General features: G+C 39.5%; 442 protein-coding genes, 1 tRNA gene, 1 other RNA gene, 8 pseudogenes and 4 riboswitches (1 of these 456 cut by a window edge). Of the genes and pseudogenes, 235 read left to right on the forward strand and 217 right to left on the reverse strand.

What is annotated here, in order from left to right; all coding sequences use genetic code 11:
* Both ABC357_RS07830 and ABC357_RS07835 read right to left on the reverse strand, forming a co-directional pair.
* Positions 1–574 carry the start of an MDR family MFS transporter gene (locus ABC357_RS07830; RefSeq protein ID WP_412886961.1) on the reverse strand. The gene continues 941 nt to the left of window position 1, outside the view, so only the first 574 of its 1,515 coding nucleotides appear in the window; the start codon lies at positions 572–574; its stop codon lies beyond the left edge, outside the window.
* A gap of 101 nt (positions 575–675) precedes the next feature.
* Positions 676–1,854: an LL-diaminopimelate aminotransferase gene (locus tag ABC357_RS07835; protein WP_412886962.1), complete on the reverse strand. Its 1,179-nt coding sequence runs from the start codon at positions 1,852–1,854 to the stop codon at positions 676–678.
* A gap of 258 nt (positions 1,855–2,112) precedes the next feature.
* Between ABC357_RS07835 and ABC357_RS07840 the strand changes: the two genes are divergently transcribed.
* The gene (locus tag ABC357_RS07840) at positions 2,113–2,982 is read left to right on the forward strand and encodes a CvfB family protein (RefSeq protein WP_412886963.1); all 870 of its coding nucleotides are present in this window, start codon (positions 2,113–2,115) and stop codon (positions 2,980–2,982) included.
* Positions 2,983–3,030: 48 nt separating this feature from the next.
* On the opposite strand, the gene ABC357_RS07845 is transcribed toward ABC357_RS07840, so the two are convergent.
* On the reverse strand, positions 3,031–5,193 hold the full coding sequence (locus tag ABC357_RS07845; protein WP_412886964.1) for an MMPL family transporter: 2,163 nt from the start codon (positions 5,191–5,193) through the stop codon (positions 3,031–3,033).
* Positions 5,194–5,405: 212 nt separating this feature from the next.
* Between ABC357_RS07845 and ABC357_RS07850 the strand changes: the two genes are divergently transcribed.
* From ABC357_RS07850 to ABC357_RS07860, 3 genes are all read left to right on the forward strand, one after another.
* Entirely contained in the window at positions 5,406–5,591 is a 186-nt protein-coding gene (locus tag ABC357_RS07850; protein WP_412886965.1) for a cold-inducible protein YdjO-related protein, read from the forward strand.
* 276 nt (positions 5,592–5,867) lie between these two features.
* Positions 5,868–6,695 (forward strand): 3D domain-containing protein, encoded by an 828-nt coding sequence (locus ABC357_RS07855; RefSeq protein ID WP_412886966.1) that lies wholly within the window; start codon positions 5,868–5,870, stop codon positions 6,693–6,695.
* 321 nt (positions 6,696–7,016) lie between these two features.
* A complete protein-coding gene (locus ABC357_RS07860) occupies positions 7,017–9,176 on the forward strand; it encodes a PAS domain-containing protein (RefSeq protein ID WP_412886967.1) in 2,160 nt (719 codons plus the stop codon).
* 36 nt (positions 9,177–9,212) lie between these two features.
* Here the strand turns inward: ABC357_RS07860 and ABC357_RS07865 are convergent, their stop codons facing one another.
* Positions 9,213–9,359 (reverse strand): hypothetical protein, encoded by a 147-nt coding sequence (locus ABC357_RS07865; protein ID WP_412888691.1) that lies wholly within the window; start codon positions 9,357–9,359, stop codon positions 9,213–9,215.
* 157 nt (positions 9,360–9,516) lie between these two features.
* On the opposite strand from ABC357_RS07865, the gene ABC357_RS07870 reads away from it, so the two are divergent.
* The 10 genes from ABC357_RS07870 (at position 9,517) to ABC357_RS07915 (ending at position 19,073) form a co-directional block, all read left to right on the forward strand.
* Complete coding sequence (locus ABC357_RS07870; protein WP_412886968.1) at positions 9,517–9,801, forward strand: hypothetical protein; 285 nt, start codon at positions 9,517–9,519, stop codon at positions 9,799–9,801.
* A gap of 174 nt (positions 9,802–9,975) precedes the next feature.
* Positions 9,976–11,169, forward strand: a complete 1,194-nt coding sequence (locus tag ABC357_RS07875; protein WP_412886969.1) for an MFS transporter — start codon at positions 9,976–9,978, stop codon at positions 11,167–11,169.
* Between the two features lie 298 nt (positions 11,170–11,467).
* Positions 11,468–13,057 (forward strand): malate synthase A, encoded by a 1,590-nt coding sequence (aceB, locus tag ABC357_RS07880; protein ID WP_412886970.1) that lies wholly within the window; start codon positions 11,468–11,470, stop codon positions 13,055–13,057.
* Positions 13,058–13,077: 20 nt separating this feature from the next.
* On the forward strand, positions 13,078–14,361 hold the full coding sequence (aceA, locus tag ABC357_RS07885; protein ID WP_412886971.1) for an isocitrate lyase: 1,284 nt from the start codon (positions 13,078–13,080) through the stop codon (positions 14,359–14,361).
* Between the two features lie 70 nt (positions 14,362–14,431).
* Positions 14,432–14,572, forward strand: coding sequence for a protein YhfH (gene yhfH / locus ABC357_RS07890; protein ID WP_412886972.1), 141 nt, complete (start codon positions 14,432–14,434; stop codon positions 14,570–14,572).
* Between the two features lie 246 nt (positions 14,573–14,818).
* Positions 14,819–15,268: a YueI family protein gene (locus tag ABC357_RS07895; protein ID WP_412886973.1), complete on the forward strand. Its 450-nt coding sequence runs from the start codon at positions 14,819–14,821 to the stop codon at positions 15,266–15,268.
* Between the two features lie 115 nt (positions 15,269–15,383).
* Positions 15,384–16,058 carry a YknW family membrane protein gene (yknW, locus tag ABC357_RS07900; RefSeq protein WP_412886974.1) on the forward strand — a complete coding sequence of 225 codons (675 nt, stop codon included), beginning with the start codon at positions 15,384–15,386 and terminating at the stop codon, positions 16,056–16,058.
* A gap of 109 nt (positions 16,059–16,167) precedes the next feature.
* Positions 16,168–17,100 (forward strand): manganese-dependent inorganic pyrophosphatase, encoded by a 933-nt coding sequence (locus tag ABC357_RS07905; RefSeq protein WP_412886975.1) that lies wholly within the window; start codon positions 16,168–16,170, stop codon positions 17,098–17,100.
* 148 nt (positions 17,101–17,248) lie between these two features.
* On the forward strand, positions 17,249–17,563 hold the full coding sequence (locus ABC357_RS07910; protein WP_412888612.1) for an iron-sulfur cluster biosynthesis family protein: 315 nt from the start codon (positions 17,249–17,251) through the stop codon (positions 17,561–17,563).
* 421 nt (positions 17,564–17,984) lie between these two features.
* On the forward strand, positions 17,985–19,073 hold the full coding sequence (locus tag ABC357_RS07915) for a branched-chain amino acid aminotransferase (RefSeq protein WP_412886976.1): 1,089 nt from the start codon (positions 17,985–17,987) through the stop codon (positions 19,071–19,073).
* Positions 19,074–19,112: 39 nt separating this feature from the next.
* Here ABC357_RS07915 and ABC357_RS07920 read toward each other — a convergent pair whose 3' ends face one another.
* Positions 19,113–19,574 carry an RrF2 family transcriptional regulator gene (locus ABC357_RS07920; protein ID WP_412886977.1) on the reverse strand — a complete coding sequence of 154 codons (462 nt, stop codon included), beginning with the start codon at positions 19,572–19,574 and terminating at the stop codon, positions 19,113–19,115.
* A gap of 165 nt (positions 19,575–19,739) precedes the next feature.
* Between ABC357_RS07920 and hmpA the strand changes: the two genes are divergently transcribed.
* Positions 19,740–20,960, forward strand: a complete 1,221-nt coding sequence (gene hmpA / locus ABC357_RS07925; RefSeq protein ID WP_412886978.1) for an NO-inducible flavohemoprotein — start codon at positions 19,740–19,742, stop codon at positions 20,958–20,960.
* 59 nt (positions 20,961–21,019) lie between these two features.
* Here the strand turns inward: hmpA and ABC357_RS07930 are convergent, their stop codons facing one another.
* Complete coding sequence (locus ABC357_RS07930; protein WP_412886979.1) at positions 21,020–22,696, reverse strand: L-lactate permease; 1,677 nt, start codon at positions 22,694–22,696, stop codon at positions 21,020–21,022.
* Positions 22,697–23,070: 374 nt separating this feature from the next.
* Between ABC357_RS07930 and ABC357_RS07935 the strand changes: the two genes are divergently transcribed.
* The 5 genes from ABC357_RS07935 to ABC357_RS07955 all read left to right on the forward strand — a co-directional run bounded on the left by ABC357_RS07935 (position 23,071) and on the right by ABC357_RS07955 (position 27,710).
* A complete protein-coding gene (locus ABC357_RS07935) occupies positions 23,071–23,799 on the forward strand; it encodes a FadR/GntR family transcriptional regulator (protein WP_412888613.1) in 729 nt (242 codons plus the stop codon).
* Positions 23,800–23,971: 172 nt separating this feature from the next.
* Positions 23,972–24,691, forward strand: coding sequence for a (Fe-S)-binding protein (locus ABC357_RS07940; protein WP_412886980.1), 720 nt, complete (start codon positions 23,972–23,974; stop codon positions 24,689–24,691).
* Positions 24,692–24,740: 49 nt separating this feature from the next.
* Positions 24,741–26,168, forward strand: coding sequence for a LutB/LldF family L-lactate oxidation iron-sulfur protein (locus tag ABC357_RS07945; RefSeq protein WP_412886981.1), 1,428 nt, complete (start codon positions 24,741–24,743; stop codon positions 26,166–26,168).
* Positions 26,168–26,881 (forward strand): LutC/YkgG family protein, encoded by a 714-nt coding sequence (locus tag ABC357_RS07950; RefSeq protein WP_412886982.1) that lies wholly within the window; start codon positions 26,168–26,170, stop codon positions 26,879–26,881. Before ABC357_RS07945 ends, ABC357_RS07950 begins: the two co-directional genes overlap by 1 nt.
* Positions 26,882–26,972: 91 nt before the next feature.
* On the forward strand, positions 26,973–27,710 hold the full coding sequence (locus ABC357_RS07955; RefSeq protein ID WP_412886983.1) for a Cof-type HAD-IIB family hydrolase: 738 nt from the start codon (positions 26,973–26,975) through the stop codon (positions 27,708–27,710).
* Positions 27,711–27,755: 45 nt separating this feature from the next.
* Here ABC357_RS07955 and ABC357_RS07960 read toward each other — a convergent pair whose 3' ends face one another.
* Positions 27,756–28,178 carry a Dps family protein gene (locus ABC357_RS07960; protein ID WP_412886984.1) on the reverse strand — a complete coding sequence of 141 codons (423 nt, stop codon included), beginning with the start codon at positions 28,176–28,178 and terminating at the stop codon, positions 27,756–27,758.
* A gap of 204 nt (positions 28,179–28,382) precedes the next feature.
* Here ABC357_RS07960 and ABC357_RS07965 point away from each other — a divergent pair, with 204 nt between their 5' ends.
* The gene (locus tag ABC357_RS07965) at positions 28,383–29,135 is read left to right on the forward strand and encodes an SDR family NAD(P)-dependent oxidoreductase (protein WP_412886985.1); all 753 of its coding nucleotides are present in this window, start codon (positions 28,383–28,385) and stop codon (positions 29,133–29,135) included.
* A gap of 97 nt (positions 29,136–29,232) precedes the next feature.
* On the opposite strand, the gene ABC357_RS07970 is transcribed toward ABC357_RS07965, so the two are convergent.
* Positions 29,233–29,712: a YusW family protein gene (locus ABC357_RS07970; RefSeq protein WP_412886986.1), complete on the reverse strand. Its 480-nt coding sequence runs from the start codon at positions 29,710–29,712 to the stop codon at positions 29,233–29,235.
* A 216-nt stretch (positions 29,713–29,928) separates the two neighbouring features.
* Here ABC357_RS07970 and ABC357_RS07975 point away from each other — a divergent pair, with 216 nt between their 5' ends.
* The 13 genes from ABC357_RS07975 to ABC357_RS08035 all read left to right on the forward strand — a co-directional run bounded on the left by ABC357_RS07975 (position 29,929) and on the right by ABC357_RS08035 (position 40,242).
* Positions 29,929–31,422: a peptide MFS transporter gene (locus ABC357_RS07975; RefSeq protein ID WP_412886987.1), complete on the forward strand. Its 1,494-nt coding sequence runs from the start codon at positions 29,929–29,931 to the stop codon at positions 31,420–31,422.
* Positions 31,423–31,592: 170 nt separating this feature from the next.
* Positions 31,593–32,183 carry an RNA polymerase sigma factor SigY gene (gene sigY / locus ABC357_RS07980; RefSeq protein WP_412886988.1) on the forward strand — a complete coding sequence of 197 codons (591 nt, stop codon included), beginning with the start codon at positions 31,593–31,595 and terminating at the stop codon, positions 32,181–32,183.
* Complete coding sequence (locus ABC357_RS07985) at positions 32,134–32,442, forward strand: DUF5345 family protein (RefSeq protein ID WP_412886989.1); 309 nt, start codon at positions 32,134–32,136, stop codon at positions 32,440–32,442. Before sigY ends, ABC357_RS07985 begins: the two co-directional genes overlap by 50 nt.
* Entirely contained in the window at positions 32,439–32,663 is a 225-nt protein-coding gene (locus ABC357_RS07990; RefSeq protein ID WP_412886990.1) for a transcriptional regulator, read from the forward strand. Before ABC357_RS07985 ends, ABC357_RS07990 begins: the two co-directional genes overlap by 4 nt.
* Complete coding sequence (locus ABC357_RS07995; RefSeq protein WP_412886991.1) at positions 32,664–32,864, forward strand: PLD nuclease N-terminal domain-containing protein; 201 nt, start codon at positions 32,664–32,666, stop codon at positions 32,862–32,864.
* Complete coding sequence (locus ABC357_RS08000; protein WP_412886992.1) at positions 32,861–33,745, forward strand: ABC transporter ATP-binding protein; 885 nt, start codon at positions 32,861–32,863, stop codon at positions 33,743–33,745. Before ABC357_RS07995 ends, ABC357_RS08000 begins: the two co-directional genes overlap by 4 nt.
* Positions 33,742–34,515 (forward strand): ABC transporter permease, encoded by a 774-nt coding sequence (locus ABC357_RS08005; RefSeq protein WP_412886993.1) that lies wholly within the window; start codon positions 33,742–33,744, stop codon positions 34,513–34,515. The genes ABC357_RS08000 and ABC357_RS08005 overlap by 4 nt, the downstream gene beginning before the upstream one ends.
* Positions 34,516–34,645: 130 nt before the next feature.
* Positions 34,646–35,494, forward strand: coding sequence for a GNAT family N-acetyltransferase (locus ABC357_RS08010; protein WP_412886994.1), 849 nt, complete (start codon positions 34,646–34,648; stop codon positions 35,492–35,494).
* A 151-nt stretch (positions 35,495–35,645) separates the two neighbouring features.
* A non-coding RNA gene (gene ssrS / locus ABC357_RS08015) (6S RNA) lies at positions 35,646–35,843 on the forward strand.
* Between the two features lie 325 nt (positions 35,844–36,168).
* Complete coding sequence (locus tag ABC357_RS08020) at positions 36,169–36,636, forward strand: NAD-dependent epimerase/dehydratase family protein (protein ID WP_412886995.1); 468 nt, start codon at positions 36,169–36,171, stop codon at positions 36,634–36,636.
* Between the two features lie 245 nt (positions 36,637–36,881).
* Positions 36,882–38,561: a PTS transporter subunit EIIC gene (locus ABC357_RS08025; RefSeq protein WP_412886996.1), complete on the forward strand. Its 1,680-nt coding sequence runs from the start codon at positions 36,882–36,884 to the stop codon at positions 38,559–38,561.
* A 116-nt stretch (positions 38,562–38,677) separates the two neighbouring features.
* The gene (locus tag ABC357_RS08030) at positions 38,678–39,904 is read left to right on the forward strand and encodes a LacI family DNA-binding transcriptional regulator (RefSeq protein ID WP_412886997.1); all 1,227 of its coding nucleotides are present in this window, start codon (positions 38,678–38,680) and stop codon (positions 39,902–39,904) included.
* 146 nt (positions 39,905–40,050) lie between these two features.
* On the forward strand, positions 40,051–40,242 hold the full coding sequence (locus tag ABC357_RS08035; protein ID WP_412886998.1) for a hypothetical protein: 192 nt from the start codon (positions 40,051–40,053) through the stop codon (positions 40,240–40,242).
* Between the two features lie 268 nt (positions 40,243–40,510).
* Here ABC357_RS08035 and ABC357_RS08040 read toward each other — a convergent pair whose 3' ends face one another.
* The 5 genes from ABC357_RS08040 to ABC357_RS08060 form a co-directional block, all read right to left on the reverse strand.
* Positions 40,511–40,894: an SET domain-containing protein gene (locus ABC357_RS08040; protein ID WP_412886999.1), complete on the reverse strand. Its 384-nt coding sequence runs from the start codon at positions 40,892–40,894 to the stop codon at positions 40,511–40,513.
* Positions 40,895–41,087: 193 nt separating this feature from the next.
* Positions 41,088–41,558, reverse strand: a complete 471-nt coding sequence (locus ABC357_RS08045) for a GNAT family N-acetyltransferase (RefSeq protein ID WP_412888614.1) — start codon at positions 41,556–41,558, stop codon at positions 41,088–41,090.
* Positions 41,559–41,994: 436 nt separating this feature from the next.
* On the reverse strand, positions 41,995–42,153 hold the full coding sequence (locus ABC357_RS08050) for a hypothetical protein (protein WP_412887000.1): 159 nt from the start codon (positions 42,151–42,153) through the stop codon (positions 41,995–41,997).
* Positions 42,154–42,378: 225 nt separating this feature from the next.
* A complete protein-coding gene (locus ABC357_RS08055) occupies positions 42,379–42,549 on the reverse strand; it encodes a hypothetical protein (RefSeq protein ID WP_412887001.1) in 171 nt (56 codons plus the stop codon).
* A gap of 103 nt (positions 42,550–42,652) precedes the next feature.
* Positions 42,653–43,300, reverse strand: a complete 648-nt coding sequence (locus ABC357_RS08060; RefSeq protein WP_412887002.1) for a hypothetical protein — start codon at positions 43,298–43,300, stop codon at positions 42,653–42,655.
* 223 nt (positions 43,301–43,523) lie between these two features.
* Between ABC357_RS08060 and ABC357_RS08065 the strand changes: the two genes are divergently transcribed.
* Both ABC357_RS08065 and ABC357_RS08070 read left to right on the forward strand, forming a co-directional pair.
* Entirely contained in the window at positions 43,524–44,060 is a 537-nt protein-coding gene (locus ABC357_RS08065; protein WP_412887003.1) for a DUF6241 domain-containing protein, read from the forward strand.
* Between the two features lie 76 nt (positions 44,061–44,136).
* Positions 44,137–44,310, forward strand: a complete 174-nt coding sequence (locus ABC357_RS08070; RefSeq protein ID WP_412887004.1) for a hypothetical protein — start codon at positions 44,137–44,139, stop codon at positions 44,308–44,310.
* Between the two features lie 39 nt (positions 44,311–44,349).
* Here the strand turns inward: ABC357_RS08070 and ABC357_RS08075 are convergent, their stop codons facing one another.
* The 3 genes from ABC357_RS08075 to ABC357_RS08085 all read right to left on the reverse strand — a co-directional run bounded on the left by ABC357_RS08075 (position 44,350) and on the right by ABC357_RS08085 (position 46,597).
* Complete coding sequence (locus tag ABC357_RS08075; protein WP_412887005.1) at positions 44,350–44,535, reverse strand: DUF8096 family protein; 186 nt, start codon at positions 44,533–44,535, stop codon at positions 44,350–44,352.
* Positions 44,536–44,582: 47 nt separating this feature from the next.
* Positions 44,583–44,849 (reverse strand): hypothetical protein, encoded by a 267-nt coding sequence (locus tag ABC357_RS08080; protein ID WP_412887006.1) that lies wholly within the window; start codon positions 44,847–44,849, stop codon positions 44,583–44,585.
* 101 nt (positions 44,850–44,950) lie between these two features.
* Entirely contained in the window at positions 44,951–46,597 is a 1,647-nt protein-coding gene (locus ABC357_RS08085; RefSeq protein WP_412887007.1) for an ABC transporter substrate-binding protein, read from the reverse strand.
* A 100-nt stretch (positions 46,598–46,697) separates the two neighbouring features.
* On the opposite strand from ABC357_RS08085, the gene ABC357_RS08090 reads away from it, so the two are divergent.
* Positions 46,698–47,957 carry an MDR family MFS transporter gene (locus tag ABC357_RS08090; protein ID WP_412887008.1) on the forward strand — a complete coding sequence of 420 codons (1,260 nt, stop codon included), beginning with the start codon at positions 46,698–46,700 and terminating at the stop codon, positions 47,955–47,957.
* On the opposite strand, the gene ABC357_RS08095 is transcribed toward ABC357_RS08090, so the two are convergent.
* A complete protein-coding gene (locus tag ABC357_RS08095) occupies positions 47,944–48,189 on the reverse strand; it encodes a hypothetical protein (protein WP_412887009.1) in 246 nt (81 codons plus the stop codon). The genes ABC357_RS08090 and ABC357_RS08095 overlap by 14 nt on opposite strands.
* A gap of 159 nt (positions 48,190–48,348) precedes the next feature.
* Between ABC357_RS08095 and ABC357_RS08100 the strand changes: the two genes are divergently transcribed.
* A complete protein-coding gene (locus tag ABC357_RS08100; protein WP_412887010.1) occupies positions 48,349–49,284 on the forward strand; it encodes an alpha/beta hydrolase in 936 nt (311 codons plus the stop codon).
* Positions 49,285–49,370: 86 nt separating this feature from the next.
* On the opposite strand, the gene ABC357_RS08105 is transcribed toward ABC357_RS08100, so the two are convergent.
* Together ABC357_RS08105 and ABC357_RS08110 are read right to left on the reverse strand one after the other, a co-directional pair.
* The gene (locus ABC357_RS08105) at positions 49,371–49,679 is read right to left on the reverse strand and encodes a DUF3784 domain-containing protein (RefSeq protein WP_412887011.1); all 309 of its coding nucleotides are present in this window, start codon (positions 49,677–49,679) and stop codon (positions 49,371–49,373) included.
* Between the two features lie 288 nt (positions 49,680–49,967).
* Positions 49,968–50,756, reverse strand: a complete 789-nt coding sequence (locus ABC357_RS08110; RefSeq protein WP_412887012.1) for an undecaprenyl-diphosphate phosphatase — start codon at positions 50,754–50,756, stop codon at positions 49,968–49,970.
* A gap of 270 nt (positions 50,757–51,026) precedes the next feature.
* On the opposite strand from ABC357_RS08110, the gene ABC357_RS08115 reads away from it, so the two are divergent.
* From ABC357_RS08115 to ABC357_RS08125, 3 genes are all read left to right on the forward strand, one after another.
* Complete coding sequence (locus ABC357_RS08115) at positions 51,027–51,227, forward strand: hypothetical protein (protein ID WP_412887013.1); 201 nt, start codon at positions 51,027–51,029, stop codon at positions 51,225–51,227.
* Positions 51,228–51,382: 155 nt separating this feature from the next.
* The gene (locus tag ABC357_RS08120) at positions 51,383–51,697 is read left to right on the forward strand and encodes a hypothetical protein (RefSeq protein WP_412887014.1); all 315 of its coding nucleotides are present in this window, start codon (positions 51,383–51,385) and stop codon (positions 51,695–51,697) included.
* 155 nt (positions 51,698–51,852) lie between these two features.
* Positions 51,853–52,350, forward strand: coding sequence for a hypothetical protein (locus ABC357_RS08125; protein WP_412887015.1), 498 nt, complete (start codon positions 51,853–51,855; stop codon positions 52,348–52,350).
* A 452-nt stretch (positions 52,351–52,802) separates the two neighbouring features.
* Here ABC357_RS08125 and ABC357_RS08130 read toward each other — a convergent pair whose 3' ends face one another.
* A complete protein-coding gene (locus ABC357_RS08130) occupies positions 52,803–53,078 on the reverse strand; it encodes a hypothetical protein (RefSeq protein WP_412887016.1) in 276 nt (91 codons plus the stop codon).
* Between the two features lie 133 nt (positions 53,079–53,211).
* On the opposite strand from ABC357_RS08130, the gene ABC357_RS08135 reads away from it, so the two are divergent.
* The 3 genes from ABC357_RS08135 to ABC357_RS08145 all read left to right on the forward strand — a co-directional run bounded on the left by ABC357_RS08135 (position 53,212) and on the right by ABC357_RS08145 (position 56,227).
* Positions 53,212–53,703, forward strand: a complete 492-nt coding sequence (locus tag ABC357_RS08135) for a GNAT family N-acetyltransferase (protein ID WP_412887017.1) — start codon at positions 53,212–53,214, stop codon at positions 53,701–53,703.
* 173 nt (positions 53,704–53,876) lie between these two features.
* Positions 53,877–54,581, forward strand: coding sequence for a metallophosphoesterase family protein (locus ABC357_RS08140; RefSeq protein WP_412887018.1), 705 nt, complete (start codon positions 53,877–53,879; stop codon positions 54,579–54,581).
* Positions 54,582–54,724: 143 nt separating this feature from the next.
* The gene (locus ABC357_RS08145; RefSeq protein ID WP_412887019.1) at positions 54,725–56,227 is read left to right on the forward strand and encodes an amino acid permease; all 1,503 of its coding nucleotides are present in this window, start codon (positions 54,725–54,727) and stop codon (positions 56,225–56,227) included.
* 191 nt (positions 56,228–56,418) lie between these two features.
* Here the strand turns inward: ABC357_RS08145 and ABC357_RS08150 are convergent, their stop codons facing one another.
* Positions 56,419–56,568: a hypothetical protein gene (locus tag ABC357_RS08150; RefSeq protein WP_412887020.1), complete on the reverse strand. Its 150-nt coding sequence runs from the start codon at positions 56,566–56,568 to the stop codon at positions 56,419–56,421.
* A gap of 228 nt (positions 56,569–56,796) precedes the next feature.
* Entirely contained in the window at positions 56,797–57,348 is a 552-nt protein-coding gene (locus ABC357_RS08155) for a hypothetical protein (protein ID WP_412887021.1), read from the reverse strand.
* A gap of 496 nt (positions 57,349–57,844) precedes the next feature.
* On the opposite strand from ABC357_RS08155, the gene ABC357_RS08160 reads away from it, so the two are divergent.
* The 3 genes from ABC357_RS08160 (at position 57,845) to ltaS (ending at position 61,997) form a co-directional block, all read left to right on the forward strand.
* On the forward strand, positions 57,845–58,759 hold the full coding sequence (locus ABC357_RS08160) for an alpha/beta hydrolase fold domain-containing protein (protein ID WP_412887022.1): 915 nt from the start codon (positions 57,845–57,847) through the stop codon (positions 58,757–58,759).
* 94 nt (positions 58,760–58,853) lie between these two features.
* Positions 58,854–59,522 (forward strand): HAD family hydrolase, encoded by a 669-nt coding sequence (locus tag ABC357_RS08165; RefSeq protein WP_412887023.1) that lies wholly within the window; start codon positions 58,854–58,856, stop codon positions 59,520–59,522.
* Positions 59,523–60,029: 507 nt separating this feature from the next.
* The gene (gene ltaS, locus ABC357_RS08170) at positions 60,030–61,997 is read left to right on the forward strand and encodes a lipoteichoic acid synthase (RefSeq protein ID WP_412887024.1); all 1,968 of its coding nucleotides are present in this window, start codon (positions 60,030–60,032) and stop codon (positions 61,995–61,997) included.
* Between the two features lie 134 nt (positions 61,998–62,131).
* Here ltaS and ABC357_RS08175 read toward each other — a convergent pair whose 3' ends face one another.
* Complete coding sequence (locus ABC357_RS08175; protein WP_412887025.1) at positions 62,132–63,103, reverse strand: exonuclease domain-containing protein; 972 nt, start codon at positions 63,101–63,103, stop codon at positions 62,132–62,134.
* 211 nt (positions 63,104–63,314) lie between these two features.
* Here ABC357_RS08175 and ABC357_RS08180 point away from each other — a divergent pair, with 211 nt between their 5' ends.
* The 5 genes from ABC357_RS08180 to ABC357_RS08200 all read left to right on the forward strand — a co-directional run bounded on the left by ABC357_RS08180 (position 63,315) and on the right by ABC357_RS08200 (position 71,363).
* Complete coding sequence (locus tag ABC357_RS08180; protein ID WP_412887026.1) at positions 63,315–65,336, forward strand: helix-turn-helix domain-containing protein; 2,022 nt, start codon at positions 63,315–63,317, stop codon at positions 65,334–65,336.
* A gap of 355 nt (positions 65,337–65,691) precedes the next feature.
* On the forward strand, positions 65,692–67,851 hold the full coding sequence (locus ABC357_RS08185; protein ID WP_412887027.1) for an acetate--CoA ligase family protein: 2,160 nt from the start codon (positions 65,692–65,694) through the stop codon (positions 67,849–67,851).
* A gap of 14 nt (positions 67,852–67,865) precedes the next feature.
* Positions 67,866–69,338, forward strand: a complete 1,473-nt coding sequence (locus ABC357_RS08190) for an aldehyde dehydrogenase family protein (protein WP_412887028.1) — start codon at positions 67,866–67,868, stop codon at positions 69,336–69,338.
* A gap of 16 nt (positions 69,339–69,354) precedes the next feature.
* Positions 69,355–70,641, forward strand: coding sequence for an MFS transporter (locus ABC357_RS08195; protein WP_412887029.1), 1,287 nt, complete (start codon positions 69,355–69,357; stop codon positions 70,639–70,641).
* A 113-nt stretch (positions 70,642–70,754) separates the two neighbouring features.
* A complete protein-coding gene (locus ABC357_RS08200; protein WP_412887030.1) occupies positions 70,755–71,363 on the forward strand; it encodes an SAM-dependent methyltransferase in 609 nt (202 codons plus the stop codon).
* Between the two features lie 68 nt (positions 71,364–71,431).
* Here ABC357_RS08200 and ABC357_RS08205 read toward each other — a convergent pair whose 3' ends face one another.
* Positions 71,432–72,133: a potassium channel family protein gene (locus ABC357_RS08205; protein WP_412887031.1), complete on the reverse strand. Its 702-nt coding sequence runs from the start codon at positions 72,131–72,133 to the stop codon at positions 71,432–71,434.
* A 150-nt stretch (positions 72,134–72,283) separates the two neighbouring features.
* Here ABC357_RS08205 and ABC357_RS08210 point away from each other — a divergent pair, with 150 nt between their 5' ends.
* The 9 genes from ABC357_RS08210 to ABC357_RS08250 all read left to right on the forward strand — a co-directional run bounded on the left by ABC357_RS08210 (position 72,284) and on the right by ABC357_RS08250 (position 80,930).
* Positions 72,284–72,481, forward strand: a complete 198-nt coding sequence (locus ABC357_RS08210) for a hypothetical protein (RefSeq protein WP_412887032.1) — start codon at positions 72,284–72,286, stop codon at positions 72,479–72,481.
* Between the two features lie 209 nt (positions 72,482–72,690).
* Complete coding sequence (locus tag ABC357_RS08215; RefSeq protein WP_412887033.1) at positions 72,691–73,287, forward strand: LemA family protein; 597 nt, start codon at positions 72,691–72,693, stop codon at positions 73,285–73,287.
* Between the two features lie 10 nt (positions 73,288–73,297).
* Positions 73,298–74,104: a TPM domain-containing protein gene (locus tag ABC357_RS08220; protein WP_412887034.1), complete on the forward strand. Its 807-nt coding sequence runs from the start codon at positions 73,298–73,300 to the stop codon at positions 74,102–74,104.
* 159 nt (positions 74,105–74,263) lie between these two features.
* Complete coding sequence (locus ABC357_RS08225; RefSeq protein ID WP_412887035.1) at positions 74,264–74,650, forward strand: alpha-helical endospore appendage domain-containing protein; 387 nt, start codon at positions 74,264–74,266, stop codon at positions 74,648–74,650.
* A complete protein-coding gene (locus tag ABC357_RS08230) occupies positions 74,620–75,696 on the forward strand; it encodes a glycosyltransferase (protein ID WP_412887036.1) in 1,077 nt (358 codons plus the stop codon). The genes ABC357_RS08225 and ABC357_RS08230 overlap by 31 nt, the downstream gene beginning before the upstream one ends.
* A 148-nt stretch (positions 75,697–75,844) precedes the next feature.
* Positions 75,845–76,984, forward strand: coding sequence for a BclA C-terminal domain-containing protein (locus tag ABC357_RS08235; protein WP_412887037.1), 1,140 nt, complete (start codon positions 75,845–75,847; stop codon positions 76,982–76,984).
* 73 nt (positions 76,985–77,057) lie between these two features.
* Positions 77,058–78,200, forward strand: a complete 1,143-nt coding sequence (locus tag ABC357_RS08240; RefSeq protein WP_412887038.1) for a BclA C-terminal domain-containing protein — start codon at positions 77,058–77,060, stop codon at positions 78,198–78,200.
* A gap of 406 nt (positions 78,201–78,606) precedes the next feature.
* Positions 78,607–79,170 (forward strand): alkyl hydroperoxide reductase subunit C, encoded by a 564-nt coding sequence (ahpC, locus tag ABC357_RS08245; protein ID WP_412887039.1) that lies wholly within the window; start codon positions 78,607–78,609, stop codon positions 79,168–79,170.
* Between the two features lie 107 nt (positions 79,171–79,277).
* A complete protein-coding gene (locus ABC357_RS08250) occupies positions 79,278–80,930 on the forward strand; it encodes an FAD-dependent oxidoreductase (protein ID WP_412887040.1) in 1,653 nt (550 codons plus the stop codon).
* 178 nt (positions 80,931–81,108) lie between these two features.
* Here ABC357_RS08250 and spoIIP read toward each other — a convergent pair whose 3' ends face one another.
* Complete coding sequence (gene spoIIP / locus ABC357_RS08255; protein ID WP_412887041.1) at positions 81,109–82,248, reverse strand: stage II sporulation protein P; 1,140 nt, start codon at positions 82,246–82,248, stop codon at positions 81,109–81,111.
* Between the two features lie 273 nt (positions 82,249–82,521).
* Here spoIIP and ABC357_RS08260 point away from each other — a divergent pair, with 273 nt between their 5' ends.
* Entirely contained in the window at positions 82,522–83,406 is an 885-nt protein-coding gene (locus tag ABC357_RS08260; RefSeq protein WP_412887042.1) for a glycoside hydrolase family 73 protein, read from the forward strand.
* Positions 83,407–83,446: 40 nt separating this feature from the next.
* On the opposite strand, the gene ABC357_RS08265 is transcribed toward ABC357_RS08260, so the two are convergent.
* Both ABC357_RS08265 and ABC357_RS08270 read right to left on the reverse strand, forming a co-directional pair.
* On the reverse strand, positions 83,447–83,731 hold the full coding sequence (locus ABC357_RS08265; RefSeq protein WP_412887043.1) for a hypothetical protein: 285 nt from the start codon (positions 83,729–83,731) through the stop codon (positions 83,447–83,449).
* 264 nt (positions 83,732–83,995) lie between these two features.
* Positions 83,996–84,430 carry a DUF2871 family protein gene (locus ABC357_RS08270; protein ID WP_412887044.1) on the reverse strand — a complete coding sequence of 145 codons (435 nt, stop codon included), beginning with the start codon at positions 84,428–84,430 and terminating at the stop codon, positions 83,996–83,998.
* A gap of 396 nt (positions 84,431–84,826) precedes the next feature.
* On the opposite strand from ABC357_RS08270, the gene ABC357_RS08275 reads away from it, so the two are divergent.
* From ABC357_RS08275 to ABC357_RS08330, 12 genes are all read left to right on the forward strand, one after another.
* Complete coding sequence (locus ABC357_RS08275) at positions 84,827–85,450, forward strand: DUF47 domain-containing protein (RefSeq protein WP_412887045.1); 624 nt, start codon at positions 84,827–84,829, stop codon at positions 85,448–85,450.
* Positions 85,451–85,462: 12 nt separating this feature from the next.
* The gene (locus tag ABC357_RS08280) at positions 85,463–86,461 is read left to right on the forward strand and encodes an inorganic phosphate transporter (RefSeq protein ID WP_412887046.1); all 999 of its coding nucleotides are present in this window, start codon (positions 85,463–85,465) and stop codon (positions 86,459–86,461) included.
* 525 nt (positions 86,462–86,986) lie between these two features.
* Complete coding sequence (locus tag ABC357_RS08285; protein WP_412887047.1) at positions 86,987–87,985, forward strand: C40 family peptidase; 999 nt, start codon at positions 86,987–86,989, stop codon at positions 87,983–87,985.
* Positions 87,986–88,457: 472 nt separating this feature from the next.
* On the forward strand, positions 88,458–88,781 hold the full coding sequence (locus ABC357_RS08290) for a hypothetical protein (RefSeq protein ID WP_412887048.1): 324 nt from the start codon (positions 88,458–88,460) through the stop codon (positions 88,779–88,781).
* Positions 88,782–89,902: 1,121 nt separating this feature from the next.
* A complete protein-coding gene (locus ABC357_RS08295) occupies positions 89,903–91,063 on the forward strand; it encodes a betaine/proline/choline family ABC transporter ATP-binding protein (RefSeq protein WP_412887049.1) in 1,161 nt (386 codons plus the stop codon).
* Positions 91,064–91,075: 12 nt separating this feature from the next.
* Complete coding sequence (locus ABC357_RS08300) at positions 91,076–91,729, forward strand: ABC transporter permease (RefSeq protein ID WP_412887050.1); 654 nt, start codon at positions 91,076–91,078, stop codon at positions 91,727–91,729.
* 16 nt (positions 91,730–91,745) lie between these two features.
* On the forward strand, positions 91,746–92,657 hold the full coding sequence (locus tag ABC357_RS08305; protein WP_412887051.1) for an osmoprotectant ABC transporter substrate-binding protein: 912 nt from the start codon (positions 91,746–91,748) through the stop codon (positions 92,655–92,657).
* 17 nt (positions 92,658–92,674) lie between these two features.
* The gene (locus ABC357_RS08310) at positions 92,675–93,352 is read left to right on the forward strand and encodes an ABC transporter permease (RefSeq protein WP_412887052.1); all 678 of its coding nucleotides are present in this window, start codon (positions 92,675–92,677) and stop codon (positions 93,350–93,352) included.
* A gap of 234 nt (positions 93,353–93,586) precedes the next feature.
* The gene (locus ABC357_RS08315) at positions 93,587–94,030 is read left to right on the forward strand and encodes a peptidylprolyl isomerase (protein WP_412887053.1); all 444 of its coding nucleotides are present in this window, start codon (positions 93,587–93,589) and stop codon (positions 94,028–94,030) included.
* A 699-nt stretch (positions 94,031–94,729) separates the two neighbouring features.
* Positions 94,730–94,930, forward strand: coding sequence for a cold-shock protein (locus ABC357_RS08320; protein ID WP_412887054.1), 201 nt, complete (start codon positions 94,730–94,732; stop codon positions 94,928–94,930).
* A 367-nt stretch (positions 94,931–95,297) separates the two neighbouring features.
* The gene (locus tag ABC357_RS08325) at positions 95,298–95,669 is read left to right on the forward strand and encodes a hypothetical protein (protein ID WP_412887055.1); all 372 of its coding nucleotides are present in this window, start codon (positions 95,298–95,300) and stop codon (positions 95,667–95,669) included.
* Between the two features lie 239 nt (positions 95,670–95,908).
* Positions 95,909–96,433, forward strand: coding sequence for a GNAT family N-acetyltransferase (locus tag ABC357_RS08330; RefSeq protein ID WP_412887056.1), 525 nt, complete (start codon positions 95,909–95,911; stop codon positions 96,431–96,433).
* A gap of 231 nt (positions 96,434–96,664) precedes the next feature.
* Here ABC357_RS08330 and ABC357_RS08335 read toward each other — a convergent pair whose 3' ends face one another.
* The 4 genes from ABC357_RS08335 to ABC357_RS08350 all read right to left on the reverse strand — a co-directional run bounded on the left by ABC357_RS08335 (position 96,665) and on the right by ABC357_RS08350 (position 99,492).
* Positions 96,665–97,102 carry an N-acetylmuramoyl-L-alanine amidase gene (locus ABC357_RS08335; RefSeq protein ID WP_412887057.1) on the reverse strand — a complete coding sequence of 146 codons (438 nt, stop codon included), beginning with the start codon at positions 97,100–97,102 and terminating at the stop codon, positions 96,665–96,667.
* Positions 97,103–97,389: 287 nt separating this feature from the next.
* Positions 97,390–98,079, reverse strand: coding sequence for a hypothetical protein (locus ABC357_RS08340; RefSeq protein WP_412887058.1), 690 nt, complete (start codon positions 98,077–98,079; stop codon positions 97,390–97,392).
* A 589-nt stretch (positions 98,080–98,668) separates the two neighbouring features.
* Complete coding sequence (locus tag ABC357_RS08345; protein WP_412887059.1) at positions 98,669–99,130, reverse strand: DinB family protein; 462 nt, start codon at positions 99,128–99,130, stop codon at positions 98,669–98,671.
* A gap of 194 nt (positions 99,131–99,324) precedes the next feature.
* Positions 99,325–99,492: a hypothetical protein gene (locus ABC357_RS08350; protein ID WP_412887060.1), complete on the reverse strand. Its 168-nt coding sequence runs from the start codon at positions 99,490–99,492 to the stop codon at positions 99,325–99,327.
* Positions 99,493–99,785: 293 nt separating this feature from the next.
* On the opposite strand from ABC357_RS08350, the gene ABC357_RS08355 reads away from it, so the two are divergent.
* The 3 genes from ABC357_RS08355 to lepB (ABC357_RS08365) all read left to right on the forward strand — a co-directional run bounded on the left by ABC357_RS08355 (position 99,786) and on the right by lepB (ABC357_RS08365) (position 101,665).
* Entirely contained in the window at positions 99,786–100,313 is a 528-nt protein-coding gene (locus tag ABC357_RS08355) for an RNA polymerase sigma factor (RefSeq protein WP_412887061.1), read from the forward strand.
* The gene (locus ABC357_RS08360) at positions 100,291–101,016 is read left to right on the forward strand and encodes a hypothetical protein (RefSeq protein WP_412887062.1); all 726 of its coding nucleotides are present in this window, start codon (positions 100,291–100,293) and stop codon (positions 101,014–101,016) included. Before ABC357_RS08355 ends, ABC357_RS08360 begins: the two co-directional genes overlap by 23 nt.
* A 118-nt stretch (positions 101,017–101,134) precedes the next feature.
* Positions 101,135–101,665: a signal peptidase I gene (gene lepB / locus ABC357_RS08365; RefSeq protein WP_412887063.1), complete on the forward strand. Its 531-nt coding sequence runs from the start codon at positions 101,135–101,137 to the stop codon at positions 101,663–101,665.
* A gap of 307 nt (positions 101,666–101,972) precedes the next feature.
* Here lepB (ABC357_RS08365) and ABC357_RS08370 read toward each other — a convergent pair whose 3' ends face one another.
* Positions 101,973–102,236 carry a hypothetical protein gene (locus ABC357_RS08370; protein ID WP_412887064.1) on the reverse strand — a complete coding sequence of 88 codons (264 nt, stop codon included), beginning with the start codon at positions 102,234–102,236 and terminating at the stop codon, positions 101,973–101,975.
* Positions 102,237–102,376: 140 nt separating this feature from the next.
* Between ABC357_RS08370 and istA (ABC357_RS08375) the strand changes: the two genes are divergently transcribed.
* From istA (ABC357_RS08375) to ABC357_RS08385, 3 genes are all read left to right on the forward strand, one after another.
* The gene (istA, locus tag ABC357_RS08375) at positions 102,377–103,660 is read left to right on the forward strand and encodes an IS21 family transposase (protein ID WP_412885845.1); all 1,284 of its coding nucleotides are present in this window, start codon (positions 102,377–102,379) and stop codon (positions 103,658–103,660) included.
* A complete protein-coding gene (istB, locus tag ABC357_RS08380) occupies positions 103,660–104,418 on the forward strand; it encodes an IS21-like element helper ATPase IstB (protein ID WP_412885551.1) in 759 nt (252 codons plus the stop codon). The genes istA (ABC357_RS08375) and istB (ABC357_RS08380) overlap by 1 nt, the downstream gene beginning before the upstream one ends.
* A gap of 361 nt (positions 104,419–104,779) precedes the next feature.
* Complete coding sequence (locus ABC357_RS08385) at positions 104,780–105,211, forward strand: NUDIX hydrolase (protein ID WP_412887065.1); 432 nt, start codon at positions 104,780–104,782, stop codon at positions 105,209–105,211.
* A gap of 181 nt (positions 105,212–105,392) precedes the next feature.
* Here the strand turns inward: ABC357_RS08385 and ABC357_RS08390 are convergent, their stop codons facing one another.
* Positions 105,393–106,085 (reverse strand): hypothetical protein, encoded by a 693-nt coding sequence (locus tag ABC357_RS08390; RefSeq protein WP_412887066.1) that lies wholly within the window; start codon positions 106,083–106,085, stop codon positions 105,393–105,395.
* A 258-nt stretch (positions 106,086–106,343) separates the two neighbouring features.
* On the opposite strand from ABC357_RS08390, the gene ABC357_RS08395 reads away from it, so the two are divergent.
* From ABC357_RS08395 to ABC357_RS08475, 17 genes and pseudogenes are all read left to right on the forward strand, one after another.
* Positions 106,344–107,243 (forward strand): ABC transporter ATP-binding protein, encoded by a 900-nt coding sequence (locus tag ABC357_RS08395; RefSeq protein ID WP_412887067.1) that lies wholly within the window; start codon positions 106,344–106,346, stop codon positions 107,241–107,243.
* A complete protein-coding gene (locus ABC357_RS08400; RefSeq protein ID WP_412887068.1) occupies positions 107,236–108,042 on the forward strand; it encodes an ABC transporter permease subunit in 807 nt (268 codons plus the stop codon). Before ABC357_RS08395 ends, ABC357_RS08400 begins: the two co-directional genes overlap by 8 nt.
* A 189-nt stretch (positions 108,043–108,231) precedes the next feature.
* Positions 108,232–108,351, forward strand: a pseudogene (locus ABC357_RS08405) (IS1595 family transposase); the annotation flags it as partial.
* Positions 108,352–108,579: 228 nt separating this feature from the next.
* A complete protein-coding gene (locus ABC357_RS08410; RefSeq protein ID WP_412887069.1) occupies positions 108,580–109,155 on the forward strand; it encodes a dihydrofolate reductase family protein in 576 nt (191 codons plus the stop codon).
* Positions 109,156–109,528: 373 nt separating this feature from the next.
* Positions 109,529–110,710 carry an amino acid deaminase/aldolase gene (locus ABC357_RS08415; RefSeq protein WP_412887070.1) on the forward strand — a complete coding sequence of 394 codons (1,182 nt, stop codon included), beginning with the start codon at positions 109,529–109,531 and terminating at the stop codon, positions 110,708–110,710.
* Positions 110,710–112,053 (forward strand): D-arabinono-1,4-lactone oxidase, encoded by a 1,344-nt coding sequence (locus ABC357_RS08420; RefSeq protein WP_412887071.1) that lies wholly within the window; start codon positions 110,710–110,712, stop codon positions 112,051–112,053. The genes ABC357_RS08415 and ABC357_RS08420 overlap by 1 nt, the downstream gene beginning before the upstream one ends.
* Before the next feature lie 269 nt (positions 112,054–112,322).
* The gene (locus tag ABC357_RS08425; protein WP_412887072.1) at positions 112,323–112,712 is read left to right on the forward strand and encodes a sporulation protein; all 390 of its coding nucleotides are present in this window, start codon (positions 112,323–112,325) and stop codon (positions 112,710–112,712) included.
* 160 nt (positions 112,713–112,872) lie between these two features.
* A complete protein-coding gene (locus ABC357_RS08430) occupies positions 112,873–113,937 on the forward strand; it encodes a phosphotransferase family protein (protein WP_412887073.1) in 1,065 nt (354 codons plus the stop codon).
* Positions 113,934–114,692, forward strand: coding sequence for a 2-phosphosulfolactate phosphatase (locus ABC357_RS08435; RefSeq protein ID WP_412887074.1), 759 nt, complete (start codon positions 113,934–113,936; stop codon positions 114,690–114,692). The genes ABC357_RS08430 and ABC357_RS08435 overlap by 4 nt, the downstream gene beginning before the upstream one ends.
* A gap of 16 nt (positions 114,693–114,708) precedes the next feature.
* A complete protein-coding gene (locus ABC357_RS08440) occupies positions 114,709–115,932 on the forward strand; it encodes an acyl-CoA dehydrogenase family protein (RefSeq protein ID WP_412887075.1) in 1,224 nt (407 codons plus the stop codon).
* The gene (locus ABC357_RS08445) at positions 115,929–116,702 is read left to right on the forward strand and encodes an SDR family oxidoreductase (RefSeq protein ID WP_412887076.1); all 774 of its coding nucleotides are present in this window, start codon (positions 115,929–115,931) and stop codon (positions 116,700–116,702) included. The genes ABC357_RS08440 and ABC357_RS08445 overlap by 4 nt, the downstream gene beginning before the upstream one ends.
* Before the next feature lie 62 nt (positions 116,703–116,764).
* Complete coding sequence (locus ABC357_RS08450; RefSeq protein ID WP_412887077.1) at positions 116,765–117,343, forward strand: TetR/AcrR family transcriptional regulator; 579 nt, start codon at positions 116,765–116,767, stop codon at positions 117,341–117,343.
* A 79-nt stretch (positions 117,344–117,422) separates the two neighbouring features.
* Complete coding sequence (locus ABC357_RS08455) at positions 117,423–118,145, forward strand: DsbA family oxidoreductase (RefSeq protein ID WP_412887078.1); 723 nt, start codon at positions 117,423–117,425, stop codon at positions 118,143–118,145.
* Between the two features lie 164 nt (positions 118,146–118,309).
* On the forward strand, positions 118,310–118,876 hold the full coding sequence (locus tag ABC357_RS08460; protein ID WP_412887079.1) for a sigma-70 family RNA polymerase sigma factor: 567 nt from the start codon (positions 118,310–118,312) through the stop codon (positions 118,874–118,876).
* A complete protein-coding gene (locus tag ABC357_RS08465; RefSeq protein ID WP_412887080.1) occupies positions 118,877–119,563 on the forward strand; it encodes a DUF3600 domain-containing protein in 687 nt (228 codons plus the stop codon).
* Positions 119,564–120,791: 1,228 nt separating this feature from the next.
* Complete coding sequence (locus tag ABC357_RS08470) at positions 120,792–121,424, forward strand: methyl-accepting chemotaxis protein (protein ID WP_412888615.1); 633 nt, start codon at positions 120,792–120,794, stop codon at positions 121,422–121,424.
* 188 nt (positions 121,425–121,612) lie between these two features.
* Positions 121,613–122,263, forward strand: a complete 651-nt coding sequence (locus ABC357_RS08475; protein WP_412887081.1) for an NUDIX hydrolase — start codon at positions 121,613–121,615, stop codon at positions 122,261–122,263.
* A gap of 14 nt (positions 122,264–122,277) precedes the next feature.
* Here the strand turns inward: ABC357_RS08475 and ABC357_RS08480 are convergent, their stop codons facing one another.
* Entirely contained in the window at positions 122,278–122,916 is a 639-nt protein-coding gene (locus ABC357_RS08480; RefSeq protein WP_412887082.1) for a GTP pyrophosphokinase, read from the reverse strand.
* A gap of 289 nt (positions 122,917–123,205) precedes the next feature.
* On the opposite strand from ABC357_RS08480, the gene ABC357_RS08485 reads away from it, so the two are divergent.
* The 7 genes from ABC357_RS08485 to ABC357_RS08515 all read left to right on the forward strand — a co-directional run bounded on the left by ABC357_RS08485 (position 123,206) and on the right by ABC357_RS08515 (position 127,806).
* The gene (locus ABC357_RS08485) at positions 123,206–123,577 is read left to right on the forward strand and encodes a DnaJ family domain-containing protein (RefSeq protein WP_412887083.1); all 372 of its coding nucleotides are present in this window, start codon (positions 123,206–123,208) and stop codon (positions 123,575–123,577) included.
* An 18-nt stretch (positions 123,578–123,595) separates the two neighbouring features.
* Positions 123,596–124,393, forward strand: a complete 798-nt coding sequence (locus ABC357_RS08490) for a carbon-nitrogen hydrolase family protein (protein ID WP_412887084.1) — start codon at positions 123,596–123,598, stop codon at positions 124,391–124,393.
* 69 nt (positions 124,394–124,462) lie between these two features.
* Positions 124,463–124,933 (forward strand): hypothetical protein, encoded by a 471-nt coding sequence (locus ABC357_RS08495; protein WP_412887085.1) that lies wholly within the window; start codon positions 124,463–124,465, stop codon positions 124,931–124,933.
* A gap of 259 nt (positions 124,934–125,192) precedes the next feature.
* Positions 125,193–125,759: a chromate transporter gene (locus ABC357_RS08500; protein ID WP_412887086.1), complete on the forward strand. Its 567-nt coding sequence runs from the start codon at positions 125,193–125,195 to the stop codon at positions 125,757–125,759.
* Complete coding sequence (locus tag ABC357_RS08505) at positions 125,756–126,286, forward strand: chromate transporter (RefSeq protein WP_412887087.1); 531 nt, start codon at positions 125,756–125,758, stop codon at positions 126,284–126,286. The genes ABC357_RS08500 and ABC357_RS08505 overlap by 4 nt, the downstream gene beginning before the upstream one ends.
* A 114-nt stretch (positions 126,287–126,400) precedes the next feature.
* Positions 126,401–127,156, forward strand: coding sequence for an exodeoxyribonuclease III (locus ABC357_RS08510; protein ID WP_412887088.1), 756 nt, complete (start codon positions 126,401–126,403; stop codon positions 127,154–127,156).
* A gap of 53 nt (positions 127,157–127,209) precedes the next feature.
* Positions 127,210–127,806, forward strand: a complete 597-nt coding sequence (locus ABC357_RS08515; RefSeq protein WP_412887089.1) for a branched-chain amino acid aminotransferase — start codon at positions 127,210–127,212, stop codon at positions 127,804–127,806.
* 41 nt (positions 127,807–127,847) lie between these two features.
* On the opposite strand, the gene lsrB is transcribed toward ABC357_RS08515, so the two are convergent.
* Genes lsrB through ABC357_RS08535 form a run of 4 tightly spaced genes read right to left on the reverse strand, consistent with a single transcriptional unit; the run spans position 127,848 to position 132,434 of the window.
* Positions 127,848–128,900 carry an autoinducer 2 ABC transporter substrate-binding protein LsrB gene (lsrB, locus tag ABC357_RS08520; RefSeq protein WP_412887090.1) on the reverse strand — a complete coding sequence of 351 codons (1,053 nt, stop codon included), beginning with the start codon at positions 128,898–128,900 and terminating at the stop codon, positions 127,848–127,850.
* Positions 128,901–128,926: 26 nt separating this feature from the next.
* Positions 128,927–129,922, reverse strand: coding sequence for an ABC transporter permease (locus tag ABC357_RS08525; protein ID WP_412887091.1), 996 nt, complete (start codon positions 129,920–129,922; stop codon positions 128,927–128,929).
* On the reverse strand, positions 129,909–130,916 hold the full coding sequence (locus ABC357_RS08530; RefSeq protein ID WP_412887092.1) for an ABC transporter permease: 1,008 nt from the start codon (positions 130,914–130,916) through the stop codon (positions 129,909–129,911). The genes ABC357_RS08525 and ABC357_RS08530 overlap by 14 nt, the downstream gene beginning before the upstream one ends.
* Positions 130,917–132,434 carry a sugar ABC transporter ATP-binding protein gene (locus ABC357_RS08535; protein WP_412887093.1) on the reverse strand — a complete coding sequence of 506 codons (1,518 nt, stop codon included), beginning with the start codon at positions 132,432–132,434 and terminating at the stop codon, positions 130,917–130,919.
* 241 nt (positions 132,435–132,675) lie between these two features.
* Between ABC357_RS08535 and ABC357_RS08540 the strand changes: the two genes are divergently transcribed.
* From ABC357_RS08540 to ABC357_RS08690, 31 genes and pseudogenes are all read left to right on the forward strand, one after another.
* Entirely contained in the window at positions 132,676–133,620 is a 945-nt protein-coding gene (locus ABC357_RS08540; protein ID WP_412887094.1) for a sugar-binding transcriptional regulator, read from the forward strand.
* 1 nt (position 133,621) lies between these two features.
* Positions 133,622–135,220: an autoinducer-2 kinase gene (lsrK, locus tag ABC357_RS08545; protein WP_412887095.1), complete on the forward strand. Its 1,599-nt coding sequence runs from the start codon at positions 133,622–133,624 to the stop codon at positions 135,218–135,220.
* Positions 135,204–135,569: a cupin domain-containing protein gene (locus tag ABC357_RS08550; RefSeq protein WP_412887096.1), complete on the forward strand. Its 366-nt coding sequence runs from the start codon at positions 135,204–135,206 to the stop codon at positions 135,567–135,569. Before lsrK ends, ABC357_RS08550 begins: the two co-directional genes overlap by 17 nt.
* Before the next feature lie 6 nt (positions 135,570–135,575).
* Entirely contained in the window at positions 135,576–136,370 is a 795-nt protein-coding gene (gene lsrF / locus ABC357_RS08555; protein ID WP_412887097.1) for a 3-hydroxy-5-phosphonooxypentane-2,4-dione thiolase, read from the forward strand.
* Positions 136,371–137,391: 1,021 nt separating this feature from the next.
* Positions 137,392–138,762 (forward strand): NAD(P)-dependent oxidoreductase, encoded by a 1,371-nt coding sequence (locus ABC357_RS08560; RefSeq protein WP_412887098.1) that lies wholly within the window; start codon positions 137,392–137,394, stop codon positions 138,760–138,762.
* Positions 138,763–138,780: 18 nt separating this feature from the next.
* The gene (gene preA, locus ABC357_RS08565; RefSeq protein ID WP_412887099.1) at positions 138,781–140,067 is read left to right on the forward strand and encodes an NAD-dependent dihydropyrimidine dehydrogenase subunit PreA; all 1,287 of its coding nucleotides are present in this window, start codon (positions 138,781–138,783) and stop codon (positions 140,065–140,067) included.
* A 13-nt stretch (positions 140,068–140,080) separates the two neighbouring features.
* Positions 140,081–141,496 carry a dihydropyrimidinase gene (gene hydA / locus ABC357_RS08570; RefSeq protein ID WP_412887100.1) on the forward strand — a complete coding sequence of 472 codons (1,416 nt, stop codon included), beginning with the start codon at positions 140,081–140,083 and terminating at the stop codon, positions 141,494–141,496.
* Between the two features lie 32 nt (positions 141,497–141,528).
* Positions 141,529–141,741: a hypothetical protein gene (locus ABC357_RS08575; RefSeq protein ID WP_412887101.1), complete on the forward strand. Its 213-nt coding sequence runs from the start codon at positions 141,529–141,531 to the stop codon at positions 141,739–141,741.
* Between the two features lie 88 nt (positions 141,742–141,829).
* On the forward strand, positions 141,830–143,425 hold the full coding sequence (locus ABC357_RS08580) for a PucR family transcriptional regulator (RefSeq protein ID WP_412887102.1): 1,596 nt from the start codon (positions 141,830–141,832) through the stop codon (positions 143,423–143,425).
* 128 nt (positions 143,426–143,553) lie between these two features.
* The gene (locus ABC357_RS08585) at positions 143,554–145,020 is read left to right on the forward strand and encodes a CoA-acylating methylmalonate-semialdehyde dehydrogenase (RefSeq protein WP_412887103.1); all 1,467 of its coding nucleotides are present in this window, start codon (positions 143,554–143,556) and stop codon (positions 145,018–145,020) included.
* 15 nt (positions 145,021–145,035) lie between these two features.
* Positions 145,036–146,397 (forward strand): aspartate aminotransferase family protein, encoded by a 1,362-nt coding sequence (locus tag ABC357_RS08590; RefSeq protein WP_412887104.1) that lies wholly within the window; start codon positions 145,036–145,038, stop codon positions 146,395–146,397.
* Between the two features lie 157 nt (positions 146,398–146,554).
* The gene (locus ABC357_RS08595) at positions 146,555–147,844 is read left to right on the forward strand and encodes a BclA C-terminal domain-containing protein (RefSeq protein ID WP_487247126.1); all 1,290 of its coding nucleotides are present in this window, start codon (positions 146,555–146,557) and stop codon (positions 147,842–147,844) included.
* Positions 147,845–147,969: 125 nt separating this feature from the next.
* Positions 147,970–149,196 (forward strand): DEAD/DEAH box helicase, encoded by a 1,227-nt coding sequence (locus tag ABC357_RS08600; protein ID WP_412887105.1) that lies wholly within the window; start codon positions 147,970–147,972, stop codon positions 149,194–149,196.
* Positions 149,197–149,765: 569 nt separating this feature from the next.
* Positions 149,766–150,161 (forward strand): replication termination protein, encoded by a 396-nt coding sequence (locus tag ABC357_RS08605; RefSeq protein ID WP_412887106.1) that lies wholly within the window; start codon positions 149,766–149,768, stop codon positions 150,159–150,161.
* 358 nt (positions 150,162–150,519) lie between these two features.
* A complete protein-coding gene (locus tag ABC357_RS08610) occupies positions 150,520–151,896 on the forward strand; it encodes an FAD-dependent oxidoreductase (protein WP_412887107.1) in 1,377 nt (458 codons plus the stop codon).
* 20 nt (positions 151,897–151,916) lie between these two features.
* Complete coding sequence (locus ABC357_RS08615; RefSeq protein ID WP_412887108.1) at positions 151,917–152,351, forward strand: winged helix-turn-helix transcriptional regulator; 435 nt, start codon at positions 151,917–151,919, stop codon at positions 152,349–152,351.
* A 180-nt stretch (positions 152,352–152,531) separates the two neighbouring features.
* Positions 152,532–153,212 carry an HAD hydrolase-like protein gene (locus ABC357_RS08620; RefSeq protein WP_412887109.1) on the forward strand — a complete coding sequence of 227 codons (681 nt, stop codon included), beginning with the start codon at positions 152,532–152,534 and terminating at the stop codon, positions 153,210–153,212.
* Positions 153,213–153,307: 95 nt separating this feature from the next.
* Positions 153,308–154,387 carry a DUF4236 domain-containing protein gene (locus ABC357_RS08625; RefSeq protein WP_412887110.1) on the forward strand — a complete coding sequence of 360 codons (1,080 nt, stop codon included), beginning with the start codon at positions 153,308–153,310 and terminating at the stop codon, positions 154,385–154,387.
* A gap of 162 nt (positions 154,388–154,549) precedes the next feature.
* Entirely contained in the window at positions 154,550–155,932 is a 1,383-nt protein-coding gene (locus ABC357_RS08630) for an FAD-dependent oxidoreductase (protein ID WP_412887111.1), read from the forward strand.
* 132 nt (positions 155,933–156,064) lie between these two features.
* A complete protein-coding gene (locus ABC357_RS08635) occupies positions 156,065–156,508 on the forward strand; it encodes a hypothetical protein (RefSeq protein ID WP_412887112.1) in 444 nt (147 codons plus the stop codon).
* Positions 156,496–156,789: a DUF2653 family protein gene (locus ABC357_RS08640; RefSeq protein WP_412887113.1), complete on the forward strand. Its 294-nt coding sequence runs from the start codon at positions 156,496–156,498 to the stop codon at positions 156,787–156,789. Before ABC357_RS08635 ends, ABC357_RS08640 begins: the two co-directional genes overlap by 13 nt.
* A 145-nt stretch (positions 156,790–156,934) precedes the next feature.
* Positions 156,935–157,876 carry an alpha/beta hydrolase gene (locus tag ABC357_RS08645; RefSeq protein ID WP_412887114.1) on the forward strand — a complete coding sequence of 314 codons (942 nt, stop codon included), beginning with the start codon at positions 156,935–156,937 and terminating at the stop codon, positions 157,874–157,876.
* A gap of 139 nt (positions 157,877–158,015) precedes the next feature.
* Entirely contained in the window at positions 158,016–159,260 is a 1,245-nt protein-coding gene (gene fabF / locus ABC357_RS08650) for a beta-ketoacyl-ACP synthase II (protein ID WP_412887115.1), read from the forward strand.
* An 81-nt stretch (positions 159,261–159,341) separates the two neighbouring features.
* Positions 159,342–159,896: a DUF4358 domain-containing protein gene (locus tag ABC357_RS08655; protein WP_412887116.1), complete on the forward strand. Its 555-nt coding sequence runs from the start codon at positions 159,342–159,344 to the stop codon at positions 159,894–159,896.
* 72 nt (positions 159,897–159,968) lie between these two features.
* Positions 159,969–161,366, forward strand: a complete 1,398-nt coding sequence (locus ABC357_RS08660) for an MBOAT family O-acyltransferase (protein WP_412887117.1) — start codon at positions 159,969–159,971, stop codon at positions 161,364–161,366.
* Positions 161,367–161,379: 13 nt separating this feature from the next.
* A complete protein-coding gene (locus ABC357_RS08665; RefSeq protein ID WP_412887118.1) occupies positions 161,380–162,495 on the forward strand; it encodes a DHHW family protein in 1,116 nt (371 codons plus the stop codon).
* A 144-nt stretch (positions 162,496–162,639) separates the two neighbouring features.
* Entirely contained in the window at positions 162,640–163,521 is an 882-nt protein-coding gene (locus tag ABC357_RS08670) for a radical SAM/SPASM domain-containing protein (protein ID WP_412887119.1), read from the forward strand.
* A 140-nt stretch (positions 163,522–163,661) separates the two neighbouring features.
* A pseudogene (locus tag ABC357_RS08675) lies at positions 163,662–164,180 on the forward strand (protoglobin domain-containing protein); the annotation flags it as partial.
* Entirely contained in the window at positions 164,166–164,939 is a 774-nt protein-coding gene (locus ABC357_RS08680) for a methyl-accepting chemotaxis protein (RefSeq protein ID WP_412888617.1), read from the forward strand. The pseudogene ABC357_RS08675 and the gene ABC357_RS08680, both read left to right, overlap by 15 nt.
* 338 nt (positions 164,940–165,277) lie before the next feature.
* Complete coding sequence (locus tag ABC357_RS08685; protein ID WP_412887120.1) at positions 165,278–167,404, forward strand: penicillin-binding protein; 2,127 nt, start codon at positions 165,278–165,280, stop codon at positions 167,402–167,404.
* Positions 167,405–167,578: 174 nt separating this feature from the next.
* Entirely contained in the window at positions 167,579–168,193 is a 615-nt protein-coding gene (locus tag ABC357_RS08690; RefSeq protein ID WP_412888618.1) for a VanZ family protein, read from the forward strand.
* 248 nt (positions 168,194–168,441) lie between these two features.
* Here ABC357_RS08690 and ABC357_RS08695 read toward each other — a convergent pair whose 3' ends face one another.
* Together ABC357_RS08695 and ABC357_RS08700 are read right to left on the reverse strand one after the other, a co-directional pair.
* Entirely contained in the window at positions 168,442–169,269 is an 828-nt protein-coding gene (locus ABC357_RS08695) for an MBL fold metallo-hydrolase (RefSeq protein ID WP_412887121.1), read from the reverse strand.
* Positions 169,270–169,306: 37 nt separating this feature from the next.
* The gene (locus ABC357_RS08700; RefSeq protein ID WP_412887122.1) at positions 169,307–169,585 is read right to left on the reverse strand and encodes a hypothetical protein; all 279 of its coding nucleotides are present in this window, start codon (positions 169,583–169,585) and stop codon (positions 169,307–169,309) included.
* A gap of 147 nt (positions 169,586–169,732) precedes the next feature.
* Here ABC357_RS08700 and ABC357_RS08705 point away from each other — a divergent pair, with 147 nt between their 5' ends.
* The 3 genes from ABC357_RS08705 to ABC357_RS08715 all read left to right on the forward strand — a co-directional run bounded on the left by ABC357_RS08705 (position 169,733) and on the right by ABC357_RS08715 (position 172,211).
* Positions 169,733–170,785 (forward strand): threonine aldolase family protein, encoded by a 1,053-nt coding sequence (locus tag ABC357_RS08705; RefSeq protein WP_412887123.1) that lies wholly within the window; start codon positions 169,733–169,735, stop codon positions 170,783–170,785.
* Positions 170,786–170,954: 169 nt separating this feature from the next.
* Positions 170,955–171,272, forward strand: coding sequence for a hypothetical protein (locus ABC357_RS08710; protein ID WP_412887124.1), 318 nt, complete (start codon positions 170,955–170,957; stop codon positions 171,270–171,272).
* 132 nt (positions 171,273–171,404) lie between these two features.
* The gene (locus ABC357_RS08715) at positions 171,405–172,211 is read left to right on the forward strand and encodes an FkbM family methyltransferase (protein ID WP_412887125.1); all 807 of its coding nucleotides are present in this window, start codon (positions 171,405–171,407) and stop codon (positions 172,209–172,211) included.
* A 91-nt stretch (positions 172,212–172,302) separates the two neighbouring features.
* On the opposite strand, the gene coaA is transcribed toward ABC357_RS08715, so the two are convergent.
* The 3 genes from coaA to ABC357_RS08730 all read right to left on the reverse strand — a co-directional run bounded on the left by coaA (position 172,303) and on the right by ABC357_RS08730 (position 174,408).
* Positions 172,303–173,226 (reverse strand): type I pantothenate kinase, encoded by a 924-nt coding sequence (gene coaA / locus ABC357_RS08720; RefSeq protein WP_412887126.1) that lies wholly within the window; start codon positions 173,224–173,226, stop codon positions 172,303–172,305.
* 119 nt (positions 173,227–173,345) lie between these two features.
* Positions 173,346–174,038: an LrgB family protein gene (locus tag ABC357_RS08725; RefSeq protein WP_412887127.1), complete on the reverse strand. Its 693-nt coding sequence runs from the start codon at positions 174,036–174,038 to the stop codon at positions 173,346–173,348.
* 1 nt (position 174,039) lies between these two features.
* Complete coding sequence (locus ABC357_RS08730; RefSeq protein ID WP_412887128.1) at positions 174,040–174,408, reverse strand: CidA/LrgA family protein; 369 nt, start codon at positions 174,406–174,408, stop codon at positions 174,040–174,042.
* A 196-nt stretch (positions 174,409–174,604) separates the two neighbouring features.
* Here ABC357_RS08730 and ABC357_RS08735 point away from each other — a divergent pair, with 196 nt between their 5' ends.
* The 8 genes and pseudogenes from ABC357_RS08735 to ABC357_RS08770 all read left to right on the forward strand — a co-directional run bounded on the left by ABC357_RS08735 (position 174,605) and on the right by ABC357_RS08770 (position 185,571).
* A complete protein-coding gene (locus ABC357_RS08735) occupies positions 174,605–175,042 on the forward strand; it encodes a MarR family winged helix-turn-helix transcriptional regulator (RefSeq protein ID WP_412887129.1) in 438 nt (145 codons plus the stop codon).
* Between the two features lie 376 nt (positions 175,043–175,418).
* Complete coding sequence (gene proB / locus ABC357_RS08740) at positions 175,419–176,516, forward strand: glutamate 5-kinase (protein ID WP_412887130.1); 1,098 nt, start codon at positions 175,419–175,421, stop codon at positions 176,514–176,516.
* A 13-nt stretch (positions 176,517–176,529) separates the two neighbouring features.
* Positions 176,530–177,777, forward strand: coding sequence for a glutamate-5-semialdehyde dehydrogenase (locus ABC357_RS08745; RefSeq protein WP_412887131.1), 1,248 nt, complete (start codon positions 176,530–176,532; stop codon positions 177,775–177,777).
* A gap of 669 nt (positions 177,778–178,446) precedes the next feature.
* On the forward strand, positions 178,447–179,844 hold the full coding sequence (locus ABC357_RS08750) for a cytochrome ubiquinol oxidase subunit I (RefSeq protein ID WP_412887132.1): 1,398 nt from the start codon (positions 178,447–178,449) through the stop codon (positions 179,842–179,844).
* Positions 179,841–180,857, forward strand: coding sequence for a cytochrome d ubiquinol oxidase subunit II (cydB, locus tag ABC357_RS08755; RefSeq protein WP_412887133.1), 1,017 nt, complete (start codon positions 179,841–179,843; stop codon positions 180,855–180,857). The genes ABC357_RS08750 and cydB overlap by 4 nt, the downstream gene beginning before the upstream one ends.
* The gene (gene cydD / locus ABC357_RS08760) at positions 180,857–182,590 is read left to right on the forward strand and encodes a thiol reductant ABC exporter subunit CydD (RefSeq protein ID WP_412888619.1); all 1,734 of its coding nucleotides are present in this window, start codon (positions 180,857–180,859) and stop codon (positions 182,588–182,590) included. Before cydB ends, cydD begins: the two co-directional genes overlap by 1 nt.
* Positions 182,583–184,361, forward strand: coding sequence for a thiol reductant ABC exporter subunit CydC (gene cydC, locus ABC357_RS08765; RefSeq protein ID WP_412887134.1), 1,779 nt, complete (start codon positions 182,583–182,585; stop codon positions 184,359–184,361). The genes cydD and cydC overlap by 8 nt, the downstream gene beginning before the upstream one ends.
* Positions 184,362–184,475: 114 nt before the next feature.
* Positions 184,476–185,571, forward strand: a pseudogene (locus ABC357_RS08770) (IS3 family transposase).
* A gap of 535 nt (positions 185,572–186,106) precedes the next feature.
* Here ABC357_RS08770 and ABC357_RS08775 read toward each other — a convergent pair.
* Complete coding sequence (locus tag ABC357_RS08775; RefSeq protein ID WP_412887135.1) at positions 186,107–186,292, reverse strand: hypothetical protein; 186 nt, start codon at positions 186,290–186,292, stop codon at positions 186,107–186,109.
* Positions 186,293–186,415: 123 nt separating this feature from the next.
* Between ABC357_RS08775 and ABC357_RS08780 the strand changes: the two genes are divergently transcribed.
* Positions 186,416–186,892, forward strand: a complete 477-nt coding sequence (locus ABC357_RS08780) for a hypothetical protein (protein WP_412887136.1) — start codon at positions 186,416–186,418, stop codon at positions 186,890–186,892.
* 518 nt (positions 186,893–187,410) lie between these two features.
* Here ABC357_RS08780 and ABC357_RS08785 read toward each other — a convergent pair.
* On the reverse strand, positions 187,411–188,412 hold the full coding sequence (locus ABC357_RS08785; RefSeq protein ID WP_412887137.1) for a 5'-3' exonuclease: 1,002 nt from the start codon (positions 188,410–188,412) through the stop codon (positions 187,411–187,413).
* A gap of 820 nt (positions 188,413–189,232) precedes the next feature.
* A pseudogene (locus ABC357_RS08790) lies at positions 189,233–189,637 on the reverse strand (cytochrome P450); the annotation flags it as partial.
* Between the two features lie 495 nt (positions 189,638–190,132).
* Here ABC357_RS08790 and ABC357_RS08795 point away from each other — a divergent pair.
* Both ABC357_RS08795 and ABC357_RS08800 read left to right on the forward strand, forming a co-directional pair.
* Complete coding sequence (locus ABC357_RS08795) at positions 190,133–191,392, forward strand: MFS transporter (RefSeq protein ID WP_412887138.1); 1,260 nt, start codon at positions 190,133–190,135, stop codon at positions 191,390–191,392.
* A 337-nt stretch (positions 191,393–191,729) separates the two neighbouring features.
* On the forward strand, positions 191,730–192,131 hold the full coding sequence (locus ABC357_RS08800; RefSeq protein WP_412887139.1) for a GyrI-like domain-containing protein: 402 nt from the start codon (positions 191,730–191,732) through the stop codon (positions 192,129–192,131).
* A 273-nt stretch (positions 192,132–192,404) separates the two neighbouring features.
* On the opposite strand, the gene ABC357_RS08805 is transcribed toward ABC357_RS08800, so the two are convergent.
* Both ABC357_RS08805 and ABC357_RS08810 read right to left on the reverse strand, forming a co-directional pair.
* Positions 192,405–192,845, reverse strand: a complete 441-nt coding sequence (locus ABC357_RS08805) for a hypothetical protein (protein ID WP_412887140.1) — start codon at positions 192,843–192,845, stop codon at positions 192,405–192,407.
* Positions 192,846–192,984: 139 nt separating this feature from the next.
* A pseudogene (locus ABC357_RS08810) lies at positions 192,985–193,460 on the reverse strand (DUF2975 domain-containing protein).
* A 613-nt stretch (positions 193,461–194,073) separates the two neighbouring features.
* Here ABC357_RS08810 and ABC357_RS08815 point away from each other — a divergent pair.
* From ABC357_RS08815 to ABC357_RS08850, 8 genes are all read left to right on the forward strand, one after another.
* Positions 194,074–195,111, forward strand: coding sequence for an AI-2E family transporter (locus ABC357_RS08815; protein WP_412887141.1), 1,038 nt, complete (start codon positions 194,074–194,076; stop codon positions 195,109–195,111).
* A 108-nt stretch (positions 195,112–195,219) separates the two neighbouring features.
* Positions 195,220–198,243: a hybrid sensor histidine kinase/response regulator gene (locus ABC357_RS08820; RefSeq protein WP_412887142.1), complete on the forward strand. Its 3,024-nt coding sequence runs from the start codon at positions 195,220–195,222 to the stop codon at positions 198,241–198,243.
* Positions 198,215–199,099 (forward strand): response regulator, encoded by an 885-nt coding sequence (locus ABC357_RS08825; RefSeq protein ID WP_412887143.1) that lies wholly within the window; start codon positions 198,215–198,217, stop codon positions 199,097–199,099. Before ABC357_RS08820 ends, ABC357_RS08825 begins: the two co-directional genes overlap by 29 nt.
* 128 nt (positions 199,100–199,227) lie before the next feature.
* Positions 199,228–199,362 carry an anti-repressor SinI family protein gene (locus tag ABC357_RS08830; protein ID WP_412887144.1) on the forward strand — a complete coding sequence of 45 codons (135 nt, stop codon included), beginning with the start codon at positions 199,228–199,230 and terminating at the stop codon, positions 199,360–199,362.
* Between the two features lie 132 nt (positions 199,363–199,494).
* Entirely contained in the window at positions 199,495–199,809 is a 315-nt protein-coding gene (locus ABC357_RS08835) for a thioredoxin family protein (protein WP_412887145.1), read from the forward strand.
* A gap of 686 nt (positions 199,810–200,495) precedes the next feature.
* Entirely contained in the window at positions 200,496–201,071 is a 576-nt protein-coding gene (locus ABC357_RS08840) for a glycerol-3-phosphate acyltransferase (protein WP_412887146.1), read from the forward strand.
* A complete protein-coding gene (locus tag ABC357_RS08845; RefSeq protein ID WP_412887147.1) occupies positions 201,055–202,662 on the forward strand; it encodes an aminotransferase class V-fold PLP-dependent enzyme in 1,608 nt (535 codons plus the stop codon). The genes ABC357_RS08840 and ABC357_RS08845 overlap by 17 nt, the downstream gene beginning before the upstream one ends.
* Before the next feature lie 323 nt (positions 202,663–202,985).
* Entirely contained in the window at positions 202,986–203,189 is a 204-nt protein-coding gene (locus ABC357_RS08850) for a hypothetical protein (RefSeq protein ID WP_412887148.1), read from the forward strand.
* Between the two features lie 331 nt (positions 203,190–203,520).
* Here ABC357_RS08850 and hutG read toward each other — a convergent pair whose 3' ends face one another.
* A complete protein-coding gene (hutG, locus tag ABC357_RS08855; protein ID WP_412887149.1) occupies positions 203,521–204,528 on the reverse strand; it encodes a formimidoylglutamase in 1,008 nt (335 codons plus the stop codon).
* A gap of 326 nt (positions 204,529–204,854) precedes the next feature.
* On the opposite strand from hutG, the gene ABC357_RS08860 reads away from it, so the two are divergent.
* Positions 204,855–205,430 carry a dihydrofolate reductase family protein gene (locus ABC357_RS08860; RefSeq protein ID WP_412887150.1) on the forward strand — a complete coding sequence of 192 codons (576 nt, stop codon included), beginning with the start codon at positions 204,855–204,857 and terminating at the stop codon, positions 205,428–205,430.
* 175 nt (positions 205,431–205,605) lie between these two features.
* On the opposite strand, the gene ABC357_RS08865 is transcribed toward ABC357_RS08860, so the two are convergent.
* From ABC357_RS08865 to ABC357_RS08880, 4 genes are all read right to left on the reverse strand, one after another.
* Positions 205,606–206,922: a (Fe-S)-binding protein gene (locus ABC357_RS08865; RefSeq protein WP_412888620.1), complete on the reverse strand. Its 1,317-nt coding sequence runs from the start codon at positions 206,920–206,922 to the stop codon at positions 205,606–205,608.
* Between the two features lie 11 nt (positions 206,923–206,933).
* Positions 206,934–208,346 carry a glycolate oxidase subunit GlcD gene (glcD, locus tag ABC357_RS08870; protein ID WP_412887151.1) on the reverse strand — a complete coding sequence of 471 codons (1,413 nt, stop codon included), beginning with the start codon at positions 208,344–208,346 and terminating at the stop codon, positions 206,934–206,936.
* A 91-nt stretch (positions 208,347–208,437) separates the two neighbouring features.
* Entirely contained in the window at positions 208,438–209,571 is a 1,134-nt protein-coding gene (locus ABC357_RS08875) for a CdaR family transcriptional regulator (RefSeq protein WP_412887152.1), read from the reverse strand.
* A 322-nt stretch (positions 209,572–209,893) separates the two neighbouring features.
* Complete coding sequence (locus tag ABC357_RS08880; protein ID WP_412887153.1) at positions 209,894–210,757, reverse strand: STAS domain-containing protein; 864 nt, start codon at positions 210,755–210,757, stop codon at positions 209,894–209,896.
* A 320-nt stretch (positions 210,758–211,077) separates the two neighbouring features.
* Between ABC357_RS08880 and ABC357_RS08885 the strand changes: the two genes are divergently transcribed.
* Positions 211,078–211,617 (forward strand): HD domain-containing protein, encoded by a 540-nt coding sequence (locus ABC357_RS08885; protein ID WP_412887154.1) that lies wholly within the window; start codon positions 211,078–211,080, stop codon positions 211,615–211,617.
* A gap of 305 nt (positions 211,618–211,922) precedes the next feature.
* On the opposite strand, the gene ABC357_RS08890 is transcribed toward ABC357_RS08885, so the two are convergent.
* Positions 211,923–212,630 carry a CPBP family intramembrane glutamic endopeptidase gene (locus ABC357_RS08890; protein WP_412887155.1) on the reverse strand — a complete coding sequence of 236 codons (708 nt, stop codon included), beginning with the start codon at positions 212,628–212,630 and terminating at the stop codon, positions 211,923–211,925.
* An 86-nt stretch (positions 212,631–212,716) separates the two neighbouring features.
* Between ABC357_RS08890 and ABC357_RS08895 the strand changes: the two genes are divergently transcribed.
* On the forward strand, positions 212,717–213,463 hold the full coding sequence (locus tag ABC357_RS08895) for a MerR family transcriptional regulator (protein ID WP_412887156.1): 747 nt from the start codon (positions 212,717–212,719) through the stop codon (positions 213,461–213,463).
* Between the two features lie 288 nt (positions 213,464–213,751).
* Here the strand turns inward: ABC357_RS08895 and ABC357_RS08900 are convergent, their stop codons facing one another.
* Both ABC357_RS08900 and ABC357_RS08905 read right to left on the reverse strand, forming a co-directional pair.
* Positions 213,752–214,426 (reverse strand): SOS response-associated peptidase, encoded by a 675-nt coding sequence (locus ABC357_RS08900; protein ID WP_412887157.1) that lies wholly within the window; start codon positions 214,424–214,426, stop codon positions 213,752–213,754.
* Positions 214,427–214,614: 188 nt separating this feature from the next.
* Positions 214,615–215,994, reverse strand: a complete 1,380-nt coding sequence (locus tag ABC357_RS08905; protein WP_412887158.1) for an alanine/glycine:cation symporter family protein — start codon at positions 215,992–215,994, stop codon at positions 214,615–214,617.
* 361 nt (positions 215,995–216,355) lie between these two features.
* On the opposite strand from ABC357_RS08905, the gene ABC357_RS08910 reads away from it, so the two are divergent.
* From ABC357_RS08910 to ABC357_RS08935, 6 genes are all read left to right on the forward strand, one after another.
* Entirely contained in the window at positions 216,356–216,544 is a 189-nt protein-coding gene (locus ABC357_RS08910) for a hypothetical protein (protein WP_412887159.1), read from the forward strand.
* Positions 216,545–216,706: 162 nt separating this feature from the next.
* The gene (locus tag ABC357_RS08915; protein ID WP_412887160.1) at positions 216,707–217,399 is read left to right on the forward strand and encodes a response regulator transcription factor; all 693 of its coding nucleotides are present in this window, start codon (positions 216,707–216,709) and stop codon (positions 217,397–217,399) included.
* Entirely contained in the window at positions 217,386–218,639 is a 1,254-nt protein-coding gene (locus tag ABC357_RS08920; protein ID WP_412887161.1) for a sensor histidine kinase, read from the forward strand. Before ABC357_RS08915 ends, ABC357_RS08920 begins: the two co-directional genes overlap by 14 nt.
* Positions 218,640–218,759: 120 nt before the next feature.
* A complete protein-coding gene (locus ABC357_RS08925; RefSeq protein ID WP_412887162.1) occupies positions 218,760–219,461 on the forward strand; it encodes a polyphosphate polymerase domain-containing protein in 702 nt (233 codons plus the stop codon).
* 20 nt (positions 219,462–219,481) lie between these two features.
* Entirely contained in the window at positions 219,482–220,165 is a 684-nt protein-coding gene (locus ABC357_RS08930) for a DUF4956 domain-containing protein (RefSeq protein ID WP_412887163.1), read from the forward strand.
* 24 nt (positions 220,166–220,189) lie between these two features.
* Entirely contained in the window at positions 220,190–221,899 is a 1,710-nt protein-coding gene (locus ABC357_RS08935) for a CotH kinase family protein (protein ID WP_412887164.1), read from the forward strand.
* A gap of 59 nt (positions 221,900–221,958) precedes the next feature.
* Here the strand turns inward: ABC357_RS08935 and ABC357_RS08940 are convergent, their stop codons facing one another.
* Positions 221,959–222,780: a Cof-type HAD-IIB family hydrolase gene (locus tag ABC357_RS08940; RefSeq protein WP_412888621.1), complete on the reverse strand. Its 822-nt coding sequence runs from the start codon at positions 222,778–222,780 to the stop codon at positions 221,959–221,961.
* 391 nt (positions 222,781–223,171) lie between these two features.
* Between ABC357_RS08940 and ABC357_RS08945 the strand changes: the two genes are divergently transcribed.
* Positions 223,172–224,848 (forward strand): peptide ABC transporter substrate-binding protein, encoded by a 1,677-nt coding sequence (locus tag ABC357_RS08945; protein WP_412887165.1) that lies wholly within the window; start codon positions 223,172–223,174, stop codon positions 224,846–224,848.
* A 58-nt stretch (positions 224,849–224,906) separates the two neighbouring features.
* On the opposite strand, the gene ABC357_RS08950 is transcribed toward ABC357_RS08945, so the two are convergent.
* The gene (locus ABC357_RS08950; protein WP_412887166.1) at positions 224,907–226,502 is read right to left on the reverse strand and encodes an esterase/lipase family protein; all 1,596 of its coding nucleotides are present in this window, start codon (positions 226,500–226,502) and stop codon (positions 224,907–224,909) included.
* A 225-nt stretch (positions 226,503–226,727) separates the two neighbouring features.
* Between ABC357_RS08950 and ABC357_RS08955 the strand changes: the two genes are divergently transcribed.
* Positions 226,728–226,946 (forward strand): hypothetical protein, encoded by a 219-nt coding sequence (locus ABC357_RS08955; RefSeq protein WP_412887167.1) that lies wholly within the window; start codon positions 226,728–226,730, stop codon positions 226,944–226,946.
* A gap of 45 nt (positions 226,947–226,991) precedes the next feature.
* Here ABC357_RS08955 and ilvD read toward each other — a convergent pair whose 3' ends face one another.
* Positions 226,992–228,671, reverse strand: a complete 1,680-nt coding sequence (gene ilvD / locus ABC357_RS08960) for a dihydroxy-acid dehydratase (RefSeq protein WP_412887168.1) — start codon at positions 228,669–228,671, stop codon at positions 226,992–226,994.
* Between the two features lie 157 nt (positions 228,672–228,828).
* Here ilvD and ABC357_RS08965 point away from each other — a divergent pair, with 157 nt between their 5' ends.
* Positions 228,829–229,521, forward strand: coding sequence for a GntR family transcriptional regulator (locus ABC357_RS08965; protein WP_412887169.1), 693 nt, complete (start codon positions 228,829–228,831; stop codon positions 229,519–229,521).
* A gap of 65 nt (positions 229,522–229,586) precedes the next feature.
* Here ABC357_RS08965 and ABC357_RS08970 read toward each other — a convergent pair whose 3' ends face one another.
* Entirely contained in the window at positions 229,587–230,225 is a 639-nt protein-coding gene (locus ABC357_RS08970; protein ID WP_412887170.1) for a TetR/AcrR family transcriptional regulator, read from the reverse strand.
* Between the two features lie 302 nt (positions 230,226–230,527).
* Between ABC357_RS08970 and ABC357_RS08975 the strand changes: the two genes are divergently transcribed.
* The 5 genes from ABC357_RS08975 (at position 230,528) to ABC357_RS08995 (ending at position 235,951) form a co-directional block, all read left to right on the forward strand.
* The gene (locus ABC357_RS08975) at positions 230,528–232,183 is read left to right on the forward strand and encodes an FAD-binding protein (protein ID WP_412887171.1); all 1,656 of its coding nucleotides are present in this window, start codon (positions 230,528–230,530) and stop codon (positions 232,181–232,183) included.
* Positions 232,184–232,214: 31 nt separating this feature from the next.
* Positions 232,215–232,670: an SRPBCC family protein gene (locus ABC357_RS08980; RefSeq protein ID WP_412887172.1), complete on the forward strand. Its 456-nt coding sequence runs from the start codon at positions 232,215–232,217 to the stop codon at positions 232,668–232,670.
* A gap of 582 nt (positions 232,671–233,252) precedes the next feature.
* Positions 233,253–233,750, forward strand: coding sequence for a hypothetical protein (locus ABC357_RS08985; RefSeq protein ID WP_412887173.1), 498 nt, complete (start codon positions 233,253–233,255; stop codon positions 233,748–233,750).
* 598 nt (positions 233,751–234,348) lie between these two features.
* Entirely contained in the window at positions 234,349–234,954 is a 606-nt protein-coding gene (locus tag ABC357_RS08990) for a TVP38/TMEM64 family protein (RefSeq protein WP_412888622.1), read from the forward strand.
* A gap of 808 nt (positions 234,955–235,762) precedes the next feature.
* Positions 235,763–235,951, forward strand: a complete 189-nt coding sequence (locus ABC357_RS08995; protein ID WP_412887174.1) for a hypothetical protein — start codon at positions 235,763–235,765, stop codon at positions 235,949–235,951.
* A 64-nt stretch (positions 235,952–236,015) separates the two neighbouring features.
* Here the strand turns inward: ABC357_RS08995 and ABC357_RS09000 are convergent, their stop codons facing one another.
* The 5 genes from ABC357_RS09000 to ABC357_RS09020 form a co-directional block, all read right to left on the reverse strand.
* Positions 236,016–236,696 carry a hypothetical protein gene (locus ABC357_RS09000; RefSeq protein ID WP_412887175.1) on the reverse strand — a complete coding sequence of 227 codons (681 nt, stop codon included), beginning with the start codon at positions 236,694–236,696 and terminating at the stop codon, positions 236,016–236,018.
* Between the two features lie 725 nt (positions 236,697–237,421).
* Positions 237,422–237,598 carry a hypothetical protein gene (locus ABC357_RS09005; RefSeq protein WP_412887176.1) on the reverse strand — a complete coding sequence of 59 codons (177 nt, stop codon included), beginning with the start codon at positions 237,596–237,598 and terminating at the stop codon, positions 237,422–237,424.
* Positions 237,591–238,784, reverse strand: coding sequence for a DUF4062 domain-containing protein (locus ABC357_RS09010; RefSeq protein WP_412887177.1), 1,194 nt, complete (start codon positions 238,782–238,784; stop codon positions 237,591–237,593). Before ABC357_RS09010 ends, ABC357_RS09005 begins: the two co-directional genes overlap by 8 nt.
* Positions 238,778–239,452 carry a hypothetical protein gene (locus tag ABC357_RS09015; protein WP_412887178.1) on the reverse strand — a complete coding sequence of 225 codons (675 nt, stop codon included), beginning with the start codon at positions 239,450–239,452 and terminating at the stop codon, positions 238,778–238,780. The genes ABC357_RS09010 and ABC357_RS09015 overlap by 7 nt, the downstream gene beginning before the upstream one ends.
* Before the next feature lie 232 nt (positions 239,453–239,684).
* Entirely contained in the window at positions 239,685–241,097 is a 1,413-nt protein-coding gene (locus tag ABC357_RS09020; RefSeq protein WP_412887179.1) for an amino acid permease, read from the reverse strand.
* A 163-nt stretch (positions 241,098–241,260) separates the two neighbouring features.
* Positions 241,261–241,443: riboswitch (Lysine riboswitch) on the reverse strand.
* A gap of 261 nt (positions 241,444–241,704) precedes the next feature.
* On the opposite strand from ABC357_RS09020, the gene ABC357_RS09025 reads away from it, so the two are divergent.
* The gene (locus tag ABC357_RS09025; protein ID WP_412887180.1) at positions 241,705–241,998 is read left to right on the forward strand and encodes a DUF6509 family protein; all 294 of its coding nucleotides are present in this window, start codon (positions 241,705–241,707) and stop codon (positions 241,996–241,998) included.
* A 29-nt stretch (positions 241,999–242,027) separates the two neighbouring features.
* Here ABC357_RS09025 and ABC357_RS09030 read toward each other — a convergent pair whose 3' ends face one another.
* The 5 genes from ABC357_RS09030 to mprF all read right to left on the reverse strand — a co-directional run bounded on the left by ABC357_RS09030 (position 242,028) and on the right by mprF (position 248,171).
* Complete coding sequence (locus ABC357_RS09030; RefSeq protein ID WP_412887181.1) at positions 242,028–243,197, reverse strand: acyl-CoA dehydrogenase family protein; 1,170 nt, start codon at positions 243,195–243,197, stop codon at positions 242,028–242,030.
* 109 nt (positions 243,198–243,306) lie between these two features.
* Positions 243,307–243,741 (reverse strand): GNAT family N-acetyltransferase, encoded by a 435-nt coding sequence (locus ABC357_RS09035; protein WP_412887182.1) that lies wholly within the window; start codon positions 243,739–243,741, stop codon positions 243,307–243,309.
* Positions 243,734–244,972 (reverse strand): MDR family MFS transporter, encoded by a 1,239-nt coding sequence (locus ABC357_RS09040; RefSeq protein WP_412887183.1) that lies wholly within the window; start codon positions 244,970–244,972, stop codon positions 243,734–243,736. Before ABC357_RS09040 ends, ABC357_RS09035 begins: the two co-directional genes overlap by 8 nt.
* Positions 244,973–245,117: 145 nt before the next feature.
* Positions 245,118–245,489 carry a nucleotide excision repair endonuclease gene (locus tag ABC357_RS09045; RefSeq protein ID WP_412888623.1) on the reverse strand — a complete coding sequence of 124 codons (372 nt, stop codon included), beginning with the start codon at positions 245,487–245,489 and terminating at the stop codon, positions 245,118–245,120.
* Between the two features lie 90 nt (positions 245,490–245,579).
* A complete protein-coding gene (mprF, locus tag ABC357_RS09050; protein WP_412887184.1) occupies positions 245,580–248,171 on the reverse strand; it encodes a bifunctional lysylphosphatidylglycerol flippase/synthetase MprF in 2,592 nt (863 codons plus the stop codon).
* A 218-nt stretch (positions 248,172–248,389) separates the two neighbouring features.
* Between mprF and ABC357_RS09055 the strand changes: the two genes are divergently transcribed.
* Positions 248,390–249,178 (forward strand): aminoglycoside adenylyltransferase domain-containing protein, encoded by a 789-nt coding sequence (locus ABC357_RS09055; protein ID WP_412887185.1) that lies wholly within the window; start codon positions 248,390–248,392, stop codon positions 249,176–249,178.
* Between the two features lie 81 nt (positions 249,179–249,259).
* Here the strand turns inward: ABC357_RS09055 and ABC357_RS09060 are convergent, their stop codons facing one another.
* On the reverse strand, positions 249,260–250,303 hold the full coding sequence (locus ABC357_RS09060) for an SDR family oxidoreductase (protein WP_412887186.1): 1,044 nt from the start codon (positions 250,301–250,303) through the stop codon (positions 249,260–249,262).
* Between the two features lie 827 nt (positions 250,304–251,130).
* On the opposite strand from ABC357_RS09060, the gene ABC357_RS09065 reads away from it, so the two are divergent.
* The gene (locus ABC357_RS09065; RefSeq protein WP_412887187.1) at positions 251,131–253,713 is read left to right on the forward strand and encodes a bifunctional 2',3'-cyclic-nucleotide 2'-phosphodiesterase/3'-nucleotidase; all 2,583 of its coding nucleotides are present in this window, start codon (positions 251,131–251,133) and stop codon (positions 253,711–253,713) included.
* Positions 253,714–253,837: 124 nt separating this feature from the next.
* Here the strand turns inward: ABC357_RS09065 and ABC357_RS09070 are convergent, their stop codons facing one another.
* Both ABC357_RS09070 and ABC357_RS09075 read right to left on the reverse strand, forming a co-directional pair.
* Positions 253,838–254,800 (reverse strand): alpha/beta fold hydrolase, encoded by a 963-nt coding sequence (locus tag ABC357_RS09070; RefSeq protein WP_412887188.1) that lies wholly within the window; start codon positions 254,798–254,800, stop codon positions 253,838–253,840.
* A 73-nt stretch (positions 254,801–254,873) separates the two neighbouring features.
* Entirely contained in the window at positions 254,874–256,217 is a 1,344-nt protein-coding gene (locus tag ABC357_RS09075; protein WP_412887189.1) for an MFS transporter, read from the reverse strand.
* A gap of 511 nt (positions 256,218–256,728) precedes the next feature.
* Here ABC357_RS09075 and ABC357_RS09080 point away from each other — a divergent pair.
* The gene (locus ABC357_RS09080) at positions 256,729–257,460 is read left to right on the forward strand and encodes an SH3 domain-containing protein (RefSeq protein ID WP_412887190.1); all 732 of its coding nucleotides are present in this window, start codon (positions 256,729–256,731) and stop codon (positions 257,458–257,460) included.
* 118 nt (positions 257,461–257,578) lie between these two features.
* Positions 257,579–257,842, forward strand: a complete 264-nt coding sequence (locus ABC357_RS09085) for a hypothetical protein (RefSeq protein ID WP_412887191.1) — start codon at positions 257,579–257,581, stop codon at positions 257,840–257,842.
* A 338-nt stretch (positions 257,843–258,180) separates the two neighbouring features.
* Here ABC357_RS09085 and ABC357_RS09090 read toward each other — a convergent pair whose 3' ends face one another.
* From ABC357_RS09090 to ABC357_RS09105, 4 genes are all read right to left on the reverse strand, one after another.
* Positions 258,181–258,819 carry a hypothetical protein gene (locus ABC357_RS09090; protein ID WP_412887192.1) on the reverse strand — a complete coding sequence of 213 codons (639 nt, stop codon included), beginning with the start codon at positions 258,817–258,819 and terminating at the stop codon, positions 258,181–258,183.
* A 134-nt stretch (positions 258,820–258,953) separates the two neighbouring features.
* On the reverse strand, positions 258,954–259,844 hold the full coding sequence (locus tag ABC357_RS09095; RefSeq protein ID WP_412887193.1) for a peptidyl-prolyl cis-trans isomerase: 891 nt from the start codon (positions 259,842–259,844) through the stop codon (positions 258,954–258,956).
* Positions 259,845–260,004: 160 nt separating this feature from the next.
* On the reverse strand, positions 260,005–261,414 hold the full coding sequence (locus ABC357_RS09100; RefSeq protein WP_412887194.1) for a sensor histidine kinase: 1,410 nt from the start codon (positions 261,412–261,414) through the stop codon (positions 260,005–260,007).
* Entirely contained in the window at positions 261,404–262,111 is a 708-nt protein-coding gene (locus ABC357_RS09105) for a response regulator transcription factor (protein WP_412887195.1), read from the reverse strand. Before ABC357_RS09105 ends, ABC357_RS09100 begins: the two co-directional genes overlap by 11 nt.
* 210 nt (positions 262,112–262,321) lie before the next feature.
* Between ABC357_RS09105 and ABC357_RS09110 the strand changes: the two genes are divergently transcribed.
* A complete protein-coding gene (locus ABC357_RS09110; protein ID WP_412887196.1) occupies positions 262,322–263,650 on the forward strand; it encodes an ABC transporter permease in 1,329 nt (442 codons plus the stop codon).
* A 314-nt stretch (positions 263,651–263,964) separates the two neighbouring features.
* Here ABC357_RS09110 and ABC357_RS09115 read toward each other — a convergent pair whose 3' ends face one another.
* The 5 genes and pseudogenes from ABC357_RS09115 to ABC357_RS09135 form a co-directional block, all read right to left on the reverse strand.
* Positions 263,965–264,477, reverse strand: coding sequence for a DinB family protein (locus ABC357_RS09115; RefSeq protein WP_412887197.1), 513 nt, complete (start codon positions 264,475–264,477; stop codon positions 263,965–263,967).
* 180 nt (positions 264,478–264,657) lie between these two features.
* On the reverse strand, positions 264,658–266,580 hold the full coding sequence (locus ABC357_RS09120) for a peptidoglycan D,D-transpeptidase FtsI family protein (protein WP_412887198.1): 1,923 nt from the start codon (positions 266,578–266,580) through the stop codon (positions 264,658–264,660).
* Between the two features lie 62 nt (positions 266,581–266,642).
* On the reverse strand, positions 266,643–268,121 hold the full coding sequence (locus ABC357_RS09125; RefSeq protein WP_412887199.1) for a S1C family serine protease: 1,479 nt from the start codon (positions 268,119–268,121) through the stop codon (positions 266,643–266,645).
* A gap of 247 nt (positions 268,122–268,368) precedes the next feature.
* Positions 268,369–269,004: pseudogene (locus ABC357_RS09130) on the reverse strand (SDR family oxidoreductase).
* A 16-nt stretch (positions 269,005–269,020) separates the two neighbouring features.
* Complete coding sequence (locus tag ABC357_RS09135; protein ID WP_412887200.1) at positions 269,021–270,478, reverse strand: aldehyde dehydrogenase family protein; 1,458 nt, start codon at positions 270,476–270,478, stop codon at positions 269,021–269,023.
* Positions 270,479–270,609: 131 nt separating this feature from the next.
* Between ABC357_RS09135 and ABC357_RS09140 the strand changes: the two genes are divergently transcribed.
* Both ABC357_RS09140 and ABC357_RS09145 read left to right on the forward strand, forming a co-directional pair.
* The gene (locus ABC357_RS09140) at positions 270,610–270,804 is read left to right on the forward strand and encodes a hypothetical protein (protein WP_412887201.1); all 195 of its coding nucleotides are present in this window, start codon (positions 270,610–270,612) and stop codon (positions 270,802–270,804) included.
* Positions 270,805–270,897: 93 nt separating this feature from the next.
* Complete coding sequence (locus ABC357_RS09145) at positions 270,898–271,047, forward strand: hypothetical protein (protein ID WP_412887202.1); 150 nt, start codon at positions 270,898–270,900, stop codon at positions 271,045–271,047.
* A 27-nt stretch (positions 271,048–271,074) separates the two neighbouring features.
* Here ABC357_RS09145 and ABC357_RS09150 read toward each other — a convergent pair whose 3' ends face one another.
* The 12 genes from ABC357_RS09150 to ABC357_RS09205 form a co-directional block, all read right to left on the reverse strand.
* Complete coding sequence (locus ABC357_RS09150) at positions 271,075–271,710, reverse strand: DUF975 family protein (RefSeq protein ID WP_412887203.1); 636 nt, start codon at positions 271,708–271,710, stop codon at positions 271,075–271,077.
* A 184-nt stretch (positions 271,711–271,894) separates the two neighbouring features.
* Entirely contained in the window at positions 271,895–273,127 is a 1,233-nt protein-coding gene (locus ABC357_RS09155; protein ID WP_412887204.1) for a cation:proton antiporter, read from the reverse strand.
* On the reverse strand, positions 273,117–273,620 hold the full coding sequence (locus ABC357_RS09160; RefSeq protein ID WP_412887205.1) for a cation:proton antiporter regulatory subunit: 504 nt from the start codon (positions 273,618–273,620) through the stop codon (positions 273,117–273,119). The genes ABC357_RS09155 and ABC357_RS09160 overlap by 11 nt, the downstream gene beginning before the upstream one ends.
* 41 nt (positions 273,621–273,661) lie before the next feature.
* Positions 273,662–274,228: a tyrosine-type recombinase/integrase gene (locus ABC357_RS09165; protein ID WP_412887206.1), complete on the reverse strand. Its 567-nt coding sequence runs from the start codon at positions 274,226–274,228 to the stop codon at positions 273,662–273,664.
* Between the two features lie 175 nt (positions 274,229–274,403).
* Entirely contained in the window at positions 274,404–275,372 is a 969-nt protein-coding gene (locus ABC357_RS09170) for a sugar phosphate isomerase/epimerase family protein (RefSeq protein ID WP_412887207.1), read from the reverse strand.
* The gene (locus ABC357_RS09175; RefSeq protein ID WP_412887208.1) at positions 275,369–276,430 is read right to left on the reverse strand and encodes a Gfo/Idh/MocA family protein; all 1,062 of its coding nucleotides are present in this window, start codon (positions 276,428–276,430) and stop codon (positions 275,369–275,371) included. Before ABC357_RS09175 ends, ABC357_RS09170 begins: the two co-directional genes overlap by 4 nt.
* Complete coding sequence (locus tag ABC357_RS09180) at positions 276,427–277,476, reverse strand: Gfo/Idh/MocA family protein (RefSeq protein ID WP_412887209.1); 1,050 nt, start codon at positions 277,474–277,476, stop codon at positions 276,427–276,429. The genes ABC357_RS09175 and ABC357_RS09180 overlap by 4 nt, the downstream gene beginning before the upstream one ends.
* Positions 277,477–277,503: 27 nt before the next feature.
* Complete coding sequence (locus ABC357_RS09185; RefSeq protein WP_412887210.1) at positions 277,504–278,331, reverse strand: carbohydrate ABC transporter permease; 828 nt, start codon at positions 278,329–278,331, stop codon at positions 277,504–277,506.
* A 22-nt stretch (positions 278,332–278,353) separates the two neighbouring features.
* The gene (locus ABC357_RS09190; protein WP_412888624.1) at positions 278,354–279,571 is read right to left on the reverse strand and encodes a carbohydrate ABC transporter permease; all 1,218 of its coding nucleotides are present in this window, start codon (positions 279,569–279,571) and stop codon (positions 278,354–278,356) included.
* A gap of 216 nt (positions 279,572–279,787) precedes the next feature.
* Positions 279,788–281,074, reverse strand: a complete 1,287-nt coding sequence (locus ABC357_RS09195) for an ABC transporter substrate-binding protein (protein ID WP_412887211.1) — start codon at positions 281,072–281,074, stop codon at positions 279,788–279,790.
* 84 nt (positions 281,075–281,158) lie between these two features.
* Positions 281,159–282,148 carry a LacI family DNA-binding transcriptional regulator gene (locus tag ABC357_RS09200; protein WP_412888625.1) on the reverse strand — a complete coding sequence of 330 codons (990 nt, stop codon included), beginning with the start codon at positions 282,146–282,148 and terminating at the stop codon, positions 281,159–281,161.
* Between the two features lie 155 nt (positions 282,149–282,303).
* Positions 282,304–282,375: transfer RNA gene (locus ABC357_RS09205), tRNA-Thr, on the reverse strand.
* Between the two features lie 197 nt (positions 282,376–282,572).
* Here ABC357_RS09205 and ABC357_RS09210 point away from each other — a divergent pair.
* Positions 282,573–283,541: an ADP-ribosylglycohydrolase family protein gene (locus ABC357_RS09210; protein ID WP_412887212.1), complete on the forward strand. Its 969-nt coding sequence runs from the start codon at positions 282,573–282,575 to the stop codon at positions 283,539–283,541.
* Positions 283,542–283,639: 98 nt separating this feature from the next.
* On the opposite strand, the gene ABC357_RS09215 is transcribed toward ABC357_RS09210, so the two are convergent.
* The 4 genes from ABC357_RS09215 to ABC357_RS09230 form a co-directional block, all read right to left on the reverse strand.
* Positions 283,640–284,248, reverse strand: a complete 609-nt coding sequence (locus ABC357_RS09215; RefSeq protein WP_412887213.1) for a DedA family protein — start codon at positions 284,246–284,248, stop codon at positions 283,640–283,642.
* A 139-nt stretch (positions 284,249–284,387) separates the two neighbouring features.
* Entirely contained in the window at positions 284,388–285,350 is a 963-nt protein-coding gene (locus tag ABC357_RS09220) for a tyrosine recombinase XerC (protein ID WP_412887214.1), read from the reverse strand.
* A 287-nt stretch (positions 285,351–285,637) separates the two neighbouring features.
* Positions 285,638–286,270 (reverse strand): HAD family hydrolase, encoded by a 633-nt coding sequence (locus ABC357_RS09225; RefSeq protein WP_412887215.1) that lies wholly within the window; start codon positions 286,268–286,270, stop codon positions 285,638–285,640.
* Between the two features lie 21 nt (positions 286,271–286,291).
* Complete coding sequence (locus tag ABC357_RS09230; RefSeq protein ID WP_412887216.1) at positions 286,292–287,059, reverse strand: DeoR/GlpR family DNA-binding transcription regulator; 768 nt, start codon at positions 287,057–287,059, stop codon at positions 286,292–286,294.
* 278 nt (positions 287,060–287,337) lie between these two features.
* Between ABC357_RS09230 and ABC357_RS09235 the strand changes: the two genes are divergently transcribed.
* Positions 287,338–288,105: a class I SAM-dependent methyltransferase gene (locus ABC357_RS09235; RefSeq protein ID WP_412887217.1), complete on the forward strand. Its 768-nt coding sequence runs from the start codon at positions 287,338–287,340 to the stop codon at positions 288,103–288,105.
* 46 nt (positions 288,106–288,151) lie between these two features.
* Here ABC357_RS09235 and ABC357_RS09240 read toward each other — a convergent pair whose 3' ends face one another.
* The 3 genes from ABC357_RS09240 to ABC357_RS09250 all read right to left on the reverse strand — a co-directional run bounded on the left by ABC357_RS09240 (position 288,152) and on the right by ABC357_RS09250 (position 293,193).
* Positions 288,152–288,649 carry an acyl-CoA thioesterase gene (locus ABC357_RS09240; RefSeq protein WP_412887218.1) on the reverse strand — a complete coding sequence of 166 codons (498 nt, stop codon included), beginning with the start codon at positions 288,647–288,649 and terminating at the stop codon, positions 288,152–288,154.
* A complete protein-coding gene (gene metE / locus ABC357_RS09245; protein WP_412887219.1) occupies positions 288,622–290,928 on the reverse strand; it encodes a 5-methyltetrahydropteroyltriglutamate--homocysteine S-methyltransferase in 2,307 nt (768 codons plus the stop codon). Before metE ends, ABC357_RS09240 begins: the two co-directional genes overlap by 28 nt.
* 125 nt (positions 290,929–291,053) lie before the next feature.
* Positions 291,054–291,198: riboswitch (cobalamin riboswitch) on the reverse strand.
* A gap of 507 nt (positions 291,199–291,705) precedes the next feature.
* The gene (locus ABC357_RS09250) at positions 291,706–293,193 is read right to left on the reverse strand and encodes a DHA2 family efflux MFS transporter permease subunit (protein ID WP_412887220.1); all 1,488 of its coding nucleotides are present in this window, start codon (positions 293,191–293,193) and stop codon (positions 291,706–291,708) included.
* 192 nt (positions 293,194–293,385) lie between these two features.
* Between ABC357_RS09250 and ABC357_RS09255 the strand changes: the two genes are divergently transcribed.
* Entirely contained in the window at positions 293,386–294,291 is a 906-nt protein-coding gene (locus ABC357_RS09255; RefSeq protein ID WP_412887221.1) for a TetR/AcrR family transcriptional regulator, read from the forward strand.
* A 34-nt stretch (positions 294,292–294,325) separates the two neighbouring features.
* A complete protein-coding gene (locus tag ABC357_RS09260) occupies positions 294,326–294,679 on the forward strand; it encodes a potassium channel family protein (RefSeq protein ID WP_412887222.1) in 354 nt (117 codons plus the stop codon).
* 133 nt (positions 294,680–294,812) lie between these two features.
* Here ABC357_RS09260 and ABC357_RS09265 read toward each other — a convergent pair whose 3' ends face one another.
* The 8 genes from ABC357_RS09265 to ABC357_RS09300 form a co-directional block, all read right to left on the reverse strand.
* On the reverse strand, positions 294,813–295,784 hold the full coding sequence (locus ABC357_RS09265; protein ID WP_412887223.1) for an aromatic acid exporter family protein: 972 nt from the start codon (positions 295,782–295,784) through the stop codon (positions 294,813–294,815).
* Between the two features lie 57 nt (positions 295,785–295,841).
* Entirely contained in the window at positions 295,842–296,189 is a 348-nt protein-coding gene (locus tag ABC357_RS09270; protein WP_412887224.1) for a hypothetical protein, read from the reverse strand.
* A 248-nt stretch (positions 296,190–296,437) separates the two neighbouring features.
* Positions 296,438–298,585, reverse strand: coding sequence for a DNA helicase RecQ (gene recQ / locus ABC357_RS09275; RefSeq protein ID WP_412888626.1), 2,148 nt, complete (start codon positions 298,583–298,585; stop codon positions 296,438–296,440).
* 320 nt (positions 298,586–298,905) lie between these two features.
* Entirely contained in the window at positions 298,906–300,165 is a 1,260-nt protein-coding gene (locus ABC357_RS09280; RefSeq protein WP_412887225.1) for an exosporium glycoprotein BclB-related protein, read from the reverse strand.
* Between the two features lie 146 nt (positions 300,166–300,311).
* Complete coding sequence (locus tag ABC357_RS09285) at positions 300,312–300,458, reverse strand: hypothetical protein (RefSeq protein ID WP_412887226.1); 147 nt, start codon at positions 300,456–300,458, stop codon at positions 300,312–300,314.
* 6 nt (positions 300,459–300,464) lie between these two features.
* On the reverse strand, positions 300,465–300,641 hold the full coding sequence (locus ABC357_RS09290) for a hypothetical protein (RefSeq protein ID WP_412887227.1): 177 nt from the start codon (positions 300,639–300,641) through the stop codon (positions 300,465–300,467).
* 233 nt (positions 300,642–300,874) lie between these two features.
* Positions 300,875–301,801 (reverse strand): MBL fold metallo-hydrolase, encoded by a 927-nt coding sequence (locus ABC357_RS09295; RefSeq protein WP_412887228.1) that lies wholly within the window; start codon positions 301,799–301,801, stop codon positions 300,875–300,877.
* Positions 301,802–301,877: 76 nt separating this feature from the next.
* Entirely contained in the window at positions 301,878–302,432 is a 555-nt protein-coding gene (locus ABC357_RS09300; RefSeq protein ID WP_412887229.1) for a helix-turn-helix domain-containing protein, read from the reverse strand.
* A gap of 76 nt (positions 302,433–302,508) precedes the next feature.
* Between ABC357_RS09300 and ABC357_RS09305 the strand changes: the two genes are divergently transcribed.
* Together ABC357_RS09305 and ABC357_RS09310 are read left to right on the forward strand one after the other, a co-directional pair.
* Positions 302,509–303,234 (forward strand): AzlC family ABC transporter permease, encoded by a 726-nt coding sequence (locus ABC357_RS09305; protein ID WP_412887230.1) that lies wholly within the window; start codon positions 302,509–302,511, stop codon positions 303,232–303,234.
* Complete coding sequence (locus ABC357_RS09310) at positions 303,231–303,554, forward strand: AzlD domain-containing protein (protein ID WP_412887231.1); 324 nt, start codon at positions 303,231–303,233, stop codon at positions 303,552–303,554. The genes ABC357_RS09305 and ABC357_RS09310 overlap by 4 nt, the downstream gene beginning before the upstream one ends.
* Positions 303,555–303,639: 85 nt before the next feature.
* Here the strand turns inward: ABC357_RS09310 and rraA are convergent, their stop codons facing one another.
* The 3 genes from rraA to ABC357_RS09325 form a co-directional block, all read right to left on the reverse strand.
* The gene (rraA, locus tag ABC357_RS09315; protein ID WP_412887232.1) at positions 303,640–304,122 is read right to left on the reverse strand and encodes a ribonuclease E activity regulator RraA; all 483 of its coding nucleotides are present in this window, start codon (positions 304,120–304,122) and stop codon (positions 303,640–303,642) included.
* Between the two features lie 112 nt (positions 304,123–304,234).
* Complete coding sequence (locus tag ABC357_RS09320) at positions 304,235–304,885, reverse strand: uracil-DNA glycosylase (protein WP_412887233.1); 651 nt, start codon at positions 304,883–304,885, stop codon at positions 304,235–304,237.
* 57 nt (positions 304,886–304,942) lie between these two features.
* On the reverse strand, positions 304,943–305,293 hold the full coding sequence (locus tag ABC357_RS09325; protein ID WP_412887234.1) for a hypothetical protein: 351 nt from the start codon (positions 305,291–305,293) through the stop codon (positions 304,943–304,945).
* Positions 305,294–305,470: 177 nt separating this feature from the next.
* Between ABC357_RS09325 and ABC357_RS09330 the strand changes: the two genes are divergently transcribed.
* On the forward strand, positions 305,471–306,535 hold the full coding sequence (locus ABC357_RS09330; RefSeq protein WP_412887235.1) for a DUF3900 domain-containing protein: 1,065 nt from the start codon (positions 305,471–305,473) through the stop codon (positions 306,533–306,535).
* A gap of 382 nt (positions 306,536–306,917) precedes the next feature.
* Here ABC357_RS09330 and ABC357_RS09335 read toward each other — a convergent pair whose 3' ends face one another.
* The 4 genes from ABC357_RS09335 to ABC357_RS09350 all read right to left on the reverse strand — a co-directional run bounded on the left by ABC357_RS09335 (position 306,918) and on the right by ABC357_RS09350 (position 309,830).
* A complete protein-coding gene (locus ABC357_RS09335) occupies positions 306,918–307,085 on the reverse strand; it encodes a hypothetical protein (RefSeq protein WP_459562752.1) in 168 nt (55 codons plus the stop codon).
* Between the two features lie 373 nt (positions 307,086–307,458).
* Positions 307,459–307,809 carry a hypothetical protein gene (locus tag ABC357_RS09340; RefSeq protein WP_412887236.1) on the reverse strand — a complete coding sequence of 117 codons (351 nt, stop codon included), beginning with the start codon at positions 307,807–307,809 and terminating at the stop codon, positions 307,459–307,461.
* A 281-nt stretch (positions 307,810–308,090) separates the two neighbouring features.
* On the reverse strand, positions 308,091–308,258 hold the full coding sequence (locus ABC357_RS09345) for a hypothetical protein (RefSeq protein WP_412887237.1): 168 nt from the start codon (positions 308,256–308,258) through the stop codon (positions 308,091–308,093).
* A gap of 549 nt (positions 308,259–308,807) precedes the next feature.
* Positions 308,808–309,830: an NADH:flavin oxidoreductase/NADH oxidase gene (locus ABC357_RS09350; protein WP_412887238.1), complete on the reverse strand. Its 1,023-nt coding sequence runs from the start codon at positions 309,828–309,830 to the stop codon at positions 308,808–308,810.
* 522 nt (positions 309,831–310,352) lie between these two features.
* Here ABC357_RS09350 and ABC357_RS09355 point away from each other — a divergent pair.
* Positions 310,353–311,234: a DMT family transporter gene (locus ABC357_RS09355; RefSeq protein WP_412887239.1), complete on the forward strand. Its 882-nt coding sequence runs from the start codon at positions 310,353–310,355 to the stop codon at positions 311,232–311,234.
* On the opposite strand, the gene ABC357_RS09360 is transcribed toward ABC357_RS09355, so the two are convergent.
* From ABC357_RS09360 to ABC357_RS09370, 3 genes are all read right to left on the reverse strand, one after another.
* The gene (locus ABC357_RS09360) at positions 311,226–311,555 is read right to left on the reverse strand and encodes a TIGR04104 family putative zinc finger protein (RefSeq protein ID WP_412887240.1); all 330 of its coding nucleotides are present in this window, start codon (positions 311,553–311,555) and stop codon (positions 311,226–311,228) included. The two genes, ABC357_RS09355 and ABC357_RS09360, sit on opposite strands and share 9 nt — an antisense overlap.
* Before the next feature lie 780 nt (positions 311,556–312,335).
* Entirely contained in the window at positions 312,336–312,776 is a 441-nt protein-coding gene (locus tag ABC357_RS09365) for a hypothetical protein (protein ID WP_412887241.1), read from the reverse strand.
* A gap of 117 nt (positions 312,777–312,893) precedes the next feature.
* Complete coding sequence (locus ABC357_RS09370) at positions 312,894–314,015, reverse strand: NADH-dependent flavin oxidoreductase (protein ID WP_412887242.1); 1,122 nt, start codon at positions 314,013–314,015, stop codon at positions 312,894–312,896.
* Positions 314,016–314,480: 465 nt separating this feature from the next.
* On the opposite strand from ABC357_RS09370, the gene ABC357_RS09375 reads away from it, so the two are divergent.
* From ABC357_RS09375 to ABC357_RS09415, 9 genes are all read left to right on the forward strand, one after another.
* Positions 314,481–315,032 carry an NrtR DNA-binding winged helix domain-containing protein gene (locus tag ABC357_RS09375; RefSeq protein WP_412887243.1) on the forward strand — a complete coding sequence of 184 codons (552 nt, stop codon included), beginning with the start codon at positions 314,481–314,483 and terminating at the stop codon, positions 315,030–315,032.
* Positions 315,033–315,131: 99 nt separating this feature from the next.
* Entirely contained in the window at positions 315,132–316,619 is a 1,488-nt protein-coding gene (locus tag ABC357_RS09380; protein WP_412887244.1) for a nicotinate phosphoribosyltransferase, read from the forward strand.
* 202 nt (positions 316,620–316,821) lie between these two features.
* Positions 316,822–317,085 carry a hypothetical protein gene (locus ABC357_RS09385; protein ID WP_412887245.1) on the forward strand — a complete coding sequence of 88 codons (264 nt, stop codon included), beginning with the start codon at positions 316,822–316,824 and terminating at the stop codon, positions 317,083–317,085.
* 334 nt (positions 317,086–317,419) lie between these two features.
* Positions 317,420–317,803: a thioesterase family protein gene (locus ABC357_RS09390; RefSeq protein ID WP_412887246.1), complete on the forward strand. Its 384-nt coding sequence runs from the start codon at positions 317,420–317,422 to the stop codon at positions 317,801–317,803.
* A 204-nt stretch (positions 317,804–318,007) separates the two neighbouring features.
* Positions 318,008–319,078 carry a pyruvate dehydrogenase (acetyl-transferring) E1 component subunit alpha gene (gene pdhA, locus ABC357_RS09395; protein WP_412887247.1) on the forward strand — a complete coding sequence of 357 codons (1,071 nt, stop codon included), beginning with the start codon at positions 318,008–318,010 and terminating at the stop codon, positions 319,076–319,078.
* Positions 319,065–320,063, forward strand: a complete 999-nt coding sequence (locus tag ABC357_RS09400) for an alpha-ketoacid dehydrogenase subunit beta (RefSeq protein WP_412887248.1) — start codon at positions 319,065–319,067, stop codon at positions 320,061–320,063. Before pdhA ends, ABC357_RS09400 begins: the two co-directional genes overlap by 14 nt.
* Before the next feature lie 10 nt (positions 320,064–320,073).
* Positions 320,074–321,261, forward strand: coding sequence for a dihydrolipoamide acetyltransferase family protein (locus ABC357_RS09405; RefSeq protein WP_412887249.1), 1,188 nt, complete (start codon positions 320,074–320,076; stop codon positions 321,259–321,261).
* Positions 321,262–322,677 carry a dihydrolipoyl dehydrogenase gene (lpdA, locus tag ABC357_RS09410; protein ID WP_412887250.1) on the forward strand — a complete coding sequence of 472 codons (1,416 nt, stop codon included), beginning with the start codon at positions 321,262–321,264 and terminating at the stop codon, positions 322,675–322,677.
* Between the two features lie 527 nt (positions 322,678–323,204).
* The gene (locus ABC357_RS09415; protein ID WP_412887251.1) at positions 323,205–323,996 is read left to right on the forward strand and encodes a hypothetical protein; all 792 of its coding nucleotides are present in this window, start codon (positions 323,205–323,207) and stop codon (positions 323,994–323,996) included.
* A gap of 158 nt (positions 323,997–324,154) precedes the next feature.
* Here the strand turns inward: ABC357_RS09415 and ABC357_RS09420 are convergent, their stop codons facing one another.
* The 15 genes from ABC357_RS09420 to ABC357_RS09490 all read right to left on the reverse strand — a co-directional run bounded on the left by ABC357_RS09420 (position 324,155) and on the right by ABC357_RS09490 (position 336,179).
* A complete protein-coding gene (locus ABC357_RS09420; protein ID WP_412887252.1) occupies positions 324,155–324,640 on the reverse strand; it encodes a hypothetical protein in 486 nt (161 codons plus the stop codon).
* 36 nt (positions 324,641–324,676) lie between these two features.
* Entirely contained in the window at positions 324,677–325,636 is a 960-nt protein-coding gene (locus ABC357_RS09425; protein WP_412887253.1) for an NAD(P)H-dependent flavin oxidoreductase, read from the reverse strand.
* 82 nt (positions 325,637–325,718) lie between these two features.
* Positions 325,719–326,600, reverse strand: coding sequence for a phenylacetic acid degradation operon negative regulatory protein PaaX (gene paaX / locus ABC357_RS09430; protein ID WP_412887254.1), 882 nt, complete (start codon positions 326,598–326,600; stop codon positions 325,719–325,721).
* A gap of 100 nt (positions 326,601–326,700) precedes the next feature.
* Complete coding sequence (locus tag ABC357_RS09435; RefSeq protein WP_412887255.1) at positions 326,701–327,918, reverse strand: acetyl-CoA C-acyltransferase; 1,218 nt, start codon at positions 327,916–327,918, stop codon at positions 326,701–326,703.
* Positions 327,915–328,790, reverse strand: coding sequence for a 3-hydroxyacyl-CoA dehydrogenase (locus ABC357_RS09440; protein WP_412887256.1), 876 nt, complete (start codon positions 328,788–328,790; stop codon positions 327,915–327,917). Before ABC357_RS09440 ends, ABC357_RS09435 begins: the two co-directional genes overlap by 4 nt.
* Before the next feature lie 38 nt (positions 328,791–328,828).
* Positions 328,829–329,602, reverse strand: coding sequence for an enoyl-CoA hydratase/isomerase family protein (locus ABC357_RS09445; protein ID WP_412887257.1), 774 nt, complete (start codon positions 329,600–329,602; stop codon positions 328,829–328,831).
* A 10-nt stretch (positions 329,603–329,612) separates the two neighbouring features.
* Positions 329,613–330,386 (reverse strand): enoyl-CoA hydratase/isomerase family protein, encoded by a 774-nt coding sequence (locus tag ABC357_RS09450; RefSeq protein ID WP_412887258.1) that lies wholly within the window; start codon positions 330,384–330,386, stop codon positions 329,613–329,615.
* Positions 330,386–330,688, reverse strand: a complete 303-nt coding sequence (locus tag ABC357_RS09455) for an EthD family reductase (RefSeq protein ID WP_412887259.1) — start codon at positions 330,686–330,688, stop codon at positions 330,386–330,388. The genes ABC357_RS09450 and ABC357_RS09455 overlap by 1 nt, the downstream gene beginning before the upstream one ends.
* Before the next feature lie 18 nt (positions 330,689–330,706).
* The gene (paaD, locus tag ABC357_RS09460) at positions 330,707–331,210 is read right to left on the reverse strand and encodes a 1,2-phenylacetyl-CoA epoxidase subunit PaaD (protein WP_412887260.1); all 504 of its coding nucleotides are present in this window, start codon (positions 331,208–331,210) and stop codon (positions 330,707–330,709) included.
* 17 nt (positions 331,211–331,227) lie between these two features.
* The gene (gene paaC / locus ABC357_RS09465) at positions 331,228–332,034 is read right to left on the reverse strand and encodes a 1,2-phenylacetyl-CoA epoxidase subunit PaaC (protein ID WP_412887261.1); all 807 of its coding nucleotides are present in this window, start codon (positions 332,032–332,034) and stop codon (positions 331,228–331,230) included.
* Positions 332,031–332,381: a 1,2-phenylacetyl-CoA epoxidase subunit PaaB gene (paaB, locus tag ABC357_RS09470; RefSeq protein ID WP_412887262.1), complete on the reverse strand. Its 351-nt coding sequence runs from the start codon at positions 332,379–332,381 to the stop codon at positions 332,031–332,033. Before paaB ends, paaC begins: the two co-directional genes overlap by 4 nt.
* A 19-nt stretch (positions 332,382–332,400) precedes the next feature.
* Complete coding sequence (paaA, locus tag ABC357_RS09475) at positions 332,401–333,327, reverse strand: 1,2-phenylacetyl-CoA epoxidase subunit PaaA (RefSeq protein WP_412888628.1); 927 nt, start codon at positions 333,325–333,327, stop codon at positions 332,401–332,403.
* 183 nt (positions 333,328–333,510) lie between these two features.
* Entirely contained in the window at positions 333,511–334,827 is a 1,317-nt protein-coding gene (locus ABC357_RS09480) for a phenylacetate--CoA ligase family protein (RefSeq protein WP_412888629.1), read from the reverse strand.
* A 352-nt stretch (positions 334,828–335,179) separates the two neighbouring features.
* A complete protein-coding gene (locus ABC357_RS09485) occupies positions 335,180–335,416 on the reverse strand; it encodes a hypothetical protein (RefSeq protein ID WP_412887263.1) in 237 nt (78 codons plus the stop codon).
* 28 nt (positions 335,417–335,444) lie between these two features.
* Positions 335,445–336,179: a metallophosphoesterase family protein gene (locus tag ABC357_RS09490; RefSeq protein ID WP_412887264.1), complete on the reverse strand. Its 735-nt coding sequence runs from the start codon at positions 336,177–336,179 to the stop codon at positions 335,445–335,447.
* Positions 336,180–336,349: 170 nt separating this feature from the next.
* On the opposite strand from ABC357_RS09490, the gene lepB (ABC357_RS09495) reads away from it, so the two are divergent.
* Positions 336,350–336,877 carry a signal peptidase I gene (lepB, locus tag ABC357_RS09495; RefSeq protein WP_412887265.1) on the forward strand — a complete coding sequence of 176 codons (528 nt, stop codon included), beginning with the start codon at positions 336,350–336,352 and terminating at the stop codon, positions 336,875–336,877.
* A 133-nt stretch (positions 336,878–337,010) separates the two neighbouring features.
* Here lepB (ABC357_RS09495) and ABC357_RS09500 read toward each other — a convergent pair whose 3' ends face one another.
* The 3 genes from ABC357_RS09500 to wrbA all read right to left on the reverse strand — a co-directional run bounded on the left by ABC357_RS09500 (position 337,011) and on the right by wrbA (position 338,629).
* Complete coding sequence (locus ABC357_RS09500) at positions 337,011–337,220, reverse strand: hypothetical protein (RefSeq protein WP_412887266.1); 210 nt, start codon at positions 337,218–337,220, stop codon at positions 337,011–337,013.
* 169 nt (positions 337,221–337,389) lie between these two features.
* The gene (locus tag ABC357_RS09505) at positions 337,390–337,878 is read right to left on the reverse strand and encodes a MarR family winged helix-turn-helix transcriptional regulator (RefSeq protein WP_412887267.1); all 489 of its coding nucleotides are present in this window, start codon (positions 337,876–337,878) and stop codon (positions 337,390–337,392) included.
* Between the two features lie 136 nt (positions 337,879–338,014).
* On the reverse strand, positions 338,015–338,629 hold the full coding sequence (gene wrbA / locus ABC357_RS09510) for an NAD(P)H:quinone oxidoreductase (protein ID WP_412887268.1): 615 nt from the start codon (positions 338,627–338,629) through the stop codon (positions 338,015–338,017).
* Between the two features lie 524 nt (positions 338,630–339,153).
* On the opposite strand from wrbA, the gene ABC357_RS09515 reads away from it, so the two are divergent.
* On the forward strand, positions 339,154–340,833 hold the full coding sequence (locus ABC357_RS09515; RefSeq protein WP_412887269.1) for a sensor domain-containing protein: 1,680 nt from the start codon (positions 339,154–339,156) through the stop codon (positions 340,831–340,833).
* Positions 340,834–341,225: 392 nt separating this feature from the next.
* Here ABC357_RS09515 and ABC357_RS09520 read toward each other — a convergent pair whose 3' ends face one another.
* A complete protein-coding gene (locus ABC357_RS09520; RefSeq protein WP_412887270.1) occupies positions 341,226–341,408 on the reverse strand; it encodes a hypothetical protein in 183 nt (60 codons plus the stop codon).
* A 204-nt stretch (positions 341,409–341,612) separates the two neighbouring features.
* On the opposite strand from ABC357_RS09520, the gene ABC357_RS09525 reads away from it, so the two are divergent.
* Together ABC357_RS09525 and ABC357_RS09530 are read left to right on the forward strand one after the other, a co-directional pair.
* Positions 341,613–343,778 carry an ATP-dependent Clp protease ATP-binding subunit gene (locus ABC357_RS09525; RefSeq protein WP_412887271.1) on the forward strand — a complete coding sequence of 722 codons (2,166 nt, stop codon included), beginning with the start codon at positions 341,613–341,615 and terminating at the stop codon, positions 343,776–343,778.
* 158 nt (positions 343,779–343,936) lie between these two features.
* Positions 343,937–344,707 (forward strand): Cof-type HAD-IIB family hydrolase, encoded by a 771-nt coding sequence (locus tag ABC357_RS09530; protein ID WP_412887272.1) that lies wholly within the window; start codon positions 343,937–343,939, stop codon positions 344,705–344,707.
* Between the two features lie 37 nt (positions 344,708–344,744).
* Here ABC357_RS09530 and ABC357_RS09535 read toward each other — a convergent pair whose 3' ends face one another.
* The 6 genes from ABC357_RS09535 to istA (ABC357_RS09560) form a co-directional block, all read right to left on the reverse strand.
* Positions 344,745–345,083 (reverse strand): DUF3221 domain-containing protein, encoded by a 339-nt coding sequence (locus ABC357_RS09535; RefSeq protein WP_412887273.1) that lies wholly within the window; start codon positions 345,081–345,083, stop codon positions 344,745–344,747.
* A 40-nt stretch (positions 345,084–345,123) separates the two neighbouring features.
* The gene (locus ABC357_RS09540) at positions 345,124–346,563 is read right to left on the reverse strand and encodes a PH domain-containing protein (RefSeq protein ID WP_412887274.1); all 1,440 of its coding nucleotides are present in this window, start codon (positions 346,561–346,563) and stop codon (positions 345,124–345,126) included.
* Positions 346,556–347,023, reverse strand: coding sequence for a PH domain-containing protein (locus tag ABC357_RS09545; RefSeq protein ID WP_412887275.1), 468 nt, complete (start codon positions 347,021–347,023; stop codon positions 346,556–346,558). Before ABC357_RS09545 ends, ABC357_RS09540 begins: the two co-directional genes overlap by 8 nt.
* Positions 347,024–347,601: 578 nt before the next feature.
* Positions 347,602–348,849, reverse strand: coding sequence for a cation:dicarboxylate symporter family transporter (locus ABC357_RS09550; RefSeq protein ID WP_412887276.1), 1,248 nt, complete (start codon positions 348,847–348,849; stop codon positions 347,602–347,604).
* A 918-nt stretch (positions 348,850–349,767) separates the two neighbouring features.
* Positions 349,768–350,526 (reverse strand): IS21-like element helper ATPase IstB, encoded by a 759-nt coding sequence (gene istB / locus ABC357_RS09555; protein WP_412885551.1) that lies wholly within the window; start codon positions 350,524–350,526, stop codon positions 349,768–349,770.
* Positions 350,526–351,809 carry an IS21 family transposase gene (gene istA, locus ABC357_RS09560; protein ID WP_412885845.1) on the reverse strand — a complete coding sequence of 428 codons (1,284 nt, stop codon included), beginning with the start codon at positions 351,807–351,809 and terminating at the stop codon, positions 350,526–350,528. The genes istB (ABC357_RS09555) and istA (ABC357_RS09560) overlap by 1 nt, the downstream gene beginning before the upstream one ends.
* A gap of 107 nt (positions 351,810–351,916) precedes the next feature.
* On the opposite strand from istA (ABC357_RS09560), the pseudogene ABC357_RS09565 reads away from it, so the two are divergent.
* Together ABC357_RS09565 and ABC357_RS09570 are read left to right on the forward strand one after the other, a co-directional pair.
* Positions 351,917–352,174, forward strand: a pseudogene (locus ABC357_RS09565) (alpha/beta fold hydrolase); the annotation flags it as partial.
* Between the two features lie 147 nt (positions 352,175–352,321).
* Entirely contained in the window at positions 352,322–352,678 is a 357-nt protein-coding gene (locus tag ABC357_RS09570; protein ID WP_412887277.1) for a hypothetical protein, read from the forward strand.
* Positions 352,679–352,832: 154 nt separating this feature from the next.
* Here ABC357_RS09570 and ABC357_RS09575 read toward each other — a convergent pair whose 3' ends face one another.
* Positions 352,833–354,881 (reverse strand): catalase, encoded by a 2,049-nt coding sequence (locus tag ABC357_RS09575; protein WP_412887278.1) that lies wholly within the window; start codon positions 354,879–354,881, stop codon positions 352,833–352,835.
* 275 nt (positions 354,882–355,156) lie between these two features.
* Between ABC357_RS09575 and ABC357_RS09580 the strand changes: the two genes are divergently transcribed.
* Positions 355,157–355,645 (forward strand): HPP family protein, encoded by a 489-nt coding sequence (locus tag ABC357_RS09580; RefSeq protein ID WP_412887279.1) that lies wholly within the window; start codon positions 355,157–355,159, stop codon positions 355,643–355,645.
* 37 nt (positions 355,646–355,682) lie between these two features.
* Here ABC357_RS09580 and ABC357_RS09585 read toward each other — a convergent pair whose 3' ends face one another.
* Together ABC357_RS09585 and ABC357_RS09590 are read right to left on the reverse strand one after the other, a co-directional pair.
* Positions 355,683–356,162: an NUDIX hydrolase gene (locus ABC357_RS09585; RefSeq protein WP_412887280.1), complete on the reverse strand. Its 480-nt coding sequence runs from the start codon at positions 356,160–356,162 to the stop codon at positions 355,683–355,685.
* A 35-nt stretch (positions 356,163–356,197) separates the two neighbouring features.
* Positions 356,198–356,845 (reverse strand): 5' nucleotidase, NT5C type, encoded by a 648-nt coding sequence (locus ABC357_RS09590; protein ID WP_412887281.1) that lies wholly within the window; start codon positions 356,843–356,845, stop codon positions 356,198–356,200.
* 252 nt (positions 356,846–357,097) lie between these two features.
* Here ABC357_RS09590 and ABC357_RS09595 point away from each other — a divergent pair, with 252 nt between their 5' ends.
* On the forward strand, positions 357,098–357,565 hold the full coding sequence (locus ABC357_RS09595; protein WP_412887282.1) for a GyrI-like domain-containing protein: 468 nt from the start codon (positions 357,098–357,100) through the stop codon (positions 357,563–357,565).
* Positions 357,566–358,139: 574 nt separating this feature from the next.
* On the opposite strand, the gene ABC357_RS09600 is transcribed toward ABC357_RS09595, so the two are convergent.
* Positions 358,140–358,529, reverse strand: coding sequence for a GNAT family N-acetyltransferase (locus tag ABC357_RS09600; RefSeq protein WP_412887283.1), 390 nt, complete (start codon positions 358,527–358,529; stop codon positions 358,140–358,142).
* Positions 358,530–358,683: 154 nt separating this feature from the next.
* Between ABC357_RS09600 and ABC357_RS09605 the strand changes: the two genes are divergently transcribed.
* On the forward strand, positions 358,684–359,388 hold the full coding sequence (locus ABC357_RS09605; RefSeq protein WP_412887284.1) for a class I SAM-dependent methyltransferase: 705 nt from the start codon (positions 358,684–358,686) through the stop codon (positions 359,386–359,388).
* A 91-nt stretch (positions 359,389–359,479) separates the two neighbouring features.
* Here ABC357_RS09605 and ABC357_RS09610 read toward each other — a convergent pair whose 3' ends face one another.
* Positions 359,480–360,367, reverse strand: coding sequence for a LysR family transcriptional regulator (locus tag ABC357_RS09610; RefSeq protein WP_412887285.1), 888 nt, complete (start codon positions 360,365–360,367; stop codon positions 359,480–359,482).
* Positions 360,368–360,576: 209 nt separating this feature from the next.
* On the opposite strand from ABC357_RS09610, the gene ABC357_RS09615 reads away from it, so the two are divergent.
* Positions 360,577–361,194: a chromate transporter gene (locus tag ABC357_RS09615; protein ID WP_412887286.1), complete on the forward strand. Its 618-nt coding sequence runs from the start codon at positions 360,577–360,579 to the stop codon at positions 361,192–361,194.
* Positions 361,191–361,733, forward strand: a complete 543-nt coding sequence (locus ABC357_RS09620; protein ID WP_412887287.1) for a chromate transporter — start codon at positions 361,191–361,193, stop codon at positions 361,731–361,733. Before ABC357_RS09615 ends, ABC357_RS09620 begins: the two co-directional genes overlap by 4 nt.
* Positions 361,734–362,039: 306 nt before the next feature.
* Here the strand turns inward: ABC357_RS09620 and ABC357_RS09625 are convergent, their stop codons facing one another.
* The 5 genes from ABC357_RS09625 to ABC357_RS09645 all read right to left on the reverse strand — a co-directional run bounded on the left by ABC357_RS09625 (position 362,040) and on the right by ABC357_RS09645 (position 368,466).
* Complete coding sequence (locus tag ABC357_RS09625; RefSeq protein ID WP_412887288.1) at positions 362,040–363,293, reverse strand: MFS transporter; 1,254 nt, start codon at positions 363,291–363,293, stop codon at positions 362,040–362,042.
* 71 nt (positions 363,294–363,364) lie between these two features.
* Complete coding sequence (locus ABC357_RS09630; RefSeq protein WP_412887289.1) at positions 363,365–364,204, reverse strand: MBL fold metallo-hydrolase; 840 nt, start codon at positions 364,202–364,204, stop codon at positions 363,365–363,367.
* 264 nt (positions 364,205–364,468) lie between these two features.
* Entirely contained in the window at positions 364,469–365,662 is a 1,194-nt protein-coding gene (locus ABC357_RS09635) for an ROK family protein (protein ID WP_412887290.1), read from the reverse strand.
* Between the two features lie 178 nt (positions 365,663–365,840).
* The gene (locus tag ABC357_RS09640; RefSeq protein ID WP_412887291.1) at positions 365,841–366,746 is read right to left on the reverse strand and encodes a M23 family metallopeptidase; all 906 of its coding nucleotides are present in this window, start codon (positions 366,744–366,746) and stop codon (positions 365,841–365,843) included.
* A 277-nt stretch (positions 366,747–367,023) separates the two neighbouring features.
* A complete protein-coding gene (locus ABC357_RS09645) occupies positions 367,024–368,466 on the reverse strand; it encodes an MFS transporter (protein WP_412887292.1) in 1,443 nt (480 codons plus the stop codon).
* Between the two features lie 583 nt (positions 368,467–369,049).
* On the opposite strand from ABC357_RS09645, the gene ABC357_RS09650 reads away from it, so the two are divergent.
* On the forward strand, positions 369,050–370,549 hold the full coding sequence (locus tag ABC357_RS09650; protein WP_412887293.1) for an N-acetylmuramoyl-L-alanine amidase: 1,500 nt from the start codon (positions 369,050–369,052) through the stop codon (positions 370,547–370,549).
* A 689-nt stretch (positions 370,550–371,238) separates the two neighbouring features.
* Here ABC357_RS09650 and ABC357_RS09655 read toward each other — a convergent pair.
* The 3 genes from ABC357_RS09655 to ABC357_RS09665 all read right to left on the reverse strand — a co-directional run bounded on the left by ABC357_RS09655 (position 371,239) and on the right by ABC357_RS09665 (position 375,559).
* The gene (locus ABC357_RS09655) at positions 371,239–373,323 is read right to left on the reverse strand and encodes a family 10 glycosylhydrolase (protein ID WP_412887294.1); all 2,085 of its coding nucleotides are present in this window, start codon (positions 373,321–373,323) and stop codon (positions 371,239–371,241) included.
* A 531-nt stretch (positions 373,324–373,854) separates the two neighbouring features.
* Positions 373,855–374,046, reverse strand: coding sequence for a hypothetical protein (locus ABC357_RS09660; RefSeq protein WP_412887295.1), 192 nt, complete (start codon positions 374,044–374,046; stop codon positions 373,855–373,857).
* A 40-nt stretch (positions 374,047–374,086) separates the two neighbouring features.
* A complete protein-coding gene (locus ABC357_RS09665; RefSeq protein ID WP_412887296.1) occupies positions 374,087–375,559 on the reverse strand; it encodes an amidase family protein in 1,473 nt (490 codons plus the stop codon).
* Between the two features lie 632 nt (positions 375,560–376,191).
* Between ABC357_RS09665 and bla the strand changes: the two genes are divergently transcribed.
* Positions 376,192–376,896 (forward strand): subclass B1 metallo-beta-lactamase, encoded by a 705-nt coding sequence (gene bla, locus ABC357_RS09670; RefSeq protein WP_412888630.1) that lies wholly within the window; start codon positions 376,192–376,194, stop codon positions 376,894–376,896.
* A 348-nt stretch (positions 376,897–377,244) separates the two neighbouring features.
* Here bla and ABC357_RS09675 read toward each other — a convergent pair whose 3' ends face one another.
* From ABC357_RS09675 to ABC357_RS09695, 5 genes are all read right to left on the reverse strand, one after another.
* A complete protein-coding gene (locus ABC357_RS09675; RefSeq protein WP_412887297.1) occupies positions 377,245–377,427 on the reverse strand; it encodes a YfhD family protein in 183 nt (60 codons plus the stop codon).
* Between the two features lie 212 nt (positions 377,428–377,639).
* Positions 377,640–378,206: a DUF4256 domain-containing protein gene (locus ABC357_RS09680; protein ID WP_412887298.1), complete on the reverse strand. Its 567-nt coding sequence runs from the start codon at positions 378,204–378,206 to the stop codon at positions 377,640–377,642.
* Between the two features lie 343 nt (positions 378,207–378,549).
* Positions 378,550–379,011: a YhfM domain-containing protein gene (locus ABC357_RS09685; protein WP_412887299.1), complete on the reverse strand. Its 462-nt coding sequence runs from the start codon at positions 379,009–379,011 to the stop codon at positions 378,550–378,552.
* Positions 379,012–379,350: 339 nt separating this feature from the next.
* Positions 379,351–380,715 carry an MATE family efflux transporter gene (locus ABC357_RS09690; RefSeq protein WP_412887300.1) on the reverse strand — a complete coding sequence of 455 codons (1,365 nt, stop codon included), beginning with the start codon at positions 380,713–380,715 and terminating at the stop codon, positions 379,351–379,353.
* A gap of 145 nt (positions 380,716–380,860) precedes the next feature.
* Positions 380,861–381,280, reverse strand: coding sequence for a MarR family winged helix-turn-helix transcriptional regulator (locus ABC357_RS09695; protein WP_412887301.1), 420 nt, complete (start codon positions 381,278–381,280; stop codon positions 380,861–380,863).
* A gap of 415 nt (positions 381,281–381,695) precedes the next feature.
* Between ABC357_RS09695 and ABC357_RS09700 the strand changes: the two genes are divergently transcribed.
* A complete protein-coding gene (locus tag ABC357_RS09700) occupies positions 381,696–382,841 on the forward strand; it encodes a GGDEF domain-containing protein (RefSeq protein WP_412887302.1) in 1,146 nt (381 codons plus the stop codon).
* Positions 382,842–383,237: 396 nt separating this feature from the next.
* A complete protein-coding gene (locus ABC357_RS09705) occupies positions 383,238–383,660 on the forward strand; it encodes a hypothetical protein (RefSeq protein WP_412887303.1) in 423 nt (140 codons plus the stop codon).
* 87 nt (positions 383,661–383,747) lie between these two features.
* Here ABC357_RS09705 and rpoD read toward each other — a convergent pair whose 3' ends face one another.
* Together rpoD and ABC357_RS09715 are read right to left on the reverse strand one after the other, a co-directional pair.
* On the reverse strand, positions 383,748–384,842 hold the full coding sequence (gene rpoD / locus ABC357_RS09710) for an RNA polymerase sigma factor RpoD (protein WP_412887304.1): 1,095 nt from the start codon (positions 384,840–384,842) through the stop codon (positions 383,748–383,750).
* Between the two features lie 96 nt (positions 384,843–384,938).
* The gene (locus ABC357_RS09715) at positions 384,939–385,562 is read right to left on the reverse strand and encodes a TetR/AcrR family transcriptional regulator (RefSeq protein WP_412887305.1); all 624 of its coding nucleotides are present in this window, start codon (positions 385,560–385,562) and stop codon (positions 384,939–384,941) included.
* Positions 385,563–385,871: 309 nt separating this feature from the next.
* Between ABC357_RS09715 and ABC357_RS09720 the strand changes: the two genes are divergently transcribed.
* Positions 385,872–387,245: an amino acid permease gene (locus tag ABC357_RS09720; RefSeq protein WP_412887306.1), complete on the forward strand. Its 1,374-nt coding sequence runs from the start codon at positions 385,872–385,874 to the stop codon at positions 387,243–387,245.
* 49 nt (positions 387,246–387,294) lie between these two features.
* On the opposite strand, the gene ABC357_RS09725 is transcribed toward ABC357_RS09720, so the two are convergent.
* Entirely contained in the window at positions 387,295–387,840 is a 546-nt protein-coding gene (locus ABC357_RS09725) for a GNAT family N-acetyltransferase (protein WP_412887307.1), read from the reverse strand.
* A gap of 185 nt (positions 387,841–388,025) precedes the next feature.
* Between ABC357_RS09725 and ABC357_RS09730 the strand changes: the two genes are divergently transcribed.
* Positions 388,026–388,316 (forward strand): hydrolase, encoded by a 291-nt coding sequence (locus tag ABC357_RS09730; RefSeq protein ID WP_412887308.1) that lies wholly within the window; start codon positions 388,026–388,028, stop codon positions 388,314–388,316.
* 92 nt (positions 388,317–388,408) lie between these two features.
* Here ABC357_RS09730 and ABC357_RS09735 read toward each other — a convergent pair whose 3' ends face one another.
* The 5 genes from ABC357_RS09735 to nrdI form a co-directional block, all read right to left on the reverse strand.
* Positions 388,409–389,041, reverse strand: a complete 633-nt coding sequence (locus ABC357_RS09735; protein WP_412887309.1) for an alpha/beta hydrolase — start codon at positions 389,039–389,041, stop codon at positions 388,409–388,411.
* Between the two features lie 355 nt (positions 389,042–389,396).
* Entirely contained in the window at positions 389,397–389,831 is a 435-nt protein-coding gene (locus ABC357_RS09740; protein ID WP_412887310.1) for a dUTP diphosphatase, read from the reverse strand.
* A gap of 19 nt (positions 389,832–389,850) precedes the next feature.
* Positions 389,851–390,825 carry a class 1b ribonucleoside-diphosphate reductase subunit beta gene (gene nrdF / locus ABC357_RS09745; RefSeq protein ID WP_412887311.1) on the reverse strand — a complete coding sequence of 325 codons (975 nt, stop codon included), beginning with the start codon at positions 390,823–390,825 and terminating at the stop codon, positions 389,851–389,853.
* A 15-nt stretch (positions 390,826–390,840) separates the two neighbouring features.
* On the reverse strand, positions 390,841–392,940 hold the full coding sequence (nrdE, locus tag ABC357_RS09750; protein ID WP_412887312.1) for a class 1b ribonucleoside-diphosphate reductase subunit alpha: 2,100 nt from the start codon (positions 392,938–392,940) through the stop codon (positions 390,841–390,843).
* On the reverse strand, positions 392,903–393,292 hold the full coding sequence (nrdI, locus tag ABC357_RS09755) for a class Ib ribonucleoside-diphosphate reductase assembly flavoprotein NrdI (protein WP_412887313.1): 390 nt from the start codon (positions 393,290–393,292) through the stop codon (positions 392,903–392,905). Before nrdI ends, nrdE begins: the two co-directional genes overlap by 38 nt.
* Positions 393,293–394,313: 1,021 nt before the next feature.
* Here nrdI and ABC357_RS09760 point away from each other — a divergent pair.
* Both ABC357_RS09760 and ABC357_RS09765 read left to right on the forward strand, forming a co-directional pair.
* Complete coding sequence (locus ABC357_RS09760) at positions 394,314–394,871, forward strand: glutathione peroxidase (protein WP_412887314.1); 558 nt, start codon at positions 394,314–394,316, stop codon at positions 394,869–394,871.
* A 93-nt stretch (positions 394,872–394,964) separates the two neighbouring features.
* Positions 394,965–396,137, forward strand: coding sequence for a pyridoxal phosphate-dependent aminotransferase (locus ABC357_RS09765; protein ID WP_412887315.1), 1,173 nt, complete (start codon positions 394,965–394,967; stop codon positions 396,135–396,137).
* A gap of 68 nt (positions 396,138–396,205) precedes the next feature.
* Here ABC357_RS09765 and ABC357_RS09770 read toward each other — a convergent pair whose 3' ends face one another.
* The 10 genes from ABC357_RS09770 to ABC357_RS09815 all read right to left on the reverse strand — a co-directional run bounded on the left by ABC357_RS09770 (position 396,206) and on the right by ABC357_RS09815 (position 403,810).
* Positions 396,206–396,715 (reverse strand): CarD family transcriptional regulator, encoded by a 510-nt coding sequence (locus tag ABC357_RS09770; RefSeq protein ID WP_412887316.1) that lies wholly within the window; start codon positions 396,713–396,715, stop codon positions 396,206–396,208.
* 158 nt (positions 396,716–396,873) lie between these two features.
* Positions 396,874–397,026, reverse strand: coding sequence for a hypothetical protein (locus ABC357_RS09775; protein WP_412887317.1), 153 nt, complete (start codon positions 397,024–397,026; stop codon positions 396,874–396,876).
* A 165-nt stretch (positions 397,027–397,191) separates the two neighbouring features.
* Positions 397,192–397,512 carry a hypothetical protein gene (locus ABC357_RS09780; protein WP_412887318.1) on the reverse strand — a complete coding sequence of 107 codons (321 nt, stop codon included), beginning with the start codon at positions 397,510–397,512 and terminating at the stop codon, positions 397,192–397,194.
* An 885-nt stretch (positions 397,513–398,397) separates the two neighbouring features.
* On the reverse strand, positions 398,398–399,255 hold the full coding sequence (locus tag ABC357_RS09785; RefSeq protein WP_412887319.1) for an SDR family oxidoreductase: 858 nt from the start codon (positions 399,253–399,255) through the stop codon (positions 398,398–398,400).
* A gap of 239 nt (positions 399,256–399,494) precedes the next feature.
* Complete coding sequence (locus tag ABC357_RS09790) at positions 399,495–400,202, reverse strand: DNA alkylation repair protein (RefSeq protein ID WP_412887320.1); 708 nt, start codon at positions 400,200–400,202, stop codon at positions 399,495–399,497.
* 235 nt (positions 400,203–400,437) lie between these two features.
* Positions 400,438–401,058 carry an FMN-binding negative transcriptional regulator gene (locus tag ABC357_RS09795; protein ID WP_412887321.1) on the reverse strand — a complete coding sequence of 207 codons (621 nt, stop codon included), beginning with the start codon at positions 401,056–401,058 and terminating at the stop codon, positions 400,438–400,440.
* A gap of 48 nt (positions 401,059–401,106) precedes the next feature.
* Positions 401,107–401,817 carry a B3/B4 domain-containing protein gene (locus tag ABC357_RS09800; RefSeq protein ID WP_412887322.1) on the reverse strand — a complete coding sequence of 237 codons (711 nt, stop codon included), beginning with the start codon at positions 401,815–401,817 and terminating at the stop codon, positions 401,107–401,109.
* A 32-nt stretch (positions 401,818–401,849) separates the two neighbouring features.
* Entirely contained in the window at positions 401,850–402,368 is a 519-nt protein-coding gene (paiA, locus tag ABC357_RS09805; protein WP_412887323.1) for a spermidine/spermine N(1)-acetyltransferase, read from the reverse strand.
* Positions 402,369–402,394: 26 nt separating this feature from the next.
* Positions 402,395–402,847 (reverse strand): MarR family winged helix-turn-helix transcriptional regulator, encoded by a 453-nt coding sequence (locus ABC357_RS09810; RefSeq protein ID WP_412887324.1) that lies wholly within the window; start codon positions 402,845–402,847, stop codon positions 402,395–402,397.
* A 333-nt stretch (positions 402,848–403,180) separates the two neighbouring features.
* Positions 403,181–403,810, reverse strand: coding sequence for a CatB-related O-acetyltransferase (locus ABC357_RS09815; protein ID WP_412887325.1), 630 nt, complete (start codon positions 403,808–403,810; stop codon positions 403,181–403,183).
* 873 nt (positions 403,811–404,683) lie between these two features.
* Between ABC357_RS09815 and ABC357_RS09820 the strand changes: the two genes are divergently transcribed.
* A complete protein-coding gene (locus ABC357_RS09820) occupies positions 404,684–405,937 on the forward strand; it encodes an aminopeptidase (RefSeq protein WP_412887326.1) in 1,254 nt (417 codons plus the stop codon).
* A 162-nt stretch (positions 405,938–406,099) separates the two neighbouring features.
* Here ABC357_RS09820 and ABC357_RS09825 read toward each other — a convergent pair whose 3' ends face one another.
* Entirely contained in the window at positions 406,100–407,518 is a 1,419-nt protein-coding gene (locus ABC357_RS09825) for a M1 family metallopeptidase (RefSeq protein ID WP_412887327.1), read from the reverse strand.
* 348 nt (positions 407,519–407,866) lie between these two features.
* Between ABC357_RS09825 and ABC357_RS09830 the strand changes: the two genes are divergently transcribed.
* Positions 407,867–408,292, forward strand: coding sequence for a hypothetical protein (locus ABC357_RS09830; RefSeq protein WP_412887328.1), 426 nt, complete (start codon positions 407,867–407,869; stop codon positions 408,290–408,292).
* Positions 408,293–408,579: 287 nt separating this feature from the next.
* Here ABC357_RS09830 and ABC357_RS09835 read toward each other — a convergent pair whose 3' ends face one another.
* From ABC357_RS09835 to ABC357_RS09865, 7 genes are all read right to left on the reverse strand, one after another.
* The gene (locus ABC357_RS09835; RefSeq protein WP_412887329.1) at positions 408,580–408,783 is read right to left on the reverse strand and encodes a helix-turn-helix transcriptional regulator; all 204 of its coding nucleotides are present in this window, start codon (positions 408,781–408,783) and stop codon (positions 408,580–408,582) included.
* Positions 408,784–409,083: a hypothetical protein gene (locus ABC357_RS09840; protein WP_412887330.1), complete on the reverse strand. Its 300-nt coding sequence runs from the start codon at positions 409,081–409,083 to the stop codon at positions 408,784–408,786. It lies immediately after the preceding gene.
* Between the two features lie 208 nt (positions 409,084–409,291).
* Entirely contained in the window at positions 409,292–410,182 is an 891-nt protein-coding gene (rsiV, locus tag ABC357_RS09845) for an anti-sigma-V factor RsiV (protein ID WP_412887331.1), read from the reverse strand.
* Between the two features lies 1 nt (position 410,183).
* Complete coding sequence (gene sigV / locus ABC357_RS09850; RefSeq protein ID WP_412887332.1) at positions 410,184–410,690, reverse strand: RNA polymerase sigma factor SigV; 507 nt, start codon at positions 410,688–410,690, stop codon at positions 410,184–410,186.
* A 261-nt stretch (positions 410,691–410,951) separates the two neighbouring features.
* Positions 410,952–411,272, reverse strand: a complete 321-nt coding sequence (locus tag ABC357_RS09855; protein WP_412887333.1) for a MazG nucleotide pyrophosphohydrolase domain-containing protein — start codon at positions 411,270–411,272, stop codon at positions 410,952–410,954.
* 49 nt (positions 411,273–411,321) lie between these two features.
* Entirely contained in the window at positions 411,322–412,011 is a 690-nt protein-coding gene (locus ABC357_RS09860; RefSeq protein WP_412887334.1) for a DUF1129 family protein, read from the reverse strand.
* Position 412,012: 1 nt separating this feature from the next.
* Positions 412,013–412,342, reverse strand: coding sequence for a PadR family transcriptional regulator (locus tag ABC357_RS09865; protein ID WP_412887335.1), 330 nt, complete (start codon positions 412,340–412,342; stop codon positions 412,013–412,015).
* Between the two features lie 267 nt (positions 412,343–412,609).
* Here ABC357_RS09865 and ABC357_RS09870 point away from each other — a divergent pair, with 267 nt between their 5' ends.
* On the forward strand, positions 412,610–413,488 hold the full coding sequence (locus ABC357_RS09870) for a YihY/virulence factor BrkB family protein (RefSeq protein WP_412887336.1): 879 nt from the start codon (positions 412,610–412,612) through the stop codon (positions 413,486–413,488).
* A gap of 68 nt (positions 413,489–413,556) precedes the next feature.
* Here ABC357_RS09870 and ABC357_RS09875 read toward each other — a convergent pair whose 3' ends face one another.
* A complete protein-coding gene (locus ABC357_RS09875) occupies positions 413,557–413,997 on the reverse strand; it encodes a hypothetical protein (RefSeq protein WP_412887337.1) in 441 nt (146 codons plus the stop codon).
* 166 nt (positions 413,998–414,163) lie between these two features.
* Between ABC357_RS09875 and ABC357_RS09880 the strand changes: the two genes are divergently transcribed.
* Genes ABC357_RS09880 through ABC357_RS09890 form a run of 3 tightly spaced genes read left to right on the forward strand, consistent with a single transcriptional unit; the run spans position 414,164 to position 416,797 of the window.
* Positions 414,164–416,113, forward strand: coding sequence for an AMP-binding protein (locus ABC357_RS09880; protein WP_412887338.1), 1,950 nt, complete (start codon positions 414,164–414,166; stop codon positions 416,111–416,113).
* Between the two features lie 44 nt (positions 416,114–416,157).
* Positions 416,158–416,436, forward strand: a complete 279-nt coding sequence (locus tag ABC357_RS09885) for a hypothetical protein (RefSeq protein WP_412887339.1) — start codon at positions 416,158–416,160, stop codon at positions 416,434–416,436.
* Positions 416,437–416,476: 40 nt separating this feature from the next.
* Entirely contained in the window at positions 416,477–416,797 is a 321-nt protein-coding gene (locus tag ABC357_RS09890; protein WP_412887340.1) for a hypothetical protein, read from the forward strand.
* A gap of 32 nt (positions 416,798–416,829) precedes the next feature.
* Here ABC357_RS09890 and ABC357_RS09895 read toward each other — a convergent pair whose 3' ends face one another.
* Both ABC357_RS09895 and ABC357_RS09900 read right to left on the reverse strand, forming a co-directional pair.
* Complete coding sequence (locus ABC357_RS09895) at positions 416,830–417,117, reverse strand: hypothetical protein (RefSeq protein ID WP_412887341.1); 288 nt, start codon at positions 417,115–417,117, stop codon at positions 416,830–416,832.
* Between the two features lie 168 nt (positions 417,118–417,285).
* Positions 417,286–417,699, reverse strand: coding sequence for an RDD family protein (locus tag ABC357_RS09900; RefSeq protein ID WP_412887342.1), 414 nt, complete (start codon positions 417,697–417,699; stop codon positions 417,286–417,288).
* A gap of 137 nt (positions 417,700–417,836) precedes the next feature.
* Between ABC357_RS09900 and ABC357_RS09905 the strand changes: the two genes are divergently transcribed.
* Positions 417,837–418,013, forward strand: a complete 177-nt coding sequence (locus ABC357_RS09905; RefSeq protein WP_412887343.1) for a DUF4083 family protein — start codon at positions 417,837–417,839, stop codon at positions 418,011–418,013.
* A 168-nt stretch (positions 418,014–418,181) separates the two neighbouring features.
* Here ABC357_RS09905 and ABC357_RS09910 read toward each other — a convergent pair whose 3' ends face one another.
* Together ABC357_RS09910 and ABC357_RS09915 are read right to left on the reverse strand one after the other, a co-directional pair.
* Positions 418,182–419,084, reverse strand: a complete 903-nt coding sequence (locus ABC357_RS09910; protein ID WP_412887344.1) for a PfkB family carbohydrate kinase — start codon at positions 419,082–419,084, stop codon at positions 418,182–418,184.
* A gap of 4 nt (positions 419,085–419,088) precedes the next feature.
* Positions 419,089–420,075: an ADP-ribosylglycohydrolase family protein gene (locus ABC357_RS09915; RefSeq protein ID WP_412887345.1), complete on the reverse strand. Its 987-nt coding sequence runs from the start codon at positions 420,073–420,075 to the stop codon at positions 419,089–419,091.
* Between the two features lie 148 nt (positions 420,076–420,223).
* On the opposite strand from ABC357_RS09915, the gene ABC357_RS09920 reads away from it, so the two are divergent.
* On the forward strand, positions 420,224–420,952 hold the full coding sequence (locus tag ABC357_RS09920) for a GntR family transcriptional regulator (protein WP_412887346.1): 729 nt from the start codon (positions 420,224–420,226) through the stop codon (positions 420,950–420,952).
* A 144-nt stretch (positions 420,953–421,096) separates the two neighbouring features.
* Here ABC357_RS09920 and thiW read toward each other — a convergent pair.
* Positions 421,097–421,595 (reverse strand): annotated as a pseudogene (gene thiW, locus ABC357_RS09925) (energy coupling factor transporter S component ThiW).
* An 82-nt stretch (positions 421,596–421,677) separates the two neighbouring features.
* Positions 421,678–421,766: riboswitch (TPP riboswitch) on the reverse strand.
* A gap of 302 nt (positions 421,767–422,068) precedes the next feature.
* On the opposite strand from thiW, the gene ABC357_RS09930 reads away from it, so the two are divergent.
* Positions 422,069–422,569, forward strand: coding sequence for a hypothetical protein (locus tag ABC357_RS09930; protein ID WP_412887347.1), 501 nt, complete (start codon positions 422,069–422,071; stop codon positions 422,567–422,569).
* Positions 422,570–422,692: 123 nt separating this feature from the next.
* On the opposite strand, the gene ABC357_RS09935 is transcribed toward ABC357_RS09930, so the two are convergent.
* The 6 genes from ABC357_RS09935 to ABC357_RS09960 all read right to left on the reverse strand — a co-directional run bounded on the left by ABC357_RS09935 (position 422,693) and on the right by ABC357_RS09960 (position 430,225).
* Positions 422,693–423,880, reverse strand: a complete 1,188-nt coding sequence (locus tag ABC357_RS09935; protein WP_412887348.1) for an ROK family protein — start codon at positions 423,878–423,880, stop codon at positions 422,693–422,695.
* 97 nt (positions 423,881–423,977) lie between these two features.
* Positions 423,978–425,168: an MFS transporter gene (locus ABC357_RS09940; protein WP_412887349.1), complete on the reverse strand. Its 1,191-nt coding sequence runs from the start codon at positions 425,166–425,168 to the stop codon at positions 423,978–423,980.
* An 82-nt stretch (positions 425,169–425,250) separates the two neighbouring features.
* Complete coding sequence (locus ABC357_RS09945; protein ID WP_412887350.1) at positions 425,251–426,441, reverse strand: M20 metallopeptidase family protein; 1,191 nt, start codon at positions 426,439–426,441, stop codon at positions 425,251–425,253.
* 23 nt (positions 426,442–426,464) lie between these two features.
* Positions 426,465–427,721 (reverse strand): MFS transporter, encoded by a 1,257-nt coding sequence (locus ABC357_RS09950; RefSeq protein ID WP_412887351.1) that lies wholly within the window; start codon positions 427,719–427,721, stop codon positions 426,465–426,467.
* Between the two features lie 414 nt (positions 427,722–428,135).
* A complete protein-coding gene (locus tag ABC357_RS09955; RefSeq protein ID WP_412887352.1) occupies positions 428,136–429,494 on the reverse strand; it encodes an APC family permease in 1,359 nt (452 codons plus the stop codon).
* 14 nt (positions 429,495–429,508) lie between these two features.
* A complete protein-coding gene (locus ABC357_RS09960; protein WP_412887353.1) occupies positions 429,509–430,225 on the reverse strand; it encodes a cysteine hydrolase family protein in 717 nt (238 codons plus the stop codon).
* 154 nt (positions 430,226–430,379) lie between these two features.
* Positions 430,380–430,565: riboswitch (Lysine riboswitch) on the reverse strand.
* Between the two features lie 333 nt (positions 430,566–430,898).
* On the opposite strand from ABC357_RS09960, the gene ABC357_RS09965 reads away from it, so the two are divergent.
* Genes ABC357_RS09965 through ABC357_RS09975 form a run of 3 tightly spaced genes read left to right on the forward strand, consistent with a single transcriptional unit; the run spans position 430,899 to position 434,973 of the window.
* On the forward strand, positions 430,899–431,396 hold the full coding sequence (locus ABC357_RS09965; protein ID WP_412887354.1) for a PadR family transcriptional regulator: 498 nt from the start codon (positions 430,899–430,901) through the stop codon (positions 431,394–431,396).
* Between the two features lie 30 nt (positions 431,397–431,426).
* Entirely contained in the window at positions 431,427–433,181 is a 1,755-nt protein-coding gene (locus ABC357_RS09970; RefSeq protein WP_412887355.1) for an ABC transporter ATP-binding protein, read from the forward strand.
* Positions 433,156–434,973 carry an ABC transporter ATP-binding protein gene (locus ABC357_RS09975; protein ID WP_412887356.1) on the forward strand — a complete coding sequence of 606 codons (1,818 nt, stop codon included), beginning with the start codon at positions 433,156–433,158 and terminating at the stop codon, positions 434,971–434,973. Before ABC357_RS09970 ends, ABC357_RS09975 begins: the two co-directional genes overlap by 26 nt.
* A gap of 119 nt (positions 434,974–435,092) precedes the next feature.
* Here the strand turns inward: ABC357_RS09975 and ABC357_RS09980 are convergent, their stop codons facing one another.
* From ABC357_RS09980 to ABC357_RS10000, 5 genes are all read right to left on the reverse strand, one after another.
* A complete protein-coding gene (locus ABC357_RS09980) occupies positions 435,093–435,539 on the reverse strand; it encodes a PH domain-containing protein (protein ID WP_412887357.1) in 447 nt (148 codons plus the stop codon).
* 83 nt (positions 435,540–435,622) lie between these two features.
* Positions 435,623–436,459 carry an alpha/beta fold hydrolase gene (locus tag ABC357_RS09985; protein WP_412887358.1) on the reverse strand — a complete coding sequence of 279 codons (837 nt, stop codon included), beginning with the start codon at positions 436,457–436,459 and terminating at the stop codon, positions 435,623–435,625.
* Between the two features lie 37 nt (positions 436,460–436,496).
* A complete protein-coding gene (locus ABC357_RS09990) occupies positions 436,497–436,778 on the reverse strand; it encodes a DNA-binding protein (RefSeq protein WP_412887359.1) in 282 nt (93 codons plus the stop codon).
* A 498-nt stretch (positions 436,779–437,276) separates the two neighbouring features.
* Positions 437,277–437,771: a hypothetical protein gene (locus ABC357_RS09995; protein WP_412887360.1), complete on the reverse strand. Its 495-nt coding sequence runs from the start codon at positions 437,769–437,771 to the stop codon at positions 437,277–437,279.
* Between the two features lie 417 nt (positions 437,772–438,188).
* A complete protein-coding gene (locus ABC357_RS10000; protein WP_412887361.1) occupies positions 438,189–438,866 on the reverse strand; it encodes an LbetaH domain-containing protein in 678 nt (225 codons plus the stop codon).
* Between the two features lie 413 nt (positions 438,867–439,279).
* Here ABC357_RS10000 and ABC357_RS10005 point away from each other — a divergent pair, with 413 nt between their 5' ends.
* On the forward strand, positions 439,280–440,098 hold the full coding sequence (locus ABC357_RS10005; protein WP_412887362.1) for an S-layer homology domain-containing protein: 819 nt from the start codon (positions 439,280–439,282) through the stop codon (positions 440,096–440,098).
* Positions 440,099–440,243: 145 nt separating this feature from the next.
* Here the strand turns inward: ABC357_RS10005 and ABC357_RS10010 are convergent, their stop codons facing one another.
* From ABC357_RS10010 to ABC357_RS10060, 11 genes are all read right to left on the reverse strand, one after another.
* Positions 440,244–441,002 carry an ABC transporter ATP-binding protein gene (locus ABC357_RS10010; protein WP_412887363.1) on the reverse strand — a complete coding sequence of 253 codons (759 nt, stop codon included), beginning with the start codon at positions 441,000–441,002 and terminating at the stop codon, positions 440,244–440,246.
* A gap of 3 nt (positions 441,003–441,005) precedes the next feature.
* Complete coding sequence (locus tag ABC357_RS10015) at positions 441,006–443,312, reverse strand: ABC transporter permease (protein WP_412887364.1); 2,307 nt, start codon at positions 443,310–443,312, stop codon at positions 441,006–441,008.
* 624 nt (positions 443,313–443,936) lie between these two features.
* Positions 443,937–444,521, reverse strand: coding sequence for a class I SAM-dependent methyltransferase (locus tag ABC357_RS10020; protein WP_412887365.1), 585 nt, complete (start codon positions 444,519–444,521; stop codon positions 443,937–443,939).
* A gap of 367 nt (positions 444,522–444,888) precedes the next feature.
* Positions 444,889–446,406 carry a malate:quinone oxidoreductase gene (locus ABC357_RS10025; RefSeq protein WP_412887366.1) on the reverse strand — a complete coding sequence of 506 codons (1,518 nt, stop codon included), beginning with the start codon at positions 446,404–446,406 and terminating at the stop codon, positions 444,889–444,891.
* A gap of 1,102 nt (positions 446,407–447,508) precedes the next feature.
* Positions 447,509–447,976 (reverse strand): S-ribosylhomocysteine lyase, encoded by a 468-nt coding sequence (locus ABC357_RS10030; RefSeq protein ID WP_412887367.1) that lies wholly within the window; start codon positions 447,974–447,976, stop codon positions 447,509–447,511.
* A 103-nt stretch (positions 447,977–448,079) separates the two neighbouring features.
* Positions 448,080–449,408, reverse strand: a complete 1,329-nt coding sequence (locus ABC357_RS10035) for a Na+/H+ antiporter NhaC family protein (RefSeq protein WP_412887368.1) — start codon at positions 449,406–449,408, stop codon at positions 448,080–448,082.
* A gap of 40 nt (positions 449,409–449,448) precedes the next feature.
* On the reverse strand, positions 449,449–450,213 hold the full coding sequence (locus tag ABC357_RS10040) for an SDR family NAD(P)-dependent oxidoreductase (RefSeq protein ID WP_412887369.1): 765 nt from the start codon (positions 450,211–450,213) through the stop codon (positions 449,449–449,451).
* Between the two features lie 306 nt (positions 450,214–450,519).
* Positions 450,520–451,662 carry a hypothetical protein gene (locus ABC357_RS10045; protein ID WP_412887370.1) on the reverse strand — a complete coding sequence of 381 codons (1,143 nt, stop codon included), beginning with the start codon at positions 451,660–451,662 and terminating at the stop codon, positions 450,520–450,522.
* Between the two features lie 218 nt (positions 451,663–451,880).
* Positions 451,881–453,977, reverse strand: coding sequence for a HelD family protein (locus tag ABC357_RS10050; protein WP_412887371.1), 2,097 nt, complete (start codon positions 453,975–453,977; stop codon positions 451,881–451,883).
* 800 nt (positions 453,978–454,777) lie between these two features.
* Entirely contained in the window at positions 454,778–455,083 is a 306-nt protein-coding gene (locus tag ABC357_RS10055; RefSeq protein ID WP_412887372.1) for an antibiotic biosynthesis monooxygenase family protein, read from the reverse strand.
* Between the two features lie 65 nt (positions 455,084–455,148).
* Positions 455,149–455,919, reverse strand: coding sequence for an alpha/beta hydrolase (locus ABC357_RS10060; protein ID WP_412887373.1), 771 nt, complete (start codon positions 455,917–455,919; stop codon positions 455,149–455,151).
* Positions 455,920–456,298: 379 nt separating this feature from the next.
* On the opposite strand from ABC357_RS10060, the gene ABC357_RS10065 reads away from it, so the two are divergent.
* The 4 genes from ABC357_RS10065 (at position 456,299) to ABC357_RS10080 (ending at position 460,162) form a co-directional block, all read left to right on the forward strand.
* Positions 456,299–457,267: an ABC transporter substrate-binding protein gene (locus tag ABC357_RS10065; RefSeq protein WP_412887374.1), complete on the forward strand. Its 969-nt coding sequence runs from the start codon at positions 456,299–456,301 to the stop codon at positions 457,265–457,267.
* Positions 457,268–457,338: 71 nt separating this feature from the next.
* Positions 457,339–458,346 (forward strand): FecCD family ABC transporter permease, encoded by a 1,008-nt coding sequence (locus ABC357_RS10070; protein ID WP_412887375.1) that lies wholly within the window; start codon positions 457,339–457,341, stop codon positions 458,344–458,346.
* Positions 458,339–459,367: a FecCD family ABC transporter permease gene (locus tag ABC357_RS10075; protein WP_412887376.1), complete on the forward strand. Its 1,029-nt coding sequence runs from the start codon at positions 458,339–458,341 to the stop codon at positions 459,365–459,367. The genes ABC357_RS10070 and ABC357_RS10075 overlap by 8 nt, the downstream gene beginning before the upstream one ends.
* Before the next feature lie 15 nt (positions 459,368–459,382).
* The gene (locus tag ABC357_RS10080; RefSeq protein WP_412887377.1) at positions 459,383–460,162 is read left to right on the forward strand and encodes an ABC transporter ATP-binding protein; all 780 of its coding nucleotides are present in this window, start codon (positions 459,383–459,385) and stop codon (positions 460,160–460,162) included.
* Between the two features lie 110 nt (positions 460,163–460,272).
* Here ABC357_RS10080 and ABC357_RS10085 read toward each other — a convergent pair whose 3' ends face one another.
* Positions 460,273–461,094 carry a helix-turn-helix transcriptional regulator gene (locus ABC357_RS10085; RefSeq protein ID WP_412887378.1) on the reverse strand — a complete coding sequence of 274 codons (822 nt, stop codon included), beginning with the start codon at positions 461,092–461,094 and terminating at the stop codon, positions 460,273–460,275.
* Positions 461,095–461,373 lie beyond the last annotated feature (279 nt).

Below are 461,373 nucleotides of genomic sequence, written 5' to 3' on the forward strand. Positions count from 1 at the left end.
TGGCATGGTTTCTGGATTCATGATAAGACTTCCAAATTAGAAAGATGGCAATTAATCCAATTGGGATGTTTACGTAAAAAATCCAGTGCCAGCTAATATACTCGGTTATGTATGCGCCGAGCAGAGGCCCTAACACACTCGAAATCCCGAATGTCGCACCTAGAAGTGCGGTTAGCTTCCCTCGTCTCTCCGGAGGAAAGACGTCAAAAACGATGGTAAAGGCTATCGGCATCAATGCGCCTCCGCCAATCCCCTGAATAGCCCTGAAAACACTTAGCTGCACCATGCTTTGCGCCAGACCGCATAGAGCGGACCCAATAAGAAAGACAACGAGTCCAAAAATGAAAAAACGTTTGCGGCCAAACATGTCAGACAGCTTCCCGAATATCGGCATACCGGCCATTGTTGCAACCATATATGCGGATGTTACCCAAATAAAATTCCCGAAATCGCCAAGATCAGCAACAATCGTACCCATGGCAGTGGCGACGATTGTGTTATCCATCGATGCGACGAGAATACTGAGCAACAAACCCGCAACAAGCAATTTCACATTGCTTTTTTCTGCATTCATGTATAATTCCTCCTACTATTAATATGTAGCATGATATTTATAGTAATACTTTTTACATGAATGGAAAAGGAATATCAATCGACTTTTTACAGGATTTTTCCTTATTTCGCTTGGCAGTCTTCTGTATACCTTTCTAATTGCAGCAGAGCTTCTGCAATGATGTCTTCCGGTTGAACAAGTGCAATTCTGACATAACCTTCCCCTGAAGGCCCGAATGCCACGCCTGGAGTTACCGCTATGTTTGCATGTGCTAACAGATCAAAGGTGAATTCCATGGAGGGTTGACCATTCGGAATTTCTGCCCAAACAAACATTCCTGCTTCCGAATGCTCAACGTTCCAGCCCATTTTTTGCAGTCCGGAAACGAGGAGGTCTTTTCTTCTTTTATACAGGCGCCGTGTATTTGCGGTGAATGCTTCACCCTTCCCTAGAGCTTGGATGGCCCCGTATTGAGTGGGAAGGAAAACACCATAGTCCAGATTTGACTTTAAATCTGTCAATGCTTGTATAATGCCAGGATGGCCAATGGCATAAGCGATACGGCAGCCTGCCAAACTAAAGCTTTTCGACAATGAATTCATTTCAATGCCGACATCTTTGCTTCCTGGAACGGATAGAAAAGAAAGGGGCTTTTCCTCTCCATAATAGAATTCTGAATAGGCAAAATCATGGACAATGATGATATTATATTTTTGGGCAAAATGGATGGCTTCTTCAAATAATTCCTTTGTTGCCGTAACAGGGATGGGATTTCCCGGAAAGTTAAGGAACATCAGAGAGGCCTTTTGGGCAATTTCTGAAGGAATCCGTGAGAAATCTGGCAGGAATGAATTTTCTTTCAATAATGGCATATAATAAGGCACTCCTCCAGCCATGCTGATGCCAGTGGCATACGCTGTATAGCCTGGATCAGGAACTAGCACATATTCTCCTGGATTAACCAATGCCATCGGTAAATGGACCAGGCCATCCTGTGAACCCATTAACTGTATGACCTCATTCGCGGGGTTAAGAGTAACGTTATATCGATTCTTATAATAGGAAGAAACGGCATTATTAAACGGTTGTATCCCTGTTAACGAATAACGGTATTGAGAGTCATCCAGCGCAAGTGTACTTATGGTTTCCTTTATAAAAGAAGGGGGTGCAATATCCGGACTTCCTATACTAAAATCATATATTTTTTCACCTTTTTTTCGTTTTTCCCCGATTATCCGGGATAGTTCACTAAAGACGGAAGATGAAAAAGAATCCATCCGGTCAGCCTGTTTAATGTTCATTATTTTTCCTCCTGCCCTCTAAACGCTATTTTTTAAAAATTGTATCATACTATTATCTTTCATTCGATAAAGCTATTCTATTTCAGATACTTGTTCAATCATTGAACAGATTTTGACACATATATGGAGATTGGTTGCGAATGCTTATAAAGAACAGTAGTATAAGTAGAAAGAAGTTCTATACTGAAAGCATAAAACATGATACAGTTAGAATCAGTTTCCACAAGTGGTGGGAAGTTGAAGGAGGATCACGTATAAATGAGTCGATTAGTGCCAGGTGATGTAGCTACATTACAAGTAGAGCGTAAAGCTGAATATGGCTTTTTCTTGAAAGACCCGGACAGTGGCAAAACCGTATTATTGCATAGAAACCAAATAATCAATGATATAGAAGTAGGAATGGAAATAGATGTTTTCTTATACCAGGATAAGGATGTTCGTCTGACGGCCACAATGCGCATTCCCGAAATCCGCAATGGCGTATATGGTTGGGGGGAAGTAGTAGGATACCGAAAGAATTTAGGTGTGTTTGTCGATATAGGAGTCGAAACAGATATGCTTGTTTCTGTTGATGAGCTGCCAATCATGTATAATGTCTGGCCGAAGAGGGGAGACCGGTTGTACATAACCCTTCGCCTTGATAAGAAAGGCCGGTTATTCGCCAAGTTGGCGGACGAAGATAAAATCTACAGTATATCCAAGCCTGCTCCTGAACATATGTATAATCGTCCTGTTACAGGGCATATCTATAAAACGAAAAAAGTCGGTTCTTATTTGTTGACCGAAGAAGGATATACTTGCTTTATACATGAATCGCAAAGAGACAAGGAACCTCGCCTTGGCCAATATGTAGAGGGCCGTGTGATTGATGAAAAAGAAGACGGATCATTGAATGTCTCTTTGCTGCCATTCAAGCAGGAACGCATGCAGGAAGACAGCGATATTATCTTGCAGTATTTAGATATTCGCGGCGGTGCTATGCCATTTTGGGATAAGTCCTCTCCGGAAGAGATCCTGAAGCATTTTGAGATGAGTAAGGGAGCCTTCAAAAGAGCGTTAGGCAAGCTGATGAAAGAAGATAAAATTTATCAGGAGGATGGTTGGACTTATACAAGCGACCGCCGATGAAACAATAAAAAGGGAGCTGGCCGGTTTATGTCCGGACAGCCCCTTTTTTTACATTTCTTTTTTCTTTCTTAGGCTTTTAGGATTATGCTGTGAAAAAGGCAGCCACCAATTCCAATCTCCCAATAGCTTCATAAGGGAAGGGACCAATAATAGTCTGATAATAGTCGCATCCACAAAAATGGCAAGGGCGATGCCAATCCCAATTTGTTTAACGGGGACGACTCCAGTGAAAGCAAATGCCCCGGTCAACACAATCATAATCAAAGCTGCTGATGTGATAATCTTGCTGGTTGCAGCCAACCCGGTAACTGTCGCTTCATTATTATCGGCTGTAAGCAAGTATTCCTCATGAATCCTTGAAATCAAAAATACCTCATAGTCCATGCTTAATCCAAAGACTATACTGAATACAAATACAGGGATAATCAACGCAATATCCATAGGTTGAATTCCGAGATGACCTTCCTGGAAGATCCATACCAGTATTCCGAAAGTCGAGGTCAATCCTAGAATATTCATTAGAATGGCTTTTAATGGGATAATGGCCGATCGGAAGGCAAACATTAAAATCAAATAGGTGGAGATCAGCACCAAACCTATTCCAATTCCGACTTTATCCGATATTTCATCAAATATCTCCTGATTAAACTTTGCTTCGCCCCCTACCTGCAATGAAAGAGGATAGTCTTTATCGCTCCATTTCCTTACCCATTCCTTCGCTTCCTTACTTCTTGATTCATTATCAAGTATAACAGGCAGCAATAGTTGTTCCCCTTTTATAAATTGTTCGGTAGCAGGCGCCAATGCCTGCTGCCCTTTTGATGTTTGTAAAAATTGATAAAGTGTTTTCGGGTCATCAAGCTGGCTTAAGGAATATAACGATGTAACTGATTTCACTAATGAATCTTGTTTGATATCATGAACGAGCTTCTGTAAATCCGCCAAACCTGCTTCATTCGTCCAGGAACCTTTTCTGTCGGCTATAATGTAGACCGTCGATTGATCCTTCAGTCCAAATGCCTCATTCATTTTAGAAAAAGCTTCACGAGATTCATAGGTGGTCGGCAAGGATTTTTCATCAGGTATGCTTAGAACAATATCCTTGATCGGGATAATACCAGCCAAAAGGATGAGAGTGGCAACAATTGTAATGATAATCGGCCGTTTCATGACAGCTTCTGCAAATGACCGCCACTTATGGCTGGAATCTTTGCTGTTTTTAAAGATTTTACCTTTATTGATCCGTTTGCCTAACAGCAATAAGATGGATGGCAGTAAGCTGATGGAAGAAATGACGGCCACAGCCACTACTACCATCCCGCCGATCGCAACCGTTCTGAAAATATCAATTTCAATGACAAGCATAGCGGCTAAACCGATGAATACACAAAGTGCAGAGAATAAGATCGATTTACCAGCTGTGGACATGGTGGTGATTACGGCCTCTTTTTCTGATTTGCTATGTAGTTCTTCTTTATAACGGTTTATAAAGAGCAGGGCGAAATCAATACTTAAGGCAAGACCGATCATCGGAGTGACATTCAATAGAAAAACGGAAAGATTCATATAGTCGCCCAGAAGAGTCAATAAACCGAGAGCAAGAACAACAGTCAATCCGCCTACGATAATCGGGACAATTGCCGCCACTAGGCTTCCGAAAGCAAAGAGAAGCACTATTAAAGCTACAGGAAGACCGATTAATTCAGCCGTTTTCAAATCATGCTGGCTAGCTTCATTCATATCTTCGCTAATGACAGGCTGGCCAGTCAGCATGACATGTGGATATTTGTCGGTGACTTGCCTTATTTGCTTTACAAGTGGCTTCATATCTTCACTATCGCGGTCGAAATTCAGAACGGCATATGCAATGTCCTTTTTATATTGCTCTTTCTGTACAAGAGGAGATTGGATGCCTGTTGTTGCACGGAGCTCCTTAACCTCTTTAAGAACGGACTGGATTCGTTCCGTGAATGCATTGGTTGATTCCGTCCCTTTTTTCTCGAAAACGACAACCAACGTATTTTCAGGAAAATCAAACGTCTTTGTCAGCTCATGCTGCACATCCTTAAATTCACCTTTCATTTCAAAGCCATCGCCTTTTAGCTTGGATGGCAAATCGATTGCATAAAAGGCTAAACCTACTGTTAAGAGTAACCATATCACTAATGTAAATTTGTAATGCTTAATCAAACGCTGTCCGATTTTGACCATTTTGCAGCTCCTTTCATTCTATATATTCTATTATGTAAGAAGTGTAAGTAAAGATAAAGCATATTCAGAAAAAGTGATTTTCTAATCGTTGGTTACCCATTTAGCGTGGATAATAAGCGGGTTTTTTAGTAAAGGGCATAAATAGTGGATTTATACATATACTTATTATGTATCCCATTTTTAAATACCGCATTTATTCAGGAGGTTCCATCATGTACTTTTCTAAAAAGCAACAGGAATTAGAGGAAATCGTAATAGAAGATACACCCGTGTACGCTTGTACATCCGGAGAATGCAACGGTTGGATGAGAATGCAATTTTCTTCCGATGATCCTTCCTGCCCATTATGCGGGAGTTCTATGGAAGAAGAAACAAGGCAATTGCCGAAAATCACATGAAAAAAGCTTCCAACATCCATTTGTTGGAAGCTTTTTTCGTGTGATTATTCAGGATGATTATAACTATATGTGGAAAGAAAGGGTGGCATTGGCTTTAAAAACAAAGTTTTCTGAATATTTTTTATGTTTGTTATCGGTGCGTTATCACTATGTAATAATTGTAATGGATTATTAATTGCGCTGTTCTATATGTTAAGAAAATTCATGTTATGATTGTTTTCGTTAGCTAATAACAACGCTAATTCAACCGTTTTTAGGAGGGGAACTATTATCAACATGAAGAAAACTTTACTATCATTTTTAGCAGCAGCAACAATTTCTACTACAGTTGGGATGAGCGCACATGCTTCTGAAATTGTGGTCAAAAATGGAGACACGCTATCTGGCTTATCCAAACAACATGGAGTTACAGTTAATAATATAAAAGAGTGGAATGGATTAACATCTGATATGATTTTTGTGAATCAAAAATTAACTATTAATCCACAGACTACTTATCAAGTTGTTGCAGGAGATTCACTTTGGAGCATTGCCTCCCAATTCGGCGTAACGGTCGATGAGTTGCTGCAATGGAACCAATTAAGCGGCCATATGATTTATCCGAATCAACAATTAACAATTAAAGCCGCTGCAAAAGCTTCCGAAACCGTCCAATCAGCAGCATCCGTAGGACAGGAGGAAGGACAGCAGCAACAGCAACAACAGCAACAACAGCAACCAGTCCAGCAGCAAGAACAGGCGCAGCCTGCAGAGCAGCAGCAATCTCAACCAACTGCCCAGTCACCGGCGCAACAAGAGAGTAAACCTGCTTCTGGCAAGAGTATGACAGTTACAGCAACTGCCTATACAGCTGATTGCCCAGGTTGCTCCGGCGTTACAGCCACTGGCATTAACCTGAAAAGCAATCCTAATGCAAAAGTGATAGCTGTCGATCCTTCTGTTATCCCATTAGGTACTAAGGTATATGTAGAAGGTTACGGATATGCTGTAGCCGGGGATACAGGTGGAGCAATTAAAGGAAATAAGATTGACATTCATGTTCCATCGGAAGGTGCAGCAGCATCTTGGGGAGTGCGAACAGTCAATATTCAAATATTGAATTAATGGAGAGCCGTTTTATAGCTAATGAAACATGTTGAAAAGCTATCCTGGAGGATACATTTCCTTCAGGATAGCTTTTTTTCGTCTAGTCGAAGGTGCCACGCCCTCTTAGCCTAAAACTTGCCGGAGCTGGATAGGCGTTTTCGTAATCGTTTTTTGTGTGTTCTCATGAAGAGCGCAGTTTATACATATCAATTTAAATTGAATTGATTTGCTTTTTCGTTTCTATAATTTAAGATAGAAATATGCTATTGTTTATAAAAAACGATTTATCTATGAAGGGCACGCACTTTATGCCCGGTTTCTAGTGGAGATGACTGATTTATGATTGAAGATTTTTTATTATCTCTTAATCCGATCATCATTATGGTAGGGATTATGCTTACAAGTATGGCTGTATATACAGCACTGGATCTTTTCACCCATATGGAAGCCATGAAAGGCAGCAGGAAATTTATCTTTTTCGGCAGTACCTTTTCTTTGTCGATCGGTATTTGGATGATGGATTTTTTTGCTATTATGGCACTTGATATGTTAACGTCAGGCAATCATATTATTGCGATCCATTTCATTTCCATGGTCTGCAGTTTTGTTTTGACAGGTTGTGCACTTCTATTTATTGGGAAGTCTACGGAAATGAAGAGTCTGACGGTCGCTTCATTCATATTGGCATTTGCCGTTCTTTCGACTCACGTAATCGGTATGTTGGCAGTTGACATTCATCTGCGAATTAACATATGGTGGCTCGTTTTCTCCTATATGATTATATCGGCTATTATCTTATTTGCACTCATGCTTGTTTTTCATTCGAAGGAATATACTTCCTCACCGATGATTTATAAGACATTTGCGGCTTTTATGATTACGGGGGCAATTGGGCAGGGGCTGTTGCTTGTTATGAAAGCCTCCGTCAAAGAAGGAAATCAAGAAAACCTGTTATCCAATTTAACATTGAATGGTTATTGGCTTCCGTATATGGTCCTTTTTCTCTCTGTCGTTATTTTCACGGGTTTCGTCATTGCTTCGACGTATGCCAGCAATAAGATGCAAAAAAGCAAATTGTACGCTAATGATATCATGTCAGCCTTGGATGCTTCCTCTATAGTGGTCATTACTGATTCTAAAGGACGGATCACATATGTAAATGATTCTTTCGCATCTATCAGTAAATGTTCCAAGGAAGAACTAATAGGGTTGCAGCAGTATTCTTTGTACACCTATGGCCCAAAAGATGATATCTATGAAGAGATATGGCATACGATTAGTAAAGGGGAGATTTGGCAGGGGGAATTATGCAATACAGCAAAGGACGGCACTTTATATTGGCTGGATACGACCATTATTCCGTTCATTAACCGGCGCGGCCGACCATACCAATTCGTTTCCATCCATAAGGATATTACAGCGCAAAAGGAAGTTTCCAAAGAGCTGGAGGCAACGGTCAAGACTGTCCAGGATTATAAATATGCACTTGACCAATCCTCGATTGTAGCCATTACCGATTCACGCGGCATCATTACGACCGTCAATGATAATTTCTGCAAGATATCACAATACAGCAGGGAGGAATTGATTGGAAGCGACCATAGAATTTTGAATTCTGGATTCCATTCCAAGGAGTTCTTCAAAAATCTTTGGCGCACCATTGGGAATGGTCACGTGTGGAAGGGGGAAATCCGGAATCGGGCGAAAGACGGCACCAACTACTGGGTAGAAACAACGATCATCCCCTTTCTGAACCGTAATGGTAAGCCGTATCAGTATATTTCCATACGGAATGATATTACGGCGAAGAAAAAACAAGAGGAGCTGCTGCACCGCCAAGATAAATTATCCGCTTTAGGCCAGCTGGCGGCCGGGATTGCCCATGAAATCAGGAATCCTTTGACCAGCATGAGGGGATATACCGAATTTTTGCTCCAAGATGAAGAAAATGGAACGAAAAAGGAGCACCTTCAAATAGTCCTTGATGAAATACAACGTGTCAATGTGATAGTGGAGGAGTTTATGATGCTGGCAAAGCCAAAAGCGGACCATTTGGCCATCCATGATCTACTGCTTATCATTACAAATACCATATCTCTATTTGCGTACGAGGCGAAAAAGAAAAAAGTATCCATCTTACTTGATACAATGGAAGAAGAGGTTTTTCTCTTATGTGATGAAAACAGATTAAAGCAAGTCTTTCTCAATATGATAAAGAATGCTTTTGAGGCAATGCCGGATGGAGGAAAACTGACGGTTTCTGTACGCAGATTAAGCAAGACTGTAGAAATTGTCCTCAGGGATACAGGGATTGGCATGCCAGAAGAACAATTAAAAAAAATAGGGGATCCATTTTTTACGACGAAAGAAACTGGTACCGGCCTTGGGATGATGATTTGTTTTAAAATCATCGAAAACCATAAAGGAAAAATTGAAGTGGAAAGTGAAACGGAAAAGGGTACAGCGTTCACCATTACGCTGCCTCTGACTGCATCATAAAAAGAAAGCCGTGGATTGCGGCTTTCTTTTTTTTGCTTATTCTTTTTTTCGTTGCTTTTCTGTATATTCTTTCGCAATCAAAGCCTTGATTTCATTATATGTAAGCCCGGAATGAGCATTCAATTCCTTGACTTCATGTATGTCTGTTCCGGTAACTGTATACTTTTTATCTTCCATTGCCATGTATATGCCCCTTTCTTTAAGTATCGACTTTATTGGCATTGAACCTTGAGGTTAGTATATAGAAAACGAAAGGAAACATACTTGTAATATAAATAAGTGTTAAAAAACAGGAATTCGGGTAAATGATTAGCACAACAGTTAAGGGAGGAAATGAAAAATGAAATCAAGAAATTATGTGGCCATCGGCCTTGGTGTAGCCAGTGCGGTTGGAGTAACGACACTCTTGAAAAATAAAGAGACAAGAAATAAAGTAATGAATTTATATGTGGATACGAAAGATAAAGTCATCCACTTAATAGGAAAAGGGAAGCCTGTAACATACAGTGATGTGGTTCAAAAGGGAGGCAATCCCGATCCGTACGATATCCAGGACAATAAGATGGTCGATGAAGGCGCCATGTACAGTGTCCATTATTACAATGAAAATGAACAACAAAAATAATGTTTAAAAAAGGACTGTTTTCATAATGTGCTCCAAAAGCCAGAGTCAAACTCTTTGCTTTTGGGGGCCCATCAAGAACAGTCCTTTTTTTATGGTTTTTTCCATTAGAGCAACTAATAAAAAGCAGATACAAGGATATACTAACAGTACTATTGATGATAAAAGAGGATTTTCATGAAAAGCCAACAAACTGTCAGTAAATTATCCATTCTATCAATGGCGTCTATCCCGCTTGTAATGACGCTTGGTAACAGCATGCTTATTCCTTCACTGCCCATAATCGAGAAAGAACTCCATATCTCTTCTTTTTTTTCCAGCCTGTTGATTACTTCTTATTCAGTCGCTTCCATTATCCTTATACCGGTAGCCGGGTACCTTTCCGATTTATACGGGAGGAAAAAAGTCATTTTGCCTAGTCTTTTGTTCGTTCTACTTGGCGGTTTAATGGCTGCTCTTGCTTCATGGAAAATGGAAAATCCCTACTGGACAATCATCTTATCCAGAGTATTGCAGGGAATTGGCGCTGCCGGAGCTGCGCCCATCGTATTGCCGCTTGTAGGTGACCTTTATAAAAGGGATGAAGAGGCGAGCGCTGCATTAGGGATTATAGAAACAGCCAATACGTTCGGAAAAGTTCTTAGCCCCATTCTTGGTTCTGTTTTTGCGGCCCTTTTTTGGTTTTTGCCTTTTTATTTGATATCAGCTTTTAGCCTGATTTCATTTATCATGGTCCTTTTTTTTATAAAAACACCAAGAAAAAAAGCCAAAACAGTACCGTTAAACACTTTTGTAAAGAATACAAAGGATATTTTCCGGAGTGAAGGAAGATGGCTGAACACGTTATTCCTTATAGGCGGTTTTGTGATGTTCATCCTATTTGCCTTACAGGTGTATCTTTCAAACACACTAGAAAGCCAATTCCATTTAAATGGCGTGAAAAAAGGCTTTGTATTGGCCATTCCATTAATGGTTCTTTGTATTTGCTCGCTTGCAGGGGGCAAACTCATTAAGGGAGATAAGGAAAGGATGAAAAGATTGATTGTTGGCGGGCTGCTGCTTCAGGCGTTATCTTTATTCTTTTTTAGGGAATATGGATCTCTTATTCCTTTGCTGGTTGTCATATCAATCAATGGTGCAGCCATCGGATTGATTCTTCCGACCTTGGATGCCATGATTACTGAAAATATAGATAAGAATGCGAGGGGGATTATTACAGCTTTCTATAGTTCGGCCCGCTTTATTGGGGTGGCAGCAGGACCGCCTGCCATAGCCGTTTTATTGGGGAAGCCATTAGGGCTGATTAGCGCGTTTGCGGCTATTTTCACTTTATATTTAGTATGGCTTGCTTTGAAAAAAATCCAAATCTAATTCGACTGAGAGTTTTTTCTGACCAGAAAAAACTCTTTTTTAGTATTCCGAATGATGAATTGATACAATTTGTGTTATATAACATTGATACTTTTATCGTTCTGTTTATTGTGAATAGGTCAAAGAAATGTTGATTTGTGGGGATTTTTAGTGAAGTAAATTAAATCTGTATTTATTTTTTCTGATTTTTTAGAAAAAGGTAGTGACAAAATCATCCATATTGTTATACAATACAGAAGAGGAAAAATTACTGTATTATAACATATCAGGAAATATATTCTGAAGGAGATGAAAGACTATGAAAACAGAAGAAAAAAACCTTCAATTGAAAGGAGAGATATCTCCGGGATTCGAAGACATTTTAACAAAAGAAGCACTCGGATTTATTGAACAACTGGAAAGCCAGTTCGGGGAACGGCGGCGTACGTTAATGAATGAAAGGATGGCCATCCAACATTTGATTGACAGCGGAAAGAGACCTGCTTTTCTTGAAGAAACGAAGAAAATAAGGGAAGGTAATTGGACAGTTGGCCGTACGCCGAAGGATCTGCAGGACCGGCGGGTTGAAATTACCGGGCCAGTTGACAGAAAAATGATTATCAATGCACTCAATTCTGGGGCAAAGGTATTTATGGCAGATTTTGAAGATGCCAATTCCCCTACGTGGAAAAATTCAGTCGAAGGGCAGATCAACTTGAGGGATGCCATAAGAGGAACCATCGACTTCACAGCTCCGAATGGAAAACATTACTCTTTGAATAAGGAACATGCAGTATTGAAAATCCGGCCGCGGGGCTGGCATATGGAAGAAAAGCACGTCCTGTACAAAGGACAGCCAATATCAGCCAGCCTCTTCGATTTCGGGCTGTATTTCTTCCATAATGCAAAAGCATTGCTTCATCAAGGAAGCGGCCCTTATTTTTATCTCCCCAAAATGGAAAATCATCACGAAGCACGCTTATGGAATGACGTTTTTATCTATTCACAAAATTATATAGGAATTCCCCAAGGGACGATAAAGGCTACCGTTTTGATTGAGACGATCCTGGCAGCGTTTGAAATGGATGAAATCCTACATGAATTGAAAGAACATTCTGTCGGTTTGAATTGCGGCAGATGGGATTATATCTTCAGTTACATTAAAAAATTCCGCAACCATGAAGAAGTCATTCTTCCTGACCGGTCAGAAGTAACAATGACTGTTCCGTTTATGAGAGCTTATTCACAGCTAGCAATTAAAACTTGCCACCGAAGGAATGCACATGCAATCGGCGGGATGGCAGCACAAATTCCCGTTAAGAACAACCCTGAAAAGAACCAAATCGCCTTTGACAAAGTAAAAGCGGATAAGGAAAGGGAAGCGAAGGATGGACACGATGGATCCTGGGTGGCACATCCGGGAATGGTCCCAACAGTCTTGGACGTATTTAATGAACGGATGCCGGGTGCGAACCAAATTGACAGGAAGCGTGAAGATGTCCAAGTGACTGCTGACGATTTGCTGGAGGTGCCGAGCGGTTCGATCACTGAAGAAGGACTGCGGACAAATATTAATGTCGGAATCCAATATATAGCATCGTGGCTGAATGGAAAAGGGGCAGCTCCCATCAATCATTTAATGGAAGACGCGGCTACCGCAGAAATTTCGAGAGCACAGGTATGGCAGTGGATCCGTCATAAGAAAGGCATACTGTCAGATGGCCGAAAAGTAACGCATGATTTGGTCAAGGAGCTGCAGGAAGAAGAATTGAGAAACATTTTAAAGGCGCTAGGAACAGAGAAATATATGACTGGGAAGTATGAAGATGCTGGTTACATATTCCAGCAGTTGGTCGAACAAGATGACTTTGCCGAGTTTTTGACCATACCGGCTTATGAAAAACTATAACATTTTAGGAGGAAACGAAAATGAGAGAAGATAGAATCAGAGAGTTAAAGGAACAATGGCAAAATGAAAACCGTTGGGGTGGAATCACACGCCCATACACGGCTGAAGAAGTCATAAAATTAAGAGGCTCACTTGACATTGAATACACACTTGCACATAAAGGGGCAGAAAAACTGTGGAAGCTGGTTAACTCGGAAGACTATGTCAACGCCCTCGGCGCTTTAACAGGCAATCAAGCTATGCAACAAGTAAAGGCTGGTTTGAAGGCGATTTATTTGAGCGGATGGCAAGTAGCTGCAGATGCGAATTTATCCGGCAATATGTATCCTGACCAAAGCCTGTATCCTGCCAACAGTGTTCCTCAAGTGGTAAAAAGAATCAATCAGGCGCTTCAGCGTGCTGACCAGATTCATTTTATGGAAGGAAATGATGAGATAGATTGGTTTGCACCTATTGTGGCGGATGCAGAAGCAGGGTTTGGCGGACAATTGAATGTGTTTGAATTAATGAAGAGCATGATTGAAGCAGGTGCTTCAGGCGTTCATTTTGAAGATCAGCTCTCATCTGAAAAAAAATGCGGGCATTTGGGAGGCAAAGTATTGCTGCCTACTCAAACAGCTGTGAAAAACTTAATAGCAGCCAGGTTTGCTGCTGATGTTATGGGGGTGCCAACCGTGTTGATTGCCCGTACCGATGCAAATGCGGCTGATTTAATTACTAGCGATGTAGATGCCTATGATGCCGCATTCATCACAGGTGAAAGGACATCAGAAGGATTTTTCCGTACAAAAGCCGGAATAGACCAGGCTATCGCCCGCGGCCTTGCTTATGCCCCTTATGCGGATCTTATCTGGTGTGAGACGTCTGAACCGAATATTGATGAGGCAAGACAATTCGCCGAAGCCATCCATGCCCAATTCCCTGGCAAACTCTTGGCCTACAATTGTTCTCCATCTTTCAACTGGAAAGCCAAATTAGATGATGAAACGATAGCCAATTTCCAAAAGGAACTAGGAGAAATGGGATACAAATTCCAATTTGTCACATTGGCAGGCTTCCATTCGTTAAATCATGGCATGTTTGAGTTGGCAAGACAATATAAAGACAGAGGGATGGCTGCCTACTCGGAATTGCAGCAAGCTGAATTCGCAAGCGAAACATTCGGCTACTCTGCCACACGCCATCAACGAGAGGTTGGAACAGGATATTTTGATGAAGTAGCTACAGTTGTTTCAGGGGGCACGTCCTCTACAACCGCATTGAAGGGATCTACAGAAACGGAGCAGTTCCAAGGAGCAAAGTAATAATCATATAGCTGGAAAAGGCGCGCTCTTTGAATATCAAAGAGCGCGAAAATAAAAAGGAGGAAAAAGGATGAAAAACAGAATCGAATCAACCTATTTTAAAATTTCCACAGAAAAAAAGTGCCCGGAATGCGGTGCAATCATCCATATGAGCCAGGAATGCTACTTGATGGAATGTGACAGATGTTTAGCGAAAAAGCAAGAATCCTAAGGCGGGGCTATTGTCCCGTCTTTTTTTTGTGTTTAAACAAGCCAATCACTCTCGATTCCCTTACAAATCGCAGAAAGTTTCTGTTATTTCCAATAAAAAACACTTGCGGCCTTTTTCCTTCCATATAATAATCGGTGTTGAGAAATAAAGGAAATGGGTAAGCTATCAACAGTATAATATGAACCCGTAAAAGCAATTGACATATTATAAAACTGATATAACGTCCCACGAAGAGGAGGAATCCTGATGGCAAAAAAAAGTGTAGATGATTATCTGGACCAAGGTATACACGGTGTAAAGGAAATCAATCCAGAAGAAAGGAGGAAATTTCTTGGCACATTGCGTGAGCGTATTGTCTTGGCAATGACATTGGACCAAGTTCGGGAAAAACAGGTTTATGAACAGGCTGCCGCCGCTATCAAGGACCATAAAGGAGCAACGTTATACCTTAACGGCGAGGTATCTTATGAGGACCTTTCAAAATACATCAAAATCGCCCAAGCTAATCAGGTAACGTTCACAATTGTCAACAACCAAGAGCATATAACTGAAATCGGCTTGGTGTTAGCTTACCATCATGCAGTCGATCAAGAGGATATTTATTTAGTAAAGGGAAAACCGTTCCAATTGGACTCCCAGGATAAAAAAATGGAGAAAAAAGAAGGGTTTTCACTATTCAAGTGGTGGAAAAACTAAATTAACCTATTCATTGAGATGGAATTCATATATAGTTTTATATATGGATTTCCATCTTTTTTAGGAGGGCATCCATGTTGATAATTCTGAATAGATAGAATGAAGGAGTGGTTGGATGAAAATGAGCCCTGTGGAAGCGCCGCAAGAAATAAAAAATGGACCTAAACCGAATATGTTCTCTATTATTAATAAACCGAAAGAATTATTCGGACGTGTCCGTTCTAATCCTAAAATATGGGTTCCTCTTTTGATTATTTCATTGATCAGTGCGGTTGGAGCCATGCTTACAATTGACCAAGATGGGATCTTGTCCATGATATCAGAACAAGGCGGAATGAAATTATCCGCCGCCGAAAAAAGTGCAATTGCAGGTGTCACCACTGTTGTTGGCATAATTGGAGGATTCCTTTCTCCAGCACTAGGTTCGCTTATTAATTCAATTGTGTATATGATTGTTTCGAAGATCATCGGAGCAAGTGTGACATTTAAGCAGCTCTTTTCTATGTGTGTACATATTTCATTAATCAGTGCATTAGGTGCATTAATTAACGGCCTAATCCTGTCTGTGTTCCATTTGAGCGGTACTGGTTGGGTAACAAGCATTTCTTATTATTTAGGGGGAAATGGCGACTTCCTGAATTCTGTAGAATTGTTTTCGATCTGGGGGTTGGCACTGACGGCGATCGGATTGCAGGTCACTGCAGGTTTTTCGAAAAAAGTGGCATGGGGAGTACCTGTTGCGTTATTTATTATCGGCCTATTATTCAGTTATATGTCTAAAGGGATATAAACACGGTTTTCATGTTTATTTTATTTTAGGTGAACCACTAAATATGGTAGAATGACAATGTTGATGAACTGTTCATCATTATCGTGAGTTTTAAGGAGAGATTGTTACAATGGAAAAAGTTTTCGTTTTTGGGCATAAGAACCCGGATACTGATACAATATGCTCAAGTATCGTTTATGCGGATTTAAAAAAACAATTGGGAATGGATGCGGAAGCTGTCCGTCTTGGTGAAGTGAACGCGGAAACCCAATATGCTTTAGACCACTTTAAGGTTGCAGCGCCGAAATTGATTGAAAAAGCGTCCGACGAAGTAAAGTCAGTTATTTTAGTCGACCATAATGAACGCCAGCAAAGCGTGGAAGATATCGATCAAGTTTCAGTCAAGGAAGTAATCGACCATCACCGTATTGCTAATTTTGAAACAAGTGATCCTTTATATTACCGTGCTGAACCGGTTGGATGTACAGCTACTATCCTTTTAAAGATATTTAAAGAGAAAGGTGTAAAAGTATCGCAACAAAATGCAGGGCTAATGCTTTCAGCTATTATTTCGGATTCATTATTATTTAAGTCTCCTACATGTACAGAAGAAGACATTGCGGCTGCAAAAGAACTTGAGGCGATTGCTGGTGTAGATTCCGCACAATATGGATTGGAAATGCTTAAAGCAGGTGCCGACCTTTCGGATAAAACATGCCAACAGTTGATCAGCATTGACGCAAAAGAATTCCCAATGGGAAATTATAAGGTAGAAGTTGCCCAAGTGAATGCAATTGATGTGAATGAGGTAATGTCACGCCAAGGAGAGCTAGAGCAAGCGATTTTCCCAGTCATTGAAGAGAAAGGACTGGATCTGTTCTTATTGGCTGTAACCGATATTCTGAATAGCGACAGCACTGTACTCGCTCTTGGACGAGAGGCTGTAGCAGTTGAAGAGGCATATAACGTAAGATTAGAAAATGGTGTGGCTGTATTGAAAGGCGTTGTTTCACGCAAGAAACAAATTGTTCCTATTCTCACAGATATTTTATCGGCAAAATAATGAAAGCAGGTGTGAAAACACCTGTTTTTTTCTTTTTCACAAGCAAGTGAAAGCGGAGGTCCAAGGGGCTATGCAAACTTTTTCCTTAGGAAAGCGTATCGTGCTACAATCAACATATAGTTGAGAAGGGGGTGGCATTGTGAAAATTATGTGGGACCAAGAAGCGGAAGAACAGATAACAAAAATGACGGATGGCAAACAGGGTTACCTTAAACTCATCTATGATAATGAGGACTGCGGATGCAGTGATGGAGTGACCACTCTTTGGTTCATTGCAGATCCGGAGGGAAATGAAATCCAGATTGAAACATCAGTTGGGCCTTTATTAGTGGACAAGGACCAATTGACATACCTGGAAGAAGATATGCAGATTGTGTGGGTTCCTGATTTCAATAGTTTCCGTTTAAAAACAAATGATGGGATTATTAATCCGTTCATGAAGTTTTATAATTGGGTAAAATAAATGGTGTGCTCCCCTCATGAATATAGAGCATCCTATGAATGCAGTGGGAGGAAAGAAACTTTGTGATATCATAATGACATGAATAAAGCCGTGATGTGAATCAAGTTGAATAATCGGCTTTTTCTTTTTGCGGTATACATACTGTTGATGGCTTAAGCGGGTTGCTTTTTAAAATAATGGCCTAAAACGGTTTATAGATAATTTTGCATAAGTGATACACATTCATTCGTTATGTTGGTATAATATAATGAATAGTTGAGTGTTTTTTCTCCTATATACATACTACTGTTCTTTTTAAGAGGAATTTCTACTTTTTTTGTTTTTCCCCTTGATACATGCTCTACGTAGGAGTAAAATTAAATTTATCATATTTTTCTGATAATTTAGCACTTTACAGTCAATAAGCAAAGGAGACATAAATATGAGTAAGAATACTATCGAAGTTTTGCTTAGCAATGAACGAAAAGAAAAACCCCAGGATGATACATTGCAATTCGGAAAGGTTTTTACTGACCATATGTTTGTAATGGATTATACAGAGGGAATAGGATGGCACGATCCACAAATCATTCCTTATCAACCGATCACCCTCGATCCGGCTTGCATGGTGTTCCATTATGGACAAACGGTTTTTGAAGGCCTAAAGGCTTACCGTACGAAGGACGGAAGAATTGTTTTGTTCAGACCTGAAAAAAACTTTGAGCGTTTGAACCAATCAAACGACCGGATGTGCATTCCTCAATTCGATGAAGAGCTGGCACTTGAAGGACTTAAAAGGTTGATTGAAATCGAAAAAGACTGGGTTCCCCATTCCTCGGGCACTTCACTGTATATCCGTCCATTCATCATTGCGACTGAACCATTCCTCGGTGTGTCAGCTTCTGACCGCTATAAGTTTATGATTATCCTTTCTCCGGTAGGGGCCTATTACAAAGGCGGAATCAATCCGGTTAAAATCACCGTAGAGAATGAATATGTGCGTTCTGTAAAAGGCGGCACCGGCACAGCTAAAACTGGAGGCAATTATTCTGCGAGCCTAAAAGCCCAAGAAGTTGCAGCCAAAAATGGTTCTTCCCAAGTGCTTTGGTTAGATGCATTGGAGAAAAAATACGTCGAAGAAGTCGGCGCCATGAATATTTTCTTTAAGATTAATGGTGAGGTCGTAACCCCGATGCTGAATGGCAGCATTCTTCCTGGTGTTACTAGAAATTCCATTATTGAATTACTGAAGCATTGGAATATCCCTGTATCGGAGCGCCGGGTTAGCATCGAAGAAATATTCGAAGCCCATGAAAACGGGAAGTTGGAAGAAGTATTTGGCACCGGAACTGCTGCAGTCATTTCTCCTGTTGGGGAATTGTCATGGGGAGATAGAGAAATTGTCATCAACGAGAATAAAACGGGAGAATTATCATTGCGTTTGTATGATACATTGACCGGCATCCAAAACGGAGATATTGAAGATCCGTTCAACTGGGTACAAGAGGTGGAAATGCATACTTATGCATAATAAATAGACAAATGAAAGGATGAAGCCTTTGGACGGGCTTCATCCTTTTTCTGTGCCTGGTATTTCTCCAGTCCGTTGCATATATTGCAGTAATTGCCCTTTATTTTTGGTGATATCCTCTAATGAATAAGCATCCAACACCTGAAAGAACGATTTGAGAGCTTGATTCAATACACCCTTCAATGAACAGACAGGGGTGATGGGACAGCTATCATGCCCCCCGGAAAAGCATTCAACGATATAAAAATCCTCTTCGGTTTTTCTCACAAGTTCCCCAATATTGATATCTTTAGGCTGTTTGGCAAGCTTCATACCGCCGTTTCTGCCTCTAAGGGTTTCTATATAGCCCATTTTTCCGAGTTGATGGGTGATTTTCATTAGATGGTTTTTACTAATCCCATAAGCATCAGCAATTTCTTGTATTTGGACGACTTGTCCATCATGTATTGTCAAGTAGAGTAATACTCTAATGGAATAGTCACTAAAGTTTGTAAGTCTCATCCGTATCTCCTCGCCGCTATTATTTCTGTCTCCATATTATCACAGGATCGTCAAATTTCACAGATTTGGAACAAAAGATGTATTTAAAATATTGCTTTTAGGAAAGAGATGGTTATAATAAAAGATGTATTTAATATACTTCTTTAAAACAAAGGGGATCTTAACATGTTATCACAACAAACAATTGACATTGTAAAATCAACTGCTCCTGTCCTTGAGGTAAAAGGGAAGGACATTACTACAGCTTTCTACAGAAATTTATTTGTTTCACATCCAGAATTATTGAATATTTTCAATCATGCAAACCAGGAAAAGGGAAGACAACAGACTGCTTTGGCCAATACGGTCACTGCAGCTGCCCATTATATCGATCAATTGGACGTATTGCTTCCTGCTGTTAAACAAATTGCGCATAAACACCGCAGCCTACTGGTTGCACCTGAGCATTACCCGATTGTCGGCGAGCACCTGCTGGGAGCGATCAAAGAGGTTTTAGGCGATGCAGCAACCGATGAAATTCTACATGCATGGGGAGAAGCTTATGGTGCAATTGCAGATGTCTTCATCACTGTCGAAAAGGAAATGTACGAAGACGCTGCCGGCCAGCCCGGCGGATGGAAAGGCCATAAAGATTTCGTCATAAGCAAAAAAGAAGAAGAAAGCGAGCTAATCACTTCCTTCTATTTAAAGCCAGCGGACCGTTCTGCCCTGCCTACATTCATTCCGGGACAATATATTACAGTGACTTTGCATATTCCTGGTGAGACATACAGCATGAACCGCCAATACAGTTTAACAAATGCACCGGGAGAGGATTATTTCCGCATTTCAGTCAAAAAAGAAAAAACAGAAGGAAATCCTGAAGGGAAGGTTTCCAATTATCTGCATGATTCAATGAATGAAGGAGACAAAATCCAACTGACTGCACCTGCTGGCGATTTCACGCTAGAAGCCGGCCATCAAGGGCCTATTTCCTTTATCTCTGCCGGAGTTGGCATCACTCCTTTCATGAGCATGCTCAATTCGCTGAATAAAGATCAGTTTACTGATGAAATCATATTGCTTCATGCCAGCAAGAATAAAAAGGTTCAGGCATTTGCCGATGAAATTGAACAATTGGCTAAAGAACTTCCTAATCTATCCTATACGTTCTATCATGACGGTGAAGAACTAGTGGATAATGGCGAATCACATCATATAAATGGAAGAATGACAGAAGATGTTTTATCAAAATTGCCGACTGGCCATCGTTTTTATGTATGCGGCCCTGTAGGGTTCATGCAATTTGCAGTGGCAGCCCTGTTGAAAAAAGGTGTACAGGAAGAGCAAATCCATTTCGAATTCTTCGGCCCAGCAATGGATATCCAAGAACAGCCGGCTGTTTAATGGAAAGAAGAGCATAAAAAGGAAGCGAAGGCTTATACGCCTTCGCTTTTTTTCTATATTTATGGGACCATCCATGATAACACGTTGCTCTGCAGGAACGTAATGATCCCGACTAATATGAGCAGGAATATACTGTGTTTTAATGTGAAACGCAGAAGCTCGGACTCTTTGCCTGCAAGCCCTACTGCGGCGCATGCAACCGCGATCGACTGCGGCGAAATCATTTTGCCGGTAACTCCACCGGATGAATTTGCGGCCAATGCCAATATTGGCTCCATGCCTATCCCATTTGCTGTAACTTGCTGCAAGGTGGCGAACAAAACATTCGCCGATGTGTCCGAACCTGTAATGAAAACGCCAAGCCATCCAAGGAAAGGCGAAAAGAATGGGAAAAGCATCCCTGTTTTTGCCAAAGTCATCCCGAGTGTTGTCGTCATCCCTGCGGCATTAAGAACATAGGCAAATGCGACAACAGATGTAATGGTCAAAATAGGGAATTTCAATTCATTCAAAGTTTCGAAGAATGTCTTTATCCAGTCTTTGAAAGAGATTTTGACTATGAATTTTGTGATGATGGCTGAAATAAGGATCGCTGTTCCTGCAGCGGCTAAAAGTTCTAGCTTATATAAGGCGGCAATCGGCTCGCCAATCGCATTCAATATCAAGTTATTCAAGAATGGCACCTCCGGCATGAATGTAAGGGCGTGCCCAATCTTGTTGATTGTATGTAAGATGATGTTGCTGCCTTCATAGTGGCCGGCTAAAGCCTGCTTGATTGTAGGTATCCCCCATATTGAAATCATGATGGTAAGAACAAGGAAAGGAGACCATGCTTTGAATATTTTGCCCCCTGAATAAGAAGATTCGGTCACATCCGAAGCTGCAGTTGCTTCTTTTTCATGCTTAAAGCGGTAGATCGATTTTGGCTTCCAAAATTTCAGGAAGACAGCTAGCGCTACTAAAGAAACGAGCGCCGATAAAACATCCGGCAGCTCAGGCCCAAGGAAGTTCGATGTTACATACTGCGTTAATGAAAATGAAATGCCAGAGACAAGAATGGCAGGCAGCACTTCCATTGTTTTTTTCCAGCCCACCATTATCATGACTAGATAGAACGGAATAAAGACCGATAGGAATGGCAATTGGCGCCCGACCATTTTGGATATTTCCAGAGCAGGTATCCCTGTCGGCCCCTCCATTGCTGTAATCGGAATGCCGATAGCCCCAAATGCAACCGGAGCTGTATTGGCAAGAAGGCATAGCCCTGCTGCATAAAGCGGATTAAACCCTAATCCAACCAGTAAAGCAGCCGAGATGGCGACGGGTGCACCAAATCCTGCAGCTCCTTCCAGGAAGGCACCGAAAGAGAAGGCGACTAAAAGTGCTTGAAGCCTCCGGTCTTCTGTAATAGTAAGGACAGATGAACGGATGATATCAAATTGTCCGGTTTTAACGGTTAATTTATAGAGGAAAACGGATGTAATGATGATCCACCCAATTGGAACGATCCCATATACACCGCCCTGTGTAGCAGACATCACCGCTTTGCCGACAGGCATTTTCCATGCGGCAACAGCGACGATAATGGCAACGAGCAATGTCAACAGACCGGCTGTATGCCCTTTCATTCTTTTGATCGCAAGCGCCCAAAAGAAAAAGAGAATAGGTATAAGTGCAACGATGGCTGAGCCATATAATGAATCCATCACTGGTGTGAAATTTTGTGTCCAAGTCAATAACAACATCCCCTTTGTTTAACATTGAAACGATCCAAAATGCAGTGTGTTCAATGGATATCCCGATCCATTTACTTTATATGCAGCTTTACTGGCAACCCCCTTTTAAAGCCTGCTTGCATATTTTGGTAAGCCCTTACATAACTATGGTGGTAAGGTCATATGATGACTATATGACAAGATGACTATATTTGTAACTCATTATATGTTACAGTTTTATCGAAATGCAATCATAATTTTACATTTTTTGAATAAAGAGAAAAATATACTAATATTTATCCAATTCCAAAAAGCTGTTTGAAATGACAAAACCTTAAGGATGATTGTAAAATTAAATTTCCAGTATGAATGAAGCGGGGTTACGTATAATGGCGATTGAATATAAAGTAATAAAACCAAGAAAGCTATATGAAGAAGTAGCGGAGAATATCCATTCGATGATTCGAGATGGCGAGTTGAAGCCAGGGGATAAATTGGATTCTGTCCAGCAGCTGGCCGAAAACTTCCACGTCGGAAGATCCGCCATTCGAGAAGCACTAAGTGCCTTACGGGCAAAGGGATTAGTAGAGATGAAGCAGGGGGAAGGCACCTATGTCAAGCAGTTTGATGCCAGTACAATCGACTTCTCATTTTCATCTGCTGTCTTAATGAATAAAGAAGATGTTGTCCATTTGTTGGAAGTAAGAAAGGCAGTTGAAGTGGGTGCTGCGCGATTGGCTGCCCGAAACCGTAATGAGGAAGACTTGGAAATGTTGGGCCTTATTTTAGAGGAAATGAAGGATGCGTTCGGTAATGATAAGCGAGAGGAAGAAACGGATATTGCATTCCATCTGGCCATATCTAAGGCCACCCAAAATCCGATGATGTACCAATTGATGCAGAATGTTTCGGACATGATGAGTCTCAATATGAAAGAAACACGGAAGATCTGGCTTTATTCAAATGAAACAACCATTGAAACGTTGTATGAAGACCATGCGGCCATTACAGAGGCTATCACTGCGAAAGATGAAAAATTGGCGGAAACGATGATGTTTAATCATTTAACCGTTGTCGAAAAAAACATGTCTTTATATTACAACGATCGATTATCAGAACAATGAAAAGGCGGAATATTTCCGCCTTTTATGTATTTTGCTCGTAAAAATCTCGAAGATATGTTAAATTAATGCAATAAGTGTTCCTTATTAAGGTTCTTATGGATGAATATTACTTTATTTATTCAAGTCATCAGATGACCTGTTATCTAAAGTTTCATGAAGGAGTGAGAAAAAGATGAAAGTAACACTTTTTGCCACTTGTTTAGTGGATATGTTCAACACTTCTACAGGAAAAGCAACTGTTGAATTATTGGAACGCCTTGGCTGCGATGTGGAATTTCCAGAAACTCAGGTATGCTGCGGCCAGCCTGCTTATAATAGCGGCTATGTGAAGGAATCGAAAGAGGCTATGAAAAAAATGATCAATACTTTCGTGGACAGTGAATATGTAGTCACACCATCCGGTTCATGCGCCACTATGTTCAAGGAATATCCCAAGCTATTTGTAGATGAACCAAAATGGCTCACAAAAGCTGAAGAATTGGCAGGAAAGACGTATGAATTAACACAATTCATTGTAGATGTATTGAAAGTGGAAGATGTAGGTGCATCGCTAAAAGGAAAAGCTACAGTCCATGCTTCTTGCCATATGACACGATTGCTCGGTGTTAAAGATGCACCAATGACTTTGCTGAAACATGTAAAAGGGCTAGAAGTACTCCCTTTGAAAAATGTCCAAAATTGTTGTGGTTTCGGCGGTACTTTTTCGGTGAAAATGGGTAAAATTTCTGAACAGATGGTAGATGAAAAAGTGTGCCATGTAGAAGAAACTGAGGCTGATATTTTAATAGGCGCAGATGCAGGCTGCCTTATGAATATCGGAGGGAGAATGGAAAGGACAGGAAAGGAAATAAAGGTTATGCATATTGCTGAAGTATTGAATTCCCGAAGCTAAGGAAGTTGAAAGCGCTTAATATTATTTTTGGAAGAGGGAGTGAATATGTATGGCTATGAAAATAGGGACTGAGGCATTCGGCCAGCGTGTAGACAAAGGCTTGGAAAATCAATTCATGAGAGCTGCTGTTTCTTCTGCACAAGAAAGCCTCCATGAAAGACGGCTGACAGCTGCTGAAGAATTAGGCAATTGGGAAGAGTGGCGTTCCCATGCGGAGGAAATTCGCCAGCATGTATTGGAAAACCTGGATTATTATTTATTTCAATTGAGCGAAAATGTTTCTTCGCTTGGCGGCCATGTGTTTTTTGCAGAAACACCTGAAGAAGCATCCGATTATATTAAAGAAATCGCTATACGTAAACATGCGAAAAAAATTGTGAAATCTAAATCGATGGTGACGGAAGAAATCAACTTGAATCAAATATTAGAGTCAGTCGGTTGTGAAGTGGTCGAAAGTGACCTAGGGGAATATATTCTGCAAATCGATGACCACGATCCGCCATCCCATATTGTGGCCCCGGCATTACATAAGAATAAAGACCAAATTGCCGATGTATTCCGTAAACGATTGGAATACACAAAATCTTCCAACCCTGATGAACTGACCTCGCATGTCCGTGGGATTTTGCGAAAAGAGTTCCTGGCGGCAGATATTGGCGTTACTGGCTGTAACTTTGCCATTGCGGAAACAGGTTCCATCAGTCTAGTAACAAATGAAGGGAACGGGCGAATGGTCACTTCATTGCCAAAGACACAAATAGCCGTTATGGGAATGGAACGGATTGTACCTTCACATGAGGAATGGGAAGTGTTGGTCAGCATGTTGACTAGAAGTGCTGTAGGACAACGCCTGACCAGCTATATTACTGCAATAACTGGCCCAAAGTTAATGGATGAAGTGGATGGAGCGGAAGAGTTTCATTTAGTTATTGTGGATAATGGCCGCTCCAACATTCTTGGTACTGCTTTTCAACCGGTCCTTCAATGTATTAGATGTGCAGCCTGTGTCAACGTTTGCCCAGTTTATCGCCACATCGGCGGACATTCATACGGCAGCATTTATTCAGGCCCGATCGGCGCGGTCTTATCCCCATTGCTGGGAGGTTATGAGGAATACAAGGAATTGCCTTATGCATCTACTCTTTGCGGTGCCTGTACAGACGCTTGTCCGGTAAAAATACCCTTGCATGAACTTCTTCATGAACACCGCAGGGTGATTGTCGAGCAAGAAGGAAAAGCGCCAATTTCGGAAAAATTGGCGATGAAAGCGTTTGGCCTGGGGGCAGCCTCTCCGATGCTCTATAAATTAGGCAGCAAAATTGCGCCGGCAGCAATGAGCCCGTTCACGAAAGAAGACAAGATATCTAATGGGCCCGGCCCATTAAAGGCATGGACCCAAATAAGGGAATTTCCCGCACCGAATAAGGAGAGATTCCGTGATTGGTTCAAAAACCGGGAGAAGGGGGATGGCGAATAATGGGAGGCACTATTCAAAATCGAGATGCTTTTCTGGATAAAATTGCAGCCAATCTTGGAAGAGAGCGAAAAAAAAAGATTGACAAGCCAGAGTATAAACACAATCCACAGTCATCATTATATGAAGGCTGGTCAACTGAACAGTTGATGCATATGTTCAAAGAACACTGCGCGAAAATCCATACAGATTACTACAGTACAACTAAAAAAGACCTTGATGGACAATTAAGGGAAGCAATAACCACTTTTGGAGGCGGACCGATCATCATTGGCGATGATGACCGCTTTACGGAGTATGGATGTGACCCCTTATTGCAAAGTTTGCCTGCCGAAGGTATACCCGTCTATAAATGGGATCCTGAAATGGGAGAGGAAAATATCCTTTTGGCGGAAAAAGCGAATATCGGCATAAATTTCAGCGAAATCACTTTAGCTGAGTCAGGGACGGTCGTATTGTTTTCTTCCCCTAAAATCGGCAGATCCATTTCTTTGTTGCCGACGACTTTTATCGCTATTATTCCTAAAAGCACGCTTGTGCCAAGGATGACGCAAGCGGCAAAACGGATTAAAGCATATACGGCACAAGGGAAAACGGTCCCGGCATGCATCAATTTCATAACAGGGCCGAGCAACTCGGCGGATATTGAGATGAATTTAGTTGTCGGCGTGCATGGTCCGGTTAAGGCGGCTTACATTGTAGTTGAAGACTGCTAGAAAAGAGTCTTTATGAGCAGTATAGTCAATAAAAGGTTCTCCGCAAGGTATAATGAACGGTATACGGATATAGCAAGGAGGATTATGTTTATTGGATAAGGACATTAAACTGGTAGCGTTGGACATGGATGGGACCGTACTGAATAATGAAGGGGTCATTTCAGCTGAAAATGCGAATGCAATACAATTGGCCCAAGAAAGAGGGGTAACGGTTGTCTTTAGCACAGGAAGAACATATATGCGCTGTATAGATTTCGCCAAATCATTGAACTTATCTTCCTATTTAATAACTGTCAATGGCAGTGAAATCTGGGATGGAAATGGGGAACTGGTTGAGCGTGTACACATGCCCCATGAATCAATGGCTTGGATGTGGAATCTGGCAAAGAAGCATCAAATTCCCTTTTGGGCGGTCGGCCATGATGGGATATGGGACAATAAAATGCCTGAAGATTTAACATCTACTGAATGGATGAAAATCCGCTTTGAATTTGCCGAAGAGGAACTTAAAAGATCTGTTATGGAGGCAATTCATCAAAAAGGCGGTTTCGAAGTCAGCAATTCAAGCCCTAGCAATCTCGAAGTGAATATGTTCGGGGTGGATAAAGCGAAAGCAATCCAAAAAGTGTGCGGATTATTGGATATATCAATGGATGAAGTGATGGCAATGGGCGATAGTCTGAATGACCTAGCGATGATTAAACAAGCGGGTCTTGGCATAGCGATGGGGAATGCTCAAGAGGCAGTGAAGGAACAAGCTGATTGGGTTACAGCAGCCAATGACCAAAACGGGGTGTCCGTTGCCCTTCATAATTGGATTTTATCATAAAAAATAGCCATTCGAAATGAATGGCTATTTTTTATGTGTTCTTATTTATTGCAGGTAGGAGTTCAGCATCCAGATCCGCTTTTCCATTCCCTGTTTAATGCCAAGGAACAAGTCTCCAGTTGCTTCATCGGCAACTTCCATGATTTTTTCTGCTTCTTTAGCTAAAACGCCAAAATCGCTGATGAGAGTTTCCACCATTTGACTGCTGTCTTCAGAGCCGCTGGCTTCTTGGATTGACGCTAGTTCAAGCGTTTCCTTCAAGGTGCCGATCGGAGTGCCTCCGATGCTTAATAGTCTTTCGGCCATTTCGTCTAATTGATCTGTTGTTTCATTATAGTAATTCTCAAATAGTTCATGCAGAGTAAAAAAATGAACGCCCTTTACATTCCAATGATAGTTATGGAGCTTTGTGTATAAAAGTGTATAATTAGCCACTTGTTTATTGATTGCATGATAAACCGATTCCATGAGATACCTCCAAGATCGTAAAAATCTATTTTATAATATTATGTTTAGATATTAATTTTAATATGATATTTGTTTTAAATAAAGGAAAAACAGACATTTTAATTAATTTTTTCTTATTATAATATAATGATTTTTGTTTATTTTATGGTATTAGGTGGTATATAAACAATCGTAATACATAAAATCTTTTAGGAGTGGTTGATAATGGGCAGATTGGACAATAAAACAGCTATTATAACAGGAGCAGGCGGCGGCCAAGGGAAAGCCGAGGCGATTTTATTTGCAAAAGAGGGCGCAAAAGTAGTCGTTACGGATGTACAGCAGGATAAGGTAAAAGAAGTGGTGGAAGAAATCAAGTCTGCTGGCGGAGAGGCAATTGGCTTTTATCATGATGTTTCATCGGAAGACAATTGGATGCATGTTGTCAAGGAAACGATTCAAACATTTGGGAAAATAGATATACTCGTCAACAATGCAGGTATTTCATTGAATAAATCTCTGACAGATACGAGCTCTGAACAATGGCATAAAGTAATGGATATTAACTTGACAGGCGCATTTCTTGGAATGAAGCATATTTTGCCTCTAATGATTGAAAATGGAGGAGGGAGTATCGTTAATATCTCTTCTATCGCCGGCTTAACAGGAGGAAGCGGGGCAGGTCCGTATACTGCTTCAAAAGGAGCGTTGCGGTTGCTCACAAAAGCGGTTGCAATCGATTATGCTAAGCATAACATCAGATGTAATTCCGTCCATCCAGGCTACATCGAAACACCTATGACAAAGGATATGTTCACGAATGAGCAAATGATGAGCTGGTTCAAATCGAACACGCCACTGCCTTATCTTGGAAAACCGGATGATATCGCTTATGGGGTTCTATATCTGGCCAGTGATGAATCAAAATTTGTTACTGGCATCGAATTGCCAATCGAAGGCGGCTATGCCGCAGTATAAGTAACATAGCAAGAAGGCCAGGCAAAATGCCTGGCCTTCTTGCTATGTACAGGTTTTACCAAAAACAAAAAGGGTAGATATAAATAACCAATTGAAACTATTTGGTAATATGATACTCTTTTTCTGTTCCATCGCTGAATGTGATGTCAAGCTCGAATTTTTTAAAATTATCTTTTAAATCATAGGAGGCGAGCACTTCCTTAATGACGTCTTCATCAGGGCTATTTTGGTCAAATTTATAGGCCAGGAATTTGTTTTGCATCTCTCCAAGCGCTTCGTCGCCTTTTATGGTGCGGTTGTTCAATTCATCTTTCACGATGGCCGTTAAGCCTTCATCATCATTGTCATATTCAACCTCGAACGATTGGAAGTAATCATAATCCACATCTAAATCAAACGACGTAAAAGGAAGTGATGCAGCAGTTGTAGAATGGTTTTGAGCATTTGTTCCATCTGGCGCATTGTTCTCAGTAGGTGGATTTGTCGAAGGGGTCTTATTTTCGCCATCACCATTGTTATTGCAGGCTGCCAATGCGAGTATGCTGAAGCACGCGGCGGCAAGTGCTAAATGTTTCATTCAAGTACCTCCCGGAAAATGTATATTATTTTAATAAAGTTATTTCCAATCGATAATAATTTAAACATATATGCCTAAATATTCTTTTCAACCATTAATTATTGAAAATATTCAGAAAAATACTGTAAAATTTTTGAAAATATTCAAAAATAAAACTTTTGCTATAATTTGATTTTTAAGTTATTATTATTTAGGTATAAAAAGGAGGGGTCTTTTTTGACACAAGAAGAAAAAGACAGGATTGTTCAAAGTGTCCCTCAAAAAGGTTTTTTTGGACATCCTAAAGGTTTATTCACATTATTTTTCACTGAATTTTGGGAGCGTTTCTCATACTATGGCATGAGAGCGATTCTATTATATTACATGTACAGTGAAGTTAAAAAAGGCGGTCTCGGCATGGATGAGACGACCGCAATGTCCATCATGGCCATTTACGGTTCCCTTGTCTATATGTCAGGCATAATAGGAGGATGGATCGCCGACCGTTTGCTCGGTTCCATCAAAACCGTTTTTACAGGCGGCGTCCTGATCATGCTTGGCCACATCTGTTTGGCAATGCCATTTGCACAGGTCGGCCTATTCGCTTCGATGTTTTTGATTATTATGGGTACCGGACTATTGAAACCGAATGTATCGAATATCGTCGGGGATATTTATAGTGACACTGATACACGCCGTGATTCCGGTTTCAGTATTTTCTATATGGGAATCAACTTAGGTGCTTTCATTTCTCCGTTAATTGTCGGAACACTCGGACAAAAGTACAATTACCATCTTGGTTTCAGTCTCGCAGCTATTGGTATGCTTCTTGGTTTGATTGTGTTTGCCATCACTAAGAAAAAAGCGCTCGGTCTGGCTGGAACACATGTACCAAACCCGTTGATGCCGGGAGAAAGAAAGAAAGTGTTCAGCACGATTGGCATTAGCACAGTGGTCATCGTTCTGCTATGCTGGTTCCTTGCAAGCGAAGGATGGTTGACCATTAATAGGTTTATCACTGCGGTAAGTATCCTTGCCATTATCATTCCTGCTGCTTATTTCTTCTTTATGTACAGAAGCCCAAAAACGAATGCGGATGAACGCTCCAGATTATTGGCATACATACCGTTGTTCATCGGTGCTATGATGTTTTGGGCCATCCAGGAACAGGGGTCCATCATTTTGGCCCAATATGCAGATAAACGCACTGAGTTGAATTGGGCCGGAATCCATATTGAATCTTCCTGGTTCCAATCTTTGAATCCTCTTTTCATTGTAGGATTTGCGCCTGTGTTTGCTTGGCTTTGGATGAAAATGGGTGATAGACAGCCTTCTACGAGCAAAAAATTCTCGATTGGTTTGCTATTTGCAGGTTTGTCATTCCTTGTCATGATGATTCCTGGCATTATGAATGGCACAGATGAATTAGCGAACCCTTGGTGGCTAGTGTTAAGTTTCTTCTTGGTTGTTATCGGGGAACTTTGTTTATCACCAGTTGGACTAGCTGCGACAACAAAGCTGGCGCCAGCGGCATTTTCAGCCCAGACAATGAGTTTGTGGTTCTTGACGAATGCTTCTGCACAGGCAATCAATGCGAATATCGTTAAATTGTTCAAGCCGGAAACGGAAATTTTATATTTCGGGGTCATAGGCGGATTCTCAATCCTATTGGCCGTCATTCTGTATATCTTATCTCCTAAATTGCAGAAGGCGATGAGAGGCGTTAATTAACTAAAGGCAAATGTGGCATAAAAGGTTCAAAAGGCTCGTCGATAGACAACCTTTTGAACCTTTTTTTGCATCATTGGAAAAAACTACACTCAAAAAAAGAATAAGTAAAAATGAACGATTTGCCCAAGATAGACGTACTATACATGTAAAGGGAGAAAGGAGGAGGAAGATTGGATGGCCGACTGCAAGATGAGCAGCAATTGATCGAAAGGGCGAAGGCAAGAGATGAAGAAGCATTTGCTGATTTGTTCAGGTTGCATTATTCCTTCTTATATAAATATATTTTAAAAATGACCTTCGACCCGCATATAGCAGAAGATATATTGCAGGATACATTGCTTAAAGGCTTTATGGCTATGGAACGCTATGATGGGCGCTCAAAATGGACCAGCTGGATGATGACAATAGCAACGCGTATATATCTGGACCGTTTGAGAAAAGAAAAAAGAGAAAAGGTGTACTTGCATAAAGAAAAGCGGGAAAAACGAAGCGTTTTTCAATGGCAGCTTCAACAATCCAACTTGGAATATAACGACATTATGGAAAGCATACAAGCTTTGGAGCCATCCATTCGGATACCGTTATTATTAAAACATTATTATGGCTTCAATTATAGCGAAATAGGTGAAATGCTCCAAATGAAAGAAGGAACGGTTAAATCGCGTGTCCATAAAGCCATTATGTGCATTAGAAAGGAGATGGATGAGTTTGGTGAAGGAAACGGAAGAACGCGTCGCAAGAGCAATGAAGGAATTCGATGAAAAGATGGATATCCATACCCCTGACAGCAGGACAATGCTGCTCATGTTGGATAAGAAAATAGACGCCCATAAAGCTCAAATGAAAAAAGAATTCATTTACTTCATTTTGACTGCCTGTGTTATTATTTTCCTTTTAATGGTTTTGCTGACCCAAGCATTGGCAGTATTCCTATTCATCCAATTGGCAGTCTTCATCGGAGTGCTCATATATATATTTGCAGGGCGTGCAAAATCCCAGAAAGGGGAAAAGATTTTATGAGTTGGGAGGAAATGTCTTTTTGGGCCAAAATAGCATTGATATTAATCATTTCATTCGCTCTATTAATCCAAAGCTCCTGTATTTTCATCTCTGCCAGAAAAAGAGGGCATAATGCCTGGCTGTGGGGATTGATTGGCCTAACAAATGTTCCTCAGGGAATGATCCTATATGCACTATTTCTATTGTATATCAAGAAAAGAAGAAAAAAGGAGAGGGTTTAAATGGATAAAGCTCAACTAGTACAAGTTCTATTACCTGTAATCATTCTTCAATTTGTCCTCATGATTACTGCATTGGTCAGCATCTGGAAACAACCGGCTACAAGAGGGCCTAAATGGATCTGGGTATTGATTGTACTCTTCGTTAATGTGATTGGGCCGATTCTATACTTCATTTTAGGGAGAGGGAGAGAATACAAATGACTATATTTGTGAATAATCTCACAAAAACCTTTAAAGGCTATCATGCTGTGAACCATATATCAACTGAACTGGAGCATGGCCGGTGTTTTGCATTGATTGGGAGCAATGGAGCAGGAAAAACGACATTTTTAAATATGATTGCCGGTATTGTTGAACCAACTGAAGGGACCATATCTCTGCATAAAGAAAAAGACTGGAAAAAAAGGATTGGCTATCTTCCGCAGGTTCCGCATTTTTTTGAGGAAATGACAGCATATGAATTTTTATTGTTTGCCGGAAAAATATCAGGCATCCATTCTCGTCATCTTCAAAATAGAATTGATGAGGTGCTTTTATTGACTGGTATAAGCGATGCAGCAAATGAAAAAATTATCGGATTTTCAGGTGGGATGAAACAAAGGCTTGGCATTGCCCAAGCTGTCCTGCATAAACCGGAAATCCTGCTTCTCGATGAACCAGTATCAGCCTTGGATCCGATTGGACGCAGAGAGTGCATGAATATATTATCGACATTAAAAAAAACAACGACAATCATATATTCCACGCATGTTCTGCATGATGCCGAGGAAATTAGCGATGACGTACTATTAATGAAAAAAGGGAAATTAATAGCGAAAGATCCGTTGAAGCAGATATTGAAGCAATCGGCAGGTGTGCTGTCAGTGGAAACGAGAAATGACAGCATGTCTATTCTTTCTTCAAGCAATATCACTCAGCAAGTCAAGAGATTCAATGGAAATCGTTTTGAAGTAAAATTGAAGCAAGAGTATACGAAAGAGGACTTTTTGCGCTGGTGCTTCGATCAAGGTGTCGATATTGTCTCATTCAATCAAAATAATCAAAGCCTGGAAGATGTATTTATGGAGGTGATGGGGAAATGAATCAATTCTCAATACTCTTCTTTAAAGAAGTAAGATCTCTTTGGAGAAGCAATAAGTGGATTTGGGTACCGATTGTCCTGATTTTATTATCCGTCATGCAGCCATTAAGTATGTATTATATGGATGATATTATGAAGCTTTCAGGAAGCATGCCTGAAGGGACTGTGTTTAAAATGCCGGTTCCTACTACCGGAGAAATCATTTCGTCTATTTTGTCACAATATAATACAATCGGTATCCTATTATGCGTAGTAGTAACGATGGGCGCTATTTCAGATGAGAGAAGAAGTGGTGCGATGGTTTTCCTCTATACAAGACCGGTAAGGATGATGCAAATTGTTCTCAGCAAGTTTGCGGCTTATGGATTGCTTATGGTGTTTTCAATTTCGTCTGGATTTATAGCTGGTGCGTATTATACGGTTGTCCTTTTTTCATCGATCAATTGGGAGAGTGCATTAACAGGATTAGGGTTATATTTGATTTATATCCTCCTTGTAGTAGCGTTTGTTCTGACATGCAGTGCATTATTTAATCATAATGGAACCATATCCATGATATCTGTCGTTGTGATTGGAGCTTTATCTGTTCTGGGAGGCTGGTTTACTGTCCCGCTGCAATGGCTCCCTACAAGAATGAGCGGTTATGCGGCAGGTTTAGCCAGCGGCAATGGGCTTTCATCAGGATTTACTAGTTGTCTAATTGTATCTGTGCTTGCTATAATCATTTTGAACTTAGTCACCTCATATGCCATGAAGATAAAAACAACATAATCTACTGTATTTTTTTTAGAGCAAATTTGCGCATTGGTTAGCGAATAGCTACCTTCAGCAAGTTTGCTCTATTGGATTTTCTGGAAGCAAAAAGGCGAGGCGGTTCAGTAGCATCGAGAGGGGATACTAGATGGAGCATGTAATTCGCATTGCCCAACTGGGCACAATCGAGGAACTGAAGTCAGTCCAACGATTGGAAGAATTAATTTGGGGAAATGGGTCAACGCCATTACAACAAATGCTGACGGCAGTAAAAAATGGCGGCATGGTACTTGGTTTATATGCCGATGGTATTTTAGCAGGGTTTCAATACAGCTTTACAGGATTTAAAAATGGACAAGTGTATCTTTGTTCCCATTTATTAGGGATTCACCCTGAATACCGAGGCAAGGGGTTCGGGAAACGGTTGAAATGGGCTCAAAAAGAAGAAGCATCTAAAAAAGGGTATACACTGATCACTTGGACGTACGATCCGTTGGAAAGCGTAAATGCCCGATTAAATATATCCACATTAAAAGCGTTTAGCCGAACATATGTGAAAGATTGTTACGGTGATTTGGGAGGGATTTTGAATCATGGTTTGGAAAGTGACCGTTTTATTGTGGAATGGTTGCCCGACCACCGGCATATTGGAGCAGAATACCTATATACGTCCAAAGCTGATCCGGACCTTATTCAAATAGGGGAAAATACGGATGGTTTGCCTTTTTTGAAAACATATGATTTCCTACAATTTCAGGCATCTGTAGACCGATGTGAACCGATCTTGGTGCCAATACCAGCGAACTTTCAAAAATTGAAGAAAGAAAATATAGAATTGGCCAAGCAATGGCGCAAGCAGACAAGAGAATTGTTTCAATATTTCTTTTCGGCAGGATATGTTGCTTGTGAGACCATGCAATATAATAAAGGTCCATGTTTGTTTTATGTGCTGTACCACGAAAGTCAACTGAATATACCTGCACAGAGATTGTCCTGATTTTGATGGAAGTATATTCAACAATAACTATGTTCCAAATTCATAATAAGAGATGAACTTTAAAAATGGCATGTAGAAATAGAGTGACAGGTGGAAAAAATTGAGGCATCATATCCATTGATTAAACAAGGCAGAAGTAGTATTATACTAATATAAGCTGCGTTGTGCGTATGTAATAATTAAGTTTTAACCTTTAAGCTAGAATAGGGAGTTTTATTATAAAATCGGAAATGATATGCCTCTGTCTATATGACAAGGAGGACGTGCAGGAACGATTTTGCGAACACCCACTTTGTGAAGTGGTGGTTTAAAACTTTCTTACTGAGTGTACGGCAAAGGCGGCTTATAGATTGTACAAATGGAAACAGTCCAGTAGATGGGCTGTTTTTTATTGCTCTTTTTTAAGAATGATAATATGTTTGCCTGGCGGGTATTGGTCACTCATAGTTGCGCCCTTCTTCAAGGAAAATCCAGGCGTTTTTTGCTTTAGCTTCCATCCAGTTACAAGGGGAGGAATGACTATCTTTCTGCTTTTATTTCGAAAGTTGGCGGTTTAGAGAATTGTCTTTCTAATTTTCTAATTAATTCACATTTTGCCATTATACTAACTATATTAGCAGCTGATCATAAAGAGAATATGGCTGAATGATGAATTAAGAAGGAGTGTGGGAGGAATGCATTTAATCATCGGCGGAACTAGCCAAGATGCTGATCGATTGATCGGGAAATTGTTGGAAGATGGAAAACAAGTGATCGTTTTAAACGACCTCTCATCAAGTGTGAGAGAAGAAATAAACAAACAAGTGATTTTTATAAAAGGCCACTATACAGATGAGCAAGTGATATCGTTTCTTTTCAGAACATTTGCTATCAAAAAGGTATATATGTTTACTGCGGATAATAGTATCGGCTTATGCATGGAGGATGCCAAGCGATATTATAATAACCACATTTCCGGGCCTTTCCGCATCGTGAAAACGATGGCGGAAAATGGAATTCATTCTTTCCATCTATGTGTGTCGGCATTCGAACAGCAGGAGAGTGCCAACCCGTCAATCCGCGAAAAGGAATTGCTGGAGCAATTGATTAATGACTATTGTCAGGTATATGGTGTCCATTTTTATTCGGGAATACCTGCATAATGGTACGATAGGAAAAAAGAAACGCAGTCCATTTTTAAGGGCTGCGTTTTTTGTATAAAAACATATATGTTTTGTCAAGATATTAATAATTAATTTATGCGGATTTTATTATAAAATGTCACAAAATAGACAAATAATATGAAACCGCTTTCTAGTTAAGTGTGATATATTATCAAAAGCAGGTTAACCGCTTAACTAAACCAGGTTAACTTGTTAACTAATTGGATGGAAAGGAAGAAATGAATATGTTTAAGTATTTACAACGTATTGGTAAAGCAATCATGCTTCCAATCGCTGCGTTGCCGATTGCCGGTATCTTACTGGGCGTAGGTGGAGCACTATTAGGTATCGCCAGTTTAGAAAACGCACCCGCTATTTATAACCCGTTGATTTCATTCGTAAACATTGAAGCTGTGAATGGCATCTTGACTGTCATGAAAAATGTCGGGGATATTGTGTTTGGTAATCTACCGCTGTTATTCGCTGTTGGGGTAGCGGTTGGTTTAGCAAAAGAAGATAAGGGGACAGCAGGTCTTGCTGCAGTTTTCGGTTTCTTTATTATGCATCAGGTTATTTCCACAATCCTTGGTTTGGGATACACTCGATTAGGCCATATCACTCCTGATAATGTGGGTGAATATGGTACATATGTTACAACGACTGTCGGTATTTTTACATTGAATATGTCTGTGTTCGGAGGTATCATCACAGGTCTTGTCACATCCGTATTGCACAACCGTTATTATAATATTAGTTTTAACCCAATGTTTTCATTTTTTGCAGGATCTCGTTTCGTTCCGATCATTACTGCTTTAGTAATGGCAGTTGTCGGTGCAATCCTTGCGTTTGTCTGGCCGATTGTCCAGGATGGAATAGCCGCTCTTGCCGATGTAGTTAACTCATCAGGCGCTGCAGGAACATTCTTATACGGATTGATTGAACGTTCCTTAATTCCATTCGGTCTTCACCATGTGTTCTATACTCCATTCTGGTTCTCCTCATTTGTTCAAGCGAATGTAATCATCGATGGTGTTCCGACTGTTATCGATGGTGCAAATACAGCTTATTTTGCGCAATTGGGATCGATGAAGGACCTTGTAGGGGCATCTTCATCTACAATGAACGAAATTGTAAATGGAACAACTCGTTTCATGGCAGGTAAATTCCCGTTCATGATCTTCGGTCTTGCAGGTGCTGCACTTGCCATGTTTAAAACAGCAAAACCAAGCAAGAAAAAACTTGTTGGTTCATTATTGTTCTCAGCTGCAGGGACTGCGGCCATTACAGGTATTACTGAACCGATTGAATTTACATTCCTATTCGTTGCACCATGGCTGTATGTAGTACACGCACTATTGGCAGGGTTATCATTCATGCTGATGGATATCCTGAATGTCTTCGTCGGTATGACATTCTCAGGAGGGTTAATCGACTTTACATTATTCGGCCTTCTCCCAGCGGGAGCCGGCGTTCCGACACATTGGTATTACATCATCCTAGTCGGAGTGATTTACTTCTTTATTTACTTCTTCCTATTCAAGTTCTTGATTACCAAATTCAACTTGAAAACACCAGGACGCGAGGAAGATGAAGAAGAAACAAAACTATTCACAAAAGCAGATTATCAGGAAAAAACAGGCCAAACATCTGCTGACGCTGCGCCTAAAAAAGCAAAATCAGGAAATGATGAACTTCGGGAAATTGCTCCTCTTGTATTGGCAGCGCTGGGAGGCAGTGAAAACATCGAAAATATCGATGCTTGTATTACCCGCCTTCGTGTAGAAGTGAAGGATGCAAAAGTGGTAGATAAAAATGAATTGAAAAAGCTGGGAGCAGCAGGGGTTCTAGAAATCTCAGGTGGTGTCCAAGCAATTTTCGGCGGTAAATCCGATACACTTAAGAATTATATTAAAGAAATTATGTAACCAAGCATAACGCCAACGAAATGAGCAAGGGCAACCTTGCTCATTTTCTATTTACAAATCAAGATATTTAAACGACAATAATAAGAATGAGCAGTCTTTATCTTGGAGGAGTGAAAGTGAACACAAGGAAAATCACAATAAAAGATGTCGCGCAAAGAGCCAATGTATCTAAAGCAACAGTATCTTATGTTCTGAATGGTGTGGACAAGGTATCGGAGGAAACGAGACAGCGTGTGTTGAAAGCCATTGATGAATTAGGGTATGTTCCGAGTACTACTGCAAGAGCATTGGCTAAAAACACCTCCAAGCCAATAGCCAGGAATGATTCTTCAGAAATGAAAGAAACCCTGCCTTTTTATCAGGAATTCATGGATTCTTTCATTCAAAACAAAGTAGGTAAGGTCCCATCTGAACTAAAACACAAACTGTTAAAGACGATTGGAGAATGGGGATATATCCCCAGCAGCATGCTGAATCAAATAATCGAGCCAAGGCGCAATATGATTGCCCTTTTCATGGAAATGGAACGGGATTACCGCTATTCCATACAAAAAGAAAATCCCTTTTATCAGGAATTCATTTCTTCTGTTGAGCATGCGGTCCAAGAAATAGACCTTAGCGTCCGTGTCTATAATTCAAATGATTTTAATCTATATGAAGAAATCTTTTCGTCAACGGCTTTTCTGGGAGTAATTGTAGTAGGAAAACTGCCAGTCCATTTATCGTTAAAATTAAAGGAATTGAAAGTGCCTGTCGTCATTGTCGATGAATACCAGTACCATAGTTCTTTTACAACGATCACGTCAGATGACCAAAAGGGTGCTTATGATAGCATCGAATATTTAATATTAAAAGGCCATAAGAAAATTGCATTTGTGGGCTGCGAAACAGAAATGGGCAATTTTATCGATAAACGGATCGCTGGGTATAAACACGCAATGGAAGCATATCATTTGCCGTTTAGTAATGAAGACATTTACTTATCGGAAGTGGCTTACAGTTATGAAGAAGGCATACGATTAGCCAGCAGGATCATTTCGTCGGGACGGAGCTATCACGCTGTATTCTGCACATCCGATATCATGGCCATCGGTTTGATGAAAGGTTTTATGAAACAAGGCTTCCAAGTGCCTGATAATATTTCTATCATGGGATATGATAATATACAATTTAGTAAATATAGCAATCCGGAGCTGACGACTGTCGACCAAAATATTTTTCTGAAAGCTGAAACTGCGGTTACGTTAATCCACAGGAAAGCTAAGGGCGAGCATGTCAAAGAGGAATATATACTGCCCGTTTCCATAGTCGAAAGGGAGTCGGTAAGCAGCCGGACAGACTAAAAAGAGCATTTCCTATAGGAATTGCTCTTTTTAGCTCAAATGAAGGGCGAGCCTTTATCTATGGTTCTTTATGGAAAGGGAGTATTTCGTTTTATAAATGGGTAATAAAGAAGTACCATTACAGAAATGATCAGGAGGGGTATGGAATGAATAACTGGATTAAGATTGCCATCGGTTTAGTCATCTTATTGATCGTGCTCAGTATTATCGGCGCAGTCACTCATGTTTTAGCTGGACTGGTTTCATTAGTGTTAAAACTGGCCATTTTTATTATATGTATATGGGCAGTCATTTGGCTGATCCAAAAGCTGCGAGGAAAGAATAGCCAACAACATTGAATGAGGGACTTGCATTTGTAAAAAAGGAAAGCGGTACGTATCGCTTTCCTTTTTTAGAGTTAAGAAAGTATAGAATTTTGAGCTGGAAGAGGTTACCAAACTCGCCATCTGCCGTGTTCACGCTATTATCCGCTCTTTTTGAAAATCAAAAAACCGATTTATCAAGGTTAGTCCCTGTGTAGCGCATAGCCTCTTTGTGCTGAAGTCAAATCAAGAAGGACGGTCAACATAAAAAAGGGCAGATGGCGGTTTATCTCAGAGGAAAGAATTATTTTTCCTCTTCATTAAACCATAAGGGATCCTGATTATCGACTTCACCATTATAGTTAATGAGTATTTCTTCACCTTGCTTAATATCGCGATAGGCAAAAAAATTAAAAGTGTGTTGGTCAAAATTGATTTCATAAGTTGCGTTTGGCTCGTACGAATGATTAAACAGCATGCCATATCCTAAAAGGATAGCAGAATGGTTAATGCCATATTCAAATGCGTAATCGGCGAGCAGCGTTTTTTCTATGTGGACGTGTTCTTCATTTGGATAGGGAAGAACCGGTGCTTCGTGCAACAATTCGCCTTTCTTGATGTCGCGCTTAGCGAAGACACCTCTATTTAATTCCCCGTTGCTAAGTGTTGATGTTTTTATTTCGATCATTACTTTTCACCTGCTCAATCTTTGACGTTATAGTACAAGATTGCCAGTATAAAGAAAGAAAAGCAAATCATTTTTTAATTTTTTTCTGGAAATGGTTTATTTTTGTGGAAAACGGATATATTAAAAGTGATACTAGTTATCAAAAAAGCAGCCATCCTTTACTTCAACCGTGGGGACGGCTGTTTTTTTGTTTTTAAATATAGGAAGATTGTGACATACAGTAGCATTCTGCATCTTCATACGTTTGATTGATAAACAAATGGTCCTTCAAGTGGGCTTCCCATGCCAATCCCGCCTTTTTCAGGACAGCAATTGTAGCTTTATTTTTTGAAAGGGCAATTGCCTCTATTTTATGTAGCGTCAGGGATTCAAAGCCTATCGTTAACAATTGATTCACTGCATCAGCAGCATAGCCCCTCCCCCCAAAGCGGGAACCAATCCAATATCCCAAATCACCTTTTTTCTGTGTTTCATGAATTCTCAACGCAATCGTGCCAGCCAGTATACCGCTCCCTTTTTCGATAACAGCGAATGGATATTCTTTCCCGGAAGTAATCAGTCCAGGATGAGAAGCAATCCATTCCTTGGCAAGAGTTTGTGGGTATGGATGGGACAACTGAATGATGTCAGCCACTTTATAATCATTCGCTAATTGATGCAGCAGCGGTACGGCATCTTATTTATTGGGAATTTTGTGTTGGTTTGCTATCGAGTGTTATATAATGCTACAATAAGAGTTTTTGTGTTTCCATAAATCGGAACTTTTGAAGGTGATGAATTGGGATCGATAATAGGAAAATTATGCTGTTATGCTGGGGGTACTTATAAACACTTCAATGCTTGCGCAAAAAAGGAATCAACATAGACGTGATTTTGGGAAAGTAGGGAGTACAGGACCTTATGGAATTGGAAGGTTTTATCTTAATAAGTAAAGTGCTGCCGAATAAGTGGATAAAGCATTTCGTCTTATTATTTGGCTATACGGCTATTTGTATAGGCCTGCTAATGATTTGGTGAAAAACTAGCAGACGGAAATCTATAAGACCTAGTGCGATCAATAAAAGGGATTCCATCTGCTTATCAGTTCGGGGGAGCATGCATCATGTCTTTTTCATATTGATGCCGGTTGCCAAAGCTTCCGAAAGAAGACCGATATCACTTTGAATAGCTTGCTTGATATCTTGATCTTGGCAATGATAAAAGTCAATGACCAAGCGGTTCAATTCTCTGATAAATAAAGTACACTCAATTAATTCCATTTTGGCACCACCTTTCTAAGGAGTTTTTTTACGTGTAATGAATATGTATATCTATTGCCAACTATCACGTTATGTAAACGAGTATAATTTTTCCGGCTATTAAAATACAGGTTTAAATTCCTATTTTGGCCATTTGGAAAAGGTCATGATTCAAATGTAAACGGCTAAACTAAGCAAAAAGGAAAACGACCCGAAAACAATGTGCCATTCGGTCGTTTTCCTTTATTATTTTGTTGGAAGCAAAGTGCTTACAATTAGATAAGCAACGAGTGTAATGATTATACTTTCTAAATAGGGATGCCTTTTTTTCTTTTTGGGGCTGTCTGATAGTTGGATTGTCCGAAACGTTCCGTAAACAATTCCTAAAAATACAGAAATAATTAATGAAATAGACATAGAAGCAACCATCCTTTCTCTTTCTATTATAATCGTACCATAATGTTAGTTAAAAGATGGAATAGAAGAGCGGATAAGCGCCTTTTTTCGATAAATACGGTTATTAAAGCCAGTAAAGCTCCTTTAGTACGGTTATTATTTCTTCTTCACTAAGCTGAAAGTGTTTTTTGACAGCATTCAGAATAACTGCTTTATCTTTGGATGGGTTGGAATAGAACCCGTTTACTGTGATAACTGAATGGATTCTAACAAAATAATCGAATACTTCTTGCTTTGAATATCCAGTAGACACTTTTTGTTTAGCAATCGTTTCCAATTGATTCACATAATTAGGCGAGAGAATAGAAGAATCAATGACAGCATTATTTACATATAGATTCTCTTCATTACGATAGGAGTAAAGATAGCGGTTTTCATCATCATAGGCATTTATTTTGTATCGGATATTCAATGAGCCGATCGTATTGAATTTCAAGTGCAGCCTTCTGTACCCGTTTCGTATTATCCAGTATTTTTGTTCATCGCTTAATGAATGGAATGCCTTGGTCAATTCAATATTTAATGTCAACTCCAAAAATTTTTGCTTATTTTTCCTTGTGTATGTAAGATTTTTGATGAATTCAGAATCATATTGGCTATATTCAAGAAATTTTTGGATGATGGGTTCCATTTTATTGCTATCTTGTTGATTTAAAATAAAGGAAATAAAAAAGATATACAGGACAAATAATACATATTTAGTGGTTTTCATGTCGGTTCCTTTTCAAGTCTACTTGGATGTTATTTATTTTAAATGAATTATCCTTAAAACAAATAATAATAGTTCTTTCAGAAAATTCCTTTGTATATGTTGTATGGAAATACTGTCAAATAAGCGTTATATGATTAGTAAAATACAAAAAAACTCATTTGTGGTAATATTAGATATACTAGATTGGACAATGAGTATCGAACAGAAGATAGGTGGGGGATGGATGAAAAAGAAAAAACGGGTGTTGACGCTCATTATAGTTTGTTTTGCGATTGCTCTTGGCATTGGAGTATACTTTGCCATTCATTATATCGATCAATCAGATTCTGCTACTTCAAAAAAAGGCATTGATTTCTCGTCCGTTAGCAAGGAAACGGCAAAACGTCTGCAAAAAGAAAATGACCGTTCACAAACATCCTTCGAACAAATGAATGAAGAGTCAAGTGAAGAAAGAATTGTTGAAGCCATGCATAAGATGTCCCATCAAAAAGTTGAAGCTAACACTAAATGGGGTGCTTTACAGATGAATGAAGCCAATATAAACGAAATTGCGAATATATTGGCCAATACTAAAACGAGTCTGCCCCATAAAGAACAGCTGGAACGGATTATCGAAAAATGGAAATCCGGGGATTTTTCTAGCGCTGATAAAGACCATAATTATATTTGGAAGTTGCAGGACGGCAATATTGGAAAAGCAACAGGAGTGTTATCGGCAGAGGAAGAACAAGAATTTATAAAAGCAAATTTTGATAATTAACGGGTATGGTTCCTTTTGTAAAAAGTACTTATTGGTATCTTAAATGGATGAAGAATGGTGAATCGGGGTGCAAGCCATGATAAATGCAGGATTGATCCGTGCGCTTTTTACTGCATTTTTGTTCAGTGAGTTATATTTAGTATTCATGCATGGTGTTTTAAAGGACTGGCCGCATATGTGGATTTCACTCGTTGGCTCCCTATTCTATGCCGGGTTGGTTGAAAGGCTGCCAAAGAATGATGAAGACTAGCAAAAGCGTGTATATGCCATACACGCTTTTGCTCTTTCTTTATATCGATTTTTTCATCCCGCATTTACGGCATTCCCTGACATATACATAGTTATGCACAGAACTTTTAAAATTGGCTTCACCGCAATTATCACAGCGGCCGGATACCTTATCTGGATATTCATTATAATCATATATTTTTTCGATATCATATTTAATTGGTTCATTTGATGATTCAGCCTGCATATTCAGTCACCTTCAGTATCATTTCGTTTGTATGTATTCATTATACCTTACCCGTTCAGATTGACAAAGACAGTTAGCAGTATCCCGAAGAAAGTAACAGCAAAGAAAGCAAGTACATTAAAAAGAATGGCTACATATTTATAGGTGCCTTTATCGCTTTTAATGCCATAATAAAAACCGCCGATTGGACAAATAGCCATGACAATGACAAGATATCGGGCTATGGTTGGCGCTATTGGAAAGAGAAAAATAACAAAAAATAATAGAATGGATAGGGTGAAAAACGTGTATGATCTTAGTAAGTTTTGGTCCAAGTTGTCATACCTCCTCCTTTCTAACATACCTTTCTGCATGGATATTTTCAAATAAATCATTCCGTATGTCCATAATAATTTTATTTTTATCCCCGGTGTATTCAGTAGGGCTTGATCCATAGTTTGGTTAAATCAGCATATCCGAAGTAATTTGTTTGAACGTCACGGATATTCATAGAAAAGGGTATTTGCCGTTTTTCGTAATATAGCGGAATACAAAGCGATTGATCGTGCAAGTATTGCTCAATATCCAAGTGCAGGTGCATCCAATCTGTAAATGGTATTGTTGAATAGCGATTGGTATAATCGGCTAAAACAGGCTCCCGGCAGACCAATGGATACAAGGGTGAGTAACGGTTCTTCAGAAAATAAAAAAAGGAAAAAGAGTGATTTGGTTCTAAAACTTCGCCATGGATAAACAAGTCGGCGCCATGCAAAGGATCCGGATCGTTCGCCATCTGTTCAAAAGGGATTCTTTTCAAGGTGACCGACAGTCCGTTCCTTTGTAGAATATCTCGAAGCCAGTATGTTAAGGTTGAAAAATAATGAGTGTATGCGATTAGGATGGGCTCATCAATAATCAGCTTATTTCGCCTTGTTGGAGGTGTTTTTTTTATCGATCGTCCCATTAAGCAACCTTCGTGATTGATTCTCGCCCTTTTATGGATATCAGGTATCTCTTCCCTGTGTTCAGCGATGATGCCGTGGATATAATCCCGTACTTCTTTTTGCGAGGTAGCAGAATGCCGGTATGGATTCATGATGACCAATCCAAATCCTGAATCGCTCTCGATTTCTGTTATATCGGCAGGCTCTTGTTCGTTGGAGCCTTGATACAAAATAGAAAAATCCTTTGGTACCTTTATGTATTCCACAGCATCAAGTAATGGCCTATGGCCAAAATGGGAAGTGAATGCGGTGAGAGCTGTTTTTTGCTCTGTATGTTCAACAAGATAGAAACTTCCTGTCCCTATCCATTTTCCTTTCGATTCCTTATAAATGCCAGCAGCAACCGAGCATACTAGCTGAAGGGCGTATGGACAACCATCCGGGAAATCCAATTTTACGATCAATGGTGCGGGTGTATATACATGCTGAATGGGTTTCCATAAGTCTTCGAAATGTGCATCTTGCTTCATTGCCAGTAGTGATTCAACAATATCTTCAGCCCTTAATATCGTTCCATCATGGAAACGGACATCCTTCCTTATGTAAAATGTTAGGGAAGTAGATGTGATGTCCCAGTTATGAGCCAAATCTGGCATGAAGGATCCATCTTCCTTCAGTGTGGCTAATCTGCTGAACACGTTGCTGGCAATGCTGGCGCTCAAAACGTCTGAAGCTTTCAGAGGATGTGTGTTAAGCACTGAATAGTGATGGGGGATAATCAAGGTATCTTTATCCAGGCTCCTGAAACCGAATGCTGTATGAAGTGCTGCCATTAAACGCTGTTTTGCCTCCTCGGACCAATGATAACGTATGAATTTGCTTACCTGGGCTAATTCATTCTGTTCTATTAGAATAAAGGCCTTATTGACATACTCTTCTTCAACGTTGCGTTTCCAATGAATCTGCGATTTGTGGCCGCGCCCTTTTCCGGGAACATACTCCAGCCATCCTTCGCCAGCCCATTTTATCAGCTTTCTTTTGGTTTGTTTCTGGCTTAATTCCAGTATGTTTGATAGATTTTCCATACTTACTGAATCTTCTTTTCTAGCTTGCCATAGCTTTAAAAGTGAGTGGTCCACAGTCTCTCCTCCTAATAAAAGTGGACATATTTGATAAAAGTGGGTATTTTTATCATTGTTTGTCTCCTTTACTATAACGTCATAGAAAGGAGGAGACAAGATGAATTGGGCTAACTATCCACAGAATATACGTGTCCGGTTAATTACGTCCTTTTTTAACCGTTCATTGACAAGCGCTATTCTTCCATTTATGGCCCTATATTTCACTGGGCAAAAAGGGGAGGTTTGGGCAGGGACGTTTTTGGCTCTTACGGTGTTTGCTGCTATTGCGGGTTCAATAGTAGGCGGATATCTATCAGATAGATACACAAGAAAAAATGTGTTGCTGGTTTCTTCGTCAATTAGCGCAGCTATGTTTCTAATGATGACGGTCAGTTTATTTCCTGTTCATCAATGGGTGGGATTATTTGCTTTTGCATATGTGGTGTATATCGTAGCAAGCGGTATCGGCAGGCCCTCGATGAATGCAATCATTATTGATTCGACCACATTTTCAAACAGGAAGGAAATCTATGCAGTTGAGTATTGGCTTACGAATCTATCAATGGCAATCGGGACAGCATTGGGAGGTCTGTTTTATTCTAGGCACCAGTTGGGGTTATTCATTTGCTTGAGCGGGATAGCATGCTGTTTGCCAATTGCATATAGAATTTGGCTTCAACCTTCATTGGTGAATACCGCGGGCAGGCACCACAGACTGTTTCTGTTTGATGTATGGTCAAATTATCAAGCAGCACTTAGAGATAAAACCTTTGTTGCGGCTGTCTTAGGCAGCATGTGCATCTATTCAGCTGAGTTTTCTTTGAACAGTTATATAGCTGTTAGACTAAAAGCTCATTTTAAAACTATTCATGTAGACGGTTTTGATCTGAACGGGGTAAGGATGCTTAGCTTGCTCAATATTGAGAATATGGTGATTGTTGTATTATTGGCGTTTTTCATTACGAAAGTGATGAATCGTTTTAATAGGCTGAACGTTTTACGTTTGGGCCTGATTCTATACTCTGTTGGATACGCAGTTGCCGCTACAGCCAACCATTTAGTGTTGCTTATTCTGGTCAATGCTGTCGCCGCAATCGGTGAATTGATGTATTCTCCAATTGCGGAAGCAGAAAAAGCCAATATGATGCCGCCTGATAAAAGAGGTTCATACTCCGCTTTTGCCGGATTAGGCTTCAATGGAGCCGAATTAATCGCAAGGTCATCGATCATTATTGGGGCATATTGTGCGCCGGCGATCATGTCTGTTTACATAGGAGGCATTTCCTTCATTGGAATGGGGTTATTATTGATTACTTTCAGAAAGATGGCATTCAACCGCAATCAGCCAGGGTTTTATTCAGAATCTACTGATCTGTAGAACTCGGTTTTAGGGGTGTCAGTGTGAATGTCCCTGGAAGCTTACTTGGCGCGGATGCAGGCGAGCCTTTTGGAAAAGCCCAATTGATTCCTTGGTCTTCATGCAATTGATTGATGAATAAACCTATTTGAGCAATCGATGTAATAATGTCTCCCAACGTCCATTGGCGCAACAATACTTTTGGAAGACGCTCGCTTTCAGTGCCTGCTAGAAGGGAATGTGACATCTGCATCCTTTACTTCGCAGCAGAAATAATGGTTTTCCCCTATCATTTTACCATCTTGAGTAATCAAGGTTTTGGATAGATAAGGGTACGCTACAGCTTTGTTTATTACGCTTGCTCATTTCTTTTGTTATAGTAAAAGAAGCAACGAAGGAGAGGAGTATGGAAATGGCTGACTCGTTTTATATGGCAGGAGCAAAAGGAAAACAGATTTTTGTGAGAAAATGGGGCTCTGAACATCCAAAATCTGTCATTGTTATTATGCATGGAATGAACGAACATTCCAAGAGGTATTCTTCTTTGGCTGAATGTCTAAACCAGAGAGGCCACACGGTGTTTGCAGCAGATCTTCGTGGTCATGGGAAAACTGCTGATAGCATAGAAAAGATCGGATTTTTGGATGAACATGGTTTTCAACATATAATGGAAGATATATGTATACTCATAGAGAATGTCCAAAAAGAATATCCGAAAAAACCGGTGTTCCTCATTGCCCATAGCATGGGCTCCTTTATAGCGCAACGATTTATACAACTTTATGGCAATCGGATCGACGGGGCTGTCCTGGTAGGAAGCGGTGGAAAAAGGCCGGATGCAAAAGCAGGCGCATTTATGGCTTCCGTATTGAAAAAATGGAATGGCGACAAACGATCGACTTTTCTCGAAAAGCTCATTTTCTTTGGGTATAATGCCCGTTTTGAAAAACGGACCTCGTACGATTGGCTATCGAGAGATCAGAGAATTGTTGATGATTATATATCCGATCCATATTGTGCACATGTATTTCCACCCAGTTTTTATGTTCAATTCTTAACATTAATCCAACAAATTGCGGAACCGAAAAATGTGAACAAGGTATCTAATGCCCTTCCTTTACTTATTATATCGGGCAGTCAGGATCCGGTAGGCAAATATGGAAAAAGTGTATCTAAGTTGGTGCGGCAATATGAGAAACATGGAATGGAAGATTTGAAGTATACATTATATCCGAATGGGCGCCATGAAATATTGAATGAGCTAAATAAGGATGAAGTAATGGAGGATATTTCTAATTGGCTGGATATGCACAGAGTTGATGAACAAACCGTGAAGAAGAACACCTAATGGAAAAGGCATAGCATCAAACAAGCCTTCCTGAGCTCATTTACGTCGTGAAGCTAAAAAGCATGGCAAATAGGTTTTTTATTGGTCTAAAATCGGAATCGCCAATAATTAGAAATAACTATCATCATAATGATATATATACCAATTATGTATTTATAAAACTGTAAAGCGGCTCCACCGAAAATCAGAAGGGATAAAGGAATGGAGATAACGATTATTCCTAATATGATTACGGTCAATCCCGTTCTCGTAGTATACTTATTCTTATCGCCATAGAAATGCTTATCACTATAACCGATGAGTAACGTTAACATCTTTTTTACCCCAATTAAATAACCTAAATAAATTATACATATTCCTGCACCTAGTGTAGCAATCGACCGTAAAGTGTCCATCAAATCAACTCCATTTTTTTACATAGGATATGTTAAGTACGTTTTATACTGAATAAAGTTTCACATTCTTTATATGTAAGACACAGCAACGCATTAAATGAGGGAATAAATCTATGGCTGAATGGGGATTACATGTTAGACGAAAAAATGGGAGGATAAAAGGGCATGTTTTAAGGGAGAGTCAAGAGTATAAGAATGGGAGTTTATTTGCAAGGTTGTTCATGTACGGCATTGAATTATACTCAGTAAGAGTGATCGTCATTTAAACCGATCACTCTCTTTTTGATATTACAGGATAAAAAGAGCAAATAAAACGGCCAATAGTATTCTGTAATAAGCAAAAGCGCTCAAGCTTACTCTTTCCAATAATTTAAGGAAGGATACTACTGCTAGCATCGCTACGATAAAAGCAGTTATGAAACCAACGATGAAAACAGGTATGTTTCCACCGGTAATAATATCGATATTTTTTAAGAGATCTAAACCGGTTGCACCGATCATGACAGGCAATGCGATTAAAAAAGAAAACTCCGCAGCTGTTTTCGGATTGGCTCCGACAAGGAGGCCGCCTGAAATGGTCGATCCGGCTCTTGAGAAGCCAGGTAGAACCGCGAATATCTGGAATAGTCCAATTTTAAATGATTGCATGTATGTGAGCTGATCAATGGTTTCCGCTGTAATTATCTTGTTTTTCTTGTCTGCATAAATCATTAAAAAGGCTCCAAGAATGAGAAAAGTCAATACATAGGCGGGTGAAAAAAGTGTTTTAATGAAATCATGGAATACGACTCCGACTAATCCAGCTGGAAGAATGCCTAGGAAAACGTGAATGATATTGAATCGCTTGTTGTCCTTTTTTAACGTTGCCGGATTCAATAACGATACGTAACGTTTCCAGTAAAGAAAGGCAATGGCCAGCATTGACCCGAGTTGGATAACCACTTCAAAAACAGAAGCTGATTTTCCTTCAAAATGAATGATGTGCCCCACCAAAATCATATGGCCGGTTGATGAAATCGGCAGGAATTCGGTAAGGCCCTCAACGATTCCCATAATAATGGCTTTTACTATATCCATAAAAACGTACCTCTCAATCACTTGTTATGAACTTCTGTTTACATTCAGCTCATTATCGCACTCTGTTGCAAAGGGAGTGTTTCATTTTTGTAAAGATTCTGTAAAATAGGGGGGGGTATATCTATGATTTACTGTTTATTCCCCTTGGATGGTTGTGCATTTATTGAAAAATCAGAAAATAAAAGGTATGAGAGCGTATTATTTCCCCGTATAGAAAAGATATATTAAAATAGTAGTAGGGAGAAATACTTATATAAAAGGGGTATCATTATGAAAACACTTCTGCGCAATGCTGCCTACCTTATTTGGATTGTAGGCATCACATTTTTTATTATGTTTTTATGCGGTCGTTGTGGACTATCATTTATAAATGAAATTTTGGTTGGATGTCTATCATTGTTTTTAAGTGGTTTGATTGCTTGGAAAACTTCCTCTGATCTATTAGTAGAGGAAGAGCAGCAACAACCTTAGAAGAGCATTTCCGGAAGGAATGCTCTTTTTTTACAGAGGACGCACATAGTTTTTGCTTTTAATATGGTCTCGCAGCCGATCTTTATATATAATGAAGCAAGAAAGTTTGCCGTCAGAATGAAGGCATCCGGCAAATCTGCCGGAAGGGGGCGACTATGATTATTTCTTTAAGAAACCTGTCAGGGGAGCGGAAAAAATATAGAGTGCTTGATATACGGCCGCGCGTCCGCCAATTGATATATGTGATTGAGCCACCGTTCAAAAAAATGGAGGAAGAACGCCAATCAGGCTCCAACAGATATAGAGATCTTGAGTTCGATCGTATCTATGAAATATACAGGGTGCACAATACTACTCAGATTTTGATAAGGGACAACGTAGGCAGCATTGTACATTTATATCGAAGCCAGTACAGAATAGTTGAGGAATTGACAGCAATAGAAAGCACTCTATTGGATAAACATAGATAACACAACCAGTTAGCTCTTCCATATAAGGATATACTTGTATTCTTCCTTATTATCTTCCAAACAATATTTCCTTCATGTATAGTTAGAATAAAGCGGAGTCAGGCAATAAAGTATTATAGGATGCTCTTTTATTACGTCTGAGGGAGTGACACATATTGGCAATCGATGCAGCCTTTTTAATTATGTTCATGATGTTTTATTTTTGGTACAGATACGTTAAAATCAGAAATCGGAAAAATACTCAGCCTCTTCAATGGGAAACGTGCCAATTCGAAATGCATTCGGATGTTTATGGAACAATGAATATCGGGAATCGTAAAATACCGGTTTATCAACCGGGGATTATGCATCATGGTGACATAAGAATGCATATTGCTGTGCAAAAAAACGGAATCACTCTTTTAGACATTCGATTGAAGGAAGAATCCTTAATGGCCCAGGTACCAGTCCATATTGCCATAATGGAAGATAAAATGGACTATATGGTCGGGTTGCTGGACTGTTTCTATTCGGAAGGAAACATACGGAAAGAGGAATATGACTGGTCAAATCTTCATGTTAAAAACATTCGGCAGCTAAATAGAATGATTGGGCATGGCTGGATTACACCAAACTCTGAAGGCGCGTATATATGGAAAAAAACAATAAGTTAATATGTACATATAACCGTGAACCTCCTCTTATCAGGAGGTTTTTCCTATCTTACTCGCCAGAAGAGGGACACATAACAGAGAATGCCGGTAAAATGCTGCAATCGCGAGTGAATCCGATGTTGCATTATCCTTAAAATTCTAATAATTCAGCTTTTAGAGGGGCAATACATTCAAAGCTTCTGTTATCAATAGAATATCTTTCTTTATTTCCTCCCGCAAAAGAGGATCCGGACATGTATAATACTCATCAACGAGTAGTTTTAGTTCATAGGTAAATAGGCATGCTTCTGAATATACCATAACAAAAAGCACCTCCGGTTAGGGTATAAGACTTAAAAACATTGTTTATTTTATCACAATTAAACGATATATATACTAATTTACCCACAAAATAGAACTATTTAACTATTTTTATTTTATTTTTTGATAGTCAAAAAGTATTGTGTATTTCCTTAGTGTTGAACATTACTGTCTTCACATTCCATGAAAAAGTCTTCAGGGAAATACGAAAACAAAATGCTTTTCGTTTTTATATTGATTTTGGGCTTCATTTCCCACCCAAGATCTAAAAACTCCACCCCCTCTTCCTTACAATCATTGATGGCACCTAATTCGTTTTCTTTGTCAATAATGACTGCACGGCAATCGTTTTGGCTGACAAAGACACTGAATTCTTCATACATGGTTAAAGACCAATCATTTTGTGAATTGAAATCGATAAGCTGCATTCTTTTCCCTCTCTTTATCGTCTTTTTAGTAAAATGAAAGAATAGCATTGGCATGAGGAAGGGTCAATGATGGATTCTGTAGAATGGCATAAGAATAATAGGATTCATTAGAATAAGGGAGCGTGAAAGATGGATGAATATAAGAGAAGCGACAATTTGCGATATGGAAGCTGTATACTTAATGGGCTATGACGCATGGGGAGATAATAGGCAAATAAATGAGTATTTAGACATGTGCAGACAATCAACAAAGTATCAGCGAGGACAATGGTTTGTATTGGAATGCAGTGAAACAGGAAATTTGCTAAGTTCATTGATTGTATACGATTTAACTCAGCAGGAAGGGCGTATACATAAAGGAATCGGTTCAATCGCTACCGCGCCGCCTGAGCGCTGTAAAGGTTTAGCTGCTACTTTGCTAAAGGGCGTTATGGAAAGAATGGAATCGGCCCACCAAGATGCACTCTTTTTTTTATACAGTGATATCGGCACGGATTATTATTGTAAGCTTGGTTTCAAGGTTCTGGATGACCATAACCAAAAGTATAAAAGCCATATTTGCATGTGGTATTCAAGTAATGATCACTTAGATTTTATGACAAAAGAGATACCTGATTATTTCTAAAATGAAATTGAAATCGATTATCTGACTTAGATATGCCAGGCAGTGCTTGTTAGAGATGTTGACGTTAAGCGTCTATGAATGAATTTGCATCGATAGATTGATATAATGAGCTCCTTCCAGTAGCGGAATGGACCTATTGATAATATCACCTCAGGAACAGGAGAGTATATTATATGAGAAAACTATTTATAAGTGATATTCATGGATGTTTCAATGAAATGAACATGCTGTTGAAGCAATCGGATTTCGACCCAGCAGTCGACCAATTGATTGTGGGTGGGGATTTAATTGATAGAGGCCCTGATTCGGCTAAAGTGTTGGCATATATGAAAGGACTCCAAGAGAATAATCCGGATAAGGTGATTGTCCTTTTGGGTAACCATGAAGATATGCTGAACATGTATATTAAGGGGATTAATACAATGTGGTTGGGGCACGGAAAGGAAGCCATCCGGAGCTTTAAGGAATATTTTACAGATGAGATGCTTCAAGAACATATAGAATGGTTGTTCCGTCAGTCTGTCATATACGGCGATGATGAGTTTGTGTATGTCCATGCAGGTATTATTCCCTCTTATGCATTGAACGATCAGCCAAGGGAGGAGGTTCTGTGGATGCCATATAGCAGAAGTGGAGTCCGTTTCTCGGCATATGGAGTAGAGGAAATTCTCCGGGTAACGCATCAGCGGAAAGTAGTCCATGGGCATACTCCAACTGCATCCATTAAAGATGATGGTGCCCGAATTTGCTGTGATTTGGGGGCCGGCGTATACAAGGATAGAGCAAAATTGGCATTGGCAGATCTTTCAGGCGGTTTTTATTATTACTATGACTTTAGCGAGAAAAAAATAAAAACGGCAAAAATCCTTTCCATATAAATAACAAAGGCTCCTTCTGCTATTTTTATAGTTATATAACAATAAATCCCTTCTTTTCATCGTTTTTTATACGTTTAACATCTTGTTAAAAGAGGAAAAGGTTATCCATATAAAAAATGAATACACAAAAGAGGGTAAAAGTCATGAATGATGTACAAAGTTCCTCTGTTATTGCAGAACCAATCAATAATAACGGAACTACAGTTGCAGTAATTGGGAAAAAGAAATTGGAAAGAAAACTTAAATCTCGGCACCTTATGATGATTTCTTTAGGTGGGACCATCGGTACCGGGTTATTTCTGGCAAGCGGAAATGCAATCCATATTGCTGGACCAGGAGGAGCATTGCTTGCTTATAGCCTGGTTGGAATTATGGTCTTCTTCTTAATGACAAGCTTGGCGGAAATGGCGACATATATGCCTGTATCGGGGTCGTTTAGTACGTACGCTGCCAAATTCGTAGATCCAGCTTTGGGATTTGCTTTAGGATGGAACTATTGGTTTTCGTGGGCGGTTACAATTGCTGCTGAATTATCCGCTGTGTCACTAGTCATGAAATTTTGGTTTCCTGATGTGAATTCGCTCGTATGGAGTGCAGGATGTTTAGCAGTCCTCTTTTTATTAAATGTTTTGTCCGTAAAAAGTTTCGGTGAATCGGAATATTGGTTTGCATTAATCAAAGTTGTGGCTGTCATATTTTTTGTTGTGACGGGCATTTTAATGATTTTGGGCATTTTTGGTGGGGAAGCGATCGGTTTTAAAAATTTCACAATCAAGGATGCACCGTTTAATGGAGGGTTTATGACGGTGTTCGGCATTTTTATGGCAGCCGGCTTTTCCTTTCAAGGAACTGAATTGCTCGGTGTGGCAGCGGGAGAAAGCCAAAACCCGCGAAAAACCATCCCATCGGCAGTAAAATCTGTATTTTGGAGAATTTTATTGTTTTATATATTGACTATTCTAGTTATTGGGTTAATAATCCCTTATACTAATCCGAATTTAGCTTCTACAGATGATGTAACCATTAGCCCGTTCACACTTGTTTTTCAAAAGGCTGGGTTTGCGTTAGCTACTTCTGTGATGAATGCCATCATTTTAACATCCATCTTATCTGCCGGTAATTCAGGCTTATACGCAGCAGCCAGAATGCTATGGAACCTTTCAAAAGAAGGGAATGCCCCTCGTTTCCTAGGCAAAATTAATAAAAGGGGGATTCCGATGAATGCTTTGATTGCCACTTCTCTCGTAGGTTGCTTGGCTTTTCTATCGTCTCTATTCGGAGATGGGGTTGTGTATGTTTGGTTATTGAATGCATCGGGATTAACGGGATTCATCGCTTGGGCAGGCATTGCGATCAGCCATTACCGTTTTAGAAAAGCCTTCCATGCACAAGGGAAGCACACCGATGATTTAATCTATAAAGCAAAATGGTATCCGTTTGGCCCTATCTTTGCCTTGATTCTTTGCCTTATTATTATCCTAGGCCAAAACTATTCTGCTTTCGCCGGGGATTCGATTGATTGGCACGGATTATTGGTCTCCTATATTTCGTTGCCGATTTTCTTGGGATGCTGGATAGGGTATAAATGGAAATATAAAACCAAAGTCATTCCCCTTAATGAATGTGATCTTGAATATAAAGGATAATGGAAAGAGACGCTTCGGGCGTCTCTTTTTCTATGGAAAATTTCTCGGGAAAGCGCAGGATTAGACAGGAAGGTCACATTGAAGTAGAAATGTGTAGATTCATGTTCAGAGAAAAAAGACGGATCTATCTGGCTTTACATCAGAAAATATATCATGCTTTCGACATTAGTCTTAGATTAAGAATAGTGCCATTATCTAGTCAGACGTTTAATGAGATCACTGATTCCATTAGCTGATATAAGAATCAGAATCAGGATTACAATCATAGTTAAGGAAAGGATTCTGATAGAACTTGGAATAGCAATCCACTTGGCCAGTATTTTTGAAGAAAAACGGTTCATTTCATCTCTCCTTATCTGCAGTTAATTAAGTAAGAGTTTGTTCTCTACATATGATAGATTCTTGTTCTGTTTTTCACTCTATTAAATATAAATAGAGTGTGAGGGGGAGTTTGCAATGAATCTTATCAAAAAATGTTTTAGTGATTATTTTTTTATTTGGCTGTTTTTCCTGGTAATCGTTCCAATCGCGTATACAATAATCAATCTATCTATTAAATAAGTGTATGACTAGTTCGTTAAAAATGTATAAAGCAACCAGGTGTTATTAAGCCGTTTAAAGGTCAGCTCAAATTCTACACGTTGTTGAAGAGTATAATCAGTTTTAGAAAACGGTACAATAATCATATTTTTATCTTTTGAATTATAAAAGGGTGAATTAAACTCCAGCTTGAAAGAATCAGCCGTATTTTCATTAAACATCATTGTTTGGCGATATCCTGTGGATGTTGAAATAATTGCGTGGGCTTTTACGTCTATTGAAAGATTAGGGTGAAGGACTGTTTTCAAGAGTGTATACTCTTTATTTTGCATGGCGAGGATTGCTGTATACGTTTTATTTATTACGGCTTTTAAATCTTCCGGTGGCAGACAATGTTTGTATGTTGAGCTTAGGTGGCTATTTTTCTGCCTTAACGATTCATTTTCCTTTTTCAGATTTCGGATTTCTTCCTTCAATTCCGAAGAGGTTTTGAAGAAATTTTTCTCCTTAGTACTCGCAGTGCCGGAATTAGAGCACCCCATCAATAACAACAACATAATCAGCACTATAATTCTTTTCATTGTTTTCTCCTTTTTGAATCATATTGAAAATTTTACCAACAACTATATGCATTTGCAATGCTTGATTGTAAGTAGAGGATTAGGAAGTGTACATGATGGAAATTTTTATATTTTTCTAAGATGTATCTCCTTCCAATCAATCCATTTTAAGTAATGGAAAGATGGGCAACTAATGAATGGACCTAGTTTCTTCTATAATAATACGTATGGGGGTGGACTAAAAAAGAATAGAAGGTCTTCTGAATTCACCTGCATGGAGACCTGTTTTCCTGGGTTCAAATATGGGAAGCTATGACAATCATCATGACCCATGGAATAAGTGCATTAGGTCACTATCATATTCAGTTAGCGGTAAATACCGGTGCAGTCATCATGGGCAGTTAACGTTTATTGGTAGCCATATACATAGGAAAAAAGATATAAATCAAAGAAAGAAAGAAAGAGAACTGAACAATAAAATTGTGCGTAAGGAATTGAATCAAAAGGGGGTATGGAGATGCGTTCGATAGGCAGTTTTCTCTTTGCCGCAGGTTTAAAAATCATGAATAGAAAACAGTATTGGGAAAAAACAGAAGAGGAATTTCTTGACGCCATCAGGAAAAAAAGAGAAAAAGGGACAGAATCCCCCCCTAAATGGGTCATAAAAAGAAAGAATAGTCAGCGCTGCGAATGGGAAGGCCATATTTACTATAGGATTCATTCGTCCAAAAGAAAGCCCGTTCCGATTATCTTCTATTTTCATGGAGGAGGATATGTAAATAGGATCACTTTCTTTCACTGGACTTTTTTGCGAAAGATTGCCAAAAAAGCGGAAGTAGAATTCATTGTGCCATTATACCCATTGGCTCCAACATTTCAGCACGCTTATACATTTTCTTGGATTAACCATTTATACTCTTTTATTACTGAAGGAAAGAAGTGTCCAGTTATTATCATGGGCGATTCGGCTGGGGGCGGGATGGCACTGGCGTTTGCCCAGCTTCTCAAAGTGCTGAAAAAGGATCCGCCCCAGAAAATTATCCTGATTTCTCCTTGGTTGGATGCAACACTTACACATCCCAGCCTGAAAAAGTTGGCGGAAACAGATTTTTTTCTTGCTCTTCCGGGACTCAAGTCAGCAGCCGCTTTGTATGCAGGGGATTGCCTGGCAGACAGATGCCATTTAGTAAGCCCTATTATAGGAGACCTTGATGTCGGACCGCTTTGCGTGATAGGAGGCAGCCATGATCTTCTTTCATGTGATGCCAGAAGGTTAATCAAGATAGCTGAAATACGGAATATCTTTGTCGAATATGTTGAGTTCCCAGGGATGATGCATGTTTTTCCACTCTTTTTCTTTCGGGAATCCCGCCAGGCACGGAAGTGGATCGTGGAAAGGATAAATGCCAGTGGCAACCGGAGGAGTGATTGAAGCAAGCTGTCAGCATGCTATAATGGTATAGATAATAAAACGATACAATATAGAAGAGACTGTGCCCTTAAGCAGTAAAAGGAGAATGGAAAACGTGATAAAAGCAATCATTTTCGATTTTGACGGATTGATCATCGATACTGAGACTATGTGGTATGAAGCCTATAATGAAATGTTCAGAGAAAACTCGTCTGAACTATTACTTGAAGAGTTCGTAAATTGCATCGGCACTAGCGATGAAGCACTGGATGAAGTCATCCAGACACGCCTTGGCGGCCATGCTAGTTTAGTGGATATAAAAGAAGGAGCCGCACTAAAGCACCAGGAAAAAATGAAGGATCCTGTTGTCCGTGAAGGAGTGGAAGCATACATTGATGCAGCCCGGGAAGCCGGATATAAATTGGCTATTGCTTCAAGCTCCTCATTAGAATGGGTCTCCTCATTTCTGGATCAGGCGGGCTTAAAAGACAAATTCGATTTTTTCACAACAAAGGATGAAGTGGAAAAAGTGAAACCTTCACCGGAATTGTATCTTAAGACTCTTGATAAATTGCAAGTGGAGCCAAGTGAAGCGTTGATTTTTGAAGATTCATTAAATGGATTAACTGCTGCCCTTGACGCAGGGATTGCTTGTGTCGTAGTGCCCAATCCTGTTACTGGATCCTTACCTTTCAAAGGGCATGCATACAGACTGGAATCTATGGCTGATATGCCTCTTGCCGATCTAATAGGGATTGTTGAAAAAGCAGGAGAAAGAGTATAAGAACGCCTATGATTCAATAAGGATTTTAAGCCAAATCAATTCATATTGATTTGGCTTTCTTTCTTTCCCAATAATACTGAATACCGGCTGTCGTTTCCTGTCAATATAGATGGAAAAATAAAGAAATTTTTTTCTGTTCCTTCAAAAATAATGTGCTATAATTAGCAAATGTAATTAACCGGAAATAGATTGTCCTTCTTTGCGCAATATGGATCGATGTATAAACAAACAACATACACTGGAATGTTCCCTTATTTTTACATGTGTAGAATAATTATCCGAAAAATGTTTGCGTATACCTGGAAACGGGTAAAGTAAATGTATACAAATATGTCTTTATTAAAATTATTAGCAATATTATTTGCATTCTCATATTGACGGGAGTAAAATAATTTGGTGTTAATAAAGTTTTACATATTTGTATGAATTACAATAACGTGTAAACAAAATGAAATTAATATGCAATCAAGTAGATTTAAGGATTGCATAGATGATGGAGGTTTTTGCATGGCACGCTTCTTTTCTAAAAGAATGACATTCTTTTGGCTTGCTGTTTTGCTATTTACAGTAAAAACGTATATTTCTTATCAAATAGAATTCAATCTTGGCATTAAGAATCTATTACAATCATTTCTTTTGGTCGTCAATCCAATCAGCTCGGCCATTATCATTTTTGGCTTGCTGTTCCTATTCAGTAAGTCGCGCCGGGCTGGCGGCTATTTATTGACGGGATACTTTCTATTAAGTTTTCTGTTATATGCCAACGTATTATATTACCGTTTCTTTAATGATTTCTTTACATGGCCTACTATTTTCCAGGCAGGAAACCTTGGTAATATGGGAGGCAGTATCACTGGATTGATGGAATGGCATGATCTCATCTATTGGATCGATTTTATCGTTATGTTGGGATTATTTATCTGGAGCAAAAAGGAATGGCCTAAAAAATTGGTTGTACGTAAGCGTTCAGGCTTGATCGTTGTCGCCGGCGTCATCGTTTTCATGATCAATTTGGGTCTTGCGGAAATGGACCGTCCACAGTTGCTTTCCCGGACATTTGACCGCACATACTTAGTTAAGTATCTAGGTATCTATAACTATACTGTTTACGATGGCGTCCAATCCATCAAAACATCAGGGCAGCGGGCATTGGCTAGCGCACCGGATGTGGATAAAATCAAAAAGTATACAGATGAGCATTATGCTGCACCGAATCCTGCAACGTTCGGCAAGTCGAAAGGCAAGAACATTATTAAAATCCATCTGGAATCTTTCCAGTCTTTCTTGATCAACTATAAACTGAATGGCCAAGAAGTGACCCCGTTCATGAATAGTTTGATTAATAGCAAACAGATTACCTATTTCGATAATTTCTTCCATCAGACCGGCCAAGGGAAAACTGCTGATGCTGAGTTGATTATGGATAACTCTTTATACGGATTGCCTCAAGGTTCAGCTTTTTCACTAAAAGGCCGCAATACGTACCAATCGGCTGGAGGCATTCTTGATCAAAAAGGCGGTTATACAAGCGCGGTGCTACACGGTGACTACAAGACATTTTGGAACCGTGATGAAATCTATAAAAGCATGGGGATCGATAAGTTCTTCGATGCCAGTTACTATAATATGACAGAAGGTCAAGTGGTCAACTATGGACTGAAAGATAAACCATTCTTTACTGAATCTTTGCCTAAGCTCGAAAGCTTGCCGCAACCATTCTACGCCCATTTGATTACCTTGACTAACCATTTCCCATTCAAAGTCGATGAAGGCGATACAGATTTTCAGCCTGCTGACACTGGGGATGGCGTAGTGGATCGCTATTTCCAAACGGCCCACTATTTAGATGAAGCCTTACAGCAGTTCTTTACTGACTTGAAAACAGCCGGTTTATACGATAAATCCATTATTCTTATTTATGGTGACCATTACGGTATTTCCCAAAACCATAATAAAGCAATGGAGAAAGTCATCGGCCAAGAAATTACACCATTTGAAAATGCACAGTTGCAACGTGTGCCATTAATGATTCATGCTCCAGGCGTCACTGGTGGAGTGAATCATACGTATGGCGGTGAAATTGACGTTCTTCCAACCTTGCTCCACTTAGTTGGAATTGATACAAAGGATTATATTCAATTTGGTACAGACTTGTTTTCTAAAGACCATGATTCTACAGTTGCATTCCGTAATGGCGATTTCGTATCACCGACTTACACCAATGTGGATGGCGTGTATTATGAAACCTCAACTGGTTTGAAGGTGGAAGAACCAACAGCTGAAGCAAAAGAATCAAAAGAGAAGGTCAGAAAAGAATTAAGCTTATCAGATGAAGTGCTTTATGGAGACTTGCTTCGTTTCTATAAACCGGAAGGATTTAAGAAAATAGACCGTAATCAATATTTTTACCCGTCTGGAAATGGCAAAACGGAAGAAAGTGAAGTTACAAAAGACTCTAAGTCCGATAAAGAATAATCAGAATAAGAAAGAGCTCCCTTGGTAACAATGAAGGGAGCTCTTTTTTGTGGCAGTAAGTATAAAAATACAGATGGCGGGCATGCATCATGATAGGAAGTCATATTCGATGTTCCAATGCTGTGAATACAGAATTATCCATTCCTTTTTGACGTACCGGCAATCATTTTTATAAAGTCGGATTCAGTCAAAATTTCAATGGGATGGCCTTCGTGCATTAAATCAATTGCTTTGATTTCTTTGGAACTCATCCCGTTTGGCCCGACAATTCGTTGGTCCTGTGTACCCACAATTAAGTAATTTGTCAGTTTACTAACAGTCGATTTAACTTTGGCTCCTGCATCAATTACTGCCTGCATGGCTTGCTTACGTTCAATTCCTTCTAGTTCACCAGTAAATACAATGTTTTTCTCGAAAAATGGATGATTGATATCGAACTGTCCCGTGGAGGGTTTCAATTCGGAAATCTTAATGCTGGGTGCAAAAGTTTTCACCCTTTGTGTGTATGTTTTCTTTGAAGGAAATGAGGCATGTCCTTTTAGCTCCGAAAAATGTTTGACAGGAATCGTTTTATACGTGTTCAAGAAACTGGATAATGATTTTCTTTTTTTCATTTCGATGCTTTTTATGACTATTTCAGCGCATGCCCTCGCATCCGCCAAGGCGTTGTGGTGCTGTGATAGATCAATATGGAAAAAAGCACTTCTTTCCTTAAGTGACTGACCGACTTTGAATCCTGTCAATGCTTTTGTACTCAGCTGGATGCTATCCAAATAAGGAAAGTCAGGTTTGTTAATATGGTATTCTTTTAAACAAGCTTTCAAGACGCTCATATCAAAAAAAGCATTATGTGCAATGATGGGAATTCCAGAAAAGTAGGCTTCGATTTTTGGCCATATGAGATCAAACGTCGGTTCATCTTTAACATCTTCCGGTGTAATTCCGTGAATGGATATATTTTTTGCATCAAAAGATAGGGAAGGCGGCTGAATCATAAAATATTGTTCATCCACCACCTGATTGTTTTCAACAAAAACCATCCCTAATGAACAAGCGCTGTTATTCTGCCGATTGGCTGTTTCGAAATCAACTGCAATAAAGTCCATCCTTATACCACCCTTACAACTATTGATATTCATAGTGTAACACGGAAGAACGGTATTGTATTGGCGCTTGATTGGAAGAAGTCCTTTGGAAAGGGAGAATAAAACTTTTGTAGGAAGGAATTAGGATACTTTTATATAATTAATAATAAATGACTATTTTGTGAACTAATCATGGGCTATTGTTTAATTGTTTATTCAGGAGGGAGTCACCATGCAAAAAAAAGAATTGAGTAAAAAGATAGCTTCATTTCAAGAGTATCCTGAATCATTCGAAACGATGTCTCTGTCTATGGAACAACGGGCGAAAAAAATTAATAAGTACATCGTTTTTTGTATCTTTAACCAAGGTACCATGGAAATGGGCCCCTTAGAATCTGAACATAATAAAAGAGTGTTTATCAATCAAAAAAATGTTGTTTCGTTTATATTATGGAACGAGACGTATAAAGAGAGAAAGGATATGTATAGCCAGTTAAGGAAAGCATCCCGAGAGAGAGCAATCAGAAGTATTGCAGGACAAATTTTATATTATCTGATTGATGTGTACGATAAAAAAATGGCAATTGTAAATAAACAAGCTTCAGAGAATAAACGAATCGACTATAAAAGGATTATTCTGGATATTGAACGATTATTAAAGACAGATAGCTTTCTAATAAATGATAGTGCTTGGGAACGATTTTGCGATTGGTTCACCAGACAACTGACAGACTGGACATTACGTGAAATGGAGCAAGCAATCGGTGATTCGCGTATGGAGGAAATGGATGACCTTTCATTAAATGAACTATTCTATCAATATCTTTCCAGAAATCTTGTTGAAAATGAACCATTCATTAGCAAATATACAGATATAGTGAATGAATATATAAATGATTGGATAACGCAGATTATTATGTATATTGGCCTAGAGAATCCATCGCTATCAAAAATCGAGTCTTTTTTAGGAATATCCGGACAATTCGTCAAGAAGGCATCAGTGGATAATGCCAACTATATTACTTCCAGGCTGACTGTACCGGACCACCTCTCAGTTATGAGTAACGCTCCCTATCAATATGCCAGAGAGGCATTGTATAAAAAAAGCTTCATCAGAAGCAAAGAGACCCCCTGGCCCACCGTGCCGCTTTCAAAAGGGACGATTGAAGGCGATATACAAATGATTCCTTATGCGGCTCGTGTTGTAATGAATAGCTTTAATTATGAGCGTGCCTTTACATATGCAAGAAGTATTTCAGATCTGGATGTCGACCTTTTTGATGCCCTTTGCAGTATCTTTTTGGCTAATGCCAAACAAATGAATGATTTGATTGAAATCAAGATCGATGATCTGTTGATGATGAGAGGGTTGAAGGCAAAACTGGGCGGAGAAGGCAGAAGGGGAGGATTCGAACAGAAGCAGAGAGCACAAGTATTGAAATCGCTTTCGCGTATACAAGGGTTGTGGCTGAACCTGCGAAAAATGGTTATTTATGAAAAGGGCATACCAACTACTGAGCCAATTGAGGGCCGGACATTCCTGTTTAAAGACAAGCAGGGAAATGAATATGATGTCAGTAAAATGGGCATTCAGGAACGTATCACTTTTTCAATTGATAGTGTCTTTGGAAAATTCCTCTACGGTTCCGGGAGACAGGTAGCCCTTTTGCCGTTAAAGGCATTACAATATAATATCCATCAATACAGAATAGAAAAGAGAATTGCGCGGTATTTAAGCTGGAGATGGCGGACACAAGCCAGAAAAGGGAACTATCTACAGCCACACCGTATTTCAACGCTTTTGGATTGCATTGGTGAAAAAATGAATGAAAGAACCCCCTCCAGAACAAGAGACCGTTTAGAAAAAGCGCTGGATATTCTTTGCCAGGATGGCCTCATTGCTTCCTGGCAATATGACAAATGGAATGAACAAGTCGCGAGTATGAAGGGATGGCAGCGTATTTGGCTGAACAGCACCATCGTTATCACTCCTCCGGACGTAATACTAAACCATTACAGCACGATTGAACGAAAAAAAAGAAAGTATCCTACCTTTTCACTTGATCATGATAACGAAAAGACAATAGGAAAACGTGTGTTGGATACGCGTAAAAAACAAAAGCTTACGCTCATGGATGTAGGTAGTAAACTGAACCTGTCTCCGTCCCACCTAAGCAATATTGAAAGAGGATTAAGGTTCCCCTCTGAGGAAACAGAACGAAAACTGGATAAATGGTTAGAGAACCATACATGAAGAAATAAGCTTATTACGGCTTATTTCTTTTTTTATATAATCTATCAAATCCTGCGTTATGAACTTATCTTTCTGCAAGAATTACTTCTAATTGGTTGTGCACGCTGAAATGGAAGCGATTCCAACATGCGTAAGTTGTGGTTGTTATGTACGGAAGTCGGGGTGAGGATGAACCTATAATTTGGTAAGTATCCAAATAATGCTTGTGTGAAAAGGGAATGTAAGGGCTTTTCTATTTTTCTCTACCTAATAATTAAAGTATAAAGGATAGGAAGAAAAAAAGTAGCAGAAAACCATCTTTATACAATTAAGGAAAGCTGAATCAGCTTATGAAATGATGAGGGAGGATTTTGCTGTGAAACAAGAAAAGTCATATAAAACCTTGGAGCCTTTGTTCAAACCTAAATCAGTTGCAGTATTGGGGGCATCTGCAAACCGTAATAAGATTGGCTACATCCAGTTGAAAATGTTGATTGATGGCGGATTTGAAGGAGACATCATTCCGATTAACCCAAAACAGACTGAGATTGAGGGGCTTACCTGCTATCCTTCTCTGGAAAAAGTAGATACTCCGATTGATACTGCCATACTTTGCGTCAGTGCTGCACAAATTCATTCGAGTTTAATAGAATGCGGAAAAAAAGGGGTGAAGGCTGCGGTTATCTTTGCTTCTGGTTTTTCTGAAGTGGGTGCTGAAGGCGAACGGCAACAACAATTGATGGCGGAGATTGCCGCCCAATATGGGATGCGCTTGATAGGACCGAATTGCGTAGGAATTGTGAATACAATGAATAAGTTTTTTGGGACATTTTCACCTGCCATCCAATCTGTACCGATGAATGCGCAAAAATCTGTCGGCTACGTATCTCAAAGCGGCGCTTTTGGAGTTTTGACATACATGGCTGCTGCGCAGCATGGCCTGACTTTCAATTACTTTGTATCGGTAGGAAATGAAATGGAAACAGAGTTTTCCGATGTCGTCGAATATATGGTCCATGACCATGAGACTAAACTGATCAGCGGTTATCTGGAAGGGGCAAAAAATCCAGAGAAGCTTAGGGATGTAGCGAATACAGCACTCTCGATCAATAAACCGATAGTATTGATGAAAACAGGCAAAAGTTCGGCGGGGAGCAGAGCTGCTTCATCGCATACCGGGTCCTTGGCCGGGTCAGACACCGTTTATGATGCATTTTTTAAACAGACTGGGATAGTCAGGGTGGATGACTATGAAGATATCATTGCCTTTTCAAAGCTCTTCTTATCAGGCAAGTTGCCCCAAGGCAGAAATACGGTCATTATTACAAGTTCTGGCGGAAGAGGAATCAATGAGGCAGACCGTTGTGAGGCAAACGGGTTGAATATACTCCCTTTGAGCAAAAAGACTACTGAAAAAATCAAACACTCCATACCGTCTTTTGCAAGCGCCTCCAACCCGATTGATTTAACGGCTGCAGCATCCGTTTCCAATCCAGAATTGTTTTTATCTCCATTGAAATCTCTTCTTGAAGATCCGGAAGTCCACAATATCATCTATACAGAATTTCCGTTAAATTGGACAAAGGAAAGTGAATATCTAAAAGAATTCATTCAATTGTGCGTAAATTCAGATAAATTTGTGGCCATTACGACATTCCCGCTGGAAGGCATGTCAATTCCTGCGGGATCAGAAGAGCTCGAGAAGAATGGCATTCCTGTTATACCTGGTTCACTGAATCCGATTAAGGCTTTATCACGTTTAGTCGATTATAGTGACTCATACCGCCGAAACAGAGCATTAAGCCTTACAGAAGCCAAAGAGGAAATGAAGTGGGTCCATTTCCCGGGGCAATTATCGGATGAACCGCTTAGTGAGTCAAGCGCCACCGATTTTCTGGAGTATTATGGCATACCTGCTACGAAAAGATGTGTCGTTCAAACTGCCGAAGACGCTGTCGCAAAAGCAGGGGAAATAGGATACCCCGTTGTATTGAAAGTAGATTCTCCAGATATTCTGCATAAATCGGAAGCGAATGCCATTGCATTGAATCTATCGGATGAAGAAAGTGTTCAGGAGGCATTTTTCCGTATAAAAAATAATGCGTTGAATATGTATCCTGATGCACGAATAAATGGAGTGCTCGTACAAGAAATGCTACCTGAAGGTGCAGAGGTGATCATTGGCTGTACAAAGGATCCTGTTTTCGGACCGGTCATTATGTTTGGATTAGGAGGCATCTATGTTGAAGTATTCAAGGATGTATCCTTCAGGGTGGCCCCGCTGACCCGTGCAGATGCAAAAAGCATGATTGCCGAGGTAAAAGGAAAGGCAATATTGGATGGTGTAAGAGGGAAAGGTCCAGCCGATCAGGAAGCCATTATCGAAATCCTCTTAAAAGTGTCGGATCTTGTGGTTGAACACCAGGATCAGATCGAGGAACTCGATATTAATCCTTTGGTTGTCTTTGAAAGAGGTGCCAAGGCAGCGGATGCCATTATTGTTCCTGCAAAACAATTTGAATCTGCCAAAAGATAAGAGGAGGATAAGGAATGGAAACTGAGCGTATTTACACACTTTATAATACAGTAGGCGGTGAAAAAAGGGTTTCCTCGAACGGCAAGATCATCGAAAGTATCGACCCTTCTACAGGTAAGGTATGGGCGCATATACCAGACAGTACTGAAAATGATGCACAAGAAGCGGTAGAGTGTGCACGGAACGCCTTTCCTGCGTGGTCATCCCTTCCGGCGATGGAGAGAAGCGCTTATCTGAGGAAGATAGGGGACCATCTTGCACAATTCGAAGATGAGTTGTCTCAATTGGAGACTAGAGATAATGGCTGGGTTATCAGGGAAACGAAATACGGCTTAATGCCTGTTTTGGCAAGCATCTGGTATGAAGCAGCAGGGGCATGCTCGGTTGCCGGCAAAGGAGAAACCGTCCAGTTAGGCAAACAGACAGTCGGATATACGCGGCGGGAGCCGTTGGGCGTGGTTGTCGGGATTATTCCATGGAATGCCCCATTATTTACATTTACGATAAAAGCAGCAGCCGCTTTGGCAGCGGGAAACACAGTCGTCATTAAACCTTCGGAGCATGCGGGCGTTTCTTCTCTTCGGTACGGAGAGATAGTGAATGAAATCCTTCCTCCGGGCGTATTAAATACCGTGTCTGGAGACGGTGCAGCAGTCGGCGAAACACTGGTCAGCCATCCTTCTGTCAAAAAAGTCAGTTTAACAGGTTCCGGCAATACGGCAAGGGCTATTGCCCGGTCGACAGCCAATGATCCAAAACCAATGGTACTGGAGCTTGGCGGGAAGTCGCCAAATATTGTTTTTGCCGATGCAGATTTAAAAAAAGCGGCGAATGGCATAACAGTAAATGGAATTTTTACAGGCAATGCCGGGCAAATATGTGTAGGCGGATCACGGATTTTGATTGAGAGGCCCATTTTCGAAGACATGCTGGCATTGATGAAGCAGGAGATCGAAGAACAAATTAAGCTGGGTGCCACAACAGATTTCACGACGTCGATGGGACCAATTGCAAATGCCCAGCAGTATGAAAAAGTCCGCGCTTATATTAGAGAAGGCCTTGATGAAGGAGGAGAAATCGTATTTGGAGGGATGTCAGGAGGAAGCGCATTACTTCCTGGGCACCGCGAGCTGCACGGAGGGTATTGGGTGGAGCCGACATTAATGAGGGTCGATACCCATGCACTTCATGTCTGCCAGGAAGAAATATTCGGGCCGGTAGCGATTGTTATGCCGTTTGATACAGAAGAGGAAGCTTTTGCGTTGGCAAATGATACATCATACGGCTTAGGTGCAGGTGTATGGACTTCCAGCCTAGAGAGGGCGCATCGGTTCATACAAGAGGTAGAATCGGGAAGTGTATGGGTGAATACGTACAGGAGGGTCGGCCCTGAGCTTCCTTTCGGCGGTCATAAACAGAGCGGCTTCGGCACCGATTCCGTCATGGAGTTTACAAAAGAAAAAACGTGTTATATAGAGATCGGATAATAGGAGGGTATGGAGGATGCCACAAGCCAATAAAGGGCTTTTCTATGGTTGGTATATGGTAATAAGCGGTTTCTTCGTCATGTTTGCCGGGTTTTCCATTGTCAATTCTCTTCACAGTCTGTTCATGGTGCCTGTGACAGAAGAGTTACACATGAGCAGAACTACTTTTTCAATTGTTTTATCAATCGGAGGGCTTGGTATGGCCCTTTCTTCTCCTTTTATGGGAAAATGGCTGTCCAAAGGAAATATGAAAGCCATCATGGGTATATGCATTCTCGTGGCTGGGCTCGGTTTTATGTCCTATTCTTTAGCACATTCAGCAATCTACTTCGGGTGTGTTGCTTTTGTGATCGGTGTTTGTTTAGCCGGATTTTCAAATATCCCTATCTCCATTCTTCTCAATAATTGGTTCCATGAGAAAAAAGGGATGGCTATGGGGTTAACCTTCGCGGGGTCTGGGATTGGCACTGCCATATTGAGCCCTGTCTTATCCAGTTTGATTGCAGAAGTTGGCTGGAGGATGACTTATGTCATATCTGGAGGGTTAATTATCGTGATTGCTTTGCCGCTCGTATTGATTTTTGTAAAAAGAGAACCGAGAGAAAAAGGATTGGCTCCCTTTGGCGGGCATAACCACCAAGCTGAAAGTAAAGAGTCGGCGGAACAAGCAGGTCAAGGGCTGTCGTGGAAACAAGTGAAGAAATCGGGTGTATTCTGGTTATTTATATTCGGCATTGTCTGTTTTTCACTTGTTTCAGGCGGCGTACAAATGCACATACCTGCCTATTTAGAGGATATCGGCCATCCTGCTGTCTTTGCCGGGACGATTTTTGGGCTTCTTTCCCTCTCCAATACAGTCGGGAAACTTCTGTTAGGGTATGTGTTTGACCGATTTGGCACAATAGGCGGAGCCATTTATGTCGGTATTTGCATGACGATTGCCATGTTGGCTTTAATGGCGTCAGGATCAACCATATTCGCCTTTGTATTTGCAGTTGCATATGGATTCAGTATTGTAATAGCTACGTTGGGGCCTCCGTTCATGACAAATGATATGTTTGGAAAAAAAGACTTTGGAACAATATTCGGGGTGGTACAAATATTTTTTGTGGCAGCCGGATCTTTAGGGGTCGTTGCTTCGGGCATCATCTATGATAGAACAAATAGCTATCAGTTTGCCTGGTGGTTCTTCCTGGCCCTTTTCATAATCAGCATGTTGTCCATATCAGCAGCAGCCCGATTTATGAAAAAAACAGGTACATTAAAAAAGAAAGAACCACCGGCTTCAGACCAGGCAGTCTAGCACGGTATACGTCCACCATCTTCTATGGGGTGAATAATCCACACCTTTTCTTTTTTGCTTATACATCTTACAATAAATGAGAACAGAATGTATGGCAGAGGAGTACGAGTAGTATGAAAGAATGCGAGTATGAATGTTTATTGAATATAGAAACAGACGGAGAACAAAAGGGATTCCATCATTCCTTCCATTATCATCGATACGAACCGACTCCTTATATCGGTTTGAAGCAATTATTTGATTCTTTTCAATTAGTACCCGGGGATGTACTGGTGGATTATGGGAGCGGGAAAGGGAGGCTGGCTTTCTTTGTCCATCATACCTATGGTGTACAAACAAAAGGAATTGAGATGAACGAAGATTTCTATGCGGCAGCTCAAGAGAATAAAAGTTCCTACTTTCATAAATTTGGCGGGGATGAAAAAATGGTCCAGTTTGAAAACTGCCTTGCTGAAAGGTATCCAGTCAAGAAAGAGGATACCGTTTTTTATTTTTTTAATCCCTTTTCTCTCCAGATTTTTATGAGAGTGATTGATCAAATACTGCAATCTGTCGAAGAGCATTACAGAGATATTTCCATTGTATTGTATTACAGTTCGGATGATTATCAATATTTTATGGAAAATCACAGCCTATTCCAATTGAAAAAAGAGATTGCAATAACGGGCATGTATGAACGAAATGAATATGAACGGTTTTTAGTTTATGGTTTACGCTACTAAATCATTTGAAGGTTATTAAACGTGTAAGAGATCGAATGGAGCATTCGATCTCTTTTTTTGGACTTGTTTCATTCTTCCTTTTTAATCCGTTTATTTTTCATCATTTGCAGCAATAACTCAAATTCCCTGTCAGTAAGCTTTTCAATCTGGTCTATTTTTTTCTTCATATATGTTTTTTCTTCATCTTCTTTGTTTTTCGTAGTGAAATAGGAAGCAATGGTTCCGGTAATCATTCCGATACAGCCGATGCCGGAAAACATTAGGATAACGGCTGTGATCCTTCCCGGGACAGTAACAGGAGAAATATCGCCGTATCCTACGGTTGTTGCTGTAACGATTGCCCACCATATACCATCCGCAAATGTAGGGATGCCTTCTTCAAAATAATGGATAGGGATGGCAGCCAGAATGATCAGGCAAAGTGTATAAGTAAGAACTTTGTTCAACCCATTTTTTGTAAGAACGGCTGTAGTGGTAGGAAAATGCTTTTTTAGAGTACGGATGACGACAATCATACGGAAGACCCGTACCACCATTACGCCTTGAAACACTTCATTTAAAGGAATTAATGCAATGATTTCCAACGGGTGCGATTTAATATAAGCCCATTTATTTTCGGACTGACAAAATTGATATAAAACGTAAATAAAGAAAATAAGAAGAATCGCTTTATTGATCCAGAGAAAGCTATTATTTTTATCTAAAAGCAAGAGAAGGGAAAGCAGCGACAAAAGCCCGATTGCCAAGTCGATTATCATGGATTTTTTCATATGGCACACCTCATTACAGTAAGCGTATCCTCTTTTATTGATAATAAACAATGGTAAATAACGCTAAAAATATACTAATATATTGATTTATTCGCACAAGAAAGAATTCAATGAAAGAATAGTATATAAAGAAATGACTAATGGAGGTGCTTGATATGTATAATTGGGAAAATGGTTCTTTCTATGAGGAAGAATTTTATGGCGGGGAAGAGGACTTTTTTGGTGGACAAGACTTCGAAAGAGAAGGCCGCCGGAATCGTTCTGACCGTTTTGTCTGCAAATGTAGATGCCGCCGTTGCCGTCGCCGCCGCAGACACCATGGTTGCGGCTGCAACTGATAACCGTTAATAGAAGCATCTATTAAGTTTGCTTCAAGATCATTATTTGCTGTGGGGCAGATATTTTGGGCGGGCGTTCTTTTCCGCCCTTTTTTCTTTTTATATCTTTGTTCTTATCTTGTGAAAATGGGCATACTCTTGTTAAAGGCAAAGGTTGCCTTGTATTTTAATTATTCTTATATAATTTTTTATAGTATGATGAATAGGAAGAGATACATAATGGATTGGAGTGGAAGCAAGGTGAATACTAAATCAATAAAATGGATGATTGCCATTGCTGTTTTAGCTGTTTGTGGTATTTTTTTCTTTAGCAGCTATAATAGCTTTGTCTCTAAGGAAGAAGAAGTGAATGCCAGTTGGGCACAAGTGGAAAATCAATTGCAACGGCGTTCGGATTTAATACCGAACTTAGTTGAGACGGTAAAGGGATATGCATCACAAGAAAAAGAGATTTTTACCGACATAGCCGATGCAAGGGCTAAATTGGGCGGCAATGCTGGGCCAAAAGAACAGGCTGCGGCAAATGATCAATTATCAGGTGCGTTGAATCGATTGCTTCTGGTTGTTGAAAAATATCCAGATCTGAAATCGAATCAAAATTTCCAGTCATTAATGGATGAACTAAGCGGTACTGAAAATAGATTGGCTGTGGCAAGAAAAGATTACAATGACCTTGTCGCTTCGTACAATACTAAAGTGAAAAAATTCCCTGGAGTTCTTTTCGCCCGATTAGGGGGATTTGAAGAGAAAGAATACTTTAAAGCGAGTGAAGGCAGCGAAAAGCCGGTAAAAGTTGATTTCGGCAACAATGAGTAGGTGATCAGCTATGAAAAAAGGCTGTTGGAAAGGAATCTGGATAAGTTTTTTCTTCTTTCTGGTCTTCGTATGTCCATACACCGCTTATGGAAGTGCAGGAGATGCCGTTCCGGACATAAAGGGGAGTGTGTATATACAGGATCCCCATGGCTATCTGTCATCTTCAACCAAAAGTGAAGTGATTACTGAGTTGCAGCATTTGTATGATACTACATCTGCCCAAATCGGTTATTTGCTGCTTGACAGCGATGAGTTGCACGGATATAGCCTAGAAGAAATTGCGGTTGAAGCTTTCAGAAAGTATGGCCTGGGAAGTGAAAAATGGGATAACGGACTGCTTGTTCTTCTTACTAAAAATAATGCCAACCCCAAAAAGTGGGGGGCAAGGATAGAAGTCGGCTATGGCCTGGAAGGTGCGATCCCTGATGCAAAAGCCGGCCGTTATATTGATCAATATGCGGCCCCATCTCTGGATAAAGGGGATTATGACCAAGCCGTAATGGATTTAAATAGAGCACTTATTCCCATTATTGAGAAAGAATATAATGGCGAAGGGAAAAACCACGAAAATACAGAAGAAATCAGTACAGCAGACATAATCAAGCTTGGCGTTCTTGCGGTGGTACTGATGATTGTCCTTGTATTTGTCTGGAAGCGCGTCACGAAACACATGTCTCCTGAAGAAAAGGGCAATTTACTTTTTTTAATCTTTCAGGTGATTATTCAATTAATCAGCCGTGGAGGAAATGGCGGAGGCAGGAATGATAAGGGCGGAGGCGGTTCTTCTGGAGGAGGGGGAGCCAGCCGCAATGGTTAGCCGGGAAGTATGCGCTTATAGTGCATGCTTCTTTTTTTTGAAAGGATTCATTATCCAATCCACAAAAAGTATGGGCAGCAGTCACCCAAGGCGGGTTCCGTCCATACTATATGGAATATACATGCTTGCTCATTAGACTAAAAGAGAAGAGGTGGTCCTGTGTCCCTTCCCAATATACCGAACATAACGCCAGAAATATCACTGGACAGGGAGGAAGCCATCAATTTGCTGCTGGCTTCTGTCGCTATGGAAGAAATGGCTCTTTCGCATATTCTGAATGCCGAAGGAGAAAAACTCCAATATTTCTTGAAAAAGTGCCCAAAGTCATTGAAGGATTTTGTAGTCATGAATGAGAGTGTCAATCAAACATTACGAACCATTGTTAAATCACAAATCATGCTTCAACTGAAACTGGAAGACATCGTCCTGCTCAATAAGAGCCAACTTGCTCTGGAGGATGAATCTTCATTGTGCTGCAGTGAACCATGCCCGCGCTGCTTAGGATACCCTTGCATATGCAAAAAGCGCCGCCACAAGAAAAAATGACATCAAAAAAAGGAGTTGCCATTGAAGTGAACAGACCGACAATAAGCTTATGTATGATTGTGAAAAATGAAGAATGCCGGTTGGGGCGCTGCCTTCAAAGTGCAGTCACAAAAGTAGATGAAATCATTGTTGTCGATACTGGCTCATCAGATGAAACGGTTAATATAGCCAAGGCATTTGGAGCGATTGTCATACACCATGAATGGAAACATGATTTCGCTGATGCCCGCAATAGAGGCCTTCAATCAGCAACAAAAGAATATATTCTATGGCTTGACGCAGATGAAGAATTAAAAGGCGATGAAAAACCGTTTGACTACATTCTAAATCCGGCGGAGCCGGGACCGGATATCCTGGCTGTCCAAGTTCGCAATTATTATGGCCAAGACGAACCGATAGATGAAGAGAAAGCATTTTTGGCCTATCAATATCGATTAATAAAAAATAATGGAAAAATCCGTTTTTTTCAGCCTATACATGAAAGGCTTACGATAAATGAGACAACTGTGATTGCTTATAGCAATAAAGAATCAATGTATATTGACCATTTTGGATATTTGGATAGTATTGTCAAGGAGAAAGCAAAATCGGAGCGGAATATACAATTGCTGGTTAAACAGCTAGAGGAGAATGAGCAAAACCATTGGGCTTTATTTCACTTAGCGAATGAATTGAGTGGATTGAACCAATTTAGGCTCGCATTCAACTTTGTAAATAAGGCTATAATCTGTTGCTTGGACAATCTTATTATGCCGCCTGCTCTCTTTTATCGATTGAAATATGGAATTCTTGTAGAAACGGCCAGCTTTGAAGGGGCGTTTCCAGCCATAGACAGGGCCATTGCCCTGTACGATGATTATGTCGATTTACTGTATTATAAAGGCCTTATTCTTTTTCATATGAAGAAATTCGCTGAAAGCAAGCAGGTGTTTGAACGTTGTCTCCATCTTGGGGATGATCACCCAGCTTACCTGGTGACGAAAGGGGCAGGCAGTTATTTAGCCGAACAACAATTGGAAGTGCTAGAAAAGATGGGGTTTTGCTGAACTCCGGAAGTGCCCCTTTGTCCGTCCATTTTATTGGGGTGGCTCACCATGAACGGATGGCTTGAATATAGTGTAATGATAGTAATGGATGCAAGTGGAAAGTAAGGTTTGAGAGATAGTCCATTTTTTAAAAAAAGGAGGGATATGCATGTCACAAGCGAATATCCCCAATATTACACCCAGTATCTCACTCACCAGGGAGGATGCAGTAAATTTATTGATCTCTTCTATTGCAATGGAAGAATTGGGCCTTTCCCATATTATTAATACACAGGGGGAGAATCTGCAATTCGCCATTGGGACTCTTGGAGATACTCCTGGTACCCCTGCAGAAATTGCAGATATAAATGCCAGTATTGTTCAAATGTTGACAGCTGTCGGTAAGCAGGAATTCCTCATGCAATCTAAATTACGGAATGCAATGAGAATACCGACTATTCTCGGGGCGACGGGGCCAACTGGTGCCACCGGATCTCCAACAGGTGTTACAGGCGCTCCTGGTTCGATAGGAGCGACTGGCTCTATAGGCCCGGACGGACCGACTGGCGCAACTGGTTCTACTGGGCTTGGATTATCGGGGGGAGTAGCATTCAATCCCGCGGCCGCCCTAAATTACCCTGCTGGGCAAATTGTCTATGCAAACGGACAGACATACATTTCAAATGTCGCTTCCCCAGTTGGCACTCCTGGCCTCTCAGGAGATTATGCACTTCTGGGCGCATTAGGGCCTTCAGGGAATACGGGAGCACAAGGAGCGACAGGGTCAGTCGGGGCAACAGGCCTTTCGGTTACTGGCACAACAGGCCCTCAAGGTCTGATAGGAGCCGCCGGCGCAACAGGGCCCACGGGCGCAACAGGTGCACAGTCACCGACAACATTCACAAGTAATTATGGATATGCAGCCAATACGACTGGTGGATTAATTGCTGTCATTTTAGGTGGGACAAACATCCCGCTTCCCAGCTCCCAAAGCCTTGGGGCTGGAGTATCAATCAATGGAGCCAACAATACATTTACCATTGCGAATAGCGGCAGATATTTAATCAGCTATAACATCTATACGACGCTGTCATTACTGGTCAGTTCCAGAATAGTCATTAACGGGACTGCTAATGTAGCCTCGATAGTGGCACCAACAGTCACTGCCTTAGCTTCCTATTCCAATAATATCGTTACGAATATTACGGCAGGATCGACTCTTTCTCTCCAATTGTTCGGCTTATTGGGAACAGCTACTTTGTTAGGAGGGGGAACGGGAGCTAATTTAACCATTATCCGCTTGCTGTAAACGTCGGTTCGGAGGCGGGGGAAAGTGAAAGGAACAGTTTGTGTAAGAAAAAATGGTCAAAAGGAGTGTTAGCATGTCTCAACCGAATTTACCCAATATAACCCCCAGCATATCTTTAAGCAGAGATGATGCCATCAACCTGCTGTTATCTTCCATTGCATTGGAAGAAATGGGATTGGCGCATATTATCAATGCAGAAGGGGAAAGATTGCAGTATCTTTTGGGCACGTTGCCAGGCCTTACGCCGCCTGCAACTACCATAGCGGATTTATTGGCAGCGAGTGATGGTGCAATTAATACATTGGAAGCTATTTCAAACCAAGAGTTTTTATTGCAGTCGAAAATGAACAATGTGACAAGCATCCCTACACTGGCGGGTCCAACAGGCCCGACAGGAGCGACAGGCCCGGCCGGTGGCGCTACCGGGGCAACAGGAGCTGCCGGAGCAACAGGAGCAACGGGCCCGACAGGAGCGACGGGAGCAACAGGTCCAACAGGAATCGGCTTGAATAATGCAGTTCTGTTCAATGCTGTGGTCGCACCCACCTATCCAGCCGGTCAGATTGTGCTATATAACGGCAGTACATTTTTAACAAATGTTGCCGCACCTACGGGAATCCCAGGTACTTCGGCGGATTACAGCCTGATCGTCGGTTCAGGGTCAACCGGGGCAACAGGACCGAGCGGGCTTACAGGGCCCCAGGGAGCAACCGGCGCAAGCGGGATTGGAATAACAGGGCCGACAGGAGCGGCCGGGGCGACCGGAACGGCAGGTTCGACTGGAGCAGTAGGCGCTACTGGCGTACCAGTAACAGGCAATTCAGCATATGCTGCCAATACAACAGGTTCAACGATTTCTGTCGCTATCGCCGGAACAAATGTACCACTGCCGAATGCACAAGTGATTGGAACAGGCATAACGGTAAATGCAGGGAACGATGTTTTTACCATAAATGTGGCAGGCACCTATTATATAAGGTATAACTTAGCTACAACTGCAGGCATTCTTTCAGGAACAAGAATAACGGTAAATGGAGCAGCCAATACAGCTTCGTCGATCAATCCTGCCGTGGCGTTATCCACTTTTACGAATGATGTTGTTTTAGTACTGGCTGCAGGAGATACTATATCACTTCAGATGTTTGGAGTGGCGTTATCTGCCACCTTGTTGACTGGCGGCCTAGGTGCCGATTTGACCATTATCCGTATCGTGTAGCATAGAGAGAAAAAAAGCGCTGATACAGCGCTTTTTTTGTGCAGAAAAATAAAATGCCTGAATGAAAGAAGTATGGATCTGCAACAGATGAGAAAACTATGAAGGAACTGGTGGTGGAATATAGTAATAAAATTGAAAAAATTCGCATTAAAATTCTCATTTAATGGATGTATATGAGAATGAAAATGAAGAGAGTTGTCTATTTTGTTTAATTGAATTCTGAAATACATTAACTCTATAGAGGTGGTGTTAATGCGAATTTATATAGAAAACGCTAAAAAAGGTAATTTGCATTAAATGAATGATAGATGATAATTATTTTAAAATACCTATTGACTTATTATTTGTTAATAATTATTATAAAGAAAGGATAAATACAAATTAACCCCTCAGGAGGAATTACACTATGTCATTAATCAACAAACAAATCGAAGACTTTAAAGTACAAGCATACCATGATGGAGAATTCAAAGAAGTTACTCTTGAAGATGTAAAAGGCAAATGGGCTGTTTTCTTCTTCTATCCAGCAGATTTCTCATTCGTTTGCCCAACAGAACTTGCGGATGTTCAAGATAATTACGAGAAATTTAAAGAAATGAATTGCGAAATTTATTCAGTGTCTACTGATACTCATTTCACTCATAAAGGATGGGCGGATGCTACTGAAACAATCGGTAAAATCAAATATCCGATGCTTGCAGACCCAGCAAACGTTCTTTCACGCCAATTTGAAGTACTGATCGCTGAAGACGGTTTGGCATTGCGCGGTACATTCATCGTAAACCCTGAAGGACAAATCAAGTCTTACGAAGTAAACGATCTTGGAATCGGCCGCAATGCTGAAGAATTGGTCCGTAAAGTACAGGCTGCACAATTCGTGGCTGAACATGGAGACAAAGTGTGTCCGGCGAAATGGACTCCAGGCGAAGAAACACTTGAGCCTAGTTTGGACCTAGTAGGAAAAATCTAATAGCTTACTCATATAATAAAAAATGAGGCACTTATCCCCATAAGTGCCTCATCTATTGCAAATATAAATATAAATAGTACATTCATTATACTACATGGAGAGCGATTATGAAAAACATATATGACTTATTAATCATCGGAGCAGGGCCTGCTGGTTTGTCTGCAGGTGTGTATGCCGGCCGCGCAAAATTGAAAACAGTAATACTAGAGAGAGCAAATGCAGGCGGACAAGCGTCCACTACATCGGAAATTGCGAACTATCCTGGAATCCGCAAAACATCCGGACCTGCTTTAATTGAAGAAATGAAACAACAGAATGAAGATTTTGGAGTAGAATTCGTAAAGACTGAAGTGACCGGAGTCGATTTTTCACAAGAAGTGAAATTGGTAAAGACCGTTAATGGCGATTTCCTTGCCCGCGCTGTGATCATTGCGACTGGTGCTTCGCCTCGTAAATTAGGCTTCCCAGGGGAAGAGGAATTTACCGGAAGAGGTGTAGCGTATTGTTCAACATGTGACGGCGAATTCTTCCAAGGCTTGGAAGTGTTTGTTATTGGCGCTGGCTTTGCAGCGGCAGAAGAGGCCATGTATTTGACGCGTTACGCTACTAAGGTAACGATCATTGCCCGAGAACCTGAATTTACGTGTGCGCCATCCATCGCCGATAAAGTATTTGCGAACGACAAAATTGAAGTGAAGTTCAATACTGAATTGCTTGGTGTATATGGTGATGGAATGATCCAAAGAGGCCGTTTCATCAATAACGTGACCAAAGAAGAATGGGAATACGAAGCGAAAAAAGAAGACGGCACTTTTGGCGTGTTTGTATTTGTCGGGTACCAGCCACGTACAGAATTATTCAAAGAAAAGATTGATATGGACCGTGCTGGTTACATTCTGACAAATGATGATATGAAGACAAGTGTCGATGGTGTATATGCCGCTGGGGACCTTCGTCCAAAATCACTGCGCCAAATCGTTACAGCTGTTGCGGATGGAGCGATCGCAGCAACAGACGCAGGCAAATATATCGCTGAAGAAAAAGAACGTCTTGGAATTGTGGATGAACCGGAAGAGCCTAAAGAAGTGAAGAAAGAAGAATCTGCACAAGAGGGCAATGCTGGGAAAAGTTCCCTTATTTCTGATGCCATCCGAGGCCAATTAAAAGGAATCTTCAGCAAGATGGAAAGTGATGTTACACTCGTGACGATTGTCGATGAAACGATGCCGAAGTCAGTGGAATTAAGAGATTTCTTATTGGATGTTGCTGAACAAGGCGAAAAACTGCATCTTCAGGTTCTTCAAAAAGGCGAGAGCCAAGAAATGGAAGAAAAAATCAATGCTGATAAATTCCCGGTCGTAGCTTTACTTGACAGCAAGGGTGAATACAGCGGAGTAAAATATCACGGAGTTCCCGGAGGCCATGAGTTAAATTCATTTATTTTGGCTATTTATAATCTTGCCGGCCCTGGTCAAGCATTGGACGCTGACATTATGAAAGAAATTAAGAGCATCAGCAAAAAAGCCAATATTAAAGTAATGGTATCGCTTGCTTGCCATTTCTGTCCGGATGTAGTCGTTGGAGCACAACGAATCGCCATCGAGAATCCTAATATTGAAGCGGAAATGGTTGATATCAGCCAATTCCAGGACATTAAGACAAAATATAAAGTGATGAGTGTCCCTGCAATGATCATTAATGATGAAGAAGTTGTATTCGGTGCCAAAAAAATCGATGAAATTGCAGCTTTATTAAAATAGATGATTTTTAACGGCTAAGTAATAAGTTCACAAGTAGCCTGGAAATGAATAGCCATGATCAGTCATTTTAAGCGTAAGTTACGCTAGATAAAAGCATCAACGTATGTAAAAAAGCAAATATACATGGAGAAAACGCTTGGAGGGTTATTCCAGGCGTTTTCTTTTTTTGCCTAACAAATTATTGATTCACTTCCACTGAATCGTTGTATGCTTCGGTATAGGCATCAGCCAATGCTTTCACCGTTCTGGCCAATTCCTCGATTGTATTGTCGACTCCCCCAATTTCAACGAGAATGGCTTTATCGGAAATATCCTGGTTATAGATTCCGTTTCCATCCTGCCTGTTTTTCCCAAGAACGCCTCTGCTGATGCCCTTGTATTTCTTATCTAATGCATGGTGGATTTTTGTGGCAAACTCCACATTCTTTTGGTAATTCTTATTTTCTTTTCCAATGATAAAGTATAATTTGGCGTATGACTGTCCGTTAATTACTTTTGTTGTTGTTTTTCCTCTTGCGGAATCGCGGTGGACATCAATAAAATAGGTTAATTGTTTATTGGATGTTGATGCAGCCTGGACTACTTTTGCCGACATCTCATAAGAGTGGCTAAACGTTAGATTGTTTTGGACCAGTTTTTTGTTGATGTCCGTTGTGTCATGGTACACTTTAAGTCCGTTATTTATTAGTTCATTGGTTAAAAGGCTTCCGATTTTAACAACATTCGCCCTTTGGTCCGAACTGATCGCTTTATCGGGATTGTCCGTTCCTTTAAGTAAAGGGAGGAAGGACTCGATATTATGGGATTGGTATATGAATACATTGCTTTCAGCCAGTGTATAGGATTGTTTGGGGATAGTCGTTTTGGGATCTTCCGTTGATTTTACTTTATCTTCTGCCACTGGCGTTTCTTGTTTTTGCTCTAACTCGGTTAGATGGGGTTCAACAGGCAGATTCGTGATATCCGTTCCTTCACCCGCCACTAAGATTTCTGTATCATAGTCAGCCAATCCCGGAATCTGATTTATGAGAAAGGAACGGGCATCGGTAGGCTTTACATTGGCAGCCAAAGAGAAAAAAAGAGTAGAAATGTCTCCGGCTGAGAAAGGATGGCTTTCCCCGGAAAAATAAAACTGGTTGGTTGTTTGGAAGAAATAAGTGAATAGGTCCTTGCCTTCCACTTCATCTATCATTTTTTGGATGGTTTTTGAACCGTACGAATAATTCAGAATAAGCAAATAAAGGACAAAGCTAACAGTAATTAACGATATCGTGAATGAATTGACTATTTTTTTTCGAATGATATGAACTCTTTCCATGGCTACTCACCTCTTAATAAAATCATATGTTGATAATAAGAGAGTATGACTAGTAAATGGGAATAGAAGAATTAAGAGAGAATGCATTTTAAAAAGACTCTATTAGAATGTAACATTGATGACACAGTGCCATCGTATACTGAGGCCACTGGGCAAGGATTTAATGTGCTAGTGTCCAAGTCTAGTAAAAAATACGGCTGCGGACTGTGTACATAGGCAATCTACGGCCTTACACTGGACTAATAATGGCAGTCAGATGAGAGAGGTGTAAATATGAAGAAAAGAAGATGGTTTTTTCTTTTTGTGGCAGCAGTGATGCTTTTCTTCGTATATAGATGGTTTCAGCAGGATACATTTATTTTTACCGATGGTGACCATAGGAAAAAGATGATCCAATTTGTGGATGATGAAAGTATAGGGAAAATACAAGTCAATTGGGAGGATGTCGCGGCTGTATATGCCGTCCAACATAAAGGGGAGCTTGAAAGTATGACTGAGCAAAATATCAAGCAGCTTACCTCTTTATTTATCGCAAAAGAAGAGGGGACGTATAAATTACGAACAATCGAGCAGGTCGGTCAACTATTAAACTTTAACGGCCGCCAAGTCGAAGAGCTAAAAGGGTATAAGCAACAGTTTGGGGAAAAGCGTGTCCCTGCAGGCAAAGAGAACAATTATCAATTTATCGACCAAATCAAGGGGGCGGCTATCCAAAATTTTAAAGAGTATGGCGTATTGCCATCCATCACTATTTCACAGGCTATTCTTGAATCGAATTGGGGTAATAGTTCTTTATCCAAAGATTATAATAACTTGTTCGGAATCAAGGGCCATACAAAGTGGAGCGGAAAAACGGCCAGTCTTAAAACGACAGAGCATTTCAATCAACAGACCTCTGCCAGATTCAGGGTATATTCCACAATGGATGAGTCGATCAAAGACCATGGAGATTTCCTAAAACGGAATCCCCGTTATGCTAAGAATGGCCTGTTTTCAGCTAAAACGTATATGGAACAGGCAAAGGTACTGGAAAAAGCCGGATATAGCACTGCCGAGAATGAAAAAGGGGAGCGTATATATAGCCAATTGCTTACCCAATTGATCCGCCAATACAATCTTCAGGTTATTGACAGCGAAGCATATAAAGAAAAAGGATAAAACAAAAAGGAGCCGGCATCTATACCCGGCTCCTTTCTTATTAAGAATGGTAATGATGTTTTCTTTTTTTGCTTGCCAAATACATGGAGCTGATCAATATAGTAACCATTCCGAGCTCGAAGAAAACCGCTCCGGATTCGGTTATGCTGCTTTTAAAATCATGTTCGGCAAATTCGTTGGCGAAAACAAGACAGCCTACTAATAGGAATACCCTAGAAATAAGGATGGTCCACGCTGTTTTTTTCTTGGCCATGGCCAAAATAAATCCTGCCAGAAGCAATGCGGCGATCAATAAACTAAGCGATGGTTGTAAAATGAAATCCACACTATTCATCTCCTCTGTTTTTGAACGGCAATTTAAAGCATTTCGATACGGCCAGCATAGCGCAGAAACTACCTGACGGGTAACAATGGGATAAATCACCATCTTTGTGTCCTCAGTATATACCCGTTTTTACCATTGATAACACTGTAACGGTAAATACTATTATAACGAATTCAAGGAAATATTTCCATATGCAAACATGTAAAAACCAGCATAAAGGCAGTTTTACCTTGAGTGCTGGTTTGATGTGTTCGTATTCATTGCCTACACATTTTTTGTAATTAACGCTTTTTTGAGGATAATCATAAATAGAATAAAAGCAATGGATAAGATGATATGCCCTAAGCCGGCCATACCGGAAATAGCAGAATCGAGCCCTGAAGATAAGGACATGGTTCCCTTAGCAACCATAATGCTGACAATCCCGCGCACTAACATGAGAACGGTCGCCATAATGACGCCTACATGATAAAGAATAAAAAATAGATTGAATTGTTTATGCGCAGATAATTGAACGGTTTTTTCGAATATAATAAATATCAAGAACATGATGAATCCTAGTGTCATTAAATGTCCGTGCACTTTGCCAAGGGCGGTCGATTCGAATACGCCGCTATATTTGGTTATTTCCCGAAAGGCGACTCCGCTTACTAATGCAGCAATTAAATATGAAAATGCAGACACATATAATTTTTTCATTAAAACTCTCCTTTATTCACATCGTTATGAAAGCAAAACTACTCACTCATTATCAAGTATGTATATGAACAACAGATGAACAAACCATTACAATTTAAGCACAAGACATGCTGAATTCCTTATAGCCAATCATCCTGCCAGTTGCATAATCACTGAAAGGAAAGAAATACTAACTATATTCAGAAGACATTGACCTAAAAAACTCCTTTGCATGGCTATCTATGAATAGGATCAGGTTTGTTAGTAAGGTTAAATTGGGTAAAAAGCAACTATTTAATGAATTTTAAGGGGTATTGCTTTATTCTGTCATATGGTAGGAGTAAAATTATAAAGTTCATTGCATTCGTCATGTTTTGATACATATCGACATATTTCTTGGATCGTGAGGGATTAATAATGGTTTTTAAATCGAAAAAAGATAAATTTGCGGTTATGCTGAGCCAGATTTCTGGCAACCTTAAAGAAAGCACAGACTTCTTTGTGGACTATAAGTTAAATAACGTCAGCGATTTAAAAGAATTTGCAGAAAAAATGAGTGAACTTGAGCATAAGGGCGATTCATTTATACATGAAGTCATTCAGGAATTGAATAAAGCCTTTATTACGCCAATTGAACGCGAAGACATCCTCCAGCTGGCGATGAGCATGGATGATGTTTTGGATGGGCTGGAGCAATGCTCAGCACTTTTTGAAATGTACTCCATCATTAATGCGGACGAATATATGATCAAAATGGTGGAACATATCAGGGAAGCAGCTTATGAAATCGATGTAGCTGTCGATATGCTGACTTCAACTAAAAAATTGCAGAATATCAGTGAACATGCCATTAAGATAAAAGAATTGGAATCCAAATGCGATACTTTACATCGACAAAGCATGAAAAACTTGTTTGCTGTTGAGAAGGATCCCATCAGAGTCATTCAATATAAGGAAATATACGAAAATCTGGAAGAAATCGCGGATTTTTGTGAAGTAGTGGGCAATACACTGGAATCTATTATTATGAAGAACGCATAAGGAGGTTCGCAAATGGACTCGTTAATGCTTATAACTATATGTATTGTTTTCTTTGCTCTTGCGTTTGATTTCATAAACGGGTTCCATGATTCAGCCAATGCTATCGCAACCTCCATTTCAACAAAGGCCCTTTCCCCAAAAAGGGCCATTACCTTGGCAGTGGTCATGAATTTAGTGGGTGCAATCTCTTTTACAGGGGTTGCACAAACAATTACGAAAAATATCGTCAATCCATTTTCATTGGAAGATGGTTCGGTCGTCATTCTGGCGGCCCTAATATCAGGGATCATATGGAACTTGCTTACGTGGTACTTTGGAATACCAAGTTCATCATCACATACAATCATTGGCAGCATCGCAGGGGCGGCTGCAGCATCTGCTGGTTTCCATGTCCTTAATTGGAGCGGATTCATTTCAATTATTGAAGCACTCATCTTTTCACCGATCATCGCTTTTTGTCTAGGATATATAATCTATAGTATTTTCAAAATTGTTTTTAAAGATAGAAATTTACCAAAGACAAACCGGCGATTTCGCCATATTCAAATCGCGACTGCAGCTATCCAGTCTTTTACCCATGGTACAAATGATGCACAGAAAACGATGGGAATTATCACCATGGCATTGATGGCCAACGGATACGTGCATACTTCCTCAATCCCTTTCTGGGTTCAATTAGCATGCGCTATTGCGATGGGATTAGGGACGTCTGTTGGTGGATGGAAAATCATTAAGACGGTCGGGGGGAAAATCATGAAAATCCGTCCTGTGAACGGAGTAGCAGCGGATTTGACAGGAGCCGGCATCATCTTTGGTGCTTCGGCACTTGGGATGCCGGTATCCACCACTCATGTCATATCATCTTCCATACTAGGCGTAGGGACTGCCCACAGAGTGAGGGGAGTCAACTGGGATACAGCTAAACATATGGTCATTACATGGGTCATAACCTTGCCTTTATCGGCAGCATTGGCAGCGGTTATTTATTATATAATATCATTCTTTTTATGAGGCTCTTACTTGCGATCGTTTAGATTGTAAGAACGGAATAGTATAGGAATTGCGGATAATCGAGTATAAAACCCTAACTGGTTTTTGTACTCGTTTTTTTTTGAGGAATTATCCGCTGCTCTCTAATCTGATTGATCTATCTCATCATAAGAAAGATAAGACTAGACAAGGCAAACCGGATTATCTTTGCAATAAAAAATCGAAAAATGGATAGAACATGTCAGCAATTGCTGTAAAAAATAGCAAATCTTATAAGGAATTTGTAGGGATGGGGAGGATTTTGAAAATGATTGAAGAATAATAAGACCTATGTAAAGGCTCTATATTTAGGTTATTTTTAATAAAAGATGGGTAATTAATAATGTCTTTTTCTATTGCTCTATAACAATATATAGTTATTTTTATGTGAAAATTGTAAATCTTTTCATTGTTATCGTTATTGTTATGATAGAATAAGACTATGTTGTGCTCTATTACTGCCTTTTTTTCGGTATTAGAGGAATTTTTTTGAGGAGGGGGACTATAGTGAAAAAAGTAATGAGTCTATTGATTGTGTCTGCATTTCTACTAGGTTTGATACCCGCGAAAGGCCTAGCCGCAACTGTTTCGGAAAAAGATATAGCTGCAATCGCCAACCAATACCTTGGGGTGCCGTATAAATTCGGCGGAAATACGCCACAGGGATTCGATTGTTCAGGATATCTTGTTTATGTGTTCAATCAGGTTGGAATATCACTGCCGCGTACAGCAGCCGATCAATATGCAAAAGCGGGGGTGCCTGTCAGCGAGGAAGACTTACAGGTAGGGGATCTTGTCTTTTATCAAGAAACCTATAAGAAAGGCGTATCCCATTCAGGGATGTACATAGGAAATCAAAGCTTTATTTCTGCAACCGATAACGGTGTGACTGTTTCCAAAATGAATAACTCCTATTGGAAGCCAAAATATACTGGCGCCAAAAGAGTGTTAGGAAACTCGCCATCTGTTTCATTTGTTGATCTTTCTAAAGACCACTATGCGTTTACAGCAGTAGCGGATTTGACCAGCAAAGGGATTATTTCTGGATATCAGGACGGTTCATTCCGGCCTAATGATCCAGTTACAAGGGGACAAGCTGCTGCCATTATTAACCGCCAATTGAAGCATACTCCGAAAAGCACTATTTCTTATCCAGATGTTAGCGGTTCCAATGGTTTCGCTAAGGATATTGCCGCTATAAATGAACTTGGCATCATCAATGGGTTTACAGATGGGACTTACAGACCAAACGAAACAATGACTAGAGCGCAAATGGCGGTCATAGTTCAAAGAGCTTTCAATATCAAAAAATCAGTTGCTTCCAGTTCTGCCGCAGAGAACATTTATAATGATCTGAACTCATCCTATTGGGCGTTTGATGCCATTATCACAATGAATGTTATTGACTTAACTCAAGGATTCAAGACAAATGTGTATCGTCCATTGGATAGTGCTTCCAGAGTTGACTTTTCAGCAGCTGTCTATAATGGAATCAATGCAAAATAATTTTATATTATGCAGGAACAATCAGGTTAAGGTGAAAAAAGCTGATTTTGCTGCAAAGCAAACCACCTGCTGAAACAGGTGGTTTTTTCTATTATTCATTTGAAATTTTAATTGAAGTCTATGCGTTTTTGTGAATTGTGTAAAAAACTAAAACTCTTATCATTGCGTTTCAGGGATTATTTTTACCTCTTTCATAAGAGAATGAGCCCAAAAATGTTCTTGTCCCTAAAAGAGTACATCGATTGTTTTCGTCGAGCATGAGGATAGCATGTTTGGATTGATGCCCACAAATATGTTCCATTTCTAATGCTAGGAACTGCTATGCTTTCATTGGAATGTTGCAAAACGATACTTTGATTGAATCACACTGCAATTAATTTATTTTTCTGAAAACTAGTGATATACTCATATTATAATCATTTTGATCATATGTTTCCTGCTAATGGATACTTTTAAATGGGAGAGGATGAAGATGAATATTAACGGAATGGCTAGAGGTTACATGTCTGCGTTTCTTAATCATGAAGATTTTTTGCATCATGTAGCTGTTACCGTTGAACGGCAATTGAAGGAATGGGATTACTCGTATGAGGTATTTGTCCTAAGATTGGAAGATTATCAGGTAACCGTTAAGAAAAAGGAACAGTATTATACGATTTCTCTGTCGTATGATCAATTAATAACATTGCAACAACAAGGTTCCTATGCGTTGGACCGATATTTTTGGTCCAAATTGCAAGAAGAAGGGCTTCCTATTCAAAAAGGCCATGGGGACTATATGGACTATGTCTTGTAAAATTCTATTAAATTGTTTTTTGAAGTATAGATGAAAAGGGCAAAAGATGATATCTCATCTTTTGCCCTTTTCATATCAGTTGTGATTTATTATCTGTCGTACCGCGCTTGCAATCACCATTTTTTTCCTTTTTGTTTTTGCTTGATAAGAAAGAAGCTGATCAATGTAAAATGGATCCTCTTGTAAATCAAGAAAAACTAATGGCTGATTTTTAGTTTTTTATTCTCATCATTTCCTTCCTTTTTCCTTTTTAGGAAGATGAAGGGTGACTGTCTCTCTCTATTTTTCGAACGGGCATACACCCATGCTGTCATCCCGAAAAGTACTGGTTTTATAAAGCGGCCGAAAAAAACTATCCGGAAAATCGTGTTTCTCTCTGAAAAAACTAGGACCTCCATATACCCGGAATCTTTTTCTAAGTGGAAAAAACGGATAGAGGGCAGCAATCATAAGGGCGTCCATGCCAATTTAACAAATATACACCAGAAAACAAGGTATCACGATAGCAAAACCACAAAGTAAGAAATCCACTATTTTTCCGGTGTTGTACGAAATGTATATATAACAATGCAGAAAAAGGAATTATGACAAGCACCTTTTTCTTGTATTTAACTATGTTCCAAATTATTAATAGTAACATATAACTCTTCAAATCATTATATTAGAAAGGGATTCGACAATTGTTTGTAAAAATTATGTAATAATTTCATTTTTCTCTTAATTATATATTGGGAATCTAATTCATAATTCCGTGCAGAAAGTCCCGGAAAATGGATGATTTCACTAGGAAAGATTAAGGAGTATTCCCTGTTTTATAATGGTTAAACACAGTGTTATTCCAAAATAATTTAAAAGTTCGATACATTTTTTAAAAAATATTTGTTATTTTAGCATATTTTGCAATTTTAAGGGTATATACAAGTAGATTGATAAAGGTTGATTGATTAATGGAATGCGAAATTTACAACTTTTTGATTGAATAAGGCTAATATAAATAAGGAAGGGTGATGATAAAGGTAGATTGCTAATTATAAGAATATGCATTCGTATAGATAAAAAATGTAAGGAATGCCTACTTGAAGGCCTTAAATGAGAATCTCTGACAAATGGAGGAATAGGAAATGCTCAAATTTGAAAATGTTTCTAAAATCTACGGTGGCGGCAAAAGGGCTGTCGACCATATTAATCTTGATATTAAGAAAGGAGAGTTTGTTTGTTTTATTGGACCCAGCGGCTGCGGAAAAACTACAACCATGAAAATGATCAACCGCTTAATCAAGCCGACTGAAGGAAAAATTTTTGTTAATGGTAAAAATGTAATGGAAAGCAATGTTGTTGAATTGAGAAGATCCATCGGTTACGTAATCCAGCAAATTGGCTTATTTCCCCATATGACAATCCGCGAAAATATTGCATTAGTTCCCAAATTGTTAAAATGGCCGCAAACCAAACGGCGTGCCAGAGCTGAAGAACTATTGGAACTCGTCAATATGCCACCAGAATTCCTTGATCGCTATCCGCATGAATTGAGTGGCGGGCAACAACAGCGTATAGGCGTCCTGCGCGCTTTGGCTGCAGAGCCGCCATTAATTCTAATGGATGAACCATTCGGAGCGCTGGACCCGATTACTAGGGATTCCCTTCAGGCAGAATTCAAAAATTTGCAGCGCACACTTGATAAAACAATCGTCTTCGTAACACATGATATGGATGAAGCTATTAAACTGGCTGACCGCATTGTCATTATGCGGGACGGAAAAATAGTTCAGCAAGGAAGCCCGGACGAAATCCTGCTTCACCCTGCTGACGAGTTTGTTGAAAACTTCATAGGAAAAGACCGCTTAATGCAGGCGCAGCAATCCATTCAGACTGTTGGCCAAATCATGGTGAAGAATCCGGTCAGCATCCAAATGACAGGAAAGCTTTCAGAAGCCATTCAATTAATGAGAAAACGGCGAGTAGACTCCCTTCTTGTAGTAGATGAAAATAATATTTTAAAAGGATTACTGAATGTAGAGGCCATTGAGAGAGGCAAGGATTTGAATGTCCATGTAGAAGCATTGATGAACACTGAATTGAAAACAGTCCATGAAGATACACTGCTTCGTGATGCTACGAAAAAATTCTTGATTTTGGGTATGAAATACGTGCCTGTTGTTGATGACGAAAATAAACTAAGAGGCATAATGACCCGTACCAACCTTGTTGATGTCATCTATGATTCTATCTGGGGAGAGGAAGAACCGGAAGAATCCGAACAAGAACTTCAGGAGACTAAATAAGGAGGTGGGCACATGAATGCTATATCAGATTTCTTTTCAAATTATGGACATGATTTATTAATAAAAACAGGAGAACATCTATTCATTTCATTTACAGCATTGCTGATCGGGATTATTGTGGCAGTGCCGCTAGGAATTTTACTTGCCCACTTACCGAAAATCGCCGGTTTCGTCATCGGGATTGCCTCTGTGGTGCAAACCTTTCCAAGTTTGGCCATTCTGGCGTTTTTCATTCCTTTGCTGGGGATCGGTAAATTACCTGCTATTGTCGCATTATTCTTTTACTCAGTTTTGCCGATCATGCGAAATACGTATATCGGTGTAAAAGGTGTGAATAAAGACTTGATTGAAGCCTCGCGGGCTATGGGGATGACGGGTACAGAAAGAATGTTTAGTGTAGAACTCCCTTTATCTACGCCAATCATTATGGCCGGAGTTCGGTTATCAGCAGTCTATCTAATCGGTTGGGCTACTTTATCATCCTTTATTGGCGGCGGAGGACTTGGTGATTTTATCTTTGATGGATTGAACTTATTCCGTACGGATTTAATTATTGGCGGCGCAGTGCCAGTTACATTACTTGCATTGTTTGTTGATTTCATTTTGACGCGCCTTGAAAACGTCGTTACGCCAAAGGGCATACGAAAACAGCGGGAAAGCATCTAATAGAGGAGTGAAATATATGTGGAAAAAAGGGAAAATTGCTATTCTGTCCATTTTGACAGTCTTCGCTTTAAGTGCATGTTCACTTCCTGGACTTGGTGCAAGCGGCGATGAAACAGTACGAGTAGCGACAATGAATACATCAGAGTCCCAAATTGTAGGGCAAATTATAAAAAAAATGATCGAACATGATACAGACATGAAAGTGGAAATGATTCAAAACCTTGGCTCTTCCATTGTTCAGCATCAGGCATTAACGGAAGATCAAGTGGATATTACCGCAACTCGGTATACAGGAACCGACCTATCGGGGGCACTGGGAATGGAACCGGTTAAAGATCCCGAAGAAGCAACTAAGATTGTCCAAAAAGAATTCGAAAAACGGTTCAATCAAACTTGGTATGATTCATATGGCTTTGCAAATACATATGCATTGACAGTTACTGATCGGTTAGCGAAAGAAAAAAATCTAAAAAAAGTATCGGACCTTAAAAGTATCGCAGGAGAATTAAGCCTTGGGGTTGACAATTCTTGGCTGAACCGAAAAGGCGATGGCTATGAAGGATTTACAAAAGCATATGGCTTTTCGTTTGAAAAAGCATTCCCGATGCAGCTTGGATTAGTCTATCAAGCGGTGAAAAGCGGCAAGATGGACGTAGTTCTAGCATACAGCACGGATGGACGTCTAAAAGCATTTAATCTGAAGACATTGGAAGATGATCAAAAATTCTTCCCACCATATAATTGCTCACCGGTAGTCAATGATTCGTTCATAAAAGAACATCCGGAAGTCGATAAAGTGCTGAAAAAACTAGTAGGAAAAATCGATAATGATACAATGACCGAATTGAATTATCTATCGGATGTGAAAAAGAAAGAGCCAGCAACCATTGCTGATGAATTCTTAAAGAAAAATCATTATTTTGATTGAGTACAGGGGGTGTACAGATGGATACATTGAATGAATTATGGACTTATTATCTGGATAATGGGTCATATGTAATGGAACAATTTTTTAGACATTTTTTGATGTCGGCGTATGGTGTTTTGTTTGCGGCAATAATCGGTATCCCTTTGGGTATTTTAATTGCAAGATACCGTAAGCTTAGTACTTGGGTATTATCGATTGCTAACATTATTCAAACGATTCCTGCATTGGCCATGTTGGCAGTGCTTATGCTGGCGATGGGGCTAGGCGCCAATACAGTAATCGCTTCGGTATTTCTATATTCTTTACTGCCTATTATTAAAAACACGTATACAGGCATAAAAAGCGTAGAAAAACCTGTCTTGGAATCCGGGAGTGCGATGGGCATGACACGCTTCCAGTTGCTGTATATGGTTGAGCTGCCATTGGCATTAAGTGTCATTATGGCCGGTTTGCGCAATGCTTTAGTTGTGGCAATTGGTGTTGCAACAATTGGCGCATTTATCGGAGGCGGAGGCCTTGGCGATATTATTATCAGAGGGACCAATGTTACCGATGGAGCAGCAATCATTTTAGCTGGAGCGATTCCTACTGCTTTAATGGCTGTCATTGCTGACCTAATCATGGGGTGGCTTGAAAAATTACTCTCACCTGCCAATAATAAAAAGAAAAATATTCCAGTAGACGTGCAAGCTTAAATCATTGCGCCGCCATCATACTTTTGTGATGGCGGTGCTTTTTTTATAGATAAAGAAGAGAGATTTCCATTTTGATTGCATGCATGTTAAAATGGACAAGATGTTGATGTTGAGAGGATATTTACCAATACATAGCAATCTAAAGAACCGGCTAACCTCTTAAAGTTTCAATAAAAGGATAAACAGTATAAGGTTGATTCCATCAGCCTTAACGAATAGGAAAGGAAGATCAATATGACTAAAACATTAGGTACAATTACAATGGAAAACGGTGGAGTAATCCATATGGAGTTTTTCCCGAACGAAGCACCAGGAACAGTTGCGAATTTTAAAGAACTTGCTGATAAAGGATTTTATAATGGATTGACTTTCCACCGAGTTATTCCTGGTTTTGTAGCGCAAGGTGGTTGCCCAATCGGAAACGGTACAGGCGGCCCAGGGTACTCAATCAAATGTGAAACAGCTGGAAACCCACATAAGCATGAAGCAGGGAGCCTATCAATGGCACATGCCGGTAAAGATACTGGCGGAAGCCAATTCTTCATCGTACATGAGCCACAACCACACTTGAATGGTGTGCATACAGTATTTGGAAAAGTGAATCCGGAAGATATGGATACAGTATTGTATATCAAACAAGGCGATGTCATGAAAGAAGTTAAGGTTTGGGAAGAGTAATCACTTTTACATGTAAATATGTTTATCAATGAAAGGATGGCCATTTGGCTGTCCTTTTTTGTATGCCATAAAAGATGTATTTTATGGTGAATTATCTAGCTGATGTTCTTTTATCATGCTCTTATCTTCCATAGAAAAAAAGGGGATTATAAATAAAAAGATTAAATCACTCACAACGTTACTTGTTGCCATTATCTTGGTTACGGTATTCTCTTTAGATCAGCAACGAAGGCGGTAACTAATAATATGAATGACCGTGCATTATATTAACATTGGAAAAGGTGATTCTACTCTTATCCAATTACCATTAGGAGAGAACCTCCTTATAGACGTTGGTAATAAAGGAAAAGGTAGTACCATAGTTGCCTAATTAAAATTTCCTAACAGCTCTTAAGAGCAAACGGTACACAATTAATACAGCTCAAGCAGGTGAATGTTACATGTTAAACGAGTACGAATGAGGTGAAATCTCATCTCTATACCAAATGAAAAATAAGAATGGATACGAAAGGGAACCGCGAATGTACAAGTACCGAAATAGTTGCCCTTTTTATTTGCTATTATTTCAGAAGTATGTTAATCTTAAAGAGAATTATTTTTGTTCGGTTTCAGATTAAAAATAAATTTTGTTTTTTGTCTAAAGTATTTGAGCAAGAGTAGTAACATATGTGTGGATATCCACACTAGGAGGCAACAATTATGGAACAAGGTAAAGTTAAATGGTTTAATGCAGACAAAGGTTTTGGATTCATTGAGCGTGAAGCAGGAGAAGACGTATTCGTACATTTTTCAGCTATCCAAAGCGAAGGGTTCAAATCTTTAGACGAAGGACAAAATGTAACGTTTGAAGTAGAACAAGGACAACGTGGCCCACAAGCTACTAATGTTCAAAAAGCATAATAGAAAACTTTAGTTTATGAAAGCAAATCCTTTTGGGTTTGCTTTTTTTTATAGATATATGTATTAGTAAAAACCCTATTCAACTAATGAATAGGGTTAATTGCAACAAAATGAAACATGAAATAACATGGTGGTATAAGTATACCATAGTAGAATAGTAAACCCTAATTTATCTTTTTAAAAAGTAAAACAAAGCGGACTACTTATCATTTTTATTTACAGATATTATTAACTTAATATCATTTTTAAATTTACTTATGCAACTAACGGTGTAAAAAAATGATTCGGTTTTATTTTAATCACATTAAAAATACCAGATTATTATGAGGTGATATATAACGGCTTTGCATTTATAATAAGTAAGTTTATGTTTGATCCAAATGATGAAACAATATATATTTTTTGGAGTGAGATTCAGCATTTTGAAGACAATAATTTCAGTGAAGTTCCAGTTCTAATTGATGGTTTTACTCTAGTTGATGCATACAGTATTCCAAACAAGGAAGTAAAACAATATATAATCGAACGGAACTATTTATTTAACGAAGCCGAATCCTATTTTAAAGGGAAGCGTTTGAGGATAGGAAGGTTTCTACAAGGCTCAGAAGATGGTGAGGCTGTATGTACATTAGACAAAAAAGGTAAGTGGGATAATATCCTTTTCTTATTAGATCCAGAAACACTCCATACTAGAAAACAGGTGAAAGATTTTGAAGAGTTTCTAGATAGAATAAAGTGATTTTTATTCTGGTTTTTGTTCATCTTCCACCTGTTTGTGATTGAACTCGATAAACAAGTTCCTCTTCATTGAATTGGCTATTGTGCTATTGTTCAGTATCTTCTCTTTCTCTTATACAGTTATCGTGGCAGGCTAATACTGATGATGTTGGTTTTAGGTCGGTCTGAAAAATTTGAATTTTATGTTATTACGGAATGGTATAATTAGTACATTTCAATGCTTATTTAAGGGGTGATAGTATGTTTCCAATGCTTGAAACGGAACGATTAGTGTTAAGAAAATTAGTTGAAAATGATGCTCAAGAGATACTAGATTGTTTTTCGAATGATGATGTATTACGTTATTATGGTCAGAAACCTTTAACAAGTATAGAGCAGGTAAAACAAATAATAAAAAATTTTGCAGGACAATACAAAGAAAAGAATGGAATTAAATGGGGCATTGAACTAAAAGAAACAGGCATAATGATTGGCTCTATTGGTTTTCAGGAGTGGTCAATTGAACATAAAAGAGCAAACATAAGTTATGCACTTTTCCCAGAAAAATGGGGTAATGGATATGCAAGTGAAGCTGTTGATAAAGTGATTTCGTATGGGTTTCAAGAACTTGGATTAGATCGTATAGGTGCAGTTGTTTTTGTTAAAAATAAAGCTTCGAGTCAGTTATTAATAAAACTGGGTTTTACAAAAGAAGGAACGCTAAAAAAGTATATGTTACAAAATGATATTTCATATGATACGGATGTTTACTCACTGTTAAAGTAAAGAACCAGGTTAACTAAACTCGCTATGCTTGTAAAGAATCGCACTTTAAAAAACACGATCATGAGCAACAAACAACAACCCTAGAGTATGATCCACCTTTAAGCAGCTTTTCTCTATGCCCAATTCCAAAAGCTTTATCACCATGAACATTCTTATTATCTAATCGATTCAGTACACGAGAAGTGGCATTAATAAATTCACTATTGCTAGGTTTATACATATGAACACTTTTCATTTGTAGTGAGGAAACAACTTATCTGAAGCAGCACTTGCAGGTTTAAGCAGTATTACAACCGTTTGTTTGAATGCAGTAAACTGTGAAGGATGACCAATTAAAGGGGTAGGGCACCTTTTATGTGTTATGTCATAGTGTCTTACCAATAAATTTTCATTTAACTTATATTGCTTACATAATTCAGCTACAATTTTTGATGTACGGTCAACTGTTTTATTAAGAATTGATCCATATTTCTCTACGCATATTTCCACTCCAATTGAAGGAAAGCTAGCATTAGGTTTTAGCTCCGGTACACCTCGATAAGGACCGTCATTTGCATGATAAGCAATCTCAATTATGATGGTACAGCTATCACCTCTGAAATCTATCCCTCTGCTCATATTTTCGTTGATCGAAATGAAACCTATTGTATTATTCCAAGGTCCTTTCATAAAATCATCTCAGTTAAGAGATCTAATTCGGTTTGAGTCATTTTTCCCTAAAAAAAAACTTACGATATGTAAGTTTAATAATAAGACACTGTTCTATATTTGTAATATTGCTTTAACAGAATAAAGAATTATAACTCCTGAAATTATAATCCCAATGATAACCATTATAAAAAGGTGTGAGAACTTCATTCTTTCCTCAATCTCCTTATTCGAGCAATGTTAAATATAATAACAAAAAACGTTGAAATAAGTGAGAAGTATAGATGGCGAATATGGTAACTGCAATCTTATTCCATCAAAAAAAAGTATTTCATATAGATTTTTGTATATTGATCAGGAGTAATTCCAAATTTTTTAGTTACTGAATCTAGAATGGCCCTTGAATCTTTTTCATGATTATAATACTTTCCTCCAGTAGTGATTTTTTTAAATAAGCTGATTGCGTAATTCACTATTTCTACATCCTCTCCAACTATTTGAGGATTGAGAGTTTTATAGCGATTAATGTCAATCTTGTAATGTTTTGAGCTGTATGCTAAATCGTTATTTATGTACAGGTTGGTTTTCGTTTTTACTTTAACACTTTTATCTGGGATAAAATTATGTAGGCTATAGGTCTTATTATCATGATTCCCGATAATTGTAATATCGTAGAATTGGAATGGTAGGACGTCTAAGTCTTGCCTTAATGTATATCTCAAATGTTTAGCGTAATAAGCAAGATATCCATAATTAGCTTTGTGGCTCAAATCACTAAATTCTTCACTAAGTTCGACATGAACAAGGATCTCTTTATCTTTTATTTGGCAATCAACAAAGGTAATGAGATTACTTAAGGTTTTACTTGAGAGCAATTCATATGTATACTGCTCCAAGTGCTTTGTAGTTGCTTGGACTTTATGTAAAGAAAAATATGTTGATATCCCTTGTGTAAGGAAAAGCAAAAGACCCGATAGAATAATCATCTTCTTAAGCATTCATAACCCTCTTCCGCTACTTTTTCTTATTAAGAATAGCAGGATGTAAGTTAAAATACATCTACCAATTTATTACTTGTTTTTTAGGATCACCATGAAATACAGGTTAAATTAAGGAATTGAAGCTGTTATGGAGGGAGTCAGTAAATGGTGTGTGTACGAGGATACATAAAAAGTACCATTCGGAGGCAGAAAAAGACAGAAATAAAAAAGAAGATGGTAAGGAGGAGGCTAGCAAAATGCCGAATTTGCCATTATGCGATTTCCCTAGGGCCTTTAAGAGAGGTTTTAAACATGAAGTACATACGCCAGTATTTATAAAGGTAAAAATGCAGTCTGAGATAAGGAGCTAACCTTCAGTACAGATAGAACTATTTTATAACAATAGTTGGTATGTTTTACCCAGCCTTACTGTGGGAGAATGGGTTGGACTCACTGCCATAAGCACATTTGGAAAAGACGGTTTTGGAGGTATTTATAAGAGAAGCATTATGGTGTTATGGATCGCAGATTATGATAGGTTGGCGCACTAATACGAAAAGAGAAAATAAATGCCTTCGAGTGCTTCCAAAGGCATTAGAACAAACATCTATTTTTCCATTTTACGAAGATAAGCTACTTGTCCAATATGGTATGCATTATGAGTTGCAACATTAGAGATTATTGCCCACCATTCAGCCTTCACAGGATATCCAATTACAGTAGATAAAAGTTTCTCCTCCTTAATGAGTTCCTGCCATTGAAGTAATGTTTGTAATAACTTTCCTTTTAATTCAGAAAAACTGTCCAGATCTCCAATAAGAAAAGTATTTTCATTATTCGTGTGTGTAACTGCACGAGCGTTATTTTCCTTGTACCTTTTTTGCCAAGTTTCATTCCAATAAATGAGATGCTGGACAATTTCAGCAATGCTATGACTTGAATCATCAGGTTTCCAACATGCTTCAGGTTCAGATAGTCCATCAACTGCTTCATAAAATGATATATACCAACTGTGATCATTAGCATTTGCCAGTAGTTGGTCTAACAATATGGCTTTAGCTTCAATCATTCAATTATCACCTCCTTATAGTGAAGATTTCTTGAATTGGATATCATTTTTGATGAACAGTTCGTACATTTCGCGAAGAAACATATAAATGAATAAAGAATCTCTCCTTACCGGAAAAGAAATGTTGCTTCAATGGTAGAAGGATGGAGAGACAAAAAGTAGTGAATATACACACTTCTGCTTACTGCCAAATTTTATGCGTTCTTCTTTTTAAAGATTCCAATTACAGTCAGATATAGACCAATCAAAAAAATAGTAGGAAAGAGAATGGCCATGAAACCAGCTGCAGTAAAACCATCATGAAAAATGACACCAAAGGTTATCCCAATCAACCAAGCTCCTAACGGGGCAATTAAGAACATTGTGGCCAAACCCCAAAGCAATATTTCCGTTTAGTTTCTTTTTCAGAAAGCATGCTGTTACTTCCTTTCTGAATTAACTTTGGTTTTCATCCCTTATTACTTAAACATGTAACCTATATAGATAACGGTTAATAAGAATGAAAAGATGCATATTTTACTATGAAGACGGTCTTGCATTCTATATTATTGAATAAATGAATTTAGACAAAGGCCTTGATGTTTATTAATGTTAATTAAAACGATACTTTTCACATATACCTTCGTCTATGTTTAAAAGGGGGGAGTTTAAATCGATGAACGAAGATATCGAAAGAATGTATATCGATAACAGTGATGCAGTTTATCGCTTTATTTATTTACTTATACGCCATAAAGAAACTGCTGAGGATTTAACACAAGAGACATTTTATAAAGCAGTAAAAAGCATGAATAAGTTTAATTATCGATCATCTGTTTTGACATGGTTGTTGAAAATAGCACGAAATGTCACTTATGACCACTTAAGAAGAAAAAAGGTAATTCAGTTTTTAAGTTTGGGAACTAAAAATGAATGCGATATAGAGAAACAATCACCTGTGGAAATAGCAGAAAAAAAAGAAGATCTACTCAGGTTGTATAATGCATTGGAACGAATTAAAAAGGATTATAGAGATGTATTAATACTAAGAAAGGTTAATGAACGATCGATTAAAGAGACTTCCTATATATTAGGCTGGACTGAAGCAAAAGTAAAAGCAAAGATGGCAAGAGGATTGGAAGCCTTACGAAAAGAGTATGACGGAAAGGAAGGTTTTATAGATGGATCCATCAAAGGAAATTGATAAGCTATTTAAAGAAATGCGGCATATTGAACGTTCCCAAGATGCAAGGAAACAAAGCTTAATGAACATACAAAATAAACTCAGTAAAAAGAAAAGGCACTTGGCACCCATTTTTATTTCCATCTCGTTGATAGCGCTTTCCTTTTTTATTCTCTTTTTATTGACCGACCAATTCTCACATTTCGATACTAATAATGCTGTCAGGCATGTGAAAACAAATCCGGAAGTGATCCGAACGGTTATTGAAAAAGAATTTACAGCACCTGATAATAAGTATATTCAATTATTTAACGAAGTGGGTAACAAGGAATTAAAGAATCCAAATACAATGGCTGAAAAAGAGAGAGAGGCATTACAAAGGTATGCCGAAGAAAAATATAAACCGTTTTTTTCTGAAGGCGGCTTTATGAGGTTTCTCAACTCTACTCCTGCTTTCTTCTATCAAAGGGGAGACATTGATTATAAGCTGACTGTGAAAAATATAGAAATTAGTCAAGACAATAAACTTCCAACTTTATATTCATTTACATTTATAGTAGATCTTAAAGAAACGAATGGAGATGTAACATCTTTCGAATTTCACGGAGAAGCAACTTGTCTAGAGAAAGGAAAATTAGATAGCATTATGTTTACCGATGGAATGAATGGCTTGTCTTCGCAATTACTTGATATGGAAAATGATAAACGAAAAGAAAGTAAATAAGTTGGAATCAAAAAAACCTTATGTTATTTTTATAAAAATAGGTAATGGATACGGAAGATCGTATAAAATTGGCGATTACAAATAAAGTATAGTATTGTAAATAGTGTGAGGTGGTAAAATGAAACAAAACACAAAAAAAGAAATGATGTCATGGGTAAAGGCGATTCTATTTTCATTAGTTTTGGTCATTATTTGTCGGCAATTTTTGTTTACTCCAAAAGAAGTTTTTGGAGAATCAATGGAGCCTACATATGAAACTAGTGATCGAGTGATGGTCAGTAAATTAAGTACAATTAAGCGGTTTGATATTATTACATTCCATGCACCTGATGCAGACGAGACGTATATAAAAAGAGTTATAGGCCTTCCAGGGGATCATGTGGTAATGAATAATGATGTGCTATCCGTTAACGGAAAGCAATATAATGAACCTTATTTGGCAGACCATAAAAAAGGACTTCCTCCAGGTGTTAACCTTACAGAGAATTTCAATATTATAGTTCCGCATGATCAATTATTTGTACTAGGCGATAATCGACAAGTTAGCAAGGACAGTCGAATATTTGGTGCAATTAAGGAAAATTCGGTTATTGGAGTAGTCGAGCTAAGATTCTTCCCGTTAAATAAAGTAAGTTTGACAAAAAAATGAGTGAATGAAATCTTTATTATTTGACTGTCTATTGACAGTCTTTTTTTTTGAATGATGTTCTTCTTGCAAAAAAAAGTGCCCATATGGCTCTTCCTACAGAACTATTTAGTCAACACATCGGCCGCAATGTTTTTTCCTTTTGACTGCTTGTATTTTCATTGGATTGACAGCCATCCTTGCTCAGAAGTTAGCGGTTAGAATAAAAGACATTCAATCCTATTCGTATGAATTAAAAAGCTAAAGATACCACTATAAACCCAATTTTTTCTTTGAGGCCTCTTATAGTTTTATTACCCGGTTTATGGCATTACGGATTTTCAATCCCAGCAGCTATAAAGAGAAATCCGGAAACTAAAAAACTAAAAGCGTTTAAGCAAATACCTAAAGCTGTATAACCAAGCGTATCATTATTTCCTTTATTGCTTAACAGAGAGCAAGTTAATCCAATTAACGAAATGACTGCAATTGTGTAAGCCATCGTATAAATTGTTGCATGAGGAATCCTCACACTTACAATAATTAGTAGATTGTTTATAAATGTGACAATCGAGATGATATTGTATTTATTCATTCATTTATTGCTCCTTTTAGGTACATAATCACAATATGCTAAAATAATATAGAAATGCTAATTTAAATATGTACAGTATTGCTCGAATAAATATGTACAAATTTGATATGAATCTACATACTAATCTTGGGGGGATTAGTATGTACATAACAATGAATATTGATATCGATTTTGAGATTAAAAGTCTTTCAGACTTACCGAAATTCAAACAGATTATGGAGCATATGAAAATGAAAATCAATAAAAGTAAGCTAGCAAAGGAATTGGGTGTGGATCGGCGGACAATTGATAAATATCTAAATGGCTTTATCCCAAAAAGAAAAAGGGAAAAGCCCTCAAAGATTGATCCTTATTATGAAATAATAGCCGCATTGTTATCAGAAGATTCAAAACAGGTATTTTATTACCGTCGTATGCTTTGGCAGTACCTAAAAGACAATCATGGATTGGAATGTGGAGCTTCAACCTTCCGTGCGTATATAGCTCGTACACCTGAATTTAATGCCTACTTTGAAGAGGATAAACGTATTTCTTCACCCAAAGGGACAGTCCGATTTGAAACGCCACCAGGTAAGCAGGCCCAATTAGATTGGAAGGAAAACATTTTATTCGAAACCAAAGAGGGAGAAAAGATAGAAGTCAATGTGGCGGCTTTCATTTTATCAAATTCCAGATTCCGAACATTTCAATTAAGTCTTTCTAAGTCACAGAGTACCTTACTTTCTTTTTTAACAGATACTTTTGAAGCAATTGGCGGAGTTCCAGCTGAAATCCTTACGGATAATATGAAAACGGTAATGGATGAAGCGAGGACTGATTATCAACCTGGGAAAGTGAATGCGAAATTTGATCAGTTTGCGAGGGACTTTGATTTTAAAGTCAAACCATGTATTGCAGGACGACCGAGAACCAAGGGGAAAATTGAATCCACAATGAAACTCCTTGATGAAATTCATGCGTACCAAGGTCAACTGACAATGGAGGAACTTCATCTATTCATACAGGATTTAGGGAATAGAATGAATCACCAGATCCATCAAGGAACGGGGAAAATACCGATTATGGAATTCAAAAAAGAAAGGAACCACTTACTCCAGCTACCAACTGACAAAGTAAGAGATTCCTATCGCATCAAACATACACATGTAAAAGTCAATGCATCAAACATGATTTCCTACAAATCGAATCAATACTCTGTACCACCAGAATATCAAGGAAAAAAAGTAGGCTTACAGGTGTATGATGACTACTTGTGGATTTATTATAACATGAAACTGATCGCCCAACATCCAATTAGTAACGCTAAACTTAATTATCAAGAGGAACATTATAAGGCAAGCTTACTTGTTTCCACCCCTCATTATCCTGAAATCGACGATTTAGCAAAACGGAATTTAGCAACGATTGGAGAAGTGTATAAATAATGAATCCAACTACAAACTATCAACAATTATTATGGAATCTTGACTATCTAAAGTTAAAGCAAATGAGCTTACATTTAAATGAAATCGTAGACTTCAGCGTAAAGCATCAGATGTCATTTATCGACACATTAATCAAGTTGACTGCGTATGAAATAGACATACGGGAGAAAAACATGACGCAATCGATGGTGAAGGTCGCAGCTTTCCCTCATTTTAAGGAGGTGAAAGATTTCGATTTTACCTTTCAAACATCGATTAACCAACAGCAGATTCTAGACTTCCTTACATTGCGTTTTATCGAGGAGAATGAAAATATTGTGTTTTTAGGACCAAGTGGTGTCGGTAAAACCCATTTGGCCACAGCAATAGGGATTGCGGCAGCAAAGAAACGGACGAGTACCTATTTTATTAAGTGCCATGACTTGATTCAAAATTTGAGGAAAGCTCGATTAGAAAATCGGTTAGAGAGCCGTTTGAAGCATTACAGCAAATACAGACTGTTAATCATCGATGAAATCGGTTATTTACCGATTGATCACGAAGACGCTAAGTTGTTTTTCCAGCTGATTGATCGAAGATATGAAAAAAGAAGTACCATCTTAACAACCAATGTGAATTTCAAAGCGTGGGATGAAATATTTCAGGAACCTAAACTGGCCAATGCCATATTAGACCGCATTTTACATCATGCGACAGTTGTGCCTATGATAGGTGATTCATACCGATTAAAGGATCATTTAGCAAAAGAGAACGAGTAATTCTGTACATCCTTATCCAAGCGAAAGTGTACATATTTATGTTGACATTTACAAATAATACATTATTTTATATTTTTTAACAAATGTATATTGGTAAGATATACGTAAATAAAGAGAAAATATACATAAAAAGGGAATTACCCTTATGAATATAGTGTCCGGTTTGACCTTGAAGTTTCACAAATGCCATATGCTCTTTTTATTAAAAAATGCCTACATAAAATCAAAATGCCTATTTTGATTACAATAATAAAGAATACGTTCTTAATTAGCGGAAAAAACTATGAAATGTTAGATCGTTTAAATATAAAGAATTTTCAAATCAATAAACTTGTAAAGAGTATGGAAATGGGGAATTCATTTGAGTGAAAACGCAAAAAATAGATACTCACCGCCAAAACATAGTATTTCAGCAGCAACTATAGTAATGAATGAACAAAAGGAGATTTTATTAATTAGAGGACCTAAAAGGGGCTGGGAAATGCCAGGTGGACAAGTTGAAGAAGGGGAGTCTTTGAAAGATGCTGCAATTAGGGAAACGAAAGAGGAAACAGGAATTGATATTGAACTAGTGACGTTTTGTGGCATCTTTCAAAATGTGCACCGTTCCATATGCAATACTTTGTTTCTAGCTAAGCCGGTAGGAGGCAGGTTAACGACTTCACCAGAAAGTTTGGAAGTAGGTTTTTACCCTATAGAGCAAGCTTTAGATATGGTGGAGTTTGGGAATTTTAGGCAAAGGATTGAATACAGTTTGAATGAAAACAAACACCCTTTTTATATTGAATTTTAGTGTTTTTGAAATCCGTTAAAGAGAGACATATAGGCGCTAAAAAAGGACGGCTTATAAGGGTCGTCCACGTGGTATTTATCACTTTTTTCAGCGGTGCAATCTAATATAATTTGCTTGGATTCCAAAACTGCGCTCAATAAATAGAGTTGAATGTCTTTTGAAATTACTGAATTCTGCAATGTTAATGATCATAAAATAGATAATATTTTCTGTAAATTCTGCCTATTTCAGCTTGGTCGATCCTAAATTCTCCCATAGTTGCTTCTACTACAATTTTATCATCTTTTTTAGGGTTATAATCTACTCCATGATTAGTAATGATATGATAGATTCTCTCCATATATTCTATGATTTCTTTCTCTTTTAATGAAGTGCCGCTACGATTATTCGGATTGTTATTAGGATTATGCTTTTGCCAATCTTTTAGGGTGATTGTTTTTCCGTCCGTTTGTAAAATACCATTTGGGTAATGGATTTTCTCCTTATTCGGATTGGTAATCCAGAATTGAAACTGGTTGCCATCCGTTTCAGCCATAATCCTAATGTCATTTTTAAATAGATTATTGATGGGATCAGCTGTTTTTAATGTGTAACGAATCCTTTTGTGCATCAAGTCTAGAACACTGTATTGTTCATATGTAGATAATTGTAAGAACGGCCTCTTTAACGTGATGTATATAAAAATTTTGCCTTCGTTCAAACGAAAATCATAAGAGATCTTATCCATATATAATGAATAATGATCTTCCATTACTTTTTCTGCGATTTTTTTGAACTGATTGTTTTCTAGGTTTGTTTTTATGTTTCCAAAAGTGATTAGGCAAATGAGTAATATAATTGAGAAAATGGCAGGTAAATATGTTTTTGCTTTCATAATTGGACTATAACACATTTTGATAGTTATATTAACATAATTTTTGAACATATTAAAAATTTATAGAAAGAGCTGGATATAGATTGACCGACCTACTTAATGAACAATATACTTTAACTGTTCGAATAAATGGATTTAGCATAATAAAGGAAACGAGTGAAAAGTGACAGGAATGAATAAGAGGCTAAAAAAGATGAAGCTGAATATTAATTAATACATAATGACAAAGTCTTTTTAATAAGGAGGGAAATATATTTTATGGATGATAACGTCATCTGTGTTCAAAACCTCACAAAACTGTATGATGGCAACAAAGGAATCTTTCAGGTTGATTTTTCTGTTGCTAAGGGTCGGGTATTTGGGTTTGTTGGTCCCAATGGGGCAGGAAAGACGACAACACTACGCCATTTAATGGGGTATATTTCTCCGGATGAAGGAGCATGCACTATATCTGGCTTGGATTGTTGGAAGAATGCCTGTGATATCCAAAGGGTAGTCGGCTATCTCCCAGGGGAGATTGTTTTAATGCAAACGATGACAGGCCTTGAATTTCTTGAGTTCATGGCAGATATGCGCGGGATGAAAGATCGGGAAAAGATGAATAGACTAATCGATTTTTTTGAATTAAATCCCCATGGGAAGATCAAAAGAATGTCTAAGGGAATGAAACAAAAAATAGGATTGGTTTGTGCGTTTATGCATGATCCATCTATTCTGATTTTAGATGAGCCGACAAGCGGTCTAGATCCATTAATGCAAAATAAATTTGTAGAGCTCATTTTGCAAGAAAAAAAACAAGGCAAGACAATTCTAATGTCATCGCATCACTTTGAAGAGATTGAACGTACGTGCGATGAAGTGGCGATGATAAAAAATGGGAGAATCGTAGCAATTGAAAACATAGAATTCCTTAAGAGGAACATGATAAAGACTTTCATCGTCACTTTTCAAACACCTTCAGATGCTGGGCTATTTGTCAAGAGATGGAGCCGAGCGGAGTTATGCGCGGATGGTTATCGTGTGGAGTCAGCAGTAAAAGGCAATTTAAATGACTTCATAGAATTATTGGCTGAGTTTCAAATAATCAATTTAGATATTAAAATGGATTCCCTCGAGGAAGTGTTCATGCAGTATTATGGAGGTGCCGTCCATGATTAGCTGGCCATTATTGAAGATAACGATCAAAAACCATTATAAGATCCTTTCAATCTTCTGCCTTGTACTGATCATTTATTTTATGTTTATTGCTTATATGTTTGATCCCAAAGATATGGAAGCGATGAATAATATGACGAAAATGATCCCAAAAAGCTTTGTATCAGCGATGAATTTTGATTCGATTGCTGCTCCTACTTTGGCGGGGTTTCTTGCCTCTTATTATTACGGGTTTTTAATACTATTATTTCCAATGATTTTTAATATAATTGTCTCGAATACTATTATTGCAAAATTAGTGGATCAGGGAGCCATGGCCTATCTTTTGGCCACACCCAATTCCCGAAAGAAAATTGCTTTTACACAGGCGTTGTTTTTATTGCTGTCCAATGTGGCGCTGATAGCTATTCTTTTTATAGTTGGAGCAGGGATATGCCGTATTTTATTTCCGGGAGAACTGGATATCAAATTATTTGTAGAATTGAATGCAGGTGCTTTATTGATACAGCTTGCTGTGAGTGCAATCGGTTTTTTGGCTTCCTGTGCCTTTAATGAAAGCAAACAATCGCTGTCAGTAGGAGCAGGATTGCCTATAGCTTTTTTACTTGTGCAAATGCTTTCTGGAGCAGGCGAAAAATTATCTTTCCTAAAATATGTTACGATCTTTTCATTGTACAATTCGAAGGAATTTGTTACTGGAGAAGCAGATTTTTGGCTTTCTGCCTTCATTTTGGCAATGTTATCAGCAGGCCTATATGTAGCCGGAATATTCCTTTTTACAAAAAAAGACCTTCCTCTATAGTGTGCTTTTAAAAATAGACATTGTGACTCCATAAAAAACACTGCTTGCTTAAAGTGACAGCAGTGTTTTTCTATGTTTGGTTGCACCAACCTGATCTCTCGTCAATTGAAGGAAAGCTTTAACCTTAGGATATCTATTGTTTAGTTTTCATGGAAGACATTGTTAAAGGTAGTTACTGATATTTGATTAATAGGAATGGGAAGAGCAACAATAGAGCAAGTAGACAAGGCAATCGGGCAGAAAAATTCAAAAGAAAATGTTTTATGCACGGACTGTTTGTATACCTTTATACCTTATGCTGCCGAAAAAAGGGATGGATGGGTTGAAGTCACTATGAATGACTTGGTTGAAAAAAAGAAATTTAATGAAAAATATGGAATATATGATACATTTAGGTTGCCTGTGTTAACGATTTTAGCAATGTTTCTTAATGAACTAACTCGTAGATTAAAATAGCAATCCAAAAAGAAACAACCGAAGCTGTAATGTGCTTGAATGGCAAATGAAAATATCCTCTTGAACAAAGGAGAATTGAAAATGAGAAAACTCGTTCTATTTCTGCACGCATCACTTGACGGTTTTGTAGAAGGGCCGAAAGGTGAAATGGACATTGGCTGGGTTGCCTACGATGCTGATTTGGAGAAACACTCGAAAGAAATTCTGAGTACTGCCGACACTGTCATTTGGGGACGGGGTACTTATCAGATGATGCACAGTTACTGGCCATCTGTGCCTTCAACCCCATCAGCTTCGCAGCATGAACGTAATCATGCCGAGTGGATCGAAAAAACAGCCAAAATTGTTTTTTCCACGACGCTTGAGAAAGTCGAATGGAACAATTCCAGACTGGTGAAAGATAATATCGAGGAAGAGATCAAGAAGCTAAAACAGCAGCCAGGCAAGGATATGGTCATTCTCGGCAGTCCTAGGTTCGCACACTACCTTATGCAGCTTGATTTAATAGATGAGTATAAAGTGACAGTTTCTCCCGTCCTGCTCGGCAGCGGGTTACCGTTATTCCGAGGGTTCAAGGAGAAGGTCAATCTTACCCTCATCGAAAACAAGACATTTGATTCCGGAGCTATAGGCCTCATTTACCAGAAGGCTAGATGACCATTTCTCCATGAAGTAGATTAAATGATTGAAGACGATTGCTAAACGACACATAGGCTGCCGGCACACATCGGCAGCCTATTCAATTTCCAGGCAGTTTAGTTATTGTTTGATCCGTTCTCAGCAATTTCTTCTCTTTCCCTTCATCCGAAACAAGTGGGTGAAGGGAATGATCTAGTTATGATAAGGCGGATTCTGCCCCTCAAAGGTGGCGAATCTCAAAGTTGTTTCCCGATAGTAGTGTCCTTGCACCGAATATTTGGCTTCGACAATATTATCGATTGTGGATTGTTATTGAGATTCCTACTTTTGGAAAAGGTGGTTATTGTGTATAATTATCTAAATAATTTGTTTTTTTGAAAGGATGTGTGTAATGGTTTCCCAAAAACAATATGAAACAATATGCAAAATGAATCTTCCCGCTCTTTTTTTGGATCTTTCCGCTTTTGAGGCCAATTGCCGGGCAATTGCTGCCCAAGCGGCAAATAAACGCATCCGTATTGCTACCAAGAGTATTAGATCTGTAGATATCCTCCGTCGGATTCTTGATTCATCGGACGTATATCAAGGACTCATGTGCTTTACGGCTAGTGAAGCATTGTTTCTCCATGAGAAGGGTTTTGATGATCTACTGATTGGCTATCCCTCCTATGATCGGGAGGCCTTGAAAAAGATTGCTGCGGCAAATCAAAATGGCTATCGCATTGTAACAATGGTGGATTCTAATGAACACGTATTGTTTTTATCTTCTCTGGCACAAGAAATGGGAGGATTGTTTCACATATGTATGGATATGGATATGAGCACACGCTTTGCTTCTCTTCATTTTGGGGTTAGAAGATCGCCAATTAATACGGTTGAGCAACTAATTGAATTGGCTGAAGCCTGTGAAAAGATGCCGGGATTAAATGTAATGGGACTAATGGGGTATGAAGCCCAAATCGCTGGAGTAGGCGATGCTGTTCCAAATCAGTTTTTCAAGAACAAAGTAGTTTCCTTCATGAAAAAAGCATCTTTGGAACAAATTGCTTCCAGAAGGAGACAGGCTGTTGAGGCTTGCAGCAAAATTGGAATTTCTCTAACTATTGTGAATGGCGGAGGAACCGGTAGTTTAAGGTCGACACGAGAGGAACCGGTAGTGACAGAAGTTACTGTCGGATCAGGTTTTTTTTCTCCTTTATTATTTGATTATTATCGGCATTTTTCTTATAGGCCATCCCTCTTTTTTGCTTTGCCAGTCGTCAGGAAAGCCTCTGAAGACATTTATACGTGCTTAGGGGGCGGCTATATTGCATCCGGTACACATGGAATCGATAAGGTACCGGAACCATTTTATCCGGAAGGCGGGCGATTATTGCCTCTTGAAGGGGCCGGTGAAGTGCAAACACCGGTTTATTATAAGGATGCTATGCTTGCTGTCGGGGAGGCTATCCTTTTCAGGGCGGCGAAGGCTGGTGAAATATGTGAACGTTTTCATGAGATCAATCTGCTTCAGGATGATCAGATTGTTGGAAAGTGTCTAACGTACCGAGGGGAAGGGAAGTGTTTTTTATAATGGAAACAATCGAAAATCAAAAATGGAGCAACTGGTCTGGAACAAGTGAAAGTATTCCTGAAAAATGGTTTTACCCTGCTACAATTGAGGAAGTGGCATCCATCGTAAGGTCAGCCCTGATTGCACAGAGGAAGATCAGGGTTGTTGGTGCAGGCCATTCATTTACAAAGCTGGCACATACGGATGAATGGCTTATTTCATTAGATCGCTTATCCGGGATTATCGAAATAGATGAAACAAACATGGAGGTTACGGTATTAGCGGGTACGAGATTGCACCAGCTTGGAAAAGTTTTAGGAGAGAAAGGATACGCCCAAGAGAATCTGGGGGACATCAATGTGCAAAGCGTTGCGGGAGCCGTCTCAACCGGCACACATGGTACCGGCCTTGCATTTGGTAATATATCGTCACAGGTAAAAGAACTTGTGGTTGTTACTGCTACTGGTGACTTATTGACTATTTCTAAGACGGAAAATAGCCATCTTTATGAAGCGAGTCTGGTATCTTTAGGGATGCTGGGTATCATTGTCCAACTGACACTAGCAATAATCCCGAGCCCCGTTTATGAATATAAGAGTGAAAAGTGCACCTTCCATCAACTGGAAGAGCAATTTCTTGATTTGATTGATAACCATCGCCATTTTGAATGCTATCTGTTTCCATACAGTGATATTGTCCAATTAAAAACAATGAATATTACTTCACAAAAACCGCAAAGTTTACGTATACACCATTTCAAAAACCTCATCTTAGAAAATTATTTATTCTACCTCATCTCTGAAACATGCAGAATGATGCCATCCACAAGCCCATTCTTCAGCAAACTTTCAGCGAAGGCAGTGGGTACAGATAAAGTCTCGTCATTCAGCTACAATCTGTTTGCCACTCCACGACTTGTCCGATTTAGGGAAATGGAGTATTGCATCCCATTGGAACACGCCCTGGCAGCTTTGAATGATATCCGGGATGCCATTGAAAAGAATCATTATCATGTCCATTTCCCGATTGAATGCAGAAGCGTAAAAAAAGACGACAGCTGGTTAAGCCCTTCGTTTGAAAGGGACTCCTTCTATATTGCTTTCCATATGTACAAGGGAATGGATCACCATAGGTATTTTAACGATATGGAAACGATTATGGCAAAGTATGGAGGTCGCCCGCACTGGGGAAAAATGCATACGAGAAGTTCAGCAGATTTACAGCATATGTATCCAAAATACAGTGATTTTTTGGCTATCCGCGACCAATTGGATCCTGCAGGCATTTTCATGAATGAGTATCTTTCCTCCCTTTTTCCGGCACAGACGGAAAAAATAGAAATGGATAATATCGGAATGCTCTAACTGTCGTTTCTTCCTTATATCTTGTTTTCTTCCTGGGGATGTACAATGTGCCAAACAGCATGATATTTTATAATTGACTTCCCACTAATCATCAGATATGATGTTCAAAGAACAAATCAACAAGACCAAGCAGTACAATTACTTAGATAGGCCTAAACCTTATTGCAGCGCTTTTTATTAGGCCTGAATATCCACATACACATAGTTTGTTTATTGTACCGGCTAACACCCATCATCTGTTATTTTGATTTACAGGAGGCAAATGCAAAGTGTTGAAAAAATGTATGCGTCTTTTAAACATTGGTTGCACGAACGTCAATTTAGTTCTGGAAGCGAAAGAATTTAAATGCGGGGATATTGTATCAGGCCATTTTCATTTAACGGGCGGTCGCATGAATGAAACCATTAAGAGACTCGAATGTGATTTATTAATTAAAGATGCCAAAAAACAAAAAGTAGTCTCGAAGGAAAGTGCGGCTACCATATTAATGACGAAAACATTGAATAATGCTGAAAGTGTCCAGATTGCCTTTAAATATCAATTGCCGGATTATTTGCAGCCAAGTTCAGATCAAGTCGTTTATATTTTTCATACACGGGTTATTTTCCATGATAACCATAAAGGCATCGATTATGATGAAATTAAAATTTGTTGCTGAAGAGGCAATAGATAAGCGGTCCAATAGGGCCGCTTTTTTGGCGCGCTATTGTTTGAATAATAAAATAACAATGGATTTTTACTAAAAGATGGAATAAAATATAGAGGGAGATTTTTTTTAAATAAAACATACCAACCGGTTAGTCAGGAGAGTGGGGAATATGTTGATGAAGGATACGAAAGCAGTTAGGCATGGAGAAGAATTAGATATTCATAAAATTGAACCCTTTATCCGCAGGCAGTTAGAGGGCCTTCCAGAAGCACCGTTTATCGTTGAACAGTTTTCTGCAGGCCATTCAAATCTTACGTATTTACTGAAAACGGGCGACTGGGAGGCTGTCCTCCGGAGGCCGCCTCTTGGGCCAGTTGCTCCGAAGGCCCATGATATGGAAAGGGAATTTCGAATATTGACAGGGTTGAATCCGGTTTTTGCATTAGCGCCTAAGCCGCTTCTATACTGTGGAGATGACCAGTTGACCGGCAGCCCTTTTTTATTGATGGAAAGGAAAAAGGGCGCAGTCCTTGACACTGAATTTCCCGGAGGAGTCAATGTGACGGAAGAAGTATGCCAAGATATTTCCACCGCTATGGTTAAACAATTGGTGAATCTACACAGTATTGATTACCAAAATACTGGCCTGGCTGAACTTGCACAGCCTGATGGATTTATGGAAAGGCAAATTCATGGTTGGATAAAAAGGTATGAAAGAGCGAAAACCGATGATATTAAAGGGGTCGATTCTTTGCAAGGATGGCTAATAGACCATTTGCCGACTTCCGCCGAACCAGCCATTATCCATTATGATTACAAATTGAATAATGCCATGTTTTCTCCAGACTTGAGAGAAATGATTGGCTTGTTTGATTGGGAAATGGCTACGGTTGGAGATCCTCTGGCTGATCTGGGAGCAGCAATGGGGTATTGGACAGAAAGCAGTGATCCGGATTTAATCAAATATGGACTTGGGAAACCGCCAGTCACCGTGAATAACGGCTTTTTCAGCAGAAGAGAATTTGTTCAATTATACAGCAGCCTGAGCGGCAGGGATGTCAGCAATATCCATTATTATATAACATTTGCTTATTTTAAGTTGGCTGTTATTTGCCAGCAGATCTATCTTCGCTATCAGAAAGGGCAAACCAATGACCCAAGATTCCAGGATCTGGGGCATACTGTAAAAAGCATCATACAGCATAGTATCAATACCAGCCAGGAAGCTTTATGAGCACAAGAAAGATCCATCTGCTGCTGACAAAAGAGCATATACGGCCGGATTGGATGGATGAACGGAAAATAGCAGTTGTTTTTGATGTCCTGTTGGCAACATCAACCATTGTTAGTTGTTTATCATTCGGGGCAAAAAAGGTCTATCCCGCATTCAATGAGGAAAAGGCAATAGCGCTAGCCCAGACTATGCCTGAAGGTTCAAGTGTTTTGGCCAGCGAGTTGGACGGTAAAACGATAAAAGGCTTTACCCAACCAACGCCGTTGTATCTAAGAAAGAATTGTTTAGACAAGCATGTCATTCTTGCAAGTACAAATGGAACAGTAGCCATTGGATGCAGTTCAGGTGCGCACAAAACGTATATAGGCTCCATAATGAATATAGAAGCTACGGCACAATCCCTCATGGAAGATTGCTGTGACCGCACGATCATGATTGTATGTGCAGGTTCGGCGGGCAATTTTTGTATGGAGGACTTTCTGGGGAGTGGCCTTTTACTGCAGTCGTTAAGCACCTATACAAATCTGCTAATGAATGATGCCGCCATGGCTGCCTACTGTCTTGCCGGCAAGAAACCGATGGATATTACGGAGGTGCTGAAGCGGTCAAAAACAGGAAGAATGCTTGTGGAAAATGGGTATGGGCAGGATATTGAATGGATAGCGAAACAGAATGCCATTCCATTTTCGGCCATACTTGATGAAGATGGCTTTATCAGAAAAAAGGAAGAAAAACATACTGACTGGTTAGTATAAGGGAGGGCTACTATACATGAATTTTGAATACAGTGATAAAGTAAAGGAACTTCAGCAAAAAGTGCAGTCATTTATGGATAAGGAAGTGATTCCATCCGAAGCCTTATTCGAGGAACAGTTATTGAAAGATAACCGCTTTGCTGTGATACCCCCTATCATGGAAGAATTGAAATCGAAAGCGAAAAAACAGGGATTATGGAATCTCTTTTTGCCTGAAAGTGAATATGGAGCTGGTTTAACCAATGTGGAATATGCCCCCTTGTGTGAAATTATGGGGCAATCGATTATTGGGCCGGAAGTATTTAATTGCAATGCACCTGATACAGGGAATATGGAGGTGCTTGTCCGTTATGGAAGTGCCGAACAGAAAAAAAACTGGCTGGAGCCTCTTTTATCTGGTGAAATCAGATCCTGTTTTTCGATGACCGAACCGGATGTCGCTTCTTCTGATGCAACCAATATTGAAACAAGCATTGTACGAGACGGAAGTGACTACGTGATTAATGGGACAAAGTGGTGGTCTTCCGGTGCGGCTGATCCCCGTTGCAAGATTGCTATCGTCATGGGAAAAAATGATGCATCAGCATTAAAATATGAGCAGCAATCGATGATTCTAGTACCGTTGGATGCTGAGGGCGTTACCATTAAACGTTCTCTTCCCGTTTTTGGATATGACCATGCACCTCATGGCCACGCTGAAATAGAGTACAACAATGTAAGGGTTCCTTTATCCAATATGATATGGGCTGAAGGGAAAGGATTTGCTATTGCACAAGGACGCCTTGGCCCTGGAAGAATCCATCATTGCATGCGTGCAATAGGCGCAGCCGAGAGAGCATTGAAAGAGCTATGCATACGCGTCAACGGACGGGTAGCCTTTGGAAAGCCGCTTTCCCGTCAAGGAGTCATTCAGGATTGGATTGCTGAAGCAAGAATCGAAATTGAACAGGCCAGGCTTCTTACAATGAAGGCAGCCTATATGATGGACACAGTCGGCAATAAAGAAGCCAAAGCTGAAATTGCAATGATTAAGGTGGTTGCACCTAGAATGGCTCTAGGAGTACTGGATAAAGCAATACAGGCTTTCGGTGCAGCAGGAGTCAGCGATGATTATACTTTAGCAGCCAGCTGGGCTAATCTGCGCACGCTCCGTTTAGCAGATGGTCCGGATGAAGTCCATAAAAGAGCGGTTGCACGCTATGAATTGAATAAGTACAAGCATAAGGAGGCTATTCAATGATTAATCATCCTTTATTCGACTTAAGCGGAAAAACAGCCATTGTAACTGGGGGAGCAAGAGGGCTTGGCCTTCAAATGGCCATCGCACTGGCAGAAGCAGGAGCCAATATCATGATTTGTTCCCGGAATGCCGAAAAGAATAATGAAGCACTTGATGAATTGAGACATAAGGGAATCGATGCATATTCAATGAAATGCGATATAACGAACCCTGAAGAGTGTGACAATGTCGTGTCGAAAACACTGGAACAATGGGGCTGTATCGATATCTTGATTAACAATAGCGGCGCTTCTTGGGGTGCACCAGCTGCTGACATGCCTTTGGAAGCCTGGAATAAAGTCATGAATGTGAATGCTACCGGCACCTTTTTAATGTCACAGGCTGCCGGGAAAGTGATGATCAAACAGCAATCCGGCAAAATCATCAATATTTCTTCAGTAGCCGGTTTAATCGGAACAAATCCGGATGTCATGGATACAATCGGGTATAGTGCAAGCAAGGGGGCCATACTGTCATTAACCCGTGATCTGGCCGTTAAATGGGGAAGGGAAGGAATCAATGTGAATGCGATAGCTCCCGGTTTTTTTCCTACAAAAATGTCTAACGTATTAATTGAGCGGAGCCATGATGCCTTATTGGCCGGTACCCCCTTGAACCGATTCGGAAATGATGAAGATTTAAAAGGTGCTGTCATATTTTTAGCCTCAAAGGCGTCTGATTATGTAACAGGAACTTGCCTGACTGTGGATGGAGGAATATCCATTATGTAAAATAACCTATATGGTATAATGGAACCAAAAAGCGCACACGGACAAAGAAAGGTACATGATACATGAGAGAAAAGATTTTGCAGGCAAGTATCGAACTATTCGGAGAAAAAGGGTATAAGGAAACAAGCATACAGGATCTTGTTGCACATATAGGCGTGACAAAAGGTACTTTTTACTACTATTACGCTAGTAAACAATCCATCTTAAACGACATCTGCATGGATTACATCCACATTTTATTGAAGAAACAAACCGATATCCTAAATAATGGATCATATGATTGCGTCCAAAAATTAAGAAGCATGGTGCTTATGCTTCTTAAAAGCATTAAAGATCAACGGAGCAGTGCCAGAATATTCTTCAGAGATATGAGAAGCCTTGAAGAATCACAATTTAAGCTGATTAAGGAACAAAGAGATCTGTTCCGGGATCACTTTCAAATGGTGATCGATGAAGGAATCAAGCAGGGAGTGTTCCGCAAAGACCTTCAAGCGGATATGGTTACGTTTGGAATTCTTGGAATGGCAAATTGGACCTATTATTGGTATCAACCGGATGGGAAGGTCAGTGAAGAACAATTAGCGGACATTTTCCTCAATATGGCATTGAATGGCATACTGGCAAAAATGGATGCTGAGTGAAGTCGAGTTCTTTGAAATAGGAACTTATACACCCTATAATAGCGTAAGTACATATTCATATACGCTAGGGGGAATAGGAATGAAAGTAGATGTTTGGTCTGATTTTGCTTGCCCTTTTTGTTACATAGGCAAACGCCGCTTCGAGCAAGCTTTGAAAACGTTTGATCATCAGGATGAAGTAGAGGTATCTTTTAAGAGCTTTCAATTGGATCCATATGCAAAAAAAGAAAGCGACCAGAATATATACAGTGTTTTGGCTAAAAAACAGGGAGTATCCATTGAACAAGCAAAGGGCTTCACAGAACAGATTTCACTCCAGGCCAAGGAATTGGGTCTTGATTACCGCTTTGATACAATGATTTTGACAAACACGTTTGCTGCCCATCGATTAAGCCATTATGCAGATAAACAAGGCAAAATGTATGAGATGATCGAGAGGATCCTTCATGCTTACTTTACCGAATCAGCCAAAATCAGTGATTATGAGGTGTTGGCAGACTTGGCTGCAGAAGTTGGCTTGGACAGAAATAAATCCATGAAGGTACTTGAGGATGGCACTTTCAGTGAAGATGTCCAGAACGATCAGCAATTAGCATCTCAAATGGGTGTCCAAGGTGTACCGTTTTTTGTTTTTAACCAAAAATATGCTGTCTCCGGCGCACAGCCAAGCGAGGTCTTCACAGAAGTATTAAATAAAGTCTATGAGGAAGAAAAACAGGCATCTCCTGTCCAAATCATACAGCCAAATCAATCTGGAACATCAAATGGCGGCATGTGTGATGACGGTTCTTGCTCCATATAATATATAGGCTCCCTAATAAGGGGGCTTTTTTTTTATGTGAATCATTCTATTTGTAGCCGAATAATATGTTATTATTTTCCTGTCAAACAACATAATGCGTTTCTTTTCGAACTTTTTCTTGAAAAAGAACCAATATATAGTAAAACCGTGCAGGAGGTACAGAGATGAATGAAGATGAACTGCGACAGTCAATTAATAGCGTATTGTCCGGTAAAGCCGATGCCTTTAGTATCCTTTATGATGGAACGATAAATCAGCTGTATAAAAATGTGGTGTATTTAATGGAAGAAAGGCAAGCAGTTGATGACATCATTCAGGAAATCTATATTGAGGCATTCAAATCGCTTAAAAAATATGATCCTTCAAGGTCATTTTTTGCTTGGTTGATGGGAATTGCCATTAGGCAAATACATAATTACAAAAGGAAAAAATGGAGAATTTTTTCGATTGAAAAAAAAGCTAAATATTTACGGAATGAGCATACTGGAGACTTTTCTGGTGATATAGTCAACCAAATGACGAATCAGAAAATAAGGGATTTGGTCGATGAATTGCCTTATAAGTTGAAGCAAGTGGTCATATTGCGTTATATGAACAATTTTACGGTAGAGCAAACTGCCCGGATTCTGGAAATCCCAATAGGAACGGTAAAATCCCGCAATCATGCTGCCATCCGAAAGCTAAGCCAGCAGCAAGATACTTTAAATCTATTATGTGAAGGAGGAATATAAATGCTGCCAATGGATGAAAAGATTAGGCATGCTGTACAAGAAATTGATTTGGAGCCACCGGCACTCTTGAGGCATTCCGTCCTTAACGCGGTAAAAACCACCTCTATTCGAAGGAAAAAGAAAAGGCCGTTATTGATTTCAGCTATGATTGCCGCCTTATTGCTGCCTTCAAGCGCTTTGGCATACAACCACACACTTGCAGATGATTTGTACGGGTCTTTTGAACAAATCAAAAAAAGAGTCACTTATTTTACTATGGATAGTTATTTCCTAGTCAATGTTAAATTGTCTGCTGCAAAGGGAGAACTGGGGGATAGTGAGTATGAGGATTTTAAGGGAATGCTTCAAAAAATCACAACTGCAAAAATGAAGTATGGCGATAAGTATGGGAATATCGATTACGATCTATTACCCCATCATAAAGTACAGGAACTTAAAGGAGTTTATATGGACATTCAGCCTTTTTTTGATTCATTGAACCATGAACAATCATCTAAATCTCTGTTAAGCCAGGCGGATTATGAACAATACATTGACGCCTTAATGCTGCATGAAAAAATTCTTGTGAAAAATAAAATTAATCCAAGCGATAGATATAAAATAGCAGATATTAATGCGGTAGACCAGGTTGCTTTTGAATATGCTGAACATATCATCGATACCGTAAATGAGCGGATAAGCCATTAATTGCAAAGAGTGGATGTTATTTTAGGAAAATAACATCCACTCTTTTTTCCAATAATTACTTACAAATACTATGCATTTTTGGACGATAAAAAGAATATGAAATGATTAGACAATGGAGGATAAATACATCATGAAACGAAAGTCATTAAAGAAATCAATTATTTTATTGCTTTTCAGTTTAATATGCATCATGCTTCTTTTTAATATTGGTATAATATATTTTAATTCCAGCAAGTCAATTATCGGTACGTATAAAGAGACGGGAGAAATGAACGCCAGCAGGATTGCTTCACAAATAAACCCTTCTGACTACCAGGAATTCTTGAATAATCCCGAGAATGGGAATTATTATGATAGTTTAATACGTAAATTGAATGATATAAGAAAGAAAGCCGGATATTTATATGTATATACTATGGGTGCTGATGGTGAAAAATTGAAAATAATGGTAGATGGCCAAGATAATCCTGTAGATATAGGTTCCGCTGTAACTGCCACACAATATTCGGATGTCGAGTCTGTTTTGAAAGGCAAAACAAATAGCAGCGACATCGTAAACGATCCTGAATTCGGAGACTATCTTTCTTCGTTCGCCCCGATCAAAAATGAGAGCGGGGAGGTCATCGGAATTCTGGGGATAGAAATGGATGCAACAGCGGTCAAACGTGTCCAAAATGATGTTCTTAAATCGACGCTGCCATTCATTATTGCCATAGCGGTAATAGTTACTGGTCTATTGCTTGGTATCGTTTATATGTATTTAGGGAAAAAGCTGAACCCTTTAAAGCGTTTGACTAAGGTTGCTCAATTTATCACAGAAGGTGAAGTGGAAAAAGCAAAAACACAGATCAATGAACAAAATGTTACATCCAATAATGAAATAGGCCAACTATATAAATCAATTAAAGAAATGACAAACACACTTGAACTATTGATTACTAAGATGTTGGGGGTTTCCCGCTCATTAAATGAACGGAGCGTTCAATTAAATGAGACTTCTAAGGAAGTGTCAGAAGGAGCAAACCAAGTAGCCACTACAATGGAAGAAATGGCATTAGGTTCTGAATCGCAGGCCCATCTGGCAACTAGTTTGAATGAACATATGCAGGAATACTCAACATTGAACCAATTGACAACCATGCAAGGCAATGAAATAGCCCGTGCAACAAGCCAAGTATTAGAGGAATCGAAAAATGGAGCAAATCTGATGAACGATTCTAGAGGGAAAATGGAAGAAATATATACGATTATTAACGAATCAGTCGATCAGATCACTGTGTTGAATGAGCAAAATCAAAAAGTATCTTCTTTAGTATCGTTGATAAGCGGAATAGCAGATCAAACCAATTTATTATCATTAAATGCGGCTATTGAAGCTGCTCGTGCCGGAGAACATGGAAAAGGATTTGCCGTTGTTGCAGAGGAAGTGCGAAAGCTTTCAAATGAAGTATCGAATTCGGTCAATGGCATTCATTCCATTGTTGATGAGGTGACGAATAATTCAGTCAAGATGGTTGATATTCTAGAACGCGGTTTAGAAAAAGTAGAAAACGGGCGGACTAACCTTATTCAAACAGGTGAAACCTTTAATACGATTTCCACGTCCATCTCTTCGATGAATGAACTGGCAATTGCTATGAGTGAACAGTTATCAGCTGTTTCTGCTAAGGAAGAAGAAATTACTGCTTCTGTTGAAGAGGTAGCCTCCATTTCCCAAGAAAATGCAGCGGGTATTGAAGAGGTTTCGGCTTCGGGAGAGGAAATTTCAGCGTCGATGGAAGCGTTAAGCCAACTGGTTGAAGATCTGCATGAAACCTCAAAAGAGCTTATCGATATTGGAAATCAATTCAAAGTTCAATGATCCGTTTTACGCCCCTTTCCTGGCATGTTAAAGAAAGGGGCGTTTTCAATGAATAAATAAGCCTTAATACATAAGTTGATTAAAAAACTATATTCTCCATTATTGGAAAATTGATGCGGCAAAGTGCTTGATAAGGAAAAAAATGGTATAATGTATAAGTGCCATATAGGGAAGATGGGAGGAAAGAGTTGAAATTGAATATAGAGGATTTAACACGTGCTGAACCATTTTGTGCAGGTGTTTTGCTACGCAAAGAAGAAGCATTATTGGTCACCTTGAACGAGGACCACTTGCCAGCCGGTTTAGCCTGTAGAGCCTTTAGGGTTGGGTGTGTAGGCGGAGGGCAGGAAATGGGTGAAACGATTCTTCAATGCGCGCTCCGTGAAGGACAGGAAGAAACTTCATCAAAGATAGAATTGATTTCTTCAGATGAATCGCATTTAGTTGATTTTGAAACTGGACAATTAATCAAGATTGAGGTCAGCGACAAGATTAAACCCTTTCTGTTTGAAAAAAATCGTAATCCTACTCCGGAGAAACCCTATAAAAGAGGGCTACCTACAGGGCCTTTCGTCTATGGTGCGGTTTATCAAGCTGTAGTACAAAACGATAAACGGTTGGAAGCTGGGGATGATGTAATCGGACTATTGTGGATAGAGCCATCACATTGGCCATTGATTGAAAACGGTTCAACTTTACGGGAGTTAATCAACAACGGGGCAGATTTGATTTCCTACCATGGGCATACTTTAGATGTGCCTTTATGGGCCCCAGACAATGAATCAACGGGATTCATTTGCAGATTGCTGTCGCATACCAAGAAAACCGGTACTAGGTAGTACCGGCCACTTATTTATATTTTCATTTCCTGAAGTTTATATAAATCCATATTATCTTTTATGGTCTTCATCTTATGGTCCAAATAATGGACCATTTCTGCAGCGGATTTTAATTCGGATGTTAATTCAGTAGGTACCTCTTTATCAAACTTGTAATAAATTTTATGCTCGAGGCTGGCCCAAAAATCCATGGCGATTGTTCTGATTTGAATCTCTACACAAACTTTCTCTGTATGGTCTGACAAGAAAACGGGTACTTCAACTAAAAGATGAAGGCTCTCATAACCATTTGCTTTTGGTTCTAAAATGTAATCCTTCACTTTAAGTACACGAACATCATCCTGTTTTTTTATAATGTCATAGATTTTGTAGATATCAGAGATAAAGGAGCAAATGACCCGGATTCCGGCAATATCTTTTATGTGCTTTTCGGCATTTTCGATTGTGGGCTCCAATCCTTTTCGTTCAAGCTTAAGAATCGCACTTTTTGCATTCTTGATCCTTGATTTAATATGCTCAATTGGATTGTGGTCGTGCAAGACTTGGAATTCTTCATTTATAATATTTAATTTTGTACTTATTTCATCCAGTCCGAATTTATACTTCATCATAATATACTGCCATTGTTTCAAATTTGTTTCGTCTATCACCATTTTGCATTATCTCCTGATTGAAAATTTCGTCTTGCGCATTGGATACATAGAATACACATTCATTTTAGGGCATCGCTATTTAAATTCATAGCAAGAAGGCTCAAAAAACTAGATGCAAGCAGTTTTTGTTCATAGAATTGTAGATTTTTTGGAAATGAAAAAGGATTGTCAGTCAAAAAAGGATGTTAGTGTTATTCGGATTGAATTTTCTGATTTTTATTAAAAATGATATAATGTGAAAAGGAATTAGTCTTGTTTTCTAAATGACCAAAGGATAGGGTGTGGGACTGTGAAAGAAAATAAGGAAAATGCAATCTCGTACAGGCGTGATGGAGAAGAAATCGATTTAAAGAATAATCCTGGATTCGGTAAGCCTTTACCGAAGAACATGTTTAAAGGGAACGTGTTCCAATCTTTTCAAAACACGGCAAGAGATGCAGGTTATTTGCCGGCATGGGTAGAGAAGCGAAAGCTGATTTTAGGAAAACTGGAATACTTAATTGTGGAGATGGAAAAAAATATGCCGCATGATGAAGCTTCATCTATTTTGGCTGGAATCAATCAAGAGGTGAAACAGTATAATACAATTTGCCCTGTACAAATGCAGAGAGCGCCTCTTGAAATGGACAGGTTAATGTTTCAATGTGAAGCGTGGAAATAACATCGGGGGGGGTTCTTTATGAAGATAGCTGCTGCCCAAATGAGCACGACAGAAAATAAAGAAGAAAATTTGGCAAAAATCTTAATGTATATACAATTGGCCTCTAAACAGAATGCCGATATGGTCATACTGCCTGAAATGGCAATGGCATTGGTTACTGCTAATAATGGCTTGAAGCCTGCGGAAGTGGCAGAAAGCGTTAACGGGCCCTTTGTGAGCGCTCTTCAAAAGAGTGCTAAGGAAGGAAATATATACGTTGTGTGCGGTATATTCGAGTCTATACCTGATAACACCCAACAAGCGTTTAATACGATCGTCGCCATCAATTCAAACGGAGCGTTGGAACGGATTTATCGTAAGACACATTTATATGATGCTTTTTCCTATAAAGAATCAGATACAATCTTGCCCGGACAAGATTTATTCCAAGTGATGGATACTCCATTCGGGAAGATCGGGATGATGGTTTGCTATGAATTGCGTTTTCCGGAGGTCGCGAGGCACTTGGTGGATCAAAATGCAGATTTAATCATTATTCCGGCAGGCTGGGTGAAAGGCCCATTAAAGGAAGAACATTGGCAGACCTTATTGAAGGCAAGAGCCATAGAAAACACAGTCTTTGTTTGTGGCTGCAATCAATCAGGGACTGTTTACACCGGTCGTAGCATGTTGGTCGATCCGATGGGAGTCGTAATGGCTGATGCCGGCGAAGAGGAAGGATTAATTGCAACTACGATAGATTTTGGCAGAATTGACACTGTCAGAAAAACGGTTCCTTGCCTAAATGGGAGAAGAAGAGAACTATACACACAATGACACGTATACAAGACCCTATACATATACTGCCTTTGAATGTGATTCTAAATAAGGCAGGTAAGGGCTATCATGAAAAATAGGTTTGAGACTGTAGTGGGGCACAGTGCTTCCTTGAAGAAAACAATCCTGGAAAAAATATCGGAGCATTCATTGCCTATCCCTATTTCACAGCAAGCACTCCAATGGATTCTTAATCATCATAGTGATACTTTGGATGGAATGCATGTCGATTTGATAGATGAGAAGCTGGTTTTGAGAGGGAAATACAGAGCAGGGATTATTCCGGTTCCATTCGAATTAATCTGCCGTCCTGTTTCAGCAGACAAACGTATTCTATGCTTTTATGTAGAGCAAATGAAGCCGATTAATCAAGAATGGCTCAGGAAAAAGGTTTTTAACAGCAAAAATGGATCGGTTTACAAAGAAGGCCATCTATACATCGATTGTAATCAAATGAAGACAATCAAATCACTCCCGTTAGGATCCATTAAGGATATGTATGTCAAAAAGCAAACATTATGGCTAAAAATAGGTGTGTAATAACGATTTCGACCAAAGCATGAGATATCCTTTATCCATGCTTTTTATTATGGGATTGCATTGCATATGAGGTTGGAGGTATTTTTTATGGATTATACCCGATCGAGAAGGTATGATAAGAAAAGATTCTTTTTAAAACACTCCGAGCCTTCGCATGGACTATTAAAAAATCTTTTTGGCATACATATTATTGTTTTTGATAGCAAAGAATGGCGCATTCGGAGAAGGTATTGTTAGAGAGAAAGATGGTGGGTTATATATGATTTATAAAGAATTGTTTATGGCTTTTTTTCGGGTAGGCATGCTGGGATACGGAGGCGGCCCATCTGCTATTCCTTTAATCAAGATTGAGGCTGTCGATGGCTATAAGTGGATGGGCGATGAGGAGTTTTCAGACTTGATTGCGTTAGCCAATGCTTTACCCGGCCCAATAGCCACTAAGCTTGCCGGTTATATCGGATATAGGCAGAAAGGCTGGCTCGGCATGGTTGTCGCCATCGTGGCATCTGTTTTGCCCACTGTCATTATTATGATTGTGTTCCTTAGCTTGATTTCAAGCTATCGCGATAAGCCTTGGGTACAGGGCATGACAAATGCTGTCATACCTGTTGTAGGTGTCATGCTGGCCACAATGACATGGGATTTTGCGGCTAAGTCTTCCAAAACAATGGGATGGATAAAGACTATTGTCTTTATTGCTGCCGGCTATTTATTGATGGAAGTCATAAACATTCCTACGCCTATCGTTATCATTATTGTCCTTTTTATTGCATTGATTCTACCTGCATCCAAGAAATCGGTTGAAGGAAAGAAGGTGGAACAATGATATATTGGCAGTTGTTTTGGGCTTTTTTTATTCCGAGCATACTTGGTTATGGAGGCGGACCGGCCAATATACCGTTAGTGAAGGAACAAGTCGTTGATAAGTATCATTGGATGAGTGTGGCGGATTTCAGCGAAATGATTGCTGTCGGAAATGCCCTGCCTGGTCCAATAGCCACTAAAATGGCTGGTTACGTAGGCTATGAGATAGCTGGAGCGGGTGGAGCAGCCCTTGCTTTGTTTGCTACAGTGGCACCAAGTCTAATAATGATGATCTTACTTTTAGCTGTGATCATGAAGCATAAAGAATCACCAAAAGTGAAAAGGCTGACCAATTTTATAAGGCCTATTATTGCTGTTTTACTTGGAATGATGGCCATAAATTTTTTCGTAGAAGGGTACCAAACCATAGCTTTGACCCAAACGGCCATCATTGCAGTCGTTTCTTTTATACTGATGGAAAAATTCAAAATGCATCCGGCATATGTGATAGGTATATCGTTGTTGTATGGTGCTGTTTTCTTGGGATGAGAAATATTTGCCCCTGCCTCGCAGTCTTGGCCGGAAGCGGATTCTTATACTACAAAAATGGGCGTGGAAATAGTATAGTTAACTTAAATACTTTGGGGGAGCGTACAACACGTCATGAAATTTGTATCTTGGAACGTCAATGGCATCCGCGCTTGTGTGAAGAAAGGCTTTTTGGATTATTTTCATCAAGTGGATGCTGATATATTTTGTATACAGGAAACTAAATTGCAGGAAGGCCAGATTGAATTGGAGCTTGAAGGCTATCATCAATATTGGAATTATGCTGAAAAGAAAGGGTACTCCGGTACCGCCATATTTACCAAACAAGAACCGCTTTCCTATTCATACGGGATAGGGGACAAGGAAGCTGAAGCAGAGGGCCGTTCAATTACCCTTGAATTTGAATCCTTTTTCTTGGTTAATCTATATACGCCCAATTCAAAAAGAGATTTGAGCCGATTGCCATACCGGCTGGAATGGGAAGACGAGATTAAGAATTATCTGTCTCAATTGAACACCATAAAGCCTGTCATTTTATGTGGCGATTTAAATGTCGCCCACAAGCCGATCGATCTGAAAAATGCCGTTTCCAACCGAGGAAATTCAGGCTTTACTGATGAAGAGAGGGAAAAGATGACCTGTTTGCTTGAGGCTGGATTTGTTGACAGCTACCGTTACTTATATCCTGATAAAACAGGCAGCTATTCATGGTGGAGCTATATGAACAAAGTCCGGGAGCGGAATATAGGATGGCGGATCGATTATTTTATTCTGTCATCAGAACTTGCTTCGTATTTAAGTGAGGCATTTATACATAGTGAAATAATGGGCAGTGACCATTGTCCGGTCGGAATTGAAATCGATTTATAAATAGTCGCTGATAACCGAATGCGTTATTGAGTGGTACGGGAGGAATGAAAGAAATGTTAAAAGAACAAGTACAGCAATTCATTACTAATACAGCAAAGGACCATCCTGAGGGGATTGTCCTTTTTCCGGCGGAACAAAGGTATGCCGAAGAGAAAGGGATCCTTCCGACAAATGTCACATATCAAATCGGCGATCCAAAAGACCGTTTCTCCTCCATTTACCTTGAGTTATGCGATAAAGAAACCGAAAATTTCATATCTGAACAAAGTGAAGATTTTCTAAGTGAACCGATTGCCTATTTCAAGCGCCATCAAAACGAATTTTTATATATTGAGTCAGCATGGTTCGATTGCATCGGCATCGAAGGGATTTCCTTTGAACAAGATGATGTATTTAAAACGTACAACGTGATGACCGGTTTAAAAGTGCCGAAAAAATACCAACAGGCTATTAAAGATTTTCTTGAAGATTCTCTAGCTGGCGGACAACCTTTATATTCATTGATGTTCAGCCAAAATGACGGTTTATGGGAATTGAATTTTACATTAGATTATGTAAGTGGATTTGATCATGGTATGACTATTCAGGAGGCGCTGGAATTAATCTATCAATTAGTCTTTTCACTTGGAAAAGCAATCGAACCTAACTAATAAGATCAAAAGGGCAATCGAGACCGATTGCCCTTTTTACTTTAGAAATCATAGTTGTCGATATTGTCCTTTGTGAAAACAACACGTTCTGGCAACAAGATAATGCCGCTTTCTTTAGAATGATATTGATACCCTTGGATAGAATTCGGTTCAATTTTCACTTTGCCTACAGTCGGGACCTCAAATTCATCTCCTACCTTTAGTTTTTTATTTTCAACAGTCATCAAATAAGCGACATAAGCAGCCAGAGCACCTTGCTTTTTAACATCCCAAAGCCCAAATTGCTTGACGGTACCTCGTTTTACAAATTCTCTCATAACGTTCGGAGTGGAAAATCCGGTAATGGCCAGATGCCCATTCTTGCCCGCATTTTCAGCTGCCTGCGCCATAGCAGGCAGCGCTGTGGCATCCGGGCAAATAATGGCATTAATATCTGGATACGTTTTCAAAATATTTTCCCCTACAGCCAATGATTTTTGGGCATCATTGTCTCCGTATTGTGTGGTTACTATTTTCCAGCCGGGATATTGTTCAGCGATGATTTCTTTTGCTTTTGTCACCCATTGGTTTTGGTCAGTAACGGTAGGGCTTGAATAAAAGAAAGCAACCTCGCCTTTATCCCCGATTTGCTCATATGTCATTTTGATCAATAATTCCGCCAATTGTTCAGGTGTTCCTTGATTAATATAAAAAGACCTGTCTTCAGGCTTCACATCTGAATCCCATGTGATAATTTTCACGCCCCGGTCTTTTGCCCTTTTCAAAGCTTGGCTTAATCCATCTACAGATACTGAGGAAATCATTAATGCATCATACCCTTGATTGACAAAATTGTTTATATATTTCACTTGTCCTGATACGGATGCTTCACTTGGCCCATCATACTTCAACTTAATATTTAGAGAGTCTGCCATTTCTTTTGCTCCCTGGCCTCCAGAAGTAAAAAAGCCCACTCCTGTCAATTTAGGGATAAATGCTAGCTTTACTTCTTCTTTTTCCTTTGAAACCTTCGAACCGTTTCCACTGCAGGCGGCTAATACCAAAACAAGTATACATATACACATACCGGAAAACACTTGTTTGATCACTTTCATTTTTTCACCCTCCTGAAAGATAACTGTTATTCTTTATGCCTTCTTTTTAAAGGAAGCCATTTGTCCATTCTGAAAAAATGGATGTGGCTGTTTCTGAAAAGGATAGCGAGAATTAACATGAAACCGATAACCACACTGGTTTCTTCACTCGTCATTTCCGACATCTGCAGGCCATATTGCATGATGCCTATGACAAAGCTTGCAATAAGTGTGCCGATTACACTTCCTTTTCCCCCCAGAATACTGGTTCCTCCTAAAACAACGGCTGTGATAACGTGAAGAACGGATTCTGATCCAAGGTCCGAACGTGCCGAACTAAAGTAGGATGTTAGGACAATGCCAGCCATTCCACCCCCCAATGAGGAAAAAATATAAGTGCTTAAAATGATCTGTTTAGTTGAAATACCGCTATAAAAGGCTGCATTGCGGTTAACGCCCACCAAGAAAACCTTTCTGCCATACCGGGTCCTATGGAGGAGTAGGCCGAACACAAGGCTAGTAACGATTAATAGCCAGAGTGAATGTGGAATGCCCATCGTAGTTCCGTTGGAAAAATCAGAAAATTGGGCAGGGAAGCCGCTAATGCCTTCGTAGCCGGAAGCACTTGAACCACCAGAAATAACAAGCGCAATACCGGAAAACAGGAACATTCCACCAAGTGTGATGACCAGAGGCTGTACACCTGTCATTATAATAATCAAGCCGTTTAATGCACCGGCCAGCATTGCGCAAATTAAGGCTATCATAATAGCAAAGGGCAAATCGATTCCATTCTTCCATAAGACCCCTGTTACAATCGAGGTTAATCCCATTACAGAACCGACAGAAACATCTATGCCTCCTGCAATGATGACGAATGTCATTGGGATGGCTGCCAAGGCAATGAAAGCAAAATCGTTCACGCTGTAAAGGAGATTATTCAAATCGAAAAAACCAGGTGCCATAAAAGCGAATACTACTAGTTCAGCAATGAGAAAGAGGAATAAGAACCTTTCCCATCTCCATTTGCTATGATAGCCCATTCTGTTTCCCTCTCTTTCTTTTAAAATAGGAAACACGGCTGTCCTTTGAGTTGAAAAAGGCATGGAATTTGGAGTCGAATATTATGATGATAAGCAATAATAAGCCAGAGATAGCATTGTTATAGTAAGCGGGTATTTTCATGTAAATTAATGAAGTATTAATCATAGTGAAGAATAAAGCGCCAATACCAGCCCCAAGTATGGAACCGCTGCCTCCGTTCAGGCTGATTCCGCCAAGGACTGCAGCTGCGATCACCTGTAATTCCAGTCCGCTGCCTGTTTGGTTAGGGACAAATCCAATATTCATGATGAAAAGTAAGCCAGCAATGCCGGCCATGAAAGAAGAGGCAATAAAAGCCAGAAGTGTCACTTTTTTTACCGGGATGCCTACTAATACAGCCCCTTTCCTGTTATCGCCGACAGCATAAACATACTGTCCCCATCTGCAAAAGGTAAAAAAAAGAAAAGCAGCACATAGCAATACAAATGCAATCCATACAGGAAAGGGAACGGATAGAAAAGACGCTTGAGATAATTGTTTATAATAGTTTGGTATATTTTCAACCCACTTGCCTCCGGTAGTGATAAGCATAAAACCTCTGATGATTCCCATTGTCCCTAGGGTCATTATGATTGAGGGAATGTTCAGGAAAGAAATCCCTATGCCGTTAACTGCACCGATACATATACTTAAGAGCAAAACAGCCAGTATTACTGTTGTAATTGAATAGGAGTCGGCCAGTAATATGCCTCCCACAGCAGCGGAAATGCCCATTGTGGAACCTACTGAGACATCAATATGGCCAGTAAGCAGGACAAATGCCTGCCCTATGCACATAATCACTAAAATAGCACTTGATTTCAACAGCAGAGTAAGTGTAGCCCCGCCGAAGAAAGCTGGATTAATGGAACAAATAAGCAAGTAAAAGAGGATCATTAAGAGAAGGATGGCCATTGAACGGCTTCTCCATAATCCGGTAAGTTGAGCCAGCATTTAATGCTTCGCCTCCATTTCTGCTCCAAATGCCAACGAAGCAATCTTATTTGTACAAAAATCTTCCTTATCGAGGCTGCCGGCGATACTTCCTTCATACAATACAACAATGCGATCGCTCATTTCGACCAGTTCTTCCATATCAGAAGATATTAAAACGATTGAAATGCCATTTAGTTGAAGGTTCTTGATGATTCCGTAAATATCCTTTCTGGCATTTGCATCGATTCCTCTGGTAGGTTCATCTAAAATAATCACATTCGGCTGCAATGCAAGATATTTGGCTAGGACGACCTTCTGTTGATTTCCGCCCGATAATTCTTGAAGCAATTGTTCTTCATTTGCGGCTTTTATATTCAGCTTGGATATATATTCGGCTGCCATTCCTTTTTCTGTTTTCTTCGAGGGGAAAAAAGCTGTAAAATGCTGCAAAAGGGTGGAAGATATGTTATTGCGGATCGTTTCAAATGAAAACAACCCATTTTTTTGGCGATCTTCTGGTACATACACAATTCCTTTTTTCATTCTTTGGGAGAAGGTAAATGGTCGAATATCTATTCCAGAGTGCTTTATTGAGCCTTCATGGATCTGTTTTATGCCGGCTATAGCTTCACCAAGTTCTGTTCTACCAGCCCCGATTACGCCTGCGATCCCCACAATTTCTCCTCGAAGAAGGTTAAAAGAAATATGGCGGAACCCATTTCCAGAAATATTGTTGATGACTAATACAGGCACATTTTCACTATCGTTGCTTACAGGCGATCCTAAAGAAAGGGTATCAGTATCCAACTGGAACTCTCTATTTGTTTTTGGTGACAACCCGTCGATTAACCGCTCAATTGTAAATTCGGATACATGCCCTGATTCTGAAACGATACCGTCCCTCATGACTGATACAGTGTCTGCTAATTGAAAAATTTCTTCGAACCGATGGGTGATATAAAAAATGCCAATCCCTTTTTCCGTTAATGTCCTTATGCTGTTGAATAGTGCCTTAATTTCATGGAAGGTCAGCGTAGAGGTTGGTTCATCCAAGATCAGCACTTCACTTTCCCTCATCAATCCTCTAACAATTTCAACCAATTGTTGATCAGCTATTGATAGAGAATAGCCTTTTTGTGCCATATCCAGCTGCCAATCCAGCGATGAGATGATTGTTTCTGCCTTTTTTAAAAGGGCATTCTTTTTCCCCTTCATACCAATGGTGATATTATCTCCCACACTCATATTCGGGAATATGAGAGGTTCTTGTGGTACGAGATACATGTCTGAATGATCGGCGTGCCGATTTTTAGAAAAATGGACTGGTTTGCCTTTAAAAAGAACAGTTCCCTTATCGGGCTGATACCATCCGCATATGATTTTCATCAATGTTGATTTCCCGGCGCCATTTCCTCCAACGAGGGCATGAATTTCCCCTTTGTGAAGAGAAAGGGATACCCCTTTCAAAATGGGTGTTGAAGTAAATCGTTTATGAATCCTGTTAACAGCCAGCAAGGGACAGGTTAAATCAGCCATAGCAATGGATCACCTCCTTTGTTTGATAGCGCATACAAATAGGCGAGCTGAACCATTAAACAAAAGTTCAGTGTTTGAAAGATCTTACAGATTATTTACACAATAAAGGGTTGTACTATTACTGCTGACTTACATATTTTTTTGGAAATCTTGAAGTCATACGAAAAGAAGCAATCCATATACATTAAGTATGCGTGAACAAAAGACGGTACTTTGGATTTTTGTGAAGGAGAGTAGAAAAATGGCTGAAGATCTGATAAATGACAATAACCTTATGAAGGCTGCTTGGTTCTACTATAAAGAAAATATGAACCAAAGTGAGATCGCTGAACAATTAGGGATGTCGCGGACAAAGGTTGTACGTTTATTGGAAAAAGCAAGAACCGAAGGAATCGTACAAATCCATATTAAACGATTGGAAGGGAATTGCCTGAATGTAGAGCAGGAAATAATCAATCAGTTCAATCTAAAGAATGCATTCATCATACCGACTCCTGTTCATGACGAGGGGTTAGTGGATTCTCTGGCAAAGGCAGCAGCACAATTTTTGCAGTCCCGGTTGCAGCCAAATGATTTGATAGGGATAGGGTGGGGCAGAACAGTGGCACAAACCATTGACCGCTTAGACATACGCTGGGATCAAATTACCTCTGTGGTGACATTGACAGGGGGAATCCATTTTTATTTGCAAAACCGACAAGGGCAGGATGGGAGAATGGAGAAGTTCAATGAAATACATGTGATTCCTGCTCCGATGTTGGCATCGAGCACTGAGCTCGCAGAAATTTTTTTGAAGGAGCCTGCCATTAAACAAATTCTCGATTTCATTCATCTTTCTGCTTATTCGTTAGTTGGTATCGGCGGAGTCTATTCAGATGCGACCATTATCCAAGAAGAAAGCCTTTCATTGAATGAACTAGCGTATATAAAAAAGCAGGAGGCTGCGGGAGACATATTGGGACAATTCTTTAATGCAGAGGGGGAACTCCTTGATTTGCCCCATCACCATAGATATATCGGAATATCACTTGATAAGCTGAAGGAAACGCAGCATGTAATTGGCGTGGCCGGCGGCCAAAATAAAGTGGAAGCGATATATGGAGCCTTAAAAGGAGGCTATATACACACTCTTGTAACAGATGAACAAACAGCCCTTGCATTATTGGGAAGAGAAGGGGATCAATAATATGGAGCATATTTTGGCCTTAGATGCAGGTACTGGAAGTATACGTGCGGTTCTTTTTGATCGTACAGGCAAAGAGATAAGTTGTTCGCAGAGCGAATGGTCCCATCAAGCTAATCCTCTATTTCCCGGCTCGATGGATTTTGATTATGTGCTGAACTGGAAGCTTGTAAAGGAGTGTATCAGCGAATGCATTGAAGAGTCGAACATTGATGCTGCTTCGATTAAAGTGGTAAGCGCAACTAGTATGAGGGAAGCATTTGTTTTGTATGACAGGGAAGGGAAAGAAATTTGGGCGTGCGCAAATGTGGATGCTAGAGCATATGAGGAAGTTACTGATTTACGGGAAAGGATGCCAACCCTAGAGCAGGACACTTATATGAAAACTGGCCAAACATTCGCCTTATCAGCATTGCCGAGACTGTTGTGGGTGAAACAAAAAGAACCGGGTTTATATGAGCAGGCGTATAAAATGTCCATGATCAACGATTGGATATTATATAAATTGTCTGGGGAACTGCAAATGGATGTGTCCAATGGCAGTTCAACAGGTCTAATCCAATTAAAAGAAAGGGAATGGGCAGGTGATGTCTTGGCGGCATGTCATTTAAAACCTGATCTCCTTCCTCCTCTCAATGAAGCAGGAACCATTATTGGAAGCATTTCAGAGGCTGTTGAGGATGAGACAAAATTGAAAAAAGGAACATTAGTTGTTAGCGGAGGAGGGGATGCCCAAATGGCTTCAGTTGGATGCGGAGCCATTTTCGAGGGGCAAACCGTCATTTCAGGAGGATCTTTTTGGCAACAGGAAGTGAATACAAAAAGCCCTGCCCCCGACTCTGATGCAAGAATCAGGTTGAATTGCCATTCTGTACAAAAGCTGTACCAAATAGAAACCATTACCTTTAATCCCGGTCTCGTCATGCGGTGGTTCCGCGATACGTTTTGCGAAAAGGAAGTGGAAGAAGCTAAAGAGACAGGGCAAGATCCTTATGAACTACTGGAACAAAAAGCCTCTGTCCTGGAAGCCGGCTCCTGTGGTGTTATCCCGATATTTTCGGATACGATGAATTATATGTCATGGAGGCATGCTTCCCCCTCTTTCATCAATTTGCCTATTGATGATAAAGGGAATGGAAAAATCGCCATGTTCCGTGCACTGGAAGAAAATGCTGCTCTTATTTCTTACGGAAACCTATGCCTTATTAAGAAATTCACAGGATTCTACCCAAATGAAGTGATATTTGTCGGCGGTGCTTCAAAAGGGTCTCTTTGGGGGCAAATATTGGCTGATGTCTTAGGGATACCTGTAAAAGTGCCATGTGTCAAAGAGGCGGCGGCCTTAGGTACAGCAATCGTCGCGGGCGTTTCAGCAGGATTTTATCCATCATTGGAGAAAGCAGTGGAAACAGTTATTGCATGGGATACTACTTATACACCTGATTTTGAAAAGCATGCTATCTATCAACGATTGTATAAACAGTGGGAAAGGGTGTATAAAAAGCAATTGGAACTGGCTGATACCGGCCTTACTAGGCATATGTGGAAGGAGCCGGGATTTAAAAGAAAGGAGCGTGCTGGGGAAAATGGAAAAGGTGAATGAACATGATTTTGTATACCGTTTTGGCGATTATGGGCCAAAGTATTTATTGAAAGGGCCGAATATTGATGTTGGCATCGTTGTTCTCAAACCAGGGCAGGATTTCACCAATCATTATCATACCGAATGTGAAGAGGTCTTTTTCGTTTTACATGGAAAAATTGATTTTTATGTGAATGAACAAAAAATCCATGTCCAACCCGGTGACCTGATACAATGCCGCCCTTTAGAGCGCCATTATTTAATCAATCGTAGCGGTGAGGAATGTAAGGCACTCTTTATTAAATCACCACACATAGCAGGCCGGGATTCTGTGGAAGCACCCAATCCAATCGTCGATAAAGAGGAGTGAGAGAGTATGGTGTGGGGATTTCATAATCGAATGAATGCTTTATTGCCAAATAAGAGAGCTGTCATGCTGGCAATCGACCATGGCTATTTTTTGGGACCAGTGCATGGACTTGAACAACCGGGAGAAACGGTAAAGGAATTATTGGACTATACGGATTCTTTATATGTAACGAGAGGAATATTGTCCTCTTGCATTCCTTATACAACCACCAAACCGATGGTATTGAGAGTGTCGGGGGGACCGACAGTGGTTGGCAAGGATCTCGCTAACGAAACAATAGTGACATCCATGAAGGAAGCCATCCGGCATAACGTCGTGGGTGTAGGGGTTTCCGTTTTTGTCGGTTCTGATTATGAAACTCAAACGATTACCAATCTAGCCCAAACAGTCACAGCGGCCCATGATTATGGCGTACCGGTATTGGGGATTACAGCCGTAGGCAAGGAACTGGAAAAAAGAGATGCCCGTTTCTTGGCTTTGGCTTCACGTGTTGTTGCAGAAATGGGAGCAGATATTGTCAAAACGTATTACTGTTCTGACTTCGAGCAGGTCACAAGCAAATGTCCGGTCCCGATAGTCATTGCGGGTGGGCCGAAGTTCGATACAATCGGAGAGGCATTGGAGATTACCAGAAGAGCGATGGAATCCGGGGCGGCTGGCGTTGATATGGGAAGGAATATTTGGCAATCCGAGCATCCCTTAGCTATGATGAAAGCGATCGATGCAATTGTACATCGGCATTTCTCCGTAAAGGAAGCGGAGGAATTATTCAATCATTCTGTACAGGAAGTAAAAGCCTGAGCTTATGCTTTATCACTTCTGCCTCTCATTGGGAGGCTTTTTTTATTGGCAGGTAGCTATTGTTGGCTGGGTACGGTCTGCGAGTGAATTGGCGGTTTCAACAAAAAAGCGGAATGGATTGGTTTATTGCCTTTAGAGACGAATTAAAAATGGGCCGTTTTGCGAAAAATGGAATACCCGATAGTAATCACTCGTTATTGAATAATCAATTACCTCTATCTTGATGGAAAAGTGAAAATGGAAATTCTGCTATGTGTCGCCTTTAACTCAATATTGGTGAATGATGGACAATAGCTTCCAGTACACTTTAAAGAAAAAACAGGTACTCCAGTCATTCTTTTTGGAAAAAACCAGCAGACCGTCTTTCAGGAAATACTTGGCGTGGTTTTCCTTTTTACAAAATGCAAGAAGAACCTTCAGAAGGCATTTTATTATCTATAATTCTACAAAAAAAGGAAGGCGGGCGCCGGAGAATGTCGAAGTAATGGATATTATGCCACTTTCAATAGACATAAGTGGACATAATGGAAATCTATCGATGCCTTTCGTTTTACAAAATGTCTAATGTAAAGAGAATTTACTATCAGTACAATAAGGTTAAGATGAAAAACGTTCAAATGATGTCCATTAGGTCTTTTATGGGAAAATCGGCATTTCAGCTTGATTAAGCTCGTGGATTTCTGCTGTTCCCCTTCGAAACACGTACATATTTGAAACGGCACCAGAGAAGCGATTCGGATGTTAGCGGATGAAAAATAAGGAGCACAGACTATTTGCATAAAAAGTGAATAATCTATGCTCTTTTTTTATTTTTCAGTTTCATAAGAATCGGTTTTTTAGTCGTAATTCACCATGAATATATGCTAGGTTTGGTTATTTTATAGGAAACATGTATAATGGGCATACGTTTAAATATTTTAATATTCTGAAATGTAAGTCTGTTTCTTCTGTTGGTTCTTAAAAATACTTCCTAGAGATTTCTGCTTGTTCATTTTATTTACAAATGAAAAGGAGGAGTATTATGAAAACCGCAAAGCTTAAAAGAATATCTCCATGTGATCTCCATCTGAATTTTACAGAGGTGGATGAAGGACTCTCCGCCAGGCAGGCGTTTGAAGAGTCCAATAGATGCCTCTATTGCTATGATGCCCCTTGTACGAATGCATGCCCTACAAGTATCGATATCCCTTCTTTTATTAAAAAAATCGCATCTGGCAATCTAATTGGATCCGCACGCACGATTATGAAAGCGAATCCTGTTGGTGCTAGCTGTGCGAGAGTGTGCCCCACTGAAGAATTGTGTGAGGGAGCTTGTGTTTTAAACTCTTCAACCGCCCCTATCCAAATCGGCAAGCTGCAAAGATATACCACGGATTGGGCAATAGAAAACAAACCCGTCCTTTTTGAAAAAGGAATGAGCAATGGATTGAAAGTAGCCATTATCGGAAGCGGGCCAGCAGGGTTATCGGCCGCGAGGGAACTGGCTTTATTAGGCTATGTTGTGACGATTTATGAAGCCTCTCATGAAGCGGGCGGATTAAATACGTTTGGGATTGTTTCTTTCCGCCTTCCCCAAAAGATTTCCTTTTGGGAAGTAAACCAAGTCAAAGAATTGGGTGTACGGATCGAAACGAATACAGAGATTGGCAAAGACCTGGGGCTCGGTTATCTCCAAGACCACTTTGATTATATTGTTGTTGCCGTAGGAATGGGCAGTGTTCCGTCACTTGGCATTGAAGGCGAACACTTGACAGGTGTATTAGATGCAATCGATTTTGTAAAGTCCACAAAAGGAAATCAATTAACCGAGGATTATAAAGGCAAAAGAATGGTCGTTATCGGTGCTGGTAACACAGCGATAGATGCAGCAACCTGCTCCGTCCGGCTCGGTGCAGAAAACGTCCAGATTTTATACCGGCGGACAGCCGAAGAAATGACTGCCTATGATTTTGAATATGAGTTCGCTAAGCAAGATGGAGTTGAATTCCGCTGGCTTACAGCACCTAAGAGAATCATCGGGGATGGCATAGGAAATGTGACCGGAATTGAATGCCAGACCGTTGCACTTCATCAAGAAGAAAAAGACGGAAGAAGGCGCCCGATACCAATAAAGGGTTCTGAATACGTCATACCATGCGATGCTATTATAAAGGCGATCGGACAAACGAGGCATGTAAGCCTGATCCATGCCTTGGGGCTTGATCATAAAAATGGGGTTGTTACTGTAAATCCCGATTCATACCAAACTTCAAATGGAAAAATATACGCCTGCGGCGATGTGATTTTCGGGAAAGGGACTGGAGAGGCAATGGTTGTAAGCGCCGCACAGCAGGGGAAGAATGTGGCGGAGAGCATCCATAAAAGCTTGATGGATGCCCAGTTGGTCCAATAATGAAAGGGGAATGAATATATGGCTGATTTACGCAGTAATCTTGCTGGGATCAAATCCCCAAATCCATTCTGGCTCGCATCTGCACCTCCCACTAATTCAGGCTACCAAGTACAACGTGCATTTGAAGCAGGTTGGGGAGGGGCTGTCTGGAAAACGCTGGGAGAACCAATTCTCAATGTAAGTTCCCGTTTTGCGGCAGTCAGCTTTAATGGCCAGCGTGTGGCGGGTTTTAACAATATCGAATTGATTACAGACAGGCCTCTTGATGTCAATCTGCAGGAAATATATGAAACGAAAAAAAGATTCCCTGATCATGCCATCATCGCATCCTTAATGGTGGAGCCTAAACAGGAGAAATGGCATGAAATCGTAAAGCGTGTGGAAGATGTAGGTGTCGATGGATTGGAACTGAACTTCGGATGTCCCCATGGAATGGCAGAAAGGGGGATGGGTTCCGCATCCGGACAAGTGCCGAAATTGGTGGAACAACAGGCTTACTGGGTGAAAGAAGTTGCCAAAACGCCTGTTATCGTTAAACTGACTCCCAATATTACGGATATAACTGCTACCGCTGAAGCGGCTGTAAATGGCGGAGCGGATGCTATATCGATGATTAATACGATCAATAGCCTTGCAGGTGTGGATCTGGATTCCTGGAATACGATTCCACATGTGGGCGGAAAGGGTGCGCATGGCGGTTATTGCGGGCCGGCCGTCAAGCCGATTGCTTTGAACATGGTGGCTGAATGTGCCCGAAACCATCGAATACAAGTTCCTATTTCAGGTATCGGAGGCATATCAACTTGGCAGGATGCGGTCGAATTTATGTTGATGGGAGCTTCAGGGGTGCAAATCTGTACTGCCGCTATGCATCATGGTTTCCGAATAATAGAAGATCTTGTGGAAGGCTTGGATTCCTATTTGGATAGTAAAGGGTTAAGATCATTATCGCAATTGATCGGTCAATCGGTTTCCAGATACTCCGATTGGGGGAACCTTGACCTCAATTATAATATAGTCGCAAAGATCAATCGCGACGTCTGCATTAATTGCAATAAATGCCATATTGCCTGTGAAGATACTTCCCACCAATGCATTGATCGAAAGGTAGACGCAGCTGGAGTTGCCTATTTGGAGGTTCGGGAGGAGGACTGTGTGGGCTGTAATCTATGTTCGATAGTCTGTCCGGTCGATGGAGCCATTGATATGGTCGAAATGGACTCCCAATTGCCTCCGATGACTTGGAATGAACGCCAGGCTGCACTTAAAGGTTCAATTCAATGCCAAACCGATATTGCCAATTAAGGAGGAATGATTTATGAAAAAATTGATTAAGAACGGAACGGTTGTGACCGCTGCCGATACATTCAAAGGAGATGTGCTGATAGAGGACGGGATCATCACAATGCTCGCTAAGGATATTAAAGAACACGATGCTGAGATCATTGATGCTTCTGGATTGTTAGTCATTCCGGGCGGAATTGATCCACATACGCATTTGGATATGCCTTTCGGGGGCACCGTTACATGTGATGATTTCGAAAGCGGCACGATAGCTGCAGCACATGGGGGAACAACAACCATCATTGACTTTTGCTTAACAGATAAAGGCCTTCCATTGAAAGACTCCATTAATGTGTGGCATGAGAAATCCAACAACAAGTCAGTTGTCGATTACGGATTTCATTTGATGATCAGTGAAATAAACGATGATGTCCTTGATGAACTGCCGGCCGTCATAAAAGAAGAAGGAATTACTTCCTTTAAAGTATTTATGGCGTATAAAAATGTGTTTCAGGCCGATGATGAAACGTTATTTAAAACACTTGTTTTGGCACGGGAATTAGGTGCGCTTGTCATGGTCCATGCAGAAAACGGGGATGTAATCGATTATCTGACCAAAAAAGCATTAGAGGAAGGGAAAACGGATCCAATTTACCACGCGTTAACAAGGCCTGCTGAAGCAGAAGGGGAAGCCACAGGACGTGCAGCTGCTTTGGCAGGCCTGGCAGATTCACAGTTATACGTTGTGCATGTTACATGTGAACAAGCGGTTGCCCGGATTGCGGAAGCCCGCAATAAAGGATTTAAGGTATGGGGAGAAACTTGTCCGCAGTACCTGGTGTTGGATCAAAGTTATTTGGAAAAACCAAACTTTGAAGGCGCTAAATACGTCTGGTCGCCCCCGCTTCGTGAAAAATACCACCAGGAAGCTTTATGGAATGCCCTTAAGAGCGGACAATTGCAGACAATCGGATCTGATCAATGCTCTTTTCAATTCAAAGGGCAGAAAGATATGGGGAAAGATGATTTCACAAAAATTCCAAACGGAGGCCCGATCATTGAAGACCGTATGACCATCATGTTTTCCGAAGGTGTTAAGCAGGGCCGGATTTCTTTAAATCAATTCGTAGACATGACTTCCACCAGAGCTGCAAAACTGTTCGGATTGTTCCCTAAAAAAGGGACAATAGCGGTCGGTACGGATGCGGATATTGTGTTATTTGATCCTGCAGAAGAAAGAACACTTTCTGTTGATAGTCTTCATATGGCTGTTGACTATAGTGCATTTGAAGGGATGAAAGTGACCGGATCTCCCAAAACGGTCATGGTCCGTGGAGAATTGGTCGTAGAGAACGGCCGATTTGTCGGGAAGCCTGGAACAGGCCAATATTTAAAGCGTGCAGGATACAATATGCCTTTATCAGAAAAAAGCCCTCAATCTGTGAAATAAGCGATCTGAAAATAGGGAGGAGCGTCCATTGTATGTCCGATTATCAACAATATGTAGGCGAAAAGCTAGAAATAGATTCATTGATGAAAAAGGGATATCGTATCCGATCAGTAAATGAAACGTTGGATGGCGCATTTCTTACTTTTTACCATGATGTTGAAAAACAAAATGAATTGATTAGAGTGATGACGGCAAATGGCCGAAAATATTTCTCTACTTTTTTGCTGGATAGATCCGTTCCTTAATGGTGAAAACCGGGGGCATGCCATATAATCGATGCTTGTCCCTGGTTTCTTTGAAAAGGCATATATACATACGATTGGGGATGAGCAAATGAGAGAGCATTTTAAACTATCTGTAGCGGATGTTTTGGAAAGAAAGCATTTTAAGAATGCAAAAGTGATTGCAGGAATGGCAGGAGTGCACCGTATTGTTAAATGGGTGCATGTAATGGAAACGGCTTCCGTACGGAATTTGCTGCATGGAAATGAACTAATCCTTACGACTGGCCTTGCATTTAAAGAAGAACCCCATCTGTTTTTTTCCATGATTAAGGAATTGATCGACCACGGAGCAGCTGGTGTCTGCCTTGAATTGGGCACATACATAACCTCCATTCCTGAAGGCATTATCCAATACGCCGATCTGCATCGGTTTCCTCTTATTGTATTTGACCAAGAAGTCTTATTTGTCGATATAACACAGGATATCCACTCAATTATGATTAACCAGCAATATGAAATGATTTCTAATTTAGAGGAATACTCACAAATGTTAAATAAAAAGATCTTGTCGATTGAACATTATGAGGAAATTCTGCAATATATATTTGCTAAATTGGATGTCCAAATCATATTTAAAAGAAAAGACAGCGATTTTGAATTTGTCCCTGATGTCAACCATAACGACAGAATCAAATTGTTGACCACTGTTTTGGACGCAAAAGACCATTATATCTCGGCACCTATTCATCTTTTTGACCAGGAATATGCGACCATCGCCCTCTATTCGAAGGATATCCCGTTAGGAGAGTATGAAATTCTTCTATTAGACCGGACATCTACTGCATTGGCACATCATTTTCAAAGAGAATTATTTATTGCCGAAAAGAAAAAAGCAATTGAACATGAAGTGCTGACAGATTGGCTTGAAGGAAGGAATTCAATAGATGATGTATGCTTGTTTTTGAATGAACAAGGTGTACAATCTGACTTCTTTGAGGCTGTTGTACTGATCGCCAAATATAACGCATACAAAAATAGCCATGATGTAACCTATCTGAAACTCCTTTTCCGCTCTTTCTTTGAGCAAAATGGATTTCTTCCCTTTTCAATCGAAAAGAAAAACGAAATTATTTTTATCCTGATTAATAACAGGAAAAAAGAAAAAATGAAAGTAAGGCTCAATAAAGCCATTGAGTGCATTCATTTATCTGATTTCGGCCAAAAGCTCCAATCCTCCAACCTTCTAATGGGAGCCGGGAAATTCATTACCTCCTTAAAAGATTTAAACAGAAGCTATGAAAGTGCAAAAGAGACGTTGTATATCCACCAAAAAATGCCCGGCAAAAAAATGCCCCATTGTTATGAAGATCTTCATCTGTACCGGCTAATCCATGTAATGAATAAGCAAGTGGATTTAACAGAATTATTGAATGACTATTTAAAGCCGATCCTTGAATATGACCAACAATATAACGGCTGCTTGCTTGAAACGCTAAAAGTATATTTGGAGTGCAACGGAAGCAAGCAGGATACCTCTAAAAGATTGTTCATTGTCCGGCAAACCTTGTATCACCGCCTTCAAAAAATTGAAAATTTAATCGGCAGCGATTTCATGGAACAAGAAAAAAGGGTAGCTCTGGAATTAATGCTATTCGTCTATGATTATTTGGATGTGCCTTCTCATGTAAAGGCATACGAAATGTAGTACATCCTTTTCCAATTTGTAAAAGAATCCCTATAACCTTTTTACGTAATGTCTAATGAATGTAGTAATAAATTGATGAATAATAGGAGTATAGAATTCTATATTTTGTAAACTGAGGAGGAAAAATGATGGGTAAAGTAATGAACGATATACCTGTGTTGCAGAATTTCATTAATGGAAACTGGGTGGATGCTTCCAGTGATAAAATGGAGGACGTTTTGAATCCGGCTACCAATGAAATTATTTCTAAGGTGCCTGTTTCCTCTAAAGAAGATGTGGACGAAGCTGTAGCCGCTGCAAAGGAAACATTCAAAACGTGGAAAAACGTGCCTGTTCCTAAAAGGGCACGTATTTTGTTCAAGTATCATTATCTATTAACTGAAAACCACGAAGATCTAGCTAAACTTATCGTACAGGAAAATGGAAAATCCTACAAGGAGGCGTATGGAGAGGTACAGAGAGGGATTGAGTGTGTAGAGTTTGCAGCAGGAGCGCCTTCTTTAATTATGGGAGAAACTATTTCAGGGATTGCAGAAGACATCGATTCTGAAATGTTCCGTTATCCTTTGGGAGTGGTCGCAGGGATAACTCCGTTCAATTTTCCCATGATGGTTCCTTTATGGATGTTTCCGATGGCTGTTGCCTGCGGGAATACGTTTGTGCTCAAACCATCCGAACGAACGCCGATGCTTGCCATCCAATTGGCCAAATTGTTCAAAAAAGCAGGAGCGCCTGATGGAGTACTAAATATCGTACACGGTTCCCATGATGTAGTGAATGGTTTGCTTGAGCACAGGGATATAGCAGCCCTTTCATTCGTAGGGTCTCAGCCTGTTGCAAAATATGTGTATGAAAAGGCAGCTGCGGAAGGAAAAAGGGTGCAGGCACTCTCTGGAGCAAAAAATCACCATATCGTTATGCCGGACGCCCATCCCGAAAAATCAGTCCAGCAAATTATATCCTCTACATTTGGGAGCGCTGGACAAAGATGCATGGCTTGCAGTGCAGTAGTGGTTGTTGGGGAAAATGATTCGTTTATGGAATCCTTGAAGGAGAAAGCGGGCAGTTTGACAATGGGAAATGGAATGGAAGAAGATGTGCTCCTGACGCCTGTAATACGTAAACAGCAGTTGGAGAGGGCAGTCGGTTACATTGAAAAAGGCCTGGAAGAAGGAGCCGAATTATTATTGGATGGCCGTAAGCAAGCCGGTCGATTCAATGAAGGCAATTTCCTCGGGCCAACGATTTTTGACCATGTGTTACCGACGATGACTATAGCCAAGGAAGAAATATTCGCACCCGTCTTGAGTGTGCTTCGCGCAGATACCTTGGACGATGCTCTCGACATTCTGAAACAATCCAGATTTGGGAATGGTGCAACGATTTACAGCAATGATGCAAAGGCAATACGGCAATTCCGTGAAGAGGCAGATGCCGGTATGCTTGGCATTAATGTAGGAGTCCCTGCGACAATGGCTTTCTTTCCGTTCTCAGGATGGAAGGATTCATTCTATGGAGATTTGCACGTAAATGGAAAAGATGGAGTCAACTTCTATACACGCAAAAAAATGGTCACAGCTCGTTATGAAGGTTAATGGGGAGGGATTAATATGGTGCATGTCGATGCATTTAATAAAGAGCTAGCTTTAAAGGATGACCAATATGTTTGGCATTCACTGAAGCCTTACAATCCTGGGGGAACAATGATTATAAATCAGGCCAACGGTGCTCGTGTAACAGATGTGGACGGGAACACGTACATTGATGCGATGGCTGGCCTATGGTGTGTAAATGCCGGTTATGGAAGGATGGAACTGGCTGAAGCGGCCTATGAACAAATGAAGGAGGTTGCCTACTTTCCTTTAAGCCAAAGCCATGTCCCGGCAATTAAGCTGGCAGAGAAACTAAACACGCTCTTGGAAGATGACTATGTATTTTTCTTTTCAAATAGCGGTTCGGAAGCGAATGAGGTCGCCTTTAAAATCGCAAGGCAATATCACCAACAGCGTGGAAATACAAATAGATATAAAATAGTGTCTCGGTATCGTTCCTATCATGGCAGCACCATGGGCTCACTTTCAGCCACTGGGCAGGCACAGAGAAAATTCAAATATGAACCATTAAGCAATGGTTTTATCCATGTGCCGCCTCCCGATACCTACAGAGACCAATGGAAGCCTGAAGAAGGGGAAGTACTGCCGGCAATTAAGGCTTTAGATGATGCAATGACTTGGGAAATGAGTGAAACAATTGCAGCTTTCATCTTGGAGCCGATCATTACAGGAGGAGGAATATTGACCCCACAGGAATCATATATGAAAAGTGCAAAAGAGGTTTGTGAAAAGCATGGCGCTCTTATGATTGTCGATGAGGTTATATGTGGATTCGGCCGCACTGGAAAACCTTTTGGCTTCATGAATTACAATGTGAAGCCGGATATTATATCTATGGCAAAAGGCATTACAAGCGCTTATCTTCCTTTATCAGCCACAGCTGTCAGGAAAGATATCTATGAAGCTTTTAAAGGATCGGAAGAATATGATTATTTCCGCCATGTCAACACATTTGGAGGTAACCCGGTATCCTGCGCAGTAGCTCTGAAAAATATTGAAATTATGGAAAAAGAAAAACTATTCGATAGATCGCGCGAGTTGGGTGATAAGGTTCTAATTGAGTTAACAGCTAAATTATCCGATCATCCATATGTGGGAGATATAAGAGGAAAAGGATTATTGATAGGGATTGAATTAGTAAGCGACAAAACATCCAAAGAGCCGTTGGATGCTTCACTAGTGAATAAGGCCATTGCGATTTGTAAAGAAGAAGGAGTCATTATTGGAAAGAATGGAGCCACTGTGGCCGGCTTTAACAATGTATTGACCCTTTCCCCACCACTGTCCATTGAGTGGGATGACCTTTGCTTTGTTATCGAAAAAGTCGAAGGGGCATTGAATAAGATAATAGAGCCATAGATTCCCTCTAAACATATAGATTACCAAATTGAACCTTCCGGGCAAACCAGAAGGTTTTTTGAGTTTTGACTTCGGAAAGCATTGGCGGGAAACACAATAGGACAAGCAATGAATATGATGTATGTATGGTCAACTTATTATAAAGGTGGGAAGATTTATGGAATTTGATGCAATTCCTCCTTTAACGCCAATTGTATCCGATGAAGTGGCAGACGATTTGAACAGCCTTTTATCCTCGATAGCGCAAGAAGAGATGGGGTTAGCCCACATCATTAATACAGAAGGAGAAAAACTTCAATATGCACTAGGCACATTGCCAGGCGTTTCTTCTCCGCCAGCTACCATTCATGAACTAATACAAGTAAATGATAGTATTATTAATACATTGGGTGCTGTATCGATGCAAGAATTCTTATTAGTGAATAAGCTCAGAGCTGCTATGGGAATCACAAGCTGTACAGGCACAACCGGATCAAATGCCGGTCCAACTGGCCCTACTGGAGCAACAGGTGCTCAGGGAGCAACAGGCCCTCAAGGGGCAACGGGAGCCCAAGGAGCAACAGGAGCCCAAGGAGCAACAGGCCCTCAAGGGGCAACGGGAGCCCAAGGAGCAACAGGCGCCCAAGGAGCAACAGGCATTCAAGGGGCAACGGGAGCCCAAGGGGCAACAGGCGCCCAAGGAGCAACGGGAGCCCAAGGGGCAACAGGCGCCCAAGGAGCAACGGGAGCCCAAGGGGCAACAGGTGCTCAAGGGGCAACAGGCCCTCAAGGAGTAACGGGGGTCCAGGGAGCAACGGGAGCCCAAGGGGCAACGGGCATTCAAGGAGCAACAGGCATTCAAGGGGCAACAGGCGCTCAAGGAGCAACAGGCGCCCAAGGAGCAACGGGCATTCAAGGAGCAACAGGCATTCAAGGAGCAACAGGCATTCAAGGGGCAACAGGCGCTCAAGGAGCAACAGGCGCCCAAGGAGCAACGGGAGCCCAAGGGGCAACAGGTGCTCAAGGAGAGACCGGTTCTACAGGAGCAACAGGATCAGTTGGTTCCTTGACTTATGGGTTTGCTGCTAATCTAAATGGCTCTTCCATTTTAGTATTGCTTGGAGGAACCAATATTTCTCTGCCAAATGCACAAAATTTAGGGGCAGGCATAACAATGAATGGAGCAAACGATACATTCATTGTACAGGCGGCAGGAGTATATCAAATTAGCTATACCATTTATACGACCGCAGCGTTGTTGATCAGTTGCCGGCTTATTATTAATGGTTCAGCAAATGCCTCCTCAGTCATTTCCCCTACTCTTAGTATATCCGTATATAAAAATGATATAGTAGTAACATTGCCTGCGAATTCAACCGTTTCGCTCCAACTATTTGGCTTAGTTGGAACAGCTACTTTACTATCGGGCGGAACTGGCGCAAATGTGACAATAAAAAAACTGATCTAACAGCTGATCATTAAAAAAACATATTCTTTTTGAAGTCACCGCTTGCCTTTTGTGTTGAAAACACTCAATATATTAAGAAGTATGCATTTAAATGCACGGAACAAACATGGAAGCAGGGATTGAATTTGTCTCAATTTAGTAAACTAGGGCTCTCTGACTGGAGTCTTGAGCCATTAACCAAGCAACAGATCAATAAACCTACAGCGGTTCAAGAAAAAGTGATTCCAATCATTATGGAAGGTCAGGACGTCATCGTACAGGCACAAACAGGTACAGGAAAAACATTGGCATTTGTCCTTCCTATATTGGAAAAATTGGATACAAATGCAGACCATATACAAGCATTGATCTTAACACCTACCCGAGAACTGGCCATTCAAATTACGGCAGAAATTAAGAAAATGCTAGAAGGCAGAAATGACATCCGCGTATTATCCGTATATGGCGGCCAGGATGTAAATAAGCAATTAAATCAATTAAAACGAAATATGCACATCGTCGTTGCTACGCCTGGCCGATTATTGGACCATATCCGAAGAGAAACGGTCGATCTCTCCAATATTTCATTCTTTGTGTTGGATGAAGCGGACCAAATGCTGCATATCGGTTTTCAGCGCGAAGTGGATGATATTATTCAATCAACCCCTTTCAGAAGACAGACACTTCTATTTTCTGCTACAATGCCTGAAACGGTTACTCAATTAGCGAAAAAACATTTAAATGAGCCAAAAATAATTCATTTAGAAAAAAAGAATAAAACAGCAGATCTAGTTGATCAAACCGCCTATCTAACGACTGATCGCGGTAAGCAGCCTCTTTTGATTGCTTTACTGGAGGAACAACGGCCATATTTAGCTGTTGTTTTCTGCCGTACGATCCAAAGAGCAATGAAGTTAAACCATATTTTAAAAACGTATGGTTTTGATTGTGAAGAACTTCATGGCGACATGTCACAGCCAAAAAGAGAGAGGGCAATGAAACAGTTTCGCGAAGCAAAAATCCAGGTGCTTGTCGCCACGGACGTTGCAGCAAGGGGATTGGATGTGGAAGGGATCACACATGTATACAATTATGATATTCCTGAAGACCAAGAAGGCTATGTCCATCGGATTGGACGTACAGGAAGAGCTGGAGTAACCGGAACGTCAGTCACTTTTTATACTGAGGAAGATAAAAACAGGCTAAGTGAACTAGAAGAAAACCTACATGTTCGCTTCAGTAGAATACAATCTCCTGCTGACAGCCTATTAAAAGAGATTTCTTTAAAACTGCATGCACAGCCTTCAGTAAAAGTAAAAAGGAATAAAAAGCAAAACCACTCGCCAAAGAGTTCAGGGAACAGAAGAAGATAAAAAACCGATGAACTAACACAAATAAAGAGAAAAGGAGTGAGAAATCTATATATTGTAGATATCTCACTCCTTTTTTAAACAGCTCCGTTATAATACAATGTTGAGCTTATGTTATGTATATAGGAAATTAAGAGGATTAAGTGTCTCTTTTAAAACGGGTAGTCTTTTCATCCTTTTTATGATTGCTTAAACAGTCCTAGACTCATCATAGTGTTTGCCATTAATACACTTGCATTTCTGTTTTTGGTAAAGAGTTGACGTTTTTAGTATGCGTTCAATTTCACAACTCCCGAAAATGATTTTTTCGTTATCTATACTTAGTTTTCGACAGATAGGTTATAGCAACATTGTCTAACAGATAATCTATATTCACCAACCTTTATTTAGCGGATTAAAAAAGGGAAAGGTTTTGCTATTAATATTCAAAATCAACTATGTTCTAAATTAACAACAGACTTAACTATCTTTCAAACTCAATTAAGATAAAAATTGCAGGGAACAAACATTCGTTATAGAATTAATAATTATAGAACAATTGGAACTACAGCAAATTTTAAGGAGTTGAGGAAATGAGCGACCAACAAAGCAGAGGCTTTTTACTTAAACAAAGAGCTTATCTAAAACTATATTTATTAGGATATATAGAAAAACAAAAAGGATATGGTTCTCAAATGCTTGATGATCTGAGAAAAGAGTTTAAGCAATTTGGTTATTCCCCAAACCATTCAGAAATATATAAGTCCTTGCACGAGTTATATAAAGAAGGGATGGTTCGCCGGGAAAGGAAGATAAAAGGGGAACCAGGGGTTGATTTTCAAGAAATCATCATCTACCATTTGACCGATAAGGGAAAAGAGGAATCCCGTTTGTTTAAAAAACAAATGAAAGTAGAATTGGACCGTTGCATAGGATTATTGAATAAAGCTATTGAAGACCATTATAGCCCCCTGAAAAATACCAAATAAAAGAAGCTAGGACAAAAGGTTTTCTGTCCAAGAAAAAACCGAACTATCATTTAGAACTCTCATTTAGAGTCCCGGAATAGTTCGGTTTTTATTATTGTACAGGGTGATTAACATGTACTAATTCGGATTGGTAGTGAAGATTTTAGTTCCGTCCCAGCCTCGTTTTTGAATGCAAAATAGTAAATGCACGTCCTTAAATGGAGATGAAGCAGGGAGTTTTCTCCTGAAAATAACAGCTGAGGAAATATTTAAAGTTAGTTTAAAATATAAAGTGACTTTAAAAAATAAAGTAAGTGTGATATAGTTTGTATACCGAAACAATATAACTAAGATGAATCATGATTGGGAGGACATAAAAATGAAAAGACAGTACGATGCAATAATCATTGGATTTGGCAAAGGTGGAAAAACATTAGCAGCAGAATTGGCAAACCGGGATTGGAATGTCGCAGTCATTGAAAAATCAGAAAAAATGTACGGAGGTACTTGTATTAATATTGGCTGTATCCCAACTAAATCATTAGTCCACCATTCAAAAATGGCTTTAAGCAATAACTTACAGAATGCTGGCATGAAAAAAGAATTCTATAAAAAAAGCATTCATGAAAAGGAACAGTTAGTGTCATTCTTAAGAAATAAAAATTTCGATAATCTAGAACAACATGACAACATTACCATTTATACTGGAGAAGGCTCCTTTATTTCCAAAAATGAAATTAAAATCACCAGCGGAAAGCATGTTGAAACGATTGTTGGGGATAAAATTTTTATCAATACAGGTGCTTCATCGGTAATTCCTCCCATTAAAGGATTAGTTGACAGCCGTTATGTCCATACAAGCACTTCTATTATGGAAGCTGACATGTTGCCTAAAGAGCTGGTAATTATAGGCGGTGGATATATCGGATTAGAATTTGCGTCCATTTATAGCGGCTTCGGAGCAAATGTTACTATTCTTGAAGGCAGTGAGCAATTAATACCTCGGGAAGACCGGGACATCGCCGATCTTGTCCGCGAATCATTGGAGAAAAAAGGGGTTATATTCAAATTAGGAGCTTCTGTCGAATCGGTATATGATGAAGAAAAAGCAGCTAGCATCTCTTATAAAATTAGCGGTGAGCAGAAAGAAATAAAAGCGGATGCGATTCTAGTGGCTACAGGGAGAAAACCGAACACACATGGATTGCATTTGGAAAATGCAGGCGTTAAGATAGATAATCGAGAAGCTGTAATAGTAAACGATTATTTAGAAACAACAGCTGAACATATTTGGGCAATGGGTGATGTGAAAGGCGGATTGCAGTTTACGTATATCTCTCTTGACGATTATCGCATCATAATAGATTCTTTATTCGGCAAAAAAATCCGTCGCACTAAAGATCGTGTTAATGTTCCATATTCTGTATTTATCGATCCGCCATTATCTCGGGTGGGATTAAGTGAAGAGGAAGCAAGAGAACAAGGATATGATCCTATCGTTGGCAAGCTGCCGGTAGCTGCCATTCCAAGAGCCCGTATTATCAATGAGACGGATGGTTTGTTAAAAGCCGTGGTTGATCGAAATACAAAAAAAATCCTTGGTTGTACTCTGTTTTGCCCAGAATCCACTGAAATGATCAATAATGTATCGATTGCCATGAAAACTGGACAGGATTATACTTTTTTGCGGGACCATATATTCACCCATCCTACTATGAGCGAAGCGTTGAATGACTTATTCGCTTCAATAAAATAAAACAATTAAAGGAGGCATCCATGAAAAAGCAATACACATTGTCTTGTAATATTGCACAGACATTGAATCTAATTGGGGATAAATGGTCTTTACTAATATTGCATGAATTGCTAATGGGAAGACAGACTTTCAATGAAATACAACAAGGATTGGAAACGATTCCTGTCAATCTTTTATCCAATCGGTTGAAGCGATTAGAGGAGGATGGTTTAATCAGTAGTGAATTGTATCAAACACATCCTCCCCGATATAAATATTTGCTTAGTGCGAGTGGGGCAGATTTAGGAGATGTTTTTAATAGTCTAATCATTTGGGGAAATAAACATCTTGAACCGGCATTTAAGAAAGTGGTCCACAAAGAGTGTGGGCATACTGTTGAAATCCAGTATTTTTGTCCGCACTGTAACAAGGGGATTTCCCAAGAAGAGTGCATAAGCTGCGCAATAGAAGAGTAATTGGATGCTTGGAAAAAGCGCCTGACATACAAGTCCGGGCGCTTTCTTTTTTATCAAAGAAGCAGGGGCATTTTGGTCTTGTAGTTTTATTAAGATTTGTTTCACAAAGGATCTAATTGATGGATGTTAAGTCATTCAAACGGTTCATCATTATACTTGTATGTAAGGGAGAGAAGAGTAATGGCTCAAGCATTGATTTTTGATATGGACGGTACTTTGTTTCAGACAGATAAGATATTGGAATGTTCACTAGGCGATACATTTGATTATTTAAGGGCTCAAAATAAATGGTGTTCCCTGACTCCAATTGACCAATACCGTGAAATAATGGGAGTGCCTCTCCCTAAGGTGTGGGAAACATTATTGCCTATGCATTCCGTTGAGGAAAGAGAAGAGGCCAATGCCTTTTTTTTGAATCGATTAATAGACAATATAAAAAATGGGAAAGGTGCTTTATATCCTCATGTAAACGAACTATTTGACTATTTGGCTGGAAAGAAATGCCCCATCTTCATTGCCAGCAATGGATTAATAGAGTATTTGAACGCAATAGTCAAATTCTATAAATTGGACAGGTGGGTTACTGAAACGTTTAGTATTCAACAAATCGGCTCCTTGCATAAATCGGATTTGGTACAAAAAATTGTAAAAAAATACAGGATTACGAATGGAGCTGTTGTCGGGGACCGTCTATCCGATATTCAGGCAGCAAAAGACAATGGATTGGTTTCTATAGGTTGCCATTTTGATTTTGCTAAGGAAGATGAGCTTTCTAAGGCAGATATAGTAATTGATGACTTGATACATATAAAAAGAGGATGGCCTCTATTAGAAAAAACAATAAACAACGTTGGCCGATAACCTCCGTTGCTAAATCATCGGAAAAAAGCAGAGGGTTTAATAACTGAATATTCAAGAAGATGATATACTAGTGTTATTCTTAAGGAGGATTGAAAATGGGTATTCGATTTAGAAAAAGCATCAAGATCGCACCAGGAATTTCTATGAATATCGGTAAAAAGAGTGTCGGTTTATCCGCTGGCATTAGAGGTTTCCGATACAGTGCCAATTCCAGCGGAAGGAGAAGAGTTACTTCTAGTATCCCAGGAACTGGGCTTTCTTACAGCACATCCACCAGTGCAAAAGGGAAAAAAGGAGCGGCAGCACAAAAAAAGAGAGAGCTAGAAGCCAAACGAAAACAACAGGCTAAGTTGGCTGAGCAAGAGTACCATGCATTGCAGGCTGAAGAATATGAGAATAAAATTGATCGAATGTTAAGCCTGCACAAAGAGGCTGACGATCCAGTGCAATGGGAGGATATGGTTCATTCATCTTCACCGGCTGCCATATATAAAGAAAAAGCTGTAAGAACATATAAAGAATTCAAGCCATCACTCTTCAATAAGTTGCTCAGTAATGGGGATGCAAAGCGGGAAAAACTTCGTCTTGCGATTGCCGATGCTGAGAAAAAGGATGAATCAATATACAAAGACTGGCTTGAAACAGTTGATTTTGCTAAAAGGATTATTGAAGGGGATTTGGATGCTTACGTAGAAGCGATTGAGATTATGAGGCCTTTGGATGATATTATTGAATTCGGAAGCGGGTTTGAATGTATAGCAATTGATTCAGATAATATGGTTGTAGAATTTGATGTCCACAGTGATACCATAGTGCCCAAAGAGCAATTATCACTGACGAAAACAGGCAAGTTATCAGTTAAAGCTATGCCTAAAGGAAAATACTATGATTACCAGCAAGATTATGTTTGTTCCTGTATTTTGCGTATAGCCAGGGATTTATTCGCATTGCTTCCGCTACAAACCATAGTTATTAATGCTAATGACACGATACGGGACTCTTCCACCGGCCATTTAAAAACCATTTGCATTCTTTCAGTTTCAATTGAAAAGGGGAGATTGAATACTTTGAATTTTGAGCACATAGATTGTTCAGATAGCATGGCCAATTTCCCCCACCATATGGCATTTAAAAAATGGTCAGGATTTCATGAGGTGTCAAAATTAAAGGAATAGCATAAAGAGAGCATAGAAAAAATAATATCTATGCTCTCTTTGTTTTTCCTCTCCTTTTAAAGGGTATTAAAAAATATGTGATTACTATGAATATTAATCAATGAACGATATCCATAAAAATGATTTCTGATTATTAGGAATGCAGTGAGGAGAGGGAAAAAGATGGAGGTACAACAATTTGATGCGATCGTCATTGGATTTGGCAAGGCAGGAAAAACATTGGCGGGAGACCTAGCCAACAAAGGGCAGCGGGTTGCAATGATTGAACAATCTTCAGGCATGTATGGCGGCACTTGTATTAACATCGCTTGTATACCGTCGAAAAAGTTAGTGTTGGAAGCGAATAAGGTGAAAGGGCGCGGATTGAAAAACTATAAAGTAAAAGCAAAAGCATATCGCCAGGCAATTGAAAAAAAGAGACACTTAGTCAAAACGCTTAGAGATAAGAATTACCATAAACTAGCTGATGACCAACATGTAACCATATTCAACGGAGTTGGTTCTTTTATTTCCGATTCTATGATTTCCGTTAAAAATGATGAAGGGGAAGTAAAGTTGACAGGTGACAAAATATTTATTAATACAGGCGCCATCCCTAAGCTTCCTTCTATACCAGGATTGGAAAATAGCAAGTATGCCTATGACAGTACTAGTATGATGGAAGTACAGACGCTGCCTAGAAGGTTAATCATCATCGGTGCCGGCTATATCGGTTTGGAGTTCGCTTCTATGTATGCCAATTTCGGCAGTAAAGTCATAGTTTTGGATCCGTCACCGCACTTCATGGCTCATGAGGATGAAGATATTGCTCTATCCATCAGAAAGGTACTTGAAGAAAAAGGGGTGGACTTCCATCTTGGTGCAAATATCGAACAAATTGAAGATAAGGATAGAGGTGCTGTCATCCATTATAGTGATAAAAACGGAGATCATGAATTGATGACAGAAGCTGTTTTGGTCGCTACTGGAAGAACTCCGAATACGGAACATCTTAACCTAGAGAATACATCCATCCAAAAAGATGAAAAAGGAGCCGTAATGGTTGATGAACATTTACGAACTGCAGCTCCTAATGTCTATGCAGTCGGAGATGTGAAAGGCGGAAAACAATTTACGTATATATCACTGGATGATTACCGCATTGTTATGGACGATCTACAGGGCGGAAACAAAAACAAAACAATAGCCGAGCAAGCAATGGTCCCTTATTCTGTCTTTATTGATCCTCCTTTTTCTAGAGTTGGGTTAAGTGAAGAAGAAGCCAAGGAAAAAGGCTATTCAATCAAAGTAGCAACCCTTCAAGCCGATAATATACCAAGAGCAGCGCTTGATGAAGAACAGGAAGGAATACTGAAAGCAATCGTTGATGAAAGATCCGGCCGGATATTAGGATGCGCTCTATTCTGTGCAGAATCGCCAGAACTTATCAACTTGCTCCATTTAGCCATGCAGACCGAACAGCCATATACCGTTTTAAAAGATCAAATTTTCACTCATCCCACTATGAGTGAAGCTTTGAATGATTTATTCACAATGATTCATTAAAAACAGTTAAATTCATATTTTGGACAAAAAAAGTGAAACCTTTCTCTTTTTTGTCCGTATATAAAGATGATAGGATATTAATAATACCTTTCAAATACTATCAACTATGAAAATGGGGGAATTTATTTCACTATGAAGAAACTTTTAGCAGCATTCTTGACACTTTCCTTGGCTTTTTCGCCATTGGGAAGTTATGTATTCCAGGATCAGGATCATACCGTAAGTGCCAAATCCTACAAATCTGGAAAGAGAAGCTTCAATAAAGGCGGAGTATCAAATTTCCAAAAGAAATCCAATAATCAACAAAACTCCGTGACCAACAATAATAAAAGCACAAATAAAAATAGCACGGCTACTACACGAAAAAGTGGCGGTTTCATGAAAGGCCTATTATTTGGAGGACTTGCTGGAATGCTATTCGGCGGTTTGTTCGGCAATATGGGCGCATTTGGTGCTATTTTGGGCTTGCTAGTCAATGTATTGGCTATTGTTGTTCTGATCTCCATTATTGTAAAAGTGTTTTCTTTATTCAAGAATAAACGCCGCCGTGAGGACGAAAGAACATGGAGAAATTAATTCTTTCGGAGCAGGACGTAATCAATGCGATTTGCCTATTCTCCGCTGACCGTAAACGCATGAATCCCGAAGAGATTGAAGTTGAACTGCAATATGATGATGAAAGCTATGGCTTTTCTGCAGAAGTTTTCTTTGAAGGGCGGAATCAAATTCTTGCCCATCGGGATATGATTGATGCCATTCGATTCTATATCCAACATGAAATGGGTGGAAATCCTTATGCCGGAGTTGAATTAATATTGGATGATGAAGAAGGAATTCTTGCCTACATCAATCAATAAGAGAAACGCGCCTTCCAATCGAAGGCGCGCTTTTTTTATGAGAAAAGAGAAAAAGGTAATTCCTTGTAATTTGATTGGATTCGTATACAGCACTTCTTCCTTTTGCTACGATTCTAATGTTTACAAAAGAAATGGAGAAGTGATAATGAGAAAAATGACAATTGTTTTACTTATTCTATTAACAATTATCATCCTGCTTTTGGCTGCTACGAGTGCCTATTTTTACAAAGTTGCAGTTGAACGGGGACCGAAAACATTTTTAGATACTAGTGAAGATCTTAAGCAATCCACAGATGGATCTATTTCCGAAAAGGCAAAAAAGTGGATTGGCAACCAAAACTTACAACAGATATCATTGAAATCTGACGATGGACTTAATCTGAACGGATATTATCTTTCAGCCAAAAAACCAAGCGATAAAACGGTAATTCTGGCACATGGATATGCCGGCCAAGCGATGGATATGGCTAAATTCGCCAAAATGTACCATGAGCAATATGGCTTTAACGTCCTCATGCCGGATGCACGGGGACATGGTAAAAGTGAAGGTGATTATATCGGATTTGGATGGCATGAACGGAAAGATTATCTAAAATGGATTGATCGAATGGTTGAACAAAATGGCGGCGATTCCAACATTTTGCTGCATGGTGTATCGATGGGAGGAGCAACCGTATTAATGACCGGCGGTGAAATTTTGCCTACACAAGTGAAAGCAATTATTGAAGATTGCGGTTATACCTCTGCAGAAGGAGTTTTAACATACCAATTGAAACAAATGTATCAATTGCCGAAATTCCCAATCGTTCCTAGTACCAGTCTATATACAAAGATAAAAGATGGTTATTCCTTTTCTGAGGCATCTGCACTGAAGCAGGTCAAGAAGGTCAAGTTGCCGATTCTCTTTATTCATGGAGAAGAAGATACATTCGTTCCCGTAGAAATGGTCCATGAATTATTTGAAAATGCACAGACAACAAAGAAGCTTTATCTTGTGCCTGGGGCCCAGCATGGAAATGCATATGATGTGAATACAAAGGAATACCAACAGCAGGTTACAGATTTTTTAAATCAAATAGCCTTTTAAAATAAGTAGATTTGACTTTTAGAGTCGATATATGTGCAAATAATGTAAAAATAATGAGAAAAAGGTAATAGTTGGAAGGTTTTTGTAGAACGGAGGAGAATAAGGATGTATAGGTTTTAAAAATAATCAGGTTGGAGGAATGATGATGAAGAGAGTGGTAATTACAGGGATGGGGGCAGTCACTCCATTGGGAAATACGATGGAAGAAACATGGAGAACGGCTTGTGAGGGTAAAACCGGTATCGGCCATATTACCCATTTCGACTGTACAGATTTACCTGCCAAAACGGCTGCAGAAGTAAAAAACTTCAATTTGAAGGAATATACTTCTTCAAAAAAACATCATCATATGGATCGTTTCACTCAATTTGGCGTTGCGGCGGCGATTATGGCAATAGAGGATGCAGGTGTTGTCATCGGTAAAGATGTAGAAGCTGAACAGATAGGCGTTTCTTTCGGAACTGCTATTGGAGGAGTAGAAAGCTTTGAAAAAGCAGTACACAGCTTTGATCGAGGAGGCTATAAAAAGCTTTCTCCCTTTGCCACATCCTTAATTATGCCGAATATGGCAGCCTGCCAAATTTCAATTGCACTCGGTACAAAAGGGGCTAATAATTGTTCCGTGATGGCCTGTGTTTCAAGTGCCAATTGTATTGGAGACGCTTTTCACATCATTCAAAGAGGAGATGCGGAGTGTATGCTTGCAGGAGGGGGAGATGCTTCTTTAACTCCGCTCAGCATCGGATCATTCTGTTCCATGAGAGCGATCTCCACCAACCCGGATCCAGCAACTGCCTGTAGACCATTCGACCTTGATAGAAACGGCATTGTCATGGGTGAAGGAGCAGGTGTTATCGTTATGGAAACCTATGAGTCCGCGCTTAGGAGAAATGCACATATTTATGGAGAAATAGTCGGGTTTAGTTCAGTTTCCGATGCCTATCATGTTACATCGCCGGCACCCGGAAGTGAAGGGGCTGTCCGTGCGATGGCAAGGGCACTGGCACAAGCGGAGATGACAATTGCTGAAGTCGATTATATAAATGCCCATGGCACGAGCACTAAGTATAATGATCAATTTGAGACGGAAGCCGTAAAAACAGTTTTTGGTGAAAGGGCATACCATATCCCCATCTCCTCAACCAAAAGCATGACAGGACACATGATGGGCGCATCATCGGTTGTTGAAACGATGCTCACTCTGAAAATGATGGAGAATTCTCTTATCCTCCCAACATTAGGCCTGCAAAATCCGGATCCGCTATGCGATTTGGATTATGTCCCCCATACTGCCAAAACAGCTTCCATCGATGTCGCATTATCCAATTCCCTTGGTTTCGGCAGCCACAACAGTGCACTTGTTTTTAAAAAGGTCAATCATTGATTGATATATTGGTTCGAATAAATCCATCCATTCCATAAATACTAACATATAAGACGAGATATTCAGGAGGATCAAGACAGCATGAAAAAACTACATACACTATTTATTGCTTTTGCTTTACTCTTTACAATGGCAGGCTGCCAATCATCAAAAACAGATAACAATGTTTCAGTAAATGAAATCATGGATACGGTTAAGATGCAAATGGCAGATGATATGAGAGCTGAAGGAGACAGCCAGGAGTATCTGGTTGACGGAAAACTGCAAGGGTACCACGAGATAGACCTACTATCAACAGAATCAAATGATCCAGTCAGCACACTCTTCAAGCAACGTCTAAAGATAAATGAGGATGAATTGGAAGAGGGAGTCGTACTGGCCCCATTGATGAATACAAAATCCGATGAAATCATTATCTTGAAAGCGAAGCACGGTAATATGGCTGATACGCTTAAGAAAGTGCTCGAAAAAGAAAAAGACGCCCAAATAGATACATGGTCGCAATATTTACCTGACCAATATGAAAAGGTCAAGAATAACCGAATAGAAGTGAAAGGCAAGTATCTAATTTATGTAACCTACGAAAAGCCTGATGAGATTATTCAAACGTTTAATAAAGAGTTAAAAGGCAAATAACAGCAGGCTTCACAATCTAAAAGGAGAGGGGCTATTTAGTTCCCTCTCCTTTGAAATATGGAGATTCATCACATGATATTCAGCTCACTTACATTTTTAACTTATTTCCTTCCCCTCGCTTTAGCGCTGTATTACCTATCTCCCAAAAAGTTCAAAAATAGCTTGCTTCTATTCATTTCCTTTTTCTTTTATGCTTGGGGAGAACCAATTTACATCCTACTTATGCTCATTTCGGCTTGTGCTGATTATAAACTCGGGTTAAAAATTGAAAAAGAAAGGACATCTAATGGAAACCCCCGTTTTTTTCTATCTCTTTCTCTTTTGTTCAATATAGGGTTGCTGTGCGTGTTTAAATACAGCGATTTTATCATTTCGCTGATAAACAATTGGATAGGCACAGAAATACCATTCTTACATCTACCCCTTCCCATCGGCATCTCTTTTTATACATTTCAGACGATGTCATACAGTATCGATCTATATCGCGGAAAGGTCAAAGCTCAAAAAAACCTATTGGATTTTGCTCTTTATGTCAGTCTTTTTCCCCAGCTCATTGCTGGACCTATTGTCAGATACGAATCGATTGCAAGTGAAATCAAAGAAAGGCGCCATTCCATGTCTTTGTTTTCCGAAGGAGCCTTTCAATTCATTATTGGCTTAAGCAAAAAGGTGTTGATCGCCAATAATGTGGGTCAATTGTGGACTGCATTACTGGCAGGGGATTTTGGTGAGTTGTCCACTTTTGCGGCATGGTTCGGCATTATCGCTTTTTCCTTACAGATTTACTTCGATTTCAGTGGCTATTCGGATATGGCAATAGGCTTGGGCAAGATGTTTGGCTTCCATTTTCCTCAAAATTTTAATTACCCGTATTTGGCCCTATCACTTAGCGATTTTTGGAGAAGGTGGCATATGACACTTGGAGGCTGGTTCAGAGATTATGTGTATTTTCCTTTAGGGGGAAGCCGGAAGGAACATTTTGTAGTAGTCAGAAATCTGTTTGTTGTCTGGTTTTTGACTGGACTTTGGCATGGGGCAAGCTGGAATTATATTGTTTGGGGCCTGTATTTCGGCGTGCTGATTGGCTGTGAAAAACTATTTTTAACGGCTTTTCTCAAAAAGTTGCCTACTTACATACAGCGGATATATGCCTTGTTTTTTATAGTCATAGGCTGGATATTATTCTATTTCGAAAAAAGCGAGCAAGGCTTACCATTTTTAAAAACATTATTCGGTCTGGATGGGTCCCCATTTTTTGTTGGACGTGATATATACCTGCTTTACTCGTATGGTTTAATATGTATGATCGCGGTTACAGCCTCGACGCCGATTGGAAAATACATAGCTTCTATCTCATATATTCAAAAAAATAGTTGGCCGCCCTTTTTATTTTGCCTGATCTTATTTATTCTAAGTTTAGCCTACTTAACTGATCAAACCTATAATCCATTTTTGTATTTCCGTTTCTAAGGAGACTGTTTTTATGTACAGACACAAATCAATCGGCCTACTTTTTGCCGCTATGATATCCGCTCTTTTCCTATTTAATCTTATTCATGCTGACCAACCCTTTTCAGATAGAGAAAATCGTCCTTTGGCGAAAATGCCAGATCTTACTTTACAACAGATGATCAATGGGCGTTTTAGTGACGACTTCGAAACGTATACAACCGATCAATTCGCTGGGAAAAAGGCTTGGGTCGCGATCAAGGCACTCAATGAACAACTATTATTAAAAAAAGAAAACAATAGCATTTATAAAGGTAAAAAAGGATACTTGCTGGAAAAATACAATCAGCCAGGAAAACAATTGATGGATAATGTGGGCTCATTACATGCATTTGCCGAGAGGTATCCAATTAAATCAACCCTATTGCTTGTTCCGACCGCTGCTGAAACACTAAAGGAACTTTTGCCATTTATGGCTCCATCGTCTTCTCAAATGGAAACCATACAGAAGGTTGAAAGAGCTGTTGAAAATGTGGACATAAAGGTTATTCATCCATTGGCTGTACTGGAAAAAGGGGATATGGAGAACTATTATTTCAAAACCGACCATCATTGGACAATGCATGCCGCCTATAAAGCTTATGCCCAATTAGGAAAAAGAATGGGCTATAAACCATTGCCTAAGGAAGCATTTTCGGTAAGGACAGTCACTACTGACTTTTCAGGTACACTAGAATCGAAATCCAATTTTTTAGGAATAGATAAAGATAGGATTGATGTCTACTTCCCTCTTTTTTCAATGAAGTATTCAATGATTCTAAATAACGAAATGTTCGATAGTATATATGATGAATCGTATTTGAAAGGAAAAGACCAATATGCCTATTTCTTAAAGGGGAACCATCCTTTCGTCAAGTTGACATCTGAGGCGAAGACAGGGAAAAAATTGCTTGTCATCAAAGATTCATACGCACATGTATTAGTGCCTTTCTTAATGAACCATTTCTCTGAAATCGATATGGTGGATCTAAGGTATAATCACAGCAATATTGGATCTTTACTAATAAAAGAGAATTATGACCAACTGCTCTACGTTTATAATGTCGCTACTTTTTCAACCGACCGTGATTTTATATGGCTAAGGCAATAATGAAACCTAGTGCCAGGGCAATCACCCTCGGGACTGGCGTTTTTTTATTTCAATGAGAAAATAGTTGATTTATAAGGTTCATCACGCGTATAGTTAGTAAATGATTAGTAAAACCAGGGAACAGTTCAATAGGGGAAAAAGACGATGAGAAAATTCAAAAAAGTTTATATTGAAATAACAAATATCTGTAATCTTAAATGCAACTTCTGTCCTAGCGCCACATTATTACGAACAAGAAAATCAATGGATATTGAAGCTTTTACCCATGTAATCAATGAAGTGAAGGAATATACCGACCATGTCTATTTTCACTTAATGGGTGAACCTTTCCTTAATAAGCATATTGGAGATTTTCTGGACATTTGTGAAGAAAAGGGAATCAAGGTCAATATTACAACGAATGGCACGATTATAAAAAAAGTGAAGGAAAAACTCTTATCCAAAAAAGCGCTTCGCCAGGTAAATATCTCCCTTCATAGTTTTGAAGCCAATGAATTCCACAAAGATCTCCGGACGTATATAGGAGATATTACAGACTTTATAGCAGAAGCACAGGAAAAGACCAATGTCATTAGCGCCATACGCCTCTGGAATATGGATAGTAACGAATTAAAAGCAGCAAATGAGTTAAATGATGATATTCTAAGTTTATTGGAACAAAACTTAAACCTGGATACACGGCTTAGCGATACATTGCAGCAAACCAATAATATTAAGTTGAAAGAACGTGTCTACTTGAATATGGCAGAAAAATTTGAGTGGCCGGAAATGGACAGGGATATCATTGATGAAAATGTATTCTGTTACGCCCTAAGGGACCAGGTTGGCATTCTGGTCGACGGAACAGTCGTGCCTTGTTGCTTGGATAGCGAAGGGCATATCAATCTGGGCAATATCTTTGAGTCGCCTTTAGAGGATATTATTATGGGCGAGAGAGCACAGCTTATGTATGACGGGTTTTCACGGCGATGTGCCGTAGAAGATTTGTGTAAACGGTGCGGATACGCAAAAAGGCATAAAAAATAAATCCGAAGAGAGCTATTCCACCCTGAAAGGAGAATAGCTCCTTTTTTATGACAAAAGGATCATGTAATTATCACTATATACATGGTACAATTTACCTGAATCAAAAAAGCAATACGTATTATTCAGGGGGAAATGTGGAGATGTTTAAAAGAAATAAGCGTGAAGCTGAATCAAACAAGAATGACTTCGAAGGCATAATTGAACTGGATGACAGTGTCATCCTTAAGCAGATTCAAATGATTCAGCTGGATAAGACTGATTTGTACTATCTGCATTCGATCCAGGAGCATATTGAAGCGAACATTAAAGAAATTGTCGACCATTTTTACTCCAATCTGGAGAATGAGCCTTCTTTATTGCAAATCATTAATGAATACAGCTCAGTTGATTCGTTGAAACGGACACTGTCTAAGCATATAATCCAAATGTTCAACGGGATGATTGATCATTCGTTCATCGATCAACGCAGAAGAATTGCCCATATCCATGTCAAGATTGGCTTGGATTCCAAATGGTATTTAAGCTCCTTTCAATATTTATTCAATGCATTGGCTACTAAGTTAGTTGAGCAGTTCACTTCCCTTCAGGAATACCACCTTTGCCTTTTGGCGATTAGTAAGATAATCAATTTAGAACAGCAATTGGTGCTTGAAGCATATGATAAGGAAACAGCTCGAATAAAAGAGCGGGCTGAAGCTGAAAAAAGAAGAATTCAGGATCAAGTAATCCGGACGGCAGACCATCTTGCAGAGATTTCAATTGAAACAAATGCAGCTTTCCAGCAATTGCGCAGTCAGTCTGAAGAAATTTCGTCATTTGCTAAAGCAGGGGCTGAGTTATCCCAATTAGCCGGAAATAGCGCCCACGAAGGTAAGCAATATCTCTACTCCCAATTGCAAAGCATGTATTCCATCAAAGAGCTGACATCCCATATAACAGCAGATGTGAATGGATTATTGGCCATATTGGAAGAAATGAAAGGAATCGTCAGCCTTGTCACTTCCATTGCAGACCAAACAAACCTCCTGTCCCTGAATGCTGCCATTGAAGCAGCTCGAGCAGGCGAATTCGGGAACGGTTTTTCTGTCGTGGCAGGGGAAGTAAGGAAGCTCTCCGAAGAAACGAAACAATCTGTATCGAGTGTTTCAGATTTGATCAATTCCATTAATGCCCAAGTGGATAAATTGACGGATTCTTTATCTACCATTAATCGAGAAGCCGAATCAGGAAATGAAACAATGGGACAAACACAAAAACAGTTTGAAGAAATTATATCAACAGTTGATCGCACTAAAAATCATAATTCAGGGATAGAGGAAGAAATCCAAGCTTTTGTATCCGTTGTACATGAATTAGGGTTGGCATTTGAGGAAGTGGCTGCATCAGCCGATCAGCTACAGGTTTCCGTCCACCCTTAATCATAACCCACAATGTGTTATTTTCCGGGGAAATCGCACAATTTGACAGAATCCTTGATTATGTTGAACTGATTTTTTGTTTTTTTGCAGATTATTTCTGCAACTTCTCCCAAAATACCAAGAAAATCGACAAATAGACCACTCTATAAAGTAGAGATGGTTTATTTTTTTGTCTTGTTTTTCTAGAAGATGGATTGAAATCATCATGTGGGCTGTCAAAATACAGCGAAATATATAGGACGTTTCTAAAAAGGAATAAGTCATATTAAGAACGAATGTATTCTTATAAAGAGAATATTGGTTACAATTCTATGTTTGGAAGAGGGAGTATATTTAGGATGAAACGAAATCAAACGGGAGCCCACTGGTACGCCTTCTTTTTTTTGGTATTGCTGATTGTTATCGGTTTTCGGATTCTTTATATTCAACTATCAGGACAGGTGGACGGGAGGGTTTTGTCGGCGATAGCCGAGAATAAATACAATGCCAGTAAAATCATTCCTGGAATCAGAGGAAGCATTGTTGATGAACAGGGAAATATTTTGGCTGAAGATGCAGCTTCCTATGATTTGATTGCCGTATTGGACCCGTCTGTGACACTTAATCGAAACAATCCCCATCATGTGCAACACCCAGCAAAGACAGCAAGGAAATTGGCGCCAATCTTGGAGATGGATGAAAGTGAGCTTACCCATATCCTCAGCAAAGATGCTAAACAAGTTGAATTCGGTAAAAAGGGGCTGAATTTGACGTTAAGGAAAAAAGAAATGATTGAAAAACTAAATCTGCCGGGTATCGGTTTTCGCAGAAGTACCAAACGTTTTTATCCAAATGGGAATTATGCATCCTATGTAATCGGTATGACCACCACAAAAAAAGAAAATCGGTTGGCAGGTGTTGTGGGCATTGAAAAAAGCTTGCAATCAAAGCTTCAAGGGAAGGATGGGTTTTCAACCCAATCTGAGAGTTTAGAAGGCTATCGTCTCCCTATGGCAAAGACTACTATCGTACCGCCTCGGAATGGGTCTATTGTGACATTGACTTTAGACCATTACATTCAATCCTTACTGGAAACCAATCTTAATAAAGTACAGGCATTGGCCAATCCAAAAAAAATGATTGCAGTCGTATCAGACCCTAAGACTGGGAAAATTCTTGGGATGAGCAGCAGGCCTAGTTATGATCCGAATAAAAAGGATATATCGTATTTTAATAATGATGCCATCTCCTATGCTTATGAACCAGGCTCGACGATGAAAATGATCACGCTCGCATCATCGATTGAAGAAGGAGTTTATAACGGAAATGAATTATATAAGTCAGGAAATATCCGTCTTTCTTCAGGGAGACCCATAAAAGACCACAATGATGGCAGCGGATGGGGGGTAATTACCTTTGATGAGGGAATCCGCCATTCTTCGAATGTTGCTATGGTCAGGCTGACACAAAAAATGGGGACGGATGCTTTAAAGAAACATATTGAACAATTTGGTTTAATGAAAAAAACAGGCATTGATCTTCCCAATGAAATAAACAGCCATTTTAACTTCGAAAGGGAAAGGGACCAATTATCCACTTCATTCGGCCAGGCATCAGCGGTCACACCCATTCAACAGATCCAAGCCGCTTCAGCCCTTGCCAACAATGGAAAAATGATGAAGCCTTATGTCATTTCAAATATTTCTGATTCAGTCACAGGAAAAATCATCAAGCAAACGAAGCCAAAGGTCGTTGGCCAGCCTATATCGGCAGAAACAGCGAAGAAAACAATGAGTATATTGGAGACTGTCGTTTCCTCAAAAATCGGAACAGGCCGAGCGTTTCAGTTGAATGACTTTACGGTGGCAGGCAAGACAGGCACTGCGCAAATTGCTGAAAACGGAAAATACTTAGAAGGAAATGGCCAAAGCATTTTTTCGTTTATGGGCTTCGCCCCTGCTGATGATCCGCAATTAGTTGTTTATATTGCCATTCAACAGCCTGATTTGTCTAAAGGATATACAGGCAATCAATTGCTGGCTGATCTTTTTAATCCAACAATGGAAACAAGCTTAAAATATTTAGCTGTTAAACCGGATAAAAAAATGAAGGAACATGCAAAAAAGAGCAAAAAACAAAGTATAGGCTCATTTGTCGGAATGAATAGAGAAGATGCTAAAGAAGAATTAGAAGAGCAAGGATTTATTCCGGTTGTATTCGGAGATGGTGATGCTATTGAAGATCAATCCCCACAACCTGGAATCAATGAATTGCCAGGTACAACCATTTTCCTTAAAAGCAACGGAAAACGAGTTATGCCGGATTTGACGGGCTATTCACTGCGAGATGCCAATAAAGCAGCCCGCTTACTGGATTTGGACCTTACCTTTAAAGGATCTGGCTATGTTGTGTCACAAAATGCAGTTCCCGGCTTGCCGCTTAACGGCAAGCATAAGCTCATTGTGCATTTAAAAACCAGGAAATAATGACTGATATTGCCTAATGGAGATTTTGGAAGGAAGGCGGTGTTTTCTTCAATCCAATACCCCCTATAAAAAGTACACCGATCTGTATGAACGGTGTATTTTTTATTGCCCTACAATAACAGCTATGGTAAAATATATCGAATATTGGGAAAAAATGGGGGTTTTGCGGTGTATATGCTCGATGGATCATCGATGATTGTAGGCGGAGTAATGGTTTATACCATCATTTTAGGCATAATTATTGGTATTACTTACAAAAAACATAAAAAAGTAGATTGGCTAAAACAGCTTTTCAAATTCTTTTTTGCTTTATATATATGTATGGTTATTTCAGTAACACTTTTTCCGCTGGCTTTATGGATAGACTTCGATCTGGAAAGGTTCAAATATAGCATGAATTTGATCCCTTTTATTGCGATTGTAAAGGATATTAATCAAGTAGGGGTTGCCTATGACGGTGATAGCTTATTTATGATTAAGCTGATTATCCGGAATGTGGGAGGAAATATAGTAATGTTTATCCCTTTAGGCATTTTATTGCCTATTGTGTCAGAAAAGATTAAAACATTTAAACATGTTCTATTAGGCGGAGTCACTTTTTCTCTCATCATTGAATGCTTTCAATGCGTGGAAACACTTTTAGGCGGATTCGGAAGGACGGTTGATATTGATGATGTATTATTGAATACTGTTGGTACAATCATTGGATTTCTTATTTATAAAGTGGCATCCACAATAGCAAAGAGAATAAAGGGTGCTATTTCTGTGAATGGGATATCCAGTCCATAATCTATATTGACAATAAACTTCAATAAACGTAACTGCTAAGCTTCACTCTTGTTATAAGCCATGTCTGTCTATGGGTGTAAAAAGAAGACAATGTAGCTTATCATTCCTCTTTCCTTGGCTGTTTTCTAGGTTTCAAGTCGATTTAGGCGTCATCTGTACAATGAATCACACAACATACACTAAGAAGGTGAAACCGGTACATTCCCCGCCTGAACAACAATCTTTTAGAAAACAGCGCATTTATTTTATTATTTCTTTGTCCATTCCTGCCGCAATTGGACAATATTCTTCTCATGTTCTGCTATTAGACCATCATAGAAAGGATAATGAGTGATGAGTTGAAGTGTTTCTTCAGTCGTTTTTCCTTCCTGTAAAGCCTGTTTTAATGAGTGAATATAAAGAAGGCTGTTCTCTTGGCGCGCCAAAATCTCCTTTAAGTGTTTTGCTGGCGTTCCGTGGCCTGGGACTGCCAGATTGCAAGAGTGTTTTTTCAATATCCCAGGTATTTTCAGAAGTGTCTCTTCATACTGATTGCTGCTGCCATAAATGAAGGGACATTCAATGTCCGATAAATAATCGCCTGCCACCAGTATTCCATATGGTTCTGCCACAGCCATTATTGCATCGTTTGTATGTCCGGCAGCCTTGTAGATTGTGAGAGACAAATAAGAGTCGATCGACAGCTGTTCCTTCTCTTTTTCTACGATATAATCAACCTCTGGATATTGATACGGATAGGGGCGATTGCAATAGTATTGTTGATCAAAGTCGTATATTTGTTTTAGGATGTCTTGTTTATCATCCCGTTCAGCCAACTCTTTACTGGCAATTACTTTAGCATTGCTAAACGCTCCATATCCAATAATGTGATCAAAATCGCTATGGGTTACTAACATGTAGATGTCACGGTCTGTTTGTATGGTATTTATGTATTGTTTGATTTCTTCTATTTCATCCGGCAGCCAATTGGGATCGACGATGAGAATACTGTCAGGAGTTTGAATGACGATCGTGTTTGTTTGATACAAAGCGCTCTGGAAAATCACACAATGGTCATTTGTAAAAATGGTTTTCATGTACGGTTCATCTCCATCAAACATATGGACTATATGTTTAGTCTAGTTTCATTTTACTAATGGCGAATGCCAAATCTTCATTCCCGAAAGCAGCCAATACATCTATGACTAACTGTTGAGAGATGAAGGTGGATTCATTTTTAGGAAGCGTTTCGGTTATCGCTTCTGTTAATAAAGGATTCTTTTCCTGTGAAGGATACGCTTTCCTATAAAGCTCTTGCGCATCTATATCGTTATTCGTGCACCACTGGGCATAGATTAGGATCATTTTTTGTTCATTATGTAAATACGAAGAAATAACCTCTTCTTCCTTCATTCATGACCATCTCCTTGCTATTAGTCTACTGTCTATTATACATGATAAATTAATTCTGCAGCCTACAGAGATTCATGTATAATAAATAAGGACCGATTGAAACAGACGATCACATTTTACGAATTCATCGAGTGGAGGTTTCATTGCATGTACAGCTTTAAAAATGATTATAGCGAAGGGGCTCACCCGGCTATTTTAAACAAATTGATAGAGACTAATATGGTTCAAGAAGAAGGATATGGTTATGATTCACATACTGTTGAAGCGATTGCGCTAATACGTTCACAAATGAACAATCAAGAAGCGGATGTACATTTCCTGAGTGGAGGAACACAAACCAATTTAACCGCCATTTCAGCTTTTTTAAGACCTTTTGAAGCGGTTATCTCTCCAGCGACTGGGCACATCTTCGTCAACGAAGCAGGCGCCATCGAAGCTACTGGCCATAAAGTGGTCACAGTCAAAGGGGAACAAGGAAAACTGAACCCCGAATTGATTGAGCCAGTTTTGAAGCAATTGCATGATGATCATACCGTTAAACCTAAATTAATCTATATATCAAATCCGACTGAAATTGGCACTATTTATACGAAAGCAGAATTGACTTGTCTTAGCCGCTATTGCAAGGAGAATGGATTATATTTATATGTGGATGGAGCAAGGCTCGGGTCTGCACTCATTGCAAAGGATAACGATCTAACACTATCTGAATTGGCATCGATGGTGGACTCTTTCTATATTGGCGGGACAAAGAATGGAACAATGTTTGGTGAAGCGCTGGTCATTTGCAATCCATCCTTGCAGTCTGACTTCCGTATGAACATGAAGCAGAAAGGGGCCATGTTGGCAAAGAGCCGATTCATGGGCATTCAATTCGGCGAACTGTTCAGGAACCGCCTTTATTATGATTTGGCTGAACACGCCAATCGAATGGCAGGATTGCTCCAAAAAGGTATTTTGGAAGAAGGCTATACCTTCTTGACCCATTCATCTACCAATCAAGTCTTCCCTATATTTCCTAATTCCGTTATCGAACAATTACAGGAAGATTTTCTTTTTTATGTGTGGGAAAAAATAGATGATGGCCATTCAGCAATAAGGTTAATCACTTCTTGGGCTACTCAAGAAGAACAAGTGGATGCCTTTATCAAAGTATTGCAGAATATTGGTGAGCGCACACAACATCAGCTTACGATATAACCTATTACAAAAGCCCAATCCTTAATGGATATGGGCTTTTTTTACTGTTTGATAAAAGAAAGAGAGGGGTAGTTAGTAATTATTACAAATATTCAAGGAAATAATATTATTGTAAAATAATATTAATAATAACATTCATATAAAATCGTTAGTGAGGTGCACTTTTAGTATGTTAGTACATAAAGAATTTGTTGAAAAAGTATATCAATATCAAAATTTAGTAAAAGCGGTAGATGCAGCCGAAATGGAAATCAAAGAATTTATCGTTAAGGATGCCACCTTGGATAAGGAGAAACAAGAACAAATCTGGGCAGAAATTCATTCCATCTTAAAACAAGGAACACTTTCAGACAGTCTGGATCTTGCCATCGCTCAATTAGATTTGTTATTGGCGCAAATTCGGGTCCAAACATTGTCTTCCAAAAAGGAGAGCAATACAAAAAGCGAAAATAAAATTATCCGGTTTGAGGAATCAAAATCTATATAATCAAAAGCAAAAACTAAGGGATCCTTTTCTATCTTGGGATCTCTTTCTTCTGTTTAGGCTTCTATCCTCAGATTGAGAAACATATATATAAATGCATCCTGCAATCCAGTGAATTGAAAGGGGTCTATTTATATGCATGGTACATATATAGGCGAGGGGAAGATATTGGTTAGTCCGACGTGGGGCGGCCACTTGATTATCCCGGCAGCAGATTTAAGCATTACTCCCCATCTGATCATTTCCGGTCAATTCGAACCTCCATTAACCCATTATGTTCTCCAGAATATTAAACCTGGCCAAACCGTGCTTGATGTTGGGGCGAACTTTGGGTATTACACAACACTATTCGGTCTCATGGTTGGCGCACAAGGAAAAGTAATCGCCTATGAACCAGACCCTCACATGTTCTCATTTTTAAGCGATAATATCGGCACCAATTATTTGCATCAGCAGATAGAGTTGCGCAACAGGGCTGTATATTCTGAAAGTAAGAAACTAACCTTGCATGTTTCTTCCAAATTTTCCGGTCATTCTTCCATTTATAAACGGGATAGTGAAGAGCTACGCAAATTCGATATGGCCTATGATCCATTTGTGGAAGAAGTGACAGTTAAGGCTGAAACACTTGATGAAGCTTTTTCAGATGAAGTAAACTTCGATTTTCTGAAAATGGATATAGAAGGTGGGGAATACCACGCTTTTTTAGGCATGAAAAATTTGATTCTCCAAAAAAGAGTCAAAACAATGGTGTTTGAATGGAGCAGGCAGGCTTTAGGAGAAAACGTCAGCCCGTTCATAGCGCTTCTGGATGAATATAGCAGGAAAACCGGGAAACAGTTCTATGTGCTTAACCATAATGGGCTTCCTATTGCCACGTCATTAGCCGTATTTTCAGCTCAGGAGTTCATCCATAGTGTTTTGTTTGCAGACCCGCTTTAAGATTGCACTCTTCATTACGCGAATTACAGCTAAGTTTATCGACAATTAAAAACAAAGAAAGCAGCCCTATTTTATAGAGCTGCTTTCTTTATTATAGTTTCCTTAAATAGATATGGTCTACAGAATGGTCCTTTCCTTTTTGAAGGATGACATTTGCCCGTCCTCTTGTAGGAAGAATATTTTCATGGAGATTGATAACGTTTATTTCACTCCAGAACTGTTCAGCTCTCTTGATAGCGCTTTCTTTAGATAAGCTTGTATAACGATGGAAATAGGATTCAGGATTTTTGAAGGCTGTTTGCTGAAGTGTACAAAAACGCTCAATATACCATTTTTCAATATCCTGCTCATCCGCATCGATGTATATCGAAAAATCGAAAAAGTCACTCATGAATATTTGATCCTCTTTGTTTACCTGTAAAACATTGATTCCCTCAACAATCAAAATATCCGGATTGTGAATCACTTGTTTCTCATCTGGTAAAATATCATATGCCAGATGGGAATAAGTTGGAGCTTCCACTTCCATTTTACCGGCTTTTATGTCAGAAATAAAATCAATCATGCATTGGGTATCATAGCTTTCCGGGAAACCTTTTCGGTTCATATATCCTTTTGATTCCAGAGTAGCATTATTGTATAGAAATCCATCAGTGGTGATCAATTCAACATGCGGATGGTTGGCCCATCTTGACAATAATGTCTGCAGCAACCTGGCAATGGTACTTTTCCCGACAGCTACGCTTCCGGCAATACCGATGATATAAGGAACTTTTTTAGGTTGTTGGTCCAAGAAAAGACTAGTTGCTTTATGTAATTGTTGTGAAGCCTGTACTTGCAAGTTTATAAGACGAGTTAATGGGAGATAGATATCTTCAACTTCTTTGATCGATATATTTTCATTAACACCCCTTAGTTCTTCCAGTTCAGCTTCCGTCAATCGAAGTGGAGTATGATTGCGCAATTCCTTCCACTTCATCCGATTAAAAATGTGATAGGGAGAATAAGAACTCAAAGCTTCCCTCACCTCAATTCTGCAAATTTCAAATAATAGTCATACTTTCTATTATAATGAAAAACCGATAAAAAGCGATACGAAATTTTTTCTGCCATTCCGCATGTATGAAACCCGCATTAGATATGAAGCATCCAAATCATCAGAGGACCAACAATTGAGCCAATAATGGCGCTTAAAGTCATAGAAACCGAACTCATAGAAAAAGGAAGTTCTCCAAATTCAGCTGCTTTACTAGTTCCCATAGCATGAGAGGCGCTTCCGAGGGCAATTCCTTTGCCCATCAGACTATTAATCCGGAATAAACTCAATATCGAAGGGCCAAAGATGGCTCCGGATAGTCCGGCCATCATGACAAATAGCGCGGTGATAGCAGGCAAACCGCCGAGTGATGTAGCTACTTGCACTGCCACAGGCGTCGTAAGGGATTTAGGCAATATGGATATGAGCATCCCTCTAGTTAATCCCGCGAGCCGGCCAAGGAGCAACGCGCTGAGCATCCCTCCAATTACACCTATTGTAACTCCGCTAAGGATTGGCACCAAATTGAGAGCAATTGTTTTCCTTTGATTGTATAAAGGGATTGCTAAAGCAACAACAGCTGGACCAAGAAGCATATTAATGAATTGCCCGCCGCCCATGTAGGTTTTATAAGGAATATGGAAAAAAACCAAAAACGCAACAATAGCGATTGTCGTGGTCAGAATAGGCAGCAAAAGCGGAATCGGAAAAAAAGAATAGAGTTTCCTGAAAACAAGAAAAAGAAGAACTGTCATTAGTATAAAGAATAAACTGTACAATAGGGCCATCATGTTATCGCATCTCCTTCGTATGGCGCATCCGTTCGATGAATTGACTTGATGCTCCGGATATGACCATCGTTACAATCGTGCTAACTATTACCAATAGGAAGAGAATAGCTCCTTTTATTGATAATAAAGAAGAATAATTCATGACACCTATAAAAACCGGGACGAAAAGCAAAGGGAAAAAGGAAATTAAAAAAGAAGAACCTTTTTCTACCAAGGAAATCGGAATTAATCGAAAAGAAAGAGAAAGAAAGAGTAGAATCAAGCCGATAATGCTGCCGGGCAGTGGGATATGGGCATATGTATGCAAGAAATTCCCAAGTATAGAAAATAAGATTAAAACACTAATTTGCAGAATAATTTTGATAAACATAAACGTCTTGCCGGACCGTTGATACGGAACGGCGCTTCACCTTCTTCTTTAATAATGAAAGAGTTGTATGTATGGTTTTTACTATAAAAACTTGTATAATACAACTATATGCTTGTATTATACAAGCAGTATGGATATTGTCAAAAGAAAAACACTGTAGCGCTTTCATGTAATAAATAGTAAAAGGGTGAATAAGATGGAGAAGAGAAAGGTCTCATCAATAGAGGAAATAGAGTATCAATTGACCACTTTTATCAGAAGAGCGGTTTTTATGGATCAATCTGAAAAAAAAATTGGACTTTTAGAAAGAGCAAGTTATTTATTGCTTAGACATTTAAAGGAAACAGGGCCAGACCAAATAAAAGGAATGGCTGAATCTTTTCACCTGGACATCTCAACAGTCAGCCGCCAAGTGGCCGCATTGGAAAAAAAGGCATTTATTGAACGCTATGGCAGCCCGGATGATGGCCGAGTCAGTCTATTTAAAATGACTTCACTTGGAAAGGAGACTTTAGAAAAGGACCAGAAAATGCGTTTGCGGCGTTATGAGAGGATTACAGCAGCATGGACGGATGAGGAGAAGACAATATTTGCTGATTTGATTTCCAGAATGAACCTTGCTTTCTTTGAATAGGCATTCAATGTTGTTAGAATTTTCAGTTAATAAATAAAAAGGCTATTGACTTATTGTGAATTACTATGCATACTATAAAAAATACATAGTGAACGTTACGGAAGGATTAGTATACGTGACTAGCCAGCAAACAGAGAATGGAGTTTACCAGCTGAAAGACTCCTTGCATGGAAAGCCGTAGAACCTGCCTTCATAGTCCTATCTAATCCATAGGCGCAGCCCTGAGCGTTATCAGTTAAGCGGGATTTTCTGGATGTGCAGAATATTCAAGTAAGGTGGTACCACGGAAACAGCGTATTTCGTCCTTTATCGAGGAGCGAGTGCGCTGTTTTTTTCTTGCCCTAACAGAATTATTTTTTGCAGGAGGTATTCATAGATGGATAAAAAAAGGATTGTCATCAAGATTGGAAGCAGCTCAATAACCAATGCAAAAGGGGAAATTGACCAGGAGAAATTTAACGACCATATTGCAGCCATTGCATCATTAAGGAAAAATGGCCATGAAGTCATTCTAGTGTCTTCCGGCGCGGTAGCAGCAGGATTCAAACATCTAGGTTATCCCACAAGGCCAGTTACATTGAAAGGGAAACAAGCAGCCGCAGCTGTTGGCCAAGGGTTGCTCATTCAAGCATATATGGAAAAACTCCATCCATTCGGAATAATGCCTGCCCAAATATTGCTCACAAGAAATGATTTTTCTAAAAAAACACGATATAAAAACGCATATGCAGCAATAACAGAATTGCTGGCCAGAGGGATAATGCCGATCATTAACGAAAATGATACGGTTTCCGTCGCTGAGTTAACCTTTGGAGACAACGATATGCTCTCTGCTTTGGTAAGCGGAATGGTCCATGGGGAGCAACTGATCATAATGACAGATATCAATGGTTGTTATGAAAGCAATCCAAAGAAACATCCACAGGCCAAACGGATTGACTATATGGAAAACATAGACGATGAAGTATTGGATTGTGCAGGCGATACAGATAGCTCGGTTGGCACAGGTGGGATGAAGTCCAAATTATTGGCAGCCAGGACTGCGTTATCACTAGGTGTGAAAGTGTTCATTGGCCAGGGTAAAGGAGAACAAAAATTCATAGAAATTCTTGATGGTAAAGGAGATGGGACGTATATCGGAGAAATGGTGCAACCTGTTGCTACGAACAAACAGTGGATAAAGTACCATTCTCCTGTTTCAGGAAAAGTGTATATCGATGAAGGTGCTGAGGAAGCGTTATTGTACAAGGGCAGCAGCCTGCTTTATGCAGGAATTCAAGCGGTCGACGGTTTTTTCAAAAAAGGGGATGTCATTGAAGTAATAGGAAAAAGCGGTCTATTAGGCAAAGGGGAAGTGCTTTATTCCTCAGAACATTTGAAGGAATTAATAGAAAGGAAGCATCGGCTTCTTTGCGAGCCGACAGCCGCAAAAGATGAAGTAATCCATCGGAATCAGTGGGTAAAAGCCCAGTAAGGGAGGAAATAAAATGACTGAAATTCAAACAAAGGGAAGACTTGCCAAGGAGGCAAGCAGAATCATGCTAACGCTGGCTACTTCTGAAAAAGATGAAGCCCTGCGATTAATTGCCCATCAACTTCGCACGGACACCAGCCATATATTGCAAGAAAATATAAAAGATATGGAAGCGGGAAAAAGAGCAGGCTTATCGTCTTCTGTATTGGACCGAATGCTATTGACTGGGCAAAGAATTGAAGCGATGGCAGCGGCATTAGAGTTGCTGATTGATTTGAAGGATCCAGTCGGGGAGATACTCGAACGGATTGTAAAAAACAATGGATTGATCATCGAAAAAAAGAGAGTGCCTTTAGGCGTTATCGGCATGATATATGAAGCAAGGCCGAATGTGACAATCGATGCGGCTTCCCTTGCATTAAAGACTGGCAATGCCATCATTTTGAAAGGGAGTTCATCAGCTTATTATTCCAATCTTTCACTTGTAGATTCGATTCATCGGGCATTAGAAAAAAGTACAATTCCAGCAGAGGCTGTTCAATTGCTAGACGACAACAGCAGAGAGAGCGTGAAAGAATTATTCCATTGCAATGAATATTTGGATGTTCTTATCCCGAGGGGCGGAAAGAATTTAATCCAGACGGTTTTGAGGGAAGCAACCGTGCCTGTGTTGGAAACTGGTGCAGGAAATTGCCATCTGTATATTGATGGAACAGCCCAATGCGATATGGCCATTGAAGTGGCGTTGAATGCCAAAGTGCAACGTCCGAGTGTATGCAATAGTATCGAAACGATATTGGTCCATAAAAGCTGGTTATATAAATACGGAGGCCGTTTGATCAGGAACCTCTCTGAGGAAGGAGTGACCATATACGGAGATGCTGAGTGCATGGCTCTTGGAGAGTGTATATTGTCTGCATCAAAAGAACATTGGGAAAAAGAATTTTTAGGTTTGGAAGTGGCGATAAAAACGGTTGAAACAATTGAGGAAGCCATCGACCATATAAATAGGTATGGAACAAGGCATTCGGAATCGATCATAACGGAAAATGATGATAATGCGGACCTTTTTATGGCATTAGTTGATGCTGCAGCTGTATATCACAATGCTTCAACAAGATTTACGGATGGTTTTGAATTTGGCTACGGGGCGGAAATAGGAATAAGTACACAGAAACTCCATGCAAGAGGGCCGATGGGGCTGGCAGCGTTAACATCTGAAAAATTTTTCATACAAGGAAATGGGCAAATAAGAAATTAAAAGGAGCTACTAGCTTCTTTTTTTGTTGTAATCTTACATTTGTTTAGGCGCTATTTTACATTTCTTTTGACGTCAGAAGAAATGACCTGTCCAAAAGATTGGCCAACGGATTAAAACGATCCATAAGGTTTTGATCAGATGTAGTAATAATCAATTAACATCGGATAAAAGAATTTTAAATGTTAAAAAAAAGTGACCAATTTGTAGCTAAAGTCTGTCTGCGGGCTTCAAAGTTCATTGTAATGTCACAAAGGCAAATAGTAATTTCCACCACATTTTTAGTAACTTTTGTTAAAAAATCTTTTTGTTTATCCTTAATAGAGCTTGATTTTAATGGGTTTGCGCTGTTTTGTTTAAATGTTTCCAGCTTTCAGAATCTGTGTCTATTCTCTTACAAAAGACAAATTCTATAGATATTCTACAGAAAAAGAAATAAAATATCCGTATTGGAATCGTAATGGGGAAATATTAGAAAATAGAAATCTTTTTTATTTACACAACTTATTTGTCTGCCCTGTTTTTAAGGTTTTCAACTTGGAAACCTATTTAACGATTTCTAGTCAATATGTTGCAGGTTATAATAATAAATCAAACTTTGTGAAAATATGAACAGGTTGATTTTTTCAATAACTTGCGTTGAATTACTGGATGATAAGAGGGGGAAACATCATGGAAGTTCTTGATTTAGCTCGTTTTCAATACGCAGCTACAACTATTTTTCACTTTCTCTTCGTTCCGCTATCCATTGGGATGATCTTCCTTGTGGCAATTATGGAAACACTTTATGTGGTGAAGAAAAAGCAAGTCTACCTGGATATGGCAAAATTCTGGGGGAAAATATTCCTTTTATCTTTTGCAATTGGTGTCGTAACAGGGATTCTTCAGGAGTTCCAGTTCGGAATGAACTGGTCTGAATACTCACGGTTTGTCGGCGATGTATTTGGAGCTCCTTTAGCAATTGAAGGATTGTTAGCATTTTTTATGGAATCTACGTTTATCGGTGTTTGGATTTTCGGACGGGATAAACTCCCTAAATGGGTGATTGCACTTGCAGCTTGGTTAGTAGCGATTGGAACAATGCTATCCGCATTATGGATCCTAGCGGCCAACTCATTCATGCAGCAGCCTGTAGGGATTGAAATTGTGAATGGAAAGCCAGTATTGAATGATTTCATGGCTTTACTGACAAATCCTCAATTATTGGTTGAGTTTCCGCACACGATCTTCGGTGCATTAGCAACTGGAGCTTTTGTTGTCGGTGCAGTAAGTGCCTACAATATGCTAAAGAAACGCAATTTGGATTTCTTTCGCCGTTCATTTAAAATTGCAATGATTGTTTCATTAATCAGCGGTATTTTAATCGCATTTAGCGGCCACATGCAAGCGCAGCACTTAATGAGTGCACAGCCAATGAAAATGGCGGCGAGTGAGGCACTTTGGGAAGATAGCGGCGACCCTGCAGCTTGGTCATTGCTTGCAAATATTGATTCAGATGAAATGAAAAACAAATGGTCGATCGATATTCCTTTTGCATTGAGCATTTTGGCTTATGACTCCTTGCATGGTTCTGTAGAGGGAATGAAGACCCTTCAAAAAACGTATGAAAAACTGTATGGGGAAGGCGTCGACTATATTCCTAATGTCGAAACGGTATTCTGGAGCTTCCGTATCATGGCAGGCTTTGGAGGATTAATGGTATTGATTTCACTTGTTTCTCTATATATGTTGAGAAAAAGAACATTGGAATCAAAACCTTGGATGTTGAAAATACTAATTGCATCATGTGCATTGCCTTTCATTGCCAATACAGCAGGTTGGATCATGACAGAAATTGGGCGCCAGCCTTGGACGGTATTCGGTTTGTTCACAACGGCGCAATCTGTTTCTCCTAACGTTTCGGCAGGACAATTATTGTTCTCGATCATTGCGTTCTGTGGCTCCTATTTGATTCTCGGCATCATCATGGTTTACATGACGATCAGGGTTGCAAAACAGGGACCATATAACCATCCGCCTCATGCGAAGGCAGATGTCGATTTGTTGGATAAGGAGGCCTTTGACCTATGACATTAAATGAACTGTGGTTTGTCCTTGTCGCTGTACTTTTCGTCGGATTCTTCTTTCTGGAAGGATTTGACTTCGGTGTAGGAATGCTCACACGCCTGTTAGGGCGTAACGAAAAAGAAAGAGATCAGTTGATTAATACCATCGGGCCTTTCTGGGATGCTAATGAAGTATGGCTAATTACAGCAGGTGGAGCTTTATTCGCTGCATTCCCGCATTGGTATGCAACCATGTTCAGTGGATACTATATCCCGTTTGTGTTTTTCTTGCTCGCTTTAATAGCTCGCGGTGTGGGTATTGAATATACACACCATGCACTTAGTGCCAAATGGAAAAATATGTGGCAATGGCTCGTCTTCTTCGGAAGCTTCCTGGCACCATTCTTATTGGGCGTTTTATTCACCAGTCTTTTAAGAGGCATGCCAATTGATGAAACCATGACTTTATATGGTGGATTCACAGACTATGTCAATGTGTACTCAGTTGTTGGCGGTTTGGCCGTTGTCCTGTTGTCCTTGGTGCACGGTTTGACATTTGTCGGATTGCGTACAGAAGGAAGTATCCATGACCGTGCCATTTCACTTTTAAACAAAGTATACATCGTTCTATTTGCTGGTTTGGTCCTGTTCGCGATCCTGACATACACGTCGACAGATCTTTTCGATGTACGTCCAGTTGCAACGCCTGTATTCTTGGTTGTAATCGTTCTTTCAGCACTTTTTGGTTTGATTTTCGCTAACAAACGAAAAGAGGGCTGGGCTTTCGGCATGTCCGGGTTAACGATTATTGCTACTGTAGCTATGCTGTTTGTCGGATTGTTCCCAAGGGTTATGATCTCTTCGATTGATCCTGCATTCAATTTAACAATCGAAAATGCGGCAAGTGGACATTATACGTTGTCATTGATGACAAAAATAGCATTTACTTTACTTCCATTCGTTCTTGGTTATCAAATCTGGAGCTATTATGTTTTCAGAAAACGTATTAGCGATAAAGAAACGGTGAATTATAAATGATGGATAAATCATTATTGGCTTTAAAGGGTTTTAAACAAACGATGGCGCTTTTGACGGTGTTGGCTCTCCTTCAGGGAGCCTCCATCATTTTTCAAGCGAAGTACCTTGCTGAAACCATCACAAACTTATTTAATGGGGAGAAGCTGTCTGATCAGCTGCTTCCCATCCTTTTATTTGTAGTTTTCTTTTTAATTCGACAATTGATTGTGCTATTCCGGGACCGGTATATGCAGTATTATTCAATCCAATCGGGATCAGCCATCCGCCAGTCATTTACGGCCAAATTATTTACACTTGGACCTAATGTAACGGAAACGGAAGGGACAGGCAATTTGGTTACCATGGCTTTAGAGGGAATCACTCAATTGGAGACTTACATAAAGCTGTTTCTTCCAAAAGTAATGAACATGGTGATTATTCCTCTCATGATTTTTGCTTACTCTCTATTATTAGACCTCCGTTCAGCCGTCATTTTACTCCTCGTATTGCCAACGCTTATTTTTTTCATGGTCATACTCGGATATGCTGCACAACGTAAGGCCAATAAGCAATATGAGTCCTATCAAACACTATCCAACCATTTCGTTGATTCATTGCGCGGGTTGGAAACCTTACGTTTATTAGGTTTAAGCAAGCAGTATGACCGGAATATTGAACAAGTGAGCGAGCGGTACCGTTCTTCCACCATGGGTACGTTAAAATATGCGTTCTTATCGACCTTTGCATTGGATTTCTTTTCAAGCCTTTCAGTGGCAATTGTCGCATTATTTCTTGGTTTAGGCTTGTTGGATGGAAGTATGGTTCTACTTCCTGCATTGACTATTTTAATTCTTGCACCTGAATACTTTGTGCCAATCCGTGATTTTGGAAATGACTATCATGCGACGCTTGACGGTAAGAATGCCCTTCAAGCCATAAATGCCTTATTAAAGCTGCCAGAGAAGGAAAAAAATGATAGTCAATCGATTCCGGCATGGCATGGTGAGAGTGAGTTATCTGTACAACATTTGACTTTTAAACACGATGACGATCGGATTACGTTGTCCGATCTTTCATTTAAGGCAAATGGCTTTGGGAAAATAGGGATTATCGGAGCCAGCGGGTCTGGCAAGTCTACCTTAATAAATGTATTAGCTGGATTCCTGACTCCATCTGAAGGCGACATAAAGATAGATTCAAAACCGATTGGCGATTTTTCATTAACTGATTGGCAAAGCCAAGTCCTATATATACCCCAGCACCCTTATATATTCAATGATACGGTTGCAGGCAACATCTCTTTTTATACGAAAGGGGCAACTGTCGACCAAATCGAAAAAGCAAGCAGGCGTGCTGGATTGACGGAATTGATAGCTTCTTTGACGAAAGGCCTTGAAGAAGAAATCGGTGAAAGCGGCAGGGTTTTAAGCGGCGGACAAGAACAACGGATTGCCTTAGCACGTGCATTTCTTGACGATCAGCGGAAGATTCTATTATTCGATGAACCGACTGCCCACCTGGACATTGAGACAGAATGGGAACTTAAGCAAAATATGATTCCTTTATTTAAAGACCGTTTAGTCTTTTTTGCCACCCATAGACTTCATTGGATGATGGAAATGGATAAAATCATTGTGATGAAAAATGGGCAAATCGTCGAAATTGGCACTCATCAGGAACTATTGGATGCAAAAGGCCATTATTATGAACTAACTCAGGCACAGATGCATGGAACCGAGGTGCAGAATGGATAAAAAAAATCTTTCATTAAAAACAGTACTTGATAACTCATGGGTCAAACCGTACTTGAAAAATAATAAAAAACTGCTTATTTTGGTTTTGCTGCTAGCAACGGCCACTTTCCTATGCGCAGGGGCGCTTATGTTTTCTTCCGGTTACTTAATATCTAAATCGGCAACCAGACCGGATAATATTCTGATGGTTTATGTACCGATCGTATTAGTGCGGACATTTGGGATTTTCCGGCCGGTCTTCCGCTATTTGGACCGGCTTGCCAGCCACAATCTGGTTTTAAAGATTCTTTCTTCCATGAGGGTGCGCCTTTATCGGAAATTGGAATCCCAAGCTCTAACATTTTCTTCGCGTTTTACGACAGGCGATTTGCTCGGGGTTTTGGCAGATGATTTAGAGCATATCCAGGATCTATATTTGAGAAGTGTTTTCCCAAGTGTAGTTGCCGTTATTCTATATGCCATTTCAGTAATTGCATTAGGATTCTTCTCAATTCCTTTTGCATTGTTGATGTTATTGCTATTATTCGTTCTGGTTGTTTTATTCCCGCTAGTGTCTTTATTGGTTACTCGCAAAAGACAAGCGCAAATCAAACAAGCCCGCAATGAGTTGTATAAAACAATGGGTGATGCAGTAATGGGTATCAGCGATTGGAAAATCAGCGGCAGACAAAAGGACTTTCTGGCATCCTATGAAGATAAGGAACACGCTCAGGATCAATTGGAACTGAAAACTGAACAATTCAATCGTTTAAGAAATTTCCTATTTCAAATAATGGTTGCTGTTGTGACCATCTCAATGGTTATTTTTGCAGGAACAAGTGCAGAAAATGGCTTGTTCGCACATATATGGATTGCAGCCTTTGTACTTGTCGTTTTTCCGATTACTGAAGCTTTTGCGCCTATCCCGGACTCAATATCACAACTGCCGGGTTATGACAATTCTTTATCCAGACTAACGGCGATTGAAGATACCGCATGTGAGTCAACAAAAACAAATAGTCAGCAGCTAGCTATGCTAAAGAGTGAACCCCATTTGGATATCACCTTTCATAATGTGACTTTTTCATACGGCGATGCGAGTTCCATGCCGCTAATCCGAGAATTGAACCTTCGTTTAGCACCAGGTGAACAAGTTGCATTGCTAGGCCGCAGCGGGGCTGGAAAATCTACAATTGCCAAACTTTGCTTGGCTACATTAAAGCCGGCTAGTGGAACAATTACAATCAATGGTATCAATGTTTCAGAACTAGAAGGGGAAATTGCCCAATTGATTTCTGTCCTTCAGCAAAAACCGCATCTATTTGATTCTTCAGTCATGAATAACATTCGTTTAGGAAATCCAAAAGCGACGGATGAGGAAGTAATGGAAGCTTCGAAAAAGGTAGGCATGCATGAGTATATTACTTCCTTGCCCGAAGGCTACCAAACGAGAATGCGTGAATTGGGAGCCAGATTCTCTGGGGGGGAACGGCAAAGAATTGCACTTGCGAGAATACTTCTGCAGGATAACCCTATCGTGATTTTGGATGAACCTACTGTAGGTTTGGATGCCATAACGGAACGCAACCTGTTGAATACCATTTTTACAACACTACAAGGGAAAACGGTACTTTGGATTACTCACCACCTTGTTGGTGTGGAAAAAATGGATAAAGTTTTGTTTATCGAAAACGGGGAGATTAAAATGAATGGCCCCCATAAGCAGCTGGTACAACAAAGTGCCCGCTATCAACACTTATATGAACTGGATTGCCCGGTTAAAGAATTATAAAAAAACCTGCATGCCTGAATGGGGACTGACCTAAAAATTTGAAACAAATAAAAACACCTTTCGTTGAAAAACGGGTATTCAATCCCTATGAATCAATGTGGAGGTGTTTTTTCTATGGGTACAAGAGTCAGTTATCCAGCGGAAGTAAAAATGAAGGCAAAGAAGTAATGGAAGAATTAAATATTCGAAACTATACACAATTAAAAACATGGATGAGTTGGTATCGAAAAGGAGAACTGTATCGTTTTGAACAGCCTGCAGGAAAAAATATACATTTGGAAAAGGACCGGAGTATGGAAGTGAAATGGAGAAGCTACAAGCAGAGAACCGATATTTAAAACAACAAATTGAAGTCTTAAAAAGTACAAGGAACTGGATAGGAAGTGGTTCCGAGAGTAGTCGTAGGGTTGGTGGATGAGTTAAAAGGCATCATGACAGTTGGAGAAATCTGTGGTCATTTAGGAGTTTCTCGTGCTACCTATTATCGCTGGAGAGCCCAAGGTGACAAGAAAACCGGTAAAGAGATTCGTGACCAACAAATCGGAAATCTGTGTAAACAACATAAATTTAGGTATGGATATCGAAAAATCTCTGCCCTTTTACCCTCTGTAAGTGAGAAAACGATTCAAAGGACTATGCAGAAATACGGGTGGCAATGCCGTGTGAAAACGAAGAAACGAAAGCGTACCGGTCAACCGGCCCAAGTGGCATCCAATCTGATAAACCGTCGTTTTAAGGGAGTTAGGCCCTTAGAAAAATTAGTCACAGATATTACTTACTTGCCATTCGGCCAATCGATGATGTATCTTTCAACTATCCAAGATCTGTTAAATGGCGAAATCATAGCGAAAACAATCGGCTTTAAGCAAGATACGGAATTCGTATTAGATACACTAAATCAGCTGTCTGACTTGCCTGAAGACTGTATCCTTCATAGCAATCAAGGGTCTGTCTATACATCGTATGCTTATCAGGATGCCGTAAAAGAAAAAGGAATGACCATGAGCATGTCCCGCAAAGGCACGCCCGCTGATAATTCTTTCACTCCTCGCTAAAGTCAGAAACGTTCTATCTCGACGGAATCTATCGCACAACCAATGCGCATGTGATTCAAATCGTCGGAAAATACATTACTTATTATAACAATAGTCGTATTCAAACAAAACTAAACAGTCAATCTCCGGTACAGTACCGTCAATTGACTGCTTAGAAAGGTGTTTTCAAATTATCTCAAAAAGGATAGTCAGTGCCATAAAGCGGAAGAATTCCACTGAATAGAAAAAATGTTCAATAAGGAAAAAGGAATGTCATAAATAAAAAAGAGTGCTAAAAGTAAAAAATAAAAAGCTTAATCGGCTTTTCATTTTTATATTTAACAATTGAAATAAAGTCAGAAACCAAAGCTTAACTGATCTTCATTATGCAGCTCTTGTTTTTTTGCTTGCGTTCTCTGAACAATGATTTTAGCACATTGAAACCACTCTCTTTCTTCTTTGGTTCCTTCGAAATGAAGGTAGTTGTGCTCATTGTATCTAGATAAGAATTTCCTGGTCGTTCATTTAAAAATCTGCTCCTGTTTTTTTAGAAACTCAGTCAACCATTCGTCCTTCCAATATTTCATATTTTTTGATTCAATTGCGCTCATATTCGAAAAACCTCCGTATCATTCTAGAAATTTATAACAGTATAGCCACAAATCAGTAGAATGAACGAAATTTTGAAAATATTATAAACGGAATATTTTCTTACATTTCATTTTTACTTTTACCTCCTATGAAGGTAGAGAATAAAACAGTTACTAAAAGCCCTATGTATAGCGCATATTTAAAAAAATGATTTGTGGTATAGCCAAATAAATATGAGAAACCAGTAAGAATCATTAATATACCAACAACTACTCCAATGTAACCGATCATTTTCATAATATTCATTACAAAACTCCTATTCTATTTTTTATTTTTAGTAAAAAATACCATTTTGTATATTTTTGTAAGTTATGATTTGATAACATCTCAGTCAGTTACTATAATTTTACAAAAAAAGGAGGTGTTAAGTTGAAGATAACAAAAGTAGGATTTATTGTCACCCTTATCTTTTCGTTGCTATTTACATTTATTCCTTATAATAGCAAAACATACGCAGAAAGTAATCCAGTTATTGATCAATACATCTCGGTTATATCAGTAACGAAAAATAAGGACCTTTCAATCACGGCTAAATATAAAATCAAGAAGAATTTCAAACCCGGAAGTTCTCAAACAGCAGTAAATATTTCAATTGGGTATTCTTGGCCTACGACCTACAGGTTAAATAACAGTTATAACGCTTATAAAGCTGTAAAAAGTACAAAAGGAACCTATACGGTAACTATTCCGAAGCCTAAGATAAGTTTAATTGGTACTCAACTAATTAAAGTGAACTTATCAGCCGGAAGATATTCTTCCTCAAAACACATTAAATCTGTATTTAATTATCCTTCTACAGTAACAACTAAAGAATTAGAAATCACAAAAAAAATTGGCATTTGCTGAATACATTGTAATAGCAGGGGTAGGATTCACAGCGAAGTTATTCCCTGGAGGTCGAATATCCGCTGTTGTAAACGGAATTGTTAAGGCTGGTTGGTCTTCGTACTACACTTTTACTGGGTTAGGTGTAGTTAAAGGTTTCCCTACAAAGGTTGTCGGTCAATATTATCAAGAAAAGTTTTATTACAACAGCAAGGGTTTGAATATTCAAAGTAAAGTCTGGTCTTCTAAGAAATCTTTCCAAAGAAAAGAACTGCCTATTTATAACGGCACAAGAACAATGAAATGGTAATTAGACATTCAACTTTAAAACGGGAAAAGAATATTTTTCAGAACATAACAGGCTTCCTCAATACACTTCCTATACCTCTACAACGCCTAAAATCACACTTGTTTGTTTAATATCATTCATTGAAAAGATTCTAAGAACATTTTTACAGTTAATTGATACAAAAAAAGCCACGTATTGAACGCAGCTTTTTGAAATTAAATGTAATGACCTTTCAATTTAGTCATCTTTTTTATAGAAGCGACCTAAACTCCAAGTCTTCAAAAACACCATACATTTTTTCTTTATTAAGAGTAAAAACAAAATCATCAATCGTTTTTTTATTGTAAACAGGTATATCAGTTTCGATTGAAGCAAGAGTTTTACTTAACAAGGCAATATCCTTATGTTCTAGCATTTTTTCGGGATTGATTCTTTTTACACTTTTAGATTTAAGCAACTCTTTCGCTTCTTTGATTGATAGAGGTTCTACCGCTTCATAAAATTCTTCTATAGTATTGAAATTTTGAAGAAGAGGAATAGCCGTTTTTTCGCCAATGCCAGTCACTCCTGGGATATCATCCGAAGTATCTCCAGATAGTCCTTTAAGGTCGATTAGCTGTTTAGGATTCTTTAACTGATAAAGAATCTGAAATGCTTCTGGAGTAAAAGGGAAGTATCCAAAGGGTGCATACTTTAATCGATCATCAATATCCATAAGAGCATTCAACATTTCAGTATTTTGTTTGGGTTTAACACCTAACCATACCGTTGAGTTATTATTGATTAATTGAAGAGCATCCCTATCTTTGGTAATAATAACAACTTTATGAAGCTTTGAAAGTACAGATGAAAATGTGCCTATCAAATCATCCGCTTCAAATCGATCAGCTGTAAATTGAGGAACTCCCATATCAGCCAAAACCTTTTTCATTAGAGAAAACTGTTCCTCTAATTCTTGTGGCTTCTTTTTTCTGCTTGATTTATAGCCAGAGTAAAGGGCTCGTCTGTCTTCTCTAGGATCATCCCAACACACAGCCAGGTGATTAATTTCGTTCTCGTTATGAAGTTTAAGAATAGCTTTAACCATACCAAGGACGCCATTTGTATATCGGCCGTCGGAAGTATGTAACGCTTTTTTAATTGCTTCTGCCTTATCCTCGTCTGTTTTTGCAAACTTATAAGCATTAGGAGGCGTTGCAAAAAAATTAGTAGCAAGCATTGAGGACCCGTCGATTAAATATATTGTTTTCATAAAACTTCTCCTTACTTTTTGACATATAGGTTTTAATCCAAAGTTCTGAAAGTAAGGAAAAAAGGTGAAATTAAGCTTTATAGTCTCCAAGAAGCGGGCTATACTTGCTGATCACATTCAGGTTGTAGTTATTAAATAGGCATTAATAATAAGCACGGATAACTGTGACAGCTTTCGTGCTTATTTTTCATAACAAAAAGGAACTATAAGATAACTTTATAAGATAACTATATAAACCATTAAGCTGATTTTTTTGAAAAAGTTTTTCCCACCTACATATGAAATAATTGTATGCTAATGAACATAGAGCATAGAACGAAGGGAAGTTGTTAAATGTTACTAGAACTTGTGATGTACCGCTGTGTAAAGATTATTCCCTAAGACAATGTGGTTTTGATTTTTGTAGCGAACACGCAAAGATGCTCTCGCATTTGGATATACAAGATAAAAGTGTAAAGAAAAGAAGAATTCAATATCAGGTAAAAATAATTCAAGAATTTGAACGCGGTAAAAATGCACCCGGAATCCACAGAAAATAATCATTTGAAGGAGCGAATGAAAAATGATAGAAATCGATTTGAAAATTAACGGGAAAACAGCTTTTAAGTATAAAACATTTTCCGTTCCAAGAGTTGATGAATTGTTGGATATATCGTACGAAGATATAAATAGAGAATTTCTAATAAATAAGGTAACACACTGGGTGCAAGACATTTTTTAGAACAGTACCGCTCACAAGCTTCTAAATACGGTTTAGTAGATTTGCTAAATGAATTGGATGATTATCTTACCATTCATTTCAAACGTCAAAAGGAAGCAAGAAAGTAAGGTGTTTTCTGTTGTTCGAACGATGGATGTCAATAGAAAATAGATTTTCAAACATATTTTAATCCATATTGCATCCGTTCATCCACGCTATAACCACATCTCCTTTTTTCAATTCTACCCCTAATAGATGATTATCCTGTTTGACGGTACGGTCTCTTCTTGACATATGAAATCTGTATCGCAGCATTTCTTCAACCGCTATAGGCACTAAATCTATATTGTTTCTTAATTCCCTGTAGAGTGTATCATCATCATAAAGAAATGAATAGAACGTATTGGCAATGGCGTGGCTTGTTGTTTCAACGCCTGCCCCTAATAAGAGCATTGTAGCCTGAACAATTTCATCATCCGTGAATACTTCACTGTCTACTTCAGCTTTAATGAGGTCAGAAATAATATGTAAAACTCTATACTATTACGATACTCTAATCAGAGTAACAATAACAGTGTATATAGTATTAATCCTTAACATCCAATTTTGTTCTAGTGGAGTTCTAGCTATTTTTGTAAATTAACAGCTATATCTGATAGACCATTCGTTTTGGTAAAACATCTTTTACAAAATAGGGAAAAACTTTACTATCTTAAACTCATCTATATATAAGGGAATTGTCATTAGGTGACACATCAAAAAAATAAAATGGTAGGAAAAAGTTGGTTCTTAGCCTATTTCTGTTGAAGATATCTAAAAAATAATGACAGCTAGTTATTATAACGGTATAAAATTTGCATGTTTTTACATTGTTTATACATTCAACCTAAAAAGGGAAAAATTACAATTATTTGGTTGAAGCTCAAAAATCCATAAAGAGGGGAGTTTTCCATTTAGATGGATAGGTTGGTTCAAAAATAGGTTTACTCTTATAAAAGAATGCCAAAAAGGATGGGATTTATGAAAAAAAACGGAACGATTTTTTATGGTTGGTGGATTGTATTAGTCGGATTTCTGATTATGACCTTTATATTTGCTCCAATAGCAAACCTAGTTTCACTATTTACCCTACCGGTAACGAAAGAACTCGGCTTTAGTTCTTCTCAATTTATGCTTTATTTCACTATAATGGCTCTATCCGGCATAGTTGTGAATCCATTAGCTGGACAACTAATCAAAAAGATGGACATCAGAAGCTATTTAACGATTTTTATTATGATTGCCGCTCTATCTTTTATCGGTTTTTCAATATCAACCAAACTGATTCACTTTTACCTTTTTTCTGTTTTAATGGGTATTGGTATGACAGGAGGAGCAGGAATTCCCGTTTCTGTACTGATTACCAACTGGTTTAATGAAAAACGGGGCCTATGTTTAGGTATTGCATTAGCTGGAAGTGGATTTGGCGGTGTCATCCTTAGTCCTTTGGTAAATTGGCTCATTACCGCATATAGTTGGAGAACAGCGTATCTAGTATTAGGCATAATAATTGCCGTTATGTTGATTCCGTTAAGTATTTTCGTAGTAAAATTCAGTCCAGCAGACAAAGGATTAACGCCGCTTGGAGAAGCAATCTCATTAGATCATGCCGAAGGATTGAGTGGGCCGACATTCCGTCAAACCTTAAAATCGATATCATTTTGGACACTTGGTTTGGGCATTCTAATTGGCGGTATTGTTGTTAACGCAATGCTTCTTAATCTAGTGCCATATTTAACTGAAATAGGAACATCGGCAAAAACAGCAGCATTGCTTTTATCACTGGGTTCTGCCATGGTTATCTTTTCAAAAGTCTTAGTAGGGCGTTTATTTGATAAAATGGGTTCTATTCCAACGGTATTTATCATATCCGCAGGAAGCTTGATCAGTTTTCTGTTTTTAATGAAAGCAAATATCGTTTCACTGGCCATTCTCTATACCATTTTTTCTGGAATAGGTTCAACCGCAATTACAGTAACACCAGCTTTTATGACAGGTGCACTGTTTGGAGAGAGGGAATATGGAGCAAAATATGGCATTGTGGCAATCTTTATTTCATTAGGCAGTGCGATAACCCCTATAGTGTCAAGCCTCATTTATAATATTAACCATTCGTATGGATTATTGTTAAATACACTTATCATCCTTGCCATTGTGCAATTTGGATTATTTTTCATTGCAAGTAAAACAAGGCCTCTAACTGTTGTGAATTCTGATATTTCAAATAAAGAGGCAGTATAACAGTAGGTAGCTAATTACATTGATCATTGGCATTGGAAGTAGATTTTGTCCATTAAGCTCTGAATCTTTTGGGAGTTGCAATTATGCCCTGCTTGTCTTACACTCAGAGCAGATTGTACAAAACAAAGGTAGATATCGGCATGTGATTAAAAAAAGCATTTGTATGTGATGTATACAAATGCTTTTTTCTATGTTCTTTTTGGTTCAAAAAAAACTTATATACGTTGGAAAATGTAAAAGAAGGTGATTTGAATTTCTTTACATAATCATACACTTTCATTATGAGTAATATGGTATATTCAAAAAAAGGGGCTATTGGAAAGATGAGGGGGTTAAAATGTTGAGAGTATATTCGATTGGACAAATCAGGACAAATAATTTTACAGACGAAAACATGATGCGAAAAATCACGGGGTTATGGGCTGAAGCAGGAGACATCCTCCAGTCGATTCAAACGGTTTCATATGCAGTGTACCATCAATACGAAAGCAATTATCAAGGGGATTATACATTAAGCATAGCGCTTGAGGAGTATAGCGGTGAAGAATGCATTGATCTGCCGACAACGGATACATACCAGGCGTTTTCAGTTGATTCTTCGGATAAGGAGGGTATATACAAAGCGTGGAAACAAATATGGGGCATGGAGGAAGAAGGAGCAATTCAGCGAGCATACACGATTGATTATGAGAAATATTACCCGACAGGTGAAATTGAATTATGGATAGCGATTAAATAAATGATATATCGAATACGTCATATACAGTATGTTAGGTAATGATTTTGGTAAAGGTACTCGAAGATAAGAAATCTCGATACATGCATAAAGCAAACTGGGCTGAATGATTAAATAATGAAAGAGTCACATTTGCAGGGGGAAGTGCATCTAATACATGACTTGTGCACAGATATCATTTTCTTACAGTTGCCATAGCTAATGTAGTCTTTAATAACTGACCTTGCAATCAACAAATAAAGGAGGTAAGAAACGTGAACGTCTTTTTCCCTTTAGTTATGTATCCGTTTCTTTGCCAAATCCAGCTATAAAAAAACAACTTAAAAAGGCAATAATTGCAGAAAAGGTTACAAAAAGCAAGCCTAAAGCTCTCATGAAAGTGTCTTCTCCTGGATAGGCAGGCTCTAGTGTCAAATAACGATAACCAAAATATAGAGCTACCCCCACATAGAAACTGCTTCCGACCGCACCTACAATTAAACGGTTTCTTTTTGGATACATGCCGGCCTCGCAAAAAAGAGCCCAAACAAAAAGGCTACCAATGCTTGCACAAATAATAAGCATTATATGAGCAAAAGGGATGGGGTAGAGAAGAAGTAAATAGAACAATAGAATAACGGCAAAAAAAATCACGGCGTTTATTAGAAACAAAAGCAGACCTGCCTTCCAATATGTATGAAGCCAAGGTACTTTTTTTAAGGATTGGACAAGTTTCATATCTTTTATGAAACATTGGATCAGTATCTTTTTAAATGATAGGATAAGTAACCATCCTAGGGTGCCTATTAACAGAAGGCTGGTCATATGATCTCACTCCACATTCATAATTGTGTGCAAAATGGCACATCTTATATTCTCATATGGTTAAATCGTTTTCCGCTTTAAAAGACAAAACCTTTTTAATCATCTCCTGCAGAAGATCAGCGATCAAAGCGATAACCAGAGAGGCAAATAGAATAACCCCAGCGAAAAGCGCAATGCCAGGATGCAGGGCGTTTTGCGACAATAATAGGTTTATGCCAAGCGCGTAAAGGGATACAATTATAAGGGCACTTTTTTTATAAAGGCTAACGCCCCCACAGCTTGCTTGGAAAATAGGCATTCTCTCTCAATGAAAAACAATAATTTCCAAGCTTGATATAGCGAAAAATAAAAAGGGATAGAAGTTGTATACAACCCTGTCATTAAAGGAATTTTCAAATATGAATAAGAAGGATTCAATATTGCTGCTTCTTTTGCAGTAACAGGCAACCAAAAGGCCAGAAGCAACAAGACAACCAATCCAATGAATATAATGCTTATTTGTAAGGTAATGACGCTTACTCTTCCCATCCTGAAACCACCTATATTTTACATTTTTATTTTATCTTACACTATTTTTATTGAAATTCAATAAATTTTTATCAAGATACGAATAATTATGATAGAAGAAAGGCTTCAAGAAGAAATAAACTGTAAAAACAGATCTCATTCTATACATATTTTAGGAAAGCAACATCCTTTTGATCATGAGAAAAAAACCTTGGTGTAAAAAAATTGAAAATAAAATGAAAACGATTCATCTGAACTAACCTATCGTCATATGTATGTATTGTCAGTCAACAAAAGAGCGAACGAAGGCTTTCGAATGAATTTACTCTTAAAAGGAAGACATTTTCAAACGGAATAGTTGATATTTGGGTAAATAAAGAAGAGAATTGAATAAAGAAGAAAAAATAGTCCTATAATTCTTATTATAGATATTTATTTTTTGAAATTTTAATGTTTTAATGAGAATAAAGACATTTATTTTCATACAGCATGTTCGTTGATTGAACTGATTCATATAGACCTGATTAGCTGTAAAAGAGCGGAAAAAGGGATATCCATTCGTTTGTGCAACGATTTCATCAAGAATATTCAGCCGTATGGCTCAATACATTTAGAGAGGAGAACGATAGTTTACATGTCGGAGCTTATTGCTTTCTTCCGTACAAAGACTTTTTCCAGAATTATTACGTTGATTGTATTAATTCTATTTCTTTACAGTATCGGAAATTTAATTAACTTAGTGTTATTCACCTTTATTTTTGCTTTTCTTATGGGGAGATTGCAGACTATTATTTCTACCTATACGGACCGCTTTGTGAGAATCAATCCAAAGCTGATTCTTTCGGTCATATATTTAGCTTTTGTGGCAGCTTTAGTTTATGTCCTTTATAAGTATTTGCCGGTTATTACTTTTCAAATAACAGAATTAGTAAAGCAAATCATTCACTTTTATCAGCATCCCCCAGATAGTGAAGTCATTCATTTTATCATTAATTCAATCAATAGTCTTCCAATCAATGTTCAACGGAATCTATTGAACCTTCAAACCAATTTGGGCAAGATTTATGTATACGTTTCAGGTGTTGGGGCTATTACACTGCAAGCCTTCATCGGAATTATTCTAAGCTTGTTTTTATTGTTGGAGAAGAAGAAAATCATCAGCTTCACTTCAAGATTTAAAAGAGGGAATTTTTCTGGATTTTTTATCAATCTGGAGCATTTCGGAAAGAAATTCATCAATTCATTCGGTAAAGTAATTGAAGTGCAATTCCTGATTGCCACTACAAATGCTGTAATCTCAACAATTGTTCTCTGGATGCTCGGTTTTCCGCAATTGATTGGCCTGGGGATTATGATTTTTTTCCTTGGATTGATTCCTGTAGCAGGGGTGATCGTTTCGCTGATCCCGCTAAGCATGATTGCTTATAATGTGAATGGCATTACCACTGTAATCGCTGTTGTCGTCATGGTTCTTTTAATACATGGGTTGGAAGCCTATATTTTAAACCCTAAATTTATGAGTGTAAAAACAAATTTACCAACCTTCTTTACATTAGCTATCCTCCTATTTTCTGAACACTTTTTCGGTATATGGGGATTAATTATCGGAATTCCGGTATTTATCTTTATCATAGACATGTTGGAAGTACCTGAAGAAGAACACGATAAATAGACAAAAAACCGCCTAACAAAAATAGGCGGTTTTTCTATGTACATTTTATCACTTGCTATATAATACAATTATCCTATAAAAAGGAAGTTTTTTAGGGTGAGGGATTATATGGCCAAAAAGTCGTTTGCATTAGGTTGTTCTGTTTTTATTTTCTTTATTGTGTTAATTATGATTGCCTATCATTCGTCAGATCAAAAAATCAGTGTGGCTGTGGTTAATGGGCAAATAGATTTAAGAAATGTGGATTTGGATGATAAAACGATTGTTTCGCTGGATGGAAAATGGGATTTTATTCCGGGTCCTCTTTTCCCTATGGGTAAAAGTACACCGTTCCCGAAATCCGGCCAATATCAAAAAGTCCCAGGTCCTTGGAACCAGCATTCGGCAACCGGAACCTATCATCTTCGAATCCTTCTTCCGGAAAAGCTAAAGGATTACGGGTTCAGAATACGGAATATTTGGTCTTCCCACACTTTATATATTAATGGAGAAAAAGCTGGAGAAATGGGTTCTCCCATAACCCATGAGCAAAAAAACATTCCATACGAAGTATTTGGGGAGTCTCAGCAAAAGGTATTGGATTTAGTTATTATTGTCGGAAATTATTCCAATGTTGACGGTGGCATCATTCGCTCCATTGATTTTGGCAGTGAGAGGGCGATCAGCCAATCGTCAAGCCATTCTTACATGCTTGAATGGTCATCAATCATTATATTGCTTATTTTTTCCCTTTATCATTTTTCTCTGTTTATTGTTCAGACACAAGAAAACATGTATCTTTACAGCGCTGTTTACTTTTTCTCACTTGCAATGATGATTTCTACTCGGCTCGAACGAGTCATCACAACCATCGTGCCATCCATAGACTATGAGACATTGTTCAAGTTGCAAGACTTTTTAACTTATAGCAGCGGTATCATTCTTATTTATCTTCTCATGGCGTTTGAACCTAAACTATTGAGCAAAAAAAAGGCTCTGGTGCTTGTTTCCCCAATCCTTCAGTATGTGCTCTCTATATTGGCAATGCCCGCTAGGATGACATCGGTCCTTCAAGAGGAAGTAATGGTGTATACATATATTATTTGTTTAATTTTAATTGGCCGATTGCTCTGGATGGCAAAACATCAACAATCATCCATGATGAAAAATGAAGCATGGATTTTTGTAACAGTCTTTATTTGTTTGCTTCTTTTTGCTCTTGGAGGCGTTCTGGACGCTATCCGTATTCCCGGCATAATCATCATCAGCCATGTTGGATTAGTAGGCTTTGCTATTATGATGAATGTATTCATGGCAATCAGGCTACGTAACAGAAGCGAGGAATCAATAAGGCTCGAAAAACAATTGGAAGCATCAACTGAGGTGAAGGATGAATTTTTGGCAGTGGCTTCACATGAATTACAATCCCCGCTTCATGGGATATCTAATCTTTTGGAGACATTTATTCATCAAAATAAGCGGAATTTGTCCTCTCAGCAACTTGAAAAACTATCCTTTTTGGAAAAGATGACAGAGCGTTTGATGTATCATATCAATGATTTGCAGGATTTCACTAAACTAAAATTTAATGATCTCGAAATTACACAATCAAGTGTAGATCTTCGTGTAGCGGTAAGTATTGTTTCTGAATTATTGAAAGATGATTTTGAATATAAAAATATTTCTTTCCGAAACTTGATTGTCGACGGTTTTTTTGTCTGGGCAGATGAAGAAAAGCTAAGGCAAGTATTGTTTAATGTACTAATGAATGCCATTCAATATACAGTAGAAGGAACAATAACCATTGCTGCTGAGGAAAAAGATGGCCGGATTTATATGTATATTTCCGATAGCGGGGTCGGTATTACCTCAGAAGATCAACAATCCATTTTCCAATACTTATTTACTTCGGGATCCGGTGGAGGTATAGGATTAGGCCTATACCTCAGTAAAAAGTTCATGAACCATATGGATGGCCAAATATGGCTGCATGAGTCACAAATAGGGAAAGGCACAACTATAGGGATGTATTTGCCTATCGCAGAAAGAATAGACGGCGACACAGAAAGTACGAAGGCAAAAGAATGGAAAAGGGAGCGGAAAACCAATAATTCTACTGATGCCGTGAAGGGGAAAATGATCATTGTAAATGACCAGTTGCCAGACGGAAGTCTTTTGCAGACTCTAGTGGAAGAAGAATTTGACACCATTCATCTTTTTTCCGGCTTGCAGGCAATGCAATATCTAGAGGAACACCATGTGGATTATATGGTAATAGATGTATTTATGCCCGGCATGTCGGGTTTCGATCTGACAAGGGAAATAAGGAAGAATTATTCCATGCTCGAGCTTCCCATTATCCTTACAACAGTTGTAGATTCCCCTCGCTATATTAAAATGGCTTATCAAGCGGGCGCTAACGATTACTTATCAAAACCGTACACAAAAGAAACAATTAATAATCGCCTTCAGGCGATCCGTCAAATAAAAGAAACAATCCAAACATCAGTGGAACATGAAATGGCTTTCCTGCAAGCTCAGATCAATCCCCATTTTTTGTATAATGCCATTAGCAGCATCATTTCGTTTTGCTATAGTGATGGAGAAAGGGCAGCATATCTCCTTTCAGAATTAAGCTTTTATTTACGGTATGTTCTACAAGCTGAGAAAGACCGGGCATCACTTACTCTATTACAGGAAATTGAAGTCATTAAGGCCTATGTATCTATTGAAAAAGCGAGATATGGAGATCGATTTTCTTTTTCAGTCAACATATCTCCAACCATTAATCCCGGTAAAATCCATATACCAAGTTTATTGATTCAGCCGCTTGTTGAGAATGCCATTAGACATGGTATTTCCAATAAAGAGGAGGAGCTGAATGTCGTTTTATCTGTTCAAGAACATGCTGGAGAAACGATGGTCATCGTTAAGGATAACGGAATCGGCATGTCAAAAGTACAAATTAATCATTTGCTTTCCGAAGAGGCAGTCCGGGAGGGGATAGGATTGACGAATGTGAACAGGCGAGTAAGGCAATTAGAAAACGTACAGATGCATATTCATTCAGAAGAAGGAATTGGAACGGAAGTAGCTATCGAAATAAAGAAAAGGAGAGATCATCATGTGGAAGATTATCATTGTAGAGGATGAAATTCCTACTCTTAATCTGATGAAACACTTATTCGAGATACATGGGCAATTCCAAGTGATAGCTGCCTATCCGTCACCTAAAGCTGCCTTGAAAGAGTTGCCAGGTAAGGATTGCGACGCCATTATTTGTGATATTGAACTTCCTGGGATGAATGGCATTGAATTCATGAAATCATTGAACCGTGAAGGAAATACTGTACCGGTCATTTTTTCTACAGCTTTTTCCCAATATGCATTAGATGCATTTTCAGTCTATGCCATTGATTATTTATTGAAGCCGCTTACCCCGAGAGCCGTCCAACAAGTGAACGAGCGCCTGGAAAAATACTATAGGCATAATCAGCGAACGATAGAAGGAAAACAAGTACACATTCAGATATTCGGAAATCCAAGTGTATTATTACGCAATAAGCATATGGTTAAGTGGCCAACCAAAGTGACAGAAGAATTATTTTATTATTTTGTTTTACATAACGGTTTCTATTGCTCTAAATGGTCAATCATCGATAGTATTTGGCCTGAAATGGATGAAAAACGGGCTCTAGCTAATCTATATAATACAATTTATCGACTTCGGAATCTTTTCCAGAATGAAGGCGATTCATTGATTCTTGAAAGCGGAAATGAAGGCTATCGTCTTATTCTTTCCAAACAGGTATACATTGACTATTTCCATTGGAAAACGTTAATGAAAGCATTTGGAGAGAAAAAGGATGCACAAATAGGGAAAGAGCTACATTCTATATATAAGGGACCTTTATTGGATTTAAAAGGCTATTTATGGGCTATTCCCTTTCAATTAGAAACCGAAAAAGAAATAGAATTGAATAGTTGTTACATGGAGTCTTCTTTTTAAGAAGGCTTTTTTTGAGAGTTATTTGAGAGAACGAATTGGTATAGTAGTTATGGAAGGTTATTACTACTATAAGGCTGTTATTAATGCTTTTAACATATGTACCAGAACATGAAGAAGGGGGTATCCGTATGAAAGACAAGCCTATACCATTATTGGACCCGGATTGGTACGCACTTATTGTATTGGCCAAGAAAACGGGTTTAACTAAAGAACAAGTTTTGCGCTTTTTGAGTGTGCAGCAAGCAGAACCAATTGATGAGTAAAACATTTGGAAATCTTTAACAAGACTAAATGCATGATTGATTTTCTGTAGCGTTGTATAATAAGAAATAGAAATACATACTACTCTTGGGAATATATAAATATTCTTACAAAAAAGAAAATGAGGAACGATTATGGAAAAAATTCAATCAAAAGAAGCATATTATGAACAAATTAAAAGTGACCAATTAACAGTCGGCATCTTTACGACAACCTGGTGCCCTGATTGCAAACGACTTGATATGTGGATCGATGAAATCGTATCTGAAAATGCGGATAAGCATTGGTTTAAAATTGACCACGATGAGTTTCCGGAGATTTCCGAAGAACAAAATGTAATGGGTATTCCTTCATTGCTTGTATTCAAGAATGGCGATAAATTGGCCCACCTGCACAGTGCAAATGCTAAAACGCCTGAAGCAGTTAGAGAATTCCTAGCCAATCTCTAATATGAAATGAATAAGAGTCGTGTAAGAAAAGGCATTGGTTTCCAATGTCTTTTTTTGTATTTAGGTAGCGGTGCATGTATCGGCTAATGCAAAGCTTTTGGTTTCATCCAGCTACATGCGCCATCCCCTCGAGGTCTTAAGTCAAACTCTGTTAAAGGCAAAAACCAGCCTTTAAGCAGATCTCGCCTTAAGCTTGTCGGGGATATGCAGGCGCTTTTCGCTTTTGGTTCATCCAGCTACATGCGCCATCCCCTCGAGGTCTTAAGTCAATCTCTGTTAAAGGCAAAACCAGCCTTTAAGCAGACCTCGCCTTAAGCTTGTCGGGGATATGCAGGCGCTTTTCGCTTTTGGTTCATCCAGCTACATGCGCCATCCCCTCGAGGTCTTAAGTCAATCTCTGTTAAAGGTAAAAACCAGCCTTTAAGCAGATCTCGCCTTAAGCTTGTCGGGGATATGCAGGCGCTTTTCGCTTTTGGTTTAATTGCTTTGCATGGAACAAACAGGGATAGTGGCAGAGTGTATGTTCAATATATAGGTTACTCATTTTTTATGGTCCAATCATACAAGCCGAGTGCCATTGAAGATATAACTGTTTTACATACAATATATTTTGTAGATTGATAATAACATATAGTAAAATATACTTGTTATGGTAAATTAAGGGTTATGGATGGAGAGGGAACAACTTGGTCTTTTTATATGTTATTGGATCCTATTTAATCGGCAATATAATGACTGCCCATATTTTCATATCCACCATCCGAAAAAGGGATATACGCCAGGAAGGTTCCGGGAATGTGGGAGCGAGAAATGCAGGGAGAGTATTTGGCTGGCCCTTTTTTGTCCTTACTTTTTTAGCGGATGCCAGTAAGGGAGCCGTTATTATCTGGTTGGGCCATTCTTCTCAATTTGATTTGTCCATTCAATTAATTGCACTTGGCATGGGAATAGTAGGGCACATGTATCCTGTAAGCACAGGCTTCAGAGGCGGAAAAGGAGTATCAACCTTTATCGGCGGTATGCTGGCGATTCATTTGCTTTCAGCACTTATCATTATTATCGGATTCACAGTAGTGTATGCTGTTTCTAGACATTTCTCTGCTTCGGGTCTGGCTTCTTTTTTTATGATACCCGTTTACGTGTGGCAAGCCGACAGATCCATTGTAGCTTCAATGATTTGCCTTTGTTTAGTCATCCTGATTATGTATGCCCATTCTCCCATTTTTATAGAGAGGAAACGTATGAATGAAAACAAAACCTAAATATATATTTAAAATTGCGGATCATGAAGAAGAATTCAAACAGATCCATCGATTGAACTATGATACGTTCGTCCATGAAATACCACAGCATTCCCAAAATGATATTGGGCTTTTAATAGATCGGTTCCATTCCGAAAATACATACTTAATCTGTATTCGGGATAAAGAAGTGATTGGAATGATCGCTATTAGGGGCGAACGCCCTTTTTCTTTAGATGGAAAAATAGGTCCTGTTGAAAAGGCATTGCCTGTTAAAGTGAATCGATTATGCGAAATTAGGCTCTTATCTATTCGCAAAGAATATCGAAAAGGCCGTGTGTTTCTTGGATTAATACGCTTATTGGCCCAATATGGCTTAAAAAAAGGATATGATGCAACTGTCATATCTGGAACTACTAGGGAATTAAAGCTATACACCCAGATGGGCTTTCTGCCTTTTGCTGATATAACAGGAAATGAAGATGCATCCTTTCAGCCTATGTATCTTACTAAACAAAGATTTGAGGAAATTATATCCAGGAAATTCACTTCTTCCTTTTGTTCATTCATACCCGGGCCGATGAATGTCTCTGCAGAGGTAAGAAAACAGCTTGCCAGTCAGCCCGTTTCCCATCGATCAGAAGAATGTAGGGTGCTAATGGACGAAGTACGGAATTCACTGTGCGAATTAGCAAATGCCCGCTATGCGCAGGTCTTGCTTGGAAGCGGCACATTGGCAAATGATGCAATTGCGGGGCAATTATCCAAATTGCCAGGTAAAGGGCTGATTTTGGTGAATGGCGAATTTGGCAGCCGGTTAAAGGATCATGCAGCACGGTTTAGCCTTGAGTATTATACATATGAAAAAAAGTGGGGAGAGGCATTTCATATAGAAGAGCTGCAAAAGGTCCTTCAACAGGATATTAGCTGGATTTGGATGGTTCATTGCGAGACATCGACTGGTTTATTGAATCCCTTGGAAGATGTTAAAAAGATCGCACTTGAAAATGGCCTTTTCCTTTGTGCGGATTGTATCAGTTCATTCGGGGCTGTGCCTGTCGACCTGAAAGGAGTCTATCTTGCCTCTGCTGTTAGCGGTAAAGCCTTAAAGGCATATACAGGTTTATCCTTTGTCTTTCATAACCATGAAATCGGCACATCCGCTACTCTTCCAAGATATCTTGATTTAGGTTCCTATTTTTCCAATGGCAGCGTGCCATTTTCCCATTCCTCCAACCTGCTGAAAGCTTTACAAGTGTCATTGCTAGAGAGGAAGAAAGATACCTTTATTCGAATCCAATCGCATTCTGAATATGTCCGTAATCAACTGAAGCATCTGAATATTACATTCATTGGCGATGAAAAACATCTTTCACCCATCATTCTGGCTATTCAAATGCCAAGTAGCGTTCATTCATTCAATTTCGGTCGAACCCTTGAATTTCAGGGCTGTATTATCCACTACGCCAGCTCTTATCTTCAGGAACGGAATTGGCTACAGATCTCATTCATCAATACGGATCAAGAGGAGCATTACAAACAACTGGTGGATCTATTTACAGAAATATTCGAATATGAAACATCGCTCAGAATGCTGGATACAGTCAAATAGCAGAAGGCAAGGACGAAACCTGTACATAAGTTAAGAAATGTTTGTTTGACCCTGCGGCGACTTAAGTTGTTTAAACATGACATTTTGAGTCTTTCGCCATTTGGTTAATACGCCTATTTCAATGTGTTTTTATCATAACATTTTAGTTGGCCTATAAAGACGCATACACACTTTTACCGCTACATTTAGTTTGGCACTGTTAAAGGATTGTGTTCACTTTCTTATTGGATGGACAGTTCAGGATAGATCATTATGAGTTGTTTTTAATTTACAAAATGTTACAATTATAGCAACTTAGCTTTCTTACAGAAAGGAGGCAAACAATGGATGCATTACTATGGGTAACGGCCGGTTTTATCCTGATCGGATCTGTTGTTAACGTTGCAATAAAAAAAAGGATTGAGAGGAAGAATGCTTCTTCTACCAAATTCATCGTTTGGTGGATAGCAGGAATAACCGTTTGGGGGATAACAAGTATTCTCCTTGCTGTGTGGTGCTTTAGTAGACTGAGTGATTGGCTAATCTGACTATTTGGACGTAAATGACGCACAAAATGAGGGGATAAGCTCATATTGATAATAGCATTAGCCAATCTAAGAACACTAAAACGAAATTAACGTTAATAAATATTGGGTGAACGCCCTAAAAACGGAATTAGCAACACGTTGAATAAATGGAACAATATATATCAAGAGTATTTGATATAGTAATCTGAGGTTTATGCAGGATCATATATGTATTCAAAGACATTAGTGGCGTGAGAAAAAGACATAACCATGCCGTGAAAAATAGAGTGGGGAAACCCACTCCTTTATTCACTATTTTGTACACAACGTGATTTAATGCATCTATTAAGCCTTAAAATGCATTTTTATTACCTTTCAGTAAAAAATCGCTATTTCTTGCTTTTTCAATAGAGCAGGCAATATACTCCGCAACATAAAGGGCGGCAAGATGTACAGTGCGGTTATCGCAATCAAGTTTCGGATTGGTCTCACAAATGTCAAAACTGACTACATTCCCTTGCTTCAAAGCTTCTTGTATGAATGAACGGATTATCTTCGCATTCAGACCGAATGGGGAAGGAGCACTTACGCCAGGGGCATCTTTAACATTAATCACATCCATGCAAAGGGTTAACAGAATATGGTCATTAGCTGAACAAAAGCACCTGATTTTTTCAAGGCTTACGCTCAAACTTTGCGAGGTAATCTCTTCTTCTAAGATATACTCGCATTTGTATTGTTCTGCACGTTGGAACAAAGCAATCGTATTTCCGTGTTTTTGTATGCCTACTGGCATATATGCCGTGTGATTGTCTTGATCCAGTATCTGTTTGAACATTGTCCCTGACGAAGTTGTTTCTTTATAGGAACGCATGTCGAAATGAGCATCGAGATTCAAAATGCCAATAGAAGCATTTTCACCATAGGCTTTTCTTACACCCAAATAATGCCCATATACTGTTTCATGCCCTCCGCCAAGAATGATCGGTGTTATGTTATGCAAGCTGAGCGTTTTATAGACATCAGCCAATGCAGATTGCGCCTCTTCCATATGTTGGTTTTCGCATTGGACAGAGCCGGCATCCAATATGTTCACTGAATCGAAAAAGGGAAAAGGCAATTTAGCCAATGCCTGTTTGATGGATGGAGGAGCTTCCGCTGCACCTATCGTTCCTTTATTGCGCCGCACTCCTTCATCACATTCAAAACCAATAATGGCAAAATGCCTTCTTGTATCCTTAGTGTCTATCCGACCGGTAAGATCTAGCATTTGCACCTTCTGATGATAGCGGTCACTTGGCAAGTTCTCTTCCGAATCTATACGCCCCTGCCATAAAGAGGATTCTGGCTGCTTATACATGCACTCACTCCTTTTTACTATTTGTTGTGGTATTTAATTCCATTATATCGCAAGTATAACAAGTTATTGGAAGAAAATTAGCTTCATGCATTATTTTAAGAAAAATTGGGCGATTGTTTGGAAGATTGCTCTTATACAGATGTGCGAGCGTTGTCAATCATTCATGTATTGATAAATATCAAATATATAATAATAAAGCCTAACAATGCTGTATAATGAGGTTTTCGGCCAACAAGAAAGGCAGTTATATATTTTAAACGATTAGTATTGGTACAACCTTCGATTTAACAATCGTTCAAGGTTGAGGAAATTTGAGGAGGGAAAAAATGTCCGACAGTGCAAGTCCAAGAAAAATCATCTTAGATGTAGCGGTTACTTTAGATGGATTGATTGAAGGGAAGAATGGGGAAATTGATTGGTGTATGATGGATTCTGAGATGGAGTTTAACCATTTCTTGAATCATATTGATGCTATTTTCTATGGAAGAAAAAGCTACGATCTTTGGGGGCACTACCATCCAGAAAGGGAAGCTACTGATTCTGAAAAGGAAATGTGGGAATTAGTTCACAGTAAACAGAAATATGTGTTTTCCAGAAAGCAAAAAGGGATCGGCAAAGCCATATATATAAACGAACATATCTTTGAAGAAGTAAATAAAATTAAGAATAAACCCGGCAAGGATATTTGGTTATACGGTGGATCAGGTCTTATTACCTCTTTTATCGATTTAGGGTTGATCGATGAATTTAGATTATCTGTTCATCCTGTTATTTTGGGAGAAGGAATACCATTATTCTCTGATATTAACCAGAGGATGAATTTAAAATTGGTTCATACAAAAAGCTTCTCCTCTGGAGTTGTTCAACTCATATACCATGTAAATCGAGATGAATCAGATTGACTCTTCAATAACGGAGGCGATGATTTAGCAATAAAGGTAGAAAGGGGTCACCCTAAAAACAGTGAAAAGGCATATATTAAGAGACTGTTTTGAAGATTTTTTCAAAACAGTCTCTTCACTATATACCATATTGAGTTCTAAACCGCCATTCTATGGGTTCATTGTCTGCCTTTGTTTAAGGGCATGCTTCCAAAAGAAGGTCGACAATGTGGACAGCCCGAACGGTCTCGGTCAATCCTTCACGTTCAATGCCCAATTTCATTTGCAATAGGCAGCCTGGATTGGCAGTCACTATTGTTTGTGCCTCGGTCGCTCTGGCTTTCTCCATTTTATGGTCGAGGATTTGCATCGACATATCAGATTCAACAATGTTGTATATCCCTGCAGACCCGCAGCAGCTATCCGCCTTTTCCATTTCTTTATATTCGGCACCTTTAATGGCTTTTAATAAAGCACGGGGAGCAGCAGAAGTATTCATTACATTGCGAAGATGGCAAGAGTCCTGGTACGTGATCGTCTGAGGCTTGACATTTAAAGCTATTTTACGTTGAAAATCCAATTCAAATAAGATCTGTGTGATATCCTTTATTTTAGACACAAATGCTTCGGCTCTTTCGGCATATTCGGGGTCATTCTTCAATAGATGCCCATAACCTAAAAGAAAAGCCCCGCAACCTCCCGCATTTGTAATAATATAATCAGCATTGCATCGTTCAAATGCATCAATATTTTGCTTAGCCAATTCAACAGAACCGAGTTTTTCTCCACTATGGCCATGTAAAGCTCCACAGCAGGCCTGGCCGTCAGGAATGACGATGTCGCAACCGGCCTTTTGCAGGAGGGCAATTGTGGCATTATTTGTTTCCATGAACATGGTATCCATTAGACAGCCTGAAAAGAAAGCGACTGTCGCCTTTTTTTCACCAATCGCTGACTGAGGCCCGCGTTTCTTTTTCATTTCACTTTTCTTCGGCACCTGTGGAAGTGCGCGTTCCATCGCTTGGAGGCTTTCCGGAAAAAGCTTCATAAACCCGACTTTGCGAACTGCTTTTTGCATGCCGCTTCTTTGATAGACACCCAGGAGGCCCATTGCATTTTCCATCCTGTTCTGATGGGGAAATAACCCTTTGAAAACTGTACTGCGGACAGCTTTAACAGGGAGGGAATGTTTGCTGTAATCATTGAATATCGCTCTTGCATCCTCAAGCAAGTAACCGTAATTAACACCAGCCGGGCAAACAGGTTCACATGCCCTGCATCCTAGGCAAAGATTAAGAGATTTTTCTACCTCCGCATCCGGTGCAATTAAACCGTCATGAACGGCCTTCATGAGGGCAATCCGTCCACGGGGTGATTGCGATTCATCGAAACCCGTTTCAATATAAGTAGGGCAGGAAGGCAGGCAGAAACCGCATTGCATGCAATTGAGCAGCTCTGCCTCATTCATTCTTTCCTTAAAGGCGCCCTGTATCGCTATTTCTCTTTCTGTCATGTTCAGCATATTCATTTTGCCACCACCGTCCGTTTTCGATATTCATCAGTAAAGACTTTTCCGGGATTCAGAATATTTCCGGGGTCGAAGGCTTGTTTGATTGCTTTCATGATTTCTATGCCTGATGGCCCGAATTTCCATTCCAGATAGGGAGCTTTCATCATACCCACGCCGTGTTCGCCTGTAATGGTGCCGCCTAATTCAATCGCTTTTTCAAATATGTCTGCAAATGCAGCTTCCACACGTTCCATTTCATCATGATCTCTGACATCAGTTGTACAAGTAGGATGCAGATTACCATCACCAGCATGGCCAAACGTACAAATTGTTACATTATGCTTTTGTGCTATTTCATTGATCGCTTTTACCATATTTGCTATTTCAGAACGCGGAACAGTTGCATCCTCAAGAATTGTTGTAGGCTTCAGTCTGGCTAAAGCAGACAGAGCTGAGCGCCTGGCCGCGGTTAAAGCTTCGGCTTCTTCTGAGGAACCTGCTATTTGCGCGGAAACCGCTTTCTCAGCCAAGCAAATGTCGGCCATTTTTTTCATATCTCTATTAACGATATCAGGTGGGCCGTCCTGTTCGATCAAAAGGACAGCTTCTACATTAGTAGGCAATCCTATTTTGGCAAAGTCCTCTACAGCAGCAAGAGTAGGGCGGTCCAAGAATTCCAAAGTAGCCGGAATGATTTTTGAGGCAATAATCTTGGATACGGAACGGGCTGCCGCGTCCATATCCTGATAAAGGGCGAGCATTGTCTGTTTCGACTCCGGCATCGGGATCAGCTTCAATGTTGCTTCAGTAATGACAGCGAGCGTTCCTTCTGAACCTACCAGCAAACGGGTTAAATCATAACCTGCTACATCTTTTGCTAATTTTCCACCCGTACGGATGATTTCTCCATTTGGCAATACTGCTTCAAGGCCCATCACATAATCACGTGTGACCCCGTATTTCAAACCGCGTAATCCGCCTGAGTTTTCATTAATATTTCCTCCGATTGTTGATATTTTCATCGAGCTTGGATCCGGAGGATAGAATAACCCTTTTCTCTCAGCCGCATTGATGATATCCAATGTTATTACTCCAGGCTGTACCGTCATAGTCAAGTTTTCTTCATCCAGTTCAAGAATCCGGTTCATATGCTTAAATAACAGGACAATGCCGCCTTCAATCGGTACAGTTCCGCCGCACAAATTAGTTCCTGAACCCCGGGGCACTAATGGAATTTTTTCTTCTCGGCATAGATTGATGATTTCCACAACTTCCTGTGTATTTCTCGGTGCAACCGCCGCATCGGGCATCGATTGGAAATTTGGCGTTGCGTCATAGGAATAAACCAGCCTTCCAGCTGGCGAATCGATTACATTTTCTGATCCTACAATTGCAACAAGTGTTTGTTTCACTTGAGCTGTCAACATAAAGGTCCCCACCTTTGTTCGAAAATTATTTACTATTAATTGTAGGATAATACACAAATCCAATCGACATCTATAGTGGAAGATGCAAAATTCACGAAGAAACAACTGGATTTTTTGTATGTTCATCCAAAAAATAGATTGATAGATATAAATTCACAAGATCTTTGACGTATTTAAGGTTTAATCCAGTAAGATTCTCCAGTTTTTTGATTCTGTAATGAAGTGTATTGATATGGATATGTAAAGCCTCTGCGGTTGCTTTAATAGATAAGTTTTCTTGAAAATAAACGCGGAATGTTTCCAATAATTCTTGGTCTTTTTCTGCAATAGAAAGAACACGATGGATATATTCTATTCTAGTCTCTTCAGAAATTTCCTGAAGGCATAAATCTAAGTCCATTTGATTCTCAAATACAATGGTTCCTTCACCATGCGTTGCACGGAGAGCCTTCTCAGCCTGTTTATGGCTTATTTGAAGGTCTATTGCTTTGACGGTTTGCCCTATACCAATATTTACAGGAATCTGCCATGTATCGGACATATAGGTTTGCAGTTGTTTGACTTTGCTTGCAATCAACTCTTGCTCGTTCGGCTGATGGCCACAATGAATCAGCATGATTTGGCCATCTCCCCAAGGTATCAAAATATCATCCTCATACGTATCATTCCATATATGTGTCAGCTGCCATAATCCCTGGAAAAGATTCTCTTGCGGCTGATCTACATTTACTAAAATTACTTGTCTGTCTATATGTAAGTCTACACCCATTAATTTGGCTCTCTCCAGCAAATCTTTAGCGTTATTTTTTCCATGAAGCCAGTCATAGACGAACGTTTCCATCATTCTTGAACGCCATTGGCTTTGTTCCCTGTAGTAGCTTTCCTGTATGAGCAGCTCAGTCATTTTTCTCAACAGCTCACCGAAACGCAAGAATTGGTGGGGTTCGCCGGTTATTCCGATTACGCCGATGACTTTATTCAAAAAGAAAACAGGAAGATTCAAACCTGCTTTTACGCCTTTCAAAAGGATTTCATCCTTTTTAGTAATCATTTTTTTCTCGCGTTCCTGAACACAAAGGAACGCGCCTTCATGGAACGAACCTATTCTGCTTAGTTCCGTAGAAGCTATAATTTTCCCATTTACATCTACAATGATGATTTCTTCATTACATAGTTTTTCAACTTCTTTAATGATTTTATTAGCTAATGACACTGACAGCAACAAGTAGATGCCTCCTTTATAAACCTTTTCTTTTCATCATCATAACAAACGAAAAGGAAGGGAGCACATGATGGGCTTCACGTAAATCATCAAATCGACAATAATCCATAGAATTGCCTTCCGAAAGGATCTGTTCGACTGTTTTTATATTTGGTATTACATCTTCTAGTTACTCAAAAAGCTATTTTAGATTTGAAAGGAGTCGTTTGAAAGAAAATAAGGAGGGGGAGATAGCGGAGGGGATTATTGAATAGAAGAACGCCAAACAATAGGCGTTCTTCTGCTATTTACTGTCAGTAAATGAGATAGTCAATAGTGGATTCATTTACCTTTTCATGTCGCGGAAGTTCAAAAGGGCGGTTTCATTTCCTGATTGTTTCCCGGGCAGAGTGGGCAATGCCTGTTGAAGTGTACTATATATGGCAATATTTTTGAAATGGAGCCCCAATTGGACACTCGTTTGTGCAATTTCGGGGCTAATTCCTGTAATAATGGCTTTAACACCGATTAACGACAGCATATCCGTTAATTGATAGATTTCATTGGCAACCATCGTATCCATATAAGGGACGCCTGAAAGGTCGATTATCAATTCTTCAGTTTGAAAACGAGTGCATCGGGCTAATGTATTTTCCTTAATGATGTTAGCGCGATAATCATCTATTTCGCCTATCAGCGGCAATATACCGATTCTTTCATTAATCATGATAACCGGACTGCTAAGTTCTGTAATGGTTTTATGCTGTGCATTCAGGAGTTTTTGGTTCTCATTTTCATAATTAATCGAAAACAGCTCGATAATATGATCGATTATCTCATTAATATGTAGACCCCACTGTCCTAATTGACGGGCGGAAATAGCATTTTTATTTGAAAAATCGACCACGTGCCGCCAATAAATGGTTCTGAATTTCCTAAAGTTCACCAAGGAAGTATGTAAAGCAGAATGAGATTTTGCTCTCTCGCTAGATACCATATTTGCCCATTCCATATAATCTTGTTCTTCTAGTAAACTCTTAGTCAATATCTCAATAAACAGGTTGTTCTGTTCCCTGATCAAATTCTTATATTCAGAACTGGTTTTTGCAGAATAAGCAGTATTTCCATATAATCTAATTTCCAGCCATTCATTAGTCATTTCATCTGCATGTTCCAATAAATAATCATGCAACTTTTTGGAATTGTCCATTCGAAGTACTCCCTCCGTTGTTGTTTAGGCCGTAAATGTATTCTATTACATAAATCTTACTAAAATCTTTTGATAAAGGCACGCAGTTTTTACAACATTTTATATTTTAATATAATAAAATCAACAATCCCTATCTCTTTTGCAGGAAAAACCCTAGAAAGATAGAGAGATACATACATCCCATCTGTTCCTCGTCATATATAAAGGAAGCACATTTTATTTTTCCTGTAACCAGAATCAATAGAAGAAAAAATCCGAAAAATTCGTTATACTAAAGTAGGAAGAATTTCTGTAACTACATATATCTAGGGGGTAAAGAAATGGACAGAGTAAATAATGCACTGACGTTCGCAACTAACGCTCATGCAGGCCAAACACGCAAAAATTCCAGTGAACCGTATATTGAACATCCTAAACGGGTCAGTTTCATCCTAAAACAAGCAAACCTTGATGAAGATATTGTTATAGCAGGACTCTTGCATGATACAGTTGAAGATACGCCTGTTACAATCGAGGATATTCAGGCCGCATTCGGGGACCGTGTTGCTGAAATAGTAGCTTCGCATACGGAAAACAAGGCTTTGTCCTGGGAGGAAAGAAAAAAGCATACAATTGAAACAGTTAAAGCTGCTCCGATGGAAATCAAAGCATTAATCGTTGCAGACAAACTTGATAATATACGATCGCTAGTGGAACAGTATGGATCACTAGGAGAAAATATGTGGAAGGCTTTTAAACGAGGGCCCGACAAACAAGCATGGTACAACCGATCTGTAGCGGATGCGATCAAGGAAGTAGATAATCCTCCTGCTTTCTTTACGGAATATAGAGACTTAGTAGCTGAATTTTTTAATAAATAGCGATATTAGCGATATAAATTCTTATAAAGAGACTGAATAAAGAACGAGCTTTTCCCTTTGAATGGACACCTTGATTTTTCCTTGCTTTCTATTGGTTCTGTTCATACACATTGTCCTAAAGGCAGAAAAACTAGAGAGACATGTCATAGAATTGTCTCTCTTTGAAACAGACGCCCTTAATAAAAGTGTTACTTCTCAAATTTTCTTGATTTATCCAAGGGATGCATTTTAAAAACTGTTTCTTAGTATTTAATGCGCTTTTATGGAGGATTTCATATGTAATATTTTAGCTACTCAAAAGAAGTTTAGCCCAAACTTGTCAAAACAACCATAATTCCATTAGTTAAGCCGTGAATGAAAATAGATGGCCAGATCGAATTGGTTCGTTCGTAGGCAAGAGCAAAAACGATACCACTTAAAAAATTAACTGGCATTACATTCAATGCAGGAAAATGAACGATGGTAAAGATTATTGAGCTAACTAAAATTGCACCGATAAATCCTATGCGTGTACGCAGCCAGCGGTATAAAAACCCACGATAAAATATCTCTTCGTATATTGGTGAGATAATGGCTGCAGAGATAAAGGCGATTAGTACTGTATGGAAAGTTATATTTTGCTGAATTGCCTCAGTTTTGCTGTTTTCCCAGGAATAATCCCCTAGAAAACTAGTAAGAACTATAATGACTAAACCACTGCTTAATATGATAATCGAAAAAAAGACAATGATTATCCAATCCTTTTGAGCGAAAGATTTGATCCCTACTTCACCCCAAGAAAGATGTTTAGGAAAAAGAGCAATAAAATATACGCCCATCGTTAACGTAATTGCTATTGTTAAGCCTATTAGCGTTCCAGCATATAGATCATTGTCTAGCCAACGAGAATAAATAGGTTGTACAATTAGTTTAATACAACCTATTACAATTACAAACTCCAGTACCATTAACAAAACAAATTCTCTTTTTCCCCAACAATCTTGTTTTTTCCAGTTCATTTTATTAATTTTCATTCATTTTCCCTCTTCCTATATTTGGTATAATTTGAATGTATCAGATGACGTTACGTCACCTACAAGCCATTTTAGGAGGGATTGAAATGAAATATTGGACTACGGGGGAGGTATCTAAACAGCGAAATACATCCATTCGCACACTTCGTTATTATGATCAGATAAATCTTCTAATACCTAGTTTTAAGGATACAAACGGAAAGAGGTATTATTCCGAAGATGATTTATTTAAATTAGAAAAAATAATCATTCTAAAATCCCTTTCGCTCCCATTGGAGAATATTCGCAGTATATTAGATAAACTCTCCTATAAACAAGTATTAATTTCACACTACAATTATCTGCAAGAACAACTTTTGACGCTTCAAACAAGTATTTCGAATACAACTACATTAATTAATATGATTGATATGGAAGACTCTTTATCTTGGAAACGTGTCTCGGACCTTGTTCAACATTCTCAAAAAAGGGCTAAGAAATGGATTGACTATTTTCAAGATGATGAAAAGACAATCTTACAAAAGAGTATTCCGAATCTCAGTGACAATGATAAGACAACACAGCAATATATGTCATTGCTTCATCGAATCGAATGGTGTATTGAAAACAATATGAAGGCCGAATCAGATGAAGGTGTTGAAATTGCAGCTTTTATAATAGAATTATCGAAAGATACTTTTCAAGACGATTCACATTTGATGGAGAAATTTTGGGAGGTCAGAAAACGGCCATCTGAAGAAACGGGACTTTACCCGATTTCGGAAGAGGTACTGGAGTATGTCGAACGGTGTATTGCTTATAGGAGCAACTTCATAAGAGTAAATAATAGTTGAGGCATATTTTTTATAACCGACATGTAATAAACTACGATGTATATCCAAAAAAGGACTCTTTTCTTGGCTATCATTTCTACTTTTACAATTCAGGCCAGATCGTAGTATTAGAAATAAACCACGAAGACCACATTTTTCAATAATACTATTTAGTGAAAGAACCTAAAGACATTTACATGAAAAACAAGCAATGAAAAGAGATCGATTATAAGCACTCGATCTCTTTTATAGATAGTATGAAAGAAGGGGAATCCTGGCTTTTATTATGGTTGATGACCGAAATCTTTTTCAACTCAATGCCTTAATAAGGGCAGGCCCATTATTCTTTGGCGAGTTGACCTCATCGGAAACGACATAGGCTTCCATTGCATTGGAATCATAAGGTTTTAAAAGCTGAAGCAAAGCAGCTTGGTCATTGTTTGCCGGATTAAGCCAAGCCTCCTCATCTTCGCGATGCAAAATCACAGGCATCCGTTCATGTATGTCCGACATAAACGAATTGGATGATGTTGTTAAGATAGTGCAACTATATAGTTTTGTACCGTCGTTTCGCTTCCAACAATCCCATATGCCAGCCATGCCAAAAGGATGGTTCTCCTTAAGGGTAATAGTCATAGGTGATTTAGTGCCATCTGTTTTCTTCCATTCGTAAAAAGAGTCGGCAATAATCAGGCAGCGGCGTTTTTCAAAAGAAGCCCGGAAACTAGGCTTTTCAGTTATGGTTTCAGCACGTGCATTCATTAATGAATAGTCCATTTTTTCGTCTTTTGCCCAACTTGGCACCAATCCCCACCGGATAAACCCTAGTCGATTTTGCGATCCGTCATTTATAATTGCTGCAACCTCTTGAGAAGGGGCAATATTATAGCTTCGTTTATATTCTTCCTCAGGGAATGCAGATCCGATTTCAAACCGTTTTATAATCTTTTCATAATCCGAATACAATGTAAAACGTCCGCACATATTGATCACCTCCAGATAAGTATGCCCATAGAAGGGAATTCGGAAAAACGAGATCCCTACTTAAATGTATTCTAGTTCCTTTTTTGGAGATCAACAAGTCATCTATTCGGTAAAAGCTTAATACGTTTAACGAAAAAAGCATAGGCAGCAAATGCCACCTAAGCTTTTTTCTGGATAAACCTCTTTGATTAAGCAATCGTTTTCTCTATTTCCTTAGACTCATTGCGTTTTTGCTTCTCTTTCTTAAGCAATTTGTTGAAATCTTTTGTTTCCGCAGCCACGACACCGGACAATAATAGTAGGCCGATTAGGTTAGGAATAGCCATTAGTGCATTAAAGATATCCGCAATCGTCCAGACAATCCCAAGGCCTGCCACTGCTCCTACTACAACCGATAGCGTATAGAAAACGCGGTACCATTTTATAGAGGAATAACCGAATAGATATTCAAAGCATTTTTCACCATAATATGCCCAGCCCAACACCGTAGAGTAAGCAAAAAAGATTAATCCGATTGTAACAATCCATCCGCCTACTCCTGGCAATAGTTGATTAAATGTTTCTGTTGTTAGGGCAGCTCCATTTAATTCGCTTCCATTGTACAATCCACCCATTACAAGCGTAATGCCAGTAATACTGCAGACAACAATCGTATCAAGGAAGGTTCCTGTCATGGAGATAAGGGCTTGACGGCCAGGATGGTCTGTCTTTGCAGCGGCTGCAGCAATTGGAGCAGATCCCATACCTGCTTCATTAGAAAACACACCACGCGCCACACCGTATCTGATGACTGTACCAATGGCGCCTCCGGCCACGGCTTTTCCAGAAAACGCATCATTGAAGATAAGAGCAATCGCTTCGGGTACTTCCTTCATATTTAATAAAATAATTATTAATCCGCCTAACACATAAAAAATGGCCATGAATGGGACCATGTAGGAGGTAACCTTACCGATACTCTTGATGCCCCCAAGAATAACGAGTCCTGTAGCAATGGTCAAAATAATCCCTGTGATCCATGGGTTGATTCCAAAACTTGTTTTCACCGCTTGAGCGACAGAGTTCGACTGAACCGTACTTCCAATACCGAATGCTGCTATGGCGCCGAACAAGGCAAATAGGACGGCAAGCCATTTCCAACCGAGCCCGCGTTCGATATAATACATCGGTCCCCCAGCCATTTCACCCCGTTTGCCAACAGTCCGGTATTTGACAGCAAGCAATGCCTCTGAGTATTTTGTTCCCATTCCGACTAAAGCAGATGCCCACATCCAGAAGATTGCTCCTGGCCCTCCGATTACTACAGCTGTTGCCACGCCGGCAATATTACCTGTACCAATTGTAGCTGCCAATGCAGTCATCAATGATTGGAAATGTGAAATATCACCCTCGGAAGATTGATCCTGATTTTTTGAAAAAGCGAGTTTTAATGCGTAGGGAAGCCGCCTGAATTGCAGGAAAGCAATTCGAAGGGTCAAATATAAGCCGGTTCCCACGATCAAAATCAGAAGTGGAGGTCCCCAAATAAAATCACTGATTTGTCCTAGTATTTTTTCAAACGCATCCATGTTCCCATCCCCCTTAATCTATTCATTAGACACAGACAAGCACTGAATAAAACTCACCTCCTTTAGAACCAAAGTGCATATTGGTAATTTGCAGATGAATAGAATTAATAGCATTAATCAATCCAATTAAAAGAAAGAAACTAAATGAATTTATACGATTGTACCATATTATTTAAATAATCAAAATATTTAAATAACGATCCTTCTACTAAATTTTATCATTTACATAATGAATAGCTGTACTTAATCTCCAAGCAACGAAAAACGTTCCATATTCGGTGAGTAGGTTTTAGATGGGTTGTATTCTAAATTATGAAATCCTTCATTTATGGCTATATTTGTATAGTAGGAGGTAACTGGTTTGAAAACAAATACATTATTTATCCGGCTTTTTGTTTTTATGATAGCTGTTTCCGGAGGCGTCTTTCTGTATCATTATTTCCATTTTGGAGACATTTCAGCTATATGGCTGATCTTACTTTTGTTTGGAATGGTATCCTTGATAGCATCACTATCCATACGGATCACACTCAGTAAAAAGTGTAAATGATGGTTATAGCAGCAGAATTTATTCTTTCCGTAAAAAAAGGACCGTCATTGTACGATGTTCTTTTTTTGGTTTAAAGATGAATGACTACACCCTTTAAATATCTTGTATTTTTCACCTCAAAACTGTATAACAAATCATATTACGACTTTTGGAGTGAATGGATTGAAAATACTAATTATAGAAGATGATCGGTTATTATCTGACACTATTTTACAGACGGTAGATCGTTATTATGAAGTAAGCCAGGCCTACGATGGCGAAGAAGGCCTATACCTGGCTGAACAGGATATATTTGATGCGGTTATTTTAGATTTAATGCTTCCTAATATGGATGGTTATGAAATCTTAAGAATGCTGCGGAAAAAACAGGTGGATACACCAGTCATCATCTTGACAGCAAAGGATGCAATTGATGATAAGGTAGAAGGCTTTAAGGCAGGCGCTGATGATTATCTTATTAAACCCTTTCATAGGGAGGAGCTTTTGGTCCGAATAGAAGCGATTATCAGAAGGGCCGGCAAGGATTATAAAACGCATATTTTAGCCTTTAAAAATTTACATCTTGATACTAAACAGAAAACAGCAGCAATTAATGGTTCCTCGCTCCATTTAAACGGCAAGCAGTATGAATTACTGGAGTATCTCTTACATAACAAAAATATGATATTAACGAAAGAACAAATATTCAATAGAGTTTGGGGATTCGATTCCGAAACGGCAAATACGATTGTTGAAGTGTATGCCAGTCATTTACGTAAAAATTTGAAAGAATACAAGTATGATCACTACATAAAAACATTCAGAGGTTTAGGCTATATGTTTACAGATCATGGTGAAAACAATGAAACAAAATGACATCATCAAAAAACAGCAGATCGTATTTATGAGCAGCCATTTTGTTTCTCTCATAGTGATATTCACTTTTTTTTCGTTCGTCATTTTATCCTTCATACAGTCCACTTTGTATGAAAAGCCAGATGATGAACTTTTCAGGTATAAGGAACAGCTAGAGAACCATGCCAGTGTTGGCTATGGAAACAATTCGGGGCCGATTCCATTGAATCCTCGAATTATTATAGTGAGGTGGGATAAGCATGGTGAAATCTTGAATAAGGATCAACTTGGAACAATCAACTATTCCTTGTACTTCAGGGAATTATCATTAGACAAATCCGCCATAGGACAGATTAACACAATATCATTAAACGATTCCTACACCTATCGTTCACTTTTATTTCAGCCGGATCAACGGCAGGATGGATATATCCAATTGCTGATCAATATTGATCCCGAAGAGTCGATGATTGCCGCATTCAAACGAACTATTATTCTGTGGAGCGTTGTATTTATCGTAATCTCTTTGTTTGCAAGCTATCTTTTAACGAAGAAAAGCATGAGGCCTATCATTAAATCCTGGAATAGGCAATCGGAATTTGTGGAGGATGCTTCTCATGAATTAAGAACACCGTTGACCATTATTCAAAATAAATTGGAACTGCTGCTGACAAAACCAAATGGCAGAATCATTGATTCAGCCGACGATATTGCGTTAAGTTTATCCGAAACAAGAAGGCTATCAAAGCTTACAAGCGATTTGCTGACTTTAGCCAGAGCTGATTCAGCGCAATCCCAGCTTGAAAAAGAAGAAGTTCAAATTGATTCGTTTATCGAAAATATTTGCATTCCATTTGAAGAAATCGCCCAATCGCAAAATAAACGGTTTTCCTATCAGCTTAACTCGCATCAATTGATTATGGCGGATCAGAACAGGCTGCATCAACTAATGGTCATTTTATTGGACAATGCTCTAAAATACACTTCAGCGAATCATGAAATCAGGATTACTTCCCATAATGATAAACATAAAGTCATTATAACAGTGGAAGACAGCGGAATAGGTATTTCTCCTGAAAATGCTAAACAGTTATTTCAAAGGTTTTACCGCGAGGAACAAGCCCGGTCGCGTGAAAAAGGCGGTACCGGCTTAGGTTTGACTATTGCTGAATGGATTGTGCATGCCCATGGCGGGAGTATCGATATAAAGCCCAGAGTGCCAACAGGAACGATCGTGTCCATTTATATACCCTATTCATAAAGCTCCTGGTTTCAGGGGCTTTTTTATGAATTTGATTAAACGATTGTAAACATGATTAAGGTTTCTTTAAGGTTCTCTTTTTACACTTTTCAATAGATGGATAGGAAAGGGGTGATGAAGATGGATCATATGGGAATTCGATCAAAAAAGGGCAGAAAAGAATTAAAGCATGCGATGACTAAAGCAGACTGTTACCTGTTAAGGCATAATCTACAGCCTATTATGGCCAAGGACGATCATACTGATGAAGCGGGGGCCTATTCGATTAGAAGTGTCTATTTCGATAATATCGATAATAAAGTGCTTACCCAGAAGAAAGAAGGAAATTATGAGCGGGACAAATACCGTTTTCGATTATATAACCTCAACAGCGGTTACATAAATCTGGAAAAGAAGAGTAAACGCAATACCATTACGTATAAAGAAAAATGTAGAGTGTATGCTGAGGAATATGAGCGGATCAGAAAGGGAGACATTTCATGGATGGAACATGATCAACGTGATTTGATCAGGGAGCTGTTCATGCAAATGAATTTGTTCCAGCTGAAACCAATAAGTGTTGTAGATTACGAACGTGAAGTGTTTGTTTATCCTTATGGGAATGTACGGATTACCTTTGATTCTGACATTAAAACGAGTAATCGAAACAATGATTTTCTCAATCCAAACTTACTAATGGCTCCGGCGTTGAATCCGGATATTGTCATTCTTGAAGTAAAATATGATGAGTTCCTTCCTGATATTATCAAAATAATGCTTCAAGTCAGTGCCAGAAGACAGGATACATATTCGAAATATTTATTAAGCCGGGTGTATGGTTAAAATAATGGCGGGGGTAAAACATGAATACCAATTCTTTCAACGATATTTTCAAATCAAGTTTTTTGGAGAAAACCAGTAGTTTTTCAATAGTGGACTCTCTGATCGGATTATTGGTTGCATTTGCAGTCGGATTCTTTATTTATGTGGTTTATAAAAAAACATTTTCAGGTGTGATATACTCTCATACTTTTAATATTTCGCTGATTATCATGACGATGACGACAGCATTGATTATTATGGGCATCGCTTCAAATGTCCTTCTGTCACTTGGTATGGTCGGCGCGCTTTCTATTGTCCGTTTTCGCACACCGATCAAGGATCCTCTAGATATTGTCTATTTATTCTGGGCTATTGCTTCAGGTATTCTTTGCGGGGCAGGCTTTATTCCTCTTGTTATTGTAGGTTCTATATTAATAGGGATTGTTCTGCTCATTTTCATTAATAAAGTAACAATAGAAAACCCTTATTTGCTCATCATTAAATATGGGGATGCCTCTCTTGAAAGCAAATTGGAGGAACTAGTCAGCAAGCAATCAAAGAAGCATGCTGTTAAATCAAAATCCCATCTGCCGGAAAATGATCTGGAAATCATTTATGAAGTCAGAGTTAAATCTGCGGATACGGCTTTCATGAATGAGGTTACAGAAATAGAAGGTGTGAAGTCTGCAGTTATGCTTAGCTATGACGGCAATTTTACAGCATAAAGGAAGAAAGGATCTGATTGATACATGAAAAATCGGTATGTCTTCCTCGCACTCTTAATGATGATGGCATCGCTGGCCCTCACTATATGGCTTCTGCCGCTGCTGGATGAACGTTCTTCTGCTGTAACATCCACTTATCAGAAGGAAGTCTTCAATCAGAAAAAAGTATCAACCATCGATTTTCAAGTGGATCCGTCCGACCTTAAAGAAATCCTGGATAATCCATTGAAGAAGGAAGTTATTCCAGCGACAGTCATATTTAACGGAAAAAAAATAGAACAGGTCGGACTGCGGACAAAGGGGAATATGACTTTAAGATCGGTTGCGCAAATGCAAGACTCGGACCGTTATAGTTTCAAAGTAGATTTTGATTATTATAAGGATGGGCAAAATCTATTTGGCTTGAAAAAATTGGCATTAAATAATGGTTTTTCAGATTCAACGCAAATGAAAGAATTTCTATCTTATGAATTAATGGAAACAATGGGTGTGCCCACTCCAGAGCATTCATACATGTATGTCACAATTAATGGGAAGGAATGGGGACTCTATTTAGGTGTTGAAGCAATAGATGAAACCTTCCTTGCCAACAATTACGATAATTATTCTGGAGACCTGTATAAACCCGATGGTGTCGGCAGTGATTTAAAGTGGATCAGTAATGATATTTCCGACTATACAGGGCTGGACTTAAAAACCAACAAAAAAACCTCCAAGCAAAAAGCAATGATTCACTTTTTGGATACAATAAACCATGGTGGACATTTAGAAAAAGTCATGGATGTTGATGAAATGCTGCGTTATTTTGCTGCCAATACTGCCTTGGTCAACCTTGATCATTATCAAGGGAGCATGAAACATAATTACTATCTGTACGAAAATAACGGGAAGTTTTCTATATTGCCTTGGGATTATAACATGGCTTTCGGCGGCTTTAGCGGAGGCGCCCAACCTGCAAATAATCAACAAAGTGGACAAGGAATGGATAATAAGCAATCTAAGGAACCAAACAATAGCCAGCAAGGAAACGGAATGGCTGGAGGCATGGGCAATATGATGAGTGAGAGCAACATCAATTTTAGTATTAGCGAGCCGGTTTCAGGAACGACGATTGAGGATCGTCCATTATTGGATGCATTGCTTACAAACAAGGAGTATAAGAAAACGTATAATGGCTATTTAAAAGAAATAGCGAATCATTTCTTCAAGGAATCAAATATGAAAAAGCGGGTAGCTGAAATATCTGCGTTAATTCTACCTTATGTGGTAAAGGATCCTACTAAATTTACAACTACTGATCAATTCAAAGAAGGAGTTTCAGGCGATAACAGTATTGCCGCCTTTAGTTCAAAGCGTGCAGAATCAATCCTCAAGCAATTATCAGGCGAATTAGTAGTGAAAGCGGAAACGAATCAAAATGGCATGGAAAATGGGGAAGGAATGAATCCTCCTCAGCAAGGAATGAATATGGGAGGAGAACCACCCGGTTTTTCCCAAGGGAAAATGGAAGGGAAACCACCGGAAAATAAAGAGGGAGAACAACCATTAAGCCCCCCTGATGGACAAGCAATGGGTTTCCCTGGGGGAGACCGTGAACAAGATCAAGAAGGCCCTCCAAATGGGGATCAAAAAGAGGGATTTTCACTGGGAACATGGATAACGCTGGCTGTAAGCTTATTAGTATTGCTTGCAGGCATTATCTTTGCCCTGACATTCAAAAGAAGAAGGATATAAACAAGGACAGCATCTTTTAATGGATGCTGTCCTTGAAGTCTGGCAAGAGGGTTTATGGGTTAGTACGTTTTCAAAGGATGGAGAACAAATTGTTCAACGACTTTCGCAACTCCATGCTCCATATTGCTTGTGGTAATGAAATCCGCTTTTTCTTTAATATCTTCTGGAGCGTTGCCCATTGCAACACCCAGCCCGGCAAATTCGATCATTTCAAGATCATTATAGCTATCTCCGATTGCAATCACTTCATCCCGTTTGATGCCGCACATTTGAATAAGCTGGTTCAGGCTCGTACCCTTTGTTACACCTTTTTCCGTGATTTCAAGGAAAAAAGGCTTGGAGCGCATAACGCTAAACTCATTATTCAATTCTTTCTGCAGTTTTGATTCCACTTCCTTTAATTTATCAGGATCTTCCAGCATCAGAACTTTTACAACCGGCTTAGAAATGGATTTTTTGAAAGAAGGCTCCTCTTTTACGGGCATGCCCGTAATCTCCCCTTCAATTGTTGTGTATTCATTTTCCTCGGCAGTAATAATCTCGTTTCCTACATAGGTATGAATCCACACATTCTCTCGTTTGCTTATATCAAACAGCCGATGTACATCATCGACAGAAAGAACGCTATTAAATAGTTCTTCATTGGTTTGGCAATTAATAATCTTTCCGCCATTGAAGGACAGAATATAACTTCCATATGAAGATAGAGACAATTCCTCTGCAATTTCTGTCATGGCATACGTAGGTCGACCGGATGCAAGTACCACTTTCACACCCATTTCCTGCGCCTCCATCAATGCTTGTTTGGTAGGTGCAGAGATTGTATGGTCGTCCTGCAATAAAGTATCATCTAAATCTAATACGATCATTTTATAAGCCATTTCTCTAATTCCTTTCTTATACATGCTATCTATTATCCTACCATAACTGTAATCTATTTTGTGATAGAATGGATGTTAAAATGCAAGAGTTCATTTTATAGAAGAGAATAAAGAAATAGAGACATAAACCAAATAATAATAGGGATATGTAACGTAACTTCATTATTTCAGTATGTTATAAATTAAATTCAGAAAATTTTAAATTATACTAGTATTTTTTGATAATTGTGATAAAATAATGTTCATACTTAAGTGAGAATAGAAGTTTACTCATATAGTGTTTTTAATAATCAGAATTATGTTTCTATTTAAACATCCCCACTTGTATATTATAAGGCTCAAAATGCCTTATTTTATAGATACTATTTTATTTAAAAAGGAAGTGTCACCAATGAAGAAGGCAAAAGGAAGCTTACTGTTAGCAATCATTTTAATTTTAGCAACCTTTGTATCAGCATGTTCGGGTAAAGGAGAAAAAAGTGCAGGAGAGAAATCCTCGGCAAATGTGCCTCAGGAATTAAGAGTGTTGGAATCTGTGGAAATACCATCCATGGATAGTATTATGGCTACTGATGCCACTTCATTTACAGCATTGAATAATGTAAACGAAGGATTATATGGACTGGATCAAGATAATAACATTGTTCCAGCTGTTGCTGACGGGGATCCAGAAGTATCGAAAGATGGAAAACAATTCACCGTTAAATTGAAAAAAGGGCTCGTTTGGGCAAACGGAGACCCTGTTACTGCCGCTGACTTCGTATATGCTTGGCAGCGTGCCATCGATCCGAAGAACGCATCCACATATGGACCATATATGATGAATGGTAAAATTACCGGTGCACAGGAAATTACTGACGCTGCTTCCGCAAAAAAACCATATGATTTGAATACACTTGGAGCAAAAGCTGAAGACGATACAACACTCGTTGTAAATACTGATGCTGTCATGACAGCCGATTTCTTTAAAGGATTAATGGCATTCGGTTCCTTCTTGCCTCAAAACCAAAAATTCGTGGAAGAAAAAGGAGATAAATACGCAAGCAATGCAAACAATTTGCTTTCTAATGGTCCTTTCAAAATGAAAGCATGGAATGGTTCCTCATCTACAGAATGGGTAATGGTCAAAAATGATAAATACCGCGATGCCAAAAAAGTGCATTTGAACAAAATCACAGTCAACGTCTCAAAGGATTCCCAAGGATCTGTGAATGCCTTTGAATCGGGAGAAGCAGATATTACTAACAAACTATCATCAGATATCGTACCGCAATATAAAGATGACAAGCGCTTGGTGAACTGGCTGGATCCGCGCCTTACATGGCTGAAGTTCAATGAAGACAATAAGATCCTTGCCAATGAAAATATCCGCCGTGCTTTGGCAACAGCTTTCAATAAGGATGATTTAGCATCGGAGGTATTGAATAATGGCTCTGTAGCTGCCAATTATGCCGTACCTAAAGATTTTGTTAAAGATAGCGATGGCAAGGATTTCCGTGCTGCCAATGGAGATTTATTGACTTATAATGCGAAAAAAGCAAAAGAATACTGGAAAAAAGGATTGCAGGAACTGGGCATGACCAAAGTTTCCCTAGGTTTATTGGGAAGTGATACCGATGCATCCAAAAAAGTGGACCAATATTTGAAAGACCAACTAGAAAAAAATCTGGAAGGCTTAACAATCAACATTACAAATATTCCTTTTGCTGCCCGTATCGACCGGGAAACCAAACAACAATACGATATAGTTGACACTGGTTGGGCTCCTGATTACCTGGATCCGATTACTTACTCAGACCTATTTACAACAGATAGCTCCAACAACCAAATGAGCTATAGCAACAAGGAATACGACGCACTAATCAAGCAGGCTGAAAGCACAACTGACTCAAAAGAAAAATGGACTGCCTTGCAAAAGGCTGAAAAAATCCTTTTAGAGGATGATGCTGCTTTAGCGCCGGTTTACCAACAGGCCTATAATCTATTAGTATCAGATAAAGTTAAAGGCTTTACTCACCACTCTGTTGGAACTGAATATAGCTATAAATATATTGAAATGACTGAATAAAAAGCGATTTAAAAGGACGCATTGCCCATTGGAGGCGATGCGTCTTTTTGTTTGCCTATCACTTTTCCAAATAAACGGAAGTGATAATAGTCCGCTGCAGCTGCTTTCCATCAGGCATCATTTTCTTAATATCAATGGTCATATTATAGGTCCCGGCTTCTGTAATGTCAGGCATAGCTGCTTGATAGGAAGTTGAATCCAGTTGTTTGAAAGGTTCGCTATTAATTACTTTATTACCTTTTGGATCAAGCCAATGGACAGCCATCGTTAATGATCCATCTTTTTTGCTGGAACTAGCAGGAACGCGAAGCGTGTATACATCGGACTTTGATTTGGATAACCCCTTCATTGTTAATACAAATGGCTCTTGTCCGCCAGTAAATGCAGCGGTTAAAAGATAGGCATCCTGTTGAAGAGGCGATTTGATCCTAACAGTCCATTCTCCTTCCATTAACAATTGTTCATCCAATTGATAGGTACTGGCTTTTTCCATAAATCCAATTGACGGGATCTGTTCTCCCGCATAAACAGATCCGTCAGGCGCAATGAATTCAACAGCGGCATCTGGGCTATAGGTTAAAACAGAGACAGTCCCTTTTGTGCGAGCAGCGATATAGAAATGGTCTGATGTCCAATTGCCAGCTATTAAAGAACCGCCATTGACGTATTGTGATGAAGACAATGCCGATTCACTATCATCTGGATTGGCTGTATGACGCACTTTGGCGGCAACAGAAACAGAGGAGTTTCGTAAATAAGGCTCCATTCGGGTGAATACTTTGGATCCCATCCGAATATTATCATGATCCACTGTGGAATCGGTAAATAAATGGGTGGCATATGGAAGTTTTGCGCTCCACTCATTCACAAGCCCGTCATTTGCTCCATACGACGAAAGATAGGCTGCTCCCAGCGACAAAGCGGAAAATGCTGGACCGTGATTCGTTCCCGCTATCGTATAATATTTATTTTTGCTGAGATTACTGCTTTTATCGACCACAGATCTGAATTTTGCCATTTCTCCTGTTTGCAGAGAATAAGTGCCATCATCTTTTTGCCCTAAGAGTGTACCAAGCCAGCCGGCATACCAACTGTAGGCCAAATCAGCCAAATTCGATCCGTAATGGGGCGATCCTAAGGTGAATACTTTACCGACATATTTATAGGCTCCGTATTGGATAAGAGCTGCTTGAGTATCCGGGCCACCTTTGCTATGGGCGATGATATTGACCTTTTTTCCACCGAAATGGGCTGAAATCTCACCTAATAGGGAAGAGAGTAATTCACCATTGGCATACTGGCTTGCAGAGCCCTTTCCAGCCGCGTCGTATAGTTGAACAAATACCGTTTGATAACCGGCTTCATACGCCTTTGTATACATATCATTGATGCCATGATAAACAGTTTCGCCATACCAGCTTGTTGAACTCCCATTCTTACCCTGGACAAATACAATCGGAGGTTTGGAAGGATCTAAATTGGGAGGGGTGGAACCTAAAAACCAGTCTCCTGGTATAAAGGTTTCTTTAGGGGGAGTTAGTTTACCTGCAGGGTTAATGGTTTCTGCCATTGCCAAAAAGGGAATGGATAGGAATAGAACAACAGCCAGCAGAAAAGAGATTGCGTTTTGGAACACATTGAATCGGAAGGGCATGGAAACACTCCTTTTTGTGAAAGTCGCCAATGAAGCGCTAGCATAAATGTATGCCTATAAAAAATGAATTTGACCAATTTATGGCATCCGCATTAAAATGAGTACATCCACCCTTAGACTGAATGGTAAAAAAGGCTTTTCCTTCAATGAGTGACTGTCTGCCTTTTGATTCAATTTATGGGGAGCGTACATAATGCAAGAATAATTCGATAGGGGAAAGATGAGATGTCCAGTAAGTTCATTGCTAATACTATTTTGATTATTGCCGCCTTCATCCTTGTTTTCTTTGAAAACATCGGCGGTTTTATTGTTAGTTTCGTATTATTGCTATTATCATTCATTATTCATTTCAAGCAGGGCAAAACCGCGTTCAAACTATTATCCTGTATAGCGGTATTCGGTGTGTATATTATTTTTGTTGGGGTTTACTATCATTTGCTATGACAATAAGAAAGGAGCCTATAACGGAATAGGCTCCTTTAGACATGTTTATATCTTCATAACTCCTCCAGTATTGGCGGAAGTAACAAGTTTTGAATAGCGTGCTAGATAACCGCTTTTCACTTTAGGTTCAAATCCTTTCCAATCTGCTTTCCGTTTTTCAAACTCTTCGTCTGAAATTTCCAACTGGATTGTCCGTTTATTCATATCCAACTCAATGATATCTCCATTCTGTACAAAAGCGATAGGACCTCCTTCAGCGGCTTCAGGGGAAATATGGCCGATACTGATGCCTCTGGAAGCTCCTGAAAAACGGCCATCCGTAATCAAACCAACCTTGGCTCCAAGCCCGCGACCGACAATTTGCGAGGTAGGGGCAAGCATTTCCGGCATTCCAGGCCCGCCTTTTGGCCCTTCATAACGAATGACGACCACATCGCCTTCTTTTACTTTTCCGGTAATGATGCCTGATAGGGCATCTTCCTGGGAATCAAAACAAATGGCAGGCCCTCTATGATAGCCGCCGACAGAAGGATCAACTGCGCCCACTTTGACTATTGAACCAAGAGGGGCCAGGTTTCCGAACAGCACAGCGAGGCCTCCTTGTTCTGAATGTGGGTTTTCCAATGGATGGATAACATCTGTATCTACAATCTCACAGCCTTCGACATTTTCACGAAGCGTTTTTCCTGTAACGGTTAAGCAATCTCCATTTAATGCACCCGGTTTCTTTAATAACTCATGGATGATAGCCGAGACGCCTCCTGCATTATGTACATCTTCAATATGATAATCGGAGGCTGGAGCTATTTTCGCTAAATGGGGAACTCGGCTGGCGACTTCGTTGATTCGTTCAATCGGATATTCAAAACCGGCTTCATGTGCCAAAGCAAGTGTGTGAAGGACTGTATTCGTCGATCCACCCATGGCCATATCAAGGGCAAATGCATTATCAATGGCATCCATTGTCACGATATCACGCGGTTTAATATCTTTTTTGATTAATTCCATCAATTGTTTGGCGGATTGCCTTACAAAGTCCTTACGCTCTTCTGCAACGGCCAAAATGGTCCCGTTTCCAGGCAATGCAAGCCCTAATCCTTCTGCAAGGCAGTTCATTGAATTAGCGGTGAACATACCTGAGCAAGAACCGCATGTAGGACAGGCAACCTGTTCAATTTCCATTAGCTTTTCTTCATCAATCTGGCCTGATTGATAAGCGCCGACACCTTCAAATACAGAGGTTAAAGAAAGGGATTTGCCATCTTTATCTTTTCCGGCCTTCATTGGCCCTCCACTGACAAATACGGTCGGGATATTGACACGCAGAGCGCCCATCATCATACCAGGTGTGATTTTGTCACAGTTCGGTATACAAACCATTCCGTCGAACCAGTGGGCGGATACGACTGTTTCAACGGAATCTGCAATAATTTCCCGGCTAGGCAGTGAATACCTCATACCGATATGGCCCATTGCGATTCCATCATCCACACCAATTGTGTTGAATTCGAAAGGGACGCCGCCAGCTTCACGGATTGCTTCTTTGACGATTTTTCCGAATTCCTGCAGATGGACATGCCCTGGAACGATGTCGATATAGGAATTGCAAACGGCAATAAAAGGCTTGCCGAAGTCTTCATCTTTAACACCTGCCGCACGGAGTAAACTTCTGTGGGGGGCACGGTCAATTCCTTGTTTAATCATATTACTGCGTAACTCTGCCATGAATGATCATCTCCAATTATGAAAGGTAGGTATAATTCTGTATGAAATATAGAATATACCAATAGTAAAGGAAATTGAATAAAAAATCAAAAAAATTTGAATATTTTATTTATATGCGATATATTTCATACAAGAAATTGAAAGAAGGAGAATAAAGATGCCGATACCGAAAGATATTTCGTTGCCCGTTCGTCTTTCAGCGAAAGAACGGGCATTTTCCCAAATACAAAGATGGATCATTGATGGCACACTTCAGCCTGGGGAAAAACTGATAGATTCTGAATTGATCACTATACTTGGTGTAAGCAGGACGCCGATCAGGGAGGCTTTTCAACTGCTTGAAGTCCAAGGATTTGTTTCTGCCCATCCTGGAAAAGACACAAGAGTTACACAAATAGAGAAGGAAGATATCCTTAAGCTATATCCAACCCTAGCTGCACTCCATTCTTTGGCTGCCGAACAGGCGGCAGGCTTAATTTCAAATAACATAATAGAAGAGTTGATGGAAAAAAATCGCCGATTTGAAGTAGCAATTCAGGAGAATGAGCCATTTGAGGCAATGGAGCTTGATGAACATTTTCATAAAACGATAATAAAAGCGGCAAGTAACCCGTATATTGAAACCTTCAGTGATTCATTGCAATTGCACATTAGAAGGTTTAAATTCGCATTTTTGAAAAATCAAATAGGAGATACGCCACTATCCGTTAAAGAGCATGAACAAATCATTGCTGCAATGGAAAAAGGAGACCGACAGTCTGCTGCAAAATGGATGAAAGCAAACATTATCCGTCCTATGAATGAATTATATGGAGATTTGAATGAGGGAAGAGGGAAGGATTGTGGATAATCATCAAGTGAATAGGCATACAATCGCATAAAAAAGCCATTTTCAAATAAGGAAAATGGTTTTTTTTATGCTCGTATATAATCTAGGAACATGCCTTTCATTATTTCTAATTGCTCTTCGGGAGATAGATCGGGCTCTCTTAAATCTACTACTTTCAACGATAGTTTCAAAGTGAACACAGAAAAATTACTAACTAATGTCGAAATGGTTTTTGTTGCGTCGATATCACTTCTAATGGAGCCGTCCGATTTTTCTGCATCGATTAAATGCTTAAAAACAAGATCGATTTCCTTACGCGTATTTAAATAGATATCGATGTCCTCGAATGAATCACTTCCGAAAGAAGTCACATTGATAAAATTATCAAGCAACTTAGGCAAGGCAGCATTGCCTTCCGTCATTTGCTTGATGAAGAAATCCATAATCATTGTCAATTTGTCGATGAGCGGCGCTGATTTGTTGGCAATTTCCTGAAATGCATCAAGAATAAGAGCGATTTTATCTGTCGCGATGGTTACAATAATCATTTCCTTTTTAGGAAAGTATCTAAATAAAGTAGCAATACCGATACCGGTTTCATCGGCAATATCATTCATGGTCGTATTATCAATTCCTTTTTTCAGAAAAAGAGTTTCCGCGTTTGCCAAAATGGCTTCTTTCCTTTTTTGCTTAGATGATTGTCGTTTACTATTTGGTTTATTCAAGCATTTCACCCCTATGAAGTAAAGAAATTCTGTTAAATATGAAAAATATGAATTCTATTCTCCCACCAATACTTTATCATAAATTCCACACATATTTAAATTGAACAATCTGAAAGTTACGAATCAAAAAAGTTTACAAAAAGATTACACCTTTGGTAGTATAATAATAAAGTGATAGTCATGCTATCATTTTGTTTAAAATCTAAATTTTCTTTACTTTATTCAAGTTACTTGGTTTTATTAAATGCACTCCAATAGTAATGGGAAATTTAGCACACTACATATCACAGGAGGAAACGATTATGCCTGCAAAAAAACCAGCACAATGGGATCGTGAAGTTGACGTTGTAGTATTGGGAACTGGGGGAGCGGCACTTGTGGCTGCTATTACTGCACACGATCAGGGATCAAAGGTTTTAGTTTTGGAAAAAACGCATCAACTTGGCGGCACAACAGCATTTTCTGGTGGAGTTCCTTGGATTCCATTAAACCGGTACATGAAGGATGCGGGAATTGAAGATACTCGTGAAGATGCATTAAAGTATATCCGCCGTGTCACAGGAGAAAAAGTGCCCAATTCTGAGCTTTTGGAAGTCTATGTTGATAACGCATACAAAATGATTGATTATTTGCATGAAAATACGCCTGTCCGTTTTAAAGTGCCGGAAAATTATCCTGAATATTACGGATATTTCGAAGGAACAAGAGCAGGGCGTTCAATAGACCCGCTTCCGTACGATATGAACGAAATCGGAGAATACGGTAAATTAATCCGTAATAATCCTACTTTCCCGCCACTTACTCTTGAAGAAGGCGGCGCAAAAGGCGGCATCGATTTCGGTAAAATCGCAGAACGTATGGAAAATAATATTGTTACAATGGGACGTTCTTTAATTGCTTCCTTGGTGAAAGGATGTATGGATAGAGGAATTGAAATCATCCTTGAAACACCAGGTAAAGAACTGGTGTTGGATGATGAAGGCGACGTAATCGGCCTTGTTGCAGAACAAGAAGGCAAAAAAATCTACATCGGCACATCAAAAGGTGTCATTTTAGGATCAGGCGGTTTCGAATGGAATAAAGAGCTGATCAAAACCTTCTTAAAAGGCGAAATTACTCACCCGCTTTCTCCATGGGGAAATGAAGGGGACGGCTTAATCATGGCAATGGAAGCAGGAGCATCACTTGCCAATATGAGTGAAGCTTGGTGGTACCCTGCATACCAGGATCCTACCTTTGAATATGAAGACCGTATCATGAACCAACTTGGCGGAAGCGGACGTTTCGGCCCGAACAGCATTATCGTCAATAGCAAAGCAAAACGGTTTGTCCATGAAGGAGCTACTTACAATGACCTTCCAAAGGCGTTCCATCATTACGATCCTGTAGCAGTGGATTGGCCAAACGAAAAGAATAACTGGATGGTGTTTGACCAACAAATGAAGGACCGGACGATGATCATCACGATGATGCCAGGCGAAGACGCACCTGATTGGGTTCCACAAGCTGACAGCATCAAGGAACTTGCCGAAAAAATCGGCCTAGATCCAGATGCACTGCAAGCTACAGTGGACCGTTGGAATGCTCAGGTTGAAGCAGGAGAAGACACTGACTTCCACCGTGGAACTACCTTCTTCGAAGGCCTTGAAGTGGGCGGCGGCTCAGCTGAGCGCAACCTTGGGAAAATCGAAAAAGGACCGTTCTATGCAGTTCCTGTCTACTATGGAGCTCTTGGCACAAACGGCGGCCCACGTATCGATGAAAATGGACAAGTGCTGAATCTTCGCGGCGGCAAAATTCGCGGATTATATGCAGCAGGCAACGCAGCAATGGGTATTTTCGGCCAATCTTATTTAAGCGCTGGCGGTACAATCGGGCCAGCTATGACTTTTGGTTACTTGGCAGGGCTAGCTATCGGAAAAACCGAAAGCAAAGAAGCAGAGCTAGAATTAATATAATAAAATAATAAAAAAAGGATGTGCATCAGACATGCCAGCAGGAACACATACCGTAGAATTACCAGTAGCGATTGAGGAAATTTGGAAATACGTAAGCGATATGGATAAGTGGGCACCGCTTGTACCAGGCTATATCACTCACGAAATCATCAATGATAAAGAATCAACTTGGGAGTTCAAGGGCGATCTAGGCTTCATGAAGAAAAAAGTAAAACTTAAAATCGATATCCAGGAATGGATCGAGCCGACAACAGTTACTTTCAACTTGAAAGGGTTATCTGACAACTTCAAAGGCGGCGGTTACTTTGAAGCAGAAAAAATCGATGATACCCATACAAACATGACAGGTAACCTGGACATCACTGCCGGAGGAGCGATGGGACCTATGGTCAATACCATTCTTAAAAACTTTGTGCCAAAAACAGCTGAAGAATTGACTGTGGCGGTTGCAAACAAGATTAAAGAAGAAAACGGCGTAGCCTTATAATATTTATAAAAAACCTCCAGTTGATAATCGCTGGAGGTTTTTTATAGATTAAATGATGAAACAGATGTATATCAAGAAAGGATGAACCTAAAAGGATTGCTAAGCTATATGATAGATGATTTCTTCTTCCTATTATTTATTGGCTTTTTTCATTCCTGACATGCCTTTACTAAAACCGACAAATGCTCTTTTACTTCATTTGTTGCCTTCTATTTATTCTTGATCCTCCAGTTTGCTTTTTTTAATCCTTCTATCTATAATTATATGACTCTCAGAAAAGTAAGGACAATATGATTGAAGCAGAACCGTACTAAGGTAGTTGAATTCACTGCCATGACGCTAAATGATAAAAAAATCAGAAGAGAAACGAACAATCAACCACTGATTATGAGTGGAATCTATGTATAAAAGCAAAACAAGATGCCATACATGTCAACCTATTCCTATTACCAAAGAGGGCTTTAGAAGAAGCTGTTGTCCAACAAACACTCCATGAATAAATTGAAAAAAAAAGCGCCTCTCCCTTTTTGAAATATAAAGAAACAAGGAATAGAATGATTTGAAGTAAAGGCAGCAAGGAGGATGACAGCCATAAAAGCCATTTTATTATTAAAACCGCGACTAATCTTCACAGATTCATATTATAAAGTAATTCTAGTGGATGAAAGACTATTTTTCATCAAAGTCGGCGGTCAATTTTATGAAGGATATGATCAAATAGGAGGACAATCCATTATTTTAGATATTCTTCTATGGCTGCCTGAAAGAAGAAACCGAAAGAAAAGACTGAAGAAATTAAATAAAATCAGAATATCCCTTTCTACGAATCCAGATCATTTAATGGATGATAAGAATAACTATCAAATGAAAATATCCAGTATCAAAGCCGTCCATATAAATGAAAATCCTTCATTTCATACCGGATGGTCGGATAACGGTAAAGTATTTATTGAAGTCGGAGGGAAAAAACAGAAATATATTCTTCCACTCTCAGGCACACCGGCAAAAATCATATCTTTTTTTGAATCAGCGAGCATTCCAATCAAGCTGACTAAATGGGGAGATATAGAGAGACTGTAAGCAACTTAAATGAGGAGCCAAAAGAAGTCTACCTTCTATTTTCAGGTGAAGTCCAAGCATTTCTAATGATTCGACTTTTCTAAAAAGGATATAATAAATCATTCACATAAAGAATTAGGTGTTCAACGATGAAAAGGGAAACCAGATTTGTTAAAGAAAGCTTTTTTAAAAAGACAGGGAAGGTACTATTGGGTATCTTGGATTATGTAGGTGGATTAATGGAGTTCATTGTGTCAACAGGCATTTGGCGGGCAATTACTTTTATGCCGAAAATGATTATGCGTCTCATACATTCTATTTTTGAGTAGTTTTGTTAGACTGAAAAGTGCTTTTTATTAGTCGAGGCGGAACATAATTAAATTTATGAAAGACAAGCTAGTGTTCCAGTATAAATAAACATTTCATATTTGATTAGCTCTCATTATCAAGGCAGCCACAGCATTTTTGTGGTTGTTTTTTTATGCCTTGCGATCATAAAAAGGATTACCAAAGCTCATTGGATAAAGCAAATAGCGATAGGGAATCATATAAATGGCATTTCAACAGATATTGAAGGTCGCCTAGAATGGATGGCCTTTAGGAAAAAGCGTGTTTGGGAGTGGTTCATATCAGCAATTTGGCAATGCAATTGGCTATTGGACATCTGGCAGATGCCGTCAATACCTATAAAGCGATCGGTGCTTTCAAAATCACTATTTTAATCTTTATTGAAGCGTTCATCCCTGTCATTCCGTTATGCGCATTAGTCATTTTAAATGCGGCGACTTATGGATTCTTAAAAGGATTCCTCATTTCCTATATTGGTTCGGTCAGCGGCAATTGGGCATTATATGCCGTTTTTTATTATTGCGGCCATTTTCGTTTTTTTTCAAAGATAAGGCAAAAGGAAAAAATCAAAAAATACGCTGATTGGCTTGAAAATAAAGGATTCTTCTTAATGGCATTATGCTGCTTTGTTCCAATCATTATAAATTCGATAGTGGCCATGCTTGCCGGTTTGAACAGAATTAGTTTTCGTAAATTTGCCGCAGCATCCGCTCTGGGGATTTTCGGGCTCTTTTTTATCCTTTCTATCATCGGTATAAGCGTGACAAACCTGTCTTCAAATCGATGGGAGATCCTTTACATTATTTTATTAGTGGCAATGTTAGCAGTTGTAGGGAAGATTGTGCAGGCCTATTTAATTAGGAATAAAAAGGCTTAAGGAAGAAGCGAAAAACGATCTATTAGCCGTATCCACTGGAATAGAACGTTAAATAGTGCAATTGTCAATAAAAGGCCTTATAAATTCACACGTAAAACAGAATAACTTATAAAGGTTTGTATGAAGGATAAATCAATTAATGGATTATAAAAGGGCCATTTTGATCATCAAGTCATCTGAACAATGCGTACATGGTCAGTCATTCTGCTTAAAACGAATGTTTAATTAATATTTTTATATATAATTCGGTTTTTACGTAGAGAAATGGCTATCTCCCACTGGCTGAATACAACAATAAATGCTTCAAACACGAATGATAAGCAAAGCACTATCCAAATTAGATTCGAGCGGAAAAGTATGAAGTTGAATGATTTATAAACGTGTAAAAAATACCCGTATATAGACAAGGAGGCAGGTTAAAGCACAAAGGATACAACATACTCTGTCCATTTTGGTTTGATGCGTGTTCAGAAAATAGTTAAAAGGAACCATAATTAAACTATATTTGAGAGAGCAATGATGAAAGCAAAGCAGGAAAGTGAGCTCACGTCTAGAATACTATTCATATTCATGTAGATTAATATGATATTATCTAAAAATATGAATAGTATTTTTGCTTGTAATTATGAAGAATACGGCTTTTTATGTATTTACAAATGACGAAAACATAACTCTATGTTTGAGTGGAAGCGGAGGGGTGGCATTTTTGAAGCTAAAAGAAATGGTGGACCTTTTTTTATTCAGAAAACGGTAGGGGACTTAGATATTGAAATTCCTGGGTTACAGATGGATTCCAGAAAAATAGAAATTGGATAGATCACAATATGAATTAGAAGTTGACCGCGAAAAAGCCATATATAAAGCAATTAAAACGGCAAAAACAAAAGATGTAGTCATTATAGCTGGTAAAGGACACGAAACGTACCAAACCAATAAAGACAAAACCGTCCCGTTTGATGATAAAGTCATTGCTATGAAGGCTATTGAAGCACTGTAGTTATATGCCTATTAGCAATGAGTGAGCTTTGGTCTATGCAAGAAACAACAGAAAATATGCGAGCTTAATCATAGTAAAAAATCCATTTATATAGGATTTTTTCTATTTCTTCTGGAGATAGTTTGTATTTTTTATGTGTAGCATCTAATGCAAGTTGATAATCATTTGATTGTGCATCTTGAAAATTCTTGGTTATGTTTCTATAAAAGTTGCCCATAAAGTCTAGTATGTCTTTTTCTAAGTACCCATTTTTTGTTTTATTGTCCATGTATTTCCTATGATGGTGACAAAGATAATCCTTAATTACAGCTTTTGCTGGATAAGACTTGTTATTAATTTTTAAAAGGCCACTTTCTGTAAAAATGAGCGACTTATTTTTATGAGTGTCTTCATACTGAAAGATATTATCCAGGTATGTAGCATAAATGTTAATATTTTTTGAATAAAGTGGGTTAGATTGGGTTTTCAATATTAGTTTTATAGCTAGATAAAAATGAGAAAATGTTGTGAATTGTTCTCTAAGTGGCAGTTCAATAAATGTTTCATTTAAAGAAATTGTTAATTTAGCACTATTTTTATAAAAGTTGACAGATACGTCATTAAATAAATGACTGTAATGAGATTCTTTAATAAACTGATTCACCTCTAAAACGAATGAATGTTTATACCTATTATTGGATAGAAAATATATAGTCAAAATAATTGTGAAGATAATAAGTAAATATGATAAAACTTTTTTATTCATTGTGCTTCTCCTAACTTTAATGATAAAAAAATACCAAAGTATTGTGTGTTAGAAGAGAATTCTTTTTGTCTAAATAGAAACACAAGCGTACCGTATATATTTCACTCATTTAAAAAGCTGTTGCTCACTAGCTCATTTTATTAAACAAGCCCATCCTTCCAGAAGCAAAAGAAGGATTAAGAATATTATTAAAGAGCGGCAGTACGTGATCAGTTTATAAAAATGCGGGTACAGGGTGGTTTTCGTGTATTGCGGGTTGAGATGGCCCTATTTGAGGAATGGTATAATATAATTGAAGCATTGGTATGAAGTGGGAGGAGGCGTTCTTTTTTTCCAATTTTACGCACAAAAATCGTTGCATTGTCTTGGTTGCTATTAGTGATTCATGCAGAAGTACAAAATTTGATTACTAATAACCGAAAATCAAATTTAGTTTGTTATGAGCTCAATAGTCTTGATCGAATAATTCCTAATGGTTGGTTAGAATTCGTTGGATTATCACTGAGCATGTGGCTGGGAGATTGGTAAGAAAAAATTAGAGTAGGGCTCTTGTGTCACTAGTTACAAAATAAGGGGTCAGAAGAAAGCTTTGATTAAAACCAGTATTCTAGTTTACATAATATATATTATAGGAAGTAATATAAGAAAGAGATTCTCACGTCTCAATTAGCAAGTATACTTATGATAGTGAGACAGAACAAATTTTGTTCAAATGAGTTTTTGTTTTAAACAGAATTATCGCGTTTCATTTTTCCGTATAATTTTTCTTGTTTTTTAGCAAAACCTAATAGTTTACGGAGTTTTTCATTTTGATTAGATCTATTTTGGGCTTTTGATTCATTTGCTGACCGTGTTGCTTTTTCAGCTGTAGAACCTATATAAATTGGTTTGTTTTTAGCCATTTAGTATTCCTCCAGCCAGATCGATTGCTAAATCAAATATTCCTCGGTTTTGCATGATCGCTTCTGAAATATCAGATTCATAACTCTTTACACGTTTTTCTGACCATTTTTCTGATAATTCAAATTGCATAATGATAATTAGTTCTCCTGTACGTTTTGAGATATAAATATGCTGCTTTTCTTCCTGGTAATATACTAATTCTAAAGCGGAATTTCGTGTATATGTTTCAGTTGCCATCGATAGGCTGTTCTTTACGTCAATGAGCTGTGCCGGATGGCAGCCGACGGCTCCCAGCAAATGCAATTGCTCCCCTTCCCTCTCGTAAATCGATATCGATTGGCAAGCCGAAACGGTTGCGGCGATTTCTGTAGAAAACGTATTTTTATATTTATATATGTTTTGTTCAATGAATTGGTCTTTTATTACCTTTAAAAAAGACGGAATATCCAGCGTACCGCCAGCAATGCACTTCACTAACGCAATCGTTGAATGTTGAAAGGCCATCAAAGAATCGTAATCGCTGAATAAACCTTCGATTTCGTCCTTTAATGTATAGAAAGGCACACTTTGCTTCAGCACTTGGCTTAATGCGCTCCCTATAAAATCACATATATCCTGGGGCAAGCCAAAGGTATGAGTATATGTCCAAGGCGTCCTTACATATATATCATGGATAAATGCCCATATAAAGGGGTCTACATTTGTTTCTGCTACCTTTTGGTACCACAGTGGCTCTTTCGTTTTTTTGATCTCCAGAAGGTCTTTTACGAACGAATACGTATATGCCGGTTCTCTGTCAAACTCCAATATAAACGTTTTGATGTCCCTTTCCAGTTCTGCGTGTATGTGCGAATGATAAAATTGAAAAATACTTTGTTCTACAATTGGAATTATTAAAGTATTATGCTCAAGGGCTGTTAAAAATTCTGCGTACGTGGCTGTTATATTAGGGTCTTTCTCTGTGAAGCTTCCAGCTTTGTTCGATATAAAAAGGATTAGAATGTCCGATTCCCGCACTCTTTGCAAGCAGGATTCTAATGTATCGTCAGAGTATAGTCCTATATCATACTCATAGAGGACCGTGTTATGTCCGCATTTCGTTAATGATTCCCTTAACAGATTCCGGATGGGCACAAGTGTTTCCTGCGCTGAGGAAGAGATGAAAATCGTTGTTCTTTCTACCATTTGGCGACCTCGCTATGGGTGTGCATGAATTCGGAAATCGCCTGCATTACTGCTTGTATTGATTCTATAGAAGCAAAAACATTGCCCTCGTGCTCCAAAGAACAATTTCCATCTTCTAAACAAATGGCCGATATGTTCTGCTTTGCACTTGCATGTAAAAACCTTGCCTCATGGAAATTGGGATCATCGTCCCCCATTACTAACAAGCCCTGTTGAGTACTGCTAATGAGCGATTGATAAACATAATCCATCTTTAATAGAGGGGTTAGCCAAATAAACGCCGCTTCTTTAAATAAAGGTTGCTGTGTAAGAAAGCTTAACCCGATGGTACCGATAGATTTGCCGATCAGATCAAATGTATGATAGTTTTTTTCTTGGACAAAAGCGTTTACCACCGCTTGCACATCGTTTTGAATGGCAACACGCAGTTCTTCACTGGAGTGCACTTCAAAATGGAGAGCATCATATTGATAGTTTATGTGTAAAACATCTATGTTGTTTTGCAGGTATAACGCTGTACAGTAATGAAACAGAGGGCGTTCTGTATGATAGGTTGAACCTGGAAGCATGATGGCTAGATGCTTTGTTTCACGGTTATTATGATGAAGAGTATAAGATACTGGGAATTGTTTGAATCCATTTACTGAACCATTTTCACTGAATATCATAGCGTTCGGGCTCCCCTTTCACGTAAAAATGCTGTTTTTCAGCATCGAGAACATATGTTCTTTTCTGGTGGTTAGTCCTCTTTTTTTCTAGTTTATGCCTAAAATCATGACTATATTAGTGGTTTTAGACAGAAAATGACGCACACATTATGCCCTTTTTTACATAAACGAACATATGTTCTTCTTTGATCCTAAAAAAAGAGCTGCCTACGTGTAGCAGCTCTTTTTGCTTTTATTTTACGTTCAGCTGTTCTTTTTCGTTATCCTTTACGAACTTATAGAAGAATACACCGCTGAACAATAATAGCATTCCGAAAATAAACGTTTTAATATTTGCTGTTCCTGCGAATAAAACATATACAGAATACGCACAAGCAATGAAACCGATTATGCCATCGCCGAAACGGTTAGATCCTGTTTCATATGTTTCCCCGGTATAAACAAGCTTCAGTTGGAATGCCGAAGCGATCACATAAGGGACCAAGTAGGATAGCGTTGCAATATAGATAACGAATTGGAACGCCTGTGAAATAGAACTTGATATAGTTGAAAAAATGAATAGTTGCCCCAGTATATTAGTGATGATCAATGAGAATACCGGCAATCCATGCTTATTTTCCTGCATAAAGCGCGGAATAAATAATCTTTGTTTGGCTGCCGCACTAGGAACCTCAGCAGATAGCATAACCCAACCGATTGTGGAACCCATTAAAGAAATCAAACCGAGTGCAGCGATTAATTTTCCGCCTATCGGACCCATAATGAGTGTGATGGCATCGATCAGCGGTTTATCCGAGTGAACCAGAGCATCGTTTGGCAGAATGCCCATAACCAATAAGCTGATTCCAATATATAAAGATAATGCGATCAATAGTCCAAGGATGGTTGCTCTCTTGACATCCGATTGCTTTTTGGCACGTGACGCAAATACAACAGCGGATTCCACTCCTACGAATGCCCATAATGTAATGACAGCTGCTGACTGTACTTGGCCAAGGAGGCCGACAGTTTGGCCCGAACTGGTCACTTGGTCCGCGATGAATGGAACAATATTGCTTTTTTCAAAAGCAGTCAATCCGATAATAATAAAAAGAATGAATCCGCTGACTTTAGCAATAGTAGCCATTAAGTTTAGTTTCCCTGCCCCTTCTACACCACGCAAAACGATGAAATGGGTAACCCATAACATGAGCGAGCATACTAGGAACGTCAAGGCATTACCGACTTTCAATTCGAAGCTTCCAACGGTGAACAAAGTCACTTGGCTGGTCAAGCTTGGGAAAAAGGTTGATAAATACCCGGCAAATGTAGTGATAATAGCGATATTGCCTGCCAAGTTACCGATCCAGTAACCCCAGGTGGACATGAATCCTGATAATGTTGCCGCATTTGAGCCTTTTGCAAACAATTCTTTTGCATATATTTGCGGTCCGCCTTGCAGTTCCGGCTTCCGTTTACCTAAATTGCCGAATACCAACGTGACGAACAAGACACCCAACCCGGTAAATAGCCAGGCAAGGATGACTCCTCCAGGGCTCGCTACAGCTGCCAATGATTGCGGCAGCATAAAAATGCCAGAGCCGACCATATTGCCGACCACTAAAGATGTTAACACCCAAAAACCCAGTTTGTGCTTATTTCCCACTTATTAACTCTCCTCTTTAGCCCTTAATCGGGGCTTTCTCTAGTTTGTTATTGAATACTTCTCATGGATGTTGGTAGAGTTTTGGCAATTTCACAAACAAAAAAACACACCAATTTAAAACTGGTGTGTTGTATGTATAGAGACCAACGCCACCATCAGACTTTGTTGTGATAGTTCTTCATGGCGATTTCGCCATGACAGTCCTGCACCTATTATGACGCAGTCCCAGCTCTTTGCATTCAGACACATGCAACGCTTCGGCGGTTTTCCCTTTCTATAGATATCAACGGAATGTTCTGGCTCCTCCATCTATATACTCTTAAAAACCGCAACCTCTACCTCACCTTCATCTGATGAGGATCATTCATTAATACTATAATCGTATAGTAATCCCCAAAAGACGTCAAGAATAAAATAGAAGTTGAGATTTTCAGAACCATTTTACTAGTTGAAACATACTGGTTTATCTATCCTCTATTTTAACTGCTTTATTAAGCTATATCCTTTGTAATTTATTCCAATGGCGTATCTGGAGAATAGCCTCCTTCTTCCCTTCCCGCTATATTATCGCTATAATATAGGCATGCTGACAGGAAGGATGTTTACTATGATAGAAATCAAAGAATTTGAAGGACAATTAATAAACGACCAATTCGGTATTTTACCTGGAAATAGATATGAATTTCTTCTATTCATCGACGTTCCCGAGGATGATGAACTTTATCATGAAAATGGAGTATATGCCCGTGTTCTCTTTAAAGTGGAAGAAGGCAAAGAATCATTGATTTCTTATGATTTACATGAAAGAGGAGAAAATACGGTGCTTGATTTTGAATTAGAAGACGAAGAAGTGGAGATTTTGGCTGCTTTTTGCAAAGCCCATTATCAGGAAATGATTTAAGTAGGCTAAACATATAAAACCACCGGCCATTAAAGGGCTTCGGTGGTTTTTTTTATGTTATGGATTGCTTGGAAAGCGAGATTTTGTAATACAGCATCATCCATTGGCGGATTGTGCAAACCAGCGCGTACATCCCTGTAATAACGCTGCAAAGGGTTCGTCGACTGAAGGCTTTTGGCACCGACAATTCGCATGGCCTTGTCGACGATATCCACTGCTTCATTGGTCACCGCTTTTTTTACAGCCCCCAATTGCGGGCGAAGATTTCCCTTATCATTCGGTTGGCTAAGCCATTGGGCGGCCACGCTGTAAAGGAAATGGCGGCTTTGAAGCCATTTCAGCTCCATTTCACCTATTTTAGCCTGGACAGCTGGCAGATCGCTTATTGTTCCTGTGATGCTATTAGGGGAATAGTGGACAGCGAAATCTATTGCCGCTTCCCTGGCCGCTCCAGCAATGCCAATGTAACAGGCAGGTATGTGCAATAACCAGCTTGAATCTACCGGATGTTCCTTCTCCGCATATTCGGCTAAATACATGTCCTCCAACTGGACACCATCTAAAATGAGATCTTCGCTTCCAGTTCCCTGCATGGACATGACATCCCATGTATACTCGATAGACACCCCTTCATTTTCCCGGCTGACTAAAAACCAGCCCACTTTTTCTTCTTCAGGAATCCATGCGCTGACAAGGAACAGGTCTAAAGCTGGCGCGAGGGATGTGTACGTCTTTTTACCATTGATAATCCATTTGCCGTCTTTTTTAATGGCAGTCGTCACCGGACGTCCGCCTCTGGTCGGACTCCCTGTCTGAGGTTCAGAGGCAGCGCGGTTTATAAGCGAACCTTCCCCTACTTTAGTGAATACTTCATCTAATAAAGCAGGATTCCATTTTCGGTTCGGATCCTGCAATTCCAAAACAATTCCGCAATGCCAGCCGATGGCAAGCGCCGTTGCTCCTGAATAGCGGGCTATTGTCTCCTGTGCGAGCAAATATGTGTAAAGATCAATACCCTTTCCTCCATATTGCGTAGGCAACGTAGCTTTCGTGTAGCCTATGGCTTTTAGTTCTTCAATATCCTCATGATGGAAAGTGCGTTCCTCATCATAATACGGTGCACGATCAGCGAAGCCTTTGACAGATTGCCCGAGTTTTTCGATAAATGATTGTTCATTTGCATTGCGGTAAAAAGACATACTCTTATCCCTCCCGGCTTATACTCTTTTAAATCCGATTAAATTCATATGTTTAGTGTAATCTTCTGTTCCATATAAGTAAATCATTCTGCTACATGTATTGTGAGAATCATCTGATCCTTGCACTGAATGCCATTTTCAAAGATGGGTTCATCATAGTGCGTATAAAGTAACCGGTATCCACTTTTGTCAGTTTAAATCCGCATGATTGATATAAGGATAGCTGGTAAATGCTGCTGTTTCCTGTAGCTATTTTCAACGTGCCATATGAAGATTTCTTCCCATAGTGTATGCAATGCTGCAGTAAAGCGCGCCCATACCCTTTACCTTGTTCGCTTTGGGAAACAGCTATATTCTTAATTTCTATACATGTTGGGGAAATATCTTGACATACGGCTATTCCGACTAGTTCATCATGTATAGTGGCCTGAAACATCATACTATTGCTTATATAGCGATTGATCATTTCTTCAGCAGGATCCGCTAATAATAGGAGATTGATGGCTTGTCGATCCAGAATCTGATTTTGAGAGATGTTAAGCATTTATTTGAATACTGCCTCCTTTTTCCTCTTTTCTTGCCTGCACTTTCTTTGCTGATAGGATGAACAGGCATCCGGCGAGCGTAATAAAACCGATGATGATGAATGTAAAAGACATATTTTCCGCTGATAAGAATGATAATAAGAACCCGCCGATAGATGGTCCTGCCACCTGGCCAACAGACGTAAAGCTTAATGCGCCAAAATACAGCCCTTTTTTGTCTGGAGGGGACATTTCATCCACAAAGAAATCGGTCATCGTGAATATAAGGATCTCACCTGCCGTGAATACAATTGTACACACTATCAGGCTCCAAGTATGTGAAATGAAAGCTAAACCGAACAAACTGGTCCCTGTCAATATGACACCCAATAAAATGGAAGTCAATGCAGAATATGTTTTCCCGATACGCAGCAACGGATACTGTAGCACAATGACCGTCACTGCATTGAGGCTCATCATATATCCGTAAATCGTCACACCATCGACAAAAGCATCAGAACCAGACAAGTATTGGGGCAACGTTGATGAAAACTGCGAATAGCCGATATTTCCGCAAATCATGCCCATTAGAGTAAATAAGAGAATCTTATCCATCGAGATGGTATGCATCGATTGTTTAAAGGTCGATGGTACAATTATGGCTTGTTGATGTTCTTTAGATTTCTTTTCCCCGTATTTCGAGAATACAATGAGTAAGGCTATCCCATACAAGACATACATAGCTGCAGTACCCAAAAACGGAATTGTAAGGGATGACCTCCCCAGCTGCAGACCTAGAATCGGTCCAAGAACAACGCCGACATTGATGGCTGTATACCTTAAATTGAACACCTTCAATTTGTTTTCCTTACTTGTATACTCGGACATTAACGCCCTTGAGGATGGCTCAAAAAAGGATTTGCAGGCGCCATTCATAGCGTTGCAAACAAAGAAAGCCCATATACTGTCAGCAAAAGCAAAACCGCAAAATACGAGAATCCATAGTAATAACGAAGAAAGCATAATGGCTTTCCGTCCTAACCTGTCAGACAAGTGGCCTCCGATAAAACCAGTCAGAACACCAACAAGAGCACTTACGCCAATAATCATGCCTGTAATCGACGGTGAAATGTGCTTAGTTGCTGTTAAATAAACTGCAAGAAAAGGCATGCTCATAGACGTGGAAAGCCTAGCGAAAAAAGTTCCTATGATCACGCTGTATACAAGCGGATGGAGTTTATTGTTCTTCATTCCATATTCACTCACTTTCCCACCCACTATTTTTCGATTAATCTGTCTTTTTCTGATGTATACATATTACAGCAATTAGACAAAACGAGAAAGGGGCATCTATGTGCAAAAAAGAAAAAGGCTCGCCTATAGGCAAGCCTTTTAATCAATTGAATTTTTTGTCTACATTGTATTTTGAATCTAATGTGTTTATGATATATGTTTCATAAATATCACGTTCCATAGGGTCATTCACGACACAAACATCAATTGTATACACTTCTTCGCGATGGTTTTTCATCGGAGACACTGAGTCTTCAAAATGCTTCTTAATGCGCTGTCTTAGCTTTCTCGCTTTGCCGACAAACAAAAGCTCATCATGAATATTATAAAACATGAAGATGCCGCCTTTATCACGGGGGATTTTGTGAAAATCAATAAATCCATAAATATCTTTAATAATGGGTTCATCCGCTGTTCTTATTTGTTTTCGTTGTGATATGGATACATCTGTTTGTGGAATTTCAATCTTAATCACGTTCATTCACTTCCTCTATATGTGTAAAGGTTTATGCTACCATACTTCTTTTCTTAAAGCCACACATGATTCTACCATAACAACTGTCCATTAACCAGTATAGCTTTTGTTTTCGAAGGCAGCCTCATGCTTCTTTCTCTTCCTGCGCAGCGGTGTATTCCCTTTGCCGATCATTCGTGTAACTAATACCATGGAAGCAACAAGTGTTTTATTTTTTCGGTAAGCCATATATTTGCCGCTCCATTTTGGATGATACTTTTCTTTAAATTTCCGTAAACCGCTGAAACTATACATGTATTGAATATTATTATAGACATTCGCAGCAATCCGTTCGGCAAAAAAAGCCTCGTTTTTGGTTCCGACATTGGATAATGGTGCCATTCCGAGATTAAAATACCGATAGCCATTTTCCTTTGCATATTGGAATAAGTGTATAAAAATGGCGTCCATCGTACCAACCGGTGCATCAGGTACATGCCTCATTAAGTCGATGGAACATTTTTGTTCTTCATACATAGGCATGATTGTGGCAAACGCAATAATTTTATTGCTCTTGTCCTTTAAAATGGCAACCGGTGCTTCACGAATATAATCCTCTTCAAATTCACCGATTGAAAATCCTTTTTCTTTCCTTTTGCCAAGCCATTGATTGGAAACGAGCCTTAACTCTTTATAGACCGTATCGCTGATGGTGGGCAGTACTTCAAATTGGTATTCCTCTCTTTCAAACCGATTGAAGGTTGCCCTTAGCCCTGCTTTTTTCTTGCCGCTTAACGTAAATTCATCCAGATCCACGTATGCTTCCTCGCCCAACTTAAAGAACTGGTATCCAAAGTCATGATATAAATGCATAAAAGACTGATCGACTTGATAAAACACGACAAGATAACCTAATCGGTTTGCTTCCTTCATAAACTCGTTAAGCGCCAAGGAAAATGAGCCTTGGTCCCCGTTTGGATCGCCGAGCACAATTAATCGGTTTTTATATTTTCTGAATAAGATAAGGGCCTTTCCGTCACTTGAAAAGAATAACCGTTTATCGCCCATGAACGCCAGATGCGTCAATGAATTGCCATTATGCTTTGATAAGAAATCCTTAAACAGGCTTCTGTTGAATTCAATGCCTATCTCTCTTTTGCGTATCCGGTTAAAGAAATAGGATCCTAACAACATGGCACCAGGTACGCATACAGCGGCAAAAATGGTCGATTCAAGTACTTCTGAAAACGTTCTGAAGTGCTCAGGCTCTCCTAATGCGGATAATGCAACGCCTAAATAAAAATAGATGGCAAGCATCGCAACCGTCAATATAACCGTCCATATATAATAGAAAAACGAGACAATCATATTTTCAACGATGAACTGCTTGCGGACGATAATCAATACAGCCAGGACAATGCCGATCAAAACAGCCTCATGAAAATCAAAAGATTTAAGTAAATGAGCAAATATCGATAAACATAATGAAATGCTTACAAACACGAAGGATTTTTTTGTACGGTTAAAAATCCCTTTTAGATTTAATACAAGGATGATGGAACAAGCCAAAATGATGTTATAGCATAAGTCGAATAACCTGATGGAAAACAGCCGTTCATTCATTGGGACGATCAAGACCGACGTAATATTAAGCCAGGCAGCGTACAATACCAATAAACTGAGTGCCCAATAGCCAATTTTAGACAGAAAATCCCGGTAGATGGACCAAACAACACCGGACGTCTCGATAGCCGGCCCGATGAACGGCTTGTCCTCGACCTTCTTAATAGTCGCTCCCGTTAAATCCAATACTGTCAGCAAAAGCGCAAGCAGAAACGGGATGATGTAATACACAATGCGGTACATTAACAATACAGTCAGCGTCTGTTCTTCCGGCAGCCCATAAAAACTCATGCCAAGAAGAAACGTCAGGTCAAACGAACCGAATCCCCCTGGAACAAAGGATATAGTCCCGACGATGGCAGATAGGACAAATATGCCCATTGCTGTCCGCCATTCAAAATCAATGCCGAACAAATACAGTAACAGCAACAATACCGCTGCAGCAAACAGCCATTCAATAATGGACGCCGCTGAGAACATCCCATTCATTTTAAAGAATGGCTTAAAAGAAGATGAATGCCCCTTTTCTTTTTTTGCTTGTAGATATGTAATGATGAAATATCCGGGCATAAAAAACGCCATACCGATGATAACCGGCCAAATCCATGGCTTGTCGGCCAGCAATCTATCGGCGGGAAAAATATGTACAAGTACTAAAATGGCCAAAAAGGAAAGCCCGTTCAAAGATCCTGTAGTCATCCACGTAATGCCTTGTAAAAGGCTTTTATGGTCTTTATAGTAACTACGGTATGTTACATGGCGTAAACTTGCACCTGCTAATCCCCCAAAACCGATTACTGAATTGAGTGCGCTTGAAATAAATCCAGTGCGCACATATTTACCGGTAGGAATGTCTATCCCCATGCCTTTGACCAATCCCGCATCATATAACGTCATAGACAGAACAGCCAATAGCCCAAATCCAATAATAAATGCGGTATCAAAGGTACTTACATTTGATAAAGTATGCAATGCTTCCTTAATTGAAATCGATTTTAATTCAATGCTTGCCCGATATACGACAAATACAATGACTAAAATAGGTATGACAATTTTTGCATACTTCTTGATTGTGTTCATTGTCATCCCTCCTACATATTCTTTTTTCGCACTATTTTAATAATTACACAAAACCAATGCTCTAAACCACATTATTTTGACAATTTTATATTCAATAGATATGGCATTCTTAATAGGAGTCTTGGAGAATAGCCTTCTATTGAAAGGTATATGAATACATTTGACCTGTCAATTATATCCAATTAAAATGAGAGTAAAAAAGGTTGGGAGAGACCGCATTGGACATTCAGCCAAATCTAGATGGGATTGTACGCATGCTAAAACACCATTTGGGTACAAATCTAACAGGGATATACTTGCATGGCTCCCTAGCAATGGGATGCTTCCATCCAAACAAAAGTGATATAGATATACTTGTAGTTGTCCAACGAAAAATCGCGACTGAACGATTAAGGTCCATAGCAGAGCAGTTGATCGCTCTTGAGGAAGCACTTTCAATAAAAAGGGGCATCGAGCTTAGTATCTTACTGGAGTATTGCCTTTCGGATAGTGAATATCCGGTCCCTTTTGAATTTCATTATTCCGCTTTTCATAGAAAGAAGTATAAAAAGGATCCCCTATATATATGCGGAGGTTATAAGGATCCTGATCTAGCAGCCCATTTGACAGTTACATTCCATCGCGGAATTACGGTTTACGGTAAAGCTATAAAGGATGTCTTTAAGCCAGTAGATCCACACTTCTATGTCCAGTCAATTATCTATGACATAGAAAATGCCCTTAATGAAATACAGGATCATCCAGTATACTACACACTCAATCTATGCCGTGTTCTGCACTATTTAAAAGAAGGAGCCATCTCCTCTAAGAAAGAAGCGGGAAATTGGGGCTTGGAACAACTGCCAACTAGATTTGTGCCTCTTATCCAAAGTTGTCTCGATGAATATGCAGATCTTCCTTCTTCAAATGACCTGCAAAACCGCGAATTGAAAGAATTCACAATATTTATGATGAATACTATTACGGAACAACTGCAATTGAATAGCGATAAGGGCAATACCCTGTAGCAAAGGACAAAGCAAAAGCCCAGTTACGCTAGTTCTGGGCTTTTGCTCACTATATATGCACGTAAAGATCAGCATGGGCTTTTAGTTAAAACCATTTATAATCCTTTTTAACATTTTTTCGTCCATATGGAGCAACTTTAGATTCTGTTTCTTAAGCAGCTGCTCTGTTTCAGGACATTGAAAGTTCACCGTCCTGCTCAAATAAGGCTTAAATACAGCAAGGGGTTCATTGAAAGAAAGTTCGTCTGCGCGCAATAGATCTTTCTGCTGATAATCGACCAGCTCCAGTTCCGGCATTTGGAGATGTTCTTTAACCAATTCGAATACGTCCTTTTGGAGAGGAGGATTTGGATTGGTAGCGTGATAGATGCCTCTGTTTTCTCCATATAGGCAAGCAGCCATGGCTACCTTTGCCACATAGTCCACGGGAACAATATTGGAAGCGGATTGGCCATCCAGCAGTAGCCGAAAGGGACTAACGTCCGTTTGAGGTTTTCTCTCCATTCTGCGCTTCAGTATCCTTAAGCTTCTCAAAATGCCGTATAAACCAAAGGATGTTTGTGCTTCCCCCGTTTTGCTATCGCCGATGATAATGGAAGGCCTAACAATTTGGATAGACATCGATGTACTGTAGGACATCACCAAATATTCAGCTATGCACTTCGTCCTTTCATAACTGTTGCAGAATTTCCTATCCATCGAATAGAGCAATTCATGCCCCTCATTATCCATACCGACCGTATAAGCGGTACTTACATAGATAAAGGATTTGCAGCCAATTTGCTCAGCAGCCTGAAGAGCATGCTCAGTGCCAATAACATTTACTTTATATACTTTTTCATCATCCAATGGGTTGAAAGACAATAAAGCAGCGCTGTGGACCATGCAATCCACTCGGCCTTTCCATTGATTGATGGTTTCTTCATTCAAACCTAAGGAGGGTTTTGTCAGTTCCCCTTCTACGATATATAGGCTACTTCTCTTATCCTTATCTATTGACTGGACTATTTGCTGGGCCTTAACCTTGTTTCGAACGAACAACAATACTTCATGGCCTTCATTCACCAGTTGCCCGGCAATCTTCATTCCCAGGAAACCAGTCGCACCTGTCAGAAAAATCCGCATGTTTCCACTCCTGATTTCATAATTTCACATTACTATCATACAGGATTGAAAGTAGCCATTATACAAGAAATATTATACTGTTATACGCCTATCATTGATTGAAAAGTGCGCTGGAATCCTTATTGTATATGAGGGTAAATAATAGCGCTGAACCCGTCATAAGAAGAAACTACAAGCTCTTAGAATACAGGCACATGATTTACTAAAGCGCCTTTGTTTGTATAAACAGTAGTAAACACCGGATATTATTCTTAAAAGATTGCTTGTTTTACTCCGTGATATGTGTTAAAGTTACTTTTGCGATGAGCTAAATTGTGTAAGACGATGGATACTCCTTTAGGAAATACACGAATGTGGCGTGTATTCCATCGCCTCAATTCGATAAAAAAAGACACCTTCTTCGGTGTCTTTTTTTATGTGCTTCGTTTTTACCATCCATCCAAGAAATGAAACAAGGATATAAGGAGCCGAAATAAAACTCTTGGTAAGAATGAGAGTATATTCCATAGTATTTCCACAAATATATTACCGGCTATTTCCCCTGTTACTTCAACGAAACATTCTTTGAATGACCTGGACTTTCTCTTTTTCTTTCTTTTCATCTTTTTTCCTTTTCAGCACCGTTTGTTTACAATAAAAAGCTCTATTCTTTCTCTAAATCTACTAAATAAATAGGTAAGAATATATGTATTATACAATAAATTCCAAAATACTTAAATAATATATATTATCGAAAAATTTACAAAAAACTCTTTCTATATCATTTTGAATAGGATACAATATTTTGGCAATAGTTCCATCTAATACATATTGAAGGAGGAAATTTCATGAAGAAATTGACTACAAAGAAAAAAACTCTGCTGACAACTGCTGTTGCATTGGGACTTATCATTCCACAGGCTGCTCCCATCGTTTCCTATGCCGATGTCATGAAGCCGGAAACAATCAAACTGCGAATTATGGAAACGACTGATACACATACAAATCTACTTCCATATAATTATTACAGTGGAAAAGATGATGAGTCTGTCGGACTGACTAAAACAGCGACACTAGTGAAGCAAGCCCGTTCCGAAGCGAAAAACTCTGTTCTTGTCGATAACGGGGACACCATCCAAGGAACACCTCTGGGCAATTATTTTTCCAAAATCAAGCCAGTCAAAAAAGGTGAAGTCCACCCTGTCATCAAAGTAATGAATGGCATGAAATATGATATTGCCAATCTAGGAAACCATGAATTCAATTTCGGCTTGGATTACTTGGATGAAGTATATAATGATGCTACTTTCCCACATGTCAATGCAAACGTTTACAAGGATGACAAGGACCAAAATCCGGATAATGATGTGAATGAGTTTACTCCTTATCAGATCATCGAGAAAAAAGTAACAGATGAAGACGGTAAAGAAGTGACATTGAAAATCGGATACTTAGGATTGGTTGCTCCGCAAATCACAGATTGGGATAAAGCGAACCTTGATGGTGTAGCAATTACGAAAGATATCGTTGATACAGCGAAAAAATTTGTTCCTGAAATGAAAGAAAAAGGCGCAGACATTATCATTGCGATGGCTCACTCCGGTGTCAATTTGGCAGCAAAAGCCGGAACAAAATCGGAAGATGCTGTATTGCCGCTTAGCGAAGTTGAAGGCATCGACGCCATCACTTTCTCTCATACACACCAAGTATTCCCTACCGGAGATGAAAAAACATTAGACCCTATCTTCAAGGATAAAGCGGGCAAATTGGATCCTAGCATTGATAATGTCAAAGGAACCATTAACGGTACTCCTGCCGTTCAAGCGGGTGTTGCCGGTTCAGACTTAGGTTTAATCGATTTAACGATCCAAAAAGTGGATGGGAAATGGAAAGTGACAGATTCTCAGTCTACCACCCGCAAAATATACGATAAAGCGAACAAAAAATCACTTGTGAACGCTGATGCCGAATTGGCAGCAAGCATAAAAGCCGACAGTGAAGCTGCAATCGCTTATACAAATGGAAAATTAGGGACAACCTCCGCTCCTATCCATAGCTATTTCGGGCTTGTCCAGGATGACCCTTCCATCCAGGTTGTAACAGCTGCCCAAAAATGGTTTGCCGAGAAATACATTGCGTTAAACGCAAAAGAATATAAAGATACTCCTATTCTTTCCGTTGGGGCTCCTTTTAAAGCTGGACGAAATGGTGTGGAAGAATACACGGAAATTAAAAAAGGCGATTTGACAATCCGCAGTGCGGGCGACCTTTATTTGTATGACAACACACTGAAAGGCATATTGGTAAAAGGATCGACTGTAAAGGAATGGCTTGAAATGTCAGCAGGCAAATTCAATACGATTGATCCAGCAAAAACAGAAGAACAGCCATTGTTGAATCCATCATTCTATGTGTTCAATTTCGATGTGATTGATGGTGTCACATACCAAGTAGACGTGACGAAAGCACCTAAATATAAACCCGACGGCACAATCAATGACAGTTCTTCGAGCCGAATTGTGAACCTTCAATATAACGGCAAGCCGGTTGATCCTAACCAAGATTTCATTATAGTGACTAACAATTATCGCGCAAGCGGCGGCGGGAACTTCCCTGGTGTCAAGGGCAGCAAGGTTGTCATCGACTCAGCAGATGAAAATAGACAAATCTTAATGGAGTATATCGCTGAGCAAAAGACGATCAATCCGACGATCGACCATAACTGGTCTATTGCACCTATTAAAGAACCTGTAAATGTTACATTCACTACAAGTCCAAAAGCAGAAGAATATGCAAAAGAAACATCGAATATTTCCTATACAGGAAAAACAGATGATAAAGGTTTCGGCATCTTTAAAATGGATTTAAGCAAAACAAATGAAACCATCCCAACGCCAGAGCCTGTCCCTACACCGGAACCAACTGTGTCATTTAAAGATGTACCTGCAAACTATTGGGCTAAAGCATATATAGACCAATTGGCTGCCAAAAAAGTGGTTCTTGGCAAAAAGGATGGCACGTTCGGGCCGAACGACCTGTTGACAAGAGGACAATTCATTTCGATGCTGACACGTGCCGCTGGATTGAGCGATGGTACATTGACAGGGGCTCAAGAAATAGAAATCGCTTATAAAAATGGGCTAACAAGCAACACTCCAGCCACTTTTAAAGCAGGCAGTAAAGTGACACGCGAACAAATGGCGCAAATGGTCATGAACGCCTATAACAAAATAAATAAAACAAACTATACAGCGAAAAAACAGGCGGGCTTTAAAGATTATAAAAAAATCAGCAAACGTTTCACTAATTCTGTCAACGCTGCATACGAACTTGGATACTTGTCAGGAAATACAAACGGAACATTCAATCCTAGTTCAACCGCTACCCGTGCACAAGCAGCCAAAGTGATATCCTTATTAATTAAAAAATAATAAATGTAAGCCAAAAAGGATGCCTAGTGATGGGCATCCTTTTCGTTACTATCCTTGGCAAAGATCAAAATACCCTATGACTAAAAACTGGAAAGAATTTGAGCAAGTGAATAATTCCAATCGATTAATTTCTTCCAACTACTTCTCTCATAGCCGCCAAGAATTCTTCAGGTTTTTCTAATTGAGGCGAATGCGTTGTGCCTTTTATAATAATTAAATCTTTATCGGGTGCCTTAATTTTTTGGAAATATTCTATCCCTTGTATAGCTGGAACCTGCCAATCATTTTCACCCAATAAATAAAAAACAGGTATGCTGTATTGTAGCGGATAATCATACAAGCTATAATCATGCATTCGTTTATAAAGCTGGTCCAAAAGTTTGATGCTTATATCTCGCGCATTAAGATCTTTCGGGGTAAATAAAGGGCTCTGTTGTATCTCTTTACGCGTTTTCTCTGCATCGTAACTTGCCATTCCGAGCTGGTATTGTAAATTTCGAACGACCTCCATTTTAGGTAAAATGTCCCCCGTATTGTCTCCGGGATAATCACCGAGTCCCATGATGCGTTGAAGGCCCTGAATGTCTCCTTTTTCTTGCAGCCTACGCACTGTTTCTTTATATCCAACAATTTCATCTTGAATCGGAGAAATGACTTGTCCTACCCCTATATAAAACGAGACATGCTCAGGAAACTGATTTGCATATATAGAACCAATGACCGTTCCCCAAGAATGGGCAAATAACCCGATCTTATCTTGATTATATTTTTTTTGTAAGTAAAAGATAATATCATGGATATCTTGAAGTAAATTCTCAAATGTTGGTTTTTTATCAGGATTTTTCAATGCCGTTTTGCCTGCTCCGCGCTGATCCCAGTAAACCATATTAAAATAAGGATTCCAGTTGGACTGCAAATAAGCTCTGTTTGAAAAAGGGAGTCCTGGCCCTCCATGCAAGTGGAGGATTACCGGATTTTCTGCTCGATCCCCGCTATGATATAAAAATTGTTCAATGCCGTTGATCATTACATATTCCGCTTGTTGTTCATTGCTAATTGATCCATTACAATCATTTGTATTTTTCATTGAAAATCCTCCCAACTTTTTATCCATAATTCACACTTAATTTTAAAAATTAGTAATGTATCTGTCTGATATCCTATTGCGCTACTTTGGCAGATTGTGTATTTACACCCTCATTAGGAATATTTTGACCGCCAATTTTTTTGGGCAACAATAAAGAGGTCAGATAACCAAAGAGTAATACGAAAGCCAAAAAATATATTCCTGTTGTTTGTGAGCCGGTGTGAGTCATGAAGATGCCTACAAGAAAAGGTCCTAAGAAAGAGCCCAGTCCTTGTGCAACAACCATCATTCCACGTGCAGGGCCATCCAATTCTGGAATGAGAATAAGGGAAGGGATTGCATTATAACTAGCTGTGTAGCCTAGAGCAAAAAGTGAAACGACACACATCATAGTAATTGCGATAGCAGCTGATCCTCCAATAATATTAGCAAGAATTAATGTTATGGCGAATCCAAGCACAGCCAAGCCGGTAGTACGTCTATGGTCTTTTATTTTAGAAGCTATAAACGTCCATACCCATAGCCCGATAACTGCAATTATATATGGTAGGGGTGTCAGCAGTCCGACACCCATAATACCTGAACTCGTGGCGTTTTGTATCATAACTGGTATCCACATTGAATATCCCAGTTGACCGAGTGAAACACAAAATCCAATTATACATAAAATCCATATATTCTTATTTCGTAACAGTAAGCCTATAGGCAACTTATTTCCTTTCACCTTGATGTCTTTATTAGCTTGGATTACTTTTTCTTTCTCTTCTTTTATGGTTGTTTCAATAAAGTCTCTTTCTTCTTTACTTAGCCACTTTGCATCTTTTGGACGTTCCTTTGCTACTGCCATCCATACAAAAGCCGAAGCTAAACTGATTATTCCTAGAATTAGGTATAAATAACGCCAATTATAATAGGCGATAATAGCTCCCATTATTGGAGGACCGATTATACCGGGAACATTGCTGCCTGTAGCCAAAACGGAAAATGCCTTATTCCGTTCTCCTCCTTTATTCGGAAACCAGAATGTCAATAAAGTCATTAAAGTTGCTACTAAAGACCCCTCAGCCAAGCCAAGAATAAATCTTAAAATAACTAACTGGATGCCACTCTGGACTAATCCTGTTAACAGTGTACATACACTCCAGACAATGATACATACAGAAACCAGTAATTTAGACTTGCCCTTTTCAGCCAAATGTCCGGCAGGTACCGATAAAAACAACGTACCTAATGCAAATATACCAGTTGCCAAGCCTGCAATTGAAGCATTCATAGCTAAATCTTTTAACATTCCGCCCGGTAACGCGATACTTATTGTACCCCGATCCATATATGCAAAAAATTGGATTAAGAAAAATACAGGTAATAAATACAGCCATCTCTTTTTTGGTATTTTCTTTGGAGTTGTTTGAAGCATTTCATTTCCTCCCCTCAAGTAAATGATCCCAAACACCTGTGATGTATAGTTGATTTGTTTACCGTACTTCGGCATTAGTTTTTACCAGCACTATAAATGGGATAGTCTTTTTAAACTAACGCCTATTTTAATATTATGTAGTGCTGTGAAACTAATCAGTTTTATCTACTCCCTTCCTAATTAGTATGTTTGTGGAATATATTTACAAGTTATATAGTCTTAATTGCAATTCTTATACCATTTTACTTTTTTTACCTTCTCCTCTTAATTAACATAATTTTTTGACAACATAATATATAAGAAGTAAAATTTTTTTGACAATAAGGGTGAAATTTTTTACTATCCTCCCCCGATTAAGTTCAATCTCCTCATTTTTCAATTAATCGCAGTATTTTTAGTTACAGAGGAGAGACTAGGTCTTTTTATTCATGCACAATTGCGCATAGTATTGACAAATATTTTTCATATACTGGAATTGTAACAAAATTATTACGAGAAAGGAGAATGTTGTATGTTAAAAAACAACATCGGGAAGATTATTATGTCCTTCCTTTTTGCATGCATGGTTATGGTTGCTTTCTCTATGCATGATTCAGCTGAAGCCGCTACCATACAGAACGGGACAATCGACAAGGTAAATGGAAATGTTGAGGTTAAGGCCGGGGCCGGCAGTCAATATAAAACGATTGGTTCACTTGCTAGAAGCACAAAAGTGAAAGTATATAATCAATTAAGCTCCGGTTGGTCGGAAATCGATTATAATGGCAAAAAAGCGTATATTTCTTCCGACTATGTCCGCTTTTACAAGACAACTTCCCTCTATAGCGTTAAATTGGTTGCTGACCATTTAACAATGACACAAAGAGATGCGATGAAATATACGCCTGCAACGAAAGCTTCTATCTATAAACGATTAAGCATTGGAATGAAAGAACCTTATTTAACAAATCTATTCAAACAGCAATTCGTAACAGCTGGCAAGGATAAAGGCGGAAATATCCTGTATAAGCCAAAATACAATGAAATATCAGGCTTGGAAATCGATAACTACGACTGGTATCTGAGAACTGAAGCTGCCAAACCGACCTTTATATTTTATAAAAAGAAAAACACTCTCTATCTGGAAATCTCACAATTCCATAAATCTGCTTTAGACAATAGCCATACAACTATTGTTTATGCTACAAAAGATGGAAATGCCCCTTGGTTAGCGTACAATATTGTAAAACGCTATCCTAAGTAAAGAAGAAGCCCTTAGCGGCTTCTTTTTTGTCTAGATGAAAATATACCCTGTTTTGTGATTTCATTTGTAGTCGTGTACAATGTATATATAAATAGACATGATGGATTGGTGAATCAATATGAAAGCTCGATTTGAAGTACAGGATATGAAAATGACGTTAAGCAATGTAACTTTACCAGAAGGAGTAGAAAGCTATGTTCTAATGAAAGCCACTGATGGTTCAGGCAATGAAATCACTTTGGAGATGAGCCATGAACAAGCGGCTTTTCTAGAGCAGGAATTTAAAGATCTAAATAGAAGAAGGTCGGAACATTTATATGAACCCTCTGAGGCAGAAACACCTGACTTTAATTTATTCAACTTTACGAATGTGGAAGAATAAAAATCCGTTCTATGATGGAACGGTTTTTTTCATATCATGGAATTCTTTCAATGATCATCATACATAAAAAAAGCACTATTGGCATTTAAAATCCAATAGTGCTGACTCTTTATATTCTGTATTTATTATATCACAGTAATAAATAAAAGGAACAAATATGCTTACTGCTTTCTTTTTTAATTAGAATATCACTCTTCGATCAACAAAAACCATATTTATATAACAATTAATCAAAAGAAAACGGCGTAGTTTATATCTTTTAACATTAAAATATTCACTCAAAAAATATTTCTATATAGTTTAATGAAATGTATCTTGCGTTAGAAGATTGAATATGATTAACGGTTTTTGCAATGGCATCCATGTTCATGGAAAAAACGCGGAAGCTCCTCGTTAAATGGATAGAGTTTTAATTCCCTTGCTTTTTTTTCATTGGCTAAAATCTCATCAAATAGTACATTACTGTCTTTCCCTTCCGTTTTTATGCCTAATCTAGCGGCCGACTGTTTTATTAATGCGTCCCTTACCTCATGGCTTAATTGCTTCATATCCTTGTTTTCGGTTGAAATGGACATATTCTTTGCCAGCTTGGTAATTTGTACGCTTCTCACTTCATGGGCAATATCAAAAAATGATTTGCCCTCTGTGGAAATCCCATATTTTTTCGCAGCGTTGAGCAGCTTTTTTTGATGGACTTCTGATGCAATATCGTGAAAATCCCGATTGTTTGTTTCAATACCTAATATTTTTGCTTCTTTTAATATCTGCTGCTTAAATATTTCTCTATTCAATTCATTGGGGTCTTTCCCTTTGATGGAAATGCCTAGCTCTGTAGCTCTCTTTTCCAGTGCTGCCTGATTTAGTTTATGTTCGTTGCCACACTGGCAATGGGAATGGCCTTTTGTTGCAGCGAAAGACTGTATCGGTATCGATACTAATAACAATGAACTCAATAGCATGATTTTTATAAACTGCATAAACTATTCCTCCTAAGCTGATGATTGTGTTCAACAGTTAGGATGCCCAGAAAATATGTCCAAATCATGAACAAACGAAGAAATTTCTTGAATCCATGGAATAGCCCGCCTCCATTTGGAAGGCGGGCTGCATATTATTCTTTATCAAAAGTGTTTTTAATTTTGGCTGATTTATTCTTTTTCTCCAGCCATGTTGAGTACTCTGTATTCAGTTTATCTTCAAACAATGTATCCTTTATTTGATCTTTTACTTCATCATAGGATTTTTGTTTTGCTTCTTTTTTTCCAGTTACCTTGATGATATGGTATCCATAATCCGTTTTAACAGGCTGGCTGACTTCTCCGACTTTCATAGCGAATGCGGCCTTTTCGAATGCTTCTGTCATTTCACCTGTACCAAAGTAACCAAGGTTTCCTCCGTCCTTAGCCGATGCTGTGTCCGTTGAATTCTCTTTTGCTAATGTAGCGAAATCTTCGCCGCTTTTAATCTTTTCTTCCAGTTTCTTGGCTTCTGTTTCAGAGTCAACTAAAATATGGCTCGCTTTTACTTGGGCCTGCTGTTTGAAGCTATCTTTATTTTCCTCATAATATGCTTTCATTTCTTTATCGGTAATTTTAATGGAAGGCCCTAAAATCTGTTTAACTTTCAGGTAATTGCGGATATCATTTTTGAAATCATCTAAAGTCAGTCCGCTTTGTGTCAACGCAGCATTAAAAGAATCTTCTCCGCCGTATTGTTTAATGAACGTATTCAATTCCTTTTTGACTTCTTTCTCGTCAACTTTCACATTCTTTTTATCAGCTTCCTGTTCAATAATTTTATTATTGATCAAGGTAGTCACCGCGTTGCTTCCATACTGTTTGGATAGCACATCATATAAATCATTTTTAGTAATTTTTTGACCGTTTACTGATGCGACTACATTTTTTTGGGATATGCCATAACCAGTCACAATGGTTACTGCTACAATCACTACAACCAGAATGGAAGCGATCACTTTTTTCTTTTTTAATTTTTCTAACATTCATGTACCTCCAGCTTTTCATCCTTATTAGGTTATATAGATAGTCTATCGTGAAAATATGAACAAACTATTAACAAGTATGAAATTTGTTGTGAAAAATAATGGAAGAACTACACCCTAAACAGGATGTAGTTCTTCCTCTTTTTGTTATTCCGTTTACTCAACCCACTTGAAGATAAGGAAGACGAATGGTGAATTTTGTTCCTTGCTCTTTATTGCTGATGACATTAATCTTACCATTATGGAGTGTCACTAATTGCTGGACAATGGATAATCCAAGTCCAAATTCCCCATATGGATTGGTCGTCCGGGAAATATCCGCTTTATAAAACCGGCGCCATATGTTTTCGATTTCCGCAGGATCAATGCCTATGCCAGTGTCTTCAATTTCAATGACCGTTTCTCCCTCTTCCATAAATCCCCTTAACCAGATATGGCCGTTTTCGGTGAATTGAATGCTATTCTTAGCAATATTAATGACAATTTGGGTTAAACGGTCATAGTCGGCTTGAACAAAAACATCCTCATCCACTTCCAGAATAATGGAATCGTTTTTATCTTCCGCTAATACATCAAGCTGGTCTTTAATGATTTCAAGGAATTCAGAAACCTGTATTTCTTCCTTCCTGATTTTCACTTGGTTGGAACGGATTTTTTCATAATCCAGATTTTCATTGACAAGCCGGATCAACCGGTTTGTTTCTTTATTTACTAAATTGATGCCTTTTTCTTTTTCCTCCTCAGGAATGAGGTGGTTTTTTATCCCTTCAATCACTCCTTTGATGGTGGTAAGTGGAGTACGCAACTCATGTGACACATCTGCCATGAATTGCCGCCTTCTATTTTCCAATGAATCGATTTCTTCCATTGAATGGTTGATCTTTTTCACCATCGAGTTAAAATCTTCAGCCAGTTCGCCTATTTCGTCAAAATTGGAAGAAGGTATTTGGACAGAATAATCGCCTCCGGCCACCAATGAAGTGGCTTCTTGAATCCGTTTGATCCGCTTTACATGGAATTTGGACAATAGCCAGCTTAAAATGATGGAAATGATAAGCGCTATAATGACTGTATAGAACAAATACTTATTGATTTCAGAAATCATTTCCCTAGAACCGCTGATAGGAGAACGAAGCAGAATGGCACCAGAAAACTGATTGTTTATCTTATATGGCAGCAAAACCATCGTGTTACCCTGGTTGAATCTCCGGTCTTCATTGTACACCAGTGATTTCCCTTTCTTAATCAACTCCCATTCAGACTCCTTGATTGTAATACGGAGGCCAATAGGATAAATCAGACGTTGATTTTCATCAAATATAGCGTAGAAAATACGTCGCCCGTCAAGTACCTGTTTATAATTATTAAGCACTTCGAATCTGTCCTGAGCATCCTGGGCATAATTTAAATCATTTAAGATATTTAATCCGTATGATTCAAGTTCACTTGCTTTATTTTCATACACTAAGTTTTTGACATAATGGGAAAATAGTAAGCTTAGAATTAAAAAAGCGACCAATATTACACTTAAATGTGAAATAATTTGCTGATAGATATATTTAATCTTCATCAGTCTCCACCATTGACTCATCAAACTTATAGCCTACTCCCCAGACCGTATGGAAGAACGGCTGATTGGCTGAACCGACTTTTTTGCGCAATCGCTTAATATGGACATCTACTGTCCGTTCATCACCGTAAAATTGGTAGCTCCATACGTGCTCCAGCAGTTGCTCTCTTGTAAACACTTGCTTTGGATGCTGGAGAAAATAATAGAGAAGCTCAAATTCTTTAGGCGTCAGATTGGAAACAGGCTTGCCATCGAGCAAAACCTCACGTGTATTTTTATTGATTTTAAAATGCTTGGTTTGCAAAACATCTTTTTCTTCATCCGTTTTTATGGTTGATTGATATCGCCTTGTAACGGCCCTAATCCGCGCCATCAATGCCAGTGGGCTAAAGGGCTTGGTCACATAATCATCCGCTCCCATCTCAAGTCCCAATACCTGGTCTGATTCGCTGTCTTTTGCAGTTAACATAATAATCGGGACGGAGCTCTTCTCTTCCCTGATTTTACGGCATATAGTGACGCCATCCATTCCTGGGAGCATCCAATCAATAATGAGCGCATCCCATTGCCCTTGTTTAAAGGTTTGGTACCCTTCTGTACCATTATCTATAAAAACCCCTTCAATTCCTTCCTTGGCAAAGAACATTTCAATCATTGAAGAAACACTCTCGTTATCTTCGATCACTAGTATTTTCATGTTTACAACTCCTCATTTCTCCATCCTTGCTTTCTGTATATATTCAACTTATAACGAAAATAGCTTTAAATCAATAAACTGATGAAATCTTCTATAATTCTTACAGATTCGGCAATGAGTCCTTCATAGTTTGTTCATAACTGAATGATATTCTTGCTCCATTGTCGATTTTATTGTCAGGCACCATTTCAGCCAAAAGGAGGAAGAAGGATGCCAAGCTGGAAACAAGCCACCATAAGCATGTTCACCTATACGAAAACAAACCTCTTGCGGCTTCTGACTCTGTTCACATTAAGTGTTTGCATGTTCATTGCCGTAAATATTGGTTCAGCGATTCATCATGCCAAGCAGTCTGCACAACAAGAAATGGGGACTCAATATATCGTTTCTTCGCCGAAGGGGCGTGCCATTGATATTGAACGAATAAAGCACATAGCGAGTTTGCCTCAGGTGAAAAATGTCAACTATTTCTCGTTCGCTAAAGCAAAAGCGATCGATGTAAAAACGATCGGGCATTCTTCCTTTTTGAATGGAGAAAAAAAGGAACCGAATAAAGAAAAAAATACGATTGTCTCTTTGGATGGCATTTCTTTTTCAAATAAATTATCTGAATTCCTTCTCTCGGATACTATTCTATTGAAAGGCCGCCATATCACCCCAGAAGACCGGACAAAAAAAGTCGCTATGATCGAGCAAAAACTGGCAGCTGCCAATAATCTTGATGTAGGCAGTTCCATACGATTAGCTACTAAAAAAAATGATACCTGGCAAATGACCACTCTGAAGGTCATAGGAATCTATGGGAAAAACATCCATAATTCAGCTAATCCAAAAGACCATGTTATTAAAGAAAATCCATTCAATAAAATATATGTCCCTTATTCAATTGCTTCTGCTTTCGATCATAAAGAAAATGCTAATAGGATCCAGAAAGCAGTTTATACGCTTAAATCAGAGAACGAAAGTAGTACCTTCTTAAAACAGGCAACTAAAACAATAGATTCGATACAGGGAGCAAAAATAGAAAAATACAAACTGCCATTCGAACAGCTTTTTTCGACCATTGATTCTGTTTGGGCATCAGTCAAAGCAGTGTTGTTGCCGATTTCTATTTTGTCAATTGCAGGATATTTCGTAATCGAAATCATCTCGTTTAGAATGTGGAATAAACAGGACAGCCAAAGGGTATCCAAGCAACTATTAAATGTGAAACCCAGACAGATTTTGATTGAGACAGCCATTCTGGCGATGCTAGGCATAGCTATGGCAAGTGCCATTTCACCTTTTATTAGCAATCAATTATCACAGCATTTTTTGGAAAAACAGGAGAACTGGAACACAAAACCTCTATCCTTTCATTTTGATTCGGAAACAACAGACTCATCGGCTAACGATACATTTCCATCTTTACAGCCTATTGATGATATATACATCAATCAGGGTATAACAAACATGTTGACGGTTGGCACCCTCGTTCTTCTTATGACTGGAAGCATCTCCTGCATCAAAATAACCGTTTTGAAAAAGCATGGCAACTAAACTCCTTCCCTGAAAGGAAGGGGTTTAGCATGAATACTCTACAATCATTCCCGCAGGACCCTTTTAACACTCATTTACGCCCCACTCATCCTCAAGCCTTTTCTGCGCTTCTTACGCCTGAACATCTCAATTCTTACCCTAAGCAGTTTCACAAAAAAAATAAACGTTCCATGTTAAATGGAACGCAGTTGCTTTTAAGATGCATTCGGCTGTTCTAGGGAATCTACACGGATGCTTCAGCTCAAAGGAATAAAAGCATGCTTTCAAAATAGATTGTACGTTGCCGCTTTCACTGTTTCCTTCCTAACCAAGCTTTATTTCTCTTCTTTCATTAGAAAAAAGACATAATCAGTAGGTATTCCTTTTTGGCTCTGTTGGCGGAGCATGGCTGTCACATTTCCGCGGTGGTATGTTCCATGGTTGACGATATGATGGACTAAATCAGCAAGCACGAACGGTATACGGCCCATTTTGGGATGTTCAACAATGATTTGCTTATCCAGTTCTCCATGCAGAGTAAAGAAATCTGCAAATTGCACGGCAAGTTGATCAAAATAACGTTCTGCCCCTTCTATGGCCACATCGACAATGGCTGCTTTGAGGTGTTCCACTTCGCTAACCGTCTGTTGAAAAGGGCTTCCTTTCATTGTTTCCAGCCAGATAAAATCTGTACAGTAAATATGTGCCATGGTTGCCGAAACAGAAGGAAATACACTTTTTACCTTATCCGTATAAACGTGATCTGGCAAATGCTTTAAGTGAGTAAATAATTGTTTGTTGGCCCAAACATGGTAATCATACATTTTTTTTGCATTCATCGTTTCCATCAGCCTAATCCTTTCCAACTACTTTACTTTACAAACAACTTTCTTTCTAAATATCTTCTACAGTCAAGCCATTTTTCCTTCAAAAGCATTAGAAAAAAGGGCGTCTCCGTAGATTTAAAAAGGGTAGAAGAAACAAATGCGTCTCTTCTACCCTTTTTATTTGGACGAAGTACATCATCCTCATTCAGATTCATTGACTTCCTTTTTGTCCGCAAAATACGCATCCATGACTTCACGGCCAATGTCTTTATTGATGCTGCTGCCAGAGTTATTAATACCCGTTACAACTACAGACATAGATATTTCTGGATTTTTGTATGGTGCATAACCAATTAACGTCAGGTTATAATCATAGCCCCCTCTTCCATTGGTCACCTGGGCAGTTCCCGTTTTGCCTGCCGGATCATAACTGGCAGATTGGAAAGTGGAGGCAGCGGTTCCTTGACTGCCATGCATAACTAGATGAAAGCCATTTTGAACACGTTTAATCAAATCCAAACTCATTGGAAGTTTATTCAGCATTTTTGGTTTAAAGGCGGTAATGCCTTTTCCTTTTCCATCACTTCCGAATGAAGGGTCTCGTACCTCTTTCATCAGATGGGGTTGCATTCTTTTGCCGTCGTTTGCTATTGTCGATACGTACTGGGCCAATTGCAAGGGTGTATAGGTATCGAATTGCCCGATGGCAAAGTCCATTAAATTACCAAGCTTTTGGACTCCTCCATTGTATCCGGTTGCTTCATTAGGCAAATCAATGCCTGTCTTAGCCCCGAGTCCAAACATGGCAAAATGCTTGCGCATCGTTTCATAGGCTTTGTCTGGGTCTTTGAAGCCCGTTCTCGTATCATAATTATAATGTCCTATTTTCATAGCGACATTGAACATATACACATTTGACGACCGTTCCAGTGCAGTTAGGTCGTTGATATACCCCATATTCGTCCATGATTTCTTTGTAGGTGTCCCTTGTAATTTCACAGGTGCATCGAGAAAAACCTGCCCTGGCTTAATGGCACCGACATGGTAGCCTGTCAACAAAGTTGCCCCTTTGACGGTAGAACCCATTGCATATGCATTTTGCAGCGTCCCATATGTTTCATCTTCTATTTTTCCGCCGTTTCGGCTTTTACCTGACAAAGAAAGAATTTCTCCTGTCTTTGGATTCATTAGGACAACATACGCACTGTCAGCACTCGGTTCTTTACTTAACTCTTTTGCCACAATTGAGTCTATTTTTTTCTGTAGATCCATATCGATGGTCAGGACTAAATCGTTTCCTGTACTGCCTTTTGTTGTTTTTGATTCACCGGTTAGCTCCCCTGAACGGTTTTTCTCATATGTTTGCTTTTCTTTTGTCCCGCGTAAAACGGACTCGTATTGCAATTCCAGAAAGCTTTTTCCGACAGTATCATCCAAATCATAGCCTTCCTTCACGTATTCCTTTGCCTTCTCATTTGGGATAGCAGCAACTTTGCCGAAAATTTGTGTAAACGTATCACCGTTCGCATACTTTCTTTTTGAATCCAACTTGACATCGATTCCTGGCAATTCACCCAAATGCTCGTTGACCATGGCCACCTCTTTTTCAGTCAAACCTTCCTTAATCCGGTTTACGGCAGCTTGGTCTTGGTCCATTTTGCTCTTAATGGTATATATCTGCATCTCTTCAGGCGTAATGGTTGCTAAATCCTTCTCCGTTATTCTATCAAGTAGCATTTGGTATTGTTCTTTATCATCTTTTCCTTCGCGTTCTTGATCAGTCAGCTTTTTTTGTGCTTTTTTTGGATGAAGGAGAATCCAATAATCTTTTTTGTCCCTTTCTCGTACCTTAGAAACATCGATTGTAATCATCGTTGCTAATTCTTTTGCTGTTTTGAGTGTTCCTTGTTTAGAATCGTCATCAGCCTTGGAGTACGTTAGTGTATTTATAGGTTCATTCTGGACAAGCATTTTACCCTCGCGGTCATAAATCATTCCGCGAGGGGCATTCCATTTATACGTTGTTTTAGTAACGGCATTGCTTTCTTTCGAATATTCCTCGCCCTTGACAATTTGGACATAGCCAAGGCGAAGAATGATAGCAGAAAATAAAACAAATACCATAATAAATAAAAGGTTCAGCCGGATATTTGTGCTATTATTCTTCTTTTTCTTCGCCATGGATTTTAATTGGAGGAACTACTTGCGTTACTTGTCAGTTTAACATTGACGGTTTTCAATTTTCCGTCTCTGTATAATTTCAAAGTAGCACTGTCCCCGACCTTTAATTTTGAATACATGTATTCACGCAAATCCGTGCTATTGCTAACTTTTGTGCCATTAATGGAAACAATGACATCTTGAACCTTGATGCCTGCTTTATAAGCTGCTGAATTCTGGTCAACATTCGTCACTATGACTCCGCTATCTACACTTTTAGGGAGAGTTTGCAAATACATATCCGGAATTTCATCGATAGAAGCTAGGCCTACTCCCAAGTAAACTCGCTCAACCTTACCAGTATTGATGATCTCATTGACAATTGGGACTAATTCATTGCTCGGAATCGCAAATCCTAATCCTTCAACCCCATTTTCAGAAATTTTAAGGCTGTTAATGCCCACTACTTGGCCGCTTGTATTTAATAGAGCTCCTCCGCTGTTACCTGGATTAATAGCGGCATCTGTCTGGATCACTTTTAGATTCCATTCGCCTGCAGATGTATTGACTGAAACTGATCGATTAACGGCACTTACGATCCCTTGTGTCACAGTGCGGGACAAATCCAACCCTAAAGGATTTCCGATGGCTATTACTTCATCACCAGCCCGCAAAGTGCTTGAGTCCGCAAATTCAAGGACTGAGCTTGCATATTTGGCAGGGATTTTTAGTACAGCCAGATCGCTCAACGCATCGGCTCCAATTAATTGTCCATCTACTTTTTTACCGTTTTCAAGGGATACTTCCAGCTTGTTAGCTCCTTCAATAACGTGGTTATTGGTTACTATATAAGCGTAATTGCTATCCTTTTTGAAGATGACACCGGAACCGGAACCGCTCTCAACGTCCTCTCCGGATTGCGTGGATTCCTGCTGGCTGCCAGGGAAAAGTGAATCGAACCCATTGCTCTGCTGTTTCTGCATATTGACTATACCCACTATGGCAGGTGACGCTTTTTCCACCATATCGGCTACCGGAGTGGTTGTAGCGGAAGTCTTGCTTACTTTAACAGGTGCAGATGTTTGTTCACTGCTCTGATTAGTGGAGCTGCCATTCTGGTCATTTTGGAACATATCAGGATAATCGGTGAAAGGGATAATGGACAAAGTGAGAACCGAACCAATGACGCCGGCTGCTATCGTGCTTAAGAAGCCTTTTGATTTGGTCTTTTTATTCCGTCTCTTTTCCTTTTCATATTGTTCATCACTAATAGGGATAAATGGATCTGCTTTTTTCTCCGTTCCTTCTTGGTTCCCAGTCTGTTGGTATGAATGGGTTGGTTCATCGACTGTCTCTTTCTGGTCGGTTGGCTGTTCGTAGCTAGTTTGTTCCTGACGAGAATAATCATCAGAATACCGTCCAGCCGTTTCATTGTTATGTTCATTTGAATTATTTAAAAGTTCATCATGTTCATTGCGTGGATTATGATCATTAGAATGTGTCATAATGGTTGCCTCCTAATATCAAACTATCATTTTTTACTTGATTTAATCATATACCTAAAATATGAAAAAATTATTAACAAACCTTTAATATACTTAAAAAAATATAGGACTTTTTGTATAGTTCCACGTTCAACAGAATAGAGTGATGCGCAAAGAGAACTTCACTATTCATTTTAGTTTACATAATATAATTATTATATACTTTAAAATAGAACCCTTTCTAAGGAAGGGTTCTATTTCGGCGATCCTATTCATTGCCTAATTCTTTAATCGGTGTTTCGCCTGAATACAATGGAACGGTTTGCATAAAGAATTTTTCATTTCCAATCATTTCAACAAGAACCTCTGCTACATCATCTCTGGATATTTGTTTGGATGGTGTTTCCATTGAGACAGTTCCTTTCCCTTGTTCATTCGTCAATGCTGTAGGCTGCACAATGGTATAGGGAAGAGTACTTTGAATCAATGCTTTATCGGCATAATGCTTAGCTACATAATAAGGCTTGATCGACTCTGCCCACGTTTCGCGCTGATCTGCTCCGTTTGCAGAGACCATAATAAATTGCTTGATATTAGCCAATTTGGCGGCTTCTATTGATTTGACCGCACCGTCCAAATCAATCAGCAACGTTTTATCATATCCTGTCTGGCCTCCTGAGCCTGCAGTAAATATGACCACATCGTTGCCGGCAATCGCTGAACAGATTTGGTCGACAGAGGCTTCTAGATCAAGCATGACTGTTTCAATCCCGTTTTCCTTAAAAAAGCTTTCCTGCTCTTTTTACCGTATAGCGGCTTTCACTGAATGCTTTCCTTGATCTTTCAATCGAATGGCAACCTTTCTTCCTATTTGTCCATTTGCCCCTATTAGTAAGATATCCATCTTCATCTCTCCCCTTTTATAGAAATGCACTATAATCACTTTTGCCTGTTTGAATAGAAATCCATTTCGTTTCTGTAAATTCATCAAGTGCCCATTCTCCATTGAAGCGGCCGAGCCCAGATTGTTTTACACCCCCGAATGGCATATGTGGCTCATCATTGATGCTTTGGTCATTCACATGGATCATACCTGTATGGATTTTTTTAGCGATTTTCAAGCCGTGTTCAATGGTTGAATGAACGGCACCTGATAAGCCATATGGAAACGCGTTCGCCAATTCAATTGCTTCCTCTTCATCCGTAAACGTGATGATAGGCAAAATAGGGCCAAAGATTTCTTCTTTTGCTATCGGCATCGAGTTGGACACATTGGTAAGGACGGTAGGTTGGATCAGATTTTCTGTAATATCCCCTCCGTAAGCCAGTACGGCACCATCAGCAATGGAATTATCCATTTTTTCACGAATGCCGCCAACCTGGCCGGAATTAATGATCGGCCCAACATGGGTACCGGGGTCTGCCGGATCACCATACTTCAATTCTTTGACTCTTTCTAACAGTTTATCAGTAAATTGAGTAGCAATTCCCTCATGGACTAAAACTCTGTTCAATGCAACACATACCTGCCCTTGATGCATAAATTTTCCCATTAACGTCGAGTCGACCGCATGATCCATATCGGCATCATCCATGACGATCATGACATTATTTCCGCCAAGTTCTAAGGCTGTTTTCTTAACAGCTTGCGCAGCTTGCCCGGCAATATGTTTACCAACAGAAGTTGAACCTGTAAAGGAAATCATTCGCGGGATAGGGTGGTTTACAAAGGCATCGCCAATCTCTGATCCTTTACCGGCTATGACATTTAATAACCCCTTCGGCAAACCGGCTTCTTCAAATATCGAAGCAATCAATAATCCACCAGTGACCGGGGTATCGCCAGCAGGTTTTATGACAACCCCATTCCCGGTTGCCAATGCCGCCACCACAGAGCGCATCGTTAAATGGAAAGGATAGTTCCAGGGAGAAATAACACCAATCACCCCTATTGGCTCTTTATAGATGTGGTTTACTTTCCCTTTTATTTGTGAAGGAGCAATTTTGCCTTCCATCTCATATGGATACATGGATGCACGTTTCATGAATGCCACTGCCGTTGACAGTTCGCCATTTGCTTTTTTGAATGTGCTTCCTGACTCTTTGATTAACCAATCTATGATTAAATCGTTATTATCCTGAATAATCGTTATTGCCTTTTCGATGATTGCTTGTTTGTCCTGGGGCAAAGATTCAGCCCATTCCGTTTGAACACGTTCTGCTGCTTTATACGCTTCATCTATATCAGCTGGATTGGCTGTCGTGATTGTCGCCAAGTGTTTTCCGTTGAATGGATTTACGTCAGAGATTGCCCGTTCCCCATTTCCTTTTCTCCATTCGCCATTAATATATAAGTGATTCCATTCGGTTTTTAGCATATGATCTGCTCCCTTCTCGTTTGTTCTCTACATGTTTTATAACCTTTCTGCCCAATATCAAACCTTTATTGTTGTTAGTAGAAATAGTTTGTTATAATTATTGCGGAAAATAAAGGAGGAAATGAGCAATTATGGTATTTGTAAGTTTAATAAATCTAGCAATCATTCTAGCAATTATTGCTGCGATAATAATAGGGATCAAAAAAGGAGTATCTTTTCTGAAAGAGAATTTGAGGCTTCGAAATGAACAGAATCAGCAATTAAAGCAAATAAATGAAAAATTGGAAAGGCTGCTTAGTCAGATGGATACTAAAGGGGACCTATAACGCGAAATGTTTTGTTTTTGTCAATTTTTACACATTTAAACAAACTGCAATTCCTGTAAAATATAGGTATAACCGAATTTGGAGTGACCCATTATGCATGCACAAAATGTCATTTACCTTTTCTTGGCTGCCCTCTTTTTGGCATTTATCCTGTATATCGGCAAAACGTTCTACACACAAATGACAAAAAGCATGTCCGCTTCTGCTGTCCGCGAAGAGGATATAGAAGCCAAACAAAAATAGCATCCCTATTCAGGGATGCTATTTTTGTTACTGAATCGTTTTGAGTTCATTTAATAATGGGTCATCCGGATGTGCCTCCACATATCTCCTCTTCAAGTCCTCATACAAATGCGCATTTGTTGTACTTACGTATGGAGATAAGAACAGAAAACCGATCCCAAGAGTGAAAAGGCAAAGGATCGCCCAGCCGATAAATGATAACTGCAAGATAAACGCTTGCCCTTTATACCCATCCATCATCCTTCTGCTGAGCTTGATGGCTGAATTATATTGCAGATGGGGATAGTCTTTTAAGATATAATTGGTCAACATATAGGAAAAACCTTTGATAATGGCTGGAATCAACAATAATAATGCCCATAAAACTAAGTAGATGTTCATAAGTAACTGCGTCCCGAGGGTCCGGATGAATGCTCCTTTTTCATACCCGGAGAATATGACTTCCACAGTTGGATTTTCGTTCCTTGCTAATCCAAGAAAAAACCACGTTGTTGCGACCGTCATCGGAAAAAGAAGGATACTCAACAGAAAACCTACTCTTGGGATATAACTTACCGCCACTGAAAGAATACCGATAATCAAGATTACACCAATAGCCAGCCCCCACTTTCCTTTCAAACTATTCCTTCCGGACCGTTTCAATTGTGAATACTGAATACTCATTTGTTTGCCCCTTTCTATATAAAACAACTTCTTATATATACGTATGTTATGCCATCCAATTCAAGATATATCTTTTTCTTGTCCTACTTCATTCTAGATACCTGTATAAAAAACCTGCTTTTTCGACAAAAAACTTATCAACCACAAGTCTTTTAACAAAAAAGCAGGCAAATACTATCCATCCTTATACTGAAGTGTTTTCAGAATCAGTCTCTTTTTTCTTAGATTGGATGCTCTCCTTAGCCTTCTGTAGAAAAGAGGAGATATTCTTTGATTCTTTTGTTAAATAAGGGCCGAGGATAGCTAAAATTAATACATATAGCGCCGCAAACGGCTGGATCGCTTCCGATAGTTTACCTGCTATGGCAAGATTCGCTAATACAATCGAAAACTCGCCTCTTGAGACGATTGTCAGACCGATGTTCGTGCTCGCCTTGAACGATAAGTCCGCTCTTTTCCCAGCAATCAAACCGGCCGTAAAATTGCCGATAATGGTCAGCACTACTGCTCCTAAAGCCAACCATATCGCTCCCGATAAGGAAAAGGGATCTATGCTTAATCCGAAGCTAAAGAAAAACAACGCTCCAAAGAAATCCCGGAAAGGCACAACTAATTGTTCAATTCGATCACTTTGGTCACTTTCTGAAAAGACAAGCCCAAGCAACAAGGCTCCGATTGCTTCTGCAACGTGGATCGTTTCGGAAATACCGGCGACAAAAAATAAGGCTGCAAAAACAACAATGATAAAAATCTCATTCGAAGTTATATTCAATAGTTTATTGATAAGCGGAGTTGCTTTTCTGGCAAGAACGAAAAACAATAATATATAACCTAGCGATATCGCGATGGAGCTTAATATGCCCAATAACGATGTGGAGTCTCCCAATAACAGGCTTGAGACGATAGACAGATAGACAGCAAGGAATACATCTTCGAACATGATAATGCCCAGAATAAGCTCTGTTTCCTTATTTGACGTCCTTCTTAGATCAACTAGGACTTTGGCAACAATGGCGCTGGAAGAAACCGTGATGATCCCTGCAATCACCAGCATTTCTAGGAATGAAAAGCCAGTGGCCCAACTGTACAATAAACCTAGGGTAAAATTAATGGCAATGTAGATGCTCCCGCCAACCACAATATTTTTTCCTGATTTTTCAAGTTTTTTGATGGAGAATTCCAGACCGAGATAGAATAATAGGAATAACACACCTATTCGTCCAAGAAATTCGATAACTTCAAAGCTATCAATAAAGCGTAAATCGATGACACCTAGCTCAGGTGCATGGGGTCCAACCAACATACCGATGATGATTAAAAAGGGGATAATCGTAAACTTTAACTTTCCGGCTATCAATGCCGCGATAGCAACCAATAATAAGCCGGTTCCTACTTGCAATATTAAATCATTCGTCATTATGAGTCACCGTCCTCAGTAGCTCATTGATGAATTTTTTCACTTCAGGCCTCTCGCCGGCAATCACTAATGTATCGCCGCATCCCAGCAATGAATCCGGTCCTGGAGTGTTCATTTTTTTCTTGTTGTTTTTAAGGACGGCAACAATGTTTACTGAATAGGAAGAACGTACATCTAAATCGCCTATTGTTTTTCCGATGATGGGGGCGTCCGACTCAACCTTGAACCATTCGATCATCAATCCTTCAAAGGCCATTTCAATCCGTTCAATCGCTTTTGGCTCGTAAGCCATGCCTCCTAAGATAGCTGCAATCTTCCTCGATTCTTCATTCGACATGGAAATGCTGGATACACTTTCCTCCACATCATCGGCGAAGTGATACATTTCCCGTCTTCCATCATCGTGAATGACGATGACAAGCTTTTCATTTTCTTTTGTCCGTATTTCAAATTTCCTGCCGATCCCCGGTAGCTCACTTTCCCAAATATTCATCCTATTCCTCCCTTATTCTTTGTAACAAAAAGAAGGCAGCATTATAAGTGAACATCAATTTCGGTTTGAATGGATTCCTCTTTTGATATCCCGATGTATTTCAATGTTTCACCTTTCGTACTATGGTGAAAGATTTTTTGAAGCAATGAAATGGCTACACCTTGTTTGTAGGCATGATAGCCGAACGTCTTTCTCATCGTATGAGTGCCTATTTTTTCAGAAAGACCCGTGTGTAAGGCGGCATCATGGATCACCCGGTAAGCTTGTTGCCTGCTGATCGGCTTTTTCGTTTTTGGCGAGAAGAATAAATAATCCTCATCGTGCAATCCACTGCTTTTCAGATAATCCAACAGGTATGCCTTTACTTTATCATTCATAAAAACGTCCCTGTATTCCTCGCCCCGCTCGGCATAGATCGTTAAAAAGGTAACAATCTGGTTATCTCCAAGATAGACATCCTTTTTCTTTAAAGGGAGCATCTCTGACAATTTCATCCCTGTATTGATACCGAATACAAATAATAAATGGTCCCGAGCCGAATGTGCCAGCAATTGTTTTTTCATTGCTTCAATTTCTTCAATCTTCCGTAAAGCTACAACGTATTCCATATGAATCTCCTTCTTAATGTTACTTAACACAATTATATCAATATATTATGTAACATAAAAGTATTTTGCTTAAACTTTCTTATCTTTCAGATAAATAGATCCGCTGAATGGGCTGATTTCTAAAAATGAAAAAAAACGCTTTTCCTGCCTATGCAGAAAAAGCGTGTACAACTGATCAGGCCCACCACATTTGCGATGGTTTCTCTTCAATAATGACCGATTGGAGATTTCGAACGGCTCGTTGAAATCCTTCTTCTACTGACATCAACGGGTCTTCGTGTTCAATAGAAACAACATAGTCATATCCTACCTTTCTTAAAGCGCCCATCATATCGGACCATTCTTTCATATCATGGCCACAGCCGACCGAACGGAATGTCCATGCCCTCGTTTGGATATTTTCGTAAGGCTGCATATCGGTTAATCCATACATATTGACCTGTTCTTGATCGATATATGTATCTTTCGCATGAAAATGATGGATTGCCTGCTCTTTACCTAGGATGTTGATGGCTGCAACCGGATCGATTCCCTGCCACCACAAATGGCTGGGATCCAAATTGGCTCCTATGGCATCGCATGTCATTTCACGTAGTTTGAGCAACGTATAGGGCGTGTGCACCAAAAAGCCGCCATGCAATTCCAATCCGATTTTCACACCGCGGTCTTTTGCATATTCCCCCCATTCTTTCCAATAAGGGACAAGCTTTTCTTCCCATTGCCACGTTAAGATTTCCCTGTATTCGTTAGGCCAAGGGATAACCGGCCAATTCGGGAATTTCGCCTCCTCATGGTCTCCGGGAGTACCGGAAAAACAGTTAACGACTGGCACGTCCATCATTTGCGCCAAATCCACGGTTTTCTTAAAAACGGCATGTGAACGTTCTGCGAATTCACGATTCGGAGATAATGGATTTCCGTGACAACTAAACGCACTGATCACAAGATTTCTTGAAGAAATAGCTTCACGATACCGGCAGCGTTCCTCCTCATTGCCTAACAACAAATCCACATCACAAAACGTATTGCCAGGATAATTCCCAGTTCCAATTTCAATCGCTTTTACACCTGAATCCCGAACATAATCAAGCATTTCCGTAAAAGATCGTCCCTCGAATAGGACGGTAAAAACCCCTAGTTTCATTCCTTATCATCCTTTCCTATAGTAACCGTACGTTGCCATTCACTGCTTTTGTAAATTTTTTCGATCAAACCGGTGACATATAAAGCTTCATATGGCTGGACAAGGAGAGGCTCCATGCCGTGGCAGTTCCGCAGAAAATTTCTCATTTGGGCTAATCCAGCTTCTTCTTGGCCTGGTATCCAGACAGCCTGATTGTTGAACATCATTCCATCTTGAGTATAATTGGTCGTTAACGGAAAGACCGACAACCCTCCTCGGTCTCCCGAGATACTGACTGTTTCAATCACTTCTTCCGATATATTATTGAGCCAAGACGTTTCCAACAGCAATGATAATCCGTTTTTAAATGTAATGTACGCTGTCACATGATCGTCTACTTCGAAGGTTGAGTGGTCGAATGGACCCCATTGGTTGACTTGATCCTTTGCTTTGCCTAACGCATTGTAGGCTCTTCCGCTTACTTCAATCGGTTCCTGATAGCCTGTAAGCCACATAGCAAGGTCCAACAAGTGGCAGCCATAATCCATTAAGCTGCCTCCTCCCTGTAACTCTTTGCTGGTAAACACACCCCAATTGGGCATCATTCTTCTCCGAAGTGCTTGGACCCTGACTACAAGAGGATTTCCGACAATTCCGCGGTCCATTAATTTCTTGGCCCCTTGCGCTTCCTTCATAAAGCGGTAATGATAACCGATTGCCAGTGTTTTCTTTGCTTTTTGTGCAGCGTCTAACATCCGCTCACACTCTAATTCGTTTAATGCCATCGGTTTTTCACACAATACATGCAATCCGGCTTGTAAAGCGGCAATGGTCAGTTCTGCATGGAACTTGTTTGGCGTCGAAATGACCACCGCGTCTACTTTTTCGAATAAAGCATGGTAATTATCCGTCATGAAAGGAATCTGGAATGACTTAGCCGCTGCCTCTGCCTTATCCTTGTTCAAGTCGCATACACCGGCCATTTCCGCCAACTCCCCCAATGCAGCCAAAGAAGGAAGGTGGCGGCTGAGCGCAATGCCGCCGGCTCCGATGATTCCGACCTTTAGTTTTTCTGTCATATCCGCGTTATTCCTTCCTTATTCAGAACAGTGTAGCTTTTTTGTTCGTTCGCTCTCAAAGCCGCAAGTATAACCTGTAAGGATTTCATCCCTTCTTCTGCGGAAACAGGCACCGCTGTATCCTCCAAGACGCTCGTAACAAACCGGTCGATTACACCTGATGAGTGCTGTCCATTTCCTTCGTTCGTTTGGATTCCCCCAAGCTGGTGTCTTTCTGTGTCACCATTTTTATATTGGATGATCAACGAATCCTGCGGGTCATCCTCCAAACGCATGGTTGCATTCTCTCCGTAAAGAATGGTCGAGTTATCTTCAGCGCCCGTGTAAGACCAGCTGGATGATAACGTTCCGATAATGCCACTTTCCGTTTTAACGATGCATACGGCATTATCATCGACGGTGCAATTCGTTTTAGCGATTGTTTCAACAAAAGCAGCTGCTTCCGTTATTTCTTCATTCAATAAAAAGCGGATCAAATCAGCTTTATGAATGCCGAGGTCCCCTAAAGAACCTAGATGGGCTTTTTCTTTTGAAAAAAACCAACTGTTTTCTCCATCGGCACTCCAGCTCTCGGGCCCTCCATGCCCGAATGTAGTCCGGAAGCTGTGGATGGCTCCAAGCTTCCCTGATTCAATTATTTCTTTTCCCAACGTATGCGATTTAACAAAGCGCTGGTTATGGCCGATCATCAGCTTTTTGCCTGAATGCCTGGCTGCCTCGATCATTCGCAGCGCATCTTCTTCAGAAGTGGCAATCGGTTTTTCACAAAGAACATGCTTTCCTGACTGTAATGCTGCGATTGCAATTGGTGCATGCAGATAGTTGGGCGTACATACTGATACTGCTTCGATGTCAGAGTTGCTGATCAATGATTGGTAGTCCTTAAAGGGTGTTGCCTGATACTTGGTTGCCATCTCCATTGCCCTCTCTTCATTGATGTCGCATACAGCGGCTATATGGACAGCAGGATTGGCATTGTACTCGGGCAAATGGCGGTGTTTGGCAATACTTCCGCATCCGATGATACCGACATTCAATTTCTTCATGCACTCACGTCCTTCACACTAATTGTTTTATTCTTTTACTGAACCTGAAGTTAGTCCGGAAACAATCCTCCGCTGGAACAATAACACCAAAACCACAAGCGGTATGGTTACAATGACGGTCGCCGCTGCTATTTCCCCCCATTGGATTGTATATTGTCCCTGAAACATCGAGATACCGATCGGGACTGTTTTATATTTATCATCTGTATTGATGGTCAAGGCGAACAGAAATTCATTCCAGGCTGCAATAAAGACCAGTATCGCAGTCGTGAATATACCTGGAAGCGCCAGAGGGAATATTACTCTCCAATATGTCTGCATGAGCGTGGCCCCGTCCATTTTGGCCGCTTCTTCAAGATCATTGGGTATCTTTCTGAAAAAAGTGACCAGGAGCCAAATAGATAGCGGCAGGGTAATCGTAGTGTATGGGATGATTAACCCAAGATAAGAGTTTGTTAGCCCGATATTCTTCAAGAATATATAAATGGGCGATATGACGGCAATCTGCGGAAACATCGTAACAGACAGAACGATGCCTAATATAACCGTTTTCCCTTTAAATTGAAGCCTGGCGACTGCATAAGCGGCAAAAGAAGCTACAGTCACCGTATAAATGGTTGTAATGGATGAAACAACAAAACTATTCCATAAATACCGAAGAAATGGTGAATTTGTAAAAACGGATACGTAGTTTTCAATGGTTGGATGGGATGTAAACGGATTAAAAGCATCCTCGCCAAATAGTTCGGTTGCCGGCTTTATGGAGCTGGCTAGCATCCAAAGAAAAGGAAACATGACAAGAAAGACAAAAACGATGAGAAAGATATAAAAGGGCAGTCCTGCTTTCCTTTGCATTTGTTAGTCACCTCTTTCGCTATCATTCATTCAATAAATCTTTTCCCAGGATTTTAATATAAATCATGGAAATCAATGCGACACAAAGGAATACAATTACAGAAAGAGCTGATCCGACCCCAAAATTCGTTTGGGAAAACATATATTTATAGGCTAGAACAGATATCGTTTCGGTCGAATTGGCCGGTCCGCCCCCTGTAAGAACATATATCAGGTCAAAAACTCTGAAAGCGTCCAATGTCCTGAACAGAAGCGCCACCATTATGCTCGATTTCAACAATGGCAATGTAATCGATTTGAACTGCTTCCACTTGCTGGCTCCGTCAATTGAAGCGGCCTCATATAAGGAAGATGGTATGGTTTGCAGCCCTGCCAATATTAATAGGGCCATATAGGGCGTTGTCTTCCAAACATCTGTAAAAATAACGGAGAAAAAAGCGCCGACATTCGTTGTCAACAGCATGGCCATATTGTCAACCAGGCCGACACTTTCAAAAATCTTTGCAATGATTCCGTTTTGGCCATCATATAAAAACTTCCACATAAGTGCCGAAACGGCAGTCGGTATCGCCCATGGGATCAAAATAGACGCACGGATCAAACCTCTGCCCACAAACGCCTTGTTTATTAACAAAGCGATCGCCAATCCAATCAGTAATTCGATTCCTACAGAAATGACCGTGAAAATGGCCGTATTGGATAAAGCCTTCCACATCCTTAAGTCCGTAAATTGATCTTTATAATGCTTTAACCCGATATAATTCGGTTTTATTACGCTGTCTTCCAAACCGTCTGAAAGCCCCGGCAGCTTGCTTTCTTTTGAGAGTTGCTGATTAGTAGCCATCGCTTTCATCTGAGCAGAAATGGAGCTTAATTGCTTCCGGATGGCTAACGCATCTTTTTTATTTAATTCAACAATGCTGACAGAACTATCTACATTCTCAAAGTTATCAAGAAGATCATTCACTTTGTCATAATTCTGCTTCAGCCCTTTTGTGTCTAACAGTGTCTGATTAATGTTTTGCAATTTTTCTTTTATGCCTGCCAATTCATCCGAGTCCTTATTTTCTTTCTCAAGCGCATTTATGAGAAAGGGGTAGTTGTTTAAATATCTCTCCAGATCAATGCTATAGCCCGTATGGGTTTCGGAACGGATTGGATCATTCAGCCTGAGATCAAACAAGCTGAAATAAAAGGATTGCAATACAGGCCAAATGGCAATCGCCAAAATAAGGATCATTGCCGGGGCGACTAACACATATCCAGAAAACCAATCCTTCTCTTTTTTCTTCTTCTTTTTTGTGCCATATGACTTCTGGGCATCCGCAGGTGCACCACGATCAATTTTAGGGTGTTGATCCATCTTCAACCCTCCCATTCTAAAAATCGGTTATGAGAATCCTTTTAGAAAAGGATTAGCCTTCAATATTCTTATGAAGGCTAATCAAATATGCGTTTATTTAACTAGTTTGGCTTCGATTTCCTGCTGCATGTTCTTTACAGCCTGTTCAACCGTCTGTTCACCAGCGATGGCTTTAGAAATCTGGATTTGAATGATTTCTGAGATTTCTGGATAATTAGGGGCGACAGGTCTAGATACTGCCACATTCAACCCCTCGACAAACCCTTTATCCGCAAATGTCGGGTTAGCCTTCAATACATCTGAATCCTCATAAAGTTTTGTGATAGCTGGTGCATTTCCCCCATAAATAGCGCCCAATTTTTGGCCTTCTTCACCAGCCATGAATTTCAGGAATTCCCATGCTTCTTTAGGATGTTTGGAATTTTTATTGATTCCTGCCTGCCAGCCTCCCAATGCAGCTGCAGAACCGCTATCACCCGCAGGAAGTGGAGCGACTCCTACCTTGTCGACAATCTTTGATTTTTCCTTATCATTCGCGCTTGCGAATTCATATGGCCAGTTACGGACGAAAGCTGCTTGGCCTTCAATATATGCCTGGTCAGTTTCTGTTTCAGCAAACACAGTTACGTTTTGCGGAACAAAGTCAGACTTAGCTATTTCAACAAGTTTTTTCAGCCCTTTAATCGTTTGCGGGGAATCTACGACCACATTGCCATTTTCATCAATGACTTTTCCCCCATATGAAGCAATGAATTCAATTGCGTTACAAACAAGCCCTTCATATTGTTTGGCTTGCATGGCATAACCAAATTTGGTTCCGCCCTGGCCTTTTGTGGCTTTGGCCATTTTGATCAAGTCATCCCATGTTTTAGGCACTTCGTCCTCTTTGATTAAATCTTTCCGATAGAATAATAATCCCGCATCAATAAACTTTGGCAACGCCCATTGCTTGCCATTAAATTGCGATGCCGAAAGTGCTCCCTTATTGTATTCGTTTAAATCGATGCCGTCCTTCTCAATAAACCGGTCCAATGGCAGAACATAGCCGGCCTGGGCAAATTCAGCGGGCCATATGACATCCATATCGATCACATCAATTTCGGACGATTTGGCGTTGAACGCGGTCACATACGCATCATGCTGTTGTCCAGTATCGGCTGGCATCTCCTTAAATTTCACTTTTATATTTGGGTGTGCTTTCTCAAACGCTTTAACCGTCTCTTCTGTTCCTTTCGTTACATCTTTCCCGCGGGAATACACAATAGTGACCTTCTTGTCTTTGTTGTCTGCCTTATCTACGGTTTCACTTTCCTTCGAACTGCAGGCTCCCAGCATGAGAGAAAATGCCAAAGCGCCAGTTAATATGATTCTTTTCTTCATTGTAAAATCCCCTTTACCGTTTTTTGAAAGCATTTCCGGCTTACAAAGCCGGACGGCCAATCGGTCATGCTTATGCATTGTAGGTCAGGTTGATTTTCTTATGATGAATTCCAATGGAAGCTGTATATCCATATCTTCTTTTTCAAGTTTTTGATCCAGTGCTTTCAACATGGTCTTCATTGCTGTCATCCCAATTAATTCAGAAGGCTGGCGGATGGTTGTTAAAGCAGGCTCTACCACGGAAGCAATCTGTTGATCATCAAAACCGACTACACTCAAATGTTCGGGAACACCAATTCCATGTTGTTTTGCTTCAAGGATGATCCCAGCGGCAACTTGGTCGCTGCCGGTAAAATAAGCTGTCGGAGGTTCTGCCATTGCTCTGCCTAAATGGAAAACCTTTTTCCCATCATTCAAATCCAAGATTCCTTGGAATGTGTATGCGATATCCATCATGATGCCGGCTTCCTGTAAAGCGTAGGCATAGCCATTGTATCTGTCTCTCGTTAGCGGCGTTGGCTGGTCGCCTGAGCAATACCCAATCTTTCTATGCCCGTTTTCAATAAGGTGGCGCGTTCCGATATATGCCCCCTCGAACTGATTGAGCCTGACTAACGGAACTTGTTCCTGGAATTGATATTCATTGCATAGCACCAACGGGCCATATGCATGGTAGGGAGACAGTTTGCTCCATTCGTTTTCAAATGAGGTCAGGATGATTCCATCCACTTGTTTTGATTTGAGATAGTTCATGTATGTCATTTCTTTTTGTTTATCATATTGAGTATGGCATGTAAGAATGAAGTATCCGTTTTCCGTAGCGATTTTATCGATTCCCTCCAATAAATAGGCGAAGAATGGATTTGTCAGCTTTGGGACAAGTACGGCAATTGTGTAGGTTTTTTGATTGCGAAGTTTTTGTGCGGATGCATTCGGTACATAATTCAATTTCCGAATGGCTTCTTGGACAGCTTTTTTCTTTTCTTCCGATACATAAGGATGGTTATTGATGACACGAGAAATGGTGGCTCTTGAAAGCCCGGTCAATTTAGCGACATCGGCTAGCGTTGCCAGAACATCCCCTCCTTTAAAAGTCGAACGAAATCATGAAATCGATTTCACAACATGGATTAACTGAAGTATATGCGTTTTTGAAAGCGATTACAACATTTTTAGTTAAATTTTCTGAAAAATGTAAAAAGACCCAATGAATGGGCCTTTTTACATGATGCTGAAAGACAGATTTGAACTGTCGACCTATCGCTTACGAGGCGATTGCTCTACCACTGAGCTATTTCAGCAAGTATTTAGTTGTCTTAATGACAAGTATATTTTACTCCTGTTTCTTAAGCCTTGTAAAGAGATCCGCTTATTCATTCACTAAATGTTAACTATTTTAAGTGAATTGCCTAAATTAAGAACAGTTGCCATAAAGCTCCTTTTAAAAGGCAGAATAAATGTGAGAAAATAAAGTATACTCATGGAAAGGATGATTCTGTTGGATAAAAGCAGACAAAGGATGGAAGCGCTAACATCTTCTTTTTTGGGCTATTGTATAGGGGATGCGTTAGGACTGCCTTTTGAATTTAAACAAAGAGGCCAATTTGGTCCAGTTCAGAAGATGGAAGGCTTCGGAACTCATAACCAGCCTCCAGGAACTTGGTCCGATGATACGTCTATGACCATGTGCACCGCTGAATGCCTATGCGATGGCTATCATGCTGACATAATTACACAGTCATTTTTAGACTGGTTCTACGAAGGAAAATGGACACATAATAAAAAGCGTCCTTTTTTCATTAGCCATACTACCTATAAAGTTTTATCCAAGTTAAAATATGACCAGACTCTTCTAGACGCTGGTGAGATGCACCCCTTCAGCAATGGCAACGCATCGTTGATGAGGATTTTGCCTGTTGCTTTTTTTGTGGATTCTTTCCCCTTAGAAGAAAGACTTCGCATGGTAGGAGAAGTTTCAGCCATTACCCACGCCCATCCAAGGTCGATCATAGCCTGCTCCATTTATAGTGAACTCGTGAAGGCATTATGGGAAGGTTCCACCATGACAGAGGCATTGGCTACGATGAGAGGACATATATTGGATTATTATGAACACACAGATTATAAAGCTGAATTGCCTTATTTTGAACGGATTTTACATACAGATTTATCTTCATGCACACAGAAAGAAATCAAGAGCAGCGCCTATGTGGTGGATACTTTGGAAGCTTGTTTCTGGTGCCTTTTGACTACTGGCTCCTTTCGTGAAGCATTGATAGCGGCTGTAGAATTGGGAGAAGATACCGATACAATCGCGGCACTAACAGGCGGTTTGGCCGGAATTCTATACGGAGGCTCGCAGATTCCAGAAGATTGGCTGTCCACGATCCCTAGAAAAGACGAAATATTGGAAGTTGCCGCCGCTCTCTATCACCGATGCGAACAAAACAAGTATCAACTAATTTAGCCTTCCTGCATCGTCTATGTCCATACGAAATAAGAGATCGAGGCAACTTGCTCTCGATCTCTTGTATTCATTCGGATAATTCTATCTCCAGCTATTTCTTACATATTTTGTTTCAATACTGTTTTTTTACGGTAAAACACCAACACTGCTATCACAAGAGCTGTTATACATGCGGGTATGAAAAAGGCGCTATATTTAATAAAATAGCTTTCAACTATACTCCATTGATCGCCGAACACATTTCCTAAAATGATAAAAGTAGTTGCCCAGACTGCTGCACCAGAAAAAGCAAACAGTGAAAACTTCCTGAAAGAATACCCATGGATAGCCGCTAAATAGGCGGTTACATGCCGCACTCCAGGTATAAAAAAACCGAGAAATATGAAATAGGATCCCAATTTTGAAAAAAGCCTGCCAGAAAGGTGTAGCCTCTTTTCCGTAATATGAAATGTGGGACCGAATTTTTTAATAAAGGGCAAACCAAGCTTCCGCCCTAAAAAATAACTGAGGGAAATACCGCACATCGCAGCAAAAACAGCAACAAGCAATGCCGGCAAGAGCAAGAGATGCCCCTGATAAATAGTATACCCTACATAAGTTAATAGGATTTCATCAGGTATAGGCAATCCGATGATCCCGCCGACCAATGCAATAACAATTCCGAAATAGGCAAAATGTTCGATCAAATATTGTACGTTTAAGCTCAATATAGCAGCACTTCCCTTTAACATAAATAAACTGAAAATGTTCGTTTTCTGATTCGATGCTCTTACTACCACAATACCATTTTTTTCGACAATATCAAAATGATTTCAAGATTAGTTTGCATAATGTAATTATGGTTAATTAATTATTGAGTGGGTTATTCTCAAGGACATGGCGTATTTCTCGATCTTCAACATGTGTATAAATTTGCGTAGTCGATACGCTTGCATGCCCTAAAATATACTGCAGGCTCCGGATATCCGCACCATTTCTGTAAAGGAGTGTAGCCGATGTATGCCGCAGTTTATGCGGTGTCAGCTTCTCTTTTCCTAACCCAGAACGGTCATTGATAGATGCAACAATCCTCTCCACATTCCTTCTCGATATTCTTGTCTTTTTTTGCGAAAGGAAAAGAGCCTTTTCATCTTCTGTACCCTTGAGTGCTTCTCTCTCATTCTGGATATATTGGTCCAACGCCTGCCTGCATGCCTTATTAAGAAAGATGGTCCGTTCTTTATTCCCTTTCCCGATAATATGGATGGCATCTCCTTGGATGGATTGAAGATTCAATTGGCATAGCTCCGATACACGAAGCCCCATATTAAGTAAAAAAGTGACCATACAAAAATCGCGGTAATAATGCTTCCCACTTTTGATGCCTCCCATAAAGGTATGTGTTTCCTCTAAATTCATATAGATGGGGGTCCTTTTCCCAATTTGCGGGCTTTCAAGCTCCTCAGCTGGATTGATGTCCAATAGGCGCCTTTTTCCGGTAACGTATTTAAAGAAAGAACGGATAGAAGCTACTTTTCTCGCACGGCTATGCGCGCTATTCCCTCGGACGGTTTCACAATATTCAAGAAAAGCGTAACAATCCTCCAATGTCACTTCCTTTAAAAGATCTGCTGTCATTGTATGTATCGGCGTAACTTCCACTATATCCGTTGTTATATCCAGTATGTCCTCATTTTGAGTGGCGCAAAAGTACCGAAAAAATAAAATAAGGTCATATTGGTATTCACGTCTTGTCCTTGGAGATTTTCCTTTAATCGTCGTCAAATAGATCAAAAAATCTTTTAGCAATTTAGGCATCTTCACATCCATGTATATTCTCCCCTTAAAGGCTTAAATTCTCCTTAAATTGTAGCATAAAACGTCGCCAAATTGTTATTTTGCGACGTTATTTACAATCTAGCTAATTTTTATCCATTTTAAGGGAATTATCCATCTGGATTGTATCGTACAATCTGATGTAAATGTCATTTATTAGGTTGCTTGAGAAACGCTCTCAGACGAAACGAATTAAAGATAGATGGGCATCTACCCTTTTCAATGCAAAATAAAAAAGCCCCTTTTTAGAGGGCTTTTCGCATTTAGTTTACATAATTTTTTTATAGTAAATTATACTTCTTAAGCATATCCAAAATATCTCCAGGCTCTTTAAAGACAAAATCCGGATGATAGCCTTCTTTTGTTTTAGATCCCCAATATGCTAAACCGAATTGGGCGCCTGCATTTTTAGCGCATTGATTATCATAAATGCTGTCCCCGATATATATGGCTTCTTGCCCCGAAGCACCCAGCTTTTCTAGACATAACAGCAAGGGTTCCGGATGAGGCTTATGGTGGGCTGTATCTTCCACTACCACCGCTATATCGAAATGGCTGCTAACTGGCATCTTGGAAAATTGTGTGTCATAATCATATCTGGTCTTGGATGTGACGATTCCAATATTCAAATCCGATTGGGCAATTGCAGCAATAACCCCTTCAAGACCTTTAAAGACTTCTGACTGTCGAGTGAATTGTCGTTCTTTTTCACTCCATTTTGCATGGACATTATCAATATCTTGAATGTTTAGTTTCCGCAACGATTCTTTACCTGGTATACCCAAGGCAAAGCGCAAATCCGCCAATTCGTATTCCATGCCTTCTTCTTTTAAAGTCGCTTGCAGTGATTTTAATATAGCCGTTTCATTATCGATAATAGTGCCGTCAATATCAAAAATAATACTAGTTAACATAATCGTTAGCTCCTCTCCTCTTTACAAATGATCGATCACCGTGCACTTATTTTTTGCTAATTCAGAAGATATATTTTCTGGAAGCTGCCTGTCTGTAATGACCGTATTAATATGGGTAAGATCGAACGCCCGAAAGTTCGCATGTGCATCCACTTTCGTATGGTCAAATACCAAAATGATTTTGTCAGCTACCTTTACTAATTCCCTCTTAAAGTAGATGTCTTCTTCATGCCCGTAATACAAGCCATCCTTCCGTATACAGGCGCAACTTAGAAAAGCAATGTCAAAACGGTAATCCCTCAGTTTTTCAAAAGCTGCATATCCATTGACATGGCGGGTAGAATGGTTAAGAACACCACCGAGCATATGTATGGAAATGTGTTTATTCTGGGCCAGATAATAAGCAGTATCTATGGAATTGGTCACCGCTGTAATTCCCTCTGCTTGAAGAGATTGTGATATAGAGTGGACAGTAGTTGAAATATCTAAAAAAACCACATCACCATCTGACACGAAACTTGCCGCATGGCCGCCAATTCTTCTTTTACTCAGACTTTCCGCTTCCATACGGCTTTCAAAATGATCACAGGGATTAATTAATCGATGCCTTTCTGGAAGAGTCACTCCACCGTGCGTCCTTGCCACTAAGTTCCTTTCAGCCAATTTCACTTGGTCCCTTCTTGCCGTATCCCTTGATACGCCGAATAGCGAACAAATATCCTGAGTATTCATAAAGGTGTGTGTTTCTAAGTAGTTCAAAATTTTTAACATACGTTCTTCTTGATTCATGTCTTATCACCTATTCTTATTGTAAGTGTAAATAAGCAAAACTTCAAGTAAATTTAAGTATTTATGTGAATATACGCAAAAACACTTAATCCAATACTCAGTAAGTGTATGATTGATCAAAGAGCATCGTAAAAATTATACTAAAATATCTTTTTGATGTTGGCGCTTACACAAAGTATTTTCATTCACATTTGAAGCATACATAGTTATTGAATTTTCAAATAAATACATGTATAATATTGTCAATTAATCTGTACTATTCAGTTTGGAGGTTCTGTATGAGTCAACAGAAACGATATTGGAACGCCTCTTTATACGATGAAAAACATCACTTTGTCTCTGATCTAGGGAAAGATGTAATGGAGTGGCTAACGCCTCGCCACAATGAACACATACTGGACGTAGGCTGCGGCACAGGTGACCTTACATGGGCGATTAGCCGATCTTGCCAGTCTATTATCGGAATCGATTATTCTGCCGCCATGATCGAAGAAGCCCAGCATAAATATCCCTCTTTGCCATTTCAGCAATGCGATGCTTCTAATCTCCCGTTTCATGATGAATTTGATGCGGTCTTTTCCAATGCTGCCTTGCATTGGATGAAGGATAAACGACAGGTCATAAGGAAAATCTATGAAAGCTTACAACCTGGAGGAAGATTTGTTGCTGAAATGGGAGGAAAAGGGAATGTCCACATCATAACATCCGCTTTAAAGGAGGCAATACTGCTGCATGGTGTTGAATATGATGACAGGCAATTCCCTTGGTACTTCCCAAGTATAGGCGAGTATGCTTCTCTTTTGGAACAAGAGGGTTTTCACGTAAAGCAGATGCTCCATTTTCAAAGGCCAACACATCTAAAAGGAAAAGATGGGTTAAGAAACTGGGTTACTATGTTCGCTGATCATTTATTTCCGGATTCTTTGCCCAATCATTTAAAGGAAACCATCCTGCATGAAATGGAAGTAAAGCTAGAGCCTCTCCTTTTCCATGATGGAAAATGGATTGCCGATTATCAGAGGCTGCGGTTTATTGCAATCAAATGAAAAAGGCCCTGTCGTAACGACAGGGCCTCTTTCATTTGATCAGACATTATTTATTTTCAGCAATTTGCTTTTTACGGGCTTCATAGCGTTCCATTGCAAAACGATAGTGTTGTTTTTCTTCTTCTGTTTCAGGAATAACTTGAGGTACCGGTGATGGTCTGTTATTTTCATCCACTGCAATCATCGTTAAATGCGCTTGTGATGTCATTTTCTTTTCACCAGTAATCAAATTTTCAGAATGGATCTGAACAAAGACTTCCATTGATGTTCTATGTGCGCAAACAACACTTGCTTCTATACAAATCGCTTCTCCAGCAGTAATAGGCGCATGGAATTCAAATGAATCACTCCGTACAGTAACAACAGGCTTGCGGCAATGGCGCATTGCGGAAATAACGGCGATTTTATCAGCATATGCCATAACTTTACCGCCGAAAATGGTTCCGTGATGGTTTGTATCCGGAGGCAATACTAGATCCACTAATCTTGCTTTCGATTCACTTACTTTTTTTGGTGCTAATTCTTCTGTTTCAACTTTTGACATAACTCTTTTACATCCCTTTCAGTCCGTATAATCTTCGTTGCTTCGACCATATGTGTAAGGGAAGCAATCGTTTCTTCCTCTTTTCTGGTCTTTAATCCACAGTCAGGATTAATCCAAATTTGGTCGTTCTTGATTGTTCTTTTATATTGTACAATAATTTCTACTATTTCTTCAACTGAAGGGACTCGAGGACTGTGAATATCATAGACACCTAAACCTATACCTTTATCATAACCCTGCAATTGCTTCGATAAAAGCAGGTCTCCATGGCTTCGTGATGTTTCGATAGAAATGATATCTGCATCTAGTGCACTGATGACATCCATAAACGAATTAAAATCACAATAACACATATGCGTGTGTATTTGAGTTGCTGGTTGGACCGATCCGGTAGTGAGCAAGAAAGCACGGACTGACCAATCCAAATATTCCTTCCAATCTCCTTTTTTTAACGGAAGACCCTCTCTCAGTGCCGGCTCATCGACTTGAATCATCCGGATATTGTGTGTTTCCAACGATTCAACTTCTTGCTTCAATGCTAAGGCGATTTGATAGCACACTTGTTTTCTACTAATGTCATCTCTAACGAAAGACCAATTTAAAATGGTCACCGGGCCAGTCAGCATGCCTTTCATCGGTTTCTTCGTCAACGACTGGGCAAATACGCTTTCTTTAACAGTCATAGGTTCAATGAATGCAATATCACCATAGATGATCGGCGGTTTCACACAGCGAGAGCCATAAGATTGCACCCAAGCATTTTGGCTGAATGCAAACCCTCCCAGTTTTTCGCCGAAATACTCTACCATATCATTCCGTTCAAATTCTCCATGCACTAACACATCCAGATCCATTTTTTCCTGGATATCTACCCATCTTTTAATTTGTGACTGGATAAAGGTTTCGTATTCTATTTCATTCATTATGCCTGTTTTAAATTTCCGTCTAGCACGGCGGATATCAGGACTTTGAGGAAAGCTGCCGATCGTTGTTGTCGGAAATAATGGCAGCTTCCAAAAATCCCCTTGAATCATTTTTCGTTCTTGGTAAGGATGCGACCGGTGGAAATCTTCCTCTTTTATTGCCTCTAAGGCAGATTGTACATCCTGTCGGTTTCGGAAGGGTGAATTATTCAATGCAGCAATAGCTTCTGAAGCACGATCGAAAAGAGTATTTCTCTGTTCATCTCCATTCGAAAACGATTGGACTAAGCCTGTTATTTCGCCCAGTTTTTCATCTGCAAATGCCAATGCCCCCTTTAACGTAGGATCGATATTGGTTTCATATGTAAGAGTGACAGGTACATGCAACAAGCTGCATGAAGGTGTAATCCAAAGGCGATCATTGGAAACAAATTGCAGCAAGTAATCGATCTCTTTTTTCTTTTCTGTCAAATCACTTTTCCATATATTTCGTCCATCGATGATCCCGGCGCTCAACACTTTATCTTGCGGAAATCCAAATTGCTGCAAACATTCGAGATTTCGCTTTTTGCCATGTACGAAATCAAGGCCTATCCCTTGAACGGGCAAGGATACAACAGATTCATAGTGTTCCACTGAATCAAAATAAGTCTGCAGCATAATCCGTACCGATGGTGCCGCGTTGTGCAACTGGTGATATACGTTCTCTACTAGCTCTATTTGGTCTTCTGTCAGATGTGTCACAAATGCCGGCTCATCTATTTGCACCCATTTTACACCCTCTTGTTCAAGTTCTTCCAACACTTGACCATACAGTTTTGCTAAATCATTCAACAACTGTCCAAATTGATCGTGGTTATATCCTTTTGATAAAGAAAGAAATGTATAAGGCCCAACCATTACTGGTTTCCCTTCGATCCCAGCCAGTTTCTTAGCCTTTTTATAAGCATCTAACGGTTTATTTTCCACTAATGATAAAGTAGCGCCATTCCACTCAGGAATAATGTAATGATAATTGGTATTGAACCATTTGGTCATTTCACTGGCAACAGCAGAATCATTGCCTCTAGCCATTGAGAAATAGGTATCCAATCTGCTTTGAATATCTTGATAGCGGTCAGGGATCAGATTAAACATATGCGATAAATCAAGCATATGATCATAAAAAGTAAAATCATTGATCGGAATGATATCTAATCCAGCATCCTTTTGTTTTATAAGCCCCTTCAGTCTGATCTCATCCATATTCGCCAAAAAGCTTTCTTCGTCGATCTTCCCTGCCCAGAATGCCTCGAGGTTTTTTTTCCATTCACGTTGTTCTCCAATTCTTGGATATCCTAAATTACTGCTCTTCATCTTTTTCCATCCCCATTCTTATTCAATAAAAAAACACTTCTATCCCTTTGTAGTGAAGGTTAGAAGTGCACATCAAATAAACTAATTGATTGAAATTCTAACACCTCCCTATCACCCGTAGGTCCGCAGCGTTGTCGATAAAGGAAGGTAATCTGACTCAGAAAGAAAGGAACTCTTTCCTCACAGTGGCGGGACCGTGCTGGAATTTCACCAGGCTTCCCCTTTTAATCTTAATAAAATGATTAAGAAACCAATATCCACTATTTACATGTAAAAATATAATATCTAAATTAAATAAATATTATAAAAATTTAGAAAATCATACCATGTAAAGAATTTGAAGTCAATGTATTTTTATAATCCCTATTGGAAAACTGCGTTAATTAAATCGGTTGATATATAGATGAAAAATGAACAAAATTGTGCAGTTAAAATAACATGGAAGGTCAGTTTATTAATAAACAGAAAGAATGTTCTGCATCATCTGGTGGATAAATCATTAGAGTAAGAGCTTACAGATACTCTTCACATCTGCATTATATTTATGGGACAAAATTCCGGTTTGGATTATTAGATTGATATAACTTGATTTAGAGAAGAATAGGATACAATATCCAGAAACAGGAGTAGAGAAAAGGATACTTCAAAATCAGAGGGTCTGAATCTTTCATTTAGAGAAAAAAAACAAAAACTCATGTTTAACTTGGCATCATTATAAAAAGAACCCGGATGTTTATCATCCGGGTTCTTTTGGCATCATTTTTGCAATCTATACTATTATTTAGATACTGATTTTGTTTTTTCAACATCTACTACTTTTCTGCGGTCTTTCAAGAAGAAAGTCATCAGCAGTGCAATGATGCAAAGGATAAAAGTAAAGATGAAGGATCCATTGATTCCATCGATTGCAGCATCGGCCATTTTTTTCATATAAGCCAATTTGTCTGTAGCTGCCAAAGAAGCAGATGGTTCATGAGACTTCGTTACATTCGTCATGATGGTAACTAGAATGGCTGTACCGATTGATCCGGCTACTGTACGCAATGTGTTGTTTACAGCCGTACCATGACTGATCAATTTATTAGGCAGCGAGTTGATGCCTGCTGTTGTCAATGGCATCATAACCATTGAAATACCTAAGAATCGTGCTGCATAAATAAAGGTAATCCAACCCATGCTTGTATCCAAACCAAGGAACATAAACGGAACGGTTGCCACAACCAATATGGTTAAACCAGTAATGGATAGCCAGCGGGCTCCGAATTTATCAAATACGCGACCTGTGATTGGCCCCATAATCCCCATTAACAAGGCACCAGGCAATAAAACCAGACCTGAATACAATGCGCTCTTGCCGTGGATGCTTTGGATATAGATCGGCAATACGATACTCGCTCCAAGCATTGCCATATTCAAAATAGCACCGATAGCTGTTGTTAATGCATAAATTGGCGACTTAAATACTCTGAATTCGAGCATAGGGTTTTTCATGGTTAATTGTCTCCATACGAAGGCGATAATGCCAAGTACCCCAATAATTAGGGAAGTGATGACGATTGTATCATCCCAGCCATCGTTACCTGCAGAGCTGAAGCCGTATAGGACAGCACCAAAACCGATTGTAGATAACACAATGGATAAATAATCGATTTTTGGTTTGGATAATGGAACAACATTTCTCATTGCAAAGAATGCAAAAATGATATCCAGGATCGCAATCGGCAAGACAATGTAGAACAAGTAGTGATAATCCCATGTATCTACAATCCAACCAGAAAGGGTAGGCCCAATTGCAGGAGCAAACGCAATTACAAGACCTACCATTCCCATTGCCGCTCCCCTTCTTTCAACCGGGAAGATCATTAAGAATATTGTTTGTAATAATGGCATCATGATGCCGGCGCCCATGGCCTGGATAATACGGCCAACCAACAAGACACTAAAACTATTTGCAACAGCCGCAAACACAGTACCTATCGCAAATAGGATCATAGCGATCAGGAATAATGTTTTCGAGTTGATTTTATTAATCAATAAAGCAGTCAGCGGGATCATGATCCCATTCACGAGCATAAAGGCCGTAGTCAACCATTGGCCGGTAGATGCAGTTATATCCAAATCCTTCATAATCATAGGCAATGCTGTTGCCAGCAGCGTCTGATTCAGGATCGTTACGAAAGCCCCTACTAGTATAACTGCAACTAATAGAGGTCGATTAAATGGTTTTCCATGAATATCAGTCGGATTTTCATGTGAATAACTCATTTTTAATCACCCTCTCCAAATATTTCGTTTCCCGTAAAACCCGTTGTATATATTTTATACGTGTAGTACATTTAGCAATTTTACTACAGTTTCACCAATTGTCAATCAATTTGTATCGTTCATAAAAGTTGAAATATATAAATTAAACACTTATTATATTTTTATACTACCAGTCCAAAAAGGAGCCTAGTTATGATAAATAGACAGGAAATAATTATCACCTGTGCACAGAAATTATTTAACGAAAAAGGGTACTACTCTATTTCTGTACAAGACATAATTGATGCCTCTGGCATATCAAAAGGAACTTTCTATAATTACTTTCACAGCAAGAAGGATCTCGTATTAGCCATTCTTCAACATGTAAACGATGAAATCTCCATCGAACGCCAGCACATTTCAAAATCCGGAAGCAAAAAGGATAAATATCTATTAATGAAGCAAATATCGACTAAAATGACTATTTTCCGAAAATACCGTGTCTTTTCTTTGTATGAAGCTTTAGTAATGGAAAATAACAAAGATTTAAAGGAATTCATATCAAATGAACGTATTACTGAGGTCAGCTGGCTGACACAACGCTTTATTGATGTGTTCGGCGAAGAAATCAAGCGACATGCCTTTGATTTCGCAACGGCATTTTTGGGAAGCCTGCACCATCAAATACGCATATCAGAAATGATTTCTATGGAAAGCAAATCAATTGAAGATTTTATTGAATTCAATCTTTACTATTTGGAGTGCGCCATACCGATGGTGCTAGAAAAGAAAAGAATTCTTTTTCCTCCCAACGCCATTGAAATAGTAAGTCCGCTGTACTTGGAGTGCCCTTCAAACATGTTGGATAAAATCCATGGATTGCTAGATACCGTTTTAGTAGAAGCGCAAAATGAAACTACAGAAATTAATGAAATGCTTCAATTTATTCAAAAAGAATTAAAAAACGATGAACCGAGACTGCATGTCATCGTCAATGTGACACGAATCCTTTCTTCATCAAGCGACCTCCCTTCAGAACTGTCATTGCATTTATTGGAGCTGCTCCAATATACACAGATGTATATGAAGTTTAAGAATGAAAAGGCGCAGATCAACTAATCCCTTACTACAACATCGAAGGAGCTGGCAGCCATTGATTTCATTTATTCTAACAGCGAAACGGTTTCTGACATCTTTCTTTTCTTCTATGAAATTTAAAGCTTTTCGAAGGTTGTTCTATACACTGATCATGGTTTTATTATCAGGTACGCTCTTTTACCATGAGATTGAAGGAATGACATACTTTGACGCTTTTTACTTCAGCATCATGACGATCACTACCGTTGGAGATCCACATCTTGCTCCGCAGACTGTTTTTGGAAAATCCTTCACGATTCTATATGTAAGTGTAGGAATCGGCCTAATATTCACTTTCATCGGCTTTTTGACCAAAAGCATCATCAAGCATGAAGAAGAGTTTATAATGAATGAACGAAAAAAACAATAAATTTGCTTCTTACCCTCACAGCCATGAATGAATATTGTTAATCCCTTCACAATATTTACCCATCTTTTAAACAAAAGAAACATGTAAGTATAAAAGCCCTATTCCATTTCATCGGAATAGGGCAACTATCACGTTACAGTTCTCCATTTTTGACGATAACTTCTTCATAAAACACAGTCTTCAAACGGATGAAACGTTCTATTTCATTAATGAGGATCAGCAATGCTGCTCTTGTTTCAAACTCCTCCCTCGTTTTTGGCAAATCCATTCCGGCAAATGTCACCTTTAGATTCTGGAGGTTCTCCAGCAATTCCACGGCAGGATTATCCTGGGACATCGAAATACTCAACTCTTCAAGGAAATTTGCCACCATATCGCTTTGTTCGAAAGTAGTCGGCAAATGAAGAATAGTTGGAATCGCCCTGTGCAAAATATCGATTTGTTGCGAACGCATCTTGAAATAGCGATCGTAATAGTTCTCCTTTTTAGTGAACGTATTTTCCACATTCCTCTTTGCTACCGATAAGCCATTTTTCACACACTCGGATGTTTTGATTTCAAATTCATCATTCCAAATGGGCTCTTTCTTCCGAATAAATCTGGATAATTGCATGAGCAAGAGTTTCATGTTCTCCTCTGTTTCTTTTGCCAGCTGCTTAAGTGTATTTTCGGTGCTCGGCATATACAGATTGACTAACAGGGCTATGACGATACCGATCACAATTATATAGACTTCATTTAAAATAAAGCCAACCGATAATTGCTTTTCCATATACACCTGCATGATGATGACAAAACCAGGAACAATTCCATCCTGGAGGCTAAGTTTAGCCATGATCGGGATATACAGGAACAGCAACAAACCAATAGCTAAAGGCGTATAGGCCATTCCTTCAAATAATACTGCCGCAAACGCAATTCCGGCTATACCTGCGGAGAACCGCTTTAAAGCCACCACAACTGACTGTTTTTTAGTGCTTTGAACACTCAGTAACGTAATGATCGCTGCAGTGCTGGCATTATCCAAGTGCAGCAATTGGGCAATAATAAGAGAAACCATTGCTCCAATCGCTGTTTTAATCGTCCGTGATCCGATCGTAAACATTCCATACTTCCCTTCAATCATATTAAACGCTACTTCATATGACAGGAAATCATCGAATTACTTCAATTTTCCCATTAAGAAGAACATCATATAACCAAAGATCGACGCAATGACATAAAACGCCAAATATAACAAAGCACCCGGCCCCAAGAAAATCAAACTTAAAATAGCATAAACAATCAGGCTTAATCCTGTACCCATCAAAAAGCCTGTCTTTGTTATACAAGTCAGTATTCCTTGAACTGCAAATGCCAATGGGAAAATAACCAATAAACTAAAATTATAGAAGCCTTCCCATGAAGAATTGCCATGCGTGATCATGTAATCGGATAACAATGTCAAAACAATCATAACGATTGCAGGCATTATCAAAATAAAACTGTTCTTAGCTGTTGATTTTTTCATTTAAGCATCCCTTTTTAGTATGTATTTTTTTAGTCTAAAATAACATAAAAAACAGCAATTATTTCACAAAACCCTAATAAATCGATTATTAATAAAGTAGCGAAATATAATTATACTATTTTTATATAATGACTACTACCCGTGAAGCATAAAATGCACACACTACTAGTATATCTTTCTTTCTTAAACAGACAAATTATTTGTTTACTGCCATTATAAAAAGAGGAAGCCTTCACAGCTCCCGCTTTTTATCCTTTGTCTTTTTGTTCCATGGACAGCAAGAAGGCCCGGATCACAAAATAGGAAATCTCTTCTGGCAATACGTCACGCAATGCTTTCAAACCCTCACGTTCTACATTGTTTTGCACTGCTTCTAAAAGCAAAGGACGGTATTGATCGGGAATATAGGAGCTCCAATCTATATCCAATCCCTCATTATGGCATTTGAACAAATGTTGTTCGACTGTTGTTTCTTTTAAATCCCTTTTCATTGCGATTTCCTTAAGAGAAAAACCATCCTGCAATAATTGATATGTAACCAAATGGGATTTTTCCTTGGGCTCATCTAACAAAAGGCCTCCATCCTCAACCGGCTTGTCCAAGGAACTGCCAGGAGAATCTGTATCTGATGAATGCTCTTTAATGACAGCAAGAAATGCATCGCCGAACTTGTCCCTTTTTGCCTGCCCAATCCCTTTGACATCAAGTAATTCCTCCGAATTCCCCGGCATTCTGGAACACATGTCCAATAGGGTTTGATCCGAAAAGACGACAAACGGAGGCACTCCCTCTTTTGAAGCTATTTCTTTCCTTAACAAACGAAGAGCTTCAAATAGTGGATTATTCTTGGTTTGGCTCGTCTGTTCAGGGACTTTTGCTTCTTTTTTCCACACTTTTTCCCCGCTTTTAAGAACTGCCATTCCCTTTTCAGAAACCGTAAGAAACGGGAATTCACCTTGTTTCATTGTAATAAAGTCAGTGGCGATCAGATAATCGATGAAAGCATTCACTTGTTTCAATGAAGTATTTTTCATCAAATTATACGTTGAGAGTTCATCAAAATGGAATTGCAGCACTTTTTTATTGCGGGAACCTGTCAATACTTGCGATATCATATTTTTCCCGAATCTCTGCCCTGTCCGTATTATGCATGACAGCACCATTTGGGCCTCTCTTGTCATATCGACTGAATGGCGCTCATCCACGCAATTGTCACAGCTTCCGCAAGGTGTTTGGACTTCCTCTCCAAAATAAGAGACAATAAAATTCTGAAGGCATTCCTCTGTATGGCAGTAGTCGGTCATGACCTGTAAATTACGGTAATCATGCTCTATTCTTTCTGGATCGCCATCTCCTTGTTGTATCAGAAATTTTTGCACTTGGACATCTTGCGCATTGAAACAAAGGATGCATCTGCTTTCCAATCCATCACGGCCTGCCCGTCCCGCTTCCTGATAGTAACTTTCCAGGTTTTTAGGCATTTGGTAATGAATTACATATCTGACATTACTTTTATCAATGCCCATACCAAATGCATTTGTAGCAACCATTACATTTACTTGGTCATGCAAAAAAGCTTCCTGTGCCTGGAAACGTTGGTCATTGGATAAACCCCCGTGATATAGAGCAGCTTTGATTCCTTTTTTGAGAAGCAATCTATATAGCTGCTCCCCTGTTTTTCGGGTTGCAACATATACAATGCCCATTTCATCTTTATGGTCTTTCATATAATCAACAACAAAGCTTTCTCTGACCTGTCCCTTCATAATCGAAAAGAATAGATTGCTCCTTCTAAAAGTTGTCATGACCATTTGGCCAGAAGGTATGTCGACTGAGGATAGGATATCCTCCTGTACTTTCGGAGTTGCAGTTGCTGTTAATGCCAACACTGTCGGTTTCTCAGAAAAGGAATCAATGAACGGTTTGATCAATCTGTAGCTTGGACGGAAATCATGTCCCCATTGTGATATGCAATGGGCTTCATCGATTGCAACCAACGGAATGCGCATATGGCTTATTAGTCTTTGGAAATCATCGGATTGCAGCCTTTCCGGTGAAATATAGACCAATTTATACTCTCCATAATGGATTTCTTCCATTACCTCACGCATTTCTTCATTGGACATTGTACTGTTTATATATGTAGCATTGACGCCAATTTGTCTTAAAGCGTCCACTTGATCCTTCATTAAAGAAATAAGGGGAGTTATGACAATGGTTGTTCCTTCCATAACCAATGCAGGCACCTGATAACAAATCGATTTACCTCCGCCGGTCGGCATAATGCATAATGTATCCTCACGATTCAAAATTCTCTCAATTACTGCACTTTGTCCGTTACGGAATGTCTCATATCCGAAATAGGACGATAATACCTCTTTTGCTTTTTGCAGCATGTTTCCACCTACTCTTTTCTTCATTGCTTACTGCTTATCTTATCACAATTCAATCAAAGTCGATTGTCATGATATCTGAAAAAAAGTGATAATTGGCATTAAAAAAGTGCTATTTGTCCTTTAATTAGAAAAAACACCTTCTCTTGAATCGAGAATAAGTAAAACGGCGGGTTATCATCCATTATCATGTTCAATTTGTCATCAAAAAAATGGATTCCCCGTTCTTGCCTGCAGAATAGGGAATCCTCTTTTTTTTCATTTTCCTTCTTGTTCAATTGCCATACTGGTTATCCATTTTTACAGTTACCTATCATTCGGCTTTAGTTGAATGTTAATCCAGCGCTTAAATAGCCTGTTGCCACACCTGCAATTGTTGATTCAACACTTGCTACCAATAAAATTCGGTCTCCTGCCAAAACTGGAATATTGAGTGCCGCAGTGTTACTTGTAGTAGTACCGATGATGGACAGAGCTGGAATTGCCGGTAAGGTTACAAGTCCCTGTTGTGTAAATGTATTTGAGGCTGGACTTGATCGATAAACCCTAACTGAAATGGTTGATGGCGCAGTTAACAATAAGGCTACAGCTACACTAAAGAAAGCGGATATTGCTGTAATTGTTCCTGCTCGAGGAGCGGAAAAAGCAAAGTTCAATAAAACACCTGACCCGCCAGTCAAGTCGATTGGCGCTCCGAGAACACTAAGAGTTGTTCCTGAATTACCAAAGCCAACAACGCCTTGAGTGGATGCAACTCCTCCTAAAACGGAGGTTAAGGCAAGCGGCAATCCTGAAGCATATGGAATAACTGCACTTGAACCCGTAGGTCCAACTGAACCCGTAGCTCCGGCTGCCCCTGTTGCTCCGGCTGCACCTGTTGCTCCCGCTGCACCTGTTGCTCCGGCTGCACCTGTTGCTCCCGCTGCTCCTGTTGCACCTGCTGCTCCTGTTGCTCCGGCTGCTCCTGTTGCTCCCGCTGCTCCTGTTGCTCCCGCTGCTCCTGTTGCACCTGCTGCACCTGTTGCTCCGGCTGCACCTGTTGCTCCCGCTGCTCCTGTTGCTCCCGCTGCTCCTGTTGCTCCGGCTGCACCTGTTGCTCCCGCTGCTCCTGTTGCTCCGGCTGCTCCTGTTGCTCCGGCTGCACCTGTTGCTCCGGCAGCTCCTGTTGCTCCGGCAGCTCCTGTTGCTCCCGCTGCTCCTGTTGCACCCGCTGGACCAGTTGCTCCGGCTGGGCCTGTTGCTCCGGCAGCTCCTGTTGCACCGGCAGCTCCTGTTGCACCGGCAGCTCCTGTTGCACCGGCAGCTCCTGTTGCTCCTGCTGCTCCTGTTGCTCCCGCTGCTCCTGTTGCTCCTGCTGCTCCTGTTGCTCCGGCTGGGCCTGTTGGTCCTGTTGCTCCGGCTGGGCCTGTTGGTCCTGTCACACCAGTAGATGGACCTGTTGGACCGGTCGGACCTGTTGCCCCAGTAGCTCCGGTAATACCAGGGAAACTAGGAAATCCTGGAGGAAACGGAAAACAAATCGAGCAATATGGTGAACCGCAACCGCAATAACAACTGCTATAACCACATTTTCGTTTGCTCATTTTTTACCATCCTTTCATTATAATTGAATCACTATTCAAACTAGGGAAATTACTAGAATTAGAAGTATTTCAATATATTGATTCATTACTATTAAATGCAGAAGCTTGAAAATTGCACATCTATTTATCACCATTTTTAAAATTTTTCATAATTCCACTGATTGCTTAGATTCCATAACCCTGCTTCTGATCATATTTAATATGGATAAACGCTCCAAATGGCCGAACGCCTTTAAAAATGGTTCTGCCCTCATATTTCCATAAAAAAAAGCGACCAGAAGTCGCTTATCCAAAATCTATTATCCTCTTCTTTTAAATCCCCTGATTGTTTCGGCTTGCTTCAGGAAAATCCCTTCTATTATTTCGATCCCTTGATGCTGTTCAATGAATAAATCCAGTTCATCCTCCGTACGAAACCATTCAATTTCGTGCTCCCCACCTCGGTTATATATCAACAAATATGGTTTTTCTCTCATGAAAACCTCACCCTTTCTTTACAATAGTGCTTTTTGTTATACCTCATGCCTTTCTATTAGAAACCTAATTATGGTTGATTGTAGCAAGAAAATGTGTTTATTGATTGAATTTGGGTTGTTGATTCTGTTTACATATGTATTTTGCTGCTGACTATATTTTTATAATTATTGATAATTTAGAACATTGTTAATTAAGAATATAATTCTTCTTTTCCATAAAAAAAGAAAGCTGATCAGCTTTCTTTTTCGTCCCAGATGGTTTCGCCGATTTTCATCACAGCAAGCTGCTCTTCCGGCAATTGTTGTTCTTTCCATGCCTTCAAAAGAAGTTCCAACGCTTCCGGTCCGGTATCGTCAGCAAGGCGGTATGCACCATAATGCATCGGTACCATGACTTTTCCTTTTGAATCCAAATATGCCTGGATGGCTTCTTCAGGAGAGAGATGGGCATTCCCCATAATCCACTGAGGCTCATAAGCTCCGATAGGCATTAATGTATAATCAATGTCAAACCGCCCACCGATTTCCTTAAAACCGCGAAAATAGGCGGAATCACCTGCAAAGTATACAGTTTTCCCGGAAGATTCAATCATCCACCCTCCCCAGTGGGACGTATTTGTATCGGTTAATGATCTTCTTGTCCAATGTTGGGCTGGGACGAAAGTGAATGATAACGGCCCTATGCGAAAACTATCCCACCACTCAGCCTGTATGACATTCTTAAACCCTCTCCGTAGAAATGATTTTTTTAGGCCATCCGGAACCAGATAGGTGATTTCTCCTTTTAATCTCCGTAAGCTTCCATAGTGAAGGTGATCATAATGGTTGTGCGAAATCAACACATAGTCGATTTTGGGTAATTCATTAAAAGCCATCCCTGGTTTCGTTGACCGTTTTTCATAGCCCATCCATTTCGCCCAAACCGGATCAGTCAAAATAGCATATCCGTCGCATTGGATCAAAAAAGTGGAGTGGCCGATCCAGGTGATGGAAAAATCCATATGTTTACTATTAATTCTCTCCACGTCTCTCTGTTGTGAAAAGGGAATCTGAACCGATAAATCTTTCACTTTTTTTTTGCGCTCCTTTTGCCATTTCCTCGTTTCGGAAAATGAGCTTAATGAGCTGATATGGTCATAATTCTGATATTTTTTTCTCATCGTTTATCACCTAGCATTCTTTTCTATCTATTTTCCTCTCTTGCAAGAAAAAAAGCAAAACATGAATCCTAACGTACTAATCTACAGGATAATAGATCAGATTATAAAAGCTCGTAATTCCCTCGCATTCGTTTTTATACGAATGAGGCGACGCACTGGAAAATTGAAGTACTTTATTTGGAGTGACCGTAAACGATTCACTTCCAACCGTTACGGTCAATTCCCCCTGCCGGACCATTATGTATTCGATGCCTGAATGTGATTGCGCATGATGGGTGAAGCCAGGGTGGATATCAACTGTAAACAATTCGAAGCGTTTTTCCTGGTCAAAAGGAAAAATGGAATAGACAAGATAATGCGCCTCGTCATCCATTGCTGGTTCCAATGTATCCAATTCAACCAGAGATGTATTAGGTCGGTCATCTTCCTTGAGAAAAGTAGAGAAAGATACTTGCAAGCCGTTGGCGATCTTCCATAAAGTCGTTACTGTTGGATTCGATTGCCCCTTTTCTATTTGTGAAAGCATGGCCTTGGATACAGAAGTTAGCTGTGATAATTGGTCCAAGCTTAAATGGCGGGCTAACCGGATGCTGCGGAGATTGCGGGCGACAGCCTTTTGAATATCATCCATTCATAAACTCCCTTTCATTCTTTTCTTGTACACTTTAACATACGAATGTATAATATAACAAACAAGGAGGGATAAAATGAATTCTGAATGTTCAACACAATCAACTGTACAATCCTCTTCTTCATTTTTAGAGGGAATGAAAGATTGCATACCTACTCTTATCGGTTATATCAGCATTGGGGTTGCTGCAGGAATCGTAGGGGTCTCTTCCAACCTGAGCATACTGGAAATTGTCCTTCTTTCAGCACTAGTCTATGCGGGGGCTGCACAATTCATCATTTGTGCGCTTTTAGCATCAGGAAGTTCCATGACAGCCATCATACTCACTACTTTTATTGTCAACATCCGTCATTTGCTCTTGTGCATGACAGTCGCTCCCTACTTTTCTAAGTATTCCTTGTGGAAAAATATTGGAATTGGCAGCTTAATAACTGATGAAACCTTCGGAGTGACGATGGTCAAAATAGTGAAGAAAGAACCGATGAATGACAAATGGATGAATGGATTAAATATTACTGCCTATCTATCTTGGATCCTCTCCTGCCTAGCCGGCGCCGTTTTCGGCAAATGGATTTCCAACCCTGAACAGTTCGGGCTCGATTTCGCCCTTACCGCTATGTTTATCGCCTTGCTTGTATTACAGCTTCAAAACAGTAAAGGCGGCAAACTTTTTTTATATGTGAAAATCATTGCATTAATGGTTATTTTTATGATTCTTTTCTCGTTATTCTTACCGACACATATCTCAGTCCTATTATCCACTTTACTGGTAGCAACGATTGGGACGGTGATGGATAGATGAGCCTGAATCCCTTTGTATTTTATACGATTATCGGCTGTTCTATAGTGACGTTGATTCCAAGAATACTGCCGTTTATGGTTGTTCGTTCGATCACTTTGCCTGCGATAGTGATCAAATGGTTATCATTTATCCCATTATGCATTCTGACGGCTTTAGTTGTCCAAAGTGTGCTCATTAAACAAGCTAGCGGGCTTACCATCGACTGGTATGCACTTACAGCCATATTGCCATCTTTAATCGTTGCGATTTGGTCAAAAAGTCTATCATGGACGGTCATCACCGGAGTAGCAACAATGGCTCTAATTCGGTGGATTTTATAAAAAACAGGCTCTGTCTCATGAAGAATTCAATATGTCCATAAGCTCTTTATGTATGGCAGAGCCAATAAATAGCAGCGCATGTCATTTATTCTATTTCAGGCAGCTTTTCTTTAGCCACAAGGATTCCATCTTCGTCACAATAGGCATAATCTCCGGCGTGCCATTCAATGCCTCCGAAATACAAGCAAATATTGCGGTGCCCCTTGCCATCCTTCCTGCTCTTTTTCGGATTGGTTCCCAATGCCCTCACACCGAGATCCATTTCGTCGATTTCTGCACAATCTCTAATGCAACCATAAATGATGACACCAGCAAGATTCCTTGTAACCGCAATTCCCGCAAGCCGATCACCCATCAGCGCACATTTTTTGGAGCCTCCCCCATCCACCACCAGCACACTTCCTTCTGGAATCGATTCCAACGCTTTAACAACAAGCACATTATCTTCAAACACCCTCACTGTTTCAATCGGACCTGAAAACGACTTTCTATTGCCATATGTATGAAATTCCTGCTCACATATGGACACCCGTTCGATGAACCGATCGCAAATATCTGCATTTTTCATTTAGAAAATCCTCCCCGCGACATAATTTTCAATCAATTACCCTATTATAACATGTACACTCACGCTTACTACCAACTAAAAAACAGATGCGGATCAGTACTTTCCGCATCTGTCATCTATAGTCCAATATATGCTCTTCAAGCCACTTCTTTAGTTTCTTCTGGTCCTCAGCAATATATTGGGCAGCTTTTGGATTATAAAAAACGCTCGCTGGATGAAAAGTCGGAAAGATATGATACTTTTTTTCAGACAGCACCATTCCATGCTTTTCATCCCATTCGAGAATAGGCCGGTATAAAAAAGTCCCATGGCAGTCAGTGATTTTTTCTTTGGATCCAGCCAACCGCTTCAATCCTACATTTCCAAGAGTTACAATAAGCGGCGGATCGACTGTGCGGATTTCATAATCCAATAACGGCGCATGGGCCACTATTTCTTTGGCGGTAGGGGCCCTATTGTATTTTTTCTTAGTGATCCTTCCGTCCCGTTCCTTCTTATCCTTCCATTTATAAGGCCTGCTTCTCACTGCGCTGGTAATATAGACATCTTCCCTTTGCAGCCCCAGTTCAGCAATAAAGGCCATCAGTTTTTTCCCTGCCTTTCCGCTGAAAGGGATGCCATTATGGATTTCCGTTTCTCCCGGGGCTTCTCCGACCATCATAAACACCGGTTCATCAGGTCCTTGTCCATATACAAACCCTTCTACGTCGTTTCCTTTAATCCGCTCCTGGCCCCACTTTGCCAATTCTTCAGGAAGTCTCATGATCACACTCTCCCATACGATCAGTTTATGCTTATTCTTCCCTAAAAAAACAGCGTTTCAAACCATCTGGACTTCAAACTGTGTAAACTCTGACTCCCTTGCCAATTGCATAATCTGCATATTAAGCATCGTATTGCCGAGTAGTTTCATAATAAGAATTATTTTTTCAAAATCGCTTTCTTTATATAACTGGTAGGCTTCCTTTAGAAGTTGCGAAGGTATATCATCAAGATAATCCATTTCTGTACTATCCAGTTCCAACATATATTTCGACGTTTTAATAGCTGAAGTTTTTTCGATATATTCATCCAGAAATGCGTAGGCATCTCTTTCTTCCATCACTCCACAAACAGCTATTTCCACTTTTCTCTCTAATTTATTGATATGTATGCTATATTTCTGTGCCATTCCCCTACTCCTTCAATCCTAGCGCCCTTTTTCTATCCAATACGTGCGATTCTGCAATAACTAATTATATAGCAGATTCGTGCTGTTGGGAATATTTGAACATATATCCGTAATTGACTAAATCCCCTCGGAATCACTATACTTCAGAGAGGGACTTTATGAAAAAGAGGTAACACTATGGATTTCGATATTATTTATTTATCTTTTTATGTAATACAGGACGAAGGCGATGAAGGGTCGAAAAAAGCAAAACACTTCCAAACAATGGAGTCAGAGGAATATTTGCAGAGCCCGCTCAATGAATTCCTCGGCGGCGAATTAAAAAAAATCGCCAAACGAAAGGTTGAAAAGCATCCGAAAGCGGAAAATGTTCCGACCAAGCTTGGTTATTTTATTGTACAGGAAGGATTCGATGCCACATCGAACCCGAACTTCGTACTATTCAACAAAACCTGCTTTTCCGAAACAAAGGAACAATTCCACGAACATGCCGAACAGTTTGTACAATTATATATGGATACAAGCTCAGTCCGGGGCGGAGCATTCATCATACTGACCGCCAAACTGAATAAATATTTTGATGAACCATTCCTATTTCTATTGAAATGCGATTTCGAACCAAAGGTCGCTTCCATCTCCGATGAACGGACACTCATAAGGAATGTGGAAATGGCTATCACTACCAAAAATATGAAATCAATCATGTATCCCCATATGCCCGAGGAAGGCATGGTTGAAGAGAATGAACTGAAAATCCACCAATCCTCCCATGCCAAATACTTTGAGGATTTCCTGAAATTTGTTGACTATAATGAACCGATGCCGGAAATCATGAAAGCCCAGGTCATGGAGATGGTCTCAGAACAAATCATGGAATCATTGGAAGACGAAAGTGAAGAAATGAAGGCGTTCGAGCAGGAGATGGAAGTGTGGAGCGTCAGCGACAAGCGCGAAATCAAAGAGCAGCTGGATACTCACCAAATCGTAGAGGCTGCGGCTTCATTGGTTGAAATCACCCCTGATTTAGAGCTGCGGATGAAGTTGGATCATGTTGGCCTGAATGGAATGCTGTCTGATTTCGGAGATACTATCCATATGGCAAAGCTGAACGGCAAATATGTAACGATCATCGAATCAGACTCCATTGTCTTCGAGAAAAACGCCAGCCCGATCGAATTTTTGAAGCCTGATGAATTGGATGTGGTGATTGAGCGGATTAAGGGTAGGAATCCGGTTGAATAAAGCAGGTGGAAATGAAAGGGAATTGAATTTTTAAATATAAAATTCAGTATGTTACAGAATTTTTATAGATATGTGTGGTATTTTTTGTGATAATTTTATAAAACTTTATACGTAGCCTTAATCTTCTTAACAAAAAACAACCCACTGACTAATATCAGTGGGTTTACATACAGAAAAAATTCTAGTTTACCAACATGTGAAATGAATATCCATTACTTTAATCTTCCCAAACATCATCCATTAAGTCTTCAATTTCTTTTCTTCTTTTATCTGTTTCTGCTTTTATTACATCCACGTGATTCTCAATATCCACAGTACTACCTCCTTTGCTCCTTTAGGCAGTATTGATTTAGGAAAACATTTGTAACACCATTAATCTCAATTACAACATAATCATCTTCATACTTTCAAGATTTAACAGTATATAGGAAATCTTTATATGATTTTGAAGTATGTGACACTTTAGATAGTTAGTTCCATTTGGAAATGCACCGATTACTTCATCTAATCCCCCAATATGGTCAGCTTCAGGATGTGTACAAATTAGCACATTAACCTTACTAATTTTCAGTTTCTTTAGTTACGCCCCTACTTGATTCCGCTTGGCTTTGTTACCAGCAACAATTAGAATTGTTTCACCTGCTGGTGTGCTAATATACAGATTTTAAGTGTAGTAATCCTTTTTCGATAATATCCCTAATCCAAAATGATTAAGTACTTTTTAAACTGTTATAGGCTGCAAATGTACAATATTCGCTATCTTACCTATGCTTAAATATTCGTCATAGTACAGTTTTAATACCTGATCAACCTTCTCTAATGTATTCTCTTTGAATTGTTCCATATTCATCGCCACTCAAAAAAAGGTATATCCGTATAGAATATACCATAAAATCCCTAATTATACTTGCCTAAAATATCATTTAATTAACGGTGTTTAATTCATTAGCTAAAACATTCTTAAATGCAATTTCCCATTCCATATACTTAGTAACTGCAAACTTATATGATTCTCCTTTTTTCGTATTGATTACGATTACACTATTGCTTAACCCTTGTCTTCCTCTTGTGACTGAATCAATTTCCGAAATTGGAATTTCAAACTCATAACTTCCTTTGGTCAAGTTTACAAAAAGGCCAATTGCAACAGTTTTAGCTAGGCTATGCTTTGAGTAAATAAACCGCTCATTTGTCAGCATTCCATGTCCATTTTGTACATAGAAAGGATTTTTCACTCGGTTACAAAGCCCTTCCATCAGGATTTTTTCTTCCATGATATTCACCTTCTTTAGTGAGTTTTAATTACTCATTATTTAAATTCCCTATTATACTAGAACTTAAATACTCTTATTATGGGTAACATGGATGTTTTTCCCTTATATAATTCATAATAGTTTACGCTTACTTATTCATTCTTTGCCTGGGTGTTTGGTTTCATAACTACAATCAGTTTCTTTTTAAGTTCAATAATTTTAGCAAAGCTAAATCAAACGAGGCCAATAAAAATTGAACCTTCCTTATAAAGAACAAAATACATTATAATACTGTATCTAAATTAATTTTCTGTATACATAAGACTATCAGGATCACTACTTAAAGATTGGCTTATCTGCCTAGCTACTTCTAGATTTCCTACTAAATTATAAATTCCAAAGGCAACACCTAAAACAATTATAACTATACCAGCTACTTTTAATACACATTCTATATTAAAATAAACCATCTCCTTATTTATCCTTTATGATTTTACTGTTATATGGGTACAACAACAAAGCAACCGATGTTTTATTGCGAATAAAAAAGAGCACCTTATTCAGGTGTCATTGATAAGTTTTGTTTGTTTTACTTCTAATTGGTTGAGTCTTCTTTAAATATAATCTTCGAATTTCTTTATGCAAGTCCACTTTATGTGGCTTTGATAGTATTACTTCTCTAACATCATCCTTAGTCAAGTCCCTTCCATTGATCCCTTAATCAATCATGTTCATTCGTTCAGCAACCTCAATAATACTACCGATATGAGCATATCCAAATATGACCTGTTCTTACTTTGATACTGGAGCTTACATTGAAACTAAACCCAAGTATGCTGCAAATCACTTATTCTATTTGGAACTTTCTTCACTGTCAAGAAATGTTCCAATATAAAACCCTCTCTTTATAAGAAAGTTCGATATACTTGCTCCATAAACAGTGGTAATGTTTATCATTTTTATAACAGTACACATATGAGAAAATTACTCCTAGAAACATAGCGCTGATAATTTTTCATTTAAAAAGCAGTGTTATATTGTTGAGGAACAAAGTTATTTAACTTAAGTCTTGAAGCAGCAGTTAATGTCCAATAAGGGTTTGCTAACAGGCCACGTCCTATTGCTACTATATCAGCATCATTATTACCAATGACTGAATTAGCCAGAGTCTCATTTTCTAAACGGCCAACAGCAATAACTGGCACTTGCAACTCTTCTTTTATTCTTCTAGCCAAGGGTACCTGATATCCCCCATGTGTACCTGGTCTACCAGCAGCATCAATGGGGCCTTCTCCTCCTGAACTAACGTCAAACACATCTACTCCAGCATCTTTGAAAACTTTAGAAAAACTAACCGCTTCCTCAATATCATATCCACCACTAACGTACTCAATTCCTGATACGCGTAAAAATAACGGCATATTACCAGGCATTACACTTTTCATTGCGGAAACAACTTCAATACCAAACCTTTTTCTGTCATGCCCATATAAGTCAGTACGTTTATTAGTATAAGGAGATAAAAACTGATGTATTAAGTAACCATGTGCTCCATGAAGTTCAATCAAATCAAAACCAGCATCAACTGCGCGTATAGTAGATTCTTTAAATTTGTGAATGAGTTCTTTTATTTCATCTATTGATAATTCTTTTGGAGTTTTATAAGTATCATCAAATGCTAGTGCAGATGGTGCCACAGGCTCTAACTCATGTTCCGCTTTACGACCAGCGTGTGCAATTTGTATTCCAATTTTAGCTCCGTATTTATGAACTTGATCGACAATCTTTTTAAGTGCATCTCTATGCTCATCTGACCATAAACCCAAACAATAATCTGTAACTCTTCCTCTTGCCTCAACATTTGTCATTTCTACCATAACAAGACCTACTCCGCCTATTGCTCGACTTGTGTAGTGTTGTAGATGCCAATCCGTTGGCATACCATCTTTCCCAGTTGCAGAAAACTGGCACATAGGTGACATCATCACTCGATTTTTTATAGTTAAATCTTTCATTTTAAATTCACTCATTAGGTTTGCCATAAAACTCCTCCTTTCTAAAGCTCCCTATAGTATATTTATTATCAAATTGGTTTAGTCCACTCAATTCCGCATAAAGAACTAAAAGCCAGGCGTTAATTCTTTTAAAAGTATAGTTAAAATAATAGTTTTATTCATATTGATTTAAATGATTTTCTACGTTAGTTGAAACTAACATAAAAATGATATTAGCTTCTTCAATAATTGAATTCTAATAAATATACTTGTTATTCCAAAAAGAACTGTATTTATTTCCACCAGTAAACATCTTCAATTCGTCAAAATACGTTCTATAAATAATCGTTACTCTCTTCGAGTTTTAACATTTGTTTCAATATCAGTTCCGATTGCTAATAGTGTCTTCATTTTGTCTTCAATTGTTAAGTTTTAAATTTCTTAGTAATCCTTATCTAAATATAAATCACAGTGTTCAATAATTAAGTTACTTTTATACTCATCAAGAACTGTCAAACTTTGTACGATATAATTACTTTTATATACTATAGACATACAAGGAGAATACAGATGAATAAAAACGCATTGCTTCAGCTCATTACAGCCATGGCAATATTCGGATCAATTGGGTTTCTTTCTCCCTTTACAGGATTGAAAGCGTTGGAGCTTGTTTTCGTCCGCTGTGCATGTGCAGCGCTCTTTTTGGGGATGGCATGGGTTATTAGTGGCCACGCGAAAAAGGAGAAGTGGAGCAAGAAAGAATGGATGCTTGTATTAGCTTGCGGAATATCTAATGTCTTGAACTGGATTTTCTTGTTTAAATCATTTGAGCTTGTCTCGGTGACGATTGCGATCACTCTCTATCATATCGCGCCCATTCTTGTACTCCTTATGGGCAGTTTCGTTTTCCGGGAACGTTTGACTCTGCTATCCATTCTGGCTATTACATTGTGTTTCATCGGCACCATTTGCATTGTTGCAACAAATGGATTCAGTACGGCCGCAATTGAATGGAAAGGGATAATTTTTGGAATCTTTGCTGCTTTTTTCTATGCTTTAACTATGCTTTTAGGCAAAAGCATTACTGTAATGAGTGTGTATGCAACTACGTTTATCCAGATGTTAGTCGGGCTGTTGCTTGTTTTCCCTTTTATAGACTATCATTCTTATGGAATGTTATCGAATCATGAATGGTTCTTTGCCATTTTTACGGGTTTTGTCCATACAGGAATTGTGTATCTTCTTTTTTTCAACAGCATTCGCTATTTGCCTACAGCGGTTGTTTCTTTTATGATTTTCGTCGATCCGGCGGTCGCCATTCTGCTGGATATTGTCATTACGGATGTTGAACCCGGCTGGATGCAATGGGCCGGTATACTCTTCATTTTTACCGGTTTGTTTTATTCCTTGCTGAAACCTAGTGGGAAGTCTAACCAACATGCATCACCATAATGGTTCCTCCCTACTGGAAGGGTGGCATACGAACGGAAGTATAAATGAAAAGATGACACAGCTGCCAACTAGAAGAATGAATGACCAAGTGAATGGAAATCGAAACGTTACAAAAATGAAATTAATGAATAATGGAAGCGATAGGATTAGACTGGCCCTTTTACGGGATTGGGCTGTAATGTAGATCGTGTTGCAACATTTAGGGCATATCACCAATGATTTAAAGGTGAACAACTTTCTGTATAAGGTCCAATAACCGACTTTCTCACCGCACGTGCAGCATGTAAATTTGGCCATAACGATCCCCCTATATGAATTCATCTTACCAGGTATACACGATTGCTAAAGTAGTAACAATGATTTCTTTTTTCTTAACAATTTTCTTGTACACTTACTGTCTGATGCGAAATTGTAGAAAGCGAGTAGATATAAGTGCCCTTGAAATGGAGTATTTTCCTACTAATCCTTTTGTGCGTCGTTATTTCTTGCCCTTTAACCGACCCGCAAATACAATACAAGGAAGCTAAAACGATAGCAGAAAAACTGTCAAAAAATGGCTGTTCTCCCCTTATTTCCACGAAATTTCCATAAAAAAACATCAATACTCGTTTTGGGTCCACTTAAAGGCTACCAAAGAGTTTCACACACTATCGGAAATGGATCAGTTTTCTCTTTTATCTATTTTTCATACACAACTTCGATATAAAATGAAGTTCATTGAACCACAGCTTCCTTTTTACCGACAAGACATTGCGATTCAAACAAAGATTTGCTTCCTACGAAAATGACCTTACGTCCAATAACATACCTGAACGGGAAGTATATGAGTATATCCCATTTTAATGATGTAATCACAAGAAAAGGGCATGATTACAAGCCTTATCAGGATAACATATTCATTTCGAAAGCAACCATGGACCAGTTTAATCTCCGTTTAGAGGAAGTTAGGGCTATATATAGAAAATGGTTTTTATATTCGCTTTACAAGCAGGAATAAAAGAAATGGCTTCATTATGGATGTGCACCCCAGAAGTTAGACCAAAAAATCTAATTTTAGGGTGTTTTTATGGCTATGCATAATTGCTGCAGAAACCCGCAACTCTATGACTGTTGATTTTTGATTCGAATTCGTATAACAACGACCAATACGATTATGCCGACAACAGAAATGGTGAACAAGGGATGAATCAAAATATTCATGATGTGAAAGGGCGCTTTATGCCTATACACAGCACTTAACCACTTATCATCTTCTTTAATGGCAATAGCTTTTGCGCTTGATACTCCTTTAATCTCGTAATAGTCAGTTCCTTTCGGATAACTATTGGATGCATTACCATAAAACTCCCCCGTTTCTTTAATCGGTTTCGTTTCTACTTTACCGATTTTTTTACCAACCTCTTGGCCGTCTATTATCTCTTCTTGCTTGACCTCATAAACCTTCCCTTTCCAAACAACGAATGGGTATTGCCAAGATAACGCCTGGACAGAGAAAGCACACATATACATAAGGATGATGGATAAAAACAGTATTCTTTTCATGATTGGAGATCCCCCTTTTAAAAGTAGACGTATCTTAATTAATAAAGTTTCATAACATTCAGATAATAGTTCACCCCACAAAAACAGCCCCGCCATAATCGACGGGGCTGTTACTCTTTACTTCTCCACAGGCAACCAACCGGTCCGCGTTGTGATGGCATGCCACATGCCGTCCGGAATTACCAATTCTTTCTGGCTGTCTTGCTTCAACGTAGTACGTATCGTGTTTTCTTTCCCTTCTTCGACTTTCTTCAGCCAATCCGGCTCCATTAAAGCTTCCCTGCCCAATGCAAATAAGGGGATGCCTGAGTCCAGCACTTCTCTCGCCTCTTCTGCTGTATGGATAGAACCTAATGCTATAAAAGCGGTTCTGCCGTCAATCACATCCCGTAATGCTTCTGCACGTGTAACCTCCATTCTTTTCCCGCTCCGGGGCATTGAATGGAAATCCATTAATGAAGCATGCAGATACGTCAATCCTTGGTCTGCTAGAATATCCACAAACGCATAGGTGTCATCCATCTTTATTCCAGGTTCACTCGCTTCTTCAGGTGAAAAGCGATAGCCGATGATAAATGAATCGTCACTGTATGCACGGGCGGCTTTCTTCACTTCCTGAATGACTGCAAGCGGGAAAGCCATCCGTTTTTCCAGACTGCCTCCCCACTGGTCGTTTCTTCTGTTTGCGTGCGGTGAAAAGAATTGATGTATCAAATAGCCATTAGCTCCATGTATTTCGACACCATCAAAACCGGCTTCGATGGCTCTGCGTGTTGTTTCACCGAAATCACGGATAATCCCGGCAATTTCAGTATCGCTTAATTCCCGAGGAACAGTAGAATTTTGAGTGGAAGGCACGTCACTTGGCGCCACTGGCGATTGGCCATCCAATAATTCGGGATCGCATTCCCTTCCCCCATGCTGGATTTGCAGAATAGCTTTTGATCCATTCTGTTTAATCGCTTCGGCCAACTCCCTTAACCGCGGGATTTGCATGTCATCATATCCGATGAACTGGCCAGGGAAGCAAAGCCCTGAACGAGATACCGCAATGCAAGCCGTAATGAACATTCCCGGTTCGCCCGCTCTTCTTTGATAATAGGCCATCTCTTGATCCGAAACGCTGCCATCCCTATCGCCTGAATAGGTGGTCATAGGAGCAATCACATAGCGATTCTTCAATGTAACTCCATTCGGTAAAACATATGGTTCAAAAATAGATTTATATGTATCTTTCATTGCTTTAAATCCTCCTTTTCCTAAAAAGCGTACTATGTTCTTCACACGTGCTACAAATTTAATGCTTAGAATAATCGTACGCCCCTGAATACTATTTCCCTTTCTTTGCTTCCATTACACTTTTTATTCACCCCTATTTTCCACTGCATATAATTGGCATAAAAAGACTAGGTGTGATAGGTTGATTTTTTTGAAAAATAGGGTATAGTTGATTATCAATTAACAGATTGTTAATTAAAAGTTGGATATAGTAATTAGTAGAAGGAGGCGGTCATTATAAGCAATCCTGTACAAGGATCTCTTCCCTCGGACTGTTCTCCCGATAAGTATATGAGCGGCATCACGATATTCACTATTGAATCTGATAAGACGGATCCTTACAAACCGCCAATAATGGTTCTTAAAGTGCTTTTGCTGGAAAATCGATCTTCCTCTATCCCTTATTTTGGGCTTCCGGAGGATGTAGTGAACAGAAACGAAACCGCATTTGAAGCCGCTTTTCGGATATTGGATACGCGCATGGGGTTGAGGCCTGCTTATATGAAGCATATACATATTTACGATAAACCTGACGACATGGAAAAACAACGGGTAATCTATAATGCCCATTACGCAATTATGCCGGAACACTTGCTCAACAGGCAGGAAACATGGAATGACATGGGTGTACATTTGTACACGTTGAAGGAAATAGGTGCATTGCCGATTGAAACTGGGCGGCTGGACACGATAAAAGATGCATATGAAGCTTTGGCTAAGGACTTATTGACAACAACCGCTGCCAAACATTTCTTGCCGAGCGCCTTTACCTATTCCGAACTGCAGGGTGTATTGATGACCATCTGCAGCGACCCTGCCATCACTCGCGACCAGTCATTTGCGAGAAAAATAAAATCGCTTCCCTTTATAGAAGCATTAAAAGGACAGACTACGAACCGGCATTCGAAAAAGCCGACTCAATTATATTGTTTTAATGATTTACATGTATTGAAGCCCATTTATACTGCGCGTTATTAACTGCTATGCCAACTTGTTTATAGTCGATAAAAGGACATTGTGTTCTTTTAGGGCTATAATGATAGTACTATTTATACAACTATGCTGGAGGATACTTTTATGACTCAACAATACAATGATGATGGTTACGCATTGCATACCGATCTATATCAGATCAATATGGCTGAAACGTACTGGGAGGACGGGATCCACGAGAGACGGTCTATTTTTGAAATCTATTTCCGCAATTTACCCTTCAATAATGGGTATGCCATTTTTGCCGGCCTAGAAAAAATCATCTCGTATCTAGATGATCTTCGTTTCACTGAATCAGATATCGCTTATCTGCGGGAATTGGGATATAAGGACGACTTTTTGTCTTATCTTGCAGACTTCCGTTTTACAGGTACGGTCCTGTCTATGCAGGAAGGTGAACTGGCCTTCGGGAATGAACCGCTCCTCCGCGTTGATGCCCCATTGATTCAGGCACAGATCGTAGAGACAGCTCTTTTGAATATCATCAACTATCAAACGCTGATCGCTACCAAGGCATCCCGCATCAAACAGGTAATCGGCGATGATGTGGCCATGGAATTCGGCACAAGGCGTGCACAAGAGTTCGATGCAGCCATTTGGGGAACGCGTGCTGCCTTTATCGGCGGATTTGAGGCTACCTCCAATGTTAGAGCTGGAAAATTGTTCGGCATACCGGTTTCCGGGACACACGCCCATTCACTTGTTCAAGCGTATAAAAATGAATACATTGCCTTCCATAAATATGCACGCCGCCATAAGGACTGTGTCTTTTTGGTGGATACATATGATACATTGAAATCAGGAGTACCAAATGCGATAAGAGTAGCCAAAGAATTAGGGGATCAAATCAATTTTCTCGGCATACGCCTAGACAGCGGCGACTTGGCCTATTTATCGAAGCAGGCGAGAAAAATGCTCGATGAAGCTGGTTTTACCGAGGCAAAAATTGTCGCTTCCAATGATCTTGATGAAAACACGATTCTAAATTTAAAGAACCAGGGAGCAAAAATCGATACATGGGGAATTGGCACAAAGCTGATCACAGCCTATGATCAACCTGCCCTCGGCGCTGTTTATAAAATGATGTCCATAGAAAATGAAGAGGGTGAAATGGTTGATACCATTAAAATCAGCGCCAACCCTGAGAAAGTTTCCACACCGGGCTTGAAAAAAGTATTTCGTATCATTAATTCCATCAATGGCAAATCGGAAGGCGACTATATCACGATGGAAGATGAAAATCCTGAACAGGAGGATCATTTGAATATGTTCCATCCGATTCATACACATATCTCAAAATTTGTAACCAACTTTGAGGCGCGCGACCTCCATCATTTGATTTTCGAGAAAGGTGAATTGAAATATGAAACCCCTTCTCTGCCAGACATTCAACAATTTGCAAAGGAAAATCTGAATTTGCTTTGGGATGAGTACTTGCGGATTTCCCGACCGCAGGAATACCCTGTTGATCTAAGCCGCAAATGCTGGGAAAACAAGATGGCCAATATTGAAGAAGTGAAATTGAATGTTAGACAGATGGTCCAACAATCGATGAACTACGAAAACCAATAAACCAAGATACTGTATCGGTGCAGCACCTTCCACCCCTTTGGAATTGATCTTCCGAAGGGGTGTTTGACTAATGCGTTGGATAATATGAGCAGGACAAAATATGTCTGCCAATCGCCAACCCTCATATAGCAAAGAGTGCGAAAAATCCCTTTTGTCAGACAGCTGTTCTTTTGTTATCCTTACTGTTAGAGAGGTGAATTAAATGCTATTCAACACAATTAATCAAGATATGTTAAATCAATTGTGCTTTGCTTTCGATTCCTGCTTATTGGAACGGAATCTTTCTTTCCAACACACGAAAATAGTGGAAGAAAACGGCACTTTGTTTTATACTTTCTGCAATGACCCGGAGAAAGCCCGCTCCGTTGAATTTGACGGCCAACATTGCCTAGGATTGGAAATGGACTACATTGCAGCGGAAGTGCTCTTGCCCATTTTACCCCGATTAAAGGCATATGCTATCTAAAACCATCCTTGTGATGGTTTTTTAAATGGAAATTTTTAGTTGACCATTTTATAACCAATTGGTAAAATTTCGTTAAAAGACTGTTACACTTTGAAAATGTATCCGCTTTCATTACATGCTTTTAGATTTATTTTTCTTCTATTCTCCACTGCTTCATCATTAAACTAAAGCATTAAAAGATTAATGCGGTTAGGGATTTATGAACTGAACAAAGATATTCGCCCCCTTCTTGCCCCGCTCAACAATATTCATCTAAGAAAAATAGAAAGCAGGATATTTTATTTCATTTTTAAAACGGAATGTCTTTTTATCGTTATATAAAGGAAGTGATGATTTGAAACCCGGAATGAAAATAGGCATGGCAGAATCGATTACAGTTGAAGTATCGGAGGATATGTTCGCCCGTTTTGAAGATAAGGTCATTCATCCGGCCTTTTCAACAGTATCGATGGTTTATCATATGGAATGGGCGTCACGGAAAATAATCCTTCCCTATTTGAATGAAGATGAAGAAGGACTTGGTGCTTCTGTTAACCTAAAGCATACTGGTATGTCCCCTGCCCATTCTAAAGTCACCATTACCGCCGTGCTGAAAGAAATTGTTAACAATATAATTGTGACTGAAGTAGAGGCCTTTAACGAAAAAGAAAGGATTGGTGTTGGAACAGTCAAGCAAATCGTGCTCCCGAAGGCAGAAATTGAGAAAAAACTGAGCTGATAACGGGTCTTTTCTTAGATACTCATATGTCCGCTTCCCCTGCCACAAGCATTTACCACTATATTCATCATGCTAATCATAGGCTGTTGCAACCAGTAAAAACACCATTAACCCATGCTCGCAAGCCGTTCGCATCCATTTGCTTGTCATTTGATGCTTCACGGTCGTAACAAAAAGGTGTACTAAAAGGACAGAGGTGAAAAAATGATTAAAGAATATCCGATTGTTAGAGTCATGGATGATGAAGGCCAGTTGCTTGAATCACCTTATAGAGAACAAATCACTGAAGAACTGGCATTGGCATTATATACACATATGCTTCGCATCAGAACGTTCGACAGAAAGGCCATTTCGCTACAAAGACAAGGACGGCTTGGCACGTATCCTCCATTTGAAGGGCAGGAAGCGGCTCAGGTAGGCAGTGCGCTTGCTCTTGAAGAACAGGATTGGCTCTTCCCGACGTACAGGGACCATGGAGCAACATTGACATTTGGGCAGGATATGGTCAACCTTTTTCTTTATTGGCAAGGTAGGCTTGAAGGCCTCACTCCTCCCCATGGAAAACGGATCTTTCCTCCAGCGGTGCCGATTGCCACTCAAATACCTCATGCCGTAGGGGCTGCCTGGGCAGAGAAACGAAAAGGAACGTCTTCTATTTCCATCGTCTATTTCGGGGACGGCGCAACATCAGCCGGGGACTTCCACGAAGGGCTGAACTTCGCAAGCGTTTATCAAGTGCCAGTTGTCCTTTTTAATCAAAATAACGGGATAGCTATTTCTCTTCCCGTAGAAAAACAGATGAACAGCAAAACCATTGCCCAAAAAGGGATGGCGTATGACATTCCCAGCATTCGTATAGACGGCAATGATGCATTCATCGTCTATTTTGAGACAAAAAAAGCCGCCGAGGCAGCAAGAAAAGGAATGGGTCCTACCTTAATAGAAGCCGTTACTTGGAGGTACGGCGCCCATACGACCGCTGATGACCCTACCCGTTACAGGGATCAAGGGAAATCAAGGGAAATCCCGGATCCTTTACAGCGCTTGATTGCCGCTATGAAGCAGCTGGGGTATTGGGATGAATCCAGCATGAAATCTCTTGCGAAAGAGATCGAGCATGAAATTGAAGAGGCTGTTCGCATAATGGAAAAAGCGGATAAGCCTTTAGTGGAGGATCTTTTTGATTATACGTACGAAACGCTTCCTCCGTATTTGAATGAACAGAAAGAAAACTATCTTAAGCTGATCAGAGGTGACTTCAATGAACGTGGTTGAGAAAAAAGTCCAATCGTTCACGCTTGTCCAGGCAGTCCGTGATGCATTGAGGCTCAAGCTTGCAGAGGACCCAGATACGCTGATTTTAGGGGAAGATGTCGGCAAAAACGGCGGCGTCTTTCGCGCGACTGAAGACCTTCAAAAGGAATTCGGCAGTGAACGCGTCATCGATACACCCTTAAGCGAGGCCGGTATAATCGGAACCTCGGTCGGTATGGCTGTTAATGGCTGCAAGCCGATTGCAGAAATCCAATTTCTCGGCTTCATTTACCCGGCCTATGAGCATATTATGACGCATGTATCTCGTTTACGGGCTAAGACCCGGGGACATTATACAGTCCCGATGGTTATACGTGCTCCCTATGGCGCCGGCGTCAGAGCACCGGAAATCCATTCCGACAGTACCGAAGCGCTTTTCACCCATATGCCAGGGCTGAAAGTGGTCTGTCCCTCTGATCCGTATGATGCTAAAGGATTGCTGATTTCCGCCATTGAAGACCCGGACCCTGTCCTCTTTCTGGAATCCATGCGAAATTACCGGGCCTTCCGGATGGATGTGCCTACAGGAAAATACTATGTAGAAATCGGCAAGGGCAAAAAAGTGCAAGAAGGGACAGATATCACATTGATTGCTTGGGGGGCCATGGTTCCTGTAGCGATGAAGGCGGCAGCAGAAGCTGAAAAACAAAATATCACCTGTGATATCATCGACCTCCGCACTCTCTCCCCTATCGACCGGGACATCATTGCTGAATCTGTCCAGAAAACCGGCCGGGCAGTCATAATCCATGAAGCCCACGGAAACGGCGGCCTCGGTGCCGATATTTTATCCATCATCAACGATACATCCTTCCTTTATTTGAAAGCGCCGATTGGCCGTGTTACCGGCTTTGATGTACCTGTGCCTTTCTTTTCATTGGAAGAACACTATATTCCCACACCAAAGCGTGTAATGAAAGCCATTCAAGACGCCATTCATTTTTAAGGAGGGACCTATGGTAGAAGTAAAATTGCACGATATAGGAGAAGGAATGACCGAGGGAGAAATAACCTCTTACCTGATTAAGGAAGGCGATCCGGTCACAATTGATGAGCCGTTGGTTGAAGTGCAAACAGATAAAGTAGTAGCTGAACTTCCCTCGCCCATCAGTGGAATCGTCAAACAAATACTCTTTCCGGTCGGCAGCACGGTTAGCGTAGGAACAACGCTCCTGACTATTGAACCCGAACATGCCGGCATTAAACATCAGCAAATAAAAGAAGATCACAAAAAAACGCTTTCACTTGCCTCACCTATCGTAAACCAAAAACGAATACTCGCCACTCCATATACTCGAAAAATCGCCAGAGAGAACGGCATAAACCTGGACGATGTCCCCTCCTCTGATCCATCAGGAAGAATTACTGAGGAAGACGTTCTGCGCCATATGAAGCAACCAGCGAAACAGAAATCAGTAGCATTGCAGGAGACGGTCAAACGTGATGCTGTCGATATGGAATACTTGCCGTTTACAGGCATACGCAGGCAAATTGCACAAAAAATGACCAAATCTTTATTTACAATCCCGCATGTGACACAATTTGAAGAAGTCAATATGACTTCCCTCATGAAGGTGAAAGAAGAATTAAAAAGCAAGCAGGTGCCTGTTTCAATCAGCTCCTTTTTAATTAAAGCTCTAACGATCGCCTTAAGGGACTTTCCTATTTTCAACAGCAAGCTAGACGATGAACAGGAACGGATCATCCTTGAAAAACAGATGAATATCGGTATTGCGGTCGATACAGAAAAAGGATTGGTCGTTCCTGTCATCCGCCAAGCTGATCAGCAATCAATCAGGCAGCTGTCGGAGTCTATTTCGGAAGCCAACCGGAAAGCAAAAGAAGGTTCATTGTCACCGTGGGATTATAAGGGCGGCACGTTTACAGTCAGCAATGTCGGGCCGCTCGGCAGTATAGCGGCAACCCCGATTATCAATTATCCGGAAAGTGCAATTATCGCTTTCCATAAAACCAGAAAGATACCGATTGTGAATGATGAAGACCAAATTACGATTGGGCATATGATGAACATTTCGATGTCATTCGACCATCGTATCGCGGATGGTGCTACAGCAATCGCTTTTACCAACCGTTTCAAGGCTCTGATTGAACAACCGGCAAGGCTATTAGTGGAGTTGATCTAAATGGTAGTAGGTGAAATTATCCAAGAAAAAGATGTAATGATTATCGGCGGCGGCCCCGGCGGCTATCATGCTGCCATTCGAGCGGCACAATTAGGCCTCACGGTCACACTGGTCGAAAAAAAGACTCTGGGAGGAGCATGCCTGAATCAAGGGTGCATCCCTTCCAAAGTCTTTACACATGCAGCAAAACAATGGAGCCAATTAACCAATCTCCCTAAGCTGGGAATCAAAGTGGAAAATCAAACAATTGAACTTCCAACCTTGCTTGCTTACCAAAAGAAAATGATCGACCAGCTCCGTCATGGTGTTGAAGCATTGTGCAAAGCCAATAAAATCGAAGTGATCGAAGGCTCAGCCGCCTTCCTGTCAGAAGACCGCATCGGTATAGAAAATGGGCATGCTTTCGATACTTTCAGGTTCAAGCATGCCATCATCGCAACCGGTAGCACTGTAAATGGAACTGAATATGATTCGCCTTTTGTGCTGGCAGCGGATGAACTGTATAGCTTGAATCAGCTTCCTCCCTATTTACTTGTCTATGGACATGACTATATCGCTATAGAAGCGGCTATGTCCATGTCTGCTTTTGGCAGCAAAGTTGTTTTTGTACAGGATGCTCCATTTCCATTCGACCATGACATCAGCCATGAGTTGAAGAGGCAATTCAAAAAGAAAGGGATAAAGTGGTTCCAGGAATCAGCTCTGATAGACATTCATTCCAACGATAAGGGCGTCCAAGCCAAGTTTAAAACGGAAGAACAAGAAACCTTTTCATTGGAATGCACCCATTTTTTGATGGAAGGACGAAGAAATCCGAATACGAAGGAAATGGGGCTGGAACGCATTGGGATCGAGTTGGATGAGAACGGTTTTATCATTACGAATCACCGGCTAGAAACTAGTTTGCCCCACATTTATGCAGTAGGCGATGTGACAGAAGGAGCCCTCCTTGCAAGTAAAGCACTTAAACAAGGGAAACAGGCAGCGGAAGCAATAGCCGGCATGCAAACAGCGTTTTCCCTTTCCTTTATACCGAATGTGGTTCATTCCCTACCGCCAATTGCTTCTGTAGGATTGACTGAGCAACAGGGTATCGACTCTGGATATAGCGTCATTGCCTCCCGCTTCCCTTTAGCTACGAATGGGATGGCTGCCGTTATGGGAGAAAGCTCCGGTTTCATTAAAGTGATCGCCGATCAAAAAACAGATCTCATACTCGGCCTTCATATGATTGGCCATGGTGCGATCGAACTATCCTCTGCCTTTGTGCAAACACTCGAAATGGTTGCTAAGACGACAGATCTTCAAGATATTTTCTACGCGCATCCTAGCCTGAATGAAACACTGCTAGAATGCATAGAAGGATTGACAGGGACGGCAATCCATATGGTTCCAAAGAAACAATCCGTAAAATGACATGGAATGCCCTTGACTTTCTATTCAAGCTGAAAAAGGCAAGAATGCTGTTCAATCTTCATTCTTGCCTTTCTTTTTTGTTTAAAGAGGGAAATAGGATGTTTTTGTGAATTGCACCTTCATTTTACTGTTGTTGGATTGCCTGATTGCTTTGTTTCAAAAATCAAGTGGTGAATCTGGCACTCTGTTCAGTTTTATAATCTTGAAATGCCTATCATGCTTGCGGCCGCATTGGATTCGTTCATAGATCAGTCTTTACTAGACCTTAAGGAATACCTCTTAGTCTATTTAAAATGAGCGAACTATTATTTTGACTTTTCAATAAACAAATTGATATACATTTTTTGCTATGGTAAACTATCTCTGATAATGATTATTATTATCAAACATGTACACTTGATTATCAAGGACTACTAGCATCCAATCCCTTTGCATTGAATTACATAATAATCTAATAATCGCTAGACTGGAAGGAAACACATTGCAAACTGCAATCATCTTTTACCATATAAAAAGGAATGAACACTATGTCAATTGACTTGGATTTCTCTCTTGTGAATCACTATTATCATATTTCGCCTAAAGGAGCCGGCCAGCCTTTGGCCGAAATGCCTGCAACTGATTTTTTCAATCCGGAAACATTAATACAAATGATGCATAAAGCTGGCCACACAGTTGAAGCATTAGGCTTGGATTTGCCCGCTTCTTTTTTTGGTACATCTCTATGCAACTTATGTTCTACCAAGTTGCTTTTTCTTGCACAATCAAATGTCCTTATTGACTTATCACTTAAGAATCTCCTTTTTCAGGTTGAGGTTCATGATGACCATGCCCACCTTGGATACAAAATAGAAACACTATCGTATAGCGAAGTGCCTGAGGTGGATAGCCTTTCTGTAATCCAAAAAGACTGGGAACGTTTTATTTCTTCAGAGATTACTCCCGCAGTGGAAGCAATAGCTTCCGCTGCAAGCCTAAAACCTTCCATGATATGGCTGCAATTCGGCGGTGAAATGGGTATGTTAAGGGATTTTATACAACAAAACGAAAAAAATGAATGGGTACTAGCAGCATTCAAACAACAATTCGAACTATTATCCGAGCTGCTTTCTCCTGCTCTATTTAACCGGAAACGGAATCCATTCCAGCACACCAATAAATATGTGGACAATCCATATCAAGAGGGAGAACAATTAGTGATGCGTTCCTCATGCTGCCTCTATGACCAAAGAAAAGGCGGGGTAAAATGCTTCGTTTGCCCCCGATTAAAAGAGACAGAACGGGAAGAAATGAAACGGCACATACAAACTGTCCATTAAAAAAATAGGTGTTTTATCAAGACCTTCTAACTAGACCAAGGAAGGTCTTTTTGGCTTATTATCATAGGAAATGCATCTGTTCATTTACACTTATTCCAATGAATAGTTGCAATAGGGACATAACACCTACTTTTTGTCTTTGAAAAAAAATACCCGTCCTAGTTGTTCCTTTGCCTTTTCATAAGCATTCTATACAGCGGATAAAGCATCATAATCCCGAAAAGCAATATAGCTTCAAGCAAAGGTTGGATTACATTGCCTAGCGGCGAAGGAGACACAACAGAAAAAGTATAGCTGAATGCTAACAATAGAATAAATAAGCATAGATGTACCAATAGAAACCGTTTCAAAGGAAAACCATCATTCTTGATTCGATAGCGGACAATCGCCAATGCCGCTGCAACTAGAAAAAGAGATAAAAATACCCATTCGATCCTGCCTTGCCATATGCCTAAATGATCAATCCTTTGAAACTCTTCTTGTGTAAGGTTCTTTTTAGACAGCCAAGACTCCCCTCTATGGATACGATAACTATCTAGCAATGCAAATCCTGCATACAGTAAAAACATCAATCCTGTATATATATAGGTATAGAGTGGCTTAACAGATTGTTTGGCTTCTGTATCGATTATTCCCTTCAGCATGGATTGCCCCTCCTTTCGCTTTGATTCATAAACTACTTAAAAGCCACTATCCAAAGTGTTAGTTGCTTCAGATAATGAGCGTCTTGCTTCCTTCATCATCCCCTCTATCAATTGCGCAACGGTTGGCTGGTCCTTTATCAATCCACTGATCTGGCCCCCATTCAGGAACCCATTTTCCATATCCCCTTTTAATGCACCGAGAATATGTTGCTCCTCCGTTGTCAGCCTATTAAACTCTTCAGCTGCAATACCTTGTTTTTCCGCATTTAAAAGAGTTTTTGCATATGGATTTTTTAATATCCTTCTGACTCTTCCAACCGAGCGCCCGACAATGACTGTTTCTTCACCAGACGCACCCATAACTATTTTCTTATATGTATCATGGAACGGAGCATCCTTCGTTGCAATGAATCTTGTTCCCATTTGGACACCTTTTGCCCCAAGCATTAAGGCTGCAGCAAGCCCCCTGCCGTCGCCGATTCCGCCCGCGGCGATAACTGGCAATGGACTGGCATCCACTATTTGCGGAATTAATGTGAACGTTGTCAATTCAAGATTTGAGTTGATGCCTGCTGCTTCATATCCTTCTGCCACCAACAAATCGACACCCGCTTTTTCGGCATTGACCGCATGTTTGACGGAAGCAACTACAGCCATCACTGTTGCACCATGTTCATGCAGTCTTGATACATAGGGGCCAGGATTGCCGGCGGATAAGGAGACAACCGGTATAGAATGCTTACTGACAAGTCCGATCAGTTCTGTTGTGTATGGAGTAACGCCTAAGGCTATATTCAAAGCAAACGGCTTATCTGTCCTTGCTTTCAATTCAAGTATGATTTTATCTACGTCATCAGGATGCATGGTTCCGCAGCCAATGGTCCCCAACCCTCCTGCTTCAGATACAGCAGACGCTAGTGCTGCGTTGCTTATATTACCCATTCCTCCTTGAATAATTGGATATTTAATGTTCAGCATTTCCGTGAGATTCTTCATTTGCAACACTCCCTATGGCTATTTCTTCAAAACAAATAGCCTACTAATGGTCATTCACTGGTAGGCCGTTGGAACGTATGCGTTAGTCTATGATGAGAGGATGCTCAGCGGCATTATAATAGGAATCCTTCTGATTCAAATCATTTCCTTCCTCAAAAACGGATTCAAAGAAGGCATTGGCTGGTTTTGATAAGATTCGATAGTATTGGCTGAATAATGAGGCAGCATGGTTCCCGCTCCATCGTGGACGGAGCAATTCCTGAGGGAGTCCGGGATCAACAAACAAGAACTTACGGTATTCATGAACTAGGTTGGTCAATACGGCAAAGCATTCTGCATTAGTCATCTCTTCTCTTTGTATGGAGCTTTGATCAATAATGAATTGTGAGCTGTACATGGAAATGAAAGACTCATATTTGGCTTCAACTTCATCCAACGGCCAGCTTTTTTCTACCAAATCCTTTGCATTGGCTGGACCCTTGTAATCAGAAATAAAAAAGTCGGCATATTGTCCGATATCATATTTTTGAATCAGCTGGTGCACCTCTTCCTCCAGATGATTGGGCGATAACCAGCAACCGCTTGAAAAACTGCCGAATCCGCTCCAAAGAAGCTCTTTCCGCAACTCATCACGAATCTGCCTTTTTTCTTCGGGAATCGTATACATGAGGATACGCCATTTACCGTCCCATTTTTGCGGATTTAGTTTATAAATCCTTTGCGCTGCCTCTTCCATACGGTGCATTCCCCGCTCCGTTAATGAGTAGTAGCTTTTATTGCCTTGTTTCTCCGATTCCACCCATCCTTGCTTCACCATCCTGGAAATCGCAACACGAACTCCCTGCTCATTATGCCCGAATTCTTTTAATAACGAGATTAGGCTGCCGATCCATATTTTATTGCCATAATGACGGACATATTCTCCATAAATAGTAAAAATCATTGATTGAGTATTGGCGCCCACCGATTATTCACTCATTTCAGATAGTTTTGTAAATTCCTTACTCTATCTTCCATTATATCTTCTATCACTTCACAATCAAATCATTATTTGCCAATATTATCTATATAAACTCATTAAACCGCTTTAAAAGAATTGAAATTCCTTGCCCTACCCCAATGCACATTGTAGCTAGACCGTAATCCACACGCCTTCTTTGCATTTCATGGACAAGAGTAGTGGTGATCCTTGCCCCGCTTGCCCCCAACGGATGCCCAAGAGCTATACTGCCTCCATTGACATTGACTCGATCCTTATCCAAGCCCAACTCTTGAATGCATGCCAGCGTTTGTGATGCGAACGCTTCATTCAATTCTATCAATCCAATATCCTCCAGATTTTTCCCTGTACGCTCCAGCAATTTTTTCGTGCTGTAAACTGGCCCGATTCCCATTATCTCCGGCTCCACTCCGCTGACAGCTGATGCGACATATTCAGCCAACGGCTCAATGCCCAATTCTGCTGCCTTCTCTGCACACATCAATAACAACATAGAAGCTCCATCGTTAATGCCTGATGCATTTCCTGCTGTAATACTGCCTCCGGGCACAATCGGCGAGAGCTGTGATAACGCTTCATATGCAGTATCTGCCCGTGGATGCTCATCTTTCTCCAGACAGATAAGGTGTCCCTTTCTGTCTTTATAGGTGACCGGGACGATTTCTGTTTCAAATAGGCCTTTTTCTATTGCAGTCTGAACCCGCATTTGACTTTCAAAGGCGTATTCATCCTGCTCGAGCCGGGAAATATGGAATTGGTCAGCCACTTTTTGGGCCGTTTCCGCCATAGAATCACTACCATATTGCTTTTTAAGTATGGGATTGGTAAAACGCCATCCAATCGTTGTATCAATCAAAGAAAGATTCCCCCGGGCAAAACTCCGTTCAGGTTTTAATGCGACTAATGGCGCTCTCGTCATGCTTTCGGTTCCGCCTGCAATGAAAACATCCCCTTCGCCCATGGCAATTGCCCTTGCCGCGTAAATAATGGCATCCATGCCAGACCCGCATAGACGGTTGATTGTCGTTCCTGCCACAGAAACGGGCAGGCCGGCTAAAAGGGAAGCCATTCTTGCAACGTTTCGATTATCCTCGCCGGCTTGGTTGGCATTGCCCAATACAACTTCCTCAATCTCTTCCGGATTGACTGCTGGATTCCGTTCAAGGATTGCTTTTATGGCGCTTGCCGCCAGGTCATCCGGGCGGATATCCTTAAGGATGCCATTATATTTACCTATCGGTGTTCGGACTGCATCTATAATAGCAACTCTCTTCCTATTCATATTTTTCCCGCCTTTTCTGCAATAGTGGCATATTCATAGATGCCCCTTCCTGTCTTCCTGCCGAGTCTGCCAGCCTTCACATATTGTTCCAATAACGGAGCAGGACGGTATTTTTCACCCAATTTTTCATGCAAATACAGTAAATTGTTCAATCGGACATCCAGTCCAACCAAATCGGCCAATTCAAAGGGACCCATCGGATAATTCAAGCCAAGCTTTATGGCTTTATCTATTTCTTCGGGAGTCCCGAGCCCTTCCTGAAGCATATAAAAGGCTTCATTCCCTACCAATGCACTTATTCGGCTCGTAACAAAACCGGGAAATTCGTTAATAACGACCGTTTCCTTCCCCATTTGTTCTGCTATTTCACGGATGGCAGCGACCGTTTCATCCGATGTTTCGAGCCCGCGGACCATCTCTACCAAGGGCATACTATGGACTGGATTAAAGAAATGCATCGCCATTGTTTTCTGTGGCCGTTTACCGTAGGATGCAATTTCTGTGGGGCTCATCGTAGAGGTATTAGTGGCAAATAAACAAGTATCAGACGCATATTGCTCCATCATTTGAAATACTTGTTGTTTGATTTCTTTCTTTTCAGGGACAGCTTCGATTATGACATCCGCTTCTTTCAAACACCTTTCCATATCTGAACTATATATTATTTTTTTATCGATCATCATTGCTTGTTCATCTGTGATTTTTCCTTTTTTCAGCCCTTTTTCAATTAGTCGACGGATTGTAACCTGTGCTTGTTCCAAAGCCTCCTCATGAAGGTCCGTTAAAAATACGGAATAACAGCCAAGCGCTGCAGCATACGCAATCCCTCTTCCCATGACGCCAGAACCAATGATCGCAACCGTACGGATCATATTAATTCCCCCTTTATGAAAGTCCATTAGTCCCTTTTTTATTTCCCATAAAAGATAGGCTTTCTTTTCTCCAAAAAAGCAGCCACTCCTTCATGATGATCTTCCGTTAAACCGGCAATCCGCTGATTTTCTGCTTCTTTCAGCAAATACTCATTCAATGGGAGTGTCCCCGCATACGAAAGCGACCGTTTAATCAACCCCACCGCTTTCGGCGGCAGCTTGATGATCTTTTCAATATATTCTTGTATGCCTGTCTCCCATTTTTCCATACTGACCACCTGATTGACGATGCCCATTTCATATGCGAAAGCGGAGGGAATCTTCTCGCCGAATAACGATAACTCCAATGTTTTTGCAGGGCCGATCAGCCGATTAAGAAAAAAGAGATTTCCTGAATCAGGTATTAGCCCGACATGTATGAATGCATTCAAAAAGGAACTCTTTTCCGATGCTACCCTGAAGTCACAGGCAAGGGCAAGGCTGAATCCCGCTCCTGCGGCTACACCATTCACCGCAGCTACAATCGGTTTCTCGCATTTCATGATTTCCTGGATCATCGGTCCATAGTGTTCTCGCAAAACGAGTCCGTGATCCATTTCCCCATCTACATCCGATAGATCCTGCCCAGATGAGAATGCTCTTCCTGCCCCAGTAAAGACCAAGCATCGGACTGCCGGATCTTTGGAAGCTTTGCTGACAGCCTGTTTTATTTCACGGTTCATTTCAGCTGTAATGGCATTGAGTGATTCAGGCCTGTTCAATGTAATCCATGCAGCATGATTATTCACTTCATACAAAATGGTTTCTGGCATTTCTTCACCTCTACTCACCTTTAAATTCCGGTATCCTTTTTTCTAAAAATGCCCGCATTCCTTCTTTTTGATCATTTGAAGAAAACAGCAAATAAAAATTTTTGCGTTCCTGGAGCATCCCTTCCTGCAGCGGATAATCGATTGCCTTATTCACAGATTCCTTAATAAGCCTTACAGACAATGGAGGTTGCTTGGCTAGCCTGCGGCAAAGGCGTATAGCTGATTCGTCCAATAGTTCGCATTCTGTAATTGTGTTGACAATGCCGTATTGCTGGGCTTCCTGGACAGATATCCTGCTCCCCGTCCAAAGCCACTCAAGCGCCTTGTTTCTTCCCGCCAGTTTTGTCAGCCTTTGTGTACCGCCTGCGCCAGGCATCACGCCAAGGTTCACTTCCGGAAAAGCAAACATGGTATCGGTAGCAGCAATGAGCAAATCACAGCATAATGCCAATTCAAAGCCGCCTCCAAATACAAAACCTTTCACTGCTGCTACCATCGGTTTCCGGATTGCGCCAAGCCGGTCCCAATCCGAGAACGGATTGTTTAATTCCAGAGCAATAGTATGATCATTAAGCATTTCGTCAATATCCGCCCCCGATGAAAATGCTTTTCCATTCGCTTTAATCAATATGCATCTGCAATCCGCACTGCGATCAAGGAACTCGGCACAATCGGCAATTTCCTTTACCATAGATCTATTTAGAGCATTGTAGCAATGGGGCCGATTAAGCGTAATGCTGCCGACCCCTTCTTCACAGGCCATTTCAATGTAATGAAAATCCATTACACATCCTCGCCGATCATTAACGTTACCAATTCGCCGGCAAATCCCATTAGATCCTTTCCGGAAGCTTTGCCTTCTGCAGAACGCATTCCTGCCTTAAGGGCATCATGGTCTTCGTAAAGCATTTCGCACATTAAATAATACTTGCCTTCCCCTCCCATTGGAGATCCTGTTATCTTTGTTACCTTCATCTCTTTCAATCCTGGAATTTTCTCTGTAATCGGGCCATGTACGTTGAAATAGTGTTCATCGAATTCTTCCTTATTTTCAGGATGCTTATAAAGAGCGATTAATTTCACCATTTTTATTTCCTTCCCTTACTATAGATTTGAAATAGGCTTCATTGTTTCAAACGGGTTTCTGCAATTCTTGCAATAGAGGATACTTCTGCATGCGGTCGGGCCGAATAGATTTTCCACGGTTACAAATGAAGAACCGCAATAAGGACAGTCCACCTGCCAGGAGCCATCTTCTTCATTCATTCGAGGAGGCGGTGAAATTCCAAATTTCTTTAGTCCTTCAATGCCCTTCTGTGTGATGCGGTCGGACGTCCAGGGGGGATCATATAGATATTGAACGGTTGTCTCTTTAATTTCCTCCATGCATTCCATTTCTTTCAAAATAGTTTGTTTCATAATTCCCAATGCCGGACAGCCTAAAAAGGTTGGAAGCAGTTGGATGGTCACAGAGTAACCATCTTTATATTTCTTAATAAGCACATTCTCGAGCATGCCTAAATCGAGGATGGAGACAGTATTAATTTCTGGATCCATCACCATGCTAAGCATTTGATGAATGGCTTCCTCAAGCGTTTTGGCATCCATACTATTCACTCCTAGCATTACCATATGGCTTTCTCATCAGTTGCATAAACCTCAGAAAGAATTAATAGGGCTTGCTGTAAATCTTCCGTATGGTCTCCCAACCTCCCGTTATTATGGCCTTGCTGGATACCATGTTCCGGCAAAGAAAGAGAAGCGCGTTCCATAATAAGTGCCAGTTCTTCCTTCCATCCCTTGTATAATGTGATTTCTTCGTCTATCAGGCCGCTGTCAACGATTTGACCGGCATACGAACCAAGGTGGAACAGATCGTGGCAGTCGGCCATTACTTGTTGAAGCGCGGCAACCATTCGGTTACGCCCTTCTCCCTCAGCATTCACCAACTGGATAAACCAAGTGCGCCAATGCAGTTCATGATAATACAATTCCATAAGGACTCTAGTTGCGATATGAGAAAGCGGTCCATAGCTGCTGCTCTTTAATGACTGCATTTTCACCTTCTTGGCAACGCTGTATAAAAAATTCCTGCATACAGCATACGCCCAATCAAATCGAGGGTTTTCAGAATAATCCCCTGGTCCATTAACGCGTTCAACCAATATGCAATTTCTTCTCTCAGCCGGCTTTCTGGCATGTGCAAGTTTATCGCAGCTTCCTATGTTAAGATCTTGAAGAATGGCAAAAAACATATTGGCATGGCCCATGCTATCTTGGGTAATCGAAGCGGAGGCTACATCCTCTTCAATATGAGGAACCAATCCAAGCCACTCAGAACCTCGGAATGCATATAGGAAATCATCATCTGCCAATTGGAATAATAAATCCACCAATGCTTCTTTTTCATCTTTATTCATTCGTTCATTCATTGATTCTTGTCTTCCCCCCATGACATAATTTCTTTTTCATCCAGTTGTTTTTGTTCGTATTGCCGCCATTTTACCCTCAAATGGCCATACCCTTTCGTTGTCCGATATGTTTTATTGTCGAGTCGTTGGAGCATGGATTTTTCTTCAGGCGATACACCCTTTATATGGATCCGGTCAACAACCCAGATGTCCGCGACTGGTTCGCGCCTCATAAAGTTCTCCTGTGCCATTACTAATGCTAGCTCAGGATTAGGTGCCAATAAGCTGAACTGATGTTGAAAAGGTGAATCTATATTTTTTTTGCTGAATACCTCGTATTCATTGAAGAATGTTCTCTCTTTCTCCACTAACTACCCTTCTCCTTCCTTATGACGATTGGATTGCCCTGCGGCCTAGAGCCTCGCGTACCCAGGCATTATTTTCATAAGAAGACTTTCTGAGAGAAAGCCTTTCTTGGGACCGGGGACCATTATTTGAAATAATGTGTTTGAATGTATCCCAATTTGGCTGTGTATATTCCCATTGTTGACTGCCCTCATCGAACCTCAGCAATGGATCATGGATTACTAAACCCAACGCTTGAATTCTTGGAATATATTTCGCCAGGAATTTCTGCCTTAATTGTTCATTTGTTTTCGTCCTAATCTTATATTTTATGGTCGTATCCTGTTTGGAACTTCCTGTGGTTTCTTTTGTAGCCGGCCCAAAAAACATCAGCAGTGGTTCCCACCAACGATCGAGAGAATCCTGCAATATATCCTTCTGGTGTTTAGTCCCTTCCGCCATCGCCATCACAATCGACTCGCCATGTTGGGCATGGAAAACCTCTTCGGCGCAAATTCGATGAAGCGCTCTCGAATAGGGGCCATAGGATGCGTTCAGCATATTGGTCTGGGTCATAATAGCCGCTCCATCGACTAGCCAGGCGATCATCCCGGCATCAGCCCATGTTTTGGTCGGCATATGAAACACATTATGGAACTTTAAAGTGCCATTGAATAAATCCTGCATGAGATCCTCTCTTGTTTTTCCATACGGTTTCATTAGGTCTTCGGCCACTCTGAGCAGCAATTGGCCGTGGCCCATTTCGTCCTGTACCTTAGCCATGATGCTGAGTTTCCGTTGAAGTGAAGGTGCTTTAGGCACCCATTCTTTTTCTGGCAAAGCCCCCATGATTTCACTGATTCCATGCATGGAGATCAATTTAATTAATGTTTTCCTGTACTCGTCGGGCATCCAATCATCAGCTTCAATTTTGTCACCTGCATTGATGCGGTCCATGAATGCTTCCATAGGATCTTTGTCTGTTTGAAAACTGGGCTGCTTCCTGCTTTCTTGTTGATGCGACATACACATGCCTCCTAAAGATATAACGGATTTATTTTTTTTGATTCATTTTTGTTATGGTGTTTTTTCGTATTAACAAGGTGTCAATGAGGTTAAGTGGTGATTTTTGTAGATTTCTATCGTTTGCGGCTAGATGGGAAGTGTATTTTGTTGTTTGTTCCAATCGATCACCCTGATTGCTTTCCCTTCGGAACGGGTTATTCCCCTGGGCTGGCAAAGAGTTACATCCACCGACACAAGGCAATTCGATTTTATGGACTGTTGGATCTTTTTCCTTAATTGTTGAATAATCACATGATCCAAATTATGCTGTGACTGTTCGAAGATTGAATCTTTCAATTCGACATGAAGGTTCACTGTATTCATTGAACCTTTTTTCTGCAGGTGAATTTGATAATGCGGCACCAACTCATGGAACTGCAGGAGCGTTCTTTCCATTTCCGATGGAAAGACGTTGACACCCCTGACAATAATCATGTCATCTGTTCTTCCTTTAATTCTGGACATTTTAGCAGTCGTTCTTCCACAGGAGCATTTGCCTCTAGTAACGCTAGCGATATCCCCGGTGCGATAGCGGATTATTGGAAGCGCTTCCTTTGTTAAGCTAGTGAAAACCAGTTCTCCGGTTTTTCCTTCATCCACAGGCAACAATGTATCCGGATCGATGACTTCGACCAAAAAATGGTCTTCCGCAATATGGAGTCCGTTTTGTTCTTCATGGCACTCGATAGCGACGCCCGGGCCCATCACTTCACTTAATCCATATATATCAACAGCTTTTATTCCTAGTTTTTGTTCAAGGATAAGCCTCATCTCATCCGACCATGGTTCCGCCCCGAAGATGCCGTATTCAATGCTAGTGCTTCTCGGATCAATCCCCATTTCTTCCATTCGGTCCGCAATATTCAATAAGTAGGACGGCGTTCCGCAAATTCCTCGCGGCTTCAAATCCTGCATAATGGTAATCTGCCGTTCGGTCAGCCCTCCTGACATCGGGATCGCGGTCATTCCAAGCAATTCAGCTCCATAGTGGAGCCCGAGCCCACCGGTGAACAATCCATAGCCGTATGCGATATGGAACATATCCTTTTCTTTGCCGCCTGCAGCTATAATCGCTCTGGCCACAATTTCTGCCCAATTGTTTATATCTTGTTCAGTGTAGCCGACAATCGTAGGTTTCCCGCTTGTTCCCGAAGACCCATGTATTCGCAACACTTTATCCTGTGGAACTGCAAACATGCCAAACGGATAAGTGTCCCTTAAATCCTGCTTTGTAGTGAACGGGAGATTGGTGATGTCTTCCAGCTTGGTGATTTCCTCTGGTGTTATGGAAGCCTCCAAGAACCTCTGACGATAAAATGGAACATTTCTGTAGACATTCTCCACTGTTCTTTTCAACCGTTCATATTGCAGTTGATCAATAGAGCTGCGCTCCATCGTTTCCATTTCCAGATTATAGATCAATCAACAAACCTCCTTCGGTTAATTACATTTTCAATACGGCAATGACAAATTATGTTATATCATAAGGGTAGTTCCTTGCCATAATTTTGTCAATTAATTTTTAGAAAATTTTAACAATTTTATTGATTATTTTTGCTTGAACTCTCCATATCCCTGTAGGATTAAATGAAATCTCCCAATATAAGCGGTTGCATTCATATCCAATACATTTGAATTCCTTCCGTAACCATTTGATTTGCGATAGCCATAATAAAAGAGGCCGGTAGCACCCGTCCGGCCTCTTTTCACTGTTACTAATAAAATGGTCTGTACCCATTGGATCCATATGAATCATTTACTTTTTCTTCTCCAACAATAACGGATCCTGAAGTTCCAACTCCATTTTCTTCAACTCCAACTGCAGTTTCTTCGTTTCAGCAATGAAATTTTCCTGTTTCAGTCTTTCAAGTTCAATTTGATCTTTCATAAATTCATTTTTCAATTTAGATGATTTCCCTCTGTGATCTAAAATAATGGCAAGGATGGGGACTGAAAAAATCATCACAACCGCAACTAATCCGATCGATAGCATGATTGGCTCCTTTCTTTGGCATGTCCCATTAGTCAACGAATGCTACATGGTCTGATTCAACAGAGAACGTTTGAAGAATCTGCCCTTGTTTATTTAAGATGACTGCATTTAATTGCCCGCCGTATACTGATCCGCCGTCAATATCAATATAATCAGCTTTCTCATTGAGCCAAATCCCATTCGTTCTGTCAGTATGTATTTCCTGGGTGGGTGTATGGCCGAAAACAATAACCTTTCCTGTTTTGTTCGGTTGCTCCCAATTTCCTCTGATCCAAACCATTTTATGGGGATCGGTATCACGCCAATCAGAAAGCGCTGGATCAATCCCTGCATGGATAAATAGGATATTGCCATACTCATAGTAAAGCTTCAGCTCTTTTAGATAGTTTGTTTTTCCGATTGCCCTGGACATTAACTCAGCTATTTGAGGATAATCCATGCCGCTCAGGTCATCTAAACCTGTGAATTGCTTAATCGTAAGATCGCCGCCATTCCGAAAATATCTTTGGCCATTTTCTTCTGTTGGATCATCCAAGAATTTCATCAGCATATCTTCATGGTTGCCTTTTATTAAAATAATCTGATCTCCATAGTGCTGTTTCAATTTCATTAATTCAACGACAACCTTGGATGAATCCTCTCCTCGATCTATACAATCACCGATAATGACAAGCTTCATTTCTTTATCCCAATTCTTCAGCAGTTCCATCATATAGGTGTACTGTCCATGTATGTCGCTAATAGCAAACACATTGTCTTTCATCTGAACTCCCCCTGTTGTCCAAATAATCCAACCCTTACGTTCCATATATTATTATTGTAGCATGTTTTATCCCAGGTTGATTAATGAAAAACAGCAGGCAAATGTCATTTCATTCATGCATTATCAGTGGTAAAATATAGAAAAGATCATCTTTCAAAAGGAAGTGGCGTATGAAAAAGTCTGTTAAAGAAGAATTATTTTCTTGGATGAAGTCTTTATTGGTTGCCTTCCTGATTGTTTTTATATGCGAACAATTGATCATTACGCCCAAAATGGTTTCCGGTGAGTCCATGGAACCTACGTATGAAAATAAAGATAGAGTTATCATAAGTAAAGTTTCAACGCCAAAGAGATTTGATATTATCACCTTTCATGCACCTTATTCTAACCACATTTATATTAAACGTATAATCGGATTGCCGGGTGACCATTTGCAAATGATTGACGATCAGCTTTACATAAATAATCGATTAGTGAAAGAACCTTATTTGGCTCCGTTAAAAGCTGCTATCGGATTCGGCGATCTGCTTACGGGGAACTTTGATGCAATTGTTCCAAAAGGGCATTACTTTGTTTTGGGGGATAACCGGCAAAAAAGTAATGATAGTCTCCTATTCGGCCCCATTCATGAAAAATCATTAATTGGTGTTGTCAAATTTACCTACTATCCTTTGGATCATGCAGGTTTTAATAAGTAACTCCCCCTAAAAAAGAGAAGGCATATGCCTTCTCTTTTTCTTTTAGCAAAGCAGTCTTATGTACTCCTTATATGTTGGATAAAGGCCGAGCTTTCGTTATCCTAATACATATAAACTGGCTAAGCCTATAACATTATAAAAGAATATTTTTTGTCGATTGCTCCAATTCTAACCTTAGTTTTTCTGTTTCAAGCTTAAAATTTTCATTTTTGAGTCTTTCTAATTCAAGCTGGTCCCGAATTATATCCCTTTTTATTTCCTTTGTTTTTTCAAGATGGCTGGAAACAACTTTCAATAAAGGAACAGAAAAGATCAGTATGACTGCTGCTAAACCAATTGACACAATCATTCCCCCTTTCTAAATAAAGGAAAGTGTTCATTTTTACCGTTATTATACTATTTATCCATTTGTTTACCAATATAAATTTCATTTACTTTTGATAATTAGGAACATAGTTAAATTGGAATTTTAAAAAAGAGCCTCTCTTTGAAGAGCGGCTCTTTTTAACAGTTCATTCGTTTTCCGTTTCTTTTTTGCTGCTAACGTTGGGAACCGACATTTCTAAACTATGCCGATGCACTTTTTTTAATAAACGGAGCAAGTGTTTTTGTTCTTTTTCATCCAATGCATCATTCACCATTGATGCCTGGAAATCAGATTGTAACGGCAGTACCTTATCAATTATGGCTTGGCCCTTTTCAGTCAATGAAATATACTTGATTTTCCATTCCTGCTTTCTTGCAATGAGCCCTTCCTTTTCAAGCCGTTTCAGCATATGCGAGATTCCTCCCCTGCTGATCATCAACTGTTCTGCCAGTTCCATTTGTGTCAATGGCTGATGGGCGGCAATTTGCACCATGGTATCAAATTGGTTAATGGTCAATCCAAACTGATCTAAGTATCCATTCGAAAGCTGGTTGCTCCGTTGATAGAAGCGGCCGATGCGCAGCCATATCAATAAGCTTGTCGTATTATCATGTGTAAACCATTTTTTATTCAAAAAAACCTCTTCTTTCCTCATTAACTCTATTGTTATTGTCAGTTTATTAGTAACCTGACAATCTGTCAATAGATGTGATCGGAAAAAGAGGTTTTAATATGATTGTTTTATTTATTCCGTAATAAGGTTACCTTTATTATGCTTGCATACCTGCTTTAACCCATTTGGCTACGGTAGCCGTACGTTTAGCCTGGAATTTAACAGCAGCTTCTGCGTCTTCGTTCATTTCTCCTGGAGCAGGAACCGTTACACTTGTTCCGTATGGGTTTCCGCCAGCAGCAAAGGTTGATGGATCTGCATAACCAGGTGCAACAACAATCGCTCCCCAATGGTGCATAGTTGTATACAAAGCCAGAATCGTTTGTTCTTGACCACCATGTGCATTTTGGGCAGACGACATCGCGCTGACCACTTTGTTGACTGTTTTCCCTTGTGCCCATAAACCGCCCGCAGTATCAATGAATTGTTTTACTTGGCCAGGGACATTGCCGAATCTTGTTGGGATACTGAAGATATAGGCATCTGCCCATTCGAGGTCTGCCAATGTTGCTTCAGGTACATGTTGTGTTGCATCCACATGTGTACGCCATGCAGGGTTGCTATCAATGGCAACATCAGGGGCCAACTCAGGTATTTTCACTAATTTTACTTCCGCGCCAGTTTCTTTTGCCGCTTCTGCCGCCCATTCTGCCATCTTATGGTTTGTTCCTGTTGAACTGTAATAAATGACTGCTACTTTAACATTTTCCATATTCAATCACTCCATCTCTTTTATTTGTACATCAGTTGGCTATATCAGAGAAGTATGTAAGCACTGATGAACACCACATCTATCAGTTTATTAGTAATCTGATAGATTGTAAAGGAATGTGCTTCCCTTTCCCTACTGTTTTTTTTCATTAATGCTTCAGGTACTCCGCCAAATAAACTAATCTTTATTTCTATTGCCTTGATTGCCTTTCCTTAAACTGAATTACCTCATGTCAATTTAGTGACATTATTATTCTATAACTATTTTTATCCAATCCCGCTATTTCAAAAATTGGTAGACATAGTCAATGATAACCCTATATAGGAAATTCTTACGCCAGTCCTCTATTCAAGACGCAGGCAAAATGATGCATTGTCAACAACAGCTTTCTATTACAGACATAAATAGTAAAGGAAACGGTAACAGAAGATTCATTGTTTTCAACAATCAAAACATTGTACAATCAAATTAACATCATTATAAAAAAATTATTATTTTAATATAAATGATTGGAGGGAAACTAGTTGGCTGATAATATGGAATGGACATACAGTGAACTACAGCAGCTCATGGATGCACTATTTGAAACGGTCATTGTCACCACCACGGATCTTGATGGAAACATTACGAGCGTAAACAAGGAATTTCAAAGAGTGTCAAAATACAGTGAAAAAGAACTCCTTGGCAACAATCACCGGATCGTCAACTCAGGATACCACCCGAAAGCTTTTTTTCGGGATATGCTTCAAACGATACATAACGGAAAGAAATGGTCAGGGGATGTATGCAACCGTACAAAGGACGGTTCCTTATTTTGGTTGAAAACGGTTATTGTCCCGTTGCTCGATGATTACGGTAAGCCCTATAAATTCTTGTCTTTCCGAACAGACATAACCGATCAAATGTATATTAACGAAATCAAAAAACTCGCTTACTATGATGAGCTTACCAGTCTGCCAAATCGCAGATTACTAGAAAAAAGAGTCCAGTATCAAATCGAATATAATGAACAAAAAACAATAGGGCTGCTGTACGTCAATATTAACCGTTTCAAATTGATTAACCAAGGATATGGATATCCTACAGGAAACCAATTATTGGTGCAGGTTGCTTCCCGGTTAAAGAGCGTCTGCGGGGATGAGAGCACTGTTTATAGAAACACCAGCGATGAATTCATTATCATATTGGACAATGCCTTAGATATTGACAGAGTAGCCAGTAAAACCATTGACCTATTCAAACAGCCATTTATAATTGATTCCAATAATATCTTTGTCAATGTAAGTATTGGCGGATGCACTTTCCCAGATGAGGCATTATCTTTTGAAGATCTGATTCGCAATGCCTTTATTGCCCTCAGAAAGGCCCGCACCTACCCTAACAGCCATTACTTGCGCTTTGAACCTTATTTAGATACATTTCCGTATGATATAACCATTGAAACCAAGCTTCGGCAAGCTATTGAACAAGATACATTGCAATTGTATTATCAGCCAAAAATGGACTTACGGACTGGAACAATCACTGGTGCAGAAGCGTTACTCAGATGGAATGACAATGAACTTGGCTATATTCCCCCTAGTTCCTTCATTCCTTTAGCCGAGGAAAGCGGACTCATTTTGGAGCTCGGTGAATGGGTGATCAAAACGGCTGTCCGGCAAATCGAGCAATGGAAAAGTGATCTTGGCATAGAGGTAGAGATTGCCATTAATATCTCTCCCATCCAACTTAATGAAGTCTTTTTTATTGATAAAGTGAAATACATAATTGAGAAAAGCGGAATTAATCCTTCTATGCTACGAATGGAAATAACCGAATACTGCATGATGAATAATACGGATGAAGTCTATGAGACACTGATGGAACTTAAAAGAATGGGCATTCAAATATCGATTGACGATTTTGGAACAGGATATTCATCGTTTCAGTATTTAAAAACATTTCCGATAGATGAATTAAAAATTGACCAATCCTTCATTCAAGGCTGTGACAACAGCAAAGATATCGATGTTGTGAATGCTATTATCGTTCTTGGGCACGCCCTCCATCTTCAGATTGTTGCGGAGGGTGTCGAAACGGAAAAGGAATTACATATGTTAAAGGAACATGGCTGTGATATCATACAAGGCTATTATTTTTCCAAGCCATTAACCGTGCATGACATAACAAAGAAACTGGCGGAATCATTTATTCATTTACATTAATGATAACGGGGCGGCTTTCCTACTTAAATCGCTGCCCCATTAAACGGTTAGTATGCATAACGATCATCGGCCTTATACGTTCGGCATCTTGATGTAGTCATCCTTCTTTCATTCCCCGTCCATTTTCCTTGCAGCCAAATCTTCAATTCCTTCTTTTGTACATCCTCTTCTTGACTCACATCGATTTCCCAAACTTATTTCATTTCGTGGCTGTGAATTGAATACGACTCTTTAGGAGCGTCCTTACATTAAAAAAAGCCAGCCAAAAAGAATGGCTGGATTAAAAGGAAACATATAGGAGTTAAAGGTAAAGAAAATGTTCACTTACAAACCAATCATAGGATAGTTTTCTTAAAATTCCCTTAAAATAAGTTTTTGTACCACTATTCCTTCTATTTTATATTCTCCTTTTGCTCTATACTCTGTTTTTCGGATCCCGGCAAGTGCCTTGGTTCAGTTTCTTTACTCCTTTTCTTATTTCTAACAGCAATCAAAACCGCAGCTACCAATATCATAATCAGCCAAATGAGGAGAAACACAACAATCTGAAACCAACTCCATTGATCCATTGCCATTTTCAGTCACCTCTTTATAGGTATATGCCCCACTTCCCTAAATTTGTATAGAAATGAAAAGTCTATTTTCCATCCAAAAAAGAAAGCAAAACACTTGAAAGTCAAAAAAGATCAGAGTATACTATAGATAAGGTCAAAGATAGTCAAAGTCAAATTGACCAAATGGGTTTGGAGAATATTCATGATCATAAGGAGGAGTCACATATGTTATGTGAAAAATGTCAAAAACAACAAGCAACTGTACAGCTGCAACTTCGAGTTAACGGACATCAAGAAAAACATCATCTGTGCTCTGCTTGCTATAGAGAAGAAAAAGCAAAATTGGGCGCCATGCCTCAAATGGGTGGCCTTTTCGGCCTATCCCCTTTCACAGCCAATCCGTTTTTTGCTAATGGCGCAAACGGCATGCCGCAAATGCCGAATGAACAAGCTGAGCAACCTATGAACCAGCCTGGCGCTGAAGCTCAGCCAGGATCACGCGGCGGCGGATTGTTAGATCAGTACGGACGGAATTTAACGGCAAATGCCAAAGCAGGATTGATTGATCCTGTCATCGGCAGGGAAAAAGAAGTGAAAAGAGTCATTGAAATTTTAAATAGACGGACTAAAAACAATCCAGTCTTAATTGGTGAACCCGGTGTCGGTAAAACAGCCATTGCAGAAGGCTTGGCACTTAAGATTGCAGAAGGCGCAGTGCCTTCTAAATTACGTTCGAAGGAAGTCTATTTGCTGGATGTCGCTTCACTCGTATCAAATACAGGCATTCGCGGACAGTTTGAAGAAAGAATGAAGCAATTAATATCTGAATTGCAGGCCCGAAAAAATGTCATCCTCTTCATTGATGAAATTCATCAATTGGTTGGAGCCGGTTCTGCAGAAGGCTCCATGGATGCCGGAAATATTTTAAAACCTGCATTGGCTAGAGGCGAGATACAGCTGGTCGGTGCCACAACGTTAGCTGAATACCGCCAGATAGAAAAAGACGGCGCGTTGGAACGCCGATTCCAACCGGTCCAAGTCGATGAACCGAGTATAGAAGAAGCATTGGATATCCTAAACGGACTGAAGGAACGATACGAGTCCTTCCACAATGTATCTTATACAGATGAGGCACTAAAAGCGGCTGTAGACCTTTCCCACCGTTATATCCAGGACCGATTCTTGCCTGATAAAGCAATCGATCTAATGGATGAAGCGGGCTCAAAATTGAACCTAACAATTGAAAGTGATGACGAAGAAGCCGTCAAACAACGATTGACAGCCATCTATAAAGAAAAAGAAGCGGCTTTAAATAAAGAAAACTATGAAAAAGCGGCTTCCCTTCGCGACGAAGAAGCTAAATTGGAAAAAATGCTTGAAGCTGGAAACGCAGTAAAACCAATCGTAACAATAGATCATATTCAAGAGATCATTGCCAATAAAACGGGCATTCCTGTTGGCAAAATGCAGGAAGACGAAATGAAGCGTATGAAACACCTTCAGGAGGACTTGAACAAGAAAGTCATCGGCCAGGAAGTAGCGGTTCAAAAAGTGGCCAAAGCTATCCGCAGAAGCCGTGCAGGCTTAAAAGCAAAAAACCGCCCGATCGGTTCCTTCCTTTTCGTCGGTCCTACCGGCGTCGGTAAAACCGAATTATCGAAAGCATTGGCTGAAGAATTATTCGGTACAAGAGATGCAATGGTCCGGCTGGATATGAGTGAATACATGGAAAAACACAGCGTGTCCAAATTGATCGGTTCACCTCCAGGATATGTCGGCCATGAAGAAGCAGGCCAATTGACTGAAAAAGTAAGAAGACATCCATATAGCATCGTATTGTTGGATGAAATCGAAAAAGCCCATCCGGACGTCATGCATATGTTCCTGCAAATTTTAGAGGATGGACGTTTAACAGACAGCCAAGGGCGCACTGTCAACTTTAAAGATACCGTCATTATCATGACAAGTAATGCAGGAGCAGGATTTAAGGATAAAAAAGTCGGTTTCAACAAAGAAGGCGCGGAAGAAGAAAAAACAACCATTATGCAAAGCCTGGTACATTACTTCAAACCGGAATTCCTAAACCGCTTTGACAATATTATCGAGTTCGACCATTTGAAAAAAGAACATCTTGTCCAAATTATCGATCTTATGCTCGGTGAATTAGATGAAATGCTACAAGCTGAAGGCTTATCATTGGAAGTCAGCAATGAAGTGAAGGAACAATTGGCGGATGTCGGCTATAGCCCTGAATTCGGAGCCCGCCCTTTAAGAAGAGCCATTCAGGAGCATCTTGAAGATGCCATTGCAGATTTCATGTTCGATAAACCAGAAGCCAAACAATTAAAAGCCTTCATGACAGATGGCAATATTCAAATTGCCAGCAAGTAATTAGAAAAAGCATTCCGTTTCTTCCAACGGAATGCTTTTTTTGATCGACCCCTTTTTAAACAAAAAAAATCTATTGCCGTTTATTTTCTTCATGGATTACAATACCCTTATGGAAATAGTTCCATAAATTGGATTACTGTGAGAATAAGGAGAGAAACATGGATTACAGAATATTATTTTTCGATGTTGATGGGACGATCACGAAGCGCGATGGCAGTATCCCCTTATCGGCACGGACTGCTATTCATAGATTGAAGGACCGGGGGTTTATCCTTGTCGCTGCCACTGGAAGACCATTAAGTCTATGCACTGATATTAAGGCGTTAGGGATTGATACTCTCATTACTGCAAATGGCGCATACGTGAAGCACAAAGAACAAATACTGCATAAAGTGCCATTAGAAAAGCAGCAAATCAAAGCCCTCATGGATTTTACATCCTTCCATCAACACGGACTTTCCTTCTTTACGGAAGAATTAAGCATGAACGGCATAGAAAATAGAGATATAGCCAACACATTGAAAGAGACGTTATCATTGGATGTCTATCCTTCTGTTGATAAGAGAATCTTCGAAAAAGAAGTGTATTTAATGTGCTTATATGCCAATGAACAGTCAGCCGAGTTATACACCCGTGAATTCCCCCATCTACGATTCGAGAGGTGGCATCCATTCGTTCTGAATGTGTTGGAAAAAGAAATATCCAAATCATTAGCCATAAAGCACGTTTTGGACTACTTCGATTTAGAGCCAGCACAGGCAGTCGCGTTTGGAGACGGAGAGAACGATATAGATATGTTAGAGCTATCCGGGCTTGGAATCGCAATGGGAAATGCAAATGAGAAAGTCAAATCAGCGGCTGATTTTGTCACCAAATGTGTTGATGAAGACGGAATAGAATTTGCTTTAAACCATTTCGGGATCCTGTAGAAAGCGGGCTGCTGGCCAATAAATAGAATAAGGCATCTTATTCTTTAACGACGATTTTTTTTGCCTCCGCTTGAGCAGGATTAGATAGAGCTATATCACCGTCTATCCAAACATCCACTTTGTTGCCAACTCTTAAGCTACTTGCATCATCGTAACTGAGATAGATTAGCGAAATTTGCTCTTTAAACAACTCACGATTTGTTTTATGTTTAAGATTCTCGTATTGTTCAAAAGAAATGTTTTCAGCTACCAATATTTTATCTTTTTCTACTTCAAGAATATAACCAGTCATTGTTGGCTCTTTCCCTAGGCATCCACTCATAAAAAGAAGAATGGCAAAAGTGAAACTTATAAATGAATAGCGCAAAGCATTCATTTTTTCAGTCCTCCTGTTTACATTATTCTACAGTGTGGTTTCAATTCACTTTTGAAGAAGGTGATTCAAGATATTTTAAAAAGTCTACCGCTTGCTTTTCGCATAAATTATCGATGTAAAATTCTTCAAATACATCTTCAGAATAAACTGAGAAACCATAATCCTTTAACTGTCTGCGCTTCATTAAGAAGCTTTGAGCCGTATTGACGCTTTGTACATATTTCTTAAAAGTAATAACAGTTTCAACTGTAAGTATATGCGTTTGCCTAATAGTTATATATCTATCGTTAAATGTTAAGCCGGCATATTTCCATTGTAGATAAGCGTTTGGAGTTATGAGCACTATAAATGCTGCTAATCCAATTAAAAAATAATCAAAGTAAGCGGTGATAATTAAACATACTACTCCTAAACGGGTTATCCAATTATTATAATAAAAGAAGAATGCGTTTTGATTTGGCGTTATATCCAGAATTTGCTCTTTAAACTCTGGAAAATATCTATTTAACACGGATGATACTTCATTTTTTTTAATGACAGGAGCGATTAATATGGAAGTGGATCCTGAATCATAAAACCCAACACAATCTATTTCAAGCTGAACATAGCCGAACCATCTATAAAAAATAGGTTCAACGATTCGAAGAGTTCTCATATGCTTTCTTGGAATATGAAAAGCCTTTCGGTTAAATCTTCCCTGTTCAACAATGACTTCTTTACCAGTACCTCTAATAGAAAAATTACTATATGTAACAAATATATATCCGAAGCTAATTATGTAGGTCAGGACTAATACTGCCGCTACACATATTAATATGGCTGTTAAAATTTCTGGATTGAGTAAATTTATATCTGCAAATTCTTTTATTAACTCTTTTCCAGTTGCTTGTTTTTCATCGTAGTGCTTACTTAAAAAACCTAATATAAAACTAAATGTAGTTAATGCTGCCGGAAAAGCCATTAATAAAACTTTCAAGCTGGAAGTGGATAATAATAAGTAGCCAAACGGTGTTAACTTTGTGCTATTTTTAACCTTAACCATCTGAAGCAGAAAATCAGGGAATATTTGTTCTTTTACACGTTTAATATGCTTATTAGCTAATACAAAGGTAACACTACTTCCTCCTATTAGTTCCAGTGAAAAGTTTGAAATACTAAATAATCGTTTTGGTAAAGAATCTGTAGTTGTAATAGACTTTACTCTTTTATACGGTATTTCATTTACCTTTTTACTGAATACTCCTTCTGAAATACGGATGAAAGAATCTTTGAATTCAAATGTTTTATTGATCCATTTTAAAAATGAATAGATCACAAGCAGTACAATGAACATATAAAAAGCTGCTTTTATATAGATTGCGTAATGATTTTTAGCCCCAATAAAAGCAATGACCAGTCCCAAGAGCGGCCATACCTGAGTCTTTATACTATCAAAAGTATGGTACAAAAACTCAATAATATTATCTCTTTGCTTACTCATCTATGTCAGCCTCTTTGCTTAGAACATATTTTGTAATTGGTTCCTTCAGTTTGTTAACCTCACTTAGTTTTATATATTCAATATAGTGAGCGTCCCCTGCTGTATATATACTTAAAGAATATAAGTCAAAAAAACGAGAAAAAAATGTCTTTTCAACATCATAATGCTGAATTTTCTTTAATGGAATCGTATACTCTTTTTTCGATAACCCGCCCTTCCTCACATACAAAAAGTGTTCAATTACTTGATAAGAAGTATTTTTTTGTTTGAAAGGGCTCAATATTATTTCTAACAACATATCATAGATTTTATACACCAGATATAAGAGTATAGCGAATAATAAGAAATCAGTTTCCCTAAATAAATATGCTGCTCCTGAAGCAACAATAATAGGAATGATTGAGGATTTGATTGCCTCCAATATCCATATTATTGTGCTTCCTTTGTCCACATTGGTCATATATTCTTCCCCTTAACTATTGGCTTTTTGTACTCTATTATTCTTTTTTAGATAAACGTTCAATAACAATAATAACCCTTAGGACTTTTGTTTTTCTAGTAATAGACCCTTAATGATATGGTTCTATCTTTCTGGTTTAACGGGAATCCATTAATTGCGTATAATCTGTTAAATATTATCTTATACTATTCATTTTTCGTTCCTATGGGTAGGTCTTTACATCCATTTATGTACTTCATCCAGTTTTTCTATTCTGAATCTTGTTTTTTTCCTTCTATGAAGTTTAAAATCTACTTCCCTCAGGTTCTTCACTTCTATAAATACCATTATTATATTTTAACAGTATAATCAGTATGATACTTATGTTCCATTCTTGTTTGTGGAGAAAGCAGCGTTTTTGTGGAGTAGTTATTCATCAAAACTATATGACAAAAAAACGCAGTGGGCTTCACTGCGTTTTAATTATTCTTATCCATCCATTAGCTAAATCATGGATGTTTATTATTCAATTTTTCGATAGATTCTGAAATCATTAGGGGGAGAGTAGCAAATTGGAGGGCTTTCTAGTATGCATCACTTTACACTTCTGCCTTTGTTGCGCGATTCGGGTCAAAGTTCCCTTCCCATTTCGAAATCACAATAGCAGCCAGTGAATTCCCAATTACGTTAACAACTGTTCTTCCCATATCTAGAATACGATCAATTCCAGCGATGAACGCAAGCCCTTCAACCGGAATACCGACAGTTCCTAGAGTAGCAAGAAGGACAACAAATGAGACGCCAGGCACACCGGCAATACCCTTTGAAGTAACCATCAATGCGAGCAGAAGAGAAATTTGAGCGGATATACTCATATCTATTCCGTACATCTGGGCTATAAAGATGGCTGCTAGCGCTTGATACAAGGTTGAACCATCCAGGTTGAATGAATAGCCGGTAGGTATGACAAATGAAGCAACGTGCTTCGGACAGCCAGCCTTCTCAACTTTTTCCATAATTCGCGGAAGGACTGCTTCTGAACTTGCTGTCGAAAACGCAAGGATTAATTCCTCTTTGATCAATTTGATTAATGTAAACAAATTGAAGCCAACTAGTTTGGCAATGAGGCCCATCACAACCACAATAAAGAAGATCATAGTACCGTAGACTGATAATACGAGTTTGCCTAATGGAATGAGTGAAGCCAGCCCAAACTTGGAAACAGTAATTCCGATTAAGGCAAAAACGCCGAATGGAGCCACTTTCATAACTTGGTTCGTCACATAGAACATCGTACTGGCAACGCCTTCAAAAAAGGCCAGTACCGGCTTACCTTTAGCCCCGATGGCTGATACGCCCAGTCCAAAGATCAATGAAAAGAAGATAATTGCCAGCATATCGCCATTTGCGATTGCGGCAATCGGATTTGTCGGAACAATATTGACAATGGTCTCTACCAATCCTTTGGATTCAGTTTTCTCCGCTGTATCCAAATAACTTCCGATATCCGTTTGATTTAGTTCTTGCATGTTAATGCCTGTTCCTGGGTGCAAAATATTCGCAGCCAGAATGCCAACGACTATTGCGATCGTTGTCACAATTTCAAAATAAAGAAGCGTTTTTCCGCCGATTTTGCCTAAGTGCTTAAGATCGCCTACACCTGCAACGGCAATAATAATACTGGACACAATAATCGGAACAACAATCATTTTAATTAAACGAAGAAAGATATCACCGATTGGCTGCAACACGCTCGCAATATGGTCATTGCCGTAGAAAATAGCACCGACAATGATTCCGACAACCAATCCAATAAGAATTTGACTCGCTAAGCTAATTTTTTTCATCTAACAACCTCACCTTCAGAAAGAATCTTGCTGTATACAGCAATATGACTATGCGAAAACAGGCTTTCCCTATGGAAAAAGTCGACTTTACACCGCTAGCACGGATGCTTGCCATTCTGTTTTCTGAAAAAGTACGAAAGGTCAGTTGTTGGGTAAAAGAATTAGATACACGGCCCTTTTGCTTAATTTCCCCCTAAAGCGGCTTAAAGCCACTAATCCCCCCTGTTTCTAAGAAAACTCTCAATAAAAATAGTATTTCAGAAATTTAGTATATCAAGATTACTTCCACAAATAAAGAAATGTGCTTTTTCCTACTTTTATTTGTTTTTTGGTTTCTGGCAGTCCATTTTGCACAATTTGTCATTTTTCTAATATAGATATTAAAAAATACCACTATTTTAAAATCGTTACATAATCGTTAATTTCATTGATTTCTATTGGAAAACAATCTTTTTTTATTTTTTTAAAGGAATGATGATACCCTCTCAAAATATTGTTAACCCCCATTTTTAAAAAATGACTTTTTTTTCAATCGGGTTTTGCTCTTTTTCTAGTATATCTTTTTCCGAAAAAACAACACACAATCTCAGTAGCTTATCACGATTAGAATGAACAAACGATATCTCTTTCAATTCACACATACATGCACAGATGTAAACTCGCTATGCTATTTGCATTATTTTCATGGAAATTTAAGGTTTAATGCATATATGTACACTTTCTTATTAGCAGTATATATAGACGTTTATACCGATAAAAAGAATAGATATTAAAGACGCTATCTTACTATTAAGGATGATATTATGGTGAAAATCCACTCAATTACAGAAGGAATAGGAAATGAGAACAATATATTCTTGCCGGGTGTAAATGTCAACATAAATATGTACACTTTCGCTTGGATAAGGATGTACAGAATTACTCGTTCTCTTTTGCTAAATGATCCTTTAATCGGTATGAATCACCTATCATAGGCACAACTGTCGCATGATGTAAAATGCGGTCTAATATGGCATTGGCCAGTTTAGGTTCCTGAAATATTTCATCCCACGCTTTGAAATTCACATTGGTTGTTAAGATGGTACTTCTTTTTTCATATCTTCGATCAATCAGCTGGAAAAACAACTTAGCGTCTTCGTGATCAATCGGTAAATAACCGATTTCATCGATGATTAACAGTCTGTATTTGCTGTAATGCTTCAAACGGCTCTCTAACCGATTTTCTAATCGAGCTTTCCTCAAATTTTGAATCAAGTCATGGCACTTAATAAAATAGGTACTCGTCCGTTTCTTTGCTGCCGCAATCCCTATTGCTGTGGCCAAATGGGTTTTACCGACACCACTTGGTCCTAAAAACACAATATTTTCATTCTCCTCGATAAAACGCAATGTAAGGAAGTCTAGAATCTGCTGTTGGTTAATCGATGTTTGAAAGGTAAAATCGAAATCTTTCACCTCCTTAAAATGAGGGAAAGCTGCGACCTTCACCATCGATTGCGTCATGTTTTTCTCCCGTATGTCTATTTCATACGCAGTCAACTTGATTAATGTGTCGATAAATGACATCTGATGCTTTACGCTGAAGTCTACGATTTCATTTAAATGTAAGCTCATTTGCTTTAACTTTAGATAGTCAAGATTCCATAATAATTGTTGATAGTTTGTAGTTGGATTCATTATTTATACACTTCTCCAATCGTTGCTAAATTCCGTTTTGCTAAATCGTCGATTTCAGGATAATGAGGGGTGGAAACAAGTAAGCTTGCCTTATAATGTTCCTCTTGATAATTAAGTTTAGCGTTACTAATTGGATGTTGGGCGATCAGTTTCATGTTATAATAAATCCACAAGTAGTCATCATACACCTGTAAGCCTACTTTTTTTCCTTGATATTCTGGTGGTACAGAGTATTGATTCGATTTGTAGGAAATCATGTTTGATGCATTGACTTTTACATGTGTATGTTTGATGCGATAGGAATCTCTTACTTTGTCAGTTGGTAGCTGGAGTAAGTGGTTCCTTTCTTTTTTGAATTCCATAATCGGTATTTTCCCCGTTCCTTGATGGATCTGGTGATTCATTCTATTCCCTAAATCCTGTATGAATAGATGAAGTTCCTCCATTGTCAGTTGACCTTGGTACGCATGAATTTCATCAAGGAGTTTCATTGTGGATTCAATTTTCCCCTTGGTTCTCGGTCGTCCTGCAATACATGGTTTGACTTTAAAATCAAAGTCCCTCGCAAACTGATCAAATTTCGCATTCACTTTCCCAGGTTGATAATCAGTCCTCGCTTCATCCATTACCGTTTTCATATTATCCGTAAGGATTTCAGCTGGAACTCCGCCAATTGCTTCAAAAGTATCTGTTAAAAAAGAAAGTAAGGTACTCTGTGACTTAGAAAGACTTAATTGAAATGTTCGGAATCTGGAATTTGATAAAATGAAAGCCGCCACATTGACTTCTATCTTTTCTCCCTCTTTGGTTTCGAATAAAATGTTTTCCTTCCAATCTAATTGGGCCTGCTTACCTGGTGGCGTTTCAAATCGGACTGTCCCTTTGGGTGAAGAAATACGTTTATCCTCTTCAAAGTAGGCATTAAATTCAGGTGTACGAGCTATATACGCACGGAAGGTTGAAGCTCCACATTCCAATCCATGATTGTCTTTTAGGTACTGCCAAAGCATACGACGGTAATAAAATACCTGTTTTGAATCTTCTGATAACAATGCGGCTATTATTTCATAATAAGGATCAATCTTTGAGGGCTTTTCCCTTTTTCTTTTTGGGATAAAGCCATTTAGATATTTATCAATTGTCCGCCGATCCACACCCAATTCCTTTGCTAGCTTACTTTTATTGATTTTCATTTTCATATGCTCCATAATCTGTTTGAATTTCGGTAAGTCTGAAAGACTTTTAATCTCAAAATCGATATCAATATTCATTGTTATGTACATACTAATCCCCCCAAGATTAGTATGTAGATTCATATCAAATTTGTACATATTTATTCGAGCAATACTGTACATATTTAAATTAGCATTTCTAGCCGGGGACTGGTTGGGGTGCAGAATTTGGTAAACCCATAGCTTCTGCTTTAAAAGATCATTTTGTTACTCATATGCTTGATCTGCCTGGCGTTGGAAGAAGTGAAGGATTAAGGGGAATTGTAACACTTCAGGATACGGCGGATTGGCTGCATTCTTATATGGAACTAAACCAATTACACAAGGTTAACGTAATCGGTCATTCTTTAGATGGGGTAATAGCCTTATCGTACGCTTTGTGTTATCCGGAAAAAGTGGATAAGATCATTTTATAGGACATTGGCTATGAAAAGATTGAACGGTTTCCTGTAAAAATGATGGGGAACATTGGTTATGTTTTGCGTTTAATCAGTATCTTGCATACATATTTTGGGCAAAAGATTCTTGGGGATGATTCGCATTCCTCTCATAGCAATGAAGGATTGGAAAAGACAGAAGAATCCATCCAGCAAATGATAGTCACTCTAGGTCTTAAAGATACCTCTTTTATTAGAGAATCCATTCAAAATCAACCTTCTACCACGAATGAAGGAATTCGTTTATTACTGGCTGCATATAGAGCCAACCTTCCTAAACTTGTAAAAGAACTAAAGGTTCCTTGTCTCATTTTGTTTGGAATTAGGGCCTCCGACTGTAAAAGAAAGCAGAAAAGACTAGCAAAAAAAAGCCACACACTGGAAAAGAAAGGCATTGCAACAAAGGCATTAATTGGCGGACATTACGCCCACGCCACTGACGGCAAAGCACTCACCATTATGTCTTCGTTTTTAGTCCTTTGATCAATAGGATAGCCTCCCTATTCGCCAGGCCTCCTATGAGGGATTCTAATTGTTTCTCCTTTCCCTATACACATCACATGATTCATGTGAATGTGTATAAAAACAAGCCGTTCCCAATAGTACGGGAAACGGCTTGTTCATTCAAGGGTCCACACTATTTTTTCATCCGTCCATAGAAGCGCCTTTTCGCAACGGCAGGGATGAAACGTTTAGATAATGCCACCGGGTCGTTGTTCGCAAATACACCATCTTCACCTATAATGCCTAGCGATTCAATAATGCCTATCCCTTCCCCGCTTGCTGCAATCGGCTTAAAATGATTATAGGCCCCCATCAGGAAATGCTGCGCATTCTTTTCAAAATCCTTGCATTGTTGATTTCCTCCGATGATCAATAACGAGTCATATAAGACAGCCGCACCCGTTAAAAAGGTATCGTCCACTCTCACTTTTTCACCATCATCACCCGCTACCCTCCCTAACCGATTGCTTATGATGACCGGCTGAATGCCATATTTAACGAAATAATCCCTGATTGGTTTCAATATGTCCGTTTGGAATCCTTCAGCGATCATTATTCCGACACGCAACGTATAAGGAAGATATCTGGTATTCATTTGGCTTAGAGCCGGTGAAGATTTAGTGACAGCCGACTGCTTTATATGTCCGGGCATCTCTACTCCTATGTTTTTCGCTACCCCTTTGGCCAATGAGGTGGAAATATGAGCAATCATATCGACAACCTGCTGCCTGACTGAATGGCTTTTTACTTTTCCCAATTCAAAACTGAATGCATTCTGAATATGTTTTTTCTCGATCAGGCTCATACTATTCCAAAATAGCCGCGCCTGTGAAAAGTGATCATCGAATAGTTCACCAGTCAATCTTGTTTTGTGCCCATGGACTTTGTCAGGAAATGATTCAAACCCTCCATCTTTTGCGGAAACAGGAATAGGTGTATTATTGGCCAAGGAATTTTGATGGTATGCAACTCTCCCGACATCAATGGCGATCCGTTGTCCCCCATCACGTTGATTATTATGGAAGGGACAAACCGGACGGTTGATGGGCAACTCCTTATAATTTGTGCCTACTCGGTACATTTGTGTATCTGTATAGGAAAAAAGTCTTCCCTGCAAAAGAGGATCGTTTGTAAAATCAATGCCGGGAACGATATTTCCAGGATGCAAGGCAATTTGTTCAGTTTCAGCAAACACATTATCCACATTTCTATTCAGTGTCATCTTGCCGATGATTTGGACAGGAACATCTTCTTCAGGCCATAGCTTGGTGGCGTCCAATATATCAAAATCAAACATGAATTCGTCCTCTTCATGGATGATTTGGACTCCAAGCTCATACTGAGGAAAATGGCCCATCTCAATATTCGTCCATAAATCTCTTCTATGGTAATCGGGATCATAGCCGCCTATTTGTTGAGCTTCATTCCATAGCAGCGAGTGAATGCCGAGAATCGGCTTCCAATGGAATTTCACAAAATGGGCTTTTCCTTCTTCGTTGACCAATCGAAATGTATGTACCCCGAAGCCCTGCATCATCCTGAAGCTTCTCGGCAAAGTCCGGTCTGACATAATCCACATCATCATTGCGGCTGATTCCTGATTATTGGCGATAAAATCCCAGAAGGTATCATGGGCGGTTTGTCCTTGGGGGATTTCATTATTTGGCTCGGGTTTTAGGGCATGAATAAGATCAGGGAACTTCATACTATCCTGTATGAAAAAAATAGGGATATTATTGCCCACTAAATCAAAATTCCCTTCATCTGTGTAGAATTTCACAGCGAAGCCGCGGACATCCCTGTTTGTTTCACTTGCTCCTTTTGAACCTGCCACTTCCGAAAACCGCACAAAGACCGGCGTTTTCTTTTTGGGGTTTTGCAAAAAGGAAGCTTTCGTCCACTTTTCCATACAACCGTACACTTCAAATTCCCCATGTGCGCCATACCCACGGGCATGCACCACCCTTTCAGGGATGCGTTCACGGTCGAAATGCATCATTTTTTCACGGAAATGAACATCTTCAATCAGTGTAGGACCCCTTTTTCCCGCCTTTAAGGAATCCTCATCATTGCTTACCCGGACTCCCTGATTGGTTGCCATTATTTCTCCTGCCGAACGTTTGCGGAAATGATCCAATTGTTTTTCCTTCTTGTTGCCAGCCTTTTTGTAATCATTATCCATCCAGCTAACCTCCTGCCGCCTTTTCTTGATTAGCATCCTACTAGACCATTCTATTCCACCGATAGTGATATATGCCCTCTGGATTCCGCCAAATACATATTTCATTCAATGCCCCGCTAATACATCAATAATTCAGAATAGTGTATAGTTAGAAGAGAGGGACATTCTTAATTGGAAAGGCTGAGTTCATCTAGTCACAACAGCATGAGGATTACATACAGAATTAACATCTGAAAAAGATAGAAAAAAAGGGGATTATTAATTGGTTATTAAAAATGAAGGGACAAGGAAGGACGCCGTTAAAAATCCATTGGAAGGATATTATAACCAGTATGGCCGGAAGTTTTATCGCCATTCTTTTATTGGATGAATTAACGAACATGACAGATGAAGTATGGTTGATGGCTTCATTTGGTTCAAGCTCAGTACTTGCCTTCAGTTTTTGGCAGGCTCCTTTATCGCAGCCGAGGAATATCATCGGAGGACATCTTGTTTCCACAACAGTCGGGGTTACCTTTTCACACCTTTTCGGAACGAATGCCTGGACGATCAGCTTGGCACTGGCTTTTGTCATTTTCATCATGGCGCTGACCAAAACGACGCACCCTCCTGCCGGCGGAGATGCGATAGCCGTCATGCTCGGCGGGTACGGCTGGGGATATATTCTCTTCCCAGTACTTACAGGTTCCATCATCATCGTCATTCTGGCGCTTATTATCAATAATGTACACCATGATAGAAGATATCCACTATTTTGGATCTGAGTCATAGAAAAAATCCATGAAGGGCTCCATGGATTTTTTATTTGGAAACAGACTGTAAAGAAACGGCTTTATATTGAACAATTCGACTATTCTTATATATAAACTGGTGGCTCATTACACTGCCCTCCATAGCTATTGGCAAAAAATAAGGAATATTGTCCACCACTCCTTGATTCTTCTGATCCAATATCCAGGGCGTCCTTTTCCAAGACAATATTCCTTCAGGAGTGGAACGGGCATCAGCGAATACCGAGGATTCATCTAGCTCACAGAAAAACAGATACATCCCTGAAGTGCCTTGTTCGTTATGCCAAACAACCTCTCCTCTGCTGGAAACATGTTCTATTGCATGGCCGGTTTCTTCATAAATCTCTCTCATAATACATTGTAAGGGCGTTTCCCCTTTTTCAATCTTGCCGCCTACTCCGTTCCATAACCCCATATTGGGGGCCTTTTCTCTGTTAAGCAATAACATATTGTCTTTACAGCTGATAAAGCATATTGTGTATGGAAGCAATTGACACCCTCCTCTCAACTCCACTAGTTTCCTTATCAGCGGGCGGCGCAGACCTTGCCGATCATTTCCTCCACCTCCAACATATTTTTTGCACGCCATTTTGCCTGAATATGCTGGTTATACGGTTGGTCGAGTAAAATGACATTCAAACCAAGTGAAGTAAATCTCTCATGCGTTTCAGGTTTGTCATCCACTAGCACATCTCCTCTTACATAGTATTTTTGGCTGCCGAAGAAGATATTTTCCTGAGGTATCATCGGGAAGTATTCAGCCAGCCAGGCTCTTTTATCATCGGCAGGATTAGCGAAAAACGATGGGTTTTGTTTGTAATCCGAATGTGCGTGGCCTCTCGGGGAATCAGAAACGATCAAAATATTATATCTTTCCTCCACCAATCGTTGTACAACTTCTTGCGAATGCGGCGTTGGCTGTAAATATCTGAACATACCCGGCTCTTTCAATAAGTCGTATACTTTTGGGCCGCATTCCGGTTTGACGATCTGGGATGTATCCCACTCCGTCATATGTTGTGTCGTAAGTGTATCCTCATAGCGTTCATTATATTTTTTAATCCAAGCTGTTCCAAGCTCAGCAAGGACATCATCCATATCGAGCATGATAGTCGCCTTAAAATCTGTTCCAAGCAGTTGATTAACCTTAAGTATAAACAATTGATCTTGCACGTTACATTCTCCTTTTAATACGATTTCAAAACTATTATAATTGAAAACTTAGCAATCTGCTGTAAATACCTATTAAAGTGTGTTAGATTAGACCGTTCATAATAAAAGTGTGTTAGAAAAAAGAATACTTTCTAACATAATTAAAAGAGCAATAGGCATGTAATTTGATGTGTGCAACAATGAACAGGCGAGCAGGTACTTCATTTGACTTCAATGAATCATTCGTAAAAAACACGCAACCAGGAAAGGAATATGAACATGCCAAAACAATCCAATATTGAATTGCTCCATCAAAACGAACAAAACGTATTATGTATCAGAACCATTACTTCTGTTGAAGAATTGCCAAAACTGATCGGAGAAAGTTACGGGAAATTGGCCGCTTACCTGAAAGAACTCAATGAGGTATTGGCAGAAGTCCCTTATGTGTGCTATCACAACATGGATATGGGTGCTTTAGATATCGAAATTGGATTTCCTGTTACAGGTGTGCTTCCTGGCAAAGAGGATATTCAAACAGGTACTATACCTGCTGGAAAACGCATTTTTTGTATGTACCGGGGCCCTTACCAATTGCTTGAACCGGTTTATCAGGAAATGGACGAGTATTTGAAAAAACATTCCTATGAACCTGTTGGAACAGCCTATGAATTTTATTATAATGATATGAGTTTTCCTGAGGAAGAGTTATTGACGAAGATCGTCATGCCAATCAAGTAATAGCCTCCGTCATTCAGCTGCTCTGGAAAAAGGCTTTCTTCCGGAGCAGCTCGAATGCTTATTTAGCATCATATACATCCTGTACACTTGCCAAAGCTCACGTATGCAGTAAAAAGAAGGGGAACACACGCCTGGTTTACAAGCAGGAATGACTGGTTTTTTACCTGGTCCACATATAGCATTCAAACAACTATGCTATAGCCTTTTCCGTCCAATGGATATGTCTTATATTGGACAGGAAGGAGATTAGAATCATTTTGAATGCCCATTTGATTATAATGGAGAAAAAGTGCACTAGTTACTCAACTGCCATTATCCCTATGCGGGGTTTATAATGCCAACTGAAAAGGGCCGTTCTATTCATTCATAGACATCCCTTCTATACCTTAAAAGTTGAAGCCTTTTTACCATGCCCTGCTTCCCTATCAGCTACATACACCTTTAGTTTACAAAGGGGCCTCTTTGCAAAACCGAACATACATTGCACAAAACGGAAATGGAGCAGCTGCTATACGGGCGCAACCCCAAACACTCTCTGATGTCGTTTATAGTAAATGGGATTGACAATCCATTCTCACGTTTGCCAAACCCCACCATGCCCTGGAGTAAAACCGGCATTCCTATAAAAATGGGTATTATGCTCATCATATGCCACAGTGACGATGCCCAACCCGAAAAACTCCGCTTCCTTCAACAGGGCCGTTACTAATTCGTGTCCTATGCCTTGTTTTTGGTAATCAGGATGTACCATGATATCTTCCATATATCCATGTTCCAATCCCATACCGCATACATAACCGAATGCAATCAGGATGCCGTTTCTGTCCCTCGCACCACCCCAAAAGTTGCATCTCTCGAAAAGTGCAGGATAATCTTTATCTCTTCTTCCCCAGCCCACTAGCTCCCGTAATTCCGGAACTTCATGATCCTTAATGGCCATATTGATTTCAATTTCATAATTCATATAATCCCTCTTTTCTTCCTGAATAGATTTCTATGAATCACGCTGAATGTCCTTCTAATCATCCATATACTATTTTTTTCAGTGCAACACTTAGTAAATGGCGATTTATGGTATACTATTATTCATTCAAGATAGGGAAACTGGAGGGAAAGTGATGGCATCTTTTAGGGATACAACCGAGGAAAGCAAGTTGGCTTGGGAGAGGAATGCGGATTTTTGGGATCAGTCAATGGGCGATGAATCCAACTATTTCCACCGCAACATCGTTCGTCCAAGAACAGAGGAATTATTGAATATAGAAAAAGGCGATCACGTATTGGATATCGCATGCGGTAATGGAAACTTTTCAGAACGCCTGGTTGAAATGGGAGCAACAGTAGTTGCCTTTGACTATAGTGAGAACATGATTAAGCACGCAAAAAAACGAAGGCAGCGTGTTTTGGATAGCGTACAGTTCATCCAATGTGATGCCACAGATTATAACCAATTGATTTCTTTAAAAAAAGAACGGCTCTTCGACAAAGCGGTGGCCAATATGGCCATCATGGATATTTCCGATATTGATCCGCTTTTGCGTGCTGTCAACGAACTGCTTTGCGCTGGAGGATCTTTTGTGTTCTCCACACATCAACCTTGTTTCGAACGGCCGGAAGGACAGTACCTTACACCTTGGGTACATAAAGGGGCCGCCATTGAAGGGCAGCCCTTTTTACAGAATTATTACCATAGGTCGCTCCAGGACCTCTTCCAAGCTTGTTTCAACGCGGGATTTGCCATGGATGGCTTGTTTGAGGAAAGCATGGATCAATCCGAATTTCCTGTCATCATGATTGTCCGGCTGAGAAAATGGAACCCGTGAACAAATGGGAGTTTGCATATCTGCCATATTACATGTTGCCGATGTACAGCCTCCTCTCGCTAGATTCCCTCTTCTCCGTTTATCCTAACAATTATGTACAGGCTTTTATATACTCATAAAAATCACTAACTACCTGTTTCTTAAACCTTTGTGTTTTTTTTACCATCCAAAGATTTCTTCTGATCTTTGTTTCTTTTATCTGTATTTCTTTTAATCTTCCAGCTGCCAATTCAGTTTCTACAGTCAATTTAGGTAAAATGCTGACTCCTAATCCTGCTTCCACGGCTCCTTTTATCGCTTGCGTGCTGCCGATTTCCATAAAATTAGTTAGCTTCGGCAATATTCCGTGTTCATTTAACGATTCTTCTACAATTTGTCTCGTGCCGGAGTTGGCTTCTCTCCATATGATCCTTTCATTCACCAATTCAGCAATCGAGATTTCACTCTCCCAACAATGGTCGGGCGGACATACGAGAATTAATTCATCATCTGCCATTTTTTTAACAGTGAAATCTGGCTGAGAAACGATTCCCTCTACAAAGGCGATATCAATTAAATCATTCTCCAGCTCCTCCAATATACCAGGGGTATTTTTGATAGATAGGTTAATATATAGGTTTATATTCCGTTTTTTGAACCCACCTATTATTTTTGGCAAAAAATATTCACCTAATGTAAAAGTTGCGCCGACACGAAGTGTTTTATTGTATTTGCCGATTGCTTGGCTAACGGCTTCATGCGATTGATCAAATTCATTTATTATTGCTTTGGCATAAGGATAGAGAAGCCGGCCGACCGCTGTAACGTACAATCGATTATTAGAGCGTTCAAAAAGCAATGCCCCATATTCATCCTCTAATTGACGTATATGCCTTGTAACCGCCGGCTGGGTGATATAATTCAATCTCGCCGCTTGACTGATGCTCCCCTCTTCCACAACCAAACAAAACAATTTTAAATGGTCTATGTTCAATTCCATCCCCCCGACATGCGAATTTGACTCTAACTATTTCTGGCTGCCTAGCTTGCTCTTCCATTATTTCTCTGCTTACCCCCACACTATAAATGGCTTAGCCATTACATTTCATTATACCTCATGCCAATTCCGCAATTTACCAATTTCCCTATCTTTGATAACGTAATAGAACAAGAACAATCATTTAAATGATTTCAGAAAGTGGGAGCAAAATGATAAAAAAACGGAGACTATTATGGGACCTATTTTTTGTATTCTTCAAAATAGGGCCTACTACATTTGGTGGAGGGTTCGCTATGATCCCTGTCGTTGAAAAAGAAATCGTGACCAAACGCAAATGGCTTTCTAAAGAGGATATAACCGATATATTTGCCTTATCACAGACCATTCCTGGTGCTGTGGCTGTTAATGTAGCTACGTTCGTAGGCCATAGAATCGGCGGTTTGCCAGCAGCCTTTGCCGCTCTCCTCGGCATATCTCTGCCAACCTTTTCAATCATTTTACTATTGGGTTTAGCTTATTTTTCATTTGCGGATACTCATTTGTTGGAGGCAGCGTTCATTGCCATACGTGCCACTATTGTCGCTCTTATTACATATGCCGCCATCAATATGATAAAGTCGGCCATCATTGATAAAACCAGCTTGGCCCTTATGGTGACAGGCATACTGGCTCTCTTTTTCATCCATCCTATTTTAGTTTTATTATTCGGCGCTTTTGCAGGCGTTTACTCCACCTATCGAAAACAGAAAAAAATCAAACATCCATCAAATGGAAATGGCGTGCCGGAGACTTATGGCGAACAGATCAAACAGGGGCACGAGATATGATTATTTTGGATTTGTTTATTACGTTTGTCTATATTGGTTTTGTTTCATTTGGCGGTGGGTATGCCATTATACCTGTTATCCAAAAGGAAGTGCTTACACATGCTTGGATGACAGATCAGCAATTTACGGATATCATTGCCATTTCAGGCATGTCGCCCGGCCCCATTGCCACAAATACGGCGATTTTGGCAGGTTACTATACAGAGGGCTGGGCAGGGGCTGCTGCTGCTGTCAGTGGAATGATTCTTCCTTCTTTTTTCTTGGTGATCCTTGTTGCCGCTTGTTTTATGAAAATGCACCAAAAACCAATAGTAAAAGCCATTTTTTATGGGTTACGCCCGATCGTTGCGAGTCTCGTCCTTTTTGCGGCAATAAGCTTCGCGCTTTCCAATAAATTGCTGACCCTCTCTTTTTCATGGAATACCGTTAGCCTATGGATCATATTCGGATTGTCCCTTGTTTGTTTCGCCAAATTCAAATGCTCTCCATTATATGTGATTTTGCTCTCTGGACTTGCTGGAATTCTGTTATATTCCTAAAAAACGAAGGTTCTTCATACAATAACCTCTATTAAAAACATCCTCTCTATCAAGATTGGATGTTTTTTTACATGAATAAGTCCTGCCAACAACAGCCTGGCAGGACACCCATTTACATCTTTTTTCTTAGGGGATATAAGGCTGAGTTGCTTACTGTTCATTTCTATTTCACTTTCAAAAATCGATTATTAAGATAGAATTATGCGGATTTCTTGGAGATACGGTTGAAGAGTTTTTATTTATGCAATGGGTAAAAATCAAACTTAGTAAAAACAGAAAAAAAGAAGTGGTTCGATGGTACGTAAATCAAGCTGCAAGAGGATCCTTATCGCCTTTCTTGCCATTTTCAGGACGGGCAAATAGCGAGAACAGCATTCCGAATATAAAGAGAAAACCAGCTGTTAACAAGATGGAGTAATTGAAGCCAAGGGTTATATTGCCTCCGGCTGATTGTACAAGGGCACCTGTTATGACCGGTCCCACCATGCCGGCAATATTCATGAATGACGTGCTAAGACTAGTCATTAATCCTGCACGCTCAGGCATTAATTGCATTAATACTTGTGGGCTAATTGCCATGATTGTATAAGAAAAACCTTTTGTTATTAAAATGGCGATTGTCACCCAAGCAGCTGAATGGATAATAGTTGTAGATGCCAAACTGATTCCAGCAATAACTAACGCCGCACCAGCGAAATAGATGCGTGAAAGGCGGAAATTTTGGCTTTTATTAAATAATCGATCAGAATATGTGGAAAGCAAAACAGATATGAACACCGATCCAATTCCCACTATCGATGCTGTATATCCCATATTCATCGGTTTCATCTCCACTACTTTTGTCAGATAATTGGGCATCCAAAGGGTAATCCACATCGTCATCCAGGATGCCGAAAAGGCTGCTAAGAGAGTAAATAGACAAGTTGGCGATTTTAATATAATTGAAAATTCAGACCATTTTAATTTAGAAGGCGCTACATTTACATCGCTTCCCTTTTTGCTATATGTTAACCGCTTCGTTTCCGGCAGCGCCAGCCAAACGATCAAAAAAATGACACTTAGGAAGCCTAGTGATGCAAAGCTCATGCGCCACCCTAGTTTTTCAATCATTATGACTAAAAGAGGGGCGGTAGCTAAAGCCCCAAGCATTCCTCCAGCATTCAAAACAGAAATAGCCATCCCTCTTGACCCTGGCTTAAACCATTTACTTATATGGCTGATCGCCGTCGGTGTGAAGGGCCCTTCAGTCAATCCAAGAACAACCCGATACACAATCAGCATAGACAGCCCTGAAATCGCAAATGCACCAAATTGGAGAATACTCCAACCTATTAACATAAGAGCAATGACCTTTTTTGTCCCCCATTTATCAGACCAAGCAGCGACAAACACACCCGATACAGAAAAAAGCCAAAAGAAACTGCTCCCAACCAATCCCCACTCTGTATATGTAAGTCCGAATTCATTCATAATGGATTCTGAAGCATAACCAATTATCGATTTATCCGCGAAATTTATCCCCATTGTCAGGAACAAAAAAATAAGAACAGGCCAGCGCATCTTTACTCCTCCTTATTAAAACGCTTTCATTTTGAATATCGAATTAGGGGCTTATTAACCCCTTTTTCGGTTCAAGCAGTTGTGTTAGTTGGAATCAATACCATCTCTAAATCATTGGGGATAATAATGTCCCCTTTGAATACGGAAGAAGCCTCGGCCAATGCCTTCTCCGGGTTCATTTTTGGCAAAAAATGAGTCAGTACGAGCTTTTTCACATCCGCCTTTTTCGCTGTTTCGGCCGATTGAGCAGGCGTGCAGTGTTCTTTAAGCAGATTTTCCCAGATTTTTTCCGCATTCGGCATTTTATCGCCATCAATTGGCGTCAGTGCTGTATCATGGATTAATACTCCAGCCCCTTCTGCAAGCTTGGCTAAATGATCGGTCGGGGGTGCGGTGTCACCGGAAAAGACAACAGAAGACTCTTCATGGTCAAACCGATAGGCAAAGGTAGGAACGCTATGATTCATCTTTGCGCACTGAATTTTAATAGGCAATTCAATCTCCACTGGTCCCTCCTGTTCAATTTCGATGACTTTAACATCGCGCACTCCTGCTTCCGGCCTGCCTAAAGACATGCGATAATCAATATCGTCCTTTAGCATCTCTACTGTTAAATCGTGCATTCTTTTTGTGCCCACAGGGCCGATGACCATTAATTCACGTCTTCCCTCCAGCCAGCCGCTAATTAAAAAGTGTGCGTATCCCAACATATGATCAGCGTGAAGATGGGTAAAAAAAACATGCTTTATATCCTGCGGGGCAATACCCAATTTGACGAGTTGCATGGTTGTTCCCTCAGCACAATCGACTAAGACGGGCAAACCGCCCAATGTTACTAAATGCGCCGTTGCCATTCTTTCTTTTGTTAATCGCGGACTGCCTGTCCCTAACATGATGACCGAATTATTCATTTTTCATCCCCCATTATATCCAAAATGGATTAAACTTAAAATACTATGTTAACATGAGCTTACACAGTAACTTATTGATATAGTGCCTCAAAACAATCATAAGAAACATTCTCCTAATTAGAATACAAGCCCCTGCCCTCCTCTTATTGTTTGTTTAAACCAAAATGGACTAAACTATTCAAATCAATTTCCACTTTTGATTCACTATAGGAACTACATTACAAAAAAAATTCACAAAAATCAATATTTTTGTGAATTTTTAAATTATTTGCTGAAATATGTATTGAAAAGCAAAATGGCCGCTCCTATAGAAGCGGCATTCTCTTTTAAGGCCCCTTGACTATATTTTATTTCCCTTTTATTCATACTGTTTTCTTTTGCCGATTTCACTGTCTGCTTATAATATTCATCAAATTCAAACATAAATGGCCCGCTTAAAACGACCAAATCAGGATTAAATATGTTCACCAAATTGGAAATCCCAATCCCTAAATAACAGGAAGACTTTAATATAATATTCTTCATTTTTTCATCGCCCTGGACAAAGAACTCCATCATCTCACTTAGCGATGCTTGTTCAAACAATTCTTCTTTCATCATGCCATGTAGCGCTTTTTCCTTATATAATTCTTCAATAATTCCTTTAAATGAAGTATATGCGACTATGCAACCACGTTTTCCGCAAGAACATACTCTGCCGTCAACATCAATAATCATATGTCCATAACTGCTTCCATGAACATCATTATTTCTCAAGATGTTCCCATTATTGATAATGCCGCAATCCATTCCCCAACCGCCGCTGATGCAATAGAGTATGTTTTCATATACATAATTCGCTGCATGGTGCTCCGCAGCCACCGCTGCATTCGCACTCTTCTCCACTATTACTTTTACTGGGTATTTCTCACGGATCATATCCACAATGCGCACATTTTCCCAGCCAGCCAATAGAGACGATTCCGGCTTTAAAATAACACCCTCCATCTGGTTAATAGGGCCAATCATCGCCACGCCGATACCAAGCAATTTACGTTCATCAAAATGATGTGTTTCCATAAATCTCTTAATTGTGCTGTCAATCTTCATCATGACAAACTCAGGTGTATGGATGGGAGTCATTACAAAAGACAATTGGTCGATAGGATTGAAGCGCAGATCCAAGAGCATGATCGTCGTTTTCATCCGTGAAATATGGATGCCGATCATATAATTGCAATCCGGTTCAATATCGTATAATATAGGCGGCCTTCCGACCAAAGCCTCACCAAACCCAATTTCTTTAATATACTTTTGCTTGATCAGTTCATCCATCATACGGACCAATGTCGTCTTTTTTATATGGGTTTTCTCCATTAAGTCCATTTTTTTGATCGGTCCATTTTGATGGATCAAAAGATACAAATTTTTCAAATCCTCATTCTTTAAAGAATGGTTTTCAAGAAACCGTTTAAACATTCATTTCACCTGCCACTCATTATGGTTTATGTCTATTATAAAATCTTTCTGGATTAATACATAGACATATTCTACTCTGAATGGTTTCCTTATCCATTTCAACCAATAAGGGCGGCATTCATCAAAATGGAAAAAAGATGACTTCCATTATCTATAGAAATCATCTTCCTTTTCCTATTTATCTTCCATTCTCCCAATTTTTCAATAGCTGATAAGGATTTTGCGCTACCCACGAAGTATTATAAAGCCCTACGTGCAAATGGGGGTCGAACATACCTGTCGTGCCTTCCTTTCCATATCCCGAATTGCCGACATATCCAATGATTTGTCCTTGTTTTACGGTTGATCCATTGGCCAAGCCATATGCATACTTGCTCATGTGCGCATAGTATAAAATCATGCCATCATTCGTGAGGACGCTGATTTGCCAGCCCCCCAATGTATTCCATCCATAACGGATAATCTTTCCGCCCGTTGCTGAAAAAATCGGCGTTCCTTTTGGGGCCATAATATCGATTCCTTCATGATGGCGATCGCCTTTAAAGGTCCGGCTATTCCCCCAACTGTCGCCATATGGCTGATAGCTGCCCTTTTTTAAAGGGAACATGCCTGAATTTAGCGATTGCATATCCGAATTGGTTTGTATGGATGTGCTTTCGTTCACTGTTGGTTGTGCTGCTTCACCTGAAATATGTAGTTTCTGCCCAATCAAAATCGTATCCGACTGCAAGTGGTTCAGCTGTTTCAGTTGAGAAACAGTGGTTTTATAGGCAATCGCTATTGCCGAAAGAGTATCGCCTTTCTTAACAATATAACTGCCCGTTGAAACAGTCGATTGGGACGGCACTGTTTGCGCCTTTCCGCCTACTTTCAAAGACTGGTTAATGAATATCATATCTGATTGCAATTGGTTCCAATTCTTAAGATCCTGTACAGATACATGAAATTTGTTCCCTATAGAAGTAAGTGTATCACCCTGTTTAATTTGATAGGTTGATTGCGAAGCCTCGGCAATTGGCTGTGCCAAACAGAAAGCTGACATGGTACAGGCAATTGCCAAGACCTTTTTATTTTTTGACATCATCGTCCATTCCTTTCTTATGAAGTAATATGCTGTTTCTTTTTGGATTCACTTTTTTTATCGACTATATGCTATTAGTCTTTAGGATTATAAGACTATACGATACCAAAACAGTTCATTTTACCTATAAGAAATACAAATTAACTTAGAAAAGAATACACTCTCGTCATGTCTATTTTTAGGTATGTTCAGTAACCTCTTTTCAATAAATCAGCGGAATCCTCATCGATTGGCAAAGCAAAAAAACCAGTGATCCATTAAATGGCACTGGTTTTACTTGTTACGAAGCCTTCCTTTCTTTATACAGCCGGTAGCCAGTCAATAATACGGCAAAGAAACAAATCAACGAGGATATGTAATAGGAAAAATGCATCCCCTCTATAAATAGAGCTGGCTGATCTTCAATATACGTTTTTATCTTATAACCCGCTTTTTCACTCATCGCATAATAGAGGCTTGTCGTCGATAAAGCTACTCCCATCACCATTCCGACATTTCTGGCTAAAGAATTCAGGCTACCTGCTATTCCGAGCTCACTCCTTTTCACAGAGGACATAATGATTGAATTATTCGGCGACTGGAAAAGCGCAACTCCAGCCCCAAGCAGAGCAGCTGTCAGGATAAAATAGGCTAGGCTTGTTTCTTGGTCTATACTGACGAATAGAAGCTGGACTACGGCAATAAGCACTAACCCAATAAACGTAAGCAATTCTGCGCTAATCTTATCTGATAAAGCCCCGCTGATCGGTGCCAATACCACCATAACAAGCGGCAGGACCATCATCAACAAACCCGAAAGATTCGGGGGCAGTGCCAACGACTTTTGCAAATAAAAAGGCATGAGGATACTATAAAAAAAGTTGGTTGTGAAAACCAAGACTGCACAAATAAGTCCTAATGAAAAGGCCTTGTTCATGAATAACCGAATATCAATCAATGGAAAGGAAACCTTCTTTTCCGCATACATCAAAAGGACAAATGCACCTATTGCTATTAAAACCATCCATTTGATTAACGGCTTAGTGAATCCAATTTCCTGTCCGACAAAAATGGCTCCGAATAAGAAAAAAATAAATGTCGCAAACAAAAGGAATCCAAGATAATCCATCCTTTTTCTTGTCGGAACCAATTGTTCCTTCGGAAGAACGGCAAAACCGAGTAAGATTGTCACTATCCCAATCGGCACATTGATCCAAAAAATATATTCCCAGCTTAAATGGGATACAATCAGTCCTCCTATTCCAGGACCGGCAATGCTCCCTAAAGATACGAAGGACCCAATCGTACCCAGCGCCTTGCCGCGCTCATTCACCGGGAAGGATTCTGTAATAATTCCGTAGTTGGTCGCCATCGTCATGCTTGCCCCGAATGCCTGTACCATCCGTGACAACACTAGAGTTGTCAAAGTGTGGCTCAAGCCGCATAACAATGAACCAAAAACAAAAATGAACGTGCCTACCCTGAATACCTTCACCTTCCCATACATGTCCCCAAGCTTACCGAAAAATAGAATGAATATACAAATCGTCAGTAAATAGATCGAAACAATCCATTCGATTTGATTCATATCTACTGCCAATTCATGTGCTATAGAAGGTGCTGCAATATTGACGATGCTGCCGTCCAGTGTCGACATGAATGTGAACATACCTACCGCGCCTAAAATGAGCCACTTATTTCCATTTCCTTTTCGTACAATCGCTTTTTTCAAATTGAGTTCCACCCTGCTTCCTTCTCGATTACCCTTAGTATGAATTCAGAAGAAAAGCGTTATTCCTGCGATCTTAGTTTTACGTATTTCATCCATAGTATCCTCAAATCATGAGCAACCCAAAAAGAGTTCCACACAGTTAGCGATTAGATACTTTTTCAAATAGTAGAAGGCACGTTTGTTTTGTTTCCAAAGACTAGATTACCTGCGGAGAACTGACTGTTTGGAATACACAAGGATTTGACCTGCCCTTAGGAAAAAGAAGATCAAAAAAACAATAGAGATATAAGCCGCACTAGCATATACGTCTTTTTCATTTTCAACCCATTCCCCCACCTGCTAAGATGTAAAATATATCCACACTTATTTACTCTTTTTTTAGGATAGAAATGCACCTCAAAATGACTACAAGATCAATCATTTGTAACTAGATTGTTTTTGGCACAAATAATTATCCAAAGTCAAATAAAAAATTGCTTTGACCTGAGAATTCGAATTCCTGACACATCTCGGGGTTCTGCTGAGCGTTTAAACCATCTTTTGTCGAAAAATATGCTAGTCTTGTGAAGTATTTGAAAAAATGGGGGGAACAAGATTGAAACGTAGCATCAAGATGCTTCTAGGTGCTTCTATTGCCGCAACAGCCCTTTTCGGGGTGAATGTCGGGCAATCAGAAGCCGCATCGATCACATTTAAAGACGTCACTTCAAGCCACAAGTCGTATCAGGAAATTGATTATTTAGCCCAGGGGAAAATCACACAAGGGGATGGAAAAGGCTATTTCAAGCCCGACAACAAGATTACGCGCGCCGAGTTCACTATGATGCTCGGACGAGCTCTTGACTTGGAAGGCGCACCGAGCGCTACGAGCTTTAAAGATGTCACCAAGCTCGGCACTACCGGTTCCGGTTATATCAATACGGCTACCAAACTCGGTATCATCAATGGCTACAAGGGAGGCTATTTCAAGCCTAAACAAACCATTACCCGAAGCGAAATGGCCAGCATTATTGCTCGGGCATTCAAGTTTGATTCCACGAATACTGCCTCAGGCGCCGCACAGGCACTTTTGAAGCGTGGTATTGATTCGTATCAAAAGGATGGCACGTTTGACGGTGATCGCGCAGGTACACGCGAGGAGATGGCGATCTTCCTATCCCGTGCAATCAACAGTGATCTTCGTCTACCGAGCGCTACCATTCCGGTTACGTTTACGGGAACGAAATATGTCAATGTCGCAAGCGGTGACCCGTTGAATTTACGAAATGGCCCTCTTACGGACTATCGTTCAATCGGTACCCTTCAACGCGGAACCGTTGTTTCAGTCGGTTACACCGTTGGCAAGTGGTCTTATGTTCAAACGAAAACAGGCCAAAAGGGATTTGTCTCTACAGCATACCTTTCAAATAGTTTATCATCAGCCCCAACGACTGGAGCCGGTGATAAATCATTAGCTGACATAAAACTAGTCATTGATCCAGGCCACGGTGGAAGCGATCCGGGATCGATCGGTGATGGGATCTATGAAAAAGATATTACACTGGGAATTGTTCTTAAAATGAAAGCCCTGTTGGATAAAACGCCCTTACAAGTTCGCTATACTCGAACCGATGATTCGTATCCTGAAAACATTGACCGTGCCAAAATGGCCAATGCATTTGGGGCAGATGCGTTCATTAGTGTCCATGCGAATAGCTTGAGAGGTGTACCGGATGCCAACGGTACGGAAACATGGTATTGGGACCCGAACGCACCATTGCGTTACAAAGGCACGACCAGTATCCATGGCGGCAATCAAGCCGACAAAGAACGTTCGAAAGAAAGTAAAAAACTAGCAAGCAGTATTCAAGATCGGGTCGTCGATGTCATTGATACAAGAGACCGGGGTCCTAAACCGGATCAAGAGTTGATTGTCGTTAATTCTACGAACATGACTGCTGTATTAGTAGAAACAGCTTTCATTACGAATCCAAGTGACGTGGCCATTTTGAAATCAGAAAGCGGTCAACAAAAAATTGCAAAAGCCGTCTACTGGGGCATACTCGATTACTATAAAGATAAAGGCTATGACGTAGCCGCTTATTACAACGTGTAAAACCCGGTTTTACCCAAAATAGACGCAAGGCCCTTCTCTCTTTATGAGAGGAGGGCTTTTTTTGTCGGGATAAAGAAGAACCTTTATATGACCGAAAGCTGACGCCAACATGACGGGGCGGTGGCTTTTTGACGGGCGGCTATCGAACCGAAAACACCGCTTTAACGGGCTCGATACGCCCTCTCAAAAACTAAGCCATCCAGTAAGTGATGCCAAAAAACCCTTCTATACTTCGATCTGCAATCGGAAAGACAAAAGCAACGTGACTCGGAGAGATATCCCCACCGCGCGCCTCGAGCCATTAAACACTTGCCTTCACGAGTTGCTATATAAAACCTATTTGAAAGGAGAATGTCATGAGTTTCGAAGGAACTGCACAGGAGCACGCTACATTCATGCGGGTGTAAAAAACATCCTCTACACGGTTGTCTCGTTTGAGCAGATCATTACGTAAAGCCCACCTCGACTGCCAATATCTCAACAGCTGACCTCCCTGCCGGCTACTACCGCATCAAGGTTGCAACGACATGTCTGACATGGATGGCCAATGGACTGTGGATTCGAATACAAACGCTTGGTTCACGGGCGCCTTTACGCTGCAGAACGGCCAGCTTACGGACTTCCGCGCCTAAAACCAGAAGAGCATGCCACGTAGAATGGTGGCATGCTCTTCTTTCTATACTCTATTCCTATTTTTGAACGGTCACACGAAGGTCGGGATTCATGGCTCTTGCCATGAAGATCGCCATCTCCTCGCGCGTGCCGGCGCGTTTCACCGCAAATGAACCATCGCTTTGGCGCACATCGATGCCACGTGTTAAAAGAGCAGTAGCGGCACCTGATGTAGACCCATCGGTTGGGTAACCGAATGCACGGGTGATGATGAGTGCCATATCACCACGTGTGATCGGATCATATGGTTTGAACGTGCCGTCTTTGTAGCCATTGATGTAGCCCTTATCCACGGCAGATTGGATCAGGCCGGAACCTGTCATACCGATACCCACATCTGTAAACTTCGTTTTTTGCGGAGTTTCTTCTAAACCTAGGGCCCGTCCGAGCATCATCGTGAACTCGGAGCGCGTAATCTTGCTTTCGGGATAGAAATAACCAGTAGTCGTTCCTTTGACCACCCCGCTTTGCGCCAAGTAGTCGATTTCTTTATACGAACGATGAGCTGTGTTTACATCATGGAAGGTCTTCGGAGCGGCCGCTTCCGCTTTTCCATCCACCAAAACAAATGCATGTGTACTTTCCACTCCTGTTGGAGAAAGGGATGTGACCCCATAGGTGTAGGTTCCGTCTTTTTGAGCCGTTTTGTCTATATACACGGTATGGCCATCCGTGTTGTACACTACATCCACGATATTCCTTGGATCGTCATACGAACCTTCTATTGTCCCTTTGAAACGGTAGATCACGTATTTTCTTGTTTGTGAGCTGTTTGGATCGGTAATCGTCACTTGCATACCTGCGGATCCTTTGGTTACTTGGACATTTTGTGGTTGCAAAGGAACCGCTGCCCCTTTCCAAGAGACGGCTGGCGTAAGAGCCACATTTTGATACAGCTGCTGCTTCAGATACGTCGCATATCCCAAAAGGTCCTTATTATATTTGCTCAGTGAGTAATGCATTTGGCCTTTTACATGAGCAGCATTTCGGTTGTCTGCAATTTGACCCGGCAGTTCTTTTTGGTTCGCAAAAGCGGTATCACTTCCATATTCCGCTTTATTGCCGACCTTATAATCCGCTAACCCAATATATAAGTTCACCGGGTGGACTTTCGCGTAGGTTTGTACTTCGCTATTCCACCAGTTTAGGAGAGCCGTATAATTGGCTGTTTTGTGATTCCTAGACCAATAGATTTGTGGCGCAATATAGTCAATGCTGCCATCTTTCAACCACTGTCTGGTATCTGCAAAAATATCATCATAGTTTGTTGCGCCATTCGTCTTACTCCCCGTTGAATCGTTTGCTTGATTGCGCCAGATTCCGCGGGGCGAGATGCCGAATTGGACGGAAGGCTTCACTGCTTTGATGGTTCCGTACACATTTTTCAGCAGCGTATTCACATTGTTCCGGCGCCAATCTTCTATCTTTTTAAAGCCGGTTCCGTATGCTTTAAACGTAGCCTGATCGGGCACGTTCTTGCCTGGATAGAAATAATCATCCATCTGGACGGCATCAAGATCATAATTGGTCACTAGTTCTTTAACAACTGAAGCGATGTATTGTTGAACGGTTGGTAAGCCTGGATTCAAATAGTATTTTCCATCATATTGGATGACCCAGCTTGGGTTCTTTTTCGCAATATGATCAGCCGCTAATGAGGATAGTGTTTGCTTTCCTACGGTCACCCTGTACGGATTGACCCACGCATGGAGCTCGAGACCCCGCTTATGTGCTTCATTCAGCATGATTTGCAGCGGATCATAGCCAGGATTCGTCCCCTGTTTCTTTCCGGTTAGATAGGACGACCAAGGGGCCAACTTAGAAGGATATAAGGCATCATTTTGCGGTTTCACTTGAAAAATGACCGTATTGAAATGATCTGCTTTCACTTTGTCTAAAGTGGTTTGAACCCAGTTTGTATATTGAGATTGGTTCATCCCTGCTTTCATATCAATGTTCGAAACGGTGGCAATCCAGATCGCACGCATTTCCTGTTTCGGACTGGACGTACTGGCATATGCTTTTTGAAAAGCAGGGATGGATGTGAGCAGTAACAAAACGACAACAACGAAGATAAATTTCTTGGACCTTTTGACAATCATCTGAGACGTTCTCCCCCTTTATCTTTTGCAACGGCAACATCACCCCTGTGCATATATAAACCAAGGTTGGTTTCTCGGCAATAGAAAAAGCCCATGACGGGCTTTTCTTTTGTAGGTGTGTCGCACGTTGCTCATTTACTGTAGCACACTCGAAGATTCGATTCTTTTTGGCATGATTGAACAAATTCTTCAAGGGACTTAGTGCTCAGTAAATTGGTTAGAAGAATGAAAAATCAGTACGCTCCTCTTGTTTTCTCACTGTACTCACGTGTCTGGGATTCTAAAACGGATGCCTGGGTCAACCTTTCTGCGAGCGGAGAGATGGCGAGTGTCAAACACACAATAAAGAGGAGCTACTCCCACCTCAAACTCTTTTTCTTTTCCAAAAATACCCTTCTTTTGGACGGAGCCCGCTTTCATTCTGGTTTAAACTCAACTAGAGAATAGGAGTAATAGAAGAAGATCTACTTGTATTGCAGCTGAACCGGTGGTTGGATCAATCTTTTTTCATCAAGTTACTGTTTGAATATCTTAGTTGATTATAGTTAAAAGATAGCTGCCCGCCCATAAAATATAGGCTAATTGTGTAATCACATACATGATATATTCAAAGGCTGATAGTGTTCGATGATGTTTCAATTTCCTTAGCTTTAGATAAAAAATAAATGTACAAAATACCATCAGGATGACAGCTGCTTCTTTTACGGTTTCTAACAAGTCCATATCTGTCCACCCCCATTGCCTCACACGTTGCTGCAGCCGTTTAGTAACTAAATGATGGCGGCCGTCTGCATTGTGTCCATTGTTCAAATGAATAAGCGATCTTAATTAGATTTCCTTCTGAAAAGGCAGCCCCTGCAAAGGTGACGCCGAATGGCTTTCCGTTTTTCTTATAACCGGCTGGTACAGCTATTGATGGGTAGCCGGCTTTTGCACTTATTGTGGAACCAATATAGGATGGGAATAGGATGGCATCAAGATTATATTTCCTCATCGTATAATCAATCCCTTGATTTTGGGAATAATGCAGATCATCCAGCCTTGCTTTCAAATAGGCGGGATTCCTTAGTGTATCGGATAAGGCAGCCCTTTGCTCCAGCTTATCCTGTCCGTATTTCAGCGCTTTGCTTTCATTGTCTACATTGAATTGGATTAATTCTCTCAGTGAATGTACAGGCAAGTGATTAGGTAATGACGATAAAAAGTGTTCAAGGCTATGCTTTAATTCATATAAACTCACATTATGGCTCCAGTTACGATGAAAAGAAGGGATTTCCACTCCTTCAATAAGTACAGCACCTGCTTCTTTTATTGCTTGTATTGCATGCTCAAACAGAACTTCATCATATTCATCCGATTGATAAAACATATTGGACGCATCTAAGAATACTCCGATTCTAGCTTCTTTTAGCCCCAGAGGATCTAAAAAATCACTGAATCGGCTTAGCTTCTTTCCGGCAATCTTGCTGGTTGCCGCATCCTGGGGATCATGGCCGGCAAGAATATCCAACAATAAAGCGGCATCCTCCACGTTTCTGGCCAAAGGACCTGGTGTATCCTGAGAAAAAGTGAATGGTATGATGCCTCTCCTGCTGATTAATCCGATAGTCGGTTTAATTCCTACTACAGAGTTTTGGATGGCAGGACTGAGAATGGATCCATCTGTTTCTGTACCTACTGATACAACGGAAAAATGAGCGGCAACAGCTGCAGCCGATCCAGAGCTTGAACCGCCTACAAAAAGGGCAGCATCTCCATAAGGGTTTAACACCTGCCCTCCTCGGGAGCTGTATCCTGCCCACATGCCACTTGACATGCCGTTCGATAATTCTGTCATATTCGTTTTTCCGAGAATAACCGCTCCTGCTTGCCGCAGTTTACCCACAAGAAATGCATCAGCGGCACTAACATACTGTTCTAAAGCGAGTGTCCCTGCACTTGTATGCATATAATCACCGGTTTCAATATTATCTTTTAACAGAACCGGTATCCCATGCAACTGGCTCCTCGCACCTTTTTCCTTACGTTCTATATCGAGTCCTTCAGCAATAAATAGGGCATCTGGATTGATTTCCAAAATGGAATTGATACAAGGGCCGTCCTGATCAAAACATGCGATTCTCCATAAATAATACATAACCAATTCTTTCGAAGTTACTTCTCCTGAATCCAGCGCTTTTTGAAGGGTTTTGATGGTCATTTCTTCCTTGCAGTAACGGTTATAAACATTGTCCATAATAGAACTCCTTTTACAATACAAGTGTGTATACAGTATCCATTCTATAAAGAAATAACAAAATCCTTCCATTTAGAGAGCTTATTATCCATTTACAGCCGTCGATAGACTCATCGTTGCTTACGAAATAGCCTTTACATAACCCGGTCAATAGTTGACCTGAGAATGGAATGATCAAACTGTCCCAGGGATTCACTTTAAATCGGTTGAAAAAATAGCAGAGAAGGGCTTTTCCACTCGATATTGAAGGTCTTGTTAACAGGATGGCGCCAAACAACGAATGCCGATCCATGTATACTCCACCATATCGAATGGTCTACTGTGAAGATTCATTTGGATATCTATAGCTATAGATGAACATATTCCGATGAAACATACTGACTTTCCAAAGCCCCGCCAATTCATTAAATTACCAAATTTAACCATCTCTTTTTGACATTTTCATTAAGAATCCCTTAAATAAATGGAATTTCTATGAAATTAATCCACAAATATGTTATAAGCACTATATGGCATGTTTAGCCATTACTCACCTATTTAACAAGAAAGGAATGAGCATGTTGAAACAATGGAGAATAGATAAATACGGATTGAATCTTGTGATACTGTTGTTATGTCTGTTCCTAACCGGAATGCCAAACGTACTGGCAGCATCGACCAGCGATGGCCAAAGCATACTTGACGATGAAAAAGGCGTAAGCTTGACAAAAATCAGTCCGAATGTCTGGATGCATACAAGCATCGGGATAGTGGATGGAGAAAAAATACCGGCAAATGGTTTAATCCTTGCTACATCTCAAGGACTCGTCATGATCGATACACCATGGGATGATGATCTTACAGAACAGTTATTTACTTTGGTCAAAAAACAGTTTCCTCATAAAAAAGTGACTGATGCCATTGTGACACATTCCCATGATGACCGGATTGGGGGAATCAAAACGCTTTACAATAAGGGCGTTAACGTACACAGCACTGAACTGACTGCAGATTTTGCACAACAGCGAGGATTTGAAAGACCGCTAGGAGATCTAAAAAAAGTGGCCAATCTGAAATTTGGACACCTCAAAATCCAAACTTTTTATCCGGGGAAAGGGCATACTGAGGATAATATCGTTGTCTGGCTGCCACAGGAGCATATTCTGTTCGGAGGATGTTTAATCAAGTCTTTAGAAACAGCCGAAATTGTTCAGACACCAGGTTCGTTCGTAAACGAGTGGCCTAAATCTGTTCAAAAGGTTATGAAAAAATATAATCAAATCGAACAAGTTATCCCTGGACACGGAAACCCAGGGAACGAACAATTACTGGACCATACGATTGATTTATTGCAATAACCACCTTAGTGCCATCGCTAAAGTCACCTGTATAGATAATTATTCTAGTAATGAGGTTGAATTGTAAAATCACCTATAAATCCTCTGCATGAAAAGAACCATCATTTTATTAGCATCAGCTTAAAATGATGGTTCTTTCTTTTTTTTGGCACATATAGCTGCACATCTTTTAAATTGAGAATCTATGCAGGGTAGAATTATATTCATTGGGTGTCCCCTGCTTAAAAGACTCTTATTGAAAATGAGTATAAGAAAAAACAAAATCCTATTATGCAGCAGTGCATTTGCTCTGATAATAACGCCTAAAAAGCACAGTATGATACTGCTGGGGCATACTGTGCTTTGTTTCTACTCGTTATTTTTCTTTTTTGCTTTTGCTCTGTGATCTGCTTCTTTTGAACGTTTTTGAGCAACTATATCATCCTGGTCAGCCAGTTCTTGTGAGAATTCAACATCTAGGCCATCTGATTGAAAAGCCCCTGCCGTATTCATAATTTGATCATTATCTTCATTATTTTGGTTATTGAACATCAAAAAAACCTCCAATCGAAATGTAGTGTACTCAAATAGAATGTGCAATTGTCTTGGCCTTCATTCATTTCGCTACGTATTATCGGGCAATGTGTTTCCACTGAAGCATCCCCTTGCAGCATACTCAATAAATATATAAAGAAAAGACTACCTTAATGGTAGTCCTGGATTTCAAGGCTGCTTCCATTAGTAGACAAGCCTGTCATTCATTTCTAAACCTTTAACGAACTGCGGAATCCTCTTGCTGCGTAATAAGAATCAGCTCCATTGTGATACATAAAGACCGTGTCGTAGCGGCGATCGCAAAAAATAGCTCCCCCCATTTTTCTAATACCAGCAGGTGTTTGCACCCAGCTCGATGTTTTCATATCAAAATTCCCTAATTTTTGCAGTTCCCGATATTGGGCTTCTGTCAATAGTTCGGCACCCATTTCAGTTGCCATATCAATAGCATTATTATCTGGTTTGTGTTTTTTCCTTGACTCTAGTGCTTCACGGTCATAACAAACACTTCTTCTGCCTTTAGGGCTTTCCGCAGAACAATCATAAAAAATGTACTCTCCTGTTTTTTCATCAATAGCAATCACATCCGGTTCACCGCCTGATTTCTCCATTTCATTAAGTGACCACATTTTATCTCCATTAGCTTCTAGCTTAGCTTGGACATCTGCCCATTCAAGACCCTCATGGCGATTCATGTTTTTTTCAAAACGAGCTTTCACCGTTTTCATTAGTTCAGCTCGCTGTTCTAATGGCAGCTCGCGTTGTTTCTCTGGCATATAGGTTTCCCCCTTGTTGTTTCTATCTTATCTCACTATCGTTTAATGAGAATAAAACAACCCCATTTTTTATTATTTTGGATAGCATTGCTTATACTATAGTACATATTATTATTCGATCATATGATTCACACTTCCTTCTTTCATTATTCCTATTGAAGATAAAAGGTTTTCCTTATATTGAACATTGCTTGAAGTGAAATTTCATAACAAACGCTTCAATTAGGAGGCGTTCACGTATGTGGAAAGACAAATATGAAGATTACAAGATATGTTTCTAGATGAACCTTTTAAGTAACTACAGGGTATCGAGAGACCTTCTTTCGTACGTTCACTCGAAGTCTTAATTAAAACGGGATTTGACTAATTCAAGCAATCTATCTGTCATGTCACCTGAAACAGTATAGATCGTATTTGTATCTTCTGTTTTCATAAACGTGCTTCTTTTCCCCTTTTCGCCTATCCATAAGAATAAACTTTGCTGGCTGACTTTATCGTAAACAACATCCATATAGAATTCAGGGCCAGCCATATCAACTATGCCATCCTCTTTTACTGCACTAGAGAACATATCCTGAAAGGCTTTAAGTGATTTTTGATCATCAAAAGTAATTGTATTGAATCCTTTTGGTTTTGAAATGATTACGCTTGTAAAATGATTGTCTATTGAAAGGTGTTTATTGTTTTCCGGTATAGATGGTGAATTTACATTTGTCTCGGAAGAACTATTCTCTTTCGATTGACAACCAAATAGAAACAAAACCATAAAAACTAAAGATAAAGCCACACATGTGATTTTTTTCAAAACGATTACCTCCTAATCTCATTACTATTATTCTTATTAGACGAGAAATGGCTTCATGTAGTTTCTAATGTAGCAAAGAAAACAGAATAATCAACATCAACTATCTATGCGAAAATAACCTTTCTTTATTCTTAATTTATATGGTTTTATTTTTCTTCATATAAGCCGCCCGCAACGTTATTCATCTGAATTTCTAGACCCCTTCTACTAAAAGACTCACTGAACGCAGACTTTTTTCCTTTATTTACTATAAATGAATATTAGTCATTATGTTGATAAAAAAAACACTTCTTCAATAATATATACGCAAAAAAAAAACAGACCCATTAAAGAATCTGTTTAAGCGGGATTTGGCATTTTTTTAAGCTTTCGCAAGTAAGGAAGCATAAGAATAGCACCCATAACGAACGTAATTCCTTCCGTAATAGTCAAAGACCAAATGACTCCATTCAGGTCATACAAATGATGCAGTACTATTACAACCGGAATAAATAAGAAACCTTGTGTAACCGACATGATCCCAGTTGCGAACCCTTCCCCGGATGCTTGGAAGATACTAGTGAATAAGCCCGTAAATCCATTGAAAACAGATGAAATAAGTTGAGCGGTTAAGATTAATGCCCCAATGCTTAGCACGGCTGAGTCACTTGTGAATATTTCTAATACAGGAATTCTAAACAGATAAGCAATCCCTGCAAACACAATTGAGATTCCGCCAATCCATAACGTTAATTCTTTTAATGTTGCATATAAACGTGGTTTATTCTTTCCGCCAAAATTGTAAGCAATTAAAGGAATAGCCCCGATAAATAATCCCATCGTAATAAATTCAGGGAGCTGTGCAACCCTTACAGCAATCCCAAAACTTGCGACGACTTGCTCTCCATATTGCATGGAATAATTGTTCAATAATAACGTTGTGACAATCATAAAGAACATGTTAAATAATTCTGGAACACCGACTTTATAGATTTCTAATTGCTCAACAACGGAGATTCTCCAATGCTTTAAAAAACCTCTTAGTGTTTCACTTTTTCGTTCTAAGAACCAAATATAATAAATACTTGCTGCTGCATTCGCTAAAATCATCGAAAGAGCTGCACCTATTACATGAAGGTTTAGAATTAAAATGAATAACACATCGAAAATAATGCTGAAGATCACACTAATAAACATTCCATACATTGATTCTTTTGCTGCGCCTTCAGAACGTACAACTTGTTCTAACGTAAAATTCAAAATAATCGCAAAGCCACCCGCAAAAAGAGTCATTGTATACTGTTTCGTATAAAGTAGGGTTGCGGCATCAGCCCCTAACAGATGAACAATTGGATTTACAATTAATAAGGCGATTGCAGAAATAATAAGGCCGCAAATGATACTCATATAAAAAGCATAGCCTGCTACGGATTTCCCTTTATGGAGATTCCCTTCCCCTAACAAACGAGTAACAAATGTACCCGCCCCAACACCAAACACATTTCCAATTGCCATTAATACAGTAAATATAGGTAAACCTAATGTAATCGCACTTAGCATCGTCGTATCATGGACTAATCCGATAAAAAATGCGTTAATTAAGTTGTATACGGTACCTGCCGAAATCCCAATCATCATCGGAATGCTTAGATTTGCTAACGCTTTCCGTATCGGCGCTTCCTTTAGATAATAAATATTGGATTGATCCCCTTCAAACTTTTCCATGTTTCCCATCCTCTCGGTTTCCATTCTTATATAGCAGGCATGCTACTATTTTCTACAGAATAAAAAAGGTAGCAACCTTATATTAAGAACACTAACAATTAGCATTCTAACTAAAAGTGTATACGACCTGATTGGCCGTAGTCACTTACAGATTGGAATCAATTTTTTTCAATAGCCGTAAAAACTCTGCTTTTTCTTCTTCTGTTAAAGAAGCAATCAATTGATCTTCCATGGCTGAAAAAATATCATCTATTTGATCCACCAATTCTTTTCCCTTTTGTAATACGAATATTTGTTTTTGGCGTTCATTATCAGCTTGAATTTTTCTCTCAATATATCCATTCTTCTCAAGGCCTTGAAGCATACTTGTAATACTCGCACCTTTTCGTTTAAATGCTTTGGCTAAGTCCTTTTGAATTAACCCTTTTTCTTGATGTTCAGCAATATACATAATCATTCTACCTTGTTGAGGATTTACTTCCAGTTCTTTTGTTCGATTCCATGCTTGAATCCCTAAATTATGAGTAATGGACCTGATCAAGTTTGAGTACGGTGTATCAGACATTATTGTTCACCTCCAAAAAAGTAGAAGTCTAACTGTTCGATTTCAATATATCTTCATTTTTGCGTAATGTCAACACAAAAGAGTAGTTCTCTTGATGAAATAAAAGAACATGCAAAAGTGATTGTGTTTTACATTCCCCTGTCCAACCGAGGTTTATTTATTTTGCTCTCAGAGTTGCACAAAGCCCTCATCTCTCCTATTTATTATGCTTAACAAGCTTTTGCTGGTTTATTTTCACAAATGTATATGTTTAACCGATCCTGCTCAAAGGATCTATATTTATTTTGGATTCCTTTTGTTAGTTAGGATTTATATTTCTTTATTACGTCAGGAAGATGTCAATACAGATATTTTTTAAAATAAAAATAGTATTATAAATTATTTTGATATAATTATTGAAAGGAGGCTTTGAGAAATGGATTTTATGAAAACCTTTTTATATTTAGAGATTAATATGTTATCTATCCTTTTGCTTTTTATAATATTTAAAAATATCACTCTTCCAGGAGTTCCTTACAAATCGCTTGATCAAACATTATTTAAACTTTTAATAGCAACCATAATGACTGCTTTTATATTCGATTCCGGGATGTGGTACTTAGATGGCAAAACATTTAAATATGCAATGATCTTGCATTATCTGTCTACCTCCATCTATTTTTTGGTTCATCCGTTAACAGGTTTTTTCTGGCTTCTTTATGGAAAATATAAACTGGCCCACCAAATAGGCGGTTTTAAAAAAGTGCTTCTGTATTTAATACCGGTTATCATTCATACTTTATTGATTGCTATCTCATTCGAAACCCATTGGCTTTTTTATATCGATGAACAAAATATTTATCACCGTGGTGAATTATTAATGTTCACGCCCTTATTGTCGTTTATATATTTTATAATTATGTTTTTTATCATTATGAAAAGGCTGCAATTTAAATTCAATACACTATCCAAAGACTTGTATCTTTATTTTTTCTTATTTCCAATTCCCCCTTTAATCGGATCCATCATTCAAATGTTGTTTTACGGAATTTCTTTAATATGGGTGGGATTACTAATTTCTGTGTTCTTTATATTCATCCATTTTCAAAATAAACAAGTATATACTGATAATTTAACAGGTTTATATAATCGTTGTTTCTTTGAAAATAACAGGGAATTCATAAAATTCCATTCAAAAAGCACATATGTATTTGGTTTAATGATTGATCTCGATAAGTTTAAATACATCAATGACACGTATGGCCACTTATCTGGAGATCAAGCTTTAAAGGAAGTGGCTCACGTATTAAAAAAGGTCTGCGGAAAAAATGATAATATTATTCGATTTGGCGGTGATGAATATTTAATAATTGGAAATTGTAATCAAATAATGGATGTTGATCATAAAATTTGTTCGATCAAAACAGAGATTAAAAAAAAGAATGAATTAAATCATCTACCCTTTACTATTTCATTAAGTATAGGAAAAGCAATTAAAAGCCAGGAAAAATTTACAACTATTACACAATTAATTAATGAAGCTGACGATAAAATGTATGAAATAAAAAGAATGAAAGCTTGAGAATAAACTAGGCTGCCAATACCAATCCTTATCATTTTTTAAATGGCTGACAGAAAGATCTTCCCTATGGACCTTAAACTAAATACGTGGTCATATGCCATTTCTTCCTATCCATGTTATCCAGTGTGAATTAGTTGATTTAAACCCGTTTTTTCATGTTGGTCCGGCCATGAAGATTTGACTCAACAAAAGAAATGATTGTTGTGTATGTGGCAACTAGGTTTCTAGTTTAAGAGAGATTATGCAGGAAATCAGCCATGTTCGTTTCGATAGTTATGTATTTTTTAGACATCAGCAGGATCCTATCTTTAAACATAGAAAGAGATACTCTAATGATTGATTAGCCATTACAAAACCCTTTATGTGCATCTGATTCTAAAAAAGGAGGAGGGCTCCATGAAGACGTTCATAAGCCTTACGATCATGGTATCTTATCTTTTATTGCTTAATGCTTGCGATCATAATGAAAAAGTCACAGATAAAGGATATCCCCGGGTAAAGGATTCAACGTATAATGAGCAAGATTTGAAAGATATAGAGTCATTTATAGCGGATGCAGCGCTTAATAAAACCGCAGGTATCACTTTTTTAAGCCAAGGGCCTGAAACACAACTATATGCAGAAGTTGAATCAACGAATTCTAAGCTTTCACTTTCTTTTTGGAAAGATGACGACTACAAAAACAGAGAAAACTACAGTTGTTCATACTTATATAAAAAGGAAGATCAACAATTCATCAAGTATGAGATAAACTGTAATAAACTTGAACAGCCTTTTACCTTATATAGGCTAAACAAAGAAAAAATGAAACGCATGTAAAGGAAAGAAATCCTGTTAGGCATATGCCTAACAGGATTTCTTTAACTCTATTTGTAAATCAGCATTTCACCTAATCAGATTAAGACATCATAAAAAATCTTTCAATGCCTTACTTCTGCTTGGATGTCGCAATTTCCGTAGCGCTTTGGCTTCTATTTGCCTAATCCGCTCTCTGGTGACACCAAATACCTGCCCGACTTCTTCAAGCGTGCGTGTTCTACCGTCATCCAATCCAAAGCGGAGCCGGAGCACATTTTCCTCTCGGTCAGTCAATGTATCGAGGACATTTTCCAATTGCTCCTTCAGCATTTCATAAGCTGCGTGTTCTGCTGGAGAAGTAGCATCGGTATCTTCAATGAAATCGCCCAAATGGGAATCGTCTTCTTCTCCAATCGGTGTCTCTAAAGAAACAGGCTCTTGCGCTACTTTAAGGGCTTCACGCACTTTTTCAGCCGATAGATCCATTTCTTCACCTATCTCTTCAGGTGTTGGCTCCCTCCCAAGATCCTGGTGTAACTGGCGCTGGATCCGTATCAGTTTATTGATGGTTTCCACCATATGCACAGGAACCCGGATGGTTCTTGCTTGATCGGCAATTGAGCGTGTAATGGCCTGGCGAATCCACCATGTTGCATACGTGCTAAATTTGAATCCCTTGCGGTAATCAAATTTTTCAGCAGCTTTAATTAGGCCCATATTCCCTTCTTGGATTAAATCAAGAATAGTCATCCCACGCCCGGCATAACGCTTGGCAATACTGACTACAAGACGCAGGTTGGCCTCTACCAATTGCTGTTTGGCCTCTTCGTCCCCCTGCTCAATTCGCTGGGCAAGTTCAATCTCTTTTTCACCAGAAAGAAGCTCTACATTCCCTATTTCTTTGTAATACATTCGTACCAAGTCATTCGTATTGACGGTAATATTGCCCAAATGGATAGGTTCTTCCTCTTCCTTTTCTTCCTTAGCCTCTTTAAATTCAATGCCTTCATTGTTGATCAGGCTTACAATTTGATCAAAGACATCGGGCTCAAGCTCAAACGATGATAATTTATCATTCAACTCATCATAAGTCAGGCTCTTTTCTTTTTTCCCTTTTTCGATTAACTCCGAAACAGCATGGTTCAGTGTCGAATCCATGTCGGTACTCCCGTTCGGCACATGTAATGATAGATGATCAGACATATTAAACCTCCCTTTCAAACCATTTATGTTGTGAATGGTAAAAGTTATCTTATGGTTAGAAAGATTAACTTTCATAGCATTTTGTATTTTCCTCATTTATATGGGGCCATGAACTAAGCTTCTTAAATTCATATGGTACCCATAGGATAAGAACTGCTCCTTTGTCATATGAAGTGAATCAAATAAATGCGGCCCTTTTGTAGAAATAAGCTTAAACAAAGCATTTACATTCGAGGAAAAAATATAGACGGCCGGCATGATGTCTGTTGAACGGTCCAATACGCCTTCCTCTATTCCACCCTTTACCCATTGTGCCAATAGTTCATTGATTTTTTTACCTAAAGAAAAAATCCGTTCCGAAGAATCCGTTAACGGTGTTTTCCCGGTATGTTGAAATTGTTCTACCGTTTGGGCTGAAATTTGGTGATTTTCATAATAAGAGAGCAGACATTCGCAGATTTGTTCATACCTGCTGATGAATGTTTGCTGTGTATGGAGAGCCTCTTCAATATTGGTCATATGCTCTTCCAACCCTTTGATTACGAGATAATTCAGGATTTCTTCCTTATTGGCGAAATACTTATAGATCGTTCTCCTGCTGTAACCTGATTTTTGGCAAATATCAGTGACAGAAGTTGCATTGAATCCCTTTTCTATAAATAATGATTCTGCCTCATCCGCAATATTTTTCTGATGCAACGCAAAAATATTATCCCTCATCGTATATATACCCCGATTCTACAAAGTATACTCGCAGTATACCCCAAAAAGTGAACACTTTCAAATAATTACATGGATTGTTCCATATATACTGGTATATATCATCAATTAACCTCATTTTCATTTATTCTCCCTGCAGGTGATGAAATCCTTCTCATTTTTACTAGACTTGTATTTATATATCGAAAATTGTAAAATAATATTCATTCAGAATATTTATACAACTAGTCACTGGTTTCCTTCACGGGCAGCTTTTTGCCCTGAAAGATCCAACCAACCGTTTATATTTCTACAAAGAGGGTGTTAAGCATGTCAACACAGTTAACTGAAGAGAAACAGTTAGAAAGGGGTTTAAAGAACAGGCACATCCAATTAATTGCCATAGGCGGAGCGATAGGGACAGGATTATTTCTCGGTGCCGGAAAATCTATTCATTTAGCTGGTCCTTCCATTATGCTGGTATATTTAATCATTGGCATGTTCCTCTTTTTTGTCATGAGGGCCATGGGAGAATTATTGATCTATAAATCTTCTACTGGTTCATTTATCGAATTTGCAGAAGAGTTCATCGGGCCATGGGCAGGTTTTATAACCGGCTGGACATATTGGTTTTGCTGGATAGCGACCGGGATTGCGGAAATAACCGCTGTCGGCGTATATGTGAAATTTTGGATACCAAGCGTGCCCCAATGGATTCCGGCACTTGCCTGTGTCCTTATATTGCTGATTATCAATATGACGGCTGTCAAAGCATTTGGTGAAATAGAATTTTGGTTTGCTCTAATTAAAATCGTTGCCATCGTTGCCTTGATCATAATTGGCCTGATTCTCATTTTTATGGGCTATTCAAGCAATGAAACGACAGCCACCTTTTCAAATCTTTGGAGCTACGGAGGCTTCTTTCCAAACGGAGCAACAGGTTTTTTACTCGCTTTTCAGATGGCTGTGTTTTCATTTGTCGGAATTGAACTAGTCGGAGTAACCGCCGGTGAAACAATGGATCCCCAAAAGTCTATCCCAAAAGCGATTAATAGCATTCCAATACGGATCCTTCTTTTTTACATCGGTGCATTATTAATCATCATGTCCATCTATCCTTGGAGCGGAATCGATCCTGCAGAAAGTCCTTTTGTAAGGGTTTTCTCATTGATTGGAATACCGGCTGCAGCCGGCATTATTAACTTCGTCGTATTAACCTCTGCCGCATCCTCCTGTAACAGCGGTATTTTCAGTACAGGCAGAATGCTTTTCACTTTAGCCAACGACCACAAGGCCCCTAAGCGTTTAGGCAATTTAAGCAGCCGCAACATTCCGGCACCGGCGCTTTTATTCTCCTCATTCGTCTTGCTCATTGGTGTACTTCTTAACTACTTGTTGCCGGACGAAGTTTTCACACTTGTCACTAGCATTGCGACAATCTGTTTCATTTGGGTATGGGGTGTCATTATTGTCTCCCATCTTCGCTACCGGAAAACAATGCCGGAGAACGCACGGAATAATCCTTTCAGAATGCCGCTTGCTCCTTTTTCGAACTGGCTGGTTCTGATCTTCTTTGTTTTCGTCATTGTTCTATTAGGATTTGCGGATGATACTAGAATAGCCTTATTCGTTACTCCAGTTTGGTTTCTGATTCTTATCATCGCCTATTTGTTTATGAAGTCTAAAACACGTTCAAGCAAATAACATACCAAACCTCCCCCTCATTCGATTACGGGGGAGGTTTTCTTGTGCATTACTCTATTATTCTTCCCATAGCGATTGTATTATGGTAACTCCCATCGGCAAGCAATTTGTCCTTTTTCAATATTCCTTCTACCATAAAACCTGCTTTCTTATACATACGTACAGCTTTCTCATTGGACTCGGTCACAAAAAGGACCATCTTTTTTATATCGTTGCCATCTGCCCATTTAATCGCTTCCTGAAGCAGCTGCTTTCCGATGCCATATCCCCAGAATTCCTTTACTACGCAAACTCCAAACTCGCATTTATGGGAAAATCGACGTAATTCGCTTCCTTCACATCTGGCGAATCCGACTATTCGCCCCTCGCTTTCAGCTACAAGTAAGAGATGTTTGCTATTTTCGGAATCTCTTTTGATGATTGCCTTAAACCCATGCTCATCTATGTATGCCTCTCCCTTTTCCCTATCCAGATTTTCTGTCTCCCCATCAATCTGGAGCCTAACAGCAGACAATTCCTTTGCATCCACCACTTCAGCTGACCGGATGATAAAGGCAAGGCCCTTTACACAATATTCTTGTTTTTGAATAATCATCTTTACTCCCTTTTCCTATTTATTTAATAAGTCTATTTTTCGCCAAACTAGTAGGAACAAAAAAAGCACAGTTATCTGCCTATTTTAAAGAAATCTATTAATAAAATAGTATTATCGTTCAATCCTATCATTTCCTTCATTCATATACTAACGATGAAAGAAACATTCATTATGGAGGGGTTTTTATGTACCAAAATAACAAAGGAAATTCCAGCGCGCCTTGCGGTGGCCATAACCATCAAGAAAAGGATCACTCAAACTGTAAAGGCTGCATTTGCAATACGTTAAGAAAATTGCGGACACAGACAGAGGTTGATGTATTCTTATCCAGCGGAAACGTGCTGGAAGATGTCATTTTCATCACACTAAACCAGAAGAATTGTTGTGCTTATTTCAATGACCCAACAACAGAACCAGGTTCTACTCTGATTGTTGATTGCCAAAAAATTGAAGCAATCCGCATTGAAGCTGATTGATCTTCATATAAACATTCAATAGCAGACAAAAGTAGCACAGTAGTTTAATGGACTGTGCTATTTTTGTCTGTTCCTCCCTTTTTTATGTCTGTTTATAAAAAATCTTCCAAATCGCTCATGATACTTCTCAATACATCAATTGAACCTATTGTATCCTCTTCATATTCCAAACCATGGTTTACATTCGGAATTAATTGTGACCTAATATAAGTGTTTTTAACGACCTTAGCATATCGTACCTCGTTGAATACGGGGTCCTTGTCGCCAATGAAACATAAACCCATATGCTCGCTTTTCACCATTTCTCCCAAAACATCCTCTCTTTGGATTAACGGTGTCATCCAAATAGCCTTAGTGTTTTTCATATCCGCTCTTTCTAAAACAGAATTCATTGCTATGGTTCCTAATGATTTTGCAATGATATAAGAATCATCATATGAATGGTCCGCCAATATACAATCAAGGACAGCATTCACATCATATTTGATTGCTTCCTTGATTTCTTCCATACTGTAATCGTTGTATGTATAATTCACTTGCAGCACATCAAATGAGTGATTGAGGAACAAGCTCGTTGTGTAATGGAGGAGAGGCGCCTTTACGGTATATCCTGCACCAGGGAGAAGAACCGCCAAATTCTTGGACTCTTTCCTTTTACGTATCATTGTAAAAGGGATTTCCCTTTCTTTATACCCTTGGATGTAATTCGTTTGAATATTCAACATTCTTCACTTCTCTCTTCGACATATTTAGATTATTTACATGTTATTCTACATCCATGGCAAAAACCCTTTCCTATTTTGGGATTTCCGGAAATCACCCTTGTTCTGCACATGTTTGATTCTTGCTTTCCCCTTCAATGACCAATAGCTTAGTAGTTGCACTTTCCATAAAGTAAACCACCAGAACATTACGAGGGCATTGAAAAAGTCTGAAGTGTAACGAAAAAGGAGTCTGCAATCTAAAACATCTAGATTACGGACTCCTTTTATATTGCTATATTCAGTGGCTAATCCCACTTTTTTTCATCATTAACCACTTTTCTGGCAAACTGTACTGGTGGTTTTCTTTCCAGAAGCCTTATTGTTTCCCTGTGCTGCCGAAGCCGCCGCGGGATTGTTCCTCCAACTGCTCCACTTCCAATATTTCCACACTTTCCATCTTTTTATTGATGCGGAATTGGCAGATTCGATCGCCTTCTTGGATAACGGTATCACGCAGGGCAAGGGCTGCGAAAAACCATTGGTCATCATTGCCGCAATATGATTCATCCACAACACCGAATGAATTCGTTTGGAGAATGCCAAAGTTCTTGTAGGTGCTTGATCGCGGCACCACATTTGCTTCGTAGCCTTCTGGGAGCTTCATTCCGACACCAAGAGGGATCAGTTTGAAATCAAATTGGTTCATGGAAACCGTTTCAGCCGCTCGAAGATCGATCCAATCTCCTATGGCAATCTTATTGATCTTCTCCAAATTAGGATTGAAATATTTTACTTTTATCTGTTTTGTCACGGTGTTAACTCCTCACTTATTAATCGTTGAAATAGAAGTCCTCATCCTTCAGATGTTCAACAAGCGCTTTTTTGTATCCATTCCCTTTCATTGAAAAGAAATCATGCGATTTGGTTTTCGTATCCAAACCGTTCAATACCACTGGATTGACTTCTTCTTCTTCAAAGTAAGGGGCGAAGCCGAGATTCTGCATTGCTTTATTGGCATTATAACGGACGAATTTTTTTACGTCAGAAGCAAGATCCACTTGGTCATAGAGATCTTCTGTATAGTCCATTTCATTTTCATACAATTCAAGAAGAAGTGTATAAGCAAAATCGCGAAGTCCCTCTTTTGTTTCTTCATCTTGTTCATTGTAGATTTCCTGTGCCAACAAACCAATGTATACGCCATGGATTGCTTCATCACGGATGATCAGATTGATGATTTCACCGCTTTGCATCAATTTCCCTTGGCCGTAGAAATAAAGAGGATAATAAAATCCGCTATAGAACAGGAAGCTTTCCAAAAAGACCGATGCCACCATCGCTTTATATAGTGTCAATGGTTCACCTGTCTTGATGTCCTCGTAAATGCCCACGATAATAGATGCTTTCGTCTGAAGGAATTTATTCTCCTTCACCCATTTAAAGATATCATTGATTTCTTCTGTCGAAGCAAGCGTCAGGAAAATATTGGAGTACGATTTGGCATGGACCGCATTTTCCATCATAGCCATAAAATTCAGCACCGCTTTCCGTTGGTGCCCTTGTATTTGCTCGGCAATTTTAGGCATGCCGGTGTTCCCTTGCTCCGTATCCAGTAAAGTCAAACCGCCAAGGACTTTTTTATACGTATCTTTTTCCGCATCGCTTAAATATTTCCATGTCAGTAAATCACCGTTCAGGCTGATTTCCTCAGGGAGCCAGAACTGCTTTGTGTTCTGGTTATAAAATAATTGCGTAAAGTTATCTTCTTGTTTAGACCAATCTGCTGCATCAAATACTTTTGTCATGCTACTGCCCCTTCCTTAAATCGTACAAGATAGGCAGCCTTCCTGCCCTGTATCCTTCGTTCTTGCATAATACAATGTCTTGATTCCTTTATGGTGCGCGTATAGATCGATCTTATTAAGGTCGCGCGTGGTCATTGTGTCTTTCATGAAAAGGGTAAAAGAAATACCTTGATCTACGTGTTTCTGGATCGTGGCAATCATGTCGACAACCTTGAACATATCCATATCATACGCCTCTTTAAAGAAGAACCAGTTCTCTTTGCTGACATAAGGCATTGGATAGTACGTTTTTGAATTGCCGTACGTTCTTTCTTCGATGCGTTCCATAATCGGCATGACGGATGCGGTTGCCGATTGTACATAAGAAATAGACCCAGTAGGCGCAATGCATAAACGATAGCTGTTTGTTAATCCGTACTTAGCCACGTCATCCTTCAGATTCCGCCAATCATCAATAGTCGGAATATAGATCCCCTCGAATAAAGACTGGATTTTTTCGCTTTTCGGCGCAAAGTCTTCCGTCAAATACTGTTTGAAATACTCCCCTGTCGCATAGGTTGAATCTTCAAACCGGTAATATTTTTTCCCCGTTTCACGAGCGATTTCCATTGACCGTTCAAGAGAATAGAAGTTCATCATCATAAAAAACGTATTAGCGAAATCACGGGCTTCTTCACTCTCATAACTGATTCTGTTTTTCGCAAGGAATCCGTGGAGATTCATGGCCCCTAGGCCCACACTTCTCATCAATTCATTCCCTCGTTGGACTGCAGGCGCATTTTTGATTGACGTTTTCTCGGAAACAGTTGTTAAAGCATCGATACCCAATTTGACACTGTCCTTAATGCTTCTGTTTTCCATCACATTAACAATATTCAACGACGCCAGGTTGCAAGAAATATCTAGGCCGATTTCATCTTCCACTCCATAATCCTGGTATGAGGATGGTTTGCTTGCCTGGAGGACTTCGGAGCATAAATTACTGAATTTCACTTCAGAAATGTGATTGTTCGCATGCACTTGGTTCACGTTATCCTTAAACATGATATATGGGTAGCCAGATTCAAAACGCAAAGCCGCAATTTTTTCGAGCAATCTTCTTGGATTAATCTTTTCTTTGCGAACATTCGGATTATCTGCAAGCTTATGGTACATTTTCGTCATATTCATTTCATCAAGATATTCGCCGTATTCTTTATAGACAGAATACGGATAGAAGACATACATATCCTTATCTTCACGTGCAAGCTCAATGAACTTGTCCGGAATGACTACGCCGATGGACAATGTTTTGACACGGACATCTTCATCAGCCGAAATTTTCTTCGTTTCAAGGAAATCGTTGATATCCTTATGGAAAATATTCAAATAAACGGCTCCGGATCCTTGGCGTTGGCCCATTTGATCCGCATATCGGAAAGCATGGTCAAGAAGCTTCATCACTCCGACTACACCTTTAGTGGCATTCTCGATATCTTTAATCGGTTCTCCCTTGGCACGGATTTTTGATAAATTGGTCGATACGCCGCCGCCGACTTTTGATAATTGCATAGCCATATTTTCGCCCATTGAGATATCATTCAACGAATCGTTCATTTCCAGCAGGAAACAGCTGACCAATTCTCCGCGGCGTTTTCTTCCTGCATTCAGAAATGTCGGGGTCGCTGGCTGAAATTCTTGGTTGATCATCATTTCAGTCAGGGCTTTCGCCTTTTCGAAGTCGCCGTCCGCCAAATAAAGTGCGACAATTGCTATACGGTCCTCATAGCGTTCAAGTATTTTTTCTTTATCATTCGTTTTCAGAGCATAATCATTATAAAACTTGAATGCAGACATATAAGAAGGGAACCTGAATTTTTTTTCATAGGCAATATCGAAGATTTCCTTGATTTGCTCATAGCTATATAAGTCGATAAACTCTCTCTCATAATAATCATTTTCAATTAGATAATCGATTTTCTCTTTCAAATCGTGAAAGAATACCGTATTTTGGTTAATATTATCAACGAAGTAGCTATGTGCAGCTTCTTTGTCTTTATCAAACTGAAATACCCCATCCTTCTTAATCATGATTTCGTTATTTAGTTTGAGCCACTTTGGAATTTGTTCTTTCATAAATTCTAGCTACCTCCTGTTTAAATGCTTCGATATCGCTTTTCATGCCGCTCAATTCAAATTTGAGCATAACCGGCACGAGATATTGATTTGATATGGTATCTGCCGCCAAAGCAAAGTTTGATCCCCATACTTTATTTCCGCTGGAAGCGACCCCTTGGAGCAAGTGCCCATTTCTTTCTAGGAAAGCAGCAGTGCTTTCAGGGACACCTCCAAAATCAAATGTATATGTTACTAGGATATATGGTTCGTCTACAAGCATTCCATCGGTTATTTTGATGGTTTTTTCATAATCGAGTTTCTCAACGAAGCGCTGTACGTTTCCTGTTAAACTATCAAATACTAGCAACATACCGTTCTTCCCTCCCCTTCATTGCTGTCTTACTATTTTTCTCTCGATGTCAAGTGTCTATTAAATATTTTTTAAGTATAAAGACTATTATGACAAACCAAAACATCCTTTCAACAGGGATATAAGAATGGATCATCAAGTTGAAAAGAGTATTCTGAAGTTGAATCATATGTTCTATATCATATCAGTTTTTTGATTAGATAAAAGTGTTGACTTTTCTTCTGCTCCGTCTATCTGAATGGGATGAAACGCGGAAAACTTATGCAGGACAAGTGTTTGGCCACTCTTTTATTTTCGATCTGATACAGAGAAAAATTTTTAAGCAAACTTCTTTTTCAATTTATGTAAAAATACATACATATAGATTCGATATCCTCATTTTATACCATATGTTGATATTTATTCAATAAAAAGAGCTGTCATTTGCGACAGCAATTTTTCTATTCCATATGATTTGCTATAGTTAAAAAGCAAACAGGAGAACAAAACCCTTATTAAGGACACTTACTAGGCAGCCAAATGCACGAAATCCCCCTTCAATCGATAAAACCAGACTGAATCCAGGCTAGGCACAGGTTGTCTGATTACCGGCAAATAAACGGCACTTTCACTGGGCAACCGCATGGCATAAAGGTAGGGCACTTGCATTTTTTTAGCTGCAAAACAAGAATATATTTGAAAATAAAATTATTTTAAAATAATCTAAACAGAACCTATTTTTCATGCACACATCCGATTCTATTGTAAGCGAGAAAGAGTCACTTCCTGCATCCAGAGAACTTTGCGTAAAAAAGAATAGAACGCACGTTTTTTATTATAAGTGTACAACCTTATTCCCTCCAGTACAATGGTTTAAAACACTCAAATTAGTCATTAAGACTCAATCACGTAAAGCGGAATAGCCGTTATTTACTGATAATAGAGGCAATAGGTCCTTTTAGTAGGCAAAAAGTTATACATCCCTGAGCTGATTCTCTATAATTCAGAGGTACGCCATTACATCGGAAAGCAGGAAATACATATGAATGTTTACCAATTTGAAGCATTACGGCCTAACGGTGATCTACAAGCCATGTCTGAATTTAAAGGGAATGTTGCACTTATCGTCAACACAGCCAGCAAATGTGCATTTACCCCACAATTCGAGGAGTTGCAAAAGCTTTATGATACATACAAAGAACAAGGATTTACTATCTTGGGATTTCCATGCAACCAATTTGGCGAACAGGAACCCGGCAGTTCATTGGAAGCTCAACAATTTTGTCAAAAAAATTACGGAGTCCGTTTTCCGATTTTTTCAAAAATTGATGTGAACGGAAAGAAGACTCATCCCCTTTTCCATTATTTGAAAAACCAAGCCCCCTTTATCGGCTTCCCGTCAGAACAAGGGGCAGATAAATTGCTGAAAATGATGTTGAACGAAAAATATCCCGAGTATTTAGCCGGTGATGAAATCAAATGGAATTTCACCAAATTCTTAATTGACCGAAGAGGGAATGTAAAAAAGCGCTTTGAATCAAATACGGATCCCTCTACTATGCAAGAAGCGATTTCCGCTTTATTGGATGAGCCCATCTGATAAAGTAAGGATTGTATCTAATGCCCACTAACAGTACAATTGATAATAAACGAATTTTCTGTCTTTATTCTATTTGTTACGGAGGCGTTTTACTTGCAGCACAGTCAACGATTGCAACAATTGCCATCTCAATTCTTTTCTTCTCTCGTCCAAAAGGTAAACAAAGCCATCAACGAGGGCAGAGATATCATTAACTTAGGGCAAGGAAACCCGGACCAACCGACACCCACTGCCATTATCGAAGAATTGTACGCGTCAGCAAAAAAACCAAAAAACCATGGCTACTCCCCATTCAGAGGACTAATCTCTTTCAAGGATGCCATCTGCCAGTTTTATAAACGCGAATACAATGTTGATTTAGATCGCGATAAAGAAGTGGCTATCCTATTCGGAGGCAAAAGCGGCCTTGTTCAATTGCCTCTTTGTTTCTGTAATGAAGGAGATGTAGTTCTTGCTCCCGACCCCGGATATCCAGATTACCTTTCAGGTATTGCCCTTGCAAAAGCAGCGCCTTTCTTCATGCCGCTTGAGCAAAAAAATAACTACCTACCGGATTATTCGCTAATTCCAAAGCACATAGCCGATAAAGCTAAATTAGTGTTCTTAAATTATCCGAATAATCCTACAGGCGCCTGTTCCACAGATTCGTTCTTTCAAGACACGGTTACATTTGCAAGGGAAAATGAGATAGGGGTCATTCACGATTTTGCGTACGGTGCAATAGGATATGACGGCAATAAACCATTGAGCTTTTTGCAGTCTGATGGGGCAAAAGATGTCGGAATTGAGATTTACACATTAAGCAAAACATTTAATATGGCAGGTTGGCGGGTAGGCTTTGCTGTCGGCAATGAACAGATGATCGAAGCGATCAATCTCCTTCAGGACCATTTGTACGTAAGCCTCTTTCCTGCCATACAGGATGCCGCTGCTAAGGCTTTACTGGAATGCCGGGAAGAAGTCATTGAGTTAGTGGGGCTTTATGAAAAACGCAGGAACACTTTCATTGAATCCTGCCGCAAAATCGGTTGGGAAGGGCATTCCCCTGAAGGATCGTTTTTCGTATGGATGCCCGTGCCGGAGGGATTTACCTCAGAAGCATTTTCCGACAGACTTTTAGAGCTTGCAGATGTTGCTGTAGCTCCCGGTATCGGCTTTGGCCCCTGTGGAGAGGGATATGTGCGCATCGGCCTGGTCGAGCCAGAAGAGAGGCTTCTTGAAGCCGTAGCACGGATCGGCAAAAGCCGACTTTTGAAGAAAAAATAAAAAAATAAAAGAACATAAAAACAAACCGGATTTCGTAAAGAAACCGGTTTGTTGCTCAATAATTGCTTTTACACAAAAGATACATTTTTAATTTGAATGTCTGTGATACCATTCACTAATTTTAACTCGCTGATAACAATTCCTCTTGCTTTATTCAGCATTTGCTTCTCGCTGGAATTTAGCGCTTTTTCCTCCTGCATGCGAGTCAAATCTCTAACCACTTCCGCTGCTTCCCTTATATTGCCGGATTTCAGTTTTTCACTGTTGACCTTAATCCTTTGTTTGGAGGGAAGTAATCGGTCCGTCTCACCTTGCCGGCAGTGTTCAAGCAGCTTTTTCATCGTGTCAGCATCCGTAACCGGTCGTAAGCCTAATTTTTCTTCATTTCCTATCGGGCACATAATCTTAAGATCATTCAATGATAATTTAATTATATAATATTGACGATATTCACCTAGAATCTCTTTATCTTCTATTGCTTCGATCACGCCTGCCCCATGGATAGGATAAACAATTTTATCGCCTACTTGAAACAATGATTCCACCTCCGAATATGTTACATATTTATTATAACACATTAGAGGATTTTTATAAAACTCCAATTTTACAATAGGTCTTTTAGCAAGTCAATACTTTTATGAACACTCTTACAAAATATTCAATTTTATTTCTTTATCACTACTCAAAACACAAAAAAAGGAAAAAGCAGGATTCCACGTCCACTTTTTCCTTTTTCTTATTTCGAGAGTTTACAATATAAATCTCTATAATCAGATTTCCATTGACGCTTTAATTGGCGATACGTCTGCAAATCAATCGGTCTGCCTTCAGCTTGGCAAATCGACAAGTATTCTTGCTTCTGGACCGAGATATACGCTCTGTCATCCATTAAAACGCCTCCCTGCGCTATCTATTAATTCACTACTATACCACAAAATGGCGGTTTACGCTTGTGTTTCTTTTCGTGAATCAACTGCAATACCCCTGGTATACAGCTAGCTGGAAAGGAAACAGGTACATGGCGGCATATCGTATTTAACGGGAAGCAGACCTATTAAAGATGACTATCAACTGTCTTTTCTATCTCTTTGATCAATCGATTCAAATCCTCTATAGCCCGCTTATTCTCAGCCTGTGTATCAGTCGTCATCTGCTTCTGTGCATTCATTTCCGTCTCAATAGCATGCACATACAAACGATAATAAATTTCTGGATTATCCGCATTCTCACATGCCGAAGAAGCAATTTCGTATTTTGCCTTCAATAATTCGAATTCCTGCATCGTCTTATGGTTTAGCTCAATCAATGAATCCCTTCTTTTTTCCAGAGATTCCTGCCATTCCTTCAAACCTGCCAAAATATATGCTTCCAACATATGAACTCCTCCGCTCCACAATCTTCATTTAATATAGGGTCTATTTACCCTTTTTGATTTCAGGTAAAACAGGCTAGCATATACCATGCAAAAAAAAGACAGCATTCTGCACTATTTGACAAGTTCACCGATCGGTAATGTAGTTTATTGTAAAACGAAATGTAGTTTATTTTAGAGAAAATGACGGTATTAAAAGAGTACAACGACCTAGAAACGGAAATTGCCACAGATGAAAATGATGTGTAAAGGAGATGCTACTATGAATATTAAAGCTGGTATTTGGGCTATCTTAAGCAATAAGGATAAAATGTTCCTATTGAAGACCCGAAGCGCTCTCTCCCAAAAGAAACAAGTAAATGGGTAATATGCCATACTTCCTATGTTCATACTGCAATTGGCTTCTGCATAACTAACGAAGCTGACTTTTCCCGGTCTATCGCAAAAAAGAGAGCCAGCTTCCTTTCTTGCCTTTTAATAATCTTTTATTATCTCGTTCATAATTTGTTAATAATTGTACGGTACTATGAATATATAAGGTACCCCCCTTAATTAATATAGATGATGTTTAACCCAGCTGGATTAGCTGGGCTTTTTTTTGTTATAAAGGAAACCGATTAGCGCTTTAGTATGTTTTCTTTTCGCGGAGAGTATGGAAAAACGAAAATAAGCAGCTGGAAGCGACTATTTGGATCAGCAGCTAAACCTTCTTATGTGATAGTCAAAGCTATAATGCAATCAGCAGTCATACATCAACGCAAGAAAACAAGAGATAATCATGGATAACGAACTAAATCACTCAATATATAGAAAAAACCAGCTTTCGTTTCTAACTCCACTTTATATACAAAAAAGCCTGACTATACAATCAGGCATCCCATTTCTTTGCTACACGTTATATTTTCGATCCATAAACTGTTCAAGTGATTCCGGGTTTTCTCCAGTTATTTCTGCATAATCATCTGTAACCTCACCCATAAAGCCCTGGCCGGCCGCCACATATAAAGATGCCAGCACCTTCCCGAACCCTGCCGGCTCGTCATATTCCTCGGCAAATTCCACATCTGACATAGGAATATAGTCGATCTGACGCCCGCTCACAGTAGACAATAGGGTAGCCAATTCCGACATTGAATAGGCTTTGCTGCCTGTCAATGTGTATCTTCTGCCCCATAAGCGCGGATGACCCGCAATCTTGGCAATTGCTTTCGCGATATCGCGTCTAGAGATAAAAGAAATTCCCCCTTTTCCTGCAGGATATAGCAATCGGCCTCTCTCTTCCAGTTCGGGCAAATATGGCGGAAGCGGATCAGCGTACATAGCATTTCGAATATGCGTATATTCTAGGGTGCTTGAAGCTAGCCTTCTAATTGCATACCCGAAAAATGGGCTCATATGAAATGGATTATAATCTTGGTCAGCCACAAACCCAACAAAAATCACATGTTTCACATTGGCACGTTCAGCAGCTCGAACAGCATTTTCAAATTCAGTAATCCTTTTTATGCTCGGATGCGTAATGCTGGGTATGTAAATCAATAAATCAGTCTCCTTAAAGGAGTCGAATAATTCATCCTCTGAATAATAGTCCGCCTTCTTAATGAGTAGCTCTTCAGTAAACAACTTTTTTGCTTTTTCCGGATTACGTACGGATACAGTAATTTCACCATCCGGGATCGCTTTCAGGATTTCTTCTGTCACTTTACGGCCCAAATGGCCAGTGGCACCGGTTATTGTAAAGTTCATCAGTATGTTCCTCCTCTTTGATCACATATCTACTTATATACACCTATCCTATCAAAAGTCGTATCAAACGCTGAAATAGCAGGCAATTTATAGAATACCTAAAACCATTGAGCATTTCTTTATTGTCCATTACCGGGATGGCTATATTTATTTTTTGTGTTCCCCATAAAAAGAGCATCGAACCATTTTGGATCAACGCTTTTCATTACGGTACTATTATAGTTGTGCGGAGCGGTTACTTAACATCTTACATATTTGCGCTTGAAACCGATTCTCCCTTTATCTACTTCCTTTTGAATACTTTCATAGGCGTTTAGGCTACTGCTTTTTTTCTTGTCCCGTTTGATTTCTACCGGCCCTACAGTCTTGGCCGTTTCGGCAGCTCTATCGTGAAGGGGCAAATAGGAGATCCCAACGGTATAAAGAAAATTATTCATGGCGGACTTTGTTCGGTCCGGCATATTATGGATTGACTTTTCCACCTTTTCAAGCATATTCGCGATCTTGCTTTCAGAAAACTCTGCATCTTTACGATTGCCTAACAGCCAGCAATAGCAACTCCACCCCGCCGACATTCTCAGCTCCTCCCCGCTTTCAATCCATTTATCAGCAACCTCTTGTGCAATATCTGTTTCCGCCAAAGTGACTGCCACCACATAATCAGAGAGCATATAAAAATAGGCCGAATCCATCCAACGATCAAAATCAGACTCATTCATTGATTTTGGTTCTGCAATAATGCCGGCAAAGTACATAGCATCGTAGTTCCCTGTGGCATATAGTTCTTCGGCTAATGGTTGATTGTGTTTTATTTTTTTGGCAATCGGCTTCATAGCGCCTGTAGCTACACCAAAAAGAGGCTCATGCGCCCCATTCGATAGGTATATTTTTTTTGTCCGTTCCTTGCCAAGCGCTTCAAGCTCCTGCATAACCATATCTACATTCATCAATTGGCACTTCCTTCTCTTTGGATTTTTACTCCTACATTTTGCCGAACAAGTACATCTTCATTATCCTATAACAAGCCTCCCTGTGTCAGCAAGGCTATAGTCAAAGTGCTTGAATGTTAGTGTAAACAATAATAAAGATGTTACAAGCGCGCTATGGTCTGTATATACGTTATCGGAATGAACTGATTGCCACATAAGAGAAGAATACTTTCTTATTTTCCTCACACTCACATTACTTATCAATATTCATCAAATGATTCTTCATTAAAGCTGCCACTTGTTTATTATTTTGATCAGAAGAGTTTTCTAGTTGTTTAATGATTAATTCTTGTCTTTTTACAGGATGGTTTTGGCTTAATTTTGCTTTTGCTTCTATTTTTGCAATGTTGATTTTAAAAGCTACAATCCCTTTACTCATCCCTTCGATAAAAATAGGATCTAGATCATTATAATTGTATGGACTGCCAGCCCCCTCATATTTATTGACTAGTTCATTTAAAGATTGTAGTGCCATCCGATTATCTTCAATGATCTCCATCTTCCCATATAAATGAATCGATACATAATTCCAAGTGGGCACTGCCTTAGTCGTTTCATACCAAGACGGTGAAATGTAACAGTGCGGACCATGGAAAACAATAAGAATTTGTTGTTTTTCCCCATCTTTCCACTGTTCGTTTGTCCGTGCAAAATGTCCATATAATGTATTTTCATCTCTATTTACTAGTAAAGGCAAATGAGTGGCGTACGGTTCACCATTATGTTGTGAAAATAAAGTTGCAAAGCTGAATTTTTCAATAAAATCATAAATGATTTCTTTATCATCAATTCTAAAATACTTAGGTATATACAAGTTTAAAAGCCTCCTTACTTTAAAATGACACAAAAAATAAAAAATGGTTTAAAGCTCACAAGATGGGTCTTTCTTTGTTAATATCTTAATTGTGCTTTCAGACTTAAAGTATGAATCAATCAATTGTTTCATTTCATTCGTTGCTTGATTTGCTCGGTTCGTTTGTTCCTTGTCCACAGATTCGATCACAAGGACAGCATCAGTAGTGTCAGCTGTTAGCATGGTTCTTTGTGCTTCTCTCCAATTTAAGCATCTGCAAATCGCTCCGTCTTTATCGTAATAAATGATTTCGTCTGCTAAAGCGGGTGAATCTGTGTCACTGCCTAATGGAAGAAAAGGTTCTCCACCCTTTGCTTTTCCAAGATGTAAGTCCCCATTGATAGAATGCAAATCCTCTCCGCCGCAAGGAACTGCATATTTTAGAGAAATGCTGTTATAAATGTCCACCAAAGGATTAATAGGTGAAAACTCTCTCTTTTGATTGACTCTCTTTAACAGTGCCTCAATGGATGAACGAGCACCTTTTTTTGTTTTGAATTGACTATATGCCCTTCGCCATTCATCAATAACTTGATTTTGGCTAAATGTATCCTCGGTTAAAAACTTAGTAGCTTCCTGCGCAGCGCCATTAAGAAGACCAGAAAAATACGGGTGGTTATCTTCAGAATAATGATTATTTATATTTTTGATAAGTACGATATTGATTTGAGCTTCTGGAAACACAGCCCAAAATGCAGTATCAACAGTCATTTTTTTCATTGCAGAAATCCTCCATTTCAGCGATGTATTGGTTATGTTAGTGTTTTGGCCATAATCCAATCTAATTGTTCTTCCTCTCCCATATAAAAGGAGTGGTTCTCAGAATGGACAAATCCCCTTTTTTCATAAAAGGTGATGGCTTTCTCATTTTTTTCCCACACGCCTAGCCAGATCATCTTTTTCTTTTTTCTCATGGCTATGTCCACTGCTTTATTTAGTAAAAATTCTCCAAGTCCTTTTCTTTGGAATACCGACCTGACATAGATCCTCTCAATTTCTAGGGATTCATCAGCTATTCTTTCAGATTGGGCCTCATTCATATTTACCTTAAGATATCCAGCGAGTTTTTCATTATAATAAATGAAATAAAACTCCGAAGATGAATTAGACAGTTCTTTTTGCAGCTTTTCAGCGTTAAATGCTCTTTCTAAATAAGCATGTAAATGTTCAGTTGAATTCTGAGATTTAAATGTATCGGTGAATGTTTGAATGCTTAATTCTTGAAGTATTAATAAATCTTCATGGCTGCATTTTTTTATATGTACAGTCATCTTAAAAATGGCCCCTTTATATGTTATCAGTAATCCCTCTTATTCCCTTTTTTCACAAATTCCCAATCTATTTCAATGTTTTTTCGAACCCTTTGAAGAAGAGTAAAAATGGTGTCCATTTCTGCTTCGGAAAATCCAGATAATGCGATGTTATTGGAATAATCATTTTCTCGTTTTATATACGGGTAAACCTTCTTCCCTTTCTCTGTTGAAAAGAGCTTTTTTATTTTTTTATTTTCTTTATCGCTTTTCTTTTCAATAAAACCATTTATTTCAAGCTTTTTTATCGCACGGGCTGCCGTAGTTCGGTCTACTTTTATCATTTCGGCTAACTTTTCTTGAATGATACCTGGGTTTTCATAAATACGCACCAGATACAAGTATTGCCCTTTTGTAAGGTCATATTCTTTAAATTCGATATTGCTTATAGAATCCAAAGCCCTGGCAATCATTCCGATTTCACGTAGAATTTCCTTCATAGATGCATCTCCATCAATTTATTTAATCTTAAAAAGATATATAATCATTATATATCTTTTTGTTGCAAATACAACAAAATAAACGCTAGGTTTTGCCCCCTTCTTTAACTAACTTGACCGATCGTATGATACAACTGAGGATTTAGATTTCGTATAAATGGTTTGTCATGCCCTATTTTAGTACAGACTACAAGAATCCTATTATTTTGCAAACCATTTGATAAATTATTGCTGGTTTAGTTGCAAAAAAAGGCTGCTTATAAAGCAGCCTTTTTTCACACTCGTATCTTTTTTTAATGTAGTCATTAATACACTCTGTCAGAAGAGACAATTCTATTTAAGTTGGTCTATGCTACCAGATTGTAGCGCACTAATATGTCTAGCAATTTTTTCTCGAGGCCAATTCCACCACTTCAATTCGAGCAAAGTAGCGATCGTAGGTTCAGAAAAACGCTTTCTAATTGGCTTTGCAGGTATTCCCCCTACAATAGTATATGAAGGAACATCTTTAGTAACCAATGCACGAGATCCAATTATCGCCCCATCTCCAATAGTAACGCCAGCCATAATAACAGCTTCGTAGCCTATCCATACATCATTTCCAATGATAATATCTCCTTTGTTATCCCAAGAAGTAGCAACATCTTTTGGATGTAGCTCCCATTCTTCAAAGAAAAGAGGAAAAGGATATGTCGATAATGAGGTCATATTATGATTGGCGCTATTAAAAAGAAATCGCACACCACAAGCTAACGAGCAAAATTTTCCAATTGTAAGTTTATCCTGGTTTATAGGGTAATGATATAATACATTTTTTGTTTCAAATAATGTTGGATCATTTACAAAATCGTTATACATGGTATAATCGCCAACTGTTATATTAGGATTTGTAATTACATTTTTTAAATAAATCGTTTCTTTATCGCCTGTACGGGGATAAATTTGGTTATCTGGAATAGTCATTTAAAATCCTCCTGTTGTTTTTTCACATGGTTTTTAAACTATTCCAGTCGAAGCAATGCATAGTTTCATTTACAGTCACCTCTCTTTCTATTTTAGCGTATTTAGTTACATTTGCAATATTCAGTTAATAATTTCAATAATACGTCTCCAACACTTTAATGAACTCCCTCAACTATGAAGCGCAGTCTCTCTATTAATCCTGTTTTCTTAGAATTTCACAGTCTGCCGTTCCATTTGGAGCCATATCCTTTATCCGCCAAACTTCTACGTTAAACGTTAATCCAAAAACAAAGCGCTGCTTTAAGACGTCCATTTCTTTTCATTTACCTCCAATTTATGTAAGCGCAATGCTTTACAATGAAAATGGCATTGATTAATCAGATTAGATTACTTGCAATTATTAATAGTATTTCCTTTTTCATTCTCTTTATCTATAACGTCCAGAAAGGAGCTGATTATCAATGAACTATATTCTATTTTTTATTTTTCAATTTTTACTGTCTTTCTCACTTCTTGTTGTTTCTTTCTATTTCGACATATTCCTTGGTAAACCATTTTCTATTGTCGATTTTATAGCTATATGTATAGCAATTCCTCTTTTTTTACTGATTGTGAACTTGACGGTAAAGTCATATAGAAATATGAAAACAAGTTTATTACGTAAGATTTTACTTTCTATAGTTGCTTTTATGATAGCTCTATTTTTGTTAGCCATTCTTGATAATCACTTTGTTTTACCATATAACCACTTATTGAACTCCCTCAATATATAAAGCATTTTTATTTGGCTCCTTTGATATGAAATGAATGACATGGATAAATAAGCAATTTATTATGGTAAAATGGAATAAAAAGTAAAGAGTTGAATATGTGATGATGAAAGGGATATATGCGCTTGTTAGCAATGAACAGTTGAAACAGTATGCGGAGCTTGCTGTACGGGCAGGTGTAAATGTGCAAAAGAATCAATTAGTGATTATTCATAGCGACATAGAGAATGCTGCTTTTGCCCGGTTAATCCAAACAGCAGCCTATGAGGCGGGGGCTTCAAATGTATTTATCGATTGGACAGATGGACAGTCTGCCAAAGACTTTTATTTACATGCAGCAGATGATGCCATCGATCACTTTCCCGACTGGCAAGCTGCACGCTTTAAGGAGTGGGAAGATGAAGGGGCTGCTTACATCCATATTATCTCTGAAAATATAGATGTCTTTAAGCATGTTTCCCCAGACCGGATAACTCGTTTTCAAAAGGCTTCCCGTACCAAGTTGAAGGCTTATCACGCAAAGATTAGATCCCATGAGGTACGCTGGTGTCTTCTAGCAGTCCCGTGCTTAGCATGGGCAACTAAAGTATTTCCCCACTTAAGTAAAGAAGCAGCCCTGCAATCATTATGGAGATTAATCCTGCAAGGATCTCGGGCAGATGGGAAAAATCCTATAATAGACTGGGAAAATCATGGCAGGGCCTTCGAATCGCGAAAAAAATACCTAAATGACAGCCAGTTTCACACCCTGCATTTTACAAATAGCATAGGAACTGATTTATTGGTCGGCATGCCTAAAAACCACCGCTATATCGGCGGGGGTGTTATTGACACAAAGGGAATACCGTTCTTTCCGAACATCCCCACGGAAGAAATTTTTTCCGCACCCCATAAAAGTAGGGTAAATGGCAAACTAGTAGCTACTAAACCGCTGATCTATGGGGGATGTATCATCGACGATTTTCACCTTACCTTTAAAGATGGACAAATCATTGACTATTTTGCAGCCACCGGTCAAGAAGCATTACGAAGTCTCATCGAAACAGACGAGGGTTCACATTATCTAGGTGAAATTGCCCTGGTCTCTAACGATTCTCCTCTTTCTATGTCAGATACGCTCTTTTATAACACCTTGTTTGATGAAAATACGGCCTGCCATATCGGAATCGGAAACGCATCCCCTTCCAACCTTCAAAAGGGCAGCAGCCTATCGGAGGAAGAGTTGAAGGAAGCAGGCCTTAATACTTCACTCCTGTTAGTCAATATAACCTTTGGAACCGAAGATATGAAAGTGGTCGGTATGAAAGAAGATGAACCTGAAGTGCTTCTAATGAAGGATGGAGATTTCCAATTCTAATTTGGCCAACTAGATAAGGGACCGGTTTACTCTACAAAGAGGTGAATCATTGCAAGGAAACGGAAAGCCTGACCATAGATTCTTGGTTTAAAACCTATTCGTATGAGCGATCGCCATGGCATTCGTTCATGTCTTATTCTTAAAATCGGCTAGTTCTTTTCACTATTCGTCTACGGAAAGCCAGTCTTTATAATAGGCGGTATTCTTTAAGTGCAAAAAATACGTTAAGAATCTGCTGAATTCTTTCGTATTCACTTCTTTATATCGATAATGATCATAGTAGGCTTTTAAAAAGGCTTCAGCCTTTTTTCTGCCGCCATGATCTTGAAATATCTTTGTTAAGAAGATTACTGATTTACCATATATATAGGAACTTTGTGCGGTGGCACCATATTGATCTAAAGGTAAATTCACAGGAAGTGGCAATTCCTTCAGTAATCCCTTTTGATAATCATTTACATGAATTTCTTTCTTTTTAACATTTGCATAAAATAGTTCCTTAGAAAATTCAGCTAGACCTTCATCCAACCAGGCATCATTAAAGGGGTCATTACTAATCATTCCATAAAACCATTGATGTGCAATTTCATGGACAATTATTCTCTTTAAAGCTTCTGAGTTTAATGGACGACCATTATAAATTGAATGAGCAGTTACTATCCCTGGGTACTCCATTCCCATTTCATCTAAGACTATATCCAATTGTTTATAAGGATAAGGCCCAATTATGTCTTGAAAGTAAACAAATGCTTTGCTGGCAACCTCACTGATTTCTTTATGCAAATTCGCACTTTCATCTACCCCGAAGACTCTTATGGTTGTTTCATCAACCTTTTTTTCAATGACATTAGGGTGTTCCAATAAAGCGATAAAAAACTCTTTGATGTTTTCTCCATATAGAATACCTTCCCTTTTAACTGGAAGTGTTTCATTATCACTTGATGAAATGAGAGATAAATCATTGTTTAACTTATACTTGATTTTAAAACGGCTATATGAAGTATGATAGGTTTCTCCTTTAAATCTGTATTCTTCTTTATTCCATTTATGGTCACGATACGTAGCAACCATCGGATACCATTGGGCTAAGAAATAATTTTTTTCATTTTTGTTGAATCGTAATCCTTCTTTTGGAAGTGTAAATGCATATTGGATTTCCACTTTTATGGTGCTATTCGGAAGCAAAGCTTCCTTTAAAAGAACCGAAATTGTATCCTTTTCAAGAGTAAAAGTAGCCGTTTTTCCATTTAATTTGATGCTCTCCATTTTAACAGTAGATGGATTCTTCAATTGGGGTGAATTCTCTTTGGTGAACATATTTGGAATAAAATAAAAAACTAGTTTACTCCATTTATCAACTGATATGTTTTTTATATAGGTCGTTGAACGGGCTTTAAATATATTTTTTTGGTCCATATCTAAAGTGATTTCATATTTCGCTTCACTGCCTGGATTGACGTTTTCAGGTGAAAAATGATTTACTTCTTTACGTGTAGGTGTGTCTGGGTTTTCATTTTCTTTTATTCCATTTCTTCCGATCTGCCAAATTGAGATGGTTATGGCTATTAACATTCCTATCATAATGATTCTCTTGATACTAGCCCTCCTTTACGAGTATGTCATCAATGGATTTCCTAAATGAATAATACTGCAAAAAATGGTAAAATCCTTCCTTTAATCGTTCAAATCCTTGTCATTAAGCAGTTAATAGATAGGTGATACCATCCTAACTTCATTCACTCGATACAGTCTCATTACTCCTTCACTCATCTCGCATCATAAGGTCTGCTTTGGGTAAAGGTTTGTATCAGAACCTATCATGTATTATTGGAATGGTGCGAAGAAGGAAAGGCCTTTCTAAGAAAGGATAGTGAGTAATAATAGGCTTGGACATCTTGGATTTTCATATATAGGATTGTTTTTTTACTTATGCTGATTATTCCAAATGTAATTTGGACAAAGAATCAGCCAAATGGATATAGCTATCGAAAGGAAGGAAAAGGATTCTTGTTGTTTGAAGGACAAGTCTTTGTTACCTGCACTGCTTTGATATTTTTAGATTTTAATCTACATGCATGGTCAAATTGGTCTTGGTGGTTAATAGCAGCAATCATTCTAATGATCCTATATGAATGTTGGTGGGTTCGTTATTTTAGAAGCAATCGATCATTAACGGATTTTTACAGCCGTTTTCTATGCATACCAGTTGTGGGTGCGACACTTCCTGTAATCGCCTTTCTATTGCTCGGTGTGTACGGAAAGGTTATTTGGATGATGATTTCTGTTGCTATTTTGGGGATTGGCCATATCGGTATCCATTTGCAGCACTACAAAGAAATAGTTCGTTCTAAATGAAAGGCAGACAAAATGACAGCTATTTCCCACAAGCATTCGTGGATCCCGATTCGCTTGTGGTTTTGGATGCGTTTATGGTAGAGGGTATTCGTTCCATGCTATGACTAACAAGCCATTTTTCGGTTCTGGTTATCGTAAAAACGGGTGAAGTATTGGCTCCTTAGCACGAATTAGGAACGTAACCATTTAATGAACGAGTAGAATTAATGCTTATTTCAACGTGACAAAAATCAAATGACAGGACTGTTGAGGAGTGTATAAATAGACCTCGATATAAGGTCCATTTATCACTTTCTACTGGAAACACTGATAAAAAGGGCATCAACTGTGGTATTCAATACAGAAGCTATGTCAAATGCTAATTGTAAAGTAGGGTCATATTTTTCATTCTCAATTGCATTAATTGTTTGTCTGGATACCTTACATAGTGTAGCTAATTCTTCCTGGGATAATTTAGCTGATTTTCTTAATTCCTTAATGTGATTCTTCATTTAGTCTCCATATTTTTTCCTGTAAATTAGTAATGATGCCACATAAATAATTGCAATCACCGTCAGAAAAGTGATCGGAGAAATTCCATTACCAGTATATGAATCCCCCTGAACAGTATGATAAATTGACTGAACAACTTCCAAAAGCAACATACCTATAACGACGATAAATGCATATGATTGAGCTTTCGCGTTGATGAATTTCCTTCTTTCATCACCCTTTTTGGAAAAGAGGGCAACAAAAAGCAAAATTCCGCACACTAACAGTATGACTGAATACACCATTTTAACCCAATCCATATTAGTTTCCTCCTAATCAAAAATGTAAAAAGTATTTTACATTTTTGATTATAGCATTAGCACCCAATATGTCAAATACTTTTTACATTTCGAAATTATTCTATAAAGTTTTCACTAAAAAACAATCGTTAAAAATACCGCTACATAAAAAGAGACCCATTGTTTTCAAATGGTCTCTTTTCCCTTCACTCCTGCATCTGTATGATGTCTATTTTTTGATATACTCATGGCTGACAAGCAGCTTGTTGATTACGTTAGTAGGGATTACAAAATCGCAGATGCCCATGTATCCCGGTGCTACTTCATATTTATCAAAAGAAATGACCAATTTATTCTCATTGTTGATGTAGAAGTTTTGATCCTTTTTGATTGTTTTAAAGATGTCAGTAAAATCGCCATCCTTTTCTTCGGAGACCCAATAGTATTTATTTGAATCTGCCTTCATTTGTTCTTTCATCTGAGCTATGATGTTATCGCTGATTGCTTTGACATATTGGTCATTTTTGAATAGACTCGGCAAGGTTATTAGGATTTGATTCTTTTTGTCAATCGTGTCATATTTCATCACTGTTGAAGAAGAAGCAACCGTATTGACTGTATATCGTCCAATGGAAAGGATGCTGTCATTGTCTGTCAAGACATGATATCCGGAATCCACTCCTAAATGGCCCCCTCCTTGTTTCTTCAACTCATCCATCTCTTTTTGGAAATCTTTGTAGAGCTGCTTGTTCTCATTCACATATTTTTCATTAAGGGCTTTTTCCAGCGTTTTATTTGCCAGATGATCAATGGCTGGCACTTTAATATTCGCTTCATAATTTCCATCATTATAGGTATACTCGCGGAAGGTCAGCACCTCCACTAATTTACCGATCACCGGCACATCGGATAATGACTTGGCTGCCGCAGGCGATATATTTATGACAGACATAAACACGATGGCAGCTGCAGCTGCAGCACTCCAAAAATAAGCAGCGGGTTTTCTTTTCTTTTTCTTTGTATAAGTCGATAACGCTTTATTCACTACTGCATCTAACTCATCCGGTATCGGGATATTCATATACTCATTCTTTAAATGATCTATTTTATGATCCATCATTCTATTCCTCCTGGAAACAATATTCCTCTTTTAGTGTTACTCTCAGCATTCTCAATGCTTTGTATAGCCTGGTTTTTATGGTGTTTTGATTTATATCCAACACACTCGCGATTTCTTCCAGCTTTAAATCCTCAAAGAATTTGAGAATGACGATAATCCGGTACTTCTCGGGCAGTTCCGCCATGGCGTTTTCCAAGTCGATGTTTTCGTATGTGTCCTTCGTTCCAGGGCTATAAGATTGCAATGTGTCATCATCGACCACATCCACTCTTTTTTGTTTCCTCAAAAAGTCGATGGACGTGTTGACTACAATACGGTAAAGCCAGCTTTTCACGTATTCAGGCCGCTTTTTATTCTGAATGGCTACAATGGCTTTTTGTATGGAATCCTGCACGATATCCAATGCATCTTCTTTGTTTTTTACATAACTATAGGCTAGTCGGTACATGTTTTCCTTATGCTCTAGAACAAAAGGAATAAAGATTTCCTCCATATATGGATCTTTCATTTTGCAAAACCCCTTCTCGATCCCTCTCTCAAAATGATCACTGCTATATAATAAACGGACAGTATCTAAAAAAAGTTTTAAATTCGTTCTAAAGAAACGTTCATTCCTACACCTAGTATAATCTGAAACATGGGATGCATTCTGATTGGCAGGCACTCCCGTCTATAATCATAAAAGAGGAAAACGAACTGTACTGCTTACTATTTGGAAATAATATGAACAAAAAATCCCCCAGCCGCTATGGCTAAGGGATCATCTTTTTTATTTCATTATGTAGCGGCTTTGAAGTTTATCTTTATGCGCTCTAAAAATGTCCTCTAAAGGAATATCGTATTTATTGGCGATGACAATCACATTTCCGAGCACATCCCCTAATTCTTCAATCAGGTCCTGTTTTTGCTGAATGATGGTGCCTTCTTCTTCATCAGGACGGTCACGCCCTATTTCCAAAGCTCTGATTGCCCGAGCTACTTCACCAGTCTCTTCAGCCAAAAAGCCTATTCTGATAAAGATATCCAGTTCCGACCATCCCCGCTCGTTATAATAGTCCTTTACCCATTGTTGAAACTCTTTCAGTTCCATCCCCATTCTCCTTTGCCATCTTACTTTTTTAGAGTTACACTCCTATTCATTATAAGGCAGCCCGCTTATCTTGGGTGCGATCAATTACTTTTTTTGCCATGTATAGTACGGCGCCCAAAAGAAAATAAAACCACCAATGAAAAGTGACCTCAGGGCCAAAAGAAGGAATGGCTTTGCCGGCCGCAAAACTGAGAGCAAATAATACTGCACCGATCCCTCCCGAAAGCAGATAAGCTTTCACTTTATTTCGTCTATCCCTAAAAATGCTTTCCCGGATCACTTTGAAAATCATTATCACGCAAACCGCAATTATGAACAAAATGAAACCGATTTGCAGCAAACCGCTTCCCAAAAAGAAACGAACCTTAATAGGCGTTATGAATGGAAGAAGTAACAATACTGCTCCATTTATCAAGGAGAACAAGGAAAGCAGCATGAATACTTGCGAAGTGACAAAAAAGAGTACATCTCTCTTTTTTTCAGTTGGAAGGGCTGCAATTAGTTCATCAGCATATTGTTTTGGATAATTCCCAAATAGGGCTTTGCCCGAACCGCCTTCCCGCTGTGCATCCAGAAGATGATCGAGCAGATCCATCAGCAGCTCTTCCGCTGCCTGATCATCAATTCGGAGATCACTGCGGATATAGACAACAAATTCTTCATATAGTTGCTTGTTGTCAGGTAAAAGCAACTCCCTTTTTTCTTTATTCAATTGAACCAGATCGACCGTTTTCCTCATTTCACTCTTCCCTCCTTAATAATTTGCTCACCGGCGCTGCAATCAAGCACCACTCTTCTGATAAGTTTTCCAACTCATCTCTTCCTCGCTCAGTTAAATCATAATATTTCCGGTCTGGGCCGGATGGCGACGGCCTTAGTTCACTCGTAATCCATTGTTTTTTTTGCAGCCGTAATAAAATGGGATAAATGGTTCCCTCGCTTATTGAAGGCAGCCCTACTGATTTCAGCTTTCGGGACAGCTCATATCCATAAACCGGCTCCTCCTTGATTACAGCCATAACACAAGCATCCAATACCCCTTTCAGTAACTGGCTTCTGCTGTTGCCCATGATTCACCCGCCTCTATTTGGTTATACAAGATAGTAAAAGTCAAGAGAACTACTTTGTTATACAAGATAGTTATAATTAGTATATGGAATTCATTTTTATATGTCAACCTGTCTGAAGGAATGGCTAATTATATGGTCAACGGGAAGAAAAATAGCCTTTACCTGGTTAGTAACGTACATTTTTGGGAAAAGAGACATAAGCAATCTCTTAATGGAAACCACCAAACGGTCTCCTAGGAGGAATTACGAAAGGTGTGAATAATCTTTATGCACAAATTAATCCTTTTTTCAAAAGAATTAAGCTTAAAAATGAAAGAAGATAGGGCAACTGGATTGGCAGCAGAACAATCCTATTATTATACATTGGCCATATTTCCAATGATGATCCTTATTTTATCAGTGATCCCTTATTTATCTTTAACTTCAGATCAGGTTATTTCAGCAATGGAAAAACTGATGCCTGGTCAAACCGTTTCCTTATTGGAAGATAATATATTAAAAATTGTTGAGAATCGGAATGGCGGAATCTTGACTTTCGGTATTTTGGCCACATTATGGTCGGCAAGCAAGGGAATGAATTCATTTATCCATAGTTCAAATATTTCCTTTGAAGTAAAGGAATCGCGAAGCTTCATTAAATCGAAACTCATCTCCGTTCTGTTAACAATAGGATTAATCGCCGCTTTTATTATTGTGCTGGTTCTTCCTGTATTCGGGAATGTTCTTATCGAAGCAATCGAAAAATTAACGCCGCTTTCCTCTGAAGCACATCTACTATTCAGTATACTGCGTTGGATTGTGGCAGTGGCTGTCATGGTGATCATATTGGCGTTCCTTTATTTCTTCGCCCCTGATAAACGGTATCCATTCAAGCACGTCTTACCGGGCGCTTTCATCGGGACTGTGCTGTGGTTAGTTCTGTCATTGGCGTTCTCATTCTATGTAACGCATTTCTCCAATTATGCATCCACATACGGAAGCTTAGGGGGAGTCATTGTACTCATGCTTTGGCTTTATTTCACCGGACTTGTTTTTGTCATAGGAGGAGAAATCAATGCTTTATTATATAAGCACAAAATCCTTGATCGAACCGAGAAGGTCCATTATAACCAAACCCGCTACGCCAATGAGCAGAAGCTAACATAATGAAAAGAAGCACGTGAAGGGAGGCTATTTATTATAGCCTCCCTTCTCCATGGTTCTTCTTGTAATCCTCAGGCGTATACCATTTGAAAAGAATCCGTTTCTCCATTATTAATTAAAACAATGGTATCAAAAGCTTGAATAGTACGTTTTGTAATTTTGAAAAAAGACTGTTCTCCGCCACTTATATGACTAGTGGATGTATAAGCTATCACGAGTTTCCTATCTTTTATATGGAAAGAAAAATTGTCATAGTGAACGACTTTACTATTAAAAAGAAGATAACTATTATTTTCATCCATATTAAACAGGGAAATCCCCTCTTCTATACCAGTAGTATGTAAATTTGGATAAAGGTTATTCATTTTTTCTTGTTCGAATGCTAATTCCTTAATCGTAATATGCTCATTCTCCACTGCCTTGTTCAGCATTTTAAAGTCACCTACATTTTCGGAATAACTGCAGCCCGCCAATACTAATAAAAAAAGGAACAACAGCTTATTCCTTTTCATTCCCCTCACCACCCTTTTACATATATTACCACACATCCCTTTTGTCTGTATGTTTATGTCATATATCATTCAACAATAGGCCAAAATCCATCCTCCACACGTTTCCATCTTTTGTATGTTATACTAATTGTCAGAACATTACATATAAAGGAAGGGGAATGGAATCATGAAGGAAGCTGTTTGGTTCCCGGATGAAAAGGTAAAAAAGACCCGCCTATACCGCTGGATGAATCAACTCGGATTTGGGGATTACGACGATTTTTTCGAAAAATCGATTGCCGATATCCAATGGTTTTGGAGTGAAGCAGAACAATTGCTTGATTTAAAATGGCACAGAAAATATGAAAGCGCTTTAACAATTGAAGAAGATTGGATGTATCCGCAATGGTTCAGGAATGGCCAGATGAATATCGTCACGAATGTCCTTGGAAAATGGGCGTCACATCCTGAAACCGCTGGCAATACGGCCCTTATTTGGGAGGGCGACCAAGAACAGAACCATTGCCGTTTTTCATTTGCCGAGCTGCAAAAAGAAGTAAATAGGGCTGCCGCCGCCTTTAAAGGAATCGGCATGGAAAAAGGGGATATTGCTACGATTTATATGCCGATGATACCCGAAACAGTTATCAGCATGCTTGCTTTAGCGAAAATAGGATGCATATTTTCCCCAGTCTTCTCCGGGTATGGAGCAGAAGCAGTTGCCACCAGAATAGATGCCGCCAAGTCCAAATACCTCATCACCGCACAATCCTACTATCGGCGCGGCAAAAAAATCAATATGATGCAAGAAGCCGGCAAAGCTGCAGCAGCCTGTGCAAGTATCCAAAGGGTAATTATCGCCAACTGTGACCAAGACAGCCAATTGGACCCTGAACGGGACATCCCATGGCACTCATTTCCGCAAACATTTACTAAAGTCGAAACAGAACAAATGGACAGCAACGATCCTCTCATGATTTTATACACCTCCGGAACGACAGGAAAACCAAAGGGAGCCGTTCACACCCATACCGGTTTTCCTGTGAAGGCTGCACTGGATGCAGCTCTCTGCATGGACGTTACAAAAGGCGATACTTTATTCTGGTATAGCGATATGGGTTGGATGATGGGGCCATTCATGGTTTTTGGAGGACTCGTAAATGGAGCGGCGATACTGCTTTTCGAGGGTGTACCGGACTATCCTTCGCATGACAGGCTATGGAAGATTTGCGACCAGCAGCATGTTACCCAACTGGGCATCTCTCCTACTCTCGTCCGCTCACTCATGACACATGGCCCGGAAGCCATACAACATCATAACCTTACCCGCCTGAAAGCAATCGGTTCTACCGGAGAACCATGGAATCCCGATCCATGGATGTGGTTGTTCACTCATGTGTGCAAGCGAAAAATACCTATCATTAATTATTCCGGCGGAACAGAGATTTCCGGTGGAATACTCGGCAATGTCATGCTTAAGCCGATCACTCCAATAACCTTTAATTCTCCTCTTCCCGGCATGGATGTGGATGTTTATTCGCCTGAAGCTCAACCTGTTGTGGATGAAGTCGGCGAATTAGTTATTAAACAGCCTTGGGTCGGCATGACAGCGGGCTTTTGGAAAGAAAATGACCGATTTGAACAAGCATACTGGAATGTGTTCCCCAAAACTTGGGTTCATGGTGATTGGGTCATTCGCGACGGGCAAGGGTATTGGACCATAACCGGAAGATCGGATGATATTTTGAATGTTGCCGGCAAACGATTAGGACCGGCAGAAATGGAATCCATTCTGGTCGAACATCCGAACGTCATTGAAAGCGCATGTATCGGAGTGCCTCATGAGATAAAAGGTGAAACAGCACTTTGCTTCGCCGTTGTTAATCACCCTGTTCCACTCGATAGTTTAAAAGAAGAATTAGAGAAAGCGGTTGCCTATTCGCTGGGTAAAGCATTGAAGCCATCACAGATCCATTTTGTTGATCAACTGCCGAAAACAAGGAATGGAAAAGTGATGCGCAGAATGATTAAAGCCGCATATCTTCACCAGCCTACTGGAGATCTTTCAGCACTGGACAATCCTGATTCACTGCGTGCTATAGCCGCTTTGAATGCTGATATGTCACATTCGGAATAACAACATAGAATATTGTAACCTTACTATAGAAGGAAGCGGTATCTATGATTTTCTTGACTCTACTCTGCCTTACTGCCATATATATGGCTTTCAAAAAAAACACTGGGCGAAAACGTAAAATCCTGCTTTTCATAGGCGTCACCACCATTGTATTGCTGTCTTTCATTATCGGATTTTCATCGGGTTTTGCCTTTATCCTTGTCTACGATGATGGTTTTGCCGGAATTGCTGGCGCCTATTTAGGCTGGTTGGCCAGCTGCATAGCCGGAATCATCATGATCCTCATTGGCATGTTTATGAAAGACAAGAATAGACATATATAAAACAGCATGCATACAATACGTGTATGGGAGGATGGAGTGTATGGTCATAATCGGTATAGTTCCGTATTTGGTTGTATTCACGTTAACAATCGTCCTCTTAATAGGAATTGCCTATTATGCATTCGCCTACCATGTTAGCAGGAAAAAGAAAACTCTCCTTTTATCAGGAGTTGCCACCATCCTATTCATATCGCCGTTAATTGCGTACCTTGTCAACCATCTTTATATACTCTATTTGGTTAACGCTTTTAAATACGAAACAGCTAATAGGAACAGTATATTTGCCTTCTTCATTTGCTTAGCAGTCGGCCTTTTCTTAGTTTGTGCAGGACTTTTCTCTAAGAAACGAAAGGTATCATAAAAGAAGAACATATAAAAGACAGAAGAGAAAATTCACTTCCCTTCTGTCTTTTTATGTGGCAATCGCCCTGAAGAATTCTGTTTTATTGCAAAGATGACCCCTCTTGCGATAAACCCTAAAACAAACATTACCATTAAAAAATCGGAAAGTGGATCTACGACCAAATGGAAGGTTGAAGTATCCCCATTTAAGAATGTATTGGCTAAAATTTGATATATAGCATACAAGTAAATGAAAGCCCAATGTATATATTTAGCCCATTTAGTCATTTTAACCATCTTTTTTTCTTTTTCACCAGAAGCGGCCGTTTTCGAATCCATTACATCCTCCTACATTTATGAATGAACAGTACACTCTAACTATATAATCGGGAATGGCCATGTACAACTCTCACTTTATTCTTTTATTTCTATAAAATGGGACAAATTATAAAAAAAGCCATTGTGGATAGCGTCATTCTACATTGCCGTACCAACAATGGCTTCTTTTTATATTCTTTTACCAGGTAAATCGTCCGTCACATATGTCCCTGCAATGAAATCATGGATTGCTCGATGATCCTTTCTGAGCCCGACCATAAACGCACTGATGATGAATCCAATACCGAATGTCAGTATGTAGACGAGCGAAGAGACAACAAGTCTTAAGAGCATAGTTCCAATCCCGACTTTTCGTCCATCCACTCTGGCAATCCGTATGCCGACAATTCTTTTTCCCACTGTATAACCGAACCATACAATCGGTAAAATGAAGGAAATGAGAAAATCAATGAAACTAGCCAGATCGCTTTCATCCCAATCACCGGTAAATAAATAACTGATGATTGTCAGCGGAAGTGTAATAATGACACCATCCAAAATCATCGCCAATAATCGTTTCCAAAAACCTACTGTATTATGCATAATATCCCTCCTCAAACACATAGTAGTGTAGCATAATTATGTAACTAATGTATAAAAATTGAATTATCTATTTATCAGCTCTTTATATACCTGAAATTGGCAATTATGTTACAGTAATGGTAAGGAGGAGATTCTGCATGAATGATAATATTGGTGATATCCTTTTTCAGCTGCTAATCCTGTTATTCATTATTTCTATGATCATTGCCCTAATCAGCCTCTTCCGCAAACAAACAACAAACAAGCATAACGCTGCTGCCCTGGACAAAAAAATGGATAGAATCATTGAATTGCTAGAAAAAAAGCAGCAGTGATCAACACATGTACTAGCGTTGTTTCTTGGCAATAAGAATAGATCAATAGAGATATTCAACAAAAAACTCCCTAACTGTACTCTCTATCCTTCAAGATGTATGAGTATGAGTAAGGGAGTTTTTTTATTTTTATCAAAAATGCCAAAAACATTAGTTATTGATGAATGGTTATATAGCCAAGAAAAAGTCTCGGTCGAAATCTTGCTGCCTTAATGTTGGCCCCTCTGTTTGAACCATTTTAGCAGCTACCTTATTGGCAATTGAGCATGCCTGTATATCATTATATCCTAAGGACAAAGCTGCCATAATGGCCGCTACATGGCTGTCTCCCGCACCGATTGTGTCGACCGCAGCCGCAGATTCCCCTTCGATTCTCATCATTTCACAGCCATCATAAAACAGTGTACCTTCCGCACCAAGTGTCACAAATAGTTTATTTTGACTATGATTGAATAACTGCTGAACTGCAGACTCTATCTCAGTCTGACCGGTGAATAATTGCGCTTCCCTTTCATTTAAATGGACGATCGGATGAAGGGCACAAATTCTTTCCATCAACTCTTTATCGATTGATTGTATGACAGGGCCAGGAGCAAAGAAGAGCCGCTTATCAGCTTGCTTTTCAAGCCATTCCACAATGGATGCAGCACCATCGCTGCACATCTGGTACCCATCGAAATAGATATTTTCATAGTCGCTTCCCATAATAGTCTCAAGCCATTCTTTCTTAAAATGTCCCTCGATGCCTAACGTCGTTATGAACGTTCTTTCCCCATCATCTTCAACGAGGCATAGGCATTGCCCATTATCCATCTCAGGATCATAGATGAGAATCTGATGGCCATTTTCCTCAATGCCCTTTCTAACAATGGAAGCATTCATTCCCTCGCCAACAGGAACTAACAAACTGTATTCAACGTTAAATCCGCGCAAGATATTGGCCACGTTGAAGGCACAGCCGCCAACGGTTACATGTTTACCGCTGCAGTATATGTCACCGCCTTTTTCAGGCAATTTAGGTATTCGCATAATGATATCCACTACTGCTGCTCCAATAAGTAAGGATTTCACGTCATTACCCCCTCGCGCCCATTAATGAATCGATATATAACCCAAAGTCCGTATCATTCTCTTTCTCTAATACTTCGATATAGTCTTCTCTTATCTTATCCACGCCTGTAAAAGCACCGCATACAGCTGTCGCCATTGCTCCGATCGTATCTGTATCGCCCGCCAGATTGGCGCACAATAATGAACATGAATTGGCATCTTGCGCATAATATGCAATAGCAAGGGCTGCAGGCACTGATTCACTGATGTTGACGCCAGCTCCTATCAAATCATAGATGCTATCCAAGAAGTCAACATCATTTCCTTTATGTTCATCGGCCAGTTGAATGCCCAGTCTGGTTCGAGCTGTTAAGGAAGGGCTATATGTTTCCGCACCAAGAATTCTAGCGATAGGCTCTATTGCATAGGCATCCTCCAAAACGGTTTGAAAATCAGCATTCACAATAGCCGATGAAACAGCCATCGCTATCATAGCTGCACCAGCAATAGTGATGTCACTTGTGTGGGTAACCTGTGAAACATCATACACATAGTTCGCTAGCTTTTCTTTTTCTTCCGGATGAAACAAACAGCCGATCGGGGCGATTCGCATAGCCGAACCATTCGAAAGTGCTTGATCAGTAAATGTCTTCGCGTCTTTGTTTTCACGAAAAGACTGAAGTGCCACCTTTGAAGTCGGACCGAGAATATTATTCTCAAAGGCGTTCTCTTTATCTGCCCATTCAAGCAATTTTTCTGCTATATGAGCGGGAACCGGTTTAAAACCCGTTGCCATCAATGAATCCAGTATAACAAGTGCTTGCCCAGTATCGTCCGTAAATTGGCCGCGCGTATAATTGCAGGCTACTTCATTTTCCTTCGGTCCATCCAAAAAGCATTCTATTTTACCAAAATAATTTCTGACCCGATTTCTGCCCCATAGCTCCGATGGCATGCCCATCGCATCGCCAAGTGCCATCCCATATAAAGCTCCAGCCATTTTATTCTTCATCTATTCTCACCTCAAAACAATTTCAATACAACTTGTAATAACAGCTTGCACTCGTATTGTATTCGCTTACAAATATTATGTCAATATATCATTATAAGAGGATGGTTTGGTATACTATTGTTTAACAATACATATTGAGGTTAAAACAATGGAAAACCACTTACCAAAATACGAATTAATCAAACAAGATATGATACAGAAAATAAACAACAATGAATGGAAACCGCATCAGGTCATCCCTTCGGAAAACAAACTGTGTAAAGACTATGGTGTCAGTAGAGTGACCATACGGAAAACCATTGATGAACTTGTAAAAGACCATTATCTGTACAAACAAAAAGGAAAAGGAAGCTTTGTCTCATCTAATGATATACCACAAGGGCTGAGCACCATCCATAGTTACACAGAAATGATTTCTTTGCGAGGTAAAACAGCTTCGAAACAATTGCTCTCACAGCAAGTGACAAAGCCATCCAAACAAATGGCGGACCGATTGAATATGAGCGAGGAGGAAGATGTTTTTGTGATTGAAAGCCTCTATTTTGCGGATGATGAGCCACTATGCATCAATACATCCATCCTTCCTTGCAAGCTGTTTCCTAAATTGGATTATTTCGATGTCGGCAAAAACTCGCTTTACACCATTTTAAAAGAGTTTTATCAATTGAACATGACAAAAGCCTCACAATTTATCACGGCAGAAAACGGAAATGATCGAATCTGTTCCCTTCTTGGCTGCAGCAAAAACCATCCGTTATTAAAACTGAACGCAACCTCTTTTAGCATAAAAGAGGGCAAAGAAATACCGTTTGAACTATATGAAACCTATTTAAAAAGCGATGTCATCGGCTATTTTGCGGAAAATTATAACAGGTGAAAGCAGTGCATCCAGCATTGCTTTTTTATTATTCTATTAAATGAAAAATTAGTAGGTTTTAAATAAACTCCATGTATCATCCTGAACCTGATCAATCAAAGTTAGAAAATAACAATATCTATTCCCACCCAGGCAGGAATCCCGCTACCTTTTCTCCTTATGAATAACCACTTTATTTTTAACCAATAATTGTAATAACCCATACCCCATCAAAGCACCAGTAAAGGAACTAATTGAAAAAGCGGGAATTAGCCCAAATATGGTACTCTCCTTTCCAAGCAATAGTGTTGACAGCGGATATGTGGCCACCGCTCCGATAATCCGCGTCCTAACTACTTCACCAAGTGCAGCATTCCCTACTTTCTTTGTCTTAGAAAACAAAACGCCTGCCAGAAAGGCTCCTATCATACTGCCGGGATATGCGAAGAAATTACCTGTTCCCATTACATTTCGAAACATGAATGAAAGAAATGCCTGTACCAGTCCATACCAAGGCCCGATAAGGACAGCTGACAGCATATTGGCCCAAATGCTGGATCGGAAAAATCTTTGCGAAGCCAACGGGAATATAAATAAAGCTGGTCGATATACTGATCAATGCTGCTATTAAAGCCGTAAGTGTCATTTTTTCCGTTTTTTCCATCTAAATCCCCTTACTTTTACCTTGATGTCAATAAATATACCGCTCTCCTTATGAGGACAGCGGCACATGAGAAAAATAACATTCCCTCCGAAAACTACTTTCCTAACCCAGTGCTAACTGGATCAGGTGCAAAGGGTCCATCTTAGCCATACGGCGCCCCCAGTAGAACAGATATGAAGTTTTGCGGCAAAGAAATCTTTATTAATGCGTCATTTTTCCCAGTAAAGATATCAGCTTTGCAACACAGATATGACCAAATCAACCATCATGATAATATATAACGATTATCTTGATGGTATCATCCTCCTACTACTTCTCAAAAAAACAAGGGGGGAACATTTTATATACTAGTTCTTAACCGACTTTTTTCGATTTACGGCAAAACAATCGGAGTCTCTTTATGGATTGATAAGGATTACTAAAAATGATACGATTCGTATATAAAATTACACAAAATGGAAAAAGGAGTTTTTATGAAATTGAAAATAGTGTTGTACAGTTTCATGATTGGTATTATTTTGTTAGCAGCGGTATCCATTTTCCGTTCTGAATCTGATAAAGGGGATCATTCTTCCGAAGTCTCAGTTGTTAAGCAAAAGAAAAAAGAAAAAAAGGAGCCGTATACTGTCACTGTACAGAATGATGCCATAGGAGATTATGGAGCAATAAAGGCTCCAGAATTAGCGAGTTATATAGATAACAAGTTCGGTGCTGAATGGAAAATGTATTTTCAATCCCCAAACAAAATGGAAGCATTGATATTTCAATTAGTAAACCAAGGGGATATTGCATTCGACTTTAAACTCTTTGATCCTAATGATAAGCTACTTTTCTTTCAATCTGTTTCGCCTGGTAAAAGATTAGTAGAGAGGCTCCTATTCCAACCTAATAGTGTTGTCGGACATTATCGTGTAGTAGCTACCACTGATAATGGCGGTCTCGGTGAAATCAGTTTTTCTTTAAAGCCTTTCTAGGCTGATATACCCTAACCCCTTATAAGCTCAGGAATCAATCAGTTGATTAGATGTTATAAAGCTAAGGAAATAAGGAGAATGCAAGTATCGGCTTCTATTTAGAGTATTTCCAGAGAAAATACTCTAAATAGAAAAGTATGAATCTTGAATCAATAATGCTGCTCCTAGTGCAGGCGTCTTTTCACCTAGCTTTCCTCTACTAAACGTGATCTTCTCCCGCCTGTCCAAAAAGTTCCGAGCCGATTCCACCGTTTTCTCATAATAATCGGGGTAACCGGATAATAACGGTCCCTCCAATATAACATATTCAGATTGATACATAGTGACCATATTCGCTATGCCAATACCTAAATAATAGGCGGATTCCATGACATACGATTCAACCATCGATTTTTCCTGTTTGAGAAAGGCAATCACATCATCAATTTGGGCATTTTCAAACGCTGTGTCAAATGAGTTCATTTTAGGGTTATTCTTTCTCATATTTTCAATAATGGCATATGGAGACGTATACGCAATTAAGCATCCTTGTTTCCCACAGGAACATTCACGCCCATTCACCTCGATAATCATATGGCCGAATCGGGCTGTATCACCATTTTTGCCTCTTATCAATTCTCCGTTTGACATAATTCCGCATCCAAACCCTCTTCCGCTGATACAATACAGTATATCGCCTGCCGGAATTGAAAAATGGTTTGCTTCCGCCAAAACAGCAGTCTCTACTAGATTCTCCAACATTATTTTCACTGGGATTTCTGCACTCAGTATTTCAGCAATCCTGATATTTTCCCAGCCTGGAGCTAGCGGTGATTCCATTTGGTGAATAATCCCTTGCTTTCTATCGAGCGGCCCGATTGAACCGATTCCGATTCCAAGCAGCTTCTCAAAAGGAATCTCATATTTATCGATAAAGGACAAAATGATCTCCTTTATTTTACTTAATACGATTGAAGGGGTATGCAACGATGACAACAAAAAGGATTCTTGTTCAATAGTGGCAAGCTGCATATCGACCAATATTACATTCGTCTCCAAACGGGAAATCTGAATGCCTATGATAAAGGCTGATCTTGGTTCAATAGTATAAAGGACAGGCGGCCTGCCTCCGGTGGATTTCCCATGGCCATTCTCTTTTATATATTTTTTACTCAACAACTCTTCCATTTTATCTTTTACAGTGGTTTGTTTTAATTGAATAGTATCCATCAATTCTAATTTAGTTACCGGCCCATTCTTCAGGATATAATAATATATATCTTTCAAGGCTTTATTCTTAATCGTGAAATCCTCTAAAAAAGGTTTAAACATCCATTCCTCACCCCTCCCCCTCCAATATATGGAATTCAGTCCATTTTGTCTGCGGCAATAGATGCAAAACTGCTTTGATCTCATTTCCCATGTACAATCAGACGATCATTTGTTTTACTTCTTTTTGTCCATTTTGTACCTTTTTAAAATTCAACCTGATCATACATACAATTATACAGAAAATGAGAGATATCACACCAAACAGTAATAAAACATTTCCCTTTTCATATAAAAATCCCCCAATCACAGGACTGACAGCGATCCCTAAAAATCTGAAAAAGTTATAGATGCCTACAGATGTTGCCCGTTCATTCAAAAATTCTTGGGAAAGCATGATTGTTTGCACAGGCAATGACATCCCCAAGCACAAACCGAAAGCCGAGCTGCAGACGATCGTTAAATAGAAAGAAATGTATAAACTGCCTACGCTAATCAAAATCGCAAGTACATTCAAGAAAGAAATCATGATTAAAAAGCGCGGCGTCCTTATTTTCCCTGCCAATTTCCCACCTATAAAACTCCCTAATACAATACAGCCTGATAACGGCAAGAATACCAGCCCTTTTTCGACGGTTGTTAAACCGTAACGTTCCATCAATATCATCGGATAAAAGACTAGAAATGAGAAAAACGTATAATATTGAATAAATCCAAGACTGATAATGGAAATCCCAATCTTATTGCTGACGATGTTCTTTATCATAGACCATTTTAAACCGCCGGCATTTTTAACAACTGCATTTCCTTTTACAAAATAGGCGTTTAGCACAAGGGCAAGGGCCCCCAAGGCTATAAGCAAACTAATGATTGCACTATAGCCGAACGATCCCCATATAATCCCTCCGAAAACAGGCCCTAATACAGGCCCCAATGAGACAAGCATCTGATAGGTTCCCATCGCCCTTCCAAGCTGTTTACCTTCGCACAATTCGGCAATTATAGCCACCGAAGCAACAGTACCTACTGCAATCCCGCTCGCTTGAATGCCCCGAAATATTAAAAAGGGATAAATGGAAGTTGAAAAATAACAACCCATCGAGGCAATAATATAAATAGCCACCCCAGGAATCAATACTTTCCTGGGGCCGAAACGGTCAGTAAGCGGGCCATAAACGATTTGCATGATGGCCAAAAAAAAGGTATAAATGGACAAGCTAGCATTCACAAACAATTGAGGAGAATTGAAATAGGAAGCCACATCAGACAGAATGGGTGCATAGATTGATTGACTGAATGGCCCTAAAAAAGCAGCAAAAGCCACTGAATAAACCGCAACCATTTTTTTCATTAATACCACCGCCGTTGATACTTTTGCTTAACTTATAATTGACTTCAAGACAATACTGATTACTATAAATAAGGAGTTTGCTCTAATGGGCCTGTAAACTACTAGTTGAATGATGACATGCAGCAGATAAAAACATTTTACTTATATTGATCATTGATCTCTCATCGACATCGAATTTTGGATGATGGTTCGGATAAATGGCAGCCATTTCTGGATTACCTCCCCCAACACTAAAAAAAGCTCCCGGTCTATGTTGAAGATAATAGGCAAAGTCTTCACTGCCCATACCCAGCTTTCTCTGGATAACATGTTCCTCACCCACAACCGACTTTGCCCACTCTTCAATATGTCTAGTTTCATCAAGATGATTGATGACAGGAGGATACCCTCTTTCATATTGAATGTGGACCTCCGCACCTGCCCCTTCACATGTAGACTTCGCAATTTGTTTAATGGCGTTTTCAATGCAATCCCTGACTCCAGGATCAAAACTGCGCACGGTACCGGAAATTTTGGCTGAATTCGCAATGACATTAGATGCTTTCCCGCTTTCAAATGAACCGACCGTTACCACCGCTGGCTGTAATGGGTCGATTCGTCGGCTGACAATTTGCTGCAAGTTTAAAACAAGTTGACAACCAATAACAAGGGAATCAACTGTTTGGTGCGGCTGTGAGCCATGCCCACCGAAGCCTGATATTTCAATATGAAAGCCGTCTATGGCAGCCATCATAGTACCTGCGCGGATCCCTATAGTCCCAAAAGGTTCGAACGAAAAAACATGCGCTCCAAAAATGGAATCGACTCCTTCCAGGCATCCATCAGCGATCATTGCTTGAGCTCCTCCAGGGCTAACTTCCTCAGCAAATTGATGGATAAAAACGATATCTCCCACAAGTCTATCTTTCACTTCACTCAATACCTTGGCGGTCCCTAATAATGCGGCGGTATGTATATCATGGCCGCACGCATGCATGACACCTGGTACGCGGGATTTATAGGATACAGTTTTTTCATCCTGGATTGGCAAAGCATCAAAATCGGCACGGAATGCGATCGTTTTTCCAGGTTTTCCTCCTCTTAGTTTTCCAACTACACCTCTTCCCCCAATTCCAGTTTCAACTTCAATTCCTAGATTCATTAAATAATCAGCAATTTTTTTAGGTGTATGGACTTCCTGGTAGGATAATTCTGGATACATATGAAGGTCTCTGCGGATTTCAACTAATTCAGGATAGATTTCATTTAATCGTTCAAACATTTTTTCCAACATGCAAGCCACACTCCCTTGTATTTTTACAGACTGGCATTTGTCTGTTTCACATATGCGGGGGTTTCATTTTTATTCGGTTTGGCGAAGAATAAAAACAATAACCCTGTAACTAATAGCATACCAACCGCTAATTCAACTGAATGATTAAACCCAAGGCGAACATCCGAACCTCCTGCTTGTACGACAAATCCTGTAATGATTGGGCTAATTATGCCAGCCGTATTGGCAATTCCTATTAGCACACCAGACAGCAATCCCTTTTTTTCAGGCAACAGATGATTCACTATTTGTGGAGCCAGAGGAAACATAATATTTGTGAAAAGTCCGGCGAGTGAAAGCATAATTAGAGCTGGAATAGTAGACCGAATGAATACGAGAGAATAAAAACAAAGCGCACCGAGAACCAATGTACCTCCAGCGACAAAGACACGCGATTTCATTATGCTCTGTGTCTTTTTGTAGATATAATCAGAACAAGAAGAAAGTAGGATCGTGCCAATTGTGATGGGGAAACCAACAATTGCATAGTATAGACCCATCTGTTTAGGAGTTAAGTGGATTATTTTAGTCAAATAGGTTGGTTCCCATACAAGTGACCACGCCAGCACCCAAAAAGTGGAAAAGAAAGCCAAACAAGTGAAGATGAATGTCCTCGATAGTAAAGCTGGATAAATATCGGCCCATTTTGTTTTCCGTTCTTTTATTGCGGTATTATGCTTGTTTACTTTGTTCAACGGGTGGTCTTTACCGATCCATATCCACAGAATGACCCAAATAATACTCAGAGTTCCTAAGAACCCGAATCCCATTCTCCAGCCGACGCTTCCTATTATAAATATAATGAATGGCGTTAACAGTTTTGCTGCCAAGCTGCCGCTATTTGTAATGGAAATGGCCAACCCTCTGCGTTCCGGAGGAAACCATTTCGTCAAATGGCTGACAGATGTAGCCAAATACGGGCCCTCAAATGCACCCAGGATAACACGAGTAAGGATAAGGATCGGCAAACCATAAACAGCAAAAGCCCCTAGTTGTGAAAAAGACCATGCAAATCCCATAATGATTAATATTTTCTTCGTCCCTATTCGATCCGACAAGGAAGCTCCCAAAATACCGCCTATAGAAAATAACCAGTAGAAGCTGCTTCCGACCATACCCCATTGGGAATAATTGAGGTGCAAATCATTCATAATCGGAATAGCTGCAAACCCAATAATTGCCTTATCCAGATAATTAATCATATACATAAAAAATAGAAAAACAACCATAACCCAGCGCATACCCTTCTCCTCCAATCGTTCAGAAAACTTTTGTTGTTTTTCGCTAAAAGTATTCATCTTTTTTCTGTTTTATTTTTTTATAGATTATATAAACTTTCAATAATTGTCAATTTATTTTAAATATTTTAATTTTTGTTTAAGTCGTTTAAGTCATTGGTTTTTATACGCTAATTAAATTAGATTGAATTCAGTAAATGATTGCGGAAAAGGCAGGATCTCAACCATGTTAGAGGAACCAGACACTTAAGTGATTACTGCTCGCCAAGAAAAAACATAGTATTTTAAATATCGCAAATACCTGCTATACGAAAAATAGCCAGAAATCTTAAAAAGCAGATTTCTGGCTATCAAACAAAAGCAATTCACTTGTAGGGATTCATTCATTTGTTACTAGTAATCCCTTAAAACACTGCGCTAGTCTTCATTAAAAATCGGCGGACTTTTCTTAAATCCTCTTGTCGTAATCAACGCATAGACAAGCCCTATTGCCAGCCAGGCAAAACCGATGGCCAGTGTGAGACCTGAAAGATTGATAAAAAGATAGAAACAGATCAAGAAGCCCATGGACGGAATGAGAAAATAACGGAACCATTTTTTTTCTTTCTTTCGGAAATAGTAATAGACAATGACTGATACATTCACAAACATAAAACCGATCAATGCCCCGAAATTCATTAATTCAGCGACAAAATCAACAGGCAGTACAATGGCGCCAATCACCGTTAGCGTTCCCATTAAAAGAATGTTATAAACTGGTGTTTTGTACTTGGGATGCAGATAGGTGAAAAATTTTCTAGGAATAACATCATCACGTCCCATTGTGAACATTAATCGCGCTGCACTTCCTTGCCCTGTAATACCGGCTGTGACGGTCGAAACAATGATGGCCACTGTATAAAGCATTGCCATCATAACGCCGCCCGCCGCCTTTGCCACGTCAAACAAAGCAGTATCTGCTGAACTGAAGCTATGCACATCCGGCCACACCAGTTGCGAGACATACGCTTGGCCGATAAATAAAACTCCGCCGATTAAACATGCTAGCATACCAGCTTTCCACATATCATCTTTTGGATTAACTGCTTCTTCCGATAAAGTCGTAATCGAGTCGAATCCTAAAAAAGAGAAACTCGCCATGGCCGCACCTGATATGATGGCAGACATAGCAAATGTATCATTGTTAAAAAAAGGCGTTATCGATATTAATGCCCCCGCTCCATCGTTGCCAGTGATTGCTTTGATGCAGAAAATGACAAATACTACGACCACAATTCCCATAAACAGAACAAGAATTTGATTTGTTTTTGCCGCTACCTGGATGCCGATGATGTTTACTGTTGTTATAATCGATGCAATAATCAATACCCATACCCAATATGGAACAGATGGAACAAGTGCATTGGCATATGATGCCCCGACCATAAATACGATGAGCGGAACCAATACATAGTCCATGAACATGGCCCACCCGGCGAAAAAACCTAGGTGGGGATTGATCGCCCTCTGTGTATAGGTGTAGGTGGAACCAGAAACAGGAAATGCTGCTGCCATCCGCCCATAGCTATATGCTGAGAACATCATCGCAATCATAGCGATCAAATAGGCCAACGGCAGCATTCCGCCTGTCGATTCTGAAGCGAATCCATAAATATAGGCTGGTGCGATCGGAGTCATGAAAGCAATGCCATAAATAACAAGGTCCTTTAAGGTCAATACCCTTTTCAATTGCGAATCTGTATTAACATGTCTGTTGTCTGATTGAATTGGTTTCATGCCAACAACCTTCTTTACGCTTGTGCGAATGCACGATTATTTATTTCATCAGTAATCATTCCGATGACTTCACTTGTACTCATCACTTGGCAATAGATCTGGTTCATAATCATGATTTCGGCATCATGCAGCTGCTGGGTAGCGGCAGCACAGGCATCCTCCACCAAAATGACTTCAAAACCGGCATCTGCCAAGCTTCGGACAGTAGAAGCGACACATTGGTCCGTTACCACTCCCGTGCAGACAACCGTTTCAATCCCCATATTGCGGAGCAAAAATTCATAATTTGTACCGCTCAGCACACTGTCTGTTGTTTTATTGACGACAATTTCATCTCCCAGCGGCTTTAATTCATCCACCATTTCCGCACCTGAGTCGCCGATTGGCAATAAAATATTATTCCAGCCCGGACGGCGCTGAACCGGTGAACGGTCTCTGCCATCTTTCCGATGGCAGGCAATGCGGCCGAAAGTTACCTCCAATTCATGATTCCTGAAAAAATCCAGCAGTTTTTTATTATTAGGAACCGCTAGCGCATCAATACGATCAAAGAAATACTCCCATCGGGCAAACATCCCTTTTTCCCTTGCCATTTGAGCATCCAAGCCATCCCTGCTGATGAATTGGTTTTGCATATCCACAATCAATAAAGCTGTTTTGGACGGATCTAGCTGAATCTTGCTCTTTCCCGTCGGAATAAAATCGTAGTATAGCGTTTGTTGTTTTTCCATTATAATATCCCCTTTGTCATAAAGTGTTTCAGCAACAAAAAAGAGACCCATAGGCGATAACAGGTCTCTTAATGGCAATTGAATAAAGGCACCTATACCAGGTAAACTACCGGAAGCATGCCGAATAATCCATAACCCCTCGACTTTTATCACGTTATGAAATAGCGCAACTTAATAAATCAACCGATTTATTAAGACAGTCCTGCAATTGTTCATTGCAGTCCCAGCATGTGGCGTTGAGAACTCGACACATGCTTCGGCGACACACCCTTCTGCTTACCATCAACGTTTTCCCTAACTCCGCTAAGCACTATTGAATGTCGCAACCTCTACCTCACAAGAAAAAGTGAGGTCTATTAAATTGTTAGAATTATTATATAATTAAAACACTTAGAAGTCAATTTACTATTTTATAGTTAATACTCATCCATACCCTACATTTTTTAGGTGAGTGATGAGTAAGCCTTAAAACAGCTTACTCAACAAGATTTTCTTTTCATATCATAGAAAGCTCACCTTAAGCCCCGTTAACCAATTTCAATTAGTCCGATTGAGTGGTTTCTCCCCTATATATCAACTAGTATTTCATCTATTGATTATGCTATTATTATATCGATTAATAATTTTAGATATATCTATTTTTCAAAAACGTAATACATAAGGAGGAAATCGCTTGAAAAGAGATCCAAAAAAGAAAGGCTCTAGAAGCCGAAGAAAAGGTAAGATCCAGATCGCCATCCTTCATTTGTTGAGCCAGGAGCAAATGCATGGCTATCAGATTATTAAAAAATTGGAAGAAAAATCGGATGGCTACTATTCGCCGAGCGCCGGAACGGTATACCCTGCTCTCCAGGAGCTTAATGAAAAAGGATTTGTAGATATTCAAGAGATTGAAGCAAAAAAGGAATATTTCATAAATCAGGATGGCGTTACCTTTTTGCAGGAATGCGGAAAAGACAGCGAAGAGTTTTGGATACATTGGAAAGGGAGGATTATTTGGAAGCAAACAAATGAATGCCAGTTAATCCAAGAGGAACTATCTTCCTGGGAGAAAGAAATGAAAGCTGCGGAAAGGTATGTAGCCTCCAATCTTCAGGATGCCGGCCAATTAATGGATATTATTTCGGAAGCTAAAGAGAAACTGGCACGTTGGAATCGTATGCATCATTAAATTTTTTACGCTACGGCTGGGGGAAGAAACATGCAATCGGCAAAACAATTAGTGAAATATGTAAAGCCATATACTATTTTGGCTATTATGGGACCGCTCTTAATGGTAGTAGAGGTGGTAATGGATTTGATCCAGCCTACTATCATGCAGCATATCATCGACACAGGAATTGCCGGCCAAAATCACGCATATGTCATCAAAATGGGATTACTAATGATTTTGAGCGCCATCATTGGCTTGCTCGGCGGAGCTGGGTGCTCCATCTACAGCTCAAGGGCCGCCATCCACTTCGCAAGCGATATTAGAAAAGATGTTTTTGAAATCATTACACAGTTTTCAAACAGGAATAAGGATTCATTCGGAACTGGAAAGCTAATTACGATTATGACTAATGATGTTGAAACGCTGCAAAGGGCTTTAATGATGACATTAAAAGTATTTGTCAGAGGTCCTCTCCTCTTCATCGGCAGCGTCGTCATCGTATTCCTTACTGCTCGGGAATTATTCCCTGTCTTATTAGTGGTAGTTCCCCTTCTAATGATATGCATGTACTTCTTTACAAAAATATCAGGTACCCTTTTTCAAAAGGTGCAGGAAGCAATTGATTCCGTTAATGTAAAACTGCAAGAAAATTTGGCAGGAATCCGTGTGATTAAAGCCTTTAATCGAAGAGACCACCATATGAAAGAATTTTCTGAGGTAAACAGCCAACTAACACGTAAAAATATCCGCGCAGATCAAGTAGTCGGAGTTCTTATGCCTTTAACCATGTTCGTCATCAATATGGGAATTGTCGCAGCTCTTTGGATGGGAGCCATAAAAGTCAGCAATCATACACTTCAAGTAGGGGTACTATTAGCCTTTATCAATTACCTGACCATCATTATGAATGGCTTGATATCGAGCAGCAATGTACTTGTCCAAATTGCGAGAGCATTTCCATCAGCACATCGAATCCAGCAGGTGCTGCAAACAAAAGTTGATATTCAAAATGTAGATTCTGCCCCTTCCTTCATCAAAGGAGCCATTCAGTTCAAAAATGTAAGCTTCAGCTACAGTAAAAACGGAGAATATGTCCTAAAGAATCTCTCCTTCTCTGCCAAGCCCGGCGAAACAATCGGCATCATCGGAACGACAGGCAGCGGGAAGTCAACACTAGTGAAGCTTATTCCCCGACTATTCGACTGCGATGAAGGCGATATCGAATTGGATGGTGTATCTATTAAACAATACAATTTGCAAACACTGCGAAAAGCCATCGGTTTCACACCGCAAAAGGCGACACTATTTTCAGGAAGCATTGAAGAAAATATGAAGTTTGGAAAAGAAAAGGCAGACGATAAGGACATGGAGGCTGCACTTGCAGCTTCATGCGCCGCTGAATTCGTATCTGCCTATGAGGATGGATATCGACACATGCTTTCGCAGGGTGCAGCCAATTTATCAGGCGGCCAAAAACAAAGACTTTCCATGGCTCGTGCATTTATTAGAAAACCATCCATTTTAATCCTGGACGACTCAACTTCTGCGGTCGATAGTCTATCTGAGCATAGGATTCAAAAAGCGATAAAGAAACAGCAAAAGGAATGTACGACGTTCATTGTCGCTTCGAAAATATCATCGATTAAACACGCTAATCAAATTCTCGTATTAGAGGATGGGCGCCTTATTGGCAGCGGCACTCATGAACAGCTGCTTTCAGAAAACGCCATTTACCAGGAAATCTACTCTACCCAGATTGGAAAGGAGTCCTTACTGGATGAATCAACAAGCAAAAGCCAATAGACCGACCGGATTTGAACGAGGCCATCGATTCCATGGCCCTGTAGTGAAGGCTGCCAACCCAAAAGCGACATTGGCCCGTATTTGGGATTATGTAAGCAAACAGCGTTTCTCCCTTATTATGGCGATCGGTTTAGTTATTCTTTCCACTTTATTGACTTTGATAGGCCCTTACTTAATCGGGAAGATCATTGATGATTACATCATTCCGAAAGATTTGGGTGGCACATTTAAAATGCTCGTTCTTTTGGGTTCCGTTTATATAGCGGCTTCACTCTTTTCATGGTTTCAAACCTATGTGATGATCAACATTTCTTTAAAGACGATCCAAACGCTGCGCTTGGATCTATTCAAAAAGTTACATTCACTGCCTCTCCGCTTTTTCGATCAACGGTCTCAGGGAGACTTAATGAGCCGAGTTACTAATGATATTGATAACCTGAATATGGCTTTAAGCCAGAGCATTGTCCAAATCGTTTCTTCTATATTGACCATCGTCGGTGTTACTATCGCTATGTTCGCCATGAATTGGATGCTGGCAATAGTCACGTTCATCATTATCCCGCTGATTGTATGGGCCTCCAAGCAAATCATCAAGCGAAGCAGTGTCAACTATGCTGAACGGCAAAAGAATCTAGGCCAATTGAACGGCTACATTGAAGAATCCATAACAGGTTCAGAGGTTATTACTTTATTCGGGAAAGAACAAGCCACAGCGGAGCACTTTAACGAGTTGAACGAAGCATTAAGATCTTCCGCTTTAAAAGCAGAAGTCACTTCCGGATTTCTGGGACCTCTCAATAACTTTATGAATAATCTCGGATTAGGCCTTGTGATTGGAACAGGCGCCATTATGGCAGTAGGCGGCCATGTGACTGTTGGGATCATTGCCGCTTTTGTTACCTATACGCGCCAGTTCTTCCGGCCGATCAACCAAATGTCCAACCTATTGAATACATTCCAGGCGGCAATAGCCGGAGCTGAACGTGTCTTTGAAATAATGGCTGAACAAACAGAGCCGCTTGACAGCAATCCTTTAAAGTTGAAGGAACATTTTTCTGGTGAAGTAGAATTTAAACATGTCCATTTTTCGTATAGTGGGAAGGCTCCTATTCTAAACAATATCTCTTTCACAGCCAAAGCTGGGCAAACCATTGCTATCGTTGGTCCGACAGGCTCCGGAAAAACAACGATCATTAATCTGCTGACCCGGTTTTATGATGTACAATCAGGCGCTATCCATCTTGATGGCGCTAATATAAATGACTATCCATTGAAGTCCGTTAGAGAAAGAGTTGGTGTCGTATTGCAGGATACGTATTTATTTGCCGGCAGCATCATGGAAAATATCCGCTACGGCCGTTTAAGTGCCAGTGATGCAGAAGTGATAGAAGCTTCTAAAGTGGCACATGCCCATTCCTTTATCAAATATTTGCCGAAACAATATGACACAGTACTCGTCTCTGGAGGCACCAATTTAAGCCAAGGCCAACGTCAGCTTATCGCCATTGCCAGAGCCATACTAGAGGATGCAGATTTGCTCATTCTGGACGAAGCCACATCCAACGTGGATACACGGACAGAAGTGCAGATCCAAAAAGGGCTGAACAATTTAATGGAAGGAAGAACGAGTTTTGTTATCGCCCACCGCTTAAAAACAATAGAAAATGCGGACACTATCCTTGTGGTCAAGGACGGGAAGATTATTGAACAAGGCGACCATCATCATCTTATTGAGAAGAAAGGTTTTTATTATCAGATGTATAGTAAGTTGGATGAGGACCAGTTGGTATGAAGATGTGTTTTAAGTTTTCTCTTAATCACTTTTCACAAAAAGCCGTTCACTTCGTATTTATCTAGTAGAAATATATAAACGGTAATAAAGAGCATCCTAAGGAGATGCTCTTTTGCTCATCAATTCTGAATAGTAAGATTAGGACATCGTTTCTCTAATTCAGAAAGAAATCTCTCTGGTTCTTTTGGTGATATTTTTACGCTCCCAAAAATTGCCGACTGATAAAACAGTTCATAACTGTCTTTTGACGATAGCATACGATAACCTGTCCAAACATCTTTTGTAGGAGTAATTTTCGTTATTTCCCCATAAGGGATCCTGCTTCTAAAAGGTCCAGCCTTTAATAATAATCTGTTCTGTTGAAACGTATATCTGATTGAAAAGGATACCCATAATATAAACCCAGCCGATATAGAAAAAATAGCAAACATGACACAAGTAGAAATAACAGTCGACTCTTCATCAAGCCATATCGGCATCCACGTTACTCCCCCAATTAATAAGATTGCTGCAGCAATTATCAGTAGAAAAGACCTGTCTATCTTCGATTGAAAAACCATTTTCATCACCGCTCTTCTATAGAATAGCCCTTATGTTTTCAACAAAACATGGTAGATGCTTCTTTACTTCAACAATTTGATTAAGATTCTTATGATCGTGTAAATTCCACAAATCGTTTAAATGCTTCTTCCTCTTCTATGAACGGATTATGGTTAGACTTTTCGAAAATAGTCAACTGGGAAGCCGGTATTAATTCTGCGATTTCAACGCCATATTCTAGAGGGCATTGAGCGTCATATCTACCAACGAATACATAAGTCGGTGTACGAATCGTTTGCAACTGTTCACGAAGGTCAAATGTTTTTATCTCTACTTTTCTAAAATATTCCAGCCTTTTCCCAATTGTACGCCCACTATTCGCTCGTGTTAAAGCTTGCTGTAATTTTTCCTCGGAATGATACGACATTAAAGCCCATTCGAAATTTAATTCTCTTCGTTCTTCTTGTGTTGTTTTCGGGTTATTAAGCACATCCATTATTTCGATTATTCGATGGAACTGACGGTTTTCAGGACTATATATGCTATGTGGATGGCTTGCATACTCGTTACTGGCAGAGGTACATCCAGCTACCATTTTACTTAAAGACTCAGGTGCTTCAATGGCATATTGCAGCGCCAGCATTCCTCCAGTTGAATGGCCTGCAAACGCCCATTTTTCAATTCCTAATGCTTTTCTAATGGCCTCTAAATCTTTTATTGTTTCTTGTAAACTTAATTGACGTTCGTTTTCAATATGAGCTGACTCCCCTGCCCCTCTGACATTGATCAAATACACCTTATAGTGTTCAGTAAATGGATTGGCAAACAAATTGCCACGCAGATCAAACGCCATATAGAAATGGGCAATGGCCAATGGTTCGCCATCACCAGAAACAAAATATTCGAATTTTCCTCTATTTGTTTCAATAAAAACCTTTTCCCACATCCCAACTCCTCCTTCAATTATTGGCCCAGGAAAACCTCTAATCTCTTTGTTGATTTGGTTTTAGGGCCGCCAGCCATTCCTGAAACTGCCTTGATGGGTAATATACCTTGCCATTCAATACAACTTTTGGGGCATCGGGGAATTCATTCAACAATTCTTTAATCTCTTTTCTACTTAAATTCACATAGTAATGCAATTCATTTTCCTTAATAAAAACGAAATATTTCGTCACTTTTTTAGGGTTGCCTATATGTCTCAAACCATCTCCTATAAAATAACCTAAACCCGCTAATCCTACAGCAATCCAAAAAAAGTCCATTATCCGTTCCTCCTCCTGCTTCCGGATTATTCATTAGAGACCAATCTTCACAAACCTATAATACACCATTTTTGAGATTAAATGACATCCGTTTCACTACCCCTCTCCAGTTATTTCTATATGAATTATATGAGATTCATAGAGTCTACATCATTTGCGCTTAGAAACTGGGAACCACAATTCAATTTTTTGAAGAAGACTGGATAGCATTAAAGATTAGCATTCCATGTTAGCAAAATAAAAGAAACTGCGTATACAGTTCCTTTTATCATTCAGCATTCCGTTAGTTGAATAAATCCTTCCGAAAGAAGCTCTATTCAAATGGAAATGAGTAATAATACGATTTCACATAACACGCAATCTTTCACCGTTTTGAGATACCTTTATTTCCACAAGATTAACTCCTGCAAAAAGGGTAAAAAATCTAAAAAACTTATGTTTTTTATGCGTTTTGAAACAGAGAAGCGCCGTAACTATGTTTCCTTTCCTTCCTGCCGATCATTTGTATCCGGGGTTTCTTACTTTGTCCTTTTCTTTATCATAAAGAGCTCCTTCTTCAGTCGGAATTAAAGGAAATGACCATCCCTGATGGCATTCGTTTAATGTATACTCTCCTGGATTTTTTGTGATTGAACTGCATTGTTGATTATATTTAAGTAGATGGCGAGTGTCTAAGTCTTTCAAATGATTCACGACCTGAACGTCAATCCACGACTCATCAGTCTTTTTATAATACCCTGTCTTTAATGTATATGTAATGGAATCCTTAAAAATAGGAAGGAATTGATGGGTGCCGGAAAAAAATCGAACAACCGTTATTTCGGCCTCTTTATGATTTTCGGCGTCTTCTATAAATGTGTCCAAGGCCTCAACATTCGAAATCTTATATTCTTTATACACTACTTTATTGCTATCTTCTTCTGTTGAACTGCAATTTGAAAGAAATACGACGGTAACAAGAACCATTACTATTCCTATTATTTTATAAAACATTCGTTCTCCTTCCATGTTCACATAATCTAAAACCTGAAATATATCAGCAGGCCTTCTTAGAGGTTAAATCCAAGCATAAAGATTCTGAATGAATATGATAGGATTTACGTAAGTTTATCATATAGTAATCAAAATCGTTTATTCTATGATCTGAAATTACTGAAACTGGTATATAAATGGAATGCACGAACCTTCCTACATCAGAATCCTGGAAAAGTATTCCTTATATACAATGAATCACGGAGCAACTTGAAGAAGGAGCTTGCATTACCATTTTGTTCCTTCATTGAAAGAACTTCGATGTTTCTTTTCCTGCTCTTCTCATAACAAAAGAAAGCTGCCTCAAAGACAGCTTCACTTATACATTGTTCAAGACGCTAAAAAGAACTCCATCCGGCACGTATTTCACACTCGCCGTTACTCATAGGCAAATCCGCAGGAACATCGGTGTTTCCCGAATAAAAGGTTATAAGATGCCGGGAACTCCTGATTGACGCGTTGGACTTCCAGTGCAAATTCCTCACTATCCTTTGGTACCGGTGAAAGAGCATCTGCTTTTTCTTGGGTATCGATATTAGCCCCAGGCGGCACGAACCTATTAGGCGGGATCCGGACACCATTTGTTACTACTGCGTTATAAGCAATAAATCCCCCTTTTCCAACGGCCGCGTTATAAACAATGGATTTAAAACCGACGAAAACATGATCCCCGATAAAACAAGGGCCATGTACAAGGGCTCCGTGGGCAATGGTCACTTCATTTCCGATGTATATGGAGTATTTTTTTCCTCCTACTACCACTTTTTTATTTACTAGGCCGTGTAAAATGACTCCATCCTGAAGATTCGTATTTGAACCTATATAAAATGGGGTTCCTTCATCTGCACGAATACTGGCGTTTGGCGCGACATACACATTATTTCTAATTGCTACATCACCTATGACACTGGAAAATGGACTAATAAACGCTGTTTTATCAATGGTAGGGAAGCGTTGAATACGATTAAAAGAAGTAATGGGATTGGGACTAATGAATGGTTCAAAACAGCGGGATTGAGTGTTAGTTGAGGAATCTGTGCTTTTTTTGTCTCCCAAACGATCACCTCCTTCACTATCTATTGGCATATCGTTATATTATGCAGAAGGTTTGGGTGAGGAAAGGGCTCTTCACTGACCATTTGCGGGAACATCTTAAGAGAAATCCATATTGGTTTTTTTGCCCTTAAAACCGTTAAACCCTTCTCCAAAATGGTTATGACATAAGTTAAGATGTCAATACTTACTAAACGATCATATGGCTAACAATTACGGAAAACAATAAAAGGCAGGAACCCATTTGGATAGCCCTTTTATTCTAAATTCCCTATAAAACAAGGGAAGCAAGGACTTTATTCCCTTTTTACTCCATAGGGTCCAAATTTTGAGCATATTTTAAGCATTCTTCTTTGAATCATTGTATAGTAAACACTCGTTCGTAAACATTTTATAAAAAAGGGGTTGCCTATAGTTTGAAGAAATTACCATCATTGTTACTCGGCGCGACGTTATTATTGTCCGCCGCACCATTTGCCCAAGCTGCACCTGCCCATGTCACGTATAAAGACGTCCCGGCCACGTACTCGTTTTACGAGGAAATTGAATCCATGTCGGATCTCGGAGTCATCACTGGATACCCGGATGGCACATTTAAACCAGGCCAATCTGTTACTCGCGCCCAAGCAGCCATTATGATCGGCCGTGCTATTTCCGAGGACGGGGAAGAAGCTCCCAAAGCCGCCACTAAGTTCAAGGATGTCTCCCCTTCTTCCGTTGCATCCGGTTATATTAAACAAGCGGCGGATGCTGGAATCATTCAAGGATTCCCAGACGGCTCCTATAAACCGGAACAAAAGGTTACAAGAGGCCAGATGGCGATTTTCTTATCTCGTGCATTTGAACTGACAGAATCTGATAAAGTCACGTTCAAAGATGTATCACCATCGTCTGCCGCTTATCCTTACATTGGTAAACTGATATATGCAGATATCACAGCAGGATATCCCGATAACACCTATAAACCAGATCAAGCGGTAACACGCGGGCAATTTGCTGCCTTCATGGACAGAAGCTTTGATTTCGTAATCGGTGAAGCCATCGATGATGCAGTGGATGGCACATGGGACGATGTGACAACCAACGGAAAATTTGATATAGACAAATTCAAGAATCAATTGGAATCTAGCGACATGATGAGCTGGGATGAATTCTTACAAGAATTAAAAGACCAAGGGATGACGCTGGATGACTTCATCCAAGAAATGCAACAAGAAATAGACGCAGAAGCGTAATCTTTTTCAACAGGAGGGGCTGCTATTACAGCAGCCTCTTTTTATTAATTATTGAGTTCTAAATAGGACGCATATACATAAAAAGAGAAACTAGCTTCCTCACCCCCACTTATGCCCTACAAATCCGGAATACGTTTTGGTCGAGTTATATACCTATCTCGCCCATTCTCTCCGTGATTTTACTCATCCTTTCTTCCATATCGTTTTCATCGTATTTGCCCAGCATCAATTCACTCACGATTTTCCCATCGCACATAAATAGGATTCGTTCTGTTCTCGCTGCAATTTTTGCGTCATGAGTGACAATCATAACAGCGGTCCCTCCCGCGTTTATTTCAGAAAAAATGTCCAGAATGTCCTGTGAGGATTTTGAATTAAGAGCTCCGGTAGGCTCGTCCCCTAATATGATCTGAGGACTGCTTATAAGTGTGCGGCATATTCCTGCACGCTGTAGCTGCCCTCCTGAAACCTGAGTAATATCCCGTTTCTCGAGTCCGGAAATACCCATTTTTCCCATGAGCAGCTTAGCTTTTTCTAAAATAGCAGAAGCGTTTTTTCTATTGCCACGCATTGCAGGAAGAACAATATTATCGAGGATATTCAAGTTTTTCAGTAACGTTGGCTGCTGAAACACAAATCCCATTTTTGTTCTGCGCATGTCGGCAAGTTCATTTTCCTTGAACGCTGATAAATCCTTCCCGTCAAAAATGACCTTCCCGCTATCTATAGTGTCCATTCCGCTTATCGCAAAAAGAAGTGTGGATTTTCCTGAGCCCGAGGGGCCCATGACCGAAATAAACTCTCCCTCATTTATGTTAACAGTCACTCCATCGAGAACATTGCGTTTTTCATCGCCTTCCCCGAAGGACTTCACTATGTTTTCACCTATGATAATCTGCTTCATCATTTACTCCTTTATGTTTTCAGCTATTTTTATATTTCCTGCGGCCGATGTGCCAATCATGGTGGCAGCCAATACGGCGAGAATCATCATAAACGGACAAAGCATATATGCCAAAAATGGATTGATCACAAATGAAAACGACGATGCCCCGAACGATGAAATGAATGCCCCCGCAAGGACTTCCCCGAGCGTATTTGCTAAAACCGTGCCGAATGCAATACCGATAATCAAAACGAAAACAGAGCGTGATACATACTGCATCTTAATATCCCGGTTTGTAAAACCGAGCGATTTCAGTACAGCTAAGGAATATCGATCCTTTGCAATCAGCATTTTCATAAACAATAACGTAATCAGTACAGTTATGATCAATGCTACAGCAATTGCGGCATAGGTGGCTTTTCCAATAGCACTGATTGTCGAGCCGAATGTCTGCGAAGTATATTCTTCAATACTTGACACTTTAGCGAACGGAAACTTGCCCGCATACTTTGACACGATGTCTCCAGTAGACGTATGGTCCGTGAGCTCCGCATAGATCACACACCACATACTATCAGTCGAATTATCGGTAAAAACACCCTTCGCGGTTTTGCCGCCGTTGGTAACATCTGAATAGACCCCAGATACCTTAAACTGTCTGTTTTCCCCATCAACGACAAGCATTATGGGATCGCCGGCCTTTTTATCCAGTTCCTCTGCCTGAATAGCGGACAGGGCGATTTCATTTTCTTTAACAGGTGCAGTCCCCTCTGAGTACTGTACTGGAAAAATGGTATGGTCCCCAAGCTCGATTTTTATCCTATCACCTTCCTTAGTTTTGACTAGTTTAGTTGTAAGAGCCACATATTTTGATATAGACTCATCTTTCTCTAATGTCTTTTCAATCGTCTTTGCTTTGTTCGAGATTTGATCAGTCTGTTGAATGTCAATACGAATGTCACTGTTTCCTATCCCCATATATGTAATGAAGCTTTTCGAGGAAATAGTGTTATACAAATTTTGCGGAACGATCATAATAAAGGTTGAAAAAATGAGTACCGCTAGCATGGTAGCATACATGGCCTTTCTGGCAAGAACATCCTTGATCCCCAGAAATAGATTCGTATTGATCCATCTGTTTCTGTTTAGGTAAAAATACGTTGCGCCACTGGACTTTTCCTGAGAAGTCCCATAGCGGATAGCTTCTGCAGCAGATATTTTCCGGAATCGTTTCAGCACTGAGTTTACATAGATAATAATGGCTAAAAAAACCAGTAGAATACCGATTAGCCCGAATGATAAAGCATAAGAGGCATTTTCACTCTCCCCCATATAAAGCCTAATATTTTCAAGAAGCATACCCTTGAAACCATAGGCAAGTGCAAGCCCCAGAATACAACCGATAGCCGCTAGAAATGCGTATTTGGCAAGATAAATCTTCTTGATGTCGGAAACACGAAGCCCTATTGCCTTCAAAACGCCTATTTCCCGAAAATCGTCTTCTATTTTGCCAAGCAGCGTAAAGCGTATACACATAAAAGCAATGGCAACAACAAGGACACTTACTAGAAGAAGGACCGCAATCATCAAACCGTCAGACATAGCATTGATCATTTTGAAAAGAGGATACGTAATGGTTGGCCCATTCGCTTCGAGTCCAGCGGAAGAATAGGCAGTTTCAAATGTGCCTAGTGCAGACAAGTCCTTTAATCGGAACTCGATCAAATATTCCGTACTTCCTAATCCCTTTATCGACTCATAATCTCTTTCGCTCACTAGAAATCGCTTTGAAGAGGCAAGCAATGAATTCATTTGTGAATCCCGCAGAAATCCAGCGACAGTGAACGCCTTCCCAGCGATAACAACCTTGTCGCCGACCTTGGCAGTCCCATCCTTCATATAGCCTATGGGAACATATATATCCCCGTCAGCAACCTGTATCACATGTCCATCAAGGTCAAGGAGATAGTCGAATTTTTCACTCTGAGTGCTTAAACCGTTGTCCTGAACACTATCCGCTAATGACTTCCCGTCAATAACCATTTGTGCGCCATTCATATTTAAAAATTCAAGCACCTGATATTCATCTACATTGTTAGTCTTCTCTGCAAAATGCGCAAGCCGTCCCCTATCAATATCACCCGAATGCATTTGCATAAAGTGTGGAGTTTTTGCCTGCTTCATAAGTGTATCTATGGCACCTGAAAGATTTATGACAAGAATCGCTGAAAGAGAAACTAGCATTGCAGCACAAGCAATAAAAAACATGGTTGTCAACGTTATTAGTTTGGTTTTATACACATCATTCCGAATTATTCGATAATACATTAGGCACCTCTGCTTTAAAATGAATAGTATGTAGAACAGAATAATCATAGAAGCCAACAGTCAAACGCTAGCAAGGATGATTAAGGCCAATAAACTGCCAGAAAGTAACCAAGATGAACCAGTGAAATACATCTATATCATTAAAGGTTCTTTAGAGACCTATTAATGCCACTACCTACAGCTGCGATTATCTGTCCCATCCGTTAAAAACCGGTATAGTCCCTTATTGGTAATGCTTTTTTAGCATTCATCGTTTTTGCAGGGTTCTCACTTTTGACATCTCCTGTTTACCTATAAAACTACTATCTGTTAGTTTGGCCTAATATTATATTAACATATTATTTTTATATTTATGAAATCATGTTCTTTATTCACGAAGAATTATCATATCTATTTGCATGCTAATTAAAACAGTAAATGTCCTACTTGTACGTTCTGTAAAAAGAAAAGTAATACTAACCCGAAATGAATAATAGCAAAATAATAATTCATGTACATGTCATAGAGCATCGTTTGGAGTGCGAAGCGGAAAACCTAATACTTCACCATATCCTACAATGAGCCTCATTGAGCTTATGATGCATGTAATAAGCAGGCATTCATTCTTCCTTCATAAAGAATTATTTATATATTTTGAGCAATCATTATATACAAGGTGTCTGTAGGTTTTATTTTTTCCTTTACATGAAAACCGGCCTGAATTAATTGTTGTTCCATAGTTTCTGAAGGTATTCTATGTGGACCACTTTCTGGCGTTTCCTCGCTTTCAATTTCAATACAGACAAAATAACCGTTCTGTTTTAGGACGTGTTTAATCTTCTGAAGAACTTTCGGTAAAGGCTGGATTTCATGCAATACTAATGAAGCTAATACAATATCCACCGAACCTTCAGAAAGCGGCATGTGTTCGACTGTTCCTTTGATCGTTTGAATGTTGTTGATCTTTTCATTATGTGCCTTTGCATGAATAATCTCTATCATATGCGGATCGGCATCCAACGCGTAAACCACGCCTTCTTCAACTAATGTAGCCACTGGAATGGTTAAGAATCCAGTACCTGCCCCTACATCTAATATCGTATCGGTCTTTTTGATTGGGATCCTATTAAATATCTTTTCCGGAGGCAAGGCCTCTCTTCTTTTCGGATTATCCAGAATGTCTATTTTTTTAGCAGCATGTTCTTTTGAATGGCAATGAGTATTTTTCATAGTGCGCCTCCTAAATAAAATATAATTACAGACTCCTTTTATCTATAATCAAAAGAAAAAAAGGAGCATACGAGTGGTTCGTACACTTTCTGACATAGCTGTATGAAGTGCGTAAATTCTTGAATAGAACTGTTGACTTCTTTGCACATATTACAGACTCTTATTGTCTGTGATTCATTTTACTTCATGACAGAAAAATGTGCAATCATGTTTATTCCAATAAGAATAAGATACAACCTCTATCCTATTAACAAATAGCATAAGGCTTCTCCTCCAAATAAAAAGGGCTCCCTATTTTAACGGGAACCCTTGAACTAACTATTCAAATAAATCAATACTGTGGTTTATCTTGTAACATTCACACTTTTTATGAAATGCTTTGCCCTGCCGTCTGTAAAGTCTTGTTCTCATTTAAGCGAAGCGTCTCCGCAGTCGATGAATGGACTTCATGGAAAAGCTCCGGATTTTCAACAAGGGACAATCCATACGATGGAATCATTTCCTTTATTTTTGGTTCCCACTCTTCAATATGCTGCGGGAAGCATTTTTTTAGGACTTGCAGCATGACATGTACCGCTGTAGAGGCACCTGGAGAGGCGCCGAGCAATGCTGCGATTGACCCTTCGGCACCGGTAATAACTTCAGTACCAAATTGAAGAGTCCCTTTGCCGCCTGCATCTGTATCTTTAATGACTTGGACACGCTGTCCGGCTACGACGATATCCCAGTCTTCACTTTTGGCATTCGGAATGAATTCCCTTAATTCTTCGATCCGCTGGTCCTTTGATAACATGAGCTGCTGGACAAGGTATTTTGTCAATGACATATTTTTGGCGCCTGCAGCCAACATAGTGAATACATTATTAGGCTTAACAGAACCTAGTAAGTCCATGTTTGAACCCGTTTTCAAAAACTTCGGTGAAAAACCGGCAAACGGTCCAAACAGCAATGTCTTCTTGTTATCGATATATCGAGTATCCAGATGCGGGACAGACATTGGAGGAGCGCCAACTGCTGCTTTTCCGTATACTTTTGCATGATGCTGCTCTACTACATCTTGATTTTTGCATACAAGGAATAATCCGCTTACAGGGAAACCGCCTACATGCTTGCTTTCGGGAATACCGGTTTTTTGCAATAAAGGCAAGCTTCCGCCTCCGCCTCCAAGGAAAACAAAATTAGCTGTATGGTATCCAAGTACACCGCTGTCACTATGCACCTTCACTTCCCATTGGCCATCACTTGTACGTTTAATATCATCTACATTATGCCCGTATTTGACATCAACACCTTGATCCTCCAGATGGTCAAATAGCATACGTGTCAGTGCACCGAAATTAACATCCGTTCCTGAATCGATTTTTGTTGCTGCAATCGGATCATTTGATTTCCGTTCGTCCATTATAAGCGGAATCCATTCCTTCAGCTTATTCGGATCTTGTGAAAACTCCATCCCTTCGAAAAGATGGTTATTCGAAAGCGCTTCATACCGTTTTTTCAAAAAATCCACATTATCCTCGCCCATTACCAAGCTCATATGAGGCAATGGCATAATAAATTCCTGTGGATTGCTAATTAGATTATTCTTCACAAGGTAAGACCAAAACTGTCTTGAAAGCTGAAACTGCTCATTGATGTTAATCGCTTTGCTGATATCTATAGATCCGTCCGGTTTCTCGACGGTATAGTTAAGCTCGCATAATGCAGAATGTCCAGTCCCAGCATTATTCCATTCGTTGGAACTTTCCTCTCCTGCTTTCCCAAGCTTCTCAAATACCGTAATATTCCATTCAGGCACTAATTCCTTCAAGAGTGTACCTAAAGTAGCACTCATGATTCCGGCACCAATTAAGATAACGTCTGTTCCAGTTTGTCTGTTACTCATTTTCCCCATCCTTAACCCCTATGATTTGCAGAAAATAGGCAGGCACCTTCATCTATGGCCGCAGCAAGGCAGGGCGCATATGGTCACACACACCTTTTCCGCATCAATGTTAACCTGATTATAGTATATCACTATTATTTATAGATTGAAAATTTCTACTATTATATGTTCGTAAAAAGTCATTTGACAATTGGAAAAAAGTGTGTTTTCAATATTACTTGTTAATATTCATTAAGGCACCATACAAAAAAGTGCCAGATCCTTAGAACTTTGCTAAGACTTCTGGCACTGAGTTATTTACCGAATTCTCAATCCGCATTTTCAATACTCGTCATTTTTCACTGCCCATCCCTAGTTGGGCAGCGTTTAGAGTAAGAAGAAAACAAATGATCTTAAAAAGGTTTTGATTGTATAAAAATAAGAACTATAAAATGACATAGATGATGCATTCCTTTTGTGAATGACACCAAAAAACGTGACAATGAACTTTATGAGAAAAACGAGAAAAAAGATACGAAAGAAATTGTCATACTTTTGATTTCCAAAATATCGGTCTTTTTTGCTTTTAACTATACCAATTTTTCGTTGAGTTTCCGGCACTCGAATAAGGATGATTTAAAATAGGCAATTGGAAAGGATTGCAACCCGCATTCATACTAAATTGGCATTTTTATCTTTCCAACAAAGGTAAAAGATTGACAACAACCATTGCCAAACATACCAGCCCCTTTTCGGGAAAGAGGCAAAACCGACAGTACAGCTGTATTTGTTGCAGTAGAGGCAGGTATTAGCGAATAAGAAAGATCAGCTATCATACAACAATAGTATAAATACCATTTATGGTTTTCCGAACTATATCCAATTCTAAAACATCTAAGATTAGTTCCTCCATCATGTTGATTCGTACTAGTTAATCAAAAATATGAGGGAACTGAATTAGTTCCCCCATAGAATAAAACGGCCATTTTTAGATGTAGATACTCGCCAATAGGATCCCACGTTCTTCTTTAATATAGTTGTTTATACAGCAGTAATCAACCTTCCGAAGATAGGATGGGATAGCACAGACCGGTATATGTTCTAAAGTCACTTTATTGTTCTACTAAGCTTGGAATACATCCTTCCATTCATCCCTCTTAGAGAGCAACTCACGGGCGAGTTCTTGCGCACCCTCTAAGCTGTGGCTTGCGGCCCACCCACATTGGACCTCATTGCAAGCAGGCACTTCTGTTGCGGCCAATACATCATTCAATGTCTTTTCTAATATATCCAGAATTTCGTCATAATTATCATGATTTATAACGGTGACATAAAAACCGGTCTGGCAGCCCATCGGACTTACATCTACAACTCGATCGAAATGGTTGCGGATATTTTCAGCCATTAAATGTTCAAGCGAATGAAGAGCAGGCATTTCCATATGCTCTTTATTCGGTTGTTTAATGCGGAAATCATATTTATGGATGACATCCCCATTTTGTCCTGCCTTAACACCCGCTAATCGGACAAAAGGCGCTTTTACTTTCGTGTGGTCAAGATTAAAGCTTTCTACATTCATTTTTTCTGCCATCTCATTCACTCCTACTCTCTTAATGTTAAAACTGATTATCTTGTGCCTACTATGTCATTCATCTAGTTCATTTTACTAAATATGTTTTTATTCATGGTGTATTTCACGAAATTTTCTTTCTTTTGACCATTTGATTGCCGTTACGGATTTTCGGATAACCAAACAGGATGGCGGCAATACCGCAAACCCCCAGCAAAATAGGATAAAAAGAATACGGCAGTATGCTTATAGGCGATATGGAGGCTAAACCGGAAGCAACTAATAATTGCCCTCCATATGGCACCAGTCCCTGGAAGCAGCTAGAAAAAATATCAAGTAGACTTGCAGATTTTTTAGGATCTATTTGATATTCATCTGCAATATTTTTCGCCAAAGGCCCCGTTACAACGATTGATACAGTATTATTCGCAGTTGCAATGTCTATTACACTCACCAAGCCAGCGATTCCGAACTCAGCGCCTTTTTTTGATTTGACTCTACGAGCAATAAAGTTCAGGAGATAATCCAGGCCTCCATTGTGTTTAATGATTTCAACCATTCCGCCAATCAAAAGGGCAACGATCGCTAAATCCTCCATGCTAACGACACCATCCGCTACCGCTTTAAAAAAACTAGTGAATGTATAAGAGCCATAACCAATTCCAACAATACCCGCAAAAATCGTTCCGCCGAATAGTACGATTAACACATTTACCCCTGATAGTGCTGCAACTAATACGGCTACATATGGAATGATTTTTATAAACTCATAGGGGTGATCGCCAACGACGCTAGCTTGGTTACCTGTTGTGATGATTCCCAGTAGAATAGCCGTCAGGATGGCTCCCGGCAGAACAATGAAAAAATTCGCTTTGAATTTGTCTTTCATTTGTGCATTCTGCGTACGGACAGCAGCAATGGTTGTATCAGAAATCATTGATAAATTATCCCCAAACATCGCTCCCCCGATAACGGTTGCCATCGCCAATGCCATTGGAATATCCGTTTGTTCTGCTATGCCGATTCCTATAGGCGCCAATGCTACAACGGTTCCCATCGAAGTCCCCATTGAAGTTGAAATAAAGCAACCAATAATAAATAGTCCAACGAGCAACATATTTTCCGGTAAAAATGACAGCCCAAAGTTCACGGTAGAATCAACCGCTCCCATTCCTTTAGCGACACCAGAAAAAGCACCGGCTAAAATAAAAACCACACACATCAATAAAATATTTGGGTGCCCCGCACCTTTCGTGAAGATATCTACTTTTTTGGTAAAACTCTCTTTTCTGTTCATTAAAAGAGCCACTGCACTTGCAGTTATGATGGCAACACTCAAAGGCATATTTGAAAAATCTTGTGTGATAATGCCAGTCCCTATAAACAGAAGTACAAAAATGAGCAATGGTATAAGAGCTAATAAGCTTCCTTGCTTTTTATTCTGATTTAACATGCAACATCCCCCTTCTTCATCTGGCCACATTATGTAAATATCAATTCATTGTCATCCCACCTGTTACATTAATCCCTTGACCTGTCATATAATCGGAATAGGCAGAAGCTAAAAAGATAACAACGTTGGCTATGTCTTGGGGATTGGCTGTTCTCCCTAATGGGATTTGCGAGTAATCCTCCTGTTTGATGGCCTCTGCATCCAAACCCCTTAACTCTCCTCCTATCACTCGTTCATTTCGTTTCATATCCGTCTCTACAATACCTGGGCAAACGGCATTTACATGAATCTGATCTTTCGCCAATTCCAATGCCATTACCTTAGTTAAACCTAGAACCGCATGCTTCGACGCAACATAGCTTCCCATCAAACGATAGCCATTTTTTCCAGCTTGAGAGGATATATTAATAATTTTCCCGCCATGGCCCTGGGCTTTCAATTCCTGTGCTACTCTCTGGCTGCAAAGATATACGCCTTTTGCATTTACATCCATTACCCGGTCCCAATCTTTTTCTTTACTATCAACCACATAATCCATTGTAGAAATGCCGGCATTGTTTACTAAAATATCTATTCGGCCAAAATACGATATAGTCTCTTTTACCAGTTCATCTATTTGATCGATTTTAGTCACATCAGCCTCAATATACAGAACACTTTCGTTAGATTGATCTGCAAGAACATCCAAATCTACAACGGCCACTTTCGCATTGCAATCTAACAAACTCTCTACAATCGCTTTCCCAATCCCACGTGCTCCACCAGTTACAATTGCTACCTTTTCCGTTAAATCCATACTGAACATCCGTCGTTATCCTCCTAAACTGATATAAATACTTGGAATTATAAACAAAAAAATAAACGGCTAGTAAAATGTATTCTTTTACTCTATATAAATATGACAGAAAAGTCAAACAACTTATTGCGTATATTTGTCCCGATAAATGGGTTAATGCAAATTCCGCCGAGATTCACTCCCTTTCATGTACATGCCAAGTTTAAGAATACATTGAATAATGGCATGTACATGAAAGTGAATAAAGACCGAAAACTCTCTTACTCCATGATATACCCATACATAATTAAAACTACAAATGATTCATCACTTAACTTATATTGTTTCAAATCGGCTTTCATGTTCTTGAACTGCTTCTATATAGCCTCTGAATATCTCCAGAAAAGCATTCAGATATGTTTCATCCAATAATAATGAAAAATCAAAACTCGGCCGCTTATTTAACCGTCCCTCATCAATTAGTAGCCCAGGAATCTTTTCAAATTTCTGTTTCAATATCTGCTTTTCTTCAATCGTTTTGAATGGTTCCTTATAATATTGGAACTCTAGTTCAATAAGGGTTGTCTTATCGCTTTGATAAACAGAACACAGTTGATGGCTTGCTAGATGGCCGTCATATACAGGTAGGAAACTCCCATGAAAACGGCCTTTCCCCCACCATATTCGACACCCCATTTTTTCGAATCCGCGAAGCAGGCGTCGAGAGACCTCCACTCCCTGCTCGCCACTAACAGTCTGTACATCCTCAAAGAAACGGATTTCATCCCATGTGCCTTTTTCAGGTCGCTTTGTTTGAACAATTTTGGACGTTCTACCCAATAAATTAGGAACTAGAGTTTTCAATCCATCCGATGAAACATATTGTTTAATTTCAAGTCCTAATACCTCTGTTTCTGTCATCTGTTCATTAAGGAATTCTAGAATTCTCTGCAGGCTCAATGGAATTTCATCAGCCACAAACATCAAACGGATTTTACCGACCTTCAAATGAGTAAATACATTATCCCAAAATATATCTGTTTTCTCTACATTGATGCCAAGCGCCTCCAAAGATAATGTATTGCCGTTTTCTAATTGGGCTTCATAGCATTCTTTTAACGTATTTAACTCCCAATAGGCTGTCGCATTCGCTGCGTAATCCAGCATCTGTGCCACTACTTCTCTACGTATCCTCGTGTCTGTTGCCCTCTTTATTTCCACAAATGTTGGAATAGCATCCTGATCGATAAAAAGATGGTCAAGATACCACTGATTACTGCCATTCATTTCTGAAGGTACTCCCCTTTCCCTTGATACTAATATCCACTTTCTCGGATCAATTGGATTAATTTGATCACCCGCTAGAATAGTCGGATACCGTTCAATCAGTTCTTGAAAGATATCTTCTGTGTCATAAGATTCCTCTTTCATTTCTATTAGATTATTTTGTTTATCTAACACAAAGATATTATTGGCCACGTCATTCCCTCCAAAATAGAATCAAAAATATCTACCGATTTTAACTAAAAACTACATGCGTTGTTTACATGGTGAATTGACTTTTTTGTGAATTATTACACATATTATTATATCGTTCTTTATTCATTATTAAAAAAATAACACTACATAAAAGCAAGACAACCAACAAAAAAGAGAACTTCCTAGCCGATTACCAAGAAATCCTCTTTTTATGCCTGCTATTTACTTTCATAATACTCTTTTGATATTCCTTGTATTAACGGGGATACTTCCCCAGAATAGAAAATCCGCAGTTCATGGAGTGATCTTGTGCACCCTACATACAATAATTTTGCATCTTCCTTTGAATCCTTATAATGGCTTGCATCTACATCTATTAGTACCACAGCATCAAATTCCAATCCTTTAGCCAAATACACGGGCACTACTGAAATTCCGCCTTCGTATTTACGTTGATTCGCTTCAATAACATTCACATGGATCCCTGCTGTTAGCAACTGTTCATGGATTGTCCGGCATTCGGCATCTGTTCTGCCGATGATTGCAATCGTCTTCACATTTCCTTTTTGCAAATCTTGAAGAACCTTTACGATTTCTGTAAACTGATCTTCCACAGAAATCACTTTCACTTTTTCGCCACTTCGAAAAACAGGTGTCGCTAAACCAACAGGAACTTCTGCATTCTTAATGACCTCATTGGCGAATTCGATAATTTCCTTTGTAGAACGGTAACTTCTAGTCAGTTCAAAATATCCTGTTTCATCAAATACCTCTTTAAAATCATTCCAGTCGTCAATGCCCTGATAATGATAGATTGCCTGAGATAAATCACCCAAAATGGTAAAAGAATGACCTAATGTCATCTCTTTCAATACGTAAATTTGGAATGGTGAAAAATCTTGCGCTTCATCAATGACAACATGATGGAATTTCTGTTTCCCTTCAATTCCCGTTAGCTGATGATGAATATAGAGAAGAGGTGCTAAATCTTCAACATTCACTTCTTTTTTGCGCCCGTTTTTTTCTGTTTCTCGAACAAGTCCCTCCGGCAATACTTCTTTTATTTCTATCCCTTTCATAAGGGAAGTATAAAAAGAGATAGGGCTCATTTTCGGCCAAAATTTCATATAGGCATTTAAGCGTTTGTTCGCTTCTTTTTTCAATCGTTTTTTCTCATTAGTTCCTTCAACCTTTTTAAGCTCTATCTCAATCCAACGCTTCATTCGGGCAATTAACCGTTCCCTGCGCTTCATTAATGGGTAATGCTTATAATCAACCAATAACCAATTCGTTATTTCGTCAACTGGGATGATTGCATTATTCCATAGTTCTAAATCATGTGGCGGGACTAACTGTTTTTCATATTGAACAATACTCTCTTTAATAAAAGACTGAAACTGCACCGACCCTTTCATTTTGCCCAGTCTTACTTTATCATTGTCACAATCGATTGAAAAAGCTTCTTTCAATTTATCTTCCGGATGTTTTAATTTCACCGCATTATCCAATTGACTCAACGCCCATTCAGCGAACGTTGTTTGTTTAATATTGCCTACACCCAGTTCGGGTAGCACACCAGAAATATAATCCAAAAACAAACTGTTTGGAGCGAAAATGATCATTCTGTCCGCTTGCAGCTGCTCACGATACTCATAAATTAAAAAAGCAAGGCGATGTAAAGCGACCGTTGTTTTCCCGCTCCCTGCAACCCCTTGAATCAATAGTGGCCGATTTTTCTCAGCCCTGATAATATCATTTTGCTCCGCTTGTATCGTTGAAACGATATCTTTTAATTTATTATCTTTGTTTTCACCCAGGCGATATAGTAGAAAATCGTCCGTCAGTGATACATCTTCACTTCCTTTAACATATGTATCGACGACACGTTCCAGCTCTCTTTTCCGAATAGCCATATTTCTTTTTAAATGGACCTCGCCTTCAACCAATCCATCGGGCGATTGATAAAATGCTAAATCTTCACCTCCAGTGAAGGAATAAAACATACTGGCAACAGGTGCACGCCAATCAATCACGATCGGTTTCATCGTTTCCGCATCGGAAGCGCCTACTTTCCCAATATAGATCGGATTAGGCTCCAATTGGCCATCCTCCTGGAAATCCAACCTCCCAAAATAAGGTTCTTGCACACCAATTCGTAAATTTTGCCGATCTAATTCCCGCATACTTTCAAGAATTTGCTCACTAAAATTATCTCCATGATAAACAGGAATCCGTTCTAACTTGTCTAATTGCTCATCCAGTGCCGATAAAACATCTTGTAACCGCTTAAATTCCGTTTCAAATATTGTGCTCATTTTGTGACAACCTCCTAACCGTTCGAAAAATTCAGTCGAATGTCGATTATATAAATTCTTTTTATATAAGTCAATAAAAACCTCGGTTTACAGAGAGAAATGGTTGTGCTGTTCTGCTTTACAACGAATATGGAAACTGTATATGTATATTCGTAAAATCTTAAGGACTCGGCATACGCAGAGAAAATCATTGCACCCACCTACATTTCCTGCGCAACCAATCTTATAATCTTTTCGATCCATTATTTCTTTTCCTTTACCATTTTCGAAAATCATACCATAATCTAGATATTTAGTTTTCATTCTATAGAAATTCAAGCTACTATTCCCATACATTCTCCTTATCTTCAGACTTATCGTATTCAAAATCATCATTGATTTCACTTTAGCATTTTCTTAGGATGATGCTTCAATTGGATGACTTCTTTATTCCTCTGATCAGCTTGTTATTTACATTATTCATATATAACTTATAAACCCCTGCTGCAATCAGCATAACTGAAAGAAGTGATGTTTTAACCATTCTTATTACCTTAAAAACAGATTGCGTGATAGATAAATAATGTACAAATCATCATGTACATTTTCTTCTTAAAAACACATAAAAAAAGCTTATCCGGTGTAATTCTACACTAAATAAGCTGTTTACAATCTGGTGAGCCTAATAACACTTCTATACTATACTTCATACATGAAATACATCTGTCAGCTAGTGATTAGACATTACTCCAAGAAATAGCAGGGATTTAAAAGACAATTCATCTATTTTAACTGACTCCCTCCTAAACGCTACATTCCCTTTATGTACGAACTTCGTATGCTGCCACTTCGACATTCTTGATATATTCAGGTTTTTCCTGCCCTCTTTTTGCACGATGGCCTGCAATGTGCTCTGGACTCTTTTCCCATGCTTTCCAATGGGCTTCAGAAGCCCACCGAATCATAATAAGTACTTCCTCATCGCCTCGGCGCACTTTTTTCTCCATGACGGTTAGATCCATAAATCCTTCTTGCTTTGAAACGGGACTTCCCCCTTTACTAAACTTCTCAATAATGTGGTGCCCATTTCCTTCTGTTACTGTAAATCGCCTCATTTGAATAAACATCGCTCTCTTCCTTTCTGTCATTCTTGTATCGTTTTATTTAGTTTACTCATGTAGTAGATAAAATGTCAATGAAATTGATAATCATTATCATTTATGAATCTAAATGATCGACTCATAGTTGCCGGAACTACCGAGGCATGGTTTTCTTCTTTAGCAATAAATAAAGTCTTTTTTCCATTTGGAATGCTGTTATAAAAATGTTGGGCATCGGTAACCATAAAACCCTCACATTCCCCTACTCCAATAAATAGCTTCTGCAACTGACCAGAATCTGCTTTTTCTAAATACCGTAACAATTCTTTTCCATTCCACCAAATCGATGGACTAATGGCAATATAGCTTTGAAAATCATGACAATGTGTTAAATAGCACCAAATTGTATAATACCCTGCTAAGGAATGCCCATATAAAGCCTGTTTATTCTGATTGACTCTAAACCTTGCTTCAATGAGAGGCTTTAGTTCAGCTTCCATAAATTGATGAAAAAAGCGTGCTCCACCGTTCTTGCAAAGGTCCATTTTCTTCCCTTTAGCATGTTCCGGGAAAATATACTGATTTGCAGGAGCAGTATAGTCATAGAAACGCTTCTCTCTCATATCTCCCTCCTTATGGCAAACACCGACAACAATACTTGCCTCCACTTTCGTTTTAAGCGTATTTAAGGATTGGAGTTTTATCACATGTTTAGCAAAATCAAAATAAGACAAGCCATCTAATAAGTATATAATGGGGTACCCATCGTCAGGCGAAGTTTCTGAGGGTACATATACTTGGATGGTATATTCATATTCAGTTGCTTTAGAAACATATTGGAATGTATAATCTGCGTTTTTCATATGATCTGACCTTCTTTACTAGGTTTTTTAAGTTGATTGTGAAAGAACAAACACCTCTAATAGTCCAAATGAATCAAATCTCGATTATAAACGATACTATATATCCCTCTTTTTTAATAGGCCATTATCAATCCACCTGCCATGTCAGAGGTAAAAAAACAAGATAGAAATGACTGTTTCCATCCGATAAAAATCCATGTGAACTCTTAAAATATTATTATGAATCTTATAAATACAATAATACCAACTAAAATGGTATTTAATTGGGAAATTAAATTCCATTATTCTATGCGCAAATATCTATTCATTTACCTATTTCTGTTTGATAGAATAAAACCTGCATTGATAATGAAAATCATTCTTAATTGGAGGGAAAGGCATGAATACATATTTAAAAATCGGAGCAGCTGCATTACTAAGCTTGTCACTGGCTGCTTGTAATACGTCTGAAGAAAGCAGTTCTTCACAGAAAGAAAAAACGGTTAATACACAAGGCCAGAAGCAAGCGAAGGAGTTGAAAGTGAATTATCTAGGAGATGAATACGTCTTCCCAAATCCTGTTAAAAACATCGTGGCAGCAAGCTTTGAGTCTATGGAAGATTCGGTAGCCTTAGGGATTAAACCGGTTGGCGTTTTAGAAGTTGGAGGCAAAGTGCCTGAATATTTAAGTGAGCTTGAAGGCGCCGCCTTGATCGGCAATAAACGGGCTCCTAATGCTGAAACCATTCTCTCATTGGACCCCGATGCCATTATAGGCACATCTAAATGGGGAGAGGATGTTATGTCTAAAATGAATAAATTAGCCACTACTCTTCCTTATTCGCATATTTCAGCTAACTGGAAGGATAATTTATTGGCATTGGCTAAGCTGGCCGATAAAACGGAAGACGCAAAAAAAATAATATCTGAATATGAACAAAAGGCTGCTGCAACTAAAGAGAAAATCGCTAGTTCTGATGTAAGCGACAAATCCGTTCTTATGATCCGTATCCGGAGCGGTTTAATGTATGTGTATCCTGAGAATGTTTACTTTAACCCTGTTCTCTATCAAGATTTAGGATTAAAAGTTCCAGAGATTGTAGCAAAAGCGAAAGCACAGGCTGAATTGTCACTAGAAACACTATCGGATATAAATCCAGACGTACTATTCCTACAGTTTGAGCAATCCGAAAATGCAGATGCAAAAACAGCTTTGGAAGACCTTCAGAAAAATGCTATTTTCAAAAGTCTAAAAGCTTCACAAAACAATGAGGTTTACACAAATACCATTGCACCACTCGCTGAAGGCGGTACAGCTTGGTCAAAAACAAAATTCTTGGATATTGCTGAAGAAAGCTTATTGAAATAATGATAACAGAAAGAATGTAGGCACAGTTTTGCTGTGTTTACATTTTTTCTGTTAAAAGATAGGTGTAAAAAATGGATAAAGACACAATAATCCCAAAATTTATTATGATTGCAACTCCTTTTTTAATCATCTTAATGATGATTGCATCCATTTTATATGGAACAAAAGATATTAGTATCCAAACCATTTGGCAGGCTATTATCAATTTTGATTCAAGCGACCCAGATCATCAAATCATTATGACAAGTAGAATTCCTAGAGCTATTGCAGTGATTTTCGTCGGTTCTTTTTTAGCTGTTGCCGGTGCCATTATGCAAGGAATTACACGAAACTATCTTGCTTCCCCTTCTTTAATGGGTGTAAATGACGGCTCTGCTTTTCTGATTACTCTGGCCATTATTTTTGCCCCAGGCTTACCACCTTACCAGATGATTATTATATCGATTATTGGTTCAGCTCTAGGCGCTGGTTTAGTTTTTGGATTTGGAGCCGCTATTAGAAACGGTCTCTCCCCTGTTCGTTTAGCCATTATAGGAACCGTTATTGGTACTTTTCTAAGTAGTCTAGCATCAGCAATCGCCATGTATTTTCAGATATCGCAAACAGTTGCAGCTTGGTATAATACCAAAATCCATATGGTTGACCCACAAATGTTGCTCTACTCCATTCCTTTTGGTCTAGTTGGTATACTGATTGCCTTATTCTGTGCTAGAGGCATCACCATTACTTCTTTAGGCGAAGATATAGCAGCCGGACTCGGCCAACAGACAAAGCTTATTCGATATTTATCTATGTTTTCCGTTGTGCTATTAACAGGAACATCGGTCGCACTGGTCGGGAAAATTGCATTCGTTGGACTTGTCATCCCCCATATCGTTCGTTTTTTGGTAGGTGTAGACTATCGATACATAATTCCTTGTTCTCTGCTTATCGGAGCCTTGTTCCTTAGTCTTTGTGATATAGTTGGGCGTTTGATCAACTATCCTTTCGAAACACCTATTGGCGTCGTAACTGCCTTTATTGGAATACCATTCTTTCTATACTTAATTAGAATTCGAGGGGGTGGTAAACATGCCTAGGCAAAAAGGAATACGCCTGTATTTAACGATAGGTTTAATAAGTCTATTTATTCTTATAGGGTTCTACTTACATATTACAAATGGCATGTTTGATATGAGCTTATCAGAAGTCTTTAAGACTATTTTGTTTTTGGAAGAAAACGAGACATATAGGCTTGTCATTTTTGAATTGCGGCTTCCACGAATAATCATCGCCATTTTAGTAGGCATTGGTTTAGCTTTAGCAGGCTGCGTCTTACAGGGCATCACGAAAAACGATCTTGCTGATCCTGGCATTCTCGGAATCAATGCCGGAGCAGGTGCAGCAGTAGTCATTTTTATGGTTATCTTTCAATTCCAAGCCACTCGTACCGACGGCTCAGAATGGCTAAATATAATGATGATGCCTCTATTCGGCCTAGTAGGCGGGATCATCGCCGCAGCCATTATTTTTGCTTTTTCCTATAAATATGGACGCTTAGATGTTCAACGATTACTATTAACAGGGATTGCCATCAACAGTGGATTTGGCGCATTATCGCTATATTTATCATTAAAGATGAATGAGAAGGATTTTGAATCCGCTGCTCTTTGGCAGGCCGGCACCATTTACAATGCCAATTGGACATTTATCCTTTCGATGTTGCCATGGATTCTATTTTTAGGAATCTATATATATAGAAAATCACATTTGCTCGATTATTTACAACTAGAAGAAAGTACGATTGTCAGTTTAGGGATTTCATTAGAAAAAGAAAAAATCAAACTCATATTAGCAAGTGTCGGCTTAGTGAGTGCCTGCGTTTCAGTTGCAGGCAGCATTGGTTTTATCGGGTTAATGGCTCCTCATATCGCACGCCAATTGGTCGGCATTCGACACCGGCTAGTCGTGCCCGTTAGCGGCTTAATCGGCGCAGGCCTACTTATTTTCTCTGATTTTGTCGGAAAAACAGCATTTGCCCCTTCTGAGCTAGCGGTTGGTATTGTTGTTTCAATCATCGGTATTCCATATTTCTTATATTTATTAGTAAAATCTCGTTAAGGGGAGGAAAGCTGAATGCAGACAGCCATCCGCATAGAAAAGTTATCAGCGGGATATGAAAAAAACACAATTATTGAAAACTTAAATACGTCCATTGAACAAGGGAAAATAACGACCATCATCGGTCCAAATGGCTGTGGTAAATCAACATTATTAAAAACAATCGGGCGGATATTAAAAAAAGAAAAAGGAAAGGTCTTTCTTCAAGAACAAGACTTACAAACATTATCAACTAAAGAAATAGCGAAGCGACTGGCCATTTTGGCACAATCACCTTCCGCCCCGCCACAGCTCAAAGTTGGAGAGTTAGTATCTTATGGACGTTATCCTCATCGTAAAAATTTGAATCGGATCTCTATGGAAGATCAGGAAATGATTGATTGGGCGATGAAAGTGACACAAACAGTTGAGTTTGAACACCGTGAGCTTTCCCAGTTATCTGGAGGACAGCGGCAACGCGTATGGCTCGCTATGGCGTTGGCTCAAAAAACAGATATTCTATTGTTGGATGAGCCTACCACCTATTTAGATATGGCCCACCAAATAGAAGTCCTGAAAATCGTAAAAAAACTAAATGTTGAGCTGGGATGTACAGTCGTCATGGTATTACATGACATCAATCAGGCCGCCCGCTTCTCCGACCATATGATTGCCATGAGAAATGGAGAAATAATGAAAATTGGTTCTCCCAAGGATATTATGACAAAACAAGTATTGCATGATGTGTTCAATATAAGCGCTACTATTATCGAAGATCAAGCTATACCATTTTGTGTATCCTATGATGTCGTTTAAAAGGTTAAAATAATACCCAATCGTCTCCCTTTTGATTATGTAAAATGTTAGAAGGCATTATCAATGAGCTTACCCATCAGGACACTCATTTTATAATGCCTTCTTCATTTTTAACGTTGCTGTTCTTTTCTGTATTGGCTAGGAGACATATTCGTTAACTCCTTAAACACTCTACTAAAATAGAAGCTATCTTGATACCCTATTGCCTCCGATATATCTGAAATCGACAATTCACTGACAGCCAGCAATTCCTTAGCCTTTGAAATTCGATATTTGGTCAAGTATTTGATGGGCGTTAAACCGGTTATTTTTTCAAACAAATAAGCTATTCTTCTGCGATCAATATGAAACATATCTGCCACCTCACTAATCGCTATTTCCTCCTCGTAGTGAGTATGGAAATAATCCAATATTTGTGTCACCTGCTGTAATGTAATATTGTACTGACTATTTCTAGATCCATTCAATATGGACCTCAGCAAGTTCATAAAGATCACTTTTAATTCAAATTGTGAAAAATGATCCGGGTTCATATTTTTACTTAACAACTGATTAAGGATCGCTTGAACTTCATGCATATTATCAATTTCAATAGAGAAATGTCGATTGGAAAAAGTCTTACATTCATCATTGGCATGTGTCACTTGATAGTGAACAACAGCATAAGTCCAATCTTCTTCATACGTCTTAATCTTTATATCCATTCCCTCTCCGGCATGGACAATCGTATTTCCGTCTATATGATACGGAACGCCATTCAAAGAAAAACGCGCAGCTCCCTTTAACGGAATGATTAACCCACAAAGCTGAAAAGCGGTTTTCCGATTCGTATCTATTTTCCCTAACGGCAATGTGCTTTTGAAAGCATTTTTAAATTCAATCGTTGAAGTCGCAAAATACTCGATTAATTCATTTGTTTTGATCGCCAACATTCTTACCTCTCGTCCTGTACTAACATTAAGTAAATCTTTCTTCCTGTCGATTATAACATTAGAAACGGATATAATTCGAAGGAATCCTATTAAAAAACTTGCTTTTTAATTGGGACGACTAAGCCAATCAAACAGACAAATGAGTATAAAAGGAAGCAAAGCATATTCGAAGTCAACCCAATCAAATCCCCGCCAATAGCAGGCCCTAAGGACTGGCAGACAAAATAGCGAGGCTGACTCTCGTTAATGGCATTTCCCTTATTTCGATTACACTTGATC

Origin of the sequence: Bacillus kalamii (assembly GCF_047238185.1) — a bacterium.
Classification (GTDB): domain Bacteria; phylum Bacillota; class Bacilli; order Bacillales; family DSM-1321; genus Bacillus_AD.

Bases quoted from the DNA above. Each gene is read 5' to 3' on its own strand.
- ABC357_RS07835 (WP_412886962.1), bottom strand. From the start codon at position 1,854: ATGAACATTAAACAGGCTGACCGGATGGATTCTTTTTCATCTTCCGTC.
- ABC357_RS07840 (WP_412886963.1), top strand. From the start codon at position 2,113: ATGAGTCGATTAGTGCCAGGTGATGTAGCTACATTACAAGTAGAGCGT.
- ABC357_RS07845 (WP_412886964.1), bottom strand. From the start codon at position 5,193: ATGGTCAAAATCGGACAGCGTTTGATTAAGCATTACAAATTTACATTA.
- ABC357_RS07850 (WP_412886965.1), top strand. From the start codon at position 5,406: ATGTACTTTTCTAAAAAGCAACAGGAATTAGAGGAAATCGTAATAGAA.
- ABC357_RS07855 (WP_412886966.1), top strand. From the start codon at position 5,868: ATGAAGAAAACTTTACTATCATTTTTAGCAGCAGCAACAATTTCTACT.
- ABC357_RS07860 (WP_412886967.1), top strand. From the start codon at position 7,017: ATGATTGAAGATTTTTTATTATCTCTTAATCCGATCATCATTATGGTA.
- ABC357_RS07865 (WP_412888691.1), bottom strand. From the start codon at position 9,359: ATGGCAATGGAAGATAAAAAGTATACAGTTACCGGAACAGACATACAT.
- ABC357_RS07870 (WP_412886968.1), top strand. From the start codon at position 9,517: ATGAAATCAAGAAATTATGTGGCCATCGGCCTTGGTGTAGCCAGTGCG.
- ABC357_RS07875 (WP_412886969.1), top strand. From the start codon at position 9,976: ATGAAAAGCCAACAAACTGTCAGTAAATTATCCATTCTATCAATGGCG.
- aceB (WP_412886970.1), top strand. From the start codon at position 11,468: ATGAAAACAGAAGAAAAAAACCTTCAATTGAAAGGAGAGATATCTCCG.
- aceA (WP_412886971.1), top strand. From the start codon at position 13,078: ATGAGAGAAGATAGAATCAGAGAGTTAAAGGAACAATGGCAAAATGAA.
- yhfH (WP_412886972.1), top strand. From the start codon at position 14,432: ATGAAAAACAGAATCGAATCAACCTATTTTAAAATTTCCACAGAAAAA.
- ABC357_RS07895 (WP_412886973.1), top strand. From the start codon at position 14,819: ATGGCAAAAAAAAGTGTAGATGATTATCTGGACCAAGGTATACACGGT.
- yknW (WP_412886974.1), top strand. From the start codon at position 15,384: ATGAAAATGAGCCCTGTGGAAGCGCCGCAAGAAATAAAAAATGGACCT.
- ABC357_RS07905 (WP_412886975.1), top strand. From the start codon at position 16,168: ATGGAAAAAGTTTTCGTTTTTGGGCATAAGAACCCGGATACTGATACA.
- ABC357_RS07910 (WP_412888612.1), top strand. From the start codon at position 17,249: ATGTGGGACCAAGAAGCGGAAGAACAGATAACAAAAATGACGGATGGC.
- ABC357_RS07915 (WP_412886976.1), top strand. From the start codon at position 17,985: ATGAGTAAGAATACTATCGAAGTTTTGCTTAGCAATGAACGAAAAGAA.
- ABC357_RS07920 (WP_412886977.1), bottom strand. From the start codon at position 19,574: ATGAGACTTACAAACTTTAGTGACTATTCCATTAGAGTATTACTCTAC.
- hmpA (WP_412886978.1), top strand. From the start codon at position 19,740: ATGTTATCACAACAAACAATTGACATTGTAAAATCAACTGCTCCTGTC.
- ABC357_RS07940 (WP_412886980.1), top strand. From the start codon at position 23,972: ATGAAAGTAACACTTTTTGCCACTTGTTTAGTGGATATGTTCAACACT.
- ABC357_RS07945 (WP_412886981.1), top strand. From the start codon at position 24,741: ATGGCTATGAAAATAGGGACTGAGGCATTCGGCCAGCGTGTAGACAAA.
- ABC357_RS07950 (WP_412886982.1), top strand. From the start codon at position 26,168: ATGGGAGGCACTATTCAAAATCGAGATGCTTTTCTGGATAAAATTGCA.
- ABC357_RS07960 (WP_412886984.1), bottom strand. From the start codon at position 28,178: ATGGAATCGGTTTATCATGCAATCAATAAACAAGTGGCTAATTATACA.
- ABC357_RS07965 (WP_412886985.1), top strand. From the start codon at position 28,383: ATGGGCAGATTGGACAATAAAACAGCTATTATAACAGGAGCAGGCGGC.
- ABC357_RS07970 (WP_412886986.1), bottom strand. From the start codon at position 29,712: ATGAAACATTTAGCACTTGCCGCCGCGTGCTTCAGCATACTCGCATTG.
- ABC357_RS07990 (WP_412886990.1), top strand. From the start codon at position 32,439: ATGAGTTGGGAGGAAATGTCTTTTTGGGCCAAAATAGCATTGATATTA.
- ABC357_RS07995 (WP_412886991.1), top strand. From the start codon at position 32,664: ATGGATAAAGCTCAACTAGTACAAGTTCTATTACCTGTAATCATTCTT.
- ABC357_RS08000 (WP_412886992.1), top strand. From the start codon at position 32,861: ATGACTATATTTGTGAATAATCTCACAAAAACCTTTAAAGGCTATCAT.
- ABC357_RS08005 (WP_412886993.1), top strand. From the start codon at position 33,742: ATGAATCAATTCTCAATACTCTTCTTTAAAGAAGTAAGATCTCTTTGG.
- ABC357_RS08010 (WP_412886994.1), top strand. From the start codon at position 34,646: ATGGAGCATGTAATTCGCATTGCCCAACTGGGCACAATCGAGGAACTG.
- ABC357_RS08020 (WP_412886995.1), top strand. From the start codon at position 36,169: ATGCATTTAATCATCGGCGGAACTAGCCAAGATGCTGATCGATTGATC.
- ABC357_RS08025 (WP_412886996.1), top strand. From the start codon at position 36,882: ATGTTTAAGTATTTACAACGTATTGGTAAAGCAATCATGCTTCCAATC.
- ABC357_RS08035 (WP_412886998.1), top strand. From the start codon at position 40,051: ATGAATAACTGGATTAAGATTGCCATCGGTTTAGTCATCTTATTGATC.
- ABC357_RS08040 (WP_412886999.1), bottom strand. From the start codon at position 40,894: ATGATCGAAATAAAAACATCAACACTTAGCAACGGGGAATTAAATAGA.
- ABC357_RS08050 (WP_412887000.1), bottom strand. From the start codon at position 42,153: ATGGAATTAATTGAGTGTACTTTATTTATCAGAGAATTGAACCGCTTG.
- ABC357_RS08055 (WP_412887001.1), bottom strand. From the start codon at position 42,549: ATGTCTATTTCATTAATTATTTCTGTATTTTTAGGAATTGTTTACGGA.
- ABC357_RS08060 (WP_412887002.1), bottom strand. From the start codon at position 43,300: ATGAAAACCACTAAATATGTATTATTTGTCCTGTATATCTTTTTTATT.
- ABC357_RS08065 (WP_412887003.1), top strand. From the start codon at position 43,524: ATGAAAAAGAAAAAACGGGTGTTGACGCTCATTATAGTTTGTTTTGCG.
- ABC357_RS08070 (WP_412887004.1), top strand. From the start codon at position 44,137: ATGATAAATGCAGGATTGATCCGTGCGCTTTTTACTGCATTTTTGTTC.
- ABC357_RS08075 (WP_412887005.1), bottom strand. From the start codon at position 44,535: ATGCAGGCTGAATCATCAAATGAACCAATTAAATATGATATCGAAAAA.
- ABC357_RS08090 (WP_412887008.1), top strand. From the start codon at position 46,698: ATGAATTGGGCTAACTATCCACAGAATATACGTGTCCGGTTAATTACG.
- ABC357_RS08095 (WP_412887009.1), bottom strand. From the start codon at position 48,189: ATGCAGATGTCACATTCCCTTCTAGCAGGCACTGAAAGCGAGCGTCTT.
- ABC357_RS08100 (WP_412887010.1), top strand. From the start codon at position 48,349: ATGGCTGACTCGTTTTATATGGCAGGAGCAAAAGGAAAACAGATTTTT.
- ABC357_RS08105 (WP_412887011.1), bottom strand. From the start codon at position 49,679: ATGGACACTTTACGGTCGATTGCTACACTAGGTGCAGGAATATGTATA.
- ABC357_RS08110 (WP_412887012.1), bottom strand. From the start codon at position 50,756: ATGGATATAGTAAAAGCCATTATTATGGGAATCGTTGAGGGCCTTACC.
- ABC357_RS08115 (WP_412887013.1), top strand. From the start codon at position 51,027: ATGAAAACACTTCTGCGCAATGCTGCCTACCTTATTTGGATTGTAGGC.
- ABC357_RS08120 (WP_412887014.1), top strand. From the start codon at position 51,383: ATGATTATTTCTTTAAGAAACCTGTCAGGGGAGCGGAAAAAATATAGA.
- ABC357_RS08130 (WP_412887016.1), bottom strand. From the start codon at position 53,078: ATGCAGCTTATCGATTTCAATTCACAAAATGATTGGTCTTTAACCATG.
- ABC357_RS08135 (WP_412887017.1), top strand. From the start codon at position 53,212: ATGAATATAAGAGAAGCGACAATTTGCGATATGGAAGCTGTATACTTA.
- ABC357_RS08140 (WP_412887018.1), top strand. From the start codon at position 53,877: ATGAGAAAACTATTTATAAGTGATATTCATGGATGTTTCAATGAAATG.
- ABC357_RS08145 (WP_412887019.1), top strand. From the start codon at position 54,725: ATGAATGATGTACAAAGTTCCTCTGTTATTGCAGAACCAATCAATAAT.
- ABC357_RS08150 (WP_412887020.1), bottom strand. From the start codon at position 56,568: ATGAACCGTTTTTCTTCAAAAATACTGGCCAAGTGGATTGCTATTCCA.
- ABC357_RS08155 (WP_412887021.1), bottom strand. From the start codon at position 57,348: ATGAAAAGAATTATAGTGCTGATTATGTTGTTGTTATTGATGGGGTGC.
- ABC357_RS08160 (WP_412887022.1), top strand. From the start codon at position 57,845: ATGCGTTCGATAGGCAGTTTTCTCTTTGCCGCAGGTTTAAAAATCATG.
- ltaS (WP_412887024.1), top strand. From the start codon at position 60,030: ATGGCACGCTTCTTTTCTAAAAGAATGACATTCTTTTGGCTTGCTGTT.
- ABC357_RS08175 (WP_412887025.1), bottom strand. From the start codon at position 63,103: ATGGACTTTATTGCAGTTGATTTCGAAACAGCCAATCGGCAGAATAAC.
- ABC357_RS08180 (WP_412887026.1), top strand. From the start codon at position 63,315: ATGCAAAAAAAAGAATTGAGTAAAAAGATAGCTTCATTTCAAGAGTAT.
- ABC357_RS08190 (WP_412887028.1), top strand. From the start codon at position 67,866: ATGGAAACTGAGCGTATTTACACACTTTATAATACAGTAGGCGGTGAA.
- ABC357_RS08195 (WP_412887029.1), top strand. From the start codon at position 69,355: ATGCCACAAGCCAATAAAGGGCTTTTCTATGGTTGGTATATGGTAATA.
- ABC357_RS08200 (WP_412887030.1), top strand. From the start codon at position 70,755: ATGAAAGAATGCGAGTATGAATGTTTATTGAATATAGAAACAGACGGA.
- ABC357_RS08205 (WP_412887031.1), bottom strand. From the start codon at position 72,133: ATGAAAAAATCCATGATAATCGACTTGGCAATCGGGCTTTTGTCGCTG.
- ABC357_RS08215 (WP_412887033.1), top strand. From the start codon at position 72,691: ATGGATTGGAGTGGAAGCAAGGTGAATACTAAATCAATAAAATGGATG.
- ABC357_RS08220 (WP_412887034.1), top strand. From the start codon at position 73,298: ATGAAAAAAGGCTGTTGGAAAGGAATCTGGATAAGTTTTTTCTTCTTT.
- ABC357_RS08230 (WP_412887036.1), top strand. From the start codon at position 74,620: ATGCAAAAAGCGCCGCCACAAGAAAAAATGACATCAAAAAAAGGAGTT.
- ABC357_RS08235 (WP_412887037.1), top strand. From the start codon at position 75,845: ATGTCACAAGCGAATATCCCCAATATTACACCCAGTATCTCACTCACC.
- ABC357_RS08240 (WP_412887038.1), top strand. From the start codon at position 77,058: ATGTCTCAACCGAATTTACCCAATATAACCCCCAGCATATCTTTAAGC.
- ahpC (WP_412887039.1), top strand. From the start codon at position 78,607: ATGTCATTAATCAACAAACAAATCGAAGACTTTAAAGTACAAGCATAC.
- ABC357_RS08250 (WP_412887040.1), top strand. From the start codon at position 79,278: ATGAAAAACATATATGACTTATTAATCATCGGAGCAGGGCCTGCTGGT.
- spoIIP (WP_412887041.1), bottom strand. From the start codon at position 82,248: ATGGAAAGAGTTCATATCATTCGAAAAAAAATAGTCAATTCATTCACG.
- ABC357_RS08260 (WP_412887042.1), top strand. From the start codon at position 82,522: ATGAAGAAAAGAAGATGGTTTTTTCTTTTTGTGGCAGCAGTGATGCTT.
- ABC357_RS08270 (WP_412887044.1), bottom strand. From the start codon at position 84,430: ATGAAAAAATTATATGTGTCTGCATTTTCATATTTAATTGCTGCATTA.
- ABC357_RS08275 (WP_412887045.1), top strand. From the start codon at position 84,827: ATGGTTTTTAAATCGAAAAAAGATAAATTTGCGGTTATGCTGAGCCAG.
- ABC357_RS08280 (WP_412887046.1), top strand. From the start codon at position 85,463: ATGGACTCGTTAATGCTTATAACTATATGTATTGTTTTCTTTGCTCTT.
- ABC357_RS08290 (WP_412887048.1), top strand. From the start codon at position 88,458: ATGAATATTAACGGAATGGCTAGAGGTTACATGTCTGCGTTTCTTAAT.
- ABC357_RS08295 (WP_412887049.1), top strand. From the start codon at position 89,903: ATGCTCAAATTTGAAAATGTTTCTAAAATCTACGGTGGCGGCAAAAGG.
- ABC357_RS08300 (WP_412887050.1), top strand. From the start codon at position 91,076: ATGAATGCTATATCAGATTTCTTTTCAAATTATGGACATGATTTATTA.
- ABC357_RS08305 (WP_412887051.1), top strand. From the start codon at position 91,746: ATGTGGAAAAAAGGGAAAATTGCTATTCTGTCCATTTTGACAGTCTTC.
- ABC357_RS08310 (WP_412887052.1), top strand. From the start codon at position 92,675: ATGGATACATTGAATGAATTATGGACTTATTATCTGGATAATGGGTCA.
- ABC357_RS08315 (WP_412887053.1), top strand. From the start codon at position 93,587: ATGACTAAAACATTAGGTACAATTACAATGGAAAACGGTGGAGTAATC.
- ABC357_RS08320 (WP_412887054.1), top strand. From the start codon at position 94,730: ATGGAACAAGGTAAAGTTAAATGGTTTAATGCAGACAAAGGTTTTGGA.
- ABC357_RS08325 (WP_412887055.1), top strand. From the start codon at position 95,298: ATGTTTGATCCAAATGATGAAACAATATATATTTTTTGGAGTGAGATT.
- ABC357_RS08330 (WP_412887056.1), top strand. From the start codon at position 95,909: ATGTTTCCAATGCTTGAAACGGAACGATTAGTGTTAAGAAAATTAGTT.
- ABC357_RS08335 (WP_412887057.1), bottom strand. From the start codon at position 97,102: ATGAAAGGACCTTGGAATAATACAATAGGTTTCATTTCGATCAACGAA.
- ABC357_RS08340 (WP_412887058.1), bottom strand. From the start codon at position 98,079: ATGCTTAAGAAGATGATTATTCTATCGGGTCTTTTGCTTTTCCTTACA.
- ABC357_RS08345 (WP_412887059.1), bottom strand. From the start codon at position 99,130: ATGATTGAAGCTAAAGCCATATTGTTAGACCAACTACTGGCAAATGCT.
- ABC357_RS08350 (WP_412887060.1), bottom strand. From the start codon at position 99,492: ATGTTCTTAATTGCCCCGTTAGGAGCTTGGTTGATTGGGATAACCTTT.
- ABC357_RS08355 (WP_412887061.1), top strand. From the start codon at position 99,786: ATGAACGAAGATATCGAAAGAATGTATATCGATAACAGTGATGCAGTT.
- ABC357_RS08360 (WP_412887062.1), top strand. From the start codon at position 100,291: ATGGATCCATCAAAGGAAATTGATAAGCTATTTAAAGAAATGCGGCAT.
- lepB (WP_412887063.1), top strand. From the start codon at position 101,135: ATGAAACAAAACACAAAAAAAGAAATGATGTCATGGGTAAAGGCGATT.
- ABC357_RS08370 (WP_412887064.1), bottom strand. From the start codon at position 102,236: ATGAATAAATACAATATCATCTCGATTGTCACATTTATAAACAATCTA.
- istA (WP_412885845.1), top strand. From the start codon at position 102,377: ATGTACATAACAATGAATATTGATATCGATTTTGAGATTAAAAGTCTT.
- istB (WP_412885551.1), top strand. From the start codon at position 103,660: ATGAATCCAACTACAAACTATCAACAATTATTATGGAATCTTGACTAT.
- ABC357_RS08390 (WP_412887066.1), bottom strand. From the start codon at position 106,085: ATGAAAGCAAAAACATATTTACCTGCCATTTTCTCAATTATATTACTC.
- ABC357_RS08395 (WP_412887067.1), top strand. From the start codon at position 106,344: ATGGATGATAACGTCATCTGTGTTCAAAACCTCACAAAACTGTATGAT.
- ABC357_RS08400 (WP_412887068.1), top strand. From the start codon at position 107,236: ATGATTAGCTGGCCATTATTGAAGATAACGATCAAAAACCATTATAAG.
- ABC357_RS08410 (WP_412887069.1), top strand. From the start codon at position 108,580: ATGAGAAAACTCGTTCTATTTCTGCACGCATCACTTGACGGTTTTGTA.
- ABC357_RS08415 (WP_412887070.1), top strand. From the start codon at position 109,529: ATGGTTTCCCAAAAACAATATGAAACAATATGCAAAATGAATCTTCCC.
- ABC357_RS08420 (WP_412887071.1), top strand. From the start codon at position 110,710: ATGGAAACAATCGAAAATCAAAAATGGAGCAACTGGTCTGGAACAAGT.
- ABC357_RS08430 (WP_412887073.1), top strand. From the start codon at position 112,873: ATGTTGATGAAGGATACGAAAGCAGTTAGGCATGGAGAAGAATTAGAT.
- ABC357_RS08435 (WP_412887074.1), top strand. From the start codon at position 113,934: ATGAGCACAAGAAAGATCCATCTGCTGCTGACAAAAGAGCATATACGG.
- ABC357_RS08440 (WP_412887075.1), top strand. From the start codon at position 114,709: ATGAATTTTGAATACAGTGATAAAGTAAAGGAACTTCAGCAAAAAGTG.
- ABC357_RS08445 (WP_412887076.1), top strand. From the start codon at position 115,929: ATGATTAATCATCCTTTATTCGACTTAAGCGGAAAAACAGCCATTGTA.
- ABC357_RS08450 (WP_412887077.1), top strand. From the start codon at position 116,765: ATGAGAGAAAAGATTTTGCAGGCAAGTATCGAACTATTCGGAGAAAAA.
- ABC357_RS08455 (WP_412887078.1), top strand. From the start codon at position 117,423: ATGAAAGTAGATGTTTGGTCTGATTTTGCTTGCCCTTTTTGTTACATA.
- ABC357_RS08460 (WP_412887079.1), top strand. From the start codon at position 118,310: ATGAATGAAGATGAACTGCGACAGTCAATTAATAGCGTATTGTCCGGT.
- ABC357_RS08465 (WP_412887080.1), top strand. From the start codon at position 118,877: ATGCTGCCAATGGATGAAAAGATTAGGCATGCTGTACAAGAAATTGAT.
- ABC357_RS08470 (WP_412888615.1), top strand. From the start codon at position 120,792: ATGGAAGAAATATATACGATTATTAACGAATCAGTCGATCAGATCACT.
- ABC357_RS08480 (WP_412887082.1), bottom strand. From the start codon at position 122,916: ATGGTGATAGACGAAACAAATTTGAAACAATGGCAGTATATTATGATG.
- ABC357_RS08490 (WP_412887084.1), top strand. From the start codon at position 123,596: ATGAAGATAGCTGCTGCCCAAATGAGCACGACAGAAAATAAAGAAGAA.
- ABC357_RS08495 (WP_412887085.1), top strand. From the start codon at position 124,463: ATGAAAAATAGGTTTGAGACTGTAGTGGGGCACAGTGCTTCCTTGAAG.
- ABC357_RS08500 (WP_412887086.1), top strand. From the start codon at position 125,193: ATGATTTATAAAGAATTGTTTATGGCTTTTTTTCGGGTAGGCATGCTG.
- ABC357_RS08505 (WP_412887087.1), top strand. From the start codon at position 125,756: ATGATATATTGGCAGTTGTTTTGGGCTTTTTTTATTCCGAGCATACTT.
- ABC357_RS08510 (WP_412887088.1), top strand. From the start codon at position 126,401: ATGAAATTTGTATCTTGGAACGTCAATGGCATCCGCGCTTGTGTGAAG.
- ABC357_RS08515 (WP_412887089.1), top strand. From the start codon at position 127,210: ATGTTAAAAGAACAAGTACAGCAATTCATTACTAATACAGCAAAGGAC.
- lsrB (WP_412887090.1), bottom strand. From the start codon at position 128,900: ATGAAAGTGATCAAACAAGTGTTTTCCGGTATGTGTATATGTATACTT.
- ABC357_RS08525 (WP_412887091.1), bottom strand. From the start codon at position 129,922: ATGGGCTATCATAGCAAATGGAGATGGGAAAGGTTCTTATTCCTCTTT.
- ABC357_RS08530 (WP_412887092.1), bottom strand. From the start codon at position 130,916: ATGCTGGCTCAACTTACCGGATTATGGAGAAGCCGTTCAATGGCCATC.
- ABC357_RS08535 (WP_412887093.1), bottom strand. From the start codon at position 132,434: ATGGCTGATTTAACCTGTCCCTTGCTGGCTGTTAACAGGATTCATAAA.
- ABC357_RS08540 (WP_412887094.1), top strand. From the start codon at position 132,676: ATGGCTGAAGATCTGATAAATGACAATAACCTTATGAAGGCTGCTTGG.
- lsrK (WP_412887095.1), top strand. From the start codon at position 133,622: ATGGAGCATATTTTGGCCTTAGATGCAGGTACTGGAAGTATACGTGCG.
- ABC357_RS08550 (WP_412887096.1), top strand. From the start codon at position 135,204: ATGGAAAAGGTGAATGAACATGATTTTGTATACCGTTTTGGCGATTAT.
- lsrF (WP_412887097.1), top strand. From the start codon at position 135,576: ATGGTGTGGGGATTTCATAATCGAATGAATGCTTTATTGCCAAATAAG.
- ABC357_RS08560 (WP_412887098.1), top strand. From the start codon at position 137,392: ATGAAAACCGCAAAGCTTAAAAGAATATCTCCATGTGATCTCCATCTG.
- preA (WP_412887099.1), top strand. From the start codon at position 138,781: ATGGCTGATTTACGCAGTAATCTTGCTGGGATCAAATCCCCAAATCCA.
- hydA (WP_412887100.1), top strand. From the start codon at position 140,081: ATGAAAAAATTGATTAAGAACGGAACGGTTGTGACCGCTGCCGATACA.
- ABC357_RS08575 (WP_412887101.1), top strand. From the start codon at position 141,529: ATGTCCGATTATCAACAATATGTAGGCGAAAAGCTAGAAATAGATTCA.
- ABC357_RS08580 (WP_412887102.1), top strand. From the start codon at position 141,830: ATGAGAGAGCATTTTAAACTATCTGTAGCGGATGTTTTGGAAAGAAAG.
- ABC357_RS08585 (WP_412887103.1), top strand. From the start codon at position 143,554: ATGGGTAAAGTAATGAACGATATACCTGTGTTGCAGAATTTCATTAAT.
- ABC357_RS08590 (WP_412887104.1), top strand. From the start codon at position 145,036: ATGGTGCATGTCGATGCATTTAATAAAGAGCTAGCTTTAAAGGATGAC.
- ABC357_RS08595 (WP_487247126.1), top strand. From the start codon at position 146,555: ATGGAATTTGATGCAATTCCTCCTTTAACGCCAATTGTATCCGATGAA.
- ABC357_RS08605 (WP_412887106.1), top strand. From the start codon at position 149,766: ATGAGCGACCAACAAAGCAGAGGCTTTTTACTTAAACAAAGAGCTTAT.
- ABC357_RS08610 (WP_412887107.1), top strand. From the start codon at position 150,520: ATGAAAAGACAGTACGATGCAATAATCATTGGATTTGGCAAAGGTGGA.
- ABC357_RS08615 (WP_412887108.1), top strand. From the start codon at position 151,917: ATGAAAAAGCAATACACATTGTCTTGTAATATTGCACAGACATTGAAT.
- ABC357_RS08620 (WP_412887109.1), top strand. From the start codon at position 152,532: ATGGCTCAAGCATTGATTTTTGATATGGACGGTACTTTGTTTCAGACA.
- ABC357_RS08625 (WP_412887110.1), top strand. From the start codon at position 153,308: ATGGGTATTCGATTTAGAAAAAGCATCAAGATCGCACCAGGAATTTCT.
- ABC357_RS08630 (WP_412887111.1), top strand. From the start codon at position 154,550: ATGGAGGTACAACAATTTGATGCGATCGTCATTGGATTTGGCAAGGCA.
- ABC357_RS08635 (WP_412887112.1), top strand. From the start codon at position 156,065: ATGAAGAAACTTTTAGCAGCATTCTTGACACTTTCCTTGGCTTTTTCG.
- ABC357_RS08640 (WP_412887113.1), top strand. From the start codon at position 156,496: ATGGAGAAATTAATTCTTTCGGAGCAGGACGTAATCAATGCGATTTGC.
- ABC357_RS08645 (WP_412887114.1), top strand. From the start codon at position 156,935: ATGAGAAAAATGACAATTGTTTTACTTATTCTATTAACAATTATCATC.
- fabF (WP_412887115.1), top strand. From the start codon at position 158,016: ATGATGATGAAGAGAGTGGTAATTACAGGGATGGGGGCAGTCACTCCA.
- ABC357_RS08655 (WP_412887116.1), top strand. From the start codon at position 159,342: ATGAAAAAACTACATACACTATTTATTGCTTTTGCTTTACTCTTTACA.
- ABC357_RS08660 (WP_412887117.1), top strand. From the start codon at position 159,969: ATGATATTCAGCTCACTTACATTTTTAACTTATTTCCTTCCCCTCGCT.
- ABC357_RS08665 (WP_412887118.1), top strand. From the start codon at position 161,380: ATGTACAGACACAAATCAATCGGCCTACTTTTTGCCGCTATGATATCC.
- ABC357_RS08670 (WP_412887119.1), top strand. From the start codon at position 162,640: ATGAGAAAATTCAAAAAAGTTTATATTGAAATAACAAATATCTGTAAT.
- ABC357_RS08685 (WP_412887120.1), top strand. From the start codon at position 165,278: ATGAAACGAAATCAAACGGGAGCCCACTGGTACGCCTTCTTTTTTTTG.
- ABC357_RS08690 (WP_412888618.1), top strand. From the start codon at position 167,579: ATGCTCGATGGATCATCGATGATTGTAGGCGGAGTAATGGTTTATACC.
- ABC357_RS08695 (WP_412887121.1), bottom strand. From the start codon at position 169,269: ATGAAAACCATTTTTACAAATGACCATTGTGTGATTTTCCAGAGCGCT.
- ABC357_RS08700 (WP_412887122.1), bottom strand. From the start codon at position 169,585: ATGAAGGAAGAAGAGGTTATTTCTTCGTATTTACATAATGAACAAAAA.
- ABC357_RS08705 (WP_412887123.1), top strand. From the start codon at position 169,733: ATGTACAGCTTTAAAAATGATTATAGCGAAGGGGCTCACCCGGCTATT.
- ABC357_RS08710 (WP_412887124.1), top strand. From the start codon at position 170,955: ATGTTAGTACATAAAGAATTTGTTGAAAAAGTATATCAATATCAAAAT.
- ABC357_RS08715 (WP_412887125.1), top strand. From the start codon at position 171,405: ATGCATGGTACATATATAGGCGAGGGGAAGATATTGGTTAGTCCGACG.
- ABC357_RS08725 (WP_412887127.1), bottom strand. From the start codon at position 174,038: ATGATGGCCCTATTGTACAGTTTATTCTTTATACTAATGACAGTTCTT.
- ABC357_RS08730 (WP_412887128.1), bottom strand. From the start codon at position 174,408: ATGTTTATCAAAATTATTCTGCAAATTAGTGTTTTAATCTTATTTTCT.
- ABC357_RS08735 (WP_412887129.1), top strand. From the start codon at position 174,605: ATGGAGAAGAGAAAGGTCTCATCAATAGAGGAAATAGAGTATCAATTG.
- proB (WP_412887130.1), top strand. From the start codon at position 175,419: ATGGATAAAAAAAGGATTGTCATCAAGATTGGAAGCAGCTCAATAACC.
- ABC357_RS08745 (WP_412887131.1), top strand. From the start codon at position 176,530: ATGACTGAAATTCAAACAAAGGGAAGACTTGCCAAGGAGGCAAGCAGA.
- ABC357_RS08750 (WP_412887132.1), top strand. From the start codon at position 178,447: ATGGAAGTTCTTGATTTAGCTCGTTTTCAATACGCAGCTACAACTATT.
- cydB (WP_412887133.1), top strand. From the start codon at position 179,841: ATGACATTAAATGAACTGTGGTTTGTCCTTGTCGCTGTACTTTTCGTC.
- cydD (WP_412888619.1), top strand. From the start codon at position 180,857: ATGGATAAATCATTATTGGCTTTAAAGGGTTTTAAACAAACGATGGCG.
- cydC (WP_412887134.1), top strand. From the start codon at position 182,583: ATGGATAAAAAAAATCTTTCATTAAAAACAGTACTTGATAACTCATGG.
- ABC357_RS08775 (WP_412887135.1), bottom strand. From the start codon at position 186,292: ATGAATATTATGAAAATGATCGGTTACATTGGAGTAGTTGTTGGTATA.
- ABC357_RS08785 (WP_412887137.1), bottom strand. From the start codon at position 188,412: ATGAAAACAATATATTTAATCGACGGGTCCTCAATGCTTGCTACTAAT.
- ABC357_RS08795 (WP_412887138.1), top strand. From the start codon at position 190,133: ATGAAAAAAAACGGAACGATTTTTTATGGTTGGTGGATTGTATTAGTC.
- ABC357_RS08800 (WP_412887139.1), top strand. From the start codon at position 191,730: ATGTTGAGAGTATATTCGATTGGACAAATCAGGACAAATAATTTTACA.
- ABC357_RS08805 (WP_412887140.1), bottom strand. From the start codon at position 192,845: ATGAAACTTGTCCAATCCTTAAAAAAAGTACCTTGGCTTCATACATAT.
- ABC357_RS08815 (WP_412887141.1), top strand. From the start codon at position 194,074: ATGTCGGAGCTTATTGCTTTCTTCCGTACAAAGACTTTTTCCAGAATT.
- ABC357_RS08820 (WP_412887142.1), top strand. From the start codon at position 195,220: ATGGCCAAAAAGTCGTTTGCATTAGGTTGTTCTGTTTTTATTTTCTTT.
- ABC357_RS08825 (WP_412887143.1), top strand. From the start codon at position 198,215: ATGTGGAAGATTATCATTGTAGAGGATGAAATTCCTACTCTTAATCTG.
- ABC357_RS08830 (WP_412887144.1), top strand. From the start codon at position 199,228: ATGAAAGACAAGCCTATACCATTATTGGACCCGGATTGGTACGCACTT.
- ABC357_RS08835 (WP_412887145.1), top strand. From the start codon at position 199,495: ATGGAAAAAATTCAATCAAAAGAAGCATATTATGAACAAATTAAAAGT.
- ABC357_RS08845 (WP_412887147.1), top strand. From the start codon at position 201,055: ATGAAAACAAAACCTAAATATATATTTAAAATTGCGGATCATGAAGAA.
- ABC357_RS08850 (WP_412887148.1), top strand. From the start codon at position 202,986: ATGGATGCATTACTATGGGTAACGGCCGGTTTTATCCTGATCGGATCT.
- hutG (WP_412887149.1), bottom strand. From the start codon at position 204,528: ATGTATAAGCAGCCAGAATCCTCTTTATGGCAGGGGCGTATAGATTCG.
- ABC357_RS08860 (WP_412887150.1), top strand. From the start codon at position 204,855: ATGTCCGACAGTGCAAGTCCAAGAAAAATCATCTTAGATGTAGCGGTT.
- ABC357_RS08865 (WP_412888620.1), bottom strand. From the start codon at position 206,922: ATGACAGAAAGAGAAATAGCGATACAGGGCGCCTTTAAGGAAAGAATG.
- glcD (WP_412887151.1), bottom strand. From the start codon at position 208,346: ATGTTGACAGCTCAAGTGAAACAAACACTTGTTGCAATTGTAGGATCA.
- ABC357_RS08880 (WP_412887153.1), bottom strand. From the start codon at position 210,757: ATGGACAATTCCAAAAAGTTGCATGATTATTTATTGGAACATGCAGAT.
- ABC357_RS08885 (WP_412887154.1), top strand. From the start codon at position 211,078: ATGGACAGAGTAAATAATGCACTGACGTTCGCAACTAACGCTCATGCA.
- ABC357_RS08890 (WP_412887155.1), bottom strand. From the start codon at position 212,630: ATGAAAATTAATAAAATGAACTGGAAAAAACAAGATTGTTGGGGAAAA.
- ABC357_RS08895 (WP_412887156.1), top strand. From the start codon at position 212,717: ATGAAATATTGGACTACGGGGGAGGTATCTAAACAGCGAAATACATCC.
- ABC357_RS08900 (WP_412887157.1), bottom strand. From the start codon at position 214,426: ATGTGCGGACGTTTTACATTGTATTCGGATTATGAAAAGATTATAAAA.
- ABC357_RS08905 (WP_412887158.1), bottom strand. From the start codon at position 215,994: ATGGATGCGTTTGAAAAAATACTAGGACAAATCAGTGATTTTATTTGG.
- ABC357_RS08920 (WP_412887161.1), top strand. From the start codon at position 217,386: ATGAAACAAAATGACATCATCAAAAAACAGCAGATCGTATTTATGAGC.
- ABC357_RS08925 (WP_412887162.1), top strand. From the start codon at position 218,760: ATGGATCATATGGGAATTCGATCAAAAAAGGGCAGAAAAGAATTAAAG.
- ABC357_RS08930 (WP_412887163.1), top strand. From the start codon at position 219,482: ATGAATACCAATTCTTTCAACGATATTTTCAAATCAAGTTTTTTGGAG.
- ABC357_RS08935 (WP_412887164.1), top strand. From the start codon at position 220,190: ATGAAAAATCGGTATGTCTTCCTCGCACTCTTAATGATGATGGCATCG.
- ABC357_RS08940 (WP_412888621.1), bottom strand. From the start codon at position 222,780: ATGGCTTATAAAATGATCGTATTAGATTTAGATGATACTTTATTGCAG.
- ABC357_RS08945 (WP_412887165.1), top strand. From the start codon at position 223,172: ATGAAGAAGGCAAAAGGAAGCTTACTGTTAGCAATCATTTTAATTTTA.
- ABC357_RS08950 (WP_412887166.1), bottom strand. From the start codon at position 226,502: ATGCCCTTCCGATTCAATGTGTTCCAAAACGCAATCTCTTTTCTGCTG.
- ABC357_RS08955 (WP_412887167.1), top strand. From the start codon at position 226,728: ATGTCCAGTAAGTTCATTGCTAATACTATTTTGATTATTGCCGCCTTC.
- ilvD (WP_412887168.1), bottom strand. From the start codon at position 228,671: ATGGCAGAGTTACGCAGTAATATGATTAAACAAGGAATTGACCGTGCC.
- ABC357_RS08965 (WP_412887169.1), top strand. From the start codon at position 228,829: ATGCCGATACCGAAAGATATTTCGTTGCCCGTTCGTCTTTCAGCGAAA.
- ABC357_RS08975 (WP_412887171.1), top strand. From the start codon at position 230,528: ATGCCTGCAAAAAAACCAGCACAATGGGATCGTGAAGTTGACGTTGTA.
- ABC357_RS08980 (WP_412887172.1), top strand. From the start codon at position 232,215: ATGCCAGCAGGAACACATACCGTAGAATTACCAGTAGCGATTGAGGAA.
- ABC357_RS08985 (WP_412887173.1), top strand. From the start codon at position 233,253: ATGACAGCCATAAAAGCCATTTTATTATTAAAACCGCGACTAATCTTC.
- ABC357_RS09000 (WP_412887175.1), bottom strand. From the start codon at position 236,696: ATGAATAAAAAAGTTTTATCATATTTACTTATTATCTTCACAATTATT.
- ABC357_RS09005 (WP_412887176.1), bottom strand. From the start codon at position 237,598: ATGGCTAAAAACAAACCAATTTATATAGGTTCTACAGCTGAAAAAGCA.
- ABC357_RS09010 (WP_412887177.1), bottom strand. From the start codon at position 238,784: ATGGTAGAAAGAACAACGATTTTCATCTCTTCCTCAGCGCAGGAAACA.
- ABC357_RS09015 (WP_412887178.1), bottom strand. From the start codon at position 239,452: ATGATATTCAGTGAAAATGGTTCAGTAAATGGATTCAAACAATTCCCA.
- ABC357_RS09025 (WP_412887180.1), top strand. From the start codon at position 241,705: ATGATAGAAATCAAAGAATTTGAAGGACAATTAATAAACGACCAATTC.
- ABC357_RS09030 (WP_412887181.1), bottom strand. From the start codon at position 243,197: ATGTCTTTTTACCGCAATGCAAATGAACAATCATTTATCGAAAAACTC.
- ABC357_RS09035 (WP_412887182.1), bottom strand. From the start codon at position 243,741: ATGCTTAACATCTCTCAAAATCAGATTCTGGATCGACAAGCCATCAAT.
- ABC357_RS09040 (WP_412887183.1), bottom strand. From the start codon at position 244,972: ATGAAGAACAATAAACTCCATCCGCTTGTATACAGCGTGATCATAGGA.
- mprF (WP_412887184.1), bottom strand. From the start codon at position 248,171: ATGAACACAATCAAGAAGTATGCAAAAATTGTCATACCTATTTTAGTC.
- ABC357_RS09060 (WP_412887186.1), bottom strand. From the start codon at position 250,303: ATGCGGATTTTTCTGACAGGTGCGACTGGTTTCCTGGGAATGAAGATT.
- ABC357_RS09065 (WP_412887187.1), top strand. From the start codon at position 251,131: ATGAAGAAATTGACTACAAAGAAAAAAACTCTGCTGACAACTGCTGTT.
- ABC357_RS09070 (WP_412887188.1), bottom strand. From the start codon at position 254,800: ATGAAAAATACAAATGATTGTAATGGATCAATTAGCAATGAACAACAA.
- ABC357_RS09075 (WP_412887189.1), bottom strand. From the start codon at position 256,217: ATGCTTCAAACAACTCCAAAGAAAATACCAAAAAAGAGATGGCTGTAT.
- ABC357_RS09080 (WP_412887190.1), top strand. From the start codon at position 256,729: ATGTTAAAAAACAACATCGGGAAGATTATTATGTCCTTCCTTTTTGCA.
- ABC357_RS09085 (WP_412887191.1), top strand. From the start codon at position 257,579: ATGAAAGCTCGATTTGAAGTACAGGATATGAAAATGACGTTAAGCAAT.
- ABC357_RS09090 (WP_412887192.1), bottom strand. From the start codon at position 258,819: ATGCAGTTTATAAAAATCATGCTATTGAGTTCATTGTTATTAGTATCG.
- ABC357_RS09095 (WP_412887193.1), bottom strand. From the start codon at position 259,844: ATGTTAGAAAAATTAAAAAAGAAAAAAGTGATCGCTTCCATTCTGGTT.
- ABC357_RS09100 (WP_412887194.1), bottom strand. From the start codon at position 261,414: ATGAAGATTAAATATATCTATCAGCAAATTATTTCACATTTAAGTGTA.
- ABC357_RS09105 (WP_412887195.1), bottom strand. From the start codon at position 262,111: ATGAAAATACTAGTGATCGAAGATAACGAGAGTGTTTCTTCAATGATT.
- ABC357_RS09110 (WP_412887196.1), top strand. From the start codon at position 262,322: ATGCCAAGCTGGAAACAAGCCACCATAAGCATGTTCACCTATACGAAA.
- ABC357_RS09115 (WP_412887197.1), bottom strand. From the start codon at position 264,477: ATGGAAACGATGAATGCAAAAAAAATGTATGATTACCATGTTTGGGCC.
- ABC357_RS09120 (WP_412887198.1), bottom strand. From the start codon at position 266,580: ATGGTATTTGTTTTATTTTCTGCTATCATTCTTCGCCTTGGCTATGTC.
- ABC357_RS09125 (WP_412887199.1), bottom strand. From the start codon at position 268,121: ATGACACATTCTAATGATCATAATCCACGCAATGAACATGATGAACTT.
- ABC357_RS09135 (WP_412887200.1), bottom strand. From the start codon at position 270,478: ATGCTAAAAACCGAATGGAATCACTTATATATTAATGGCGAATGGAGA.
- ABC357_RS09140 (WP_412887201.1), top strand. From the start codon at position 270,610: ATGGTATTTGTAAGTTTAATAAATCTAGCAATCATTCTAGCAATTATT.
- ABC357_RS09145 (WP_412887202.1), top strand. From the start codon at position 270,898: ATGCATGCACAAAATGTCATTTACCTTTTCTTGGCTGCCCTCTTTTTG.
- ABC357_RS09150 (WP_412887203.1), bottom strand. From the start codon at position 271,710: ATGAGTATTCAGTATTCACAATTGAAACGGTCCGGAAGGAATAGTTTG.
- ABC357_RS09155 (WP_412887204.1), bottom strand. From the start codon at position 273,127: ATGACGAATGATTTAATATTGCAAGTAGGAACCGGCTTATTATTGGTT.
- ABC357_RS09160 (WP_412887205.1), bottom strand. From the start codon at position 273,620: ATGAATATTTGGGAAAGTGAGCTACCGGGGATCGGCAGGAAATTTGAA.
- ABC357_RS09165 (WP_412887206.1), bottom strand. From the start codon at position 274,228: ATGGAATACGTTGTAGCTTTACGGAAGATTGAAGAAATTGAAGCAATG.
- ABC357_RS09170 (WP_412887207.1), bottom strand. From the start codon at position 275,372: ATGAAACTAGGGGTTTTTACCGTCCTATTCGAGGGACGATCTTTTACG.
- ABC357_RS09175 (WP_412887208.1), bottom strand. From the start codon at position 276,430: ATGACAGAAAAACTAAAGGTCGGAATCATCGGAGCCGGCGGCATTGCG.
- ABC357_RS09180 (WP_412887209.1), bottom strand. From the start codon at position 277,476: ATGAAGAAATTGAATGTCGGTATCATCGGATGCGGAAGTATTGCCAAA.
- ABC357_RS09185 (WP_412887210.1), bottom strand. From the start codon at position 278,331: ATGCAAAGGAAAGCAGGACTGCCCTTTTATATCTTTCTCATCGTTTTT.
- ABC357_RS09190 (WP_412888624.1), bottom strand. From the start codon at position 279,571: ATGATCCTTATTTTGGCGATTGCCATTTGGCCTGTATTGCAATCCTTT.
- ABC357_RS09195 (WP_412887211.1), bottom strand. From the start codon at position 281,074: ATGAAGAAAAGAATCATATTAACTGGCGCTTTGGCATTTTCTCTCATG.
- ABC357_RS09220 (WP_412887214.1), bottom strand. From the start codon at position 285,350: ATGGATGTGAAGATGCCTAAATTGCTAAAAGATTTTTTGATCTATTTG.
- ABC357_RS09225 (WP_412887215.1), bottom strand. From the start codon at position 286,270: ATGTTAACTAGTATTATTTTTGATATTGACGGCACTATTATCGATAAT.
- ABC357_RS09230 (WP_412887216.1), bottom strand. From the start codon at position 287,059: ATGAATCAAGAAGAACGTATGTTAAAAATTTTGAACTACTTAGAAACA.
- ABC357_RS09235 (WP_412887217.1), top strand. From the start codon at position 287,338: ATGAGTCAACAGAAACGATATTGGAACGCCTCTTTATACGATGAAAAA.
- ABC357_RS09240 (WP_412887218.1), bottom strand. From the start codon at position 288,649: ATGTCAAAAGTTGAAACAGAAGAATTAGCACCAAAAAAAGTAAGTGAA.
- metE (WP_412887219.1), bottom strand. From the start codon at position 290,928: ATGAAGAGCAGTAATTTAGGATATCCAAGAATTGGAGAACAACGTGAA.
- ABC357_RS09250 (WP_412887220.1), bottom strand. From the start codon at position 293,193: ATGAGTTATTCACATGAAAATCCGACTGATATTCATGGAAAACCATTT.
- ABC357_RS09255 (WP_412887221.1), top strand. From the start codon at position 293,386: ATGATAAATAGACAGGAAATAATTATCACCTGTGCACAGAAATTATTT.
- ABC357_RS09265 (WP_412887223.1), bottom strand. From the start codon at position 295,784: ATGTTTACGATCGGATCACGGACGATTAAAACAGCGATTGGAGCAATG.
- ABC357_RS09270 (WP_412887224.1), bottom strand. From the start codon at position 296,189: ATGAAAAAATCAACAGCTAAGAACAGTTTTATTTTGATAATGCCTGCA.
- recQ (WP_412888626.1), bottom strand. From the start codon at position 298,585: ATGCTGCAAAAAGCAAAAGAGGTATTATCGTCCTATTTCGGATATGAG.
- ABC357_RS09280 (WP_412887225.1), bottom strand. From the start codon at position 300,165: ATGAGCAAACGAAAATGTGGTTATAGCAGTTGTTATTGCGGTTGCGGT.
- ABC357_RS09290 (WP_412887227.1), bottom strand. From the start codon at position 300,641: ATGAGAGAAAAACCATATTTGTTGATATATAACCGAGGTGGGGAGCAC.
- ABC357_RS09295 (WP_412887228.1), bottom strand. From the start codon at position 301,801: ATGAGAAAAAAATATCAGAATTATGACCATATCAGCTCATTAAGCTCA.
- ABC357_RS09300 (WP_412887229.1), bottom strand. From the start codon at position 302,432: ATGGATGATATTCAAAAGGCTGTCGCCCGCAATCTCCGCAGCATCCGG.
- ABC357_RS09305 (WP_412887230.1), top strand. From the start codon at position 302,509: ATGAATTCTGAATGTTCAACACAATCAACTGTACAATCCTCTTCTTCA.
- ABC357_RS09310 (WP_412887231.1), top strand. From the start codon at position 303,231: ATGAGCCTGAATCCCTTTGTATTTTATACGATTATCGGCTGTTCTATA.
- rraA (WP_412887232.1), bottom strand. From the start codon at position 304,122: ATGAAAAATGCAGATATTTGCGATCGGTTCATCGAACGGGTGTCCATA.
- ABC357_RS09320 (WP_412887233.1), bottom strand. From the start codon at position 304,885: ATGAGACTTCCTGAAGAATTGGCAAAGTGGGGCCAGGAGCGGATTAAA.
- ABC357_RS09325 (WP_412887234.1), bottom strand. From the start codon at position 305,293: ATGGCACAGAAATATAGCATACATATCAATAAATTAGAGAGAAAAGTG.
- ABC357_RS09330 (WP_412887235.1), top strand. From the start codon at position 305,471: ATGGATTTCGATATTATTTATTTATCTTTTTATGTAATACAGGACGAA.
- ABC357_RS09340 (WP_412887236.1), bottom strand. From the start codon at position 307,809: ATGGAAGAAAAAATCCTGATGGAAGGGCTTTGTAACCGAGTGAAAAAT.
- ABC357_RS09345 (WP_412887237.1), bottom strand. From the start codon at position 308,258: ATGGTTTATTTTAATATAGAATGTGTATTAAAAGTAGCTGGTATAGTT.
- ABC357_RS09350 (WP_412887238.1), bottom strand. From the start codon at position 309,830: ATGGCAAACCTAATGAGTGAATTTAAAATGAAAGATTTAACTATAAAA.
- ABC357_RS09355 (WP_412887239.1), top strand. From the start codon at position 310,353: ATGAATAAAAACGCATTGCTTCAGCTCATTACAGCCATGGCAATATTC.
- ABC357_RS09360 (WP_412887240.1), bottom strand. From the start codon at position 311,555: ATGAATTCATATAGGGGGATCGTTATGGCCAAATTTACATGCTGCACG.
- ABC357_RS09365 (WP_412887241.1), bottom strand. From the start codon at position 312,776: ATGAAAAGAATACTGTTTTTATCCATCATCCTTATGTATATGTGTGCT.
- ABC357_RS09370 (WP_412887242.1), bottom strand. From the start codon at position 314,015: ATGAAAGATACATATAAATCTATTTTTGAACCATATGTTTTACCGAAT.
- ABC357_RS09380 (WP_412887244.1), top strand. From the start codon at position 315,132: ATGACTCAACAATACAATGATGATGGTTACGCATTGCATACCGATCTA.
- ABC357_RS09385 (WP_412887245.1), top strand. From the start codon at position 316,822: ATGCTATTCAACACAATTAATCAAGATATGTTAAATCAATTGTGCTTT.
- pdhA (WP_412887247.1), top strand. From the start codon at position 318,008: ATGATTAAAGAATATCCGATTGTTAGAGTCATGGATGATGAAGGCCAG.
- ABC357_RS09400 (WP_412887248.1), top strand. From the start codon at position 319,065: ATGAACGTGGTTGAGAAAAAAGTCCAATCGTTCACGCTTGTCCAGGCA.
- ABC357_RS09405 (WP_412887249.1), top strand. From the start codon at position 320,074: ATGGTAGAAGTAAAATTGCACGATATAGGAGAAGGAATGACCGAGGGA.
- lpdA (WP_412887250.1), top strand. From the start codon at position 321,262: ATGGTAGTAGGTGAAATTATCCAAGAAAAAGATGTAATGATTATCGGC.
- ABC357_RS09415 (WP_412887251.1), top strand. From the start codon at position 323,205: ATGTCAATTGACTTGGATTTCTCTCTTGTGAATCACTATTATCATATT.
- ABC357_RS09420 (WP_412887252.1), bottom strand. From the start codon at position 324,640: ATGCTGAAGGGAATAATCGATACAGAAGCCAAACAATCTGTTAAGCCA.
- ABC357_RS09425 (WP_412887253.1), bottom strand. From the start codon at position 325,636: ATGAAGAATCTCACGGAAATGCTGAACATTAAATATCCAATTATTCAA.
- ABC357_RS09435 (WP_412887255.1), bottom strand. From the start codon at position 327,918: ATGAATAGGAAGAGAGTTGCTATTATAGATGCAGTCCGAACACCGATA.
- ABC357_RS09440 (WP_412887256.1), bottom strand. From the start codon at position 328,790: ATGATCCGTACGGTTGCGATCATTGGTTCTGGCGTCATGGGAAGAGGG.
- ABC357_RS09445 (WP_412887257.1), bottom strand. From the start codon at position 329,602: ATGCCAGAAACCATTTTGTATGAAGTGAATAATCATGCTGCATGGATT.
- ABC357_RS09450 (WP_412887258.1), bottom strand. From the start codon at position 330,386: ATGGATTTTCATTACATTGAAATGGCCTGTGAAGAAGGGGTCGGCAGC.
- ABC357_RS09455 (WP_412887259.1), bottom strand. From the start codon at position 330,688: ATGGTGAAATTAATCGCTCTTTATAAGCATCCTGAAAATAAGGAAGAA.
- paaD (WP_412887260.1), bottom strand. From the start codon at position 331,210: ATGGATGCCAAAACGCTTGAGGAAGCCATTCATCAAATGCTTAGCATG.
- paaC (WP_412887261.1), bottom strand. From the start codon at position 332,034: ATGAATGAACGAATGAATAAAGATGAAAAAGAAGCATTGGTGGATTTA.
- paaA (WP_412888628.1), bottom strand. From the start codon at position 333,327: ATGGAAGCATTCATGGACCGCATCAATGCAGGTGACAAAATTGAAGCT.
- ABC357_RS09480 (WP_412888629.1), bottom strand. From the start codon at position 334,827: ATGGAAACGATGGAGCGCAGCTCTATTGATCAACTGCAATATGAACGG.
- ABC357_RS09485 (WP_412887263.1), bottom strand. From the start codon at position 335,416: ATGCTATCGATCGGATTAGTTGCGGTTGTGATGATTTTTTCAGTCCCC.
- ABC357_RS09490 (WP_412887264.1), bottom strand. From the start codon at position 336,179: ATGAAAGACAATGTGTTTGCTATTAGCGACATACATGGACAGTACACC.
- lepB (WP_412887265.1), top strand. From the start codon at position 336,350: ATGAAAAAGTCTGTTAAAGAAGAATTATTTTCTTGGATGAAGTCTTTA.
- wrbA (WP_412887268.1), bottom strand. From the start codon at position 338,629: ATGGAAAATGTTAAAGTAGCAGTCATTTATTACAGTTCAACAGGAACA.
- ABC357_RS09520 (WP_412887270.1), bottom strand. From the start codon at position 341,408: ATGGCAATGGATCAATGGAGTTGGTTTCAGATTGTTGTGTTTCTCCTC.
- ABC357_RS09525 (WP_412887271.1), top strand. From the start codon at position 341,613: ATGTTATGTGAAAAATGTCAAAAACAACAAGCAACTGTACAGCTGCAA.
- ABC357_RS09530 (WP_412887272.1), top strand. From the start codon at position 343,937: ATGGATTACAGAATATTATTTTTCGATGTTGATGGGACGATCACGAAG.
- ABC357_RS09535 (WP_412887273.1), bottom strand. From the start codon at position 345,083: ATGAATGCTTTGCGCTATTCATTTATAAGTTTCACTTTTGCCATTCTT.
- ABC357_RS09540 (WP_412887274.1), bottom strand. From the start codon at position 346,563: ATGAGTAAGCAAAGAGATAATATTATTGAGTTTTTGTACCATACTTTT.
- ABC357_RS09545 (WP_412887275.1), bottom strand. From the start codon at position 347,023: ATGACCAATGTGGACAAAGGAAGCACAATAATATGGATATTGGAGGCA.
- ABC357_RS09550 (WP_412887276.1), bottom strand. From the start codon at position 348,849: ATGAAAAAAATTAGCTTAGCGAGTCAAATTCTTATTGGATTGGTTGTC.
- istB (WP_412885551.1), bottom strand. From the start codon at position 350,526: ATGAATCCAACTACAAACTATCAACAATTATTATGGAATCTTGACTAT.
- istA (WP_412885845.1), bottom strand. From the start codon at position 351,809: ATGTACATAACAATGAATATTGATATCGATTTTGAGATTAAAAGTCTT.
- ABC357_RS09575 (WP_412887278.1), bottom strand. From the start codon at position 354,881: ATGGATAATGATTACAAAAAGGCTGGCAACAAGAAGGAAAAACAATTG.
- ABC357_RS09580 (WP_412887279.1), top strand. From the start codon at position 355,157: ATGAAGGGACAAGGAAGGACGCCGTTAAAAATCCATTGGAAGGATATT.
- ABC357_RS09595 (WP_412887282.1), top strand. From the start codon at position 357,098: ATGAACATGCCAAAACAATCCAATATTGAATTGCTCCATCAAAACGAA.
- ABC357_RS09600 (WP_412887283.1), bottom strand. From the start codon at position 358,529: ATGAATTATGAAATTGAAATCAATATGGCCATTAAGGATCATGAAGTT.
- ABC357_RS09605 (WP_412887284.1), top strand. From the start codon at position 358,684: ATGGCATCTTTTAGGGATACAACCGAGGAAAGCAAGTTGGCTTGGGAG.
- ABC357_RS09610 (WP_412887285.1), bottom strand. From the start codon at position 360,367: ATGGAATTGAACATAGACCATTTAAAATTGTTTTGTTTGGTTGTGGAA.
- ABC357_RS09615 (WP_412887286.1), top strand. From the start codon at position 360,577: ATGATAAAAAAACGGAGACTATTATGGGACCTATTTTTTGTATTCTTC.
- ABC357_RS09620 (WP_412887287.1), top strand. From the start codon at position 361,191: ATGATTATTTTGGATTTGTTTATTACGTTTGTCTATATTGGTTTTGTT.
- ABC357_RS09625 (WP_412887288.1), bottom strand. From the start codon at position 363,293: ATGCGCTGGCCTGTTCTTATTTTTTTGTTCCTGACAATGGGGATAAAT.
- ABC357_RS09630 (WP_412887289.1), bottom strand. From the start codon at position 364,204: ATGAATAATTCGGTCATCATGTTAGGGACAGGCAGTCCGCGATTAACA.
- ABC357_RS09635 (WP_412887290.1), bottom strand. From the start codon at position 365,662: ATGTTTAAACGGTTTCTTGAAAACCATTCTTTAAAGAATGAGGATTTG.
- ABC357_RS09640 (WP_412887291.1), bottom strand. From the start codon at position 366,746: ATGATGTCAAAAAATAAAAAGGTCTTGGCAATTGCCTGTACCATGTCA.
- ABC357_RS09655 (WP_412887294.1), bottom strand. From the start codon at position 373,323: ATGATTGTCAAAAGGTCCAAGAAATTTATCTTCGTTGTTGTCGTTTTG.
- ABC357_RS09660 (WP_412887295.1), bottom strand. From the start codon at position 374,046: ATGGACTTGTTAGAAACCGTAAAAGAAGCAGCTGTCATCCTGATGGTA.
- ABC357_RS09665 (WP_412887296.1), bottom strand. From the start codon at position 375,559: ATGGACAATGTTTATAACCGTTACTGCAAGGAAGAAATGACCATCAAA.
- bla (WP_412888630.1), top strand. From the start codon at position 376,192: ATGCCAAACGTACTGGCAGCATCGACCAGCGATGGCCAAAGCATACTT.
- ABC357_RS09675 (WP_412887297.1), bottom strand. From the start codon at position 377,427: ATGTTCAATAACCAAAATAATGAAGATAATGATCAAATTATGAATACG.
- ABC357_RS09680 (WP_412887298.1), bottom strand. From the start codon at position 378,206: ATGCCAGAGAAACAACGCGAGCTGCCATTAGAACAGCGAGCTGAACTA.
- ABC357_RS09690 (WP_412887300.1), bottom strand. From the start codon at position 380,715: ATGGAAAAGTTTGAAGGGGATCAATCCAATATTTATTATCTAAAGGAA.
- ABC357_RS09695 (WP_412887301.1), bottom strand. From the start codon at position 381,280: ATGTCTGATACACCGTACTCAAACTTGATCAGGTCCATTACTCATAAT.
- ABC357_RS09700 (WP_412887302.1), top strand. From the start codon at position 381,696: ATGGATTTTATGAAAACCTTTTTATATTTAGAGATTAATATGTTATCT.
- ABC357_RS09705 (WP_412887303.1), top strand. From the start codon at position 383,238: ATGAAGACGTTCATAAGCCTTACGATCATGGTATCTTATCTTTTATTG.
- rpoD (WP_412887304.1), bottom strand. From the start codon at position 384,842: ATGTCTGATCATCTATCATTACATGTGCCGAACGGGAGTACCGACATG.
- ABC357_RS09715 (WP_412887305.1), bottom strand. From the start codon at position 385,562: ATGAGGGATAATATTTTTGCGTTGCATCAGAAAAATATTGCGGATGAG.
- ABC357_RS09720 (WP_412887306.1), top strand. From the start codon at position 385,872: ATGTCAACACAGTTAACTGAAGAGAAACAGTTAGAAAGGGGTTTAAAG.
- ABC357_RS09725 (WP_412887307.1), bottom strand. From the start codon at position 387,840: ATGATTATTCAAAAACAAGAATATTGTGTAAAGGGCCTTGCCTTTATC.
- ABC357_RS09730 (WP_412887308.1), top strand. From the start codon at position 388,026: ATGTACCAAAATAACAAAGGAAATTCCAGCGCGCCTTGCGGTGGCCAT.
- ABC357_RS09735 (WP_412887309.1), bottom strand. From the start codon at position 389,041: ATGTTGAATATTCAAACGAATTACATCCAAGGGTATAAAGAAAGGGAA.
- nrdF (WP_412887311.1), bottom strand. From the start codon at position 390,825: ATGACAAAAGTATTTGATGCAGCAGATTGGTCTAAACAAGAAGATAAC.
- nrdE (WP_412887312.1), bottom strand. From the start codon at position 392,940: ATGAAAGAACAAATTCCAAAGTGGCTCAAACTAAATAACGAAATCATG.
- nrdI (WP_412887313.1), bottom strand. From the start codon at position 393,292: ATGTTGCTAGTATTTGATAGTTTAACAGGAAACGTACAGCGCTTCGTT.
- ABC357_RS09760 (WP_412887314.1), top strand. From the start codon at position 394,314: ATGAATGTTTACCAATTTGAAGCATTACGGCCTAACGGTGATCTACAA.
- ABC357_RS09770 (WP_412887316.1), bottom strand. From the start codon at position 396,715: ATGTGTTATAATAAATATGTAACATATTCGGAGGTGGAATCATTGTTT.
- ABC357_RS09775 (WP_412887317.1), bottom strand. From the start codon at position 397,026: ATGGATGACAGAGCGTATATCTCGGTCCAGAAGCAAGAATACTTGTCG.
- ABC357_RS09780 (WP_412887318.1), bottom strand. From the start codon at position 397,512: ATGTTGGAAGCATATATTTTGGCAGGTTTGAAGGAATGGCAGGAATCT.
- ABC357_RS09785 (WP_412887319.1), bottom strand. From the start codon at position 399,255: ATGAACTTTACAATAACCGGTGCCACTGGCCATTTGGGCCGTAAAGTG.
- ABC357_RS09790 (WP_412887320.1), bottom strand. From the start codon at position 400,202: ATGAATGTAGATATGGTTATGCAGGAGCTTGAAGCGCTTGGCAAGGAA.
- ABC357_RS09800 (WP_412887322.1), bottom strand. From the start codon at position 401,817: ATGAAAAAAATGACTGTTGATACTGCATTTTGGGCTGTGTTTCCAGAA.
- paiA (WP_412887323.1), bottom strand. From the start codon at position 402,368: ATGACTGTACATATAAAAAAATGCAGCCATGAAGATTTATTAATACTT.
- ABC357_RS09810 (WP_412887324.1), bottom strand. From the start codon at position 402,847: ATGAAGGAAATTCTACGTGAAATCGGAATGATTGCCAGGGCTTTGGAT.
- ABC357_RS09815 (WP_412887325.1), bottom strand. From the start codon at position 403,810: ATGACTATTCCAGATAACCAAATTTATCCCCGTACAGGCGATAAAGAA.
- ABC357_RS09820 (WP_412887326.1), top strand. From the start codon at position 404,684: ATGATGAAAGGGATATATGCGCTTGTTAGCAATGAACAGTTGAAACAG.
- ABC357_RS09825 (WP_412887327.1), bottom strand. From the start codon at position 407,518: ATGATAGGAATGTTAATAGCCATAACCATCTCAATTTGGCAGATCGGA.
- ABC357_RS09830 (WP_412887328.1), top strand. From the start codon at position 407,867: ATGCTGATTATTCCAAATGTAATTTGGACAAAGAATCAGCCAAATGGA.
- ABC357_RS09835 (WP_412887329.1), bottom strand. From the start codon at position 408,783: ATGAAGAATCACATTAAGGAATTAAGAAAATCAGCTAAATTATCCCAG.
- ABC357_RS09840 (WP_412887330.1), bottom strand. From the start codon at position 409,083: ATGGATTGGGTTAAAATGGTGTATTCAGTCATACTGTTAGTGTGCGGA.
- rsiV (WP_412887331.1), bottom strand. From the start codon at position 410,182: ATGATGGATCATAAAATAGATCATTTAAAGAATGAGTATATGAATATC.
- sigV (WP_412887332.1), bottom strand. From the start codon at position 410,690: ATGAAAGATCCATATATGGAGGAAATCTTTATTCCTTTTGTTCTAGAG.
- ABC357_RS09855 (WP_412887333.1), bottom strand. From the start codon at position 411,272: ATGGAACTGAAAGAGTTTCAACAATGGGTAAAGGACTATTATAACGAG.
- ABC357_RS09860 (WP_412887334.1), bottom strand. From the start codon at position 412,011: ATGAGGAAAACGGTCGATCTGGTTCAATTGAATAAAGAAAAAAGGGAG.
- ABC357_RS09865 (WP_412887335.1), bottom strand. From the start codon at position 412,342: ATGGGCAACAGCAGAAGCCAGTTACTGAAAGGGGTATTGGATGCTTGT.
- ABC357_RS09870 (WP_412887336.1), top strand. From the start codon at position 412,610: ATGCACAAATTAATCCTTTTTTCAAAAGAATTAAGCTTAAAAATGAAA.
- ABC357_RS09875 (WP_412887337.1), bottom strand. From the start codon at position 413,997: ATGAAAAGGAATAAGCTGTTGTTCCTTTTTTTATTAGTATTGGCGGGC.
- ABC357_RS09880 (WP_412887338.1), top strand. From the start codon at position 414,164: ATGAAGGAAGCTGTTTGGTTCCCGGATGAAAAGGTAAAAAAGACCCGC.
- ABC357_RS09885 (WP_412887339.1), top strand. From the start codon at position 416,158: ATGATTTTCTTGACTCTACTCTGCCTTACTGCCATATATATGGCTTTC.
- ABC357_RS09890 (WP_412887340.1), top strand. From the start codon at position 416,477: ATGGTCATAATCGGTATAGTTCCGTATTTGGTTGTATTCACGTTAACA.
- ABC357_RS09895 (WP_412887341.1), bottom strand. From the start codon at position 417,117: ATGGATTCGAAAACGGCCGCTTCTGGTGAAAAAGAAAAAAAGATGGTT.
- ABC357_RS09900 (WP_412887342.1), bottom strand. From the start codon at position 417,699: ATGCATAATACAGTAGGTTTTTGGAAACGATTATTGGCGATGATTTTG.
- ABC357_RS09905 (WP_412887343.1), top strand. From the start codon at position 417,837: ATGAATGATAATATTGGTGATATCCTTTTTCAGCTGCTAATCCTGTTA.
- ABC357_RS09915 (WP_412887345.1), bottom strand. From the start codon at position 420,075: ATGAAGAATAAAATGGCTGGAGCTTTATATGGGATGGCACTTGGCGAT.
- ABC357_RS09920 (WP_412887346.1), top strand. From the start codon at position 420,224: ATGGAAAACCACTTACCAAAATACGAATTAATCAAACAAGATATGATA.
- ABC357_RS09930 (WP_412887347.1), top strand. From the start codon at position 422,069: ATGAAATTGAAAATAGTGTTGTACAGTTTCATGATTGGTATTATTTTG.
- ABC357_RS09935 (WP_412887348.1), bottom strand. From the start codon at position 423,880: ATGTTTAAACCTTTTTTAGAGGATTTCACGATTAAGAATAAAGCCTTG.
- ABC357_RS09940 (WP_412887349.1), bottom strand. From the start codon at position 425,168: ATGAAAAAAATGGTTGCGGTTTATTCAGTGGCTTTTGCTGCTTTTTTA.
- ABC357_RS09945 (WP_412887350.1), bottom strand. From the start codon at position 426,441: ATGTTGGAAAAAATGTTTGAACGATTAAATGAAATCTATCCTGAATTA.
- ABC357_RS09950 (WP_412887351.1), bottom strand. From the start codon at position 427,721: ATGCGCTGGGTTATGGTTGTTTTTCTATTTTTTATGTATATGATTAAT.
- ABC357_RS09955 (WP_412887352.1), bottom strand. From the start codon at position 429,494: ATGAAACCAATTCAATCAGACAACAGACATGTTAATACAGATTCGCAA.
- ABC357_RS09960 (WP_412887353.1), bottom strand. From the start codon at position 430,225: ATGGAAAAACAACAAACGCTATACTACGATTTTATTCCGACGGGAAAG.
- ABC357_RS09970 (WP_412887355.1), top strand. From the start codon at position 431,427: ATGCAATCGGCAAAACAATTAGTGAAATATGTAAAGCCATATACTATT.
- ABC357_RS09975 (WP_412887356.1), top strand. From the start codon at position 433,156: ATGAATCAACAAGCAAAAGCCAATAGACCGACCGGATTTGAACGAGGC.
- ABC357_RS09980 (WP_412887357.1), bottom strand. From the start codon at position 435,539: ATGAAAATGGTTTTTCAATCGAAGATAGACAGGTCTTTTCTACTGATA.
- ABC357_RS09985 (WP_412887358.1), bottom strand. From the start codon at position 436,459: ATGTGGGAAAAGGTTTTTATTGAAACAAATAGAGGAAAATTCGAATAT.
- ABC357_RS09990 (WP_412887359.1), bottom strand. From the start codon at position 436,778: ATGGACTTTTTTTGGATTGCTGTAGGATTAGCGGGTTTAGGTTATTTT.
- ABC357_RS09995 (WP_412887360.1), bottom strand. From the start codon at position 437,771: ATGTTTTATAAAATAATAGGAATAGTAATGGTTCTTGTTACCGTCGTA.
- ABC357_RS10010 (WP_412887363.1), bottom strand. From the start codon at position 441,002: ATGAAGCAGATTATCATAGGTGAAAACATAGTGAAGTCCTTCGGGGAA.
- ABC357_RS10015 (WP_412887364.1), bottom strand. From the start codon at position 443,312: ATGTATTATCGAATAATTCGGAATGATGTGTATAAAACCAAACTAATA.
- ABC357_RS10020 (WP_412887365.1), bottom strand. From the start codon at position 444,521: ATGAAAAATACTCATTGCCATTCAAAAGAACATGCTGCTAAAAAAATA.
- ABC357_RS10025 (WP_412887366.1), bottom strand. From the start codon at position 446,406: ATGAGTAACAGACAAACTGGAACAGACGTTATCTTAATTGGTGCCGGA.
- ABC357_RS10030 (WP_412887367.1), bottom strand. From the start codon at position 447,976: ATGGCAGAAAAAATGAATGTAGAAAGCTTTAATCTTGACCACACGAAA.
- ABC357_RS10035 (WP_412887368.1), bottom strand. From the start codon at position 449,408: ATGTTAAATCAGAATAAAAAGCAAGGAAGCTTATTAGCTCTTATACCA.
- ABC357_RS10040 (WP_412887369.1), bottom strand. From the start codon at position 450,213: ATGTTCAGTATGGATTTAACGGAAAAGGTAGCAATTGTAACTGGTGGA.
- ABC357_RS10050 (WP_412887371.1), bottom strand. From the start codon at position 453,977: ATGAGCACAATATTTGAAACGGAATTTAAGCGGTTACAAGATGTTTTA.
- ABC357_RS10055 (WP_412887372.1), bottom strand. From the start codon at position 455,083: ATGTTTATTCAAATGAGGCGATTTACAGTAACAGAAGGAAATGGGCAC.
- ABC357_RS10060 (WP_412887373.1), bottom strand. From the start codon at position 455,919: ATGAAAAACGCAGATTATACATTCCAATATGTTTCTAAAGCAACTGAA.
- ABC357_RS10065 (WP_412887374.1), top strand. From the start codon at position 456,299: ATGAATACATATTTAAAAATCGGAGCAGCTGCATTACTAAGCTTGTCA.
- ABC357_RS10070 (WP_412887375.1), top strand. From the start codon at position 457,339: ATGGATAAAGACACAATAATCCCAAAATTTATTATGATTGCAACTCCT.
- ABC357_RS10075 (WP_412887376.1), top strand. From the start codon at position 458,339: ATGCCTAGGCAAAAAGGAATACGCCTGTATTTAACGATAGGTTTAATA.
- ABC357_RS10080 (WP_412887377.1), top strand. From the start codon at position 459,383: ATGCAGACAGCCATCCGCATAGAAAAGTTATCAGCGGGATATGAAAAA.
- ABC357_RS10085 (WP_412887378.1), bottom strand. From the start codon at position 461,094: ATGTTGGCGATCAAAACAAATGAATTAATCGAGTATTTTGCGACTTCA.